Raw genomic sequence first — 451,570 nt, 5'->3', positions numbered from 1 at the left:
ATGAAGCCGGCGGGCAGGTCGGCGCCCGCGACGAGCGCGCGCACGAGGGCCTCCTGGCGGGCGGCGAGGTCCGCGAAGGACTCGTCCATCCGGCCTCCTCAGGTGATCCGGGACAGGCCGGCGGCGTCGGCGATGGCGTCGAGTTCGGCGGCGAGGACGGACGGCGGCGGGTAGCGCCCGTCGCGCTCCAGGAGGTGGCCGAGCCGTCCCTCGGGCGGGCAGCGCCGCTCGGCCTCCGCGACGAGGGCCAGCACCTCGGCCGGGACGGGGTCGGTGTGCGTGTCGTGGTAGAGCCCTTCGCTTTCGCGGCCCCCCGCGACATGGCAGTAGGCGACGCGGTCCAGCGGGAAGGACTCCAGCACCCGGACGGGGTCGTGGCCGCGGTTGCGGGCGTTCGCGTACACGTTGGCGACGTCCAGGAGCAGCAGCGCGCCCGTCCGGTCGACCAGCTCGGTGAGGAACTCGCCCTCGCCGAACTCGTCGTCGGGCCAGTCGAAGAGCGCCGCGATCGGTTCCAGCGCGAGCGGCACACCGAGCTCGGCGGTGGTCGCCTTGACGTTGCGGACCAGCGCGTCCAGGGAGTCGCGGCTGCGCGGCACCGGCAGCAGGTGCCCGGCCTCCAGCCCGCCCGCCCGCACGAACGCGACGTGCTCGCTGACGAGCGGGGCCCGGACGAGCTCCGCACAGTGCGCGAGATGGGCGATCCGCCCGGGATCGACGGGTTCCGCGCCGCCGAGCGACAGCCGCACCCCGTGCGGCACGACCCGCACCCCGCGGTCCCGCAGCGCGAGCAGCCGGGGGTCGGGGTGGTGCAGCGACTCGGCGATGACCTCGGTGAAGGTGAGTCCGGGCAGCCCCCCGACGAACTCCGCGATCTCCGGCCGCCATCCGATCCCCACGCCCGGTCCGCTCACAGGCCGCACCCCCCGCATCCGAAAGACCCGCAGCCCGAACCCGACGAGGAGGAGCCTTGGGAAGGGTACTGGCCGAGCCGCCGCGCCACCCCGGCGCGGGCGGCGAAGTCCCGGTCCAGCGCGAACAGCGCGGGTCCGCCGAACAGGGCGACCGCGAGCCCGACCTCGGCGGGCGGGTGGCCGGCGTACGCGGGCGACGACGCGGGGTCCAGCGCCCGGCGCTCGTGCGCGCGCTCCTGGACGGCCCGGCCTGCCCGCCGCGCCGCGCGCGGTACGTACGGGAGGAGGTATCCGAGCACGCAGGCCGGCACGATGAGCGTGAAGATCAGCCCGACGACGGTCACCCGCCGCACCCTCCGCAGCCGCCTCCGCAGCCGCCGCTTCCGCCGCAGGAGGACCCGCCCGAGCAGGAGGAGCCGGAGGAGTCCGAGGATCCACCGCTCGAGGCCGAGGTCGCCGAGTACTGGTGGAGCTGCGTCCTGAGGTCGGCTTCGGCCGCGAACGCCGGGTCCATGCCGATGAGGGCCGCGCCGCCGAACACCGCGACGGCCAGGGCCGCCGCGGAGGACCCATGGTCGGCGTAGGAGGGCGCGTTGGTGGGATGCAGTCCTTCGAGGCGCTGCCGGGCGATCGCGACGGTGTGGTCGGCGGCCCGCGCGCGTTCGGGCGCCCGCGCCAGCATCACCGCGGTGACGACGGCCAGGACCACCAGGACCGCGGCGATGAGCCCGACCGGCCGTTCGGCGCCGATGCCCGCGGCCACCCGGGCGGCGCCGAGCAGCAGCACCGGCACGAGCAGCAGCGCGCGCAGCCGGATCGAGTTCCGCGCGGCGGGGCCGAGGAGCTGGCCGCGCGCGATCAGCGCCGCCCGCACCGCGGCGAGCTCGTGCGCGACCGCGGGCTGCCGGACCAGGTCGCCGGAGCGGATCCCGGCGCCCGCCGCGTAGAGCACGGCGTGGTCGAGCGGCGCCGCCCCGGCCGGGGCCGGACCCGTCGTGAGGACCTTGCCGCCGGGGGCGGAGGCCACCGCGCCGGCGAGGCGCAGCCCGGCGAGGCTCGCCGCGACGGCGCGGTGGTCGCCTCCGGCGAGGAGGGCGAGTTCGGGGGGCGTGAGGTCACCCGGCATGGAGACGCCCGCGGCCGGCCCGCGGCGCAGCGCGACCACCAGGGCGACGGCCAGAGCGGCGAGGAGCACGTAGAGGGCGAGGAAGGCCGGGCCTTCGATCCCCCAGGTGGCTTCGGAGCCCGTCTCGGCGAGGACCATCGGGCACTCTCCCGTCTCGATGCCGGCGGGCGGCATCATCGTCCGTCATGACCGCCTCGTCCGGACGGCCCGGCTTTCGCGAAGGTCCGGAAGGCCGGTTCCCGTCAGGCTCGTCGGGTCTTGCCGTCTTTGATGCGCGGTGTCCCCGGCGGGTTCCCGGTCAGCCGCCGCATCCGCCGCCGCCCCCGCACGAGGACGACGACGAACTGGAGCACGAGGACGACGAGGAGGAGCAAGAGGACGACGAGGAACACGAGGACGACGATGACGAGGAGGAGGACGACCCCGACGCCGCCGCGTCCCGGCCCAGGTAGCGGTGCATCTCGGCCTCTGCGGCGAACACCGGGTCGAAGCTCATCAGCGCGGACGCGCCGAACACCGCGACGGCCAGCGCCGCGGCCTCGGGGCCGTAGTCGGCGTAGGACGGGGACAGCGTCGGGTGCAGCGCCCGGTACCGGCTCGCGGAGTTCGTGACGGACCGCGTGCCCGCCCTGGTCCGCCTCGGGGCCCGGAGGAAGAGGACGGCGGTGACGACGCCGAGCACGGCGAGCGCGAAGAGCAGGAGGCCGATGGGCCGCCCGTTGGCCGAACCGGCGATCAGCCGCGCGACGCCGAACGCCCACAGCAGTGCCAGGGGCAGCGCGGTGATCCGGACCAGCCGCCGGTCCGCGCGGCTGAGGAGCTGGCCGTGCGCCTCGAGCGAGGCCCGCACCCGGTTCAGCTCGTGTGCCACCTCCGCGCGGCGCCGGAGGTCGGCGACCCGCGCCCCGGGGACGGCGGCGGCGAGGACCGCGAGGTCCAGGGCCGGTGATCCGGCGGGCGCGGGGCCCGTCGCGATGACCCGCCCGCCCGGGGCCGCCTCGACCGACCTGGCGAGCCGCAGCGCGGCGAGGCTCGCGGCCACCGCGCGGGCCTCACCGCCGACGAGGTAGGCGAGCTCGGCGTGCGGGAGGCTGCCCGTCACCTCGGTTCCCGCCGTGCTCGACCTGCGCAGCAGGAGCACGATCACGAGGATGATCAGGGCGCATCCCGCGTAGAGGGCGAGGAAGGTCGGGCCTTCGATCCCCCAGGTGGCGCCGGAGTCCGTGTCGGCAAGGAGCATGGGATGCCTCCCTTCACCGCGCGCCCGATAGGGGAGCCATCGCGCGTCACGTCTTTTCTGCTGACTTGGATGCGGAATGTCGGCCCCGGGTTCCCGGTCCGCTCCCCCGGCCGCACGCGGAGGCGGGCGGGACCGCCGGCCCCCGTCGCGGCGGCCGGTCAGGGCGTGTCGAGGCCCTTCTCGATGGCGTAGCGGACCAGTTCCACCCGGTTGTGCAGATGCAGCTTGCCGAGGGTGTTCTGGACGTGGTTCTGCACGGTCCGGTGGGACAGCACGAGGCGTTCGGCGATCTGCCGGTAGGTGAGGCCCTTGGCGACGAGGCGCAGGATCTCGGTCTCGCGGTCGGTGAGGCGCGGGGTGTCGGGCGCGGGGGCGGGCGCCGCGGTGAGGCGGCGGTATTCGCCGAGGATGAGCCCGGCCAGGCCCGGCGTGAACACCGCGTCGCCTTCCGCGGTGCGCGCGACGGCGTCGAGGAACTCGGCGCGGGCCGCCGACTTCACCAGGTAGCCGGTCGCGCCCGCCTTGACGGCCTCCAGGACGTCCTCCTGCTCGCCGCTCGCCGACAGCACGAGGACCCGCGCGGGCGCGTCCAGCGCGGTGAGCGCGCGGGTCACCTCCACCCCGGAGATGTCGGGCAGCCGCAGGTCCACGACGGCCACCTCCGGCCGCACCGCCGCCGCGACGCGCACCGCCTGGCGGCCCTCCCCGCACGCGGCGACGACGTCGTATCCGGCCTCGGCCAGGTCACGCGCCACGCCGTCCCGCCACATGGGGTGATCGTCCACCACCATCACCCTGATGCCGTTCATATCGCCCCATTTCTTAAATCGTTGTAAATCTGAGGTAACAGCGTGACCCGACGGCGAATCCGGGTATGAGAAGGCGAGGCAAACCCCCATCCGCGGAGGTCCCCCCGGTGCTTCGCGCGCGCTTCGTGTTTCCCGTCGTCCTGTTGTCGTGCCTGGCTCCGCTGCTCGCCGCGTGCGGAGCCCCTTCGTATCACTATGTAAAGAATTCCGAAGATAAGACCTATTTCAAGGTGCCCGCCACCTGGCACCGCATCGACGAGCAGCCGCTCAACCTCGTCGTCGGCAGCGCCGACGCGGACTCGGCCGCCGCCACGCGCATCAACGAGACGACCTGGTCGGTCGGGTTCGACGCGGCCGGGACGCCCAGCGCGGGCCACCTCGTCGACTCCGGCAGCGACGAGCCCTTCGTCTACGCCAACGTCAGGCCCCTGTCGGAGGAGCAGCGCGGCGTCGTCTCGCTCAACATGCTGCGCGACCTCTTCCTGCCCGTCACCGAGACCTCCCGCAGCACCGCCGAGCAGGGCGGCAACGGGCTGCCCGGTTTCGAGCTGCTGCGCGACGAGACCCTGACGCCCGGCGAGGGCCTGCGCGGGGTCCGCGTCGTCTACAGCTACGACTTCACGCTCGGCCTGCGCCAGACCTTCGACCAGACCGCCTACACCAGCGACGACGGACGCCTGTACTGGCTCGTCATCCGGTGTTCCGCCCGGTGCTTCGCCGAGCGCGGGGACGAACTCGACGCCATCGCCACCTCCTTCACGGTGAGGAACTGACATGATCTTTCGGCGCGGAGGGGGCGGCCGGCCCGCCCCCGTCACCGAGGACGCCCCCGACGCGGTGGTCGCGGCGGAGTCCGAACCGGAGCGGGAGACCGGGACGCGGCCGAAGGGGCCCGTCCGCAAGCGGATGGCCCTGTTCGACAGGGTGAAATACCTGCTGATGCTCACCGTGCTGTGGTTCGTCCTGGTCTGGGCGGCGATGGCGGACAATCCGCTGCTGCCGTTCGGCGACGCCGCCCGCGAACGGCACGCCGCGTCGGCCTGGCTGTACGCGATCGCGGTGGTCGAACTCGTCCGGCAGACGCACTACCTCGTCAGCGAGCGGTGGTCGGGCTACCACCGGTTCTGGACCGAGCGCTTCTTCGGCGGGTTCGAGCGCCAGTCGCAGCGCCGGCTGAGCCCCTGGACGCGCTTTCGCGTCGGCCGGATCCTCACCTGGCTGTGCTGGATCGCGATCATCGCCGTCGTCATCGGCGCGGCCCGCGACACCTCGCCGGTCCTCGCCCTGTTCGAGGTGCCCGCGCTGCTGTGGAACGCCATGCCGATGGTGCTCCAGATCGTCTTCATCATGCTCATCGCGGTCGGCCAGTTCGTCGCGATCTTCTGGTTCCTGTCGCGCGGCGGCGTCGAGGTCTACTACCCCGACGACATCAAGACCCGCTTCACCGACGTATGGGGCCAGGACCATGTGCTGGAGCGGGTCCGCGAGAACATCCTCTACCTGGAGGACCCCGACCGGATCGAGGAGCGCGGCGGCTACGTGCCCGGCGGCATCCTGCTGTGGGGCCCGCCCGGCACCGGCAAGACCCTCATGGCCGAGGCGGTCGCGGGCGAGACGGGCCGGCCGTACGTGTTCGTCGACCCCGGCGCGTTCATCAACATGTTCTTCGGCATCGGCGTGCTCAAGGTCAAGGGCCTGTTCCGCAAGCTGCGCAAGCTCGCGCTGCGCTACGGCGGCGTCATCGTCTTCTTCGACGAGGCCGACTCGCTCGGCCGCCGCTCCCTGCCGAGCGGCGGCGGCCCCCTCGGCCAGCCCGGGTTCGGCGCCGCGAGCGGCTGCCACGGCGGCCACTACCTGTCCGAGCACACCCGCCAGGTCCTGGTGACGGGCGGGGCGGCGGCCCGGGGCGGCATCGAGGACAAGGTCGTCGCCGGAATGGGCATGGGCGGAGGCGGAGGCGGCGACATGGGCACCCTCCAGGCCCTTCTGACCGAGATGTCCGGCCTGAAGAAACCGCGCGGCTTCGTCAACCGGCATGTGCGCCGCGCGCTGGGCATGCGCCCGAAGCCGCCGCCCAAGTACCGCATCCTCATCATGATGGCGACGAACCTGCCGACCGCCCTGGACGAGGCGCTCCTGCGTCCCGGCCGCATCGACCGGATCTACAAGGTCGGCTACCCGTCCAAGGCGGGCCGCCTGCGCACCTACAAGGGCTACTTCGCCAAGGTCGCCCACGAGCTGACCGACGAGCAGCTCGACAAGCTCGCCGTCGTCACCCCGTACGCGACGGGCGCGACCATCAAGGACCTGGTCAACGAGTCGCTCATCGCCGCGATCCGCGAGGGCCGCGAGGTCATCACCTGGGCCGACGTCATGCGGGCCAAGCGGCTCAAGCAGCTCGGCCCGCCCGAGGACGTGGAGTACATCGAGCGGGAGCGGCACGCGGTCGCCGTGCACGAGGCGTGCCACGCCGTCATGGCCTACCGGACCCGGCGCCATCTGGAGATCGACGTCGCGACCATCGAGAAGGGCAGCGACTACCTGGGCATGGTCGCCAGCATCAAGCCCGAGGACCAGTTCACCCGCTGGCGCAGCGAGTACGAGGCCGACATCCTCGTCTCGCTGGCCTCGCTCGCGGGCGAGCGCATGTTCTTCGGCGAGGACAACTCCTCGGGCGTGTCGGGCGACCTGGAGTCCGCGACGACCGTCGCGGCGCTGATGGAGGCGTACTGGGGCATGGGCGCGGGGGTCTCCTCGCTCACCGCGCTCCAGGCGCTCGGCATCGGCCCGGGCACGCCCGACGCCAAGGGCGGCCCGGTCGGGGTCGCCGTCGCCGTGCCGAAGCAGGGCGGCGGCGACGCGCCGTCCGGACGGCTCGGCGAGCGGATCGAGAAGATGCTCGCCGACCTCCTGGCCAAGGCCGAGGAGATCCTCGCCGAGAGCCGCCTGGAGGTCCTCGCCGTGGCGCACGCCCTGGAGGCGCACAAGACCCTGACCGGAGACGACGTCATCGCCGTCATCGACGGCAGGCAGGGGCCGCTCGTGGACGGGACCGTCTACACGAGGCCGGAGTTCCAGCGCAGCCTGGAGCACTACCACCAGGCCGCGGTGACCGCCCATGAGGGACACACCGGCGTGACGCTGACGCTGCCGGTGCCCGGCCTCAGGACGACGGGGACGGGGTGATCGGCGGGGCCGGAGTGGCCGGCGAGGGCTGCACCGGGCCTTCGTCGGGCATCTGCGGCAGCACCGGGAACGGCACCTGATCCGGCACGTACCAGTCGCTGCCCCGGTCGCCCCGGTCTCCCCGGTCTCCCCACTCGCCCCTGCCCGAGAAGCCGCCCCGGTCCCAGCGCGGGTCGAACTGGACGCGGATGACCTCGTGGTCGTCGTCGCCCCCGGCCGCCAGGGCCACGACGCCGCCGCCGACCAGGCCGCCGAGCAGGCCCGCGCCCACCAGGGACAGCAGGCCGGGGGTGAGGATCGCGCGCACCCGCGCCGCCACCGGCGGACGCCCGGGGCCGCCCGCGACCGGACCCTCCGGCCGGAACGGCGGAGGCGGCGGCGGGGCCTGGTGCCCGACGGGCGGGAACGGCGGCGGGCCCGGCTGCGGCGGCACCGGGGGCGCGGGCGGTCCGGGCGGGGGCGGCGGCATGGGGGCGGGCGGCGGCTGCTCGGACGCGAGGGGCGCCTCGGGCATCGGCGCGGGCTGCGGGTCGGCATCCGGCAGGGGAAGCTTGCCCCGCTCGCCCGCGACCGGCTTGTCCTGGCTCTCAGACATCAGGCTCTCCCGGGCCGGCGCGGTCGGGGGTCGAGGGAGGTGCGGCGGCGGCCCTCGGCCCAGTTTGCCGTGCCCGGGGTAAGCGCGTCGTCAGCGCGGGACGGTCAATTCGATCTCGGTGCCCTGGCCGGGCGCCGAAACGATCTCCACGGTGCCGCCGAGATCGCGGATCCTCCCGCGCACCGACTGGGCGACGCCGAGCCGTCCGTCCCCGGCGGCCTCCTCCAGCCGCCCCGCGGCGATGCCCGGCCCCTCGTCGCGGACCCCGATCGTCACGGCGGCGCCGTCGTCCTCGACCAGCACCCAGGCGCGGGTACCGGGCGGGCAGTGCGCCGCGACGTTGTCCAGGGCCGCGCCGACGGCCGCGGCCACCTCCCGGGCGGTCTCGGCGGGCAGCGGCACCGGCGTGGCCGGGGTGGCGATCTGGACGGTCGCCGAGCCCCGCCGGGCGAGGAGGGCGCGCAGGTCGACCAGGTCACCGCCCGGGGCCCCCGAGGCGGCCCGGGGGCCGGGGACGGGCCGCGGGTCCGCGGGCCCGGAGATCAGCGCGCGCAGCGCCGCCTCCTGCTCGCCCGCGAGCCTGCCGAGCGCCGCGGCCTCGCCGCCGAGTTCGCCGCCGCGCCGCTGCACCAGCGCGAGGACCTGGAGCACCGAGTCGTGGATGTCGCGGGCGAGCCGCTCGCGCTCGCGGGTCGCGGTCTCCAGCGCGACGGCCTCGGCCATCCGCCGCTCCGCCCCGAGCGCCAGCCGGCCCAGGGAGCCGACGATCACGCCGACCATGAGCAGCAGGACCACCCCGTTGAACGTCGTCTGGGTGAAGACCCCCGCGTAGAGCGCGCGCAGCGCCACGTCGGGCACCGCCACCGCGACCGCCGCGCCGACCCCGTGCCGGATCCCGCCGCGCAGCGCCCACGCCATGACGGGCGCGGCCACCCAGCTGACGGTGAGGTTGGGCGTCCCCGCGGCCAGTTCCGCCCGGGTCTCCACCAGGCCCGTCGCGAGCAGGCAGCCGACCGCGACGGCCACGTCGGCGGCCCCGAACCGGGCCCCGCCCCGCACCCGCACGGCGAGGACGGTCCAGGCCGCCATCACCGCGAGGACCGCGAACCCGCCCAGCGGACGCCGGTAATCCCCGTGCGCGGAGACGATGAGGGCCCCGGCGTAGGCGCAGGAGACGGCGCGGAAGACCGCGATCGACCTCCACAGGACCGCCTCGACGCCCGCGCTCACTCCTCGTCGTCGTCCGACCGGCGCGCCTCGCGGCCCTGCGCCTCGGCCTTGACCTCGGCGGCGTACCTGTCGACGTACTCCTGGCCGGACAGCTCCTGGATCGCCTTCATGATCCGGTCGGTGACCGTGCGGAGCACCTCCCGGTCGTCCTCCCGGCCGTAGTACTCCGAGAAGTCCAGCGGCACGCCGAACCGGACGCCGGGCCGGCCGGGCAGCCCGAAGACCTTCGGCCGCGCGCCGGCGGGCATCAGCTCGAAGGTGTGCATCATCGCCATCGGCACGACCGGGACCCGGCCCTGGAGGGCGAGGCGGGCGACGCCGGTCTTGCCCCGGAACAGCCGGTTGTCCGGGACCCGGGTGCCCTCGGGGTAGATCCCGAGGAGCTTGCCCTCGCCCAGCACGCGCAGCCCCGTGACCAGGGCCTCCTCGCTGGCCTTGCCGCCGGTCCGGTCGATCGGGATCACCCCGACGCCGCTGAAGAAGAACCGGCTGAACCAGCCCTTGATCCCCTTGCCGGTGAAGTAGTCGCGCTTGCCGAGGAAGACGATCCTGCGGCGCAGCGGCAGCGGACCGAAGAAGTGGTCGGCGAACGAAAGGTGGTTGCAGGCGAGGATCGCCGGGCCCTGCTCGGGCACGTTGCCGAGCCCGCTGTTCTTCGGCCGCCACACGACCCAGAGAATGGGACCCAAGATGGATTTGACGACCCACCAGAACATCCGCGTCCGCCTCTCTCGCCTGTCACCCGTTCGCAGTGCGCGAGACATCTTCGCATGGACCGCGGCCGCCGGAACGATCGCGTCCCCGCGCGCTCCATGGGACGATTCGCACCGTAGGCTCATCGCATGATGGTCGTCGGGTACCCGAGGAGCTGAGGGAAGTGAACCGCCGCGAGAACGGGTTGTCAGCGGACACCTACACACCCTTGATCGACCTCGTCCCCGATCTCGCCGACGAGCTGCTCGCCGTGCTGGGCGCGGCGGGGATCGCCGCGTACGCGCTGGAGGGCGACACGGCGGGCCCGGACGTGCTGGACCGGGTGCACGTGGACGCGGCGCACAAGGGCGAGGCCGAGAAACTGCTGCACCCCCTCCTGCGGGACAGGCTGGCCGCCTCCCCCGCGCCGCCCGCCGCCGAGAAGAACCCCGCGGAACGCGACCAGAGCGCCGATGACGCGGCCTTCGCCGCGATCATCGCCGGGTTCGACGAGGTGCCCGCCGAGCAGTCGTGGCCGGATTCGGAGCATCTGGACCCGGGCGAGGACCGCACCGGGCGCCTGCCGACGGCCCGGATCGTCTTCTCCGGCCCGCCCGCGGCCGACGAGGACGCCGAGGACGACGACGAGCCCCCCGTCAAGGCCGACGGGTCGTTGGAGGAGGACACCGAGGGCCACTACGAGCCCCCGCCCCCTCCCCCGCTGCCCACCGGCGACCCGACGACCCGGCTCGCCTGGGTCTGCCTGGTCGGCGGCCCGGCCTACATACTGACCACCGTGGTGCTGCGCTGGTCGTCTCCCGGGTGGGCGGCGTTCCTGGCGGTCGCGGCGTTCATCGGCGGTTTCGTCACCCTCGTGCTGCGGATGGGCGACGAGCCCCGCGACGGCGACGACGGCGCCGTCATCTGACGGGGCGCGCGTCCCCGCCCGACGGAAGGCCCGCCTACCTGGCGACCTTGAGGAAGGCCTTCTCGACGGTGACGGTCGTCGTGCCGAAGTTCTCCACCTCGGCCCGGTAGGACTTGTCCTTGAACAGCGACACCAGGCCCGTCAGCGTGTAGTCGACCTTGGTCCCGTTGCCGACCTTGTCCTCGCCGACGACGTCCTTGACGCGCGCGGACCCGTCCCTGGCGTACTCGGCCACCGTGAGCTTGACCTTCTCGCCCGCGGTCTGGCCGCTGACGGTCACGGTGAGCGTGGTCACGTGCAGGCCGGACTCCTTGGGCAGCCACGGGGCCACCGCCCCCTTGGCGTGCACGCCGTCGGGATCGTTCCACTCCACGTCGAAGGCGATCGGCAGCCGCGTGCCCGGGGCGACGGTCACCGCCTTGCCGATGCCGAGGTTGATGAGAATCTCCATGACCCGCCTCCACGCTGCAAGATGACCCGAAGCGGGACTTTAGCGGCAGCGGGCCTGGCGCGCCGGGGTTGCGCGCGGGCCCGTCTGACCTGACCGGGCCGCGGGCCCCGCGGTCATCCTCCGGTCAGGATCAGCCGAGCCGCAGCAGCACCGGAAGGTGGTCGGTCGCGCGGGTGAGATCCCCGACCGGACCTGCCGGGACGCCGCAGCCGAGCACCGGAAGCTCCGGATCGGTGAAGAACCCGTCGATCCGCCGGCCGGGACGACGCGCGGGGAAGGTCGCGGCGCCGCCCTCGGGCGCCGCCGCGTGCGCGTCGCGCAGCACCCCGGACAGCACCGTCCAGGCCCTGCCGTCCGGGCCCTCGTTGAAGTCGCCGCCGAGCACCACCGGGGCCCGGTAGGCGGGCAGCAGGCCGAGCAGTTCCCTGACGTGCCCGAGCCGCTCCACCGGATCGAGGCCCAAATGCACCGAGGCGACCGCGAGCTCCCGGCCGGCCACCTCCACCACCGCGACGGCCAGCGCTCTGCGGTGCCGCGGCGGCGCCCAGCTCAGCCGGTGGAACCCGGCCCGCACGAGCCGCACCCCGGGACCGCCGAGCACGGCGAGGCCCGCGGCGCGCCGTCCGGCCAGCACCCGCATCCCGACGGACCGGGCCAGCCCTTCCCGCGCCGCGCGCCAGCGGCCGTAGCGCGGCACCTCCTGGAGGCACAAGAGGTCGGGCGCGCAGGCGCGGACGACCCGTGCGAGGGCGGCCGGGTCGTCGCGCAGCGACCTCAGGTTGTAGGTGAGGACCCGGGCCACCCGGCCGCCTCCCGCCGCTACTGCTGCCTGGCCAGGTCGGCCGCGCCGACGATCCCCGCGTCCGCGCCGAGTTCGGCGATCCGGATCTCGGCGATCCCGCGGTGGCCGCGCCCGGTGACGGACTCGGTGTAGACCTTGGTCATCCGGTCGAGGAACAGGTCCGCGACCGCGGACAACCCGCCGCCGATGATGAACAGGGCGGGGTCGAGGGTCGCGGTGAGGTCGGCGAGGCCCTGCCCCGCCCAGTCCGCGACGGTGTCGAAGCACTCCAGCGCCGCCGGGTCGCCCTCGTGGGCGGCCTGGGACACCGCGAGGCCGGTGATCTCGACGGTGCCGCCGCTCAGCTCCATCATCCGGGCGGCCCGTCCCGGCTCCACCCGGGCCAGGTCGCGGGCCTCGTGCGACAGGGCGTTTCCCGAGGCGTACTGCTCCCAGCAGCCCCGGTTGCCGCACCCGCAGCGCCGCCCGTCCGGGACGACCCGGACATGGCCCAGTTCGGCGCCGATCCCGTGCCTGCCGCGGTAGAGCCTGCCGTCGACGATGATGCCGCCGCCGATGCCGGTGCCCAGGGTCACGCAGACCACGTGCTCCTCGCCGCGGCCCGCGCCGAACCGGTACTCGCCCCACGCCATGGCGTTGGCGTCGTTCTCCACCACCACGGGCAGGCCGGTGAGCTTCTCGACCTTCTGCTTCAGCGGCTCGTCCCGCCACGCGAGGTTCGCCGCGAACAGCACGACCGAGCGCGTCTCGTCCACGAAGCCCGCCGCGCCCAGCCCGACCGCGCTGACGTCGGCGTACTTGGCCTTCAGCAGGTTCGTCACCTCGGCGATGACCCCGGCGGTCAGCTCCGGGTTCGTCGACGGCGTCGGCCTGCGCAGCTTCTCGAGGATTCGCCCCTGATCATCGACCACTCCCGCGGCGACCTTGGTGCCACCCACATCCACACCGATGGTCAGCGACATCCCTGGATCCTCCTCTTTCCCCCGGACTGTTCCCGTCGTCCGGGTGTGCCACCTCAGCCGATGTCCTGCGGGTCGTCCCCGCCGGACGGGCGCTCCCCTTCCCGGGGTGCGCGTTCCGCCCGCCACGTCCCTGCCGCGTCTTCGGGGCGGGACGAGCGCGTGCGTTCATATCCGGCCACGGCCTCCTGGAAGGCGGCGAAGAGCGCCTGGCCGGCGTCGACCACATGGCCGAGCACCTCGGGCCCGTGGGCCTTGGCGGCCTCCATGGCCCGGCAGGCCGGGCAGTTGTGCGGGCACGTCGACTCCGTCCGCTCCTCGCGGACCGCCTCACTCCACACGTCACCGCCTCCGCCGCCGCCCGCACGGTCATCGCCCACCCGGCGGCGCACCGCCTCGAACAGCTTGAAGGCCTCTTCGAGGACGTTTCCCGGCTGATCGGTCATGCGCTTCCCATTCGCCTCATGGTCGGCCGGTAACCGTACCGTGCCCGACCGGTTACCCGCGCGTACCGATGTGTTCGGCACACAGCCCCCATTGTCCGTTTCGACCGGTCCACCGCGCCAGCCCCTCCGAATCCCTCGGCCCGCGCCTGCCGTGCCCGCCCCCGCGGACGACCCGGCTCAGCCCGCGGCGGCCACCTCGACCCGGCGCTTCAACCCCTTGAGCGCGGAGTCGATGATGACCTTCTCGGCCTTGCGCCGGATCATCCCGATCATCGGGATCTTCACGTCCACCGCCAGCTCGTAGCGGACCTCGGTGCCGTTCACGCCCTCGCCCAGCGCGTACCTGCCGCTCAGGCCCGACACGACCGTGCCCGGCTCGGCGAGGTCCCAGCGCAGCTCGTCCTCGCCCGACCAATGACAGCGGACGCTGTAGGTGTCCTTGATCGGCCCGGACGCCAGCGTCATCCGCACGACCTCCGGCCTGCCCTGCGCGTCGGAGCTGACCACCTCGGCCGCGGAGATGCCGTCGGCCCACTGCGGGTACGCGGCGTAATCGGCGATCACCCCCATGATCTTCGACTTGGCGGCGTTGATCGTGATGCTGGAGCTCGTCCGGTCGGCCATCGCGTCCCCTTCGTCATGGTCCTATGCCGGAGATTACTCCTCCAGCGACAGCACGTAAGGCTCTCCGCTCGCGCGGAAGTGCCCGACGTTGACGCACTCGGTCCTGCCGATCCGGGTGCGCGCGGCCAGCGGCTGGTGCACATGGCCGAACAGCACGTAGCGGGGCTGGGTCGCGCGGACCGCCTCCAGCAGCGCGTCGCTGCCGCGCTCGAACCGCCGGGCGACGGTGTCGTAGAGCAGTTCGGGGACCGCGGGCGGGATGTGGCAGCACAGCACGTCGACCGCGCCGACCGCGGCGACCTTGGCCGCGTACTCCTCGTCGGTGATCTCGTTCGGGGTCCGGTAGCGGGTGCGCAGGCCCCCTCCGACGAACCCGAAGGTCAGCCCGCCGATCTCCGCGGTCTGCCCGTCCAGGACGGTCTGGCCCTCCCGGACGAACTCCGGCCACAGCTCGGGAACGTCCACGTTGCCGTAGGTCAGGTAGGACGGGACGGGCATCGCCGCGAACAGCTCGCCGTACTGCCGCCGGACGGCCTTCTCGATGTACTCGCCCGGGTCGCCGTCGAGCGAGGCCCACAACCGGTCGGCCAGGGCCCGGGACTCCGCGTACTCCCCGGCGGCGCGCAGCTCCAGGTACTCCTTGGCGGCGGCCTCGCCGAACAGCTCGCCGAACATGCCGCGGGCCGGATCGGCGTAGTCGACGAAGAGGATCAGGTCGCCGAGGCAGATCAGCGCGTCGGCGCCGTCTCCCGCACGGGCCAGCGCGTCTGCCCTGCCGTGGACGTCGCTCACCACGTGGATCCGCATGCCTCCAACATAACGTCGCGGTCAGGTCAAGGAACGAGCACGCCGCGATATCCTCGAAGCCGGGGCTACCGGTCGGTAGCGAATTCACGGTACGTTCCTGGAAGCCCCACCCGCGAAGACGCGAAGGACCAGTTCAGTGCGTGAATACACCGCCCCCGCTTTGGTGGAGGTGCCCGCCTCGGCGACGACGACGGACACCGTGTTCGAGCGTGCCGCCCGCGAGCCGCGCAAGATCGCGTTCAAGCGGCCGGACGGCAAGGGCCACTGGCAGCCCGTCTCCATCGGCGAGTTCCGCGACCAGGTCGTCGCGGTCGCCAAGGGCCTGGTGGCCCTCGGCGTCCAGCCGGGCGACCGGATCGGGCTGCTGTCGCGCAACCGGTACGAGTGGACGGTCGTCGACTACGCCATCTGGACCGCCGGCGCGGTGACCGTGCCGATCTACGAGACCTCCTCGGTCGAGCAGATCACCTGGATCCTCTCGGACTCCGGCGCGTTCGGCGTGTTCGCCGAGTCCGCCGTGCACAAGGCGTCCATCAAGGAGGCCGGCGGCGAGCGCGTCTGGGTGATCGACGACGGCGGGCTGACGGAGCTGGCCGAGGCCGGCGCCGAGGTCTCCGACGAGCTGCTGGAGGAGCGCCGCACCTCCCGCTCGCTGGCCGATCTCGCCACCCTCATCTACACCTCGGGCACGACCGGCCGCCCCAAGGGCTGCGAGCTGACCCACGGCAACTTCGTGGAACTGTGCCGCAACGCGCGGGCCGGCGAGCTCGACGAGATCCTCGGCCACGCCCAGGGCTCGACCCTCCTGTTCATCCCGCTGGCGCATGTCTTCGCCCGGATGATCCAGGTGCTGGTGATCGAGTCCGGCGTGGTCCTCGGGCACAGCCCCGACATCAAGCACCTCCTGGACGACCTCGGGTCCTTCAAGCCGAGCTTCCTGCTCGCCGTGCCGCGCGTGTTCGAGAAGGTCTACAACGGCGCCGAGCAGAAGGCGATCACCGGCGGCAAGGGCAAGATCTTCGCCAAGGCCGCGGAGACCTCGATCGCCTACAGCCGCGCCCTGGACGCCCAGGGCGGACCCGGCCTCGGCCTCAAGGTCAAGCACGCGGTGTTCGACCGGCTCGTCTACGGCAAGCTGCGCGAGGCGGTCGGCGGGAACGTCACCCACGCGGTGTCCGGCGGCGCCGCGCTCGGCGATCGGCTCGGCCACTTCTTCCGCGGCGTCGGGATCACCATCCTGGAGGGCTACGGCCTCACCGAGACCACCGCGCCCCTGTCGGTGAACACCCCGCGGCACATCAAGATCGGCTCGGTCGGCCGACCCCTGCCCGGCACGTCCATCCGGATCGGCGAGGACGGTGAGGTGCTCGCCAAGGGCATCGGCGTGCTCCCCGGCTACTGGAACAACGAGCAGGCCACCAAGGACGCGATCGAGGACGGCTGGTTCCACACCGGCGACCTCGGCGCCCTGGACGACGAGGGCTTCCTGTCGATCACCGGGCGCAAGAAGGAGATCCTGGTGACCGCGGGCGGCAAGAACGTCGCGCCCGCCCCGCTGGAGGACCGCGTCCGGGCGCACCCGCTGGTCAGCCAGTGCCTGGTGGTCGGCGAGGGGCAGCGGTTCGTCGCCGCCCTGGTGACCCTCGACCCCGAGGCGATCGAGCCGTGGCAGGCCTCCCACGGCCTGGCGGGCAAGTCGATCGCGGAGCTGGCCGAGGAGCCCAAGGTCATCGCGGAGATCGCCAAGGCGGTCGAGTCGGCGAACCTGTCGGTGTCGCACGCCGAGCAGATCAAGAAGTTCAAGATCCTGCCCGACGACTTCACCGTCGAGAACGACTACCTGACCCCGTCTCTCAAGGTGAAGCGGCACCTGGTCGTCACCGGCTTCGCGCCGGTGATCGAGGAGATCTACCGGTAGTCCCGGACAGGACGTACCCAGGATCTACCTTTCGCCGGTTCCGCCCTGGTTCATCCCCATCAATACTGAGTGTCAACCGATGGATGGTTTCCGTGACCGTCCGTGAAGGGGGTTGACCAGCGATGGCCCGGCTATCACGCAACGAGATCGAAGAGGGCACCCAGAACGACCGGCGGCGCTCGGCGCGCAACAAGCAGCGCCAGACGACGACGCAGGCCAAGACGGGAAGGCACGCGGCGGCCAAGAAGTCCCTCCCGCTGCGCCGAGGCCAGGGCCGCTGACCCTCTGGCCACCCGGGAGGCGCACCGCCTCCCGGCCGCACGACCACGACGCCGGCGCTCCCCGTGAGCGCCGGCGTCCTCGTGCCGTCAGGCCCGAGCGTCGGAGCCCGTGCGTCAAGCGGGCGGGCGGCCCTCCAGGACCGCGGCGAACCTCTCGGCCTGGCGCGACCAGGTCCACTCGCGCTCGACCCAGGCCCTGCCGCGCTCCCCCATCGTGTGGGCGGCCGCCGGATCGGCGAGCAGCCGCGCGACCGCGTCGGCCACCGCGCCGGGCGACCGGCCCGGCACCACGGTCCCGGTCTCGCCCTCCAGGACGGCGTCGGGCGCCCCGCCGGAATCGCCCGCGACGACCGGGAGGCCCGTCGCCGACGCCTCCAGGTAGACGATCCCGAGCCCTTCCACATCGAGGCCGCCGCGCCGGGTCCGGCACGGCATCGCGAACACGTCGCCCGCGTCGTAGTGGGCGGGCAGTTCGCGCCACGGCACCGCGCCGGTGAACACCACCGAGCCGCGCACCCCCGCCTCGTCGACCAGCCGTTCCAGCTCGGCCCGGTGGGGGCCGCCGCCGACGAGCAGGAGCATCGCGTCCGGCACCCGGGCGCGCACCGCGGGCCACACCCGGATGAGGGTGTCCTGGCCCTTGCGCGGCACCAGCCGCGACACGCACACCGCCACCGGCCGCCCGTCGAGCCCGTGGCGCTTGCGCACCTCCGCGCCGCCCGCCCCGGCCCGGAACACCGACTCGTCGACGCCCGGGGCGAGCCGCGTCATCCGGGCCGCGGCCTGCGGGGACAGCGCGGCGGCCATCCGGGACCTGGTGTAGTCGCCGAGGTAGGTGAGCACGTCGAGCCCGTCGCCGATCCTGCGGAGCAGGCCGCGCGCGGCGGGCAGCTGCGCCCAGGCCGCCTCGTGCCCGTGGGTGATCCCCACGGCCCGCCCGAGGCCCGCGCGGCGCAACGCGGGCGCGAGCAGTCCGAGCGGCGCGGCCGCGCCGAACACCACGGTGTCGCACCCCTCCGCCCGCGCGATCTCGCGCGCCCGGCGCAGCACCGACGGCTCCGGCAGCATCAGCGACGTCGGGTGCCGCACCACCGGGAACGGCTGTGCCGCGTCGAACGCCCGATCGCCCTTCCACCGCGGCGCGTACACCACCACCGAGTCCTCGGGCCTGCGCAGCGCGAGCTGGTGGACGAACTGCTGGATCCCCCCCGCACGCGGCGGAAAGTCATTGGTCACTATGAGGCTCTTCATCGCACCCCAACAATGCCAGCACCCCGGCGATGCCCCGGACCCGCCCATACCGCCCCGCGCCCCACCCGCTCCGGCCCGGAGACGAGCCTCCGGCGAAGCCGGGCCCTCCGAGGGTCCGGCATCGGGCGCGTGGGGACAGGCCGGTGGGGGGTGCGGGTCAGCTCAGGTGGGCGCGCAGGTAGGAACGCCAGGCGGGGACGATGTCGGCGGTGCCGAGGACGTCGCGTAGCGCGTCCTGCTCGGGGCGGGTGCGGGCGGCGCGGTAGAGGGCGACGAGCTTGTCCCGGCCGTGGGTCTCGGCGATCATGCGGCAGGCCAGCCAGGCCTCTTGGTAGGACTGGCTGAGACGGGGCGAGGAGCCCGCGAAGGCGTCGTGGCCGGGCAGCGCGGAAGGCAGTTTTCCGGCTTTGACCTCGCGGGCGAGCTCCGCGGCGGCGGCGCGGTCCGCGGCGCCGGAGTCCAGATAGCCGACGTAGTCGGCGAAGCCCTCGACGAGCCAGAGCGGCGTCGTGGTGTCGGAGGCCGCGTCCACGGCGATGTGGGTCAGCTCGTGGGTGAGGACCACCCGGCGGCCCAGCGCGCTGAGGCGGGGCCAGGCTTCGGGCGAGACCAGGATCCGGGCGGGCGGCGGGCTCCCGTCGGCGTTCTGCGGGGCCGCGGCCAGCGCGGCGATCTCGGCGAGGTCCCGGTCCCCGGCGAGGGCCCTGGCATGCTCGCCGTCCACCGGGACCAGCGCGACGGCCTTGCGCGCCCAGTCGCGGCCGACGACCGCGGTGACGGCCGGGGCGGCCCGGTCGAGCCCCGCGGCCACCTGGTCCAGCGGCCCGGCCCCCACCACGAGGCAGGACTCCCCCCGGACGGCCGTGACCGGCCCGCGCGACCAGATCTGCGGGTCGTCGGCGTGCCCGTCGCCACCATCGCCGGTGAGCCCGGACGGGCCCACCCGCAGATAAGCGGTCCGCACCACCTCGGCGGTGTCGAAACCGGCGTAGGAGTGGGCGGTCCTGACCCGCGCGAGGGTCCCGTCGAAGGACTCGACGGTCTCCCGCCACGACGCCAGGGGCAGCGCGGCGAGCACCGCGAACAGCTCCTCCTGGCGGGCGAGGAACCCGGGCTCGGCAGGGTCCACCGCGGCCAGAAAGGCCGGCTTGTCCTTCGCGAGCACGGCCGCCGACCGGGCTTCGAGCAGGGCTTTCACCGCGCCGGTGGCCGGATCCGTCGCCGTCGGCGCGGGGTCGGCGCGGCAGCCCGCGAGCAGCCCGGCCGCCGCCGTCAGCGCCCCGGCGCGCAGCACCGCGCGGCGGGTGCGGACGCGCGAAGGCCCCGGTGCGTCGGACTCCATGGGCAGCGATCCTATGACCGCGCCCGGATTCCGAGGCACCGGGGCCTTTCGGTTGATCGGCTTCAGTACGCGAGCCGTCAGCTCTTGTACTCGGGGTAGCCGTACCCGACGATCTGGCTGGCGTCCCGGACCTTCTCCTGGACCTTGTTGCCGGTGTTGCCCTCGACGGTGTGGATGGTGCCGTCGTCGTCGACGTGGTCGACGATGCCGACGTGCACGATGCTGTCGAGGTCCTTCTCACCGTTCCAGTTGAAGAACACGATGGCGCCGGGCTTCGGGGTGGTGCCCCAGCGGCCCTCTTCCTTGAACCACTTCGCGTGCGCGACGGTCCAGGCGTCCTGGCCGACGGTGTCCTTCATGCCGGTCTGCTCGGCGACCCAGGAGACGAACATGTTGCACCACTCGGCGTCGAGGTAGGCGGAGCGGCTGCCTCCGTCGCGGGCCACGGTCTCGCCGGCCCGGTCGGTGTCGGCGTACCACTCGCCGAACTTGGTCTCGCCGCTGGCGTCCTCGGACTGGCCCAGCTGGGTCTTGGCCTCGGCGACGAACTGCTTGGCGGTGACGCCCGCGATGGCCTGCTTCTCGTCGCTGTCACGCGAGCTCTGGGCGCCGGCGCGGTCCTCGGAGGTGGTGCTCGACGAGGCCTTGGACTTGTCGTCCAGCTTGACCTGGATGGCCGACAGGCCGCCCTTGCTGACGCCGCTGAGGCCGGCGAGGTTCAGCGCGGAGGCGGTGACCTCCGAGGAGGTCTTCGTATTCTCCTCGACCGTGTTGGCGTGCGCTGCGGCGCCGAAGGTGCTGCCGAGGAGGCTGGCGGCGAGGAAGCCACCGGTGAGCTTGAGGGTCAGGGCGGTCTGCTTGGCGTGACGACCGGACATAGTTTGCTTCAACTCCTGTTTCCATGCCGCCTACCGGGTTAGCTGACGGATTCGGGCCTGGAATAGCCCTACGGTGGCAAGCCACCGATTCACCCCGTGCCGATCGCTGATCGGCGAGTGGGTCCCCGGCTCCGCGCTGGGCGCGGACTCGGCGGGAGGACGGCCCCCATGTTCGAGGGCCGATCCCGCGTGCATTTGACTGATGAGGCTCGCGGCGGATCCCGGGAGGGATCGGCCGTGGGTCGGATCCGTGGCCTAGTAGGGGCGCACGGCTCCGTTGAAGTTCTGCTTGCGGTAGCTGTCGAGCAGTACCTGACGAACGTGGTCACCGGTGCGGGGAGAGTGGATCATCCACACCTTGTTGCCGGACACCTTGGAGACGATGCCGACATGGCTTCGGCCTCCGTAGAAGAAGACGAGGTCTCCGGGGTAGAGGTCCTTCCACTTGATCTTTCGCCCGAAGTGGGCGTAGATCGAGGTGGTGGTCCTCGGCAGCTTCACGCCCGCCTTGCGGTAGACGTAGCCGACCAGTCCGGAGCAGTCGAAGGAGTTCGGGCCCGCCGCGCCGTAGACGTACGGCTTGCCCTTCTTCTTCTTCGCCCAGGCCAGGGCCTTCTGCGCGATCTTCTTGCGCTGGGCCCAGGTCTTCTTTTTCTTCTTGGTGGCCTTCTGCTCCGTGGTCGTGGCTTCGACCGCGGCTGCCTGCGCCGGAACCGCGATGAGGGCTCCTGGGGCGAGTACCGATGTGGCGAGCAGGCCGGAGGCGAGCCGCACACGTCGGGCGGAAGGCAGACGAGTGCCAAGGGTGCGAGACAGGGGAATCTCCTTCTTCCATACGCCTACCGGGTTAGCTGTCGGGTGCGGGCGGAAGTGGAGAAGTGCCCTACGACCTGTCGCTTTGGGGAGCGACCGGCCGATTAACCCCTCCGCGGGCATGGCTCGAACCCTTTGGGGGTGGTTCGGGGTGCCTGCGGGTTGGGTCCCCGGCTCCGCGCGTGCGCGGACTCGGCGTTGGCCGTGGCGGAGGGCGTGATGGGGCCCGAGGAGGGCGGAGACATGAGTCCGCCGCTCGACCGCACGACTGCGGGTTGATTTGTCGGTGACGCCGACGCCCTCAAAAGGGCTCAGATCGCACTGTCCTACGCTTCACTGCGCGGCTCGGGTGTCGTCCTAGACACCGGCTCTCGGATCAGGCTGGTCGGCTGGGTACCACGGGGGGCTCCTGGGTGGAGCCACCGGTCGGCAACGTTCGGATAACGCTGCCTTCAACTCGAAGGTACCAAAGAAACAGCGAAAGGCAAATGCCCCGCAAAGATGACCACGCCCAGGTAAGCCCTGGTGAAGCGGGCTTTTGCCGGAGGGTGACACAGGTCTCACCCTGCCGGGGAGCCCTCCGGGACCTCGAAACCGCCGTAAATCAGGCGTTTCAGGGGTGTTACGCGGGACCGCGGTCGCGGCCCGCGGCTACGGCCGGCCGCCGCCGACGAAGCGGTCGCGGTAGTAGCCGGAGGTAATGGTGACGATCTCCACGTTCTTGCCCGTACGGGGGGCGTGGATCATCTCGCCGCCGCCGACGTACATGCCGACGTGGCCGAGCCCGCTGAAGAAGATCAGGTCGCCGGGCTGGAGGTTCTCGTAGGAGACGCGCTTGCTGGCGGTGTAGTTGTACTGCGAGGCGGCGGTGCGCGGGATCGCGACGCCCGCCGCGGCCCAGGACTTCGAGGTCAGGCCGGAGCAGTCGTAGCCCGTGGGGCCCGTCCCACCGTAGATGTACGGCTTGCCGAGCTGCTTGTAGGCGTAGTCCAGGGCGGTGCGGGCGGGGCCGCTGGCCGGACCGGTGTAGGTGCCGCCGACAGGGCCGTTCGTCGTCGCGGTGTCGCCGCCGAGGCTCTCGACGAGGTCCTTCTGCTTGTCGATGGCCTTGTCGATCACCGCCTTCTGGTCCTTGATGTCCTTGACCTTGGCGTTGACCTTGTCGAAGGCGTCCTGGGCGTTGCCCTTCTCGCGCTCCATCCGCTGGGTGGAGGCGAGGAAGTCCTTGATCTTGTCGCCGCGCTGGTTCGTCACGTGGGAGAAGATCGACACCTGGTCGAGGACGTCCTGCGGGTCGCCGGAGGACAGCAGCGTGGTGATGTCGCTGATGTCGCCGGTCTTGTAGGCGTCGGCGGCCATCTGGACGACGCCCTCGCGCGCGTCGTCGTAGGCCTTCTGCTCGCGGGTCGCCGCCTTCTTCGCGGAGGAGAGCTTGCGCTTGGCGACCTTGAGGTCGCCGTTCAGGGCGTTGAACTTGTCGACGAGCTGCTCGACCTGCTCGGTGAGCTTGTCCAGTTTCTTCTGCGCCTCGGCCTGGGTCGGCTCGGCGAGGGCGGCCCCGGGGACACTCCAGACGAGGGCGGCGGCCAGGCAGGCGACGGCCAGGCTGCGGTACTTCGGAGTGTCTACGGCCACAGCGGAAAACGCCCCTTCTTGCACTGGTTTGTCAGCGGTTGACCCTAGTGCGGAAGGCGGCCTCTCACAACCGGAACGCCGCTATTTCACGGTTTTCTCACGCCTCGCGGGTTTAGCCGGGATCCCGCCGCGTCAGGGCAGCTCAGCGCCCGCCACACGCCCGTCACACGATCGGCACGCAGCCGCCACGCAGCCGTCGGACCGGGCCGTCGGACCCGGGGCGGGAAGAGCGCTGGAAACGGGGGTAGTGAACTGTTGCCCGCTGAGTGTTCAGGAGTGTTCGGAAGCGTCCACAAGGTCGTGTGCGTGGTGTCGGTGGTGCTGGTCGTCGTGTCCCCGGGTCGGGGTGCGGCCGCTGGTTCCGGCGGCATGGCGTGGATTGTGTGTTGTCCGATTCCCCGGACATGGCCCTGGCATCGGGATTAGGTTCTCGATCGGTCACGTTCGGTGACTTCGGCCAGGTGAAGGGGGTCGTCTGCTGTGGGTGTGTCGATGCCGCTGCGGTCGATGGCCGCGCCGTTTCTGGTTGCGGAGGCTTGTGGTGTGTCGGTGCGGACCCGTCTGAAAGGCCTCACCGCCCGGGACGAGGAGGTGCTGCGTCGGGTCGGCGCGCATCTGGGATCGCTGGCGTCCCGGGACCTCAAGGTCCGCTGCGGTGACGGGCTGGGCCACAGCGCACGGCGGTGGGCCGAGCGCAAACGGGAGCCGACCGCGGGATCGTCATCGAGGTGGGCGGGCGCGATCACGAAGGCCTCCCATGATCAGTGGGCGCTGGCCCGCCGCTCCCAGACCTCCCACATCACGACCCTCGACGCCGCCATCACCACGATCACTGGTCGGCTTGCTCTGCCGGTCGGGCAGAAGGGCGCTCGGGGCGTGCCGGGAGGGTACCGGTCAGCAGCGGAGTGGTTCGGCAAGTCCCGTCGCCTCACGGTGCTGAAGCAGCGCCGGCAGCAGGTCGCAGCGGACAGGGCCGACGGCCGGGTACGGGTGGTGCGGGGCGGAAAGGCACTCGCTCGTGGCCGGCATCAACTGGAGGCCGCCGGGATGAGTGAGGAGCGGTGGGAGGCGGCCCGCTGGTTCCTGTCCGCGGATGGCGAGACCGGCAAGCGGTACGGCAACGAGACCCTGCGCGTCACTCCCGATGGGCAGGTGTCGATCAAGCTGCCCGCCCCGCCGGCCGGTCTCGCCAACGCCCCCCACGGCCGGTACACGCTGGCCGCCCGCGCCTGCTTCGCCCATCGGGGCCGGGAGTGGGCGGATCGGGTCGAGGCGGACCGGGCGGTGGCCTACCGCATCCACCTCGACCCCGCCCGAGACCGCTGGTACGTGGACGCATCCTGGCAGCGGACGCCCGCGCGAGTGGTCCCGCTGGAGGCCGCGCTGGCTGCTGGTGTGGTCGGGGTCGACACCAACGCCGACCACCTCGCCGCCTGGCACCTCAACACCCGCGGCAACCCGATCGGAAGGCCCCGCCGGTTCTCCTACGACCTGTCGGGCAGCGCCCCGCATCGGGACGCGCAGCTCCGCCACGCCCTCACCCGACTGCTGCACTGGACCCGGCACCTTGGCGTGGCGGCGATCGCCATCGAGGACCTCGACTTCACCGACGTCAAAACCCGCGAGAGGCACGGCAGACGGCGCCTGCGGCAGGTCGTCCACGGCATCCCGACGGGCCGCTTGAAGGCCCGGCTGGTGTCGATGGCCGCCGAACAAGGGATCGCGTTGGTGGCGGTGGACGCGGCCTACACCAGCCGGTGGGGAGCGCGGTATTGGCAGCAGGCCACCAGCACGCGCAAGATCAAGACCAGCCGTCATGAGGCAGCGAGTCTCGTGATCGGACGGCGCGCCCAAGGCCATGGCGCCCGGCGACGGACGGCACCGCCCCCACACCACCAGAGCGATGATGCGGGGCATCGGACCGTCCAGGCCCGGCACCACGACCCCAGGCGTGAGGAACCCCGCCCCGCCCGGACCGGAGGGCGGACACGATCCGCCGCTCCACCGGGCGCGTGAAAGCCGGGGGACCAGTCTGTCCAGCACCGTTCGGGACAGACGCACTCACCTGGGAGGACACTCCTGGACAGTGCTCAGGAACGGTCAGAAGCGGCCGAGGCGCTTGAGGAGAAGGCCCGCCGTGGCGGTCCTGCCGCCCGCGCGGCGCGCCGACGCCGCGACCTCCTGGTCGGAGGAGACGACGACGAAGACCCTGCCCGGCGGCTCGGCCTGGACGAGTTCGGCGATCAGCTCGTCGGCGATCTGCCCCGGCCTGCTGAACAGCACCCGGACCCCGCGCGGCGCCTGCACCGCGACATGCCCCTCCACCTGGGCGCCGTCGAAGACCGCGGTGATCTCCGCGTGCGTCTGGGAGTACAGCCCGCCGAGCCCGCTGATCAGCCGGGCCCGCTGGTCGGCCAGCGGCAGCTCGCCGTAGCCGGTCTTGGTGACGTTGTAGCCGTCGACGATCAGATGCGCGCGGGGCGCCATGAGCAGCTCCTGGAAGAGCTGGGCGTCCGGCTCCGCCAGCGACCTGCCGTGCGCCGCGGTCCCGGCCTCCACCGCGCCCGCGACATGGTCGGCGGGCCGGGAGATGACCGAGGGGAGGTTCAGCTCGCGCCGCACCCCCTGCGCGGCGTCGACGAGGGTGTCCAGCAGCAGCCGCAGCCTGACGTCCTCGATGCTGCGCCCCTCGCGGGCGGCCTTGCGGTGGGACTCCAGCGCCGCCTCGGCCGAGCCGAGCTTCGCCCGCACCGCCTTCAGCTCCCGCTCCAGCGCGCCGAACGCGCTCAGGGACTCCTCGCGGTCGGCCCGCCGCCCCTCATCGAGGTCCGCCGCGCGCTCGACCGCGTCGCGGGCCGTCCTGCGCTCCTCGCCGATCTTGCGGCGAAGATCCGCCACCTCGGCCTTGGCGTCCTTCAGCTCGGCCCTGAGCCTGCCCGTCTCGGCCGCGTGGGCCGTCCGGGCCTCCTCCAGCCGCTCCCGCATCGCGGCGGCCTCCTGGACGGCCTGGGACTCGCGGGCGTTCTCGGCGGCCCGGACCAGCTCGGCCCTGGCCGCCTCCACATGCGCGGGCCACCCTCCGGGACGCAGCAGATAGGCGGCCACGGCGACCTGCACCGCGTCGGCGCCCTCCGGGCGCTCCCCGCGCTCCAGCGCCTCGGCGAGCTCCGGCTCGGACTCGCGCAGGCGGTCGCCGACCTTGGCGCGGAAGACCGCGTCGGCGTCGAGCTGCTTGGCGATGACCGAGCCGCCCTCGCGCGCGCGTGCCTTCGGCCGGAACTTCACGATCCGCCTGAGCGGGAAGGGAACGTCGTCGGCGGGCAGGGCGGCCAGCACTTCGGCGGCGGCGTCGACCACGCGGCGGCGCACCGCCTCGGGCAGCGGCCCACTGAGGCTCTCGTCCGAAGTGATGGTCCCGCTCCTTTCGGTCTGTGCAGATTTTGTCACACGCGGCCCATACGGTGCCGACCATGCAAGGCGTTCAAGGCACCCTCGACGACCTCGGCACCCCGCTGGCCGAGGTCACCTTCACCGTCGTCGACCTGGAGACCACCGGCGGCTCCGCCGACGAGTGCGGCATCACCGAGATCGGCGCGGTCAAGGTCAGGGGCGGCGCGGTCATCGGTGAGCTCGGCACCCTCGTGGACTGCGGGCTGCCCATTCCCCCGTTCATCTCCGTGCTCACGGGGATCACGCAGCAGATGGTCGTCGGCGCCCCCCGGGTGCCGGAAGTCCTCGCCTCCTTCCTCGAGTTCGCGCGCGGCACCGTCCTCGTGGCCCACAACGCGCCCTTCGACGTGGGCTTCCTCAAGGCGGCCTGCGCCCGGCACGGATACGCCTGGCCCGCCTTCCCCGTCCTGGACACCGCCGATCTGGCCCGGCGCGTCCTCACCCGCGAGGAGGTGCCCGACCGCAAGCTCGGCACCCTCGCCCGCTTCTTCCGGGCCTCCACCGTCCCCGACCACCGCGCCCTGGCCGACGCCCGCGCCACGGTCGACGTGCTGCACGGGCTGCTGGAGCGGCTCGGCGCCTTCGGCGTCGCCTCCCTGGAGGAGGCCAAGTCCTTCGCCAAGGCGCCCACCAAGGAGCAGCAGGCCAAGCGGCACCTGGCCGACGCCGTGCCGTCCGGGCCCGGCGTCTATCTCTTCGAGGACGCCTCCGGGGAGATCCTCTACATCGGCAAGAGCGGCGACCTGCGCACCCGGGTGCGGTCGTACTTCACCGCGAGCGAGACCCGCGGCCGCGTCCGGGAGATGGTCGGGATCGCCGAGCGGGTGCGGACCATCCCCTGCCCGACCGCGCTGGAGGCCGAGATCCGCGAGCTGCGCCTCATCGCCGCGCACAAACCCCGCTACAACCGCCGCTCGAAGTTCCCCGAGCGGGCGATCTGGCTGAAGCTCACCGACGAAGCGTTCCCCCGGCTGTCCGTCGTGCGCGAGTGCCGGTCCGACGAGGCGGCCTACCTCGGGCCCTTCCCGTCCGCCGGGTCCGCGGAAGAGGCGCGGGCCGCCCTGTACGAGACCACGCCGCTGCGCCAGTGCAACCAGCCGCTGACCGAGCGCCGGATCGCCGCGGGCAAGACGCACACCTGCGCGCTCCCCGAGCTGGGCCGCTGCGGCTCGCCCTGCGACGGCCGCGAGACCCCCGAGGCGTACGCCGGCCACGTCGCGCTGGCCCGCGCGGCGATGACGGGCGACGCGGGGCCGGTCGTGCGCGCGGCCCGCGGCAGGATCGACCGGCTGGCGGGCGAACTGCGCTACGAGGAGGCCGCGCAGCGGCGCGACAGGCTCGCGGCGTTCCTGCGGGCCGCCTGGCGGGCCCAGCGGTTCGCCGCCCTCGCCGCCTGCCCGGAACTCGTCGCGGCGCGCCCGGGGCCGTCCGGCGGCTGGGAGCTCGCCGTGATCCGGCGGGGGCGGCTGGCCGCCACCGGCGTCATCCCGCCCGGCGCGCCCCGCTACCGGCCCTACGTCGACGCCTGCGTGGCGACGGCCGAGACCGTGCTGGACGGCCCTCAGCGCTTCGCTGCGGGCCCGGAGGAGATGGACTGCGTCCTGCGGTGGCTGGAGTCCCCGGGCGTCCGCCTGGTGGAGGTGACGGGGGTGTGGAGCTGCCCGGTCGGCGGCGCGGAAGGCATGCGGGCGTGGATCGACGGTGCCTACGGGGACCCGAAGCCCTACGCTGGCCGACGTGGCGATTCCCCTGTATGACAACCAGCCCACCAGGCGGGTCCCGCTCGTCACCTATGCCCTGATCGCCGCGAATTTCGTGGTCTTCCTGCTCACCCCGATGGCGGTCTTCGGCAACGACCACGAAGACGCGAGGTCGCTGGCCTGCGCGCAGTCGGTCTTCGTCCACGAGTTCGGCGCCATCCCCCGGGAGCTCACCTCCGACGAGACGGTCCCGCTGCCGCCCGAGGTGATCGCCGAGTGCGGGCCGCGGACCTATACCAAGGTGCCCCTGCTGTCGGCGTTCAGCTCGATGTTCCTGCACAGCGGCTGGCTGCACCTGCTGGGGAACATGATCTACCTGTTCGTCTTCGGCCAGGCCACCGAGGACCGCCTCGGCAGGCTCCGCTTCCTGCTGTTCTACCTGGTCTGCGGGCTCGCCGCCGTCTACGGGTTCGCGATCACCCAGCCGGGCGCGGAGACCCCCCTCATCGGGGCGTCCGGGGCCGTCGCGGGCGTTCTCGGCTCCCACCTGGCGATCCACCCGCGCTCCCGCACGATCGCCCTGGTCAGCGGGTTCCTGCCGTTCCGGCTCCCGGCCTGGGTGCTGCTCGGCCAGTTCTTCGTGCTCCAGTGGCTGAGCCTCGGCGCCGCCGACGATGTGGCCTACGTCGCGCACATCTACGGTTTCGCGGCCGGAGCCCTGTTCGGGCTCCTGGCCCGCAGGCCCGGCGCCATCGCCAGAGCCGCCGCCCTGGCGTCCCGCCGGTAGGTCGTGATCTCCTCTCCCCCGTTCCCCTCGTAACCTAGGAGGAACCGGACACAAAGGAGGAGGCCCCTTGATTACCGCCATCGTGCTCATCCAGACGGAAGTGGACCAGATCAACGAGGTCGCCGAGGCCATCGTGAAACTGGACGGGGTCAGCGAGGTGTACTCGATCACCGGCGACCACGATCTGCTGGCCATGGTCCGGGTACGCCACCACGACGAACTCGCCGAGGTCATCCCCGGCCGGCTCAACAAGGTCCCCGGCGTCGTGCACACCGACACCCACATCGCTTTCCGGACCTACTCCCGGCACGACCTGGAGTCGGTCTTCTCCCTGGGCATGCCGGACTGATGGTCGCGCCGGAGGCGCTCCGGGATCGGGCGCTCGCGACCCCGGAGCCGGCCCTCCGGCCTTGAGGGCCTGCGGGGCGCCTCCGGGGCGCCCGATCCGGCGGTCAGAGGTGACCACGCATGAGGGCCCGCCACCTGCTGGTGGCGGGCCCTCATCGGCTGTGTGGCAACCGGTGGGTCAGTGCGTCAGCTCTTTCTGCTGCTCTTCGTGACCGAGTTCGCCGTGCCCGTGGTGGTGCGGGTCGCCGTCGCCCTCGACCGGGATCGAGTCGGCGTTGTACCACATGGCAAGACGCGTCCGCAGGTGCCCGAGCGGGCCCTTGGTGCCCTTGGCCGGGACGCCGTTGGCGTCGACCGCGGGCAGCGGAGCCTTCGGCTCCTCCTTGGACAGCATCCTCGCCTTCTCCGACGCGGCCGGCTCCTTGTGCAGCTCGGAGAACTCGCCGTCCGGGCTCATCACGATGGTGCCGGACTCGTAGCCGTGCGCCATCGTCGCGGCGTCACTGCGCTGGAGGCCCAGGCAGATCCGCTTGGTGACGATGAACGCGATGACCGGGCCGATGAAGATGGCGAACCGGAAGAACCAGGTCGTCGAGTACAGCGACAGGTGGAACTTGTCGGCCAGCACGTCGTTGGCGCCGGCGAGCCACATCAGGCCGTAGAACGTCACCATCGCGATACCGAGGCCGGTACGGGTGGGCGCGTTGCGCGGCCGGTCGTTGACGTGGTGCACCCGGTGGTCGCCGGTGATCCAGCGCTCCAGCCACGGCCAGACGCCCGCCCCGGTGAAGATGATGCCGAGCGGCACCAGCGCCGGGATCAGCACGTTGAGGCTCAGCGTGTGGCCCCAGGCGGTGATCTCCCAGTTCGGCATGAGCCGCAGCGACCCTTCCAGCACGCCCATGTAGAAGTCGGGCTGGGATCCGGCCGAGATGGCCGACGGGTCGTACGGGCCGAACAGCCAGATCGGGTTGATCTGGGCGAACGTGCCGAGCAGCGCGATGACACCGAAGGTGTACAGGAAGTACGCGCCGGCCTTGGCCATGAAGACCGGGTAGAACGGGTAGCCCGTCACCTTGGTCTCGGTGCCGCCGGTGCCCGGCATCTGGGTGTGCTTCTGGTGCCACATGATCATCATGTGCGCCGTCACCAGCGCCAGGATGATGCCCGGGATCAGCAGGATGTGCAGGGTGAACATGCGCGGGATGATGTCCGTGCCGGGGAACTCGCCGCCGAACAGGAACATGTACCCGTACGTGCCGACGACCGGGATGGCCTCGAGCACGCCCTGGGTGATCCGCAGACCGGTGCCGGAGAGCAGGTCGTCCGGCAGTGAGTAGCCGAACAGGCCCTCGAGCATGCCGAGCGTGAACAGGCCCAGGCCGATCAGCCAGTTGATCTCACGCGGCTTGCGGTACGCGCCGGTGAAGAACACGCGGAGCATGTGCACCATGAGCGAGGCCATGAACAGGATGGCCGCCCAGTGGTGGATCTGCCGCATGAGCAGACCACCGCGGATGTCGAACGTGATGTGCAGGGTCGAGGCGTACGCCTCGGACATCAGCACGCCCTGCAGCGGCCCGTAGGAGCCGTCGTAGTGCACTTCCATCATGCTCGGCTTGAACCAGAGCGTGAGGAACACACCGCTCAGCAGCAGGATGATGAACGAGTACAGGGCGATCTCGCCCAGCAGGAACGACCAGTGGTCGGGAAAGACCTTCTTGACGTTCCGCTTCATGAAGCCGACCGTGCCGAGACGGTCGTCCACGAAGTTCAGCGGTCCTGCGACCGCCTTGGGCAGGCTCTCTTCTGCCATGGTCAGCCACGCTCCCAGAAGCTGGGCCCGATGGGCTCGGGGTAGTCACCGGTCGCGATCAGGTAGCCCTCGTCGTCGACGCCGAGCGGAAGCTGCGGCAGCGCGCGGGCCGCGGGGCCGAAGACGACCTTGGCGCCGTCGGTCGCGTCGAAGGTCGACTGGTGGCACGGGCACAGGATGCGGTGCGTGGTCTGCTCGTACAGGGCCGCGGGGCAGCCGACGTGCGTGCAGATCTTGGAGTACGCGATGATCCCGTTGACGGTCCAGTTCTCACGGCCCTTGACCGGCTTGATGAGGTCCGGCTCGATGTTGACCAGGATGGTCGACGCCTTCGCGATGAGTGTCAGCGCCTCCTCGCCCTCCTCGTGGATGCCCTCCGGCAGCACGGTGATCATGCCGCCCGGCGAGTTGAAGTCCGAGGCCTTGAGCGGGGCGTTGGTGCCGTCGACGACGATCCGGACGCCCTTCTTGCCCTCGGCCTTGGCCTTCTCCACCGCGTCGCCCCACCAGGTGCTGCGCAGGCGCTTCTCCGGCAGCGGACCGAGGTCGCGCAGCAGGAACAGCGGCGCGAGGCCGAGCGGCGCGGCGGCCAGCAGCAGCGTGCGGCGCAGCAGCGGGCGCTTGGTGAACCCGCTGTCGAGCGCGCCCTGCTGGAAGTCGCGCGCGAAGGACGCGCGGGTCGCCTCGTCGGTCGCGAGGTCGTGCCGCTCCTGCTCGATCGGCACGCTGGTCATGAGCCGGCGGAACCAGACGGTGACGCCCGCGGCCAGGGCCAGGAACGCCAGCGTCATCAGGCCGCCGAGCCACAGGTTCGACTCCTGGGCCCGGTCGATGCCGTGCATGCCGCCGTCGCGGCCGCTCCAGCCGATGAAGTAGACCATGAAGCCGACGCTCGCGGCGAAGGCGAGCAGGAACAGCGTGGCGACGATGCGCTCGGCCTTCTTGGCCTTGCGCTCGTCGAGTTCGAAGCTGACCGCGGCGGGTCCGGCCTCGTCGTCCGCGACCAGCACCTTGCCGGCCGGAGCGGTGGCCGGCGTGCCGATCACGCGCTCGGGCGCTGAGTTCTCGTTGGTTTCGTCGCTCATGACTTCTTCAGCTTCTTCGGCTTCTTGGCGGTGATCCAGATGGACGCGAAGACGAGCAGGCCGATGCCGACCACCCAGCCGACGAGGCCCTCGGAGACCGGGCCCATGCGGCCGAGGCCGGCGCCGCCCGGGTTGGGCTCCTCACGCGTGGTCTCGATGAACGCGATGATCGCGGCCTTGTCCTCCGGCGTGAGGGTGGTGTCGTTGAAGACGGGCATGGCCTGAGGGCCGGTGAGCATCGCCTCGTACAGCTGGACGGGCGTGGTGTCCATCAGGTCGGGCGCGAACTTGCCCTCGGTCAGGGCGCCGCCCTGGCCGGTGAAGTTGTGGCACTGCGCGCAGTTGGTGCGGAAGAGCTTCCCGCCCAGCGCGACGTCGCCGCCCTCCGGCACCGCCGGGACACCCGGGCCGCCACCCAGCGACTGGATGTACTCGGCGACCGCGGTCACGTTGGCCTCGTCGTCGAACGGCGCGACGACCTTCTTGCTCGGCACCTGCGCGGCCGTCGTCATCGCCGGCATGCGGCCGGTGGTGATCTGGAAGTGGACCGCCGCCGCCCCGACGCCGATCAGGCTCGGTGCGATGGTGTTGTCGGCGGCGTCCTTGGTGCCCTCGGCGTTGAGGCCGTGGCAGCTGGCGCAGTTCTGGTTGAACAGCTCCTTGCCCTTGGCGAGGTCGGCGGCCTGGGCCTGGGTGCCGGTCGCCTGAGCCTGATCGGTGGCGGGCGACACACCGGCGTAAATGGCGCCGATGGCCACCAGGGCGGCCAGCACGACGGCGTAGCCCGCCCAGGAGCGCCGGCGCCATGCGGTGAACCTAGTCACGGATGGTCCTCGTTATCGGATCAGGTAGATGGTCGCGAACAGGCCGATCCAGACCACGTCCACGAAGTGCCAGTAGTACGAAACGACGATCGCGCTCGTCGCCTGCTCATGGGTCCAGCGCTTCGCGGCGTACGTGCGTCCCAGGACGAGCAGGAACGCGATCAGACCTCCGGTCACGTGGAGGCCGTGGAACCCGGTGGTCAAGTAGAAGACCGAGCCGTAGGCGCTCGCAGACAGGGTGACGCCCTCGTGGACCAGCTCCCGGTACTCCCAGAGCTGTCCGAGGACGAAGTAGAGGCCCATGAGGAAGGAGATCAGGTACCAGAAGCGCATCTTCCGGAGACGGTCGGCGTCGGAGCCGCCCTTCTTCTCAACGGCGAAGACACCCATCTGGCAGGTCACGGAGGAGAGCACGAGGACCAGCGTGTTGACCGCCGCGAACGGCAGGTTCAGCTCGGCCTGGGGCCACTCTCCGCCGGAACCCTTGGTCACCGACCGGATGGTGAAGTACATCGCGAACAACGCCGCGAAGAACATGAGCTCGGACGACAGCCAAACGATCGTCCCCACATTGACGAGGTTCGGACGATTCGCCCGGCCGCCATGCGTTGTTGTCTTTATCGCGGATGCAGTTGCCACGGGCAGCATTATTACGGCACCTCGCGGCCACCCCGTGCAGGACCCCCCGTTTGCGGCCGAAGCTTCGGTCACAACTTGGAACTTCGCCGCGCGCCGTCACGTTAGGGACGGCCCCGCCGAGATCGTCTCAGTACCCGCTCCAGAGGCCGCGTCCGCCCTTGTGGGAACGTGCTGAAGGAGTATGTTTGCGCCATGAGCACCACGGACGCCACCGCCTCCCCGGTCAAGGTCCTCGTCTACAGCGACGACGCAGCGACCCGTGAGCAGATCCGGCTGGCCATCGGCCGCCGCCCCGCCACCGACCTCCCGCCCGTGGAGTACGTCGAGTGCGCGACCCAGCCCGCGGTCGTCCGCCTGCTGGACGCGGGCGGGATCGATCTCGCGGTCCTCGACGGCGAGGCGCAGCCCGCGGGCGGCCTCGGGGTCTGCCGCCAGGCCAAGGACGAGGTCTACGACTGCCCGCCGGTCCTCGCGGTGATCGCCCGCAGGGACGACGGCTGGCTGGCCACCTGGTCGCGCGCCGACGCCGTGGTGACCCAGCCGCTCGACCCGTTCGAGGTGGCCAAGTCCGCGGCCCTGCTCCTGCGCCGCCGCGCCGCCGACCGCCTGCCGGTCCTGTAACGCGGTTCCCGACCCCGAGGCGCGGCCCGGCCCAGCCAGCCGGACCGCGCCCGTCCCCTTCCGTCGAGCCCGAAAGAGAATCCGCCGTGAGCGCCCGAACCACTTGGCCCGCCCTGCTCAACGCCCTGCTGTCCGGGGAATCCCTGACCGCGGAGGAGACGGGCTGGGCGATGAGCCAGATCATGGCGGGGGCCGCGACGGACGCGCAGATCGCCGGGTTCGCGGTCGCGCTGCGGGCCAAGGGCGAGACCGTCGCGGAGGTGGGGGGCATCGCGGCCGGGATGCTGGCCAACGCCACTCCGCTGGCGATCGAGGGCGACCTGGTCGACCTGGTCGGCACCGGCGGCGACCAGCACCACACGGTGAACTTCTCCACGATGGCCGCGATCGTCGCGGCGGGGGCGGGCGCGAAGGTCGTCAAGCACGGCAACCGCGCCGCGTCGTCGTCCTGCGGCACCGCCGACGTGCTGGAGGCGCTCGGCGTGGTGATCGACCTGCCTCCGGCGGCCACCGAGAAGGTCGCCGCCGAGGCCGGGATCGCGTTCCTGTTCGCCCCCGTGTACCACCCCGCGTTCCGCTACACCGCGGGACCCCGGCGCGAGCTGGGCACGCCGACCGTGTTCAACTTCCTCGGCCCGCTCACCAACCCGGCCCATCCGCGGTCGTTCGCGGTCGGCGTCTTCCACGAGCGGATGGCCCCGGTCCTGGCCGGGGTGTTCGCCGCACGCGGCTCGACCGGCCTGGTCTTCCGCGGCGAGGACGGCATGGACGAGCTGTCCACGACCGGTCCGTCGAAGGTCTGGACGGTCCGCGACGGCGAGGTCGGCGAGACCGTCTTCGACCCGGCCGAGCTGGGCGTCCCGCGGGCGACCATCGCGGACTTCCGGGGCGCGGACGCGACCTTCAACGCGGGCGTCGTGCACAAGGTGCTGGCGGGCGAGCCGGGCCCGATCCGGGACATGGTCCGGCTGAACGCCGCGGCGGCCCTCGTCGCCGCCGCGGGCGCCCCGGACCCCGACGGCCTCGTCCCGGCCCTGAAAGACGCCTACGAGCGCGCGGGAGAGGCCATCGACTCAGGAGCAGCCAGGAACCTTCTGGAGCGCTGGGTGGGCATCTCACAGCGGCACAGGCCCTCTTAAGGCCTCCGGGTCCGCCGAAGACGTGAAAAGGGGGCCCGAGGGCCCCCTTTTCCATGCTCGCCCTTCACCCGGTCAGGGCTGCCCGGCGCCGTGCTGCTTGACGGCGGGCGCCGCGGGCACCCCCGGCGCCTTGTTCTGGGTCTTGTGCGGGGTCTTGTTCTGGACCGCGGCCTCGGCCTTGGCCGGGGCGTGCTCCGAGCCGTCCATCGCCGCGGTGGTGATGCCCTGGGCCTTGCTGGTCTTCAGCCAGCCCTTCCAGTCGAGCTGCCAGTAGCCCCAGCCGTTCTCCGGCTCGAGGTCGCGCTCGGTGCCGACGATCTTCACCGGGTCGCCGCGGTGGCTGATCTTGTGGAACCACTTGGCGTTGTCCGGCGACAGGTTGATGCAGCCGTGGCTGACGTTGGCATAGCCCTGCGAGCCGACCGACCACGGGGCGCTGTGCAGGTACTCGCCGCTGTTGGAGATCCGGACCGTGTAGTACACGTTCTGCTGGTAATAGCCCGGCTGGCCCGGCCCCGCGTCGGGCGAGGTCATGACGGTCATGTACTCCTTCTCCATCGTCAGATGGTTCCCGGAGGTCGTCATGTACTTGACGGCGCCGCCCATGCCCATGCTGGCGGGCATCGTCCTGGCCTTCTTGCCCGCGACCTTGACCTCGACCTTGTGTGTCTTGGCGCTGCCGACCGTCTCGATCCGCTCCCCCACCCGGAAGCTCCGGTCGAGGTTCTGCGCGCCGTAGACGCCCTTGGCGAGCTGCACGCCGGCGAGGTGCCCGATGAGCCGGATCCTGGTGTGGGCGGGCCAGTAGTCCTTGGTCCGGAAGATGACGCTCTTGTCGTCGAACCAGCGCCAGGCGCCCTCGACGGGCTGGGACGCGCGCACCTCCAGGGCCCGCTCGACGGCGGCCTTGTCGGTGATCTCCCGATCAAAGTTGATCTTGATCGGCATCCCGACGCCCACCGTCTCCCCCGCCTCCGGGAACTCGACGGTTCCGGCGGCTGTCTGAGACGGCTTGTTCGTGGTGAACGCCGACTCCGCGGTCTGCACCTGGCCGTCGGCGCCCAGGGCCGTCGCGGCGACCGCGTACCTGGCGCCGGGGTCGAGCGGGTACCTGGACTTCCACGAGGCCCCGTCGGCGGCCAGGACGCCCGGGACGGACCGCCCCGCCGCGTCGGTGACCGTGACGTTCTGGAGCTTGCCCTTGGTCGCCTGGACCGTCACCGAGGTGTCCGGCTGGACGGCCCCCGCGTTGGCCGGCGTGATCGCCACGGCGGCCACCGGTGGCGCCGACCCCTCGCCTGAGCAGCTTGCGAGCAGCGGGACCAGGAGCAGTCCTGCGGCTCCCGCCCTAGCGGCGGCGCGGTTGACCTGCACCGTTCAACCTCCTGTGTGTCGTCCCGTCCTGGGCCCCCGAAGACCGCTGCGGAGGGTGCGGGATCTCCGCCTCCTGCGATCTTGATACCCGTGCGGCGCTCGCCCGGAAACATCGGCGGGTGAACGCCCGGTGACGGAACGCAAGTATGCCGAAGGCCGGTGCCCCCGCAGGGGGGACACCGGCCTTCGGCGCGAGGTTTTGCCTACCCGGGAAGGGCTAGGCCACGTACTGCCCGCGGTAGTACTCGAACACGAAGCCGATCACCGTCAGGACGACCATCGCGCCGCCGAGCAGCATCAGCCAGGTGCCGAAGATCATGCCGAGGCAGAGCGTCGCGCACGCCGCGGCCACGAACAGCGGCCACCAGCTGTGCGGGCTGTAGAAGCCCTGGTCGCCGGCCGAGTCGGCGATGTCGCCGAGCTTGTCGTCCTCGGGCAGCTCGCCGCCGCGCAGCTTCTCGATCCGGTTGACCGTGAAGTGGATGTAGATACCGATCATGAACGCGAGGCCGACGGCCAGCGCCATGGCGGTGGTACCCGTCCAGTCGCCCGAGAAGATCCAGTACACGATGTCGGTGATCAGGAAGAAGAGCCCGCACCCGTAGAACATGAACGCCTGAACGCGCATGGGATCAGGACCTCCGCTTCTTCACGTCGGAGTCCGCTTCGATCGCGGCGACGTCGACGCCCGCGAGCTCTGCCGCCTCGACCGCCTCGGCGGCGTGGTGCAGGTCGAAGGCCGGACGCTCCGAGCGGATCTTCGGGATGGAGTTGAAGTTGTGCCGCGGCGGCGGGCAGGAGGTCGCCCACTCGAGCGAGGCGCCGTAGCCCCACGGGTCGTCGACTTCGACCTTCTTGCCCTTGCGCCAGGTGATGTAGACGTTGTAGAAGAACGGCAGCATCGAGGCGCCCAGCAGGAACGAGCCCACCGTGGACAGCTGGTTGAGGCCGGTGAACTCCTGCGCGTAGTCCGCGTAGCGGCGCGGCATGCCCTCGGCGCCCAGCCAGTGCTGGACGAGGAAGGTCAGGTGGAAGCCGACGAACAGGGTCCAGAAGTGGATCTTGCCCCAGCGCTCGTTGAGCATCTTGCCGGTCCACTTCGGCCACCAGAAGTAGAAGCCCGCGAACATCGCGAACACCACGGTGCCGAAGACGACGTAGTGGAAGTGCGCCACGACGAAGTAGGAGTCCGACAGCTGGAAGTCCAGCGGCGGCGAGGCGAGGATGACACCGGTCAGACCGCCGAAGAGGAACGTCACGAGGAAGCCGAGCGCGAACAGCATCGGCGTCTCGAACGTCAGGTGGCCGCGCCAGATCGTGCCGATCCAGTTGAAGTACTTCACACCGGTCGGGACCGCGATGAGGAACGTCATGAACGAGAAGAACGGCAGGAGGACCTGGCCGGTCACGTACATGTGGTGCGCCCAGACCGTGATCGACAGTCCGGCGATCGCGATGGTCGCGCCGACGAGGCCGATGTAGCCGAAGATGGGCTTGCGGCTGAACACCGGGAGGATCTCCGTCACGATGCCGAAGAAGGGCAACGCGAGGATGTAGACCTCCGGATGGCCGAAGAACCAGAACAGGTGCTGCCACAGCAGCGCGCCGCCGTGGTCGGCGTCGAACACGTGCGCGCCGAACTGGCGGTCGGCGTACAGCGCCAGCAGCGCCGCGGCCAGGACCGGGAAGGCCAGCAGGACCAGCAGCGAGGTCAGCAGCACGTTCCACACGAAGATCGGCATGCGGAACATGGTCATGCCGGGCGCGCGCATGCCGATGATCGTCGTGATGAAGTTGACGCCACCGAGGATGGTGCCCAGACCCGACAGGGTCAGGCCGACCACCCACATGTCGCCGCCGATGCCCGGGGACCGGACGGAGTCCGACAGCGGGGCGTAGGCGAACCAGCCGAAGCTCGCGGCGCCGTCCGGCGTGAAGAACGCGGCGACGACGATGAGGCTGCCGAACAGGTAGAACCAGTACGCCAGCATGTTCATGCGCGGGAACGCCACGTCGGGCGAGCCGATCTGGAGCGGCATGATGACGTTGGCGAAGCCCGCGAACAGCGGCGTCGCGAACATCAGCAGCATGATCGTGCCGTGCATGGTGAACAGCTGGTTGAACTGCTCGTTGCTCACGATGTCCTGGCCGGGCTCGAAGAGCTCGACCCGCATCACCAGCGCCATGACGCCGCCGATGAGGAAGAACGTGAACGACGTGATGATGTAGAGGTAGCCGATGACCTTGTGGTCGGTCGAGGTCATCCAGCTGACGATCAGCCGGCCCTTGCTGGTGCGCGGCGCTGCGGTGATCGCGGCGGGCTGCTCTGAGATCGCGGTCACTGCGCGCCTCCGCCCTTCTGCTCGGCGATGTAGGCGTCGAACTCGGCCTGCGTCACGACCTTCACCTGGAACAGCATCCGGGAGTGGTCGACTCCGCACAGCTCGGCGCAACGGCCTTCGTAGGTGCCGGTCTTGCTCGGCGTGAGCTGGAACTGGTTCACGTAGCCGGGCATGACGTCCTTCTTGTAAAGGAACGCGGGAACCCAGAAGGAGTGAATGACGTTGTCCGACTTGAGGTTGAAGTGGACCGTCTTGTTCACCGGAAGGACCAGCACGGGCTTCTCGCCGTTGCCGGTGCCGCCGGGGGCGTCAGGAGAGGTCGGAGTTCCGGAGATGCTGACCGGAGTGCCGTCCGCCTTCTGGAAGCCGGCGCCGATGTAGTCGAACTGCCAGCTCCACTGGTAGCCGATCACGTCGACCGTCACGTCGGGGTTCTTCTCGATCTTCTCGACGTAGGACTGGTCTCGCGCCGTGTAGAAGAAGAGGACGCCGATGATGACGAACGGTACGGCGGTGTACAGCATCTCGACCGGAAGGTTGTAGCGCACCTGCTTGGGAAGGCCCTCCTGGCCCTTCCGCTTGCGGTGGAACAACACGGCCCAGATGATCAGGCCCCAGACGACGACGCCGACGGCCAGCGCGGCGATCCACGTGCCCTGCCAGAGCTGGAGCATGCGATGCGCCTGCTCGCTGGAAGGCTCGGGGAAGCCTACGCGCTTCCATTGTTCGGCGTCGCAGGCGGTGGCCGCCATCGCCAGCAGAGCCAGCGCGGACGCGCTGCTCAGCGCTCGGCGGCGGCCACTCACTGGCTCACGCCGCTCCCTAGAGCGGGTCGGACTCACGGATTGCCTTCCCCACAGATGAAGCCCGGGAGCTTCCCCGGGCGGCTGCAATTCACTAGATCCCTCGTTGTGGTGGACACATTAGCGCGGGTGTCCGGAGAGTCCCCTCCGGGACCCCCGTTAGTGTCGTGGTGTGCCTTATTTCGACGCCGCCTCGACCGAACCCCTGCATCCCGCCGCACGCAGCGCGCTGCTGGACGCGTTCGAGACCGGCTGGGCCGATCCGGCACGCCTGTACGGATCGGGACGACGGGCCAGAATGCTACTGGATCAGGCACGCGCGCGGATCGCGGCGCGGCTGTCGGTGCGCCCTGACGAACTCGGATTCACCACTTCCGGAACCCAGGCCGTCCACCTGGGGGTCCTCGGCGCGCTCGCGGGCCGTCGGCGCGTCGGGAGGCACCTGGTGGTGAGCGCGGTGGAGCACTCCAGCGTGCTGCACGCGGCGGAGGCGCACGAGCGCGACGGCGGCGAGGTCACCGAGGTGCCCGTCGACCTGTTCGGCAGGGTCGACCCGGCGGCGTTCGCGGCGGCGCTGCGGCCGGACACCGCGCTGGCCTGCCTCCAGTCGGCCAACCACGAGGTCGGCACCGTCCAGCCCGTCGCGGAGGTCGCGGCGGCCTGCCGGGAGGCGGGGGTGCCGCTGCTGGTGGACGCCGCGCAGTCGCTCGGCCGGATGCCGGTGCCGGAGGGCTGGTCGCTGCTGACCGGGAGCGCGCACAAGTTCGGCGGGCCGCCCGGCGTCGGGCTGCTCGCGGTGCGCAAGGGCACGCGCTGGCGCTCCCCGCTGCCCGAGGACGAGCGCGAGGGCCGCCGCGTCCCGGGGTTCGAGAACGTGCCGGGGGCGGTCGCCGCCGCCGCCGCGCTGGACGCCGTCGCCGAGGAGGCGCCCGCGGAGAACGCGCGGCTGTCTGAGTTGGTGGCGCGGATCCGCCGGGAGGTGCCCCGGCTGGTCGAGGACGTCGAGGTCGTCGGCGACCCGGAGCGACGATTGCCCCATCTCGTCACGTTCTCGGTGCTTTATGTAGAAGGCGAGGCGATCGTCACTGAACTCGACCGTTTGGGTTTTGCGGTTTCGTCGGGCAGCTCATGCACGGCGGATAGCCTTCGTCCTAGCCACGTCTTGGAGGCAATGGGTGTGATTACCCATGGAAACGTCCGGGTATCGCTGCCCCGGGGAGCTTCCGCCGCGGAGGTCGACCGGTTCCTCGCCGTCCTGCCCGAGACGGCGGCCCGGTTGCGCCGCAGCGCCGGCGTGACCAGCTGACCCGCACGCGACACCGCACCGCCAGACGAGAAGGGAAGCAGACCATGCGCTTCCGCCGCCGCGCCCCCCAGGCCCAGCAGGCACCGCCCGCCCCCGTCCCGGTCCCCGCGGGCCCGCCCGCCTACCTGATGCTCGACGCGCTGGGCCGCAAGTGCCCGATCCCGATCATCATGCTGGCCGAGCGCATCCGCGAGGTCCCGCTCGGCGAGATCGTCGCCGTCAAGGCCGACGACGTCGCCGCGCGAACCGACATCCCGGCCTGGTGCCGGATGAAGTCGCAGACCTTCGTGCGCGAGGAGGCCCTGCCGCAGGGCGGCTGGGCCTTCCACATCAAGCGGGACTACTGACGAAGAGCCGCCCCCGGGGGCGGCTCTTCCGATCTCAGCTCAGGTGGGCGGCGATGTCCGCCGAGGCGTCGGGACCGTAGGCCGCGGCCATGCGCTCGATCAGCACCGCCTTGTCCAGGGAGTACTCCTGGCCGCCGGCGGTCTCCAGCGCGTGCGCGGCGACGAGGTTGCCGAGCTGGGCGCCCCGCTCCAGGCCCAGGCCCCAGGCCACCGCGGCGAGGAAGCCCGCGCGGAAGCCGTCGCCGACACCGGTCGGCTCGACCTTGCGGACGTCGGGCGCGGCCGGGACGTGCAGGCCGGGCTCGCCCTTGCGGTCGATGACGACGCCCTTGGCGCCCAGGGTCGTCACCCGGATGTCCACCTGGTCGAGCACCTCGGCGTCGGACCAGCCGGACTTCTGCTCGCAGAGCGCCTTCTCGTACTCGTTGGTGAACAGGTAGCGGGCGCCGCCGATGAGCCGGCGGACCTCCTCGCCCTCCATCCGGGCGAGCTGCTGGGACGGGTCGGCGGCGAACGGAACACCGCGGTCGCGGCACTCGTCGGTGTGCCGGACCATCGCCTCGGGGTCGTTCGGGCTGATCACCACGAGGTCGAGGTCACCGAGCGGGGACAGCTCGATGTTGCGGGCCTCGGCCATCGCCCCGGCGTAGAAGGAGGCGATCTGGTTGTGGTCGGTGTCGGTGGTGCACATGAACCGGGCAGTGTGCCGCAGCTCGGACACGTGCACGCCGGAGCAGTCGACGCCGTGGCGCTCCAGCCAGGCCCGGTACTCGGCGAAGTCGGCGCCGACCGAGCCGACGAGCAGCGGGCGCAGGCCGAGCGAGCCGAGGCCGAAGGAGATGTTGGCCGCGATGCCGCCGCGGCGGATCTCCAGCTCGTCCACCAGGAAGGACAGCGAGACCTGGGCGAGCTGGTCGGGCAGCAGCTGGTCGGAGAACCTGCCGGGGAAGGTCATCAGATGGTCGGTCGCGATGGAGCCTGTCACGGCGATGCGCACGGCGGTAGTTCTCCTCGTCGGCGGGACGTCGGGCAAAAGAAAAAGGGCCTGCACAGGTTACTGTGCCAGGCCCTGCGAGGGCTGAACACCCTCGTGATGGACGCGCTAGGAGAAGCTGTCGCCGCAGGCGCACGACCCGGTGGCGTTCGGGTTGTCGATGGTGAAGCCCTGCTTCTCGATCGTGTCGACGAAGTCGACGGTGGCGCCCACCAGGTAGGGGGCGCTCATCCGGTCGGTGACGACGCTGACGCCGTTGAAGTCGGTGGCGACGTCGCCGTCGAGGGACCGCTCGTCGAAGAAGAGCTGGTAGATCAGGCCGGAGCAGCCGCCGGGCTGCACGGCGACGCGCAGGGCCAGGTCATCGCGGCCCTCCTGCTCCAGGAGGTCCTTGACCTTCTGCGCGGCGGCGTCGGTGAGGTTGATCCCCGACTGAGTGCTGGTCTCCGTCATGTTCATGTACTCCCGGTGCGGGGCGAGTTTAGGTCCGGCAGCCTTACTGCCTTCAGGTGACAACGTACCTGCCCGCGGGGTTCTTCCCCGCACGGCGGGATTTTTTCATCGTGCCACAGGCCCTTCGCCTCCGACATCGGTGACGTTGTCCCCTGGTGTCCCCCATGCCCCGCACTTGGGCGGATATGCCGGGCACCACCCCTGATTTACAACGATGGTGGGCGTTGTGGTTACATGGGTTTCGTCAGAACGACGATAAGTCCCCGTTCGCGGGAAGGGAGCCCCCGTGACGACCACCACCGACCTGCCGCTGCTCTTGCTGGGCCAGGGTGCCGATCCGGCCAGTGAGCGGGGCGTCGACTGCCCCGGCGACCTGCCCCCGGCCTCCGACCCAGCCCTCGTGGCGCGGGCCCGCGCGGCCAAGGAGGCGCTCGGCGACAGCGTCTTCGTGCTCGGCCACCACTACCAGCGCGATGAGGTCATCCAGTTCGCCGACGTGACCGGCGACTCCTTCAAGCTCGCCCGCGACGCCGCCGCCCGCCCCCAGGCGCCCTACATCGTGTTCTGCGGCGTCCACTTCATGGCCGAGTCCGCCGACATCCTCACCGGCGCCGACCAGAAGGTGATCCTGCCGGACCTCGCCGCAGGCTGCTCGATGGCCGACATGGCCACCTTCGACCAGGTGGAGGACTGCTGGGACGCCCTCGCCGACGCCGGGATCGCCGACCGGGTCGTGCCGGTGACCTACATGAACTCCTCGGCCGACATCAAGGGCTTCGTCGGCCGGCACGGCGGCGTGGTCTGCACGTCGTCGAACGCCAAGCGCGCGCTGGACTGGGCCTTCGCCCAGGGCGAGCAGGTGCTCTTCCTGCCCGACCAGCACCTCGGCCGCAACACCGCGGTGCTGGAGATGGGGCTGTCGCTGGACGACTGCGTCGTCTACAACCCGCGCCGCCCGAGCGGCGGACTCACCCGGGAGCAGCTCCAGAACGCCAAGATGATCCTCTGGCAGGGACACTGCTCGGTCCACGGCCGCTTCAGCAAGGCCGCGGTGGACGAGGTGCGGGAGCGGGTCCCGGGCGTCAACGTCCTGGTCCACCCCGAGTGCCGCCACGAGGTCGTCAACGCGGCCGACCTCGTCGGCTCGACCGAGTACATCATCAAGGCCCTGGACGCCGCCGAGCCCGGCAGTTCCTGGGCCATCGGGACCGAGCTGAACCTGGTCAAGCGACTGGCGAACGCCCACCCGGACAAGAACGTGATGTTCCTGGACAAGGCCGTCTGCTTCTGCTCGACCATGAACCGGATCGACCTGCCCCACCTGGTGTGGGCGCTGGAGTCGCTGGTCCGCGGCGAGGTCCCCAACCAGATCACCGTCGACGCCGAGACCGCCCACTACGCCAAGGTCGCCCTCGACCAGATGCTCGCCCTGCCGTGAACATGGCGCCGCCTCCGGCGGCGCGGTGATCGGGCACTTGAGGTCCCCGGACCGCCCCTCCGGCCCTAAGGGGGCCCGCGGGGCGGCCCCGGGGACGCCCGATCACGTGACCGGCCGCGCCCGACGGCGCTCCGCGGAAACAATCGCGGGGTGGTGCCGCGGTCCGGCTCAGTCGGGGATCAGCCCGGAGTCGCCCAGCATGCTCCGGACATCGTCGATGTGCGCGTCGGCCGGCGGCAGGATCAGCTCCGACGGCTCCAGGCTCTCGTCCGGGAGCGGAGTGCCCAGCTCCCGGACCCGGTCGAGCAGCGCGGCGAACGCGGCGCGGAAGGCCGCGTCGTCGTCTCCCCCGATGGTGGCCTCGAGCGTGTCGTCCAGCTTGTTCAGTTCCGGCAGGTCGCCCTCGGCGACCTGCAACTGCCCCTCACCCATGATCCGGACGATCATCGCTCAGCCTCCCTGCTGCGGCCTCTGGTCCTGCGGCTGGCCCTGCGGCTGCGCCTGCTGGGCGCCCGGGTCGAGCTGCTTCTGCAGGCTGCCCTGGTTCAGCTCGGCCTTCAGCCGCTCCAACTCGATCTCCACCCCGGAGCTCGCGCCCATCCTGTCCAGTTCGGCCTGGATGTCGTCGCGCGGCCCGGAGTAGTCCTCGAGGGCGCCGGAGGCCAGCAGCTCGTCGATCGCGCCGGCCCGCGCCTGGAGCTGCGCGGTGCGGTCCTCGGCGCGCTGGATGGCGAGGCCGACGTCGCCCATCTCCTCGGAGATGCCGCTGAACGCCTCGTTGATCCTGGTCTGCGCCTCGGCCGCGGTGTAGGTGGCCTTGATCGTCTCCTTCCGGGTGCGGAAGGCGTCGACCTTGGCCTGGAGGCGCTGCGCGGCGAGGACGAGCTTCTCCTCCTCGCCCTGGAGCTGCTGGTACTGCACCCGCAGGTCGGCCAGCTGGTTGTCCAGGCCGGACCTGCGCTCCAGCGCGGAGCGGGCGAGGTCCTCGCGGCCCAGCTCCAGCGCCTTGCGGCCCTGCTCGGTCAGCTTGTTGTGCTCCCCCTCGATCCGGGAGATCTGGAGTTCGAGGCGCTTGCGCGAGGTCGCCACGTCGGCCACGCCCCGCCGCACCTTCTGGAGCATCTCCACCTGGCGCTGGTAGGAGTAGTCCAGGGTCTCCCGCGGATCCTCCATGCGGTCCAGCGCGTTGTTTGCCTTGGACCTGAAGATCATCGACATTCGCTTCATCACGCTCATCGCGCGCGGACGTCCCTTCGTGTTGCGGGTCGGGCTCTCCTTCACCCTACGCTTCTGACGTTCGGGGGATCTACGAGGTTCCTCACCGGTATCGGCATCAAATATCCTTCGTTCTGTGTTCCGACGTGGCAGTGCAACCCCGCAGACCCCTGAGACGGCCGAAGACCGCCCCCTCAAGGAGGGCGGCAAGAACCGTCCCACGCCCAAGCGCGCCGAGGCCGAGGGCAACCGGCGCCAGCAGCGCGTGTCCGCGCCCAAGGACCGCAAGGAGGCCTACAAGGCCGTCCGCGAGCGCCAGGCCCGCGACCGCGAGAAGGCGCGCGAGGGCATGGCCAAGGGCGATGCCAAATACTTGCCCAAGCGTGACCAGGGCCCGGTCCGGCAGCTCGCCCGCGACTACGTGGACTCCCGCCGGACGGTCGGCTCGTACCTGATGCTGATCATGTTCGTGGTGGTCATCCTCGGGTTCATCCCGTCCTCGATCACCGTCACCATCTGGTCGATCATGCCGCCGTTCCTGCTGACGATCGTGCTGGTGGAGAGCCTGCTCATCGCCCAGGCCGTCAAGCGGCTGGGCAAGGAGCGGTTCCCGAACGAGAGCCTCAAGGGCGTCGGCCTGTACGCCGCCTCCCGCTCTCTCCAGATCCGCCGCCTCCGCCTCCCCAACCCGCGCCGCAAGCCGGGCGAGAAGCACCTGGTCTGACCCTCGGCGCCGGTCCCCGCCGGGGGCCGGTCCTAGGATCGGATCATGGAATTTCGGTATCTGGGCCGCAGCGGTCTGAAGATCTCTGAGATCGCGTACGGCAACTGGATCACACACGGGTCCCAGGTCGAGGAGGACGCGGCGCGCGCCTGCGTGGCCGCGGCACTCGACGAGGGCATCACCACGTTCGACACCGCCGACGTCTACGCCGGCACCCGCGCGGAAGAGGTCCTCGGCCGGGCGCTCAAGGGCGTCCGGCGCGAGTCCCTGGAGATCTTCACCAAGGTCTACTGGCCGACGGGCCCCGGCCCGAACGACCGGGGCCTCTCGCGCAAGCACATCATGGAGTCGATCAACGGCTCACTGCGCCGCCTCGGCACCGACTACGTCGACCTGTACCAGGCGCACAGGTTCGACCACGAGACGCCGCTGGAGGAGACCCTCCGGGCCTTCGAGGACATCGTCCGGCAGGGCAAGGCCCTGTACATCGGCGTGTCCGAGTGGCGGGCCGAGGAGATCGAGGCCGCGCTGGAGATCGCCGACGCGCGCGGGTTCGACCGGATCATCTCCAGCCAGCCCCAGTACTCCATGCTGCACCGGGTCATCGAGGCCGAGGTCGTGCCGCTGAGCGAGCGCGAGGGCATCGGCCAGATCGTCTGGTCGCCGATCGCCCAGGGCGTCCTCACCGGCAAGTACCTGCCCGGGCAGGCGCCGCCCGCCGGGTCCCGCGCCACCGACCCGCAGGGCGGGGCCGACTTCGTCAAGGCCTGGCTGGGCGACGACGTGCTCACCCGGGTCCAGGGCCTCAAGCCGATCGCGGAAGAGGCGGGCCTGACCATGGCGCAGCTCGCCGTCGCCTGGGTCCTGCAGAACCCGAACGTGTCGGCGGCCATCATCGGGGCCTCCCGCCCCGAGCAGGTCCGCGACAACGTCAAGGCCGCCGGGGTGAGACTCGACCCGGCCCTGCTGTCCCGGATCGACGAGGCGCTGGGCGACGTCGTGGTCCGCGACCCGTCCCACACCCGGTCCCCCGACACCCGCCCCTAGTCCAGGGCGAGTCTCATCGGGCCGTAGACGACCCGCTCGTCGTCCAGGAGCCAGACCCGGGCGACGCCGGAGTCGGCCAGGGTGCGCCAGTTCTCGCCCAGCCAGCTCTCGGCGTCGCTCTGGGTGGACTGGTACTCGGGCTGGTCGTGCACGCCGGGGAGCCCGTTGGGCGGGATCACCGTGCCGTCGTCCTTCTCGTACCGCCAGCTCCACGCCATGTTCGCCTGACTCCCCTCGACCCGGGCAGATACCGCGCGCCCCCGCGCCGGGACGGAGTGGACGCTCCGAGATCATAGTCGGGTGGACATCGAGTTCGAGGGAGACGCCTCGCCTGCGGGCTGGCCCGTACCGGGCTGCCGCTGCGCCTCCTGCACCTCGGCGCGCGCCACGCCCCACCCGCCCCTCCTGGCACGGGTGGACGGGGTGCCGCTGGAGCTGCTGGAGGCGCGCCGGGTGCCGGGCGGGTTCGCGGCCGCGGCGCCGGGCGGCGGACGGCTGCTGTGCGCCGATCCCGGCGGCCTTCCCGAGCCGGAGGAGGGGGTCGTCTACGACGCCGTCCTTCTGGACCTCCTCGCCGACCCTTCCCATCTGGGGGCCCTGCGCGCGCTCGGGGCGGTCGGGGACGGGACCGACGTCCACGCCGTGCACGTCGACCACAGGATCCGGGACGAGGCGGAGCTCGCCCGGCGGTTGTCCTTCTGGGCCTCCCCGGTGCCGGGACCTCACCGGACTCTGCTGCTCGGCGGCTCTCGGTCGGGCAAGTCCGCGGAGGCGGAGCTGCGCCTGATCGCCCGCCCGGACGTCACGTACGTGGCGACGGGCCCTGCCGCGGACTCCGATCCCGACTGGGCGCGGCGGGTGGGGGCGCACCTGGACCGCCGCCCGTCCCGGTGGCCGACCCTGGAGACGACGGACCTCGACACCGTGCTCTCCCGGGCCGAAGGCGCCCTCCTCATCGACGGCCTGGGCACCTGGCTGGCCGCGGCCATGGACGAGACCGGCGCCTGGGACTCCCCCGGCGCGGTGCTCCCCCGCATCGAGTCCTTGACCGCCTCTTGGCGGGCCTGCGCCGCCGTCGTCGTCGCGGTCTCCGACGAGGTCGGCCTCTCCCTCGTCCCCGACAACCGCGCCGGACGCCTGTTCCGCGACCTCCTCGGCGACGTCAACCAGCGCCTCTCCGCGGAGTCGGAGTCGGTCGCCCTGGTCGTCGCCGGCCGCGTCCTGGACCTGTGAGCCGGCCCCACGGCCGCCCCAGGCCGTCGCGGGACACGTCGCGAGGCCGTGAAGGCCGCCCCAGGCCGTCACCGGCACGTCCGGGCGCCACACGCCCAGGGCGCGGCCGACCCCGCCTGAGTCCGTGAGTCCCGTGCCGGTACAAGGCGCCCTCTCGCGGGGCGGTGGGCGGTAGGGTCCGGCCGTGGAAGTTCCTGTGGGGTTGCGGCTTTCGTTCGGCCTGCTGAGCGTGCTGCCCGTCCGTTACGCGCGGGCGGGCCGTGCGGAGTTCGCGACGGCGATGCGCCTCGCGCCCCTCGTCGGGCTCGCGGTCGGGGCCTGCCAGGGCGCGCTGTTCGCGGCGCTCGACTTCGCCGGGACCGGGCCGCTGCTCGCCGCGGTCCTGGCCGTCGGGCTCGGCGCGGTGCTGACGCGCGGGCTGCACTGGGACGGGCTCGCCGACGTCGCCGACGGCCTGGGCAGCGGACGGCCCGCGGAGACCGCCCTGGAGATCATGAAGAAGTCCGACATCGGACCTTTCGGGGTGCTCACCCTGGTCTTCACCGCCCTCGCCCAGATCGCCGCGGCCACCGGGACCGCCCACCCCGCGCTCGCCCTCGCGATCGGCGCCGTCGCCGGGCGCACCGCGATCGTCCGCGCCTGCGCGCCCGGCGTCCCCGCCGCCCGGCCCGACGGCCTCGGCTCGATGGTCGCCGGGACCGTCTCCCGCGGCCCCGCCACCCTGCTGACCGGCGTGGTGCTCGCCACGTCCGGGCTCGCCGCGCTCGCCTGGACCGGCTCCCCGCGCGACGCGCTGCCGTACGCGCTCGCGCCCCTCGCGGGACTGCTGGCGGCGGGGCTGTTCCGGCGCCACCTGGTGCGCAGGTTCGGCGGCGTCACCGGGGACGTGCTCGGCGCCCTCTGCGAACTCACCGTGACCACGACCTTGATCGTGCTCACACTCGGTGACTGATCCTGTCGCGACGCTTGATCGAAACGGCGAAATCCGGTGCGGGGGGCGAGTAAGGTCGAGAGACGTGACGACGATTCTCAAGCTCACCCAGAACGAACCGGCCTCCCTGGACGTCGACGCGGTCGTCGTCGGCGTCCTTCCCGGTCCCACGCCGGCGCCGGGCGCCGCGGGGGTCGACGAGGCCCTGGGCGGGCGCCTGGCAGAGGCCCTCAAGGCCGTCGGCGCCACCGGCAAGGCCGGTGAGGTGCACAAGCTGCCGACCCTGGGCGCGCTGCCCGCCGCGGTGATCGTGGCCGCCGGGCTGGGCGAGGAGCCCACCACCGAGACCCTCCGCCGTGCCTCCGGCGCCGCGGTGCGCGCCCTCGCGGGCGCCGGCAAGGTCGCCCTGGCGCTGCCCGCCGCCGACGCCGACGCGGCCTCCGCGGTCGCGACCGGCGCGCTGCTGGGCAACTACGCCTTCGCCCGCTACCGGACCGGCGAGCAGCCGGAGACCGTCGGCGAGTTCCTGCTGGCCGCCCCGGCCGACGCCGCCGACCGCGTCGCCGAGGACACCGCGATCGCCGAGGCCGTCACCCTCGTGCGCGACCTGGTGAACACCCCGCCGTCCCACCTGTCCCCCGAGGACCTCGCCGACGTCGCCGACCGCGTCGCCAAGGCGTCCGGCCTGGCCGTGGAGATCCTCGACGAGAAGGCGCTGGTCGACGGCGGCTACGGCGGCATCGTCGGCGTCGGGCAGGGCTCGGTGAACCCGCCCCGCCTCGTCCGCCTGGCCTACAGCCACCCCGAGGCCGACAAGAACGTCGTGTTCGTCGGCAAGGGCATCACCTTCGACACCGGCGGCATCTCGATCAAGCCCGCCGAGGGCATGGACTGGATGAAGTCCGACATGGGCGGCGCGGGCGCCGTCCTGGGCGCGCTCCAGGCCATCGCCGCGCTGAAGCCGAAGGTCAACGTGATCGGCTACCTCGCGATCGCGGAGAACATGCCGTCCGGCACCGCCCAGCGCCCCTCGGACGTCCTCACCATGTACGGCGGCAAGACCGTCGAGGTGCTCAACACCGACGCCGAGGGCCGCCTCGTCATGGCCGACGCCCTCGTCCGCTCGGCCGAGGACGCCCCGCACCTGCTCGTCGACGTCGCGACCCTCACCGGCGCCGCGCTCGTCGCGCTCGGCGTGCGGCTCACCGGCGTCATGGCCAACGACGACGACGTGCGCACGAAGATCGTCGCCGCCGCCGAGGCCGTCGGCGAGCCCGCGTGGGGCATGCCGCTGCCGGAGGAACTCCGCAAGGGGTTCGACTCCCCCGTCGCCGACATCGCCAACATCCCCTCCGAGCGCTGGGGCGGCATGCTCGCGGCCGGGATCTTCCTCAAGGAATTCGTGCCGGACGGAGTCCGTTGGGCTCATCTGGACATCGCGGGACCCGCCTACAACAAGGGCGAGCCCTACGGTTACACCCCCAAGGGCGGAACGGGTGCCGCGACCCGGACCCTCGTCCGCCTCGCCCGGGACGTGGCCGACGGGAACCTGTGACCCGTCTCATCTCCACAGCCCGGTCCTACCGGTCAGTACAAGTGAAAAGATTGTCCTACCTGGCAATTCTCGGCTTCACCCCGCCGGGTCATGTCGCGTAGATCGGCTTAGAAGGAGCATCCAGTGGCGAACAAGGGCCCGTACGACCTCGTCGTACTCGGAGGCGGGAGCGGGGGCTACGCCGCGGCGCTACGCGCGTCCGAGCTGGGCATGCGCGTCGCCTTGATCGAGAAGGATTCCAACCTCGGAGGCACCTGCCTCAACCGGGGTTGCATTCCCACCAAGGCGCTGCTGCACGCCGCCGAGGTCGCCGACGAGATCAACGAGGCGAAGAACTACGGCATCAAGGCGACGTTCGAGGGCATCGACGTCGAGGGCGTGCAGGGGTACAAGAACAAGATCGTGTCCACCACGGTCAAGGGCCTCACCGGACTCATCAAGTCCAAGGGCATCGAGATCGTGAACGGCCTCGGCCGCCTCGCCTCACCGACCACCGTCGCGGTCGGCGACGACGTCTACGAGGGCGCGCACATCCTGCTGGCGACCGGCTCCGTGCCGAAGTCGCTGCCCGGCCTGGAGATCGACGGCACCCGCGTCATCTCCAGCGACCACGCGCTCGAGCTCGACCGCGTGCCGACCTCCGTGGTGATCCTGGGCGGCGGCGTCATCGGCGTCGAGTTCGCCTCCGTCTGGCGCTCGTTCGGCGCCGAGGTCACCATCGTCGAGGCGCTCCCGCACCTGCTGCCGCTGGAGGAGGAGACCTCCTCCAAGCGCCTGGAGCGGGCGTTCCGCAAGCGCGGCATCAAGTTCGAGATCGGGGTCCGCTTCGCGGGCGCCAAGACCACCGACACCGGCGTTTCGGTGAGCCTGGAGAACGGCAAGACCATCGACGCCGAGCTGCTGCTCGTCGCCGTCGGCCGCGGCCCGGTCTCCCAGGGCCTGGGCTTCGAAGAGGCCGGCGTCCGGCTCGACCGCGGCTACGTGGTCGTCGACGAGTACTGCCGCACCTCGGTGCCGACCGTCTCCGCGGTCGGCGACCTCATCCCGACCCTCCAGCTCGCCCACGTCGGCTTCGCCGAAGGCATCCTGGTCGCCGAGCGGGTCGCGGGCCTCAACCCGACCCCGATCGACTACGACGGCGTCCCGCGCATCACCTACTCCAACCCCGAGGTCGCCTCCGTCGGCATCACCTCCGCCAAGGCGCGCGAACTCGGCCTGGAGATCAAGGAGGTCACCTACGACCTCGCGGGCAACCCCAAGAGCAAGATCCTGGGCACCGCGGGCGAGGTCAAGATGATCGCCGAGGTCGACGGCCCGATCCTGGGCGTCCACATGGTGGGCGCGCGCGTCGGCGAACTCGTCACCGAGGGCCAGCTGCTCTACAACTGGGAGGCCCTCCCCTCGGAGGTCGCGCAGCTCATCCACGCGCACCCCACCCAGTCCGAGGCCGTCGGCGAAGCCGCACTCGCGCTCGCCGGCAAGCCCCTGCACGTCCACGGCTGACCCAGCCACCCCATCCACGGCTGACACAGCCAAACGCAGTTCGAACAAGGAGTCGCTGAGAACCATGCCGGTCTCCGTCACCATGCCCCAGCTCGGCGAGAGCGTCACCGAGGGCACCGTCACCCGCTGGCTCAAGAAGGAAGGGGAGACCGTCGAGGTCGACGAGCCCCTTCTCGAGGTGTCGACCGACAAGGTCGACACCGAGATCCCCTCCCCGGCCGCGGGTGTGCTGACCAGCATCGCCGTCGCCGAGGACGAGACCGTCGAGGTCGGCGCCCTGCTGGCGACCATTTCGGACGCGGGTGAGGCGCCGGCTCCGGCCGCCGCGCCCGCCGCCGCCCCGGCCCCCGCGCCGGAGCCCGAGCCCGCGCCGGCTCCCCCGGCCCCGCCCGCGCCTCCGGCACCGGCCCCTGCTCCCGCTCCGGCCCCCGTGGCCGCCGCTCCGGCTCCCGCGCCCGAGCCCACGCCGGCTCCCGCCGCGTGGCCCCCGGCCGCGCCCGCCGCCGCGGCTCCGGCCGCCGCCCCCGCCGTCGAGGCCGAGGGCGCCTATGTGACCCCGCTGGTCCGCAAGATGGCCTCGGAACTGGGCGTCGACCTCGCCGCGGTCAAGGGCACCGGCGTCGGCGGACGCATCCGCAAGCAGGACGTCCAGGACGCCGCCAAGGCCAAGGCCGCCGCCGCTCCGGCTCCGGTGGCGCCCGCCGCCGCTGCCGCCCCGGCCGCGCCCGCCGCCGCTCCGGTGCCGGCCGCGGTGCCCGCCGCTGCCGCCGCCAAGCGCGGCACCACCGAGAAGCTGTCGCGCCTGCGCCAGACCATCGCCCGCCGCATGGTGGAGTCCCTCCAGGTCTCCGCCCAGCTGACGAGCGTGGTCGAGGTGGACGTCACCAAGATCGCCCGCCTGCGCGACCGCGCCAAGGCCGACTTCCTCGCTCGCGAGGGCGTCAAGCTGTCGTTCCTGCCGTTCTTCGCCCTCGCCACCATCGAGGCCCTGAAGGCGCACCCGAACGTCAACGCGGTCGTCGACTCGGCCGAGAACACCGTCACCTACCACGAGGCCGAGCACCTGGGCGTCGCGGTGGACACCGACAAGGGCCTCATCGTCCCGGTGATCAAGGACGCCGGTGAGCTCAACCTCGCCGGGATCGCCCGCAAGATCGCCGACCTCGCCGAGCGCACCCGGACCAACCGGGTCAGCCCGGACGAGCTGGGCGGCGGCACCTTCACGCTGACCAACACCGGCAGCCGGGGCGCCCTGTTCGACACGCCGATCATCAACCAGCCGCAGGTCGGCATCCTCGGCACGGGCGCGGTCGTCAGGCGCCCGATCGTGGTGAACGACCCGGGCCTGGGCGAGGTCATCGCGATCCGCTCCATGGTCTACCTGGCCCTCACCTACGACCACCGGATCGTGGACGGCGCCGACGCGGCGCGCTTCCTCACCACGATCAAGGCGCGTCTCGAGGAAGGCCACTTCGAGTCGGAGCTCGGCCTGTAAGGGCCGTCGCGGCCCGAAAGGGCTAGTCTTCGGGCATGCGAGTGATCATCTCGGGTGCCTCAGGTCTGATCGGCGGAGCCCTCGCCGCGCATCTGCGCGGTGAGGGCTTCGCCGTTTCCACGCTGGTGCGCCGCGCGCCCCGGCATCCCGGCGAGGTGTTCTGGGACCCCGCCGAAGGCCGGATCGACGCCGCCGGGCTGGAAGGCCACGACGCCGTCGTCCATCTGGCGGGCGCGGGGGTCGGCGACCGGCCCTGGACGGCCGCCTACAAGAAGCAGATCCGCGACAGCCGGGTGAAGGGCACCTCCCTGCTCGCGAAAGCGCTCGCCGAGGTGGACACGCCGCCGCGCGTGTTCGTCAGCGGGTCGGCGGTCGGGTTCTACGGCCCGACCGGCGAAGACGTGCGTGACGAGGAGGATCCGCAGGGCGCGGGCTTCCTCGCCCAGGTCGTCGCCGACTGGGAGGGCGCGGCGTCGCCCGCGGCTGCGGCGGGCATCCGGGTCGTGCATCCGCGGACCGGCATCGTGCTGGCGCGCGAGGGCGGCATGCTGAAGCCGCTGCTGCCGCTGTTCCGGCTCGGCCTGGGCGCGAAACTCGGCGCCGGCCGGCAGTGGATGAGCTGGATCACCCTGCGCGACGAGGTCCGCGCGCTCACCCATCTGCTCACCTCGGAGCTGTCCGGGCCGGTCGACCTGACGGCGCCGGAGCCCGTCACCAACGCGGTGTTCACCAAGGAGCTGGCCGGCGCGCTCGGCCGTCCTTCGTTCCTCGCGGTGCCCGCGCCGCTGCTCCGGCTCGCCCTGCGCGAGTTCGCCGACGAAGGCCCCCTGATCAGCCAGCGCGCCGTGCCGACGCGACTGCTCGCGGACGGCTTCGTCTTCGCCGACCCGTCCCTTCCAGCCGCCCTGCGCGCGATGTTCGCGCGCTAGGCGAGCCGCCGTGACACCAGCGGCCCGATCCCCGGGGTGGCGGGATCGGGCCGTACTCATGGGCCCGATGGCAGGCTCTTGAAGAGCCCGGCTACGCCGGGGAGCCCGCCATCGGACCGTACTCATAGGGCCCGATGGCAGGCTCTTGAAGAGCCCGGCTACGCCGGGGAGCCCGCCATCGGACCGTACTCATAGGGCCCGATGGCAGGCTCTTGAAGAGCCCGGCTACGCCGGGGAGCCCGCCATCGGGCCGGATTCAGCCGTGTTCAGAGGAGGCGGCGGAGCAGCTTCTTCGTCGACTCGGTGTAGGGCGGGTAGATGAACTTCGGGTCGGGCGAGGTGCCCTTGCGCATGACCGCCTTGCGGTGGCTGAACGCCTCGAAGCCGAACTCGCCGTGGTAGGCGCCCATGCCGCTGTTGCCGACGCCGCCGAACGGCAGGTTCGGGTTCAGCACGTGGTAGCCGACCTGGTTGATCACCACGCCGCCCGCCGAGACGTCCGCGAGGAACCTGCGCTCGTCCTCCTTGGACGGGCTGAACAGGTACGCCGCGAGCGGCTTCGGCCGGGACCGGATGAACTCCAGCGCCTCGCCGAACGAGCCGTAGGAGACGATCGGCAGGATCGGGCCGAAGATCTCCTCGGTCATCAGGGGCGAGTCGGTGTCCGGGTCGAGGACCACGCTGAAGTCCACCCGCTTGTCGTCGGGCGCGGACCCGCCGCCGTGCACGACCTTGCCGCCGTGCCCGTCGAGCAGGCCGGCGAGACGCTTGGCGTGCCGCTCGTTGACGATCGGCCGCGCCTTGCCGTCGGTGCCCTCGGTCATCGCGTCGACGGCCTTGGCGACCTCCTTGGCGAACGTCTCGGCGACGGCGCGGTCGGCCAGCACGTAGTCGGGCGCGATACAGGTCTGACCCGAGTTGAGGTGCTTGCCGTACACGACACGCCGGGCCGCGACCTCGAGGTCGGTGCCCTTGGTGATGATGACCGGGCTCTTGCCGCCCAGCTCCAGGGTCACCGGAGTGAGGTGCTTGGCCGCGCCCGCCATGATCGCCTTGGCGATGCCGGGCCCGCCGGTGAACAGCACGTGGTCCATGGCCTGGTCGAGCAGCTCCTGCGTCTCCTCGGCGGCGCCCTCCACGACGGCGACGGCGTCCGCGTCGAGGTAGGCCGGGAGCAGTTCCGCCAGCAGCGCGGAGGTCGCCGGGGCGTGCTCGGACGGCTTGAGGATGACGCAGTTGCCCGCCGCGAGCGCCGCGATCAGCGGGCCGACCGCCAGGTAGAACGGGTAGTTCCACGGGCTGATCACCAGCACGACGCCCAGGGGCTCGTACTGGATCCAGGACTTGCCAGGCTGCATCGACAGCGGGGTCGACACCCGCCGGGGGCGCATCCACTTGCTCAGGCTCTTCTTGGCGTCGACGAGCTCGATGCGGGTGGACGCCATGTCGGCGAACCAGGATTCGAACGCTTCCCGACCGAGGTCGGCCGCGAGCGCCTCGACGATCTGGTCCTCGCGTTCGGCGAGGAGCCGACCGAGGGCGTCGAGCTGGCGGACCCGCCAGGCCGCCGGCTTGGTCCGGCCCGATGCGAACGTCGTGCGCAGTCGCGCGACGGTCTCGGCGATCGAGGGGGACATGTCAGGTCCTTCCCGAAACTGTTAGGACTGCTGGGAGTATTCGTCGCGCAGGACGCGCTTGAGGAGCTTGCCGGTGGGGTGCCGCGGCAGCTCGTCCCGGAAGTCGAGCGACCTCGGGCACTTGAAGTGGGCGAGGTTGTCGCGACAGTACGCGATCAGCTCGGCGGCCAGCGCGTCGCTCGCCTCCGACGGATCGGTGAGCTGGACGACCGCCTTGACCTCCTCGCCCATCTCCGGGTTGGGCACGCCGAAGACCGCGACGTCGGCGACCTTCGGGTGCACCGCGAGGAGGTTCTCGGCCTCCTGCGGGTAGATGTTCACGCCGCCGCTGATGATCATGTGGGACTGGCGGTCGGTGAGGTAGAGGAAGCCGTCGGCGTCGACATGGCCGATGTCGCCGAGGGTGGTCCAGCCGCGGCCCAGGGGGTCCTGGGCGGACTTGGTCTTCTCCGGGTCACCGTGGTACTCGAACTGCGGCCCGTTGCCGAAGTACAGGGTGCCCGTCTCGCCCGCGGGCACCTCCTCGCCGTCCGGCCCGAGCACGTGCACCTCCCCGAGGATCGGCTTGCCGACGCTGCCGGGGTGGGCGAGCCAGCTCGTCGAGTCGGTGTAGGTGAAGACGTTGCCTTCGGTGCCCGAGTAGTACTCGTGGATGATCGGGCCCCACCACTCGATCATCTGGTGCTTGACCGGGACCGGGCACGGTGCGGCCGCGTGCACGGCGTACTTCAGCGAGGAGAGGTCGTAGGCCTTGCGGACCTCCTCCGGCAGCTTCAGCAGCCGGATGAACATCGTGGGCACCCACTGGCTGTGCGTGACGCCGTAGCGCTCGATGGCCTTGAGCGCGTCCTCCGGCTCGAACTTCTCCATGACGACGACGGTCGAGCCGAGCCGCTGGAAGGACATCGAGTAGCGCAGCGGTGCCGCGTGGTAGAGCGGAGCCGGGCACAGGTAGAGCGAGTCGTCATCCGGCGCGAAGAGCATCTGAATGAGCGACGTCAGGATGCCGGGCTGCTCACCGAAGGGGATGCGGTCCAGCTTCGGCTTGATGCCCTTGGGCCGTCCGGTGGTGCCGGAGGAGTAGAGCATGTCGACGCCTTCGAGCTGCTCGGCGAGCGGCTCGGGGGACGCGGCGGCCAAAGCCTCCTCGTAGGAGTCGAAGCCGGGGGCCTGCTCCTCGGGCATCAGCTTGATCAGGAGGTTCTCATTGGCGGCCGCGATCGGGGCGGCGACGTCGGCGACGGCCGGGGAGGCGATGAACGCCTTGGCCTCGCAGTTCTCGACGATGTAGGTGACCTCGTCGAGGGTGAGCTTGTTGCTGACCGCGGTGTAGTACAGCCCGGAGCGCTGCGCCGCCCACGCGACGGCCAGGGCCTCCCAGCGGTTCTCCATCATGAACGCGATGTGCTCGCCGGGCCTGATGCCGGCCGCGTGGAACACCTGGGCGAGCCGGTTCGACGCCTCGTCCAGTTCCTTGAAGGTCACGACGCGACCGGAGCCGGTCATGATCACCGCGGGCTTGTCCGGGGTGCGAGCCGCGACGGTTCCGAGATCCATGAGCACCTCAACGTTGAAGCAGTGTTACGTTTTTCGCATTCTGTAACATGACCACCCAGTAAGGGAAGACTTATCCGAATCCGATTCTAGGACTTCCGCCCGCGCTGGCCAGCCCCTTCGCGAGAACTCCAGAACCGAAACGTGCCTTGACGACGCCCGGGGCCCGGCCGACATGCGGCCGGGCCCCGCCGCGGGTCGCCCCGGGTCGTCAGGCTTCGGCGGGAACGGCGGTCCGCGGGGTTTCCGGGGCGGGGGACGACGCGCGCCGGACGACGAGGAGGACCAGGACCGCGGCGGCCAGGCCGACCACGCCCGCGGTCACCAGGACGTCGTTGAGGCCCGAGGCGAAGGCCTCGCGGACCGCGGGCGCGGCCTCCGGCCGCCGGGCCAGGACCTCGGCCGCGCCGCCGCCGCTCAGTTCCGCGGCGCGCACCCCGGTCCCCTCCAGCGGGCCGGTCATGCCGGTCCGGAACAGGCCGCCGAGGACGGCGATGCCCAGCGCGAACCCGAGCTGGCGGAACGTGGTGACCGCGCCGGCCGCCATGCCGCCGCGCTCGACCGGCGCCGCGGCCAGCGCCGCCGACGACAGCGCGGGCGTGCCCAGGCCGACGCCGACGCCGACGACGGCGAGGCCCGGCAGCAGCGCCGCCCAGCCGGAGTCCGCCGACAGCACGGCCTGGCCGAGCGCGCCCGCGCCGATCAGCACGAGCCCGCCGCCGATCGTCCACCGGGGCGCGACGTCGTGCAGCAGCCGCCCGCCCGCGCCCGCCACGACGAACGCGACCCCGCACATCGGCAGCACGACGAGGCCCGCCTGGATCGCGCTGAGCCCCAGCACGGACTGGAGCCAGAGCGACTGGTACGCGCCGTAGGCGAACGCGGCGAAGCTGAGCAGCGCCCCTCCTGCCATGATCGCGCTGAACGACGGGCTGCGGAACAGCCCGAGATCGAGCATCGGCTCCGCGGTCCTGACCTCCACCACCAGGAAGACGGCGAGCGCGACGGCCCCCGCGGCGAGCGACCCGAGCGCGACGCCGGTCCAGCCCTCCTCGCCCGCGCGGATCAGCCCGTACGTCAGCAGGCCCGCGGAGGCGGTGAACGACACCATGCCCGGGACGTCGAACGGGCGCGGCCGCGGGTCGCGGGACTCGCGCACGCTCCACAGGGTCAGCGCGACGGCGGCCACGCTCAGCGGCAGGTTCACCAGGAAGATCGCGCGCCAGCCGAACGGGCCGACCAGCAGCCCGCCCACCAGCGGCCCCGCGGCCGCCGCGGCGCCGTTCACCGCGCCCCAGACGCCGAACGCCACGCCCCGGTCACGGCCCCGGTAGAGGTCGTTGATGAGGGCCATGGTCGTGGCGAACATCGCGGCGGCGCCGAGGCCCTGCACGAGTCGCGCGACGACGAGCGTCCCCGCGTCGGGCGCCAGCCCGCACGCCAGCGACGCGGCCGCGAACAGCACGAGACCCAGCACGTAGACCCGCCGCCGCCCGATCCGGTCGGCCAGCGACCCGGCGCCGAGCAGCGCGGCGGCGAGGACGAGCGCGTACCCGTCGAGCACCCATTGCAGCGCCGTGAAGGACGTGTCCAGGCCGTCGGCCATGTCCGGCAGCGCCACCATGACGATCGTGACGTCCACCAGCAGCATGAAGGCACCCGTACAGACCGCGACGAGCGGCCACCACTTTCGCATTTTCATCTCCCTCGAAGGCATCACGCGGTCTCCACCTTCGCGGCCGAACGGACGGAGGCAGGATCCATAGCGGCATTCCGAGCCGGAATCCGACATCGATTACGCTGATCTGGTGGAAAGAATCAGCGCCGATCACCTCGACCTTCAGATCGCGCACGCGCTCGCCCTCGACGGACGCGCGTCGTTCAGCCGGATCGCGACGGTCCTCGGCGTCTCCGACCAGACCGTGGCGCGCCGTTACCGGCGGCTCCGCGCGCAGGGGGCGCTGCGCGTCGTCGGGCTGTGCGACCACCGCAGGACCGGGGGCTCCCGGTGGTGGGTGCGCCTCCAGTGCGCCCCCGGCTCCGCCCCAGCGCTCGCCGACGCCCTCGCCCGCCGCCCGGACACGGCCTGGATCCAGCTCCTGGCCGGGGGCACCGAACTCCTCTGCGGCGTCCACTCCCTCACCGAGGAGGACGAGGACGGCACGCTCCTGGAGCGGCTGCCGAGGACCGCCCGGGTGGTCGCGGTCACCGCGCAGTCGATCCTCCACCAGTTCGCCGGGGCCGCCCTGCGCACCGACCACGAGCTCATCTCCGCGCTCACCCCCGAGCAGGAAGCCGCGCTCGTCCTTCCCCCGCCGCCGCCACTCCCCGACTCCCCCCTGCCGCTCGACGCGTTGGACCGCGCCCTCTTCACCGAGCTCGGTCTCGACGCCCGCGCCTCCCACGCCGACCTCGCCGCCGCGACCGGCTGGTCGGAGTCGACGGTCCGGCGCAGGCTCGACCACCTCGAGGCGACCGGCGTCCTGTTCACCGATCTGGAGATCGACATCGCCCTGCTGGGGCTGCGCACGTGCGCCTGGCTGTGGCTCGACGTCCACCCGGCCGACCTGGAGCGGGTGGGCGCCGAACTCGCCGGGCACCCCGAGATCGTCTTCGCCGCCGCGACGACCGGCCCCACGAACCTCACCGCGTCGGTCTGCTGCCGTGATCCGCGCTCCCTCTACCGCTACCTGAACGACCGTGTCGGGCCGCTCCCGGGCGTTCGCCGCAGCGAGACCGTCCTCATCTCCCGCACCGTCAAACAGAGCGGCTCCGCGCTGCCCGCCCGCCGCCGCGGCACCGCCGCCTGACCCCGGGAACACCGCGGGGCGGCGGATTCCCCCCGCCGCCCCGCGTCGCTTCTCCGTCCGGTCGGGGACCCCCAGCGGCTTGCGCCTGCGAACACCCGCGGGGGCCCCGACCGAACCGCGTCGACCACCCCGCCGACGCATAAATAAGGTTAGCCTAACCTAATAAATCTGTCATCCCCGGGCCCGGACCCTGCGCGGGCCGAGGAACACCACGCCGATGCGAAGGCGCACCTTGGTCCACCACGGCGGCAGGGGCGCGGGCACCAGGTAAGCACCCCGCGGCGGGCGCCTCCATCAGCCCGACGATCTTCACCTGCGCCCTTTCACCTCAGCGGCGCCCCGGACGGAGAACGCGCGAAGGCCCGCGGCGGAACGACCGCCGCGGGCCCCGGCGCCTCAACGATCGGACGTCGTCGCGACCCTCGACCCCGGTGACGAGGCCGCTGCGCGAGGACTACACGTCGAAGTAGAGCTCGAACTCGTGGGGGTGGGGGCGGAGGCGGATCGGGTCGAGTTCGTTCTCGCGCTTGTAGGTCACCCAGGTCTCGATGAGGTCCTGGGTGAAGACGCCGCCTTCCAGGAGGAAGTCGTGGTCGTTCTCGAGGGCCTCGAGGACGGCTTCCAGGGAGCCGGGGACCTGCGGGATGCCGCGGGCCTCCTCGGGCGGGAGCTCGTAGAGGTCCTTGTCGACCGGCTCGACGGGCTCGATCTTGTTCTTGACGCCGTCGAGGCCGGCCATGAGCATGGCGGCGAACGCGAGGTAGGGGTTGCAGGACGGGTCCGGCACCCGGAACTCGATGCGCTTGGCCTTCGGGTTGGTGCCCGTGATCGGGATCCGGATGCAGGCCGAGCGGTTGCGCTGGCTGTAGACCAGGTTCACCGGGGCCTCGTAGCCCGGGACCAGGCGGTGGTAGCTGTTCACCGTCGGGTTGGTGAAGGCCAGCAGGGCGGGCGCGTGCTTGAGCAGGCCGCCGATGTAGAAGCGGGCCGTGTCCGACAGGCCCGCGTAGCCGACCTCGTCGTAGAAGAGCGGGCTGCCGTCCTTCCACAGTGACTGGTGGCAGTGCATGCCCGAGCCGTTGTCGCCGAAGATCGGCTTCGGCATGAACGTGACGGCCTTGTTGTGGGCGCGGGCCACGTTCTTCACGACGTACTTGTAGAGCATCAGCTGGTCGGCCGACTGGAGCAGGGGCGCGAACCGGATGTCGATCTCGGCCTGGCCCGCGGTGCCCACCTCGTGGTGCTGCATCTCCACGTCGATGCCGACCTCGATGAGCTGCTGGACCATCTCCGAGCGCAGGTCGGTGTAGTGGTCCATCGGCGGGACGGGGAAGTAGCCGCCCTTGTACGGGGGCTTGGCGCCGAGGTTGCCGCCCTCTTCCTTGCGCCCGGTGTTCCAGGCGCCCTCGATCGAGTCGAGGAAGTAGAAGCCCTCGTTGGCCGCGGTGTGGAAGCGCACGTCGTCGAAGATGTAGAACTCGGCCTCGGGACCGAAGAACACCGTGTCGGCGATACCGGTGCCGATCAGGTAGTCCTGGGCCTTCTTGGCGACGTTGCGCGGGTCGCGGCTGTAGGGCTCGCCCGTGAGCGGGTCGTGCACGAAGAACGTGATGTTGAGCGTCTTGTGCTGGCGGAACGGGTCGACGACCGCGGTCGTCGGGTCCGGCAGCAGCAGCATGTCCGACTCGTGGATCTCCTGGAATCCCCGGATGGACGAGCCGTCGAACATCAGGCCGTCGGTGAAGACGTTCTCACCGAAGTTCGAGGCCGGGAAGGTGAAGTGCTGCACCGTGCCGGGCAGGTCGACGAAACGGACGTCGATGAACTGGACACCCTCCTCCCGGATGTAGTTCAGGACTTCCTCGGCGCTGCTGAACATCCAGCCTCCTAAAACGGGCTTTTACTACCGATCTCACGAGGTCACATCCTTGTAACCCACCTGCCAGCCTACGCTTCGCCTCCCTCGAAGGCGGGTCACGACAGTCCGCCTGGCCGGTACCGGTAGTTTTGTGGGGTGAGCGGTAACGAGAAGGGTCCGAGCTGGACAGGCACCTGGCTGACCGGGGCCCGCACGGCGGGCGCCGACCTGGGCTACGCGGGCGAGCGCCTGGGCTTTCCGCAGCGCGGATCCGGGTCCGTCGCCAGCTACGCGCGGCGGCTCGTCGCCCTGCTGATCGACTGGTTCGCCTCGATGCTGGTGGCCGGGTGGATCTCGGGCCTGCTGGACTGGTCCGACAAGGCCAACGTCTGGCTCAACCTCGTCGTCTTCGTCCTCCAGGCCTGGATCGGCGTCTCGCTGATCGGGACGACCCTGGGCAAGCGGCTCGCGGGCCTGCGCGTGGTCCGGCTCGACGGCCGCCCCGTCGGCCTCCTCTGGGGCGCGGCCCGCGCGGTGCTGCTCGGCCTGATGATCCCGGCCCTGCTGTGGGACCGCGACCACCGCGGCCTGCACGACCGCGCCGCCAACACCGCGGTCATCGAGTACTGAGCGCCGCCGGTCATGGCGGGCTCTCCGAGGGCCCGCGACCGGCCCGGTGAGCACGAACCGGGAACGGCCGGTCCCCGCACAGGGGGCCGGCCGTTCTTCGCGTCCGACGGCCCTTCATCTCCGCGCGGCCGCCGGGTCCGCCGACCGCAACGCCCCGGACGCCGGCTGTTCACCCTCCCCGCCTCCCAGTCCCGCGATGCGCGCCCCGGACGCCGGATTGCGCCCGGCATACCCGACACGTCCCCGACGGCAGCAGGATCGACCTGACGGCCTCCCAGGGCCCCCGGCCGCGGTCCGGACAAGCGAAGAGCCCGCGACCACGGGGGTCGCGGGCTCTCCTCGGAGCTCTCGCCGGAGTCAGCGGCGGGGCGGCTTGGGGCCCTTCGGCATGCGGACGCCCTTGGGGATCGGGCCGCCCGGCGCGGCCGGCCGCTGCGGCAGCGCGCGCATCCGGTCGTTCAGATCGTTGACCTGGGCCTTGGTGAGGTTCCTGGGCAGCTTCGCGACCTTGGCCTGGAGCTTGGACAGCGGGACCTGCCCGTCCTCGTCGCCGACCTGGATGTCGTAGATCGTGACGCCCGAGGCGAGCCGGGAGATCTTCTTCTTCTCCGCGCCCAGCAGCGAGCCGACCCTGCTCGCCGGGCCCTCCGACACCAGGATGACGCCGGGGCGCCCGATGACCCGGTGCACCACGTCCATGTTGCGGTTGCCCGCGACGGCCGGGGTGACGACCCAGTTGCCGCGCATCGTGTCCAGGACGCCGTAGGCGGCGCCGATCTGGCCCTCCAGCATGCGGTACTGGGTGCGCTGCGCGAACTGCCCGAAAACGACGAGGCCGACGATGATCGCCAGCATCAGGCCGAGCGGGATCATGAACCACAGCGGCCCGACGAAGATCCCGATCAGCACGAAGATCGCGAGCACGCCCAGCGCCGAACCGAAGACGATGGGGAGCGCCTTGCGGTCGGCCTTGGCCACCATCCCGGCGACCATGCGGATCTGCTTGAACCGCCCGGGCTGTTCGTTCTCTGCCATGCTGCTCATCCTAGTGATCGGCGCGGGCGTCGATGGCCTGACGGTAGAGGCGTCCCGCGCGGTAGCTGGACCGTACCAGGGGTCCGGACATCACTCCGGCGAACCCGATCTCGGCGGCCTCGGCCTGGAGCTCGACGAACTCCTCGGGCTTGACCCAGCGCTCGACGGGGTGGTGCCGCGGCGTCGGCCGCAGGTACTGGGTGATGGTGATGAGCTCGCAGCCGGCCGTGTGCAGGTCGCGCAGCGCCTCGGAGACCTCCTCGCGGGTCTCGCCCATGCCCAGGATCAGGTTGGACTTGGTCACCAGCCCGGCCGCGCGGGCCTGCGTGATGACGTCCAGGGACCGCTCGTACCGGAACGCGGGCCGGATCCGCTTGAAGATCCGCGGCACCGTCTCCAGGTTGTGCGCGAACACCTCGGGGGCGGCCTCGAAGACCTGGCCGAGGAGGTCGGGCACACCGTTGAAGTCCGGCGCGAGCAGCTCCACGCCGCAGCCCGGCACGGCGAGGTGGACCTGGCGGACCGTCTCGGCGTACAGCCAGGCGCCCTGGTCGGGCAGGTCGTCCCGGGCCACCCCGGTGATGGTGGCGTACTTGAGCCCCATCGACGCGACGGACTCCGCCACCCGCACGGGCTCGCCGGTGTCGTACTCGGCGGGCTTGCCCGTGTCGATCTGGCAGAAGTCGCACCGCCGGGTGCACTGGTCACCGCCGATGAGGAAGGTCGCCTCGCGGTCTTCCCAGCACTCGAAGATGTTGGGGCAGCCCGCCTCCTGGCAGACCGTGTGCAGCCCCTCGTCTTTGACGAGCTGGGTCAGCTCCCGGTATTGGGGCCCCATCTTCAACCGCGTCTTGATCCACGGCGGCTTCTTCTCGATCGGTACCTCTGCGTTGCGGACTTCAAGCCGCAGCAGCTTCCGTCCATCTGGGGCCACAGCACTCACCCGTTTAGAGTACGTCCAGGAAAGGCCCCCTCACGCCCCCCAAGGAAGGCCGGCCGCTGTGATCGTGTCCACCATGAACGACATCCCCGGCTACGAGGTCACCGAGGTGATCGGAGATGTGTTCGGTCTCACCGTCATGGTCCGCAGTGGACTGTCCAGCATCGAGGCGGGGATCAAGACGTTCCTCGGCGGCGAACCGCAGGGCCTGGCCCGCGAACTCCACGACTTCCGGCTCCAGGCGCGCGAGCGGCTGATCGCCGCGGCCAAGGCCAAGGGCGCCGGCGCGATCCTCGCCGTCCGGTACGAGAGCAACGACCTCAGGGACACCGGGACGGAGATCTGCGCCTACGGGACAGCCGTCAAAATACGCCCTCTATAACAATCGGGGGGCGCATGAGCGCCGATTCCCGCGATTCGCGCCCCCGGCCGCCGCCGACCTCTCTAGGGTGACTCGCTGTTGTCAAGCTTGGAGCAAGGGAGAGGATCCGCCGTGGCGCTGGCCATGACTTACTTGAGGCTGCCCGTGGAGGGAGGCGCCGACCCGGGCGACCTTGCGCGGCGGGTGTTCGGTTCCGCGGGTTGGCGGCAGGCCCACCACGGGCGGGTGCTCGACCTGGGCGGGAACTGGCAGGGCCTGCACTACCTGATCACCGGCGACCCCTGGGAAGGGCGTTCGCCCGAGGCCGACATCGTCTGCGGTGGGCGGCTGCTCACCGAGGACGGCAGCGAGGCGCTCGGCTTCGACGTCATCTACCTGTCCACCGACAGGGTGAAGGTCGCCGCCGACCATCTCGCGGCGACGCCCTTCCCCTCGCGCCGGTTCGACCTGGTCGCGATGGCCGAGGCCGACGTGCAGGGCGTCAACGCCTGGGGCGAGGACGCACGGGACAAGCTGTTCCGGCCGGGCTACGACGCGCTCGGCAGGTTCTTCACCGACGCCGCCGACCGCGGCGAAGGCGTGTTCAAGACGATGGGCTGAGGCCCTAGAGCTGGGCCAGGGTGCGGTGGAACGTCTCCGCCGCGCCCAGCTGCTCGGCGATGTGCCGCTCGGCCAGCGGCAGCACCTCCCGGACGGTCACCGGACGGCCCAGTTCGCGGGTGAGCGAGGTGGAGGACGCGTCGCTGATGCCGCACGGCACGATCCGGTCGAACCAGCTCAGGTCGTTGTCGCAGTTGATCTGGATGCCGTGCATCGTCACGCCCTGGGAGACGCGCAGCCCGACCGAGCCGAGCTTGCGGTCCGGGGCCTCGCCGTCGACCAGCCAGACGCCGCTGCGCCCTTCGACCCGTACCCCTTGCAGGCCGAACTCGCCGAGCACCCCGATCATGGCCTCCTCCATCTTGCGGACGAAGGCCACGACGTCGATCGGGTCGGGCAGCCGGACGATCGGGTAGACGGTGAGCTGACCGGGACCGTGCCAGGTGATCTTGCCGCCGCGGTCGACGTCGATCACCGGCGCGCCCGGGTCGCCCAGCGGCCGGTCCAGCGGCTCGGTGCGCTTGCCCGCGGTGTAGACCGGCTGGTGCTCCAGCATGATCACGGTGTCGCCGACGGCGTCGGCCACCCGGCGCTCGTGGGTGCGGCGCTGGAGCGCCCACCCGTCCTCGTAGGGAACAGCCTGGTCACCGAAGCCCGCATGCACGAAAATCACGCCTCGACCTTACTCGACCCGAGGCCGCGCCCTCCGAACCCCGGGCAAGCCGGACCCTCCGACGTCGGTGGAGCCGACCGGCCGGCGCGTCAGCGGAGCTGGCGTGGCTCGATCGGGGTCTCCTTCACCCCGGTCCCGTCCCGCTCGATCCGCCACGCCCGGCCGGACGGGCGGTAGCCGACGGCCTGGACGAACTCGGTGCCGACGTAGTGCAGCGCGACGCCCTCGTCGGCCGCGTAGCCGTCGGGCAGTTCCCCCGAGGCGATCGAGGAGTGCAGCAGCGGCCTGCGCTGGGCGTCGCTGTCGTAGTGGACGCCGCAGGAGTACGGGAGCAGGCCGAGGCCGTCGCTCAGCGGCCGCAGGGCCGGGCCGTAGGAGTCGGTGTTGCCGCCGGAGTGCCAGCACATCGCGCCCGCGCTCTGCCCGGCCAGCACGACGCCGGAGCGCCACACCTCGGCGAAGATCTCGTCGAGGCCGTGCGCCCGCCACAGGGCGAGCAGGTTGACGACGCTGCCGCCGGTCACGTAGACGAGGTCCTGGGCGAGCAGGTGGCCGCGCAGGTCCTCCATGTTGGGCATGGGGAACAGCGCGACGTGGGTGACCTCGGCGTCCATCCGGCCGAAGGCCTCGTACATCTGGGCGACGCGCTCGGACTGGTCGCCCAGGGCCGTGGCCAGGAAGCAGACGCGCGGCCTGTCCTGCCCGGTGAGGTCGAAGGCGTAGCGCAGCAGCGGGCTCGGGTCCAGGCCGAAGCGGCCGTTGGACACGAAGGTCCCGCCGCCGATGGCGAGGATGTGCGGCTGTCCGTCAGTGCTCAACTGTGCTCCCGGTCTTCGTCGGCGTTCGGCGTCGCTGCCGTTGGTCCGCAGGGTTCCCGGTACCCCGCGGAGAACCCGTGCAGAGTCACCGTACGGCTACGGAGAGCCCCGGAAAGGCGTTTCCGCGTTTCTGTGGACATCCGCGGCGAGGAATGGGGATGATCCGCAACCGGGGTCCGTTGCCCCTGCAACGGGTACCACCCCGCAGCAGCACAGCACCGCACATCGGAGGAACCATGCCGTCGGTCCGGGTAGAGCGCACCGAGACGGGCTTCACCGCCACCAACGACCGGGGAGGCCGGATCGAGATCGGCTCGACCCGCGACGAGGGGGTGTTCTCCCCCGTCGAGCTCCTGCTCGCCGCGCTCGGCGGCTGCGAGATGGCGACGGTCGAGCCCCTGACCGCCAAGCGCGGCCACCGCCTGGCCAAGCTGGCGACCGTCGTGGAGGCGGAGAAGGTCTCCGACACGGAGCTGAGGTCCTTCACCGTCACGTATGAGATCGAGCTCCCCCCGGAGGACGAGAAGGCGCTTGAGGTCTTCCGCTCGGTCGCCGGGCGCGTCCACGAGCGGTACTGCCCGGTCGGGAAGGCGCTGAAGAACCCGATGCCGGTAGAGCAGCGGCTGCCCTGAGGCCCGTAAGGCACGTCCCCTAGGGGCAACCCGCCGTTCGGCGCCCGTTCTTCTGGGGGACGGCCCCGGGTGGGCGTCCCCCCAGATGCCGAGGTGAAGACCGTCCGCTGCGGTGATCACAGGCGGACGCGGCCGCCGGACCATGGACGACATGGTTCGTATCGCCCCCCGTCCTGCCGTTCGTTCAAGTCTGACCGGTTCGGACGGGCCGGCCGCCGTCTCCCCGCTGGTCCGCGTCCCGCCGCTCCCGCGGCCGTCGGTCGTGCGCGAACTCGTGCTCGTCGCCGTCTTCTACACCGCTTACACCCTGCTCCGGATCCTGCTGAACGACCCGGGCGGTCCCGCCCGCGCGTTCGCCAACGCCGCGGCGGTCCTCGACCTGGAACGCGCGCTCTCCCTGGACGTCGAACTCGGGCTGAACCGCGCGCTGGTGGCCAGCGAGCCCCTGTCCCTCGCCGCGAACCTCTTCTACCTGAGCGCGCACTTCGCCGTGACGCTCGCGGTGCTGGCGTGGCTCTACCGCGCCCACGGCGCGCACTACGCGCGGCTGCGGACCGCCCTCGTGGCGGCCACCGGGACGGCGCTCGCGGGCTTCTGGCTGTTCCCCCTGGCCCCGCCCCGCTTCCTGCCCTCCGAGGGCTTCCTGGACCCCGTGACGGCCTTCGGCACACCCGGCCTGTACGCCTCCGACGTCTCGGCGGCCATGACCAACCAGTACGCGGCGATGCCGTCGATGCACGCGGGCTGGGCGGTGTGGTGCGGGATCGCCCTCGTGACGCTCGGCCGCCGGTGGACGACGCGCGCGCTCGGCCTCGCCTACCCGGCCTGCACCGTCGCGGTGGTGCTGGCGACCGCCAACCACTACGTCCTGGACGTGGTGGCCGGCGTCGCCCTCGTCGTACTCGCGTACTCATTGGTCCCGGTGGCGGGCTCTTTGAGAACCCGGCTTCGCCGGAGAGCCCACCACCGGGCCGGGCTCACTGGTCCCGATGACAGGCTCATCGAGAACCCGGCTTCGCCGGAGAGCCCGCCACCGGGCCGGGCTCAGCGGCCGCTTCCGTAGAAGACGCGCTCGGTGACCTCGCGGGCGTGCCTGGCGTGCTTGCGCCAGTCCTCCAGCATGTCGCCGGTCCCGGGGTAGCCGAGCAGCCGGCTGACCGCGGTCCGCTCGCGGTGGTGGTCGGTCGGCAGCAGGTCCGAGGCGCGCCCGCGCACGAGCATCACCGCGCCGCGGATGCGGGTGGCCAGCTCCCACGCCTGGCCGAGCACCCCCGCGTCGTGCGCGTCCAGCAGGGAGTACTCCACCGCGGACTCCAGTGCCGCGACGGTCCGGGTGGTGCGCAGTCCCGGCACCTCCGCGGCGTACCTGAGCTGAAGGAGCTGGGCGACCCACTCGACGTCCGACAGGCCGCCGGGACCGAGCTTGAGGTGCAGCCGCCGGTCGACGCCCCGCGGCAGCCGCTCGGCCTCCATCCGGGCCTTGAGCCGCCGGATCTCGTGCACGTCGCGCTCGGAGATCCCGCCCTCCGGCCACCGGATCGGGTTGATCACCTCGGCGAACGCCGCGCGCAGCCGGGGCGGGCCGATGAGCGGGTCGGCGCGCAGCAGCGCCTGGCTCTCCCACGGCGACGACCAGCGCCCGTAGTAGGCGGCGTAGGACGAAAGGCTCCGCACCAAGGGCCCGGACTTGCCTTCGGGGCGCAGGTTGGGGTCGATGCCGAGCGGCGGCTCAGGCGCGGGCAGCGCCAGCAGGCGGCGCAGCTCCTCGGCCACGGAGTGCGCGGCCCGGTGCGCCTCGCGGTCCTCGACGCCCTCGCGGGCCTCGTAGACGAACATGACGTCGGCGTCGCTGCCGTAGCCGAGTTCGCGGCCGCCGAACCTGCCCATCGCCACCACCGCGATCTCGCACGGCAGCGGCCCCCGGCGCTCGATCTCGACCTTGTTGACCGCGGCCTCCAGCGCGGCCTCGATCGTCACCGCGGTGATGTCGGTCAGCGCCTCGCAGACCTGGCGGACGTCCACCAGGCCGAGCAGGTCGGCGACGGACACCCGGAACAGCTCGCGGCGCCGGATCGCGCGGACCGCGGCGACGGCGTGCTCGGCCTTCTCGCGGTCCTCGTGCCGGGACACCACGGCCATCGCCTCGGCGCGCAGCTCCTCGCCCCTGCGCGGCACGAGCTCGGCGTCGCCGCCGAGGATCGTGACCGCGTCGGGGGCGCGCAGCAGCAGGTCGGTGACGTAGGCACTGGACGCCAGCAGCCGCGCCATCCGCTCGGCGACGGTGACGTCGTCGCGCAGCAGCCGCAGGTACCAGGGGGTGCTGCCGAGGGCGTCGGAGACCCGGCGGAAGCCCAGCAGGCCCGCGTCGGGGTCGGGCGCGTCGGCGAACCAGCCGAGCATCACCGGCAGCAGGGTGCGCTGGATCGCGGCGCGGCGCGAGACGCCCTTGGTGAGCGCCTCGATGTGCCGCAGCGCCCCTGCCGGGTCGTTGTAGCCGAGCGCCAGGAGCCGGGTGCGGGCCGCCTCGGGGGTGAGGCGGGCCTCGTCGGGCAGGTTGGCGACCGCGCGCAGCAGCGGGCGGTAGAAGAGCTTCTCGTGGATGCGCCGGACGCCGCGCGCGTACTTGCGCCACTCCTCGGTGAACCGCTGGGCAGGGTCGCCCTGGAACCCCAGCGCGCGGCCGAGGCGGCGGAGGTCGGCGGTGTCGGCGGGCACCAGGTGGGTGCGGCGCAGCTGGTGGAGCTGGAGCAGGTGCTCGGTGCGGCGCAGGAACCGGTACGCCTCGGCGAGGTCGGCGGCGTCCTCACGGCCGACGTACCCGCCCGCCGACAGCGCCGCGAGCGCCTCCAGCGTGTTGGCGCTGTGCAGCTGCTCGTCGGCCTTGCCGTGCACGAGCTGGAGGAGCTGGACGGCGAACTCGACGTCGCGCAGGCCCCCTGGGCCGAGCTTGAGCTGCCGTTCGACCTCCCCGTGCCGCTCCCTGAGGTCCTCCTCGACGCGCCGGCGCATGGACTGCACGTCGGAGACGAAGTCCTCGCCCGCCGCCGCCTTCCACACCAGCGGCGAGATGGCCTCGATGTAGGCGCGGCCGAGGTCCGGGTCGCCCGCGACGGGCCTGGCCTTGAGCTGCGCCTGGAACTCCCAGGTCTTCGCCCAGCGGTCGTAGTAGGCGCGATGGCTGGCGAGGGTCCGCACGAGCGGGCCCGACCTGCCCTCGGGGCGGAGGTTGGCGTCCACCTCCCACAGCGAGCCTTCGGGGGTGGTCGCCGAGCACGCGCGCATCATCGCCCCGGCGACCTTGCCCGCGGCCTTCAGCGCCGCCTCCTCCGCCGCGCCCTCCGCGGGCTCGGCGACGAAGATGACGTCCACGTCGGAGACGTAGTTGAGCTCGCGTCCTCCGGACTTGCCCATGCCGATGACGGAGAGGCGGGCGAGCGCGTGGTCGGGGACCTCGGCGCGGGCGATGGCCAGCCCCGCCTCCAGGGCCGCGTCGGCCAGCGCCGCGAGCTCCGCGGCGACCTCGCCGACGTCGGACTCCCCGCACAGGTCGCGCCCGGCGAGGGAGAGCAGCCTGGCCCGGTAGGCCACGCGCAGCGCGTCGACGCCGCCCGGCGCGGCGACCGGTGCCGCGGCGGCCGGGTCGGCGCCGACGGCGGTCAGCAGGTCGGCTCGCAGTTCACTCGGGTCGGGGGCCGGTGGCCGGCCCCTGAGAACGTTCCACTGCTCCGGGTGGCGGGCCAGATGGTCGCCCAGGGCCGCGCTGACACCGAGCACGGCGAGCAGCCGGGCGCGGAAGGCGGGGTCCGCCTGGAGCAGGCGGGGCAGGGCGGGGTCGGCGTCGACCAGCCGGAGCAGGCCGGGCAGGGCCAGATCGGGATCGGCGGTGCCGCCGAGCGCGTCGATCACTGACTCGTCGAGCGGGACCGGGGCGGCGGCGAGGGCGGCCTGCGCCGCGGACGCGTCGGTGAAGCCCAACCGCGCGAGCCTGGCGGCGAGGGAGGTACGGCGTTCACTCACACCCATCAAAGTAACCCTCCCCGCCGCCATCGCACCGGATCAAGGACGGCAAGGTCTCCGGAACGTTACAGATCTCACGTCAAGGTTACGCGTGGTTTGCGGCGCGGTGAGGGAACGGACGGATCGGGCATCGGGCTGTATCTGCCGCATTCATGCAGCCAGTCGAGCTGCGCGCGCGGCGCGGACAGCAGCGCGCACGCCACCCGGGAGACGCCCCGGGCCGTGCCGGGGTCGAGCCGGAGCCTGCGCATCTCGGCGTCCAGGTTCCGCGCCGCGTCCGCGACGTCCTCCAGCCGCCCCCAGACCCGCTCGTGCACGAGGACCGCGGCCGCGGTGCGCGGCGGCAGCCCGTACTGCCGCGAGGTGGCCGCGACGGCGTTGAGCGGGCCGTGGTCCTCGCGGGTGTAGGCGACGAGGTCGTTGCACCACGCGGTGACGTCGGCGGTGCCCTCCAGGAGCGTCTGCCACGTCTTGGTGCCCAGCACCTCGACCGGGACCTCGGTGCCGAGCGCCGGTTCGAGGAGGTCGAGCAGGAACGGAGCGTGCAGCCCGCGGCGGACCGCGGCGTAGCGCGTGGGGGCCGGAAGTTCCCCGGTGCGGCGCGCGACCGCCTCGTCCAGGCAGCCCTGGCGGTGCCAGGACAGGTGGTCGCGGAACCTTCGCCGCCAGCCTTGGCTCATGCCGGGGACGGTGCGGTTCCACAGGTCGGCGAGCGCGGTCTCCAGGACGCCCGAGCCGGGCCGCGCGGTGCCGCGCCGGAGCGTCAGGATCAGCGGCTCGTACAGCGCGTCGACGGCGGTGGCCGACGTGCCGAGGCCGCCGTCGTCGATGTGGTCGTCGAGCGCGAACAGCCAGATCAGCCATTCGGTGACGAGCACCGCGCGGGCGGGCGGCACGTCCGGGAGCAGCCGGCAGGCCAGCCGCTCGAAGCGGCCGCGGCCCAGGCGGGTGGCGTCGGACTCGCCGAGGATGAGCCCGTGGCCGCTCGCCCAGGCCGCGGACTCCTCGCCGATCGGGAACAGGAGCTCGTGGACGCGGCAGGGGGCGACGAGCGCGGGGATGCGCTCGGCCAGCGGGAGCAGGAGGGAGACGTCCATCAGATCCGGCCGAACAGCCAGTTGCCGCCGGCCCGCGGGTCGTCTCCGGTGTAGAACTCGCGCGCCGCGCGCTCCAGCTCGCTGACGGTGAGCATGCCGTCCCGGTCGGCGTCCAGGGCGCCGAACGCGCTGGCGATGTCGGCCTCGGCGGTGCCGTAGGCGGTCTGCATGGTGCGGAAGGCCACGGGGTCGATGAGGCCGTCGGCGTCGGCGTCGCAGATGCGGGCGACGGCCTGGTTCGCCGGGCGCAGGACGGGCTCGTAGTCGGGCCCGACGATGAACGCCTCGGCCATGCCCCTGCGGAACTGGTCCCGGCCGATGCGGCTCTCGGCGTCGAGGTCGAGCCGGGACATCACCGCGGCCCAGACCTGGTCGAAGGCCTCCAGGAGGGTCCGGCCGGAGGTCGAGGTCGGCGGCTCGCCGAACCCGATCAGGAAGCGGGCGCCCAGGCCCGCGAGGTCCTCCCGGTCGACCATGCCGTCCCGGTTCACGTCGAGCTGGTCGAACGCCCGGTCCAGCTTCCGATCCTGCAACTCGGAGGTAGACATGCCCTCACGTTAGGTGAGGGCGCGATCTCCTCCCCGTGATGCCGGGCTGTGCCAGGGTCAAAGTCCCGTCATGACGGTCTCGTGGAACACCGGGGCCAGAACGGGCTCCACCAGCTCGGCCGAGCCGTGCCCGGCGTGCCAGGTGCAGGCGCCGCCGACGGCGACCACGCGCCCGGTCTCCAGGACCTTGCGGACGGCCTTGGCGACCTTTTTGCGCGACGGGCCGTTCGGCGCCGGGAACAGCAGCCCGGGCAGCTCGGCGGAGTCGATGACGTCGAAGTCCACGTGCAGGTAGATCGGCCCTTCGGGCAGCACGAGGTCGTCGACGGCGCAGCGGGTGATCCGCGCGGACTCCAGGTACTCGGCCTCCGGCGGGTCGAGGTCGCGCGCGTCCACGAGGGTCACGTTGGCCTCGGGCACGGCCTCCAGGCCGAGGAGGTCGGCGATGACCTCGGGGTGGGCGCCGACGAGCAGGCGCAGCGGCATCCCGCCGAGGTAGCCGGACAGTGAGGTGCGGGGGGTGTGCACGTCGCCGTGGGCGTCGAACCACACGATGGACGGCTGGACGCCCGCCCGCTGGAGGCCCGCCACGACACCGAGGGAGGTCGTGCAGTCCCCCGAGACGACGACCGGCCGGTCGCCCTCGGAGACCGCCTTGGCGACGGTGTCGGCCACGGTGTCGTAGAGGACGGCCATCCGCTGCCAGTGCCCGCTGTCGGGCAGCAGCAGCGTGATGGTCTCGTCGACCTCCACGGGAGCCTCGAAGGCGGGCAGCCGCTCATCGAGGTGATAGGGCACGCAGATAACGCTCACGGAATGACGGTATCCCTTACACCCCGGATCATTCGAGCACTTGAGGTGACAACCCCGGTACCGGCCACGGGACGGCGATCATCACCGGTGCGCAGACCTCTCTTCCGCCCCTCCCGTCCCTGCCTCGCCCCGGTGCCGGGCCTCGGTGGCCCGAAGGGGGAGGACTCCGTCTCGGGAGGGCGGCGGCCATAACCGTCCGGTTCTAGATCCACTATGGGGGCGGGACCGGCCGGGCCGGGACGGCTGCGGTCGGACCGTAATTGCGGGGGTCGGCGGTGTTAACCGGGAGTGGACGTCCGGGGAGGACTCCCCTCAACGTGCCCTGCGGGCCCCGGACGGGTAGGTTTGTAACGCTGGGGAAATACCGGCAGGGCAGACTGGAGGCCGGGGCCTGGGAAGCGTTCGCGAGGGCGCCTCCAGGATGGCTTGGCTTGGAGAGGGAGAATGGTTTTGGACCGTCAGCAGGAGTTCGTCCTCCGGACGCTCGAAGAGCGGGACATCCGCTTCATCCGGCTGTGGTTCACGGACGTCCTCGGCTTCCTCAAGTCCGTGGCCGTGGCCCCAGCCGAGCTCGAAGGCGCCTTCGCCGAAGGCATCGGTTTCGACGGGTCGGCGATCCAGGGCTTCGCCCGGGTCCACGAGGCCGACATGCTGGCCAAGCCGGACCCGTCGACCTTCCAGATCCTGCCGTGGCGGGCCGAGGCGCCGGGCGTCGCGCGCATGTTCTGCGACATCCTCATGCCCGACGGCACCCCGTCGTACGCCGACCCGCGGCACGTGCTGAAGCGCACACTGAGCAAGGCCGCCGACCTCGGGTTCACCTTCTACACCCACCCCGAGATCGAGTTCTTCCTGCTCAAGGACATGCCCAAGGACGGGCGCATCCCCGAGCCCGTCGACCAGGGCGGGTACTTCGACCACACGCCGCACTCGGCGGCGCACGACTTCCGGCGCAGCGCGATCACGATGCTGGAGTCCATGGGCATCTCGGTGGAGTACAGCCACCACGAGGGCGCCCCGGGCCAGCAGGAGATCGACCTGCGCTACGCCGACGCGCTCACCACGGCCGACAACATCATGACCTTCCGCCTGGTCATGAAGGAGGTCGCGCTGGAGCAGGGCGTCAACGCCTCGTTCATGCCGAAGCCGTTCACCGACTACCCCGGCTCGGGCATGCACACCCACATGTCCCTGTTCGAGGGCGACCGGAACGCCTTCTACGAGCCGGGCGCGGAGTTCCAGCTCTCCAAGGTCGGCCGCGCGTTCATCGCGGGCCTGCTCAAGCACGCGCCGGAGATCACCGCGGTCTGCAACCAGTGGGTGAACTCCTACAAGCGGCTCTGGGGCGGCCCGGGCGCCGACGCGGGCGCGGGCGGCGAGGCGCCGTCCTACGTCTGCTGGGGCCACAACAACCGGTCCGCGCTGATCCGCGTGCCGATGTACAAGCCGCAGAAGGGCCACGCGACCCGGATCGAGTTCCGCTCGCTGGACACCGCCTGCAACCCCTACCTCGCCTTCGCGGTGATCCTGGGCGCGGGCCTCAAGGGCATCGAGGAAGGCTACGAGCTGCCTCCGGGCGCCGAGGACGACGTCTGGGCGCTGACCCCGGCCGAGCGCCGGGTGCTGGGCATCCAGCCGCTGCCGCAGTCCCTGGACGAGGCGATCAAGGCGATGGAGCGCTCCGAGCTGCTGGCCGACGTGCTCGGCGAGCACGTGTTCGATTTCTTCCTGCGCAACAAGCGCGCCGAGTGGGACGACTACCGCCGCCAGGTCACCGGCTACGAGCGCAAGCGCTACCTGGAGATCCTGTAGGCATGCGCCGGAACGCCGGCCGCCGGGCGCGCTTATCGTCAGGACGACGATACTCGGGGGCGGTGTTCTAGGCTGTAGGTGTGGCCGGACTCCGTGTGGCGCTCGCACAGGTCAACCCGACGGTCGGCGATCTCGCCGGGAACGCCGAACTCGTGCTGGCCTGGGCGCGCCGCGCCGGGGCCGCGGGAGCCGATCTCGCCGCGTTCCCCGAGATGGCGCTCACCGGCCATCCCGTGGAGGACCTCGCCCTGCGCGCCTCGTTCGTCGAGGCGTCCCGGCGGTCCGTCGCCGCCCTGGCCGCCCGGCTCGCCGAGGACGGCCTGGGCGGGCTGCCCGTCGCCGTCGGGTACCTCGACAGCGACGCGGCGGGCAGGCCCGTCAACGCGCTCGCCTGGCTGCACGGCGGCGCGGTGCTGCTGCGCTCGGCCAAGCACCATCTGTCCGACAGCGGGGTGTTCGACGAGTTCCGCTGCTTCGCCCCGGGCGACCGGCTGCCCGTCCTGCGCATCCGGGGCGCGGACGTCGCCGCGGCGGTCTGCGAGGACCTGTGGCAGGACGGCGGCCCGGTCAGCGCCACCGCCGACGCCGGGGCCGGACTGCTGCTGGTGCTCGACGGCACGCCCTACGAGCGCGGCGCCGACGGCGCCCGGCTCGACCTCTACGCCCGCAGGGCCCGGCAGGCCGGCTGCGCGCTCGCCTGCGTCAACCTGGTCGGCGGCCAGGACGAGCTGGTCTTCGACGGCGGCTCCGTCGTCGTCGCGGCCGACGGCGCCCTCCTGGCGCGGGCGCCCCGGTTCGTCCAGCACCTCCTCGTCACCGACGTGACGCTGCCGGACGCCGCCCCCGCCGCCGAGGGCGCCTTCCCGCGCGACGCCCACGACGGCACGGTCATCACCATCGAGCGCAGGTTCGCCTCCACCGGGCCCGCGCCCGCCCGCGCGCCCGTCACCGCCGAGCTCGCCGCCCCGCTGACGGAGGCCGCCGAGGTGTACGGGGCCCTCGTGACCGGGGTGCGCGACTACGTCGGCAAGAACGGCTTCCGCTCGGTGGTCCTCGGCCTGTCCGGCGGGATCGACTCGGCGCTGGTCGCCACGGTCGCCGCCGACGCGCTCGGGCCCGAGCGCGTGCACGCCGTGCTCATGCCGTCGCGCTACTCCAGCGAGCACTCCCTCAGCGACGCCGCCGACCTGGTCGAGCGGCAGGGCCTGCACTCCCGGATCGTGCCGATCAACGACCTGGTCGCCGCCTACGACAAGGAGCTCGCGCTGACGGGCCTGGCCGCGGAGAACCTCCAGGCGCGGATCCGCGGCACCGTCCTCATGGCCCTGTCCAACCAGGAGGGCCACCTGGTGCTCACCACCGGCAACAAGAGCGAGCTGGCCGTCGGCTACTCGACCCTCTACGGGGACAGCGCGGGCGGCTTCGGCCCGCTCAAGGACCTCACCAAGACCCGGGTGTGGGAGCTGTCCCGCTGGCGCAACGCCCGCCGCGGGCCGGGTCCGCTGCTGTCGGACCTCGGGCCGGAGCCGATCCCCCCCGCCGTCATCGACAAGGAGCCGTCGGCCGAGCTGCGGCCGGACCAGCGGGACACCGACGCGCTGCCGCCCTACGACGTCCTCGACCCCCTCCTGGACGACTACGTCGAGCGCGACCTCGGCCGGGACGCCCTCGTCGCCGCGGGCCACGACCCGGCCCTCGTCGAACGCGTCATCCGGCTGGTCGACGCCGCCGAGCACAAGCGGCGGCAGTACCCGCCCGGCCCGAAGACGAGCGCCAAGGACTTCGGCCGAGATCGCCGCCTGCCCATCACCTCGCGCTGGCGCGAGTCCCGCTGAGACTTCTCTGACCTGGCCTTCTCTCGGATCTCACGTTCGCGCCGGCGCTCTCACGCGGTCCTTCGGGTTCTCTCAGCCGACGTCCCGCGACGCCTCATCCGACGGCAAGGCAGCGTCCGTAACGTGCTCGGCGTCCCAAGAAGAACGAGCACCCAAGGAGCCGAGATGATCCGGAAGATGATCCCCGCCGCCGCCGCCTTCGCCGTCGCCGCCGTCGCGCTCGCCGGGCCCGCCCAGGCCGCGCAGGCCTCGGAGAAGCCCCAGACCTCCTCGACCCAGGTCGCGCAGCCGCCCGCCCAGGGCCACGACAAGGACACCAAGGCCAAGGAGAGCACCGCCACCAAGAAGGCCAGGGCGCTGTGCCTCAGCACCGGCCGCAAGGACGCGGAACTCGCCGCGAAGATCGCCCGCTATGACGACGGGAGGACCTACTCCCCCGACCTGCTGCGGACCAAGGCCGCCAAGCTCAAGAAGAGCGACGCCCGGCGGGCCTCCCTGCTCAAGCAGGCCAAGGCCCGGCAGGCCGAGGTCGCGGCGCTGAAGAAGCAGCGCGCCGACCTCGCCCAGACGCTGCGCTGGTGCAAGGCCCAGGGCTACGCGACCTCCTGACGCCCGCGGCATGACCGGCCGCGGTGGAGATCACACGCCGCGGTCGGGCAGGCCGTCCAGGGGCAGGCGGGGCAGCGGGAAGCTGTCGGTGTGGTGCTTCTTGCCCGGCCATTCCTCGGAGAAGGCGGTGTCGTCCGGGTCGATGCCGGGCAGCCGCAGGTCGCACCAGACGACCTTGCCGAGCGCGGTGCGGCGGGTGCCCCAGCGCCGGGCGTACTCCGACACCACGAGCAGGCCCCGGCCGCCCTCGTCGTCGTCGGCCGCGCGGCGCAGCCGGGGCAGGGCCGCCGAGCGGTCCATCACCTCGATGACGAGGGTGCGCTCGCGTAGCAGGCGCACCTCAAGGGGGCCCGGGGAGTACCGCAGGGCGTTGGTGACCAGCTCGGAGGCGAGCAGCTCGGCGGTGTAGGAGAGATCGGCCAGGCCCCACTCGTCGAGCTGGGTGCGGACCAGGCCGCGGGCGCGGCGCACCGCGGCGAGCTCGTTCGGCAGGGTCCAGGACACGCGGGTGTCCTCGGGCAGGCGGCGCAGCCGGGCGATGAGCAGCGCGATGTCGTCGCGGTCGACGTTGTCGTAGACGCCCGCGAGGCACGCCTTGGCGAGATCCTCCATCGGCCGGTCCAGCGCCGAGGGGTCGAAGATCCCCTTGAGCCGGTCCAGCCCGTCGTCTATGTCGCGGCCCCGGCTCTCCACCAGGCCGTCGGTGTAGATCACGAACATGCTGCCGTCCTCGACGGCGAACTCGCGGCTCTCGATCGGGTTGCCGCCGACCACACCGAGCGGCGGGGCGTCGGGCAGCTCCAGGTACTCCGGGGTGCCGTCGGCGCGCAGCAGCAGCGGCGGGAGGTGCCCGGCCGAGGCGATCTCCAGGGTGCCGGTGGTCGCGTCGTAGACGCCGAACACGCAGGTGGCGAAGTGCGGTTCCTGCTCGCCCAGCTCGGTCATCAGCTCGTGCACGATGTGCAGGGCGTCGGCGGGCGGGTAGTCGAGGTTGGCCAGCGTGTGCAGGGCGGTGCGCAGCCTTCCCATGGTGACCGCGGCCTTGACGCCGTGCCCGGCCACGTCGCCGACGATCAGCGCGACCCGGCCGCCGGGCAGCGAGATCGACTCGTACCAGTCGCCGCCGACCTCCACCAGCTTGCTGCCCGGCAGGTAGCGGTGCTTGACCTCCACCGACGACGGGTGGGACAGCCGCAGCGGCAGCAGGCTCCGCTGGAGGGTGAGGGCGGTGGCGCGCTCGCGGCTGAACCGGCGCGCGTTGTCGATCACGATCGCGGCGCGGGAGGCGAACTCCATGCCGATCTCGACGTCGTAGGCGTCGAACCTGCGGAAGCCGGGGGTGCGGGTGCAGGCCATCAGGCCGAGCAGCTTCCCGGTCTTGCCGATCAGCGGCAGGATCACCATGGACACGTCGTCCAGCAGCTCGCGCACGGGGTCGCGGCGCCAGGCGTCGGCGATCCTCCCGGCCTGCTCGGCGGTCATGTGCTTGAGGTGGACGGGCGCGGCCCGGTCGAGGCACTCGCGGTAGGGGGTGCCCGGCGGGTAGACCAGCACCTCGCCGGTGGGGAAGGTCGCCGACCAGTCCGGCTCGTGGTTGTCGGTGGCCAGGGCGAGCCGGCGCAGCACCGCGGAGCCGTTGGCCTCGCCGTGGCTCTCGTCGGCGGCGACCAGGCTCTCCAGCAGGACGATCGAGGCGACGTTGCAGTAGTGCGGCACGATCACGTCGGCCAGGGCGCGGGTGCACAGGTCGAGGTCGAGATTGGATCCGAAGCGGGTGAGCTGGTCGTCGAACAGGGCGCGGCGCACGCGGGCCGGGTCCTGGAACCGCTCGGTGGTCGACAGCGCGACCCTCAGATGGACCATGGCGAACAGGTCGGTGCCGCCGACCATGGGCTGGACGGTGACGACCGCGTCGCCCGGTCCGTGCAGGCGCCACACCGAGGTGCGCTCCTGGCCTTCGGCGACGGCCTCCAGGATCGCCGGGATCTGGTCGCCGCCCTCGTCCAGCAGGTCGTACAGGCGGGTGCCGATCAGCGCGTCGGCCTCCAGGCCGATGACCTTCTCGGCGTTGTGCCCGGCCTGGACGATCACGCCCCGGTCGTCGATGCCCAGGACCAGCGTCCGGGACGCCGAATCGGCGGTCGACGCATTGGCCTTGCGCGCCATCGCGGTTCTCACCTTGCGCTCTCCCGCCGACCGATTGCTCCTTGGTCCTTCCGAACAAGTATGCGCCACTCGGGGCTTCTGCGCGGCTTGTTGCGCACGAAGGATGTGACACAGGCGACCCGCCCCGTCACCGACCGGTGATCACGAGGCGCCGACGTGGGCCGCGAGTTCCTCTCCTCACATCGGGAATGGCCCCCTCTTCCCCTCCCGTTGAGTTGGTGTAATCATCTATTTCGTCCGGGTACGCCGAAGGGGCGCCTCGAGACTGAGAGGTAGAGGAAGCATGTCCGAAGTGCAGAAGGACCGGTCGACCATGCTCTATGGCGGCCAGGGAACCAAGCGCATCACCGTCCGCGACATCGCCGCCGCCAAGGCGCGGGGCGAGAGGTGGCCCATGCTGACGGCCTACGACGCGCTCAGCGCGCGGATCTTCGACGAGGCGGGCATCCCCGTGCTCCTCGTCGGCGACTCCGCCGCGATGGTCGTCTACGGCTACGAGTCCACCATCCCCGTCACCGTCGACGAACTCGTCTTCCTGACCGGCGCCGTAGTGCGCGGCTCCAAGCGCGCGATGGTCGTCGCCGACCTCCCGTTCGGCTCCTACCAGGCCTCGGTCGAGCAGGCACTGGCCACCGCCACCCGCTTCCTCAAGGACGCCGGCGCCCACGCGATCAAGCTGGAGGGCGGCCGCCGGGTGGCCCCCCAGGTCGAGGCGATGGTCGCCATGGGCATCCCCGTCATGGGCCATCTGGGCCTCACCCCGCAGTCGGTGAACACCTTCGGCGGCTACCGGGTCCAGGGCCGCGGCGAGGACGGCGAGCAGCTGATCCAGGACGCCAAGGCCCTCGAGGCCGCCGGCGCCTTCTCCGTCGTGCTGGAGTGCGTGCCCGCCGAGCTGGCCGAGCGGGTGACGGCGTCGCTGTCCATCCCGACGATCGGCATCGGCGCGGGCGGCGGCACCGACGCCCAGGTGCTGGTCTGGCAGGACATGGCCGGGCTCGTCCCGCACACCGCCAAGTTCGTGAAGAAGTACGCCGCGGTCGGCGAGGCCCTGGGCGACGCCGCCCGCGCCTACGCCGAAGAGGTCGTCGGCGGCACCTTCCCGGCCCCCGAGCACACCTACCACTGATTCCGCCAGGCAGGACTTTCCTCCCACCCCAAGCGAGCGGCCCCGGTTCCCCCACCGGGGCCGTTTCGCGTCTCCGCGGTCAGGAAGGCCGGTGCCTCACGACGATCAGCCGGTCCCCGCGCTCCAGGACCCGCTCGGACAGCCCCTCGTACGGCAGGGTCTCCTCGGCCCGGACGACGGCCAGGACGGGCTCGGCGAGCTCATGGACCTCCCGGCCCACCTCGTCCCCGGCCGCGGCCCGCTCCACGAGGCCGAGGCGGCTGCCCAGCATGAGCAGGTCCTCGATCACCGCGCTGACGTTGGGCTCGCTGGTCGCCAGGCCCAGGAGGCGGCCCGCCGCCTCCGCCGCGGGGATGACGTGGTCGGCGCCGCTCTGCCTCAGCAGCGGCTCGTTCTCCGACTCGTTCACCGCCACCTGGATGGCCGCGCCCGGGTTGATCTGCCGGGCGGTCAGCGTGATGAGGACGGCGCTGTCGTCCCGTCCGGTCGCCACGATCACGTCGCGGGCCCTGTCGACGGCGGCGCGGCGCTGCACGACGCTGCGGGTGGCGTCGCCGAGGATCCCGGTCAGGCCGCGGCCCGCCGCCTCGGCGACGCTGGCGTGGTCGGCGTCCACGACGACGACCTTCTCCGGGGGCAGGCCGCCGTCCAGGAGCGCGTCGGCGGCCGCGCGGCCCTTGGTGCCGTACCCGATGACGACCACGTGGTTCCGCACCTTCGCCTCCCAGCGCCTGCGCCGCCATTCCTCGCGCGACTGCTCGGCCAGCACCTCGAGGGTGGTGCCGACCAGGATGATCAGGAAGAGGATCCGGATCGGCGTGACCACGAGGCTGTTGACCAGCCGGGCGACCGGGGTGACCGGCACGATGTCGCCGTAGCCCGTCGAGGACAGCGCGACGCACGCGTAGTAGAAGCAGGCCACGAGATCGACCGGCTCGCCCGTGGCGTCCTTGTACCCCGCGCGGCCGAGGTAGACGACCGCGACCACGATCCAGAACAGCAGCACGGCGAGCGCGACGCGCCAGAGCACCCGCTCGAGCGGGCTTCGGTGCCGCGTCGGCAGCAGGATCCCCGAGACCGCGCCCACACCCGGGTGACTACCCGGTGGCGGTCGGGATCACCCGGAGGAAGAACGTACGGGGGCCGGGATCTCGCGCGCCCGGCCCCGCGGTGACGAAAGAGCCGCCTAGATGTCGGTGAGGCGGATGCCCGCGTGCGCCTTGTAGCGGCGGTTGACGGAGATCAGGTTCGCGACGAGCGCCTCGACCTGGTGGGCGTTGCGGAGGCGGCCGCCGTAGACGCCGCGGAAGCCGGGGACGCGCTCGGCCAGGGCCTGGACGAGGTCGGTGGCCTCGCGGTCCTCGCCTTCGCCGAGGACGAGCACGTCGAGCGCGATCTCGTCGACGGCGGGGTCGAGCAGCAGCACGGCCGAGACGTGGTGGAACGCGGCCACGACGCGGCTCTCGGTGAGGATCGCGGCGGCCTGCTGGGCGGCGCTGCCCTCTTCGACCGGGAGCGCGTAGGCGCCCTTCTTGTCGAAGCCGAGGGGGTTCACGCAGTCGACGACGATCTTGCCGGCCAGCTCGGCCTTGAGGGACTCCAGGGTGGCCTTGTGGCCGCCCCACGGCACGGCGACGATCACGATGTCGGACTCGGTGGCGCAGGCGGAGTTGTCGAGCCCGCGGACTCCGTTGCCGAGTTCGTCGGCGGCCTCCTGGGCCCGTTCCGCGGCGCGCGATCCGATGATCACCTTCAGGCCGGACAGGGCGAACCGCCGGGCCAGGCCCTTGCCCTGGTCCCCGGTGCCGCCGAGGATGCCGATCGTCAAGCCGCTCACGTCAGGGAGATCAGTCATGGGCGCATCCTGTCAGAACCGGCTTTCCGGGCCGTCGCCGCCCCTGCGGTCGGCGCGATCCCCGCGTGTCGCGCAGAGAATTGCGCCACCATGTGGCGCATGGACAACGGACAGGTGGCCTTCTTGCGGGAGCTGCTGGCGTCCTCGGAGACGATGGCGGAGACCCGCCGCTTCGCCCGCGCCCTGCGCTCCTCGGCCCGCGACGACCTCCTGCTGCTGGGCGCGCCGGACCGGGAGGACCCGTGGCACCTCGCGGCCCATCTCGACGAGGAGGCCCGGTTCGTCCCCTCGCTGAAACCGACCCTGGTGCGCTGGCGGCCGCCGCCCGGGGCGCCCCCGCACCTCGCCGTCGGCCTCGACAGGCTGGCCGCGGCCAGGCGCGGCGAGGCGCTGCTGGTGGTCTCCGAGGCGGCTCCCCCGACCCTGCTGGAACGGGTCGACGACGCCCGGCGCACCGGCGCGGTGATCCTCACCCTCGACGGCGGCGACCGGGAGCTCGCGGACCTGGCCCATGAGGCGCTGACCGTCCGGCCGGACGGCCCGGTGAGCTTCGAGCAGGCCCAGCACCTGGTGAGCGCCACCGCGGGCGAGGACACGGGCAGGCGGGGCCTGCGCGACCGCCTGGCCCGCTTCCTCGACGCGGTGGCCGGGCCTCAGGAGTCCTGAGCGTCCCAGGACTCATTGCGCTCGCGGGCGTGCTCCAGCGCGTGCTCGGCCTGCTCCTTGGTGTCGTAGGGGCCCATCCGGATCTTGTCCGGGCAGCCGGGGCCCTCCTCGACCTTCATGTGCTTCAGGCAGAAGAACCAGTGTCCTTCGTCCGCCATCGCCTCTCGCCTCCCTCTGGACAGCCGTCTCGAATCCTGCCCCGAAACGGGAACTAAACTCTCTCCCATGACGACGACGTATCTCACGCCCGGCCGGGTCTCCGCCCCGCGCAAGGTCCCCGCGCACATCGCGCGGCCCGAGTACGTCGGGAAGAAGGCCCCCAAGACCGGCGAACCCGACGTGAAGACCCCCGAGATCATCGAGGCGATGCGCGTCGCGGGCAGGATCGCCGCCCAGGCCCTGGAAGAGGTCGGCAAGGCGGTCCGCCCCGGCGTCGCCACCGACGAACTCGACGCGATCGGCCACGAGTTCCTGCTCGACCACGACGCCTACCCCTCCACCCTGGGCTACCGGGGCTTCCCCAAGTCCCTGTGCAGTTCGCTCAACGAGGTCATCTGCCACGGCATTCCGGACACCACGGTGGTCCGCGACGGCGACATCGTCAACATCGACATCACCGCGTTCATCGGCGGCGTCCACGGCGACACCAACGCGACCTTCCTGGCGGGCGACGTGCCCGAGGAGTCGCGGCTGCTCGTCGAGCGCACCCGCGAGGCGACGATGCGCGGCATCAAGGCGGTCCGGCCCGGCCGGGCCATCAACGTCATCGGCCGGGTCATCGAGGCGTACGCGCGCCGCTTCGGCTACGGCGTCGTGCGCGACTTCACCGGCCACGGCATCGGCACCACGTTCCACTCGGGCCTCGTCATCCCGCACTACGACGACCCGCACGCCGCCACGGTGATGGAGACGGGCATGACGTTCACCATCGAGCCGATGCTGACCCTCGGCACCTACGAGTACGACATGTGGGACGACGGCTGGACCGTGGTCACCAAGGACCGCAAGCGCACCGCGCAGTTCGAGCACACCATCCTGGTCACCGACACCGGCTCGGAGATCCTGACCCTCCCGTAGGGCCCGCGTCCGGGCCCGCGCGGCGCGGCGGCTGGGCGGGCCCCGGACGGAGCGGCGATAATCCGCGCATGATGGGCCAAACCCATGCGCTGAGCGGGGCGGTCGCCTGGCTCGCCGCCGTGCCGCTGCTCACCGCGCCCGACCTCCTGCACGACCACGCGATCCATCTCAACGCGGCGCAGATCGCCGCGGGGACCGTGGTGTGCGCGGGCGCGGCGCTGCTCCCGGACGTCGACCATCCGCGCGGGACGATCGCGAACACCTTCGGCATCTTCACGCGGTGGCTGTGCAAGGCGATGGCGTCGGTCTCCGGCGGGCACCGGCACGGCACCCACTCGATCCTGTTCGCGGTCGGCGCGGGCTACGGCGTCCAGTGGCTGGCCGACAACAACGCCTGGGGCTGGTGGGTCGCGCTGTTCCTGCTCGTCGGGCTGGGCCTGCGCGGCCTCGGCGTCGGCGGGGAGTCCGGCGACGTCACCACGGGCGTCGTCAACGCGGTGCTCGCGGCGGGCCTGGTGTTCGCGATGCACGACGTCGGCGCGGCCTGGGCCGGGTACGCGGTCGCGCTCGGCTGCCTCGTGCACGTCGCCGGGGACTGCTGCACCCCGCAGGGCTGCCCGGTGCTGTGGCCGGTGCCGTGGCGGCTCGGCGTGCCGCTGGTGCCGCGGACGGACGGCAAGGTGGAGCGGTGGATCGTCACGCCGCTGCTCACACTGGGCGTGGCCGTCCTCGCCGTCCGCACCGCGCTGGGCGAGGAGATCACCGACTGGTTGAACACCCACGCCTGAGGGTGGCCTGCCGTGGTCCGGCGGCGCTCGGCCGACGTCAGTCGACGAGCGTCACCGACAGCAGGGTCACCCCGACGGACTGGGCCTCGTCGGAGCAGTCGCACTGCCCGCAGCCGGGGAGAAGGTGCGTGTTCATATCCCGCTTTCCCTTCAAAACGGATAAATAAGACGTTTCCGAGCGTACGCGGGAGAACGCGGAACGAGCACTGTCACGCGGGGGCAAATCTGTCGTCAAGGGTGGCGAGCGCGTCCCGTCGCGCGCGGCGGCGCGGGGTAATGAACGCACGTGAGAACACGACACCTCCGTACCTCCGCGTCCGTGCTCGTCCTCAGCGCCGCGCTCGCGGGGTGCTCGGGCGGTGAGGGCCCGCTCCCGCTCGGCGGCGCGCCGAGCGGCCGGGCGTCCGCCCTCGGCACGGGGGGCGCGGCGACCGGCCTGGAGACCGGGTACGAGCAGGTCGTCGCCAAGGTGCTGCCGTCGGTCGTGCAGATCGTCACCGACCAGGGCGAGGGCTCGGGCGTGGTGTTCGACAACGCGGGCAACATCGTCACCAACGCGCACGTCGTGGCCGGGGCCAAGGAGTTCGAGGTCTTCCCCTCCAGCGGCGGCCCCGGGCTGCCCGCGACCCTCGTCGGGTCCTTCACCGCGGGCGACCTCGCCGTCGTCCGGGTCGACGACGCGGGGCTGCCCGCCGCGACCTTCGGGGAGTCGAGCAGGCTGAAGGTCGGCCAGCTCGTCCTGGCCATGGGCAGCCCGCTCGGGCTGAGCGGCAGCGTCACCAACGGCATCGTGTCGGCGACCGGCCGGACCGTCAGCTCCCGCCAGGAGGGCTCGTTCCCCGGAGCGACCATCTCCAACGCGGTGCAGACCAGCGCCGCCATCAACCCCGGCAACAGCGGCGGCGCCCTGGCCACGATGGACGGCGGCGTCATCGGCATCCCGACCCTGTCCGCGGGCACCAGCGACGGCGCCGCCTCCGGCATCGGGTTCGCCATCCCCAGCGACACGGTGAAGAACATCGCGCCGCAGCTCATCTCCTCCGGGAAGGTCACCAACTCGGGCCGGGCCGCGCTCGGCGTCACCATCGCGCAGACCGTCAACATCTCCTCGGGGGAGCAGGACGGGGTGGCGGTCGTGGCGGTCACGCCCGGCGGGGCCGCCGAGCAGGCGGGCATCAAGACCGGCGACGTCATCACCGCGGTCGACGGGCAGGCCACCGACAGCACGACGGGGCTCGCCGAGATCCTCGCCGAACGCCAGGTCGGGCAGACGGTCCCGGTGGAGATCCGACGCGACGGCGAGACCCGGACCGTGAACGTGAAGCTCGGCGAGCTGCCCGGATCCTGAGCCCTCGGGGCGGTGCAACGCCCCCGGATCCTTCGAAATCCAGAAATACGCCGGGATTCCGTGAACCATCCGGCGGGCGAAATGCTCCAAAGATCGGGCTGCACGCGCTGGCCGCCCCAGCGCGACCACCGCCATAATGCGGGCAGCCTGATCGGAGGATGACTGCATTGTTCGGGGTAGTTCGCCCGTGTCGCCACGTCATGAGCGCGGCGATGTTCCGGGACTGGATGGCGCATCTGTGCGGACACTGCCTCGCGCTGCGCGATGAGCACGGGCACGCCGCACGGCTCGTGACCAACTACGACGGCCTGCTCGTCTCGGTGCTCACCGAGGCGCAGGAGCCCGAGGCGTCGCCGCGCCGCAAGGCCGGTCCGTGCGCGCTGCGCGGGTTCAAGGGCGCCGAGGTGGTCGCCGCGCGGGCGGAGGGCGCGCGGCTCGCCGCCGCGGTGTCGCTGCTGCTCGCCGCGGGCCGCACCCGCGACCACATCGCCGACGGCGACGGGGTCTTCGCCCGCAGGGCGCCCGCGATGCTCGCCGAGCGGGTGTCCGCGCGCTGGGACCGGGCGGGCGGCCGCACCGCCGAGGCGCTGCGCTTCGACCCGTCGACGCTGCGCGAGGCGGTCGCCCGGCAGACCGTCCTGGAGAGCACGCCGGGGCTGCCGCTGCTCGCGCTGCTGGAGCCGACCGAGACCGCGGTCGCCGCCGCGTTCGCGCACACCGCGGTGCTCGCCGGGAAGCCCGGCAACGCCGCGCCGCTCGCCGAGGCGGGCCGCTTCTTCGGCAGGCTCGCCCATCTGCTGGACGCCGTCGAGGACCTGCCGGAGGACCACGCGACCGGCGCGTTCAACCCGCTGCTCGCGACCGGCACCCCGCTGCGCGAGGCGCGCCGCCAGGCGGACGCCGCCAGGCGCGGACTGCGCCTGGCGCTCGCCGACACCGAGTTCGCCTCCCGCGAACTGGTCGAGGCCCTGTTCCTCGGGGAGACCCGCCGCGCCGTCCAGCGCGCTTTCGACGGCCACCCCTTCGCCGTCTTCGACGACCGCCCCTGGACCCCGGACGCCGACCCCGCCGAGTGGGCCGCCGCCCTCGCCGCACGCGCCGCCGCGCCCCGCAAGGGCCATGGCCACCGCCACGGCCACGAGCACACCGACTCGTGCGCCCACCGCACGCCGAAGTCCCCCCGGGCCTCCCTCACCGACCAGCTCGACGGCACCCTCCAGCTCCTCCGCGTCGACGGCTCCACCTGGACCCCCGCCGTCGCCCCCGTCCTCCACCTCGACGAGATCACCGCCCGGCCCGCGACCGCGACCGGCCCCCACCTCGGCTCGGCGCACCCCGACGAGGCCGGCGCGCTGCCCGTGGCCGCACCCGGACCCCGGGTGGGCCCGGCGCTGCCGGGTGGCGGAGCCGCCTTGCCCGAACACCGAGTGGACCCGGCCCTGCCGGGTGACGGGATCGGCGCCCGGCCCGTCGGCGTGCCCGGACCCCGGGTGGGCCCGGCGCTGCCGGGTGACGGCGCTGCGCGGACGGACGGGATCAGCGCGCGGCACGCGCAGGGGCCACCGGAAGGCGGGCCCTACGGGCAGCAGGCTCCGCAGGGGTTCGGGCCGGCTCAGGGCGGGGCGTACGCGCAGCAGGGGGTGCCGGCGTGGCAGGGCGACGGGCAGGCCGGGGGCTATCCTCCGCCGCCGCCGAACTCGCCGCCGCCCGGTGGTCCTTACCCTCCGCCCGGTGCGCCGCTGCCTCCCGGATTCCATCCGAAGCGCGGACGGCGGCCCGGGTGCGGGCCCGAGCTGTGCCTCGCGGGCGCGGCCGTCGGGTGCACCTGCGGTCTCTGGCGGCCGGAGTGGAGCGAGTACCACCACGCGGACTGCACCGAGCGGTGCGTGTGCTCGCGCTGCGACTGCGGCAACTGCGACTGCAGCGGGTGCGGCGACTGCTGCTCGTGCTGCGGCGGCGACGGCGGCGATGACGGCGGCTGCTGCGACGGGTGCGACTGCTGCGACTGCGGGTGCGACTGCAACTGCTGACCTGCGGCGCGCGTCCGGGTGCTGACAGGATAACCAACCAAGCGTACGCTCGGTTCTCGTGGAGACCAACGCCGCGACTTTCGCGGAGCTGCTGACGGCCCGGTCCGGCGACGACCGGATCGGGCTCGTCTTCGAGGAGGAGACGTACCCCTGGGCGAGGGTGGTCGAGGAGGCGCGGCGCAGGGCGTCGCTCATCGCCGACCTGGCGCCTGCCGTCCCCGGCCGCGCCCCGCACCTGGGCGTGCTGCTGGAGAACGTGCCGGAGTACGTCTACTGGCTGGGCGCCGCGGCGCTCTCGGGCGCGGTCGTCGTCGGGGTCAACCCGACCCGGCGGGGCGCCGAGCTCGCCGCCGACATCGCGCACACCGACTGCGACGTGCTGATCACCGACGCCACCGGCCTGGACGTCCTGCCCGCCTCGCACCGCCCCGCCGCGGCCGAGGGGATGCCGCTCAAGGCCGCCGGAGACGGACCGCCCGTGGTCCTCGTCGACTCCCCCGCCTACACGGCCCGGGTAGCCGACGCCCTTCCTTACGACGGCCCCGCGCCCGACCCCTCCGCCCGCTACCTTCTCCTCTTCACCTCCGGCTCGACCGGAGCGCCCAAGGCGGTGAGCTGCTCCCAGGGGCGGCTCGCGATGATCGCGGAGATGTCCTCCGGCTTCGGGCTCACCGCGGACTCCGTGACGTACGTCGCGATGCCGCTCTGCCACGGCAACTCGATCATGGCCAATCTCGCGATGGCCGTCCACGCGGGCGCCCGGGTCGTGCTGCGGCGCAGGTTCTCCGCGTCGGGCTTCCTCCCGGACGTGCGGCGGCACGGCGTCACCTATTTCAACTACGTCGGCCGGGCCCTGGCCTACATCCTGTCCACCGGCGCCGAGGATCCCGGCTGCTCCCTCACCCGGGTCTTCGGCACCGAGGCGTCCGCCCGCGACCGCGCCGCGTTCGCCGCCCGCTTCGGCTGCGCGGTCGTGGAGGGCTACGGCTCCAGCGAGGGCGCGATCGCGATCCGGCGCACCCCCGACAGCCCGCCCGACGCCCTGGGCGTGGCCCAGCACGGCGTGGAGATCCTCGTCCTCGATCCCGGCACCGGCGAGGAGTGCCCCCACGCGGTGATCGACCCTTCGGGGCGGCTCACCAACCCCGCGGCGATCGGCGAACTCGTCGGCGTGACCACCGCGTTCGAGGGCTACTACAACAACCCCGGGGCCGACGCCGAGCGGCTGCGCGACGGCCGGTACCACAGCGGCGACCTCGCCTACCGGGACGCGGCGGGCTTCTTCTACTTCGCCGGGCGCACCCCCGACCGGCTCAGGGTGGACGGGGAGAACTTCGCGGCCGCGCCCGTCGAGCGGATCCTCGCGCGCTGGGACCCGGTCGTGATGTGCGCGGTCTACCCGGTGCCCGACCCGCGCACCGGCGACCAGGTGATGGCCGCGCTCGAACTCGACGGGTCGGACTTCGACCCCGGGGCGTTCGCGGCCTTTCTCACCGCGCAGGAGGACCTCGGCACCAAGTGGGCGCCCCGGTTCGTCCGGATCGTCCGGGCGATGCCGCTGACCGCGACGACCAAGGTCGACAAGAAGCCGCTGCGCGCCGACGCCTGGCACACCGGCGACCCCGTCTGGCACCGGCCGGGCCGTGAGCTGCGCTACGAGCCGTTCACCGACCGCGACGCGCTGCGCGCCGAGTTCGCCGAGCACGGCCGCCACCCCGGCTGATCCCGGGCCCCACCCGTCCACCGGGGCCGGGGCGCGGCACGCGCCGGGGTCAATAGGGTGGGGGAGGCCACCGCAACCCCGAATCGGACGATCATGAGATTCTTCGCCCTCACCAGGGCCGCCGGCGCGTTCGCCGCCCTCGCCGCCCTGACGCTCGCGGCACCCGCCGCGCCCGCCTCGGCGCACACCGCGCTCAGCGGCAGCTCGCCCGCCGACGGGGCGAAGGTCGACTCCGTCGCCGAAGTCGTGCTGACCTTCAACGAGGAGGTCCGCTCCGGCCAGGTCGTCATCCAAAACGCGGCCGAGAAGCCCGTCCACAAAGGCAAGGTCACCGTCTCCGGCACCGACGTGACGCGCAAGGTGCGCGACGCGCTGCCCGCCGGAAAGTACACGGTCGGCTACCGGGTGATCTCCGCCGACGGCCACCCCGTCACCGGGACGCTGACGTTCACCGTCACCGGGGCCGCCCCCACGGCCCCCTCCGGGGTCACCGCCGACACACGGACCGCGACCCCGTCGCCGACCTCCACGCCCGACGGCACCGAGGGCGGCGGGACCCGCTGGCTGATGGTCGGCGTCGGCCTCGCCGCGGGCGCGGGCATCGGCCTGCTCTACTCGATGCGGAGGCGCAAGAATGCGTAGCGCCTACCGCGCCGCCGCGGTGGCCGCGCTGGCGGCGGTCTTCGGCCTCGTCGCCGCGCTGTACGCGGGCGGCTCCCTCGCCGAGAAGGTCATCCCCGGCATCGGCGACGCGGGCGAACTCGTCCGCTGGGGCCTGCCCGCCGCCCGGACCGTCATGGACCTCGCCGCCGCGCTCACCGTCGGCTGCCTGGTCATGGCGGTGATCCTGCTGCCGCTGATCCGCGACGGCCTCACCTCCGCCGCGCAGAACTACCTGCGCGCGGCCTCCTGGTGCGCCGCGGTCTGGGCCTGCGCCGCCGGGGCCACCCTGGTGTTCACCGTCGCCGACATCCTCGGGGTGAACGTCACCGGGCTGCTGCGCGGCAACGAGCTGTCGAGCTACGTCGGGCAGCTCCCGCAGGGCACCGCGCTGCTGCTGGTGATCCTCGCCACCGTGGTGGTCGCGCTGCTCGGCCGGACCGTCGACACCCCGGCCGCCGGGCTCGGCCTGCTCGCGCTGTCCTTCCTCGCGCTGCTGCCGCCCGCGCTGACGGGCCACTCGGCCTCCTCCCCCAACCACTCCCTCGCCATGATCGGCCTGGCGCTGCACCTCGCCGCGGTGGTCCCTTGGGTCGGCGGCCTCGCCGTGCTCGCCTGGCACGCGCTCACCAAGGGCCGGCTGCTGGAGACCGCCGCCGCCCGGTTCAGCACCCTCGCGCTGTGGTGCGCGATCATCGTCGGGCTCTCCGGCCTGGCCAGCACGCTCTCCCGGCTGCCCGACCCCCTCCAGCTCTTCGAGACCGACTACGGACGGCTCGTCCTCGCCAAGATGGCGGCCTTCGCCGTCCTGGTGTGGATCGGGCACCGGCACCGCGAGAAGACCATCCCGCTGATCGCCGAGCGCAAGCCGCGGGCGTTCGCCCGGCTCGCCGCCGTCGAGGTCGCCATCATGGCGGCCACGATGGGCCTCGCCGTCGCGCTCGCGCAGACCGCGCCCCCGGTGACGTCGCTGGAGGCCGAGAGCACCGTCAAGACGCTCCTCGGCTACGACATGCCGCCGCTGCTCGACGTCGCCAACCTCGCCTCGCTGTGGCGGTTCGACCTGTTCTGGATGGTCCTGGTCCTCGCCCTCGGCGGGTTCTACCTCGCCGGGGTCGTCCGGCTGCGGCGGCGCGGCGACGCCTGGCCCTGGCACCGGACCGTGTTCTGGCTGATCGGGCTCGCCACGATCGTCGTCGCGACGCTCAGCGGCCTGGCCACCTACGCGCCGCTGATGTTCAGCGTCCACATGGTCCAGCACATGCTCATCGCCATGGTCACGCCGATCTTCCTCGTGCTCGGCGCACCCATGACGCTGGCGCTGCGCGCGCTCAAGCCGGCCAAGGTCCGCGGCGACAGGGGGCCGCGCGAGTGGCTGACCGCGGCCCTGCACAGCCGCTACACCAAGGTCATCGCGCACCCGGCGACCGCCACGATCCTGTTCATGGGCAGCACCTGGGCGCTGTACTACAGCTCCGCCTTCGAGTGGCTGATGGGCAACCACCTCGGCCACATCGCCATGCTCATGCACTTCCTGCTGAGCGGCTACCTGTTCTATTGGGTGATCATCGGGATCGACCCCGCGCCGAAGCCGCTGGGCTACCCGTGGCGGCTGCTGCTGCTGTTCGTCACCATGCCGTTCCACGCGTTCCTCGGCCTCGCCATGATGAACATGGGCGAGCCGATCGCACCGGACTGGTACAAGATCGTCTACCCGCCGTGGGCCGGGCCGATCGTGGACGACGTCCAGACGGGCGGCGCCATCGCCTGGGGCTTCGGGGAGATCCCGACCTTCATCGTGATCATCGCGATCGTGGCGCAGTGGGCGATGTCGGACACCCGGCAGGCCCGCCGCACCGACCGGAACGCCGAGCGGGACGAGGACGCCGAACTCGCCGAGTACAACGAGATGCTGAGCGGCCTCGGCAAGAACGCCGAGAAGTGACCGATGGGCCCGGCCCCCTGATCGAAGGGGGGCCGGGCCCGTCGGGTGCCGCGTTACCGGTGCGGCCGGCCGTGCTCGTCCTTGTCCTTGTCGTCGCCCTCGCCGTGGTCCGGCCTGCCGGGCTCGGCGGCGGCCAGGGCGGCCGCGTCGGCGGCGATCACCGCGGCGTGGCCCGCCGGGACCCGCTTGCCGCTCTCCTTCTGGGCGTACTTGGCGACGTCGGCGTACTTGCCGTCCACCAGCTTGCCGAGCATCCAGTCCACGGCCTTGGCGTCGGCGCCGGAGTTCAGCACGAGCTGGAGCAGCCCGGCCCGGGTGACCGCGACGGTGAAGGTCGAGGACGCCTTGACGACCCCCTCCTCGCCCGTCGCCTCGGCCTCGACCTTGTGCTCGCCCGCGGCCAGCAGGGACAGGTCGAGCGCCGTGCCCGCCTCGACCACCGCGCCGTCGACGGTGACCTTCACGTCCTCGGCGTTCGCGGCGACCACGCCGACGACCGGCTTCTGCGACCGGTCGAGGACCGCGGCCGCGACCGGGGAGGCGATCGTCACCGACGCGGGCGCCGGGGTCTGCGGGGCGGTCTGCTGCCGGGCCGCGCTCCAGCCGACGAGCTCGGCCGGACGGTTGGTGATGACCCCGTCGACGCCCGCTTCGTCCAGCTTCTTCCACTGCGCGGCCGAGTCGACCGTCCAGGCCATCACCGCGATGCCCGCGGCGTGCAGGTCCGCGATCGCCTTCGGGTCGGCGATCAGCGCGTCGCCGGTCGGGTTGTAGGCGGTGACGCCCAGGTCCTTGGCGACCGCCACCGGGTCGGCGTCCAGGCCGCTGCGCAGGAGGCCGGTCGGCAGCTCGGGGGCCAGCTCACGGGAGTACTTGAGCGCGTCGACCTCGAAGCTCTGGATGAACACGCGCTGGGTCATGCCCGCGTCGCGGATCACCTTGACGATCGTGGCGACCTCGTCCCTGGTGTGCGCGCCCTTGATCTCCAGGAGGAGGTTGCCGCCGCGCGCCTTGAGGTCGGCGAGCTGCTCGGCGAGGGTCGGCAGCCGCTCGCCCGCGAAGTTCGGGGAGAACCAGGACCCGGCGTCCAGGGCCTTGAGCTCGGCCGAGGTGAGCGAGCGGATCGCGCCGGTGCCGTCGGTGGTGCGGTCGACCGTGGGGTCGTGCAGGATGAACGGGACGCCGTCCTTGCTGGGCTGGACGTCGTTCTCGATGAAGTCGGCGCCGCCCTTGCGGGCGACCTCCTGGGCGGCCAGGGTGTTCTCCGGCGCGGCCGAAGAGGCGCCGCGGTGGGCGATCACCGTCATGGGGGTGCCGGCCGGGCGGAGGTAGCCGTTGGCCGGGAGCTCGGTGACCTTGACGTCGTCGAAGGAGACCGTCGCGCCGTTGACGACCAGGGCCTGCCCGCCGTCGGCCGAGCGGACCAGGCTCGTGGTGCGCATCATCTGGGTCCCGTCGAAGAACCAGCGCGCCTGGTTGCCGTGCACCTCGATGGCGACCTCGACGTCGCGGCCGGTGCCCGCGGCGGTCGGCGCCGAGGTGGTGTTGGTGACGTTCCAGGCCGAGGACTTGTTCAGCTCGGCGAACTCCAGGCCGTTGGAGGCGGTCGTGCCGCTGCGCATCGTGGCGATCCACCACGGGACCGCGCCGCCGGCCGGGACGTCGAGACCGAAGGCGGTCCAGCGAGTGGCCTCGTTGACCTTGTCGAACCGGGCGGTCGCCTCGAAGCGGAAGTCGTTCAGGTGCCTGCCGAAGGTGATCCGCTTGTTCCCGCTCGCGGACGTGCCGACGAGCCTCCCGTCCTTGACCGTCCAGGCCCCGTCGGAGTTCCAGCCCGCCGGGATCTGCCCGTCGTCGAAGTTCGCGGAGACCGCGACGTCGCCGGGGGCGGCCGAGGCCGGGTCGGAGGCGGAAAGGGAGAGGGCGGCGATGCCCGCGACCGCCAGCGTGGAGGCCGCGAGCGCCGCGGTGGCGCGCCGCACGGAGATCGTCTTACCGGAGGGAAGGCCCTGCGTCAGAGGAGTTCTTGTCACACCGGCGGACGCTAAGTGGACGACCGAAACACCCGGCCACAACCGCACGATCTTGCCCGAACCACCAAATTAACAGTGACTTACACCACCAAAAGCACACTTTCCGGACACCCCACCGCCGCCCCACCGCCACTGTTCCGCCCCCGACCCCCGACCCCCGACCCCCGACCCCCGGGAAGGGTTCCAGCCCCGCCACCCGCCGCGGGCCTTGACGAGGAACCGCACCGGGGCGCCCGAGCGCCCGATCACCGCGACGCCGGAGGCGGCGCGGTTCAGCGCGGTATGAAGCCGGTCTCGTAGGCGAAGATCACGGCTTGGGTGCGGTCGCGGGCGCCGAGTTTGGCCAGGAGGTTGCCGACGTGGGTCTTGATGGTCTGGAGGCTCAGGAAGAGGGTTTCGGCTATCTCGGCGTTCGAGAGGCCGGTCGCCATGAGGCGGAGGACTTCGGCTTCACGGTCGGTGAGGTCGCCGTGCCAGCGGACGCGGGCGTGGGTGGCGCGGGGCACGGCGAGGGCGCGGATGGCGGCGGGGAACAGGAGCATGTCGCCCTGCACGACGAGCCTGATCGCCTGGAGGATCTCCTCGGGGCGGGAGCGCTTGAGGAGGAAGCCGCTGGCGCCGACCCGCAGCGCGTCGTAGACGTAGTCGTCGTTCTCGAAGGTCGTCAGCACGAGGATCTTGGGCGGGTCCGGCTGCTCGGCGAGGATCGCGCGGGTCGCCTCGAGGCCGTCGGCGCCGGGCATCCGCACGTCCATGAGCACGACGTCCGGGGCCAGCCGGGCGGACTCCAGGCGCGCCTCGGCCCCGTCCCCTGCCTGGCCCACCACGGTGAGGTCGGGTTCGGCGCCGACGATGGCGGCGAGTCCGGCGCGGATCAGCCGCTCGTCGTCGACGATGAGCACGGAGGTCATGCGGTCCCCTTAGGCAGTGGAATCGAGGCGGCCAGCCGCCAGTGGCCGTCCAGCGCGCCGGCGCTGATCCGGCCGGCGAGGACGCCGACGCGCTCGCTGAGCCCGGCCAGGCCCCGGCCGCCGGTGTCGCGGCCGTGGGTGCGCGCCCCCATCGGGTTGCGCAGCTCCAGGTCGAGGACGCCGGGCCTGGCGCTGAGCCGCAGGTCCACCGGGACGTGCCCGGCGTGCTTGGCCACGTTGGTCAGGCCCTCCTGGATGATCCGGTACGCCTCGCGGGACACCGCCGAGGGCAGCCGGTCGAGGTCGCCGTCGCGGTCCACCCGGATGTCGAGACCGGTCTTGGCCAGCAGGTCGTCGAGGTCGCGCAAGGTGCGCTGCGGGGCTCGGGCGGACTCCTCCTCACGGAGGAGGCCGAGCACATGGTCGAGGTCCTCCAGCGCGGTCCGCGCCGACTCCTCGATCGCCTTGAGCGCCTGCCGCGCGAAGTCGGGGTCGCGGTCGAGTATCCGCTCGGCGGCGGCCGACTGCACGGTGACGATGCTGAGCGCGTGGCCGACCGAGTCGTGCAGCTCCCGGGCCAGCCTGGTGCGCTCCACCTGCACCGATGCCCGCCGCTCCGCGGCCTCCACCCGCTCCTGCGCCGACGGCCCGAGCGCCCACTCCGCGACGCGGGCGGCCAGATGGCCCGCGAGGACGATCCCGTAGAGGAACGCGGGGATCACCACGAGGCCGAGCAGCGACGGCCAGATCATGGCGTCCTTCGCCAGCAGCGGCCGGATCAGGCCGTAGCCGATCGCGGGCGGCGCGAAGATCGTCGCGCCGCAGGCCAGCGCCCCGCAGAACAGGTGCCCGACGAACCAGACCGCCGCGCGCAGCCGGGCCGGCCAGCGCGCGCAGGTGCCGATCACCTGGGGCGCCCCCAGCAGCTCCGCCGCGACCGCCCCTTCGAGCTTGCGCACCACGGGCAGCAGCCCGAGACCCGCCATGAGCAGCAGGCTCACGCCGAAGGTCACCCCGATGGCCAGCGCCTCGGGGCGCAGCAGGGCGTTGGCGGTCCCCCCGACGAAGGCGACGACGACCGCCGTCGGCGCGCAGAGCAGCCCACCGAGCAGCAGGAACGTCCACCTGCGCCAGGTCAGTCCGGCGTAAAGGGGGCGGAGCGGTCTCACCCCCTCATGGTGCCAGCAGCGCACTCAGGGTCGGCTCACCCGCAGGTGCCATACCGATCTCCTTCTCACGCGGGAGTGACGAAAGAGACAAGAAACGGTTGTATCTGAAGCATCGGTTCAAGGCTATGGTGAGCAGGACGTTAAAAGTGTCAGTGACTGTCGATAGCGTTGGGATCATGAGCGTAGGGAACCCCCCCGGGACCGAAAGGCCCCTTCCAGGTCAGACCGGACCGGCGATGCCGGGACCGGTCCGCTCCTTCGTGTTCTTCGTGGCCCTGGGCGGCGGAGTGACCGTGCTGTCCAGCGTCCTCCTCTCCCTCTTCGGTGTGGTCAGCGACGTCCCGGCGCAGCTCGTCGCGGTCAACGCCCTGATCACCGTGGTCGGCACCATCCTGTCGACCGAGCTGCACCGCAAGATCACCTTCCGCAGCGGAAGGCGCGGTCTCCGGATGCACGCCGAGTCGGCGCTGACCGCCTTCGGGGCGTTCGCGGCGACGTCGGTGGCGATGATCGTGCTGCGCGCCCTCCACCCGAACCCGAGCGTCCTGCTGGACCAGAGCGTCTACCTCGTCGCGTCCGCCGTCGCGGGGACCGTGCGCTTCATCGTCCTGCGCATCATGGTCTTCTCCAAGCGCCTCGGCGGCCTGGACGACCGCGACACCGTCGCCCTCGCGGCCTGACCGCACCACCCGCCTGACGCATCACCCGCCTGACCGCACCGCACGCCGACACCCGCACGACGAAGCCCGGCCCCTCGGAGGGACCGGGCTTTTCCGTCTGCTCCGTGATCTCGTCTCGGCTCTCTCGCCCCATCCGGGGGCGTCAGAGGCCGACGCAGGCCAGGGCGCGGCGGTAGGCGTCGCGCCGCTGGCCCTCCTCGCCGGTCTCCCCCAGCAGCTCGGCGAGGTCGAACCACGCCTGAGCGGCGTCGCGGGTGGACTCCATCTCCTCAAGGCAGGTCGCCGCCTTGGTGAGGAACCCCAGCGCCTCGCCGCGGCGGCCCAGCCGCACGTGCGCCTCCCCCAGGACCGTCAGCGCCCAGGCCGACGAGCGGCGGGGCTCCTCGCCCAGCAGCGCGAGCGCCTGCCCGGCCAGCTCGATCGCCTCGGCCGGACGGCCCAGCATCGTCTCGGCGCGGGCCAGCTCGGTCAGGCACCAGGCGGTGTCGACCTCGCCGGCGGCGCTCCCCTCTATCCCGGCGCGCGCCTGCACGAGCACCTCGCGCGCGCGCTGGGCCTCCGACGGACGGGCGCGCAGGAGCAGCGAGGCGTAGGCGAGCTTGAGGCGGGACAGGTTGCGCGCGTCCTCGTCCTCGCCCAGAAGGCTCAGCGCCCGTTCGGCCTGCGCGACGCCGCGCTCGTACTCGCCGCGCATCTCCGCGACGTAGGCGGCCTCCCAGTAGGCGGCGATCCTGGCCTGGACGGTGCCGATCCGCTCCGCCCGGGAGATCAGGTCGTCGGCGAGCTGTCCGGCGCGCACCAGGTCGCCGCGCTCGATGCAGCAGCCGAGCAGGGTCGCGCCCAGGTGCACCGCGGCGTCGGTGAACTCGCCGCCCGCGATCGCCAGGCGGCGCAGGGCCTCCTCGGCCACCTGGACGCCCGCGCTGGTGTCGCCGCGCTCGCGCAGGCAACGGCTGAGCGCCACGTGCGCACGGGTCCAGTGGTCCCGGTCGTACTCCAGGGACGCCCCCGAGGAGATCTCGCGCAGGGCGGTGATCGCCTCCTCCAGCGCGCCGCCGGCCTCCAGCGCGAGCGCGTGGCCCCAGCGGGCCTGCTTGAGCATGTCGGGCAGCGCCAGCGCGTCGGAGTGCGCGAGCACCTCGGCGAACCTGTCGCGGGCCTCGGCCGCCGCGCCGTTCTGGAGGGCGATCTCCGCGTACTCCAGGGTGACCCGCAGCTCGTCGACGATGTCCTCGCTGACGCCGCTGACGAGGTAGGTCGCCGAACAGTTGAGCTTGCGCGCGAGGAGCTCGATGACGCTCGGCGCGGGGACCCGCTTGTCGCTCTCGATCAGTGAGATATAGCTGTCCGACAGTTCGGGAAAGGCCAGCTGTGCCTGGCTGACGCCCAGCTTGATCCGGAGATTCCTGATCCGGTCCCCCAGAGTCTCTTGACTCACTGCCGCCCGCTCCTCTTAGCTTCCAGTCATGAACCGTAAGCGCACAGTCATCGCCGTTCGGGCCGCCGTGGCGGTCCTGACGATCTCGGGAGCCTTCGGACTCCTTCTGGCACCCGCGACCGCCCACGCCACGCCCAGTGGCATCGGCCCGCGCGTGCATTGTTGCTGATTCGGCAGCGGTCCGCCCTTACATCGCACGAAGTGCCAGGAAAAAGTCGACTCTGTCCTCCAAAGTCGAGAGATCCCGGCCCGTCAGCTCCTCCACCCGCCGGATCCGGTACCGCAGGGTGTTGACGTGCAGGTGCAGCGCCGCGGCGCACTTGTTCCAGGATCCGGAGTGGTCGAGGAAGGCCGCGAGGGTCGCCACGAGGTCGGAGTTGTGCTCGCTGTCGTAGTCCTGGAGGGGGCGCAGCAGCCGCTCCCGGAACGAGCGGCGCACCCCGTCGGGCACGGTGGCCAGCAGCAGCGCGTGCGAGTGGATCTCGTCGCTGGTCACCACATGGGCGCGCCCGGCCCGGCGGGCCGCGGCGAGCCGCCGGGTGTGCCTGGCCTCCTCGACCGCGCCCCGCAGCATCGACGGCCCGGTCGCCGGGCCGCTCACGCCCACGGTGAGACGTTCGCGGACCAGCCCGGCCTCCAGTAGCACCGCGGCCTCCCGGAGGCGCTCCACCAGCCCCTGGACGCCGTCCTCGGCCCGCACGACCGTCACCGCCTCGCCCTCGATCGCGGTGACCGCGGTCGCCTCGGGCATCAGCTCGCGCAGCACCTCGACGCCCTCCGCCGTGTCGGTGCCGTAGGCGTCCCCTAGCGCGCAGGCCACCGCGACGAAGGGACGGGCCGGGTCGAGCCCGCAGGTCCGCATCCGCGCGCCGATCTCGGCGGGCTCGGTCAGCGCCGGGTCGAGCAGCTCGCCGAGCAGCCGCCGCTCGACCTTCTGGCCCTCCTCCAGCCTCGCCCGCTCCAGCGCGGCGAGGGCGGCGAGCTCGTGGGCGGACTCGCGCACCTCATCCGGCAGGTCGGCCAGCTCCCCCTCGCAGGCCAGGAACCAGCCCGCGACGCGGTGCGCGGCCCTGCTGTTGATCGGCAGAAGGGTCCGGGGCCCCTCCGGCCCGCCCATGACGACCTGCGGAAGCCGGGCCGCGGTGAGGTACTCGGCGGCGAGCCGCCGGGCGTCCGGCGGGTCCTGGCCGGGGCCGACCACCACCCGGCCGGTCGGGGACAGCACCCAGCAGGCGCGGCCCAGCTCCGCCTGGGTCACCTTGAAGACCGACTCCAGCCCCGAGCCCTCGGCGACCGAGGCGATCAGCCGCCGGTGCCGGCCCAGGACCGTGGCGAGGCCCGCGGCGCGCTCGGTGGTGAGCCGCCGGGTGACCAGCTCGCTGATCGCGCCGAAGGACAGCTCCCGGGAGACCTCCAGCAGCGGCAGCCCGCGCCGCGCGCACGCCTCGCGCACCCGGGCGGGCACCTCGTCGTGCTCCGACAGCCCGACGCCCAGGGCGGTCGCCCCGGCGTCGACGAGATCGTCGACGAGGTCCTCGGGGCGCTCGCGCAACTGCGGCCCGATCAGCCCGGTGAGCACCAGCTCGTTGCCGGACAGGTAGCGGCCGGTCTCGACGAGCTCGGTGAGGTACACCCAGCGGATCGGCCGGTCGAGCGCGTGCTCGCCGGAAAGCAGCACGAGGCCCAGCTCGCCCATCTCCAAGAGGTCCCTCAATCGCACAGGCCCAGGCTAGTGGGCGGGAGGATGGGGGCATGAGCATCACGATCAAGGTGGTCGACACCGTCCAGGGCCGGCCGGCCCGCGACATCCCGGCCCGGCTCGACGCCTACGACGGCACGACCTGGGGACCCGTCGGCGAGGACGTCACCGACGCGGCCGGGCGGATCGCCTTCGACGCGCCGGGCGACGGCCCGTTCCGGGCCCGGCTGGGGGTCGGCCAGTACTTCCGAAGCGCCTTTCCCGAGGTTCAGGTGATCTTCGATCCGGCGGCGGGAAGGAGCCTTCATGTGCACATCGCACCCCACGCGTACTCGGCGGCGGTGGTCGCGGAATAATCCCGTGTGAAAGTCTCACCGTAGGAGGATCTGCATGGCCGCGGCCGGTATCGACCGTTTCTTTCAGGTGTCGGCGCGGGGCAGCACGGTGCCGCGCGAGCTGCGCGGCGGCGTCACCACGTTCGTCGCGATGGCCTACATCCTCCTGCTGAACCCGATCATCCTCGGCGGCGCGTCCGACGTCACCGGCGCGCAGCTCTCGGTGCCGCAGCTCACCGCGATGACCGCGCTGTCGGCGGCCATCGGCACCCTGCTCATGGGCCTCGTGGGCAACGCGCCGATGGCCGTCGCCGCGGGCCTCGGCATCAACGCGGTCGTCGCCTACCAGGCCGCGCCGCACATGCTGTGGAGCCAGGCGATGGGCCTGGTCGTGCTGGAGGGCGTCATCATCATCCTGCTCGCCGTCACCGGCGTGCGGGAGCTGATCATGAACGCGATCCCGCTCGCGCTCAAGTACGCGATCACCGCGGGCATCGGCGCGTTCATCGCCCTCATCGGCATGGTGGACGCGGGCTTCATCAGCGGCGGCGGCGGCACGGTCCTCGCCCTCGGCCCCGGCGGCGGCGGACGGCTGACGGGCTGGCCCGTCCTCATCTTCGCCTTCACCCTCGTCCTCATGGTCGCGCTGTACGTCCGCAGGACGCCGGGCGCGATCCTCATCGCGATCGTCGCGGGCACCGTGCTCACGATGATCGTCAACGCGTTCGCCGACATCAAGGACGAGGCGTGGGGCCTGGTCGTGCCGAAGCTGCCGGAAGGCGTGCTCGGCCTGCCCGACTTCCATCTGTTCGGCCAGGTCGACCTGTTCGGCGGCTTCGGCAGGGCCGGGTTCATCACCGCGCTCGTCGTGCTGTTCACCCTCGTGCTCTCCGGCTTCTTCGACGCCATGGGCACGATCGTCGGCCTGAGTGAGGAGGCCGGGACCGTCACCGAGGACGGCAGGGTCCCCGGCCTCGGCCGGATCCTCACCGTCGACGGCGTCACCGCCGCGCTCGGCGGCATCACCAGCTCCTCGGCCAACACCGTGTTCGCCGAGTCGGCCGCGGGCATCGGCGAGGGCGCCAGGACGGGCCTGGCCAACATCGTCACCGGCCTGCTGTTCACCCTCGCGCTGTTCTTCACCCCGCTGGCGTCACTGGTGCCCGCGCAGGCGGCCGCGCCCGCCCTCATCGTGGTCGGCGCGCTGATGATGAGCCAGGTCGGCAAGATCGACTGGCGCGACCCCGAGATGGTCATCCCCTCGTTCGTCACCATCGTCTCGATGCCGTTCACCTACTCGATCACCAACGGCATCGGGCTCGGCGTGATCGCCTTCACCGTCGCCCGCACCGCGCTGGGCCGCAAGGTGGCCTGGCCGCTGTGGGTGATCTCGGCGATCTTCCTGCTCTACTTCTTCCTCGACCCGCTCCAGCGGCTCTTCGGTATCGGGTAGGACACTCTGGCCTCGGCGACACTTGCACCGGGCTTGAATGGAGCGATCCCCTGAAAGATCCGCCAGGAAGGCACGACGAGGTGGCTTCACCCACCGGGCACGTTCTCATCGCCCCGGACAAGTTCAAAGGCTCACTGACCGCCTCGCAGGTCGCCCGGCACGTCGCCGCCGGGCTGGCCAGGCACCGCCCCGGCGTCCAGGTCACCACCCTGCCCGTCGCCGACGGCGGCGAGGGCACCGTGGAGGCCGCGGTGACCGCCGGATTCACCCTCCACCGGGCCGAGGTGTCCGGGCCCACCGGGCAGCCCGTCGAGGCGGGCTACGCGGTGCGCGGCGACGTCGCGGTGGTGGAACTGGCCCAGGCCGCGGGCCTCGACCTCCTGCCCGAGGGCAGGCCCCAGCCGATGACCGCGACCAGCGCGGGGACCGGCGAGCTGATCCTCGCCGCGGTGCGCGGCGGCGCCCGGCGCGTCGTGCTCGGGCTCGGCGGCAGCGCCTGCACCGACGGCGGCGCGGGCATGATCACCGCGCTCGGCGGGCGGCTGCTGGACGCCAAGGGCGCCCCGCTCCCGCCCGGCGGCGCCGCCCTGCGCGGCCTGCACGCCCTCGACCTGCGCGGGCTCGCCGACTTGGGCGGCGCCGAGGTCGTCGTCGCCTCCGACGTCGACAATCCGCTGCTCGGCAGGCAGGGGGCCGCCGCGGTGTACGCGCCGCAGAAGGGCGCGACCCGCGAGGGCGTCCAGGTGCTGGAGGCGGGCCTGCGCCGATGGGCCGACCTCGCGGAGGCGGCCACCCGCACCCCGTCGCGCGACAAACCGGGCGCCGGGGCCGCGGGCGGGGTCGGGTTCGCGGCGCTGGCCTTCCTCGGCGCCCGCGTCGAACCCGGCATCTCCTACCTGCTCGACCTGCTCGGCTTCACCGAGGCGCTGAGCGGGGCCCGGCTCGTGATCACCGGCGAGGGCAGCCTCGACCCGCAGACCCTGCGCGGCAAGGCCCCCGTCGGGGTGGCCCGGGCCGCGGGCCGGGCGGGCGTGCCCGTCGTCGCGGTGGCCGGGCGGCGCAGCCTCACCGGCGAGCAGCTCCGCCGCGCCAGGATCAGCGCCGCCTACGCGCTCACCGACATCGAGAGCGACCCCGAGCGCTGCATGCGCTCCGCGGGGCCGCTCCTGGAGGAGCTGACCGTCGCCATCGCCGACGAATGGCTCCGCTGACCCAGGTGCCGCGAGCCCGTGCCGGGGCGTGGGAATGCACCGGAATTCCCCCTTTCCCGGTAGGGGGCTTTCAGTACGCTGTAAGCCCCTCGTTCACGGCACCGGAAGGCACTCCATGACGGAATCGCAGCAGGAGTGGGCGGCCAAAGGCATCGACATCACGGTCCCGAGCATCGCGCGGGCTTACGACGTCGTGCTCAACGGCACGGACAACTTCGCCGTCGACCGGGCCTTCGTCGCCGAACTCGTCAAGATCGTCCCGGAGATCTACGACGTCGCCACCTACAACCGCGAGGCGCTCAAGCGCGGGGTCGAGTACCTGATCTCCCAGGGGGTCAGGCAGTTCATCGACCTCGGCTCGGGCCTCCCGACGGTGCGCAACACCCACGAGGTCGCCCAGGCCGCCGACCCCGGCGCCCGGGTGGTCTACGTGGACAACGACCCCATGGTGAAGGTGCACGGCAGGGAGATCCTCGCCGCCAGCCCCGGCACCGCGGTCGTCAGCGGCGACCTGCGCGACCCCGCCGCCGTCCTGGCCTCCCCCGAGGTCACCGGGCTCATCGACTTCACCGAGCCCGTCGCGATCATGCTGATCGGCATCCTGCACCACCTGCACGACGACGAGGACCCCCAAGGCATCGTCGACGCCTACATGGCCGCCGTCCCCGCGGGCAGCCACCTGTTCATCACCAGCTTCTGCGCCTCGAGCCCCGAGGCGCGCGCCGCCGAGCAGCAGTTCCTGGCGATCCTCGGCACCGGGCGCTTCCGCACGGAGGCGGAGATCACCGCGTGGTTCGCCGGGCACGGGCTCGTCGAGCCGGGCGTCGTACCGAACCCGCTGTGGCGGCCGGCGGGCCCGGTGGACGAGACGGCCCTCACCGTCGGCCAGAAGCTCATGTACGGAGGAATCGCCCGCAAGGGCTGAGCCGGGCTGACACCCTGTCACGAAGAAGGGCCCCGCACCGACACAGTGAAGATGTCCTCCCCTCCCCCTCCGGCCGCACCCTGGAGGTGGTGGGCGACGGCGCCGCGCTGTGTGCCACCGGGGAGGACACTGTGTCGGGCAACACGGCGGGCAGCGCGAAGGTGGGCGTGCCCCGCGAGACCAAGAACCACGAGTACCGGGTGGCGATCACCCCCGCGGGCGCGCACGAACTCGTCAGGCACGGACACGAGGTCCTGGTCGAGGCGGGCGCGGGGCTCGGCTCGTCGATCACCGACGAGGAGTACCTGCACGCCGGGGCGAAGATCGTCGACACGGCCGAGGAGGCGTGGGGCGCCGACCTCGTGCTCAAGGTCAAGGAGCCCGTCGAGGCCGAGTACGGGCTGCTGCGCCGCGGCCAGGTCCTGTTCACCTACCTGCACCTGGCCGCCTCGCGCGCCTGCACCGACGCGCTCCTCGCCGCGGGCGTCACCGCGGTCGCCTACGAGACGGTGCAACTGCCGAACCGCGCGCTGCCGCTGCTCGCCCCCATGTCGGAGGTGGCCGGAAGGCTCGCCCCGCAGGTCGGCGCGCAGTGCCTGCTGCGCCAGGAGGGCGGGCGCGGGGTGCTGCCCGGCGGTGTCCCCGGGGTGTCCCCCGCCAAGGTGCTGGTCATCGGCGGCGGCGTCTCCGGACTGAACGCGGCGCAGATCGCCGCGGGCATGGGCGCGGACGTCACGGTCATCGACGTGAACGTCGACCGGCTGCGCGCCGTCGACGAGATCTACCAGGGCCGGATCACCACCCTGATGTCGTCGGCTTACGAGATCGAGAGGCAGGCGGTCAAGGCCGACCTGGTGATCGGCGCGGTGCTCATCCCCGGCGCCAAGGCCCCGACCCTGATCTCCGACGCGCTCGTCGCGCGGATGACGCCCGGCTCCGTCCTCGTCGACATCGCGATCGACCAGGGCGGCTGCTTCGAGAACTCCCGGCCGACCACCCACGCCGACCCGACCTACCCCGTGCACGGGTCGGTGTTCTACTGCGTCGCCAACATGCCGGGGGCCGTCCCCAACACCTCGACGCGGGCGCTCACCAACGTCACCCTCCCCTACGCGCTCGCGCTGGCCGACAAGGGCTGGCGGCGCGCGCTGCGCGAGGACCCCGCGCTCGCCCTCGGCCTCAACGCCCACGATGGGGCGCTCACCCACGAGAAGGTCGCCCAGGCGCACGGCCTGGCCTTCACCCCGGTCGTGGAGGTCCTGGCCTGACCCGCGCTGTCCGAGCCGCCCCCCGCCCGACCTGACCTGGGGCGGCGCCGCCGGGGCGCGTAGCATGATCGGCATGGGCGAACTGGTCATTCTGCGGCACGGCGAGACCGAATGGAGCCGGACCCGCAAGCACACCGGCAGGACCGACATCCCGCTGACCCCGCGGGGCGAGGAGCAGGCCAAGGGCCTCGCCCCCTGGGTCGCCGGACGCGACATCGCCTTCGCCTTCTGCTCCCCCGCCGCGCGCGCACGGCGCACCGCCGAACTCGCCGGAGTGCCCTCGCCGGAGACCGAACCCGACCTCTGGGAGTGGGACTACGGCGGCTACGAGGGCCGCACCACGGCGGAGATCGGGCGCGACCTGCCCGGCTGGTGGATCTGGAAGGACGGGGTCGTGCCGGGCGCGACCCCGGGCGAGACCGTCGAGGCGGTGGGCGACCGGTGCGACCGGGTGATCGCCAAGGCCAAGGCGCACCTCGCCGAGGGCGACGTGGCGCTGGTCGCGCACGGACACGTCCTGCGCATCCTCACCGCGCGCTGGCTGGGCCTGCCCGCCCGGGACGGACGGCTCTTCGCCCTCGACACCGGCACCGCGAGCACCCTCGGCTTCGAACACCGCCGGGAGGTCATCACCTCCTGGAACATCCCGCCGTCCGCCTAGGCCCCCGGCCGGACGACGGCTCGGGTCAGACGACGGCTCGGTCAGACGACGGCGTAGCCCGCCTCCTCGACGGCGGCGCGGACCGCGTCGTCGGTGAAGCCGTCGCCGGAGACCGTCACCAGGCCGCCCGTGAGGTCGACCGCGACCCCGGTGACGCCGGAGACCTCGCCGACCTCCTCGGTCACCGAGGCCTCGCAGTGCCCGCAGGTCATGCCCTGGACGGTGTAGGTGCGCTGGGTCATGCCGAATCATCCTCCATGCCGCCGGACGGTGGGACACCTACCGGGTAGGGGTATGTGAATCCGGAGCAGAGCATACCCCGGAGGGGTTGGGTAGGCTGGAGGACCCCGCCCCGACGCCGGCCTCCGCGCCCAGTCCGGCGCCGCCCCCGACACGTAGAGGACCGCCATGACCACGCGCGGCTACACCGCCTCCAAGGACGACCTCCAGGCGCGGCTGCGGCGGATCGAGGGCCAGGTGCGCGGGATCGAGCGCATGGTCACCGACGACCGCTACTGCATCGACGTCCTCACCCAGATCAGCGCGGTCCAGGCCGCCCTCGACAAGGTCGCGCTCGGGCTGCTCGACGGCCACGTCAGGCACTGCGTCGCCGAGGGCGCGCACGAAGGCAAGTCCGAGGAGATGTCCACCGAGCTGATGGCCGCGGTGGGCAGGCTCATGCGGCGGGGTTGAGCGAGTCCCTCGTCAGCGCGTAGGCGCGCTTGGCGTCGGGACCGTAGCGCAGGCCGGGCGGCACCAGGTGGGTGGTCCGGTACAGGCCCTTGAGCGCGAGGGTCGTCGCGAGGTCCGTCGGCAGGCCGGGCAGGCCGTACATGCGGCGGGCCCAGCGCGGCAGGGTCCCCACCACGAGGGTGGCGATGCCGGGCGCGGCGAGCTTCAACGGCAGGAACGGCGGCGGCACCGGCGGGTTGAACAGCCTGCGCAGGCCGTCCTTGGCCTCGTCGCAGGCGAACAGCCGCGGCCGCATCCCCGCGTAGTAGTCGGCCATCTCCGCGACGGACGCGGGCACGTCGCCCGGGTCGAGCCCGACGACGGCGGCGGACCTGCGCTGCTCGTCGACGAACCTGTCGCAGTCGGCCCGGGTGAGCGGGATCCCGGACCGGCGGGCGATGTCGAGGTAGGAGTCGACCTCGCCCATGTGCACCCACAGCAGGTTCTCCGGGTCGTCGACGGGGAAGACCTCGCCGGTCCGCGGATCGACCCCGCTGAGGTGGGAGTGCAGGTTCCGGATCCGCCGGCCGATCCGCTCGACCTCGTCCGTGGGCTCCCACGTCCTGACCCTGACGAACTCGATCGTCCGGCCCAGCCGGGCCCAGGCCGCGTCCTTGTCCATCAGGTCGGAGTTCTGCGCGGTCCCCCACATCGAGTGCGGGTGCAGGGCCTGGAGCAGGAGGGCGCGGAAGCCGCCGACGGCGAGGACCGGTTCGGCCATCACGCGCCACGTCACCGACCCGGGCCCGAACATCCCGTGATCCGCCACGGCCGCCTCCTGAGGGGTGTGCTAGGTCATATCCCCTTATTTCACCGTACGTTGGGGACGCTAAACAGGAGTGCAAACCCCCGGCGCGGCAAACTCCCGGGCGTCAGGGCAAAGAAGATCGACGCCGCGCGGGGTCGGCGCGGGGTCAGGTTGCCCGGGCGAAGCGGAGGGCCGGCCATTCCGGGATCAGGTCCCAGACCGCCTCTCCGGTGGTGAGGGCGTGGCCATGGGCCTCGGCGCGGACGACGGCCTCGGTGAGCGGGCCGTCGGACGGCCAGGTGAGGCAGAGCGTGCCGGAGGGCGCCAGAGCGCCGGCCAGCTCCGGAAGGGTCTCCTCCAAGGCCTCGCGATCGGGGCAGAAGGCGACGATCACGTGCCAGGAGGGTTCGCCGGAGCCCGGCCTCGGGGTGTCGGGCAGGGCTGAGGTGAGGAGGACGTCGGCGGGGAGCTCGCCGAGGTCGAAGGCGGGCGGGGCGCCGACCAGGAGCACCCGGGAGTGCTCGGCGATGCCGAGCGCGCGCGCCAGGTGCCCGGTCATTCGACGATCTCCAGATCGTCCTCGTCCGCGGACTCCAGGGCGTCCTCGTCGTCGTCCTCGTCGGCGGTCTGCTCGGCGACCCAGGCGAGGTAGTCGGCGCTGCCCGCGATCCCGGTGGCGATGATCTCGGGGGTCTCGTAGGAGTGCCGGTCGGCGATCAGCTGGGCGAGCTGCGGATACCTCTCGGCGGTGGTCTTGAAGACGACCATGTACTCCTCGGCGGTCTCGATCTCCCCCTCCCACCAGTAGGTGCTGGAGATCGGGCCGACGACCTGGGCGCACGCCGCGAGTCGCTCGGCCACGGCCGCCGAAGCCAGTTCACCCGCCTCCGCGCGCTCATCGGTCGTGGTGGTCACCTGCACGTACGCCTGCGCCATCGAGGGCTCCTCCCGCAGCCTTGATCGTAACAACTGGACACCGGGCGTGGGGTGGGTTATGTTGTACTCATATCGAGAAGAACTCATCTTGAGAATGACCACCGAGACCAGGGAGCCACCGTGACGGAAGACGCCTTCCTCGCCGACTACGACCCCTCGCGCTACCCCGCGGTGGCCGTGACCGTCGACGTGGTGGCCCTGACCATCCGCGACGGGGTCCTGCACGTCCTCCTGGTGGAGCGCGGCGAGGCCCCGTTCCAGGGCCGCTGGGCGCTGCCGGGCGGGTTCGTCAAGGTCGGCGAGGAGAACCTGGACCAGGCGGCCGCGCGGGAACTCGCCGAAGAGACCGGCTTGTCTTCCCCCTCCCGGGTGCACCTGGAGCAGCTCGCCTCCTACGGCGACCCGGGACGCGACCCGCGCATGCCGATCATCTCCGTCGCCTACCTCGCGTTCGGCCCGGAGATGCCCGACCCCCGCGCGGGAAGCGACGCCTCCGACGCCGCCTGGGTGCCCGTCGCGTCCCTCGGGCTGACCGCCTCCGGCGCGCAGCCTCCGGGCGCCACCCGGCGGCTCGCCTTCGACCACGCGCGGATCCTGTCCGACGGCCTTGAGCGCGCGCGCGGCAAGCTCGAGTACACCCCGCTCGCCACGGCCTTCCTTCCCGGCACGTTCACGATCCCCGAGCTGCGCGCCGTCTACGAGTGCGTCTGGGACGAGGCCCTGCACGCCGGCAACTTCCACCGCAAGGTGCTGTCGGTCCCCGGCTTCATCGAGGGCACCGGCGACACCACCGCCTCCGGCGGCCGCAAGGGCGGGCCGCGCGCCCGCCTCTACCGCGCCGGAGACGCCAGGCTCCTGCACCCCGCCCTGCTGCGGCCCGCCTCGGAGGAGGACATCCGATGACCCCCGACGAGGCGCTCGCCCTGCTCGACCGGCCCGCAGCCGAGATCTTCGGGGCCGACGAGCGCGAGGCGCGCCGGCGCTACCACCGGCTCGCGCGGCTGCTGCACCCCGACACCGGCGCGGACGCGACGGCCTTCGCCCGGCTCACCGCCAAGTGGCACGCGCACACCGGCGGGACCGTCCTCACCACCCGGCGCGGCGCCTACCGCGTCGGCGCGCGGGTCGCCCGCGGGGACGTCGCCGACCTGTTCGCCGTCGAGGACCTGTCCGGCGCCGGGGGCGGGCTGCTGCTCAAGCTGCCGCGCGACCCCGCCGACAGCGACCTCATGGACCGCGAGGCGACGGCGCTGCGGCGTCTCGCCGAGCGGGGCGACCCCCGGTACCTGCCCTACGTGCCCCGGCTCGTCGAGAGCATCAAGCACGACGGCAGGCGCGGCGCGATCCTCTCCCGCGACGAGGGCTTCCACACCCTCGCCGAGGTGGCCGCCGCCCGGCCCGGCGGGCTCGACCCGCGCGACGCCGCCTGGATGTGGCGGAGGCTCCTGGTCGTCCTCGGGTTCGCGCACCGGGCCGGGGTCGTGCACGGCGCGGTGCTGCCCGGCCACGTCATGATCCATCCGGAGATGCACGGACTCGTCCTGGTCGGCTGGGGCCAGTCCGTCACCGACCCGCCCGGCCGCGTCCCCCTCATGGTGGACGCCTACGCGGCCGACTACCCGCCCGAGATCGTCGCCCGCGAACCCGTCACCGCCGCGGCGGACGTGTTCCTGGCGACCCGCTGCATGACCGCCCTGATGGGCCCGCTGCTGCCGCCGCCGATGCGCGCCTTCGCGCGCGGCTGCACGCAGCCTTCGCCGCGACTCCGCCCCGCCGACGCGTGGGCGCTGCTCGGCGAGCTCGACGAACTGCTCGACCGCATGTACGGGCCGCGCGTCTTCCGGCCCTTCACCCTCTAGACCGTCTTTCACCCCCGCACGAAAGGAACCCCGACATGGGCAGCGGAACCTGGTCGACCAACGTCTACGACGCCGCCGCGAGCTACCGGAAGGCCACCGGCGCCAGCGCGTTCGCGCACAGCGACTCCGGCGCCCGGCAGGTCCACGAGGCGCTCGACCCCCTCAACGCGTTCCGGGAGAGCCGCGACGGCGACGACCACCCCGAGTCGCTCGCCATCGCCGTCCTCTTCGACGTCACCGGCTCGATGCGCACCGTCCCGCGGGCGCTCCAGACCAAGCTGCCGAACCTGCTCGGCCTGCTCCAGCGCAAGGGCTACGCGACCGACCCGCAGATCCTCTTCGGCGCGATCGGCGACGCCACCTGCGACCGCGCCCCGCTCCAGGTCGGCCAGTTCGAGTCCGACAACCGGATGGACGACGATCTCGGCCGGATCCTGCTGGAGGGCGGGGGCGGCGGCCAGATGACGGAGTCCTACGAGCTCGCGCTGTACTTCATGGCCCGGCACACCGCCACCGACTGCTGGGAGAAGCGGCGCAAGCGCGGCTACCTGTTCCTCATGGGCGACGAGCTCGCCTACGCCAAGGTGAAGAAGGCCGAGGTCAAGCGGATCATCGGCGACGAACTGAAGGCGGACATCCCGATAGCCGAGATCATCCGGGAACTCACCGAGAGGTGGGACGTGTACTACATCATCCCGGCCGGGACGTTCCACGGCGATGACCCGAAGCTCACCGAGTTCTGGCGCGGCCTGCTCGGCCAGAACGTGCTCTTCCTGGACGATCTGGACGCGGTGTGCGAGACCGTCGCGCTGACCGTCGGACTCGCCGAGGACGCCATCGACCTGCACGAGGGGCTCGACCACCTCGCCGAGGTCGGCTCGACCGCGGGGGCCGCGGTGTCGCGGGCGCTCTCGCCGCTCGACCGGGGCGCCGTCGCCCGCACCAGCGCCCCGCTGGACCTCGGCGACGACCTGCCGCGCGGGACGACGCGGCTGTGAACCACGGGCACACGATCGTCGTCGACCTCGGGTACGGCGACGCCGGCAAGGGCACCGTCGTGGACTGGCTGTGCGCCCGGGAGGGCGTGCGGCCGGTCCGCGCGGTGGTCCGGTTCAACGGCGGCGCGCAGGCCGCGCACAACGTGGTGACGCCCGATGGCAGGCACCACACCTTCGCGCAGTTCGGGTCCGGCACCTTCACCCCCGGCGTGCGCACCCACCTTTCCCGGTTCATGATGGTCGACCCTTTGGCGCTCGCCTCCGAGGCCGACCACCTGCGCGCCCTCGGCGTCCCGGACGCGCTGGAAAGGCTGACCGTGGAGGGGGACGCGCTCCTCACCACGCCGTACCACCGCGCCGCCAACCGGGCCAGGGAACTGGCCCGCGGCGCGGCCCGGCACGGCTCGTGCGGCATGGGCGTGGGCGAGACCGCCCGGTACGCGCTGGCGCACCCGGACGCGCCGCGCGTGGCCGACTGCCTGTCCCCCTCCCGCCTGCGCCGCGCCCTCACGGCACTGCGTACGCGGGTCCTGGAGGAGTTCCCCTTGGCGGAGGTTCCTCCGGTCGAGGACTGCGTGGCGGCGTTCACCGGGTTCGCTTCGGCCGTCGAAATCGTCGGGGATCCTTACCTGCGGCGTCTTCTGGCCGAAGGACCCGTCGTCTTCGAGGGCGCGCAAGGCGTCCTGCTGGACGAACTCCACGGCTTCCACCCCTACACGACCTGGTCGACGACCACCTTCGCGAACGCCCTCGAACTCCTGGACGGAGCCGACGCCTTCCGCCTCGGCGTCGTCCGCAAGTACGCGACCCGCCACGGCCACGGCCCCTTCGTCACCGAAGACCCCGACCTGGCCTTCCCCGAACCCCACAACACCGCCCACGTCTGGCAGGGCGCGTTCCGCCGCGGCCACTTCGACGCGATCGCCCTCCGCTACGCCCTCCGCGCCTCCGGCGGCGCCGACGCCCTGGCCGTCACCCACGCCGACGCCCCCGACGTCCACCTCTGCACCGCGTACAAGGGCTTCGACACCCTCCCCGTCCACGCCGACCTGACGGCCCAGGAATCCCTGACCCGCGCCCTCCTCACCGAGCGCCCCGTCTACACCGGCAAGGTCTCCTCCCCCGCCGACGCGGCCGCCGCCCTCGGCCTCCCCCTCGTCCTGGAGTCCCACGGCCCCGCGCACACTGATAAGAAGGCCCTCTCCCTGATCTGAGCGCCGCCCTTCGCCCGGCGTTCGAAGAACGTTCGCGGATCCTCCTGCTCGACGCCTCAGGTGAGCCGACGAAGACCGTCGCGGACGGGGATCCTTTGGAATTCGCCGCCGACGCCGACTTCAGCGTCCTGGAGCTCGCAGGGTCGGAGAACGGCCTCCTGCGGTTCCGCCACGGCGACCGCGACCTGATCCTCCCGCACCAGACCGGCCTCCCCGCCTCCGTCGCGGGCCCCTTCGCCGCGTGGACCGCCGCCGACCCCGCAGGCACCGGCTGGCTCTACGAAGCCGCACCGCCACCGCCCTCCGCCTTCCCGGTTCGCCGGCGTCCGTCGTCCTCACCGGCTCCCACCTGCTGTGGACGACCGGCCAGGACGCCCCGATCCCTTCCGCCGCCCCTGACGAGATCGTCGCCGTCTTCTCTCTCGCCGACACCGTCCACCTCCTCCCCCTGTCCGCCCTCGCCTCGTAGCGGGGTCACCGGAACCAGTCCGTCGAACGGGGTTCTAGGCTGGCGCGGGATTCTCAACCGCCCTCGCCCCGGGAGATCACTTGCGCCGCCTCGCCCTCGGTCTCGTCGCCGTCGCCGTCGCCGCCTCGGCCGCCTGCTCGTCCCCCGGGACGGTGCCCGCCGCTCTCAGGCCGTCCGCGGTGCCGAGTCCCGCGGTCGTGCGCGATCTCGCCCAGACCCATGGCTTCGCGGACGACGTGACGGAGGCGTTCGACGCCGAGGTGCGGCCCGGTCTTCGGCTCCTCGCCAAGACCGTGACGCCGGACGGGCTCGTCGCCGGGTCGCTGCTCGACGGGGAATCCCGGGCGCACGCGATCGTGCTCGTCGACCCGAAGACGGGAAAGGTAGAGGAGACTGCGCGCGAGCAGCGCCCAGCGAAGGACGCCGTGGACACACCCCAGTTCCGGCCCATCGCGGCCGACGGCGCCCACGTCGCCTGGATCGAGGCGACGCCCGGCCTGAACTACACGGACGCGAAGGTCATGCTCTACGACCGCGCGAAGAGGACCACGTCGGTCGTCGCCGAGACCGGCCGCAAGGAACCGGCCTGCGCCCCTAACGACGGCCTCTTCCTCACCGCAGGCCGCCTGTGGTGGACGGCCTGCGACGGCTCCGCCGACCAGGCGGTCTTCTCCGCCGCCGTCGCCGACCCGGCGCCCGTGGTCCGTGCCGCGCACGCGGGGCTGCTGGGCGTCGCCGAGGACGGAGACGTCGTCGTCAGGCAGAGCCTGAAGGGCGACGACCCCGGACAGGTTCTGAGGCTGGCCCCGGACGGGACGCGCAAGGAGGTGATCTCAGAAGGCGGCCGCCTCCTCATGGCGGCGAGCGCCGACGTGACCGTCTTCTCCGACGCGAACAGGACCGAACTGCGCCTGCGCCACGACGGCCGCGAGGAGTGGGTGCCGCACCGGACCTCGGCCGCCCCCGTCGCCGCGGGCCGCTTCGCCGCCTGGACCGCCGAAGACCCCGTCGGCACCGCGTGGCTCTTCGACACCGGGACCGACACCGTCTACCGCCTCCCCACCCCCTCGTTCGCCGTCCTCACCCCCGATCACCTCCTCCTCGCCGACTCCTTCTCCGCCCCCGGCGAGTACTCCCTCCTCCCCCTCTCCACCCTCTTCGCCTGACCTCGTGCCCCACGCCGACCGGGCCGGTAGGCCCGCGATCCGGAGACCGCCCTAAGCTTGCGCGACTTCCCCAAATCTGAGCTTGGAATCCGCTTTGTTGCGCTTTGTCGTGATGTGCTCGCTCGTGGCCACCGTCGTCGCGTGCGCCGGGCCGTCCGCTCCCCAGGCCGGGACGGGCGGCACCCCGGTCGTCATGGACCTCGCCGAGGCGCACCCGGGCGCGGCGGCGGCGATCGTGTCGTTCAGCGCCCGGATGCGCCCGGGGCTGCGGCTCCACGCCGCCACTGTGACACCGGACGGGCTCGTCGCGGGCTCCCTCCTGGACGCCCGGCGGCTCACCCGCTCGCTGGTCCTCGTCGACCCCCGGACGGGCCGGGCCACCGCCACCCTGCGCGAGAACCCGTCGGACGACCCGGCGGACGGCGTCCGGTTCCGGCCGGTCGTGGCCGACGACCGCTACGTCGCCTGGGCCGAGACCTCGTTCTCCGACGAAGACTGGAAGATCATGCTGCACGACCGGCGGAGCGGCCGGACCCGCGTCGTCGCCGACGGGTCGAAGTGGCGCTCCCGGTGCGGCATCGGCCTCTCCCCGATCTTCCTCGCCGAGGGCCGCCTGTGGTTCTCGGCCTGTTCACCCGGCCCGCAGGGCACGCCCTCCGTCTACTCGGCCGACCTCGCCGCCCCGAAGCCCCGGCTCTGGCGCACGGCCACGAGCCTCACCGGCTTCGGCCCCGCCGGCCGCCGCTTCGCCACCCTCCACACGGGAGACACCTGGATGCCCCGGGGCACCGTGATCCTCGACGCCGAGGGGCAGATCGTGGAGCACGTCCCGGAATCCGGGCCCAGAGGGCTCTCCGCCGAACTGAGCGTCTGGCGGAACGGCGAAGGCATGAGCGGGCTTCGGCTGCGGCACGGCGGAAGGGACTGGGACCTGCCCCACCAGCCGTCGTCCGTCGAGGCGGCGGGCCCGTTCGCAGCGTGGACCACCGTCCCCACGGCCGAGACGCCCATCCCCTCGATCTGGCTCTACGACAGCCGCACAGCCACCGCCCTGCGGCTCTCCGACACCGACAACAACGCGGCCTTCAGCCTCACCCAGGCCCATGTCCTGTGGACCGACAGCGCAACACACGGCGAAGACGGACCCCGCCCCGAGACCCTCCACCTGCTGCCCCTCCCCGCTCTCACTTCCTGATGACCCGCGAAGCCTCAGGCGTCCACGATGAAGCGCACCTCGCGGCGGCCGTCGGGCAGGCTCCGGGAGGACCACTCTTTGGCGAGGGCGTTCAGGAGCCAGAGGCCGCGACCGTGCTCGTCGTCGTTTCCGGCGAGGCGGGCGACGAGGGGTGCGCCGCCGCCTCCGGCGTCGACCACGCCGATGCGGACGCCGCCGTCCGCGGTCTCGGCGGTGAACTCGACGAGGCCGCCGGGCAGCCGCGAGTCGCTGTGCGCGCAGGTGTTGGCGAGGGTCTCCGACAGGAGCAGCACCGCCGTGTCGTGCCAGGGGTGAGCGCGGCCCAGCCAGGCGCCGAGCACATGGCGGGCACGGGCGACCTGCGCCAGGTCGCCCGGCAGCACGACGGTGACCCGCCCGGGGCACCCGCCGGAGCCGGTCACGCGGCGGCCGTCCCGGCCAGATGCGCCGCGACCCGGTCGACGTGGCGGACGTCCGCCCACCGGCCGCCCCACGCGCACACCCAGCCTCCGGCCCGCTCGGCCGCCGCGACCGCGAGCATCCCGGACACCGCCCGCCCGACCCGCAGCACCGCCCCGCCCGACGCGGGATTGACGAGGTAGGAAGGGCACCCCCGCTCGCCGAGCCCCCGGCACAGGTCGGCCAGCAGGAGAAGGCGCGTCACGTTCGCGGGCACCGCCCGCGCCGCCGCACCCTCCCCCACCCAGCCCGGCCATGCTCCCCCGAACCGCGCACTCGCCATGACAGAAGCACTCATCTTCACCGCTCCGGTTCTCGATGGACCGATGCGCTCAGCGCGCGGGAGATCCCCCGATCGCACGCCGGAACGCATCCGTCTCACTACTCTTTGAGTTTGAGATGCACTCCGCTTTCTTGTCCAGCACGTTTATGAACTAGCTCAAAAATTCAAGGCTCAGAATTACCTGCAACCGGCCCGAAAAGGACGAACCGTGAGCGGAAGATTTCCCAGGACCAGCCCGACGGTGCGACGGAGGCGGCTCGCTTCCGAGCTGCGCAGGCTCCGAAAGGAGCAAGGGAAGACCCGGGAGGAGGCCGCGAAGTACGCGGGAATCGCACCGGCGACCGTCACAAGGATGGAAGCGGCACTTCACGCGCCGAAGCCCGCCGACGTCCTCGCCTTGTGCAGGCTGTACGGCCTGGACGACCGGCGCACCGAGCTCCTCGTCACCTTCGCACGGCAGAGCCGCCAGCGCGGCTGGTGGCAGCGTTACGGAGGAGCCATCCCCGATTGGTTCGCCTTCTACGTCGGACTCGAGGAGGAGGCGGCCGAGATACGCACCTATCAGCCCGAACTGGTCCTGGGCCTGTTCCAGACCGAGGCCTACATCCGCGCCGTCATGCGCTCCGGGATCACCGTCCCCGATGGCGATGAACTCGAACGCAAGGTCTCAGTACGCCTCAAGCGACAGGAACGACTCACCGAAGCCGGGCCCATCGACGTATGGGCGGTCCTTCACGAGAGCGCTCTGCGCACCGAAGTGGGCGGACGCGCGGTGATGCGCGAGCAGCTCCACCACCTCGTGGAGCTGTCCTGGCGCAACAACATCACGCTCCAGGTCCTTCCGTTCTCCGCCGGATCCCACCCGGGCAACGCAGGCGCCTTCGAGCTCTTCTCCTTCGCCGAGCCCGCCGACCCCGAGGTCGTGTACGTCCAATACCGCCTCGGCTGCCTCTACCTGGAGGATTCCTCGGACATAAACGCCTATTCTGAAGTCTTCGACCATCTAAGGGCCCGAGCACTCAGTCCCGATGACTCCCGGGCGATCCTCGACCGGATCGCCGGCGAGATGATCTGACCCGTGCCGGTGCTCGGGGACACCTGGAAGAAGCGATGCCTGAACAACCCCGTATCACCCCATGGCGCAAAAGTAGCCATAGCGACGAGAACGGCTCGTGCGTAGAGGTCTCCGAGAGCGACGCGGTCGCCGTGCGGGATTCGAAGAATCCCGGGCTGGGGGCGTTGGAATTGTCGCGGCGGGCGTGGCGGGCGTTCGCGGGCGGGGTGAAAGAGCGGGGGTGATCGCGGTGCGGTGAACTCCGGGCCGGTTCTCCCCGTCTACCGGTCGGCGCGGGCCTGCGGATCGTCCGTGCCGTCTCGGGTGGTCGGAAGGGGCCTGATGCTGTGGGACGGGCACGGGATGGAGCCGGGGCGCGGGGTCTTCCTCGGCGACGCGGGCGGGTGGCGGGTCGTTTGGGCGGGCGGGGCCGGGCTGGGGAGGCGGGTGGTGGGGCGGTTCGACGGGGAGGTCGGGCTGCGGGCCGTGGCGGCGGAGGGGTGGCTGGTCCACCGGGAGGTGCCGGGGTGGAGGCGGCCGGACGGCGGGACCGCCTTCGCCGAGGGCGAGCCGCGGCAGGAGTGGGACGAGCCTACGACGGGCTTCTCCCCGCTGCTCGGGGTGCCCGTGGTCCTCGCCGCGTCCACGGTGTACGCCAAGGGCGCCCCCCGCTCGGTCGTCGCGATGCACGCGGTGCCCGGGATGGAGCTGATGAACGCCTGGGAGACCGGGTTCTCCCACGCGGCGCGCGGCCTCACCGCCGTCGCCGTGGACGGGCGCTGCCTGGTGGCGGCGCGGGCCCCGTGGGAGCCCGACTACCGCGTCTGGGACGCCGAGACGGGCGCGGAGGTCTGCGCCTGGACCCAGGAGCACGAAGGACCGATCGCCGCCGCCGGGTTCGACGGCGAACCCCTCCTGCTGACGGGCGACGGACCGCTCGTGCGGGTCCGCGATCCGCGCACCGGTGCGGAGACCCGGCGGCCCCTGGTGTTCGAGGGCGTCGAGGAGGCCGTGTCGATCTCCGTCGCCGCCGGATACGCCCTGGTTGCCGGGCGGCGCAGGACCGGGCTGTACCCGCTGGCCGGAGGCGCGCCGCTGTGGACGTCCGACGGCGACGGCCCGGACGCGCCCGTCAGCGGCCTCGGCCTGCTCCGCGGCAGGCCCGTGGCCCTGGTCAACACCCCCGGCCGGGCCGAGGAGGCCGCGGATCTCGCCGCCTTCGCCCGGCTGTCCGGGCCCGCCGTCGTGCTCGACCTCCTGACCGGGCGGACGGTCGGCGACCCCCTGCCGTGCCGCGCGTCGAGCGGGGGCTTCCTGGCCGCGGGGGAAGGAACCCTCGCTTACGCCGCGCTCGCGTGGTCCCGGGACGATCCCGGCGACACGTGGGTGTGGGACCCCGAGGTCCCCGACGACGCCCCCGCCTGGCACGGCGGCCCCGTCCGCGCGCTGGTCGGCTTCGTTCTCGACGGGGCCGAGGCGGCGGTCTCCCTCGACGAGGACGGCGACGCCCGCCTGTGGGACCTCGGCGCGCTCGCCCGCGACCCCGGCGCCGCGACGGCGGTCCTGCTCGGCTCCGGCGTCGGCGCCGTCGACGTGGTGGCGCACGGCGGGCGTCCCGCCGTGGTGCTGGGCGGCGCGGGCTTCCTCCGGCTGGTCTCCCCGGCCGACGGCGCGGTGCTCGCCGAGACCGCACTCGGGGCGGACGAGGAGGTCACGGCGCTCTGCCACACCGGCGCCGACGGAACTCTGCGCGTCCTCGCCGGAGTCGCGGTCCCCGGGCCGAAACCCTACGGCCGGTACGGCGCGGTGCGGGCGTGGGCGCCGGGGTCCGAGCCTTCTCCCGCGTTCGGCCAGGACGGCTCCGCGGGCTCGTTCCGCGTCTGCGCCCTGGCCGGGGCCCGCGACGGCGACCGCACGGTCGCCCTGCGGGTGGGCGCGATCTACAACCTCGGCCCGGAGCGGTGGGCCGTCGAGGACGCGGAGTTCCTCGGCACCATCGGCACGGGCGGCGACGTCTACGCCGCGGCCGCCACCGCGCTCGACGGGGTCGCCCATTTCGCCTGCACGACCTACGACGGCGGCGTGGCGCTCAGCCGCGTCTCGGACGGGAGGATCGTCGCACGGCTCGCAGGCGATTCCTACGGAGTGGCTCAGACCCTCGCGGTGTCCGGCGGCCCCCGGCCCCTGATCGCCTCGACGAACCACTTCCGCGTCATGTCGCTCTGGCACGCGCCGGACCCGTCACTCCTGGCGCCCCCCGTCCGTCTCACCCACGCGTCCCTGGCCTGCGCGTGGACCCCGTCCGGCCGCCTGCTGGTCGGCTTCGGCCCGGGCCTCGCCCTGCTGGAGCCGCCCGCCTAGGGCGGGGCCGGGTGCCCACCGTTCCGGGACACCCGGTCCCTGGTCCAGCGACCTGCCACCTCGCGGACCGCGGGCCGGGGCCGGGCGTCCACCCCTCCGGGACGCCCGGTCCCTGGTCTAGCGGCCTGCCACCTCGCGGTAGCGGGCCAGGACCTCGGGGGTCGGCGCGGCGGTGCACTCGACGGTGCCCGCGGCCTCCCACTCGGGCGGCTCGGCGCCTTCGGAGAGGAGCCAGGCGGCCTGGCGGGCCGCGCCGATCGCCACGTACTCGGCCGGTTCCGGCACGAGGACCGGGCGGCCGAAGATGGCCGGGGCAAGGCGCCGGACGGCCTCCGAGCGGGCGCCGCCACCGATGAGGAGGACGCGTTCGGGGGCGATTCCCAGGGCGTCGACCGCGTCGGCGAGATGGCAGAGCAGGCCCTCGACGGCGGCCCGTGCGAAGTGGGCGGCCGTGGAGTTGGCGAGCCTGATGCCGTGCAGGGTGCCGGTCGCGTCCGGGAGGTTGGGCGTGCGCTCTCCCTCCAGGTACGGGACCAGGATGAGCCCGTCGGAGCCCGAGGGGGCCGAGAGGGCGAGGTCGCTCAGCTCCGGCAGGGACACCCGGAGGGTGGCCGCCGCCGCGTCGAGTACCCGGGCGGCGTTGAGCGTCGCGACGAGCGGCAGGTAGCGGCCCGTCGCGTCGGCGAACCCGGCGACCTTGCCGGTGGTGTCGGCGCTCGGCGCGGACGCGACCGCGAAGGCCGTTCCGGACGTGCCGATCGACACGACGACGTCGCCGGGCCGACCGCCGACGCCGAGCATCGCCGCCATGTTGTCGCCGGTGCCGGGGGCGACCGCGATCCCGTTCCACGTGCCGGCCTGCGCGCGCGGCGCGAGCACCTCGGGCAGCCGGGGGACCGCCCCGAACGCGTCGCGCAGGAGGTCGGTCCGGTATTCGCCCGTCGCCGGGGAGAAGTAGCCGGTGCCCGAGGCGTCTCCCCGGTCGGTGACGAGCGCGCCGGTCATCCGCCACGTCAGCCAGTCGTGCGGGAGGCAGACGGCCTCGGTGCGCGCGGCGTTCGCCGGCTCGCTGCGCGCCAGCCAGCGCAGCTTGCCGACGGTGAACGACGCGACCGGGACGCTGCCGACGGCCTCGGCCCAGAATGCGGCGCCCTTCTCTGCGCCGCCCTTCTCGGCGACAAGGTCGGCCGCGTCGGGCGCCGACCGGGTGTCGTTCCACAGCAGCGCGTCGCGCACGACCTCCCCGGAGCCGTCCAGGCAGACCATGCCGTGCTGCTGCGCGCCGACGGAGAGCGCCGCCACGTCGGCGAGCCCTCCGGCGCGCTCCACCGCGGTCTCCAGCGCGCTCCACCAGGCCGCGGGCGCGACGGACGTGCCCGCCGGGTGCGGCGCGGAGCCCTCGCGCACGAGGGCTCCGGTGACGGCGTCGCGGACGACGACCTTGCAGCTCTGCGTGGAGGAGTCGACGCCCGCGACGAGTCGGGGTGCGGTCATCCGCGGACCCCGAGGATGTGCTCGATGGCGAGCTGGTTGAGCCGGGTGTAGGCGCGGTCGCGCTGCCCGGCGGCCTCGGCGTCGAAGTCCTCGGAGAGCAGGTCGGCGAGGGATTCGCCTTCGGCGAGCGCCGGGCGGGCCAGTTCGGGGGCGTGGCTCGCGGCGAGCGCCTCGGCCACCTCGGGGTCCGCGCGGTACGCGGCGGCCTTCTCCTTGAGGATCAGGTAGGTGCGCATGTTGGCGGCGGCCGAAGGCCACACGTCGACGTCGGTGCGCAGCGGCTTGTAGTCGAAGTGGCGGGGGCCCTCGTAGCCGCCGTTCTCCAGCAGGTCGACGAGGAAGAACGCGCTCTTCAGGTCGCCGTGGCCGAAGATCAGGTCCTGGTCGTACTTGGGGCCGTGCTGGCCGTTCAGGTCGATGTGGAAGAGCTTGCCGTGCCACAGCGCCTGGGCGATGCCGTGGACGAAGTTCAGGCCCGCCATCTGCTCGTGGCCGACCTCGGGGTTGAGGCCGACGAGCTCGGGGTGCTCCAGGGAGTTGATGAACGCCAGGGCGTGGCCGATGGTCGGCAGCAGGATGTCGCCGCGGGGCTCGTTCGGCTTCGGCTCGATGGCGAAGCGGAGGTCGTAGCCCTTGTCGATCACGTAGGACGTGAGGATGTCGAAGGACTCCTTGAAGCGGTCCAGCGCGACGCGGACGTCCTTGGCGCCGTCGGACTCCGCGCCCTCCCGGCCGCCCCAGCAGACGTAGGTGGTGGCGCCCAGCTCGGCGGCGAGGTCGATGTTGCGGATGACCTTGCGCAGCGCGTACCGGCGGATGTCCCGGTCGTTGCTGGTGAAGGCGCCGTCCTTGAAGACGGGGTGGGTGAAGAGGTTGGTGGTGGCCATGGGGACCTTGAGGCCCGTGTCGGCCAGCGCGCCCTTGAAGCGCTCGATCGCCTTGGCGCGGTCCTTCTCGACGGCCAGGAGGTCGTCGTCGTGGAAGGTGACGCCGTAGGCGCCCAGCTCGGCCAGCTTGTGGACGGACTCGACGGGGTCGAGGGGCGCGCGGGTGGCGTCGCCGAACGGGTCGCGGGCCTCCCAGCCGACGGTCCACAGACCGAACGTGAACTTGTCCTCGGGCCTCGGGGTGTAGGCGGTCACGGGCTGCTCCTCTTCGAGCGACGGAACCGGCGGGAGGGATCCGACCGGCTTGACTTCGGTAGGACCGGGGGATTTAGTCCATATTATGTACTTAATAAGACCCGATGGAGGTGACATCGTCAAGCCCATGCACGCGAACCCCACACAGGCGCCGGTGCGGCACGGCGCGATGCGCGCGCAGAACCTCGGACTCGTCCTCGGCGAGGTGGCCCGCGGCGGGCCGCTCACCCGCGCGGCCCTGGCCGAGCTGACCGGGCTCACCAAGACGACGGTGTCCCGGCTGGTCGCCGATCTGCTGGACGCCGAGCTGGTGCGGGAGGCCCCGGCCGTCTCCGGCGGGGAGCGCGGCAGGCCCGGCGTGGAGGTCAGCCTGAGCGGCGACCGGGTGGCCGCCCTCGGCCTGGAGGTCAACGTCGCCTACCTCGCCGCGTGCGTCGTCGACCTGACGCGCGACGTACGCGTGCGCAAGGTGATCCACCGGGACAACCGCGCGGAGCGGCCGGAAGACGTCCTGGCCGCCGTGCGCGCGCTAGGGGACGAGGCCGCTTCCGAAGCGTCCGACCTGCTGATCGCGGGCACCGTCCTGGCGATCCCCGGGCCCGTCGGACGGGGCCGGGTGCACAACGCGCCGAACCTCGGCTGGCGCGACGTCGAGGTGGCCGCCCTCTTCGGCCGGCCCGTCACCGTCGAGAACGAGGCCAACATGGCGGCCCTCGGAGAACGCGAGTTCGGCGAGGCCCCGGCGGACTTCCTGTACGTCTCCGGGGAGACGGGCGTCGGAGCGGGCCTCGTCAGCGGAGGCGCCCTCTACCGGGGCGTCCTGGGCGTCGCCGGGGAACTCGGCCATGTGGCCGTCTCCTCCGAGGGCCCGTCCTGCCGGTGCGGGGCGACCGGCTGCCTTGAGGTGTACGCGGGCCGGGACACCCTGCCCTCCTCCGAAGCCCTCGCCTCCGGCGACCTCTCCGCCCTCGAAGCCTGCCGAAGCGCAGGGCACGCCCTGGGCGTCGCCCTGTCTTCCGCCGTCAACCTCCTCGACCCGGGCACGATCGTCCTCGGCGGCGTCTACGCCCCGCTGTTCCCCTGGCTGGCCCCCGCGGTCCGCGAGGTCCTCGCCCAGCGCCTGGCCCGCCTGCGCCCGGCGCTGCCCGCGCTGACCGCCTCCACCACCGGTCCCGACGCCGCGGTCCTGGGCGCCGCCGGCCAGGTGCTGCAGCGCGTCATCCGGGAGCCGGGAACGTACGCCGGACGCTCCGGCGCCTGACCGGCCTCTGGCTTATGTCGGGAAGACAACGGATGTGGGAAGGTGCCCCGCGCACAGAACCTGTGTCGCATTTGCGGAGTCAGAGTAGGTGGTAGATCCCCCGCCCTGATCTGCACGGAGCGATCCAGTAATGCTGTTCAAGCGCCTCCTTCCGCTTTCCCTCATGGCCGTCCTCGCGACGTCCGCCTGCACCTTCCAGCTCGGCGATCCCGTCGCGGTCCAGCCGACCCCGCAGACCTCGGTGAAGACCGACGCGCCGCAGACCGGCGACGGCCCGGCCACCGAGGAGCCCGGCGTCCCGACCGCCAACCAGTCCTTCTCCGACTCCGAGGTCACCCAGGAGATCAACGACGCGGTCGAGGTCGTCAACACCTACTGGCAGACCCACTGGAGCGAGTTCTTCACCGGCACCTACAGCGCGCCGCAGGTCCGCGGCTCCTACTCCGGCACCGACCCGAACCGCTTCACCTGCTCCGGCGAGCCCGCCGCCGAGATGAACGCCTACTACTGCATCCAGGAGGACTACGTCGCCTGGGACTTCAACCTCATGCGCGAGGGCTACGCGCAAGGCGACGCCTGGATCTACCTGGTCGTCGCGCACGAGTGGGGACACGCCATCCAGAACCGCCTCGACGACAGCCTCGTGGACGTGGCCGGCGAGCTCCAGGCCGACTGCCTCGCCGGCGCCGTCCTGTACGGCTCGACCACTGACGGCATCCTCCAGTGGGAGCCCGGCGACACCGCCGAGATCAGCGCGGGCCTGACCACCCTCGGCGACGAGAGCCCCTGGGCCGACCCGAGCAGTCACGGCGACTCCATCGAGCGCGTGAGCGCCTTCGGCAAGGGCCGCATCGGCGGCGTCGCCGGCTGCCTCGCCTCCTCCTGAGCCGGGAGAGGCCCCTGACCGGCGGGGCGCACGGTCAGGGGCCCGGCCCCGCACGCGCCTCAGCCCAGCCGGGTGACCTCCACCCGGACGTCCATGGTGCTGCTCGGGGCCCCGTGGTAGATCCCCTTCAGCGGCGGCACGTCGGTGTAGTCGCGGCCCCGGGCGACGGTCACGTGGCGCTCGCCCACGGAGATGCCGTTGGTGGGGTCGTACGGCACCCAGTCGCCCGCCCAGTACTCGATCCACGCGTGGCTCTGGCCCTCCAGGGTGTCCCCTGGGGAGGCCGAAGGGTCGGGGTGCAGGTAGCCCGAGACATAGCGCGCGGGCAGGCCGACCTCTCTGAGCATTCCGACGGCGAGGTGCGCGAAGTCCTGGCAGACGCCCCGCCCGTCCTCCCACGCCTCCTGCGCGCTCGTGTACACGCTCGTGACGCCCGGCACGTACGCGAGCCGGTCGTGGACCCGTCCGGACACCAGCAGCGCCGCCTCGTGCGGCTCGGCCCCCGCGGTCAGCGCGCGGACCTCCTCGGCGAGGTCCGCCGACAGCTCCGTGCGGGGCGTGGGCACGAGGTACTCCTCCAGCCGAAGGCTCTCCACGCAGGCGGGCAGCTCCGACCAGCTCGGGGAGTCCGGCAGGGGCGCGGGCGCGCTGGTCTCCACGGTGCTGCGCGCCACCAGGACGAGTTCCTCGTGGGTCCCCTGCAGGTCGAAGGACGAGACCTCGCTTCCCCAGTAATCCCAATAGGACCAGACGGGCACGTGCGGCTCGACCGTGAGCCGGTTGCCCAGGACGGTCTGGCCGGGGAGCGTCAAAGGCGCCATCCGCACCTCGTTGTAAGAAGCGCGCGCGTCGCCGTCGTAGGAGACGCGGGTGGTGTGCGTGATCTGAAGTCGCCAGCCCATCTCAGCCCTCCTGTTCCCAGGCCACGGGGAGCGCGTACTGGAAGTACTTGTCGGCGACCGCCTCGGTGGCGCGTACGCAGGTGTGCTGGAGCGCCGTGAGCAGCTCCGGCAGCTGTTCCAGCAGCTGCGCGGCGTCGGTGTACTCCAGCCGGGTGCGCAGCCGGCCGATCGGGCGCCGGGCCGCGTCGGTGAACCCGGCGCGCGCGGGGTCGGGGTCCAGGACGGCGAGGCAGTCCTCGGCGAGGGTCAGCACGTGCAGGACCGAGCGGGGGAACAGCCTGTCCAGGAGGAGGAACGCCGCCACAAGGCGGGGTTCCCCGGTGCCCCCGTGGGTGCGGATGTAGGACTCGTCCGCCCCGCTGGCTCTAAGGAGCATCGACCAGTCGGGCGCGTAGGACGCCGACGGCATCCGCAGCGAAAGCAGCCGGGCCGTCATGTCGATCCGCTCCACGCTGCGTCCCAGGACGAGGAAGTGCCAGCCCTCGTCGCGGCTCATGGTCGCGTCGGCGAGGCCGGAGAACAGCGCGGCCCGCTCCCTGACGTAGCGCAGGAAGACGTGCGGGCCCAGGCGCTCGGCGGCGCGGCGGCGGTCGTCGAGCTCGTGCCAGGTGACGTTCAGGCACTCCCACATCTCGGTGGAGATGACCTCGCGCACGCTGCGGCCGCCCGTGCGGGCCGCCTGGAGCGCGCCGGCGATGGCCGAAGGCGTCCCGTCGTCGTAGGCGAGCCGGGAAAGGACGGTGCCGATGTCGATGCGGCCGTCGCCGGGCGGCACGCCGAGGATCGCCGAGAGGGCGCGGCATCCGGCGTCCACGTCGCCGGACGGTTCCTCCAGCATGCGGTGCAGGTGGACGTCGAGGATGCGGGCGGTGTCGTCGGCGCGCTCGACGTAGCGGCCGATCCAGAAGAGGGTCTCGGCGATGCGGCTGAGCAGTCCTGTGCTCACTGCTGCTGTGCTCCTTCGATCGTCGACCCGTGACCGGGCCCGCCCTGCGGGACGGTGACGTCGGCGAAGGTGCGGGGCAAGGGGATGGGCGGGTCTTCGGGGGCCTGGGCGGACGACCGGTCGGCGGCCAGCACCCAGGTGTCCTTCGAGCCGCCGCCTTGGGAGGAGTTCACGACGAGCTCCCCTTCGGGCAGCGCGACGCGGGTGAGGCCGCCGGGCAGCACCCACACGTCCTCGCCGTCGTTGACCGCGAACGGGCGCAGGTCGACGTGCCGGGGGGCCGGCCCGCGGTCGGTGAGGGTCGGCACGGTCGAGAGCGAGACGGGCCGCTGGGCGAGCCAGCCGCGCGGGTCCCGCACGACGGTCTCGCGCAGCGCCTCGAGGGTCGCGGCGTCGGCGTGGGGGCCGATGACGATGCCCTTGCCGCCCGCCCCGTCGACGGGCTTGAGGACGAGCCGGTCGAGCCGGTCGAGCACCCAGGAGATGACGTCGGGGTCCTCCAGCCGGTAGGACTCGACGTTGTCCAGGACGGGCTCCTCGCCGAGGTAGTACCGGATCATCTCGGGCACATAGGTGTAGATCAGCTTGTCGTCGGCGACGCCGTTGCCGACCGCGTTGGCGATGGTGAGGTTGCCGGCGCGCGCGGCGTTGACGATGCCGGGGCAGCCGATGACGCTCCCCCCGTTGAAGTGCAGCGGGTCGAGGTAGGCGTCGTCTATGCGGCGGTAGATGACATGTACGGGGCGGCGTCCCTGCGTCGTCTGGATGTAGACGCGGTTCCCCGCGCATATCAAGTCGCGGCCTTCGACGAGTTCCACGCCCATCAGACGGGCCAGAAGGGTGTGCTCGAAGTACGCGGCGTTGCCGACGCCGGGTGTGAGCACCGCCACCACGGGGTCGGCGACGTCGCGGGGCGCCGACGCGCGCAGGGCGGCCAGCAGGCGGGCGGGGTACTCGTCGACGGGGTGGACGTGCTGCTCGGCGAAGAGCCCGGGGAACGTCCTGGTCATCGCCAGCCGGTTCTCCATGACGTAGCTCACGCCGGACGGAGTGCGGACGTTGTCTTCGAGGACGCGGAAGCGCCCGTCCTCGTCACGGATGAGGTCGATGCCGGAGATGTGGGCGCGCACCCCGTTGGGCGGCGTGAGCCCGCTCACCTCGCGGTGGAAGTGCGCGGAGGTGCTGATGAGCCGCCACGGCACCAGGCCGTCCTTGAAGATCTCACCGGGCCCGTAGACGTCGGCGAGGAAGGACTCCAGGGCGAGGACCCGCTGCCGGACGCCGCGCTCCAGGGTGGGCCACTCCAGCGCGTCGAGCACCCTGGGGATGAGGTCGAGGGGGAAGGGCCGCTCCTCCCCCGCGTAGTCGAAGGTGACGCCGCGGTCGGTGAAGACGCGTGCCAGCTGGTCGGCCCGGAAGCGCAGCTCGGCCGGGTCCAGCGGTTGCAGCGCCGCCAGGACGGGCCCGTAGGCCGCCCGGGGCACTCCGGCACGTTCGAACATCTCGTCCCAGGCCGCCGCGGGCTGATAGTCATCGAAGATGTCCGCCATGGCTCGGCACAGTAGGTCGCGTCTGTTTCAGGCGAGTGAAGCTTGATCCCTGATCGTGTCAACTCACGCCATTCCTCCCGGTTACCGGTAAACATGAGTGGTTTGCCACATGTTGATGAGTGGTGACCGTGCGGAATGTCCGGATAATATGGAGTGGTAAGATCGCTGCCCCGTTGAAAGACGGTCTTCCATGACGACTGAACCGGTCCCCTCTCTTTCGACCGGCGAGCCGTCCGTCGAACCAGCCGAGTTGAGGAACGCCGTGACCGATCAGCCCGTTTCCGTGTCCGAGGAGACCAACGAGAACACCGCCGCCGACGAGGTGGCCGCCGCTCTCGCCGATTGGCCGACCAACACCGCCAACCCTCGGCGCACCCAGATCTGATCCCGCGCGACTTCGTCCCCGTTCGCCCCAGGGGCCGACGGGGATTCTGCGTTCCCGCGAACGCCCGCAGGCCGCCCGCGCGTACCGACGCGGACGGCCCGGCCGTGAAGCGGCTAGAGGGAGCCGAGGAACAGGGCCTCGGCGTAAGCGAAGTGCTCGATCTCGGACGGGTCCACGCTCTCGTTGGGCGCGTGGATGAGGCAGGAGGGCTCCTCGACCCCGAACAGCATGATCTCCGCGTCGGGATAGGTCCGCTGGAAGACCGTGCACAGAGGGATCGACCCGCCTTGGCCCTGACTCACCGGGTCCTGTCCGAACGCCGACTTGAACGCCTCGCTCATGAGGTTGTACGCCGGGCCGCCCGTGCGCGCGCTGAACGGCTCACCTACCGCCTCGGGCTCGACCGTCAGCCTCACCTGCCAGGGAGCGACCTCCTCCAGGTGCGCGGTGAGCAGCCGCAGCGCCTCGTGCGCGTCGGTGCCCGGCGGCACGCGCAGGTTCAGCCGCGCCCGCGCGCTCGCCTGGACCGCCGCGGCCGACCCGACGACGGGCGGGCAGTCGATGCCGAGCACGGTCAGGGCGGGCCGCGCCCACACGTGGTCGGCGACCGTCCCGCCGCCCGTGAGGCCGACCCCGTCCAGGACCCCGGCGTCCGCGCGGAAGCGGTCCTCGGGATAGGCGACGCCCGCCCAGCGCTGGTCCGCCTCCAGCCCCCGGACCGTCACGTTCCCCTTCTCGTCGTGCAGTGAGCCGAGGACGCGGATGAGCGCGACGAGGGCGTCCGGCGCGGGGCCGCCGTAGGAGCCCGAGTGCATCGGCCCTTCCAGCGTCGCCACCGAGACGACGACGTTCACCGTCCCGCGCAGCGTCCGGGTGAAGGTCGGGACGCCGACCTCGACGTTCCCGCTGTCGGCGACGAGCACGATGTCGGCCCGCGTCAGGTCGGGGTGCGCCGGCACGAACTCCTCAAGCCCCGCCCCGCCCTGTTCCTCCGACCCCTCGGCGACCAGGACGACCCCCACAGGCAGGTCGGGACCCAGCGCGCGCAGAGCCGTCAGGTGCATCACGAGGTTGCCCTTGCAGTCGGCCGCGCCGCGCCCGTACCAGCGGCCGTCCGGCTGGTCGGTGAGATGCCACGGGTCGGTCAGCCAGGCCGTCTCGTCTCCGGGTGGCTGCACGTCGTAGTGGCTGTAGAGGAGAACCGTCGGCTTGCCTGCGGGCGCGGCCTTACGGGCCACGACGGCCACCGACCCATCGGGCATCTCATGGAGCCCCGCGTCGGTCAGGCCCTCGGCCCTGCACGCGTCGAGCACCCATTGGGCGGCGCCCCGGCACTCCTGCTCGGGGTACTGGCTCGGGTCGTACACGGACCGGAACGCCACGAGTTCCGCGAGATCGTCACGGGCCCTCCCCATGAGCCCCCGCACCCTCGTCCGCAACGCTTCGCTCACTGGCCCCTCCCCTATTCCATGGTCACTTCCCGAGCATGCCCCACCGGCGTCCCCGCCCCGGCGCGGGGGTGCCGGCGACGACGTCTCACCGTGATTTCCGGCGGTGGGGGAACCGTCAGGCCGCCGTCCGCTCTACACTCTTGGTGCGGATAAAGGCCTCCCACGGGCCTGAGTCCCCTGCCCTCTCCCGGCATCCGCTGCGATGATCTTGCCGGATTACGGGGAAAGCGCAGGTAGAAGCGTCAAACGGGGGGCGGTAGCTCAGCCGGTCAGAGCAGCGGACTCATAATCCGCCGGTCGTGGGTTCGAGCCCCACCCGCCCCACCCTTCCCCCCTCTCGGGGGTGATCACCCTTCCGCCGGCTCTGACCGTGCGCATGACGGGGCGGCTCGGGAATGTGGGGGTTGCGCGACCGGGGATTGCGGTAGGTCGTCGGTGTGAACGTGATCGCCAGGCGGGTGCTGCAACTCCACGACGTCGACGGGCAAGGGGTCGGCGACGTCGTCGTGTCGATCGGCCAGCCCTACCTCGACCCGGAGGGCGAAGGGGAGTGGGCGTGCCCGTACGCCATCGAGGGGCTCGGCGAGTGGGACGGGCAGTACCAGATCGCCGGTGAGGACGCCGTGCAGGCGCTCCAGCTCGTTCAGGGCGTCATCTGGGGGGTGCTGACGGGCTCGGAGATGAGCCACCGGCTCCGGCTGTGGGGAAGGCCCGATCTGGGCTTCCCGTCGCCGTTCCACCGGGTCAGGGTCGTGCACGAGCCGGCCTCCAACAGCGCCTACATCGGTTTCTCCGGCGTCTTCGACCATGACGGCGACGCCGTCGACCAGCTCGAGCTCGACGGCCGCGACGGGGAGCTCGCGGCGATCCTCGACTTCGCCCACTCCGGGGAGCTGGTCGGCATCGAGCTGTTCGACGCGGCGGTCCGGCTGCCCGAGGGGATGCGGCAGCGCACCCACCCGGCGGAGCCGTGACGGACCCTGTCCCGAATCAGTCTCCACTGACTAGGCTCACCGCCATGTCCAGACTTCGCACCCTCCTCGCGGCGGTCTTCGCCGTCGCCCTCCTGGCCGGATGCAGCGCCGAAGACAAGTCCGGCGCCTCCGACCTGCCGCCCGCCAAGGAACTGCTGGAGCAGTCGGCGACGGCGATGACGGAGATCTCCAGCGTGGCGTTCGGCCTGACGACCGAGGGCACCCCGGACATCCCGGTCAAGGCGATGAACGGCGACCTGCTCCGCAGCGGCGACGCGCAGGGCTCGGTGACCGCCGCGCAGCTGGGCATGACGGTCGAGGTGAAGTTCGTCCTCCTCGGCGAGGATCTGTACTACAACCTCTCGGGCGCCTACGCGAAGACGGACAAGTCGGCCATCACCAGCTTCCTCGACCCGGCCGCCATCCTCGACCCGCAGCGCGGCATCCCCGTCCTCCTCCGGCAGGCCAAGGACGCCAAGACGACGGCCGTCGAAGACGGGGCGGCCAAGATCGACGCCACCCTTCCGGCCGCGGCGGTCTCCGCGATCGGCGTCGCCGTCACCACCGACCTCAAGGGCTCGGTCTGGATCGACGAGGCCACCAAGCGGCTCACCAAGGTCCGGATGGAGCTCCCCGGCGGCTCGGCGACGCTCTCGCTCAACGACTTCAACGCGAACCCCGAGATCAAGGCCCCGAAGTAGATGGCCGGCCGCCGACTGGCGCTCGGCACCGGCGGGGCGGTCGTCCTGCTCGCGTCGCTCGACGCCTATGTGATCGTCACGGTGCTCCTGGACATGGGCGGGGATCTCGGCGTCCCCGTCAACCGTCCGGAACGCCTCATCCCCGTCATCACGGGCTTCCTGCTCGGCTACGTCGCGGCGATGCCGCTGCTCGGCCAGCTGTCGGACAGGCTCGGCCGCCGGGCCGTCCTGCACGCCTGCCTGCTGGCGTTCGCGGCGGGCTCCGCGCTCACCGCGGCCGCCGAGGGCCTCGGCGTCCTGGTCGCCGGACGGGTGCTCCAGGGCATCGCGGGAGGTGCCCTCCTGCCCATCACCATGGCGCTCGCGGGCGACCTGTGGGACGAGCGGCGCAGGCCCGTCGTCCTCGGCGTCGTCGGGGCGCTCCAGGAGCTCGGCAGCGTCCTCGGCCCGCTGTACGGCGCGGGCCTCGCGGCGCTCATAGGCTGGCGCGGGCTCTTCTGGATCAACATCCCGCTCGCCCTGGCCGCCATGGTCGCGCTGCACTTCACCGTGCCGTCCGGACGCCCCGAGCGGACCGGCAAGGTGGACGTCGCGGGCGGGCTCCTGCTCGCCATCGGCCTCGGGCTCCTCGTGGTCGGCACCTACAACGCCGAGCCCGAGACCGGCGCCCTGCCCTCGTACGGCCTGCCGATGATCGCCGGCGGGGCCGGCGCCCTCGTCCTGTTCGCCGTCTGGGAGTACCGCACGCCGCACAAGCTCCTGGACCTCAGCGGCGTCCGTAAAGGGCCCGTCTTCGCGGTGCTCTCCGTCAGCCTCCTCTCCGGCGCGGCCTTGATGGTGACGCTCGTCGACGTCCAGCTCGTCGCCACGACCCTGCTGGGGCGGACCACCACCGAGGGCGCGTTCCTGCTCTCGCGCTTCCTCGTCGCCCTCGCCCTCGCGGCGGTCGCCGGAGGCGTGGTCGCCAGACGCGTCGGCGAGCGGATCCCCCTGGCGGCGGGCATGGCGCTCGCCGGATGCGGCTACCTCCTGGTCTCCGGCTGGCCGCTCGACCCTGCGGCCGCCGCCTACGGGCCGCTCCCGCGGATGGACGTGGACCTCGCCGTCGCGGGGCTCGGCCTCGGGCTCGTCATCGCGCCCGTGTCGTCGGCGATCCTCCGGCTCGTGCCTTCGGGGCAGCACGGCGTGGCGTCCTCCTCCGTCGTGGTGTCCCGGATGATGGGCATGCTGCTCGGTATCGCCGCGGTCTCGGCGTACGGGTTCCACAGGTTCTCCGAGCTGGTCGCGGGGCTCGCGGTGCCGATGCCGTTCGACAACCCGGACTTCAAGGCGGAACTGGCGGTCTACCAGGAAGGGCTCCAGCGCGCTCTGCACACCGAGTACGGGGAGATCTTCCTCATCACCGCGGTGCTCTGCTTCGCGGGCGCGGTCCTCTCCCTCGCGGTGTCCGCGCGGCCCGCCGCCGTGCCCGCGGTCACGCTCGGCAAGGCACTCGACGAAGCGTCCACGACTTCCGGACAGCCGTAACCCCCGGTATCCGTAAGCCAACACTTTGTCAGGATTGTCCGGCGATGGTTACGTCGAAGCCATGCAGCGGATGAGCGGACTGGACGCGAGCTTCTACCTGATCGAGGACGAGAACACCCCCCTGCACGTCGCGGCGGTCATCGTCATGGAAGGCCCCGCGCCCTCCTACGGCGACCTCGTGCGGCTCGTCGCCGCCAAGCTCCCCGGCATGGAGCGCTACCGGCAGCGGGTCAGGTCCGTCCCGCTGCACGCGGGGCGGCCCGGGTGGGTCGACGACCCGCACTTCCAGATCCTGTACCACGTCAGGCACACCGCGGTCCCCGCGCCGGGCGGCCCCGACCAGCTCCGCAACCTCGCCGGACGGGTCGTCGCCCAGCGCCTCGACCCCAAGAAGCCGCTGTGGGAGCTGTATCTCGTCGAGGGCCTCGAAGGGGGCGCCTGGGCGATCATCGGCAAGGTGCACCACTGCATGGTCGACGGGGTCGCCGGGATGGACCTCATCACTTCCCTATTCGAGCTGACGCCCGACGCCCCCCTGCCCGCCCCCGAGCACGCCTGGCGGCCCCGCCCCTCGCCGTCCGGCTTGGCGCTCCTCGCCGACGCGTTCGTCGACAACGCCCTCCAGCCCCTGCGGGCGGCGCGAAGCCTCCCCGGAGACCTCCTCGGCACCGTGCGGCGGGCGCCCCAGATCGTCGACTACGCGGGCGGCCTGGCGCGTCAGCTCTCGCGGTTCACCCGGGCCTCGGCGAGCGTGCTCAACGGCCCGATCGGGCCGCACCGGCGGTGGTACTGGGCGGACGCGACCCTGGACGACGTCAGGGCGATCCGCAAGGCCCACGGGGGCACGGTCAACGACATCGTCCTCGCGGCCGTCACCGGCGGTTTCCGGGCCCAGCTCGCCGGACGCGGCGCGCTCACCCCGGACCGGGTCGTCCGGTCGGCCGTCCCGGTGTCGGTGCGCACCGAGGCGGAACGCGGCATCCCGACCAACCGGGTCTCCTCGGTCTTCGTGAACCTGCCCGTCGGCGATCCCGACCCCGTCGCGCGACTGGCGTACCTGCGCGCCCAGATGGACGACCTGAAATCCACCCGCCAGGAGCAGGGCGGCGCCCGGCTCACCCGGCTGACCGACACCGCGGTCGCGCCCGCGCTGCTCGCGCTCGGCGCCCGCACCCCGATCCGGCTGTTCAACCCGATCGTGCAGACCGTCACCACCAACATCCCCGGCCCGCAGTTCCCGCTGTACATCCTCGGCAGCCGCGTCCGGGCGATGTACCCCTACGTGCCCCTGACGGGCGGCATCCAGATCGCGACGGCCATCTTCAGCTACGCGGGCCGCCTGCACTTCGGCGTCTGCGCCGACTTCGACGGCCAGCCCGACTCGGCGGTCCTCGCCGAGGGCATCGAGGACGCCATCAGGGAACTGCTTCCCTGAGCACGAGGCGGGCGCCCGCCTTGCGGGAGAACTCCCGAACCGCCGACCCCTGGTTGACGGCCAGGGCGAGAAGACCCGAGGAGTCCTTGAACAGCAGAGGGGCGCCCACCGGGACGTCGCCATAGGTCTCGACCCAGGGGACGGCGATCCCGTCGAGGTCGAGAACGGAGCCGTAAGGCAGCGGGCCGAAGGCGTCCGCCAGATCCGGCGGGCGCGCCCCGAGGACGAGGCTGCCGAACGAGTCGGCGTACAAGGCCGTCGCGGTGAGGGAGCCCGGGGAGACGTCCGGCTCGGGCGGGCTCAGGGGCAGCAGCGAGGCGGGCGGCCCGAACTCCGCGAGAGGCACCCCGCACGCCAAGTGGCCCGCCGCGGGCGCGAAGACGTCGCGCCCGTGGAAGGTGCCGGAGAGCTCCGGAAGGCGCAGCCGCGGCTCGGCGAGCACCCGCACCTCGGCGGCACCGCCCAGCGCCTCGGCCGCCTGCGCGAGCAGCCCGTTGTCGGGGCCGACGAGGAGGTCGCCCCGGCCCGTCCGGACGCCGACCGGCAGCCGCGCGGTGCCCACCCCCGGGTCGACCACGGCCACGTGCACGCCGACCGGAAGGTAAGGCAGAGCCTGCGCGAGCAGCATCGCCCCCTCGACCACCGCGTACGGCGTCACCTCGTCGCTGAGCACCTGTACCCGCGCGGCGGGCGCGATCCGGGCGACGACCCCGGCCATGATCCCCGTGTAGGCGGCCCCGAAATCCGTCGTGAGGCTCACAAAGACCGAATCAGCCATTCAGGCACGCTACCGGGCGCGCGGCCCCTCAGCGGCCCTCTCGGCGCGCCGCCAGCAGATCCATGACGAGCGCGGCCGACCAGCTGAAGTCGTGCCCGCCCCGGCCCGTGCCGTCGAACGGGTCGAAGAACTCGCGGAACCCCGACTGGCGCACCAGCCGCAGCGTCGACCCGTGGATCAGGTCCGCGACCGCGCCGAGCCCGTGCTCGCGCACGCCCGCCCAGACGATCCAGTTCGTGCTGATCCAGGCGGGGCCGCGCCAGAACGCCGCGCGGTCGAACGCCGCGGCCTGGATGTCGCAGGTCGGCACCGGATACCCGGCGGACCCGGCGAACCGGGACGACAGCAGCAGATCGGCGAGGCCGCGGACCGCGTGCGCCGGGAGCCCCGGATCCAGCAGGGGCCCGAACGCCGCGACGGTGACCGCGGGGACCGGCTTGCCCGTCCGCACGTCGAGCGCGCGGAAGCACCGCTGCTCGGGATCCCACAGCCGGTCCAGCAGCGCCGCGCGCACCCGCTCGGCCTCCTCCCGGTAGGGCAGCGGGTCTCCCCCGACCACCTCCGCCAGCTCGGCGAGCGCCTGGAAGGAGGCCAGGTACATGCCGTTGACGAGCGGGTCCTCGACGGCGAACGGATGATCGTCGCGGAGGTGGCCACCGGCATAGCCGGCGTTCCTGAAGGCCGTGACGAGCCACACGTACCTGTCGTAGTCCACGCCGGTGGGCGCCGACACGGGGCGGGCGCCCGGGGCGTACCGCATGGGGGGCAGGCGCACGGCCGCCAGGGGACGATCCCAAGCCGGGCTGTTGTCCATGCCCGACTCCCACGGATGGCAGATCGACACGAGCCCCGCCCCGCCGAGGTCGCGGACGGTACCGAGGTAGCGCTGCTGGGCGGCGAGGCGCGGGAAGATCGCGCGGAGGAAGGCCCGGCTGCGCTCGGGGTCCGGAGACACGGCGTGCAGACGGAGCGCGGCGATGGCCTGGATGGGCGGCAGGGTTATCCCGGACGTCTCCACGCCCTTCGGCGCCTCCGCGGCCCCCGCGCTGCGCCACAGCTCCGGCCCCGGGAAGTAGGCGTGCCTCGCGACCTTCGCGTTGAACACGATGTGCGGCACCATTCCGTTGGCCCACTGGCCGCGCAGCACACTCGTCAGCTCCCGCTCGGCCCGCTCGTAGCGGTGCCGGGCCAGGCCCAGGCACACGAAGCCCGAGTCCCAGCTCCACTGGTGCGGGTAGAGGCCCGGGGACGGCACGGTGGCCGACCCCGTCCAGTTGGCGTCCAGCACCCTGGCCGCCGCCTGCCAGAGGACGGTCTCGTCACCGGTCAGTCGCGGGCTCATCACCCCAGCGTGAACCTGCGCTCGCGTTCTGGAAAGCCCCTGTCAGGTGGTCATCATCTCTTCCCGGCTCTCCCGGTGCAGGCGGTCGTTCACCTTCTGCCGCGCCGAGGTCGCCGCCTCCCCCGTCCTGGCCCACCCGTCCTTGGCCAGCTCACCCGCCCGGTGCGCCCCCTTGGCCCCCACCTCGGCGGCCTGCTCCTTCACCGAGGTCGCCGCCGTCTGCACCGCCGGATGCCCCCACACCTCCAACGCCGCCTTCTTGATCTGCTCGTACCTCTCGCGCCCGGCCCGCGCCCCCAGCACATACCCCACGGCCACCCCACCCGCGAAGATCGCCCGCTTCATCCTGCTCCCCCCACCCGCTCTCGATGTCTCTTCCCCACCCCCTACCCGCCCTCACCCCGCCGATGCGCGACCACCCCCGAAGATGCGCTAATGTAGACGCGCTGGCAGGGAGAACCCCACTCCCCCAGACGCAATCCCGCGTAGCTCAATTGGCAGAGCAGCCGGCTGTTAACCGGCAGGTTATTGGTTCGAGTCCAATCGCGGGAGCTGGGCCGACTGGCCCACCTTCCCAGCTCAGGGCCGGTTCTTCTCCCGAAGAACCGGCCCTGAGGCGTTGGTGAGTATCTAAGTGAGTACCTACGACGCTTTCTCGCCCTCTTCACCCGCCGGAAAGATCCGGTCCATTGCCTTCGCGCCCTCCTGGATCACCGGCCCAATCCGCTTCCGGCAGACCTCCTCCGTGACCTGAGTCCCGAAGTGCGATCACGCAGCGCGCGGGCGGCTTGAGCGTACGGCGCGACTTCCTCGTCTGGTGCCGCCGGTGGCTCGCACAGACCTGCACGCGTAGATCGCGAATTCCTCGTGGTCCCGGCCCGCTTCCCCCGTGGGGCGCCACGTGCCGGCGCTCCTGTCGTAGGCGACGACGTTTGACCACGGGAGCTTGCGTCAGCTCGGCAACGGGCCGCGCGCCGAGCCGCGGACTCGTTAGGCTTCGGGACGTTCTGGACGTGCATGTGAGGGCGGTGAAGAGACATGGCCGACTGGAAGGCCGTGGCCAAGGTCGTCAACGAGCGGATGGCCGAACTCGGGCTGGCGGAGAAGCGGGTGTCGGAGCGATCCGGCCTCACGATCGCGACGCTCCGCAAGATCCGCAACGCCGACCCTCAGCACCGTGACGTCGTCACCCTGACGGGCCTGTCCCGGGTGCTCGGGCTTCCCGAGGACCACCTGGAGCGGCTGGCCTTCGGCGGAGGGGAGAAGGTCACCTTGTCCGTCGGCTCAGCGGTCCTGAGCGAGCGGGTCGCCGCTCTGGAAGCGGAACTCATCGCGCTCCGAGCCCGCGTCGCGGCCCTGGAGTCGGACGCCCGGCCTTGACCGGTCTGGCACCCGCCGGACCTTCTCACTCCGGCTTCTCGACCGCCTTGTCACGGGCGGGCTCCGGTTCGAGTGGAGGTTTCGGGTCATGCTGTGGATAAACCCTGGGCGGCGTGGGCGGCTGGGGTAGGTTGTGGGGATGGTGCGGCTGGAGCGGGCGGTGCGGGGGAAACTCGGACTTGAGCGCGGTGAGCGGGTGCTCGCGGTGGCGGGCACGCGCGGAGGGTCCCATGTGGTGGTGAGCCGATTCGCGTTGTTCGTGCCCGATGGGGAGGGCGGGTTCCAGCGGGTGCCGTGGGAGCGGGTGCTGCGGGCCTCGTGGAACGGCGAGTGGCTGCACGTGTGGGGCGACGACGGGGAGCACCACATCCGGCTGACGGAGCCGGGATCGGTGCCCGAGCTCGTGCAGGAACGGGTCACCTCCACGGTGGTGGTCACCCGGTACTTCGCGTTCGGGGACGACGGCGGGGTCCGCGTCGTCGGACGCAAGGCCACCCACGGCAAGCCGTCACCGGCGCCGGACGGGCTGCTCTGGTCCCTCGTCTACGACGACGACCTCGATGCGACCGACCCGGGCGTCAAGAACAAGGCGGAACAGCTCCTCCTCGCCGTCAGGCGCGAGATCGGGCTGTGACCCTTGCCCCGCCTCGGGCGGGGCGGTGATCGAGTGCTTCCGCGTCCGACCCCTTCGAGCCGGGTCAGGCGCGCCAGGGGCCGGTCCGCGGGATGAAGGCCGGGTCGAGGGTCCGGGCCAGAAGCCAGGTGGTGATCTCGGCGCCGGCGCGGACGCCGGAGGCGCGGGTGACGGCGGAGCCGGTGTGGGCGGTGTCGTGGAGTTCACCGTGGGCGGGACGGATGGCGGCATCGGCCACGGCGAGGAGTTCGGCGTCCAGGAGCGAGTCGCCCGCGGCCAGGAGGTGGGCGGCTCCCGAGCGGACGGCGACCTCGCGGGCGGCGGCGGACTTGGTGAGGGGGACGGGCAGGAAGTAGACCTTGCGGCCCTGGAGGGAGACGGTCCAGGCGCGTTCCGCGCACCAGGCCGTCAGCTCCGCGAGCCAGCCGGACGGGAGGGCCGCGCGGTCCACGACGGTGTAGACGAACAGGTCGGCGGCGATCCGGACGCTCTTGGTGAAGTCCCCGCTCGCCGCCGAGACCCGGTCGAACACCTCCAGAACCGGCGCGCAGTCCGCGACGCGTTTGCGTACCCCGGCCGTCCAGGAGGTGTCCTCGACCCCGTCGACGAGCAGGGCGCCGCCGTTCGCGCAGATCGCGTAGCGCGCGGGCGGCCCGGGAAGACGCACGCGTAGGTACTGCTCGGGAGTGCGGGTCGTGGTCGGCACCAGGACGGCCCGCCGGCCGAGCAGTTCGAGGTCGGCGGCGGCCTCCTCGGTCAGGTAGGACAGCGGGCGCGCCTGGTACAGCTCGACGCAGAGCAGCCGGGGCGGCGCGTCGGACTCGGTGAGGGCGAGCGCGTTGGCCGAGTAGATGAGGGTGCGGTCGAGGTCGGTGCAGACGGCGACGGTCACGGCCGGTTCTCCCGGGGCTTGATCAGTCCGACACAGGCGTAAGGCGAGTCAGCGTCTACTTCCTCGACGGGCACGCCGCGTTCGGCGGCGAGGACCCGGATGTGCGCGAGGTCGGCATCCGCCCCGCGCCGCGCGAGCACCTTCCAGGGCACCCGCCGCAGCAGCACCCGGGTGGTCTCCCCCACGCCCGGTTTCACCAGGTTGATGTCCCCGATGCCGTACTCCGCGCTGATCCGTTCGACGGCGGCCCAGCCCGACCAGTCCGGGTCCTCCTGCGGCGGCGCGGCCGAGGCGTCGACCGCGGGGAAGTGCCGGCAGACCGCGTCGAGGAAGAGGTTCGAGACGTCGGCCGGGGCGAGGTCCTTGTAGAACTTGGCGCCGTGGAAGTCGCCGGGCCCGATGAGGTCGCGGTTGAGCACGGTCCGGCTGACGAGCCCGGACACCGTCGAGTTCAGGCAGGCCGACGGGATCAGGTAGTCCTCCCGGGTCCCGTAGACGGAGACGCAGCGCCCGGGGTCGGCGAGCACGGCGAGCTCGGGAGAGAAGTCGCGGCCTTCGAGTGCCGCCGCGAGCTCCCGGGTGATCGCGCCCTTCCCCGTCCACCCATCGACGAACATGACGGATCTGGGGTCGTGGTGGGCCGCGAGGTGGTCCAGGGCGACGGCGTCGATGCCGCGGCCGCGCACGATGCTCACCGCGTAGTGCGGGAGGTCGAGCCCGTGCGCGTAGGCCGCCCAGCGCCTGCACAGGATCCCGATGGGCGTCCCGGCCCGCGCGAGCGACACCAGGACGGCGTCCCGCCCGCGCGCGGCGAGGATCCGCTCGGTGATGACGGCGACGGCCTGGGCCAGCCGCGCGGCCGAGGCGTCCAGCGCGGTGTGGAACAGCCGCTGGTACTCCGGCGAAGGCTGGAACTCGATGGGCAAAGACTCGGCGTAGTGGGCCGCGCCCGACTGGATCGCCTCCTCGCGCTCCTCGGTCGGGGCCTCGAGTTCGGTGTCGGAGAGGTCGGTGAGCAGCCAGGCGACGTCGTCGGCCGGGTAGCTACCGAAGCCCGGCCCGTACAGGGGCCGCGCGCTCACGCGGGCACCACCGCGAGGACGACGCGGCCGGTGAGCCCGGCAAGTTCGGTGAGGAGGCCGTCGTGCAGCAAGGGCGTGTCCCCTTCCTCGTCCACGATGAGGACGATCGCGTCGAAGCCCTGCGCGACGTTGTAGGCGTACCGCTCCCCCGGCCCGTCGGCGGGCGTGTCGTGCGCGGGGAAGGCGACCCTGCCGCGGATCGCGTAGCCGGGATCGTCGACGGCCAGGACGGGCGAGCGGGTCGTGGTGGAGTACCGGACCAAGGTGCCCGGCAGGAGGTCGGCGAGCGCCTCGGCGAGCCGCAGCGGCGTGTACATGAGCTCCTCGAACCCGAGCACGAGGACCCGCCGCGCGCGCGAGGGCACCTCGGCGGCGACGGCCGCGCCCAGCCCGGGCAGCGCCTTCTCCAGCGCCTCGCGATGCCCCGCCCGGAACCCGTGCCGCCCCCCGGACGGCACCCCCGCGGGCCACTCCAGCACCGCCCGCACCGCAGAACCCGCCGGAATGCCGGATGTATCGGACGCAGCGGGCACGACAGATGCGCCGCGCGTCACGGACACCACGGATGTGCCGAACGCAACGGATGATGCAGGTGTAGCGGACGCAGCGGGAACTCCAGGCACCGCGGACCCGACCGGCACGGCCGGAACAGCGGGCGCACCGGGCACGACGGGGGCCGCGGACCCGACCGGCACGGCGGGCGTGGCGGCCCCGGCGGGAGAAGGCCGGGGCGGCAGGCCGGAACGGGGGGTGTCGAGGGCTGCGACCAGCGCGGAGCCGGCTTCCACGAGGCCGGGCGGGAGGGTGACCGTGCCGTGGGCCAGGGCGACGACGTCGACGCGGGCGCCGAGTTCGGCGGCGAGTTCCGCGGTGGCGGTCCGGTCGGCGGCGTCCCGCAGGTCGATCAGGGACGCGACGACGTAACGGGCTCGGGGACGTACCGCGTGGAGCGCCCGAAGGGTGTTGCGCACGGTACGTCCCGTAGACAGCTCGTCGTCTACGAGGACGAGGGGCGCGTCGGTGTCGAAGAGTTCCGGCGGGTCGGGGAGCAGGAGGTGGCTCGTGGCATGGCTGTGCTCCTCCTCGAAGCCCCCGTAAGGGGTCACGCCGGGCACCGGGCGCCGGGTCGAGTGCAGGTAGGGGGCGTGGCCGAGCGCGTCGGCGACGCCGTGGCCGAGGGCCGTGGCCGTCTCCGCGTAACCGAGGACGACGGCGTCGCGCGGGACGGCATGGGAGACGAGCAGGTCCCTGAGGGACGCAGCCGCGACTCCGTCTCCGGCGAGCCCCTCCCGCAGCAGAGCCCCCGCGCGAAGGGCGACCTCGTCCTCCTCGGTCAAAGACTCCCCGCCAAGGACCCGTCCCACAAGGCGTCCCAGCAGGAGCGCCGACCCGTAGACGAGCCGGGGATCGGTGGGCACGTGCTTGCCCAGGACCGTCGAGACGAGCAGATGCGCCCGCCGCGGATTGCGCCGGACGGCGAGCCCGACGAGTTCGGCGAGGGTCAGCCGCACGGGCGAGGCGTGGTCGACCAGCCCGAGGCCGAGCCGCGAGGTGACCCACGTACCGGGCCAGACGGGCGCGCTCACCGGCTCACCGCCGCCTCGAAGAGGTCCACGAAGCCGACGTGCTCGGCCGCGACCCCGAAGACCTCGGCCCGCAGAAGCGTCCGCTCCGCCCAGGCCCGGTGGGGTTTCGCCTCGTTCATCTTGTTCGCGTAGCTGGAGGCCATCGCGCCCCCGGCCGGGACGCCGAGGATGTCGGTGGCGTCGCTGTACTCCTCGTGGGAGACCACCGAGAGCGCGTGCACGGCGGCGACGTGGCTGGGGTGGATCACGGTCTTGCCGGTGAGCCCGTTGGCGCGGTCGAGGATGACCTCGCGGATGAACCCGTCGACGCCCGCGGTGATCAGCTGCTTGCGCAGCACCTCGGCGGAGTGCTCGGCGAAGGGCGCCTCGCGCAGCTGCGGCTTGAACAGCCGCTCCCCCGTCGAGAAGTACTCCCAGACGGGCCCGGTGACCGTGAACCCCGTGCCGTCGGCCCTGCCGAAGACGTTGACGACGTCGGCGATCAGGCTGGCGACCAGGTGGAGGTCGTAGATCGTGAGTTCACGCGGCCTGCGCAGCCCGTAGGCGGCGCAGAGATCGGTGCCGCCGAGCCGGACCGCGAGGATCTGCGCGCGGCGCCGGTCGAGCAGCCCGGCGATGTCGGTGAGCACCCCCGTTCGGGTCTCCCGGTACAGCGCGTCGCGGGTCTCGATCACCGGCATGGCCAGCAGCCGGACACCGGAGGCCGCGGACGCCTCGGCGAGCGCGTCGAGGAAGGGCTTGCCGCCGACGGCCTCGAACTTCGGCAGGACGAATCCGCTGATCAGCACCGCGGAGTCGCCCAGGCGGCGGATGAGATCGGGGATCTGCTCCGGGGTGCGGACCCGGATGAACAGCAGGGGCGCGGTGGCCGGGTCGACCGCCTTCACCTGGGCGACGAGGTTGTCCTCGGCGGCCGGGACGTCCCCGTCGGAGATCGAGTCCTCCAGGCACAGCACCATGCTGCGCACGCCGACGCCCGCGCACTTGGCGATGTCGGCGGCCAGCCGCGGCCGGGTCGCCGGGCTGTAGAGCGTGGCGCCCAGGGCCACGGCGAGCAGACCGGGGTCGGAATCCCGGTCGAAGTTCCGTGGCTGCCGATGGAACAGTTCCGCGCGGCGCCCGGCGTCGATCTGATCGAAATGACGCACGCTCAGCTACCTTCCCTCACGCGAGGTCCAACGCCGGACCCGGTACCGGAGGTTCCGCCTGATCGGACAAAACACTGCAACCTTGGTCACAACAGACAGCGTCCGGCACGGGAGCCGCTCCCGCCAAGAGAAACGCCGAAGCCCCGGCCGTCGCGGACGACGACCGGGGCTTCGCGCGGCACGCTACAGGCGGCTCGACTCGAGTTCCTCGGCGTCCGATGCGGCGACGCCGTCCCGCTTGCGCAGGATGATCGAGCTGATGAGGGCCAGGATGATCAGGCCCGCGCCGATCCCGCCGGTGATCCACTCGGACAGGTGGTGCCCGATGCTGATCATCATGCAGACCGCGAGCGCGCCGATCGCCCAGTGGGCGCCGTGCTCCAGGTACTTGAACTCGCTCAGCGTGCCCTGGCGGACCAGGAAGACGGTCATCGACCTGATGTACATCGCGCCGACGCCGAGGCCGATCGCGATGATGATCGGGTCGGTGCTGATCGCGAACGCGCCGATCACGCCGTCGAACGAGAACGAGGCGTCCAGGACCTCCAGGTAGAGGAACAGGAAGAAGCCCGCCTTGCCCGTGGCCAGCACGAGGCCGTTGGGGCCCTTGGAGGACTCCTCCTCGGTCAGCTCAGGGTTGTTGAACAGCTCGCCGAGCCCGTTGACCAGGATGTAGGTCACGATGCCCAGCAGACCCGCGATGAGCACGTTGGTGCGGTGCGCGTCATCGGCGACCCAGGTGCCGACGCAGGCCAGCGTGGCGCCGGCGATGACCACCGGGAGCTGCTCGAGCTTGCCGATGCGCAGCAGCGGCTTCTCCAGCCAGGCCAGCCAGTGGATGTCCCGGTCCTCGAAGACCCAGTTGAGGAACAGCATCATCAGGAACATGCCGCCGAAGGCGGCGATCATCGGGTAGGCGAACTCCATCTCCGCGTGGTAGCGGTCGGGTTCGTTGAACGCCATGTCCAGCGTCGCCCATGGGCTCATCTGCGCGGTGAGCGCCACGACCACGATGGGGAAGACCAGCCGCATGCCGAACACCGCGATCGCGATGCCGATCGTGAGGAAGATCTTCTGCCAGAACGGGCTCATCCGCTGCAGCACCTTGGCGTTGACCACGGCGTTGTCGAAGGAGAGCGAGATCTCCAGGACCGCCAGGATCGCCACGACGGCCAGTGCCGAAGCCCCGCCGTACAGGAAGCCCGCGATCAGGCCGACGACCGTGATCGCGAACGACCACCCGAACGTACGAAAAATCATGATGTGCAGTTCCTTGACCCGTGCCCGGGCCCGTTAAGCGGCGATGGCGTCGGCAGGTCAGCCGACATTGACGCCGAAGTCCTGTGCGATCCCGTGCAGGCCGGACGCATAGCCCTGGCCGATGGCGCGGAATTTCCACTCCGAGTTGTAGCGGTACAGCTCACCGAAGACCATCGCCGTCTCCGTCGAGGCGTCCTCACTGAGGTCGTAGCGGGCGATCTCGACCCCGTCGGCCCGGTTCACCACGCGGATGAACGCGTTCCGCACCTGGCCGAAGGTCTGGCTCCTGGCGCCGCCCTCGTGGATCGACACCGGGAAGACGATCCGCTCCACGCCGGGGTCGACCGCGGCGAGGTTCACGTTGACCGACTCGTCGTCCCCGTCGCCCTCGCCGGTCAGGTTGTCGCCGGTGTGCTCGACGGTCCCGTCCGGGCTGACGAGGTTGTTGTAGAAGACGAAGTGCCGGTCGGAGAGTACCTTGCCGTTCGACCCGACCAGCAGCGCCGAGGCGTCGAGGTCGAAGTCCACGCCGGTGGTGGCCCGCACGTCCCAGCCGAGCCCGACGGTCACCTCCCGGAGATCGGGAGCGGCCTTGCTGAGTGAGACGTTGCCGCCTTTGGCGAGGCTGACGCCCATGATCGAAGCTCCTTCAGCCGGTCCGGGGGGCGGGTCAGACGTTGACGCCGAAGTCCTGGGCGATGCCCTGGAGGCCGGAGGCGTAGCCCTGGCCGACGGCCCGGAACTTCCACTCCGCGCCGTTCCGGTAGAGCTCGCCGAAGATCATCGCGGTCTCGGTGGACGCGTCCTCGGAGAGGTCGTAGCGGGCGATCTCGGTGCCTCCCGCGGCGTTGAGCACGCGGATGAAGGCGTTGCGCACCTGGCCGAAGTTCTGGCTGCGGCCCGCGCCGTCGTAGATCGAGACGGGGAAGACGATCCGCTCGGCGTTCGGGGGCAGCCCGCCCAGGTTGACCTTGACCTGCTCGTCGTCGCCCTCGCCCGCGCCGGTGAGGTTGTCGCCGGTGTGCTCCACGGCGCCGTCGGGGGTCTTGAGGTTGTTGAAGAACACGAAGTGGCCGTCGGACAGGACCTTGCCGCCCGCGTCGACCACGATCGCCGAGGCGTCGAGGTCGAAGTCGGTGCCCGTCGTGGTGCGGACGTCCCAGCCCAGGCCGACGATGACCGCAGTGAGGCCGGGGGCCTCCTTGCTCAGCGAAACGTTGCCGCCCTTGCTCAGGCTGACCGGCATCCTTGCCTCCAGGTTGGGGTTGGTCGCGAGACGATCTCGCGTGAGTGCGAACTGGTTCCACCTGACAGACGTCTAAGTGACTCTATCGGTTCCCTCTGCGACCCGCCCTTATCCCTGTTTCCCCGCCGGACGCGGTTTGCGGCCGGATGCGGAAATGGTTGTCTAAGGTGCTGGGAGAATCTGTCGGGGAGGTGCCGTGGCACGTGATCAGCGCCGCCGGGGGCGTCGCGACCCGCGGGCGGTAAGGGCGCGCGAGACCGCGCTGCAGGCCCGGCAGGACGCGGTCCAGGCGTTCTTCGACCTCGATCAGGCGCAGAAGTTCGTCGGCGCGCGGATGAGCGCGCTGAGCGGGCTGGACGCCGCCGCGGCCGACCCTTTGCGCGCCCGCTTCGCCGCCGCGAACGCCTCCGCCGACGAGGCTTCCGGGGCCTACATCACCGCCTTCGACGCGCACGACCTCGATGACGAGGACCGCTCGATGATCGAGTACGAGGACGCCGGGCGGGCGCTGCACGGGACGGTTCCGGCGCTGGGCCGGGCCACCGAGACGCTGAACCGGCTCGCGGCCGACCTCGCCCCGCTGCTCGCCCGCGCCGAGGCGTCGCTCGACGATCTCGCGCCGCTGCTGCGCGCGGCCCGCGAGGCGCTCCAGGAGGCGCGCGCCGCGGTGGACGCGGCGGCCGCGGCCGGGATGGACACCGCGGAGGTCGAGGCGGAACTGGCCACCGCGCGTGGGCGGCTCGCCGAGCTGACCACCGAGGGCCTGGGCGGCCTCGGGGTGCGCGGCGCGATGGCGCGGGCCGGCGAGGTGCGCGACAGCGCGGGCCAGATCGCCGAGGAGGCCCGCGACCTGGCCGAGGCGGTCTCCCGGACCCGCAACGGCCTGGCGAGCGTGCGGACCCGGGTGGAGATGGCCGAGGGCAGGCGGACCCGGGTGGAGGAGGCGATGAGCGAGCTGCGGCGCGGCTACGCCCTGGCCTCCTGGCAGGATCTGCGGGGCGCGCCGGAGGCGATCGGCCAGGCCCTGGAACGCGCCCGCGAGCGGATCGCGGAGACCGCGCAGGCCGCCTCGGCGGGTGACTGGCGGGCCGCGCCGCGCGCGCTGGCGGCGGCGCGCACCGAGCTCAAGGACGCCGAGCGCAGGGCGGCCAGGGTCGAAGAGCGGGTCGCGGACCTGCGCGGCGTCGAGGCCGACCCGGCGGGCCCGCTGGAGCGGGCCAGGTTCACCGTGCGGGACGCGCAGCGGCTCGCGGTCGCCCAGCCGGGCGGCCCGGCCCCGGTGCACGCGCGGGTGCTGGACGGCCTGGTGGCCCGGCTGGACCGCGCGCCGGACCTGCTGCCGGGCGCGCATCCGGACTACTGGGCGTACCTGGGCGAGCTGCGCTCGATCGAGGCGCGGGCACGCGAGGTGGTGGAGCTGATCCGCCGCGAGATGGCGGGCTGACGCCTCAGATCCGGCCGCCGGGGACCTGGACGGTGAGGTTGCGGCCGACCATCGGCATGCCGCCGCTCGACGGGCCGTGCGACGGACCGGGCACCGGCGGCGGCACGGCGACCCTGTCCTGGGTCGGGGTCTCGGTCTTGACCTGCTCGACGAGCACGGCGGTGCCGTAGGCATAGACCTCGAAGGACCCGTCGCCGAGCGGGCAGTTGGCGAAGCGCATCCCGACGACGGCGTTGCAGCCGTACCGCTCGGTGTCGGCCTTGAGCCGCTCGATCGCCTCACGGCGGGCCTGCGACAGGCCGCCGTGCGCCACCCCCGCGCCGCTCACCGCGCCCCGGACATAACGGATCTCATACCCGGCGACGGTGTCGGTCGTCACGATCAGCATGGACTCAACCTAGACGACGAAACCCCGGCGCGGGGTGCCGTGCCGGGGTTTTCGCCTGAGCAGTCCCTTTAGGGGCTTATGACGTACTACTCCAGATACTCCCGGAGGACCTGGGCTCGCGAGGGGTGCCGGAGCTTAGCGAGGGTCTTGGACTCGATCTGCCTGATCCGCTCCCGTGTCACCCCGAATTCCCGGCCGACCTCCTCAAGCGTCCGGGGGTGTCCGTCCGCGAGGCCGAAGCGCAGCTGGATGATGCGCTGCTCGCGGTCGTTCAGGGTGGCGAGGATGTCCTCCAGCTGGTCCTGGAGCAGGATGAACGCGGCGGCCTCGATCGGGACGACGGCGTCGGCGTCCTCGATGAAGTCACCGAGGTCGGAGTCCTCCTCGCCGATGGGGGATTGCAGGGAGACGGGTTCCTGGGCGATCCGCTGGATCTCCACGACCCGTCCCGGCGCCATCCCCATCTCGGCGCCGATCTCCTCGGGCAGCGGCTCGCGCCCGAGGTCCTGGTGCAGCTGCCGCTGGACGCGGATCAGCTTGTTGATCGTCTCCACCATGTGCACGGGGATCCGGATCGTCCGCGCCTGGTCGGCGATGGCGCGGGTGATGGCCTGGCGGATCCACCAGGTGGCGTACGTCGAGAACTTGTAGCCCTTGGTGTAGTCGAACTTCTCGACCGCACGGATGAGGCCCAGGTTCCCTTCCTGGATGAGGTCGAGGAACAGCATCCCGCGGCCGACATAGCGCTTGGCGATGGACACCACCAGACGCAGGTTGGCCTCGATGAGCCGTTGTTTGGCCCGCACTCCGTCACGTGCGAGGGTTTCCAGATCGAGCCTTTCCGGAAGGAGCAGGATGGCCGCTCTGGCCGTCTTCTCCTCCGCGAACAGGCCCGCCTCGATGGATTTGGCGAGTTCTACTTCTTCTGCTGCCGTGAGCAGCGGGACACGGCCGATCTCGCGCAGATAGATCCGTACCAGGTCGCTCGTAGGCGCCCTTCTGCTGAGGTCTCCCTCTTCCGCTCGCGTGAGCTCCTTGGCGTCCTCTTCGGACTCCAGGACCTCTACCCCCTGCTCTGCGAGCAAACGGACGACGCCTTCCAGCGCGTCGGCCGGCAGTTCGGAGCGATCGAGTGCGGCGGCGACGTCATCGACGGTGACGCCTCCACGCTCTCTGCCACGTGCGACGAGGTCGGCGACCTGCTCGGCCGACGGCGCCTCGCTGGGCATTGTCAAAGGGCCCACGTTCACAGTGTGCGCTAGAACACACCGAAAACGCAGGCCCCAATTTCCGGCACGGGGTCACGGTCGGATCACAGGGCTTCAGCGCATCGCGCGTCGCCGCTGCTCAAGCGCCACCAGGTCACCGAAGAGCCGGTTGTACTCTTCCGCCTCGGAGACCGGATTCAGCCTCCCCAGTTTGGATTTGAGGCCCGCGATCTCCCGCGTGAGCTGCAGTTCCATGAAGCGGGCGAGGAGTGCCCGGGAATATGTGTCGTCCGAAACCGAGTCGAACTTCGGATCCGTCTTCGGCGGCTCCACGCTCAGCCGGGTGACGAGCGTGCGGACCTCGTCGCCGGGGGCGAGCTCGCGCAGCCTCGTCGCCCACTCCATGAGCCCGCCCGACGCCGCGACGCCCCCGGCCGCGAGCACGACCTCGTGGACCGATCTGTGCTCGGGCACGCTGAACGCGTCCGACGGCAGGATGTCGTAGGCCGGGCCGAGGGTCGCCGGGCGCTGGAGCGCCATCTTCAGCAGCTCCCGCTCCAGCTCCACGGTCGGGTCGTTGGGATCGGCCTTGGGCTTCTCGCGCGGCTTGGGCGCGGTCCCCTTGACGTGCTGGGCGACCCGGCCGAGCACGAGCTGCTCGTCCATGAGGCCGATCCACCGGTCGACGCGGCCCGCCCAGACCTTGCGCCGGCCCGCGTCCCTGATCCCGGCGACGATCGGGGCGACCGCGTCGAGCGCCTTCATCTGGCCGTCGGGGTTGTCCAGGTCGTAGTTGGCGATGGCGTTGCGGATCGCGAACTCGTACAGGGCCACCCGGGAGGCGACGAGGTCGCGGACCGCCGCGTCGCCCTCCTTGATCCGCAGGTCGCACGGGTCGAGGCCGTCCGGCTGGACGGCGACGAAGGTCTGCGAGGAGAACTTGTCGTCGTTCTCGAAGGCGCGCAGCGCGGCGCGCTGCCCGGCGGAGTCGCCGTCGAAGGTGAAGATCACCTCGCCGCGGCCCTCGTCCCGGTCGAGGAGCATGCGGCGCAGCACCCTGATGTGGTCCTCGCCGAAGGCGGTGCCGCAGGTGGCGATGGCGGTGGTCTCGCCCGCGAGATGGCAGGCCATGACGTCGGTGTAGCCCTCGACGATCACTGCCTTGTTGGCCTTGCCGATCGCGTTCTTGGCCAGGTCGAGCCCGTAGAGGATGGAGCTCTTGTGGTAGATCGGGGTCTCGTTGGTGTTGAGGTACTTCGGACCGTTGTCGGCCTCGATCAGCTTGCGCGCGCCGAAGCCGATCACGTCGCCGGAGACGTCCCTGATCGGCCAGACGAGGCGGCCCCGGAACCTGTCGCGCGGGCCGCGCTGGCCCTGGACGGCGAGCCCGCCGGTGATCATCTCCTGGTCGGTGAAGCCGTGCGCGCGCAGGTGCCGGACCAGGGCCTCCCACTCGTTGGGGGCGTAGCCGACGCCGAAGTGGGCGGCGTCGGCGGCCTGGAACCCGCGGTCCATGAGGAAGCGGCGGCCGATCGCGGCCTCGGGCGAGGTGAGCTGCCGCTGGTAGAACTCCGCGGCCTCCTTGTGCGCCGCGAGCAGGCGGGCGCGCTGCCCGGAGTCCTTGCGCTGGACGTAGCCGCCCTCTTCGTACCGGAGCTGGATCCCGGCCTTGCCGGCCAGCCGCTCGACGGCCTCGGCGAAGCTCAGGTGGTCGATCTCCTGGACGAACTTGATGACGTCGCCGCCGACGCCGCAGCCGTGGCAGAAGTACAGGCCGCGCGAGGGCGTCACGTTGAAGGAGGGGGACTTCTCGTCATGGAAGGGGCACAGGCCCTTGAGGTTGCCGCCTCCCGCGCCGATCAGCTGGAGGTGCTCTCCGATCACCTGGTCGATCTGGGATCTTTCCCGGACGACCGCGATGTCTTCTTGCCGGATCCGCCCGCCGCCTGCCATGGCCCTGAGTCTATGACCGCGGCGGACCGGAAGGGCGGAACCGCCGCGATGTCCTTGATGCCCGACCCGTCCAGTGCGCGCGGCGACGGCGCGACGCGCGACCCCGTGCCTGGTTCGTCACCTTTCACACCGTGCGGCAGCCTCTAGTTAATTCGTAGTTAAATCGGCAATATCGACGTTCGCTTATGTGGAGTGTCGTGCTGACCAGCGATAACGTCGTCGGGTGCTGATCTCTCCCCATGAGCAGGAACGGCTGCTCCTTCATGTGGCCGCGGGCGTGGCGCGCGAGCGCCAGGGGCGCGGGCTGAAGCTCAACCACCCCGAGGCCACCGCGATCATCGCCGTCCACGTGCTGGAAGGCGCGCGCGACGGGCGGACCGTGGCGGAGCTGATGGAAAGCGGGCGGCGGGTCCTCACCCGTGAGGACGTCATGGACGGCATCCCGGAGCTGCTCGACTCCGTCCAGATCGAGGCGACGTTCCCGGACGGGACGAAGCTCGTGACCGTGCACAGGCCGATCCCATGAGCGCCGCGGAGCCCTCAGGCGGCTGGGCGCCGGGACAGGTCGTCGTCGGGGACGATCCCGTCGAGCTGAACCCGGGACGGGCGCGGATCACCCTCACCGTCCACAACACGGGCGACCGGCCGATCCAGGTCGGGTCGCACTACCACTTCGCGCAGGCCAACCCGTCGCTGGACTTCGACCGGGACGCCGCCTCCGGCTTCCGCCTCGACGTCCCCGCGGGCACGGCCGTGCGCTTCGAGCCCGGCATCGTCCGGGACGTCGACCTCGTGCCCCTCGCCGGGCATCGCATCGTGCCGGGCCTTCGGCCGGAAGGTGGCCTGCATGGCTGAGATCTCACGCGCCCGTTATGCGGCGCTTTATGGCCCGACGGCGGGCGACAAGATCCGCCTCGCGGACACCGATCTGTTCATCGAGGTCACCGAGGACCTCGCGCGCGGCGCCGGAGCCGGCGACGAGGCGGTCTTCGGCGGCGGCAAGGTCATCCGCGAGTCGATGGGCCAGGCGCGGGCCACCCGCGCCGAGGGCGCCCCCGACCTGGTGATCACCGGTGTCGTCATCCTCGACCACTGGGGCATCGTCAAGGCCGACGTGGGCGTGCGCGACGGCCGGATCGTCGCCATCGGCAAGGCCGGCAACCCCGACATCATGGACGGGGTCCACCCCGATCTCGTCATCGGGCCGTCCACCGAGATCCTCGCGGGCAACGGCAAGATCCTCACCGCGGGCGCGGTGGACTCCCACGTCCACCTGATCTGCCCGCAGCTCATCGAGGAGGCCCTCGCCGCGGGCGTCACCACGCTCATCGGCGGCGGCACCGGGCCCGCCGAGGGCACCAAGGCCACCACCGTCACCGGCGCCTGGTACCTGCACCGGATGCTGGAGGCGCTGGACTCCTGGCCGGTCAACGTCTCGCTGCTCGGCAAGGGCAACACCGTCTCCGAGGCGGCGCTGTGGGAGCAGCTCAAGGCGGGCGCGTCGGGCTTCAAGCTGCACGAGGACTGGGGCACGACCCCGGCGGCGATCGACGCCTGCCTGAAGGTCTGCGACGCCTCGGGCGTCCAGGCCGCGCTGCACTCCGACACGCTCAACGAGGCGGGCTACGTCGAGTCGACGCTCGGCGCGATCGCCGGCCGCTCGATCCACGCCTACCACACCGAGGGCGCGGGCGGCGGGCACGCGCCCGACATCATCACCGTCGCGGCGCACCCCAACGTGCTGCCGTCGTCGACCAACCCGACCCGGCCGCACACGGTGAACACCCTGGACGAGCACCTCGACATGCTCATGGTGTGCCACCACCTGTCGCCGTCGGTGCCCGAGGACCTGGCGTTCGCCGAGTCCCGCATCCGGCCGACGACCATGGCGGCCGAGGACATCCTGCACGACCTGGGCGCCATCTCGATCATCGGCTCGGACTCCCAGGCGATGGGCCGGATCGGCGAGACGATCATCCGGACCTGGCAGACCGCGCACGTCATGAAGGCCCGGCGCGGCTCCCTCGAGGGCCCGGCGGACAACCTGCGGGCGCGCCGGTACGTCGCCAAGTACACGATCAACCCGGCGATCGCGCACGGCCTGGACGGCGAGGTCGGCTCGGTCGAGGTCGGCAAGCTCGCCGACCTGGTGCTGTGGGACCCGCGGTTCTTCGGGGTGCGGGCGTCCCTGGTCGTCAAGGGCGGGGTCATCGCGTGGGCGCAGATGGGCGACGCGAACGCGTCGATCCCGACGCCGCAGCCGGTGCTCCCCCGGCCGATGTTCGGCGCGGCCCCGGCTGTCGCCTCGGCGACCTCGCTGCACTTCGTGTCCGAGGCGGCGATCGAGGACGACCTCAAGTCGAAGATCGACGTGAAGCGGCGGCTCGTGCCCGTCAAGAGCACGCGCGCGCTGGGCAAGGCCGACATGCCGCTCAACGACGCGCTGCCGCGCATCGAGGTCGATCCGGACACCTTCACCGTCCGGATCGACGGCGAGGTGATCGAGCCCGCGCCCGCCACGGTGCTGCCGATGGCCCAGCGGTACATGCTGTTCTGATGCGCGCGCACCTGCTGATGCTGGCCGACTCCCGGCTGCCCGCCGGGGGTCACGCCCACTCGGGCGGCCTGGAGCCCGCGGTCACGGCGCGGGCCGTCGCGTCCGTGCCGGACCTCGCGGACTTCCTGCACGGCAGGTTGTGGACGGCGGGCCTCGTCGCGGCGGCGCTCGCCGCCGCCGCGCGGGCGCACGCGCCGGCCGCGACGGACTGGGCGGGACTGGACGCCGAGGCGGACGCGCGTACGCCGTCGCCTGCGCAGCGGACGGCTTCCCGGGCGCAGGGCAAGTCGTTGCTTCGGGCGGCGCGGGCCACCTGGCCTTCGCCGGTGCTGGACGGGCTGCGCGTGCCCGTCGCCGGAGGGATGCCGCGGGCGGCGCACCACCCGATCGTGCTCGGCGCCGCCGCGCACGTCATCGGCTGCACGGCACTGGACGCCGCGTCCGTCGCCGCCTACGGCGCGGTGACGGGCCCGGCGTCGGCCGCGGTCCGCCTGCTCGGCCTCGACCCCCTGTCCGTCCAGCGCGCGCTGGCCGAACTCGCGGGCGAGGTCGACGAAGTGGCCGAAGAGGCGGCCACGTACGCGGAGAAGGACTGGGCGGAACTGCCCGCGGTCTCCGCGCCCGCGCTCGACCTGTGGGCCGAAGAGCACCTGCGGGCCCACCTGCGGCTGTTCGAGTCTTAGGAAAGAAGGAGAACCATGGGCGGATACCACGGCCCGGACCAGCACCACGCCGCGCCGAAGGCCGGCCGCCCGATGCGGCTCGGCATCGGCGGCCCCGTCGGCAGCGGCAAGACCGCCCTGACGGCCGCGCTGTGCAAGGTGCTCAAGGACGAGCTGAACCTCGCCGTCGTCACCAACGACATCTACACCACCGAGGACGCCGACTTCCTCCGCCGCAACGCGGTCCTGGACGACGCGCGCATCATGGCCGTGCGGACCGGATGCTGCCCGCACACCGCGATCCGCGACGACATCTCGGCCAACCTCGACGCGGTCGAGGACCTGGAGGAGCGGCACGAGAACCTCGAGCTGGTCATCGTGGAGAGCGGCGGCGACAACCTCACCGCCACGTTCAGCCAGGGCCTCGTCGACAAGCAGATCTTCGTGCTCGACGTGTCCGGCGGCGACAAGGTCCCCCGCAAGGGCGGTCCGGGCGTCACCACGAGCGACCTCCTCGTCATCAACAAGACCGACCTGGCCCCCCTCGTCGGCGCCGACCTCGGCGTCATGGATCGCGACTCCGCCCAGGTCCGCGAGGGCCGCCCCGTCGTCTTCAGCTCCATCCGGGAGGAACCGGACGTGCCGAAGATCGCCGACTGGGTCCGCACCCACGTCCACGAGTTCCTGCACCACTGATCCCGCGGCGCGCGGCCTCCGGCTCCGGAGGCCGCGCGCCCCTCCGACCACCTCGCGCACGCGCCCCGCGTGCGCGTCCGACCCACCCGGGAGACGACGATGGGACGCGGCTACGTCGCCCACGCCGCGGTGACCGCCGAACTCGGCCCGCACGGCCGGACCAGGCTCACCCGTCTCCGCTCGGACGGCCCGATCGCGCTCCGCGAGACCCCCGACGGCGTCTACCTGGTCGGCGCGGCCGCGGGCCCGCTCGGCGGCGACCGCCTCCGGCTGGACATCGAGGTCGGTGCGGGCGCTTCCCTCAGGATCCGCTCCGTCGCGACCGCCATGGCCCTGCCCGGCGACGGCGAATCCGTCTACACCATCGACGCCAAGGTCGACGGCCACCTCGACTTCGCCCCCGAGCCCACGGTCGCCGTCCGCGGCTGCCTGCACCGCGCCGTCACCAACGTCGAACTCGGCCCCGCCGCCACCCTCCGCTGGCTGGAGGAGCTGGTCCTGGGCCGCCACAACGAGGAACCCGGAGTGCACACCAGCCGCATCGACATCACCCGCGCCGGCCGCCCGGTCCTCCGCCACGAACTCCGCGCCGACACGACCTCCCGAAGCCGCGCGATCCTCGGCGCGTCCAGGGCCGTGGGCTCCCTCATCCGCACCGAGGGCGCGGCCTCCCACACCGAACCCGGCCTGGCCGTTCTCCCCCTCGCCTCCGGTGGCACCCTCGCCAACGCCCACGCCCCCGACTCCGCGACCCTCCGCCGCCTCCTCCGTACCGCCGAGTCCCTTCCCGCCTGACGCCGCCTGGCGAACGACGATGGGACAATCTCGGACATGTCCCCCGAGAAACTGATCGAGGTGTGGCGCCGGATCATCGTCGGCGAGCAGAAGTCCTGGGTGCTCTTCGAGCACGGCACCTGCGTGATCCTCATGGAACCCGAGGACGACCTGGCGGCCCAGGCCGTCGAGATCCTCCGCGAGTACGGACCCGTCTACGGCGGAACCCCCGCGGGTGACTTCGGCACCATCACCCTAGACCCCGGCCCTGGCTGGGTCGTCTACGGCCATCACAAGGACGTCCTCACCTACGTCGGCCCCGACGAGGTCTCCGATGACTCCGACGTTCGCATCGGCCTCACGGGCCGCTCGAAGCGCGACCACGACGGCCACGACCTCACCGTCGTCCACGTCGAGGACGAACGCCCCTGATCCCGGCGTTCAGCGCTCTCCGCCCAGCGGCCCGAGGGTGGGCGCGGTGCGGAAAGTGCGGCGGTAGGCGTCAGGTGGGACGCCGACCGTGCGGTTGAAGTGCCGGCGCAGGGTCGTGCCGGTGCCCATGCCGGTGGCCGCCGCGATCGCCTCGACGCTGTCGCCGGTCGTCTCCAGCAGTTCCTGGGCGCGGCGGATCCGCTGGGTCAGCAGCCATTGCAGCGGGGTGGTGCCGGTCGCCGACCTGAAGTGGCGGCCCAGGTTGCGCGGGCTCATGGCGGCCCTGCGGGCCAGGTCCGCCACGGTCAGCGGGTGGTCCAGCCGTTCGATCGCCCACGGGAGCAGCTCCGCGAGCGGGTGGTCGTCCCGCGCGGGCACCGGCGAGGTGACGAACTGGGCCTGGCCGCCCGCCCGGTGCGGCGGCACGACCAGGCGGCGCGCGACCGCGTTCGCGACCGCGGAACCGTGGTCGAGGCGGACGAGGTGCAGGCACAGGTCCATCGCGGCGGCCTTGCCCGCGGAGGTGAGCACGCTGCCGTCGTCCACGTAGAGCACGTCCGGATCGACCTCCACCCGGGGAAAGCGGGTGGCCAGCGCCTCGGTGTGCGCCCAGTGCGTGGTCGCACGCCGGCCGTCGAGCAGGCCCGCTGCGGCCAGCACGAACGCGCCGGTGCACAGTGCCGCCACGCGCGCGCCCGCCCGGTGCGCCGCGCGCACCGCGGCGACGAGGTCGCGGGGCGGGTCCGCGTCGATGTCGGCCCACGCCGGGACGATCACCGTGTCGGCGCTCGGCAGCCGGTCGAATCCGTGGTCGGGCTCCAGCCGGAACCTGCCCGCCCGGACGGCGCCCGTGCCGCAGCCGACGAGCCGGTACCAGGGGTCGGCCATGCCGGTAGGCGGGGTGCCGAACACCTCGAAGGCCACCGCGAGTTCGAAGTGCAGCATCCCGTCGGCGACGGTGACCGCGACCGTGTGCATGGCCGGAATTGTACGGGGGACGGCGTTCCGGACGCTCGTGCGGGACGGGGGTCGGCGCGATGATCTGCGGAGGGAAGTGGACGAGCGCTTTGGGGGAATCGTGGGATCGGGGCAGAGGGTCGCGGTGTTCGGGGCGTACGGGCATACCGGGCGGTTCGTGGTGGCGGAGCTGCGGGAGCGCGGGTTCGTGCCGGTGCTCTCCGGGCGGGACGCCGGGAAGCTCGCGGCGCTGGCGGCGGACTTTCCGGGGCTGGAGGTCCGGGCCGCGTCCGTGGACGACGCGGCGGCGCTCGACCGGGCACTGGCCGGCACGGCGGCGGTGATCAACTGCGCCGGGCCCTTCGCCGCGACGGCCGCGCCGGTGATCGGGGCGGCGCTGCGCGCGGGCGTCCCGTACGTGGACGTGGCCGCCGAGATCGAGGCGAACGCCGACACGTTCCGGCATTTCGCCGAGCGCGCCCGTGCGGCCGGGGCCGTCGTCGTCCCCGCGATGGCCTTCTTCGGCGGTCTCGGCGACCTGCTGGCCACCGCCGCGATGGGCGACTGGACGGCCGCCGACGAGGTGCGCGTCGCCTACGGGCTGAGCGGCTGGCACCCCACCGCGGGGACGCGCGCCGCGGGCGCGGTCTCCCGGGAGCGGCGGGACGGCCGGCGGGTCCGTTTCACCGGCGGCGAATTGACGTACCACGACGACGCGCCGCCGTCCTCGAAGTGGGCGTTCCCCGAGCCGATGGGCGTCCGGCCCGTCATCGGGGAGTTCAGCATGGCCGACGTCGTCACGATCCCCAGCCACCTCGCGGTCCCCGAGGTGCGCTCGTACATGACGGCCGAGGCGGTCCGGGACCTGTCCGCGCCGGACACCCCGGAGCCGACGGCGGCCGACGGGCGGGGGCGCTCGGAGCAGACGTTCCTCGTCGACGTCGTCGTGCGGTCCGGCGGCGCGGAGCGGCGTGCCACGGCGGGCGGCCGGGACATCTACGCGGTCAGCGCGCCGCTCGCGGTGGAGGCCGTCCACCGCGTTCTCACCGGCCGGACCAGGACGACCGGGGTCGCCTCCGCCGGGGCGATCTTCGACGCGGCCGACTTCCTCCGCGCCCTGTCCGCGCACCTGTCGTTCGCGCTGCTCGACTAGTCACCGGTGGGATCGGGGGCTCTGTCGGAAAGATCGCCTGGAAGGGCGATCAGTGCGGTTCCCGGGTTCTAAGGTTCTCGGGTGGCTATCGGTGTGGGGGAAGTCGTCGGCGGGCGGTACCGGCTGGGAGCCGAGCTCGGACGGGGCGGCATGGGCGTCGTTTGGAAGGCGTGGGACGAGGTTCTCGGGCGGGACGTCGCCGTCAAGCAGCTGCTCGCGCCCGAGGGGCCGCGCCGGGACGTGTGGCTGCGGCGGGTCGAGCGGGAGGCACGGGCGGCCGCGCTGCTCGACCACCATCCGGGCATCGTCACCGTGCACGACCTGGTCGTCGACGGCGAGGGCATGCCGTGGATCGTCATGGAGTTCGTCATCGGGCGCTCGCTGGCCGACGTGTGCGCGGCCGAGGGGCCGATGGAGCCGGAACGGGCCGCGCGGATCGGGCTCGCCGTGCTGTCGGCGCTGGAGGCCGCGCACGCCGCCGGGGTCGTGCACCGGGACGTCAAGCCCGCCAACATCCTGCTGCTCGCCGACGGCCGGGCCGTCCTCACCGACTTCGGCATCGCCGCCATCGAGGGCGACGAGGCCCTCACCCAGACCGGCGCCCACCTCGGCACCCCGTCGTACATGTCGCCCGAGCAGGTCGCGGCCGGGGACGTCACCGCGGCCAGCGACCTGTGGTCCCTGGGCGCGACCCTTTACCACCTCGTCGAGGGCCACCCGCCCTTCAACGCCGCGGCCGTCAGCGCCCTCTTCCTCGCGATCGCCTACGGCGAGCCGACCCCGCCCCGGCGCGCGGGCCGCCTCGACCCCGTACTGCGCGAACTCCTCACCAAGAACACCGCCGCACGGCCGACCGCACCCCGGGTCCGCGCCCTGCTCGAAGGCACGACCTTCGCGGAACCTCTCGGCGAGGCGACGCTCCCCGGCGCACCGCGCCGGGTCTCCCGCCGCGGCCTGCTCCTCGGCGCGGGCGCCCTCGCGATCGCCGCGCCAGGCGCGTACTTCGCCTCGGCCCTGCTCCCCGACCGGAAGCCCGACCGCGCCGGAGCCGCCCCGAGCAAGGCCGCCGATCCGGGCGCGCTCGATTTCCAGCCGATCCTGAACTTCAAGCAGGTCAAGGGCAACGGGACCTTCGCGCTCTCACCCGACGGCGGCACCCTCGCCGTCGAGAGCGGCGGGTGGCTCGAGCTGTGGAATCTCGAAACCCGGAAGGCGGCGCGGGGACCGCATCTGGAAGGCTCCCTGCTCTCCATCGCCTTCAGCCCCGACGGCGGGACCCTCGCCTACGGCACCGACAGCGGACTGCTCGGCTTCTGGGACGTGGCGGCCGGGCAGGAATCGCCGAACGACCCTCCACGGCTGGACCAGATCGTGGAGAGCATGCGGTTCACCCCCGATGGCCTGCTGACCGCGCTCATCGATATGACGAGCGCGGTACCGGGCGCCGCCCCCGTCCAGCTCTGGGACCCCGCCTCGGGGACGTCCACCGCCGTCGCGCCGAACACCACAAAGGACTTCGCCCACCGGCTCGCCGTCAGCCAGGACCAGAAGACGGCCGCGATCGGCTACGCGGGCGGCCAACTGGTGGTGTGGTCTCTGACGGCGGGCAGAAGGCTGTGGTCCCTGCCGAAACTGAAGCGCCCCGCGGACGCCCTGGCCCTCAGCCCGGACGGCAGGTGGCTGGCCGCCGGCGGCCAGCACAGTGGCGTCCGCCTCTTCGACCTGAAGACGGGCAAGCGCGTGAAGACCTTCACCGGCTTCACCGGCATCCCGACGGCACTGGCGTTCAGCCCCGACGGGGCGACGCTCGCGGGCGGCACCTGGCTCGGCAGCGACGAGAACGTCGCGGACGAGCCCCGCGCCGAACCGATCCGCCTGTGGCACGTCGCCGACCGCTCCCTCATCGGCTCCCTCTCCGGCCACGCCTACGGCGCCCAGACCCTCTCCTTCCACCCCACCCTCCCCGTCCTGGCCTCGGGATCGGTCGACGACACCGTCCGCCTCTGGAACACCGAGACCCGAGAACAACTCGACTCCCTGGAGGAACACAAGGAGGACGTCCTCACCGTCGCCTTCTCCGCCGACGGCCGCACCCTGGTCTCCGCCGACGTCACCGAGGTCATCGCCTGGCGAACGACCTGATCAGGCGGACCGAAGCGCCCTGGCCAGGGCATCGAAACGGGCACTGAACCCCTCGTCGTCGGCGGGCCGGGCGAGGGCGCTCCTGGCGGCACGGATCGTCCGTCGGACCAAGTCGGCGTCGCCGAGCGGAGCCTTGCGTCCCCGAGGTCTCCGCGAGAAGCGCGCCCTCCCCGAACAGCCGACGCGCGGCGCCCTGAGCAGCCGCGTCACACGCGGCGAACCCGGCCACGATCGCCGTCTCGGCGGACGGCGCCGGCAAGGTCCGAACGATCCTGCCGGTACGGTCCCCTGTGTCCGGCACCGCCCACGCCTGCCGAAACAGCCCGACCCCGTGCCGCACCGGCCCGGCACCACGAACCCCGCCGACGCGATGAGCGAGTTGCCGGTGAACGCCCTGCGGCCGATGTCCCCCTCGCCCATTTCGACTCCTCGCGTCAGCGCCCCCGAGGCCCGTCGAGTGCGTTACGAGGCGCGGGACGTCCTGAGCGGGAGGTCGAGCATGAGGACGTCGTAGGTGGGTGCGGAGGGCCAGGAGGGCCGGAGGCGCGACACCTTGTGCCAGCCCCACTTCAGGTAGGCGGCGTAGGCGTCCGTCGGGTTGGCGGGATCCACCAGGAGCGTTGCCCGACGCTCGGTCCGCCCGCGCAGGAGTTCGTCATGCAGGGTGTGCGCGATGCCCCGGCCCGTCCAGGCCCGCCTCACCATGATCTCGCTCAACGCGAAAGTGCGCGTCCCGTCCTCGTCCTTGAATCCGGACTCCACCTCGTCCAGCAGCCCGTCCCACCAGAGCGAAGCCGGTCCCAGGGGCCAGCCCCAGGTCTGCCCCACGGGCTCCCCGCCCACATATCCGACGACCAGCTCAAAACGACTGTCAGAACGCGACACGTAGGCATCGAATCGCGTCATGAATGCCTCGGTCGAGGAGAACTCCCCGCCGATCTCCATCGCCTCGGCGTAGGCGTCGTCATGGATGAGACGCACGGTCTCCCGAAGCTCCCGGGCACCGATCACGTCGAAGCGCCGGAACTCAAGCGGAAAGTCGCTGCTCATGCTCACGACGTTACCCAGTGCGGAAGGCTACGGAAAGGGCGTCGAACCGGGCGGCGAGTTCCTCGTCGGTGGTCGCGGCGCGCAGGTTCGCGAGTCGGTCCAGCGTTCTTTTCGAGGAGATCCCTCCCTCCAGCGCGGGCAGTACCGTGAGCGCGAAATCGTGGGCGGAGCCCGTATCCCCGGCTTCATGCAGCACGTCCGCGAGCCCGGCCACATAGTTGGCTCGATTCCGGTCATGGAGCGTCGGGTCCGCAAGGACATGCTCGTAGCACCGCACCGCTGGACCGACCTTGCCAAGGTCCCGGAACGCACCGGCCTCGAAGCCGGTGATCTCTGCGTGCGTCACGAACCCAAGGCATTCCGGTTCGGCGTAGTGGGTGTCGCGTTCGAGTTCGTCGCGTGCCTTCCCGATCGACCTCACTGCCCGGTCTGTATCGCCGAGGAGCGCCGCAGCCGGTGCCCTGCGCACCTCGATCAGGGCGTGCAGTTTCGCGGACGGCACATGGCGGGCGGAGGTTCCGGCACGGTCGAGGAGACGGAGTGCTTCTCGTGCGTGACCACGCTCGTGAGTCTTGCGACAGAGGTGGATGGAGTGAAGCGCCATCGAGGCATAGACCTGCGCGGTGACCATCCCGTCATCGGAGCTCTCGGCCATGAGAGCGGCCTCGCTGAACAATCGGCGCGCCAATTGGTGGTCGCCCGCATCGAAGGCGAGGAAGCCCGCGCAGTTCCCGAGTTCCGCGCAGAGTGAGAGCAGTCCGCGACCGACCTGCTCGGAATAGTCGCTGTCATCGAGCATCGCGCGGCACCGTACGAAGAGTGCGACGGCCTGGTGCAGCAGCCCTCCTCCGCCGACCATCCGGTCCTTCGCCCAGAGGCCGTCGAGCGCTGCTCTGAGGTGGCGCAGATGCGCGCCGGTGGCGCGCGCCGGTGGGGCGACCGCCGCGCCCGGGAGTACCAGCCCGGCGGAAAGCACCGCCGTGCTCCTGGTGAAAGTTCGCCGGTCCACGTCGGCCTCCGCCTCCCGCATTCGTCCGCGTACCCCCTCGGTCGCGGAAGGTTCACCGAGCAGGAGCGGAAGAAGCGCTTCCCGGGGCATCCCGATCGCGTCGGCGAACCCGAGAAGCTCGCGCACGTCGAACAGGCTGTCACGCTCTCCGCGTTCGATCCGTCCGACCTTGGTCTGCGTCCATCCGGGCACGAGTTCGGCGAGTTCCTGCTGACTCATACCCGTTGCTTCCCGGATCGTCACCACCAACGCGGCGAGATCGAGGCCGGCCAGTACCTCGCGGATCTCCAGGGTGTCGAAGACCCAGGGCTCCGCCGAGCACCGCCGTGCCCGCGCGCACGCTCCGCACACCGGCTCCGGGTTGTAGCGCGACAGGGAGACTCCGCACCCGCCGCACCGCCTGGCCTCGGTCATGGAGTGCCCCCTCCTCGTCCGGTGCCGTGGCGATGACGGCACGTGGTCGACCCGGGCCCATTGTGCGCGGTGGTGTGCGGGGCGTCCGGGGATGTGCCGAAGTGGCACATCGGCCGGGCGGCGCGGGTGCCGGAATGGGGGTCGTCACGGTTCGGGGTCGCCTGTTCACTTGAGGTGGTTCGCGACAGCGGACGTCGGAAGCGATCTCAAGTGGGGGGAATCATGGACGGCGGCACGGCGGTGATGCGGGCGCACCTGGACGCGCTCGCGGCGGGACTCCGGCAGAGCGGGCTCACCACGCGCCCCGAGTACGGAGGCGAGCCCCCGTACCTGCACATCACGAACCCCGGCCTCGTCGGTGGCCCCGGTGGCGCCCGCGGCCCCCTCCTCAACGAGCGGATCACCGCCCGGCGCGGCCCCGACGGCCGCTGGCTCCTCCACTGGTCCTGGGGCGACCCCCTCGGCCCGGCCACCGACCTCGCCCACGCCGTCACCAAGATCATCCATGTCCTCTCCCCCACCCCCGGCCTCTCCTCCCGCGACGCCCCCTGACCGCCTCCCGACCGCACCTCGCTATCTCAGCCGCCCCAGCCGCTACCCGCCCGGCCACCCGGCACGCACCGGTACGCACCGGCAGGAACCAGCAGGAACGTGCCGCAAGCCCTCGGGGTGGTCGGATGATCCGGTTCATGAAGCCGATCAGTGTTCCCGAGAGCGCACCGAAGGTCGCCAGGTGGCGACAGCGGTGGAGCGAGGCGAGACGTTCGTGGTGCCCCCGGCGAGAAGGGGATCTCCGCCGCCGGACGCTTGGTCAAGGAGCTCCTCTCCGGCTCGCGGTGCTCGCCGGATGAGGACCACGCCCAGGGTGCGGCCGCGGCACGCGAGGGCGTGGCAGCGAAGCCGCGGCCGACGTGGCCGGACGCCTGATTCTCGCCTCCGGTGCGCTGAACGCGGCAGAGCGGCGACCTACCCGGCGAACACGATGTACGCCAGGTCGGCCCACGCGCGGCCTGCTCTCCGGACACCCCCTCCCGGCCGTGTCCGTCGGCGTGGGCGAACGAGCACGACCGCGCCCCGGTCGTCGCCCGACCGCCGTGCGCACCCTCGTCACCGCCGACTCCGCGGCGGCCTTCGACGATCTGCCCGGGTCCGGGTACGGGGCCGCTGAGGCGGCCGTGCTCGGCCCCGGTGCAGAAGGACGCTCGGGCCGCCGCGCCTCGGGCGGGCGGCCGTGGGCACCCGGGGTCAGAGGTCGGCGAGGGGGACCGCTGGGTCGGTGAGGCGGGACTCTTCGACCTTCTTCCCGGAGCGGATGAGGGACTGGAGGGGATCGGTGACGTCCCAGATGTTGGCGTTCATGGCGGCGACCACGGCTCCCTGGGAGAGCCAGAAGGCGATGTACTCGCCGGAGGCGGGGTCGCCGCGGAAGACGACCTTGTCGTAGGCGCCGGGGGTCGCGTAGCCGGAGAACTCCATGCCGAGGTCGTACTGGTCGGAGAAGAAGTAGGGGACCCGGTCGTACGTGACGTCCTGGCCCAGCATGGACCGGGCGGCGGCGGGGCCGGCGTTGAGGGCGTTCGCCCAGTGCTCGACGCGGAGGTGGCGGCGGTAGAGGGGGTGGTAGGCGGAGGCGACGTCGCCGGCGGCGTAGACATCGGGGTCGTCGGTGCGCAGGGAGGAGTCGACCAGGACGCCGTTCTCGCACTTGAGGCCGGCCGCCCGGGCCAGGGAATCCTCCGGGACCGCGCCGACGCCCATGAGGACGAGGTCGGCCGGGATCTCGTGGCCGAGCGAGGTCGTCACATGGTCGACCGAGCCCTCGCCGCGCAGCGCGAACAGGCCCTCGCCGCAGCGGATCTCGACGCCGTGCGCCCGGTGCAGGTCGGCGAACAGGGCGCCGACCTCGGGGCCGAGGGGGACGTGCAGCGGGGTGGCCTCGGCCTCCAGCACCGTCACCTCGTTGCCGTAGGTGCGGGCCGCGGCCGCGACCTCCAGGCCGATCCAGCCCCCGCCGACGATGGCCACGCGCAGGCCGCCCCCGGAGATCCGCGCGCGCAGCGCCAGCGAATCGGCCCTGGTGCGCAGCGTGCTGACGCCCTCCAGGTTCGCGCCGGGGACCCGCAGGCGGCGTGGGGTCGCGCCCATGGCCAGCAGCAGCCTGGTGTACTCCACGGACGAGCCGTCAGAGAGGCCCACCCGGCGTTCCGCGAGGTCGAGCGCCTGCGCCTCGACGCCCTCCCGCAGCTCCACGTCGTGCTCGGCGTACCAGCCGGCCTCGTGGACGTAGACCGAGTCGTCGTCCTTCTTTCCCAGCAGGACTTCCTTGCTCAGCGGAGGCCGCTCGTACGGGCGCTCGTTCTCCCGTCCGATCAGGACGATCCGCCCGTCAAAGCCCTCCGCGCGCAGCGTCTCCGCGGCCTTGGCCCCCGCCAGGCCCGCGCCGACGATCACATGAGTGCTCCTGGTCTCCGGCATCGTGCTCTCCCCGTCATGTGCCGAACCGTCGGCGGCGCGGGTGCGCCGCCGACCCCCACATGGCCCACACTGCCACACCGGATGCGGGACGGGCACAAGCCGCTGTGGACAACTCTCCGGCGGCGCGGAGGCCCCCGGCGTGTCAGCCGCAGAGCCTCGCGTGCCAGGCCAGCGCGCTGATGTCGGTCAGGGACGCGATCTGGTCGACCACGACGCGGCGCCGCGCCGGGGCGTCGGCGGCGTCGGCGTAGGCCCACCGGTACAGCGGGTCGAGGGTGCCCGGCGCGCCCGCGGCGACCGCCTCGGCCAGCTCGGCGATCACCTGGCGCTGCCTGGCCCGGCTCGCCTCGTAGCTGATCCACACGTAGTGCGCGGTGACCGCCTTGAGCAGCGACACCTCCTGCCGGATGTGCCGCGGGACGATCAGGTCGGCCTCGTACCGGGTGAGGGGGCCGGGTCCGTAGGCGTCGCGCGTCGCCTCCTCCGCGCCCATGCAGAACCGGCCGATGAGCCAGCTCGTGAGGTTCTTCAGCGCGGCGTAGGCCGAGGCGGTGTGGTCGATCTCGCCCGGCCAGAACGGCTGGTCCAGCAGGATCGTGAAGCGCTCCTCCAGCTCCGGCGCGTCGCCCTCGCTCCCGTACATCTTCGCCGCCACGGCCGCGACGTCCTTGCGCAGGACGGGGTCGGCCAGCATCCCCAGGTGGACCGAGCCCGTGACGAGCGCGTCCTCGAGGTCGTGGACGGAGTAGGCGACGTCGTCGGACCAGTCCATCACCTGGGCCTCGAAGCACGTCCTGCCCTCGGGCGCCTCCGACCTGACCCACAGCGCGACCTCGAGGTCGTCGTCGTAGACGCCGTACTTGGCCGGATTGTCGCGCCGCCGCCAGGGGTACTTCATCGTGCCGTCCAGGGACGCGCGGGTCAGGTTGAGCCCGACGCTGCGCCCGTCCTCGGCGAACGACTTGTGCTCCAGCCGGGTGAGCAGCCGCAGGCTCTGCGCGTTGCCCTCGAACCCGCCGCACGCGGTGGCGAAGACGTCCAGGGCCTTCTCGCCGTTGTGGCCGAACGGCGGGTGGCCGAGGTCGTGCGCGAGGCACGCGGTCTCGACGAGGTCGGGGTCGCAGCCGAGGGACTTGCCGAGCTCGCGGCCGACCTGGCCGCACTCCAGGGAGTGGGTGAGGCGGGTGCGCTGGAAGTCGTTGGAGCCGGGGTCGCCCACCTGGGTCTTGGACGACAGCCGCCGCAGCGCCGCGCTGTGCAGCACCCGGGCGCGGTCGCGCTCGAAGGCCGTCCGGTCGCGGCGCTTGGGCACCTCGGGGGCCCAGCGCTCGATGTCGAAGGAGGTGTAGCCGTTCATCCGCCGAGGATAGTGCGCCGAGGTGAAGCTTCCGTGTCGTTCACGTCTTGGCGCGACTACGGCCCAGCAACACGTAGTAGAGGTAGCCGCCCGTCTCGCGGACGATGGACTGGAGCTGCGTGTCGCGGGTGAGGACGCTCGGACCGCTGCGCGTAGGCGACGACACGGCTTCGATGCCGTTGTCCGAGGCCATCTTCTGCGAGCGGAGGCTGTGCCACGGGTCGGTGACGACCACGCCGGTCTCCCAGCCGTGCTTCTTGTACTCCTTGCCCACCGCGACCATGCTCTGCAGCGTGTCGCGGCCGCTCTCCACCGCGACGACGTCGGCGGCGGGAACCCCGAGCCCGATGAGGAAGTCGCGTCCGGCGGCGGCCTCGGTCACCCGGTCGCCGGTCTGCTTGCCGCCGACGGTGACGATCTTGGGGGCGACGTCCTCGTCGTACAGCTCCTTGGCGTGCCGGAGCCGGTACTCCAGGTACGACGAGGGCCGCCCGTCGTACTGGGCCGCGCCGAGCACGACGATCGCGTCGGAGGCGGACCGGTGGTCCTGGCGCGCCTCGTACCAGACCCGCCAGCCGACGACGAGCGGGGTGAGCACGACGACCGAGATCACGACGAACAGGATCCTGCCCGTCCACACCAGAAACCGCGGCTTGCGCCGCTTGTCGCGCTTCTTTCGCCTGCCCCGCTTGGTGCGGGACGTGGGCCCCCGCCCGTCCCCATGCCGCTCTGCCTGCTGTTCCATCGCGTCCGCGTCCATCGCCATCGTGGCACTCACACTATGTGAGATGGACGCGGAGATCAGGCGGTTCGGCCCGGCACCGCGAAGGTGCCGGGCCGATCCGGTCAGCGGCTGTCGCTGCCCGCGGTCTCGACGGACGCGCGGCCCGCTTCAAGGCGCGCCACCGGCACCCGGAACGGGGAGCACGACACGTAGTCCAGGCCGACCTCGTGGAAGAAGTGGACGGACTCGGGATCGCCGCCGTGCTCGCCGCAGACGCCGAGCTTGATGCCCGGACGGGTCTTGCGGCCCTCCTCGACGGCGATCCTGACCAGGCGGCCGACGCCGTCGCGGTCGAGGGTCTCGAACGGGGACACACCGAAGATGCCCAGATCGAGGTAGCGGCTGAAGAACGAGGCCTCGACGTCGTCGCGGGAGAAGCCCCACGTCGTCTGGGTGAGGTCGTTGGTGCCGAAGGAGAAGAACTCGGCGCCTTCGGCGATCTGGCCCGCGGTCAGCGCGGCGCGCGGGAGCTCGATCATGGTGCCGATGAGCGCCTCGACGCCCCCGCCGACCTCGGCGAGCACGCCCTCGGCCTCCTCACGGGCGTGTTCCAGCTCCTGGATCGACCCTACGAGCGGGATCATGATCTCCGGCCGGGGGCTGCCGCCCTCGGCGAGCCGGTCCGCGGCAGCTTCAGCGATCGCCCGCACCTGCATCGCGAAAAGGCCAGGAATCACCAAACCCAGCCTCACACCTCGCAAGCCGAGCATAGGGTTCTGTTCGTGGAGGCGGTGGACGGCCTCCAAGAGCCTGCGGTCCTTCTCGGAAGCGTCGGCACCGGCAAGTGCCACCTTCACCGACAGTTCTGTCAGATCCGGGAGGAATTCGTGCAGCGGCGGGTCGATGAGCCGGATCGTGACCGGCAGCCCGTCCATCTCCTTCAGGATCCCGTGGAAGTCCGCGCGCTGGAGCGGCGCGAGCGCGTCCAGGGCCGTGACGCGCTCGGCGTCGGAGGTGGCGAGGATCAGGTCCTCCACGAGCTGCCTGCGCTCACCGAGGAACATGTGCTCGGTGCGGCACAGGCCGATGCCCTGCGCGCCGAAGCGGCGGGCGCGGGCGGCGTCCTCGGGGGTGTCGGCGTTGGCCCGGACGGCCAGCCGGCGGGCGGCGTCGGCGTGGGTCATGATCCGGTGCACCGACTGCACGAGCTCGTCGCCGTCCCCGGGGGCGAGGGCGCCTTCGAAGTACTGCACGACCGGGGAGTCGCTGACGGGGACCTCGCCGAGGTAGACGGCGCCGGAGGTGCCGTCGATGGAGAGCACGTCGCCTTCGCGGATGACGGTCTCGCCGACCCGGATCACCTTGTTCTTGACGTCCACGTCGAGTTCTTCCGCGCCGCAGACGCAGGTCTTGCCCATGCCGCGGGCGACGACCGCCGCGTGCGAGGTCTTGCCGCCGCGGGAGGTCAGGATGCCCTGCGCGGCGATCATGCCGGTGAGATCGTCGGGGTTGGTCTCGCGGCGGACCAGGATCGTCTTCTCGCCGCGCGCGGCGGCCTCGACGGCGGCCTCGGAGGAGAACACCACCTTGCCGACGGCCGCGCCCGGGGAGGCGTTCATGCCCTTGGCGATCTGGTTCTTGGGGGCCTTGGCGTCGAAGCGGGGGAACATCAGCTGGGCGAGCTGGTCGCCGTTGACGCGGTGGACCGCCTCGTCGAGGTCGATGAGGCCCTGGTCGGAGAGCTGGCAGGCGATGCGGAACGCCGCGGCGGCGGTCCGCTTGCCTACTCGGGTCTGGAGCATCCACAGCTTGCCGCGCTCGACGGTGAACTCGATGTCGCAGAGGTCGAGGTAGTGGTTCTCGAGCTTCTCCATGATCGCGAGGAGCTGCCGGTAGACGTCGGCGTTGATCCGCTCCAGGTCCGCGAGGGGGACCGTGTTGCGGATGCCCGCGACGACGTCCTCGCCCTGCGCGTTCTGGAGGTAGTCGCCGTAGACGCCCTGGTGGCCGCTGGCGGGGTCACGGGTGAAGGCCACGCCGGTGCCCGAGTCCATGCCGAGGTTGCCGAAGACCATCGAGCAGACGTTCACCGCGGTGCCGAGGTCGGCGGGGATCCGCTCCTGGCGGCGGTAGAGGACGGCGCGGTCGGCGTTCCACGAGTCGAACACCGCCTTGATCGCCAGGTCCATCTGCTCGCGGGGGTCGCCGGGGAACTCGCGCCCGGCCTGCTCGCGCACGATGTCCTTGAACGTCTCGACGAGCCTGCGGAAGTCGTCGGCGTCGAGGTCGAGGTCGTCCGTCGTGTCCTTGGCGTGCTTGGCCTCTTCCAGGGCCTCCTCGAACAGCTCGCCGTCCACGCCCAGCACCGTCTTGCCGAACATCTGGATGAGCCGCCGGTAGGAGTCCCACGCGAAGCGGTCGTTGCCGCCGGCCTGCTTGGCGAGACCCAGCACGGAGTCGTCGTTCAAACCGATGTTGAGGACCGTGTCCATCATGCCGGGCATGGAGAACTTGGCGCCCGATCGCACGCTGACGAGCAGCGGGTCGTCGGCCTGGCCGAGCTGCTTGCCCATGGAGTCCTCCAGGGCGGTCAGCTTGGCGGTGATCTCCGCGGTCAGGCCGTCAGGGGTCTTTCCCTCGGCCAGGTAGTGCCGGCAAGCCTCCGTGGTGATGGTGAACCCCGGAGGCACAGGAAGGCCCAGGTTTGTCATTTCGGAAAGATTTGCACCTTTTCCGCCCAGGAGATCTTTCAGATCTTTGTTGCCCTCGGTGAAGTCATAGACGAACTTCGGCACGGCCAGCTCCTTCCACCCTTTGGTCGTGAACTGTACCTGTTGCCCTGTTCAGGCCCCTTCACCCCATTCTCCATGAGGGCAAATCGGCTGGTCAGAGGGGGTGCTGTGGTCTAAGCCAATCGTGTTGTTCCAGAAACTTTGCGTTCTTTTCACACTGGATTGGAGCGTGCCCACCCGTGAAAACCGGGGAAGCAGAGTACGAGGGAGGTGAGGCCGTGCGACGTCGTGGGGCCCTGGGGCCCGGCAGTGAACCGTTCGCGCCCATCGCGGACTTCGGGTTCCTGTCGGACTGCGAGACGACCGCGCTGATAGCGCCGAGCGGCAACGTGGAATGGCTGTGCCTTCCCAGGATCGACTCGCCCAGCGTGTTCGGCTCCATCCTCGACCGAGACGCCGGATACTTCCGGATCGCTCCGGCCGGGGTGGAAGTCCCCGCCGCTCAGCGTTACATTCCGGGCACCATGGTCATGGAGACCACTTGGTGGACCCGCGGGGGCTGGCTCGTCGTCACCGACGCCCTGCTCATGGGCCCTTGGCACCATGAGGACGAGCGCTCGGAGTCGCACCGCCGCGCCCCCACCGACTACGACGCCGACCATGTGCTGCTGCGCAAGGTCAAGTGCGTCAGCGGCAACGTGCAGGTCCGCATGGACTGCATGCCGGTGTTCGAGTACGGCCGCACCCCGGCCCGGTGGAACTACACCGACCAGGGCTACCAGGCCGCCGTCGCCGTCGGGGGCGGGCTCAGCCTGCACCTGACGACCGACATGAACGTCGGCTTCGAGGGCTCGCTGGCCACCAGCCGCACCCTCCTGAAGGAGGGCGAGTCACGCTTCGTCGCGCTGTCGTGGAGCACCCACGGCGCGCCGAAGGACCTCACCGAAGCCGAGGAACGGCTGCGGTGGACCATCCACCACTGGCAGCACTGGCTGGACCGGGGCGACTTTCCCGACCATCCCTGGAGGTCGTTTCTCCAAAGGAGCGCCCTCACCCTGAAGGGTCTCACCTACGCGCCGACCGGCGCGGTGGCCGCGGCGGCGACGACCTCGCTGCCCGAGACACCCGGCGGGGACCGCAACTGGGACTACCGGTACACGTGGATCCGCGACAGCACCATGACGCTGTGGGCGTTCTACACCCTCGGTTACGACTGGGAGGCCAACGACTTCTTCCACTTCATCACCGACGTGGCGGAGGAGTCCGACGGACGCCTCCAGATCATGTACGGGGTGGACGGAAGGTCGGAGCTCCCCGAGTCGGAGCTCGACCACCTGTCGGGCTACGACAACGCCAAGCCCGTCCGGATCGGCAACGGGGCCTACACCCAGGCGCAGCACGACGTGTGGGGCGCCATCACGGGGTCGATCTACCTGTTCGTCCGCAAGCGCGACAGGCTCGACGACAGGCTCTGGAAGATCGTCGTCACCCAGGTCGAGGAGGCACTGCTGCACTGGCGCGAGCCGGACTGCGGCATGTGGGAGGTGCGCGGCGCGCCGCAGCACTTCACGTCCTCGAAGGTGTTCTGCTGGCTCGCCGCCCAGCGCGGCGCCCAGCTGGCGCGGCTGCGCGGCGCCGACGAGCACGCGCGGGCCGAGCGCTGGCAGCGCGCGGCCGACGAGATCCGCGACGACGTCCTGGCCGGTGCCCTGGACGAGCGGGGTGTCTTCACCGCGCACTACGGCGCCAAGTCGCTGGACGCCTCGGTGCTGCTCATCCCGCTGGTGGGCTTCCTGCCCGCCGACGACAAGAGGGTGCGCGAGACGGTCCTGGCGATCGCCGAGGAGCTCACCGAGGACGACCTGGTGCTCAGGTACCGCACCGACGAGACGGACGACGGGTTCGTGTCCGAAGAGGGCACGTTCACGATCTGCTCGTTCTGGCTGGTCTCGGCCCTGGTGATGATCGGCGAGACCGAGCGCGCCAGGACGCTGTGCCAGAAGCTGCTGAGCTACGCCTCGCACCTTCAGCTGTACGCCGAGGAGATCGACCCGCACACGGGTCGGCACCTCGGCAACTTCCCTCAGGCGTTCACCCACCTGGCCCTGATCAACGCGGTGATGCAGGTCATCGGCGCCGATCGCGGCCAGCGCCTGTATCCGTTCAGTTAGAACGGAATCGTCCCGGGACGGTGGCTCACGAGGCCGCCGTCCTGCGGTGGCGGTTCCGCCTCCGCCCACCCGACATGGGCGGAGACGGACCCGCTGACACCCAGCCTAATCCGGCCGCGCCCGCCCCATCGGGCGAACCGGCCACCCGCTACGGCCGTCTCAGGACGCGCCGCAATCCGGGCAGGTACCGAAGATCTCGATCGTGTGCGTCATTTCGGTGAATCCGTGCTCGGCGGCGAGGGCGTCGGCCCATTTCTCCACCGCGGGACCGGCCACCTCGATCGTCCTGCCGCAGGAGCGGCACACCAGGTGATGGTGGTGCTCGACGCTGGAACAGGCCCGGTAGACGGCCTCCCCGTCGGCGGTGCGCAGCACGTCGACCTCGCCGGACTCCGACAGCGCCTGGAGCGCGCGGTAGACCGTGGTCAGGCCGATCTTGGAGCCTTCGGCGCGCAGGACCGCGTAGATGTCCTGGGCGCTGCGGAAGCCTTCTCCCCCTGCCAGGGCGCGGCGAACGGCGTCGCGTCTGGCGGTCGTCATGAGGCCTCCTCTAGCGCGGTTTCTCGCCCTGACTCTAGCGGCCCGCGCACCGCCCGCGCCGCGCGACGTCGGGTGAGCGGGCCGAGCACCGCCGAGACGGTGAACAGGGCGAGTGCGGTCACCACGATGGCCGGCCCCGGCGAGATGTTCACCTCCCCCACGCTGAACTGGTAGGACGCGGTGAGCCCGCCGAGGGCGGACAGCACGCCGAAGACCATGGCGAGCGCCGCGGTCGCCTTGAAGCCGCGCGTGAGCTGCTGGGCCGCGGCGACCGGCACGACCATGAGCGCGCTGACGAGCAGCAGCCCGACCACCCGCATCGCCACCACGATGGTGAGCGCGGCGACGACCGCGAGCAGGATGCTGAGGAAGCGCACCCGCACGCCGGACGCGCGGGCCATCTCCTCGTCCTGGCACAGCAGGAACAGCTCCCTGCCGAACACCGCGAGCACGGCGAACACCGCGACGACCAGGCCGGCGATCACGTACAGGTCCTCGCGCGAGACGCTGCTGATCGAGCCGAACAGGTACGACAGCAGGTTGGAGGTGCTGCCGCCCGGCGCGAAGTTGGTGACCAGCACGCCGCCCGCGAGGCCGCCGTAGAACAGCAGCGCGAGCGCGAGGTCGCCGCCGGTCCGCCCCGACGAGCGCATCAGCTCGATGAGGATCGCGCCGAGCACCGACACCACGACCGCGCCGAGCAGCGGCGAGGTGCTGGTGACCAGGCCGAGGGCGACGCCGGTGAGGGCGATGTGGCCGATGCCGTCGCCGAGCAGCGACAGCCGCCGCTGCACGAGGAACGTGCCCACGGCGGGCGCGGCGAGGCCGATGAGCAGCGCGGCCAGCAGGGCGCGCTGCATGAAGTCATAGGCGAGCACTTGTCTCAGTCCTTCTCGGCTCAGCAGTCCTTGGCGGCACGGAACCCCGTGTCCCACAGGGAGGCCCCGGCCGGCTCCGCGTGCGGGTGCACGTGGTCGTGGCCGGGCTCCGCGCAGTCGCCGGACGGCTCCGGCGCCTCCCCCTCGTGCACGATCTCGCCGTGCTCCAGCACCACGCTGCGGGTGATGAGCCCGGCGAGCGGACCGAGCTCGTGCAGCACGAGCAGCACGGTGACGCCGTCGGCGACGAGCCGGGTGAGGGTCGCGGCGAGCGCGTCCTGGTTGGCGGCGTCGACCCCGGCGAGCGGCTCGTCCATGACGATCACGTCGGGCTGCCCGGCGAGCGCGCGGGCGATGAGGACCCGCTGCTGCTGGCCGCCCGACAGCCCGCCCGCGCTCTGCCGGGCGAGGTGGGCGATGCCGACGGCCTCCATCGCGTGGTCGACGGCGTGCCGGTCGGCGGCCGAGGCGGGCCGCCAGCGCGCGCGCCGGGCGATCCGCCCCGAGGAGACGATCTCCCGGACGGTCACCGGCACGCCGCCGCCGACGCTGAGCCGCTGCGGCACGTAGCCGATCCGTCCCCAGTCGCGGAAGCGCCGCGCGCCGAACAGCTCTCGGGTGCCGCCACTGAGCGGGACGAGCCCCAGCAGCGCCCGCACGAGGGTGGACTTGCCCGAGCCGTTGGGCCCCATGAGGGCGACGACCTCGCCGGGCGCCACCTCCAGGTCGATGCCGTGCAGGATCTCGCGGCCGTCCAGGCGGACCCTGCCGCCCGTCAGCCGGAAGACCGGGGTGGCACCGGCCGCGGCCGGTGCCTCGGTGGTCGTCGTCATCGTCGCCCTCCTTGAGCGCGCGGTCCGGTTCAGGAGCACGACAGCGCCGTCCGCAGGGCGGCGAGGTTCGCGCGCTGGAGGGACAGGTAGTCGTCTGCGGAGCCCTCGGCGACGCCCTCGACGGGGTCGAGCACCGCGGTCTTGACGCCCGCGGAGTCGGCGAGGGTCTGGGCGACCTTGGGGCTGGCGAGGGTCTCGGTGAAGACCGTGCGCACGCCGCTGGACCTGATGCGCTCGACGAGTTCGGCGAGGCGGCGCGGCGACGGCTCGGCCTCGGGGTCGAGCCCGGAGACGCCGACCTGCTCCAGGTCGTACCGGTCGGCGAGGTAGGTGAACGCGGTGTGGCCGGTGACGATCGTCCGGTCCTCGCAGGAGGCGAGCCCGTCCTTGAACTCGCCGTCCAGGGCGGTCAGCTCGTCGGCGGTCTTCTGGGCGTTGGCCTTGTAGTCGGCGGCGTTGCCCGGGTCGGCCTCGGCGAGGCGGTCGCCCAGCGCGGTGGCGACGGTCGCCATCCGGCTCGGGTCCGTCCAGAAGTGCGGGTCGTGCTCGCCCTCGTGGGCGTGGCCCTCTTCTCCGGCGTGGGCGTCCTCGCCCCCGCCCGTGTGCTCGTCCTCGTGCGCGTGGCCGTCGGAGGGGAGCAGGTCGACGACGGATCCGGCGTCCAGCGCGCGGTCGGCGGCGTGCTGGGCGATCGCGTCGTCCACGGCGGGCTGGAGGTCCTTGACGTACAGCGCGAGGCCGGTCTCGCTCAGCTCCCCGATCTGGCGCGGCGAGAGCTCGAGGTCGTGCGGCTCGGCGCCGGGCGAGGTGAGCGCGGTGACGGCCACGTGGTCGCCGCCGACCCGCTCGGCGAGCCAGGCCATCGGGTAGAAGGAGGCGGTCACCGTGGTCCGGTCACCGTCGGCGCCCGCGCCCGTGCCGCCGCACGCGGCGGTCGCCAGGAACAATCCGGACAGAACGGCTGATGTCAGAAGGGGGCGCTTCATACCCCCATCATGCGGAAAATGAAAACGATTGTCAAAATCGAGTGATATCGCCCACCGCGAAGGCCAGGAGCAGGACCACGGCCGCCACCCGCAGAAGCCGCGCCGTCCACGGCAGGCCCGGCCACGAAAGATAGGCGAACCAGCCGAGGAACAACGCCAGCACGAGCATCGCCAGCGCGCCCGCCCACGAGCGCACGAACAGCCCGACCACCATGAGCACGGCCACCACCAGCGGGAGCACCCACGGCGGCAGCCGGTGCAGGAACACCACGGTCGTCGCACTGTGCCGTTCCACCACATCGCGCAAAGCCATGCCGCCCAGGGTGCCAGGATGGCCCGATGATCGCGATCACCAGGTACCGCGTCGCCGACGACGCCGACTTCACCGCCCGCATCGCCCCCGTTCTCGCCGCCTGGGAGGCGGCCCCCGGCTACCTCGGCGGCGACCTCGGCCGCTGCGTGGACGACCCGGAGCTGTGGGCCCTGGTCACCCGGTGGGAGGGCGCCGGCTTCTACCGCCGCGCGCTCGGCGCCGTCCGGCAGTACTTCGTCCCGCTCTCCGCCCTCGCCGTCGACGAACCCGGCGCCTACGAAGTGATCAAGCCCGGGTAAGGCCTGGCCGGGCCGGGTTTGCCCCCGCTCCCCTCCGGTGATCAATGGCAAGATCCGCTTGGGGGGAACGCACAATGCGCAGAGCCGTCATCCTTTCCATCGGGGGCCTCGGCGCGGTCTCCGCCATCGTGGGGATCGCCGCGATCTCCCCGGGCCCGGACGCGACCGCGCTGCCGGAGGCCCCCGCCCACACCGTCGAGTACGGGGGACTGCGGATCGCCGTCCCCAAGGGCTGGCCCGTCTACCGCCTCGACGGGGATCCGCACCGGTGCGTCCGGTTCGACGAGCACGCCGTCTACCTCGGCGCCCCGAGCGGCGAGCCGCACTGCCCGGCCCGGGTCGTCGGCAGGACCGAGGCGATCCACGTCACCGCGCTGCCCGCCGCCGAGCGCCGGGCGCCCGACCCCGGGCGGCGCGCCGCCCGGACCGCGCTCAGCACGCTGAAGGTGGCCCCTGCCGTCGACCGGCAGATGACGCTCGACCTGCCGCAGTCCGGCGTGCGGATCACCGGGGTCTACGGCGCCGACCGCGCGCTCCTGGAGCGCACCCTGCGCAGCGCGACGGCAGGGCCCGGCGCCCCGCCCGAGCCCGAGTCCGAGGAGTTCGACGAGCCCGAGGAACGGCCGCGGTCCTGGCACCGCGGGCCGGGGTTCGACACCTGCTCCGCCCCCTCCCGGCGCACCATGCGCGCGTGGCGGGAGGCGTACTCCATCGCCAACATCTACATCGGCGGCGCCGCGCGCGGCTGCGCCCAGCCCCGGCTCACCAGGTCCTGGGTGAAGGACGTCCGGGCGATGGGCTACCGCCTGATCCCCACCTACGTGGGCCCGCAGGCGCCCTGTTCCCCCTTCCGCGCCCGCTTCGGCAAGGACGACGCCACGGAGAAGGGCGCGCTCAGCGCCGAGGACGCGGTCGCCAAGGCCGACGAGCTCGGCATCCCCGAAGGGCAGCCGCTCTACTTCGACATCGAGGCCTACAGCCGCAAGGACAAGGGCTGCCGCAAGGCCGTCCTCAGGTTCATGCACGCCTGGACGGACCGCCTGCACGAACTGGACTACCGGTCCGGCGTCTACAGCAGCGTCTCCTCCGGGATCAAGGACCTCGCCGAGGCCGACCGCGTGGCGGGCCTCGAGGAGGACTTCACCAGGCCCGACGCCATCTGGTTCGCCCGCTGGGACGGCCGCAGGCGGGTGCACGGGGAGAAGCACGTGCCCGACGACCTGTGGCACCCGCACCGGCGGATCAAGCAGTACCGGGGCGGGCACGCGGAGAAGCACGGAGGGATCAAGCTGCACGTGGACAGCAACATCGTCGACGGACTCGTCTACTGACCGGCCGCCACGGGGTTAATCGACGTGGCGTCCTACCCCGGTGCCCTAGACTCAAAACCGTCAATTACCGGGGTTCCCTGCTGGAGACATACTCATGGCCCGCCGTTCCGATGTGATGGAAAAGATCGTCTCGCTGTCCCAGAAGAGGGGCATCGTGTTCCCCTCGAGCGAGATCTACGGCGGGCTCCGTGCGTCCTGGGACTACGGCCCGCTCGGTATCGAGCTCAAGAACAACGTCAAGCGCCAGTGGTGGAAGTCCATGGTGCAGGGCCGCGACGACGTCGTCGGCCTCGACTCCTGCGTCATCCTCAACCGTGAGGTGTGGGAGGCGAGCGGCCACGTCCAGACGTTCACGGACCCGCTGACCGAGTGCCAGAACTGCCACAAGCGGTACCGCGCCGACCACCTGGAGGAGGCGTACGAGGAGAAGCACGGCCGCCCGCCGGAGCACGGCCTCGCCGACCTCACCTGTGTGAACTGCGGCACCAAGGGCGCGTTCACCGAGCCCAAGCAGTTCAGCGGCCTGCTCAAGACCTACCTCGGCCCCGTCGAGGACGCCTCGGGCCTGGCCTACCTGCGGCCGGAGACCGCCCAGGGCATCTTCATCAACTACAAGAACGTCGAGCAGGCGGCCCGCCGCAAGGTGCCCTTCGGCATCGGCCAGATCGGCAAGTCGTTCCGCAACGAGATCACCCCGGGCAACTTCATCTTCCGGACCCGCGAGTTCGAGCAGATGGAGATGGAGTTCTTCGTCCAGCCGGGCACGGACGAGGAGTGGCACCAGTACTGGATCGACACCCGCATGGCGTGGTACCGCGACCTGGGCATCCGCGAGGAGAACCTCCGGTTCTACGAGCACGCCAAGGAGAAGCTGAGCCACTACTCCAAGCGGACCGTGGACATCGAGTACCGCTTCGGCTTCCAGGGTTCGGAGTGGGGCGAGCTCGAGGGCATCGCCAACCGCACCGACTACGACCTGAACGCGCACTCCGCGGCCTCCGGCAAGGAGCTGAACTTCTTCGACCAGGCCAGCGGCGAGCGCTACACCCCGTTCGTGATCGAGCCCGCGGCGGGCGTCGACCGGGCGATGCTGACCTTCCTCATGGACGCCTACACCGAGGACCAGGCGCCCAACGCCAAGGGCCAGATGGAGACCCGGATCTCGCTGCGGCTCGACCCGCGGCTGGCCCCGGTCAAGGTCGCGGTGCTGCCGCTGTCCCGCAACACCGACCTCTCCCCCAAGGCCCGCGACCTCGCCGCCCGGCTGCGCAAGCACTGGAACGTCGAGTTCGACGACGCCAGCGGCATCGGCCGCCGCTACCGCCGCCAGGACGAGATCGGCACCCCGTTCTGCGTCACCGTCGACTTCGACACGCTGGAAGACCAGACGGTGACCATTCGTGAGCGCGACAGCATGAAGCAGGAGCGGATCAGCCTGGACCAGGTCGAGGGCTTCCTCGCCGCCCAGCTCATCGGCTGCTAGATCCCGTACGCAACAGAAGGGGCCGTCCCATCGGGACGGCCCCTTCTGGTGCGCGAAGGCCCCGGCCGGGGGGCGGCCGGGGCTTTCGCGTCGGAGGGTCAGGCGGATCGGAACGCCGGAGGGTAGATCGGAACGTTCCAGATCAAGGTCAGGAGCCGAAGGGCTGCCAGGCGCCCTTGGTGCCGGCGCCGCTGCCCCACTGGAGGACCTCGACCTTGACGCCCTTCAGGTGGCCTTCGTCGACGCCCGCGCTGTAGACGTTGGACGGCTTGCCGCCGTCGTACAGGTACCGGAAGGTGTAGGTGTCGAGGTCGAGCATGACGCCGCGGTGCGACGGCTCGCCCGGGCCGCGGTCGCCGACGAAGCCGGTGACGGAGCGGTCCTTGTAGGTGACCTTCACCTTGGTGTTCATCGGCCAGGACGGCGAGGCGAACATGCCCTTCTGCATCGGCTTGCCGGACGCCGGGGCGCCGGTGTCGCCGGCGACGCCGGAGCCGTCGTCCCAGAAGTAGGACGCGGTCGTGGTGCCGGACCACAGGACCTTGGCCTTGGCCTCGGCCTTCTCCTTCTTCGCCTCGTCGGCGGCCTTCTTCTCGGCGGCGGACGGAGCGGAGGAGGCGGCGCTCTTCGTCGAGACGGCAGCGGTCGCGGACGCGGGAGCCGCCGAGTCGTCGGCATTGGCGACGACGCCGGTGGTGACGGCCGCGAGGGCCACGACGCCGGTCAGGGACAGGGTGAGAGCACGCTTCGACAAGATCGTTCCTTTGATCGGGTGACAGGGCTCAGCCCGGGCGGCGTGATCGGATCGGGATCTCGTGGCCGTCGGCTCCTTGAAGGAGTCCGGGCTGTCGCGCGTCGTACGCCGGGGGCGAAGGACCGCGCATGATGCGGGCTGAAAGCCGCTTTGTCAGACCAAGACCCGGGGCTGGTTTGCCCGTTCTTGTCTTGATAACGGTTAGTTAACCATATCCGTCAAGGAGGCGTCAAATGTCCGCTTCACTCCGGTATGCAGGAGGGCGCGAAACCCCATATCTCAAAGGGGTAACGAGATTTGTACGGATTTCCCGATCATGGCCGCGACCACCCTTCGAGGGGCCGCTCCCCCCGCGTCGCGACGGCCTCATCCAGCGACCTGACCAGGGAGTCGACCCCTCAGGGCCCCTGCCGCGGCGCGCGGCCGCTTCCCCAAGGCGTCCTTTGCCCTGGCGCCGGGGCGACCTGCGCGAAGGTAAAGAAAAAGCCGCCTCCGGATCTTCCGGAGGCGGCTTGACCGATCTCTTTACTCTTTACCTTGCCGACCCTCAGGTGGGCAGCTTGAAGGTGATGTTCTTGTTCGTATAGATGCTGCACGTGATCCGGTTGCTGCCGATCTCCCAGCCGGTCTCCTCCGGGAAGTAGGCGAGGGCGCCGAAGTTCGGGTCCAGCTTCGCCAGCTTCTTGGTCGCCGCGGCGTGCCCGTCGATCCACCCTTCGAGCTTCTTGCTGCACTTGTCGACGATCGCCTGACCGCCGGGGAAGGCGCCGGACAGGGACAGCGAGGTGAACACCTGGGCGTTGTGCGCGTCGGTGCAGGGCAGCGCGTCGATCCGGTAGACGGTCTGGCCGTCCTCCGTCGTCGTCGGGGTCGTGCTCTGGTCGTCCATGAAGCAGTCGCCGACCTTGAGGTCCCACGGATCCATCGACGCGGCCTCGGTGATCTCCTGGGAAGGGCCGACACGGTCGGGCTCGTCCAGGGCGTCGCCGGCGGCATTCAGACCGGCGCCCAGGCCCAGCTTCACAGCGATCAGCACGACGATCGCGATGATCACACCGCCGAACCCGGCGAGTTTCTTCGCGATCTTGTTCCCACCGCGGCGCGGAGGTGGCGGCGGATAGCCGCCCGGAGGGTCGAAGGGGTTGCCGCCGGGGACGGGGGCCCCGGGGAAGGGCGGAGGCGTGCCCTGGGCGCCGGGGAACGGCGGCGGGGTGCCGGGGCCGCCCGGCTGCCCGTAGGGGCCCGGCTGCTGCGGGGGCTGGCCGTAGGCGTCCTGGGGTCCGCCCGGCTGCCCGTACTGCTGGTAGGGCTGCGGAGGCTGCCCGTACGGGGGCTGCGGCTGGTTGGGGTCCCCGGGATAGGGCGGACCGGATGGGGGGAAGCTCATGACGCGGCACCCTATCGGCATGCCCTGACAAACCTGTGCCTTTTTCCTGCACGTCCCTGCCGGAGAAGCACAGCGGGGGAACAGAAGGAGGGGCACCGGTCGCGCGCCGTGAGAGCGGTGCCCCTCACTGGACGAGATACTACACTAATCAGGTAGTAATTACAGGATTGGGTTCCGCGCCGCCGTAACGGCGGTCCCGGCTCGCGTAGACCTCGCAGGCGTACCAGAAGTGCCGCCGGTCGAAGTCGGGCCAGAGGGTGTCCATGAAGACCATCTCGGCGTAGGCCGACTGCCAGGCCAGGAAGTTCGACGTGCGCTGCTCCCCCGACGGCCGCAGGAAGAGATCCACGTCCGGCACCGACGGCTGGTACAGGTACTTCGCCACGGTCTTCTCGCCGATCTTCTCCGGGTTGAGCTTCCCGGCCTTGACGTCGCGGCCCATCGCGGCCATCGCGTCGGCGATCTCGGCCCGGCCTCCGTAGTTCACGCAGAACTGGAGGGTGAGGACGTCGTTGTTCCGGGTGATCTCCTCGGCCGTCTCCAGCTCCGAGATCACCGAGCGCCAGAGCTTGGGCTTGCGGCCCGCCCAGACCACCCGGACGCCCAGGGAGTTGAGCTGGTCGCGGCGGCGGCGCAGCACCTCGCGGTTGAAGCCCATGAGGAAGCGGACCTCCTCGGGCGAGCGGCGCCAGTTCTCGGTGGAGAAGGCGTAGGCCGACAGATAGGGCACGCCGAGCTCGATCGCGCCCTCGACCACGTCGAACAGGGAGTACTCGCCCTGCTTGTGGCCCTCGGTGCGGGCCAGGCCGCGTTCCTTGGCCCAGCGGCCGTTGCCGTCCATGACGATCGCCACATGCCGCGGGATCAGCTCCTTGGGCAGTTCCGGTGGCTTAGCTCCGCTCGGGTGCGGGTCCGGTGCGCGGAACCTCAACTGTCTTGCTCCTCTCGACGTGGCGCAGCGATCTGATCCCGTGTTCCAGGTGCCATTGCAGGTAGGCGGCCACGAGGCCGCTGCACTCTACCCGGTGTCGATCATCACTGCCGTCGGCGGATTCCCAGTCGCCGCGCAGCAGCGCGATCATGAGTTCGAAGGTCTCGGGGGCCGGTGTGGCCGAGCCCGGCACCCGGCAGGCCAGGCACAGCGCGCCGCCCGCCGGGAGGGAGAAGCCGCGGATGCCGGCCCGGCCGCCGCAACGCGCGCACTCGTCGAGCGCGGGCGCCCATCCCGCGACGGACAGGGACCGCAGCAGGAACGCGTCGAGCACCAGCCGGGGCTCGTGACTGAGGTCGCCGAGGGTGCGCAGGGCCCCGACGAGCAGCAGGAACTGCCGCAGCGCCGGCTCGCGCTCCTCGGCGGTGAGCTTCTCGGCGGCCTCCAGCATCGCCACGCCCGCGGTGTAGCGGGGGTAGTCGTGAACGAGCGGCTCGCCGTAGGGCCGGATCGTCTCGGCCTGGGAGATCAGGTCGAGCGAGCGCTTCTCGTACAGCTGGAGGTCCACGTGGGTGAACGGCTCAAGGCGGGCGCCGAACTTCGACCTGGTCTTGCGGACGCCCTTGGCGACGGCCCGGATCTTGCCGGTCCGCCGGGTGAGGACGGTGACGATCCGGTCGGCCTCCCCCAGCTTCTGGGTGCGCAGCACAATGCCCTCATCGCGATAGATCGTCACATCGCCCATTGTCCCGCATGGCCCGCCGTGAATCGGGCGCCCGTACCGCCACCTGGTGATCATCCGGATACGGAAAGCGACCGGATCCGGCCGCGGCACGGCGATTTCCCTGGGCCCCGGCACCCCGCCGTGACACGGTGGACCGCATGAGATGCACGATCGTGCCCCCGCACATCCTGGAACGGGTCCTGGAGAGTTCCACCGACCCGGAGCTGCGCGCACTGGCGCTGCGCACCCTCCGGCTGGACGCGGCGACCCGCACCGAGAGACGGCTGGCGGGACCGGGCGGGCAGGGCAACGGGCGCAGGGACGAGCCCGACCGGACCATCAAGGACGCGATGAACCTTGAGGAGCTGCCCGGCAAGACCGTCCGCACCGAGGGCCGGGAGCCGACGGGCGACCCCGCCGCCGACCAAGCCTACGACTGGCTCGGCGCGACGTACCGCTTCTTCGAGGACGTCTTCGACCGCGACTCCATCGACAACGCCGGGATGGAGATGATCTCCACGGTCCACTACGGCGCCGACTACGACAACGCCTTCTGGGACGGCGCCCAGATGGTCTACGGGGACGGCGACGGGAGGCTGTTCCTGGCCTTCACCGGCCCCCTCGACGTCACCGCGCACGAGCTGGCGCACGGCGTCACCCAGCACACCGCGGACCTCGCCTACTACGGGCAGCCCGGCGCGCTCAACGAGTCGATGTCCGACGTGTTCGGCTCACTGGTCAAGCAGCACCACCTCGGGCAGACCGCCGACGAGGCCGACTGGCTCATCGGCGCGGGGCTGTTCGGCCCGTCGGTCCAGGGGGTGGCGCTGCGCTCGCTCAAGGCGCCGGGCACCGCCTACGACGACCCGGAGCTGGGCCGCGACCCGCAGCCCGGCCATATGGACGCCTATGTCCGCACCCACCAGGACAACGGGGGCGTGCACATCAACTCGGGGATCCCCAACCGGGCGTTCTACCTGCTGGCCGCCGAGCTCGGCGGGCACGCCTGGGAGCGCGCCGGGCAGATCTGGTTCGACACGCTGACGGGCGGCGCCCTCTACCCCGACTCCGACTTCACGGGGTTCGCCGCGGCGACGACGGCGAGCGCGTCCGCGCGGTACGGGGCAGGCTCGCCCGAACACGAGGCGGTCGTGCACGCCTGGACGGCGGTGGGAGTCCGCCGATGAAGGTGACCGTCGTGCGCACCGGCGGCTTCGCCGGGATCGAACGGCGGGGCAGTTCCGACACCGCCGCCGATCCGGTGCTGCGCGCGCTCGTCGCGCGGGTCGACCCGTCCGCCGCGCGCGGCGGGCCGGCCCGCCGGACCCCCGACCGGTTCACCTACGAGATAGACATCGACGGCGAGACGATCACTGTGCGTGAGTCCGAGCTGTCGGGCGCCCTGCGCGAGCTCGTCCACCACGTACTGGACGGCTGAGCGCCCGGCGGGCGAGGGTGTGACATTTTCGGGACGGTCAGCGCTGAACAAGCGGGGACTGCTCGGCAGACGCGACTTCGGTCTCCCCGCCGACGAAGACCCAGCGCTTGTAGCCCCAGTAGCGGAAGATCGTCGCCAACCCGATACCTAGCGTCAAGGCGATATTTGACCACAGTTTCCCATCAAGTGACATGGCCGCCGCGATGGCCAGCACCGCCTGCGTGATGACGTATCCCACACCATTCATCACGAAGAACAGCGTGTATTCACGCGCTACACCCGCAGTGCGGATGTGACGGAAGGTCCAGTAGCGGCTGGCGAGGAATCCCACGGTCGTGGAGACCACCATGGCGAGGGAGTTCGCGGTGAGCGCGCCCAGGCCATAGCCCATGAGCACGTTGAACAGCAGGTAGTTGATGGCGACGCAGATCACGCCCACGCCGCCGAAGCGCGCGAGCTCGCCGAGCAAATTCCGGTATCGGTCCACCCGTGGATCCTAGGGCAAAGTCACATATTTCTCGGCAATACGGACCAACCAAGGTAACCCTTGGGATACTCTTCCGTCCCAGTTGAGCGATGCTCCCCCTGCGCTCGACGGGAAGGAGATCCACAGTGGTGCCGGCTGCGGCGCTCCTGCTCACCGCCACTTTCGGAGTCCTGGCCGGTGCTTTCGGACTGACGGTATGGACCAGGCCCACGCGGGCCTCGGACGCCATAATCGCGTTCTGGGTATTCACCCTTGGCGCAATCATGCTACTCACTGTAGTTGTCGGCGCAATCATCCGGCTCTACCAACCGGTCCCCCTGACCCTCGGGGCCTGGGTGTTCGGCGGCCTCGGCATGTTCGCCGGGCTGCGCGAGGCGAGACGCCACCCCCACATGTTCCGCAGGCGGGCGCTGCTCTGGCTGCGCCGCGCCTTCACCGGCTGGGGGCCGCACGGCATCGTCTTCGCCCTGATGCTCCTCACCGCGTTCGTCTACGGCCTCCGCGCCTGGCTGGGCGTACGGCTCCCGGCCAGCGACTGGGACGGCCTCATGTACCACTTGGTCGCGCCGTCGGCGTGGGTCCAGGCCGGCGAGGTCGGCAGAGCCACCGAGGTCATCTGGGCCGACGCCTACCCGATGGGCGTCGAGTCCCTCGCCGGGTGGCCGATGGTCTTCCTCGGGTTCCCCGACTACGGCATCCTGTACCTCCTGCCGGGCTACCTGCTGGCCGGTGTCGCTCTCGTCGCGCTCGCCCGCCGCCTCGGCCTCAAGCGGGCGCCCGCCCTGCTCGTCGGCACCGCCTTCCTGCTGACGCCGTCGGTCTTCGCCCAGGCGAACACCTACTACGTCGATGTGCAGAGCGCCGCGTTCGGCCTCGCCGCCCTCGCCGTCCTGGCGAGCATGCGCGGCGCCGCGGAACTGTCGGGACGCCCCACCGAGACCGTCACCCGGTCGATGCTCGTGCTCGGCTTCGCGCTCGGCGCGGCCACCGCCACCAAGTCCAGCAACCTCGCGGTGATGGGCGTGGCGGGCTGCGCGGCGATCGTGGCCGTCGCCTACCTCTCCGGACGGCACCGCCTCGGCCTGTGGCCCTACTTCCGGGCCGCCCCCGCGCTGATCGTGCCGATCGCCGTCATCGGCGGGTACTGGTACCTGCGCACCTGGCTGCACTACGACAACCCCTTCTACCCCGTCACCATGCTGGGCTTCGAGGGGCTGGGCAGCGTCGAGGACGTGGTCATGAACACCAACGTCCCGCTCGAACTGCGCGCGATGTCGCTGCCCGAGCAGCTCTGGGCGTCCTGGTCCCAGCCGTTCACCGACCTGGTCACCACCCAGGTCTACGACGTGCGGCTCGGCGGCCTCGGCATCGCCTGGATGACGTTCGTCCTTCCGGTCTCGGTCCTCGGCATCCTGCTCTGGATCAAGAACTCCTGGCGGAAGGCCGGGGTCGGCTCCCTGCTCCTGCTCGGCATCGCCGCCACCTACGGCCCGAGCCTCGCCCCCTGGTGGGGCAGGTACGTGCTGCTCGGTTACGGCTGCCTGCTGATCTTCGCGGTCTACTTCACCGCGCGGCTCGCCGAGGGCCGCTCCTTCGCCCGGGTCTCCTCGGCGGGGCTGCGGTTCGTGCTCGCCGCGAGCGTCGCCCTCGCGGTGTTCACCGGCCACCGGCACGTCCCCATCACCACCGGCGACCCCGCCGACAAGGAGATGTTCGACCGGACCGGCGGTCTCCCCCTCGAGCGGGCGCTCGCGCTCACCGTCGCGCCCGACCGGGCCAAGCGGGTCTGGCCCTGGACGGAGTTCGGCGCGCTCGACTCCCTCCCGAACGGAACCGTCATCGCCGTCGCCCGCGGCAACCTCCAGTCGCTGCTGCAGCCCCTGCGGGGCACCTGGATGCAGCGGGACCTCGTCGTGGTCGAGCCTCCCCCCGACGTCCCGACGCTCATCAGGGAACTGCGCGAGGTGCACGCCGACCACGTGCTGCTCGACCGTTCCGAAGTCTGGGACGCCGTCCGCGACAAGCTCGCCGACGATCCCTCGTTCACCTTCGTCACCGATCTCGGCGGCGTCGCCCCCCGCTACAACCCGCCCCCGAACGGCAAGCTGTTCCGCCTAGAGGCAGACCCCGACACCCGGCGCTAGGCTGCTGGAAAGGACCCCCCGCAGTGAGTCTCACCCTCGACACTGCTCCACTCCCCACGAGGCTCGGCCTCTACAAGGGGTTGCTCCGCACCGCCAGACCCAAGCAATGGACCAAGAACGTCCTCGTCCTCGCCGCGCCCGTCGCCGGCGCCCGGATCTTCGAGGCCGCGGTCCTCGGCAGGACCGCCCTGGTCTTCGTGCTGTTCTGCTGCGCCGCCTCGGGGATCTACCTCCTCAACGACGCCATGGACGCCGACGCCGACCGGGCCCATCCCACCAAGCGGTTCCGGCCCGTCGCGTCCGGGATCGTGCCCGTCCCGGTGGCCTACGGCGTCGGGCTCAGCCTCTCGCTGCTCTCCGTGGTCGGCTCGCTGCTGCTCCTGAACGTCCAGACCGCGCTGATCCTCGCGGTCTACGCCGTGGTGCAGATCCTCTACTGCGTCCGGCTCAAGCACGTCGCGGTGCTGGACATCGCGGTGGTCGCGTCCGGCTTCCTCATGCGGGGCCTGGCCGGCGGCACCGCCACCGAGGTCGCGCCGTCGCAGTGGTTCCTGGTCACCGTCGGCTTCGGCTCGCTGTTCGTGGTCGGCGCCAAGCGCGCCTCGGAGCTCGCCAAGCTCGGCGACGACGCCAAGCACACCCGCAAGCTGCTCAGCGAGTACAGCGAGAGCTACCTGCGCTTCGTGTGGCAGGGCGCGGCCGCGCTGATGATGCTCTCCTACTGCCTGTGGGCCCTGGAGCCCGACCCGTCGGCCATCGGCCAGCTGCGGATGCTGTCCATCGTGCCGATGACGCTCGCGGTCCTGCGGTACGCGCTGATCGTCGACAAGGGTGAGGGCGGAGCACCCGAGGACGTTCTGCTGGGCGACCGGGTCATCCTGGTCGTCGGCTGCGTCTGGGCGGCGGTGTACGGGGCGTCGGTCTTCCTCTGAGGCGTCCCGCACTGTGCGGGACGCCCGGGTGGGAAGCGGGCGGACGGACGTAGGAAGGCCCCCGGTGAGTGAGATCATCACTTGCCGGGGGCCTTTCCGCACGGCGCGCGGGCGGCGGGTCTCGCCTGGTCGCGGCCGGGTCAGGGGCGGGAGAGGGTGTTTCCCTGAAACTTCGTCGAGCGGGTCAGGCGGCGTCGTCCGCGGACCGCGCGGCGCGGTTCACCGCGGACAGCACGGCCTTCAGCGACGCGGTGACGATGTTGGCGTCCACGCCGACGCCCCACATGACCTGGCCGTCGACCTGGCACTCGACGTACGCGGCGGCCTTGGCGTCGCCGCCCTCGCTCATCGCGTGCTCGGCGTAGTCCAGGACGCGGACGTCGATGCCGATCGGCGCCAGCGCGTCGACGAAGGCGCTGATGGGGCCGTTGCCGATGCCCTCGATCTCGCGGATCTCACCGTCGACGCGGACGTCGCAGTTCAGCAGGTCCTTCTCGTCCACCCGGGAGGAGGTGCGGTGCGCCAGCAGGCCGACGCGGGGACCGCCCGACAGGTACTCGGTCTCGAAGATCCGCCACATCGCCTCGGCCGTGACCTCGCCGCCCTCGTCGTCGGTGTGCGCCTGCACCACGCGGGAGAACTCGATCTGCAGCTTGCGGGGCAGCTCCAGGAAGTGCTCGGTCTTCATGATGTAGGCGACGCCGCCCTTGCCGGACTGGCTGTTGACCCGGATCACGGCCTCGTAGCTGCGGCCGACGTCCTTGGGGTCGATCGGCAGGTACGGGACCTGCCAGGTGAAGTCGTCCACCGGCACGCCCGCGGCCTTCGCGTCGCGCGCCAGGTGCTCGAAGCCCTTCTTGATGGCGTCCTGGTGGGAGCCGGAGAAGGCCGTGTAGACCAGGTCGCCGCCGTAGGGGTGGCGCTCGTGGACGGGCAGCTGGTTGCAGTACTCGACGGTGCGGCGGATCTCGTCGATGTCGGAGAAGTCGATCTGCGGGTCGACGCCCTGGGTGAACAGGTTCAGGCCCAGGGTCACCAGGCAGACGTTGCCGGTGCGCTCGCCGTTGCCGAACAGGCAGCCCTCGATGCGGTCCGCGCCGGCCTGGTAGCCCAGCTCGGCGGCGGCCACGGCGGTGCCGCGGTCGTTGTGCGGGTGCAGCGACAGCACGACCGAGTCGCGGTAGGCCAGGTTCCGGTTCATCCACTCGATCTGGTCGGCGTAGACGTTCGGGGTCGCCATCTCCACCGTGGCCGGCAGGTTGATGATGACCTTCCAGTCCGGGGTCGGCCGCCACACGTCGTTGACCGCGTTGCAGACCTCGACGGCGTACTCCAGCTCGGTTCCGGTGAAGGACTCCGGCGAGTACTCGAAGAAGATCCGGGTGCCCTTGGCCTCGGTCTCGGCCGCCAGCTTCTTGCACAGCTTGGCGCCCTCGACCGCGATGGCCGTGATGCCCTCCTTCTCCTGGCCGAACACGACGCGGCGCTGGAGCGTGGAGGTGGAGTTGTACAGGTGCACGATCGCCTGCTTGGCGCCCTCCAGGGACTCGAAGGTCCGCTGGATCAGCTCGGGCCTGGCCTGGGTCAGCACCTGGATGACGACGTCGTCGGGGATCAGGCCGTCCTCGATGATCGTGCGGACGAAGTCGAAGTCCGTCTGGGAGGCGGCCGGGAAGCCCACCTCGATCTCCTTGTAGCCCATCCGCACCAGCAGCTGGAACATCTTCAGCTTGCGGGCGGAGTCCATCGGGTCGATCAGGGCCTGGTTGCCGTCCCGCAGGTCCACCGCGCACCAGCGGGGCGCCTGCTCGATCACCTTGTCGGGCCAGGTGCGGTCGGTCAGCTTCACGGCCGCGAAGGGGGTGTAGCGCTGGTACGGCATACCGCTGGGCTTCTGGTCGTTCATCGGGGGTACTGCTCCTCGTCTTCGATCTTTCAATCAATGACGGGCAACACTCAGCTCCGCGACGAGGAAGCCCGTCCTTCAGGCCTCGTCGCGGCCGCTAAGGAGGAGCAGGCCGAACAGCACATCTGCGAAAGTAGCAGATTTCCGCGCGGTTAACGAAACGGGCGGAGGTGTGATCTGTACCGGGAACCCACATGCGAAGGGTCCGCGTTGTGCTTCGATGAGGCATCCGATGGCCCCGAAGGAAGGCAGGTTCTTGCGAGCGACACTGGGCGGCGCTGCCGCGATCGCGCTGGTTGCGGCCCTGTGCCCGTGGGGCTCCGCGGCCCATGCCGAGACCCGCTGCAACACCGGCGAGCCGGGGTTCGTCGAGGGCGGCTACGCGGTCCAGGCCAACCGGTGGAACAGCAACGGTGAGATCTGTGTCACCTTCGAGGGGAAGGCGGGCTTCAGCGTCAGCGCCAGCTCGCTGGACTGGGGCAACCTCCAGAACGGGGCGCCGCCCGGCGCGTACCCGAACATCGGCACCGCGCTCTCCGACACGCGCCTCCCACTGCGCGTGGACAGCCCCAAGGACGTCCGCACCACCTGGGCGATCGGGACCGCCGACGGCGACTACAACGCCTCCTACGACGTCTGGTACCACCCCGACGCCGGCGCCTGCACGTCGACCGCCCCGTACATCGTGGCCAACGGCGGCGCGCTGGAGATCATGATCTGGCTGACCAGTCCGGGCATCGACCCCTCCCCCGAGTGGAAGATCGCCGACGGGGTGAGCCTGGGCGGCCGGGTCTACGACCTGTACCGGTTCACCGGCCCCACCGGTCAGGTCGGGCTCATCTACGACATGCGCGAACACACCACCGCGATCACCGACTTCGACCTCAAGCCGTTCGCCAAGGACGCCGCGGACCGCGGCTTCCAGCGGCAGGACGCCTACCTGTGCAAGGTCCAGGCCGGGTTCGAGATCACCCGCGGCGGGGTGGGCCTGCGCACCGACGCGTTCGCCCTGCACGTCGGCGATCCCGGGCAGGCGAAGCCGACCGGCCCCGACCTGACGGGCGCGCCGATGCCGAACCCGACCGCCACCCCGCCGCCCGCGACCCCGGCGCAGTCCGTGCCGCCACAGGCCGAGCCCGCGCCGAAGCAGAAGGCCGCGGGCGACGGCGGGGCCTCGGGCGTGCCCCTGCCGTTCCTCATCGTGCTGCCCGTGGTCGCGGGCGCGGCGGCCGGGGCGTGGTGGTGGCGGCGCGGCGCCGCTCGCTAGCGCCCCCTCGGCTCAGCCGATGCGGACCCAGCTCGCGGCGGACGGCTTGCCGCTCTTGTTCTTCACGAACAGCATGTACCAGCCGGGCGGGGCGATGTTGCGGCTGCCGGTGACGTCGAGCCGGTAGCGGTTGCCGCCGAGGGACTTGAGCGGCAGCTTCACCGCGCGCTGGTTCGGGTCGGAGGAGTGCGTGACCGCGATCGGGCGGACCAGGTACGCCGACGTGACGGGCGTGCTCGTCGTGATCGTGGGCGCGCTGCCGTAGGACCACCGCTTGGAGGCCTTGGTGACCTTCGGGGCCTCGCCCTTGGTGTACAGGTACGGCGGGTAGTAGATCGAGATGCGGGTGTCGAAGTAGCTGTCTCCGCCGTCGGCCGCCACCGAGATGTCCGGGTTACTGCCGATCGCCATGACCCGGCCGTCCGGGAGCAGGACGGCGCTGCTGTGGTACGTCCTGGCGACGGGGTCGGCCGCGACGGACTTCCACCTCATCGACCCCGTGGACTTCGCCGGGTCGAGGATCGACGCCTCGTGCACGTGCTCGGCCCGGTTGTACTGGGAGCCGCCGGTCTCCATCACCTTGCCGTCGGCGAGGATCACCGCGGACACGTACACCTTGCCCTTGCCGCCGCCCTGCTGGACGATCTGGCCGCCGATCTCCACCTTGCCGTAGGGCAGGTTCGGGCCGTCCGCGTAGTTCGCGGAGTTCCCCTTGCGCAGGTCGATGACGTCGGTCGCGCGGAGGCCGAAGCCCGCGGCGTCGGTGAAGTCCTTGCCTCCGATGACCATGACGCGCTGGTCCTGGGCGGGCGGGAGCAGCAGCGAGGCCGACTGGTCGCGCGCGGCCGCGTAGCGCAGGCCCGCGTTGTCGCCCGCGTCGTCGCGGGTGCCGCCGATCTCCCGGTAGGCGCCGGTCGCGGGGTCGAGGTAGCCGGGGCCGACGATCTTGCCGTTGCCGTAGTACGACGGGTGCCCGAAGACGCTGCTGCCGTTGTAGAAGAGCTTGCCGTTGGCGGCGAGCACCAGCGACGGGTAGGTCGCCCAGTTGATGTCGGTCTCGGGGACCTTGGCGTCGCCGAGCCACTTGCGGGTCGCCCAGGAGAACCGCTCGGAGTAGGGCGAGATGACGCTCTCCTCGTTCGGCCCGCGCTCGTAGTCGTAGCCGCCGACGGAGTAGACGTCGCCGTTGCCCAGGAGCGTCGCCGACGGGTACCAGTGGCCGTCGACCATGTCGTTGACCCTGGAGTACCGGTTGGTGGCCGGGTCGAAGATGTAGGACTTCTTCGCCCCGCTCCAGCCCTTGGACTCGTAGACGTAGCCGATGCCCTCGTCGGAGACCCCGCCGCTGAACTCGGCGAAGTCCTCGGTGCCGCCGAGGACCAGGACCCTGCCGTCGGGGAGCTGGACGTGGCCCGCGCAGAACATGTCGTACGGGGTCGGCACGTTCGTGAACGTGTTGGTCTTCGGGTCGTAGACCTTGGTGACGAACTCGCCGCGCTTGAAGCGGGCGCCTCCGTTGCCCGATCCCGCGATGAGCAGCACCTTGCCGTTGTTGAGCACGACGCTGTGCATGGCGCGCACGCCGCCGTCACCGAAGTCGTTGACGATCCAGTGGCCCTTGGTGCACTCCGAGCCGGCGCACTTGGCGGTGCCCTTGGCCAGGGAGATCTTGTAGTTGTCTGTCGTCAGCGTGCCCGTGCCGAACAGGCCCTGGCCGAACCTGATCGCCTTGGTGCCCGCCGGGACGGCCGGGGTCCGGCCGACGGACGCCCGGAAGCCCGTCGAGGAAGGCAGGTAGGGGAAGGTGTACCACTTCACCCAGGAGCCGTTCTTCTTCTGCCGCAGGACCGTCAGCGCCGACTTGTCCGAAGTCGTCTTGTAGGCGAGCTGGAGGTCGTACTTCTTGCCGGGGTTGACCTTGATGGCGCAGCCCGGGGACTGGAGGAGGGCGCGGGCGCCGCTGCGGTGCCGGGTGACCGTGACCGTCGCGGCCCGGCCGCTCTTCTGCCCGCCCGCGACCGAGGCGACCGAGCCCGCGTTGTCGCCCGTCGTGTACTTCGCCCAGCACTGCGGCAGTCCGCCGGAGACCTGTTCCAGCCCCGCGTTGCGCACCTTGGGCGCGGGCGCGGCGGCCGCCGCGGCGGGTCCGCCCGCGAGCAGCGCGGTGGCGCCGACCGCGGAGGCGACAAAGACGGCAGGGGTCCCTCGACGTTCGTACCGCATCGGCTCCTCAATCACTCATGTCGGATTTGTCCAATCCGTTCACGATTGTTGTACCTCATCGCAGCCACCACCCGCACGCCCCCGAGACGACCGGATGATCGGCCGCCGAGAAATGGCGTCGACCCATTGATCATCCGGCGCGCGCACAAAGAGTCAACACGACGGGATGGCGAGGGGAACGCATTCAGGAACGGCCGAGGAAAGACACCCGCGGCAGAGCCCGATCCGCACCCGAGATGATCTCCGCATTTCTCGGGTGCGGAAGCACCGAAGGCCGGGGCCGAGCCGGTCCGGTCCCGGTCGCCCGGCACATCCGATCGACGATGACCCCAGGTCAGCGCCATGGCGTGCGGGTCCGGACGAGCGGGTGAGGCGGCCCGTCATGGCATGCGCCACACCCCGCTCCCCCGCCGCCGGCGCCGCCGGACGGAAGGCCGCCCGCCTTTCCCGGCGAATCGCCATCAAGCCCGCGCGCCGAGTGATCTTCCCCCGGCCGCCTCCGGCGTCTCGCACTTCCGGTGAGCGTTCGGCATCCGTCGGGAACGGCCGGCGCCGAATCCTCTATGGAAATGAAGGGAATTCGTGATGAAGTCGTGCCTGATCGCCACTGCCGACACACCCGTCCCGGCTCTTCCCCCGCGACCCCCGGGTCACTTGATGTGCACCCAACGGGCTTCGGAGGGCTTGCCGGACTTGGTCTGGACGAACAGCATGTACCAGCCGGGCGGCACGATGGTCTTGCGCTTGTCGATCGTCAGGCGGTACTTGCCGCCGCCGAGCGCCTTCACCGGCAGGTCGACGGACCGCTGGTTCGGGTCGGACGAGTGCGTCACCGCCATCGGCCGGATCAGCGCCGCCTTGGTGATCGGGCTGCTGCTGGAGACCGTCGTCTTCGCGCCCGTGGTCAGGCCCTTCTGGTAGGACGTGATCTTGGGTGCGTCGCCGCCCTTGTAAAGGTAGGGCGGCGAGTAGATGGAGATCCGGGTGTCGAACGAGTTGTCCCACGGGTTGCTGCCGACGGCCAGGACCCGGCCGTCCGGGAGCAGCAGGGCCGAGGCGTGGTAGCTGCGGCTCACCGGGTCGGCCGCGACGGACTTCCACTTCATCTTCGACACCGACGGCACCGGGTCGAGGATCGAGGTCTCGTGCACGTGGTTGGACCGGGTCAGCTCGGAGCCGCCGGTCTCCAGCACCTTGCCGTCGGGGAGGATCACCGCGGACACATAGGTCTTGCCCTGCGCGCCCGTCTGCTTGCGGCCGGGCGCGTCGGTGCCGTCGCCGTAGTAGATGGTGCCGTGCGGCAGATCCGGGCCCGCCGCGTAGCGCGGCTTGGCCTTGCGCAGGTCGATGACGTCGGTCAGCCGGATCGCGGAGTCCGCGTTGGCGAAGTCCTTGCCTCCGATGACCATGTACCGCTGGTTCTGCGCGGGCGGCAGCAGCACCGCGGCCGACTGGTCGCGGGCCCTGGGCATGCGCAGCCCGCCGTTGCCCGCCAGCGGACCCCACGCGCCGGTGTCGGGGTCCAGGAAGCCGGGCCCGCGCAGCGTCCCGTCCGGGTACTGCGCCGGGCCGAAGACATAGCTGCCGCTGTAGAACAGATCGGCCTTGGTGGTGTTGAGGTGCAGCGCCGGGTAGGTGGCCCAGTCGATGTACGGCTGCTCGACCTCGTCTTCCTTGAGCCACCGCTTCTTGGACCACGAGTAGCGTTCGGCGACGAGCGAGATGAGGTTGCCCTGGTCCGCGTCGTTCTGCCGCTCGTCGGCGTAGCCTCCGACGGAGTACACGTCGCCGTTGGCCAGGAGCGTCGCCGACGGGTACCAGTGCCCGTCGGCCATGAGGTTGACCGCCTCGTACCGGTTGGTCTTCGGGTTGAACAGGTACGACTTCCGCGATCCGATCCACCCGGTGTCGGGCGTGACGTTGTAGTCGGAGTACTCGTCGGTGCCGCCCATGACCAGGACGCGTCCGTCGGGGAGCTGCACGTGGCCCGCGCAGAACATGTCGTACGGCGTCGGGATGTCGGTGAGCTTGTTCGTCTTCGGGTCGTAGAGCTTGGTCTTCGGGTTCTTGAACTCGTTGATGTTGTTGCCCGACCCGGCGATCATGAGGACCTTGCCGTTGTACAGCAGGACCGTGTGGACCGACTTGACTCCGGCGCCGCCGAAGTCCTGGACGACCCAGTGGCCCTTGGTGCACTCCGAGCCGGCGCACTTCGCGGTGCCCTTGGCGAGCGAGATCTGGTAGTTGTCGGTCGTCAGCGTGCCGGTGCTCTGGATCGCCTGACCGAACCTGATCGCCTTGGTGCCCGCCGGAACCGCGGGGGTGCGGCCGACGGACAGGCGGAAGCCCTTCGCGGAAGGCAGCTGGGGGAAGGTGTGCCACTTCACCCAGGCGCCGTTCTTCTTCTGCCGGAAGACGGTCAGGGCGGTCTTCTCCGACGTCGTCTTGTAGGCGAGCTGGAGGTCGTACTTCTTGCCGGGATTGACCTTGATCGCGCAGTTCGGTGCCTGGAGCAGCGCCTTGGCGCCGCTGCGGTAGGCGGTGACCTCCACCGTCGCGGCCTTGGCGCTCTTGTTGCCGCCCGCCACCGAGGCGAAGGTGCCCGTGCTGCTTCCCGTGGAGTACTTCTCCCAGCACTTGGGCAGGCCGCCCGCGACCTGTTCGAGGCCGGGGTTCTGCACCTTGGGGGACGGCGCGGCGTTCGCCGCGGGCACCGCGCCCGCGAGCAGCGCCGTCGCGCCGACCGCGGAGGCCGCGAGGACCGCGGAGGTACGGGAATATGCGTACCGCATGGGGGCTCCAGGACTTCTGTCGTGCTGCGGGGTGGGGTGGGGGTCCGCGAACCGGAGCGGCGGCGGCTCCGGAGAGCCGCCGCCGCGTCGGGCCTTACTTGATGTGCACCCAGCGCGCCTCGGAGGGCTTGCCGGTCTTCGTCTGGACGAACAGCATGTACCAGCCGGGCGGCACCATGCTCTTGCGGGCGTCGATGCTCAGCCGGTACTTGCCGCCGCCGAGCGCCTTCACCGGCACGTTGATGGACCGCTGGTTGGGGTCGGAGGAGTGGGTGACCGCGATCGGCCGGATCAGCGACGCCTTGGTGATCGGCGTGCTCGTGCTGATCGTGGTCTTGGCGCCGGTGCTCAGGCCCTTCTGGTAGGACGTGATCTTCGGCGTCTCACCGCCCTTGTACAGGTACGGCGGGGCGTAGATGGAGATCCGGGTGTCGAAGGAGTTGTCCCACGGGTTGCTGCCGACGGCCAGGACCCGGCCGTCCGGGAGCAGCACCGCCGAGGCGTGGTAGCTGCGGCTCACCGGGTCCGGCGCGACCGACTTCCACTTCATCTTCGACACCGACGGCACCGGGTCGAGGATCGACGTCTCGTGCACGTGCTCGGCACGGGCCGCCTGGGAGCCGCCGGTCTCCAGCACCTTGCCGTCCGGCAGCAGGACCGTCGAGACGTACGTCTTGCCCTGGGCGCCGGTCTGCCTGCCCACGGGCGCGTCGGTGCCGTCGCCGTAGTGGACGGTGCCGAGAGGCAGGTTCGGTCCCGCGGTGTACTTCGGGTTCGCCGACTTCAGGTTGATGACGTCGGTCAGCCGGATCGCCGCGTCGGGCTTGCTGAAGTCCTTGCCGCCCACGACCATCACCCGCTGGTCCTGCGCGGGGGGCAGCAGCACCGAGGCCGCCTGGTCCCGCGCGTCGGCCCTGCGCAGGCCGCCGTTGTTCGGCAGCGCCTGCCACGCGCCCGTGTACGGGTCGAGGAAGCCGGGACCGCGCAGCGAGCCGTCGGCGTTCACCGGGTGGCTGAAGACGCTGACGCCGCTGTAGAACAGCGGGGCCGCCTTCGTCGTCAGGTGCAGCGACGGGTAGGTCGCCCAGTTGATACCGGTCTGCGCGACCTGGTTCTCGGGCAGCCACCGCTTCTTGCTCGCCGAGAACAGCTCGCTGACCAGCGACACCTTGTTGCCGCCGACGTCGCCGCCGGCCCGCTCGTAGGCGTAGCCGCCGACGGAGTAGACGTCGCCGTTCGGCAGGATCGTCGCCGACGGGTACCAGTGGCCGTCGACCATGTCGTTGGCCTTGGTGTACCGGTTGGTGGCCGGGTCGAAGATGTAGGACTTCTTCGAGCCCTTCCAGCCCGCGGTCTCCGCGCCGGTCTGCGGGTCGTACTGGGCGTACTCCTCGGTGCCGCTCACGACGAGCACCCGCCCGTCGGCGAGCTGCACGTGGCCCGCGCAGAACATGTCGTACGGGGTCGGCACGTTCGTGAACCTGTTGGTCTTCGGGTCGTAGACCTTGGTGGTGAACGTGCCGGCGTTGAAGTTGTCCGGGTCGTTGCCGGAGCCCGCGATGAGCAGCACCTTGCCGTTGTGCAGCAGGACGCTGTGGATCGCCCGGACACCTCCGTTACCGAAGTCCTGGACGATCCAGTGGCCCTTGGTGCACTCCGAGCCGACGCACTTGGCGGTGCCCTTGGCCGGGGAGATCTTGTAGTTGTCGGTGGTCAGGGTGCCGGTGCCGTAGAGGCCCTGGCCGAACCGGATCGCCTTGGTGCCCGCCGGGACCGCGGGGGTGCGGCCCACGGACAGGCGGTAGTTCTTGGACGACGGCAGGTGGGGGAAGGTGTGCCACTTCACCCAGGCGCCGTTCTTCTTCTGCCGGAAGACCGTCAGGGCCGTCTTCTCCGAGTCCGTCTTGTAGGACAGCTGGAGGTCGTACTTCTTGCCCGGGTTGACCTTGATGGCGCAGCCCGGCTTCTGGAGCAGGGCCTTGAAGCCGCCGCGGTGCGCGGTGACGGACACCGTCGCGGCCTTGGCGCTCTTGTTGCCGCCCTTCACCGAGGCGAAGGTGCCGGTGTTGGTGCCGGTCGAGTACTTGGCCCAGCACTCCGGCAGACCGCCCGACACCTTCTCCAGGCCCGGGTTCTGGACCTTCGGCGAAGGGGCGGCGTTGGCCGCGGGAACCGCGCCCGAGAACAGGGCGGTGGCTCCGACGGCGGAGGCGAACATGATCGCGGACGCTCGGGGGCGTGTGTACCGCATAGGGGAAACTCCGAACTTTTCGTGCACGTGACGCGCGCCGCGCGTCCCGCGAAGGTGCGAAGCGTGACGGCGGCGGGGGCCGCCGTCACGCGCGCGGGAAGGACTGTGGGGGTGCTAGCTGATGTGCACCCATTTGGCGACCGAGGGCTGACCGCCCGCGGTCCGGACGACGAGCATGTACCAGCCGGGGGGCGCGATGTTGGCCCGCTTGTCCATCGTCAGCCGGTAGCTGTTGCCGCCGAGCGACTTGACCGGCAGGTTCACGAGGCGCTGGTTCGGGTCCGAGGAGTGGGTGACCGCGATCGGCCGGAGCAGGTAGGCCTTGGTGATCTTGCTGTTGGTCTTGATCACCGGCTTGGCGCCGTATTTCCAGCCCTTCTTCACCGACGTGATCTTCGGCCGCGCGCCCTTGTAGAGGTAGGGCGGCGAGTAGATCGAGATGCGGGTGTCGAAGAAGCTGTCGCCGTCGGCGCCCGGGTAGTCGGGGTTGCTGCCGACGGCCAGGACCCGGCCGTCCGGGAGCAGGACCGCGGTGTTGTGGTAGGTCCTCGCGACCGGGTCGGCGGCGACGGACGTCCACTTCATGTTCTTGGCCTGCTTGGTCGGGTCGAGGATCGACGCCTCGTGGACGTGCTCGGAGCGGGTGTACTGCGAGCCGCCGGTCTCGAACACCTTGCCGTCGGCGAGGATCACGGCCGAGACGTAGGTCTTGCCCGCGCCGCCGCCCTGGGCCTGCGTGGTCTGGCCGATCTCGACGGTGCCGTAGGGCAGGTTCGGCCCCGCGGTGTAGCGCGGGTTGCCGGCCTTGAGGTTGATGACGTCGGTGTAGCGGATGGCCTTGGCGTTGTTGTCCGCGAAGTTCTTGCCACCGATGATCATGACCTTCTGGTCCTGCGCGGGCGGCAGCAGCAGCGACGCCGACATGTCGCGTGAGGCGGCGGCGCGCAGGTTGCCGTTGTTCGGCAGCGCGCCCCAGGCGCCGGTGGTCGGGTTCAGGAAGCCGGGGCCGCGCAGCGAGCCGTCGGCGTTCACCGGGTGGCTGAAGACGCTGCTGCCGTTGTAGAACAGCTTGCCGTCCTGGGTGAGCATCAGCGAGGGGTAGGTCGCCCAGTTGATCCCGGGCTGGGCCACCTCGTTCTCGTTGAGCCAGCGCCTCTGCTTGACGGAGTAGCGCTCGGCGATCGGGGACACCAGGTTGCCGTTGTTCGCGGCCCGCTGGGCGGCGTAACCGCCGACGGAGTAGACGTCGCCGTTGCCGAGGATCGTGGCCGACGGGTACCAGTGCCCGTCGATCAGGTCGTTGGCCTTCTCGTACTTGTTGGTCTTCGGGTTGAAGATGTAGGACTTCTTCGACCCGATCCAGCCCGCGGTCTCCGCACCGGTCTGCGGGTCGTACTGGGCGTACTCCTCGGTGCCGCTCATCACCAGGACGCGGCCGTCCGGGAGCTGCACGTGGCCCGCGCAGAACATGTCGTACGGGGTCTTGACGTTGGTGAACTTGTTGGTCTTGGGGTTGTAGACCTTGGTGGTGAACCTGCCCTGCTCGAACCGGCCGGCGCCGTTGCCGGATCCGGCGATCATGAGCACCTTGCCGTTGTGCAGCAGCACGCTGTGGATCGCGCGCACGCCCTTGTCCCCGGCGAAGGAGCGGACGACCCACTTGCCCTTCTTGCACTCGGGGCCCTTGCACTTCAGCTCGCCGGCGGCGGAGGCGATCTTGTAGTTGTCGGTGGTGAGCGTGCCGGGCTCCGACAGCGCGAGGCCGAACCTGATCTCCTCGGTGCCCTCCGGCACGACGGGGGTGCGGACCGTGGCGTCACGGAAGGTCTTGGACGCCGACAGCGGCGGCAGGGTCTCCCACCGCGCCCACTTGCCCGCGGCCTTGCGGAACAGCACGATCTCCGGGGAGTCGGAGGTCGACTTGTACCGCAGCTCGAGGTCGTACTGGCGGCCCGGCATCACCTTGACGGCGCACGCCTTGTCCTGCACGACGGCCTTGAAGCCGCTGGTGCGCTGGGTCAGCTCGACCTCGACCGCGTTCTTGCCGCCCGCGCCCTTGGCGAGCCGGAACTCGCCGGTGTTCTCGCCCGTCGTGTACTGCTCCCAGCACTCGGGAAAGTCACCGGCCAGGCGCTCCAGGCCCGCGTTCTGCACGGCGGGCGTGGGCGCCGCGACGGCCTGGGAACTCAGACCGGGAATGACCGCCGCCGCGCCGACCGCGGAGGCGAAAAGGACCGAGCGGGTCCTCCGGTGGAACGTCATGCGCTAGACCCCCAAGGCCTCTCGTCAGTTGTCACAGGCGATCTTGTTCTTGTCCGGGTCGAGGCCGTGCCGGTCCCGGCCCGGGACCTCCAGCCTCGTGAAACCGCGGACCTTCAGGTACTCGCACTTCTCCGCCTGGGAGTCGACCCCCTTGGGGAACTCCCACGGCACACAGATCGAAACGCCATAGGCGTGGTCGCACCCGTCGACGTTCTCGGGCACGGGGATCGGGCTCGCCTTGGCCTGGGCCACGGCCTTCGGGTCGGGGGGCGTCATGGTGACGCCCGGCGCGACCGGCTCGGGCGAGGAGGTGTCCGGCTCGCCGGTCACGACGTCGGTCGGGACGTCCTCGGCGAGGGCCGTGGGCGCCGACACCGGCTTCGTGCTCTTTTCCTCATCGCGTCCGAGCACCAGAAAGGCGCCCACGACGACGGCGGCCACCACGACGGCGCCTGCCACGACGAGGGAGATCAGCTTGTTGCGTGTCACTGCGAATCACCCGATATGAACACGGGGGCGGCCTGGCGAGGGGGCGCCGCCTCCCTGACGAACTCCAACGGGCCGCCCGAGAGCGGCGGGGCGGCCGGTCGGACCTGACGCGCGGGGGCGGCGGATCCGAGCGGCCGTTGGGACGCGGGCCGCCTCACGGGGCCCGGAACGTGCGTCGCGGGGCCCGGCCGGAGCCAGGCCGCAAGGAGACGAGGCGCGCGTGCGACCTTCGGGGAGTACAGGGACGCGCGCGAGGAGAGCGATCTGCCGGACATCGAAGGGAACCGCACGGCCTTGTCTCTCCTCTCATCTCAGGGGCTCCTCAGCCCCCCGGGGTCCCCCGGGAAACAGAAATCGCCTCCACGGCTTGGATGCGCCGGGAAGGCGATTAGTTGTCGGGAGAGACCAGAATTTTCGTCCCGTCCGAGTCACGCACGGCGGTAGCGCCCCGGGGGGCGGCCTTCCAGCCCATAACGGACATCGGGGACGACACCTGCTCAACGCTCGGTTCTTCGGATCACCCTGTGACCAGAATGGTCAGTGCTGCGGATGCTACCAGTCGAGCGGGCCGGAACCCTGGAGCGTGTCCGTAATGAAACTTCTCCGCCCGACCGGCGGAGGAGCCCGTCAGGAAGGCACTCCCGCGCGGAAGCCGAGCCCGTCGCCGGTGACCGTCACGGGGCCGCCGAGGTGCGGCAGGAACAGCGCCTCGCCCCGGCCGAGCCGCTCGCGGACCGCGCCGCGCACGACCTCCAGCTCCCCCTCCAGGCACAGCAGCGCGCCCGGACCCGGGTCCGCGACGCGCACGGCCGCGCCCGGCTCCAGACGCAGCCGGGTGAGCTGGAACTGGGTGCACGGCGCGGGGTACAGGTCTTCGCCGTTCGGCTGGCGCACCGCGGGCACGAGTTCGGGCGGGGACGCGGCGAAGTCGGTGACGGCGAGCAGCTCGGGCAGGTCCACGTGCTTGGGCGTGAGCCCGCCGCGCAGCACGTTGTCGGAGCTCGCCATGATCTCCACGGCGGTGCCGCGCAGGTAGGCGTGCATCGTGCGGGGCCTGGCGAACAGCGCCTGGCCCGGCTCCAGCGTCACATGGTGCAGCATCAGCGCGACCACGACGCCGGGGTCCGACGGGTGCCGCCCGGCGAGGTCGGCGACCCATCCCCCGGCACGCCCCGCCTCCGCGACGAGCGCGGCGCGGTCCTCGTGGGGCCAGTCGGTGAGCGCGACGACGGCCTCCCGGTTGCCTTCGCGCTCCAGGAGCCCTGCCACGCGGGCCAGCCGCGGCCCGCCCAGCGCGCGCAGCTGCGCCGCGGACTCCGCCGGAGGGCGGAAGCCGCACAGCGCCTCGAACGGGGTCACCGCGTAGAGCAGCTCGGGCTTGGGCCAGTCGTCGTGGTAACAGCGCTTGGGGTCGCCGACCGGCGGCCCGCACTGCTCCTCGCGCTGGTACCCCTCGACGGCCTGCGCGGCGTCGGGATGCACCTGGATGGACAGCGCCGACTCCACGGCCAGCACCTTCAGCAGGAACGGAAGGCGATCGGCCCCCGGCCCGAGCATCGGACCGGGGTCGAGCGCGATCTGATCGAGCAGGGAGCCCGACCCCGCGATCCGCGACGGATCGCCCGGGTGGGCGCCGATCCACAGCTCGGCCTCGGGGCCGCCGCTGGGCGTGGACCGCCCGAGCAGCCGCGCCAGCACAGTCCGCGAACCCCACGCGTAACCCCGGATGGGGTTGTCCAGCCTGAGCAGCTCGATCATCGTTCCGTTCCGATTTACAACATCAGGGACGGCCGAAAGGGTACTTGGTCACGTAGGAGCGGAACGTCTTCAGCGACGACTTGTTTACTTCCAGACGGTAATCGGTACCTTCTGTTTTCCTCTTGTCCATACTGAACCAGATGAGACCGATGATGTCCTTGCGCTTCGCGACCTTGGACAGCAGGTCGGAGATCTTCTTGTCCCGGCCCTGACCCGTCTGCACGCCGGTCTCGGCCAGCAGGATCGGCTTCTTCGAGAACGTCTTGATCTTCTTGATCGTCGGCTCGAAGATGGTGCTGAAGGTCTTCTGCGACTGCTTGTTGCGGTAGTACCCGATGACGCCGATCCAGTCGACGTACTTGTCGCCCGGGTAGTACTGCTTCAGGCCGACCTTGGGCATCGGGAAGATGACGTTGGGCGCCCACAGCCACTTGACGTTGGTCGCACCCTGCTTGTCGAAGACGTCCACGACGTGGCGCCAGGCCTTGACGAAGGTGGCCGGCTTGGTCCCCTTCGTGCCCCAGTCGTACCACCAGCCGTTCATCTCGTGCGCGAAGCTGATCGAGATCGGGACCTTGGCGGCCTTGACGGCGTTCGCGTACTCGATCAGGTAGTCGTCGCTCTCGCCCGCGGCGATGTCGGCCATGAGGCCCTTGCCGTGCGGCTCCCACTCGATCTGCGGCATCGCGCCGACCTTCTGGGCCTCCTTGGCCCACGCGGTCGGGTAGGGGGCGTACCAGGCCTGGAACTGCTTGGTGATGTTGGGCGCGCGGCCGACCTTCTTCTTCCAGTACTTGGCCTGGGCGGCGGGCTTGTTCTTCTGCGCGCCCTCGGAGTAGATGCCCAGGTACTCGCGCTTGGCGGCCCGCTCCGCGGACTCGGCGCCGCCCGACTGGCCGGCTTCGTGTTCGACCGTCTGCGACGAGCTGGGCTCCACCGTGCCGCCGGTCGAGGAGCAGCCGGCCACCAGGGCCAGCGGAAGCGCGGACGCTACGAGGAAACGGAACTGCATGGGGCCTCCAGGCCTTCCGGGGTGGAGCGACGACGACGAGCCTAGACCGTCACGCCGAACGTGGGGCCCGCCCGGCCCGGCCGGTCGGCCGGGTCGCGGGGCGCGGGCTCCGGTGACGGGGTTCGCGATCGACCTCCACGACGCGCAGGCCGGCACGGAGTGCCCGCGGCGCCATGTCGATCGCGGCACGGTACCTCGGTGACGTCGACACCGGGCGGGCCCGGCCGTCCCCTCGGGGTACCGCGGAGGGCACGGACTCCAGCGGCGGAGCCGTGCGCGGGGGACGGCGGCGGTTCGGGGGCGCGGGGGCGGCCGCCGCGAGTGAGCACCTCGCGTCGAACCGTGCGCGCCTGGGTCCCATGCCTGCCGTCCTCAGTTCTTCCCTGCTACTTCACCTTGCGGGGGTCGAAGCCGTAGGTGCCCTGCTTGATCCAGTACTTGAACGCCTTGAGGGACGCCGCGCTGGCCTCGATCCGGAAGTCGGTCTCGGTCGGCTTGTTGTAGTTGAACCACAGGAAGCCGATGACGTCCCGGCGAGCGGAGACGGCCTTCAGGAAGTTCTTGACGTCCCGGGCACGGTACTTCTTGCTCGGCTCCATGCCCATCTCCGGAATGAAGATCGGCTTGTTGGTGACCTTCTTGATCTCCTTGAGCGTGGGCGCGAAGATCTCGTTCCAGGAGGCGTACCAGCCCTTTTCGGGGTAGTAGTAGCCCACCGTGCCGGCCCAGTCCACGTAGGCGTTGCCCGGGTAGAACTGCTTGAGCCGCACCTGCGGGCGCGCGCCGATCTGGTTGGTCTGCCACACCCAGATCGCGTTGGTGGCGCCGACCTGCTTGAAGATGTTGTGCATCCGCTTCCACGCGGCGCGGAACTGCGCCGGAGTGGTGCCGACCTGGCAGGCGTTCGACTCCGGCTTGGAGGTCGGCCCGCAGTGGCCCCACGGGTACCAGTCGCCGTTCATCTCGTGGAACGGGCTGAACACGATCGGCACGTTCGCGGTCTTGATGCTCTGGGCCAGCGCGCGGATGTACTCGTCCTCCTGGCCCGCCGCGACCGAGGCGACCGAGGCGACCGCGGGGTCCTGTGCCTCGAGCTCCAGCTGCGGGTAGGCGCCGGCGTTCCAGATGCTGCGCGCCCAGTTCGGGTCGACCGGGTTGCCCCAGTTGTAGAAGCTCTTGATCATGTTCGGCTTCATGCCGACCTTCTTGGCGAGCGCGTTGCGGTCCGCGATCTGGTTGCGCGCCTGGTCGGTGAAGACGCCGAAGATGTCACGCTTCGGGTAGATGTGCTTGTTGACGTTGACGACGCCGGGCGCGTTGTAGCGCTTGAAGTTCTTCGGCGGGTTGTAGTTGTAGACCTTCTTCTTGGCCTTGCGGTCGGCGCCATCGGTGCCGTCGGCCTCGTCGAGGCCGAGATCGACCGCCGGGTCCTCCGCGGAGGAGCCGGCGCTGTCGTTCGAGCCGCCGGAGGCCGCCGGGGACTTCGCCTCGGGGGTCTCCTCGGTGTAGACGTCACGGCCGCTGGCGTCGCGGTCGATGGCGTAGGTCGGCTTGTCCTTCGGGGCTGCCGTCTCCGTGGTGGGCGAGGCGCAACCGGCCGCGAACACCACGGGGAGCGTGAGTGCCAGTAGTGGTCGGAGGGTCGTCATGACGGATGGTGCTCCAGGGGGTCGTGGATGGAAGTGCTCAGGGCGCCGCGGGGCCGGCCAGATTCTTGACCCACAGTTGATGTGCGCCCACGGTCCAGCCGAGCCGGAAGGGCACACCGGTCAGCACTCGGTAGTCACCGGTGCCTGCCCTGAGCTGTGCGAGCAGTGCCTCGTCCACCGGAGTGGCGGCCGGGTACTGCACGACGATCATTTCGTAGGTCCCCTTGCGCAGCGCGCCCTTGATCTGGGCGAGACCGCCGTCGTCCAAGCCCTTGTCGACGACCGTGGACAGGGAGGTCCACTGCGCGGGACGGTATTCCTTCATATAGCTGCTGAAGGTTTCTTCAGGCGAGGCCGCCAGGTATTTCCCGGCCGGCTCGACGCTCTCGTCGAGCACCTTCGCCAGGTTCGTGTAGTTCGGCCAGAGCGTGTACTCGTACTCCGACTGGGCCATGCCGAGGGCGAGCAGCGCGATCGCGGCGATGATGCCGACCTGGGGGAAGCGGAAGTGCCTGCCGATCATGCGGACGAGGCCGACGCCCGTCATCGTCGCGCCCAGCAGCCCGGCGAAGGCGAACTGGAGCCTCCAGAGGCTGTCCTCGAAGGCGGTGCCGACGAGCAGCAGCGGCGCGATGAGGCCGGGCAGCAGGAAGGCCAGGCTCAGCGCGACCCGCCAGCCGCGGCCGGGCTCGGCGTCGGCGCCGACCGGCACCTCGCCCATCCGGGCCTTCCAGATGTAGAAGCCGGCGCCGAACAGGCCGAAGGCGAGGAAGGTGCCGAGCCAGTAGATCCAGCCGCTCGCCAGGTCGCCGAGGGGCACCGCCGCGGGCGCGCCGGAGGCGCCTGACGCGTACAGGCCGAGCCCGATGAGCAGCGCGACGAGCAGCCCGGAGGAACGGACGAACGCCTGGCCGACCGACGTGTGCCGCGTGGTGACCAGCACGGCCAGCAGCAGGATCGACGGAAGGTAGAACACCGCGCCGTACTTGACGGCGACGGCGAGCACCGCGACGGGCGCCGCGGCGAACAGCGGCCAGGCCGGCCCGCTGCGGCTCAGCACGACGAGCCACATGGCCCCGGCGAGCAGCAGCACCGCGAGGGCGTCCTCGGTGGCCAGCGCGCCCGCGACGAGGGTCGGCGCGATCACGCTGTAGGAACCCGCCGCGGCGAGGCCCACCCGCTCGTTGAACAGGCGGGTGGAGAACGAGTACAGCAGGCCCGTCGCGCAGATCATGAAGATCAGGCTGAACGCCCGCATGCCCTGCACGCCGAGGGCGGTCTGGACCGCCTCGGACAGCGCCGGGTACAGCGCGGTGCCGCCGTGGAAGTCGCCGTTCGACGGCAGGATCGAGGTCTCGCCCTCGTACACCGTGTTGCGCAGCCGCAGCGTCAGGATGGCCTGCATGATCAGCAGGCCGAACAGCACGATGCGGCTCAGCCAGGCGCGGCGCTTGCTGTTGCCCGGAGCCCACGCGATGGGAGGCGCGGAGGGGATCCGGTAGGGCGCCGGTCGTACGTTGGAGCGGTACTTCTTCGGCTCCTCGTGGTCCTCCCTCGGGGAAGGTACCTCGTGCCGGGTCTCAGTCGTCATTGATCAGCTGTTCTGGGTCGAAGCCGAGTTTCTGGCCCCACGGCGTCGTGAGGTCCTTGCGGTAGCGCTTGACGGCGTCGGCTCGTGCCTCGACGCGGAAGTCCGTCTCGTTCCCGAACTCCACCTTCTTCACGTCGAACCAGACGTAGCCGAGGATGTCCTTGAACCTCACGGAGCCCTTGAGGAGGCGGTGGACGTCGTTCGCCTTGGCCTTGTCCGCGGTGGAGCCGGTCTCGGCGATCACGATGGGCTTCTCGGTGAAGGCGCGCAGCTCCTTGTAGAGGTCGCCGAAGACGCCCATGAAGATGTTGCTGCGGTCGGCGGGGTTGTCCTTGTCCTTGTACATGTAGCCGGAGACGCCGATCCAGTCGACGTACTCGTCACCCGGGTAGAACTTCTTCACCGGGGGCAGGCCATCGCCCTGGGCGGTGTTGGGGCTCCAGACCCAGATGACGTTGCCGACGCCGGTCTCGGTGAAGACGTCGTGGATGTGCTTCCAGGCGTCGACGAAGTCCTCGGGGGTGTTCTCCTTGGACTCGTCCTTGCAGGCGTCGCCGAGGTCGTCCTCGGACTTCTCGCTGCCGTCCTTCTCCAGGTGGCCGGAGTCCGAGCAGTACCCCCACGGGTACCACCAGCCGTTCATCTCGTGGCCCCAGGAGTAGGCCACCGGGATGTTGGCGGCCTTGACCTCGGCCGCGTACCTCCTGATGTCCGCGTCGTACTTGCCGTCGGCGAAATCCCGAAGGGTGCCGTCGTACGGCTCGACGTCGGCGAACGGCAGGGCGCCCGCGTCCCAGATCCTCTTGTTCTCCTCGTCCTTGAAGTCCCCGCCGAACTCCTCGAAGTACTTGAGGAGGTTGTGCGGGCGGCCGACGAGGTCGCCGAAGGCCTTGCGCCGCTCCAGCCCGGAATCGATCGTGCCGTCGTAGGCCAGGCCGATGTAGTCCTTGTCCGGCCAGATGAGCTTGCGGAGGTCCACCGGCTTGACCGGCGGGATGTCGTCGACCGGATCGGCCGCGTGGTAGGCGTCGCGGTCCAGGGCGGGGTCGCCGCAGGCCGCCAGCGCGAGCGCGGCGGCCATCAGCACGGCCGCCGCGCGCAGGGTCTTGCCGGAGCGCATCAGTCGTCCACCACGTCCCGGTATTCGCGCGGCGAGACCAGCACCCGGCCGACGACGACGGCGTAGAACAGCGCGGTCGCCAGCGCCATCGCCACGTCCGGCGGGTACATGGTGGCCATGCGCCAGCAGGCCAGGCCGAGCCAGATCGCCGCGCAGCCGCCGCTGAAGAACACGTACGACTTGTAGACGCGGCCCATCTTGTTCTTCTTGACGCCGTTGGAACCGGACGGCTTCCAGCCCATCTCACGGCCGCGCACCATGTCCCACAGCGCGAACACGTGCGCCCAGCCCTGCATGAAGCCGACGGCCCACGCCTCGAGGCGGAAGGGCGCGCGGTGCCACGCGGGGAAGATGATCGACGCGTAGATGAGGCTGGGGACCAGCCAGACCATGTGCTTCAGGTTCATCAGGTGCGGCGCGCCGATGAGCATCATGATCGGCAGGATCGGCGCGACGAACGTGAAGAGCGCGGTGTGCAGGTAGTAGAGCATTCCCGCGGCGAAGGACATCTTCGTGGAGAACGGCAGCGGGGCCTTCCAGAACTTCTTCGCGCCGAGCAGCGAGAAGGAGCCCATGCACCAGCGGTACTGCTGGTTGTGGAAGGCGCCGGCGTTGTCCGGGCACACCCCGGCCGACAGCGCGATCGGGACGTACTTGGTGCTCCACCCGAGGACCTGGAGGTCGTAGCCGGTGTGGATGTCCTCGGAGTGCTCGATCAGCGTGGTGCCGTTGTTCTCGTTCAGCGCGGCGCGGCGGTAGACCGCGCAGGAGCCGACGCAGATCGAGCCGTTGCGGCGCTGCCGGGAGACCTGGACGGAGCGGTAGAAGAGCTCCTGCGAGGCGCCCGCGCCGCGCTCCACCCACGTCTGGTGGTCCAGGACGCGGAAGAACTGCGGGGTCTGGACGATGCCGATCCGGGGGTCGTCGTCCATGACCGGCAGGACCTCGTTGAGGATGTCGTGCCGGGGCGCGAAGTCGGCGTCCAGGATCAGCATGAAGTCGCCGTCGGAGCTGTGGTAGCCGAACTGGAGGTTGCCGGCCTTCTTGTACCAGCCGCGGTTCGGCCGGGAGCCGTAGCGGAAGCCGAAGTCGGCGGCCATCGCGGCGAGCTCGGGGCTGGCGCCGTCGTCCAGGACGTAGGGCACGCACTTGCCGGGGTAGTACTCGACGACCCGGCGCACATGGGTCCAGGTGTTGTGAATGACCTCGATCGGCTCACCGCACACCGGCAGGAAGATGTCGACCGACGGGTAGCGCGCGGGCTGCCAGTTGTCGACGATCTCGCGGTGGTGGTCGATGTCGAAGTTCTTCGTGAAAAGGTCCAGCCGCAGTGACAGCAGGTAGTTGAGGACCGTGAAGAACAGGAACGGCGCCGCGAGCCACAGCTGGCTGATCGAGACGAACTTCACCGCCGTGATCGCCAGGCAGACGAAGCTGATGAAGGTGAAGATGTTCAGGACCCAGATGTACCGGTCGGCATAGGAGTACTTCTCCTTGTCGTCCGGCGGCTGCGGGAGCAGCGGGGAAGGGTCCGGAATGGGCGGTACCGGACGCAGCCTGCGGCCCCGTGGCTGGGGCCGGCGCGGCATCGGAGGAAGATCCTCCATGGTCCGCAGGGTGTCGCCGCCGGGCGGGCCGGGGGGCACGGGGCGGCGCTGCGGGCGGGGGCCCGCGGTACGGGGGCGCGGAGCCTGGCCCACGCGCATGCCGGCGGCCGGAGGGCGCGCGCCCTGCGGGGGGTACTGGCCCTGCGGAGGTACGGGACGCGCCTGCCGGGGGGGCAGGGGCGGGCGCGGCGGCGCGGCCTGTTGCGGCGCGGGCGGCCGCTGGGCAGCCTGCGGCACGCCACCGGTGAGCCATTCGAAGTCAGGCCCGCCTGGCGAGGTCGACGATGAGGTCGACATGTCGGTCACAGAGCGCCTCTCCACGAACACGGAAAGCGGCACATGCCGCACGAAACGGTCTAGACCCTATAGGACCCGCGTTGCCCAGAAGTTACTTTCAGCAGATTACGAAGATCCCTCTGACTTATCCACGGATCACCCCGCTACTGTCCGTCAGGCGATCGGGGGGGACGTGATGATGCTCACGAAAGTCATCCGAACTTTCCGGCCCATCCATGAATCATACGGTCAGGGCCGCTGTGCGCCCGCCTGCGAGGAGTGTGCGCGCCCGGGTTCGGAATGTTCCACTCGCCATTGATAAAGACGGAAAACCGCACCCTTCCCGTGCCTCCTATTGATCTTTCACAGCGCATTCTGCAATGCAAGTGGATAGGTCAACCGGTGTCAACCACCGGTCGTGCCCGTCGCTGGGACGAAGCGTCCATTACCGTCACCCAGAGTGATATGAGTGGCGAGTTAGCGGGATGATCCGCTAGGTTTCCCCGCAACAGACGAAGAGTCCAACAAATCCAGACTCTGCCCACCCCGAGGGGCACATCCGTGCATTCCGTGACAAGGCGCACCGCACTCGGCGGTATCGCGCTCACCAGCATGCTCACCGCCGTGCGCCCGGGTGCGGCACACGCGGCCCCCGCCGACACCGGCGCGACCGTCGTCGGCGAGCAGGAGGTCAGGGCGCGAACGCTCGACCTCACCGTGGCCACCCCGTCGATCCCCTTCATGCAGTGCAAGATCCGGCTCTTCCTCCCGCTCGGCTGGAGCAAGAACGCCGCGCGCACCTGGCCCGTCCTCTACGTCTACGGCGGCGGCGGCGAGGGCGGCGACTACCAGGGCTGGGACGTCATGACCGACCTCAAGGACTACGCCGCGGCGTGGGACGTCCTGGTCGTCATGCCCGAGGGCGGTGTCTCGGCCGGCTTCACCGACTGGCTGCGGCCCAAGGGCGGCGGCGTCGTCAACTGGGAGACCTGGCACACCGCCGAGGTCGTCCAGATCATCGAGCGCAACTACCGCGGCGGCGCCCGCCGCGCCGTCATGGGGATCTCCTCCGGCGGCCAGGGCGCCATCACCTACGCCGCCCGGCACAAGGGGCTGTTCAAGTACGCCGCCTCCTTCAGCGGCATCCTGCACATGACCAAGCCGGGCATCCCCACGATGATGGAACTCGCCGACATGACGTCGTCGACCGGCGCGACCGCGGCGCAGAAGTGGGGCGACCCGGTCGGCGACCGGGCCAACTGGCTCTCGCACGACCCGTACTACCTCGCGCCGAACCTGCGGGGCGTCGGGATGTACCTGTCGACCGGGACCACCGGCAAGCCCGGCCCCCTGGACGCCACCTGGGGCGACGTCCTCGACGACATGGGCGTCGTCGGCGGCACCCAGTCCCAGGTCGTCGGCGGGGTCGGCGAGGCGCTCGTCGGCGTGACGGTCAAGTCGTTCATCGCCAAGCTCAAGGCGCTCGGCATCCCGCACACCGCCAACGTCTACGGCGACGGCCTGCACAACTGGGCCTACTGGAACCGCGAGTTCCGCAACGCGTGGCCGCACCTGATGAAGTCGCTCGGCGCCGCGAAGTACTGACGCGCAAGGACGGAACGCCGGTTACGGGAGTTCTCCCGGCCCGGTGGCAGGCTCCCCGGCGAAGCCGGGATCCCCAGGAGCCTGCCACCGGGCCCGGTGAACACGGCCCCGGCCTTCCGTCCTTGGTCAGACCGCGAGCATCCGGCCGACGCCCTCGTCGCGCAGGTCGTCCTTCGCGCCCGCGTGGACGACCAGGCCGCCCTCCAGGATGACGAACCGGTCCGCCAGCCGCAGCGCGAGCTCCAGGTACTGCTCGACGAGCAGGATCGCGAGGCCGCTCGCGTGCAGCCGCTCGATCGCGTCCTCGATCTCCAGCACGATGTTCGGCTGGATGCCCTCGGTCGGCTCGTCGAGGATCAGCATCCGGGGCCGGGTCACCAGCGCCCGCGCGATGGCGAGCTGCTGCTGCTGGCCGCCCGACAGGAAGCCCGCCTTGCGCTTCAGCAGGGGAACGAGCCGGGGGAACGCCTCCAGCGCCTCGTCCACTGCCTTCCTGTCGCCGTGCCGGGTCGCCTCCAGGGTCACCTGGAGGTTCTCCTGCACGGTGAGCTGAGGGAACGTCTCGTGGCCCTGGGGGACGTAGCCCATGCCGAGGCGCACCCGCTCGTGGGTCTTCATGCGGGTGACGTCCCTGCCGTCGAAGACGACCTTGCCCGCGGTCGGCGGCAGCACGCCCATCACGGCGTTCAGCAGGGTCGTCTTGCCGACTCCGTTGCGGCCCATCACGCACATGAGCTGCCCCGCGTCGACGGCGAAGTCGATGCCGAACAGCACCCTGGCCCTGCCGTAGGCGGCCTCCAGCCCTTCCACCTCGAGCATCACGCGGCGTCCTCCTTCTTGCGGCCCAGGTAGACCTCCTGGACCTTGGGGTCGGCCTGGACCGCCGCGACGTCGCCCTCCACCAGCACCGAGCCTTCGTGCAGCACGGTGACGGTCGAGGCGTAGCGGCGCAGGAACTCCATGTCGTGCTCGATGACGATCACCGTGTGGTCCCGCGCGATCTCCGTCAGGAGCTCGCCGGTGCGCTCCCGCTCGTCCTTGCTCATGCCCGCGACGGGCTCGTCGAGGAGCAGGAGCTTGGGGCCCTGGGCGATGAGCATGCCGATCTCCAGCCACTGCCGCTGGCCGTGCGACAGGATCCCGGCGGGCTTGTCGGCGAGATCCTCGAGGCCGATCGTCGCCAGGGCCGCGGCGACCTCGTCCGAGACGCCCCGGCGCCGCCGCAGCAGCTTGACCAGGGGGTTTCGGAACGTCGCGGCGAGGTCGATGTTCTCCAGGACCGACAGCTCCTCGAACACCACCGAGGTCTGGAACGTCCGGCCGACGCCCATCCGCACGATCTGGTGCTCCTTGCGGCCGACCAGGGAGGCGCCCGCGAAGGTCACCGTCCCGGAGGTCGGCTTGGTCAGGCCGGTGATGACGTCGATCAGCGTGGTCTTGCCCGCGCCGTTGGGGCCGATGAGGAACCGCAGCTCCCCCTCCCCCACGGTGAGGTCGACCCCGTTGATCGCCTTGAACCCGTCGAAGACGACCATCAGGTCGCGGATCTCCAGCAGTCCGCCGGACGGCTTCCCGGCCGTCGGCGCCTCTTCCCGCACGGTCTCGGTCACACCGGCACCTCCTTCTTGACCTCGGGCCCGGCCGCCGGGTGCGCGGGCTCGGCCGTGGCGGCACGGCGCTTGGCCCGGAGGTCGCCCGCCTGCCGGACGAGCCCGGCGATGCCCTTGGGCGCGAGCATGATCACCAGGATGAACAGGCCGCCCTGGACGTAGATCCAGCCTTCCGGCCAGCTCTCGGAGAGCGTCGTCTTGGCCCAGTTCATGAGGACGCCGCCGAGCAGCGCGCCCGCGAGCGAGAACCTGCCGCCGATCGCCACCGCGACGAGCAGCTCGATCGACGGGACCACGCCCAGCAGCGCCGGGGAGATGATCCCGACGACCGGGACGTAGAGGGCGCCCGCGATGCCCGCCATGGCGGCCGACACCGCGAAGGTGATCGTCTTGACCGTCGCGGGGTTGTAGCCGAGGAAGCGGACCCGGTCCTCGCCGTCGCGGATCGCCACGAGCAGGCGGCCGAACCTGCTGCGGACGAGCTGCCTGGCCAGCAGGTACAGCACCCCGACGGCGATGACGACGACGAAGTAGAAGGTGACCTTGGTGGAGTCGTCCTCGGGATACATGCCGAAGACGTCGTAGAAGTTGGTCAGGCCGTTGGTGCCGCCGGTGAGGCCCTGGTTGCCGACCAGCCAGATGACGAACGCGGCGGCGAGCGCCTGGCTGAGGATGGCGAAGTAGGCGCCGCGCACCCGCTGGCGGAAGACCAGCAGGCCGAGCGCGGTCGCGACCACGACGGGCAGCACCACCACCATCGTCAGCGCGAAGAACGGGCTGCGGAAGGGCTCCCAGACGGCGGGCAGCTCCTCCACGCCGCTCCAGGTCATGAAGTCCGGCAGGCCCGCCTCGCCCGCCTCCTTGAGCTTCAGGTGCATGCCCATGGCGTAGCCGCCGAGGCCGAAGAAGACGCCCTGGCCGAGCGTCATCATGCCGCCCTGGCCCCAGGCGAGTCCGATGCCGAGGGCGGCGATGGCCAGGCACAGGTACTTGGCCAGGAGGCTGAGCCGGAACGGGTCGAGCGCGGCGGGCGCGACCGCGAGCAGCAGCAGCGCGACCGCGGCGAAGGCGACGTAGCCCCGATGGCGGCCGGTGAGCAGCGTCTTGGGGTCGAACCTCCCGGTCTTGGCCTTCGCGGCCGGCGGGGTGTGCTCGGTGGGCGGGGTCGCGCCCCGCGGGGTCCCGGTCACGTGAGGGCCCGGGAGCGCAGGACGAACAGGCCCTGGGGACGGACCTGGAGGAAGGCGATGATCGCGGCGAAGACCACGACCTTCGCGGCGCTCGCGTCGGTCCAGAACTCGGTGTAGGACTGGAGCAGGCCGAGCGCGACCGCCGCGATCACCGCGCCGCGCAGCTGGCCGAGGCCGCCCGCGACGACGACGAGGAACGCGTCGACGATGTAGTTGGTGCCGAGCGTCGGGCCGACCGGGCCGATGAGGGTGAGCGCCACCCCCGCCACGCCCGCGAGACCGGAGCCGATGAAGAAGGTGATCTGGTCGACCCGCTCGGTGACCACGCCGGAGCAGGCCGCGAGCTCGCGGTTCTGCATGACCGCGCGCATCCGGCGGCCCTGCTTGGAGCGGTTCATGTAGGCCCAGATCGCCACGACGCAGGCGACCGCCAGGGCCATGATGAACAGCCGGGTGTAGGGGATCGCCACGTCCCCGAGCGTCACCCGCCCCTCCAGCCAGGACGGCGCGGTCACGTTGACGTTGGGGGCGCCGAAGATGTCGCGGGCGACCTGCTGGAGCACGAGGCTGACGCCCCAGGTGAGCAGCAGGGTGTCCAGCGGCCTTCCGTAGAACCTGCGGATGGCGAGCCGTTCGAGGATCAGGCCCATCACGCCCGCGATCACGAACGCGACGGGCAGGGCGACGACGACGGCCTGGTCGCCGGCGAGGCTCTGGAGCATGTAGGCCGTGTAGGCCCCGGCCATGATGAACTCGCCGTGCGCCATGTTGATGACGCCCATCTGGCCGAAGGTGAACGTCAGGCCGAGCGCGATGAGCAGGAGCGCGCCGGCGATACTGAGGCCGATCGGCAGCTGGCTGAGCATGGTTCCCCTCCCTTCCTTGGTGCAAGAGGCTCAGTGCATGCGGGAGGGCCACTCCGCCCGCCGGGCCCGCGAAGGCTCGGTGCGCGGGGTGGCCCCGGTGTCCATGCGGTCTGGCTGCGGGGCCTAGGAGAGTCCGGCGGCCCAGGGGTAGTTCTTGAGGTAGGGGTCCGGCTGGATCGGCTCGCCGGAGTTCCAGACCTCCTTGATCAGGCCGTCCGGCTGGATGACGCCGATCCGGGCGGTCTTGTAGACGTGCTGGGTGGGCCCGTCGATGGTGACCTTGCCCTCGGGCAGGTCGAGCACGATGCCGCCCGCGGCCTTCTTGACCGCCTCGACGTCGGTGCTGCCCGCCTTCTCGACGGCGGCGGCCCAGAGGTACACGGCGTTGTAGCCGGCCTCCATCGGGTCGGAGGTGACCTTGTCAGAGCCGTACTTGGCCTTGAACGCCTCGACGAACTTGGAGTTAACGTCGCCCTCGGTGGTCTGGTAGTAGTTCCAGGCCACGGGCTGGCCGACGATGTTGTCGACGCCGATGCCGCCGACTTCTTCTTCGGCGATGCTCACAGAAAGGACCGGCAGGCTCTCCGCAGTTCCACCGGCCGCCTTGAACTGCTTGAAGAAGGCGACATTGCTGTCACCGTTGAGGGTGTTGAAAACGGCGTCGGGCTTCGCCGCCATTACCTTGGAGACGAGCGTGCCGTATTCGGTGTGGCCGAGCGGGGTGTATTCCTCGCCCAGGACCTCCATGCCGTTGGCCTCGGCGTACGCCTTGATGATCTTGTTGGCGGTGCGCGGGAAGACGTAGTCGCTGCCGACCAGGAAGATCTTCTTCTTGCCCTCGGACTTGAGGTAGTCCAGGCCCGGGATGATCTGCTGGTTGGTGGTGGCGCCCGTGTAGAAGATGTTCGGCGACTGCTCCAGGCCCTCGTACTGCACGGGGTACCAGAGCAGCGACTTCTCCTGCTCGAAGACCGGCAGCATCGCCTTGCGGCTGGCGCTGGTCCAGCCGCCGAAGACGGTGGCGACCTTGTCGCTGCGGATGAGCTTGCGCGCCTTCTCGGCGAAGGTCGGCCAGTCGGAGGCTCCGTCCTCGACCACCGGCACGATCTTCTTGCCGAGCACGCCGCCCTTGGCGTTGATCTCCTCGATCGCCATCAGCTCGGAGTTGTGCACCGTCACCTCGCTGATGGCCATGGTGCCGCTCAGGGAGTGCAGGATGCCGACCTTGATCTCATTGGCGTTCGCCGCTCCGCCGCCGGACTCCTCTTCGGTGCCGCCGCAGGCCGTGAGCGCGAGTGCGGAGGCGGCCACCAGGACCGCCATTTTCCGCAGGGGGGTAATGCGCAACTTGCTCTCCTCGGGCGTGGTTCCCCGTCGTTTGTCGGGAACAACTTCCGCGAGCCGTATTTCGCGTGTCCAGTCCGTATGTTAATTGCGCATTACCGAAGTACCACCATGTGAACAAACGGTGAATACGGGCGCGTTGAGGAGTCTCACCCTGCGGGAAATACTGGAAGGGTACTTTTCAGATGAGGATGGAAAGGCAGGTCACACTGCCTTCGAGCGCCTCGAACTGGCCGATGTCAAGAACCGTGACTCGCCAGCCGTCGGCGCGCAGGCGGGCCGCGGTGCGCGGCGCGCTGGCGGCGACCATCACCTGCTCGTCGCCGAGGACCAGCACCCGGGCGCCCGCGGGCTCCGGCGCGACGAGCAGTCCGGGCAGCCCCGCGGTGTCGACGTGCTCGGGCGACCCGATGAGGCTGCCGTCGGGCAGCGCCGTCATCGCGGTCTTGAGGTGCAGCACCCCGCCGACCTTGACGCCGACCACGCGGCGGCCCGGCATCAGCGGCGCGAACCGGCACAGCGCCTCGTCGTCGGTGCGGCCGGACCTGCCGACGTACCAGGTGTCCCCGGCCAGCAGGACGTCGCCACCGTCGAGGGTGCAGCCCTCGCCCAGGGCGTGGATCTCCAGGCCCAGGTCGCGCAGCGCGCGTTCGGTCCCGGCGACCTCGGGCCTGCGCTCCGGCGCCCCCGGGGAGGCGAGGATCGCGCGGCCGCCGGACACGATCGCGGTGTCCTCCACGAACACCGCGTCCGGGCAGTCGTCGGCGGGCTCGACGTAGCGGATCGCGAAGCCGGCGTCGGCGAGGGCGGCGACATAGGCGTCGTGCTGGGCGCGGGCCAGGCCGAGATCGACCGGCGCGCGGGTGAGATGGGTGACCAGGCCCTCGGCCAGCCGCGGTCCGGGTGCCCGGACCAGGGCCGTCCGAGGGGCCCCGGTCATCGCGTAGCGCCCTCGGTGGTGAGGATCACGCCGAGGCCGTGCGCGGGGCTGAGGCCCAGGGTCGCGGCGATCCGGTGCAGCTCCTCGCGCTGCCCGTCGGTCAGCTCACCCGTGCACAGCGCCACCCTGACGATCTGGGCCAGGAACCACTCCTTGGCCTCGACCGCGAGCTGGGCGCCCGTCGCGGCGATCTCCTCGAGCTGGAAGGACTCCGGCATGTCCAGGTCCCCCGCGAGCTCGTCGGGGCCGTAGGCGTCCTCGCCGTAGCCGCGCACGACGTCCACCGCCCGGACCCGGGCGACGGTGTCGGCGGGGTCCCCGGCCAGTAGGGCCAGGCAGCAGGCGGCGCGGGCGGCGGCGGGCAGGGCCGCCTCCATCCGGGCCGCGGTGGGCATCCGCAGCACCGCGGTGTTGAAGCGGGTCGCGCAGGTCTTGCACTGCACGGTGTGGCCGAGCCGGGCGAGGGGGATCAGGGGGAGGAAGAACAGCGCCACATAGCGCCGCCCGGCACGCCGCCGGTACCGGCGGTCGCCGCCGCAGGACGGGCAGTGGAACATGCCCTCGCCCACGGTCCTGAAGCAGACCGATACCCCGAAGAGGACGAACATAGGGGTCTCCCTTCGAAGGGGTCGAGAAAGTCAAGGTACAGAGGGATCCGGCCTGATGTGGGTGATATGGCCAGAGACGTGCGGGCGCAAGGGTATCCCCGCTCCCTCCCTGCTCCCGCCCACGATCGGCCCGGACAACCCGCTAAAAACCAGGACGGATCGTTTTTTACGTCAGGTCGGCTGTAGCCTCATCGCGCGATGAACACCCGTCTGCCCCGCTCCCCCGCCCTCGTGCCCGCGCTCGCCGCCCTGGCGGGCCTCGCGACGGCGCTCTGGACGCTCGGCACCCCCTCGCTCTGGCGGGACGAGGCGGTCACCGCGGACCTCGCGGGCCGCTCGCTGCCGCAGCTCGGCGCCGTCCTCGGCGAGATCGACGCCGTCCACGCCGCCTACTACGTGGTCATGCAGCTCTGGACCGCGGTGGCGGGCGACTCGGTGATCGCGCTGCGCCTTCCGTCCGCGCTGGCCGCCGCGGCCGCCGCGGGCCTGACCGCCGCGCTCGGCAGGCGGCTGGTGTCGGACCGGACGGGACTGATCGCCGGCCTGCTCGTGGCCGCGTCCCCGTTCGTGGCCAGGCACGCGCAGGAGGCCCGCCAGTACGCCCTCGTCATGGCCCTGGCGGCGCTGGCGTCCTGGCTGCTGGTCCGGGCCGAGGACAGGCGCGGCTGGGCCTGGTACGCGCTGTCCATCGTGTTCCTGGGCGCGGCCCACCTGTTCGCGCTGCTGATCCTGCCCGCGCATCTCCTGGCCCGCCGCAAGGACTGGCGGCCCTTCCTGATCTCCACCGCGGCGGCCATGGTGCCGCTGTCCGTGCTGGGCTACGCCGCCGCGGGGCAGCGCTACCAGGTCGGCTGGATCGAGCGGCCCACCTGGAACGGGATCGTCAACCTGCTCGAAGGGCTCGGCTGGGGGCCCTACTTCGCCTTGCCCGCGCTCCTCCTGGCCGGCTACGCGGTCTTCCGGCGCTCACCCGCCGCGCCCGTCGCGCTGCCGTGGCTGCTGCTCCCGCCCGGCCTGCTCCTCGGGGTCTCGCTGGTCTCGCCCCTGTACGTCCAGCGGTACCTGCTGTTCTGCGTCCCCGCCGCGGCGCTGCTGGTGGCCTCGGGCCTCGACCTCCTGCCATGGCGGCCACTGGCCTGGGCCGGGCTCGCCGTGGCCGTCGCCGCGGCCGTGCCCGCCCAGCTCGACGTCCGCCGCCAGGACGCCAGGGTCGACGACCTGCGCGCGCTGGCCGACGTCGTCTCGGCCCGCAAGGCGGACGGCGACGCGGTGGTCTTCACCGACATCCGCTTCCGGCCCGTCCTCGCGACCTACCGGGACGCGTGGCGGGGCCTGGACGACGTCCTGCTGCGGGTCTCCCCCCGGCGGACGGGCGACCTCAAGGGCCGCGAGGTGGGCCGGAACGGCTACCCCGCGGCGCTGGCCGGGGCGCCCAGGGTCTGGCTCGTGGACAACCGGGTGGCGTTCCTGCCCGGCTCCAAGTCCACCGCCCCCGCCAAGCGGGCCGCCCTGGCGGCCGACGGCTTCGTCCTGGTCGAGGAGTGGCGGTACAAGGGCGGCAAGGTCGGGCTCTACCGCCTTGCCGACCCGCTGCCCGAACTCACCGAGCGCACCGGGGGCGTCCCGGACGCGGCCGCGGGTCCGGCGGCGGACCAGTAGCGCCGGCGGCCCTCGGCGGCCGCCCGATCAGTCGTAGAAGCCGAGTCTGCGCAGCTGCTTGGGGTTGCGCTGCCAGTCCTTGGCCACGCTGACCTGGAGGTTCAGGTAGACCCGGGTGCCCAGCATCGCCTCGATCTGCTTGCGCGCCTGGGTGCCGACCTTGCGCAGCCGCTCGCCCTTGCGGCCGATGAGGATCGCCTTCTGGCTCGGCCGCTCGACGAACACGTGCGCGTAGATGTCGGTGAGGTCCGACCTGCCGGAGCGCGGCGCCATCTCGTCGACGACCACCGCGATCGAGTGCGGCACCTCCTGCTCGACGCCTTCCAGCGCCGCCTCGCGGATGAACTCCGCGGCGAGGATCTGCTCGGGCTCGTCGGTGAGGTCGCCCTCGGGGTAGAGCGGCGGGCCCTCGGGCAGCCTGCCGATGATCACGTCGGCGACCACGTCGAGCTGGTAGGGCTGGACGGACGAGCCGCCGACGCCGCCGAACGACGAGACGGGCACGATCTCGGCCCAGGCGCCGAGCGCGTCGACGGCCATGAGCTGCTCGGCGAGCTGCTGCGGGGTGACCTTGTCGGCCTTGGTGACGATCGCCACGACCGGGGTGCCCTTGATCTGGGCCAGCTCCCTGGCGATGTAGCGGTCGCCGTCGCCGACCTTCTCGTCGGCCGGGACGCAGAAGCCGATCACGTCGACCTCGGTGAGGGTGCCGCGCACGAGGCTGTCCAGCCGCTCGCCCAGCAGGGTGCGGGGCCGGTGCAGCCCCGGGGTGTCGACGATGACGAGCTGGGCGTCGGCGCGGTGCACGATGCCGCGGATCGCCCGTCGGGTGGTCTGCGGCCGATTGCTGGTGATCGCCACCTTCGCGCCCACCAGCGCGTTCATCAGCGTCGACTTGCCCACGTTGGGCCGCCCCACGAAACAGGCGAATCCGGATCTGAAGTCGGGCTGGTCTGGCGTGGTCACGTTCCGATTCTCCCGTATGCGGGCCGATGGCCCGACCAGGGACCCGGCCCGCGACCCTCCCGCACCCCCTCCGACGAGGCGGAGAGCGCCCCCGCAGACGGGCGGCAAGCGCACGGCAAGAGGCCCGCAAGGGCTCCCGGCGACAGTGGCGCCATGACCAGTGAGATTCGCCCCCCGGCCGTGCGGCCCCGCACCGCCGGGCAGCCGGAAGCAGACCTGACCACCTTCGCGATCATCCACCGCGCGATGCGCGGCGAGGCGCGCAGGCTCGCCGCCCTGACGGCCGAGCAGGGGGACCTGCCGTTCCCCGCCGAGCGCGAGGCCGCGCTCCAGCGGCACCTGGACCACCTGCTCCACGAGATCCACTCGCACCACGCCCGCGAGGACGCGATCGTCTGGCCGGTGCTCGTCGCCTCCGCCGGAGCCGCGATCGACCTCGGCCCGCTCACCGAGGACCACGCGGCCATCGACCCCTGCCTCGACCGGATCAGGGCGACCCGCGGCGTCGCCAGGGCCACCGCGCTGGCCGATCTCCGCGACCTCCTCGACGAGCACATCACCGAGGAGGAGGCCTCGGTCTTCCCCGTCCTGCGCCGCTATGTCTCGAAGGACGACTGGGACCGGTGCGAGAAGGAGATCGCCAAGGGGCCGTTCGGCCAGATGAAGTGGGTCGTGCCCCTCATCGCCGCCTACAGCACGCCGCCCGAGCTCGCCCACCTGCTGAAGGAGGCCGGGCCCGTCATGCGGCTGATCCTGCGGCTCACCCGCCCGTCCTTCACCCGCCTGAGCCGCGCGGTGTACGGCGCCTGAGCCGACGGCCGGGCGCGGCGGCCGCCCTCGGGGCGGCCGCGGGCTCAGGGCAGGCGGGCCAGACTGCGCCGGACCCAGAACTCCGATCCGGCGCGCCGGGCCACCTCGGCGGAGTGCGCGTAGTGCCCCTCGGCCTCGGGCAGGCCGAGGAAGGAGGCCGCCTCACCGAGCACCCACGGGACCGGGCAGATGGCGACGGCCGTGGTGAAGGTGCCCACGAAGCCGTCCGCGTAGGGCAGGAGCAGCCGGTAGGCGTCCTCCGCCGTCTCGGCGTCACCGACCGCGACGGCGGCCAGCGCCCGGATCGTCATGTGCAGGTCGAAGAGGTAGTCGCGGCGGATCGGCGGGATCCGCGTGAAGACCTCCCTGGCCTCGGCGGCCCTGCCCGCGGCCGCGAGCGTCAGCGCGTAGGCGTCGCAGGCCGCGCCGTGCGGCCAGTTCAGCCACAGCAGCTCCGACTCCTCGACGAGTTCGGGCAGCCGGTCCTGCGCGAACATGACGGCGAACCGGACGCACCAGGCGATGGCCGACTCCGCGCCGAAGGAGCTGGTCCCGGCCATGCCCTGGACCACGGCCGCGGCCTGGGCCGCCGCCTCCTCGAAGCGACCGTCGAGGGTGAGGACGAGGCACCCACGCCACGCCGACAGGTTGAGCAGCAGCGGCAGCTCGTAGCGGCGGGCCAGCTCCACGCCCCGCGCGTGCAGCTCGGCGGAGGCCGCGAAGTCCAGGCGGCAGCACGCGTTCTGGTGCAGCGACAGATGGCTCAGCGCCGCATACACGCCGAGCGAGTGCCGCTCGGCGAGCGCCAGCATCTCCCGGCCTATCTCCTCGCGCGCGGTCACGTCCGCCGCGCCCCGGTACCGGTTGTTGAACAGGCCGTTCAGCGCGTGCACCAGGACCTCGCCGCCGCCGAGATCGCGGGCGAGCGCCACCGCCTCCTCCGCGGCCAGGCCGCCCCGGCCCGAGTCGTCGCCGTCGAGCTCCAGCGCGATCGAGGTGAGGAGCCTGGCCCGGGTCTCGCCGCGCGGCAGCCGTTCGAGCACCGCCTCCATGGTCGCGATGAGGCCGTCGTCGCGCAGCCCGTAAGGCCGGTTGGCCCACAGCATCGGGGTGTCGAAGGCGGTGAGGACGCGGGCGGCGAGCTCCGCGTCGGCGGGTCCCGCACCGGCGAGCTCCGCCAGCGCGGGGACGGCCTCCTCGCGGCGGATCCTGGCCTTCATCACGTCGCCGGACAGGACCAGCGCGCGGACGAGCCGGGCCATGAGCTCCATCCGGCCCGAGACGTCCCCGTCGATCCGGGTGTGCGCCTCCAGGGCGCTCTCCCACAGGTCGACCGCCGCGCGGTGCGCGAAGCGGGTCTCGGCCGCGGCGGCGGCGCGCGAGGCGTGCACGACGGCCCGGTCCAGCCGGGTCCCGGCGGCGAGGTGGTGGTGCGCGAGGGCCGCGCTGTCGGCGGGCCGCAGCTCCTCCAGCGCGTCGGCGACCCTGCCGTGCACGCGGGCCCTGCGCAGCCGCGACAGCTCGCCGTAGAGGGTGTCGCGCACGAGGACGTGCGCGAAGCGCGGGCCCGACTCGTCCTCGGTGATCAGACCGGTGATGAGCGCGGCCTCCAGGGCGTCGAGGACGGCGTCCTCCTCCAGCGCGCACACCCGCATGAGCACCTCGGCGTCCACCTCGCGGCCCAGCACCGAGGCGGTCCGCAGCACGGTCGCGGCCGTGGCGGGCAGCCGCGCGACCCGCCTGCGCAGCACGTCGCCGACGCCGGAGGGCACCTCGCGCAGGGCGGCGTCCGGGCCTTCGGCGTCGAGGAGGCGGGCGGTCTCCCGCACGAAGAACGGGTTGCCCGCGGTGCGCTCGGCGACCGCGGCGAGCGTGCCGGGATCGACCTCCCTGCGGCACACCCTGCCGACGATCTCGGCGACGGCGTCGGGGCGCAGGCCGTCGAGGGCGACCCGGACGGGCTCGTGCCTGGCCAGCGCGGCGAGCGCGTCGGCCAGCGGCTCGCTCGGCTCGGTCGAGCGGAACGTGCCGACGAACAGGACGCCGGGCACCCGCTCGGGCAGCCCCGCGAGCAGGCCCAGGGTCTCGGTGTCGGCCCTGTGCAGGTCCTCCAGGACGACCACGAGCGGGGCGTCGGCGGCGATCTCGGCGAGGTAGGCGCCGATGGCCCGGTGCAGCCGGAACCTGGCGACGGACGGGTCGCCCTGCGGGGCGGGCGCCGCGTCGTCGAGCATCGGGGCCAGCGCGTCCGGCGCCGGCCGGACCGCGTGCAGGGCGCGCAGCAGCTCGGCCCACGCCCATGCCGCGGGGGCGCCGTCCACCTCGGGCGTCCGGCCTTGGGCCCGCCGCCAGCCCTCGCCCTCCAGCTCCCGGCAGATCCGGTCCGCGAACGCCGTCTTCCCCGCGCCCGCCTCCCCCGACACGAGCACGATCCTGCGCCCGTCCCGGACGGCCGCCAGCGCCCCGGCGACCTCGTCCTCTCGGCCGACCAGCGGCTCGACCCCGTCCTGCCCGGAGGCGTCCTGCGCGAGTCCGGTCGGCGCGAGTTCGGTCTGCGCGAGTTCGGTCTGCGCAAGCCCGGTCGGCGCGAGTCCGGTCCTAACGGGAGGCGAAGGCCGCGGCGGCGCGACGGGCGTGAGGCCGTCGTCCTGCCGGAGGATGTCGTGCTCCAGCCGCTGGAGCGCCGGGCCGGGATCGACGCCGAGTTCGTCGTCGAGCAGGGTCCGCACCTTGCGCAGCGCGGCGAGCGCGTCGGCCTGGCGGCCCACCCGGTAGAGCCCGAGCGCGAACAGCCGCCACAGCTCCTCGCGCAGCGGATGCTCGGCGGTGTACGCCTCGAGGTCGGGCAGCGCCTGCGCCGCCGAGCCGTCGTCCAGCATCGCCGCGGCCCGCCGTTCGACCGCGGTGAGCCGCAGCGCGTCGAGCCGCGCCGCCTCGGCCTCGGCCCAGGGCAGATCGGCGAACTCCGCGTAGGCCGGACCGCGCCACAGCGCCAGCGCCGCCTCGGCGCACGCCCGCGCCTCCGCCGGATCCGCGGCGCGCGCCACGAGCCCCTCGAACCGCCACACGTCGACGGCGGCCTCGTCCAGCGCCAGCGCGTACCCCGGCGCCCGGGTCACCAGCACCCCCGCCGGCGTCCGCGGCGCCCGGTCCGGCTCCAGCGCCCGGCGCAGATGCGACACGAACGCCTGCACCCCCGCCAGGGCCCGCGGCGGCGCCTCCCCAGGCCACAGGTCCTCGATCAGCCGGTCCACCGGCACCATGCGGCCCCGCGCCGCGAGCAGCCGCGCGAGGACGGCCCGCTGACGTGTCCCCCCGAGGTCTGCGGCGAGTCCGCCGACCCGCGCCTCAAGGGCGCCCAAAGCTCGAATCTCCACCATTTCGAGGCATGATAAACCGCCACGAACCCCCGCTGCCGCTCCCGCGTGGACGCGGGAGCGGGGCAGGCTCGGAACGCGGGTCAGCCGACGAGCTCCAGTGCGTCGCCGTCCTTCTCGGCGGCCCGCGGGCGGACGGCCGGCAGGACCCGGGCCAGCGGACCGGGAAGCCACCAGTTGGCACGGCCGAGCAGGGCCATCGTCGCGGGCACGAGGACCAGCCGGACCAGGGTCGCGTCGACCGCGACGGCGACCGCCAGGCCGACGCCCATCTGCTTGATGAGCACCGCGGGGTCGAGCATGAAGCCCGCGAACACCGCGATCATGATGAGGGCCGCGCTGGTGATGATCCGGCCCGTCGAGGCGAGGCCCGCGACGACCGAGCCGCGCGCGTCGCCGGTCCGCTCGTACTCCTCGCGCACCCGCGACAGCAGGAACACCTCGTAGTCCATCGAGACCCCGAACAGCACCGCGAACATCAGCGGGAGCACGTAGCTGGAGACCGGCACGCCGTGCGGCAGGCCCAGCGCCGAGGCGCCCCAGCCCCACTGGAACAGCGCGGTGACGACCCCGTAGGCCGCGCCGACCGACAGCAGGTTCATCACCGCGGCCTTGAGCGGCACCGCGATCGACCGGAACACCAGCAGCAGCAGCGCGCAGGACGTCCCGACGACGACGAGGACGACGACCGGCAGCCGGTCCATGATCAGCTCACTGATGTCGCGGTAGGCGGCGGTGAGCCCGGTGACCTCGCCGCCTTCCGGCCGCACCTGGGCCCGGATCGCGTCGACGAGCGGCGCCACCCGCTCGTCCTGCGGACCGAACCGCGGGATGACGGTGAGGGCGGCGGCCGCCCCGTCCGGCGAGACCACGGGTTCGGCCGCCGCGGCCACGCCCGGCAGCCCGGCGAGCCGGTCGCGGACCGCGGCGGGGTCGGCGCCCTCGCCCAGGTCGAGCGCCACCACGAGCGGGCCGTTCGCGCCGGGCCCGTAGGCGTCGGCGATGAGGTCGTAGGCCTGCCGGACCGTGGCGGAGGTCGGCTCGGAACTCGCGTCACTCGGCCAGTTGCGCAGCGCGAGGGTCGGCGCGGCGAGCGCGAGCAGCAGGGTCAGCGCGGCGAGCAGCCACGGCAGCGGACGCCGCCCGACCCGCGCCGCCCAGGCCGCGATCCGCGGCGAGGCGACCGCGACGGCCGCGCCCCTGCGCTCGCGGCGGCGCAGCACCCGGCGCCCGGCCAGGCCGAGCAGCGCGGGCAGCAGGGTGAGCGCCGACGCCATGGTCGCGGCGACCACGAGCCCGGTCGCGTACCCCATCGTGACGAACACGGGCAGCCCCGCGAACGCCAGCCCGCACAGGGCGAACAGCACGGTCAGCCCCGCGAAGAGCACCGACCGGCCCGCGGTGGCGGCGGCGGACGCGACGGCCTCCGGCACGGCCATCCCCTCCGCGAGGTTCTCCCGGAACCGGGTGAGCACGAAGAGCGCGTAGTCGATCCCGACCCCGAGCCCGATCATGACGGCGAGGGTCGGGGTCGTCGTGCTCACGTCGATGAAGGCGGCGAGCACCGTGATGCCCGAGACGCCCACGCCGAGCCCGGTGAGCGCGACGGCCAGCGGCAGCCCCGCCGCGATGACCGAGCCGAACGCCAGGAACAGCACGACCAGCGCGGCGGTGACGCCGAGCGCCTCGGACAGTCCGCCAGGTGCCGAGACGTTCTCCGGCACCTGGCCGCCGAACTCCGACCGGGCGCCCGGGACCCGCGCGGCCTCCTCCAGCAGGGCGAGGTCCTTCTTCGGCGCCAGCTCGGTCACCGCCCTGTCGTAGCGGACCGTGATGAGGGCGGTGCGGCCGTCCGCGCTCATGCGCGGGTCCTCCACCCCCGCGACGCGGGGCAGCCCGGCGATCCGCGTGCCGGCCGCGGCCACCGCCGCGGTGTCCAGCGGCCCGTCCCCGCGCACCACGACCCGGGCGTCCGCCCCGGCCATCAGCGGGAAGTGCTCGCGCAGAAGGTCGGTGGCCTGCTGCGAGCCCGTGCCCTCCAGCGTGTAATCGTCGTGGAGCGCGCCACCGAAGCCCGCGGCAAGCCCGCTGAACACGGCGACGGCCGCCAACCACAGCCCGATCATCCGCCAGGGCCGCCGTGCGGCGGACCCTCCCAGGCGGTACAGCAAACGCGACATCCCGGTCCCCTTCTCTGGTGATCCTCATCGGGGACCACTGTGCGAGAAGGGGCTTGCGCGTCGTTTGGCCCGCACTTGCGAACGGCGCTCGCGAGGCCGTCAGAGGGTCTCGCGGACCGATCCGTCGAGGGCGCAGACGAGGACGGGGGCGTCCTGGGCGAGGTCGCGGACCGCGGCGATGTCGGGGGAGCCCGCGGGGGTCACGACCACCGCGGCCTCCAGCGACTCGGCGCCGCTCGCGACGGCCATCGCGACGGCGGTCTGCAGCGCGGTCAGGGCCAGGCTGGGCAGGGCGACGGTCGACGCGGTGTAGGTGCGGCCGGTCTCGTCGCGGACCGCGGCGCCTTCCTCGGCGCCGTTGCGGGCGCGGGTGGCGCGTGCGAGCTTGATGAGCTTCTCGTCCTCGGGATTCACGGGCTCACTTTAGTGGTTCGCGCCAACCGGGCCGCCGCCACCTCCGCCGCGTGGGCCACCGGGCCGCTCTGGCCCTCGCGCAGCATCGCGGGCCCCGCCACCAGCAGCAGGACGCCCCCGACACGGTGCGCGACCAGCTCGTACGTCATCCGGGCGCCGTCGGCGGCCTCCTCCCGGTAGGCGGCGGCAGCGGTGTCGGCGTCGTTCAGCCGGGGGACGGCGAGCTCCACGCGGCGCAGGCCGAGCATGCCCTCGCCCGCGGGCGCCTCGATCTCCGCGCACCCCTCGATGAGCCGCCGCGCGCCGGCGACGGCCCGGACCGCGTCCCGGTCGCCGAGGCGCACGACCCGCTGGGCCAGCGTCGCGCCGGGACTCAGCTGGTAGAAGACCGCTACGTCGGCGGGCGCGGACGGGCGCAGACCGCGGCCGTCGGCGAGACCGAGCAGCGCGGCGCAGTCACGGTCGAGCGGCGCGATCCCGCCGAACACGTCATGGGCCGCGGCGGGCAGGTACCCGGCGGGCAGGTCCGCGGCCGTCAGCAGCGCGGGCATCGGCGCCGCCGCGCGCACCGGCGCCGCCGTCCGCGTCCCGCACCCCGCGGCGCAGAGCGCCGTGACCGCGCACACGGCAAGGCAAGCGAACCGACCCATGGGATATCCCCCCGAAATTCTCCCGACGGCGAGCGGAAGCGTTCCCGGAGGTCCGGCGCGTCAATCCTCGGGGGGCGGCGCCAGGCGCTCGACGAGGACCGTGGAGATGCGGTTGCGCCGCCCCGCGAGGCTCTCCGCGGTCAGCCGCAGCCCCGCCACCTCGGCGGTCGACCCGGCGATCGCGACCCTGCCGAGCGCGTGCGCGAGCAGGCCGCCGACGGTCTCGACGTCCTCCTCCTCGATGGGGGCGCCGGTCAGCTCCGCGAGTTCCTCCACGCCCATCCGCGCGGTCACCCGGACCGACCCGCCGTCCAGGTGCTCCACCCGGGGGGCCTCGTTGTCGTACTCGTCGGCGATCTCCCCGACGATCTCCTCGAGGATGTCCTCGATCGTGACCAGGCCCGCGGTGCCGCCGTACTCGTCGATGACGACCGCGACGTGGGTGTGCTCGGCCTGCATCTCGCGCAGGAGGTCGTCGATGGGCTTGGAGTCGGGGACGAACGCGGGCTCGCGCATCAGCGTGGAGACGCGCTCGGCCGAGGCGTTCTCGCCCGACTCGTGCAGGCGGCGGATGACGTCCTTGAGGTACGCGACGCCCACGACGTCGTCCTCGTTCTCGCCGGTCACCGGGATGCGCGAGAAACCCGAGCGCAGGGACAGCGACAGCACCTGCCGCAGCGTCTTCTCCCGCTCGATGAACACGATGTCGGTGCGCGGCACCATCACCTCGCGCACCACCGTGTCGCCCAGCTCGAACACCGAGTGGATCATCTCGCGCTCGTCCGGCTCGATGAGGCTGCGCTGCTCGGCGAGGTCGACGAGGTCGCGCAGCTCCGCCTCGGTGGCGAACGGGCCCTCGCGGAAGCCCTTGCCGGGGGTGAGGGCGTTGCCGAGCAGGATGAGCAGCCGCACCAGCGGGCCGAGCACCCTGGCCACCGGGTGGATGATCACCGCGCCGGCCAGCGCGACCCGGTCGGCGTGCTGGATGGCCAGGGTGCGCGGGCCGACGCCGACGAGGGTGAAACTCACCAGGATCATGATCAGCGCGGCCGCGGCGTAGGCACGCCAGGTCTCGTCGAGCCAGCCGATGCACAGGTCGGCCACGATCACCGTGGCCGTCAGCTCGCACGACGTCCGCAGCAGCAGGAGCAGACTGACATAAGGGGCAGGATCGGCCACCACGGCCGACAGCTTCGCCGAGTCCAGCTCGGTGACCCGCACCCGGGAGACCCGGGACAGCGCCGTCTCCGCACTCGCGAACAGCCCCGCGAAGACCACCAGCAGCACGCTGAGGGTGATCATCCACAGCTGGACGTTCAGCGCGACTCCCGCCAGCTCGCCAGCAGCTTGCCCTGGAGGCCGAACATCTCGGCGTGCTCCTCGGGTTCGGCGTGGTCATAGCCCAGCAGATGCAGGATGCCGTGCGCGCACAGCAGCTCCATCTCGTCCTGGGTGGAGTGGCCGGCCGCCTTGGCCTGGCGCTCGGCGACCGCCGGGCACAGCACCACGTCGCCCAGCAACCCCGGATCGGCCGTGCCGTCCTCGCTGCCGCCCGACAGATGGCCGGGCCTCAGCTCGTCCATCGGGAAGGCCAGGACGTCGGTCGGCTTGTCCTCGCCCATCCACTTCTGGTTGAGCTCGTGCATCGCGGGCTCGTCGACCATGAGGATCGACAGCTCCGCCTGCGGATGGATGCGCATGGCGTCCAGGACGTGCCTGGCCAGCGCCACCAGCGCCACCTCGTCGGCCGTGGCCGACGACTCGTTCAGCACCTCGATGCTCATCGGCGTCCCCGCTCCCGGCGCTGCGGACGGCCCGCGACCGACTCCTCGGCCGCGTCGAACCGCTCGTACGCGTCGACGATGTCCGTGACCAGCCGGTGCCGGACCACGTCGCCGCTGGAAAGGCGGCAGAAGTAGATGTCATCGATGCCCTCCAGGATGTCCTGGACGACCGCGAGGCCGCTGCGCGCGCCGGACGGCAGGTCCACCTGGGTGACGTCGCCCGTCACCACGATCTTGGAGCCGAAGCCGAGCCGGGTCAGGAACATCTTCATCTGCTCCGGCGAGGTGTTCTGCGCCTCGTCCAGGATGATGAAGGAGTCGTTCAGGGTCCGGCCGCGCATGTAGGCCAGCGGGGCGACCTCGATCGTCCCGGCCTGCATGAGCTGCGGGATCGAGGCCGGGTCGATCATGTCGTGCAGCGCGTCGTACAGCGGGCGCAGGTACGGGTCGATCTTCTCGTACAGGGTGCCGGGCAGGAAGCCCAGCCGCTCGCCCGCCTCGACCGCGGGACGCGTCAGGATGATGCGGTTGACCTGCTTCTCCTGGAGCGCCTTCACCGCCTTGGCCATGGCCAGGTACGTCTTGCCGGTGCCCGCGGGCCCGATGCCGAAGACGACGGTGTGCCGGTCGATCGCGTCGACGTAGCGCTTCTGGTTGACGGTCTTGGGGCGGATCGTCCTGCCGCGCGAGGAGAGGATGTCGTGGCTCAGCACGTCCGCGGGGCGGCCGGAGTGGCGCAGCATCGACAGGCTGCGCTCGACCACGTCGGGCGTGAGCACGGTGCCCTTGCCGAGCAGCTCCACCAGGGAGGCGAACAGCTCGGCCACCAGCTCCGGCTCCGAGCCGCCGGTCACGGTGATCTCGTTGCCCCGGACATGGATGTCGCTGTCGAAGGCCTTCTCCACGGCCGCGAGCAGTTCGTCGCCCGAGCCGAGCAGCGCGACCATGGGCAGGTCGTCGGGGACGACGATCTTCATCTGGGCGCGCGCCCCGGTCTTGGCGGGCGTGCCGCCTCGGGAACTCTTTGATTCGGTCATCTGCCGGCCGCGGGCGGCCACTGAACCCCTCTGCTGCGTGGTTTCCGGTCTTGTCGACCATGGTACCGACCGGGGGCCGCCCGGCGCGCGCCCATTTCCGCCGGACGCACCGCGTTCACGCTGGTCATCCGCACGATCCGGGCTATCCGGGAGGCCAGTTCAGCCCGCGGCCGCCCAGCACGTGGGCGTGCGCGTGGAACACGGTCTGGCCGGCGCCCGAACCGGTGTTGAACACCACCCGGTAGCCGGACTTCGCGACGCCCTCGGCGTCGGCGACCTTCGCCGCCTCCGCGGCCAGCGCCGCGAGCGCCTCGGGGTGCTCGGCCAGCGAGGCGAAATCGGGCACGTGCAGCTTCGGGATCACCAGCACGTGCACCGGCGCCTGGGGGTTGATGTCGCGGAAGGCGAGCGTCTGCTCGGTCTCCCGGACCACCTGCGCGGGCACCTCACCCGAAATGATCTTGCAGAAAAGACAGTCCACGGGGCCTCCGTCCTCACGTTCGAGCGGCATGCTATCGACTGCGGGATACGCAACTTGCACGGCACGGCGTGGCTTCGTCTGGTTATGGTGGCACTTGGCGGCGTACCCCCGATGCGGCTGGACGGCTGAATGCGGTTTGGTAAACCGGACGACGAGGGTGGGCGTCCCACTGATGTGACCGAGACCCTCCTGGCTCCACCCCCCGGAGTGGCGGCCGCGTGGGACGCCGACCAAGCCGTGACCGCCCTGTACGGGGCCGAGTACCGCTCCCTGGTCCGGCTCGCCGCGCTGCTGGTGCGCGACGTGGCCACGGCCGAAGAGGTCGTCCAGGACGCGTTCGTGGCGATGCACGGGTCCTGGCGGCGGCTGCGCGACCCCGGCAAGGCGCTGGCCTACCTCCGGCAGTCGGTGGTCAACCGCGCCCGCTCGGTGCTGCGGCACCGCGCCGTCGTCGAGAAGTACGCCCCCAAGGGCCTGCCCGACGTGCAGAGCGCCGAGCACGGGGCCATCATTCAACTGGAGCGCGACGCCGTCGTGCGCGCGCTGCACGGGCTCCCGCCCCGGCAGCGCGAAGCCCTGGTGCTGCGCTACTACGCCGACCTTTCCGAAGCCGAGATCGCCGCCGCCATGGGCATCAGCCGCGGCGCGGTGAAGAGCCACACGGCGCGCGGCATGGCCGCGCTCCGCAACGCCCTGGAGCCCTCATGACCCCCGGCGACCCTTACGCCGACATGCTCCGCCGCGCCCTGCGCGCCGAGGCGGACCAGGTCATGCCGTCCCCCGAAGGACTGGGCCTGATCCGCGAGCGGACCTCGGTCCGCCGCCCGTTCCCCCGGCCGAGCTGGAAGAGCCTGCTGCTCGCCGCCGCCGCGGCCCTGACCACCGGCACCGTCGCGATCACCGCCACCCCCGCCGCCTACCACCGCTTCATCTCCCCCGGTGGCGAGTCGGTGCCCAAGCAGGAGCCGAAGACCGCGCCCGGCCCTTCCGAGCAGGCGCCCGGCGGATCCGTCATCGGCCCCGACGGCCTGGCCACCCCGTTCGACGGGGTCCAGCCCACCTGTCTTCCGCCGACCGTCACCCCCACCCCATCGGCCGCTTCCCCGTCTCCCACGACGACCGAACCCACCCCGTCGCCCACGCTCACGCCCTGCCCTCCCGCGACGGCCCCGTTTCCTTCCACCGCGCCCGACCCCTCGCCGTCGGTGCCCGCCGACCCCCCTGACCAGCCCCCCGCCAGCCAGCAGCCCGCCCCCACCGAGACCGGGACCCCCTCCCTCCCGGCCTCGCCCCAGCCGGAGTCGGCCACCCCTTCCGCTCCCGCCACCCCCACCCCGGCCCCCACCGACCCCTCCCCGGACCCCACCCCCACCTGAGCCTCACCCGACCCCCGGTTCCGGGCAAGGAGCCGCCCCGGCCACCCGGGTTCTGGCCGGGGCGCGCCCCGCCCCTTCCCACCCTGCGAGGATGGAGGGGTGAGTGCTCCGGTTTTCGTGGTGGAGTCCGCCGTGCTGGCGGACGGCAGGATCGTGGTCGAGGGGGCCGAGGGGCGGCACGCGGCCACGGTGAAGCGGTTGCGGGAGGGCGAGGAGGTGGTGCTGACGGACGGTGCGGGGCTCGTGGTGCGCGGGGTCGTCGCCGGGGTCGGGCGCGAAAGGCTTGAGGTGGAGGCGGTCGAGCGGAGGGTGGAGCCGGAGCCCACGCCGCGGATCACCGTGGTGCAGGCGCTGCCGAAGGGCGAGCGGGGAGAACTCGCGGTGGAGGTGATGACGGAGGCGGGGGTCGATGTGATCGTGCCGTGGGCGGCCAGCCGCTCGATCACCCAGTGGCGTCCGGAACGCCGCGAGAAGTCCCTCGCGCGCTGGCGCAACGCCGCCCGCGAGGCCGCCAAGCAGTCCCGCCGCGCCCGCTTCCCAGAGGTCGCCGACCTGGAGACCACCGCCCGGGTCGCCGCCCGCCTGGCGGCCGCGCCCCTGGCCCTGGTCCTGCACGAGGAGGCCGCCGAGCCGCTCAGCCGGGTCCCCCTGGGCGCCCCGGAGATCGTCCTGGTCGTCGGCCCCGAAGGCGGCATCAGCCCAGAGGAACTCACCGCCTTCACCGCCTCCGGCGCCCGTCCCGTCCTGCTCGGCCCGACCGTCCTGCGCACCTCGACGGCCGGCGTCGCCGCCGCCGCCGTCCTCCTGTCCCGCACCGGCCGCTGGTAGGCCCCGGCATCGCCGCCCGGAAGAGCCGAAGGCCCGGTTCGGGCCTCCGGCGTCGTCCGGGCGGCGGTGCGCGCCAGGGGTCTGGTCAGGCCGGTCCGCCGACGGCGGCCGGGGTCGGCGAGGACGCGTGCCGGTCGCCGGTGAGCGGGGCGAGGGCGAGCCAGATCAGGGCCGCGCCGAGCGGGAGGAGGTCGAGGTCGAGGGTGATGGCGACGAAACCGGCGGCGACCAGGGCGGGGCGCAGGGCGGACGGCGCCCTGCGGCCGGGGGCCACGACCGCGCACTGGACGAGCAGGCCGACCAGGCCGAGCATGAAGAAGACCGGGCCGATCTCGTAGAGGGCCTGGGGAAGCACCGCGGGGACGTCGCCGTACCGGTCGGCGAGCATGCTCTTCTCGGCGGCGTCCGCGGCCTGGAGGCCGACGACGATGTCGAGGACCGCGACGCGGATGAACGTCACCAGGCCGAAAGCGGAGACCGCGGCCAGGACGCCGGCCGTGACCCGGCGCGCGGGACCGCCCGCGGTGGCCCGGACGCGGCCGTGCAGGCCCGAGATGACGCCTCCGAACAGCAGGAGGCAGCCGAGGAAGAGCAGATGCCCGACCGTCCAGGCGGGTCCCGGCCCGTGCTGTCCGTCGAGGCCGTCGACGAGCCGGACCACGCCGTAGGCGAGCATGAGGGCGGGGGCGAGATGGAAGGCGATCCTGGTCATGAGGGGTATCTCCCGGAGTGCGAGACCTGCGTTCTTACACTCTCGATCTTCGGAGAACCGGCGGCCGGGCGGATCGCCGCCGCGAGCGGTCTTCCGGCCTCGGTCGCGCGGGGGAGGCACCGGGCGCGGCTCCCCCGCGCGACGGAGTCAGGAAGGCTCGATCAGGCGGGTCTCGTAGGCGGCGATCACGGCCTGGACGCGGTCGCGGATGCCGAGTTTGGCCAGGACGTTGCTCACGTGGGTCTTCACGGTGTGCTCGCTGACGACCATGGCCGCCGCGATCTCCGCGTTCGACAGGCCGCGGCCGAGCAGGCGCAGGGTCTCGCGCTCCCGTTCGGTCAGCACCGACAGGCGGTCTGAGGGCGTCGTGCCCTCGCGCGGCCGGTGACGCGCGATGTCGGAGATGAGCCGACGCGTGATGCCGGGTGCGAGCAGCGCCTCCCCCGCGGCCACCACCCGGACCGCGTGCACGAGGTCGTCGCGGCGCACGTCCTTGCCCAGGAACCCGCTCGCGCCCGCGTAGAGGGCGTCGTAGACGTAGTCGTCCTGGTCGAACGTGGTGAGCATGATCGCGCGGGTGCGGGTCTCGCCGCACACCGCCTTCGCGGCCTCGATGCCGTCCAGGCCCGGCATGCGGATGTCGAGCAGCACGACGTCGGGGTCGAGCGCGCGCACGGCGGCGATCGCCTCGGTGCCGTCGCCCGCCTCGCCCACCACCGCGATGTCGGGCTGGGCGTTCAGGATCATCGCGAAACCGCTGCGGACGAGTTCCTGATCATCGACGAGCACCACCCGGATCACGCCGTCACCGCCGCGGGGCAGGGCAGGCGCGCGAGAACGCGGAACCCGCCGTCCGGCAGCGGACCCGCCTCGGCCGTGCCGCCGCAGGCGATGACGCGTTCCCGGATGCCGATGAGGCCCTCGCCGCCCCGCCGCCAGCCCGGATCGCCCACGGCCTGGCCCTGCCCGTCGTCCGTCACCGTGATCTCCAGTTCTCGATCGGTCCAGCGGAGCCGGACCTCGGCGGTGCGCGCCCCGGCGTGCTTCACCGTGTTGGTGAGCGCCTCCTGCACGATGCGGTAGGCCGCCACGTCGGCGTCCGCGGGAACCTCGCGCCGTGCCCCCTCGACGGTGAGCCCCACCCGGACCCCGGTGCGGTTGACGTGCTCGACCAGGCCCGGCAGCGCGCCGATGGTCGGCTGGGGCGCGCGTACCCCGCGGTCCCGCTCCTCCTTGAGGACGCCCAGCGTGCGGCGGAGCTGGGCCATCGCGTCCCGGCCCGCGTCGGCGATCGCGTCGAAGACCCGCTCGGCCTGGTCGGGATCGGACCGGACCACCACGGGGCCCGCCTCGGCCTGGACGACCATGATGCTGACGGCGTGCGCGAGCACGTCGTGCATGTCGCGGGCGATGCGGGCCCGCTCCTCGGCCGCCGCCCGCGCCGCCTCGACCTCGCGTTCGCGCTCCAACCGCACCGAGCGCTCCGCCAGCGCCTCCGACCGCTCCCGTGCCGTGCGCGCCAGCGTGCCGAGCAGGAACGCGGTCATGGGCAGGAGCAGCGTGAACATGAACTCGCCCGCGTCGTTGCCCTTGACGAGCAGCGCGCCCGGCGGGATCGTCGCGACGAGCGCGCCGATGAACCCCCAGCGCTGCCAGCGGTGCCGCCCCAGGTCGGCGAGGGTGTAGATGGCCACCAGCGCGCCGTACTGCAGCATCTGCCCCGGCCGGTGGTGCAGCGACACCGCCATCGCGAAGCACGCCACGACCAGCGCGACCGCGAACGGCGCCCGCCGCCGCCACACCAGCGGCACCACCGTGCCGAGGTTGACCACCACGCCGAGCGGCGTCACCTCCGGCGCCGTGGCGAACGGCACGAACACCGGCACCGCGACCGCCGCCGCGACCAGCACGTCCACCAGGAGCCCGCCTCCGCGCGACGACGGCCGCGCGGGCAGACCGAAACCACCGAAACCAGCCGACATCGGTCCAGTATCGCCCGATGACTCCTCCGCTGTCGCAGGGGAGGAACTCCCGGCCGCCGCCGCACCTGCGCGAACGGCCGGGCGTGGATGCGCCCGGCCGTCCGATGAACCCGCTAGGGGTTGGTGTAGCCGTCGCGGTAGGCGTCGGCCACCTCGTCTCCTCAAGTGTGGAAGGCGTCCCTCAGGCGGGAGAAGAACCCCTGCTGGCCGGGGGCGAACTTGCCGGGGGGCCGCTCCTCGTCGCGCAGGACGGACAGCTGCTTGAGCAGGTCCTCCTGCTCCGGGTCGAGCTTGGTCGGGGTCTCCACGTTGACGTGGATCATCAGGTCGCCGCGGCCGCTCATGTTGAGGTGCCGGGCGCCCCGCCCGTACAGGGGGATGACCTGGCCGGACTGGGTGCCGGGCCGGATGTCGACCTCCTCGGCGCCGTCCAGGGTCTCCACGGTGACCGTGCTGCCGAGCGCGGCGGCCGTCATCGGGATCTGGACGGTGCAGTGCAGGTCGTCGCCCTCGCGCTCGAAGATCGCGTGCTGACGCTCGACGATCTCCAGGAAGAGGTCGCCGGCGGGGCCGCCGCCGGGGCCGACCTCGCCCTCCCCGGCGAGCTGGATGTGGGTGCCGTGCTCGACGCCTGCGGGGATCTTGACCTTGATCGTCCGTTGGGTGCGCACCCGGCCCTCGCCGGAGCACTCGCGGCACGGGGTGCGGATGACCGAGCCGTAGCCGCCGCACTGGGGGCAGGGGCGGGAGGTCATGACCTGGCCGAGGAAGCTGCGCTGCACCTGCTGGATCTCGCCCCGGCCGTGGCACATGTCGCACTGCTCGGGGTGGGTGCCGGCCTCGGCGCCGCTGCCGCTGCACACCTTGCAGACGGTCGCGGTGTCGATGGTCAGCTCGCGGGTGGTGCCGAACGCCGTCTCGGCGAGGTCGAGCTCGACCCGCAGCGTGGCGTTGCGGCCGCGGCGGGCGCGCGAGCGCGGCCCGCGGGTCCCGGCCTGGCCGAAGACCGCGTCCATGAGGTCGCTGAAGGGGAAGCCGGCACCGAATCCGCCGCCGAATCCGCCCGCGCCGCCTCCGGGCGCGAAGGGGTCGGCGCCGAGGTCGAACATCTCCTTCTTCTTGGGGTCCGACAGGACCTCGTAGGCCTGGGTGACCTCTTTGAACTTCTCCTGGCTCTCGGCGTCGGGATTGACGTCCGGGTGGAGTTCGCGCGCGAGCCTGCGGTAGGCCTTCTTGATCTCGTCGGGGGTGGCGTTGCGGCTCACCCCGAGAATCGCGTAATAATCGCGCACTACGAGCCCGCCAGGATCTGTCCGACGTAACGTGCCACAGCGCGTACCGCTCCCATCGTTCCGGGGTAGTCCATGCGGGTGGGGCCGAGAACCCCCAGGCGGGCCAGCGCCTGCCCGTCCATCCCGTAGCCGGTGGCGACCACGGAGGTGGAGCGCAGGCCCTCCAACTGGTTCTCGGTGCCGATCCTGACGGTCAGGGTAGCCGGATCCCCGGTCTCCCCCAGCAGTCTCATCAGCACCACCTGTTCTTCCAGGGCCTCCAGCACGTCCCGGAGGCTCTGCGAGAAGTCCACGTGGGCGAGGTTCGCCGCGCCCGCGAAGACGATCTTCTCTTCGTTCCGTTCGACCAGGGTCTCCAGCAGCACCGACAGGACCGCCGCGGCGACGGGCTTGTCTTCGGCCGAGACGCGTTCGGGCAGGTCCTCCACCGCGAGGGGCACGTCGGCGAACGACCGCCCGTCCAGGCAGGTGTTGAGCAGCGCCCGCAGGTGGGACACCGACTCGTCGTTGATGTCGGCCGCGGTCTCGAAGACGCGCTGCTCCACCCGGCCGGTGTCGGTGATCACCACGAGCAGCAGCCGCCGGGACGACATCGGGACCAGCTCGATGTGCCGGACCGACGAGCGCACCAGCGAGGGGTACTGCACCACGGCGACCTGCCGGGTGATCTGCGCGAGCAGGCGGACGGTCCGGGAGACCACGTCGTCGAGGTCGTAGGCGCCCGCGAGGAACGTCTCGATCGCCCGGCGCTCGGCCGACGACATCGGCTTGATCGTCGACAGCCTGTCGACGAACAGGCGGTAGCCCTTGTCGGTCGGGATCCGGCCCGCGCTGGTGTGGGGCTGGGTGATGTACCCCTGCTCCTCCAGCACGGCCATGTCGTTGCGCACGGTCGCCGGGGAGACGCCGAGGGCGTGCCGTTCGGCCAGCGCTTTGGAACCCACCGGTTCGTTGGTGGAGACATAGTCCTCCACGATGGCGCGCAGGATGGCCAGCTTACGATCCTCCAACAACGCTCACCTCCTGCTCTGGCGCTCCCACTGCCCGGTGCCCGGCAGGCCCGCTGCCTGGCACTCCCAGTCTATGAGTGCCAAGTGTACGGTCCCGGGCGCGGAAGTCGATGTGCGAGAGTCTGGGGCATGTCCTGGGAAGAGGTCGCCGACCGCTGCTTCCGCCGCAGCCACGGCAGGTTCGAGGTCAATGTCGGGGTGGTCACGGGGCGGCTCGGGACCGTCCTGATCGACACCGGAGCCTCCCTCGGCGAGGGCGTCCAGCTGCGGGAGGAACTTCGCGAACTGGGCGTCGGCGAGCCCGTCGCGGTGGTCAACACGCACGGCCACTTCGACCACTGCTTCGGCAACGGGGCCTTCACCGGCCTGTTCTGGGGGCACACCGGGCTGCCGGAGTACCTGCGCCGGGAGGTCTGGATCACCATGGCCGCCGACGACCCCGACTGGGCCCGCGCCGTGACGGGCACCGTCGTCCCCCCGATCACCCAGACGTTCTCCGGCACCGCCCTCATCGATCTCGGCGACCGCCTCGTGGAGCTCCACCACCTCGGCCGGGGCCACACCGGGCACGACATCGTGGTCCAGGTGCCCGACTGCGGGGTGCTGTTCGCCGGCGACCTCGTCGAGGAGTCCGGACCCCCGGCCTACGGCGGCGACAGCCACCCCCTGGACTGGCCGATCACCCTGACGCGGCTGCTGGAGCTGCACCCGGAGAAGATCGTCCCGGGGCACGGCACGCCGGTCGGGCGGGAGTTCGCGGTACGGCAGCGCGATTCCGTGGCGGCCGTGGCCCACGGCGTCCGTGAGACGTTCGACCAGGGCCTCGACCCTGTGCAGGCGCTCACGGCCCACGACTGGCCCTACGACCCGCTGCGGCTCCTCCAGGCGGTCCGGCGGGGGCACCGGCAGCTGTCCCACCCTCTGGAGTGATGCACCTCCGCGCCCCCTCGGGTTAGGGTCGGGGCGTGCGCAGCAAGGACTATGGAGAAGACGTCCTCGCCGGGAACTGGCGGCTCCCCCGCAAGGGCACCATCCCCGAGATCCCCGCCGAGCGCGACCTCGTCGTGGAGGACCCCGACAGCGGGTTCTGCGGCGCGGTCGTCGCCTGCGGCAAGGACGAGGTCACCCTGGAGGACCGCTTCGGCAAACGCCGCGTCTTCCCCCTCGACCCCGCCGGGTTCCTGCTGGACGGCAGGCCCGTCACCCTCGTGCGGCCGGTCCCCCGCCTGACGGGTCCGGCGCGCAGCGCGTCGGGGTCGATCGCCGTCCAGGGCCACCGGGCCCGGGTGGCCAGGGAGAGCCGGATCTACGTCGAAGGCGTGCACGACGCGGAGCTCGTGGAGAAGATCTGGGGCCACGACCTGCGCGTCGAGGGCGTCGCCGTGGAGTACCTGGAGGGGATCGACCAGCTCCCCCTCATCGTCGAGGAGTTCGAGCCGGGGCCGGGCCGAAGACTCGGCGTCCTGGTCGACCACCTCGTGCCGGGCTCGAAGGAGTCCCGGATCGCCGCCCGGATCGACGACCCCGACGTGCTCGTGTGCGGGCACCCCTACATCGACGTCTGGGAGGCGGTGAAACCCGCCTCCGTGGGCATCCGGGCCTGGCCCGTGGTGCCCAAGGGCTTCGACTGGAAGGAAGGGGTCTGCGCCCGGCTCGGCTGGCCCGGGGACACCCGGGCGGCCTGGCGGCGGATTCTCGGATCGGTACGGACTTTCGCCGATCTGGAACCGGAGCTGCTCGGGCGCGTCGAAGAGTTGATCGACTTCGTCACCGCTCCCGAGGAGTGACGCCCATGGCACGCCGCAACCGCCCCCAGCCCACCCCGACCGTCCGCCTGCCCGAGGGCTTCGCCGCGGGGTACGCGGGCGGGCCGACCACGCCGGACGAGCGCCAGTGGGCGCTGACCGCCTATATCGGCCAGTTCGTCCTGTGGGTGCTGCCCCCGCTGTACATCTACCTGACCAAGAAGCGCCGCTCGGCCTACGCGCGCCACCACGGCCGCCAGGCACTCAACCTCGCCCTGACCACCGGGATCGGCGTGGGGGCGGCGCTCTGGATCAGCCAGTGGCTCCCCGCCGCCCAATGGGTCGCCGCGGGCTGGGTCGTGCTGTCGCTCGGCCTCGTCGTCTACAGCGCGACCCGCGTCAACAAGGGCGCCTGGCACCGGCTGCCCGCGCTCGTCGCCTGGCCGATCTTCAAGGACCGGCCGCCGCGCGGATAGCGGCTCAGGTGAGGTCGCGCACGACCGCGTCGGCCAGGAGACGGCCCTGGAGCGTGAGCACGGCGTGGCCGTCCACCCGCTCCACCAGGCCCCTGGCCTCCTGCTCGGCGACCGCCGCGGCGTCCAGGAGCTCCAGCGGGCAGCCCTCGCGCAGCCGGATCTCCAGCAGGACCCGCTCCACGAGCCGGGTCTCGTCGTCGAGCACCTCGCGGGCGTGCGCGGGGGTGCGGCCCTCGGCGAGGCGCGCCGCGTACGCGGCGGGATGCTTCACGTTCCACCAGCGGGTGCCGCCCACATGGCTGTGCGCGCCTGGACCCGCGCCCCACCAGTCGGCGCCCTTCCAGTACAGGACGTTGTGGGCGCACTCGCCGCCGGGCAGCGCCCAGTTCGACAGCTCGTACCACCGCATCCCGGCCTTGCCGAGCAGCTCGTCGGCCACGAGGTAGCGGTCGGCCATGGCGTCGTCGTCCGGCTCGGCCAGCACCCCGCGCCTGACCTGGGCGGCGAGCTTCGTGCCGTCCTCGACGATCAGCGCGTACGCCGAGATGTGGTCGGGCCCGGCCTCCAGCGCCGCCTCCAGGGACGCCCGCCAGTCGTCGTCCGACTCCCCCGGGGTCCCGTAGATCAGGTCGAGGTTGACGTGCCCGAACCCCGCCTCCCTGGCCTGCTCGACGACCCGGGGCACCCGGGCCGGGGTGTGCGTCCGGTCCAGCGCCGCCAGGACGTGCGGCCGGGCGCTCTGCATCCCGTAGGAGACCCGGGTGAACCCCCCGGCGCGCAGCCCGTCCAGATAGGCGCGGTCGACGGTCTCCGGATTGGCCTCGGTGGTGACCTCGGCGCCCGGCGCCAGCCCGAACTCCCCGTCGATCGCGGCGAGGATCCGGCCGAGGTCGCCCGGCGGCAGCAGGGTCGGGGTCCCGCCGCCCACGAAGACCGTCTCCACCGGCAGCTCGGCCTCGCCCAGGACGCGCCGGGCCAACCGGATCTCGTCGATCACCGTGTCCGCGTAGGAGTCACGGGACGCGCCGGGGCCGAGTTCGGAGGCGGTGTAGGTGTTGAAGTCGCAGTAGCCGCAGCGCGTCACGCAGAACGGGACATGGACGTAGAAGCCGAACGGGCGCCCGCCCAGGCCGGCGAGGGCCGATCCGGGCAGCGATCCGTCGGCGGGTACGGGGTCCCCTTCGGGCAGCGTCGAGGGCATGCCCCCAGTCTCGCAGCGGGGACGCCGTGCTCGGGCCGCCCGCCCGGCCGTGGATCAGTCGAGTCTGACGGCGGCCTGCGGGGCGGTCGTGGCGGCCGCGGGCAGGACCGTCATCGTGCCGGGGCGGCCCGGCACCTGGTCGAGGCGGATCACCCGGCCCGGATAAGCGCGCTGGGCGATCGCGACGTCCCGCTCGTCCCAGCGGCCGTAGAAGACGGGGCTGCCGTTGTGCAGTTCCACCTTCTCCACGCCGGTCGGCCAGCGGCGCAGGAAGGAGTCGATGCCGAACGCCTCGTCGGCCGCGGGCAGGTCGGGACCGTTGTGACGGGCCATGTGCGCTCCCTCCACCGGGGCGCGCCAGGGCGGAAGCCCCCGGAACAGCGCCTCCGGCCTGATCTCGATCTTGAATGGTTCGGTGAGCCGCACCGTGTCGCCAGGGCCGACGACGGCCACCTCGCGGTAGCCGTCGTCGGTCAGCTCGAAGACATGGACCCGCGCGTTCTCCCCGGCGATGTCGACGACCCAGTAGCACGGGACCCCGGCGGCCTCGTACAGGGCCTTCTTCACGCCGAGATCGCTGGCCCGGGACGCCTCCGAGGCGACCTCGACGGCCAGCAGCGGGGGGCCGTCCACAAAACTCTCCCGCCGCTGGCCGGCGCAGTAGACCATGAGGTCCGACGGCACCCAGGTGCCGTCACCGAGCCGCGCGGCGGCTTCCGTCGCCGTCGCCATGTCGCCGTATTCGGCGAACATCACCGGAGCGACGAGATCCGCGACGAGTATCTGGTGCAAGAGTGTGTGACCCACGACGGACAGTTTTCACCCCGGAACGCATGGTGACCCGCGGTTTCTGGGTATCCGTGTGACTCGATCTGATCACGGGGTCGTGATGCCGGTCACCGTCGTCAGGACCAGGACCGCGTCGCTCAGCGCGGTCAGTCCGTGTCGCTCGTGCGGGATCGCGTGCACCCCGCCCTCGGCGAGTTCGACGTCGCCGCTCTCGGCCGTGATCCGCACGCTGCCGGACAGCACCTGGATGCTCGCGGCGGGAGGCGCCACGTGCTCCTCCAGCTCGGCGCCCTCGGTGAGCGCGATCAGGGCCTGGCGCAGGGGGCCGTCGTGCACGAACAGATGGGCGCTGCGGCCGTTCTTGTCGGCTTTGGCCTTGGTCAGGTGCTCGTCGCTGAGCACCCGGAGATCAGTTGTCATGGCGGAGAGATTCCCTTACCGGCCCCCTGGCCAAACTGTGACCTAGCCCCGCATATCTCCGCGATCGGGGCGGAAGGCATGCTTCCACGACGGGCCGCGCCAGTAATGGTTGGCCGCCGCGATCGTGGCGAACTCCGCGGCGACCGCCTCGCCGCTCACCTGCGGATCCGCCGCGGGGCGCAACCGCACCAGCGCCCGGCGTGCCATCTCGAGCGCCAGCACCCGGCCTTCCTCCGGGGAGTCGGTCATGAGCGAATCCCCCGGCACCAGTTCGTCCATGACCGATCCATGCCACCGCGCGGGGGCGGCTAACCCCGCACGGACCCGGCCCGGGCCGTCACTTGACCATGGGCCAGGCCAGGAACGAGGGGAACCGGTACCACTCGCCCTGCGACGCCTTCACCGCCCCGATGATCAGGAAGACGATCTCGACGGCGCCGAGCGGGAAGTACAGCAGCGCGCCGAGACCGAAGGTGATGAACGAGACCGGGATCAGGATGACCGTGTAGGCGACCGCGGTGATCCCGAGGTTGAGGCCCTGCGCGCCGTGCCAGCGCGCGAACTGCCCCTTGTCCTTGTAGACCAGGTAGACGATCAGCGGCGCGAACAGCCCGATCACGAACTGCCCGAGATGCCCCAGCAGCGCCCACGTCCGCTCCTCCGACGCCTGCGGGTGCGGTCCCCAGCCGCCCGGGGCCTGCGGAACGCCCGGCGGCGGGAAGAACGGCGGAGGAGGAGGCACCGGGCCCGGCTGCCCGAACCGCTGCTGCCCGTAAGGCTGCGCGGGCGCCCCTGGCTGCCCGTACTGCGGCTGGTAGCCGCCCGGCTGACCGTACTGCGGCGGCACCGCGCCGGGCTGCGGGAAAGGCGGCTGCGTCGGCGGCTGGGCCGGCTGCTCGCCCGGAGGCCGCCACGCCCCCTGGGGGGAGGCCGCGCCGTTGGGGTCCCAGGGGGGTGTGCTCATCGCCTCAGGCTCACTTCTTCGGCTTGTCCGCGGACGATCCCGTCGAGAGGGCGGCGACGAAGGCCTCCTGCGGCACGTCCACGCGCCCGATGGTCTTCATCTTCTTCTTGCCCTCCTTCTGCTTCTCCAGCAGTTTGCGCTTCCGGGAGATGTCGCCGCCATAGCATTTCGCCAGAACGTCCTTGCGGATCGCGCGGATGTTCTCGCGGGCGATCACCCGGGCGCCGATCGCCGCCTGGATGGGCACCTCGTACTGCTGACGCGGGATGAGCTCCTTGAGCTTGGTCGTCATCATCAGCCCGTACTCGCGCGCCTTGTCGGCGTGCACGATCTGGCTGAACGCGTCGACCGACTCGCCCTGCAGGAGGATGTCGACCTTGACGAGGTTGGACTCCTGTTCGCCCGAGGGCTCGTAGTCCAGGCTCGCGTAGCCGCGGGTGCGCGACTTCAGCTGGTCGAAGAAGTCGAAGATGATCTCGCCGAGGGGCAGCGTGTACTTGATCTCCACGCGATCCTCGGACAGGTAGTCCATGCCGATGAGCACACCGCGGCGGCCCTGGCACAGCTCCATGATCGTCCCGATGAACTCGGTCGGGGTGAGGACCGTCGCCTTGACGATGGGCTCGAACACCCGCGCGATACGGCCGTCGGCCGGATACTCGCTGGGGTTCGTGACGGTGTGCTCGGTGCCGTTCTCGAGGACGACCCGGTAGATGACGCTCGGGGCCGTCGAGATGAGGGCGAGGTTGAACTCCCGCTCCAGGCGCTCCCGGACGATCTCCATGTGGAGCAGGCCGAGGAAGCCGCAGCGGTAGCCGAACCCGAGGGCCACCGACGTCTCCGGCTCGTACACCAGGGCCGCGTCGTTCAGCCGGAGCTTGTCCAGGGCGTCGCGGAGCAGCGGGTACTCGTCGCCGTCGATCGGATACAGGCCCGAGTAGACCATCGGCCGGGGGTTGTCGTACCCGCCGAGCGACTCGGGCGCCGGGCGCGAGGCCATCGTCACCGTGTCGCCGACGCGGGCCTGCCGGACGTCCTTGACGCCCGAGATCAGGTAGCCGACCTCGCCGACGCCCAGACCGTCGGTGGGGATGGGCTCCGGCGAGATGACGCCGACCTCGAGGGTGTCGTGGGCGGTGCCCGTCGACATCATGAGGGACTTCTCGCGCCGGGTGATCCGGCCGTCCACCACGCGGACGTAGGTGACCACGCCGCGGTAGGTGTCGTAGACCGAGTCGAAGATCAGCGCGCGGGCCGGGGCGTCGGCGTCGCCGACCGGGGCCGGGACGTCCGCGACGATCTTGTCGAGCAGTTCGGCCACGCCCACGCCCGTCTTGCCGGACACGCGCAGCACGTCGGACGGGTCGCAGCCGATGAGGCCGGAGATCTCCTCGGCCACCTTGTCCGGCTGCGCCGCCGGAAGATCGATCTTGTTGAGGACCGGGATGATGTGCAGGTCCGCCTCGATCGCCATGTACAGGTTGGCGAGGGTCTGCGCCTCGATGCCCTGGGCGGCGTCCACCAGCAGGATCGCGCCCTCGCACGCCGCCAGCGACCGGGAGACCTCGTAGGAGAAGTCCACGTGGCCCGGGGTGTCGATCATGTTGAGGACATGGCCGTCCCAGGGCAGCCGCACCGCCTGCGACTTGATCGTGATGCCGCGTTCGCGCTCGATGTCCATCCGGTCCAGGTACTGGGCCCGCATGGAGCGGTCGTCGACGACCCCGGTCAGCTGCAGCATGCGGTCTGCCAGGGTGGACTTGCCGTGGTCGATGTGCGCGATGATGCAGAAATTGCGGATCACCGCGGGATCGGTGTGTTTCGGTACGGGCGGCACGCGGATCCTAGGTTGACGTGGAAACGTTCCGACTCCCATGGTCCCATGTCCGTGCCGATGCTCCGGTTCCGGACTCCTCGGTCGGGGGCGCGCCCTGTCCGGAGGCGGTCGGCGGTGCGGCGCCGACCTGGGCGTCAGCGGCCCGGGTTGGGGGTCGGGCCATCGCATTGGTAGTCTTCTTCCTTGCGTGTGGGTGCGTGTGTCTCCGTACCCGCAGATCCGACCGGCTGCCGGATCTCCGCGCCCCATCCGTGACTCACCCAAAACGAGGCTTCTTTCAGTGGCGAACATCAAGTCCCAGATCAAGCGGAACAAGCAGAACGAGAAGGCGCGCCTGCGCAACAAGGCCGTCAAGACCGAGCTGAAGTCGGCCATTCGCAAGTTCCGTGAGGCCACCGCCTCTGGCGACGCCGAGGGCGTCCAGACCGCGCTGCGCCACGCCAGCCGCAAGCTGGACAAGGCCGTCAGCAAGGGCGTCATCCACAAGAACCAGGCCGCGAACCGCAAGTCCGCGATCGCCAAGCAGGCCGCTGCGCTCGCCAAGTAGCGCACCGCGCCCCAGCGCGCTTCGAGGCCGCCCCGCCGTTCACGGCACGGGGCGGCCTTTTTGATGCGCGGGGGGCCTTTCGACGACGGGCGGTCGGCCGGACTCGAAATCGGGGTGCGGTCCGGCGATGATCCGTTCTACTCTCGAAAGAAGTATGGACGAACGACAGATCATCAAAATCTCGAAGTACCTCGCCCGCCACCTGCGGCATCAGCCCGAGCGCATCGGCCTGCGGCCCGACCGGGCGGGCTGGGTCACCGTCGCCGAACTCCTGGCGGCCTGCCGCCTGCACCGGATGGCGCTGAGCGAGGACGACCTGCGCGAGGTCGTCGCCCGCAACGACAAGCAGCGGTTCGCGTTCTCCCCCGACGGCCTGCGCATCCGCGCCAGCCAGGGGCACACCATCACCGTCGACCTGGAACTGCCCGCCGTCGCACCGCCCGAGGTCCTGTACCACGGGACGGTCGGGGCGGTGCTCGAGGCGATCTTCCGGGAGGGGCTGCGGCCGATGGACCGGCACGCCGTCCACCTGTCGCCCGACACCGAGACCGCCCTGCGGGTGGGCGCGCGACGGGGGCGTCCGGTGGTGCTTCGGGTGGATTCCGCCCGGATGGCCGCCGACGGGCACCTGTTCCAGCGCACCGCCAACGGGGTCTGGCTGACCGGGCACGTCCCACCCCGGTATCTGACGGCTCAGGGGTAGCCGATGGCCTCGTCGACGTCGCGCCAGGTCGGCGTGGGCACGACCCAGTCGGGCACCGGCTCGTCCTGGGGGCCGAACAGGTAGCGGTTGGCGACGACGTCGCGGATCGCGCGGTGCACGTCGAGCCGGTCGTCGATCATGTGCGTGATGCCCAGCTCCGCGCAGTGCAGGGCCTTGTCCTGGCGCAGGCGGCAGTAGCGGATGTGGGTGCGCGGGATGCCCGTCACACCGTAGAAGTCGTGGTGCTCCAGCCAGGCCAGCGACAGTGGCTCGCCCTCCTCGCTGATCCGCGAGATCACCCACGCCCTGCCGTCGAAACGGTCCACGATCTTCGGCAGGATCTCGAAGGCGCCCTCGATGAGCGGCATCAGCCGCGGATCGTCAAGGAACACCCGGCCGTCGGCCTGCCGATTGGCGCCGACCACCACACGCCCGAGGTCCACCCCGAGCCTCGCCTCTCCCATGACTCCACCTTGTCCAGCCTGCGAACCACCCGCAACCGTTTCTTGGACAACGAGACCGTGTCGCGTTCCGATCCCGGCCCAGGGTGAGAACCCCGTCACCCTCAGCGGACCGACCTCGCCATGACGATCTCGTGCACCGCGCGCTCCAGGGCGTATCCGGCGTCGGCGGCGCCGCCCTTCACCGCCTGGTCGGTCTCGGCGACCACGACCAGGGCGCGGGCTATCCCGTCAGGGGTCCAGCCGCGCACCTGCCTCTGCAGCCGCTCGATCTTCCATGGCGGCATGCCGAGCTCCTTGGCCAGGGCGAAGCTCTTGCCGCGCGCCCCGCCCACCTTGGCCAGGCCCCGGACGCCCTGCGCGAGGGCGCTGTTGATGAGCACCGCGGCCACCCCGGTCGAAAGGGCCCAGCGCAGCTGCTCCAGTGCCTCGCCCAGCCTGCCCTCGACCGCGGCGTCGGCGACGGTGAATCCGGACACCTCGGCGCGGCCCCGGTGGTAGCGCGCCACCGCCGCGTCGGTGATCTTGCCGCCGGTGTCGGAGACGAGCTGGCTGCACGCGGCGGCGATCTCCCGCAGGTCGTTGCCCACGGCGTCCAGGAGCTGCTGGGCCGCGGCCGGGCTCATCGAGCCGCCGAGACGGCGCACCTCGGCGCGCAGGAAGTCCAGTCGCTCCCCCGCCTTGGTGATCTTGGGACACGCGATCTTCCCGGCGCCCGCCTTGGTCCACGCGTCGAGCAGCCCCTTGCCTTTGACGCCTCCGGCATGCACCAGCACGAGCACGATGTCGTCCGCCGGGTTCTTGACATAAGCCCCGATCTCGGCCGCCAGATCCTTCCCCAGATCCTGCGCCGACCGCAGCACGATCACCTTGCCGCCGCCGAACAGCGACGGCGAGGTCAGCTCCAGCAGCCGCCCGGACTCCAGCCCCCCGGTACCAGTTCCACCACCTCGGTATCCGGCTCCCGCCTCCGCGCCTCCCCGACGATCTCCCCCACCGCCCGATCAACGAGCAGCTCCTCGTCCCCCACGACCACCGTCACCAAGTCCACACCCCCAGAATGCCACCCGCCCCACCCCACCCCGACCCGTTTCCCACCCCACCCCACCCCCAAAACCCCGCGGGGCACCCGCGCGGCAGCACACGCTCGGGGCACAGACGGGCGGACACAGACGGGCGGGCGGGCGGGCACAGGCGGGCAGGCGCGGGCGGGCGGGCGGGCGGCATAGGTGAGCGGGGGCGGGGCGCAGGCGGGGCAGGGCGGGGTCATGGGCGGGTGTGGACGTGGAGGTGGGAGTTCGAGACGGAGATGGCGATGTCGCCGTGGAGGTCGGTGCGGTAGATGCGGGCCGGGCGGAGGAGTTGCAGGGTGCGGGCCGCGGGGTGGCCGTAGGGGTTGTCGCGGCCTACGGAGATCACGGCGACGCGCGGGCGGCCTTCGGTGAGGAAGGCCGGCTCCTGCCGGGGGCTGCCGTGGTGCGGCACCTTGAGGACGTCGACGCGCGGGACGAGGCCGCGCAGGGCGTTCTGCGCGTCCTCCTCCAGGTCTCCGGCGAGCAGCACGGAAAGGCCCGGCCAGCGGGCGAGCAGGACCACGCTCGCGTTGTTGACCAGGGTGCCGTCGCCCGAGGGCGGGGGCGGGCCCGGGCGCGGGGCGAGCACGTCGAGGGTGAGCTCCCCGTGCGTCCACCGGCGGCCCTGCACCGCGGCCAGCAGCGCGGGGGAGGCGCGGGCCGCCGCGACCGCGCGCCGTTCGGGGCCGAGGCCGCTGAGCGGGCTGTGCGCGAGCACCGCGCCGGGCCTGCCTCGCAGCACCCCGGAGAGCCCCGCGAGGTGGTCGGCGTGCGGATGGGTGATCACGACAAGTGAGACCTTCCGGACACCGAGCCGGCGCAGGCAGCCGTCCACGAGCACGGGATCGGGCCCCGCGTCGACCACGACGGCCCGCCCCGGCGCCTCGGCCAGGACCAGCGCGTCGCCCTGCCCGACGTCGCAGGCGACGAACCGCCACCCGTCCGGCGGCCACGCCGGCGCCGTGATCCGCACCGCCGCGACCGCGACCAGCGCCCCCGCGCCGGCCGCCACCGCGAGCCGCCGCACCCGGCGCACCCGCACCGCGGCGACCGCCGCGACCGTGCAGGCGGCCAGCAGCGCCGCCCCGGCGAGGCCCCCCGGCCATGGCAGCACCAGGTAGGGCAGCGCCGCGAAGGCGTCCGCCACCGCGATCACCCAGGACGCGGCCCAGCCCGCGGGCCACGCCGTCCACCGGGCCGCGTCCGCCGAGAACTGGGCGAGCACGGCGGCGGCGAACCCGCACACCGTCGTCACCCCGATCCCCGGCGCGGCGAGCACGTTGGCGGGGACCGCCGCGAGCCCCACCTGCCCGGACAGCGCCGCCAGCACCGGGCCGACCGCCGCCTGCGCGGCCAGCGGCACCGCGACCGCCTCGCTCAGCCCGCGCGACAGACCCCACGCGTGCAGGGCGTCCCGCCAGCGTGGCGCGAGGAGGAGCAGCCCGGCCGTCGCGGTCACCGAAAGGGTGAAGCCATAGGAGCCCGCGAGTCCTGGATCGAGCAGGATCAGCAGGATGACGGCCCCCGCGAGGGAGGGCACCCCCTGCCGCTCCCGCCCCGTGAAGACCGCGAACAGCCCGATCGCCCCCATGACGGACGCGCGCAGCACGCTCGGCTCCGCGCCGACCACCGCGAAGAACCCCGCCGCCGCGACGCCCGCGGCGACCACGGCCCGGCGCACGCCCAGTCCCGCCCAACGGCCCGCCCACAGGACCACCGCGGTGAGGATCGAGAAGTTCGCCCCGCTGACGACCAGGCAGTGCACCAGGCCCGCGGCGCGGAACTCCTCGTGGATCCGCTGCGGCACCCCCGACACGTCCCCCAGCACCATGCCCGGCACGACGCCGCGCGGCGCGGCGGCCATGCCGTCGACCGCCCCGCGCAGCCCGGCCCGCACGCCCTCGGCCCACCGCTGCCAGGCCCCGGCCTCGCCGACCACCTCGGCCGGTCCCCGGGCCAGCACCAGCGCCCCGACCAGACCGCCGCCGTCGGGCACCGCGAACCGGCCGCCGCCGCGCACCCGCTCACCCACCCGCGCCTTCTCCCATCCGCCCGCGCTCCCCTCCCACTCCATCGCCATCACCACGACCGGCGTCCGCACCCGGACCCCGCCGCGCACCCCCACCCACTCCGCTCTCCCCTCCACGACCACCACCCCCTTAGCCGTCCTGCGCACCCCCGCCGTCACCACCACCTCGACCTCCGCCGTGCCCCTCCGCTCCGCGACCTCCCGCACGGCCCCGCTCTCCACCGCCTCGACCCGTATCCCCACCCCCACCGCGCACGCCGCCCCCACCACCAATGCCACCGCCAGTCCCCGCCACCCCCGAACGAACCCCACCAATCCCCCCACCGCACAACCCCCCGCCACCCAGTACGCCTCCACCCCCCACTCCGCCCTCACCAGCCAGAACCCCATCCCCCAAACCACCCCCGCCACCCCCACCAACCGCACATCCCTACCCATAACGCCTTCCTCCCACCTACGCGCCGCCCCGACCCACCCCGCCGAAAGATCCACCCGCCCCCCACAGACACCCGCTCCCTCACCCGACCAGGCGCCCCGCCCGAACAGCCCGCACCGCGGGTGCGATCCGGGCTGGCGGGCCGGGTGAGTCAGACGCGGATGTGGGGGGCCAGGTCGGCGTAGCGGCGGTCGCCGATGCCGGTGACGTCGCGGAGCTGGTCCGGGGTGCGGAAAGGGCCGTGGGTCGTGCGGTGCTCGAGGATGCGCTCGGCGAGGACGGGGCCGACTCCGGGGAGTTGCTGGAGCTGGTCGAGGGTCGCGGTGTTGAGGTCCACGGGGGCGGCGGGCGCCCCTGCCGGGGACAGCGGCTGCGCGGGAGGTGGCGGCTGGTCGGCGCCCACGGTGATCTGTTCGCCGTCGAGGATCTTGCGGGCGAGATTGAGCGCGCCCACCTCGGCCTTCGGACGCAGCCCGCCCGCCGCGGTGACCGCCTCGTGGACGCGTGCGTCCGCCGGCAGCGTCACCAGGCCGGGACTCCGCACGTCGCCGGCCACGTGCACCACCACGGGCCGCACCGTCGGCACGGGGACGGGGGACGCCGCGGGCACCGGGTCCACGGGCCGCACCGGATCCGCCTGCTCGAAGGAGGCCGCCTCGGGGCGCGTGGCCCAGAAGAACACACCGGTCGCGACGGCCGCCACGAACGCGAGCACGACCAGCGCCCGCGCGCCCGTGATCCCCGGATCGAGGCGTTCCATCAGCCCCGCGACGGTCCGGCGCGCGTCCGCCCCGCCCCACCGGTGCGGACTCCTCCCCGCCAAGGGGTCTTCGACCCATGCCGTCCCGGAACCGCCTTCCTCCCGCTCCCGAGGACCGTGCTCCCGCACCGTGCCTTGACCTCCGCCCTGCCGCATCGCTCCGTCGTTCCTCACCACCATCGCCTCCCCCGCCCGCCTGCCGACCCGTACCGCCGCAGGTTCCGAACCGCCGCCCGTCGCTCCCCACCCGGTCCCCGCCCGCACCGCCGTCAGATCCGACCCGCCGTACCCGGGCCTTCCGGCCCAGGTGCCGAACACGTCCGCCGCCCGGTCGTCCCCCACTTCACGCACCTCGTTCCCCTCCGTTCCCCGCTCTCTCCCCTCACCGAGCGCCCCGAGCGCACCCCCGCCTTCCCAAGCCCAGGGGGGGCCTATCCGGTCCGGCCGGGTCACCGCCTCGCCCGGACCCACGTCGGCGCGCTCCGGACTCGCCCCCCAGAGCGTCCCCTGGCCGCCCCAGACCCCCGGACCCCCCTCATCCAGGAGACCTCCGCCCCCGAAGGCTCCGACGGCACGAGCCCCGGCCCCGCCTCGGTCGTCCAGCCACCGGAGCCCCTCTCGCCTTCGCTCGACCTCCACGAATCGCTCGCCGAGCCGACCGGGCCCCGACCACACCCCGCCCCCGCGCAGAGGACCCTCCTCCTCTCCGGATCGCCACCCCACCCCGTCTTCCAGGAAACCCCCCGGGCCCGTCCCGGCAGCACCCTCCCCCACGACCGGCCCCCGTTCCCCGGCCTCACCGCCCTCAGGACCATCCAGGACAGACCGCCCACCAAAAGAGCCACCCCGAATCGCCCCCCGAACACCGGAGTCGTCTCCGCCCTCCTCACCCGCCGACATCCGCCCCACCCCATCCCAGGTCCTCCGACCCTCCGCACCGAGGTGACCGGGCACCGGACCCAGCCCCCAGGCATCACCGCTCGAGCTCCGCACCACGGCCCCACCCGACCACCGACCGGCGGAACCCCCTCGGCCCTCCTCCTCCGAGGACGACCCGCCCACACCACCCTGACCCGGAGACGAAGACGAAGACGAAGCGGAACTTCCGCCACCCGAACCCCGCACCCCGGAACCGCCACCCGCCGCGGCCCCGCCCGACCGCCGACCAGCGGAACCGCCCCCGTCCCCCTCCTGCGAGGACGACCCGCCCACTCCCGAAGTCGCCCGACCGCCCTGGCCCGACGACGGCACAAAGATGCCGCGACCCGGAACCCACGCCGCCGAACCATCACCCACCACACCCGCGCGCGACCACCGCCCGCCGGGGCCACCGACATCCCCCCGCGGGGACGACCCGCTCATCCCGACCAGAGACGCCCGACCACCCTCACCGTCGTCGCCGGGTTCCGAGAACGGGGGCACGGCGTCACCACCGGGCGCCCACGCCGCCGACCCACCGAGCGCCGCAGCCGCGCGCGTCGACGACCCGACAGAACCTCGGCCGGCCACCTCATGCGGAGACCGCCGACCCATGCCGACCAGCGGCACCCGACCGCTCACACCGTCGTCGCCGGATTCCGGCAACGGGGGCACGGCATCGCCGCCCAGGGTCCACACCTCGGAACCGTCTCGTGTGAAAGGTGAGAGCGGGTCCGGCGCGGGGGGATCGGGTGAGGGTTCGCTGTCCGAAGGCGGGCTGGGGCGTCCGTGCGGAGGGGTGCGGCGGGGATCGGCGCGGTGGCCCTCTGGCGGGGCGGCGGCGGGGTGGGCCGGTTCTCGAGCCGTGAGGATGCCTTGCGGGGGTGCGTCGTGTGGGCCTCGGGCGCGTTCTCGCGGGGAGGGCCGGGGCCCGCCGGTCAGCGGGGTGCGGCCGAGGGCGCGAGAGCCCGGCGAGAGGGGGTGCCGGGTGCGGACGACGGGGGTGTGCCAAGCGCCGGTGGTGTCACGGGTCGGGGAAGGCACGGCGGAGGGTTCGGTGTGCGGAGGCACGGGTGACGGCCCGGTGTCGGGGGCGGGCGAAGGCTGGTGGGCCGTCGCGGGGCGGGGGTTCGGCTTCTGACGGCGGGGTTCGCGGCGGAGGCGTCCGGAAGGGCGGCTCGGGCCGGATCGGTGCGCGGCCGCGGGCGGCAGCCCCGGAGGGTCCGCGTCGAGCGGACGCGTCGCCTCGACGACGCCGCCGGGATCCGGTGCGGCACCTCCCGGGACGGAGTGGGGTGCGGGGTTCGCACGGAGCGGATGAACGGGGCGGATCGCCCGTGTCGCGGACGTCGCGGCAAGGGACGAGCGGAGCCGCGCCGCCGACGCTTCGGGAGAGGGGCCTCCGGCCCTCCGCTTCGCCCTGCCGGGCGGAGGACTCGCGGGATCGGCCGCTCGCGAGCGCGGGATCCGCCCGACCCGGTCGGTCACCCCGCCCGCCCGCCGTTCCCCGACGGCGAGCCGCCGGGGAAGGGCGTCGCCCCGGCCGGGTTCGGCCCGCGACGCACCCGCGATGAACGCCGCGGATGCCCCTGCGCCTGCACCGGAATCGGCGTGCCCGCCGCCCGTACCGGACGGCAGCGATCTCGGCCGCCCCCAGAAATCGACGTCCTGGGTCTCATCCCAGCGGACCCAGTTCTCCGCGCCCCTGCGCCACATACCGACCGCCCCCTTCGCCGGACGGCCTCCCGCGGCCGTCGGCGCCCGTTCCGCCCCGACTCATCCACACCCGATCTCCGGGCGCGCCTCACCGACCCGCAGGACGCGGGGGCGGCCGGGGACGGGCGGGCAGAACGAAGGGCCGCTTCGGGTGGCGACTTCGACACGTCGCGTGATCACTCATGCCACCGACGTTAGGCGCGCATCCCGGCCCCGAACGGACCGAATCAGATTCTGTGGATAACCACTTGCGTCAAGCGCACGGGGAGATCGCGACGCCGAGCATGCCGGGGCCGACGTGGGCGCCGATGACGGGGCCGACCTCGCCCAGATGAAGGGTCCGCAACGCGGGGATGCGGCGACGCAGGCTCTCGGCGAGGCCCTTCGCCCGGGCCGGGGATCCGACGTGCTGCACGGCGACGTCCACCGAACCGGTGCCCGCGCGGGAGACCGCGAGCTCCTCGAGCCGGGAAAGGGCCTTCGCCGACGTGCGGACCTTCTCCAGCGGCGCGATCCTGCCGTCCGCGAGGTTCAGCAGCGGCTTGACCATCAGCGCCGAGCCCAGGAGGGTCGCGGCGGCGCCGATGCGGCCGCCGCGCCGCAGATGCTCCAGTGTGTCGACGTAGAACAGGGCGCTGCTCGCCTCCGCCCGCTCCCTGACGGCCTCGGCAACCTCGTCCAGGGTGCCGCCGGCCTCGGCGGCGACGGCCCCGGCGAGCGCGGCGAAACCGAGGGACATGCCTATCGTGCGGCTGTCCACGACCCGGACGGGCACCGGAGCCTCCGCCGCGGCCATCCGGGCGCATTCCACCGTGCCCGACATGTCACCCGACAGATGGACCGAGACGACGGCATCCGCCCCCGCCCCGGACGCGGCCTTGTAGGCGTCCGCGAACCTGTCCGGCGAAGGGCGCGACGTCGACACCGGCTGCCAGGACCGGAGCGCGTCGGCGGCGTCGGCCGAGGTGATGTCCACCCCGTCGTCCCGCACCTTGCCACCGATGATGATCTGGAGCGGCACCACGCCGATGGCGTACCGGGAGAGCAGTTCGGAAGGGAGATAAGCGGAGGAATCAGTGACTATCGCTACGCCCATACCGGCAACCTACCGCCGCGCCGTTAACCCTTCGTCACAGCGGAATGACCGGCATGCTGCCGGTTCCGGACCTCCGAAACACGCCCGCCATGGGAACTTCCAGGGCTTGGGAACGTTCCGGATCCGGACATCCGTCGACGATCAGGGCTGAACCGGGACACCACCCCGCCAGACGCGCAGGGCACGCAGCCCGTACGCCCAGGCGAAGGCGCCTTCGTGGTCGGCGTCCCACAGGACGATGTCGGCGTACATGCCGCGGGCCAGCGTGCCGCGGTCGGACACCTTCAGGGCCGTCGCACCGCCGATGGTCGCGGCGCGCAGCGCCTCGGTAACGCTCATCCCGAACATCGCCACGGCGAGCCCGACGACCAGCGGCATCGAGGTGATCCCGCTCTCGCCAGGGTTGTGGTCGGTGCCGAGCGCGACGGTGACGCCGCGGTCGAGCATGCTGCGCACCGGCGGGACACGGCCGCTGCGCAGCGCGCTGGCCGGGCAGACGGTGGCGGTGACGCCCGCGTGGGCGAGCGCCTTGATGTCCTCGTCGGTGGCCTCGGTGAGCAGGTCGGCCGAGGCGCAGCCGATCTCGGCGGCGACCTGTGCGGCGCCGCTGCGCTCGGAAAGGCACGCGTGCAGGCGGGGCTTGAGCCCGACCTGCTGGGCGGTGTACAGGACGGCCCGCGCCTCGTCCGCGGTGAAGTGGCCCTCATCGCAGTACACGTCGACGCTGTCGGCGCCGGCGGCGTGCGCGTCGAGCGTCCACTGGCGGACGGCGTCGACGTAGTCGCGGCGGCGGCCGAAGAACTCCGGCGGCAGCACGTTGGCGGCCAGGAAGGTGGCGTGGATGCGCGGCATGGCCGGTTCGTTCTCCAGCGAGCGGAGCATCCGGATATCGGCGAGTTCGCCGTCGCGCGTGAGATGGAAGCCGGTCTTGGCCTCGACGGTCGTGGTGCCCGACATCACCCAGGCGCGCAGCCGTTCGCGCACGGCGCTGCACAGGGTCCACGGGTCGGTGCCGCGAGTGACCGTCACGGTGGAGCCGATGCCGCCGCCCGCCGAGGCGATCTCCTGCGGGCTCGCCCCGCTCGTGCGCATCGCCAGCTCCGCCCAGCGGTTGCCCGCGTAGACGGGATGGGAGTGCGCGTCGATCAGCCCTGGGGTGACCAGGCCGCCGCCGAGGTTCTCCACATGGTCGACGTCGACGATGTCGTTGATGACGCCGGGGACGCTTTCCGGAAGGTCGGCGGACGGTCCCGCCCACACGATCCGGTCGTTGTGGATCAGAATGGCGGCATTGCTGCACACATCGGTGCCCGTCCACAGGCGCCCGATATTCGTCAGCAGACGAACCGTCATAGTCGTGTCACCGAACCGTCCGCTGGGAGGGGTCGACCGGGAGCGTCAAGAGCCACCTGCTCTCGCTGGTGCCGTCCGGCTGGCTGCCGATCGGCGGAAACTGGCCGCTGCTTCGACGTGCTCCGCCGAGCATCGGGATGACGAGACCGGAGATATCGGTTTCGTCACGGTAGTGCACGTCCGGCCTGCCAGACAAGTTCTTGACACGCCCAACGTGACACGGTCCGCCCGAGTTCCTCAGCGTAGTCCGCGGGTCCGCGAAACGTGGGCGAAACGTCAGAGAATCAGGACCCCGACGGCGTCACCTCGAAGACCTCCAGCTCGGTCGCGAGGGCGAGCGGCACCCTGGCGATGAGCTCGGTCCCGTCCTCCCGGTGCTCGATCTTGACGATCTCGCCCTGCTCGTGCACCCGGGCCGCGAGCGCGCCCTGGCTGTAGGGCAGCACCACGTGCACCTCACGGTCGAACTCGGGCAGTTCGGCCTCGATGAGCTCCAGCAGATCGGCCATGCCGGCGCCGGTCCTGGCGGAGACGACGACGCTCCGCTTGAACTCGCGCCGCAGCCTGCCGATGACGACGGGGTCGGCCGCGTCCGCCTTGTTGATGACGATCACTTCGGGCACCGAGGTCGCGTCGACGTCCGACAGCACCTCGCGGACCGCCTGGATCTGCGACTCGGGGTCGGGGTCGCTGCCGTCCACCACATGGAGGATGAGATCGGAGTCGGCGACCTCCTCCAGCGTCGAGCGGAACGCCTCGACGAGCTGGTGCGGCAGGTGCCGGACGAATCCGACCGTGTCGGCCAGCGTGTACAGCCGCCCGGACGGGGTCGTGGCCTTGCGGACGGTCGGGTCGAGGGTGGCGAACAGGGCGTTCTCCACCAGGACTCCGGCGCCGGTCAGGCGGTTCAGCAGTGAGGACTTGCCCGCGTTGGTGTATCCGGCGATCGCCACGGCGGGCACCTTGCGCGCCTTGCGTACCGCGCGCTTGGTGTCGCGGGTCTTCGACATCTCGGCGATCTGCCGCCGCAGCTTGGCCGTCCGGGTGCGGATGCGCCGCCGGTCGAGCTCGATCTTGGTCTCACCCGGGCCGCGGCCGCCGATGCCGACGCCGCCGGCCGCCCGGCCGCCGACCTGACGGGACAGGTTGCCGCCCCAGCCGCGCAGGCGTGGCAGCAGGTACTGGAGCTGGGCGAGTTCGACCTGGGCCTTGCCCTCGCGGGACTTGGCGTGCTGGGCGAAGATGTCGAGGATCAGTGCGGTCCGGTCGATCACCTTGACCTTGCAGATCTCCTCCAGCGTGCGCAGCTGGGAGGGGGTCAGCTCGCCGTCGGCGATGACGGTGTCGGCGCCGGTGGCCAGGACCACGTCGGCCAGTTCCTCGGCCTTGCCGGATCCGATGTAGGTCGCGGGGTCGGGCTTGGAGCGCCGCTGGATCAGGCCCTCGAGGACGTCGGAGCCCGCGGTCTCGGCCAGCAGCGCGAGTTCCCGCAGCGAGTTCTCCGCCTGCTTGAGGGTGCCGTCGGTCCAGACGCCGACGAGGACGACCCGCTCGAGCCGCAGCGAGCGGTACTCGACCTCGGTGACGTCCGCCAGTTCGGTGGACAGCCCCCCGACGCGCCGGAGCGCGTGCCGTTCGGCGAGGTCGAAGTCTCCCGTGGTCTCCGGGCCTTCGTAGGTGTCGAACTCGTCGAACTGATTGAACTCGGTCATGTTCCTCCTGGCATCCACAACGCCGCCGACCGGCGGGTTCTTCCCCCAGCCTGCCACGCCCCGGTGACGTTCTCACCTCAATATCCCCCGCCCGGGAGCGCCCGGGGGCGCCGGGGCCCGCGTGCGGGGGCACCCGGCTTGGACTCGCCCGCGCCGGGTCGGCTAGTCTTTTCATTACTCAGAAGTAGTTTTTCGTCTAGTGAAAATCCACTCCTGACGCAGTTCCACCGCACAGCACGGGATAGCCGACATCCCGAGACACGACAGGAAGGTCCCGAGATGGGCATCGAGGTCACTGGAACCCGCAACGAGCGATTCGACGAGATCCTCACCCCCGAGGCCCTTGATTTCGTGGCCTCCCTCCAGCGGGAGTTCGGGGCGCGCCGCCTCGAGCTGCTCGCCAAGCGCGCCGAGCGCCAGGAGGCGCTGAACAACGGCGGGACCCTGGACTTCCTGCCGGAGACCGCGGGCGTCCGCGCCGACGACACCTGGCGCGTCGCCGAGCCCGCGCCCGGCCTGGAGGACCGCAGGGTCGAGATCACCGGCCCGACCGACCGCAAGATGACGATCAACGCGCTCAACTCCGGCGCCAAGGTCTGGCTCGCGGACTTCGAGGACGCCAACACCCCGCTGTGGGACAACATGATCGAGGGCCAGCTCAGCCTGCGGAACGCCCTCGACCGCACGATCGACTTCACCGACGAGCGCACCGGCAAGTCCTACGCGCTCAAGGCCGACGAGGAGCTGGCGACGATCGTCGTCCGCCCGCGCGGCTGGCACATGGAGGAGAAGCACGTCACCGTCGACGGCCAGACGATGTCCGGCTCGCTGTTCGACTTCGGCCTGTACCTCTTCCACAGCGGCAAGCGGCAGATCGCCAAGGGCAAGGGCCCGTACTACTACCTGCCGAAGATGGAGTCGCACCTGGAGGCCCGTCTCTGGAACGACGCCTTCACCTTCGCCGAGAACGCCCTCGAGATCCCGCACGGGACGATCCGGGCGACCGTCCTCATCGAGACGATCCCCGCCGCGTTCGAGATGGAGGAGATCCTCTTCGAGCTGCGCGACCACTCCGCCGGCCTCAACGCGGGCCGCTGGGACTACCTCTTCTCGGTCATCAAGAAGTTCCGCTCGCGCGGCGCCCAGTTCGTCCTGCCCGAGCGCAACGCGATCACGATGACCGCGCCGTTCATGCGCGCCTACACCGAGCTGCTCGTCCGCACCTGCCACAAGCGCGGCGCCCACGCGATCGGCGGCATGGCCGCGTTCATCCCGTCGCGCAAGGACGAGGAGGTCAACCGGGTCGCGTTCGAGAAGGTCCGCGCCGACAAGACCCGTGAGGCCGGCGACGGCTTCGACGGCTCCTGGGTCGCCCACCCCGACCTCGTCCCGGTCTGCCGCGAGGTCTTCGACGGCGTCCTCGGCGACAAGCCGAACCAGCGCGACCGCCTCCGCGAGGAGGTCAAGGTCTCCGCGAGCGACCTGCTGTCGGTCGACAAGACCCCGGGCGAGATCACCGAGGCCGGCCTGCGCAACAACATCGACGTGGCGCTGCGCTACCTCGCCGCCTGGCTGAACGGCTCCGGCGCGGTCGCGATCCACAACCTGATGGAGGACGCGGCCACCGCCGAGATCTCCCGCTCGCAGGTCTGGCAGTGGATCAACAACGGCGTCAAGCTGCCCGACGGCACGCTCATCACCAAGGAACTGGTCGGCGGGCTGCTCGACGAGGAGCTCGGCAAGATCCAGGCCGAGCTGGGCGACGCCTACAATTCCGAGCGATACGGCGAGGCGATGTCCCTCTTCAAGGAGGTCACCCTCGCCGACGACTACAGCGAGTTCCTCACCACGCCGGCTTACGTCCGTTTCCCGTAAGAGCGTCCCTTAGGAGCGCCGATGTTGCAGGGTCTGGCCGAACAGTTCCGGAGCGTGCTGCGGCCGGGCTCTGTCATCGACGACCCGGTGCGGCTGCGCACCTACGAGTGCGACGGGCTGACCGTGCACCGGGCGTCTCCGGGGCTCGTGGTGCTGCCGGAGTCGGCCGAGGAGGTCGCCGCGGTGGTCCGGGCCTGTGTCGCGCGCGGCGTCCCGTACGTCGCGCGCGGCAGCGGCACCGGGCTCTCCGGCGGTGCCCTCCCCCGGACGGACGGGGTCCTCATCGTCACGTCCCGGATGCGGCGGATCCTGGAGATCGACCTGGACGATCAGCGCGCGGTGGTCGAGCCGGGGGTGATCAACCTGGACGTCTCGAAGGCGGTCCGCCCGGACGGCTACCACTACGCGCCCGACCCTTCCAGTCAGCAGATCTGCTCGATCGGCGGGAACGTCGCGGAGAACTCCGGCGGCGCGCACTGCCTGAAGTACGGGTTCACCGCGAACCACGTGCTGGCCTGCGAGATCGTCACGCCGGACGGGGACATCGTGACGCTCGACGACGGACCGGGCTATGACCTGCTGGGCGCTTTCGTCGGGGCCGAGGGCACCCTCGGGATCGCCACGAAGATCACGGTTCGGCTGACCCGGACCCCGCAGGCCGTCCAGACGCTCCTCGCGGCGTTCCCGTCGATCGAGACCGCGGGCGCGGCGGTCAGCGCGATCATCGGCGCGGGCATCGTCCCGGCCGCGATCGAGATGATGGACGCGCTGGCGATCGAGGCCGCGGAGTCCGCCGTCGCGTGCGGGTACCCGGCGGGGGCCGGCGCGGTCCTCATCGTGGAGCTGGACGGCCCGGAGGCCGAGGTGGCCCATCAGTTCGCCCAGGTCGAGGCGCTGTGCACGGAGGCCTTCGAGCAGCGGGTGGCCCGTGACGACGCCGACAGGGCGCTCATCTGGAAGGGCCGGAAGTCGGCGTTCGCCGCGGTCGGCCGCATCTCCCCCGCCTACATCGTCCAGGACGGGGTCGTACCGCGCACCGCCCTTCCGGACGTCCTGGCGGCCATCGACAGGCTGTCCCAGGAGTCGGGGGTGAGGGTGGCCAACGTGTTCCACGCCGGGGACGGCAACCTCCATCCCCTCGTCCTCTTCGACGACGCGGAACCGGGCGCGGAGGACCGCGCCGAGACGGTGTCGGGGGCGATCCTCGACCTCTGCATCTCCAGCGGCGGCTCGATCACCGGCGAGCACGGCGTCGGGGTGGACAAAGCCAAGTACATGCCCCGTATGTTCACCGAGGCCGACCTGGACACGATGCAGCTCGTGCGGTGCGCCTTCGACCCGCCGAACCTGTGCAACCCGGGCAAGGTCTTCCCCACACCGCGGCTGTGCGGCGAGATCCCGCGCGTCAGGCGGGGCGAACCCGAGGGAGAGCTGTTCTGATGCGAGGCCCGCGGCCCGCCGGACCCGAGGACGAGATCCTCGGGGTCCGGCCCGGCCAAGTCGTCCGCCCCGAGACGGTCGAGGAGGCCGCCGAGGTGATGCGCAAGGCGCACGCCGAAGGCGGCACGGTCGTCGCGCGCGGGAACGGCACCCGGCTGCACTGGGGCGGAGCGCCCCGCTCGTGCGACGTCCTGGTCGACACGCGCGCCCTGGACCGGGTGGTCGAGCACGCGGCGGGCGACCTCGTCGTCACCGTCGAGGCGGGGATGCCGATGGCCCTCCTCCAGGAACTCCTCGCACCCGCAAGGCAGCAACTCGCCTTGGACTCGCCTTTGGACTCGTCCGTCGGCGGTGTCCTCGCGACCGCGTCCGCCGGGCCCAGGCGGCTGCTGTACGGAACGCCCAGGGATCTGCTCATCGGGGTGACGGTCATCCGGGCCGACGGCGAGGTCGTCAAGTCCGGGGGCAAGGTCGTGAAGAACGTCGCGGGGTACGACCTCGGCAAGCTCTACACAGGGTCGTTCGGCACCTTGGGCCTGATCGTGCGCGCCTCCTTCCGCCTGCATCCTCTGCCCGACCAGCGCGTGTTCGTGGTGGCGGCCGAGCGCGATCCGCGCCGGGCCGTCCTCGCGCTGCTGCATTCGCCGCTCGTGCCGAGCGCGATGGAGATCGACGGAGCGGGGACGGACGGCACCCTGGCGGTCCTGTTCGAGGGAAGCGCTGCCGACGTGCGCGCCGCCGAGGCCGTCCGGCTGCTCGGCGGCGCCGCCCGGATCGCGGAAGAGCCCGCGTGGTGGGGCCGCTACCCGGACGGCGAGGTGCTCCTGGAGGTCCGGGCGAAGCCGAGCGAGCTGGCGGAGGTCCTCGCGTTGGGCGGCTCCCGTATACGCGGCTCGGCGGGCAGCGGCGTCTGGTTCATCGGAACGTTCGCCGCCTCCGCGCCCGATCTCGTCGCCCGCCTCCGCCGTCGCTGGACGACGATCGTCCGCTGCGCGCCTCCCCGGCTGCACGGATCGCTCGACCTGTGGGGGCCGTCTCCGGCGCTGCCCCTGATGCGCAGGGTGAAAGATCGCTTCGACCCCGGCCACCGGCTGTCCCCAGGCCGCTTCATCGGAGGTGTCTAGATGAGCGACGAGTTCGGCGACCTGCTCGGCGACTGCGTCCACTGCGGGTTCTGCCTCCCGACCTGCCCGACGTACGTGCTGTGGGGCGAGGAGATGGACTCCCCGCGCGGCCGCATCCACCTGATGGCCCAGCACCACGAGGGCACGCCGCTGACCCCGGAGATGGCCGGCCACTTCGACGCCTGCCTGGGCTGCCTGGCGTGCGTGTCGTCGTGCCCTTCGGGGGTCCGGTACGACCGGCTCATCGACGCGACCCGCGCCGAGGTCGAGCGCGTCCACCCGCGCACCCGGGCGGAGCGGGCGCTGCGCGAGGCGGTCTTCGCGCTGTTCCCGTATCCGCGCCGCCTGCGCGCCGTACGCGGCCCGCTGCGGCTCTACCAGGCCACGGGCCTCGGCAGGCTGGTCCAGCCCGTCCTCGCCAGGCTCAGCCCCGCGCTGGCGGCGATGGAGCGGCTGGCACCGCCGCTGGGCCGCGCCCGGCGGCTGCCCGAGCGGGTCGCGGCGCGCGGGGAGCGCCGCGCGGTGGTCGGGATGCTCACCGGGTGCGTGCAGCGCGAGTTCTTCCCGCAGGTCAACGCGGCCACCGCGCGCGTGCTGGCGCTGGAGGGCTGCGACGTGCTGATCCCCAAGGGCCAGGGCTGCTGCGGCGCGCTGTCGCTGCACTCGGGCCGCACCGACGAGGCGAGGTCCTTCGCGCGGGCGGCGATCGAGGCGTTCGAGCGCGTGGACACGATCGTGGTCAACTCGGCAGGGTGCGGCTCGGCCATGAAGGAGTACGCGGAGCTGTTCGCCGAGGAGCCCGAGTGGGCTGAGCGGGCGGCCGCCCTCTCAGGCAGGACACGGGACTTCACCGAGTTCCTCGCCGAACTCGGCCCGCGCGCCGAAAGGCACCCGCTGGAGCTGACCGTCGCCTACCACGACGCCTGCCACCTCGCCCACGGCCAGGGCATCCGGGCCGAGCCCCGCGCGCTCCTGCGCGGCATCCCCGGCCTCGAGATCCGGGAGGTCGCCGACCCCGACGTGTGCTGCGGCTCGGCCGGGACCTACAACCTCTTCCAGCCGGAGGCGGCCGCGGAGCTCGGCGACCGCAAGGCCGTTCAGGTAGGGGCGACCAGGGCGGATCTCCTGGTCGCCGCCAATCCGGGATGCACCGTGCAGATCGCCGCCGCGCTCGCGCGGGGCGGCGCGCCGATGGCGGTCGCGCACCCCGCGCAGGTGCTCGACGCGTCGCTGCGCGGACTGGGCGCCGCGTCCCTCGTGTCCCGCCCGCACCACGAGGCGAACGCGACCGTGCGCTAGGCTCCGGTCTCCAGCACCGCAGATTGGACGTTCCATGTCTGGATCGCACCGCTCTCCAGGTAGCCGGCGCAAGCAGCAGAGCCGAAGGAGCGTCGTGGTGGCCGCCACCGCCCTCGCCGGCCTGCTCGCGGTCGCCGCGATAGGCGCGGGCACCTACATCGCCCGCGAGACCGGCGCGGGAGCCGACGAGCCCGCGACCGCGCCCGCCGCCTCCGGCCTGCCCCGCCCCGCGACGGGCGAGGCGCTGACCCTCACCGACACCGAGGGCTTCGGCTACACCATCGCCGCCGTCAACGCGGGCCGCGACGAGGAAGGCCGCGCGTACGCCGAGTACGTGATCGCCAACCCGGGCGACGCGCGGGCCCCGCTGGAGACTCCCGGCGACCTGTTCGTCCCCAAGGCGAAGTCCAAGGCGGCGGCCTGCATGGAGCAGCCGGGAGCGCCCGGCACCATGTGCACCCCGCCCAACTCCTCCAAGGTGGTGGGCCCCCTGGAGGGCTCCCCCGAGATCGTCAAGGACGGCGTGGACGAGTACATGCCTCCGCACTCGGAATTCCTCGTGCGCATCACCACCGACGACAAGGTCGAGGAGGTCACCGAAGACGACCTCGGCCTCTACGTCTGGGAGGTCCGCTTCGTCGAGGACCGCAAGGCACGGCTCATCCCCCTGCCCTGACCGCCCCCGCCTGACGCCGCGGAAGCCGGGCCTCGGCCTTCACCGGAACCCGATGTCCTCGTAGGCGAGGTTCGCCAGGCCCGGCGCTCCGATGTTGGCCAGGCGGGCGTCGACGGCGACGAGCTGAGGCCGCTGGTACAGGGGCAGCACCGTGGCGAGCCGCCAGAGGCGGGCGTCCGCCTGGTCCAGCAGTTCCCGGCTCCGCGCGGGGTCGAGGGAGCGGCCCGCCTCGGTGAGCAGTTCGTCCACCTGCGCGTCGCCCGCCCCGGTGAAGTTCTGGCCGCCGCCGGAGGCGAACACCGACGTCATCCAGGACGCGGGGAACGGGCCGCCGAGCCAGGAGAACGCGACGAGGTCGAAGTCGCCGCGCGCCACGTACTGGGCGATCAGCGCGTTCTGCGGGACCGGGCGCAGCTCCACCGCGAACCCCGCCTCGCCGAGCAGCTCCTGGACGAGTTCGGCTTCCTCCCGGTAGGCGGTGTTGCCCGCGGGGATCACGTATCGCAGCCTGGGCCTTGCGCCACCGAGCAGCCGTCTCGCCTCGGCGACGTCCCGGGCCGGGCCGAGGTCGCGGTAGCCGGGCTGCCCCGCGACGAAGAAGCGGCTGCCGAGGGTCCGCGGCGGGGCGTCCAGCCGGGCCAGGGCGGCGCGGGCCAGGAGGTCGCGGTCCAGGGCCAGCAGGACGGCGCGCCGCGCCGCGGGGTCTGCGAGCGGGCCCCGGGCGGCGTTCAGGGTCAGGTGCCGCCAGTCCGCGCCCGCCGCCCGGCGGATCCGCGCCCACGGCAGCCCCCGGGCGCGCAGGTAGGCGCCGACGTCGCCGCCGACGTCCAGGAGGTCGATCTCGTGGTTGGCGAACGCGCCGGCGCGGGCCGCGGCGTCCAGCACCCGGAATCTGATCTCCGCGAGCTTGGCGGGCGCCCCCCACCAGGCCGGGTCGCGCGCCACGGTCACGGTGCCCGCGCCCGGATCCAGCGCGACGGGGCGGAAGGGGCCCGCGGACACCGGCAGCGCGGACACCCAGCCCCGGTCGAACACCTCCGGGTCGCGCATGGTGGAGGCCGGATAGAGCGGGCTGAACAGCGCCCGCCAATCTCCGAACGGCCTGCGGAAGACGACGACGACCTCGTCCGGCGACGTCCCCTTGCGCACCTCGGCTATGTCGGCGTACCCGGTGCTGGAGGCGATCTTGAATCTGTCGTCCCGCCCCGACAGCGCGTGGGCCTGCGCCGCGAAGTCCTGGTAGCCGAGACTGCTTCCGTCCGACCAGCGCGCGCGCGGGTTCAGCCGGTACCTGACGGTCTGGGGCGAGCGCCGGACGACTCGGGCGTCCACCAGGAAGTCCGGATCCGGCGTCACCCGGCCCGAGGCGTCGGAGACCATGGGGAAAGGCAGGATCGCGTGCAGGACCAGCTCGGACGCCCCGTCCATCCCGCTCACATGATGAAAGTTCCACTGCGAGGGGAAGACCGGCAGCGGCCAGCGCAGGACGCCCCCCTCACGGACCTCCTCCCGAGGCAACGCCCCGAGATCCGACGCCGCGGGCTCGGGCGGCCCTCCCGGCCCCCCCGCCGTACACCCCGCCGTCCCCGACGCGACGAGCAACAGCGCCCCCAGCACCCGCGCGCACCGCACCGTCCCTCGCACCGCACCCTCCCGATCCCCGAACACTGCCGACATGCCCCCGCCGTGAAGCCCCGCCCAAGGGTTCGCCACACCCGCGCGCGCCGTCCCGCCCCCTCGCGCGGCACCGGCGCCCGATCGGCGGGCACGACCGGCACGACCCCTCCGTGGAACCGCCCCCGGCGCGCCCGGCACCCGCGCACGCCATGTCGGCCGCCTCACCAGACCCTCCCTTCGCGCAGTACCAGCGTCCGGTCGGCGAGGGCGGCGAGGACGTCTTCGTCGTGGGAGACCAGCAGGCAGGCCAGGTCGAGGGCGGTGCGCAGTTCGGCCAGCAGGTCGACGATGCCGGCCTTGGCGCGGGCGTCCAGGGCCGAGACCGGCTCGTCGAGCAGGAGCAGGCCGGGCTCGAGCGCCAGGGCGCGGGCGATCGCGACCCGCTGGGCCTGCCCGCCGGACAGCGCGCCGGGGCGGCGCGCGGCGAGTTCCGCGGGCAGCCCGACCCGTGCCAGCAGCTCCGCGACCTTGCCCCGCACCGGCCTGCGGTGGACGCGCAGCGGCTCGGCGAGGCTCTGCCCGACCGTCATGACCGGGTCGAGGGCGGCCCGCGGGTCCTGGAAGACCGGCTGCATCCGGGCCCGCAGCGCCCTCCTCGCGGCCGGCTGGAGGGTCCTGGTGTCGCGGCCGTAGACCTGGATCCGGCCCGACTGCGGAGGCGCCAGCCGCAGCACCTCGCGCAAGAGCGTGGACTTGCCCACGCCGGACGCCCCGGTCAGCCCGACGATCTCCCCTGCGCCCACTTCCAGTGACGCCCCTTCCAGCACCGCGCGGCCGCCCCGCGCGCAGCCGAGCCCGGCCACCGAGAGCACCGGATCCCCGGTGGGCCAGGCGCGCCGGAGGCGGCCGCCGGGCTCCGGACCGGGCGCGGGCGCGCCGAGGACGCCGTCGCGCAGCGCCAGGACCCGGTCGGCGCGGCGCGCGACGAGACCCGGATCGTGCGAGACCAGCAGCAGCGCGCTGCCCGAGTCCCGGCACAGCCCGCACAGCAGGTCCATGGTCCGCTCGCGGACGTCCGCGTCGAGGGAGGCGGTCGGCTCGTCGGCGACGACGACCGCGGGCCGGTGCGCGACGGCCATCGCGATGAGGACCCGCTGCCGCATCCCGCCCGACAGCTCCGCGGGGTAGGCGCGGTACCTGTCCGCCGGGATGCCCACCAGCTCCAGCAGTTCCGCCGCGCGCTCCCGGGCGCCCGGACGCCCCGCGTGGATCCGGACCGCCTCGGCGACCTGCGCGCCCACCCTGCGCACGGGGGTGAGGGCGGCCAGCGGGTCCTGCATGACCAGCGCGATCCGGCTGCCGCGCAGCCGCGACCAGGCCCGGTCGTCGAGGCCGTGCACGGGCGTGCCCGCGAGGTGGATCTCGCCGGTGGACCGCGCGTGCCGCGGCAGCAGCCCGAGCAGGGCGAGCGCGATCGCCGACTTGCCCGCCCCTGACGGACCGGTCAAGGCGACGACTTCTCCTGATGCCGCCTCGAAGCCGATCCCTTTGACGATCTCCGTGTCCCCGTAAGCGATCCGAAGATCCCGCACCCGTAGGTTCACCGGTCCTCCAGCGCGCGGTGCAGGCCGTTGCCCACGAGGTTGACGGCCGCGGTGAGGGCGACCAGCGCGAGGGCGGGCGGCAGGAACAGCCACGGCTGGACCGTGGCGACGGGCGCGCCCTCGGCGATCAGCGTGCCGAGCGAGACGTCGGGGGGCGCGACGCCGAAGCCGAGGAAGGAGAGCCCGCTCTCTCCGAGGATCGCCATCCCGACGTTGACCGCGGCGTCGGCGGCGAGGAGGCCCGCGAGGTTGGGCAGGACGTGCCGGAGCACGACCCGGCGGCGCGACGCGCCCAGATAGGCGGCGGCCAACACGAACTCCCGCGCCCGCAGCGACCGCGTCTGGGCCCGCACCGCGCGGGCGGTGAGCGGCCACAGCAGCAGGGCGAGCAGCAGCACCACCTCGGCCGGGGCGGCGCCCTCGGGGGCGACCACGGCGACCAGGAGCACCCCGGGCAGGACCAGCAGCAGGTCGGTCGCGCCCATGAGCAGCCGGTCCAGCGGTCCGCCGACGAGCCCGGCGAACGCGCCGACGAGCGCCGCGACCGCGGTGGCGGCGGCCCCCGCGGCGAGGCCCAGCAGCAGCGACGAGCGCAGGCCCCGCATCGTCAGCGCCAGGACGTCGCGGCCGGTGCCCGTCGTGCCGAACCAGTGGCGCGGCGACGGCCCCTCGTGCAGGGCCGTCAGGTCCATCGCACGCCAGCCGTCGCCGCCGCGGGCCAGCGCGGCCAGCCCGAGGGCCGCCAGGACGAGGAGCCCCCCGGCCACCGCCTTGTCGCCCCGCAGCGCGCGGCGTAGGCGCGCGCCCGGCTCCGCGCGGCGCATCGCGTGTGTCAGGCCGGTCATAGGGCGCCCTCCGGCTGACGGGACGCCATCGGGTCCAGAAGGCGGTGCGCCACGTCGGCGACGAAGGCCGCGGCCGGGACGGCGAGGGCGGCGACGGCCGTGCAGGCCGCCACGGGATGCGGGTCGGAGGCGCGCAGGGAGTCCAAGAGCCAGGCACCCATCCCTTGACGGCCGAAGGCGGTCTCCACGTACGCGGCGCCCAGCAGGAGGAAGCCGAGGCCGTAGGCGAAGTAGGTGGCGGTGGGCACGAGCGCGGTGCGCAGGCCGTGCCCGAAGTACGCCCGGTACAGCCCGAGCCCCCGTGCGCGCGCGGCCCGCACGTGCTCGGACTCGGCGGCGTCGCGCATGAGCGCCTGCTGGTAGCGGCCGAACAGGGCGAGCTGGGCGAGCGCGACCGTCAGGGTCGGCAGCACGAGGTGCTGGAGGCCCGCGCCGAGTCCTCCCCCGCCGTCGCCCACCCACTGGACGAGCGGGGCCCCGGTCGCGGCGTTGAGCCGTTCGCCGAGGACCTGGAGCCCGATCGCGATGACGAAGACCGGCGTGGCCAGCAGGACGTGCGACACGGCGGTGAAGACCCGTCCCGGCCTGCGGGCGAGCGCCGCCCACGCGCCAAGCCCGACCCCCGCCAGCGCGCCGAGCGCGGTACCCGGCAGCAGCAGCACGACGCTCGTGGCGAGCCTGCCGGGCAGCGCCGCGGACACCTCGGCCCCCTGGAGGGTCCGCCCGAAGTCGCCCCTGACCGCGCCCGACGCCCAGGTGAGGTACCGCTCGCCCAGCGGCATGCGGTCGTTGAGGTTCAACGCCGTCAGCTCGGCCTCGACGGCGGCCTGCGGCGGCCGCGGCCGACGCCCCTCCAGCCGGTCCCGTGGCTCGAGGCTCAGCGCCGCGAGCAGGTACCCCAGGCTGGCCGCGGCCACCGCGAGCGCGAGCACCACGGCGGCACGCCGTACAAGGGGGAAGAGCACCACCGCTCCCGTCGGTCGGCAACGCAGTGCAAGTGAGATATCACGCTACGAGACCCACCCGCCGCCGAGCCGCCACATTGGGCATGACCCGAACCCCAGCCGCACCCGCCCAGCCCAGCCCAGCCCCAGAGACCTCCCGGCCCGACCGCGAAGCGGAAACCCCGGAAGAGCGCCCGATCACCGCCCGGGGCGGAGCCGCGGGAGAAAGAATAAGAGCCGGTGGTCGTCCCCCGCCAAGAGTATGACCACCGGCCCATCTGGTTCGCGTCCCGGGGCTCCCGACCCGGGGGGCGCGTACCCCCTTACGGATATGAAGGTACGGTCCCGGACATCCCGCCCCTAAGGGACAGCTGTCCCGAAGTCTTCGGGAGGCTCGAGGGGACATTCCTAGCGGGTGAAGGCGGCCGTGTGGGCTGCCGCGAGGAGTGCGACGAGTTCCTCTCCTTCGGCCTTGTCGAGGGCGTCGAAGGCCTGCTGGGCGAGCCTGTCGGTGACCGCTTCCGCCTCCCGCCACAGCGCCTGGTGGGCGTCGGTGATCTCCTCGAACGGTTCCGTCCAGCCGAACAGCCGGGCCTGGTCGGGCCCGGAGTTCAGCGGGGAGCCGCCGATGAGGACGGCCTGGAGCGCGGTCAGGCCCGAGGTCTTGACCGCGAGGAAGTGGAGCCCGCCGCGCAGTTCGCGGAGCGCGTGGACGAGGTGCAGGACCCGGCCGCGCGGGTCGTCGTCGAGCGGCAGCGCCCGCCAGCCGCCGAACAGGGGCGCCCCGATCGGGTCGGCGTGCCGGACGACGGCGAGCAGGAGTTCGGCGAGCCGCTCCGGCTGGTCGAACGCGGCGAGCTTGCGCCTGCCGAACGCCTGGCAGGCGCCCAGGTAGCCTTCGGCGGCCTCGTCCGGGGCCATGGCCACCGACTCCCAGGACGCGCGGACGACCTCCAGGGGGAAGAACCCGGCGGCCGAGGCGACCACGTCGGCGTCCACCTCGCCCAGGACGCCGCAGCGGCCCCGGAAGTACGGGCCGAGGAAGCCCTCGACGCCTGTCGTCAGGCCGAAGTCCCGGACCTCTCGCGAGAACATGAATGCCCCGCCCAGTTCCTGGATGTGCCGCTGCACGGCGCGCGCGACGGTCATCGGTGTCTCCTCCCACTCGAAACCGAATGCTGTTCAGGAGAGGCTAGGACACCCGTCATGAGCGCGCCAGGCCGCCCCCGGACGCACCGGGAGGCGGGCGGACGTCAGCGCAGGACGCCGTCCGCGACGAGGACGGCGGGGCCGCGCAGGAAGCTGGTGGTCCCGTCGAACACGACCTCGACCCGGCCGCCGAGCACGTCCACGGTCCAGGAGGAGCCCTCGCGCAGCGGGTCGAGGCCTTCGGCGGTCGCGGCCGCGACGGCGGTGGCGACCGCGCCCGTGCCGCAGGAGCGGGTCTCGCCCGAGCCGCGCTCGTGCACCCGCATCGCGACGTGCCGCACGCCGACGGGGCGGAAGAACTCGATGTTGACGCCGGCCGGGAAGTCCGCCGCGGAGAAGCCCGGCTCACGGGTGAGGTCCAGCGCCGCGACGTCGTGGTCGATCAGGCAGGCGAGGTGCGGGTTGCCCATCGAGACCTTCAGGCCGCGGTGGACCGTGCCGCCGAGCACCGCCTCGCTCTCGGCGAAGACCTCCGGGGCGCCCATGTCGACGGTGACGTCGCCGCCCGCGCCGAGTGAGACCGCCTTCACACCCCCGCGGGTGGCCACGGGCAGGTCGCCGGCGGCGGCGAGGCCGGAATCGACGAGGTAGCGGGCGAAGACCCGGACGCCGTTGCCGCACATCTCGGCGATGCTGCCGTCGGCGTTGCGGTAGTCCATGAACCATTCCGCGCCGGTGTCGCCGAGCCCCGCGGCCTTGGCGCGCACCACCCGCAGCACCCCGTCGGCGCCGATCCCGGCGCGGCGGTCGCAGATCCGGGCGACCTCGGCGGCGGTGAGGTCGAGTTCGCCGTCGGGGTCGGGGAGGATCACGAAGTCGTTCTCGGTGCCGTGGCCCTTCGTGAACCGATGTCCGCTGATGGTGCTCATGTACAGATCCTAAGGGCGCGGTCGAGGAGGTCAGGGGCGTCGTAGGGAAGCCACTGGATGCGTGGATCGCGCCGGAACCAGGACTCCTGGCGGCGCGCGAACCTCCGGGTGGCCCGGACGGTCTCCTCCTTGGCCTGCTCCTGCGTCCACTCCCCCGACAGGTGCCTCAGGACCTGGGCGTAGCCGAGCGCCGCGGCGGCCGTCCGCCCCTCGCGCAGGCCCTTCTCCTCCAGCGCGCGCACTTCCGCGACGAGGCCCGCCTCCCACATGCGGTCCACCCGCAGCGCGATCCTCTCGTCCAGTTCGGGACGCGGTACCAGCAGGCCGATCTGGACGGTCCGGGGATCCCGGTAGCGGTGCTCGGGAAGGGTGGCGGTGAAAGGCCGGCCGGTGATCTCGATGACCTCCAGCGCGCGCACGATCCGGCGGCCGTTGGACGGCAGGATCGTCTTGGCGGCCAAGGGGTCCGCCTCCTTCAACCGCTCGTACATGGCCCCCGGGCCGACCTCTTCCAGTTCGCCTTCAAGGCGGGCCCGCACCTTCGGGTCCGTGCCGGGGAACTCCAGGACGTCCAGGGCCGCCCGGATGTACAGCCCGGAGCCTCCGACGAGGACGGGGACCGCCCCCCTTCCCCGGATGTCCTCGATCGCGCCGTGCGACAGCTCCTGGTACTCCGCGACGCTGGCGGGCCGGGTGATGTCCCAGATGTCCAGGAGATGGTGCCGGACCCCTAGACGCTCGGCCTCGGACAGCTTGGCCGTCCCGATGTCCATCCCGCGGTAGAGCTGCATCGAGTCGGTGTTCACGCATTCGCCGCCGAGGCGCAGCGCCAGCTCGACGGCGAGGTCGGACTTGCCCGCCGCGGTCGGACCGGCCACGGAGATCACGTTCACGGGTTATCGGTTTCCAGGAGGCGCGAGGTTAACAGGTTCGATATGGGTAGTAACAGAGAGAAATCGGGGCGCCCGGAAGATCCGTGCCGCCCGGACCAGTATCGGGGGGAAGCCGATGAGCATCGTCCAGAAGGTCATGGACATGTTGGGCAAGCACGCCGACAAGGCGGACTCGACGATCGACAAGACCGGCGACATGATCGACAAGAAGACCGGCAACAAGTACAAAAGCCAGATCGACTCGGCGCAGCAGAAGGCCAAGGAGACCGCCCGGCAGATCGCCGACAAGCAGCGCCGGAGCCGCTAGCGCCACACCGCGGCGAAATAGCCCACGCCATAGGGCGCCTCGTCCGCGAGCAGTTCGGCGCTGAACCGCCGCCCGCGAGCCGCCCCGGCGAGCACCTGCCATGCCGCCCGCCCGGCCGCCATCAGCTCGTCCGAGAGCCCCGGATCGAGCAGGCCGAGCGCGGCGGCGTCGGCTTCCCCGAGCGCCCGCGCGACCTCCCGGTCATAAGGCTCCGCCCGTTCGTCGAGGTGGCCCGGCGCCTTCTCGTCCCGGCAGGCCGAACCGTCTCCCATGACGAGCAGGGCGACATCCTTCCCGGCGAGCCTTTCCCCGAGCTCCAGGCACTCCTCCACCGGCGCGTCGAACGCGACGGCCTGGAACGCCGAAGGCTCCCGCCCGTTCAGGAGCCACCGCCCGACCGTCAAGGAGAGCGGCAGGACGGGTTCGCCATCCCCCACCCGAAGGTCCAGCCCGTAAGGCGCGAACGTGCCTGAGGCCGTCCCCGGGTACTCCCTTGTGCGCTCGGCCCCGCCGACCACCACCAGCTCTCCGCTACCGGCGACGGAGCCGACGGCGCGGAGGCAGGAGGCGCGCAGCGCGTCGAGTTCCGGCGCCGCCACCCCGGCGAGTTCCGGGATGAGCAGGGGCGGATGCGGGCACACCGCCGCCGCGATCAGCAAACCGTCTCCTTACGGGCAGGTGGAGCAGCCGGACGCGACGGGCGCGGGCGCGGGGACACCGATCTTGGGCATCCCCAGCGAGACCGCGGACCCCTCGGCGGGCGCGGCCTGCCCGGCCTCCCAGGCGTCGCCCGCCCGGGTCCGCCGCACCGCCTGCACGGGAGAGTCGGCCAGCAGGTGGTGGGGCGCGGCATAGGTGACCTCGACGGTGACCATGTCGCCCGGCCGGACCGGCTGATCGGGCCGGGTGAAGTGCACGAGGCGGTTGTCGGGGGCGCGGCCGGACAGGCGCCGCGTCGCGGCGTCCTTGCTGCCCTCGCCCTCGGCCACCAGGAGCTCGAGGGTGCGGCCGACCTGCTTCTTGTTCTCGTCCCAGGAGATCTGCTCCTGGAGCTCCACGAGCCGCTCGTAGCGCTCCTGGACGACCTCCTTGGGCACCTGGTGGTCCATGGTCGCCGCAGGGGTGCCCGGCCGCTTGGAGTACTGGAAGGTGAACGCGCCGGAGAAGCGGGCCTCGCGCACGACGTGCAGGGTCTGCTCGAAGTCGGCCTCGGTCTCGCCGGGGAAGCCCACGATGATGTCGGTGGTGATCGCGGCGTCGGGGATCGCGGCGCGGACGCGCTCGATGATCCCGAGGTAGCGGTCCTGCCGGTACGAGCGGCGCATCGCCTTCAGCACCGGGTCGGAGCCGGACTGGAGCGGCATGTGCAGGGACGGCATGACGTTCGGGGTCTCGGCCATGGCGGCGATCACGTCGTCGGTGAAGTCGCGGGGGTGCGGCGAGGTGAAGCGGACCCGCTCCAGGCCGTCGACGCCGCCACAGGCCCGCAGCAGCTTGGCGAAGGCCTCGCGGTCGCCGAACTCCGCGCCGTAGGCGTTGACGTTCTGGCCGAGCAGCGTCACCTCGAGGACGCCCTCGGCGACCAGCGCCTCGACCTCGGCGAGGATCTCGCCGGGACGGCGGTCCTTCTCCTTGCCGCGCAGCGCGGGCACGATGCAGAAGGTGCAGGTGTTGTTGCAGCCGACCGACACCGACACCCAGGCGGCGTAAGGCGACTCGCGCCGGGTGGGCAGGGTGGAGGGGAAGACCGACAGGGACTCCTCGATCTCCACCTGCGCCTCCTGCTGGACGCGGGCGCGCTCCAGCAGGACGGGCAGCGCCCCGATGTTGTGGGTGCCGAACACCACGTCGACCCAGGGCGCCCGCTTGACGATCGTGTCGCGGTCCTTCTGGGCCAGGCAGCCGCCCACGGCGATCTGAAGGCCGTTCTCGGCCTTCTTGCGCAGATGTCCGAGGTTTCCGTAGAGCCGGTTGTCGGCGTTCTCGCGCACCGCGCAGGTGTTGAAGACGATGACGTCCGGCTCGCCTTCGGCCTTGGCGTACCCGGCCGACTCCAGCAGCCCGGCCAGGCGCTCGGAGTCGTGGACGTTCATCTGGCAGCCGTAGGTGCGCACCTCATAAGTGCGGGGAGACTCAGCAGTGTTCATGGCGTGCCCAGAGTACCCCCGGGACGGGAACGGCAGGTGGGCGTCACGGGCGGAAGGCGTACGGAGCAGGCAGGGGCTGGTGTGAAAGCCGGTGATGATACGACTACAGGAGCGCCGATAACACTGTCGTGATCAGATCGGTACCTTCCGCTCCCTCCCCCTTCGTGATCAAGTGAACTAGCGTCTCGCCGTATGACGGTGAGCGGCGACCCCTTGGTGGTCCTGGAGAACGTCAACAAGTACTTCGGCGACCTCCACGTGCTGAAGGACATCGACCTGGAAGTGGCCAGGGGCGAGGTCGTGGTCGTCGTCGGCCCGTCCGGCGGAGGCAAGTCCACGCTCTGCCGGACCATCAACCGCCTGGAGACGATCGACTCCGGCTCCATCACCCTCGACGGCATGCCCTTGCCGGCGGAAGGCAAGGCCTTGGCCCGCCTCCGCTCCGAGGTCGGGATGGTCTTCCAGAGCTTCAACCTCTTCTCCCACAAGACCATCCTCCAGAACGTCACCCTCGGCCCCGTCAAGGTGCGCAAGACGCCCAAGGACAAGGCCGAGAAGGAGGCGCTGGAGCTCCTGGAGCGGGTGGGGATCGCCGCGCAGGCCGACAAGTACCCCGCCCAGCTCTCCGGCGGCCAGCAGCAGCGCGCGGCCATCGCCCGCGCGCTGGCGATGCGGCCCAAGCTCATGCTCTTCGACGAGCCCACCTCCGCCCTCGACCCGGAGATGGTCTCCGAGGTCCTCGACGTGATGACCGGCCTCGCCGAAGGCGGCATGACCATGATCGTCGTCACCCACGAGATGGGGTTCGCGCGCAGCGCGGCCCAGCGCGTGGTCTTCATGGCCGACGGCCAGATCATCGAGGAGTCCTCGCCCGAGGAGTTCTTCACCGAGCCCCGGACCGACCGGGCCCGCGACTTCCTGTCCAAGATCCTCCGACACTGATCCCTGCCACCGGCCTCACCCCGGCCACCCTCGAGGACACCCCCAAAGACCCGCACCAACCGGACCTGAAGGGAACGCATCCATGAGACGCATCGGCCTGGCCCTTGCCGCGTTCGCCCTCGGCGCCACGGCCCTGTCGGGCTGCGGCGGCGACGACGGCGCCACCGACCTCGTCAGCAAGGCGAAGGATGAGAAGAAGATCAAGGTCGGCATCAAGTTCGACCAGACCGCGATAGGCGTGAAGAAGCCCGACGGCAGCGTCGAGGGCTTCGACGTGGACGTCGCCAAGTACGTCGCGGGCAAGCTGGGCGTCCCGGAGAGCGGGATCGAGTGGGTCGAGACCATCTCGGCCAACCGCGAGCCCTTCCTCATGCAGGGGCAGGTCGACATGGTCGTCGCGACCTACTCGATCCTTCCCGAGCGCAAGGAGAAGGTCACCTTCGCGGGCCCGTACGTCATCGCCCACCAGGACATCATGGTCCGCGGCGACGACACCTCGATCACCAAGGTCGAGGACCTCAAGGGCAAGCGGATCTGCCAGGCCTCGGGGTCCAACTCCTACAAGCGGATCACCGACCCGCCGCCCAACGGCAAGGAGATCGACGCCGAGCTCGTCCCGGCGGGCAGCTACTCCGAGTGCATCACCAAGCTCACCGGCGGCACCCTCGACGCCGTCACCACCGACGACTTCATCCTCGCCGGCTTCGCCTCCCAGGGCGGCAGCTTCAAGATCCTCGGCAGCCCCTTCACCGATGAGAAGTACGGCATCGGCATCAAGAAGGGCGACGTCGCCTCCTGCGAGGCGATCAACACGGCCGTCGGCGAGATGTACTCCGACGGCACGGCCGCCGAGCTGCTCAAGAAGTGGTTCGGCTCCGCCGAAGGACTCGAGCTGCCTACCGCCGTACCCCCCGCAGAGGGCTGCTCCTGACAGGGAGCCGCCCGTGAGACCGGCGTGAGCGGAGGACCCCCCGCGTGGACATGTTGATCGACAACCCCCTGTTCGAGAACAGGGACGCCGTCCTGACCGCCTTCTGGGCGACCGTCCGGCTGACCGCGGCGAGCGCGGTGCTGTCCCTCATCCTGGGGACGGTGCTGGTCGCGCTGCGCGTCTCGCCGGTGCCCGTCCTGCGGTGGATCGGGACGGTCTACGTCAACATCGCACGCAACACCCCGCTCACGCTGGTCCTGCTGTTCTGCTCCCTGGGCATCAGCAACACCCTCCGGCTCAACTTCGACGTCGAGGACCCGTCCTTCAACGGCTACTGGCTGGCGGTCCTCGGCCTCACCGGCTACACCTCGGCGTTCGTGTGCGAGACGCTGCGGGCGGGGATCAACACCGTCCCGCTCGGGCAGGCCGAGGCGGCCCGCGCGATCGGCCTCGGCTTCACCCAGTCGATGCGCCTGATCGTCCTCCCGCAGGCGTTCCGCGCGGTCGTCGCACCGCTCGGCAGCGTCCTGATCGCGCTCACCAAGAACACCACGGTGGCCGCCGTCGCCGGATACGCCGAGGCGGCCTTCATCATGAAGGAGATGCTCTACGAGAGCACGGGAGGGGCGATCGAGATCTTCCTCGGCTTCGCCGCGGGCTTCGTGGTGCTCACCCTTCCGATCGGCTTCCTCACCGGACGGCTCGCCAAGCGGCTGGAGATCAAGCGTTGAAGACCGCCCCGGCGCCTCGTCGGCGCGCCCGCCCGACCGGCACGGCCGGGATCCTGTTCGACGCCCCCGGCCCCAAGGCGAAGGTGCGGCACAACGTCCTCACCCTGGTCGGCGCGGTGCTCCTGCTCCTGGCGGGCTGGTTCGTCTGGCGGCGCATGTCCGAGGCGGGCCAGTGGGACGGCGACCTGTGGAGCCCGTTCATCGACCCCGAGGTGTGGACCGGACTCATCCTCCCGGGCCTGTGGGGCACGCTGACGGCCGCGGCGACCGGCGCGGTGCTCGCGCTCGCGTTCGGCGTCGTCTTCGGCCTGGGGAGGCTCTCGGAGCGCGCCTGGATCCGCCTGCCGTCGGCGTGGGTCGTCGAGCTCTTCCGCGCGATCCCCGTGCTCATCATGATCTTCTCGGCGCAGTACCTCAGCTTCGCCGTCGCGGGAGAGGTCCTGCCCGCCTTCTGGGCGGTCGTCATCGGCCTCACGCTCTACAACGGCTCGGTGCTCGCCGAGGTGTTCCGCGCGGGCGTCCGGGCCGTCCCGCGCGGCCAGGCCGAGGCCGCCTACTCCGTCGGCCTTCGCCGGGGCGACGTCCTGCGGCTCGTGCTGCTCCCGCAGGCGGTGACCGCGATGCTCCCGGCGATCGTCAGCCAGATGGTCGTGCTGCTCAAGGACACCGCGCTCGGCTACATCATCAGCTACGAGGACCTGCTGAACGCCGGGTTCCGGATCGTCCCGTCGAACTTCGGCAACCTCATCCCCGCGGCCGTCGTCATCGCGCTCATCTACATCGCGATCAACCTCGCGCTCGGCTGGGCCGCGACCCGGCTGGAGGCGCGCGGCAGGCGCAGCAGGCGGTCCTCGGCGGCGCCCGTCACCGCACCGCCCGCCCCCGGCACCTGATCACGTTACTTTCAGGTGCCAAACGCCCGGTCTTGGCTTCAATGGGCCTCTGCATGCGGGACGATTCCGGTATGACCGCTCGCGTGACCCCCTTCGGATCCTGGCCCTCTCCGATCTCCGCAGCCGACGTCGCCCGCTCCCGCGTCAGGCTGAGTTTCCCCACCGCGCTCGGCGACGACGTGTGGTGGCAGGAGAGCAGGCCGGAGGAGAACGGTCGGACGACGGTCGTGCGCAACGGACGCGAGGTGCTTCCGCCGCCGTGGAACGCGCGGACCCGGGTCCACGAGTACGGCGGCAAGTCCTATGTGCCGACCTCTCGCGGGGTCGTCTTCGCCAACTACGAGGACCAGCGCCTGCACCTGCTGGCTCCCGGGGACGCCCGGCCGCGTCCCCTGACGCCCGAGCCCGCGATCCCCGGAGGGCTGCGCTACGCCGATCTGGTGCTGTCCCCGGACGGCAGCGAGGTCTGGTGCGTGTGCGAGGGGCACGTGGCGGCGCCGCCCGCGGCGGAAGGCGACCCGGTGCCTCCGGCGGGCGTACGGCGGGCGATCGTGGGCATCCCGCTGGACGGGCGCGCGGCCAACGACCCCGGCGCGATCAACGAGATGGTCACGGGCAGCGACTTCTACGCCTCCCCCACGCCCTCGCCCTCCGGCGGGCACCTCGCGTGGGTGCAGTGGAACCACCCGCGCATGCCGTGGGACGGGACGGAGCTGCGCGTCGGCGTCATCGACCAGGGCAAGGTCGTGTCTCCGCGGACGGTCAAGGGCGGCATGTCCGAGTCCGTCCTCGCGCCGCTGTGGCGCGACGACACCAGCCTGTACGTCGTGTCGGACTGGCCGGGCTGGTGGAACATCTACCAGGTGGGCCTGTACGGCGAGTCCCCTCAGGCGCTCTACCCGGCCGAGGAGGAGTTCGCGGGCCCTCTGTGGAGCCTGGGCGGCATGCCTTACGCGCTGCTGGCCGACGGCCGCCTCGCGGTGATGCACGGCCAAGGAGACCAGCGGCTCAGCCTGTACGACCCCGAGACGCTGGAGCTGGAGTCCCTCGACCTGCCGTACACCGACTGGCAGATGAGCCTGTCGGCCGACGGCTCCACCATCGTCGGGATCGGCGCCTCCCCGTCGCAGCCCGCCTCCGTCGTGCGGATCTCGGCGGCCGACGGGCGGGCCACGGTGCTGCGCCGCGAGCTGGACCGGGTGCCGCCGGAGTCCTACCTGCCCGTCCCCCGCGACGAGATCTTCGAGGGCCAGTTCGGCAGGCCCGTCCACGCGCTCGTGTACGAGCCCGCCAGCCCCGACTCGATCGGGCCCCAGGGCGAGCTGCCGCCTTACGTGGTGTGGGTGCACGGCGGCCCCACCGCGCGTTCGTCGGGGACGCTCAATCTGGAGCGCGCCTACTTCACCAGCCGCGGCATCGGCGTCATCGAGGTCGACTACGGCGGCTCCACCGGCTACGGCAGGGCCTACCGCGAGCGGCTGCGCCGCCAGTGGGGCGTGGTGGACGTGGAGGACGCGGTGTCGGTCGCGACCGCGATGGTCAGGACCAGGCGGGCGCACCCCGACCGGCTGGCCATCCGGGGCGCCAGCTCCGGCGGGTGGACGACCCTGGCGGCGGTGACCTCCGGCTCGGTCTTCAAGGCCGCCACGTCCTACTTCGGCGTGAGCGACGCCACCACGCTGCTGGCCGAGACGCACGACTTCGAGTCGCGCTACCTCTTCGGGCTCATCGGCCCGGTCCCCGGCTACGAGCGGGCCTACGAGGAGCGCTCCCCGCTGCACCGCGCGGACCGCACGTCCTGCCCGGTGCTGCTGCTCCAGGGCCTGGACGACCCGGTCGTGCCGCCCGCCCAGTCCGATGCCTTCGCCCGGGCGCTCGGCGACAACAAGGTTCCCTACGCCTACCTGGCGTTCCGCGGCGAGTCCCACGGCTTCCGCCGGGCGGAGACCCTCCAGACCTGCCTGGAGGCCGAGCTCTCCTTCTACGGGCAGACCCTCGGCTTCCAGCCGCTCGGCGTGCCCGTCCTGAAGCTCTCGGACGGCGAAGCCGCCTGAGGCCGGCTCCTGACGGCCCCGGACGGTCTTCCGCCCTCCGGTAGGTGTACCGGAGGGCGGAAGACCGTCCACCGCCAGGTCCGTCGGCGGACGCGGTCCAGGCGACTCCGAGCGGCTGGCAGACTGGCCCGGTGAGGCTGACCGCGTTCTGGGAGAAGATGAACCGCCAGTTCGGCGAGGCGTACGCGCAGAGCGTCGCCAAGGACTATGTGCTCGCCGAACTGGGCGGGCGCACCGCCCAGCAGGCGGTCGCCGAAGGCACCGACGTGCGGACGGTCTGGTGGGCCGTCTGCGCCGCCTTCGACGTCCCCGACCGGCTTCGGTAGCGGGCCCGTCCGTCGCGGCTCGGGTGGGGGCGAACCGGGTCAGATCACCGCGAGCGCGGTGACCAGGCCGATCATCACGTGGGTGACCGCCAGCAGCCAGGTGCCCGGCTGGAGGGTGGTCTCGTGGCACAGCTCCTTGATCTTCAACCCGATGAGCAGGTCGAAGACGAGCATCGCGACTACCTGGCCGATGATCCCGACGATGCCGTAGACGGCGGTCGCGATCAGGCCCTCCAGCAGCACCGCGTCGGTGGCGAAGATCGACGCCGACACGATGACGCCGACCGCCACCATGCCCGCCGCGGCCAGCAGCGTCGCATTGGGGTTGCGGTCGTGGCGGATGACCGAGACGAGCCGGCCGGGGGTCGCGAGGTCGACGACGTAGAAGCCGACCACGAACAGGACGAGGCCCAGGGCGGCGTAGGCGAGGATCGCCAGGACGTTCTCGCCCAGGATCTCGGCGAAGGCGCTGTCGAGGGACATGGTGTGGGTTCCTTACGGGGATGCGGGGTTCTACGGGGGGCTAGGGAAGGCGTGCGAGCGGGGTCACAGAGGGATGCGGTGCGGGATGAAGGACGAGGTGTCGTCGGTGATGAGCCCGGAGGTCTCCCGGATGCCCAGGCCCGCCGCCTCGTCGGCGACCATCCACGCGCCCAGGACGGGGTGCTGCCCGTCGAAGTCGGGGAGCGGGACGAACTCCTGGAAGACGAACCCTTCCGCGCCGTAGCTCCCGCCCGTCTCCGTCCGATAGGAGGGCGACGTCACGGTCATGCTGGCGCCCTCCCGTCCCAGGAGCGGCTTGCGGATGTGCGAAGCGAGGTCGCGGGGGCCGTCCAGGTAGGCGGGCAGCAGATTGGGGTGGCCGGGGAACAGCTCCCAGAGCAGGGCGAGGATCCCCTTGTTGGACAGGAGCATCTTCCACATCGGCTCGACCCAGTCGGCCTCGTCGACGTGCGCGCCGAACGGCTCAGCGACGATCCACTCCCACGGGTAGAGCTTGCAGAAGGTCCTGATCTCCGCGTCGGCCAGGTCGCGGTAGTACTCGCCGTCCCAGCCGATGTCCTGCATGGCCAGCGGGACGCCTTGGCGGCCCGCCTGCGCGGCGGTCTCCTGGAGGTAGGCGATGGTCATCAGCTCCTCGCCCGACTCGTCCAGCTCCGTCCACGCGAAGTGCACGGGACCGGACCGCAGGGGCATCTCCCGCCAGCGGTCGATCAGGCGCTCGTGCAGGGAGTTCCACTGGTCGTCGGCGGGGAAGACGTCCTCCTTCCAGAACCACTGGATGATCGAGGACTCCACCAGGGAGGTGGGGGTGTCGGCGTTGTACTCCAGGAGCTTGGCCGGGCCCGTGCCGTCATGGCGCAGGTCGAACCTGCCGTACAGGTGCGGGTCTCCGCGCCGCCAGGACGCCTCGATGGCCGGCGCGAACCTCTCGTCGATCCCCAGCAGCTCGTACCGGCCCGTCTTCACGACGTGCTCGGCGGCCTCCAGGCACATCCGGTGGAGGGTCTCGACGTCCTCCTCCAAGGAGAGCACTTCGCCCATCTCCAGCACGTAGTGGACGGACTCGTCCCAGTACGGCCGGGTGAGGTTCTCGGGATGCGCGGTGCGGTGGTAGGAGAGCCCCTGGGATTCGATGGTCTCGGCCCAGCCTTCACGCGGCCGGGAGCGCTCTCTGCGCAACGGTCAGCTTCCGCCGCCGCCGGACCAGCCGAAGCCGCCCCGAAGCGTAGTGCCGCCCTTGGTCTTGATGCTGCCCTTCTTGGGCTTGAGCGAGCTGCCGCCCGTGATGATGCCGCTGGAGGAGGAGTTGCCCCCGTAGTACCAGCGGTAGTTCGACGACGAGGAGCCGGAGCAGTAGGAGTCGCTCACCGCCCGGTAGCCCCCTCCCGGGAGCAGCCTGTTCTCGACACAGGTGGCGGTGTGCGAGCCGCCGCAGGCGGTCAGCGACATCGACAGGGTGCCGAGTAGACCGACCTTGACGGCCCGGGAGCTCATGCGGCGCTGCGGCATGTGGGGGGTCCCTCCATGAAAATGCGGTGCTGGGGAAGTCTAGGGGCTTCCGTATGTTCGGTGTTAGGACGCGATGGGCGAACATTCGGTTTCCCGAGGAAGGTCACGCCTGCCCCACTCGGGCGGGTGTCGGATTTCGCGTGATTCACCCGGGATCGGGCAGGTGGAAGTACAGATCGCCCACATCGGCGCCCCGGTGCAGGCCGCTCACCTGGCCGTCGCCGACCTCCACGACCCGCCAGACGCCGTCGGCCCGGCGCGCGAGGTCGGTCGTGACGAACCGGCAGCCCAGCGCGCGCACGGCGGGCCGCACCAGGTCGAGGTCGGGGAAGGCGTCGGCGCCGGGGCTGTCGGGATGCGGCCCGACCAGCACCGGGTCGCCGTCCACCCACCACACCCGCGCTTCGCCCGTCGCGTAGTCCTCGTAGGCGCGCAGGACGACACCGCCGCTCAGGGAGTCGTCCTGGAGCTCCACCATCCGGTGCACGACGCGGACCAGCGCGTCGGTGTCGGCGGAGTCGGGCACGAAGCACGCCTCGGCCCACTCGTGCTTGCGCGACTTCACGTAGTCCTTGACCACCAGGGGTCCCTGCGGCAGCCGTCCGGCCGCCGCGGCGAGCGGGGCCCGCGCGGGCGTCTCGCGCGGCAGGAGCGGAAGCCACACGCTCGCCGGGGTCAGCCCCGCGAACGTGGCGTACCAGCCGGGCAGCTCGTGCGCGCGCTGGTAGCCGTCGGGAGGGGTCATCAGCGGCGCGCCGCGCGCAGCCAGCGCCTTGGCCAGCGCGTGGTACTCGGCCGCGGTCAGCATCCAGCCGCGGTACCACAGCGCCCCGATGCCGCGCGGCACCCTGCGGACCGCCTCGGTGACCTCGCCGCGGCGCAGCGCCTCCAGATCGAGGAGCACCGGAGCGCCGCCGGAGGCACGGAGGGTCTCGGCTTCGTGGTGGAAGTGCTCGTCAACGCGCCGCGGCCGGAGCGGATCGGCGCAGAAGAGGATGGTCAGGGTCATTGTGGGCCCCATGAGTGATCGTCTGCTGCGCCGCCAGCGTACGTCGCGACGCGCCCCGCGCGCAGCCGGATTAGCCGCTAACGGCTCGCCAGGACCGGCCGCCCCGCGGGTTTCCCGGAGTTATCCACAGGCTATGCGCGCTGATCGAATTTATGTTCGGTACAGTTGCGGCGCACGGGGTCCCCGATTCTGTCAGTGGGCTCTCGTAGCGTCGGTCCTGACATGACGAAGAAGCAACCGACCCGACAGGGGCACACGATGGCAGTAGGCAACGACCGCGAAAAGGCGCTGGAGACAGCGCTCGCCCAGATCGAACGGCAGTTCGGCAAGGGCTCGATCATGCGTCTCGGCGACGAGGTGCGCGCCCCCATGGAGATCATCCCCACCGGGTCGATCTCGCTGGACATCGCGCTGGGCATCGGCGGCCTGCCGCGCGGCCGCGTCGTGGAGATCTACGGGCCGGAGTCCTCCGGTAAGACCACCGTCGCCCTGCACGCCGTCGCCAGCGTGCAGAGGGCCGGCGGCATCGCCGCCTTCGTCGACGCCGAGCACGCCCTGGACCCCGACTACGCCGAGAAGCTCGGTGTGGACACCAAGTCCCTGCTGGTCTCCCAGCCCGACACCGGCGAGCAGGCGCTGGAGATCGTCGACATGCTGATCCGCTCCGGCGCGGTCGAGCTGGTCGTCATCGACTCCGTCGCCGCCCTGGTGCCCCGCGCCGAGATCGAGGGCGACATGGGCGACAGCCACGTCGGCCTCCAGGCCCGGCTGATGTCGCAGGCGCTGCGCAAGCTCACCGGCGCCATCAACCAGACGAAGACCACCGCGATCTTCATCAACCAGCTGCGCGAGAAGGTCGGCGTCATGTTCGGCTCCCCGGAGACCACCTCCGGCGGCCGGGCGCTGAAGTTCTACGCCTCGGTCCGGCTCGACGTGCGCCGCATCGAGACCCTCAAGGACGGCACCGAGGCCGTCGGCAACCGGGTGCGCGTGAAGGTCGTCAAGAACAAGGTGGCCCCGCCGTTCAAGGTCGCCGACTTCGACCTGCTGTACGGCCACGGCATCAGCCGCGAGGGCGGCCTCATCGACCTCGGCGTCGAGCACGGCTTCGTCCGCAAGTCCGGCGCCTGGTACACCTACGAGGGCGATCAGCTCGGCCAGGGCAAGGAGAACGCCCGCAACTACCTCAAGGCCCACCCCGAGACCTCCGACGAGATCGAGAAGAAGATCAAGGAGAAGCTCGGCGTGGGTCCGCGGGTCGACGCCCCGGCCGCCGCCGAAGGCGCCGCCGCCCCGGCCGTCCCGGCGCCGGCCGAGGCCCCCGCCGCCCCGGCCGCCCGCCGCACCCGCACCGCCTCGGCCCCCAAGCCCGGCGACTGATCCCGTCGGGACGCCTCCGTCGTGTCAGGGCCGCCCCTTCCGGGGGCGGCCCCCAGCACCCGGAGGGCCGCCCGACGGCTCCTCGCCGGGAACCCGACGGCGACGAGGCCCACGAGGGGCGTCACCGGCGGCGGACGAAGGGCGAAGGACACGGGCCGCCGACCGGGACACGCGCCCGATGGCACCACCGGGCCCCGCCCGCGAACGTGCCTCCTTTCGGCCCGGCACCAAAGCCGCCACCGGGAGCGAGACCCGACGACGGCCACCGCCGAACCGCCCACGACACTTCGGAGAACCCCGCGCAGCCTCGAGAACCGCACCTGGCCGACCCTTCGCGCCACCCGCACCGTGACGGAGAGGCCCGCGCCGCCCTCGAGGACCGTGCCCACGAACAGGCCGCCGTCCGCGGCCCTTCCCGGACCCGCGCACGCCGGCCCCACCCGGCAGGCAGCCACCGGCCCAGGCACCGCACCCCGAGGGAGCCCGAGCCGAGACCACGCGCACGGACCCATGTCCCATGGGGCCCGCGCCACTCGCAGCGCTCTGCGCAAGCGGCCACCACGCCACAAGGCTCCGCGCCCACGAGCCTCTGCGTTGCGTGCCTCCGTGCCTCAAAGCTCCGCGCTCACACGCTCCGCGCTCGAACCTCTACACCCGGGGCTCCACGTCTCGAGGCCCTGCACCCCCGGGCCCTGCGCTCCCGGGCCCTGCATCTCGGGGCTTGCGTGTCGGGGCCCTGCATCTCGGGGCCCTGCGTGTCAGGGGCCTGCGCCCCCGGGCCTGCGTTGCCGGGCCCTCCGTCGATGGGCACCGCGTTGCCGGGCACTGCGTCGCAGGGCACCGCTGCAGGGCACCGCATCTCAGGCTCTGCGCCCGAAGGCTTGTGTTGCCGGGCTCTCCGCTGCAGGGCACCGCTTCGCCGGGACCTGTGCTGCAGGGCACTGTGCCTGCGGGGTTTCTCGTGGCGGGACTTCGCGTGATGAAGTGCCTTGGGCGCCGCTGTGTTGCGGGACCCCGTGTGGTGGGTGCCGGGTCGGGAGGGGTGAGGTCGCGCGGCGTGGGGCCGTGGTGTGGGGCTTTGTGTTGTGAAGTCGTGGGATGAGGAAAGGGAGGTGGTCTTGTGGCTTATCGCAGGAGGTTCGGGGCGGGGGACGGCGAGGTGGAGCCGCCGAAGAATCCGGAGGCGGCGGCGCGGGAGATCTGCCTGCGGCAGTTGACGCTGGCGCCGAAGACACGGGCGCAGCTGGCCGAGGCGCTGGCGCGCAAGGCGATTCCCGCCGAGGTCGCCGAGCGCGTCCTGGGCAGGTTCACCGAGGTCGGCCTCATCGACGACGAGGCGTTCGCCCAGGCGTGGGTCCGCTCCCGTCACGCGGGCAAGGGCCTGGCACCGCGCGCCCTGTCCGCCGAACTGCGCCGCAAGGGCGTGGACGAGGAGCTGGTGAAGGAGGCCGTCGCCGACCTCCAGCCCGAGGACCTGGAAACCGCCGCCCGCGCCCTGGTGGCCCGCAAGCTCCCCTCCACCGCGGGCCTCGACCCCGCCAAACGCACCCGCCGCCTCGTCTCCATGCTCGCCCGCAAGGGCTACTCCCCCGGGCTCGCCTACGGGATCGTCCGGGAGGCCCTCAACGCCGAGCCCTTCCCCAACGACGACCCCGACCTGGACGATTCAGACTTCCCGGTATAGCCCTGGGCGTCCATGCCCGACCGAAGAGTCGGAAAGTTCGTGGAATGTCTATCGCCTGGAGGTTGCGCATGGCATGATCCGTCGGCATTTGGCGATCGAGTCCGGGAGCTGCCGGGTGGGAAGACAGAGTCGGGGCGGGCGGGTCCGCCGGGCTGCGGCGGCGGGTCTCGCCGGAGTGCTCCTCGTGGGGACGGCGAGCGCGGGCTCGGTGGCGCAGGCGGCCGGGAGCGGCGGCGAGCCGGAGCGGGCCATCGAGCAGGCCTCCGGCTACCGGTGGACGAAGCTGCACACGGGCTCGTCCTCGTCCACGCTGCTGGCCGCGGGGGACAAGGACCTCTGGCGGTTCTCCGGCAGGTATCCGGACGGCGGGTACATCACCCCCCTGGCCTGGCACTGGGACGGGAAGACCTGGCGCAAGTCCGCGCTGCCCAAGAAGGCGAAGGGCGCGGTGGAGCGCCCTGCGGCCTCTTCGCCCCGCGACGTCTGGGTGAGCCTCAACAGCGGCGTCGATTCCTACGGCTATGCGACGTTCCTGCACTGGAACGGCAAGACCTGGAAGATCTCCAAGGTGCTGCCGAAGTACTCCTCCTACGCGGCCGGACCCGTCCTGCCCTTCAAGTCCGGCAAGGCCGCAGGCTTCTTCGGGCAGCGGCTTTGGCTCTACGACGGCGGGACCTGGCGGGAGAGCCGCGCCGACCGGGAGGTGTACGGCGCCTCCGGCGTCTCGCCCGGCGATCTGTGGGCCATCGGCGGCTGGGGGAACCCGAAGGTCTACCGGTTCGACGGCGGCCGCTGGAAGGCCGGCTCGATCGGCGCGCCGCTGAAGATCGATCCCGCGCCCTGCCTGAAGGAGCGGCCGAACAAGTCCTTCTCCTGCTCCGGCACGCTGATCCCGACGCAGACGCTCGCCCAGTCCTCCCGCCGCGTCCTCGCCGTCACCACCACCGAGGAATGGCCCACCGAACGCTGGCGCGTGGTGCGCTGGAACGGCCGGAGCTGGAGCAAGCTGACCGGCACCTACAAGGGCGTCGTCGGCCACGCCGTGGACGACGGGACGGGCGGCCTCTGGTCGGTCGTCTCCGACGCCACCGGTAACCACGTCGTCCATGTCACGGGCAAGGGCCGGGTCGTCGAGTACGCGTCCCCGGCGAAGGACATCTACCTCGGCAGCCTGTCGGTCAGCCCTTCCGGCACCGTCTTCGTCTCCGGAGACCGTGAGGGCGACGGCTACACCTCCTACGTCTGGAGGCTCACCCGATGAGAATCCGCGCCGCGCTCGCGCTCACCGCCGCGACCCTGCTCGTGCTGCCCGCCGGGGCCGCCGAGGCCGCCCCCAAGTGGACGACGATCCTGAAGGACCCGTCCATCGAATGGGTCCAGCACCTGCACGCCACGGGGAACCGGAGCCTGTGGGCCTTCCTGTCGGTCACCGACGGGGCCGGGGGCGCCAAGACCGTCGCGCGCCACTGGAACGGCACGAAGTGGCGCACGGTGCCGCTGCCTCTGCCGGGCGGCTGGATCGAGTTCGCCGATTCGGCGGCGCCCGACGACGTCTGGGCGACCGTCGGCAAGGAATGGGACAGAGCGGACACCGTCAACGCGATCATCCACTGGGACGGCACCCGCTGGTCGACCGTCCGGACGTTCGGCGAGCACGGGGCGTCGGATGTCGTCGCGCTCGGCGGAGGCGCCGCGCAGACCTCGGTGTACGGCAAGAACGGCGCGCGCATTCTCACCTATCGCAAGGGCGCCTGGACCGGCAAGACGGTCAAGGGACTCAGCCTCGGCACCGTCGCGCAGTCCGGCAAGCCGTACTCATGGGCGCTGGGCGGGAAGGTCGACAAGGACGAGAACGATGTCTACCGGCGGGTCGGCGACCGGTGGCGGCGCCAGCAGCCGCCGCTTTCGCTCCTGCGGATCGCCACCGCGGAGTGCCTGCGGCTCTGGCCCGGCCTGCCCCGCTCCGAGTGCCCGGTGGGCGAGCCGACGGAACTCGTCGTGAACGGGCCCAAGAACGTGCTTCTCCTCGTCAATTACACCGGGCCGACGCCGTCCACCAGGGTCCTGCGCTGGAACGGCAAGAAGTGGAGCATTGTCGGACATGTCTGGAAGTACTACGCAGGAAGGGTCACACCCGATGGGAAGGGCGGCTTCTGGGCAGTCGACATCGACGACCCCGAACGACTGCTCCGGTTCAGGGACGGTGAACTGACCAAGGTGGCTCTGCCGAAGGGCGTCACCCGGGTCGACCACCTGAGCCCCACCCCCTCGGGCCGGCTCTACGCCACCGCAGGCGATGACTACGGATCCAACAGCGTGATCCGCTTCCTGACCGGCGTGCGCTGAGGCCCTGACCGGCCCATCGGCGTTTTTGTCGGCGGGCCGGGGCAGGATGGGGGCATGACCGAGCAGGGGGAGGCCCGGGGGGGATCGGGCACGGGGTTCTCGGCGGCCACGCGGGAGTGGTTCGCCGGGGCCTTCAGCGGGCCGACCGCCGCCCAGGAAGGGGCCTGGCGGGCGATCTCGCGCGGGGAGAACACCCTCGTCGTCGCGCCCACCGGCTCCGGCAAGACCCTCGCGGCGTTCCTGTGGTCGCTGGACAAGCTGGCGGCCGCGCCGCCGCCGGAGGATCCCAAGGCCCGCTGCCGGGTGCTCTATGTCTCGCCGCTGAAGGCCCTCGCGGTCGACGTCGAACGCAACCTCCGGGCCCCGCTCACCGGCATCCGGCACGCCGCGCGCCGCCTGGGCCTGCCGGAGCCCGACGTCAAAGCCGCGATCCGCTCCGGCGACACGCCCACCGACGAGCGGCGCCGCCTGCTCACCCGCCCGCCCGACATCCTGATCACCACACCGGAGTCGCTGTTCCTCATGCTCACCTCGCGGGCGCGCGAGACGCTGCGGGGTGTCGAGACGGTGATCATCGATGAGGTGCACGCGGTCGCCGCCACCAAGCGCGGCGCCCATCTCGCGCTCTCCCTGGAGCGCCTTGACGCGCTGCTGCCGCACCCCGCCCAGCGGATCGGCCTTTCGGCGACGGTACGGCCGCCGAGTGAGGTCGCGGCCTTCCTCGGCGGCGCCCGCCCCGCGACCGTGGTGCAGCCGCCGAGTGAGAAGACCTTCGATCTGCGCGTCGTCGTCCCCGTCGAGGACATGGGCGAGGTGCCGCAGTCCGGGGAGGACCCGCGGCAGCGCTCGATCTGGCCGCATGTGGAGCAGGAGGTCCTCGATCTCATCGCGGCCCACCGCTCAACGATCGTCTTCGCCAACAGCCGCCGCCTCGCCGAGCGCCTGTGCGCGCGCTTGAACGAGCTCGCCACCGAGCATCTGTACGGCCCGCTGGAGGAGGACCACTCCCCCGCCGCGATGATGGCCCAGGCCGGATCCACCAAGGGCCGCCCCTCCCCCGCCGATCTGGAGGACCTCTGGACGCTCCCGTTCGACGCCGCGAACGGCCCCGAAGAAGAGACGGGCCCGTCCGACGAACGGAAGCGGCCTCGGCCTGAGTGCGTCGAAGACTCCTCGGAGGCCTCGGGTGAAGACGAAGGGCCAGAAGACGACGGCCGGTGGGTGGCCGACGAAACGGGCGGCCCGGAGGGCCTGCGCAGGGTCGATTTCGCGGGCGTGGAGCTCGGCGGCGGCCCGGCCGACCCCGAGCAGACCCGGCGGCTCGACACCCTGGTCAGGCGGGTCGCGCACAACGGCGCGGTGGAGGTCGCGCGGGCGCACCACGGGTCGGTGTCGAAGGAGGAGCGGGCCGCCATCGAAGACGCCCTCAAGGGCGGAAGGCTGCCTGCGGTGGTGGCCACCTCCAGCCTGGAGCTGGGCATCGACATGGGCGCGGTCGACCTCGTCGTCCAGGTGGAGTCGCCGCCTTCGGTGGCCGGCGGGCTCCAGCGCGTCGGCAGGGCCGGGCACCAGGTAGGGGCGGTCTCCCGCGGCGTCATCTTCCCCAAGTACCGGGGCGATCTGGTGCAGACCGCCGTGGTCGCCGAGCGGATGCGCGCGGGCGCGATCGAGGCCCTGCGGTACCCGCGCAACCCCCTGGACGTCCTCGCCCAGCAGATCGTCGCCATGGTCGCGATGGACGAATGGGACGTCGACGAGCTGGAGGCCGTCGTCAAGCGCGCGGCGCCCTTCGCCGGGCTCACCCGCAGCGTGTACGAGGCGACCCTGGACATGCTCGCGGGCCGCTACCCGAGCGAGGAGTTCGGCGAGCTGCGCCCCCGCCTGGTGTGGGACCGGGTGGCGGGCGTCCTGCGGGGCCGCCGCGGCGCGCAGCGCCTCGCGGTGGTGAGCGGCGGCACCATCCCGGACCGGGGGCTGTTCGGGGTGTTCCTCGTCGGCGAGAAGTCCTCGCGGGTGGGCGAGCTGGACGAGGAGATGGTGTACGAGTCGCGCGTCGGCGACGTGTTCGTGCTCGGCGCCAGCTCGTGGCGGATCGAGGACATCACGCCCGACCGGGTGCTGGTCTCACCGGCCCCCGGCCGTCCGGGCAAGCTGCCGTTCTGGCACGGCGACTCCCCGGGCCGTCCTGCGGAGCTCGGCCGGGCGCTGGGCGGGTTCACCCGGGAGCTGGCGGCGCTGCCACCGGAACGGGCCCTGGAACGCGCCGCCGAAGCGGGGCTCGATCCTTGGGCGGCCGACAACCTCGTGTCCTATCTGGCCGAGCAGAAGGAGGCCACGGGCCGGGTCCCCGACGATCGCACCCTGGTCGTCGAGAGGTTCCGGGACGAGCTGGGCGACTGGCGTCTCGTCGTGCACTCGCCTTACGGCGCGCTGGTGCACGGGCCCTGGGCGCTGGCCATCGCCGCCCGCCTGCGCGAACGCTACGGCGGCGACGCCCAGGCGATGCACGCCGACGACGGCATCGTGCTGCGGGTGCCCGACACCGACGAGCCGCCCTCGGCCGAGCTGTGCGTGTTCGACCCCGCCGAGATCGAGCGGATCGTGGTCGCCGAGCTGGGGTCGTCGGCGCTGTTCGCGGCCCGGTTCCGCGAGTGCGCGGCCCGCTCTCTGCTGCTGCCGCGGCACCGCCCCGACCGGCGGATGCCGCTGTGGCAGCAGCGCCAGCGCGCGGCGCAGCTGCTGGCCGTCGCGGCCAAGTACGAGACCTTCCCGATCATCCTGGAGACCGTGCGCGAGTGCCTCCAGGACGTCTTCGACGTGCCGGGCCTGGTCGCGCTGATGAAGGACGTCGCCGCGCGGCGCGTCCGCGTCACCGAGGTGGAGACCCCCACGGCCTCCCCCTACGCCCAGTCCCTGCTCTTCCGCTACATCGCCGCGTTCATGTACGAAGGCGACTCCCCCCTCGCCGAGCGCAAGGCCCAGGCCCTCTCCCTGGACTCCTCCCTCCTCGCCGACCTCCTCGGCCAGGCCGACCTCCGCGAGCTCCTCGACCCCGAGGTCCTCGCCGAGGCCGCCGCCGAACTCCAGCGCCGCACCCCTTCCCGCCGCGCCCGCGACACCGACACCCTCACCGACCTCCTCCGCGCCGTGGGCCCCCTCACCACCGAAGAGGCCGCCCGCCGCATCCGCCTCCCCACCGACCCACAGGACACGCCGCAGGGCGAATCCGACGAGCAAGGCGGACCCGGGCCCGCCGTCGAAGCGGCCGGAGGCGGAGAAGGCATCGGGGGGAGCGGCCCCCCTCAAGGTGTCCGGCCGGAGGACGCCGGGCCTTCCCCTGACGTACCGGGGAGGGCCGGCGACGGGAGCGGGGAGGACCTGGCGCGGCTCGTCGAGGCCCGGCGGCTCGCGGGTGCGTGGCTCGCGGAGCTGGAGGGCGAGCGGCGGGTCATTCGGGTGCGGGTCGGCGGGGAGGAACGGTGGGCGGCGGTCGAGGACGCCGGGAGGCTCCGGGACGCCCTGGGGACTCCGTTGCCGGTGGGGATTCCCGAGGCGTTCCTCGAGCCGTCGGACGATCCGCTCGGCGGGCTGCTGCTGCGGCACGCCCGCACGCACGTGCCGTTCACGGCGGCGTCGGCGGCGGTGCGGTACGGGCTCGGCTCCGCGGTCGTCGCCGAGACGCTGCGCAGGCTGCCGCAGCTCGTCGAGGGCGAGTTCACGCCGGACGTCTCGGGTACCGAGTGGGTGGACGCCGAGGTGCTGCGGATGCTGCGCCGCAGGTCGCTCGCCCGGCTGCGCGCGGAGGTCGAGCCGTCGCCGCCGGAGGCACTGGCCCGGTTCCTGCCGCGCTGGCAGGGCGTCGGCGCGCGGCACTCCGGGCTCGACACCCTCGTCGGCGCGATCGAACGCCTCCAAGGCTCCGCGGTGCCCGCCTCGGCGCTGGAGACCCTGATCCTGCCGTCCCGCGTCCGCGGATACGGCCCGGCACTGCTGGACGAGCTGACCTCGTCGGGCGAGGTGCTGTGGACCGGCCGGGGCTCCCTGCCCGGCGGCGACGGCTGGATCTCCCTCTACCTCGCCGACACCGCCCCCCTGCTGCTGCCCCCGCCGCTGGAGATGACCCTCACCCCCGCCCACGAAGCGGTGCTCGACCTGCTCGGCGACGGATCCGCGCCCTTCTTCCGCACGCTCTCCGACCGCCTCAACACGCCCGGCCGACCACCGGGGCGCTCCGGTCCCGAGGCCCCGGAGCCCGCGGCGAGCGCGCGGATCGACGACCGCGAACTCGTCCAGGTGCTGTGGGATCTCGTCTGGGCCGGGCGCCTCACCAACGACACCCTCGCGCCGCTGCGCGCGGCGCTCGGCGGCGGCCGTCCCGCGCACCGGGCGCCGACCGCGCGCCGGGGCAGGCCGGTGCTGCCCAGCCGCACGGGTCCGCCGACCGCGGCGGGCCGGTGGTGGCTGCCCCCCGCCTCCGCGCCGGATCCGACCCGTCGGGCACACGCCCTCGCCGAGACGCTCCTGGACCGCTACGGGGTCGTCCTGCGGGGCGCCGTGGCGGCCGAGCACACCCCGGGAGGGTTCGCCGCGGTCTATCCGGTGCTGCGCGCGTTCGAGGAGTCCGCCCGGTGCCGGCGCGGGTACTTCGTGGAGGGGCTCGGCGCCGCCCAGTTCGCGCTGCCGGGCGCGGTCGACAGGCTCCGCTCGCTCCGCGCCGCCGCGTCCGATTCCCCGTCCGGGGGCCCGCGCGCCGACGTGCTCGCCGCGGCCGACCCCGCCAACCCGTACGGCGCGGCCCTGCCCTGGCCCGAGCCCCCGGGCGGTCACCGCCCCGGCCGTAAAGCCGGCGCCCTCGTGGTCATCGTGGACGGCGCGCTCACCCTCTACGCCGAGCGCGGCGGCCGCACCCTGCTCACCTGGAACCCCGCTGCCCTCCCCACCGCCGTGGCCGCCCTGGCCACCGAGATCCGCACCGGCTCCCTGGGCTCCCTCACCGTCGAACGCGCCGACGGAACCGCCGTCCAGGAGTCCCCCCTGGCCGACGTCCTGGAAGCCGAAGGCTTCGTCCCCACCCCCCGCGGCTACCGCCTGCGCCGCTGACCCCCGCCCGCTCCCCCCACCGGGTATCCCCCACTCGCCCGTTGTGCCGCTGCCCCTCAGCGCGCTGAGGGGCGGGTACCGGCGCGATGGGGTGGGTGGGGCGGGGGTGGAAAATCGGTCGACTTTGGGGGCAGTGGCTGGGAATCTGCGTTGGGGAGGGAGTGTTTTCCTCTTCAGGTGGCAGGGCGGATCATCCGCCGGAGGGACGGCGGAATCGTTCTCCCGGTTGATGAGACGGACGCGGGATTCTGTCACTGTGAACTGGTAGGGGTAGAAGATCTCCGGGCGGTATCCCGTCCGGCCGAAGAAACGGGGAGGCGGCATGACACCGACCGCTCGCTGGGCCGAGGCCCGGCGCCGCAGGCTCCGCACCATCTCCCGGACCGTCCGCGACCGCGCCCAGACCGACCCGCGCCGGACGGAGGCCGCGGCCTCCGCGCCCGCCTCCGCCGACCGGCCGGTGCCCCAGAACGCCTGATCAGCCCGATCTCAGAAGGCCGTCCGCCCTCCGCGGACGGCCTTCGCCGTCTCCGGCGGACCCGAGCACCGGCACCGCCGAGAGCGCCGGCGGCCCAGGTGGTCGTGGGAGGAATCAGTCGGTGGTGGTGGAGAAGACTTCTTCCCTGGCGTGGGTCACGGCGGTGTGGAGGGCTCCCTGGAGGACGGGGGTGCGAGTGATGCGGCCGGGGACCACGCGTGGGCGGGTGGGGGAGATACGGGCGGCGGCCTGTTCGATGCGGCGGGACAGGGGGGTGCCGCCCGCGGCGCCCAGGGCGCCGGTGACGACGACGAGGCCGAGGTCCAGGACTATGTTGACGGCGGCCACGCCCAAGGCCAGGCGGGTGGCCAGGGCGTCGAGGAAGGCGGCGGCGGGGCCCTCGTCGAGGGCGGCGGCGTCGGCGACCGCCTCCAGCGCGGACTTTCCGGTGAGGCCGTGCTCGGCGGCGAGGGCGGCGACGGCGTCGGCGCCGACGAGCGAACCGAAGCCGCCGGCGAGGGCCGGCTGACCATAGGTGACGGACTCGGTGACGCCCTCCGGCAGGGCCGCGCCCGGCACGGGCAGGTAGCCGATCTCGCCCGCGCCGCCGGAGACGCCCCGGTGGAGCCGGTCCCCCATCATCACCGCGAGCCCGAGGCCGCGGTCGATCCACACCAGCGCGAAGTCCGCGACGCCTCTGGCCGCGCCGTGCTCGCGTTCGGCGACCGCGACGAGGTTGACGTCGTTCTCGATGATGACGGGACGGCCGAGGTCGCGCCGCAGGGCGTCGAGGACGCCTTCGTGCCACGCGGGCAGGTCGAAGGCGAAGCGGACGTCTCCGGTCCGGGGATCGACGACGCCGGGGGTCCCTATGACGAAGGCGCGCAGGCCCGTCACGGGCACCTTCGCCGTGCGGCAGGCCTTCGCGACGGCGGCGTGCACGCTCTGGACGGGGTCGGCGCCGTCGTCGAGGGCGACCGTGGCGCGGGACCGTTCCGCTCCGGTGATGTCGGCGATGCCCGCGATGACCGCATCAGGCCCGACTTCGATGCCCGCGACGAACGCCGCGGAGGGCACCACCGCGTAGAGCGCGGCGTTGGGCCCCCGCCCTCCTGCCTGCTCGCCGACGACCTCGACGAGGCCGCGTTCCTCGAGCCTGCCGAGGAGCTGGGAGGCGGTGACCTTCGACAGACCGGTGCGGTCGCCGATCTGGGCGCGGGTCAGCGGCCCTTCCCCGATGAGGAGCTCCAGCGCGGCCCGGTCGTTGAGTTCGCGCAGCAGGCGGGGGGTACCCGGCCGTCTAGCCATCAGGCCCACCTCGTCATCCACGGTCCGCGCCGATCACATCAGTAAAGTTTGTTACTAGTTTACCGACGCGGGGCGCGGGCCCGCCAGCGCCGCGGCCCTCCAGCGCCGACGATCAAGCCTCCCGCAGCCGGAACACGGAAATGATCTCGACCCGATCACGGTTCGTGCGCGGTGCGATGACCGGATCTAGTTCTCCGCTCAAATCGGTCTTTCAAGGCTGCTCTACCGGGGTGGTGGTGAAACCTGTCCCTGTCACAGGGGATACTTGGTCACATGCGACTGTCTGCCAGGGTTGATTACGCGCTGCGCGCCGCCTCAGAGCTGGCCGCCGCGGCCGAGTCCTCGACGGGGGGGCACCCGGTGACGGCCGTCCAGCTCGCCGAGACCCAGGCCATCCCGCCCAAGTTCCTTGAGAACATTCTGGGGCAATTGCGCCGCTCCGGCATCATTCGGAGCCAGCGCGGTCCGGATGGCGGCTACTGGCTGGCCAAACCCGCCTCTCAGATCGCGCTCGCCGACATCATCCGCGCCATCGACGGCCCGCTGCTCGGCGTGCGCGGCGAGCGGCCCGAGGACGTCGGCTACAGCGGCGCCGCCCGCGGGCTCCAGGAAGTGTGGATCGCGCTGCGCGCCAGCGAGCGGGCCATTCTGGAGGAGGTGACGCTGGAGCACATCGCCTCGGGCCGGCTCCCCGAGATGGTCCAGCGGCTCACGTCCGACCCCGCGGCCTGGAACAGCCCGACCTTCTCCTGAGCCACCTCCGTCACGCGGGCCACGTGCGTCACCCGGGGCCCGCCACGGATAGTGGCCGCCTTCGGTCTTCACAGCCCCCGTCAGCACGCTGGCGGGGGTTTTGCTCACCCCGCCGTTGAACGCGTTCAAACATCCGGATACGGTAAAGCCGCACATCTCTTGAACACGTTCAACGAAGGGCGGACGCCATGGGCTTGCTCGTGGACCTGCTGGTCTGCCTCGGGATGCTCGCCGTCGTCCCGCTCGGCCTCGGGCTGGCCGGCGCCGGGTCGCTGAGGCCGCTCTGGTGCGCCGGGGCGGTCCCCGGCGCGGTCAGCCTGTTCCTGCCCGTAGGCAAGCCCGCGGCCTTCCTCGCCGTTCTGTACGCGCTGGCCGCGGCCGTGCTCCTGGCCGAAGCCGTCCGGCGGCTCCCCCGCGCGCTGCGCGACCCTCGGCAGGCGGCCTTCGCCACCGCGCTGGCCTCACCCTCGGTCGCCGCGCTCGCCCTGGTCGCGGAACGGGCCGGACACCCTCTGCTCGGCTACTCCCCGGAGCTGCTGGCGCTCACGGTCGCGCACTTCCACTTCGCCGGGTTCGCCGCGGCCCTCGTCGCGGGCCTCGCCTGCCGTCCCGAGTCCGGGCGGGCGGGCCGCTGGGCCGCCGTCACGGTCCCGGTGGGGACGCTCGCCGTTCTCGCCGGATACTTCGCCGGGCAGTGGGCGGAGTTCGCCGGAGCCGTCGTGCTCACCGCGGGCATGTGGCTCACAGGGCTGCTCTGCTGGCGGACGGGCAGGGCCGCGGCCCGTCTTGCGGGGGCCGTCCTGGTCCCGACCATGCTGCTCGCCCTCTGGTACGCGCTGGGCGAGGCGTCCGGGATCCCCCACCCGGGACTCGGCTGGATGACGGCCACCCACGGCGTCGCCAACGCGCTCGGCTTCGGCCTCTGCGGCGTGCTCGGCTGGCGCCTCACCCGAAAGGACCCCTCATGACCTTCACCTACGCCGAGGTCGGCGCCACCCGAGCGGAGCGGCCGCCTTCCGGCTACTCCCACCTGTATGTCAGACGGAAGATCGGACGCGGCGCGCAGGCCCACCGGACCGCCGGGGAGGCCCTGATGACCTTCGCCATGCACCGGCGCATCCCGGTCGGGGTCGCCGCCGAGGCCCCCCGCGCCGCCGAGGGCGTCGCCGTGACGGTGACGCTCGCGGGGTTCGTCAAGGCGCCCTGCCGGATCGTCTGGACGGTCGAGGACGCGCGCCGCACCGGGTGGGCCTACGGCACGCTGCCCGGTCATCCCGAGTGCGGCGAGGAGTCCTTCGTCGTCGAGCACCACGACGACGACACCGTCACGCTCACGGTGACGGCGTTCAGCCGGGCCGCCCTCCCGCTGCTGCGCCCGTTCCAGCCGCTCATCCCGCCCCTCCAGCGCTTGTACGCCCTCAGGTGCGCCGGGGTACTCCGCGGCATCGTGCGGCCCTGAGCGGCCCCCTGGGGACGAAAAAGCCGCGCCCCGTCGGGAGACGGGGCGCGGCCCTGTCGGAGGTGCTGCGCAACCTCCGGTGCGGGGCTATCGGGATGGCTAACGCTGGACGGCGAACATCCAGTGGTGCTTCTCCAACTCCGCGGTGATGCCGATGAGCAGATCCTGGGTGACCGGCTCGTCCTCGGTCGCGGCGATCCGGTCGCGGAAGCGCGCGATCACGACGGCGAGGGCCTCGGTGATCGAGGAGACCGCCTTGTCCTCGGGGACGGCGCCGGGCGGGAGTTCGGCGAGGACCGTGCCGTCGGCGACGGTCCGCACGCGCCCGTCGGGGTGGACCCCGATCATCATGGCGCGCTCGGCGACGGAGTCGGACGCCTCACGCACGGTGGCGACGACCTCGTCGAGATGCTCGTGGACGGTCTTGAAGGTGCGTCCCGTGACGTTCCAGTGGGCTTGCTTGGCGGTCAGAGACAGGTCGATGAGGTCGACCAGCGCCCCTTGCAGGGCCTGGCCGGCAGCACGCTGGACTGCTTCGGACAGCGGACTGCTCACGACGGCCATCTGGATCCTCCCGTGGTGCAGAGACTTCATTTGATCTCTACAACACCGGTGGGCCCCCTCGTATGCCCGCGGGGCCCACCGTCGTCCCAGCGCCGAGGGCGCTGATGATCCAGCAGTCGGGCGCGGCACGCGGCCGCGCGATGCTCAGTCGCGTCAGGCCGCGACCATGTCCCCCCGGAAGGCGTCTCCGGCGATCGCTTCGGGCGAATCGGGTACCGGTGAGGCCGGGATGGTCTCGGAGATGCGCTCCCGCTGCGGAGCACCGGCCATGACCGGCTCCGCCTGCAGTTCGGCGAGCGCAAGTAGATCGGACACTTCTCGTAGGACATGAGACAACGGCACACCCAGCGCCTTGCAGATCGCCGCGAGCAGCTCAGAAGAGGCTTCCTTCTGACCGCGCTCCACCTCAGAGAGATATCCCAACGACACCCGGGCCGCGGCGGACACCTCGCGGAGGGTGCGACCCTGGCGCAGCCGGAGCTGCCGCAGAACGTCACCCAGCAGCTGGCGAAGCAGGACCATCGCTCGCTCCCTCCCCATCGTGCGGACCATCTGACTGTTCCACCGTACCCGTCTCCGACCTGAGCTTGGCAGAGCCGGGAAATCGTGTTCGCTGCGAACGTAACGCCTTATTCAGCTCAAACCTTCCAGATCTTCCTGATCCTGTTCCCATTCCCGGATCATCGCAACCCTCAAGACTTCGTGTCGAAGCAGGTCGAGTGCGTGAACCACCGTCATCTCGCGGACCAAGGAACGGGCTCGTGACCCATCCGAAGGCAAAGTAAGGGTCGGTGTGAAGGATCGGGAACCCTCCGGACCGCACACACCGATATGTACCGTTCCGACCGGTTTTCCATCCTGCGGGTCGGGCCCCGCGACGCCCGTGACGGCAAGGCCCCGGGTCGCTCCGAGCCTCTCCCGCGCGCCTTCGGCCATCGCGATCGCGACGTCCGGGTCGACCGCGCCGCGCTCGGCGAGGAGGTCTTCCGGGACGCCCAGGAGCGCGGCCTTCAGCGGGGTGGCATAGGCCGTCACGCCGCCGCGGAAGACCGCGGAGGACCCTGCCGGGGTGGTCAGCTCGGCGCCCAGGAGGCCGCCGGTGAGGCTCTCGGCGACCGCGACGGTCTCGTCCCGCTCACGCAGCAGGTCGAGCACCGCGGCGCCGAGGGTCGTGACCCGCCCTTCGGCGTAGACGGCCTGCCCGAGCAGCCCGCGCGCCTTGTCCACCGCGCGCCGCAACGTCTCCGCCGACTCCGCGGTGATCCGCACGTCGACCCGGGCGGGATCGGGCAGGTAGGCGAGCGCCACCCCGTCCATCCGCTCCACGGGGGCGAGCCGACCGGCCAGCACCGTCTCCCAGACGCCCGCGGTGCGCAGGGTCAGCACGGCGGGGGCGGACGGGCCGCGCAGTTCCGGCAGGACGGTCTCGGTCATGATCGCGCGCATCTCGAACGGCACCCCGGGCAGCGCGTAGACCGGTTTGCCCGCCAGCTCCATCCGGATGCCGGGCGCGGTCCCCGCGGGGTTGGGCAGCTTCACCGAGCCCTCGGGGAGGTCCGCCATGCGCAGGGCTGAGGCGCGCAGCCGCACCCCGTACCGGGTGCTGCGCTCGCGGATGGCCGCCTCGGTCTCGGGATCGCGGATCAGCTTCACCCCGGCCAGCAGGGCGAGCGCGTCGCGCGTGAGGTCGTCGTAGGTGGGCCCGAGCCCACCGGTGACGATCAGGCCGTCGGCCCGGTCGAGCGCCGCCGCGACGGCCTCCCCGATCGCCTCGAGGGTGTCGCCGACCACGGTCGAGCGGACCACCTGGACCCCCGCGCGGGTGAGCTCCTCGCCCATCCACGCGGCGTTCCCGTTGACGATGTCGCCGATGAGCAGTTCGTCCCCGACGGTCAGCAGTTCCACGCGCACGTGCTTCACCCTAGTGCCGCGCGCCGCCTTGCGTTGAGGTACTCCAGCCCCGAGACGACGGTCATGACCACGGCGATCGTCATGAGGATCCCGTTGAGCGGGTCGAGCCGCACCGGCAGCAGGTAGACGACGATCGCCAGCATCTGGATCGCCGCCTTGTACTTGCCGAGCTTCTCCGCCGCCACGACGACGTCGTCGCGCAGCAGGAACAGCCGGTGGACGGTGACCGGGACCTCGCGGGCGAGGATGATCCAGGTCGCCCACCAGGTCAGCTCGTCGTTCATGGACAGCCCGACGAGGGCGGCGCCGGTGAGCAGCTTGTCGGCGATCGGGTCGACGATCTTGCCGAAGGTGGTGATCTCCTTGCGGCTGCGCGCGATCCTGCCGTCGGCGTAGTCGGTGAACGCCGCGAAGACGAACAGGGCGAGCGCGGTGAGCCGCCAGGCGGTCCCCTCGGTGAGCACGAGGATGGCGAAGAACGGGGGGACGAGCGCGATGCGCAGCACCGTCAGCACGTTGGCGGGGTTCAGCGTGCTCACCCGCCGGTCCTGCGGTGAGGTCACGGACGCGGACCCTCTGCGCCCGGGACGGCGTCGCCGTACAGGTCGACGCCCTCCGCGTCGGTGATCACCGCGGTGACGAGGTCGCCGACGGCCAGGCCCGCGCCGCGCACGGTGGTGGCGCCGTCGACCTCGGGGGCCTGGTGGAATCCGCGGCCCTCCCAGACGCCCGGCTCGATCTCCCGCTCGACCAGGACCGCGATCTCGGTGCCGATCCGCTCCTCGGCGCGCTGGGAGGTCAGCTCCTCGGCGAGCGCGCTCGCCTCGGCGAGGCGCGCGTCGATCTCCTCGGAGTCGAGCTTGCCGTCCAGGTTCGCGGCCTCGGTGCCGTCCTCGTCGGAGTAGCCGAAGACACCGATCGCGTCGAGGCGCGCGGCCTCCAGGAAGCCGGTCAGCTCCGCGAACTCGGCCTCGGTCTCGCCGGGGAACCCGACGATGAAGTTCGACCGGACGCCGGCCTCGGGGGCCAGCGCGCGGATCTGGGCGAGCAGGTCGAGGAACCTGGCCGGGTCGCCGAAGCGGCGCATCCGGCGCAGGACCGGGCCGGACGCGTGCTGGAAGGACAGGTCGAAGTAGGGCACGACGCCGGGGGTGCCCGCGATGACTTCGAGGAGGCCGGGCCGCAGTTCGGCGGGCTGGAGGTAGCTGACGCGGACGATGTCCATCACCTGGGTCAGCTGGGGCAGCAGCTTCTCCAGCGACCGCAGGTCGCCCAGGTCCTTGCCGTAGGAGGTGGAGTTCTCGCTCACCAGGACGATCTCGCGGACGTCGTGGGAGGCGAGCCACTCGGCCTCGGCGAGGATCTCCGCGGGCTTCCGCGAGACGTACGAGCCGCGGAAGGCGGGAATGGCGCAGAAGGTGCACCGGCGGTCGCAGCCGGACGCGAGCTTCAGCGGGGCGACCGGGCCGCCGCCCAGGCGCTTGCGCAGCACCCGCGGGCCGGAGGCGGGCGCCAGCCCTTCGGGCAGTTCGACGGCCTGCTCGCCGTGCCCCGGCACGTGCGCGTGCGCGGCGGATCGGGCCACCGGGGTGATCGGCAGCAGGGTGCGGCGGTCGCGTGGCTTGTGCGCGGTCAACGAGCGGCCCGCGACGACGTCGTCGAGGCGCTCGCCGATCGAGGCGTAGTCGTCGAAGCCGATCACCGCGTTGGCCTCGGGCAGCGCGTCGGCCAGCTCCGCGCCGTACCGCTCGGCCATGCACCCGGCCGCCACGACCTTGGCGCCGGTGTCGTGCGCGGCGAGCAGGGTGTCGATCGAGTCCTTCTTGGCCGCGTCGATGAACCCGCAGGTGTTCACCAGGACGACGTCGGCGCTCTCGGACCCCTCCTGGAGCTTCCAGCCGGACGCCTCGAGGCGGGCGGCGAGTTCTTCGGAGTCTGTCTCGTTGCGGGCACAACCGAGGGTGACCAGCGAGACGGTACGGGGCTCGGGCATGCCTCTAAAGGTAGTGGGCCCCGCACCCCGCCCGTGACTCAGGAGGCGCCGAGCTTGTCCCCGTCGAAGAACAACCGGACGACCTGGCCGTCCTTGCCGGGCACGCCCAGGTCCTTGCCGTTGACGGTCAGGACGACTCCCCCGGCGTTGCCGAGCGTGATCCCGATCTTCTTGCCCGTCCAGCTCCCGGTCTTGCCCTTGGCGAGGGTCCCCATGAACAGCTTGTCGCCCTCGACCGGCTCGACGCGCACCCAGGACTGGGCGGTCGCGCGGATCTGGACGAGCACATGGCCCTTCTTGACCGGCGGCACGGCGGCCACCGCGTCGGGGCCGGGGGTCTGCTCGGCGGCGGGCGCGGCCGTGGCCGTCACGGTGTCCTTGGCGACGACGGGGGTGACCTTCTCGCCCTGGCCACCGCTGAAGAACTGCACGATGCCCCAGACCGCCACCAGGGCGAGCACCGCGGCCATCGCGGCGCTCCAGTTGGTCTGGCGCCGCTCCTTGAACTTCAGGGGCGTCTCGGGCTCGAACGCCGCCGCCGCGCTCACCTGCACGCCGGGCGCGCCGCCATGGGTGTCGTCGTACTCGCGGATCAGCGGGTCGGCGTCCACGCCGAGCACCCGGGCGATGCTGCGGATGTGGCCGCGGGCGTAGAAGTTGCCCCCGCACATCGAGTAGTCGTCCTGCTCGATGCCGCGGATCACGGTCTCCCGGATCCTGGTCCGTTCGGCGACGTGCATGACGGTGAGGCCCGAATCACGCCGTGCCTGACTCAGGACTTCACCGATGCTCATGAAAGAACCTCCACCGCGAACGCTGTCATGATCAGTCTAGGACCGTGATCTAAGCCGTTCCGTAAGGATCGGCCCCGTTTCCGAGTCACGAATTGAGCAAGGCCAGCACTTCGGCGAGTCCATCGGGCTTGACGAGCACGTCACGCGCCTTCGAGCCCTCGGACGGTCCGACGATGCCCCGGCTCTCCATCAGGTCCATGAGCCGGCCCGCCTTGGCGAAGCCGACGCGGAGCTTGCGCTGGAGCATCGAGGTCGAGCCGAACTGCGTCGACACGACGAGTTCGATCGCCTGCACGAGCAACTGAAGGTCATCGCCGATCTCCTCGTCGATCTCCTTGCGGGGTCCCGCTTCGGCCTGTACGTCGGTGGCGTACTCGGCCTCCATCTGGGCCTTGCAGTGAGCGACGATGCCCGCGATCTCCTTCTCGGAAACGTAGGCGTTCTGGAGCCGCATCGGCTTTGACGCGCCCATGGGCAGGAACAGGGCGTCACCCTGCCCGACGAGCTTCTCGGCGCCCGGCTGGTCGAGGATGACCCGGGAGTCGGCGAGTGAGGACGTGGCGAACGCCAGCCGCGACGGCACGTTGGCCTTGATCAGGCCGGTGACGACGTCGACGGACGGCCGCTGGGTGGCCAGCACCAGGTGGATGCCCGCGGCACGGGCGAGCTGGGTGATCCGCACGACGTGGTCCTCCACGTCACGGGGGGCGACCATCATGAGGTCGGCCAGCTCGTCGACGATGACGAGGAGGTACGGGTACGGCGTGTAGACGCGTTCGCTGCCGGGGGGCGCGGAGAGCCTTCCCGCGCGGACCACCTTGTTGAAGTCGTCGATGTGCCGGAAGCCGGAGGCCGCGAGGTCGTCGTAGCGCCGGTCCATCTCGCCGACGACCCAGCCGAGCGCCTCGGCGGCCCTCTTCGGGTTGGTGATGATCGGGGTGATCAGGTGGGGGATTCCCGCGTACGCCGAGAGTTCCACCCGTTTGGGGTCGACGAGGATCAACCGGACCTCGTCGGGCGTGGCCCGCATGAGGATCGAGGTGATCAGGCCGTTGATGCAGGTCGACTTGCCCGCGCCGGTCGCGCCCGCGATGAGGATGTGCGGCATCTTGGCGAGGTTGGCGACGACCGTGCGGCCCTCGACGTCCTTGCCGAGGCCCACCAGCATCGAGTGCTGGTCGGCGGCGGCGACCTGGGAGCGCAGCACGTCGCCGAGGGACACGAGGTCCTTGTCGGTGTTGGGGATCTCCACGCCGATGGCCGACTTGCCGGGGATCGGGGAGATGATCCGGACGTCCTGGCTCTTGACCGCGTAAGAGATGTTCTTGGTGAGCGCGATGACCTTCTCGACCTTGACGGCCGGGCCGAGCTCGATCTCGTAGCGGGTGATCGTCGGGCCGCGGGTGAAGCCGGTGACCTGGGCGTCCACGTCGAACTGCTCGAGCACCCCGGTGAGGGCGTTCACGACGATGTCGTTGGCCTTGGTGCGCGGCTTGATCGCCGAGCCCGCCTTCAGCAGGCCGGGCTCGGGCAGCTGGTAGCCGTCGCCGGACGGGCCGATCTTGAGCTGCTCGGTCTGCGCGGGGGCCGGGGTCGGGTCGGGGACGGCCGGGGCCTCGGCCGTCGCGGCGTCGGGAAAGGCGTCGGCGAGCGGCGGTTCCGGGGCCTCGTCGTCGCCGAAGATCTCGTCCGACAGCGGCGGGCGCTTGCCCGGCTTCGCCGGCTTCTCCGGCTCGACGACCGGGGTGTCGTAGGGCCGGGTGTGCTGCCCGACCTCGAACTCGCCCTCCTGCTCCCGGTCCTTCTTGCGCCTCCGGCGGCCGCCCCCTTCGCTCTTGCCCTTCTTGCCGTCCTTGTCCGCGCCGGGACCGTCGGGGTCCGCGGCGCCGCGGTCGCGCAGGAAGGTGAGGCGCATCAGCTCGTCGAAACGGTCCGGGATGCGGTGCACCGGGGTCTTGGTGACGACGAGGAGGCCGAAGAAGGAGATGAGCAGCAGCAGCGGCACCGCGACCCACGCCGACAGCAGGGTCTCCAGCGGCGCCGACACCAGCCAGCCGAGGACGCCCCCGGCCTTGCGCACGTGTTCCATGTCCGAAGGGGCGGGGCTGCCCGAGGCGATGTGGACGACTCCGGCGACGCCGAGGAACAGCGCGCTGCACCCGATGGCGATGCGGCCCGCGTCCTCGTGCCGCTCCGGGTGGCGCAGGGTGCTCCAGGCGAGGAACGCGAGCAGGAGCGGCAGGGCCATCGCGAACTTGCCGAGTCCGCCGCGCGTGAGCATTTCCAGGACCTCGGTGAACCAGCCGTGCGGGGTCCACCAGGTCACCGATGCGAAGACGATGGCGACGCCGAGCAGGCTGAGGCCCGCCCCGTCCCTGCGGTGTTCGGGTTCCAGTTCGCGCGCTCCGTCTCCGTAGGCTCGGAACATGGAGCCGACCCCCCTGGCGACCAGCATCCAGAATGAGGCGAGCATCCGGAAGAAGCCGAGGAAGAGCCTGCTGATCGGCCCCGGACCGCTGCGCCGGGGCTCGGGCGCCCTTCTGCGGGGCGCCTGCTGCCCGCCCTTGTGGGGCGCCTTCGCGGTGCGGCGGCGTGGTGCGGGGGTCGTTTTGCCGGCAGGCCCGGAGGACCCGCCACGCGAGGAGTTCCGCGTACCTCCGGACGCACGTGGGGCCATGCCGCTGAGCGTAACCCGAGGCACAAGAGCAACCAAGAACAAAACGGGCGCGTGTCGCCCCCTACCGCCCCCGGGCGGCCCCCGAGAGGGGTCAGGCCTCCTCGAGGAGGCTGCGCAGGCCGTCGGGCTCCAGCAGCACGATCTTGCGCCACCTGGTCCGGATGAGGGCCTTCTGGCGCCATTCGCGCAGCGCGCGGGCGACGGTCTCGCGGGAGGCGTCCACGCAGCTCCCCAGCTCCTCCTGGGACAGCGGCGGCAGGCGGACGCCGCCTTCGTCCGGGGTGCCGCTCTCCTCGGCCAGGGTGAGCAGGAGGCGGGCGAGCCGCGCCGCCCCGTCGAGGCTGCCCAGCGCGACGATCCTGCCGTCGGACTGGGCGAGCCTGCGGCTCGCGGTCTTGTAGATGAGCGGCCACGCCTGCGGGTGGTCGTTCAGGAACGCGGCGAACCTGGCGCGGGTCACCGACAGGGCCGCGACCGCGTGCAGCGCGGTGAGGGTCGCGGTGCGGGGCGAGTCGTTCAGCAGCCCGGTCTCGCCGACGAGTTCGCCGGGGCCGCGCACGGCGATCACGACCTCGCGGCCCTCCAGGTCGCCGACCGCGACCTTCGCCCAGCCGTTCTGGATGATCAGGACCTGATCGGGCCGCTCGCCCTGGAGCAGCAGGTGCGCCCCGGTCGGGTAGGAGCGCACGCGGCCGCCGCGCAGGAGCGCCTCGCGCGCGGGAGCGTCGAGGCTGCTCCAGAAATTCTCCGGTCGGGGGGGTTCGACGGGGGTCATGGTCTCATTTGACTACGGATTCCCCCCGCGTGATCCCTTCTCTGTAAGGAAATTGCCGGGGGAGACCCGCGAAACGCGCCTCAGAGCGCCAGGCCGACCGCGAGGAGCACGCCGAACACGAGCTGCACCTTCCCGGCCTCGCCGAGCACCTCGACCAGCTCCGCGCCCTGCGCGCCCTGGAGGACGCGACGGGACGGGGCGAGCGTCAGCGGCGCGGAGAGCAGCGCGATGAGCGCCCACGGTCGGGCCGCGCCGAGACCGATCACGAAGATGTAGGGCACCGACAGGCAGAGCGCGAACAGCACCCGGGACATGGTGTCGCCGAGCACGACGGCGAGGGTGCGCTTGCCCGTCATGGCGTCGGTGTCGAGGTCGCGGACGTTGTTGACCACGAGCACCGCGCACGACAGCAGCCCGACCGGGATGGCCGCGGCCCAGGCCGTCCAGGGCACGTACTCCAGCTGGACGTACACGGTCCCGACGACGGCGACGAGGCCGAAGAAGACGAAGACGGACAGCTCGCCCAAGGCGCGGTACCCGTACGGGCGGGAGCCTCCGGTGTAGAACCAGGCGGCGGCGATCGCGGCGGCGCCGACCAGGAGCAGCCACCAGGACGTGACGGCCACCAGGACGAGCCCGGCGATCCCGCCGACGGCGAAGCTGAGCAGGGCGGCGGCGAGGACGTGCGCGGCCGGCTTGGCGCCGGAGCCGGTCAGCCGCAGCGGGCCGACCCTGTCCGCGTCGGTGCCCTTGACGCCGTCGCTGTAGTCGTTGGCGTAGTTCACGCCGACCTGGAGGGCGAGGGAGACGAGCAGCGCCAGCGCCGCCCGCCACCACACGAAGTGGCCCTCACCGATGGCCAGGCCGGTGCCGACGGCCACGGGCACGACGGCGGAGGGCAGCGTCCTGGGGCGGGCGCCGGCGATCCACAGGTTCATAGCTCTTTTCCGCGCAGCCGCAGGGTCATGATCAGTCCGACGGCGAGGATACCGGCCGTCACGAGGGCGGCGTGGCCGGTGGCCGTGGCGAGGCTCTCGATGGCGGCGCGCGCCTGCTCGGGGTCGAGGGCGGAGATCCCGGTGCCGACGCTGCCCTGGAGCGCGGCGGCGGCCTCGGCGTCGCCGGTGCGCGCCTGCATGGCGTGGCCGAGGCTGGTCGCGAAGACGGTGCCGATGCAGGCGATGCCCAGGGCGCTGCCCACCTGACGGGAGGTGGACTGGGTGCCGGACGCCTGGCCGGACTGCCCTCTGGGCACGTCGGCGAGGGAGATGTTGGTGAGCTGCGCGGAGGTCATGCCGAGGCCGAGTCCGTAGAGCAGCATCCAGGGGGCGAGCCCGTAGCCGGTGGTGCCCGCGTGGGTCGTCAGCCCGATCGCCAGGACCGCGGCGAACTCCATCGCCATGCCGTACTGGACGACCCTGGCGGCGCCGACCCGGCGGCCGAGGCGGGCCGCGGTGCCGCCGGACAGGAACGAGCCGATCGCCAGCGGCAGGATCGCCACGCAGATCTGAAGGGGAGAGTCGCCGTGGGCTCCTTGGAGGAACAGCGGGAGGATGAACAGCAGGCCGAGTTCGCCGACGCTGATGAGCGAGGCGGCGGCGTTGCCGCGCCGGAAGTTGGCGATCCGGAACAGCCGCAGGTCGAGCATGACGGGGCGCCCGGCGCGGGCGCGGGCCCGCTCGACGAGCACGAAGGTGACGAGCAGGAGCACCGCCGCGCCGAGGGCCAGCGGGACCGGGGAGATCGGCCACCCGGGCAGTTCGCCGGAGGCCTGCCACCAGCCGTAGGTCTGGCCCTCGATCAGGCCGAAGACCAGCGCGCCGAGGCCGAGCGCCGACAGCACGCCGCCCTTCCAGTCGATGCCGCGGGGCCCGGACGCGTCACGGGTCTCGGGGACGTACTTGAGCACTCCGGCGATGAGCAGCGCGCCGAGCGGGAGGTTGATGGTGAACGCCCACTGCCAGCCGTGCGAGGTGGCCAGCCAGCCGCCGAGCAGGGGGCCGACGGCGGTCATGCCGCCGATCATCGAGCCCCAGACGCCGAAGGCGATGGCGCGGTCACGGCCGTGGAAGAGGCTGTTCACCGTGGACAGCGTGGCGGGCATGATCATCGCGGCGCCGACGCCCTGGAGGGCGCGAGCGCCGATCAGCTCGGTCGCGCTGCCCGAGGCCGCCACGGCGAGGCTCGCGACGACGAAGACCAGCGTGCCGAGGACGAACATCAGGCGGCGGCCGTAGACGTCCGACAGGCGGCCGAAGGTGATCATCAGCGCGGCGAAGACGAGCGAGTAGATCGAGGTCAGCCACTCGGCCTGGGTCGCGCGCAGCCCGATCTCGTCGACGACGCTCGGCAGCAGGACGCTGACGATCGTGGCGTCCACCACGATGAGCGACACCGCGAGGCTGATGACCGCGAGGCCGAGCCAGCGGCCCTTCCCGCCGGGCGGTGCGGCCGCCTCTTGTCGGGGGTCGGCGGTGCTCGGCGCGCTCATGCTCATCCCGGTCTTCGCTGGTGGTGGTGACAGATGCGGCCCCAGCCTATTCCCGCCTCCGGATCGTCCCGAACGGCCCCCTCCCCGGGCGGTACGGGGGCCGTGCGCGCTGGTCAGGCGAGGGGCTGCCGGTAGCCCTCGAGGTTTCCGGACCTGGGGACCCGGCCCCAGGTCCGGCTTCTGGAAGGGCCGCGAGGGGTCACCGTGCGGGGGGCGCGGGAGGCCCGCTGGGTCCACGCGACGCACCCGAGGACGGCCAAGGCGGCGACCGCGGTGAGCGGGTCGAAGGGGTCGTCGAGGAACAGGGCGGCCCAGCCGAGGGTGAGGAGCGGCTGAAGGAGCTGGATCTGCCCGGCCTTGGCGATACCGGCCCTGGCGAGGCCCGCGTACCAGGCGAAGAAGCCGAGGAACATCGAGAAGAGGGAGACGTAAGCGAAGCCGCCGAGGGCGCGGGGTGTCCACTCCGGAGAGGTGGTGGCGAGGAGGTAGGCGGTGACGGGGACCGTCAGGGGCGTGTACAGCACCAGCGCCCAGCAGACGACCTGCCATGCGGGCCGGGAGCGGGCGAGGCGGGCGCCTTCGGCGTATCCGACGGCGCCGAGGAGGAGCGCCCCGACGAGCAGGAGGTCGGCGGGGGCGAAGGAGCCGCCGCCCTGCCACAGGGTGAACACCGTCACGCACGCGGCGCCCGCGAGCGCCGCCCGCCAGAAGCCGGGCGCGGGCCTTTCCCCGGCGAAGAGGACCGCGGCCACGGCGGTCGCCGCGGGCAGCAGGCCGATGACGACCGCGCTGTGCGAGGCCGAGGCGCCGAGCCCGAGGGCGACCGAAGACAGGACGGGGAAGCCGACGATGGTGCCGAGGCCCGCGAGCAGGAGGCCGCGGGGCTCGCGTGGGAGGCGGGCCCGCGCGCACGCCAGGGCGATCGCGGCGGGGACGGCGACGAACGCGGCCCGGCCTATGCCGATCAGGTAGGGGTCGAGCCCTTCGAGCGCGAAGACGGTGGCCGGGAAGGTGAAGGAGAAGGAGAGGACTCCCCCGAAGGCGAGGAGGAGCGCTATCGGATCGAGGGCAGTAGCGCTATCGTTATCTCTCATGAACAACGATAGCAGTGTGGCCGCCCTCGCCACCAGGCTGCGGCGCGAAGCCACTGACCTGAGGGCGGGTACCCGCATGCCGTCGAGCCGAGCGCTGACCGAGCGCTACCGCGTCAGCCCGGTAACGGTGTCCCGGGCGCTGGCACTGCTCGTCGCCGAGGGCGTCGTGGTGACCAAGCCCGGAAGCGGCACCTTCGTGGCCGAGCGCAGGGCCTCGCACGGCGCCGCCGACCGGAGCTGGCAGAACACCGCGCTCGGCGACCGCAGGGTCGACGCCGAAGGGGTCGCCCTCGGGCTCATCCCGGTCCCCGACGGGGTGATCCCCCTCGTCGGCGGCTACCTGCCGGAAGGGCTGCGGCCGGCCCGCGCGCTGGCCGCGGCTAGCGCGCGGGCCGGCAGGCGGCCCCAGGCCTGGGCGGCGCCCCCGCAGGAGGGGCTGCCCGAGCTGCGCGCCTGGTTCGCCGGGCTCACCGGCTGCGCCCCCGAGGACGTCCTCATCGCCGGAGGCGGCCAGGCCGCCCTGTGGCTCGCTTTGCGGGCCATCGTGCCGCCGGGCGGGCCCGTCCTCGTGGAGTCGCCGACCTACCCCGGCGCGATCGCCGCCGCCCGCGCGGCGGGCCTCGTGCCCGTCCCGGTACCCGTCGACGACGAAGGCGTGGACCCCGCGCTCCTCGCCGAGGCGTTCGCCCGCACCGGCGCCCGCGCGTTCTTCTGCCAGCCGACCTTCCACAACCCGACGGGCGCCGTGCTGTCGCCCGCGCGCAGGACCGGGGTCCTGGAGGCGGCCCGCGCGGCCGGGGCGTTCCTCATCGAGGACGACTTCGCCAGGCACCTGTCCATGGGCGCCGCCCCCGCCCCCCTGGTCTCCGGGGACGCCGCCGGGACCGTCGTGCACATCGCGTCCCTGACCAAGGTCACCGCGCCGTCCCTGCGGATCTCCGGGATCGTCGCGCGAGGGCCCGTCGCGGAGCGGATCCGGGCGGCCCAGCTCGTCGAGACGTTCTTCCCCGCCCGGCCCCTCCAGGAGACGGCTCTGGAGTTCGTCTCCTCCCCCGCCTGGCCGCGCCATCTGCGGGCCGTGTCCGCGGAGCTGAGGCGCCGCCGCGACGTGCTGGCCGCCGCGCTCGCCGAGCACCTCCCCGACTTGGAGATCCCTTCACTGCCCTCCGGCGGCCTGTACCTGTGGGGCCGCCTGCCCGAGGGCGTGGACGACGTCGCCCTCGCCCAGGCGGCTTGGGCCCACGGCGTCGCCATCGCCCCCGGCAGGCCGTACTTCCCCGCCGAGCCTCCCGCCGCGCATCTGCGCCTCAGCTACAGCGCCGCCCCGGACATCGACGCCCTTCCCGAGGGCGTCCGACGCCTGGCCGCCGCCCTGCGGGCGACGCGGTAGCGTGACCGCCCATGACGGACGTCGGAGTCAGGGACGCAAGGCTCGGTGACACCCCCGCGGTGGCCGAGATCCAGGTGAGGGCCTGGCAGGCCGCCTACCGGGGCTTCATGCCCGCGGAGCCGCTGGCGGAGATGACCGCGTCGGCCGAGCCGTGGCGCGCGCGATGGGCCGAGGCGGTGACCGCGCCGCCCTCCGGAAGGCACCGGGTGCTCACCGCGGTCGCCGACGGGGTAGTGGTCGGCTTCGCCGCCTTCGCTCCGGCCGAGGACCCCGACCAGGACGCCGACGCCGCCGAGCTGATCACCGTCGCGGTCGATCCGGCGCGCGTCCGCGAGGGGCACGGCAGCCGCCTGCTGTCCGCGGTCGCCGACCAGCTGCGCGAACTGTCGTTCACGACCGCCGTGACCTGGGTCTTCGCCGCCGACGCGGGCCTGCGCGCCTTCCTGGAGCCCGCCGGATGGGCCCCCGACGGCGCCACCCGCACCCTCGACCTCGGCAGCCCCGTCGAGATGGTCCGGCTGCACACGTCACTCGTGTGACGGCCCGGAGAACACCGTTTCCTACCTGTGACCGAAGATCCGGCCGGATCGGCGTAACGCCCGATTCAGCAAGGGCGATAGCCGGGTAGACGCCGTCTTGATCCGCGTACCCCCGAGCGTGGATCAAGACGGCGTCTCCCTTTTCGGGAGGGCTCCGGCGACGGGCTCAGGCTCATTGTGGGGTGCGGCGCGGGGTACGGTTCGGTGCATGGCACCCAGCACAACACCCGACGCCCCGTTCGGCCGGATGCTCACCGCGATGATCACCCCGATGCACGCCGACGGCTCCGTGGACGCCGACGGCGCCGCCGAGCTCGCCGTCCGCCTGGTGGACGAGCGCCGCCACGACGGCCTGGTGATCAACGGAACCACCGGTGAGTCCCCCACCACCGACGACGCGGAGAAAGAGCGCGTCCTGCGCGCGGTCGTGGAGGCCGTCGGAGACCGGGCCTCCATCGTGTTCGGGGCCGGCAGCAACGACACCCGGCACAGCATCCATCTGGCGAAAATGGCCGAGGGGGCCGGCGCCGACGGACTGCTCACCGTATGTCCGTACTACAACAAGCCGCCGCAGGAGGGTATCTACCGTCACATGACGGCGATCGCCGACTCCACCGGCCTCCCCGTGATGCTCTATGACATCCCGGGCCGGGCGGGCGTGCCCATCGCGAGCGACACCCTGATCCGGCTGGCCGACCACGACCGGATCGTCGCGGTCAAGGACGCCAAGGCCGACCTCTTCGCCTCCTCCCAGGTGATGGCGGCCACCGACCTCGCCTACTACTCGGGCGACGACAACCTGAACCTCGCCTGGCTGTCCCAGGGGGCCGCCGGGTTCGTCAGCGTCGTGGGCCACGTGGCGGGCACCGAACTGCATGAGATGATTGACCTCTACAGGTCCGGTGACGTCACCGGGGCGCTGGCGATCCACCGCCGGCTGCTCCCCGTCGTCGCCGCGATCATGACCAGGACACAGGGGGTCATCGCGGTCAAGGCCGCGCTCGCCCTCCAGGGCTTGCCCAGCGGGACAGTGCGCGCCCCGCTGGTGGACGCGACGCCGGAGTTCACGGCGCAATTGCGCGAAGACTTGATCACAGGGGGTATCAAAGTGGAGGCCGCTGAGTGAGTTTTACCGTTACCGAGGGCGCCGTATGAGCCATCCGCATCCCGAACTGGGCCTGCCGCCCGCCCTTCCGCAGGGAGCCCTGCGGATCGTCGCGCTGGGCGGACTCGGTGAGATCGGCCGCAACATGGCCGTGTTCGAATACGACGGACGCCTGCTGATCGTCGACTGCGGCGTGCTCTTCCCGGAGGAAGAGCAGCCGGGAGTCGACCTGATCCTGCCGGACTTCGACTACATCCGGGACAGGCTCGACCTGATCGAGGCCGTGGTCCTCACGCACGGGCACGAGGACCACATCGGCGCGGTCCCCTACCTGCTGCGCGAGCGGCCCGACATCCCCCTCGTCGGCTCCCGGCTGACGCTGGCGCTGGTCGAGGCCAAGCTGGCGGAGCACCGGATCAAACCGCGGCTCCAGGTCGTCGCCGACGGCGAGCGCTGCTCGTTCGGACCGTTCGACTGCGAGTTCCTCGCGGTCAACCACTCCATCCCCGACGCGATGGCGGTGGGCGTCCGGACCCCGGCCGGGCTCGTGGTGCACACCGGCGACTTCAAGATGGACCAGCTCCCCCTCGACGGGCGGCTCACCGACCTCGGCACGTTCGCGCGCCTCGGGTCGGAGGGCATCGACCTGCTGATGTCGGACTCGACCAACGCCGAGGTCCCCGGGTTCGTCACCAGCGAGCGCGACATCTCCGGCGCGATCGACAACGTGTTCCGCACCGCGGAGGAGCGGATCATCGTCGCGTGCTTCGCCTCGCACGTGCACCGCGTCCAGCAGGTGCTGAACGCCGCGGTGAAGGCCGGGCGCAAGGTCGCCTTCGTGGGCCGCTCAATGGTCCGCAACATGGGCGTCGCCCGTGAGCTGGGCTACCTGGAGGTTCCCGAGGGCCTGCTGGTGGACCCGAAGGCGCTGGACGAGCTGCCGCCCGAGAAGATCGTGCTGGTCTGCACGGGTTCGCAGGGCGAGCCGATGTCGGCGCTGTCCCGGATGGCCAACCGCGACCACCACCAGATCCGGATCACCGAGCGCGACACCGTGATGCTCGCGTCGTCGCTGATCCCGGGCAACGAGAACTCGGTCAACCGGGTGATCAACGGCCTCACCCGGTGGGGCGCGCGGGTCGTGCACAAGGGCAACGCCCTCGTCCACGTCTCGGGCCACTCCTCGGCGGGCGAGCTGCTGTTCCTGCTCAACCTGACCAAGCCGTCGAACTTCATGCCGGTGCACGGCGAGTGGCGGCACCTGCGCGCCCACGCCAAGCTGGCGTCGCTGACCGGCGTGCCGGACGAGAACATCGTCATCGCCGAGGACGGCGTCGTCGTCGACCTCATCGACGGGCACGCGCAGATCACCGGCGCGGTCCCGGCCGGATACGTCTACGTGGACGGCTCCAGCGTCGGCGAGATCACCGAGACCTCCTTGAAGGACCGCCGCATACTGGGCGAAGAGGGTTTCGTCTCGGTCGTCGTGGTCGTCGACTCCTCCACCGGCAAGGTCATCGCCGGGCCGGAGATCCACGCCCGCGGCGCGGGCATCGGCGACCAGGACTTCCAGGAGGTCCTGAACCGCATCGACGCCGCCATCGCGGAGTCCGCGGCCGAGGGCGGCGCCGACGTGCACCAGCTCCGGCAGAAGATGCGCCGGACCGTCGGCAAGTGGGTGAGCGAGTCCTACCGCCGCCGCCCGATGATCGTCCCGGTCGTCATCGAGGCCTGATCCACGGTCTTTCCGGCGTCCCTCGGGACGCCGGAAAGACCGCACCTCCGGATATTTCGACTAAAGGGGTTTTAACCGCCTAATCGCCGCTTGGTGTTCTATCTTCTGGATCATGACTGAACCCCTCAGGGCGGGCGATCCGGAGTCGCTCGGTCCCTATGTGCTCGTCGGGCGGCTGGGCAGTGGCGGAATGGGCACCGTCTTCCTGGCCGACTCCCCGGACGGGGCGAAGGTCGCCGTCAAGGTGATCAACGCGCCACTGGCCGAGGACACCGCATTCCACGCACGATTCCGCCGCGAGGTCGATACGGCCCGGCGGGTCCGCCGCTTCTGCACCGCCCCCGTCCTGGACGCCGCGGTCGACGAGGCGCCCTTCTACATCGTCACCGAATACGTCGCCGGTCCCTCGCTGGATGAGGCGATCCGGCGGGACGGGCCCCTGCGCGGGGCCGATCTGGAAGGGCTCGCCGTCGGCATCGCCACGGCCCTTTCCGCCATCCATGACGCAGACCTCGTGCACCGCGACCTCAAACCCGCCAACGTCCTGCTGTCCGCGGTCGGGCCCCGCGTCATCGACTTCGGCATCGCCCGCGCCGCCGACACCGGCACCGGCGTCACGCACACCGGCCAGCTCATCGGGACCCCCGCCTACATGGCCCCCGAACTCATCACCGGCGGCTCCATCGGACCGGCGTCCGATGTCTTCTCCTGGGCCTGCACGGTCGCCTTCGCCGCCACCGGGGCCGGCCCCTTCGACGGCGACAGCGTCCCGCAGGTCCTCTACCGGGTCGTCAACGAGCCGCCCCGGCTGGACGGGCTCGACCCCGCCCTCACCGACCTGCTCGTGCGCGCTCTCGACAAGGACCCCGCCCGCCGCCCGACCGTGCCCGCCCTGCTGACCGCGCTCACCGGCCGGGCCGAGCCCCCCGAGCAGCCGCCCGCGGTCGCCGTCCCCTCCTTCGCCCGGCCCGCCGGGGGCGGAACCCTCCCGCCCGGCCCCTCGACGGAGGAGGCCGCCGGGCACCCGGAGCCGAGCCGGCCGTCCCCGCAGCCCGCCCCGGCGCCGCAGCCGTTCGCGCAGCAGATCCCCGTGGGAGGGCCCACGCCCGTCCCCGCGCCCTATCCGCACGCTCAGGGCCTGGGGCCGCAGCCCGTCACCCAGCCGCCCTATCCTCCCGCGGCGCCTTGGACGGTGCCCCCGGCCGCCAGGAAGAGCGGGCCGGGGGCCCTGGTCCTCGGCGCGCTCGCCGGGGTCGCGGTGGTCGCCCTCGTGGCGGCCGGAGCCTTCGCGCTGAGCCGGGCCGGCGACGACACCACGGCAGAACGGCCGCCCGTGGCGATCTCCGCCGCCGGGAACGGCACGACGGACGGCGCCGCGCCGACCCCGGGCGCCACCCCGGAGGAGGAGCAGGAGGAGCAGGAGGAGGCCGCGGGCGCCGTGGACGCCTCCGGTGACGTGCCCGAGGCGTTCCTGGGCACCTGGCAGGGCATGATCACCGAGGCTGACGGGAGCACCCACCTGTCCTCCGTGGAGATAACCGGCGGCCTCACCGGCGGGACCGTCGGCCGCGGCTTCATCGCCAAGTACGACTGCGACACGACCTACACCCTGGTCAGCGCCTCGGCGCAGACCCTGGAGCTGGTCCAGCGCAGCGAATCGGGCCTGTGCGCCGGGTCGCTCACGCTCGTCGTCAAGCTCACCGACGAGGGCCTGGTGGTCATGGACCAGCTCGGGAACGTCTACGGCACCCTGATCAAGGCGTGATCCCGATCGCCAGGTGATCTCCGGCCGGGGGAGGCCGCGCTTCCTTCTCCCGGCCGCGGACGGGCTTCGGTCGTCCCCGAAGACCGATGTGGCTTCGCCCACACCGCGACGTCGGCCGAGAACAGGTCCGCTTTGCGCCGGGCTCGCTGGGTAAAGGTCCGGTCATGAACGCGTCCCTCCGGCCGGAAGATCCGGCGACCGTCGGGCCCTACCGCCTGACCGGCAGGCTGGGGGCCGGCGGCATGGGCACGGTGTTCCTCGGCGCCGACGGCGACGGGCGGCCCGTCGCGGTGAAGGTGATCAACCCGGACGCGGCGGGCGACCCGCAGTTCCAGACGCGGTTCCGCCGCGAGGTCGAGGCCGCGCGGCTCGTCCGCCGCTTCTGCACCGCGCCCGTCCTGGACGCCTCGGTCGAGTCCGCGCCCTTCTACATCGTCACCGAGCATGTGGCGGGCCCGACGCTGGAGGAGGCGGTCGGCCGGAACGGAGCCCTGCCCGGGGCCGACCTCGAGGCGCTGGCGGTGGGGACCGCGACGGCCCTCGCGGCGATCCACGACGCGGGGCTGGTCCACCGCGACCTCAAGCCCTCCAACGTGCTGCTGTCGGCGTTCGGGCCCCGCGTCATCGACTTCGGCATCGCCCGCGCGCTGGACTCCGGCGGAGGCGTCACCCGGGCGGGGCAGCTCATCGGCACGCCGTCCTACATGGCGCCCGAGATCGTCAAAGGCGGCGAGCCGTCGGCGGCGTCCGACGTCTTCTCCTGGGGCTGCGTCATCGCGTTCGCCGGCACCGGCCGCGGCCCGTTCGAGGGCGGCACCATGCCGGAGATCCTCTACCGGATCGCGCACGACCCTCCCCGGCTCACCGGCCTGGACCGCGCCCTGCTGCCGTTGGTCTCCCGGGCCCTGGACAAGGATCCGCGCCGCCGCCCGACGACCGCGGACCTGCTGGCGGCGTTCACCGGCGTGCCCGATTCCTCCGCCAACACGATCGCCTCCATCGAGGCGATCCCCGCGCCCGCCCCCGAGGCTCCCGCGCCGCCGCGCGGCACCGCCCCGGCCAAGCGCGGCGTCGACGGATCGCCCTTCGTCGCGGTCGTCCCGGAGGAGGGCGACGCGCCCCTGATCGGGCCGCTCCCGGCGTCCCCCTCGACTCCTCCCGCGCCGACGGTGTCCCCCGCCCGCGCGAAGGACGACGAGCCGACCGGACCCGGGGCCGCCGACCCCGTCCGCCCCGATCCCGTGGCCGCCTCCGCCGAGTCCGAGGTCTCCCTCGGCGGGACGGTCCAGGCCCGGATCGGGCTGCGCACCGGGATGGTCGTCGGGGTGGTCGCCGGGCTCCTGATCGTCCCCCTGCTCGCCGTGCTGCTGTGGGCGCTCACCGACGGCGCGGACGCCGACGGCGGAACCACCGCGCCCCAGGCGAAGAGCCCGCTGTCGGTGCCCGAGGGCTTCCTGGGCACCTGGCAGGGGCGGGTCGTGCGGGCCGGGGACAAGGGCGCCGGGCAGAAGCTGACGATCACGCTCACCGGTGGAGGGCTCGGCGACAAGGTGGGCACCAGCGAGCACGCCGGGCCCGCCTGCACCAAGGACCTCACCCTCACCGAGGCCGACGCCGTGCAGATCCTCGTCCTGGAGAGCGGGAGCGGAGCCGGCTGCGCGGGCGCGGTTCCGGTCACCCTGTCGCTCACCGGATCCGAACTGGTCTACGGCCTCAACGACGGCGCGGCCACCGCGGTGGGCACGCTCACCAGGTGATCTCCGGCTGGCCGGAGTCGGCGAGCGCCTTGTTGGCCTTGCTGAACGGCTGGGTGCCGAAGAAGGTGCGGGCGCTGAGCGGGCTCGGGTGGGCGGACTCGTGCACGAAGTGCTGCGGGTTCGTCACCAGGGCGGCCTTCTTGCGGGCGTAGGCGCCCCACAGGATGAACACGACGCGCTCGGACTTGGCGTTCAGGGCGCGGATCGCGGCGTCGGTGAACTCCTCCCAGCCCTTCTTGGCGTGCGAGCCCGCCTCGCTCGCCCGGACCGTCAGAACCGCGTTGAGCAGCAGGACGCCCTGGTCGGCCCAGCGGGTGAGATCGCCGCTCGCGGCCGGCGCGACGCCGAGGTCGGTGGCCAGCTCCTTGTAGATGTTGCGCAGCGACGGGGGCAGCTTCACGCCTTCGCGGACGCTGAAGCTGAGCCCGTGCGCCTGGCCTGGGCCGTGGTAGGGGTCCTGGCCGAGGATGAGCACCCGCGCGTCGGCGAGCGTGGTGTGCCGGAAGGCGTTGAGGAGGTCTTCGCGCGGCGGGTAGACGGTGCCCGCGGTGTACTCGCCCTCGACGAAGGAGCCCAGGGCGGCGGTGGCGAGGGGATCGAGGTCCATGGCGTCGCGCCAGTCCCCCGGAAGCTGCTCGATCAAGTCCATGCGCCGACCCTAGCCACCCCCACCGACAGAACGCGGCCTTACGGCGTATCTGGGGCTACCGGACGCCGGGCGCACTTGATCCCGTTATCGTCATGCCCATGCGTGCCCTGGTGATCGCCCTCGTGCTGCTCGCGTCCACCGGGTGCGCCGCAGGTTCCGACGGCCCGGTGACCCTGCGGATGCTCGCGGGCTCCTCGATGACCGAGGTCCTGTCCGACCTCACCGCCGTCTATCACCAGCATGTCCCGCATGTCCGCTTCCGACTTGAATTCCGCGGCGCCCAGGAACTGCCCGACGAGGTCGACCGGGCCGACGTCGTCGCGGCGGGCGACGTCGGCGCGCTGGACGACATCCGCGACGACCTCGGCACCCCGTACGTCGTCGCCGCGGACTCCCTGACCATCGCGGTCGCCCCCGGCAACCCGCTCGGCCTCACCGGTGTCCGGTCACTGGAGCGCAAGAAGCTGCGGATCGTGCTCGGCACCTCGGTGGGGCCGCTCGGCCGCTACTCCCAGCAGGTCCTCACCAAGGCCGGGGTGCCCCTGGCGCTGAAGTCCGAGGAGGTCGACTCCCGGGACGTGCTCGACCTCGTCAGGTCGGGCCGGGCCGACGCGGGGCTGGTCTACCTCACCGACATGAAGACCGCCGGGGCGGCGGCGAGCAGCGTCGCCATCCCGGCGGTCTTCAACGTCAAGGCCGAGTTCCCCGTCGCTCCCGTCGCCGAGTCCGACCACCTGCCGGAGGCCACGGCCTTCGTCGAGTGGCTCGCCGGCGACGAGGCGCGGGCGCTGTTCCACAAGTACGGCTTCCAGGCCCCGTAAAGCCCGGTGGGCCGATCGTCAGTCGAGGTCGGAAGGCAGGCCGCCCGTGGCCAGCGAAGGGCAGTCCTCGGCTTCCTGGAGCGCCCTCAGCACCGTGGGGTGCGGCTGCGCGTAGACCTCGGGGTAGGTCTTCTCCCCCGCGGCCTCGTCGGGCCGGTAGGCGAGGATGTCCTCCTCCGCCGAGAACCACGTGCGCAGGCCGGGCCGGTCGCCGCGCGGATCCAGCCGGATCCAGCGCCCGTCGAGTTCCGCCGCGACGATCCCGTGCAGCACGAAGCCGCCCCGGTCGTCCGAGAGCCGCTGGTAGCCGAAGCCCGAAGGGATGCCCGCGAGCCGCAGCAGCGCCACGTACAGGTGGTCCTTGGCGTAGCAGAACCCCGTGCCCTGGGCCAGGACGTCGGAGGCCCGCCAGGGCACCCTGACGTCCCCCGCGTCGACGGAGTGCGTGATCTCGTCCCGGACGAAGTCGAAGGCCGCCTGCGCGTAGGCGAGGTCCCCGTCGGGGAACCGCGACGAGAGCGCCTGGATCGCCGGGTGCTCGAAATCGACCACGTCGGAGGCGCCCAGGAAGTCCCAGGGCTCCCCGACGAACACCGGGGAGGTCACAGGCCCAGGAGGGGTTCGAGGCCGACGGTGAGCGCGTCGGGCAGGTCGGCGACCTTGCGGACGCCCAACAGGACGCCCGGCATGAACGACTCGCGGTTCATCGAGTCGTGCCGCAGCGTGAAGATCTCGCCGTGCCCGCCGAGCAGGACCTCCTGGTGGGCCACCAGCCCGGACAGGCGCACCGAGTGGATGCGCACGTCCTCGACGCTGGCGCCGCGCGCCCCGTCGATCTCCTCGGTGGTGGCGTCCGGCATCGCGACGCAGCCCGCCTCGCGGCGCGCCTCGGCGATGAGCTCGGCGGTCCGGTAGGCGGTGCCGCTGGGCGCGTCGATCTTGTTCGGATGGTGCAGTTCGACCACCTCGACGGACTCGAAGAACGGCGCGGCCTTGCGCGCGAAGGCCATCATCAGCACCGCGCCGACCCCGAAGTTGGGGGCGATCAGCACCTTGGCGCCGGGCTTGGCCGCCTGCCAGCCGCGGATCCGCTCGACCCGCTCGGGCTCGAAGCCGCTGGTGCCGACGACGGCGTGGATGCCGTGCCCGATCAGGTACTCCAGGTTGCCCATCACGACGCCCGGGTGGGTGAAGTCCACGACCACCTCGGCGCCCTGGAGCGCGTCCAGCGACTCGCCCTGGTCCACCGCCGCGACGAGCTCCATGTCCGCCGCGCCCTCGACCGCCCGGACGACCTCGGCGCCCATCCTGCCGCGTCCGCCCAGCACTCCGACCTTGATCATGGAACCCTCCGAGCCTTTACAAATCTCGCAAAAAGTGCACACTTACTACGAGCGGGAACCGGGTCAACGCGCCGACCCGGCTCCCGCACTCTCCCGTCAGACGGGGAACTCCCTGCCCTCGAACGGGCCGATCACCGTCAGGGTCGGGCGCTGGTCCAGCAGCTCGGCCGCCAGGGCGTTGACCTCGTCCAGGGTGACCGCGTCGATGCGCGACAGCATCTCGTCCACCGACATCAGCCTGTCGTACACCAGCTCGGCCTTGCCGATCCGGCTCATCCGCGACCCCGTGTCCTCCAGGCCCAGCACCGTCGAGCCGCGCAGCTGACCCTTGCCGCGCGCGAGCTCCTCCGCCGTCAGGCCGCCCGAGGCGGCCTTGGCGAGCTCCTCCCGGCAGATCTTCAGCACCTCGTCGACCTTGGCGGGCTGGCAGCCCGCGTACAGGCCGAACGAGCCGGTGTCGGCGTGCTGGGAGGTGTAGCTGTAGACCGAGTAGGCCAGGCCCCTCTTCTCCCTGACCTCCTGGAAGATCCGCGAGGACATCCCGCCGCCGAACGCCGCGTTCAGCACGCCGAGCGCGAACCGCCGCTCGTCGGTGCGGGCCAGCGCCGGGACGCCGAGGACCAGATGGGCCTGCTCGGTGTCGTCCACGATCAGGCGGGTGCCGCCGCCCAGCGTCGGGGTCGGCTCACCGCCGATCCGCGCCGGGGTCGGCTGGTCCGACCCGCTGAGGCGGCCCGCGAAGGCCTTCTCCACCAGCGCGACGACCTTGGCGTGGTCGACGTTGCCGGCGACCGCGACGACGAGGTTCGGCGCGTTGTAGTGCGAGTGGTAGTACCGCGCGATGCCGTCCCGCTGGAGCGCGTTGATCGTCTCCACGGTGCCGAGGATCGGCCGGCCCAGCGGCGCGTCGCCGTACAGGGCGATGGAGAACTCGTCGTGGATGAGGTCCGACGGGTCGTCGTCCCGCATCGAGATCTCTTCGAGGATGACCCCGCGCTCGGCCTCCACGTCGGCCTCTTCGATGAGCGAGGAGGTCAGCATGTCCGACACCACGTCCACCGCGAGAGGCAGGTCGGAGTCCAGCACCCGCGCGTAGTAGCAGGTGTACTCCTTGGCGGTGAACGCGTTGAGGTCGCCGCCGACCGCGTCCATCGTGGCGGAGATCTCCAGCGCCGACCGGCGGGAGGTCCCCTTGAACAGCAGGTGCTCGAGGTAGTGGGTGGCGCCCGCGTCGGCGAGGTCCTCGTCGCGCGAGCCGATCCCGGCCCAGATTCCGAACGCCACCGACCGGACCGTCGGCATGGTCTCGGTGACGACCCGCAGGCCGCCGGGCAGCACGGTCCGCTGGACCACGCCGACCCCGTCGGCGCCGGGGTGAAGGATGACGGTGCTGCCGGGCTCCTGCTCGACGGCTGAGATGCTCAACTCTGTTCTCTTTCCGTTCGCCGGATGCGGTGGCCGCGTCGGCGGCCGGGGGGCCAAGCGCGAACCGACCGGTCCGCCGTGGGGCGGAACCGGCCGGTCAGCTGAGGCATGTGCCCGTAAGGCGGGATCAGGAGTTGCGGTCGCGCTCGCCGCCGCGGTCGCCGCCCCGGTCCGAGGCCGGACGACGGGTGCGGGTGCGGCGCGGCGGACGGGAGTCCCCGCCCTCGGCCGACTCGCCCGCGGCCTGCTCGGCGGCCGGCGCGTCACCGGACGCCGCGCCCGCGGCCTCCTTCTCGATGACCTCGACCGGGACCAGCGACAGCTTGCCGCGTGGGTCGATCTCGGTGACCTCGACCTGGATCTTCTCGCCGACCTTGATGAAGTCCTCGACGTTCTCGATCCGGACGCCGCCGTGCAGCTTGCGCAGCTGGGAGACGTGCAGCAGGCCGTCCTTGCCCGGCATGAGGGAGACGAACGCGCCGAAGGTGGTGGTCTTGACGACCGTGCCCAGGTAGCGCTCGCCGATCTCCGGCATGTGCGGGTTGGCGATCGAGTTGATCGCCTGGCGCGCGGCCTCGGCGGAGGGGCCGTTCGTCGCGCCGACGTAGATGGTGCCGTCGTCCTCGATGGTGATCTCGGCACCGGTGTCCGCCTGGATCGAGTTGATCATCTTGCCCTTCGGGCCGATGACCTCGCCGATCTTGTCCACGGGCACCTTGATGGTGATGATCCGCGGCGCGTACTCGCTCATCTCGGCGGTGCCCTCGATCGCGTCCTCCATGACGTCGAGGATCGCGAGGCGGGCGCCCCGGGCCTGGCGCAGCGCGGCGGCCAGAACCTCGGCGGGGATGCCGTCGAGCTTGGTGTCGAGCTGGAGCGCGGTGATGAGCTCCTTGGTACCGGCGACCTTGAAGTCCATGTCGCCGAACGCGTCCTCGGCGCCGAGGATGTCGGTCAGGGTGACGTACTCGCCGCCCTCGTGGATGAGGCCCATCGCGATGCCCGCGACCGGCGCCTTCAGCGGCACGCCCGCGTCCAGCAGCGACATCGTGGACGCGCAGACCGAGCCCATCGAGGTCGAGCCGTTCGAGCCCAGCGCCTCCGACACCTGGCGGATCGCGTAGGGGAACTCCTCGCGGGTCGGCAGCACCGGCAGCAGGGCCCGCTCGGCGAGCGCGCCGTGGCCGATCTCGCGACGCTTGGGCGAGCCCACGCGGCCGGTCTCACCGACCGAGTACGGCGGGAAGTTGTAGTTGTGCATGTAGCGCTTGGTGCGCTCGGGGTTGAGCGTGTCGATCGTCTGCTCCATGCGGAGCATGTTCAGCGTGGTCACGCCCAGGATCTGGGTCTCGCCGCGCTCGAACAGCGCCGAGCCGTGCACGCGCGGGACCACGTGGGCCTCGGCGGACAGCTGGCGGATGTCCTTGACGCCGCGGCCGTCGATGCGGACGCCCTCGCTGATGATGCGCTCGCGGATCAGCTTCTTGGTGAGCGAGCGGATCGCGGCGGGGATCTCCTTCTCGCGGCCCTCGAAACGCTCGGCGAGCTTCTCGACGGCGACGGCCTGGATCTCCGCGAGGCGCTCTTCGCGCTCCTGCTTGCCCGCGATGGTCAGCGCCTGGGCGAGGTCGGCGGAGACCTCGGCGGTGACGGCCTCGAGCGCGTCGGCCTCGTAGTCGAGGAAGACGGGGTACTCGGCGGTCTCCTTGGCGGCGATCTCGGCCAGCTCGACCTGGGCCCGGCACAGCTCCTTGATGAAGGGCTTGGCGGCCTCGAGGCCCTGGGCGACGGTCTCCTCCGTCGGGCCCACGGCGCCTTCGGCGACCAGGTTCAGGGTGCCGGTGGTGGACTCGGCCTCGACCATCATGATCGCGACGTCGCCGTCGGCCAGGGTGCGGCCGGCGACCACCATGTCGAAGGTGGCGCGCTCCAGCTCGGGGTGGGTCGGGAACGCGACCCACTGGCCGTCGATCAGCGCGACGCGGACGCCGCCGATCGGGCCGGAGAAGGGCAGCCCCGCGAGCTGGGTGGACATCGACGCGGCGTTGATCGCGGCGACGTCGTACAGGTGCTCGGGGTTGAGCGCCATGACCGTGACGACGACCTGGATCTCGTTGCGCAGTCCCTTGACGAAGGACGGGCGCAGCGGGCGGTCGATGAGGCGGCACGTGAGGACGGCGTCCTCGGACGGGCGGCCCTCACGGCGGAAGAACGAGCCGGGGATCCGGCCCGCGGCGTACATGCGCTCCTCGACGTCCACCGTCAGGGGGAAGAAGTCGAGGTTGTCCTTCGGCCGCTTGGAGGCGGACGTGGCGGACAGGACCATGGTGTCGTCGTCCAGGTAGACGACGGCGGAGCCGCCGGCCTGGCGCGCGAGACGGCCGGTCTCGAAACGCAGCTTGCGGACGCCGAAGGAACCGTTGTCGATCACGGCTTCGGAGCTGTGCGCTCCGTCGATGCGTACGGCATCTGACACGGGAAACCTCCTGGTTTCGTCGTTCCCCGCTCCACGTCTCCTCGCCCGAGATTCCCTGCCGGTCTTCGATCGAAGCCCGCGGATCACATGAATCCGATGGCCACTACCGAGGACCGGCCCTCGAATGCGTCGGAAGAACGTTCGCGGGCTTGCTTGTTCTTTACTTGTGGCGTTCTAGCAGGAAGGGAGTGACCCGCGGGGCGGGTCACTCCCTCCTGGCACTAGCGGCGCAGACCGAGGCGCTCGATCAGCGCGCGGTAGCGGCTGATGTCCTTGTTCTGCAGGTACTTGAGCAGCCGGCGGCGGCGGCCGACCAGCAGCAGCAGCCCGCGGCGGCTGTGGTGGTCGTGCTTGTGCGCCTTGAGGTGCTCGGTCAGGTCGTTGATCCGCCGGGTCAGCAGCGCGACCTGGACCTCCGGCGATCCGGTGTCACCCTCAACGGTCGCATATTCGGCGATGATCTGGTTCTTGACGGCGGTGTCCAGGGACACGTGACTCCTTAGATGTGCTCGACACCCGCAGCCTCTACCCGAAGGCCCCCGCAAGGACCCGGGTCGGCCGCAGTGTGCGTTCTCTATGAGGCCCGCCGCTATGAGGGCGCAGCGGGCAGCGCCGGGACCGCGGTCCCGGTGACTACTTACCGTATCACGGCGATCCGGGGGTGGATGACCCCCGACTTCTCGGCGCCGCGACGGCCCGGCCTCAGCCGGAGGTCGCCTCGCGGGCGACCTCTACGTCGTGGTTCATCTCCTCGATGAGGTCCTCGATCGAGTCGAACTTGAGCATGCCGCGGATCCGCGCCGTGAAGTCCACCGCGACGTGCTCGCCGTAGAGGTCGAGATCGTCACGGTCCAGCGCGTACGCCTCGACGGTCCGGGCGACGCCCTCGAACGTCGGGTTCGTGCCGATCGAGATCGCCGCGGGCCAGCGGGCGTCCGGGTAGCGCTCGGAGTCGCAGACCAGGAAGCCCGCGTACACGCCGTCCGCCGGGATCGCGGTGTGCGGCACCGACTCGACGTTCGCGGTCGGGAAGCCGAGCCCGCGGCCCCTCTGGTGGCCGCGCACCACGACGCCTTCCACCCGGTGCGGGCGGCCCAGCTCGTGCGCGGCGTCCTCGACGCGTCCGTCGGCCAGCGCGGCCCGGATCGCGGTGGAGGAGATCGTGTCCCCATCAGCCAGCAAAGGAACGCCCTCCGCCTCGAAATCGTATTTTTCGCCCAGCTCACGCAGGAGCGGGACGTCTCCCTTGGCCTTGTGGCCGAACCTGAAGTCCTCGCCCACGATCACCCGGGCCGCGTGCAGCCGGTCGACCAGGACGGACTGGACGAACTCGTCGGGGCCCATCCGGGACAGCTCCAGGGTGAACGGGAGCACCATGACCGCGTCCACGCCCAGGTCGCCGAGCAGCGCGGCCCGGCGGGTGCCCGACGCCAGCAGCGGCGGATGGCTGCCGGGGCGCACGACCTCGTCGGGATGGGGATCGAAGGTGATCACCACACTGGGCAGGCCGAGCTCCGCGGCGAGCCGCGCCGCCCGTCCGACGACCGCCTGGTGTCCCCGGTGGACGCCGTCGAACACCCCGATGGTGACGACCGATCTGCCCCAGTCACGGGGGACCTCGTCAAGGCCGTACCAGCGCCGCACCTGCTCGCTCCCTCAGTCTGTTGAGCCCGTTCACCGGACAAGCCTGCCATGGGCCGCCCGGCGGCCTGCACCCCGCACCCCCTGTCCCGAGACTCTACCGACCGCAGGACCCGGACGCGGGACCTAGGCGCGGTAGACGACCAGGGAAACCGCCACGTAGTGGCAGAGGTAGGCGGCGATGGTGAAGGCGTGGAAGACCTCGTGGAAGCCGAACCAGCGGGGCGACGGGTCGGGCCGCTTCATCGCGTAGACGACGCCTCCGGCACTGTACAGGGCTCCCCCGGCGACGATCAGGACGCTCGCGAGGATCCCCGCGCCGGACAGGAAGTCCGGGAGGGCGAGGACCGCGAACCAGCCGAGCGCGATGTAGGCGGCGGTGGACAGCCAGCGCGGCGCGCCGAGCCAGCACGTGCGGAAGATCACGCCGAGGAGCGCGCCGGACCACACCCCGGCGAGGATGACGATCCGGATCGTGCCGTCCAGCGCCAGCAGCGCGAACGGCGTGTAGGTGCCCGCGATGATCAGGAAGATGTTCGCGTGGTCGAAGCGGCGCATGGCCGCCTCTCCGCGCGGCCCGAACCGGTTGCGGTGGTAGGTCGCGGAGATGCCGAAGAGCAGGCAGGACGTCACCGCGTAGACGGCGGCGCCGATGCGCGACTGCAGGGTCGGCCCGAAGGTCACCAGGACGAGGCCGCCGATGAGCGCCGCCGGGAAGGCGCCGAGATGGAGCCAGCCGCGCAGGTGCGGCTTCAGTGGCGGGACTACGCGCTCCAACGTGGCGACCATGCTCCGTCGACCTCTCCAAGGTGAACCGCCCGGGCGGACCCGCCGCCCAAGCTACGTACCCGTAGGTTACGCGATCGTAGGTTAGGTCGGAAGCCGCACCGGGCCCTTCACCCAGGGACCTTGGTCACTCGGCCGCGAACACCGCCAGGGGCTTGGCCTTCCCGCCCGCCTCCTCCACCAGGGAGAGCAGGGTCCCGTCGGGCGCGAAAACGCCGATGGGGCCCTCGCCCAGGCCCAGCGCCGGGAGCCTGCCCCCGTGCCGCACCAGGGCCGCCTCCTCCTCGGTGACGTCCCTGCGCGGGAACGCCGCCGAGACCGCGTCGGCGATCGGGATGATCACGCAATCCTCGGCGAGCTGCTCCAGCGTCCGGGCCAGGTCCAGGCCGTACGGGCCGACCGCGGTCCTGCGCAGGGCGGTCAGATGCCCTCCGACGCCCAGTGCCGTCCCCAGGTCGCGGGCCAGCGCCCGGATGTAGGTCCCCGACGAGCACGTCACCGAGACGTCCACGTCGACGAAGTCGCCGACCCGGCGGATCTCCGCGATCTCGAAGGCGTGGATCGTCACCGGACGCGCCTTGAGCTCGACCTCCTCGCCCTGGCGGGCCCGCTTGTAGGCGCGCTCACCGTTCACCTTGATCGCGCTCACCTGCGGCGGAACCTGCTGGATCAGCCCCGTCAGGGCCTTGATCCCCACCGCGATCTCGGCGTCCGCGACGTGCCCTGCCGGGGTCGTCCCGGTGGGCTCGCCTTCGGCGTCGTCGGTGTTGGTGGTCATGCCGAGCCGGATCGTGCCGGCGTAGACCTTGCTCGTCAGGGCCAGATGGCCGAGCAGGCGCGTGGCCTTCTCGACCCCGACGACGAGCACGCCCGTCGCCATCGGGTCGAGCGTCCCGGCGTGGCCGACCCTGCGGGTGCCCGCCAGGCGGCGCATCCGGGCGACGACGTCGTGCGACGTCCACCCGGCGGGCTTGTCCACGATGACCAGGCCGGAGGCGGGACTCACTTGCGCTCGTCCTCGTCCTCGAGGTCGGCGATCTCCTCGTCGAGGTCGTCGTCCTCGTCTTCGAAGTCCTCGTCCTCGTCGTCCTCGTCATCGGACTTGTAGGGGTTGGCGTCACCCGCGTGGGTCGCGCCGACGGCCTTCGCCGCCACCTCGGCGTCCAGCTCCTTGGCCTTGGCCAGCAGCTGCTCGATGTGGTGCGCGTTCTCCATGACCCCGTCGAGCTCGAACGCCAGCGACGGCGTGTGCCGGATGCCGGTCTTGCGGCCGACCTCGGTCCGGATGATCCCCTTGGCGCTCTCCAGCGCCGCGGCGGACCCCGCCCTCTCCTCGTCCGTCCCGTACACCGTGTAGAACACGGTCGCCTCGCGGAGGTCGTTCGTCAGCTTGGCGTCAGTGATCGTCACAAAGCCCAGCCGGGGGTCCTTGACCCGCCGCTCCAGCATCTCCGCCACGATCTGCTGAATCCGGTCGGCGAGCTTGCGCGCCCGCGCCGCATCCACCATGGCTCACTCCTCGTCGTCGTAGATCCGCTGCCTTGCCGACAGCAGATCGATCTCAGGGCGGCCCGCGACAAGCCGCTCGCACTGCTCCATCACGTCGCGGCAGTTCCCGGCGGTCGCCGACACCACCGCGATCCCTATCTCGGCCCTGCGGTGCAGGTCCAGGTAGCCGGTCTCGGCCACGGCCACCGCCGGAAAGCGCTTCTGCACCTCGGCGATGATCGGCCGGACGACCCCGCGCTTCTCCTTCAGCGAATGCACATCGCCGAGCAGAAGGTCGAGCGTCAATGCTCCAACGAACATCAAGACCCCGGTGTGTCTAGGGAATACCTGCCGTCCGCAGCCCCGGGCCGCTGCCTTCAACGGTAGGCGACATGGGGAACGCCCCGGGAAAGTCCCTTTCCCGGGGCGTTCCTTGAGCCTCTTAGGCGCGGGGCTTCTCCCGCATCTCGAAGGTCTCGATGATGTCGTCGAGCTTCAGGTCCTGGTAGCCGACCCCGATACCGCACTCGAAGCCCTCGCGGACCTCGGTGACGTCGTCCTTCTCGCGGCGAAGCGAGGAGACCGTGAGGTTGTCGGCGATGACCACGCCCTGCCGGACCAGCCGCGCCTTGCTGTTGCGGTTGACCGTGCCGGACTGGACCATGCAACCCGCGATGTTGCCGATCTTCGGCACCTTGAAGATCGCGCGGACCTGCGCGGTGCCGAGCTGGGCCTCTTCGAACTCGGGCTTGAGCATGCCCTTGAGGGCCGCCTCGACCTCTTCGATCGCCTGGTAGATGACCGAGTAGTAGCGGATGTCGATGCCTTCGCGGTCCGACAGCTCCTGCGCGTTGCGCTCGGGCCGGACGTTGAAGCCGATGATGACCGCGCCCTCGGACGCCACCGCGAGGTTGACGTCGTCCTGGGTGATCGCGCCGACGCCGCGGCGGATGATCCGCAGGTTGACCTCGTCGCCCACGTCGATCTTGAGCAGCGAGTCTTCCAGGGCCTCGACCGAGCCGGACACGTCGCCCTTGAGGATGAGCAGCAGTTCCTGCCGCTCGCCCCGCTCGAGCTCCTTGAACATGTCCTCGAGCGAGAACTTCGGACGGCTCCGCAGCAGCTCGGCGTTGCGCTTGCGCGCGGCCCGCTTGTCGGCGATCTGGCGCGCCATCCGGTCGTCCTCGACGACCAGGAAGCTGTCGCCGGCTCCCGGCACCGCGGTCAGACCGAGCACGAGCACCGGACGCGACGGGGTCGCCTCCTGCACGTTCTCGCCGTTCTCGTCGAGCATCGCCCGGACACGTCCGTGCGCGCCGCCCGCGACGATCGAGTCGCCGATCCGGAGCGTGCCGCGCTGGACCAGCACGGTCGCCACCGGGCCGCGGCCCTTGTCGAGGTGGGCCTCGATCGCGACGCCCTGGGCGTCCTGATCGGGGTTGGCCCGCAGGTCGAGCTCGGCGTCGGCGGTCAGGACGACCGCCTCGAGCAGACCGTCGATGTTCAGGCCCTGCTTCGCGGACACGTCCACGAACAGGGTCTGGCCACCGAACTCCTCGGCCACCAGGCCGTACTCGGTGAGCTGGGCCCGCACCTTGGTCGGGTCCGCGCCCTCCTTGTCGATCTTGTTGACCGCCACGACGATCGGCACGCCGGCCGCCGTCGCGTGGTCGATCGCCTCGGTGGTCTGCGGCTTGACGCCGTCGTCCGCGGCGACCACCAGGACCACCAGGTCGGTGGTCTCGGCGCCACGGGCACGCATGGCGGAGAACGCCTCGTGACCCGGGGTGTCGATGAAGGTGATCTTGCGCTCGTTGCCGTCGACCTCGGTGGCCACCTGGTAGGCGCCGATGTGCTGGGTGATGCCACCCGCCTCACCGGCGACCACGTTGGCGTTGCGGATCGCGTCGAGCAGCTTGGTCTTACCGTGGTCGACGTGACCCATGACGGTGACGACCGGCGGGCGGGCGACCAGGGTCTCCTCGCCTCCCTCGTCCTCACCGAACTCCAGGTCGAACGACTCGAGCAGCTCGCGGTCCTCGTCCTCCGGGCTGACGACCTGGACGTTGAAGTCCAGCTCGGCGCCCAGCGTCTGGAGCGACTCCTCGCTGACCGACTGAGTGGCCGTGACCATCTCGCCGAGGTGCATCATGATCGCCACGAGCGACGCCGGGTTGGCGCCGATCTTCTCGGCGAAGTCCGTCAGCGTGGAGCCCTGGGCGAGCCGGATGACCCTGCCGTTGCCCCGGGGCGCGTTGACGCCGCCGATGGCGGGCGCCTGCATGTTGTCGAACTCTTGACGCCGCTGCTTCTTGGACTTGCGGCCACGCGCCGGACGACCGCCGGGACGCCCGAAGGCACCCGCCGTGCCACCGCGGCCACGACCGCCGGGGCCGGGACGGCCACCGCCGCCGCCGAAGCCGCCACCGGGACGACCGGCACCGCCACCGCCACCGGGGCCACCGCCGCCGGGACGGGCGAAACCGCCGCCCCCGCCACCGGGACGGCCACCGCCGCCACCGGGACGGGCGAAGCCGCCGCCACCGCCGCCGCCACCGGGACGACCGGCTCCGCCACCGCCGCCACCCGGGCGGGGACCGCCGGGGCCGCCGGGACGCGCACCCTGCTGGGGCGGACGCGAAGGCATGTTCATCGGGGAGGGACGCGGACCGCCGGGACGGTCGCCGCCGCCACCACCGGGACGCGGCGCGGCCGGACGCGGACCGCCGGGACGGTCGCCGCCCTGGCCGCCGGGACGCGGCGCGGCGGGACGCGGACCGCCGGGGCGGTCGCCGTCACGCTGGCCGCCGCCCTGCGCCGGACCGGCCGGCCGGGGGCCGGGACGCGGACCGGGCTTGGGCGCGCCCATGCCGGTGTTGGTGGAGCTGAACGGGTTGTTGCCCGGACGCGGACCGCCCGGACGGGCGCCGCCACCGCCACCGGGGCGCTGGCCGCGCTCCTGCGGAGCGGGACGCGGACCCGGACGCGGGCCGGGACCGGCCGGACGGGGACCGCCGCCGCCGGGGCCCGGACGGGAACCGCCGGACGCCGGAGAGGGCGAGCCCTGCTGCGGCGCCGGGGGAACCGGCGGACGCGGGGCGGCCGGAGCCTGGGGAACCTGCGGGACCTGCGGAACCTGGGGCGCCGCGGGGGCTGCCGCTGCGGGCGCCACCGGAGCGGCGGGCGCCACCGGCGGAACCTCGGTCGCGGGCGGACGCGGACCCGGACGCGGCCCGGGACGCGGTGCCGGTCCCGGACGGGGCGCGGGGCCCGGCTTGGGCGCGCCGCCGACGGCGGGCTTGGGCCCGGGACGCGGCGCGGCGGGACGGGGGCCGCCACCGCGGCCCGAGGGAGACTTACCGAACGCTTCGGTGAGCCGACGAACTACTGGCGCTTCGATGGTCGAAGACGCCGACCGGACGAACTCGCCCATTTCCTGGAGCTTGGCCATGACGACCTTGCTCTCAACACCGAACTCTTTGGCGAGTTCGTATACCCGGACCTTGGCCACTGCACTCCCAATCTGGCCCGGGGCGTGTCTCCGGGCCGTCGCTAACCAGTCATCGCCAACTGCTCATCGAGCGCTCATAGCAATCTCGACCTGCTTCCGACTAGATGTCTTACGTTTCTTCGCTTCCCTGTACATACCGAAGCAGAACAGAACTATCGGGCGAAGCCTCCAGGCGCAAGGCCCGGGAGAACGCCCGACGACGGATCGCCTGCTCCAGGCATCCGGAGTCGGGATGCAGTGACGCACCCCGTCCCGGGAGCCGCTTGCGCGGATCGGGGACGATCACGCCCCCCACCGCGACGACTCTCAACAAGTCCGCACGGGCCGCACGGCTCCGGCAGCCCACACACGTGCGCTGCTGCTTCACACCCTGCTGGGCTGCACCTTGCCGGTCGCTGCCGTGCTGGTTCATACCTCGCCGGGTCATGCCTCGCCGTGCCGTGGTCCGCGGTGCCGAATGGCCACCATCGACCAGTCTACCCCGCCGAAGCGTCGGCGGTGTCTGGGGTCTCGTCACCGGGCCCGGCAGGGGTGTCCGGACGGATGTCGATCCGCCACCCCGTGAGCCGTGCCGCGAGCCGCGCGTTCTGCCCCTCTTTGCCGATCGCCAGCGAGAGCTGGTAATCCGGGACGATGACGCGGGCGACCCGCTGTTCGGCGTCGATCACCTCGACGGCGTTAACGCGCGCGGGCGACAGGGCATTCCCGACGAACGTGGCGGGATCATCCGACCAGTCGACGATGTCTATCTTCTCGCCGTGCAGCTCGGTCATCACGTTGCGGACCCGGCTGCCCAGCGGGCCGATGCACGCGCCCTTGGCGTTGACCCCGCTCTTGCGGGAGCGGACCGCGATCTTGGTGCGGTGCCCCGCCTCGCGCGCGATCGCCGCGATCTCGACGCTGCCGTCGAGGATCTCCGGGACCTCCAGCGCGAACAGCTTGCGCACGAGGTTCGGGTGGGTGCGGCTGAGCATGACCGACGGACCGCGGTGGCCCTTGCGGACCTGCACGATGTAGGCCTTGATCCGCTCGCCGTGCTCGTAGCGCTCGCCCGGCACCTGCTCCTGCGGCGGCAGCACGGCCTCGAGCTTGCCGAGGTCGACCTGCACGTTGCGCGGGTCCTTGCCCTGCTGGATGACACCGGTGACGATGTCGCCCTCGCGTCCCGCGTACTCGCCGAACGTCAGCTCGTCCTCGGCGTCCCGCAGCTTCTGCAGGATCACCTGACGGGCCGTCGTCGCGGCGATGCGGCTGAAGTCGTCGGGGGTGTCGTCGTACTCCCGGGCGCTTCCGCCCTCCTCGTCGACCTCCGTGGCCCAGACCGTCACGTGGCCGGACTGCTTGTCCAGTTGCACGCGGGCCTTGGGGGCGGCGCCCTCCGTGCGGTGATAAGCGATCAGGAGGGCTTCCTCGATCGCCCTGACGACCAGGTCGAACGAGATGTCCTTCTCGCGCTCCAGGCTGCGCAGTACGTTGATGTCAATGTCCATGAGACTCCCCGTCCCCTTCCTCGTCGTCGTGGATCTGCTCGTCGTCGTGGAGCGGGTCGTCGTCTTCCGTCTCGATCCGGCGGAACTCCACCTGGACCCTGCCCGGCCCGAGCCCGGCCAGGGGGAACTCCCTGTCCGTCCCGGCCACCTCGATCCGGACCTTCTCGTCGTCGGCGGCGATGACGCGCCCTTCGACGGATTCCTCCGGCTGCCCTTCGGCCGTGAAGGCGACCTTCACCAGCCGGCCCGCGGCTCGCCGCCAGTGGCGGGGCGCGGTCAGCGGCCGGTCCACCCCGGGCGAGGTGACTTCCAGCACATACGGGCTCCCGCCCAGGACGTCGGTCTCGTCCAGCGCCGCGGACACGGCGCGGCTCACGGTCGCGATGTCGTCGAGGCTCACTCCGCCGTCGGCGTCCACGATCACGCGGACGACCCGGCGCCTGCCCGCCTGGCTGACGGAGACGTCCTCCAGATCGTGGCCGGATTCGCCCACCACGGGCTCAAGCAGCTCGACCAGCGCGGCCTTCTGGCGGTCCCCTCGAACGCGCCCGTCGCGCGCTCCTGCGCTCACGGGACCCTCCTCGGCTCTACTTATGGGCTCTATCGGTAGCTATGCCTACGCTCTGACCAGACAAGACTATCGACAGCCGGAGCCCCGAGTGCGTATTCGCACCCGGGGACCCCCCGTGTGGCATGCTTGCAGGCACTCCAGCCGCATCTCGCCGCCCTTTCCGGCGCCCTCACGAGGAGCACCGCGTGCCCGTCCCCCTGTCCCGCAGGTCACTGCTGGCCGCAGCCGGGCTGACGACCGCGGGGCTCACGACGCTGACGGCCTGCGGCGCCCCCGATCTCACCCCCGAGCCGGACGTCGCCGTCCTGCTCGGCGCGATCGCCGACGAGGAGAATCTGATCTCCCTGTACGAGAAGACCGCTTCCGCCCACCCGGATCTGCCGGAGTCGTGCGCCAAGGCGCTGGCCCACCACCGCGAGCACCTGACGGTCCTGCGCAAGCACTACCTGCCCGGCACCGGAGGCGTCACCGCGACCCCGACGGCGGTCTCCTCCCCCGCCCCGGCCGAGCCGCCCGCCGACCGGTCCGCCGCGCTGGCCCTGCTGCGCCGCACGGAGAAGACCTCGGCCACGACCCGGCTGAAGGACATCGCCGCGGTCTCCCCCGGCATGTCCCAGCTCCTCGCCAGCATCGCCGCCTGCGAGACGGGCCACGCGACCGCCCTGTCCCTCGCATGAGCGCCGTCACCGCCCTCCAGGCCGCCTTGGCCGCCGAGCACCGCGCCGTCTACCTCTACGGCGTCATCGGCGCGCGGTCCGCACACCCCGCCAAGCCCCGCGTCACCAAGCTGTGGGAGCGCCACAAACTCCGCCGCGACGACCTCATCGGGTTCCTCCGCGCCCGTGACGCCGAGCCCGTGACGTCCGAGGCCGCCTACCCCGTCCCGGACGGGAAGACCCCCGCCGAACTGGGCGCCGCCGTCGAATCCGACGTCCTCACGGCCTATCTCCCACTCGCGGGAGCCGTCCCCAAGGCGCTGCGCGCCTATGCGGCCACCGCCATGCAGGACGCCATGAACGTGCACGTCCGCTGGTCCCGCACCGCCCCGGCCAACGCGTTCCCCGGCCTCGACCCCGCCGCACTCGAACCGGACGCCTGATCCGCCCGCAGCGCTAGTGCCTCTTCACGGCTTCCACGAGACGGCCGAACTGGCGGGCTCCGATGGACGGATGGCCCAGACCCGGGTTCTTGGAGTCGCGGACGCCGACACCATGCCCCAGGTCGGCCAGTTCCACGCAGAGTTCGTTGTTCACCCCTCCGGAGTGCGAACTCCTGCGCCAGACGATGTTCATGAGAATTCCCGATCTGCCGGACGATACGGGCCGCTGTGTGCGCGCCGGCGTAGGCGACGTCCCTGAACCGGTCAACGGTGAGCAGAGGGAAGGCTCCATCCAGGCCGGATGGCTACCGCTGTTCTTCGCAACGATGCGGATCGACGCGAGCGGGTGCCGTTCCCACAGGTCGAGCAGTGCCTCGAGCTGTTCCCGCATGGCCTCCCTGCCACCGACCTCGATCTCCAGCGCCGCTTCGTCCAGAAGCACGAAGATCGACGGAGCAGGATCCCTTGCGAGCATCGCCTCCTGCCTGGCCGTGCGCCTGGCGCGCACCTCTTCCCGTTCGAGGAGGCTGCCGCGGATAAGGGCAGGGCATACCTCTCGGTCTGGAACGGAAGCGGGATCAGCGATCCGGAGTACACCTTGATGGTCGGGGCGATCAGCTCCAGGTCGAGGAATTTCCGCTGCCATTCCGGATCGTGGCCGGAGCTCGCGTAGTGGACGAGGAGCTGGAGGGTCAGACCGGTGTCGTAGAGACCATCGAGTTTATGGGCCTGGCGCTGGTCGATCCTGCGCCTGCCGGCCTCGATGTCGGAGACGGTGCTGCGGGCTGCGCCGATGACGCGGCCGACCTGTTCGAGGGTGTGGCCGTGGGCTTCGCGCAGGCGGCGGAGCTCGAAGGAGAGCCAGTGCCACTGGGAGACACGGGGATCCGGGGGCGCGCGCTGCAGGGGAGGGGCACGGTTCCTCCCGGCCTCGTAACTCTCACGGGGAACGGCGGAGAATTGCCGTTCGCGCCCTTTCTACCGAGGCAGGGGATCGCGGGTCTGTATTTCGCGGTTTCCTCCTCGGATCGGAAACAAGTCCGCAGGGATCAATCATCTTGAAGAGGGTTATAAGACTCAGGAGGAAGTGGGCGAAGTGTCGGTGGGATGCGGTAGAAAGTCCGGCATGAACAGTGCGGAACTCGCCCGGATGCTGCCGGGGATCAGCGAGGTGCGGAGGCGGAGCGTGGTGCTCGCGGTGCTGGAGGGCGTGACCGGCGGGGACCATCCCCGGTACTCCTTCGACGCGGGGTGGCGGGAGGGCGCGGCACTCGCCTCGATGGCCGACGGGAGCGGCAACGAGTACTCGATCGTGTTCGCCGACGAGGGCGCCCTGGTGATCGGCTTCGACCACGAGTCCGAGATGAACCCGTACGGGAACGGTTCCCAGGCCCTCTGGCCGGGGCTGCTCCTCGGCCTGCCTCCCGAACTGGTGCGCTGGGCGGAGGACCCCCGGTTCGTCGAGGACGGCGTCCTGTGCGCGACGCTCTGCCTCTGGCGCACCCCGGGCTCCACGGCCTGGGGCGCCGGCCCGATCTCCTACCCCGAGGACGGGGACGGCGCGGGCTGGCTCTTCCGCGGCCTCCTGGGCTGCTCCCCCGAGCTCTACGCGTCCTGGGCGACGAACGTCCACGGCGCTCCCCCCGACGTGGAGGCCGTCCGCGCCGTCTTCGACGGCCACCCCCTCACCCCCGCGCTAGCCCTGCGCATGAACCCCGCCTACGACACGGCCTCCCTCGACCCCCTCCTCGAGCTCACCGGCTACGGGCCGGTGGCCGCCGGCTGACGGCCACCGGCCCGCTGATCCGACGGTTCCGCGCGGGGCGCGCCGGCGCCCCGCGCGGCCGGTGTCACTCGCTCGCGAACTCGCACACCGTGGTCAGGGTGATCGTGTTGATCCCCGACCCGCTCTGGCTGAAGTCCCTGACCACGACCTTCCAGGTGTCTCCGTCCGCGGCGCTGTTCACGAAGATCGGACGGACGTCGGTGCCCGCGGTCGTCCAGGAGGCGCCGATCGGGAAGTAGCCGGCGCCGCACTGCCCGCCTACGGCGATGACCTCGCTGTCGTCGCTCGGGAGCGTCACGGCGACGCCCGTGACGAACTTGGGCTCGAGGGTCGGGCCGGCCGGGCCGGTCTCGCCCTGCTCGCCCTGCTCGCCCTGTTCCCCTTGCTCCCCTTGTTCGCCCTGCTCTCCCTGCACGCCCTGCACGCCCGCGGGGCCCGCCACTCCCGCAGGTCCGGCGGGGCCCGCCGCGCCGGCCGGGCCCGCAGGCCCCGACGGACCCGGCTGGCCTTGCGGTCCCGCGGGACCCGAGGCCCCGGGCAGGCCGCCGAGCCACCCGAAGTCGCCGGGTACGTACTTGTCCGGACGGTCGTGGTCGCCGGGCCCGCCCTCCTCGTGCCGCCCTTCCGGGCCGTCGTGCCCGCCGCGTCCGCCGGGGCCGCCCTCCTCGTGCGGCCCTCCCTCCTCGTGCCCGCCCGGCCCGTCGTCCCGGCCGCCCTCGTCGTGCTCACCGTGCTCGCCGCGACCAGCGGGGCCGTCCCTCTCGTCGCGGTCGTCGCGGCCGCCCCTGCCGTCGTACTCGTCCCTGCCGTCGTGCTCGTCCCTGCCGTGCTCGTCGCGCTCATCGGGCCCGTCGGCCTTGATGGCTTTCACGGCTTTTACGGCTTTGACGTCCTTGACTGTTTTTACGGACCCGTCGCCCTTGATCGCCTTGATGGCCTTGATGTGCTCGGCGGACCCGTGGTGCTTGACCGATTGATGGCGCTTGCCGGACTTCGCGCGCTTGCCGAGCCGGTCGAGGCAGTCCTCGTCGGCGCGGTTGCACTGCCTGGGCGCGGCGTCGGCCTCGGCCGCGCCGGCCGGAACCGCCAGGGACCCGAGCGCGACGAAGGAGGCGACGGAGGCGCCCATCAGCATTTTCTTGATCATGGCGGGAGACATCACCAAGATCACCGTCGGCCAATCCGGACTCGGCGGGATCTTCCCGATCTTGACGAGCTTTTGCCAGAGGTCGGGAGCGCCGCAGGTCAGGCGGGCTTTCTGGCGATGACGATGTCGCGGAGGATGGCCTGGTCCACGCGGTGGGTGAAGTCTCGGTAGGGGCCATCGTCGAGGGGGGCGAGACCGGCGGAGGAGAGGATGTCCAGGGCGTCGGACCGTGGGGTGACGTGGGTGTTCCAGGCGATGCCGAGGGTGCCGCCGGGCTTGAGGAGCCGGGTCCAGCCGGGGACCGCGGCGCGAAGTAGGTCCGAGGGGCTGCGGGAGAGCGAGGTCTGGACTCGGGCGCCGTGCTGGACGCCGTAGGGGGCGTCGGTGACGATGGCGTCGAAGGAGTTCGCGGCGTAGAACTCGGGGGCTCGGACGGTGTCGGCGTTCACGACGGTGAGGCGGCGCCTGTCGCCGGACTTGTAGTCGTCCTTGGACAGGCCGAGGGTGAGGTCGATCTTGCGGCCGACGAGCCTGCGCTCGCGGCGGACCGGGACCAGTTCCAGCGTGTGCTTGAGGCGCTTGCGCTTCAGCCAGGTCTTGAGGAACCCCGCGTACGCCTCGAAGTCCTTGGTGTCGATGTCCATGCCGTCGGCGTTGAAGCCGTACATCAGCGCCTGGTTGAGGGTGGTGCCGCGGCCGCACATCGGGTCGAAGATCCGCAGGGTGCGGCCCCGGCCGCCCGGACCGGTCATGTCCCCGCCGGACGCCGACGCCCAGACCGTGACGTTGAGCAGCATCTTGGTGAACTGCTCGTTGGTCTTGCCCGCGTACTTCTGGATGGTGAGCAGATCGTCGTCGAGCCGGTCGAGGGGGGCGACGGCGACCGGGTGCAGGCCGCCGTCGTCCGCCAGGCGGAACAGCGCGTACAGCGCCGAGAGGTTCGACAGGAACGCGATCTCCCGCTCGGTCGGGTCGCCGAGCGTGAAGGTCAGATAGGGCACGCCCCCCAAGGTCTCGGCGGCGAGATCACTGATCCTGCCGCCGAGGATCTCTCGGTCCAGGACACCCATCTCAGCCGACATCAGGCTGATCGAGGCATCGGCGTACACACGGTTCGCGGAGGGGAGGATGAGGGCTCCGTAACGCTGCTTGCTCACCGGAGAATTCTAGGGAACCTCCGAAGCTAGCTGTCGCGGACCGTGACGAGACCGCCGACGACGCCGACGTGGGCGGCTCCGTCGGGGGTGAGGGTGACGGGCGCCCAGTTGTTGTCGAACAGCTTGCCCGTGCCGGCGAGGACCTTGAAGACGGTCTTCCCGGTGTGGAAGTCGATCGCCGTCAGGTACCAGGCGTCGACGCCGTCCTTGCGCGGCTCCTTGGTGTAGGCGTACACGAGGCCGCCCGGGACACTCGCCTTCGCGACGGTCGACGGGCTCCGCTCCTTGCTCGTCCACACGGTCCGGCAACCGGAGTCCGTGATGTCGATCCGGGACAGCCCGCCGTGGGAGGAGGCGCCGGAGGCGAGTTCGATGAAGTTCCGGTAGCCGGAGTTGTTCTCGACGACCAGGCTGCGGCCGAACCCGATGAGGGAGTTGTCGGTGGCGGACTTCCCGGGCTTGAAGACCGGCACCTTGCACAGGAGCTCGCCGTCGCTCATCCGGTGGACGAGCACGTTCATCCGGGGCTCGGCGTTGTCGGTGATCGCGACGAGGCCGCCCTGGAGGATCGTGGGGGTGGTGCCCGAGCCCTGGTCGAGCTGGCCGGACTTCCTGCGGGTGCCCCGGTCGTAGGGCTTGCGCCACACCGCCTTGGGGCGGCCCTGGGCGTCGGCCCTGAACTTGTAGAGGGCGTGGTCGCTGACGACCGAGACGCCGTCCCTGCTCGCGGCGAACGAGTTCTGGATCTGCTCTCCCTTGAGCTTGACGACCTTGACCCTGCCGGTCTTCGGATCGATCGTCCCGACCCGTCCCTTGCGGGTCACCCACCAGATGTCGCCCTTCCAGTCCGGCTGGACCGAGGTGACGGGGTCGCAGACGCCCTTCGGCTCGGGCTCGCTCCAGGTCGGGCAGGAGTGCGGGACGTACTTCTTGAGGTTCCAGTCGTCGGTCACCTTGAACTTCCAGCCTTCGCCGTCGCGCACGTGCGCGAAGCGGCGGACGTGGAAGTTGGAGTCGGCGAGGACGGCCCTGTCCTTGTCGTCGAGGTAGTAGTACGCCCCACCGGAGGTGTCGGTGAGGACGGCGTCGACGTCGAGGCCGGTGACGGCGGTGACGGTGGAGGGCCGCGCGGGCAGCTTGAAGGTGGCGAGGTCCTTCAGCGTCTTCGGGTCGATCAGGCGCAGCGTGAAGGTGCCGACGTTGGTGCACTGCGCGACGATGAGGTGCGTGCGCGCCGCGTAGTTGACGGTCGAGCAGAGCGCGGGCAGGCCACCCGCCTTGGCGGTGGAGACCACCTTGGGGTTCCGGCCGAGGGGGCCGAGGAACGGGTAGGTGTCGGAGGCCCAGCTGTCGGCGTGCATCGCCGCGGTGCCGGGCCGCGCCATGTGCGGGTTGGAAGGCACCGGGGAGCCTGGGATGGCCTTGGGCGTCGCGGGCGCGCCCACGTAAGCGGGGACGGAATCTTTCCCCGGCCCATCGGGGACTGGAGCGGCGGACACAGCCGTCGCGCAGAGGACGGGCGCCAATATTCCGGACATCACCGTGATCGACCGCATGGGGCAGCACCTTACCTAGTTAATCGACATGAATAACCGGCTATCGCACTCCCCGCCGCGCGACTTGTTCGGACCGGACGGCCGCTGCTAGTCTACCAAGCGAGCGCTTGGTTAACACAAGAGAGCGGAGGCGGGGCATGACCCTTCGGATCAGCGTCGGGTACGAGCTGGAAGTGCGCGGACGCAGCCGCGAGGTCGAGAGCCGGGCGTTCCGGAACGTGCTCGACCAGGTGGTCCTCGCCGATGAGCTGGGGATGGACACCGCCTGGTTCGTCGAGCACCACTTCACCCGTGGGTTCTCCCACTCCTCGGCGCCCGACCTCGTGCTCGCGGCGGCGTCCCAGCGGACCAGCAACATCCACCTCGGGCTCGGCGTGGTGCTACTGCCGTTCCAGTCCCCGATCCGCACCGCGGAGCGCGTCGCCACCCTCGACGTGCTGTCGGGCGGACGCGTGGAGTTCGGCACCGGGCGGGGCGCGTCCCCGCTGGAGTACCAGGCCTTCCAACGGCCGTTCGAGCAGTCGCGGCAGCTGTGGGAGGAGTCCCTGGAGGCCGTCCTGGCCATCTGGAACGCCGACGGGCAGCCCATCACCCGCAGCAGCGAGTACTTCGAGATCCCCAACGTCGCGGTCTACCCGCGGCCCACCCAGACGCCGCACCCGCCCGTCTGGGTCGCCTCCACCTCGCTGGAGGGCTTCCTCGCCGCGGGCAAGCAGGGCTACAACCTGCTCGGCATGACGATGCTCAAGGGCATCGACGACGTCGCCGAGGACATCGCCGCCTACAAGGCCTGCCTCGCCGAGAACGGGTTCGACCCCGAGAGCCGGCGGATCGCGATCATGATCCCGTGGTACGTCGGGGAGACCCGGGCCGAGGCCGTCGAGACCGCGTCCGACCCGGTCCTGTGGTACCTGCGCCGTCAGGTCAACCTCGTGGCGCCGCCGAGCTACACCGACGCCCGGCACGCCACCCACCGCGTCCTCGGGCAGCAGGCCGTCGCCATGCCGCCGGAAGAGGCTATGGACATCCTGCGCGACAACCTGATGGTCGTCATCGACGACGTCGAGGGCTCGCGCAAGGCCATCGAGCGCCTCGAGGCCGCGGGCGCGACCGACCTGATCCTCCAGGCCCAGGTCGGCGGACTCGCCCACGACCACGTCACCGACTCGATGCGCCGCTTCATGAACGAGGTGATGAAGTGAGCTGGCCGACCCGCCAGGACCTCTCGGGAGGAGCCTCCGCGAAGGGCCTCCTCCTGCTCTCCCCCGACGCCGACACCGTCGTGCCGCTCGCGCCCGAGGACCGGGCGGCGGCGCTGGAGCTGACCGCGGAGACGCTCGCCGCGGCGGGCGTGCGCGCCGCGGACCGGCTCATCGTGGCGCTGAACAACGACGGCGAGCTCCAGGGATCGTCGCTGGCCGAGGCGGCGCTGCCGCTCGCGTCGGCGGCCGCCTCGGTCGGGCCGCGCGGAAGGCTGCGGCTGCACCGCGCGCTTGAGCAGACCCGGGCGAACGTGCTCGTCACCACGCCGTCGGGCGCGATGGACTTCCTCGCCCGGCTGCACCTGGAGTTCCTGCTCGACCCGCTCGACCTCGAGCTCGACCGGATCCTGCTGGTCGGCGAGATCCCGTCGAAGAACTGGCTGCGGCAGCTCGAGACCGAGTTCGAGGCCGACGTCGTCCAGCTCTTCGCCGACCCGTACTTCGGGGTGCCGATCGCGCACGGACCCGGGCTCACCCCCGTCCGGCCCGGTCTGCTCGGGCTCGCGCCGCCCGCCAAGGACGAGCTCGTCGCCGACCACGCGGGACCCGCCGAGATCGTCGTCACGCCCACCTGGCACTCGACGCTCGGCGGCGCGCACCTGCGCACCGGCTGGTTCACCGGGGGCGGCGCGGCACAGCCCGTGCACACCGCCGGCGAGCACCTCGTCGTGCGGGGCCGCTGGCTGTCGCTGCCGCGCGTCACCGACGTGCTCTCGCGCATCGACGGGATCAGCCACTGGAACCTGGAGGTCTCCCGCGACGGCACCCTCGACCGGGCCGTCCTGCGGGTGACGTTCGCCCGCGACAGCCTCGTCCGGAACCCGATGTGGTCGGGCCGGATCTCTCAGGCGCTCGTCGGCGTCACCCCGGTCTCCATCGAGGTGGCCGTGGCGCCCGAGGCCGTGGAGGCGCACGTCCCGCCGATCGTGACCGATCTGCGCGGCCACCACCTGGGCCGCGACCGCGCTTCCCTGTAGACCGCGACGGGCCCCGGCTTCCGGGGCCCCGCCCGTCCCACCCCCGGCCGGGACCTCCTGGCGGGCTCCCGGCCCCGCGAGCCCGAGGAGCTGTCATGGAAGTGGCGCCGGTACCGGACTGGGGCACGATCCCGCGCATGCTGCGCGACCGCGCGCGCACGCACGGCGCGGTGGAGGTCGTGTCCACCGAGGACGTGACGCTGACGCTGGAGGAGCTGAGAGACCGGGCCGCGCAAGTGGCCCGGAGCCTCATCGCCGTGGGCGTCGAACCCGGGGACCGGGTGGCCGTGTGGGCGCCCAACACCCCCGACTGGGTCGTCACCTGCTACGGGTTGTGGGACGCGGGAGCCGCCGTCGCGCCTCTGTCCACCCGCTTCCGCGGCATCGAGGCGGCGGAGGTGCTGCGCAAGACCGGGGCGAAGGCGCTGTTCGTCGCCGAGGGCTTCATGGACACGTCCTACCTGGCGATGCTCGAAGGCGCGGACCTGCCCGACCTCAAGACCGTCGTCCCCTACGGCGGCGACGCCTGGGCGGAGTTCCTTGCGCTCGGCGAGTCCGTCTCGCCGGAGGCCGCGGAAGAACGCGCTCTGGCCGTACGGCCGGACGGGCTCGCGGAGATCATGGCGACGTCCGGCACGACGGGCGCGCCCAAGGGCGTCATGCTCCAGCACTGGCAGCTCCTGCGCGGGTACTGGGACTGGGCCGAGCTGGTGACGGTCCGCGAGGGCGACAGGTACCCGATCATCGCGCCGTTCTCGCACGGCTTCGGCATCAACGCCGGGCTGCTGGCCTGCGTGCTGCGCGCCGCCACGATGATGCCGATCGCGCTCTTCCAGCCCGACGCGCTGCTCGACCTCATCGAGACCCGGCGCGTCAGCGTCATCGCCGGGGCGCCCGCGATGTTCTTCAAGCTGCTGGACGAACTGCCCGGCCGGGACGTCTCCTCGCTCCGCGTCGCGATCTGCGGGGCCGCCGCGGTGCCGTCGGAACTCATCCGGCGGATGCTCGCCGAGGCCGGGGTGGAGCGGATGATCAACGCCTACGGCCTCATGGAGGGCACCGTGGTGTCCATGACCAGGCCCGGCGACCCCATCGACGTCATCGCGGGCACCACCGGACGCGCGGTGCCCGGCGTGGAGCTGCGCATCGTGGACGACGAAGGCAAGGACCTGCCCTCCGGCGAGCGCGGGGAGATCCTGGTCGGGGGCTACGGCGTCATGCCCGGCTACTGGCGGGACCCCGAGCGGACCGCCGAGGCCGTCGACGCCGACGGCTGGCTGCACACCGGCGACATCGGCACCCTGGACGAAGCGGGCAACCTCGCCATCGTGGACCGCAAGAAGGAGATGTTCATCGCCAACGGGTTCAACGGCTACCCGGCGGAGATCGAGGCCCTGCTCCTGCGCTGTCCGGGCGTCACCCAGGTGGCCGTCGTGGGGATCCCCGACGCGGCGATGGGCGAGGCGGCCTGCGCGTTCGTCATCGGAAGCGCCTCGCCCGAGGAGGTCAGGACCTGGGCCAAGGCGAACATGTCCAACTACAAGGTGCCCCGGCGGGTCGTCCCCGTCGAGGCACTTCCGCTGAACGTCAACGGCAAGGTGGACAAGATCTCCCTACGGGCGTCCGCTTCGTAGGCGGCCTACTCCTCGGGAGTCCACTGCACAAGGCCGTCCTTGATGACGGCGCGCAGGCGGAGGCCGGGGGCGAGCTCCGAAGGGTCGGCGTTGAGCAGGTTGCCGTACATGAGGATGTCCTCGCCCTCGTCCAGCCGCACGCACACGACCGCGAACGGCACGGGCACGTCCGGCATGAACCTCTGGTGGTTCACGATCCAGCTGTAGACCGCGCCCGTGCCTCGCGCCGGGATCCAGTCGCTGTCACGCGACCTGCACCGGTTGCACAGGGCGCGGGCGGGGAAGCGGGGCGTGCCGCACCCGGCGCAGCGCTGGAGCAGCAGTTCGCCGCGGTCGACCGCCTCCCACCAGGGCGCGGAGTCGCGGTCGGGGTCGAGCCGGTTCGCCGTCATCGCTCGCCTCGCAGGATCAGGGCCGACGTGCCGGCCAGCACGTAGCCGGGCTGGGCGGTCGACAGAGCCACCTCGGCGCCCTCGACCTGGCGGTCGCCCGCGGTGCCGCGCAGTTGCGCGACGGCCTCGGCGACATGGTTGATGCCGTGGACGTAGCCCTCGGACAGGAACCCTCCATGGGTGTTCACCGCGGGCCCCTCCCCTGACTCGACGTACGGGCCGCCCTCTCCCTTGGCGCAGAAGCCGTAGTCCTCCAGTTGCACGAGGACGGAGTAGGTGAAGCAGTCGTACAGTTCGGCCACGTCGACGTCCCCCGGGCCGACTCCGGCCATCGCGTACAGGCGGGGCGCCATCCGGGCCGCCTCGGTGGTGGTGAAGTCGGTGGGGACGCCCGAGAAGAACGAGTCGCCGCCTCCCCAGGCCGCCCCGGAGATGAGCACGGTGGGGTGGGCGAGGTCGCGGGCCCGTTCCGCGGAGGTGACGACGACGGCACACGCCCCGTCGGTCTCCAGGCAGCAGTCGAGCAGCCTGAACGGCTCGGCTATCCAGCGGGAGGCGAGGTAGTCGTCGAGGGTGATGGGGTCGCGCTTGAGCGCGCGCGCGTTCTTCACCGCGTAGGCGCGCTGTCGTACGGAGATCGCGCCGAGCTGCTCGTGCGTGGTGCCGTATGCGTTCATGTGCGCACGCGCGTACATGGCGAACTGCTGCGGCGGAGCGAAGTACCCGTACGGCGCCTGGTACTGCGAGTCGAAGATCGGCGCGGCGCCCCTGCCCGTCCCGCCCATGCGGAACTCGCTGCGCGCGTTGATGGCCCGGTAGACGACGACGGTACGGGCGACGCCCGAGGCCACCGCCATCGCGGCCTGTCCGATGACGGAATGCGAGACGCTGCCTCCGCCGAACTGGTCGAGGTACCAGGACACATTGGTGAGGCCGAGGGCGGGGGCGACCACCCAGGGCGGGGTGGAGTCTCCGACGCGGTGGGTGGCCAGGCCGTCGACGTCGTCGAGGGTGAGGCCCGCGTCGTCGAGCGCGGCGAGGACCGCCTCCATGGCGAGGGTCAGCGTGGACACCCCGGAGTTCTTGCTGAACGGGGTGTAACCCACTCCGGCTAGGGCTGTCTTGTCGCGGAAGGTCACGCCGTCGAGATTAACCGAGCAAGCGCTTGGCTGGCTAGTTGACAGCCGGGACGCAAGGCTTCTACATTCTTAAGCAAGCAAGCGCTTGGCTAATAGATGGTTCTTCCGAAACCACCGACCGGAGGCTGCGCACGATGACCACCGCATCCGTGAGCGATCTCAACGCCCGCCGGCTCCGGGACGTCCTCGGGCACTTCGCCACGGGCGTCGTCGCGATCACCGCGATCGACCCGGCCACCGGGCTTCCCACCGGCCTCGCCGCCAACTCCTTCACGTCGGTCTCCCTCGACCCGCCGCTCGTCGCCTTCTGCGTCGCGCACACGAGTTCCACGTGGCCGCTGCTGCGCCGGGCCGCGCATCTGTGCGTCAACGTCCTCAGCGAGCCACAGACGGCCGTGTGCCGCCAGCTCGCGGTCAAGGGCGGCGACAAGTTCGCCGGGGTCGCCTGGGGCGCCTCACCGTCGGGGACGCCGGTTCTGGACGGCGCGCTGGCGTGGCTGGAGGTCTCGGTGGAGGCCGAGCACCGGGCGGGCGACCACGACATCGTCGTCGCGCGCGTCAACCACCTCGACATCCACCACGACGGCGAACCGCTGGTCTTCTACCAGGGCCGCTACGGCCGCTTCGAGGGCTGAGCCGATGAGCGACGCGTTCCGCGCCGAGGTGCGCGACTTCCTCACCGCGAGCCTGGAAGGCGACTTCCGCGAGGCGCGCGGCCTCGGCGGGCCGGGGCGCGAGCACGAGGGCTTCGACATCAGGCTCGCCTGGGAGAAGCACCTCGGGGCGAACGGCTGGACCTGCCTCGGCTGGCCGAAGGAGCACGGCGGACGTGAGGCGACCCTCGCCGAGCAGGTCGTCTTCTTCGAGGAGTACGCCAAGGCCCACGCGCCGCACAGGCTCGGGCACATAGGCGAGGGCCTCATCGGCCCGACCATCATCGACTACGGCACCGACGAGCAGCGCGCGCGCTTCCTGCCGCCCATCGTCCGCGGAGACGAACTCTGGTGCCAGGGCTACTCCGAACCCGACGCGGGATCCGACCTCGCCAACGTGCAGACCAGGGCCGTCCGCGACGGCGACGACTGGATCGTCACCGGGCAGAAGGTGTGGACGTCCCTCGCGCACGTCGCCGACTGGTGCTTCGTGGTCTGCCGCACCGAACCGGGCTCCCAGCGCCACAAGGGCCTTTCGTACCTGCTCGTCCCCATGCACCAGGACGGGATCGAGGTCCGGCCGATCATCCAGCCGACCGGCACCAGCGAGTTCAACGAGGTCTTCTTCGACGGCGCACGCACCTCCGCCTCGAACATCATCGGTGCGCCCGGCGAAGGCTGGCGGGTCGCCATGGCCACCCTCGGCTACGAGCGCGGCGCGTCCACCCTGGGCCAGCAGATCGGCTTCCGGCGCGAGTTCGAGGCCGTCGTCGCCGTCGCCCGAGCCCACGGCACCCTCCCGGAGCTGCGCGACCGCCTGGTGCGCTCCTGGAGCGAGCTCGAACTGATGCGCCTCAACGCCCTGCGCACGATGCGCTCACTCGGCGCGGGCGAGCCCGGCCCCGAAGTCGCCGTCGCCAAGCTGTTCTGGTCCGAATGGCACCGCCGCCTCGGCGAGATCGCCCTCGACGCCGCCGGCCCCGCCGGCCTCCTGGCCGAGGACGCCCCCTACGACCTCTCCGAACTCCAGCGCATCGGCCTCTTCAGCCGCTCCGACACCATCTACGCCGGCTCCAGCGAGATCCAGCGCAACATCATCGCCGAACGCACCCTCGGGCTCCCCCGCTAGCCCCCTGCACCGGGAGCACCACCACCGGCCCGGGGCCTTTCCGAAGAGCGGTGTTCCACCTTGTGTGTGGAACACCGCCTTGATTTCACTGGCCTTGATCGGCCGAGAGCACCTGGGCGACCCTTTCCGCGGCGGCGGGCACGTCGTCGGCCTGCGCGATGCGCTCGGCCCACGACCACCAGAACCACCACCCGTCCGCGCCCTGCTCCGCAAGGATGTTCTCCGTGAGAGCCGAGGCGGCAGGGTTCATCACATGAAGGCTCGGCTGGGTGCCCAGCGGCACCGTCAACCTCACCCGCAGACCACGCCCGACGAGTTCGTCGCCGAGCTTCTCCAGATATGCGAGCCGCGTCTGCGTCGACGCGGTCGTCCCCGTGGTGTCAGGCATTCCCGTAGCTCACTTTCCACACAGAATCGCGTGGCCCGACCTCGCACAGGATTCCGGCGCGGGCGCGAACCCGCAAGCGCCATCGCCGCATCTAGTTCATGGACCCCCCTAAGGGACTAGGACGGGCTGCCGAGAGGCCGCCCCCGATATAGGTTCTTCACGGCGATCCAGACGAAGGGCGTGACGATGGCGACCGACCCGTACGAGACCAGGAGCGACACCCCGCTTCCGGGGAAAGCGGCGCCCGGCCAGGGTGGCGGAACCGCCCCCGAAGGGCAGGATTCCGACAAGACCGTTCCCGTGCCGCTCCCTTCGCCCCCTCCCCCGCCCGAGACCCCCGCCGAGCCTCCGGCCCCGCCGGAGACCGTCTTCGACGTCCAGCAGACCGTCGCGGACTCCGTGAAGGCTCCGCAGAACGAGGCGCCTCCCGCGACGTTCTTCGACGTGCCCGTGGCGGGGTCGCCCAGGCCGTCGCAGGAGCCGGGGCAGCCGGGGGGCCAGTACGTGCTCCCGCCGGACTCCCCGTACGCGCAGCCGACCGGCCGCCCCGCCTACGGCACGCAGTTCCAGCAGCCGCAGCAGCCGCAGCATCAGCCGCCGCCCCCCGCGCCCCAGCAGGGCCAGTCCCTGTACGAGACCCGGCAGGACGCTCCGCAGGCCCCACCGGCCCCGCCGCAGCCTCCGCAGGCGCACGCGCCGCAGCCGCAGTACCCGCCGGCCCCTCTTCCGCAGGCCTACCCTCCGGGACCTCCCTACCCGCAGCCGCCTTACCCCGCGCCCGAGCAGGCCGCCCCCGCCCGGCCCGTTCCGGCGTCGTGGCACCGGCAGCACTACGCCGTCGGCCTTTTCCTCATCGTGTACTCGCTGCTGACCCTCGTCCTCGGGCAGGTCGGCTTCGGCGACCGCAAGGAGGAGCTCGCCGAGTACCTCTCCGAGGGGATCGCCGGTCCCGCGTACATCGCCGTGAAGGCCGTGCAGGTCCTCCTGCTCGTCGCCACCGTGGAGGCGCTGCGGCGCAGGCGCAGCGTGCTGTTCCTGCCCGTGCTCGCCGTCTGGACCGCCTCGTTCGCGGTGCTGGCCGTCCTGGACGTCGTCTCGGGCGCCTACGGCACGCTCCTGGAGCACGCCCTGTACGCGGTGGCCTTCGGGATCGCCCTGTTCCTCTCCTACGCCCTCAGCGTCAAGGCGGGCACCTCCGCCCAGGCCGCCGCGGCCGTCCCCGTGCCGGCGGGCCCGGGCGGCCCCCCGCCACAGCAGCCTTCGCCGCAGTCCCTGTCCCGCACCCAGGAGTTCGCGCTCAACACGCTCAACCGCTGGCAGCGCTGACGCCGACGGCCCGGCCCGCGCCCCCGTCCGGGCCGGGCCGCCCCGTCGCCTCGCGCGCACCGGCGTCCTGGCCGGGACCAGGCGCCGGCGTCGAGGTTACCCGGCGGGTCCTCGCGCGTCTGCCGGGCGCCACCGTCCTCGTGGTCACCATGTTCGAGGACGACGCGACCGTCGCGTCCGCGATCCCCGCGGAGCGCGCGGCCCTCTCCTCAAGGGAGTCGAGCAGGACGAGAGCCTGGCCGCCCCCGCTCCGTGACCACAGGCCATCCGGTCGTGGAACCCGGCATGACCGCCCGCGAACACGACGTCCTCACCCGCCTCGGCAACGCCGCCATGGCCGTCGGCCTCTCCCTCTCCCCGTCGGGGGTCTTCGCACGTCTGCCTCTGGGCCTCCCCACGGGCACCGGCTTCGACGGCTGAGGGCGGGCCGGCTGGGGCGTCAGGAGGTGACGAGCCAGGCGACCGCGGTCATCGTGCCGGGGGCGACCTCGGTGTAGCCCGCGTCGCGGATGTGCACGGAGGCGCGCGCGACGGCCTCGTCCCAGGGGAAGCCGAGAAAGTGGACGGGGGCGCCTGCGGCGAGCCAGGCGTCGCGTTCTGCGGGCGGGAGGGTGCGGTACAGGAGATGGGCGGCGTGCCCGGACTGGGCGGCGGCCTTGCCCGTGCTCATCTTGGCGTCGGGGTTGTGCACGAGCGCCGCGTAGGGGGCGGCGGGCGGCTCGGTCTCGGCGCGCTCAAGGTCGGTGCCGGCGATCTGGAGCTTGGCGATCCCGGGCGGCACCTCGGTGACCGGGCCGGGCGGGAACGCGCGGACCTCGGCCCCGCCGCGCGCGACGGTGACCCCGGCCAGCTCGCCGACCTCGCGCCAGCGCGCGCCGCGGGCCCGGCGGGTCACCTTGCGGATGCGCCCGTCCTCCCAGCGCTCGACGGCCTCGGCGAACCGCTCGTCGGCGAGCAGGTGCACGACGGCCGAGGCCGCGACCTCGCACACCGCCTCGTGCGAGGGAGGGTCGGCCTTCTCCGCCCGGATGGCGAGCTGCATCGCCCAGGGGGGCTCGCCTTCGGGATCGTCGTGCACGACGGGCGGATGATCGCTCATCCCCCGAGGTTATCGGGCAGGATGGGGCGGATGCGGACGACGAGCTCTCGTGAGATCTACCGGAACGCCTGGATGAGCCTGCGCGAGGACCGCATCGTCCACCCGGACGGCTCCCCCGGCCTGTACTCGGTCGTCGACAAGCCGGCGGCCGCGTGCGTGATCGCCGTGGAGGAGGGCGGCTTCCACCTCATCGAGCAGTTCCGCTACCCGCTCGGCCGCCGCTCGTGGGAGTTCGTGCAGGGCACCTGGCCGCACGACGGCCCACCCGGCGAGGAACTCGCCCGCGCCGAGCTCGCCGAGGAGACGGGCCTGCGCGCCGCCTCGCTGGAGCTGCTCGGCCGGATCGCGATCGCCCCCGGCATGACCAGCCAGGAGTGCGACGTCTTCGTCGCCCGCGGCCTCACCCCCGGTCCGATCGCCCGCGAAGTCACCGAACAGGAGATGGAGCACCGCCTCTTCTCCGCCGACGAACTCGAAGACATGCTCCGCAAGGGCGTCATCACCGACTCCGTCACCCTCGCCGCCTACACCCTCTTCCTCCTCCGCACTCCCTGACCCGCACCCGCACCCGCACCCGCAGAACGGATACCCGGGTACGAGCCCGAAAGCGCAGCCACCGCGGACGCACGCCGCCCTACCTCTCGCGCGCGCACGACCCACCCGCGCGCGCACAACGGATGTGCCGAGGCGGACCTGAAAGCGCGGCCGCCTCGTCCACGTAGGCACGCCGCCCTCCCTCTCACGCGTGGACCGCGCCTTAGCGCGTGCGGGTCCGGGGCCGTACGCAGGTGCTGTGTGGGATCACGCCGCGGCGCGCGGGGCGCGGTCTGGCGCGCGAGGGCGCGTTCGGGAGGAGCGGTCGTCCGGGTCGGGAGGTCCGGGAGGGGCGGGTGGGGTGGGAGGAGTGGGTCGGGGGTTCGGGGGGAAGGATTCGAGGTTCTGGGGTCATAGATCGCGGGGGCGTGGGTAGATGAGGCGTTGACGCCGGTTTGGGGGGCGAGCGCAGCGGGAGGGCGGCGTGACCGAAGGAATTCCCGGGACGGGGACGTTCTTCGTCGGGATCGACGTGCAGCCGGGACGCTATCGGTGCGCGGAAGGCAAGGGCGGGTGGTGGGTGCTCTTCGGGGGACCGTCAGGGGACGAGCCTTCGGGAGCGTGGCCGCTGGAGCCCGGTCCCGCGGAGGTGGAGATCTCACCCGACGACTTCGCTTTCGAGACGCACATCCCGTCCGGCTGGACCCGGGTGTCTCCGCCCCCGGCCGAGCGCGCCGAACGGGCCAGGCCGCGTCCGGTGGCCGATCCCGACCTGCGCGGCGAACTCGACGCGGTGGTGGCGCGGCGCGGACCCGTCGCCCGGTGCGCCCCCTTCGTTCTTGCGGTGCTCGGCCTCGGGGTGTGCCTGCTCTTCCAGGACGAGCAGTGGCTGCTGGGCCTGCCGCTGATCCTGATGGCCCTCGGCGCGCGCAGGCTGCTGGACGAGGTGCGGCGCGACGGCGCGCTGCGCGCCCGCGGCGACCGCTACCTCACCGAGGACGACTTCGACGCCGAGGCCGCCGCCCTGCTCGTCCGGACGCAGCGCGCGGCCGACACGGTCAAGGACGCGCTCGTCGTGCGCGACGGCCTCCTGGAGGAGCTGGACCCGGCACTGGAGCTGCCTCGCCAGGAGTGGGAGATCGCCCAGGTGCTGGCCCGGCAGGCCAGGCTGCGGCGCGACGCGGTCGCGCTGTCGACGGTCTCGGGGGTGGCCGAGATCGCCGCGCTCAACGCGGCGCTGGAGCCGCAGCAGGCCAAGCTCGCCCTGTCGGTGGCCGCGGTGACGCGCCGGGTGGAGGCGCTGGAGCGGTACGCCGAGCGCACGCGCGAGGCCGACGCGGCGCTGCGGGCCTGCCGCCGTCTGGAGGACCTCGGCGCGCACGCCCGTGAGTACGACGAACTGCTCGCCGACACCGTGCGCGATGAGCTCGCCGTCCCGACGATCGACAGGCTCACCGCGCAGAGCGACGAGTTGCTGCGCACCCTGCACGCGCGCTTGGAGGAGGCGTCAGCCTGCGCCGTAGACGGCTTCGGGGGCGGCGGCCTCGGCGAGCAGCCCGTCGACGGCGGGGCCGACCTCGGCGGGCACCCAGCGGGCGCCGCGGTCGAGGCGGGGGCCGTGCCGCCAACCGTCGGCGATCCCGATCATGCCCCCCTCGACCTCGAAGACCCGCCCCGAGACGTGCGCTGACGCGGCGCTGCCGAGCCAGACGACGAGCGGCGAGACGTTGCCGGGGTGCATGGCGTCGAAGCCGGAGTCGGGCTTGGCCATCATGTCGACGAACACGTCCTCGGTCATCCGGGTGCGCGCCGCGGGGGCGATGGCGTTGACGGTGACGCCGTAGCGGGCCAGTTCAGAGGCGGCGATCAGGGTCAGGGTGGCGATGCCGCCCTTGGCCGCACCGTAGTTGCCCTGCCCTATCGAGCCGAGGAGTCCGGCGCCGGAGGAGGTGTTGATGACGCGCGCGTCGGGCCGCCGCCCGGCCTTGGCCTCTTCACGCCAGTAGGCGCCGGCGTGCCTGAGCGGAGCGAAGTGACCCTTGAGGTGGACGCGCAAGACGTCGTCCCACTCGGTCTCGCTCATCGACACCAGCATCCGGTCACGGACGAACCCGGCGTTGTTCACCAGGACGTCGAGGCCGCCGAAGGTCTCCACGGCGGTGCGGACGAGTCCTGCGGCGCCGTCCCAGCTCGCGATGTCGTCGCCGTTGGCGACCGCCTCGCCGCCGAGGTCCTTGATCTCGGCCACGACGGACTCGGCGACGTCGCTGGCGCGGCCGCCTCCTTGGAGCGTCGTGCCGAGGTCGTTGACGACGACCTTGGCGCCCTGCCGCGCGAACTCCAGGGCGTGTTCGCGGCCGATCCCGCGTCCGGCCCCGGTGACGATGACGACCCGGCCTTCACAGAGCATGGGCGCTCTCCTCCTGTGCGTTGCCTACTGCGGATGGAACGGGCCTCAGGACCCGGGGTTCTGGACGAGGTACTGCCACGCGGCCTGTTCGCCGCCGCCGTCGAGCGTCAGGGAGGCGCCCGTGACGTGCGGGGCGGAGGCGAGGTAGAGGCAGGCCGCCGCGACGTCGGAAGGGGTGGCGAAGCGTCCGGCGGGGACGGTGGCCTTGATGGCGCGCAGCGTCTCTTCGCCGCCGTAGTGCTCGGCCTGGTCGTCGCCGCTCTCGGCGAGCCCTACGACGACGGTGTTGACGCGCACCTTCGGCGCCCACTCCGCGGCGAGGCACGCGGCCAGGTGGTGCAGCCCCGCCTTGGCCGCCCCGTACGCGGACGTCCCCGGCGACGGCCTCGTCCCGCTGACGCTGCCGACCATGACGATCGCGCCTTCGTCCATCAAGGGGTAGGCGGCCTGCGCGACGTACAGGGGCCCGAGGAGGTTGAGTTCGATGACGCGCTGGAGAAGACGGGGAGGCGCCTCCGCGACGGGTGCGTAGGGTCCGCCTCCGGCGTTGTTCACGACGACGTCCAGGCGCCCGTACTCGGCGCGGATGTCGTCCATCAGCCTTGCGACGTCCTCGGGGTCGCGTACGTCGCACGGAAGGAAGTGCCCGGGGGCGTCCGCGCCTTCGGCCCTCCTGGCGGCTTTGCGGGCGCAGACGACGACGCGGGCCCCGGCGTCGGCGAAGGCCCGCGCGATGCCCGCGCCAAGGCCCCGCGTACCGCCGGTGACCAGCGCGACCCGGCCCGTGTAGTCGTGGACAAGCGTGCCGACGCTCAATGACCCTCCTCATTCGCCGCGTGCTACGGTACCAAGCAAGCGTTAGGTAAAACAGAGTGCCCCGCCCCGGCGCCCTGCCGGTGGCCGAACGCAGAGGGATGTGCATGGGGATCACGCAAACGACGCCCGCGCCCGGGGTGGCCGAGGTCGTCATGGACGCGCCGCCGGTGAACGCGCTGACCGTCAAGGGCTGGTTCGAGCTGGCCGACGCGATCACCGCGGCAGGGCGGGACCCGCAGGTGCGCGCGGTGATCCTGCGCGCCGAAGGCCGCGGCTTCAACGCGGGCGTGGACATCAAGGAGATGCAGCGCACCGAGGGCTTCGAGGCGCTCCTGGGCGCCAACCGGGGCTGCTACGCCGCGTTCGCCGCGGTGTACGACTGCGAGGTGCCGGTCATCGCCGCGGTGCACGGCTTCTGCCTGGGCGGCGGCATCGGACTCGTCGGCAACGCCGACGTCATCGTCGCCTCCGACGACGCCACCTTCGGCCTGCCCGAGGTCAACCAGGGCGCGCTCGGCGCCGCCACCCACCTGGCCCGGCTGGTGCCGCAGCACCTCATGCGGGCGATGGTCTACACGGCCCGCACCGCGACAGCCCAGCAGTTGCACGCCTTCGGCTCGGTGCACACCGTCGTGCCGCGCGCGGCGCTGCGCGAGGCCGCGCTGGAGGTCGCCGGGCAGATCGCCGAGAAGGACCCGTTCGTCATCCGGCGGGCCAAGGAGTCGCTGAACGGCATCGACCCGGTGGACGTCAAGCGGTCCTACCGGTTCGAGCAGGGCTTCACCTACGAACTGAACCTCTCCGGCGCGGGCGACCAGCACCGCGACGCCTTCGTCTCCCGGGAGCGCTGATGGGACGGCAGATGACGATCGAGGAGATCGTCGGCTCGGTGGAGAGCGGGATGACGCTCGGCATCGGCGGCTGGGGCTCGCGCCGCAAGCCGATGGCCCTGGTCCGCGCTCTGTGCAACTCGCCCGTGCGCGACCTTACGGTCGTCTCCTACGGCGGCGCGGACGTCGGCCTCCTTTGCGCGGCAGGGAAGATCCGCAAACTGGTGGCGCCCTTCGTCACGCTGGACTCGGTCGCGCTGGAGCCGCATTTCCGGCAGGCCAGGCAGAACGGCTCCATCGAGTTCGAGGAGTACGACGAGGGCATGTTCATGTTCGGCCTCTACGCGGCCGCGCACGGACTGCCCTTCCTGCCCACCCCCGCGGGCCTCGGCTCCGACGTACTGGCGACGAACCCTCGGCTCAAGACCGTGGCCGACCCCTACGGCGGCGAAGAGCTCATCGCCGTCCCGGCGCTCAAGATGGACGTCTCCTTCGTCCACCTCCAGCGCGCCGACGCCCGGGGCAACGCCCTGTACCTCGGCGGCGACCCCTACTTCGACGACCTGTACGCCAAGGCCGCCGACCGCTCGTTCGTGAGCTGCGAACGCCTCGTGGACACCGCCGACCTCCTCAAGGAGGGGCCCGTCCAGGCGCTCCTGGTCAGCCGGGCGCAGGTCGAGGGCGTCGTGGAGACCCCGAACGGGTCGCACTTCACCACCGGCGACGACGACCGCCGCGACGAGGCGTTCCAGCGCCACTACGTCGAGGCGGCAGGGTCGCCGGAGTCGTGGGCGGCGTTCCGCGCCCGCTTCCTCGACGGCGACGAGGCCGCCTACCAGGCCGCCGTCCGCGCCTGGCGCGAAGAGCAGTGACCGGAGAGGAGAGGGCGATGGGCGAGGTACTCACGGCGACGCGCGCCGAGGTCTGCGCGGCCGCGTGCGCCGACATGTTCCGCGGCGACGGCGAGATCGTGGCGGCCGCCGTGGCCGGCATGACCCCGGCGCTCGGCGCGCGGCTGGCGCGGGCCACGTTCGAACCGGGCCTGCTCACCACCGACGGCGGCCCCTACCTGACGGCCGAGCCGGTGCCGCTGGGCGCGCCCGCGGGCGACGTCGAAGGCTGGCTGCCGTTCCGCGAGCACCTGTGGCTGGTGCTGAACGGGCGGCGGCACGTGTGGCTCGGCCCGTCCCAGATGGACCGCTTCGGCAACTGCAACATCAGCCACATCGGCCCTTCCGACCGGCCGAAGTCCCAGCTCCTGGGCTCGCGCGGCGCGCCGGGCAACACCCGGCTGAACCCGACGAGCTTCTGGGTGCCGCGCCACTCCACCCGGGTGTTCGTGGACAAGGTGGACTATGTCTCCGGTGTCGGGAACGACCGGGGCGCGTTCCAGCTCCGCGGCGTCGTCACCAACCTCGCGGTCCTCGACTTCCGCGCCCCCGACGGGTCGCTGCGGCTGCGCTCGGTCCACCCGGGCGTCACCGTCGACGACGTGGTCGCGGCCACCGGCTTCGCGCTGACCGTCCCCGACGAGGTCCCCGAGACCCGCCTCCCGACGGGCGAGGAACTCCGCCTCATGCGCGAGGTCCTCGACCCCAAGGGCATCCGGGAGCGGGAGGTGCGCGCATGAAGACCGCGCTGACGGAGCTGACCGGCATCCGGTACCCGATCGTGCAGACCGGCATGGGGTACGTCGCCGGAGCGCGCTTGGCCGCGGCCACCTCTGCGGCCGGAGGGCTCGGCATCATCGCCGCCTCCACCCTGACGCTGGAGGAGACCGCCAAGGCGATCCACTCGGTCAAGGAGCGCACGGACGCGCCGTTCGGCGTGAACATCCGCTCCGACGCCGACGACGCGGCCGACCGGGTCGCGCTGATGATCGCCGAAGGGGTGAAGGTCGCCTCCTTCGCCCTCGCCCCCTCCCAGAAGCTCATCGGGACGCTCAAGGACGCGGGCGTCGTCGTCATCCCCTCGATCGGGGCTCGGCGGCACGCGGAGAAGGTCGCCGCGTGGGGCGCCGACGCGGTCATCGTGCAGGGCGGCGAGGGCGGCGGCCACACCGGGCCCGTCCCCACCACCGTGCTGCTGCCCGACGTCGTCGACGCGGTGGACATCCCCGTCATCGCGGCGGGCGGCTTCTTCGACGGGCGGGGCCTCATCGCCGCCCTGTCGTACGGCGCGGCCGGGGTCGCGATGGGCACAAGGTTCCTGCTCACCTCCGACTCGCCCGTCGCGCAGGACGTCAAGGACGTCTACCTCGGCAAGGGCGTGCGCGACACGGTCGTCACCACCCGGGTCGACGGAATGCCGCACCGGGTGCTCAGCTCCGATCTCGTCGCCCGGCTGGAGTCGGCGGGGCCCGTCACCGGGCTGGTCCGCGCGGTCGCCAACGCGGCGCGGTTCAAGCGGCTGTCCGGGCTCTCGTGGGCGGCGATGATCCGCGAGGGACAGCGGATGAAGCACGGGCGGGAGCTGACCTGGGCGCAGGTGCTCATGGCCGCGAACACCCCGATGCTGCTCAAGGCGGCGATGGTCGACGGGCGCGCGGACCTCGGCGTCATGGCGTCCGGCCAGGTCGTCGGGCTCATCGACGACCTGCCGTCGTGCGCGGAGCTCATCGACCGGGTGATGAAGGAGGCCGAGGACGTTCTCGGCAGGCTGCCCGAACAGCCCTAGGTCGCGCTGGACCGGAAGTTCGGAGAACAGTACGGTGCCGCTCTTCGAACTTCCGGTCATCTCCGGATGAATTCCCGTGGCCGCCTGCACAGGCGACGGTGCGTGTTGTGGAAACCTCCTAACGAGCGATCACTCGCGTCAGGTATCTCGGGCGAATAGCCACTGTTCCCCACGGCTCGGGCGAAGCATCCTGGCGCGGGAGATCTCCCCCGCCTCCGATGCCTCTCAAGGAGATTCCGTGGCAACCCCTCACGCGACGCCCCGCAGGACGTCCCGGTTCGGCTGGCTGCTCGCGACCGCGAGCCTGCCCGTCGCCCTGGCGGTCGCGCCGCCCGCGCACGCCGCCTCCGCCGACCTGGTCATCGCCGAGGTGTACGGCGGTGGCGGCAACTCCGGCTCGGTGCTGAAGAGCGACTTCGTCGAACTCGCCAACGCCGGGACCGCGCCCTTCGACCTCACCGGCTACAGCGTCCAGTACGCGCCCGCCAGCCCCGGCGCGAGCACCCAGTGGCAGGTCACGCCGCTGAGCGGGACCGTCGCGCCCGGCAAGCGCTTCCTGGTCAAGGAGGCCGATGGCGGTTCGGCGACCGCCGTGGCGCTGCCCGCGCCCGATGTGACCGGGACCATCCCGATGGCCGCGGGCAGCGGCGTCGTCGCGCTGGTCGCGGGCACCACGCCGCTCGCCTGCAAGACCCTCGCCGACTGCGCCGCCGACGGCTCCATCAAGGACCTCGTCGGTTACGGCACGGCAGTCATACGTGAAACGTCGGCGGCGGGCACGCTCGCGAACAACTCCTCGGCGGGCCGCAAGGAGGGCCTGGCCGACACCGACGACAACTCCGCCGACTTCGCGGTGCAGCTGCCCAACCCGACCAACGCCGCGGGCACCATGCTCCAGGTGACGCCCGGCGGCGGCACCGAGGAGCCCCCCACCGAGCCGGGCGACAAGCGCATCCACGACGTGCAGGGCGCCGGGCGCGTCTCACCGGCCAAGGACCAGAAGGTCACGGGCGTGCCCGGCGTCGTCACCGCCGTCACCTCCGACGGGTTCTGGATCCAGGACACCGAGCCCGACGACGACGCCGCGACCAGCGAGGGCCTCTTCGTCTACACCGGGAACTTCGCGCCCGCGGTCGCGGTCGGCGACGCCGTCCTGGTGACCGGCGTGGTCAAGGAGTACTACCCGACCACCTCCGCCAACCAGACGCTCACCGAGCTGACCCTCCCCGTCTACACGAAGGTCTCCTCCGGCAACCCCGTGCCCGCGGCCGTGCCCGTCGCCATGCCGGAGAAGTACACGGTCGACGGCTACCTCGACGACCTGGCCGTCGACCCCTCGGCGACCGCCCTGGACTGGCTCGAGGCCCACGAGGGCATGGTCGTGTCCGTCACCGACGTGCGCGCCGTCTCGGCCACCGCCTACGGCGAGATCTGGGTGCAGACCCGCGCCCGCCAGAACCGCACCAAGCGCGGCGGCACCGTCTACACCGGGTACGACGACCCCAACAGCGGCCGCATCCAGCTCCACGCGCTGGGCACCGCCCCCACCGTCGACGTAGGGGACACCCTCAAGGGCACCTCCTCCGGGCCGCTGCACTACCAGAACTACGGCGGGTACTCCATCTACGCGTCGGCCTTCGGCACCGAGCAGGACGGCGGCATCCAGCGCCAGGTCGTCGCGCCGCTCCCGGCGAACAGCAGGACCGTCGGCATCGCCACCTACAACGTGGAGAACCTCGCGGCGGGCGACGGCGCCGCCAAGTTCGCTCAGCTCGCCGAGGGCATCGTGCACAACCTCGGCTCGCCCGACATCGTGGCCCTGGAGGAGATCCAGGACAACACCGGCACCACGGGCGGAACCGACGACCCTACCGTGGCCGCCGACCAGACCCTGGCGAAGTTCACCGCGGCCATCCAGGCGGCGGGCGGACCCGCCTACGAGTGGCGCCAGATCGACCCGGTCGCGCACGAGGACGGCGGCGCCCCCGGCGGCAACATCCGCCAGGTGTTCCTGTTCAACCCCGCGCGCGGCGTGGAGTTCGTCGACCGGGCCGGAGGCGACTCCACCACGGCCGTCCAAGTCGTCGACGGCAAGGGCGACAAGGTCTCCCTCTCCGCCTCTCCCGGCCGGATCAACCCCGGCAGCGCCGCCTGGACCGACAGCCGCAAGCCGCTCGCCGGAGAGTTCTCCTTCCGCGGAAGGCAGCTCTTCGTCATCGCCAACCACTTCAACAGCAAGGGCGGCGACCAGCCCCTGCACGGCCGCACCCAGCCGCCCGTGCGCTCCTCGGAGACCCAGCGGCTCCAGCAGGCCGCCGAGGTCAACGCCTTCGTCGACGACCTGGACCGGCTGAGCAAGGGCAAGGCCGAGGTCGTCGTCCTGGGCGACATCAACGACTACCAGTTCTCGCCCGCCCTGAAGACGCTCACCGGCAACGGCAGGGCGCTGAAGCCGCTGATCGAGACCCTGCGGCCGAGCGAGCGCTACAGCTACATCTACGACGGCAACTCCCAGGTGCTCGACCACATCCTGCTGAGCCCGTCGATCCGCAGCTTCGGCTACGGCGTCGTGCACATCAACGTCGAGTTCGCCGAGAAGGCCAGCGACCACGACCCCCAGCTCGTCCGCATCCCCCAGGGCGGCAGGCCCGGCAACAACGGACTGCCGTACCTGGTGAAGTAGGCGCGGGTGCGGCCGGGACGTCCGATTCGTTCAAGACAGGCGTCCCGGCCGCGTCGTAGCGTTGCGTGCATGAAAGCTCATCTGGATCTGATCGGCCTCGTCGTCGCCGACATGGCGGCGTCGCTGGCCTTCTACCGTCGGCTCGGCCTCGACCTTCCGGACGGGGCCGAGTCCTCACCGCACGTCGAGGCGGTCCTGCCGGGCGGGCTGCGGCTCGCCTGGGACACCGTGGAGACGATCAGAAGCTTCGACCCGCGGTGGACGGCCCCGCGGGGCTCGTCGCGGGTGAGCCTCGCGTTCGCCTTCGACTCGCCCGCCGAGGTGGACGCCGCCTACGGCCGGCTCAACGAAGCCGGCTACCACGGCAAGGAGCCTTGGGACGCCCCATGGGGCCAGCGCTACGCCATCGTCCACGACCCCGACGGCAACGGCGTCGACCTCTTCAGCCCGCTTCCGTGATCACCGCGCCGGGCGGTACGCCGACGGCGGCAGCCCCGTCATCGCCTTGACCTCGCGCCCGAGGTGCGCCTGGTCGGCGTAACCGCCCCGCACGGCGGCCTCGGCGGGCGCCACGCCCTCCCGCAGGAGGTCCAGCGCCCCGCTGAGCCGCCTGACCCGCATCAGCGTCTTCACCCCGTACCCGAACGACGCAAGGGCCCGACGGTGCAACTGACGCTCGCTGAGCCCCACCCGCCCCGCGAGCCCCGCCACCGACCCCACCGGCCCCGCGAACAACTCGGCCGCCAGCGGATCAGGCCCCGCCTCCCCCATCCGCCGCGCGGCGAGCGAGGCGAGCACCGCCCCGGGCGCGGACGCCTCCGCCAGCCGCTCGGCGAGCCGCTCCGCCTCCGCACCGCCCCACAGATCGGCGAGCGGCACAAGACGATCGACCAGCTCCACGGCCGGAACCCCGAGCACCACAGGCCCCATCCCATGCGTGAACCGCAGCCCCAAGACCACCCCACCCCCACCGGAGACCACCCGAAACCCCGTATCCGGCCCCGCGACGACCACCTCACCCCCCGCCCACACCAGATCAAGACACCCGTCCGGCAACACCCGATGGGGCCCGGGCGACCCGTTCTCCCAGACCACTCCCCCACGCACCACCCGCTCCCGAAACACCCTCCCAGTATCCCCGAACCCCTCCGAACACCCCGGCCCCGACACCCCGCCGCCCGTCCCCACCCGCGCCGCCGCACCCCGAAGACACCGCCACCGAACCGACCCCACCAGCACCCTGACCAGGACCCCCGCCCCGCGAAACCACCCGAGACACGACCGCCAAGCCGACCCCGGCCTTCACCCGACCGGGCTCTCCCGGCCAGGGCACCGACGCGCGGAGCCGCGCACCGGGGACGCGGCCGCCGATCCGCCCCCTCACCACCCGGCCAAGGCGCCGACAGGCGGAAACCGGCCTCGGGGCGCACCGTCCGAGCCGACCCCACCCGCACCCGGCTCACACGCGCGCACCCCCAGAACACGCCCACCTGGGCGGCCCCCGCGCGTCTCCGGCCCAAGCCCCCACCCGCAACGCCACACCGACCCCGTCCTCACCCGGTCGGGTCGCGACGCGCGGAAGCACCGCGGAACGGCCGCTCAGCCGACCCGCACCCCACCCGACCAGGTCGCGACCACCCGGAAAAACCACAGCGCACAACCGACCCGCGCTCACTCGATCAGGTCGCGACCACGCGAAAGCGCCGCAGGGCACGTCCGCCCGGCCGGGCTGCGCGCATGGGCGACCAGGGCACCGACGCGGAATCGCAGGCCGGAGGTGATACGGGACTTGGCCCGGGGTCAGTCAGCCGGAGGTGATGCGGGAGGCGACGCCGTCGAGGATGCAGCGTAGGCCGAAGTCCAGGGCCTGGTCCTGGCCGCCGGAGACGGCGAGGGCCTTGGTGAGGGCGGGGTAGCGGTCCGCACGGTCGGCCAGCAGGGTGCTGATCGTCGCGGCGAGTTCGCGTTCGACGGCGCCGGTCGGGGCGGCGGCGCCCTGCTGGGCGACCATCCGGACGTGGCCGGTGAGGGTCGCCGCCACGTCGAGCATCTGTGGGCCGGGCAGGCCGGTGCCCGTGAGGGCCGCGGTGGCCTGCTCCATCCAGTCGAGTTCGTTGGGGCCGATCGCGCGCGGCCCCACGGTCGCCTCCAGGGTCCATGGGTGGGCGGAGAACCGCGTGTACATGTGCCGGGCCCAGGTGTCGAGCCGATCCCGCCAGCCCCCCGATGGGAGGGGTGGGGGCGCGCCGAGCGCCTGGTCGGTCATCAGCGCGACGAGTTCGACCTTGCCCGGAACGTACCGGTACAGCGCCATCTTGGTGACGCCGACCTGTTCCGCGACCCGCTGCATGGTCACCGCCGCGAGCCCGCCCGCGTCGGCGAGGCCGATGCCCGCCTCGGTGATCGTGTCGAGCCGCAACGTCGGCTTGGGCCCCCGGCTCGGCGGGGTGCGCCGCTCCCAGAGCAGGGCGTTCGCCGTCAGATCGGCGGCCATCTCGATACCTCCTTGCGCTCGGCGGCAAACTGTGTCTATGGTACACCGTGTCCGACGGACACAGTTTCCCCGAGGAGGAACCGAGAATGAGCGAACTGAGCGGCCTGCGGATCCTGATCTCCGGCGCGAGCGTCGCCGGCCCCGCCGCGGCCTACTGGCTGAACCGCTACGGCTGCGCCGTGACCGTCGTGGAGCGGGCGCCCTCCATCCGCCCCGGCGGCCAGGCGATCGACGTGCGCGGCCCCGCGCTGGACGTCGCCGCGCGGATGGGCGTGCTGGAGAGGTTGCGCGCCAAGGCCGTCGGAATGCGCGGCATGTCCGTGGTCGACGCGGACGGCGCCGAGCTGTACCGCAGCACCGAGCGCACGGTGAGCGGCGGCGATCTCAGCAGCCCCGACCTCGAGATCCTCCGCGACGACCTGGCCCTGGCGCTCGTCGAGGCGGGCGGCGCAGAGATCGAGTACCTCTTCGACGACTCGATCGCCGCCCTGGATCAGGACGCCGACGAGGTCCGGGTCACCTTCGACAGCGGGCTGCGGCGCCCCTTCGACCTCGTGGTCGGCGCCGACGGGCTGCACTCCAACGTCCGCCGCCTGTCCTTCGGCCCGACCGAGCGGTTCCTCCGCGACCTGGGCACCTGCACCGCGGTCTGCACGGTCCCGAACTTCCTCGGCCTCGACCACTGGCAGGTCATGCACCAGCTGCCCGGCGGCGGTCTGGGCGGCGCGATGGTGATGAGCGCCCGCGACAACACCGAGGCGCGGGTCTACCTGATGTTCGACCCAGAGACGCCGCTCTCCTACGACCACCGCGACGTCCCGGCGCAGAAGGAGCTGGTGGCCCGCGCGCTGGCCGGGGGCGGCTGGCATCTGCCACGGCTGCTGGAGCTGATGCGGGAAGCGCCCGACTTCCACTTCGACGCAGCGGCCCAGATCCACCTGGACTCCTGGTCCCGCGGCCGGGTCGTGCTGCTGGGCGACGCGGCGTACTGCGGCTCGCCTCTGTCCGGGCAGGGCACCACCATGGCCATGGTCGGCGCCTATGTCCTGGCCGGAGAGCTCAAGGCCGCCGCGGGCGATCACACCGCGGCCTTCGCCGCCTACGAGGACGACCTCCGCGACTATGTCACGGCCAACCAGGAGATGGCCGTATGGAACATGGCAGCGCGCCGCGCCCAGATCGCCGACGAGGCCTCCGGTTCCGCCGAGGCCGCCGACACCCGCGCCGCCGCCGACATCGAATCCTTCGCCAAGATCGTCTCCTCCTACCAGCTCCGCCCCTACTGACCAGGTGGTGCGCACCAGAACGGAATGCCGAACACGGCGGCCCGCCGCCCCCGGCTCGCCAACGAGGCCTACGGGGTGACGGACTCCGCCGACCCGGAGCCCTTCGCCAAGATCACCTCCTCCCGCACGGTGCGCTCCCGCCGGTCAGGCACCGCCCACCAGAAAGGAAATCCACGACCATGCCGAAGCCCCGGCCTCCGACCGGCACAAGCCCGCCGCCCCCGCGCGCCGCGAACCGACGTGCCCCCTACGATCACCGCGGTCACGGCGACGAAGGACCGGCCCCGGCGTCAGCTTCCGCCCGCGCAGACGCCAGCCCCCCGACCAGCGCGCGAGCGCCGCCTCCGCACCGCAGACGGGTGCGCCCGGCTCGATCACCTCGATCAGATCCCGCCCCCCGACCGGCGCGCCCCGCGAACGGGTGCGCCTGGCTCGAACCCCGGGTTCGGGCCCGGATTCCGCAGGTGCGCGACCCCGCCACACGCTGCGGGCGGGTGCGCCCGGCTTGCACCCGTGGCCGAAGCCCGGATTCCGGCAGGTGCGCAACCCGCCTCCGCACCGCAGAAGGGTGTGCCCGGCTTGCACCCCGTGGCCAGAACCCGAGTTCCGGCAGGCGCGCGAGCCCCGTGGTCGCCCTGCGGACGGATGGGGTCGGCTCGATCGGGGTCCAGGTTCCGGACCGACGACGACCACGGGTCGCCGAACCTCGGAAGGGGCGAGGCTCAGTCGTCAGGTGGAGGCGGCAGGCAGACCGGAGGTCCTTACCGGCTCGCACCCGGTGTCTCTGCGCCGCGGGCGGGTGCGCCTGGCTCTAACCCCGTGGCGGGGGCCGGGCTCCGGCAGGTACGCGAGCGCCGTGTTCGTGCCGTGGTCGCGCGGGCGGGGCTGCCGCGACCACCTCGGTGGGGTGCGGTTTCGGGCCGGTGACGTCGAGGGGACACCGGTCCGCGAAAGGGGCCGGGCTCGGTCGTCCGGATCGAGGCGGGAGGAGGGAGGCGGGCACGCGGATCCTACCGGCTCTCAGCAGCTGCCTCTGCGCCGCGGACGGGTGCGACTGCCGCGAACACCGCGGTCGGGACCGCGCCTTGACCGGAACGCGGGCACCGTGTTCGCACCGCAGGCGGGTACGACCGAGCGGCACGAGCGGCATCCGGAACCCGGACGGGGCGTAGGCATCGCGTTCGCACCACGCGGGTACGACTGACGCGAGCGGAGCGAGCGGCACCCGGAACCGGACGGGGCGCAGGCGCCGTGTTCGCACCACGGGCGGGTGCCCGTGAGCGGCACCGGGACTCGGACGGGCACCGGGCATCGTGTTCGCACCATGGACGGGTACGACTGGCACGAGTGTCGCGAGCGGCACCTGCGACCGAGGCGGGGCGCAGACGCTGTGTTCGCGCTGTGAACGGGTGCGGCCGGCACGAGCGACACCCGGCCCCGGACGGGCGCGGGCATCGCGTTGGCGCTGCGGGCGAGTGTGACCGGGGCAGGGGGCGGGGCGGGCGCGGGCATCGTGTTGGCGCTGCGGACGAGTGCGGCCAGCGCGAGTGGGACCGGGATCCGAACGGGCGCGGGCATCGTGTTCGCACCACGGGCGGGTGCGGCCGGCACGAGCGACACCTGAGGCCCGGATGGGGCGCGGGCATCGCGTTGACGCTACGGACGAGTGCGGCCAGCGCGAGTGGGACCGGGATCCGAACGGGCGCGGGCATCGTGTTGGCGCTGCGGGCGGGTGCGGCCGGGGCGAGGGGCGGGGGCGGGGAGCTGCGTCGGATTCCGCTCGCGGTGAGGCCCGGACCCGGGCGGGGCGTGGGTGCTGCCTTCGCGCTGTGGGTGGGGCCGGCTGGGGCGATCAGCGCGGTGGCGGGGTGGGTTTCGGCCGACGTGCGAGCGCTGTGGTCGTGATGGGGGTGGGATGGTCGGGGCGGGGCGGGGTGGACCGGCGACGGGGTGGTGGTCGCCGGTCCGGGAAGAGAGCAAGGGGTTGGTCAGTCGTCCAGGTGGAGGCGGGAGGCAGCGGGGTGGCGGTAGGTGAACTTGCGCTTGAGTTCCACGGCCTGGCGCTTGCGGATCTCGCCGGTGCGGCGGCTGCGGATCTTGCGGAGTTTGCGGAGCTTCTCGGCGTCCGGGGCGGCGCCGACGGGGGCGGCGGGCTCGTAGCCGTGCCGGGCCATGATCGGGCCCGCGACATGGTCGATGAACGCCAGGTCCTCGGCGGTCAGCTCCTTCTCCCAGGTGCGCATCGCGTCGGTGTTGACCGGCTTGGCGACCTCGGTGAAGGGGGTTCCGGTGGGGATGTCCTTCGCCTCGTGGTGGTGCAGCATCGCCTCGACGCCCGCGGGGTCGAGTCCGAGGAAGGCGACGAGCTGGGCGACGACGGCCTCGGGGGACGTCACCAGGTCCTCGTAGTAGACGTTCATGAACTGGTCGGGGCCGAGGCGGCGGCGCCAGGTGTCGCCGGACTCGATCGAGCGCGTCCACATCTCGGTGGCGGACGGGAGGCCGCCCCAGCTCCAGCCGATCCGCTTCATCGAGGAGATCGCGCCGCGCGGGTCACGGATGATGTTGACGAACTGGGCGTTGGGGAAGAGCCCGAAGACCGCGTTCATGTTGGTGATGTACGACGGGCGCTTGTCGCCCCAGCGCGGCTTGTCCTGCTTGGCGGCGGACGCGGCGAAGGCGGCGGCCATGAGGGAGCCGATGGTCGGCGGAGCGGCGGCGAGCGCGTCCGACAGCTCGTCCTCGGTCAGCGCGAGCCTGGGATAGCGGGTCTTGGGGGTCTCCACGATCCAGCGGGCGACCGCGCGGCGCTCGGCCTCCTCGGTCAGGTCGCCGAACGCGTCACGGCGACGCCAGGCCGGCACCACGAAGTAGGTCTCGTGCGGGATGGCCAGCTCGGGGTGGCTGTTCAGCATGCTGCGCAACAGGGTGGTCCCGGACCGCGGGCATCCCCCGACGAAAACGGGCCGCCGCGGCTCACTCACATGTCCGGACACATGAGCTTGACCGAAGGTTGCACGAGAGGCGGAGGATTCTTGGAACATGCCACGCGAGGATAGGCGCAAACTCCCGCAAACCCAAGAAGAACGCAATGAAGTTTTACTAAAAGGTAAAACCGCTATGTCAAGTGGGAAATACCGGTAAACCCGCTCAGCTGGACTCCCGTACCACCAGGTAGGTGTCGAGTATCACCGCGGATGTCGGGATCTCCCGGCCCTGGATCCGGGCCAGCAGCAGTTCCGCCATCGCCCGGCCCATCTCCTCCACCGGTTGGTGCACCGATGTGAGCGGAGGCACCGTCGACCGGGCCGAGGCCGAGTCGTCGAACCCGACGACCGCCACGTCCTCGGGCACCGAGCGGCCCGCCCTGCGCAGCTCCCGCATCGCGCCGATCGCCATCGGATCCGAGGCCGCGTACACCGCGTCGAGGTCCGGGACCCGCGCCAGCAGGTCCAGCATGGCGGCCGCGCCGCTCTCCTCGGAGAAGTCCCCGTAGGCGACATGGCCCTCGCCCCGGACCGTCTCGCGGTAGCCCGTCAGACGGTCCACGCCCACCCCCATGTCCTGGGGGCCGGCGATGGTGACGATCCGGGACCTGCCCCGGCCGAGGAGGTGCTCCACGGCGAGGCGGGCCCCGCCCACGTTGTCGGCGTCCACATAGGCCACGGGGGTCTCCCCCGGAGCCGTGCCCGCCCTGACCGTCGGCAGGCCCCGCTCCTCCAGATGCCTGGGCAGCGGGTCGTCGCCGTGCAGCGACAGCAGCAGCGCGCCGTCGACGTGCTGGCCCGTCAGATAGCGGGTCAGCCGCTCGCGGTCGGCCTCGGACTGCGACATCGCCAGCAGGAGCTGGAACTCGGTCTCGGCGAGGCCGCCGCTGATCCCCCGGATGATCCCGGCGAAGAACGGCTCCCCCCAGATCCGCTCCTCCGACTCCGACACCACGAGGGCGACGGTGTCGGTCCGACGGGTGACGAGGGTCCTGGCGGCCGGGTTGGGCACATAGCCCAGTTCCTCGATCGCCTTGAGGACCGCCTCACGCGCCTGCGGACTGACCTTGGGAGAGCCGTTGACGACCCTGGAGACGGTGCCGCGCCCGACACCGGCCCGCGCGGCGACCGCCTCCAGAGTGGGACGCTGGTTGTTCACGACAGACCATTGTGCCGGGCCACCCGGCCGTACCAGTGCGCGCTCGACTTCGGGATGCGGACCTGGGTCTCGTAGTCCACGTAGACCAGACCGAACCTCTTGCCGTAACCCCAGCCCCACTCGAAGTTGTCCAGGAAGGACCACGCGAAGTAGCCCTTCAGCGGGACGCCGTCGGCGATGGCGTCGTGGCACGCCGCGAGGTGCGCCTCGATGTAGTCGAGCCGTTCCTGGTCGTCCACCCCGCCGTCTGCGACGGTGTCGACGTAGGCGGCGCCGTTCTCGGTGATGTAGAGCGGCACCGACGGGTACTCCTTGGCGACCCGGGTGAGGATCTCGTGCAGACCCCCCGGGTCCACCTCCCAGCCCATGTCGGTCACCGGACGGCCCGCGTTGACGAACGCGACGCTCTCCGCGCCCGGCCACGGAGAGGCCGAGGCGAACGGGGACGTGGCCACCATGCCCGCGGCGTCGGGGTCGGCCGAGACGGTGTGCCGCGAGTAGTAGTTGATCCCGAGGAAATCGACCTTGCCCCCGATGAGGTCGAGGTCTCCGGGCTGCACCACGTCCGCGAAGCCGAACGGCTCGAGGTCCGCGACCACGTCCTCCGGGTAGGACCCGCGCAGGAGCGCGTCCAGGAAGAAGCGGTTCTGGAGGCCGTCGATCCGGCGGGCCGCGTCGAGGTCGGCCTCGGAGTCCGAGACCGGCGTCACCGCGTAGAGGTTCGGCGCGGCGCCGACAAGGCAGTCGTTCGCCTTGAGCAGCGGCGCGGCGAGCCCGTGCGCGAGCAGCAGGTGGTGCGCCGCCCGCACGGCCTGCGCCGAGGAGCGCAGGCCCGGGGCGTGGTCGCCCGAGCCGTAGCCCAGGAAGGCCGCGCACCACGGCTCGTTGACCGTCATCCAGTGCTTCACCCGGTCCGACAGCGCCTCGTGCGCGACCTGCGCGTACTCGGCGAACCGGTAGGCGGTGTCGCGCTCGGGCCAGCCGCCCGCGTCCTGGAGCTCCTGAGGCAGGTCCCAGTGGTAGAGCGTGGCGTACGGCGTGATGCCCTGCTCCAGCAGTTCGTCCACGAGCCTCTTGTAGAAGTCGAGGCCCGCGCCGTTCACCCCGCGGCCGCCGGGCTGGATCCGCGGCCACGACAGGGAGAAGCGGTAGGCGTTCAGCCCGAGCGACCCCATGAGGGCCACGTCTTCGGCGTAGCGGGCGTAATGGTCGACCGCGACGTCGCCGTTCTCCCCGTTCAGGACCTTGCCGGGCGTGTGCGCGAACGTGTCCCAGATGGAGGCGCCGCGGCCGTCGGCCGTCACGGAGCCCTCGATCTGGTACGAGGCGGTGGCCGCGCCCCAGGCGAAACCTTCAGGGAACCCCCGAGTAGCCATTACTTGACGGCCCCTTCCATGATGCCGCCGACGATCTGGCGGCCGAACAGAATGAAGATGACGATCAGCGGCAGCGTCGCCAGGGCGGTGCCGGTGAACACCAGCGTGTAGTCCTGGAAGTGCGCGCCGTTCAGGTTGGACAGGGACAGCTGGACCGTCGGGTTCGACTGGGTGAGCACGGCCATCGGCCAGATGAACTCGTTCCAGGTCTGCATGAAGGTGAGCAGGCCGAGGACCGCGATGGCCGGGCGCAGCGCCGGGAGCACGATGCTCCAGTAGATCCGCAGGGTCGAGCAGCCATCGACGCGCGCGGCCTCGATCAGCTCGTCCGGGATCGCCTGCTCGGCGTACTGCCGCATGAAGAAGACACCGAACGCGTTGACCAGGAACGGCAGGATGACGGCCTGCAACTGGTCGGTCCAGCCGAGCTTCACCATCATGATGTAGAGCGGGATGATGCCCATCTGCTGGAGCGGCACCGCCATCGTCAGCAGGACGGTGACGAGCAGCCCGTCGCGGCCCTTGAACCGCAGCTTCGCGAAGGCGAACCCGGCGAGGCTGCTGAGCACGACCACCGACACCGTCACCGTGGTGGCGATGATCGCGGAGTTGGTGAGGCCGAGGACGAAGTTGGCGTCCCGCATGTCCCACAGGCGCTCGAGGTTCTCGCCCAGGTTGCCGCCCGGCAGCAGCGGCGGCGGCACCTGGCCGACGACGTCGTTGCCGCGGGTGGCGATGATGAACATCCAGTAGATCGGGAACGCCGACAGGATCAGCGCGAAGCCGAGCGCGATCCGCGTGAGCACCGTCGCCTTGGGGAGGTTGTCTTTCACTTGGTGCCCCCGATCCGGCGGGTGAACAGGAAGCTGACGAGCGAGACCAGGACGATGAGGAGGAACAGCATCCAGGCCACCGCCGACGCGTAGCCGTACTCGCGCTCCCGGAACGCCATCTCGTACATGTACATGGCGATCGTCTGGAACTGGCCGAGCGAGCCGCCGCCGACGTCGCCCTGCGCGAACATGACGGGCTCGGTGAACAGCGACAGTCCGCCGATCGTCGAGGTGAGCGTCGTGAAGATGATCGCGGGCTTGAGCATCGGGATCGTGATCTGCCAGAACTGCCGGCGCGAGGAGGCGCCGTCGATCGACGCGGCCTCATAGAGGTCGCGCGGGATGGCCTGCATCGCGGCGAGGTAGATCAGCGCGTTGTAGCCGGCCCAGCGCCAGTCGACCATCACCGAGATGGCGGTCCACGACGTCAGCTTCTCGGCTTTCCAGTCGAGGCCGTCCGTGCCGAGCAGCCAGTTGAAGGCGCCGTAGTCACGGGCGAAGAGCTGGCCGAAGACCACCGCCACGGCGACGATCGAGGTCACCATCGGCACGAGGACGCCGAGCCGGAACAGCAGCCGGAACCGCATCCTCTTGTTCAGCGCGTTGGCCAGCATCAGGGCCAGCAGCAGCTGCGGGACGGTCGCCATGACGAACATGCCGAGCGTATTGACGACCGAGTTCCAGAAGTCCGGGTCTAGGACGAGATCCGTGTAGTTCTGAAGTCCGATCCACTCCCGGTCTCCGGCGAGCTCCCAGTCGTGCAGGGACACCCAGACGGTGAAGCCGAGCGGGAAGAGACCGAAGATGGCGAAGAGAATGAAGTACGGGGAGACCAGGAAATACGGTGCGGCCTTGAGGTCGAACCAGGTGGCGGCCCGGGCTAGGGGCCGGTTCTGCTTCATCGGGATGCCTTTCGCGGACATGAGAAACGGCGCCGCCCCGCGTCAAGGGGAGTGGGGGCGACGCCGTCTCTCTGGGGCCGGGAGTGTTACTCAGACTTCTTCCGGCCGTCCTCGATCGCCTTCGTCCAGCCCTCGCCAGCGGAGAGCTGGCCCTGGCCGATGGCGATCAGGATGTCCTCGAAGACGGTCCGGACCGAGACGTTCTCGACCCCGAGCTGGACCGGCTGGAGGGTGCTGGCGCCCGCGGCGAAGATCTTGCCGACCGGGGCGTCGTTGAAGTAGTCGTTCTTGGCGTCGGCGACCTGCGGGTCGGCGAGGGCCTGCGGGGAGGTCGGCAGGGCGTTGACGGCCTTGAACGCGGCGATCTGCGACTCGGGGCTGGTCAGGAACTCGGCCAGCTCAGCGGCCTCCTTCGGGTGCTCGGACTGCTTGGGCACCGCGAGGTAGGAGCCGCCCCAGTTGCCGCCGCCGCCGGGCACCGACGCGACGTCCCACTTGCCGGCGTAGGCGTCGCCGGAGTTCTCCTTGATGACGCCGAGCATCCAGGCCGGGCAGGCCATGGTGGCGAAGGAGTCCTTCTTGAAGCCGGTCTGCCACTCGGGGGTGAACGCCTTGAGGCCCGCGGACAGGTCCTTGAGGCCGTTCACGGTGTCGAACGCGGTCTTGACGGCCGGGTTCTTGTCCGCGACGTAGGCGCCGGCGTTGTCGAAGTAGGTGTAGTTGCCGTTCTTCGGCGCCTCCTGCGACAGGATCGCGTTGTACAGCGCGGCCGGGCCGTCGACGAACTTGGTGTCGGCGACCTTGTCCTGGAACTTCGCGCCGGTGGCGCTGTAGTCGGCCCAGGTCGGCCACAGCTTGCTGACCTCGTCACGCTCGGTCGGCAGGCCGGCCTTCTCGAACAGGTCGGTGCGGTAGCACATCGCCAGGCCGCCGACGTCGGTGCCGAGCGCCATCAGGCTCTTGCCGTCGAGGCTCTTGCCCAGGTCGTACTTCCACTTGATGAAGTTCGCCTCGAGCTCGGCGCCGCCGTAGCCGTTGAAGTCGATGAACTTGTCGGCCTGGCCGCGGAGGCTGGTGAGGACGCCCTCCTCCAGCGCGACGACGTCGCCCGCGCCGCTGCCGGTCTCGAGGTACTGCAGGAGCTTGGGCACGTAGACCTTCTCGTGCTCCTTCTCGTTGCGGTGCTCGATCTTGATGCCGGGGTGCGCGGCCTCGTACTGCGTGAACAGCTCTTCGTAGCCGAAGGCGCCGAAGGTGTCGACGGTCAGCGTGATGTCGCCGCCGGAGGCGTTCTCGTCGTCCGACCCGCCACAGGCGGTACCGGCGACCAGGACTCCGGCGAGCACTGCCGCGAACGCGGCGGTTTTACGGCTGAACTTCATGGGGGTGTTCCTCCCGGGGTGGGGATGGGGGTGGTGGTCTGTGGGAGCGCTCCCACGCATCACAGCCGCACAGTACCGGTGACGTCAAGTGTCCGATATGTAAACGTTACTTTTCGTTTCATCGCACGGTCGGCCGTGATTCACCCAAGCAAGCGCTTGCCCTTGAACGACTTTCGCGTTAGCGTGCTGCCATGCCCTCGGGACTGTTCTTCCAGGTGATCGCGGAGCTCTCCCGGACCCGGGCCCGCCGCCCGTGGTGGATGGATCGCGCCCCTTCCGCCACGGGCGGCGTCCACGTTCCCGCTTTCGCCACCGGCCGGCTCCCGTGACCGCGCGCCAGTCCTTTTCGGACAAGGCGGCGGTGACCGGAATCGGCATGTCTGAAATTACCCGCAGTTCGGGAGTGACTCCGCTCGCGCTCGCGCTCACCGCCTCCCGGGCGGCCCTCGCCGACGCCGGGATCGAGCGTCCCGACGCGATCTTGAGCTACCACCTCGGCGACTCGGCCCCGGTCCTGTACGTGGCCCGTGAGCTGGGCATCTCCGAGATCGGCTGGCACAACGAGCTCTACGGCGGAGGCACCCAGTGCGCCTCTGTCCTCGGCGACGCGGCCCAGCTCGTCGCGTCCGGAATCGCCAGGTCGGTGCTGGTCTACCGGGCGCTCAACGGACGGTCGGGCAAGCGGATGAACGCCCTCGGCCTGAAACTGGGCGAGGGCGCGGAGGAACAGTTCACGCACCCCTACGGAATGGCCGGCCCGGTCCACCAGTTCGCGCTCGCCGCACAGCGGTATCTGCACGAAAGAGGGCTGTCCGAAAACCATCTGTCCGCGGTCGTCCGGCGCTCACGCGCGTTCGCGCTGGGCAATTCCCGGGCACTCGTGCGCAAGGCCGTCAGCCACGCCGACTACCTCGCCGAGCCCATGATCGCCTCGCCGCTGCGCCGCGCGGACTGCTGCCAGGAGACCGACGCGGCGTGCGCGCTGGTGGTCTCCGCGCCCCGGCCCGGCGCCCCCCTGATCCGCGCCGTGGTGCGCGGCGGCGGCCCCGGCTGCTCGACGATGGACCGCGCCGAGGACGTCACCCGGACGTTCGGCCACTACCTCGCAGGGCCGCTGTACGACGCCGCGGGCATGAAGCCGTCCGACATCGGCGTGGGGCTGCTCTACGACGCCTACAGCTGGCTCGTGCCGCGCCAGCTCGAGGACTTCGGGCTGCTCGCCCGCGAGGACCTCGCCGACGGCCTCGAGGAGGCCCTGGAGCGGGTGAACCCGCACGGCGGACTGCTGTCGGAGGGGTACGTGCACGGGCTCAACAACACCGCCGAGGCGGTGCGGCAGGTGCGCGCGGGGGCAGGCCCCGCCCTCGTGACGGGCTTCGGGGGCTCCTACGGCTCCGCGGCGATCCTGGTCCCCGCCTGAGGGGCGTCCGGGGCCGCGCGAACACAGAAATCCCGCCGCCCGATTCGGCGGCGGGACACCCGTTCAGGGCACGGATCCGTCAGTGGGTGACGATGCCGTCGAAGAGGACCTTGAGGTAGTGCTCGGCCAGACCCTCGGTGTCCAGGCGGCCACCGGGCTTGAACCAGCGCACGGCGACCCAGATGGTGTCGCGGATCATCCGGTAGGTGAGCTTGGGGTCGATGTCCTCGCGGAACAGGCCGGTGGTCTGCCCGGCGGCGAGGGCGGAGACCCACATCTCCTCGACGTCGTCCTCGGCCTTGGTGAGGTAGGCGAACCGTTCCTGGTGCTTGAGGTAGTTCCAGTCGTTCTGCATCACCGTGATCGCCGCGCGGTGCGGCTCGAGGGTGCCGAAGGCGATGCGCACCAGCGCGGAGATCACCTCGCGCGGGGTGCCGCCCCGCTCGACCGCCGCGCGGTTGGCCGCCATCAGCTCGCCGAAGAAGGAGGACAGGATCTCGTCAACGATCGACTCCTTGGAGTCGAAATGGTGGTAGAGACTGCCCGACAGGATGCCCGCCTCTTTGGCGATGTCCCGGACCGTGGTGGCCTGGAAGCCCTTCCTGGCGAACAGCTCGGCCGCCAAGCGCACCAGATGCTCGCGCCTCTCGGAGGCCAGCGCCTGGCCGCCCCGCGCGCGCCGGCGTCCGCCGGCCGCGTCACCGGAGCCCTTGGCGCGTCCGCTGCTCGTCGTCGTAGTCACCCCCTCATTATGCCGTGATGCCCAAGTGCTTGTTCGGGAACACAGATTGTCATCATGTTAAATCCTGAGCAAGCGCTTGTTAAGAGCCCTGGGAAACCGGCTGATCGGTCAGGACGCCACTTCGTACTGCACCCTGGCCAGGTCAGCGGCGATCGGCGTCACGCACGCGGCGATGAACGCCTGGTGAGCGGGGTGGTCGCGGTAGGTGACGAAGCTCTCATCATCGTCGAAGTCCGCGACCAGGACGAAGTCCTTGTTCCCCGGATTGCGCCCTGGTCCGAACTCATAGCGCCGGATCTCCGGAATGGCCGCCGGCAGCTTCGCGAGCTCGGCCGGCACCGCCGCCCGCTGCTCCTCGGTCGCCTCGGCCTTCCACGTGAACATCACCACATGCCTGATCATGCCTCCCAGCCTAGGCCGTACCACTTGTTCGCCACCCCGCCCCGCCACCTGCGGCGACTCCCCGCACCTCGCCGCGAGCCCCGTCGACTGCTACGCTACCAAGCGAGCGCTTGTTTAATGATTCGGCGCACCGGCCACGGTAAGGAGCGTCCCGGCCCATGAAGTTCTCGACCTTCCATCTCTTTCACCGCTTCCCAGGGCAGAGCGCGAAGGAGGTGTACGACTACCAGATCGAGGTGGTCGAGCTCCTCGAGGAGCTGGGGTTCGACGGCGTCTGGGTCGCCGAGCACCACTTCCGCGACTACGGCCTGGTGAACAACATCTTCACGCTGCTGGCCAACCTGGCCGGGCGGACCGAGAAGCTGCGGCTCGGCACCGGGATCGTGGTGCTGCCGCTGCACAACCCGATCCATGTGGCCGAAGAGGCCGCGATGGTCGACCTGCTGTCGAACGGACGGCTCCAGCTCGGCATCGGGCGCGGTTACCAGAGCGTCGAGTTCGAGTCGTTCGGGCTCTCGCTCAGCGAGGCGCGCGACAGGTTCGACGAGGCCCTGTCGATGATCCTCGAGCTGTGGACCGGCGAGGACGTGCACTTCCAGGGCAAGTTCTACGGGTCGGGCAACCCGATCACGCTCCAGCCCAAGCCCTTGCAGACCCCGCATCCGCCCGTCCACGTGGCCGCGGTCTCCCCCGACACCGTCGAGATCTACGCGGCCCGGGGGCTGCCCATCCTGGCCGACCCCGCCGCGCCCTTCCGCAAGATCGCCAAGGCCGCGGAGACCTGGCACACGACCGCCGCGGCGCACGGGGTGGACACCTCCGCCGTCGAGCTCATCGCCTCGCGCGCGGTGTACGTCGCGCCGACGATCGAGCAGGCGAAGGCCGACCAGGCTCGGTTCGAGGCGTCCTTCGACCGGAGCCGGATCTTCAACGCGCAGAGCGCGCCGATCGACTCCAAGACCGGCGAGGTCGCCAAGGGCTTCGAGTACTGGCAGGACAAGTACCTCAAGGGCGGCTCCGTCGGTAACGACTTCCGGTGGGAGCAGCTCGAGGTCATCGGCGACCCCGAGCGCGTCATCGCGCAGATCCAGATGGTCCAGGAGATGGGCTTCTCGAACCTCATGTGCGACTTCGGCTCCACCCGGCAGGTCCCGATCGAGGACATGCGCAAGACCCTGCGCTTCTTCGCCTCCGAGGTCATGCCCGCCTTCCGGTAGCCCGTCCGATTCCAGCGCGAGGAGGCGCACATGTCCCTGATCCACGAGCTGACGCTCGGCGACGTCCTCGGCGAGCACCGGCGCGGCCGTCCCTTGGACGTCGCGGCGGTCGACGGTGCCGTCCGGCTCACCTATCCCGCGCTGGACGCCCGGGTGAACCGGCTCGCGGGCGCGCTGGCCGGGGCCGGGGTGCAGCGCGGCGAGCGGGTGCTGTGGCTCGGCCAGAACTCCTTCCGGATCCTCGAACTGCTGCTGGCCTGCGGCAGGCTCGGCGCGGTGCTGTGCCCGGCCAACTGGCGGCAGACCTCGGACGAGCTGGGCTTCGTCCTCGGCGACCTGGAACCGAAGGTCGTCGTCTGGGAGGAGTCCGAGGCGGTCGCGCAGGCGCGCGCTGAGAGCCCGGTCAAGGCCGCGTGGGTGCAGGCGGGCCTGGAGTACGAGGAGTTCCTTGCCGCCCATCCGGACGACGAGCCCTCGGCGCCGGTAGACGGCGGCGAGCCTGTGCTCGCGCTCTACACCGCGGCCTTCGACGGGCGCCCGCACGCGGCCCTGCTGTCGCACCGCGCGCTGATCGCGCACGCCGAGGCGCTGCTGCACCAGCGGGAGATGCGCGACGGGTTCGCGTTCCTGGCGTGCGGCCCGATGTTCCACGTCGGCACCACGATGTTCGTGCTCGCGACGTTCCTGCTCGGCGGCAAGAACGTCTTCACGCCCGCCTACGAGCCGCAGGAGGTGTGCCGTCTCATCGACGCCGAGTCGTGCACGCAGGCGTTCCTGTTCGGCCCGATGATCGACGGCCTCGTCGCGGCCAACGCCGACGGCGAGTACGACCTGTCGTCCCTGCGCTTCGTGGCCCACTCCCCCGCGTGGGACGCGATGATCACCGTGGACGACTCGCCGTGGTGCTCGTCCAAGATGGGCGGCTACGGGCAGACCGAGGTCGGCGGCATGCTGACCTTCCTCGGCCTGGCCCCGGGCGGCGCGGGCCCGGCCGGACGCGCGGGCACCCTCGCCGCGATCCGGCTCCTCGACGCCGCCGGCCGGGAGGTCCCGGCCGGTGAGGTCGGCGAGATCTGCGCGCGCGGCTGGTCGGTCTTCAGCGGCTACCACAACCGGCCCGAGCTGAACGAGGCCAAGTTCCGCGGCGGCTGGCACCACACCGGCGACCTCGGCCGCCGCGAGCCCGACGGCACGCTGACGTTCATCGGCCCGAAGCTTCGGATGATCAAGTCGGCGAACGAGAACATCTACCCGGCCGAGGTCGAGCGCGCGCTGAAGAGCCACCCGTCGATCGCCGACGCCGCCGTCATCGGGGTGCCGGACGAGCGGTTCGGCCAGACGGTGAAGGCCGTCGTGGTCCTTGCCGAAGGCGCGTCGGAGACCGAGGAGTCGGTCATCGAACACGTCCGAGGCGAGATCGCCTCCTACAAGAAGCCCCGCCACGTCGCCTTCGTCGCGGAGATCCCGAAGAAGGGCTATACGCCGGACTACGACGCCCTCGACGCCGCGCACGGCGGTGGCAACTACCCCGGCTCGTCCTGAGTCCCTGTGTCGACGCGCGGCGCCGGACCGTCCCTGCGACGGTCCGGCGCGGTGCGTCACAGGACGGCGAGCGGGGTGATCGGGCTCGCGGTGCCGCCTTCGATGTTCAGCGGGGCCGCGACGAACAGGAAATGGGTGCGGCCCGCCCCGGACAGCTCTTCGAGCCAGAGCATCTCGGCGAGGTGGATGCCGTGGCGCCAGAGGAAGAGCAGGTGGAGGTCGTCGTCCAGGGATTCGTCGGCGCCTTGGTGGGCGTTGAGAGCGCTGATGGCGGAGTTGTCCGAGGCGACCATGGCGATGTCGCGGTCGGCCAGCCAGCGCCCCGCCTCCGCGGAGAGGCCGGGCTGGCCGGACCAGTACTTCTCGGGTGATTCGGCCCAGGCAAGGGGCCAGCCTGTGCGGATCATCGCTACGTCGCCTGGGCGGACGTCGGCGCCGCAGGCTTCGAGGTCGGCGACCGTGATGCGCTCTTCGGCGGCGAGATAAGGGACGCCGCGCAGGGCGGGGATGTCGAAGAACGACGCGCGGGCGACCACAGGCCCGGCCTTGTCTATGCCGCACCGGGTGGCCCCGTAGGAGCGGACGCGGGAGGCGGGGTGCCCGTTGTAGAGGGAGTCCCCGGCCCACATGTGGCACAGCGCGTCCATGTGGGTGGTGGTGCCGTGCGGGGTGACGATGATGGCGTCGTCGGCCATGCGCAGGCCCGCGCCGACGGGCCGGGTGCCCGCGACGTAGTCGGCGCCGTCGACCGACATGAAGTGCTGGGGCAGGGGCCGCCCGCGCAGGTGCGGGACCGTGGTGGGCGCGGGGCCGGAGGTCGAGCCCTTGATCGGCAGGGCGAGCTGGAGGATCCGGCCCTCGGTGACGGTGCCCACGGCGGCCAGCACCACTTCGGGGCTGAGCAGATTAAGTGCCCCTTTTTCATCTTTTTCTCCCCAACGGCCCCAATTATGCGATCCCTGGGGGGTCTGCTGCGCTTCAGCCGGTGTCATGATGTGGCGACCTTTCGAGGAGGAGACATGGGCTTCGTCGACGGACACTGCGATCCGGCCTTCCAGGGCGTCCGCGAGGTGTTCGAGGAGCAGTTCGCCGCGGGCCGGCAGGTCGGCGCGGCGGTGGCGGTGGTCGTCGGCGGGCGGCCCGTGGTGGACCTGTGGGGCGGCACCGCCGACGGGCGCACCGGGCGGCTCTGGGAGCGTGACACACGCTGTGTGGCGTTCTCGTGCACCAAGGCCGTCACCGCCACCGCGGCGCTGCTGCTCGCCGAGCGCGGCGAGGTCGACCTCACCGCCCCGGTGACGGACTGGTGGCCGGAGTTCGGCGGCCAGGGCAAGGACGCGGTCACGGGTGAGCACCTGCTCAGCCACCAGACCGGCCTCCCCGCCTTCGCCCGCCCGGTCACCCCCGAGGAGGCGACCGACCCCGCGGCGATGGCCGCGCTGCTCGCCGGGCAGACCCCGGAGTGGACGCCCGGCGACGGCCACGGCTACCACGCGCTCACCTACGGCTGGCTCGCGGGCGAGATCGTCCGCAGGAACGCGGGCGTGACCGTCGGGGAGTTCGTGCGCCGCGAGTTCGCGCCCGACCTGTGGATCGGCGCGCCGCCCGAGGTCATCGCCCAGGCCGCCAGGCTCGGCGGACGGCCCGCCCCCGCGGGCGGCGCCGACCCCGTCGCCCGGCCCAAGACCGACGACCTGCTGCACCGCCTCGCCGAGGCGTACATGGATCCCGTATCGCGGATGAACCGGGCGCTGCACAACCCGCGCACGTCCTTCAACAACCCGCTCGTGCTGGCCGGCGGCTGGCCCGCCGCGGGCATGCTCGCCGCGCCGCGCGACCTCGCCGCCTTCTACGACAGGCTCGTGCGCGGGGAGATCCTGCGCCCGGACACCCTCGCCGACGCCACGCGGACCAGGGTCGACGGCCCGGACCGGACGCTCCTGGTGAACACCGCCTTCGGCCTGGGCTACATGCGTCCCAACGTGAACTTCCGCGTCCCCGGGGAAGGCCGCCGGACGGCCTTCGGCCACTCGGGCGCGGGCGGCTCGCTCGGCCTCGGCGACCCCGCGGCCGGCCTCGCCTTCGCCTTCATCCCCAACCTCATGGGCGACGCGATCGGCGGCGACCTCCGCTCCTTCGAACTCCTCAAGGCCGCCTACGCCGCCCTGGGCTGAATCCCGCCCGTCCACCCGGTGGTCACTGCATGGTGATGCCGCCGCTGACCGACAGGGTCTGGCCGGTGATGTAGCCGGCCCTGTCGGTGCAGAGGTAGGCGATCAGCCCTGCGACGTCCTCGGGGGTGCCGATGCGGCGCAGCGGGATGCCCTTGGCGAGTTTGTCGAGGAGGTCGGGGTGGGCCTTGGCGACCTCGCGGACCATGGGGGTGTCGGTGGGGCCGGGGCAGACGATGTTGCTGGTCACGCCGCCCCGGGCCGCCTCGCGGGCGAGGGACTTGGCGAGGCCGAACAGGCCGGCCTTCGTCGCCCCGTAGGCGCCTTCGCCGCCGGAGCCCGCGCGCGCGCCGTCGCTGGAGACGAAGACGAGGCGGCCCCAGCCGCGCTCGACCATGCCGGGCAGCAGCGCCTTGGTGAGCTGCATCGGGGCGCGCAGGTTGACCTTCCACATGAGGTCCCAGGCCGCCGGGTCGCTCTCGGTGAACGGCTCGACGATGGAGATCCCTGCGTTGTGCACCAGGACGTCGACGGGTCCGGCGCGCTCGGCGAGGGCGTCGATCGAGGCGGGGTCGGCGAGGTCGACGGCGAGGCCCGCGGCGTCGGGGAGCTCCTTGGCGAAGGAGGCCGCGGCGTCGGCGTCGAGGTCTGCGATGAGGACGCGGGCGCCGAGGGCGGCGAGGTCGCGGCAGATCGCGCGGCCGATGCCGCCCGCGCCGCCGGTCACCAGGGCGGTGCGGCCGGGCAGGTCGAGTCCGGGGAAGGTCACGGGGCTGCTCCGTCGGTCGGGGACCAGGCCTTGGCGAGGTCGTCGGCGGTCGTGCGGGTGGCGAGCAGGGAGATCGTGTGCGCGAGGACCGCGTCGCCGTGCTCGGCGGGGATGCCCGCGACCGCGTCGACCGGGACCACGACGCGGTAGCCGAGGGCGACGGCCTCCGAGCACAGCCCGGGGATCGCGAGGTTCAGGGAGACGCCGACGCCGACGACCGTCGTCACGCCGAGGGAGCGCAGCACCTGGTCGAGGGTGGTCCCGGTGAAGGGCGTGAAGCCGTGGTAGCGGCGGTTCTCCAGGTCGCCCGCGGCGGCGAGCTCGGGCAGCACCTCGATCGCGGGGGTGCCCTCCAGCATGTGCGCGGGGTCGCGCAGGAGGTTGCGCAGGAAGGGCGTGTTCGTGGTGTGGCTGCCGGCGCGGTCGGCGCGGAAGGCGGCGGTGCACTGGATGACGGGCACGCCCGCGGCGCGTGCGGCGGCGAGGACCCGCGCGGTGGCGGCGACGGTGCCGCGCTCGGCGCAGATCTCGCGGAGTCCGGGGAATCTGGCGATGTCCCCGAGGACGCCGCGCTGCATTTCCATGACCAGGACCGCGGTGCTGCCGGGGGCGGCGAGTTCGCTGAGATCGAGGGGCACGCAGGCAATCTACGCGCCCTAGCGCTTGCTTGGGTAGCCCCTTGTCCGCTTACCAAGCGTGCGCTAGTTTGGCCGCGATGGACCCCGCACGCCCCGTCCCCGCGCCGAGCCCGCTGACAGAGCCCTACTGGGCGGCCTGCCGGCGGGGCGAACTCGCGTTGCAGCGCTGCGCCGACTGCACCCGGTTCGTCCACCTTCCCGAGACGTCGTGCCCCTACTGCGGCGGAACGAACCTGCCGTTCACCCCGGTTTCCGGATACGGCAGCGTGCACACGTTCAGCACGGTCCACCGGACGTTCCTGCCGGGCTTCACCCCGCCCTACACCGTCGCCTGGATCGACCTCGCCGAGGGAGTCCGCGCCTTCGGCACGCTGCACGCCGCGGAACCCGCGATCGGGATGCCCGTCCGCGTCTGCTTCGACGACCTCCCCGGCTTCGGCCCCGTCCCCTCCTGGAGACCCGCGTGACCCGCATCGGCAACGTCATGTACCCCGCCAAGGATCTCGCCGCGGCCGTCGCGTTCTACCGCGACGGGCTCGGCCTGGCCGTCAAGTTCGCCGACGGCGACCGTTTCGCCGCGCTCGACGGCGGCGGCACCACCTTCGCGCTGGTCGGCGCCGAGGAGGACCTCGCCGGAGCCGTCGCGGCCTCCTTCAAGGTCGAGGACGTGCCCGCCACCGTCGCGCGCCTCACCGGCGCGGGGGCCGAGCTCGTGCGCGGGCCGGAAGAAGGACCGCACGAAGTGCGCGCCCTTCTGCGCGACCCGGCCGGGAACCCCTTCGTCGTCTACTCCGCCCGCTGAACCCCCCGCCACCCCGTCCCGGAAAGGAGACCGCTGTGACGCACTCCCCGTTCTCGAACTACGCCTACGCCATCCTCACGGCGAACGCCCTGCGCACCCCCGGCAAGACCGCGCTCACCTACTGCGGCACACGGTCCTTCACCTACGCGGAGCTGAACCGGAACGTCAACCGGGTCGCCCACGCGCTGCTCGCGGCGGGGGTCTCCCCCGGTGTCCGGGTGGCGTCGCTGATGAACGAGACCCTGCACGTCGCCGAGGTCTACCTCGCGCAGATGAAGATCGGGTCGATCGTCTCCGCGCTGAACCCGTATTGGTCCGCGGACACCCTCAGGCAGGTCGTGGAGGCGTCCGAGGCGACGGTCTTCGTCTACGACGCGACCGTGGCGGACCTCGTCGGGCAGGTGCGCGGCGCGCTCCCGAACGTCAAGCTGTGGATCAAGGTGGGCGGCCCGGGAGAGGCCGTCCCAGGCGGGGAGAACACCGTCGACCTCGACGCGCTCGCCTCCGGCGCCTCCGAGGAGGAGCCCCCCTACGGCGGCCACGGGTCCGACCCCCTCGCGCTCTTCTACACCAGCGGGACCACGGGCCTGCCCAAGCCGGTCGTGCACACGCACTTCTCCGCGATCTCCATCGCGCAGATCTGGACCGACGTGGCGACGGCCGAGGACTCCGTCACCGGGACCGGCGCCATCATCTGGGGCATCGGCTTCCCCGCGCTCGTCGGGCCGGCCTTCTACGCGGGCCAGAAGCTCGTCCTGGAGCAGGACTGGAGCCCTGCGACCTTCACCCAGGTGGTGCCGCGCGAGCGCGTCACGCACGTGTCGCTCATCCCGTCGTTCTTCTCGGCGCTGCTCGGCAGCGACGACCACGAGAGCGCCGACCTGTCGTCGCTGCGGGCCATCATCCTCGGCGGGGAGCCTCTGCTGCCCGCCCTGCGCGACCGCATCAAGGCCCGCTTCCCGGACGCCGCCATCTACTCCTACTACGGCCAGACGGAAGCGCCCTACACGGTCTTCGGCAGGCAGGACGACGGCTCCCAGCCCATCACCGCCTCCGGACGCGCCCGCAAGGGCTCCGCGGTGAAGGTGACCGGCCCGGACGGGGAAAGGCTCGTCGGCGAGGTCGGCGAGATCAACCTGACCGGCCCCAACATGATGACGGGCTACGACGGCCTCCCGGAGAAGACCGCCGAGTCCCTGCGCGACGGCTGGTTCGTCGGCGGCGACCTCGGGATCATCACCGAGGACGGCACCCTGTCGGTCCTCGGCCGACGCGACGACGCCATCCTCAAGGGCGGCCAGTGGTCCCAGCCCGCGCAGATCGAGGAGAAGGCCGTCGAGGTGCCCGGCGTGGCCGAGGCGGGCGCCGTGGGCGTCCCCGCGCACGCCGAGAGCGGCGCGGCCGAGCAGAAGATCCTGCTCGCGGTCGTGCCGCGCGCCGGGACCTCGCTGGACGGGGAGGCGGTGCTCGCCGCGCTCGCCGCGACGCTGCCCGCGCACCAGCTGCCCGACGCGGTCGTCGTCGCCGCCGAGCTGCCGCACACCACCGACGGGTCGGGCGGTCCCGGCAAGCTGCTGCGCCGGGGCATCCGCGATGAGTTCGCCGAGGTGCTCGGCTAGATGGGGCACCTTCCCGAGCCCGCTGGGCATCTTCCGGAACATGAGGTCAAGGCGCTCGTCTCCGGCTTCGGCGTACGCGTCCCGCGCGGCGCGCACGTGCCCGCCGACGGGGACGTGCGCGCGGCCGCGGCGGACCTGACGCCGCCGCTCGTCGTCAAGGCGTACGGGCCCGAACTGCTGCACAAGAGCGACGCCGGAGCAGTCGCGCTCGGCAACGCCTCCGCGGAGGAGGCCGCCGCCGCGGCGGCCGGCATGCTCGCGCGCGGTGTCCCCGCCGAGGGGTTCCTCGTCGAGGAGCAGGCCGCGCCGGGCGTCGAGGTCATCATCGGCGCGGTCCGGGACCCGGCGTTCGGCCCGGTCCTGCTCGTCGGGCTCGGTGGTGTCCTCACCGAGGTGCTGGACGACGCCGCGCTGCGGCTGCTGCCGGTCACCGAGGCCGACGTGCGCGGCATGCTCGGCGAACTGCGCGGCAAGGCCCTGTTGGAGGGCTACCGGGGCCGTCCCGGCGTCGATCTCGACGCGCTGGTGAAGACCGTGCTCGCGGTCGCCGACGCGCTCGGTTCGCCCGCGTTCGAGGGCTTCGCGGAGTTCGAGCTGAATCCCGTGATCTGCTCCCCGGACGGGGTGATCGCGGTGGACGCTCGGCTCGTTCCGGGAAGCCGGGAAGGCGAAGAGGGGACGAGCCACCGCGCCGCGGCCGTCCCCTCGCATAGAGGGACGCGCGAGACGACCGGTTCGGTGGCTAACCGAACGGTGACATTCGACGCACTGTTCGCGCCGCGTGCCGTCGCGGTCGTCGGGGCGTCCACCAAGAAGCCGAACTTCGGGAACATGTTCCTCGGCTTCTACCAGAAGGTCTTCTCCGGACCCATCTACGCGGTCCACCCTACGGCCCCGTCCATCGACGGCGTCCCGTGCGTGAAATCCCTCGCGGAAGCCGACGTGGACTACGCGCTCGTCGCGGTGCCCGCGTCCCAGTGCGCGGACGTCGTCGCGCAGGCTTCCGGCATCCCGTTCGTCCAGGTGATGAGCGGGGGCTTCGGGGAGACCGGGGACGCCTCGGCCGAAGCCGCGCTGCTCGCCGCGGTGCCGCCGGGCACACGGCTCCTCGGGCCCAACTGCATGGGCGTCTACTCCCCCGCCGGAGGCCAGACCTTCCTCGGCGGCACGCAGGGTCCGCCCGGGACCGTCTCGGTGGTCTCGCAGTCCGGAGGGCTCGCAGGAGAGGTCATCAAGGTCGGCGAACGCAGGGGGCTGGCGTATTCGAAGGTCGCCACCGTCGGCAACAGCCTCGACGTCACGCCCGCCGACCTTCTGGCCTACCTGGGCGAGGACCCCTCGACGTCGGCCATCGGCCTCTACCTTGAGGACCCGAGGGACGGCGTCGCCTTGCGCACCGCCCTGGCGGCCTGCCCCAAGCCCGTCGTGGCGCTCGTCGGCGGACGCAGCGCGCAGGGCCGCGAGGCGGCCTCCTCGCACACCGGCGGCATGATCGGCGACGGCCGGGTGTGGACGGCGCTGTCCCGGCAGACGGGCCTCGCGCTCGTCACCTGCCAGGACGACCTCGTCGGCGTCCTCGATTTCTTCGACCGGCACGCCGGGCGCGCCGTGCCGGAAGGCGACGACGGCGTCCTGGTGATCGGGCCGTCCGGCGGGGCCAGCGTCCTCGCCGCCGACACCTTCGACGCGGCGGGCCTGCGCCTCGACGGCTTCCCCGCCGAAGCCAGGGACGCGCTGCGCGCCCTCGGTCTCGGCGCGGGCACCTCCCTGGCCAACCCGCTGGAGGTGCCCGTGGGGCCGCGCGCCGACCCCGCGCTCGTCGCCCGGGCCGTCACCGCGATCCTGGCGCACCGCGCGTACCCCGACGTCGTCGCGCACGTCAACGCGCAGAGCTTCTTCACCTTCGGCGACAGCGTCGAACCCCTGCTCGCCTACACCCGGGCCGTCGCCGACCTCCAGCGCGCGCTGCCGCACACCCGCGTCACGCTCGTGCTGCGCAACGGCGAATGCGCGCCCGCAGGGGTCGAGGACGCGGTGCGCGCCGCGGCCCGCGAAGGCGGCGTCCCCCTCTACCGCGGCATGGAGGCCGCGGCGGCCGCGATCTCCGCCGCCGCGTCGGCCCTCCGCGGCCGCCGCAAGGCATCCCCCCGGCAATCGAACGGAGACCACTGATGGGCCAGCTCGACGGAAAGGTCGTCCTCATCTCCGGAGGGGCGCGCGGCATGGGCAAGGCCCACGTGCGGCGCCTCACCTCCGAAGGCGCGAAGGTCGTCTTCGGCGACGTCCTGGAAGAGGAGGGCGCGGCGCTGGCGGCCGAGATAGGCGACAGCGCGCTCTTCACCCGCATGGACGTCACCAGCCCTGCGGACTGGGACACCGCGGTGTCCCTCGCGGTGAAGACCTACGGCGGCCTGCACGGGCTGATCAACAACGCGGGCGTCATCAAGGTCAAGTACATCGAGGACATGGAGGTCGCCGAGTTCCAGCGGGTCCTGGAGATCAACCTCGTCGGGCAGTGGCTCGGCGTCAAGGCGGTCATCCCGGCGATGCGCGAGGGCGGCGGCGCCATCGTCAACGTCAGCTCCACCGAGGGCTTCGTGTCCTCCGCGGGCTACTCGGCCTACAGCGCCAGCAAGTTCGGCGTCCGCGGCCTCACCAAGACCGCGGCCCGCGAACTCGGCAAGTACAACATCCGGGTCAACTCCATCCACCCCGGCGGCATCTTCACCGCCATGTCCCTCGACCCGGACGTCGTCGCCGAGGCCGCCCCCAAGGCCGACGCCTTCCTCGCCAACCTCCCCCTGGGCCGGATGGGCAACACCCACGAGGTCTCCGGCCTCATCACCTACCTCGTCTCCGACGACTCCGCCTACGTCACCGGCGCCGAGATCGTCATCGACGGCGGCATGATCACCGGCGCCGGCTTCTGACAGCCGCGCCCTCGAACGGGCCCGCCGCGCACCGACCTGCTGGGGGGTGCGCGGCGGGTCTTCTGTCTCCCGGTCTTCGGCACCCGGTCTTCGGCACCCGGGCGGCCTTCCTCGGATGGCGGCCGTGGCGGGCTGCTCGTTAAGGTCGGGAGATGGAGATCGTCGGGACGTACGTGCGGCCGGGGTCGGTCGCGGAGGCCGAGGCGATCCAGGAGGAGCTGCGGTCCCGGCTGCGCTTCGCGCCGCTCGCCGCCCGGCCTTCGACGGTGGCGGGCCTGGACGTCGCCTACGCCGGGGACGGGGAGGGCGACGGGCTCGTGGCGGCGGCCGTCGTCGTCCTGGACGCGGTCACCTTTGAGGTGGTCGACCAGGCGGTGTCCGTGGAGCGGCCTTCGTTCCCGTATGTCCCCGGGCTGTTCGCGTTCCGGGAGGTGCCCGCCCTGCTGTCGGCCCTGCGGGCGTTGCGGACCGAGCCCGACGTGCTCGTCTGCGACGGGCACGGCCTCGCCCATCCGCGGCGGTTCGGCCTCGCCTGCCACCTGGGGCTGCTGACCGGGCGGCCCTCCTTCGGGGTCGCGAAGACGCCGCTCCTTCCGGCGTCCGTTCCGGGGGCGGAGCGCGGCGCTTCCACGCCCCTGCTCCTCGACGGCGAGGAGGTGGGCCGCACCCTGCGCACCCGGCCGGGGATCCGGCCCGTGCACGTCTCCCCAGGCCACCTCGTCGACCTGGACTCCTGTGTGGCCCTCACGCTCGCGCTGACGCCGGAGTACCGCCTCCCCGAGACGACCCGCAAGGCCGACGCCCTGTCCCGGGTGACCCTCAAGGAGGCGCTCTCCGCCACCTCTTAACGCAAGGGGACGCGTTACAGCACGGGGGTCCTGTCCTGCCAGCGCTCGGCGTCCTGGAGCTGGGCGGCGAGGGTGAGGAGGGTGGCCTCGTCGCTGTCGTGGGCGAGGAGCTGCGCGCCGATGGGCAGGCCGCCCGAGGAGAAGCCGGCGGGGACGCTCACCGCGGGCCAGCCCAGGACGTTCCAGGGCCAGGCGAGGGGGCACAGGGCCGCCACGCCGGACTGGGTGCGCCGGTAGCCCGCGCCGTCGAACGCGCCGACGCGGGACGGGAGGTGCGCGGTGGTCGGGGTGAGGACGACGTCGGCGGCGGCGAAGATCCGGCCGACGCGGCGGCGCAGATAGGGGTCGAGCCGACGCGCCAAGGGCAGCAGCCTCCGCCCGGCGATCCGGCCGATCTTCGCCTCTATCTCCGTGCGCGCCTCCGGCCGCGGGTCGGGCATCGCGTCGAGCCAGTCGGCGACGCCCGTGGTGCCGCGCGGCACGAGGCCGAGCGCGACGGGCCCGTAGTCGGGGTCGGCCGGGAAGACCTTGTGGCCGAGGTCGGTGAGCACGCGGGCCGTCCGCTCGATCGCGGCGCGGACCTCGGGGTCGATGCCGCCGGGCACGCCCCAGGCCGTCCGGTAGGAGACGGCGACGCGGAGCCGGCGGGGTTCCCGCCGGGCCGCCTCGGCGAAGGGCGTGCGGGGAGGATCGAGCCGGTGGACGTCGTCCGGGTGGCTGCCCGACAGGACGTCGAGGAGGAGCGCGGCGTCTTCGACGGTCCTGGCGAGGGGGCCCCAGACCGTCAGGCCGTAGAAGGGGTCGGTGTGCGGGTGGCCGGAGACCCTGCCGCGCTGGGGCTTGATGCCGACGAGGTTGGTCCACGCGGCGGGGATGCGGATGGAGCCCGCGCCGTCGGAGCCGACGGCGGCGGCGACCATGCCCGCCGCGACGGCCGCCGCGGACCCGCCGGAGGAGCCGCCCGGCGTGTAGCCGAGCTTCCACGGGTTGTGGGCCGCGCCGAACCCGGGCGACTCGCTGAACGGCCACAGCCCGATCTCGCAGGTGCGGGTCTTGCCGACGATGATCGCGCCCGCCGCGCGCAGCCGCCTGACCTGTTCGGCGTCCCGGACCGCGGGCCGGTGGGCGCCCCGCACGGCGAAGGGCGTGGTCTCGCCCTCGACGTCCGTGTCGTCCTTGACCGCGACGGGCACCCCGAGCAGCGGCAGCCGCTCCCCCGCCGCGCGCCTCCGGTCGGCCTCGGCGGCCTCCTCGAGCGCCCGCTCACCGCGCACGACCCGGAACGCCCCGACCCGCCCGTCCACCTCCTCGATCCGCCTCAGCGCCCCCTCGACCAGCTCCGTGGCACTCGCCTCCCCCTTCCCCACCAACGCCGCCTGCTCCGCGAGCCCGAGATATCCGCCCATGACGCCTCCTCGTTCGTTCGAACGAACGATAAACTCCCGAACACCGCCCGGGGAAGCCCCGGGCGGGACGGAATCTGGGAGGATCGGCCGCCATGAGTACTGCCGCGCGGGAGCGCATCATCGGTGCGACTCTGCGGTTGGTCGCCGAGGACGGGGTCGGGGCGGTCAGCAATCGGCGGGTGGCGGCGGAGGCGGGGGTGTCGCTGGGGACGTTGACCTACCACTTCGCGGCGCAGGGGGAGCTGCTGCATGCGGCGCTCACGCGGTTCGTGGACGTGGAGATCGAGCGGATCTCGGGGCTGGCGCTGGGGTTCGCGGGGGCGGCGCTCACGCCGCACGAGGCGGCGGCGGAGGTGGAGCGCGCCATCGTCGCGCTCGCGGGGACCCGCGAGCAGATCGCCACGCTGGAGCTGCATCTCCAGGCCGCTCGCGACCCCTCGCTCCAGGAGGCCGCCGCGCGCTCGGTCGCCGCCTATGACGCGCTCGCCGCGGCGATCCTCGACGCCCTGGGCGTCCCCGATCCCGGACGGCACGCACCGGTCGTCGTCAGCCTCCTGTACGGGCTCGCCGTCCGCCGTCTGTCCACGGGTGATTCCCGGGCCACGGGCACCGCCGACGCCCTCGCCACCCTCCTCACCGGCATCCTCGCGACCGCCCCCGGCATCCCTAAGGGCGCCGACAGCACAGGGCCGTAGGGCGGGCGCATCAGGAGGCGGGCGAGAAGACGCCGTACGCCTCCGCGAAAGGCGCCAGGGAGGCTACCGCGTCCCGGGAGCGGGTCCAGGGCCGAACGATGAGGCGGTCGATGCCCAGGGACTCCCAGACGGGGATCTCGGCGGGGGCCTGGAGTTCGTAGGCGTGCACGGTGACCTCGAAGGGGGGCCGGTTCGTGCGGTCCACCTCGGCCTTCGCGCGCAAGTCGCGCAGGAGGGCCAGCCGGGGGGCGATGGCCTCGGGCGTCTGGGGCATGCTGATCCAGCCGTCGTTGCGGGCGGCGCGGCGGAGCGCCGCGTCGGACTCGCCGCCGACGGTCACGGGGATGACGGGCTGGACGGGCTTCGGTTCGAAGGCGACCTCGGCGCAGGTGAAGTGACGGCCCTCGTGCGCGACGACGGGCTCGGTCCACAGCCGCCGGGACAGGTCGAGCGCCTCGTCGAGGCGGGATCCCCGGGTGCGGAAGTCCACCCCCGCCGCATCCCATTCGCCCCGGTACCAACCACTTCCGACGCCCGCGATGGCCCGTCCGTCCGAAAGATGGTCGAGCGTCGCGAAGGCGCGCGCGCTGATGAACGGGTGCCTCAGCCCGTACAGGTAGACGGCGGTGCCGAGCCGCACATGACGGGTCACCGCCGCGAGGTGGGACAGGTAGCCGAGGGCGTCGAACAGCGGGGTGCGCGGGTTGATGCCGGGGTCGGAGGTGCCCGGATAGTTCGCGGTCGACAGGTCGGTGGTGAAGACCAGGTGCTCGGGGATCCACACGGAGTCGAAGCCGAGCCTGTCGGCCTCGATCGCGAGCGGCTTCCACAGCGCGGGGTGCACGAGGCCGAGGGGGATGCCGAATCTCATGGGTGCCGTCCGTCCTTACGAGTCGCGGGTGGTGCGTCCGTCGGCGAGGTCGCGGGCCCGGTCGGCCTCCGCGCGGCCGGGCGGGGGGCCGTACCCACCGCCGCCGGACGTCTCCAGGACGAAGGACTCCCCCGCCCGCAAAGGCTGCCGGGTCGCTTTGGTGTCCAGGGGCTCCCGCGTGCCGTCGGGCAGTTCCCGGAAGTAGCCTCCGGCCCGTCCGGGGAGCCCGCCTTCCGCTCCGGGAGGCGGCCGGTGCAGGCGGTCTCCGCGGGTGTCGACGCGGGCGTCCTCCAGAAGGCGGATCACCGTGCGGGTGCCGAGGCCGCCGCGCCGGGTGCCGTCGCCTCCCGAGTCCGGGATCAGCTCGACGGCTTCGATCCGCACCGGGAGCCTCGCCTCCACCGGCTCGGCCTGCGGGATGATGTTGCGGCCGCCGCCGAACAGCGCGCCGGTCGCGTCGGGGCCGTCGCGGTCCGCTCCCGCACCCATCCCACCGAGGTCGAACGACATGTGCAGCCACGGCCGGTCCACGCCGCTCATGCTGAACCCCTGGAGGATGCCCGAGGCGGCGACGCCGCGGCCAGGGAGCGCGCTGGTGAGCGCGGCGAAGATGGCCTCCTCCGCCGCCGCCACCGTGCCGAACCTTCCGCCGCCCGGATACGGCCGGGTGCAGTGCACGAGGCTGCCTTCGGGGAGCACGACGTCCAGCGGGGCGAAGCACCCCTCGTTGAGCGGCAGCGCAGGGTCGACGTAGCACCGGATCGCGTACATGACGCCGCCGAGCGTCTGGGAGAAACCCGAGTTCACCGGGAGCGGCACCTGGCCGTCGGTGCCGGTGAAGTCGAGCGTCGCGGCCCCGTCGGCGAGGGTGACGGCGACTCGGACGGTGAGCCCGTCGTCGAGGGTGTAGGCGCCGGTGTAGGTCCCGTCGGGGATGGCCCGCAGCGAGGCGCGCATCCGCAGCTCGGTGTCGGCGAGGTAGGCCGCGACGCCGTCGGCGAAGCGCTCGTCGATCAGCTCCGCCACCCGCCGGGCCGCCACGTTGGCGCCCGCGATGAGCGCGCGCAGGTCGCCGACGAGCTTGTCGGGGGTGCGGGAGTTGGCCGCGAGGATCGCCACGACGTCGTCGACGAGCCCTTCCGCGGTCGCGATCCGGACCGGGGGCAGCTGGACGCCCTCCAGGAAGACGTCGGTGGCGTCGGAGGCCATGCCGCCGGCGGACAGGCCCGACAGGTCGGCGACGTGGATAAGGGTCCCGGTGAAGTACGCGGCCTCGCCTTCGGCGAACACCGGCCGGAACACCAGCAGGTCGTTGGCGTGGATGCCGCCCTGGTAGACGTCGTTCATGAGGAACACGTCACCGGGCGTCATCTCCGCGGCGGGGAAGCGGCGCAGCAGGTAGGGCAGGGCGCTGCGCAGCGACGCGCACTGGATGATCGCGGTCGACGTCGAGTGCGCGATGAGCCTGCCGCGCACGTCGAGCACGGCGGCCGCGGCGTCGGCGCCCTCGACGATGAACGTCGAGTAGGCCGAGCGCACCACCACGATGCTGGCCTCCTCGGCCGCCGTGCACAGCGCGTTGCGCAGGATCTCGGCGGTCAGGTCGTCGTTCATCGGGCCTCACTCGGCTCGGCGGGGAGGCGCTCCAGCAGGGTGGCGCCCTCGGGGGTCGCGATGGCCCGCCAGCCGGGCGGGACGAGCACCGAGCACTGGGCGTCGGTGAGGATGCGCGGTCCCGGCAGCGGCTCGCCCGGCACGCAGGACGCCCTGGGATGCGCCGGGATGTCCTGCCGCACCCCGTCGAGGTGGACCGCGCGCGTGGTCTCGGCGGCGGGCACCGGCACGATCGGCGCGGGCGGAGGGTGCGGCGCCGCCACGGTGACGCGAACGCGCGCGGTGGTCAGCTCCGCCGGATCGCGCAGAGGGATGCCGTAGGACTCCTCGTACTTCTTGTAGAAGTCCTCGGTGACGTGCGCGATGAGCGCCGGGGTGAGCGGGCCGGGCGGAAGATCGACGGTGAAGGCATGCGCCTGCCCAATGAAGCGGACCCCTACCGACCGCGTGATCTCTCCGCCCACGAGCGCCGAGAGGTCGGCGCGTGCGGTGGTCTCCAGGGCGTCGAGGAGGGACGCGAGCTCACCGAGGGCGTCCGCGGTGAGCGAGGCGGCAGGGCGCAGGAAGGTGCGGGCGCGCTCCACGGAGAGGTCGGCGCGCAGCAGGCCCGCGGCCGAGCCGACGCCGGAGTTCGGCGGGACGAGCACCCGGGTGATGCCGAACCGCTCGGCGAGCCGGGCCGCGTGGGTGGGGGCGGCCCCGCCCAGGGCGACGAGGGCGTATCCGCGCGGGTCGATGCCGCGCCGTACGGTGACGACGTGGACCGCCGTCCCCATCTGCGCGTTGGCGATGTCGTGGACGGCGGCCGCCGCGGTCGCCGTGTCGACCCCCAGCGGGTCGGCCACCTTGCGCATCGCCTCTTCGGCGCGTTCTCTCGACAGCGGGAACGCGAACTCGTCCGGGGACAGGTAGCCGAGGATGAGGTTGGCGTCGGTGACGGTCGGCTCCACGCCGCCGCGGCCGTAGCAGGCCGGGCCGGGATCGGCGCCCGCCGACCGCGGGCCGACCCTCAGCGTCCCGCCGGAGACCGACGCGATCGAGCCGCCTCCGGCGCCGACCTCGGCGAGGTCGATCGCGGGGATCTTGATGGGCACGCCGGAGCCGGGCCTGCGCCCGCCGAAGCTGCCCTTGCCGCCGACCTGGAACTCGTGCGTGATGCCGGGGCGGCCGCCGCGCACCAGCCCGGCCTTGGCGGTGGTGCCGCCCATGTCGAAGGAGATGAGGTCGGCAAGGCCGCGCGCCGCGCCCGCGTCGGCCGCGGCGATGACGCCCGCCGCGGGGCCCGACTCGATCGTGTGGACGGCCCGGGCGGCGGCCAGCTCGACGGGCAGGACCCCGCCCGCCGACTCCATCACCTGGACCGGCGCGGTGATCCCGAGGTCGCGCAACCGTCCGGTGAGCCGCCGCAGGTAGGAGTCCATGACGGGCCCGACATAGGCCGACATGAGCGTGGTGGTGGCCCGTTCGTACTCGCCCATCTCGGGCCACACGTCGCTGGACAGGACCACGGGCAGGTCGCCGAGGCGGGCGCGGAGGATCTCCGCGAGGCGGCGTTCGTGGGCGGGCTCGGCGTAGGAGTGCAGGAGGCACACCGCGACGGCGGCGACTCCCAGGGCCGCGATCTCCTCGGCGACCCGGGCCGCGCCCTCCTCGTCCAGGGGGGCCGCCTCGCACCCGTCCGCGCCGATCCGGCCGGCCACCGCGAAGGTGTGCGTGAGCGGCACGGGCGGCTCGGGCTGGGCGAAGCCGAGGTCGAAGCGCTCCTCCTCGACGCGGGCCTGGCGGCCGAGCGCGAGCATCGCCCGGAAGCCTTCGGTCGTCACGAACGCGACGGGCACGCCGCGCCGCTCCAGGATGACGTTCGTGGCGAGCGTCGTCGCATGGACGAACCTGGACACTTCCCCCGGAGCGACGTCTGCGAGGGCGAGCACTTCGCTTACACCGCGCAGCAGGCCATCGCCCGGGTCGTCGGGCGTGGTCAGCGTCTTGACGACGTGGACGCGCCCGTCGGCCCCGGCCAGCACCACGTCGGTGAAGGTGCCGCCGACGTCGGTGGCGACGGTGACGCCGGTCACCGGGCGGCCAGGAGCGCCGCGCGCATCCGGGCCCGGTGGAATCCGGGGTCGCCCCAGGCCGGGACGAGCGCCCAGACCCGCGACAGCCACAGGTGCAGGTCGAGTTCGTCGGTGTAGCCGATCGCGCCGTGCACCTGGAGCGCGACCCGGGCCGCGCGGTGCGCCGCCTCGGCGACCGCGACCTTGGCCGCCGACACGTCGCGAGCGATGTCCGGGCTGTACCCATGGGGCCCGGTTCCCGGCCGCTGGGAGGACCCGGCTTCGCCGGGGCTGCCGGGTACCGGGCCGGGGTGCGCGAGGGAGTACGCGGCGCGGTGCACCAGCGGTTCGGCGAAGCGCAGGCCCACCGCGACGTCGGCGAGCAGGTGCTTGACCGCCTGGAAGGAGCCGATGGCCTTGCCGAACTGCCTGCGCTGCGCGGCGTAGGCGACGGCGGCGTCCAGGAGGTGGTCGCCGAGGCCGAGGAGCTGGGCGGAGACCGCGACCGACGCGTGGTCGGCGGCGGTGCCGCCCGGGGCGGTCTCGCCCGCGACGGTGAACAGCCGCCGCGTCCCGTCGGCGGAGTCCAGCGCGACGGGCGAGGCGGTGGCCTCCTCCGGCAGCAGGAGCAGGTCGGCCACGTCGGCGTCGAGCAGGTAGGGGTTCTCCGCGCAGCGCACGGACACCGCGGCCTCGCCCGCCGCGATCCGTTCGAGCCACGGCGAGCCCTTCGGCAGCAGCAGCGGCGCGGCGACCGCGGTCTCGACGAGGGGGCCGGGGACGCAGGCGCGGCCGACCTCGACCCAGGCGAGCACGGTGTCGAGGGGGGTGAGGCCGAGGCCGCCCTGGTCCTCGGGCACGGTCGCGCCGAGCAGGCCCAGCCCGGCGAGCGCGGCCCAGGCGTCGCCGCGCCGGACCGCCGGATCGGTGCGCGCGGCGCGCACCAGCGCGGGCGGGCAGGACTTGGCGAGGGTCTCGGCGACCGTCGCGGCCAGCATCCGCTGGTCCTCGGTGAAGGCGAATCTCATCGGGGCAGCCCCAGGACTCGTTCGGCGATGATGTTGCGCTGGATCTCGTTCGTCCCGGCGTAGATCGGGCCGGCGAGGGCGAACAGGAACCCGTCCATCCAGCGGTCGGCGAGGGCGGCGGCGGGGCCGCGCAGGGCCAGGGCGAGTTCGTGCAGTTTCAGGTCGAGTTCGGACCAGAAGGTCTTCATCAGGGACGAGGCGGGCCCGAGTTCGATGCCCTCTTCCAGGCGCGCCACCGCGGCCCAGGTGTACAGGCGGTAGGCGTCGGCGTCGGACCAGGCGCCGACCGCGGCGTCCTGGAGGGTCCGGTCGCCCGACTCCGCGGCGAGGGCGAGCAGCCTGTCCGCGACGGCCATGAACCGTCCCGGGCTGCGCAAGGTGAGACCGCGTTCGGACGACGTGGTGGCCATCGCGACCGACCACCCCTTGCCGACGCCGCCGAGCACCTGTGACGCGGGCACGTACACGTCGTCGAAGAAGATCTCCGCGAAGCCGGTCTCCCCGTCGAGCTGGGCGATCGGCCGGACGGTGATGCCCGGGGCGTCGAGGGGGAAGAGGTAGTAGGTGAGGCCATGGTGGCGTTCGGAGGCGGGGTCGGAGCGGAACAGGCCGAAGCCCCAGTCGGCGAACACCGCGCGGGAGCTCCAGGTCTTCTGGCCGCTCAGCCGCCAGCCGTCGCCGTCCGGGGTGGCGGTGGCGCGCAGGGACGCGAGGTCGCTGCCGGACTCCGGCTCGGACCAGGCCTGGGCCCAGACCTCCTCGGCCGTCGCCATCTTCGGGAGGAACCGGGCCTTCTGCTCGGGCGTGCCCCAGTGCAGGACGGTCGGCGCGAGCAGGAAGATCCCGTTCTGGCTGACCCGGCCGGGGGCGCCGGAGGCCCAGTACTCCTCTTCGCAGATGAGCCATTCGACGAGTCCGGCCCCGCGCCCGCCGTACTCGGCGGGCCAGGTCGGGACGCTGAGGCGGGCCGCGGCGAGCGAGCGCTCCCACTCCCGGTGCCTCGCGAACCCCTCTGCGGTGTCCATCGACGGGAGGGGCTCGGCCGGCACGTTGGCCGCGAGCCACTCCCTGACCTCGGCGCGGAGCGCCTCCTGGGCGGGCGTGAAGGTGAGATCCACGTCCGCACGGTACCAAACAAGCAATCGCTTGGTACAGTGCGCGCATGGTGCTCGAAGGCAAGATCGCGGTCATCACCGGCGCGGGACCGGGGCTCGGCAGGACCCTCGCGCGGCTCATGGCCGACGAGGGCGCGAAGGTCGCCGTCGCCGCCAGGACCCCCGCGACGCTCGAGGCGATCGCCGCCGAGACCGGCGCCCTCGCCGTGCCCACCGACGTGACCGACCCCGAAGCCGTCCAGGCGCTCGCGGCGACGGTGCACGAGCGGTTCGGCCGGATCGACGTGCTGGTCAACGCGGCCTTTCCGGGCACGTACCGCAAGAACGTCCTCGACATGGACGCGGCATATCTCAGCAAGTGGCGCGAAGTCGTGGACATCGCCGCGTACGGGACGCTCCTGGCGTGCCGTTACCTCGCGCCGTACATGGTCGCGCAAGGCTCCGGGTCGATCGTGAACATCACCTCGATGTCCAGCCGATCCGGATACGCCGGACGCAGCGACTACGCGGCCGGGAAGGCGGCCGTCCACCTGCTCTCGCACTGTCTCGCCGACGAACTGGGCCCGCACGGCGTCCGCGTCAACTGCGTCGCCCCCGGCTGGATCGCCAGCGCCGTCCTCGACGACTGGATGGCCGCCCGCGCCGCCGCCGAAGGCACCACCTTCGAGGAGATCCACGCCCGTGACACCGCCGCCATGGCACTGCGCCGCATCGCCACCGAAGAGGACATCGCCCGAGCCGTCCTCCACTTCGCCTCCGACGCCTCCGCCACCACCACCGGCGCGGTCCTCGACGTCAACGGCGGCCAGCACTTCGCCTGAACCGGCCGCCGTCGGGCGCGGTCAGGCCCTGCCCATGTAGATCTTGTGGCAGAACTCCGCGAGTTGGGTGTCGGGCAGGTGCTCGGCGAGGTCGGCCTCGCTGATCATGCCGACGATCGAGTCGTCGTCGATCACGGGCAGCCTGCGGATCCGGTGCTTCTCCATGATCCCCAGCGCCTCCGCGACGGTCGCGCTCGGCGGGCACGAGTACAGCCCGCCCGCGAGATCGGCCGCCGTGACCTTGGCCGGGTCATGCCCTTCGGCGACGCACTTCAGCACGATGTCCCGGTCCGTCAGGATCCCCTCGTACCGCCCGGACGGCCCGACGATCGGCAGCGCCCCCACGCCCTCCTCGCGCATGAGCTGCGCCGCCCGGTCCAGCGTCTCGTGCCCCTCGATGGTCCGCGCCCCAGGACTCATCAGATCGCGAGCATTCATCTCGTTCCCCATGACTTCCCCCCAGAAGCCGACGATTCACTCCGTCCACCAACCGCCCTACCCGACCGGCCCCCCACTACCCCCATCCCACCCCCCGAAACCGGGAGATCCCCCACCCCACCCAGCCAAAATCAATTTTCACCTCCTTATTAATAAACCCGGACAATCCATTTCCGAAAAGCTTGATTTGGCGCACGAATTCCGTCACCCGTCACTACAGTCCCACCCATGCCTGTTTCCTCAGCGCATGAGGCACGGATGCTTCTCGTCAAAGAGAACCCGGACCTCGTGACCCATTTCTGCGCCCAACTGGGCGTGAAGATCCCCGACGGGTGCGCGATCTCGCTCGGCTCGGAGGACGCCAACGACCTCCGGCCCGTGGAGCTCACCCGGGACCGCACCTTCGTCTTCACCCGCCCCGACGGCAAGGTGAAGTTCGCCGTCTGCCTGGAGGTCCAGCTCCGCAAGGACGGCTCCCGCGAGTGGGCGTGGCCGCTCTACCACGCGCGGCTGCGGCATGACCTGCGCTGCCCGGTCGCCTTCATCGTCATCACCCCCGACCCGGCGGTCGCGAACTGGTGCGCGGCGGGCTTCGACCTCGGCCGCCCCGGCCTGGTCTTCCGCCCCCTCACCTGCGGCCCGTCCGGAACAGAATCGATTTCCACCATGGAGGCGGCGAAAGAGAACATTTCCCTCGCCGCACTCACCGCCATGGACCATGGCGACGACCCCGCCAACCGTCCCCTCCTCCGCAACCTCTGCACCGCCATCGATTCCTTGCCCGACCGCGAAAAGGCAGCCCGGTACTACAGCCTCGTCGCGGGTTCACTGAGCCTTTTTCATCCTGGGTGCGGGTGGGCTGATCACAGCATGGCCGCGGGTTCCCGGAACGGCCTCAAACGATAAGAAGCCCCTGGTAGATGGGTTGATCACCACAACCAACACCCGTCTCGACCAGGAGCTTCGGTGCTGTTCTATCGTGCTGCCGTCGATTTGTCGCGTTCAACGCTGAACTACGTCGCGGGGCTGATCCGTCGGCATCGCAGGGCGATCGGTTCGGCCTGGCGGCTGCTGAATCCAGGCCGGCAGGCGCTGCTGGTGCTGGTCCACCTGCGCAAGGGAGAAACGTTCGCGCAGTTGGGGGCTGGTTTCGAGGTGTCGATCTCGACGGCTTGGCGGTATGTCGAGGAGGTCGTCGCGCTGCTGTCGTCCCGGTCGCCGAAGCTGACACAGGTGCTGCGCCGGGCCGTGCGGGACGGGCTGCACCTGCTGGTCATGGACGGGACACTCATCCGCACCGACCGCGTCGCCGCAGACCGCCCGTACTACTCGGCCAAGCACCGCCACCACGGCGTGAACATCCAGGTCATCGCAGGCCCTGACGGGGAGATCCTGTGGACCTCGGGCGCGCTGCCCGGCCGGACGCACGACCTGACGGCCGCACGGATCTGGGGCATCCTGCGCGAGCTCCACAAGACCGGAATCACTGTCCTTGCCGACAAGGGCTACCAGGGCGCCGAGACCCGCGTGGTGATCACGCCCTACAAGGGCCGCGGCAAACCCGCCTCCCAGAAGCAGGCCAACCGCTCCCACGCCCGCCTGCGCGCACCCGGCGAACGGGCGAACGCCCAGCTCAAGTCATGGAAACTACTCCACCGACTCCGGTGCAGCCCCTCCAAAGCCGGCCACCTCGTCAAAGCCATCGCCGTCCTCGCCAACCGCGAAGCACGATGAAAAAGGCTCACTCACCGATTCCGGTCGCACTTACCTGGAGAGCCTCATGCAGTACGAGCCCTTCAGCTACAGCAGCCCCTGGACCGACTCCCTCCGCGCGGAGGGAGCCGCCCAGGCGGCCGCCGAGGCCGTCATCAAGGTCCTCCGAGCGCGCGACATCCTGGTCACGCAGCCCGCGCGAGAGCGCATTCTCGCCTGCGAAGACGGCGACCAGCTCGACCGGTGGCTGGAACGGGCCGCCAACGCCACCCATGTCGACGAGCTCTTCGCCGACTGACGGGCGGGGAGCCCCGGGGGCGGCGTCCGCGCCACCCCCGGAGGCGGTCAGAAGGTGATGATGGAGCGGGCCACCTGGCCGGTGCGGACCCGGGTGATGGCGTCGTTGACGGCGTCGAGGGAGACGCGTTCGGTGGCCAGGGAGTCGAGGTTGAGGCGGCCCTGGCGGTAGAGGTCGACGAGGAGGGGGAGGTCGCGCGCGGGGTTGGCGTCGCCGCCCTGGGTGCCCATGAGGCGGCGGGAGGAGAAGAGCGCGGAGGTGGGGATGTCGAGGGTCGGGGCCGAGGGGCTGCCGACCATGACCGTGGTGCCGCCGGGCTGGGTGGCGGCGAACGCCGCGGTGAGGGCCGCGGGGTTGCCGGTGACGTCGAACGCGTAGTCGACGCCGCCCCGGACGATCTCGCCGACCTGCTTGGGCAGGTCCTCCGACAGCAGCGTGTGGGTGGCGCCGAACTCCTTGGCCAGCTCGAGCTTGCCGGGCAGCACGTCGGCCGCGATGACGGTCGTCGCGCCCGCGAGCACCGCGCCCTGGATGACGTTGAGGCCGACCCCGCCCGCGCCCACGACCAGCACCGACGCGCCGGGCTCGACCTTCGCGGTGTTGAGCACCGCGCCGACCCCGGTGACGACGCCGCAGGCGGTCAGCGACAGCAGGTCGAGCGGCACGTCCTTGGCGACCCGGACGCACATCGGCTCGGCGACCACCGCGTACTCGGCGAACGAGCCGATGCCGATGTAGGGGGCCACGGCCTCGCCGTCGAGGGACAGCCGGGTGGAGCCGTCGGGCATCATGCCCATGATCGCGGCCATCCGGGACCTGCCCGAGCACAGGTGGACCCGGCCGCGGGTGCAGTTGCGGCACCGTCCGCACGGCCCGTTCATCGCCACGATGACGTGGTCGCCCTCCTTCACCCCGGTCACGCCGGGTCCCACGGCGGCGACGACGCCCGCGCTCTCATGCCCGGGGATGACGGGGAGCTTCCTGACGACGGGGCTCTTGCCGTCCAAGGTCTTCAGGTCGGAGCCGCAGATGCCGGAGGCGGCGATCTTCACCAGGACCTCGCCGGCCCTCGGCTCCTGCACGTCCACCGAAAGGATCTCCAGGGGGGCGCCGAACTCGCGGAGCACGGCGGCACGCATTGTCGTCATACCGAGCACCGTAACACCAAGCACTTGCTTGGTACGAGACCGGCGTCGTACCCTCCGGATCAAGCGAGCGCTAGGTCAGTTAGCGCGAACTCCGCACGGGAGTCCACCCCATATGCGCATGAAAACTCGGGCCGCGGTCGCCGCGGCCATCACCGCGACCCTCCTCACCGGCTGTACGACGACGGAGAACACCGGCTCCGGCGACGGAGCCGCGGGCGTCACCGACACCACCATCAAGATCGGCGGCATCCTGGCCAAGACCAGCGCCACCGGATACTCCACCGGCGCCGCCGAGATCGGCGCCAAGGCCCGGTTCGACCGGGCCAACGAAGAAGGCGGTGTGAACGGGCGCAAGATCGAGTTCGTCGGGGCAGAAGACGACGGGATGGACCCGGCCAAGGGCGCCACCGCGGCGCAGAAGCTCGTCCAGAAGGACGAGGTGTTCGCGGTCGTCCCGGTCAGCTCGCCGTCGTTCGGCGGCGGCGGCTTCCTGGAGCAGCAGGGCGTGCCGTGGTTCGGCTGGGCGACGGGTCCGCAGTGGTGCGGTCTCAAGTCGGCGTTCGGCTACAACGGCTGCCTCGCGCCCTCCCCCGGCTCCTCCACCCAGACCTGGTGGGGCTCGCAGGTGGCCGCCGAACTCGGCGGCGCCGACGGCAAGACCGCCTGGATCCAGGGCACCGACTCCACCGCCTCCAAGACGGGCGTCGGCAACATCGGCCTGTCGTTCACCGCGGCCGGATTCGGGATCGCCGGCACGTCGGCGGCCATCCCCGCGACCGCGCCGCCGCAGGACTGGCTGCCCTACGTCAACAAGATCATGGACGCCGAGGGCGGCCCGCCCGACGTGGTCGTGTCGATCATGGCCGGCGCCAAGCTCAACGCGGGGCTGTTCGGCGCGCTGCGCAAGGCCGGATACAAGGGCGCGATCAGTGACGCGACGAGCTACGACCCCGTCGTGCTCAAGGACCCCGCGCTCAAGGCGGGCCTGAACGGCGTCCTGTCCTCGCCGCAGTTCGAGCCGTTCGAGTCGGATCTGCCCGAGGTCGTCAAGATGAAGGCGGACATCACCAAGGCGTCCGGCGGCGGCGCCGTCGAGTTCACCCAGCACATGGCCGTGGGCTACTGGGCCGCCGACGTGTTCCTCGCCATCGCCGCCAAGGCGGGCAAGGACCTGACGCGTGAGTCGTTCCTCGCCGCGGCGGATGCCTTCACCTACGAGAACCCCGGTTTCGGGCGGATCGAGTACCCCAAGGACAAGAAGGAGCCCAATGGCTGCGGCGCGCTCGTCCGGCTGAACGGGGACTCCTTCGAGGTGGCGCAGCACCTCAAGTGCACCGCCAACACCCCGCTGAAGTAGTGCCTCCGGCGCCGTCCCGCCACGGCGGGGCGGCGCCGACCCCTCGGGAGCCGTTTTGACCGAATTCCTCGGCCTGGTGCTCAGCGGACTCGTGACCGGCGCGATCTTCGCCCTGCTCGGTTCCGGCCTGACCCTCTCCTACGCCGCCACCGGCGTCTTCAACTTCGCCCACGGCGCGGTCGGCTTCGTCGCCGCGCTGCTGTACTTCGAGCTCACCACCGGCGCGGGCTGGCCCGCCTGGCCCGCCGTCGTCCTCACCGTCGGGGTGTTCGCCCCGCTGCTCGGCTACACGCTGCACCGGCTGATGTTCCGCGGCCTCGCCGCCGCCGGGGAGACCCAGGCGATCGTCGCGACGATCGGCCTGCTCATCGCGCTGCCCGCGCTCGGCCTGTGGCTGGTGGAGGTCTTCGGGCTGCCGTCGGTCACCGAGGGCGCCTCGGCGCGCGGGCTCGGCCCGCAGCCGCCCACCTCCTTCGAGCCGTTCGACGGGGTCAGGCTGGACTCCGACCAGCTCGTGGTGTTCGCGCTCGCCGCGCTCGCCGCGGCCGGCCTCTGGCTGGTCATGCGGCACACCCCGCTCGGCCTGCGCATGCGCGCGACGGTCGACCAGCGCGCGCTGGCGACCTGGCGCGGGGTCGACGCCGACGCCGCCTCCGCCCAGGCGTGGATGCTGTCGTCGGGGCTCGCCGCGCTGGCCGGGGTGCTCGCCGTCCCCGCGCTCGGCCTCGACCAGAGCGCGTTCACCGTCCTCATGTTCACCGCGGCGACCGCGTCGGTGTTCGGCCGGCTGCGCTCGATCCCCTGGACGTTCGCCGCGGGCCTCGCGCTCGGCGTCGTGCAGAACCTCGTCGCCGGGTACGGCGGCGCGCTCACCGAGCAGGTGACGGGCCTGGCGACGGGTGTCCCGGCGCTGCTCCTGCTGGTCGGCCTCGTGGTGCTGAACCGCGCGCGGTCGCGGGTCGCGGGCACGGTCGCCGAGGACGCGCCCCCGCCCGACCACCTCGCGGACCTGCCGCGCTGGCGGCGGGTGCTGCCGTGGGCGGCCGGCGGAACGGCCGGTCTGGTGTGGGTGCTGTTCTTCGCGGGCGACTACTGGGCCGGTCTCATCGCGACCGGCCTGGTGTTCTCGCTCATCTTCTGCTCGTTCGTCGTGGTGACGGGCGTCGGCGGGATGGTGAACCTCGCGCAGGCGTCGTTCGCCGCGCTCGCCGCGCTGACGGCCGGGCTCGTCCTCGGACATGGCCTTCCCTTCGGACTCGCCGCCGTGCTGGGCGTCCTCGCGGCGGTGGCGGCGGGCCTGATCGTCGCGCTTCCCGCGCTGCGCCTGGGCGGGAAGGTCCTCGCGCTGGCGACGCTGGCGCTCGGCCTGCTCGCCGACCAGGTCCTCTTCCAGATCGACGTGTTCAGCAACGGGACGATCGGCTGGAAGTTCCCGGCGATCGTGCTCGGCCCGACCGACACGGGCGATCCGCGGACCAGGATCGTGTTCCTGCTCGCGGTGATCGGCGTGGTGGCACTGCTGATCCGCAACCTGGAGCGGTCCCCTTCCGGGCGGGCGATCCTCGCGGTGCGCTCCGCCCCGACCGCCGCGCAGACCTCGGGTGTCTCGGCGGTGCGGACCAAGCTGACGCTCTTCGCGGTCGCGTCGGGCATCTGCGGCCTCGGCGGGGTCCTGTTCGCCACGTTCGCGGGCCAGATCTACGCCACCGACCTGCGCGTCAACCTCGGGTTCTTCTGGCTCGCGGTGGTGGTGCTCCAGGGCGTCCGGCGGATCGGCGGCGCCGTGGTCGGCGGGCTCATCGTCGGGGTCTCGCACGAGATCCTGTCGTACGTCACCGATTCCACCCATGTGGAGGCGATCCTCTTCGGCCTCGGCGGCGTGATCCTCGCCAAGCACCCCGACGGCGTCCTCGCGCAGTTCGCCGAGCAGCGGTACCGGCGGAGGCGGCGGGCGGCCCTGGCCGAGGAGGCGCAGGCCGAGGAGACCCCGGCCGACGGGGCGGCCGAGCCGTCGGACGACGGCGCGCTCGTCCTCGAAGGGATCGTCGCCGGGTACGGGGACACGACGGTGCTGCGGGGCGTCGACCTGTCCGTGCGCGGAGGCGAGGTCGTAGCCCTGCTCGGCGCGAACGGCGCAGGCAAGTCGACGGCTTGTGCCGTCGCCATCGGCGCGGTGACGCCCTCGTCCGGGCGGGTCCTGCTCGGCGGGGCCGATGTCACCGGCGCCTCGGCGTTCAAACGCGCACGTGAAGGCATGTACCTGGCTCCCGAGGGCAGAGGCGTCTTCCCCGGCCTGACCGTGGAGGAGAACCTGACGCTCTGGCTGCCTTCGGCGTCGGACAGGGCCACCGCTTACGAGAGGTTCCCCCGGCTCGCCGAACGCCGGGACCTGCCCGCGGGCTCGCTGTCCGGCGGCGAGCAGCAGATCCTCGCCCTCGCCCCCGCCCTCGTCCGGCCGCCGAAGGTGCTCATCGCCGACGAGCCGTCGCTCGGCCTCGCCCCGCTCGTCGTCCGGCAGGTCTTCGATCTGTTCGGCGAGCTGCGCGAGCGCGGCGTCGCCCTGCTCGTGGTGGAGGAGAAGGCCCACGAGGCCCTGGAGATCGCCGACACCGTCGCCTACATGGGCCAGGGCCGCATCACCTGGCGCGGCCCCCGAGCCGAGGTCGACGCCGACGAACTGACCGCCGCCTATCTGGGAATCCGACCCGCCGGAAGTCCGGTCGAAGAGGGAAGTTCATGAGCCTGGAACTGGAAGGGATCAGTGTCAGCTTCGGGGGGGTGCATGCGCTCAGCGAAGTGTCCTTCACGGTGGCCGAAGGGCAGGTCTGCGGGGTGATCGGGCCCAACGGGGCGGGGAAGACGACCCTGTTCGACGTGGTCACGGGGCTGCGCAGGCCGGATGGCGGGCAGGTCAGGGTGGACGGCGCGGACGTCACCGGGCGGGGCGCGGTGCGCCGCGCCCGCGACGGGATGGCCAGGACGTTCCAGCGGCCGCAGGTGTTCGGGCGGCTGACGGTCCTGGAGAACGTGCTGACCGCGCTGGAGTGGCACGGCGGGGGCGGCGGCCTCGCCGCCGACCTGCTGGCGCTGCCGACGCGGCGGTCCCGGGAGAGGGCGCGGCGGGCGCGGGCGGAGGAGGCGCTGGCGCGCTGCGGCATCGCCGACCTCGCCGGGCTGTACGCGGCGGAACTGCCGATCGGGCGGCGCCGCCTCGTGGAGCTGGCCCGCGCGCTGGCGGACGACCCGAAGATCCTGCTGCTCGACGAGCCGACGTCCGGCCTCGACCCGGCGCAGGCCGAGGTCTTCGCCGGGGTGCTGGCCTCGGTGGAGGCGACGGTGCTGCTGGTCGAGCACGACGTCGGGTTCGTGATGGACACCTGCGAGCGGATCGTGGTGCTCGACCTGGGCAAGGTCATCGCCGAGGGCGCGCCGGCCGAGGTGCGCGACGATCCCGCGGTGCGGGCCGCGTACCTGGGCTGAGCGGGGACCTGTCTAGAATGCGGTTCTAGGAAATCCCAGGTGCAGGAGTGACCCCCATGACGACCGCCCTTCCCCCGACCATCCGCCCCCAGGACCGGTCGTTCCTCGGCGAGGAGCAGGTCGCCGTGCGCGCGCGCCTCGCCGAGGAGGTGCGCGCGCTCATCGACGCCGTCGTGCTCACCGACGTGCCCGACGCCGAGATCGCCGAGATCACCGGCCAGGTACGGGCGCTGACCGACCGGCTCGGCGCCGCCCGGCTCGGCGCGGCGCCGATGGCCGACACCCCCATCGACGGCCTGATCGCGAGCGGGATGTCCCGCCAGCTCGGCAACCCCGTCACCGGGGTGCTCAACCCGGTCGCGCCGCCCATCCCGTTCGAGGCGCTGCCCGACGGCTCGGTGCGCTCGGTCTTCACCCTCGACGAGCCCTACGAGGGCCCTCCCGGGCTCGTGCACGGCGGGATCAGCGCCGCGATCTTCGACCAGGTGCTCGGCATGACGGCGGGGATGTCGGGCGTGCCCGGCTTCACCGCCACGCTGGAGCTGCGGTACCGCAGGCCGACGCCGCTGCGCGTTCCGCTCACCCTCAAGGCCAGGATCACCCGGCGCGAGGGCCGCAAGTGCTGGGCCGACGGAGAGATCACCACCCCGGACGGCAGGGTGACCGTGGAGGCGACGGCGATGTTCGTCACCCCCAGGCACCTGCTGGCCGAGGAGGCGGACGAGGCGCAGGAGCAGCGGACCTCCTGATCCTCCGGGTTCAGGAGGCCAGGAAGCCGGTGTGGGCGTCGAGTTCGCGCAGCACCGCGTCGCGCGTGCCCGACGTCACCCGCAGGACGGTCTCCCGGATGCCGAGTTCGGCGAAGCGGGCGAGCTTGCCCGGGGTCGGCAGCGATCCGAACGGGATGACGACCGCCGTCTCCGGGTCGCGCCCGGCCGCCTCGTAGGCCGCGGCGAGCCTTGGCAGCGCCTCGGCGATCCCGGCGCCGCCGATCGGCAGCCAGCCGTCGCCGTGCGCGGCGATCGCGGCGAACAGCTTCGGGCCGCCGCCCCCGCCGAGCAGCACGGGCACGTCGGCCTTGGGCCAGGCCCAGCTCGGGCTGAGCGCCACGTGCGCGCCCTTGTAGGCGGCCACCTCGTCGCGCCACAGCGCGCGCATCGCCGCGATCCGCTCGCCGACGAGCGCGCGCCGCTCGTGCCAGACGACGCCGTGGTCGGCGGCCTCCTCGACGTTCCACCCGTAGCCGGCGCCCAGCACGAACCTGCCCCCGGACAGGTGTTGAAGGGTGGCCACCGCCTTGGCGGTCCCGATCGGCTCCCGCTGCGCGAGGAGCGCGACCCCCGTGCCGAGCGTCAGCGTCGACGTGACGGACGCGGCCATCGCCAGGGAGACGAACGGGTCGAGGGTCCGCGCGTACGACTCCGACAGGGTCTCGTCCCCGGAGGTGCCCCGGAGGAACCCGGAGGCGCCGACCCCGGACGTCGCCAAGGTGGCCGCCGAAGGGGTGAGCCGGGACGTCGGGATGTGGGTGTGCTCGGGGAGGTACAGGGAAGAGAAGCCGCGTTCTTCGACGGCGATGGCCAGCTCGTGGGGCGGCATGGTCTGATCGGTGGCGAACATCGTGATGCCGAGGCGCATATCCGCTACCCTACCAAGCAATTGCTTGCTCAAGGAGTCCGCCCATGCCGTTCGCCGAAGTCCGCGACGTCCGCCTCTTCTACACCGACGACGGCCCGCGCGACGCCGACGTCCTGCTGCTCGTGCACGGCATGGGCGCCGACTCCCACGACTGGGTGTGGCACCTGCCCGACCTCGCCGGAGACTTCCGCGTCATCGCGCCCGACCTGCGCGGGCACGGCTACAGCTCGGTCCCGGACAAGGGCAACGTGCCCAGGGAGATGGCCGAGGACCTCGCCGCGCTGCTCGGCCGCCTAGGGGTCGCGCGCGTCGTCGCCGTCGGGCACTCGCTCGGCGGCCAGGTGGTGAGCGTCCTCGCGGTCGAGCATCCGGAGCTGGTGCGCGGCGTGGTCGCCGTCGACCCCGGGTACGGCCTGCGCGAGGACATCGCGGCCTTCATGTCCGGCTACGCCGACGGCCTGCGCACGAACGCCCACGAGACCGCGCTCGCCATGGACTCGACCCTCTACACTCCCGCGTCGCCCCCGTCGATCAAGGCCTGGCACGAGCGCAAACTGCTCGGCACCGCCCCCCACGTCCTCGCCGAGGTCTTCGCCGCGCTGTTCGTCGCGGACGGCCAGTTCGGCGTCCGGCCCCAGTCCGCGGCCTACCTCGCGGGCCGCACCCAGCCGGTCCTCTCCCTGTGGGCCGACCCCGAGCGCGCGGCCTGGGAGCGCGACGCCCTCGGCGCCGAGACCCACGTCTTTCCCGGCAACGGCCACCGCCTGCACGAGGAACGCCCGGCGGAGTTCCTGCACGTCCTCCGCACCTGGCTCGCCCAGCTCACCCGCCGCGAGCGCAGAGCGGCGAAAGCCGACAAGACCTGACAGCTCCCCCCGAGCCGTAACAGAAGCCGCCGGATCGCCGCTTAGACGGACAGGTCGTTATCTTTCATTCACCCGATCGCCTGGACAGGGGTCGCGTGCAAGCGGAAAGATGCCCTGTTCGCTAGTGAAGATCATGGAGGCGGTCGGAATGTCCCGTCAGCTCAAGAGAGTGCTCATCGGCGGTGCGGTCGCCGTAGCGCTCGTCGTCTCGGGCGGCACGGCGGTCGCCGCGGCGGGCGGCGGCTCCCTTGACGCCGTCGCCGAGGCCGTGCACCTGCGCGCGGCCAAGCCCAAGCCCGCCGCGGTCACGTTCGCCGCGAACCCGCTGGCCGGCGGCAAGAAGACCACCGGCACGGTCAAGCTCACCACCGCGGCCCCCGCGGGCGGCGTGAAGGTGACGCTGACCTCGAAGAACACGAAGTTCGTCAAGGTCCCGGCCACCGTCAAGGTGAAGGCCGGCCAGAAGACGGCGAAGTTCACCGTCAAGACGACGGCCACCGCCAAGAAGCGCACGGTGGCCGTCACCGCCGCGCTCAACGGCAAGAAGATCACCAAGAAGCTCAAGCTGACCCCGAAGCACTTCCTGAAGGGCATCGCGCTCAGCCAGCAGAACGTCAACGGCGGCACCGCGCTGACCGGCACGGTCACGCTGAACGCCGCAGCGCCGAAGGGCGGCGCGGGCGTGCTGCTGGAGACCTCGAACTTCCGCGCCGAGGTGCCCGCGTCGGTGAAGGTGCTCGCCGGTGAGCGGACCGCGGTCTTCCAGGTGACGACCCAGAAGGTCGCCGCCCAGCAGACGGTGAAGGTCAGCGCGTCCTACGGTGGCGCCACCCTCAGCCGCAACCTCACCCTGACGCCCGGCGCGGCCGAGGCCCCCGAGCTGTACGACATCGTCGTGCACGCGGACCCGAACTTCACCGCGGACGCGGACGGGGTCGAGGCCGACGTCGTGCTCACCGGCCCGGCTCCGGCGGGCGGCGCGGACGTCATCGTCACCTCGGACAAGAAGGACGACGTGGTCTTCGGCCTCGCCCAGGGCGCGCAGCAGACCGTCACCATCCCGGCCGGCCAGCCGAACGTGAAGTTCTACTTCGGTTTCAAGAACCTGACCGGTCCGCTGACGTTCACCATCAGCGCGACCTACAAGGGCAAGCTCGTCGTGGACGCCCAGACGTTCACCGTCACCCCCGCCGCCGCGGCGCCCTAGCGCGCTCCGGCTCCTGAGGACCCCCGCCCCGCTTCGGGGCGGGGGTCCGGTGCGTTCCGGGGCCCGCGGCGAGTGTGCGGCGGGTCACATCGGGGGAAGTAATCGCCCAAGCGCTTGCTTGTTATGGCGGCCTTTGCCAGACTGGCGCTCACCGAATCCCACTCGGACGCCGTCGACCGCGAGGAGCATGCGCCGTGAAATTCTCGATCTTCCTCAACCCGCAGATTCCGGGTTCAGGCTGGGCCGCCGAGGAGAACGCGGTGGCCAAGCGGCCGATCGGACGGGACGTGGAGTCCTACCAGAAGCTCCTCGACGAGGTCCGTGAGATCGCCGTCACCGCCGACCAGGTCGGCTTCCACGCCCTCATGATGACCGAGCACCACTTCCACTCCGAGGGCTTCGAGTTCTCGGTGAACCCGCTGATGTTCCTCACCGACCTCGCGGCCCGCACCGAGCGCATCCTGCTCGCGCCGCTCGGCCTCGTGCTCCCCGCCTGGGACCCGATCCGCGCGGCCGAGGACGTCGCCCTGCTCGACCACTTCTCCAAGGGCCGCCTGCGCCTGGGCGTCGCGCGCGGCTACCAGAACCGCTGGATGCAGGTCCTCGGCCAGCGCTGGGACGCCGTCGCCGCCCGCTCGGACGGCTCGGCCACCGACAACCGCAACTTCGACGTCTTCGGCGAGGTGCTGAAGATCATGAAGCTGGCGTGGTCGGAGGACCTCCTCCGCTACAAGAGCGACGTCCTCGACTACGAGGTGCCGAAGCCGTTCTCCGGCATCGAGGGCTGGCCCGCCGGCGAATGGACCCGCAAGTTCGGCACCCCCGGCGAGATCGACGACGAGGGCGTCATCCAGGGCATCTCGGTCTGCCCGAAGCCGTACCAGTACCCGCACCCGGAGCTGTGGCAGCCGTTCACCGTCTCCGACCGCTCGGTCATCCGCGCCGCGCAGGAGGGCATCCTGCCCTGGATGTTCACCCCGAACCCCGACGAGCACGCCGCGAAGGCCAAGCTCTACCAGGACGAGTGCGCCAAGCTCGGCAAGATCTACAAGCTCGGTGAGCACACCGGCATCCTGAAGATCGTCGGCATGGCCGACACCAAGGAGCAGGCCATCGAGACGTTCGGCAAGGGCATGCAGAAGGACTTCGCGTCCTTCTTCGGCCCGTTCGGCTACCTGGAGGTCCTCCGCAAGAAGGAGGACGACAAGTTCAAGCCGATCAGCGCCGAGAAGGGCGACTTCAAGCGCATGAACGACGTCGAGATGGCCCTGCTGGGCACCCCCGACGACGTCAAGCGCGGCATCCAGCGGATGCTCGACCGGATGCCCGACCTCGAGTGGTTCGGCCTGTTCATGCAGGGCCAGCAGGGCGTCCTGCCGCTCGACACCGTCAAGCGGAACCTGGAGATGTTCGCCGAGCACATCATCCCCGAGTTCTCGGACTGAGGCCCGGACAAGATGCGCTTCTGGCTCGGTTCGTCGTTCGCCGACGCCGACGAGTACGTGCCGCTGGCCCAGGCGGCCGACCGCCTGGGCTACGACACCGTCACCGTCTCCGACCACATCTTCTACGCCGACTACGAGGCGAGGTACCCGTACTCCAAGACGGGCGCCCCGCCTTACGCGCCGGAGACGCACTGGCCGGACGTGTGGGTGACGATCGGCGCGATGTCGGCGGTCACCGAGCGGGTGAAGTTCGCCCCGAACGTCTACATCCCCGTGGCGCGGGACTTCTTCACCGTCGCCAAGGCGGTCTCCACCGCGGCGTACCTCTCGAACGAGCGGGTGCGCTTCGCGGCGGGCGTCGGCTGGTGCAAGGACGAGTTCCTCCAGACCGGGCAGGACTTCCACACCCGGGGCCGGAGGTTCGACGAGATGATCCCCGCGCTGCGGGAGGTGTGGCGCGGGGGCGAGGTCGAGCACCACGGCGAGTTCTTCGACTTCGGCCCGCTGCGGATCGCACCGGTGCCGCGCGCGCCCGTCCCGGTCTACATCGGCGGGGAGAGCGACGTCGCGCTGCGCCGGGCGGCCCGGATCGGGGACGGCTGGATCGGCAACCGGGTCTACCGGGAGGACGATCTGGAGACGCTCCTCGTGCGCCTTGAGGGCTTTCTCGCCGAGCAGGGCCGCTCCCTCGACGGCTTCGACGTGGTCGCGCCGATCGGCGCGATGCCCTCGGCGGAGCTGTACCGCAAGTGGCGCGACCGAGGCGTCGCCTCCACCCTGGCCGCCCCCTGGTGGACGGCCACGCCGCAGGAGCGGGAGAAGTTCGGCGACGGCCTCGAACTCAAGATCGCGACCATGGAGCGGTTCGCCGAAGAAGTGATCGCCAAGGTGTGAACCACCTGGAACCATGACGCATCGAACCTCCCGGACTTAACAGAGATTGGGAGCAGATGCGTACTTTCCTTACCGTCGCCGTCGCCTCCGCCGCCGTCCTGGCCCCGCTCGCGGTCACCGCCCCCGCGAGCGCGGCCGGCACCGTCTGCACCACAGACAAGGTGCCGGCCTTCAAGAAGGTCATCGACGTCCGGCCCGGCGGCGTCGGCAAGGTCACCAGGAAGCACCCGTACGGAGCGTTCGCCGGCCGGTACACCAAGCGCAAGTACATCGAGGAGGTCGACATGTACGTCCACGTGCCGACCGGCAAGAAGAAGACCGTGCTGTTCGCCAAGAACGCCCAGATCTGCGTGCTCTACACCTCCGACGTCGGCGGCGTGAAGATGAAGCGCACCGGGCTCAAGGGCCTGGCCAAGGCCGTCGACCACCCCGCCATGAACCCCCAGTGGGGCCTGAGGTTCAACGGCAAGGGCCGGATCACCGTGGCCTACCAGATCTACATGCCTTGACTTCCTCCGCCGCCCTAAAGGGCGGGGATTCCTTCCCTCGCGGGTCGGGGTTCCTGCTTCGTCGCGGTCTGCCCCGGGGATGTCCCCGCCGGTCTCACGTCCGCTCCACAGGCGAGCACGGCCAGCCCGGCCGCTCTGATGTTCTTGGCGGCGTTGTGGTCCCGGTCATGCCGGGCACCGCAGGAAGGGCACTGCCAGTGGCGAGTGCTCAAGTCGAGACGGGACAGCAGGTGCCCGCAACCCGAGCACGTCTTGCTGGACGGATACCACCGGTCGATCACCACGAACCGGCGTCCCGCCAAGAGCGCCTTGTGTTCAAGCATGGCCCGGAACTCGCCCCAGCCCGTCTGGGAGATCGAGCGGGCCAGACTCCGGTTCTTGACCATGCCCGCCACGTTCAGGTCCTCGACCGCGATCACGTCGAAGCGGCGGATCAGATCGGTGCTGACCTTGTGGAGAAAGTCCCGGCGTGCGTCGGCGACGCGGGAGTGCTGGCGGGCGACCTTGCGGCGGGCCTTGGCCCGGTTCGCCGACCCCTTCTTCTTACGGGCCATCATCCGCTGGTAGCGCTTCAGCCGCCGTTCGTGCCGGTCCATGTGGCGGGGGTGGGCGATGTGCTCGCCGTCGCTGGTGACTGCGAAGTCCTTCAACCCAAGGTCGACGCCGACCGCCTGCCCGGTCTCGGGCAGAGGGGCGGGGTCGTCCATGTCGACGGCGAACGTCACGAACCAGCGGTCGTCCGGCTCCCGGGACACGACCACCATGGTCGGGTTCAACGCAGCCAGATCCAGGTGGGGCCAGGACCACGCGACACGAAGCGGGCTGCCGGTCTTGGCCAGCCACAGTTCACCGTCCCGCATCCGGAACGCCGACCGGGTGTAGTGCGCGGACTGACGGCCGTGCCGCGACTTGAAACGCGGGTAGCGAGCACGCCCCGCGAAGAAACTCTGGAACGCGACGTGCTGATGCCGCAGCGTCTGCTGCAAAGGCACCGACGACACCTCGTTCAGGAACGCGAATTCGGCTGTCTTCTTCAATACCGTGAGGGCCGCGTCGGTCTCCCTGTAGGAGGTCGTCTTGCCCTCGCCGTGGTAACGGGCGTGCCGCTCAGCAAGAGTCTGGTTCCACACAAGGCGGACACACCCGAACGTGCGGTTCAGCACCGCTTCCTGTTCGGGGTCCGGGTACGCCCGGCACTTGAACGCCGATCTCACGAAAAAGACCTTACACAGGAGGCTGACGTGTGTAAGCCGGTACGGCGATGCGCCGCGTTTCCTCCCCGCCCTGAAGGACGGGGCATCCACGCTGTAGGTGAATGGTGACCCGGCGCCCGCACCAGTAGCCTGGGCGGGTGTTGCCGATAGTCCAAGCCACCCGGTACGTCCTGCCGCTCCGTGAGGGCGGCTCCCTACCAGGGCTCGTCGAAGCCGCCGATCTGGGCACCTATGTCGCGAAGTTCACCGGCGCGGGACAGGGCCGCAAGGCCCTGAACGCCGAGATCATCGCCGGTGAGCTCGCCCGCCGCCTCGGCTTCGACGTGCCCGACCTGGTCATCCTGGAGTTCGATCCGGTGATGGCCAAGCACGAGCCGGACGAGGAGGTCCAGGACCTCCTGGACGCCTCTCCCGGCTGGAACCTCGGCGTGGACTTCCTGCCGGGCTCCCTCGGGTACGACCCGCTCGCGTGGACCCCGGGCGCCGAGTTCGCGAGCCGCGTCCTGTGGTTCGACGCCTTCATCGGCAATGTCGACCGGAGCTGGCGCAACCCGAACATGCTGGTCTGGCACGGCGACGTCTGGCTCATCGACCACGGCGCGAGCCTGTACTTCCATCACGCGTGGAAGTCCGCCGACAAGCTCCTCAAGCGGCCCTACGACGTGGACGACCACGTCTTCAAGCCGTGGGCGTCCGACGTCAAGGGCGCCGAGGCCGTGCTGCTGCCGAAGATCACCGAGGAGCTGCTGCGCGAGGTCGTCGGGCTGATCCCCGAGCGCTGGCTCGCGGGGGAACCCGGATTCGACGACGCCGAAGCCGTCCGGGAGGCCTACGTCCGCCACCTGCTCGCCCGTGCCGCCGACCCGAGAGCGTGGCTGCCGTGAACCCGTACGAGTACTCGGTCCTGCGCTTCATCCCCGACCTCGTCCGGGGCGAATGCCTCAACGTGGGGGTGGTCGTCTACTGTCAGAAGAGTGACTACCTCGGCGTCAGGTTCACCTTCGACGAGGCGCGGCTCGCGTCGTTCGCGCCCGCGGTCCCGCTCCCGGAGCTGCGCCGCGCCCTCGACGGCATCAGCGCGCACTGCACCGGTGACGAGCACGCGTCGGGCGAATCCCTCGGCAAGCGCTTCCGCTGGCTCACCGCGCCGCGCAGCACCATCGTCCAGCCCGGTCCGGTCCATCCCGGCATGACGGTCGATCCGGACGGCACGCTCGACCATCTCTTCGAAAGGCTGGTCCGGTCATGATCGGTGTGACGGGCGCGACCGGGAACATCGGCGGGCGCGCCGCGCGGCTGCTGGCCGACGCGGGCCACCCCGTGCGGCTGCTCGTGCGGGACGCCTCGCGCGCGCCGGACCTGCCCGGCGCCGAGGTCGCCGGGGGCTGTGACTACGCCGACGCCAAGGCCCTGGCCGAAGCCTTCGCCGGGCTCTCCACGGTGTTCCTGGTCTCGGCCAAGGAGGCCGCGAACCGGGTGGAGCAGCACAAGAACGCGGTGGACGCCGCGCGTGAGGCGGGGGTGCGCCACCTCGTCTACCTGTCGTTCCTGTCGGCCGCGCCCGACGCCACCTTCACGTTCGCGCGCGACCACCACGCGACCGAGCAGTACATCAAGTCCTCCGGCCTGGACTTCACGTTCCTGCGCCCGAGCCTGTATCTGGAGGCGCTCGCGGCCTTCCCGATCGACGGCGTCATCAAGGGCCCGGCCGGGCAGGGGCGCTGCGCGTTCGTCGCGCAGGACGACGTGGCCGCGGTCGCCGCGGCGATCCTGCCGCAGGCCGACGTGCACCGGGGCCGCCGCTATGACGTGACGGGCCCGGAGGCCCTGTCGATGGAGCGCGCCGCCCGGCTGCTCGGCGTCGTCTACCTCGACGAGACCCTTGAGGACGCGTACGCCTCGCGTGACGTCTACGGCGCTCCCGCGTGGGAGGTCGAGGGCTGGGTGACGTCGTACCAGGCGATCGCGACGGGCGAGATGTCCGTGGTGAGCCGAACGGTCGAGCGGGCCACCGGACGTCCGGCGACGAGCCTCGCGAAGTGGCTCGCCCAGCGCTGACGCACTCCCGTGGAGGTCCTTCCGGGCCCTTGCGAAGTTAGGCGATCCTAAGTCCGAGTTGCCCCGCAACATCACGTTAGCTTAGGCTCACCTAACCAGCAGTTCCGGCTGGTCGCTTATCCCGTTTTAAGGACCTCCATGCTCACCCTCCGTTCCCTGCGCCGCCCCGCCGTCGTGGCCGCGGCCACCGCGTCCCTCGCGCTCCTCCTGGGCGCCTGCGGCTCCGGCGAGAACGACACGACCGACGCCGCGGCGACCCCGGCCGCCGCCGCGTTCCCCGTCACCATCACCAGCTCCCTCGGCGACGCCGTCATCACCGAGGAGCCGGAGCGCATCGTGACGCTCGGCCAGGGCGCCGCGGAGACCGCCATCGCGCTCGGCCACATCCCGGTCGGCGTCGAGGACTACGAGTGGGGCAGCGACGACACCGGCTACCTGCCGTGGGTGCACGAGGCCATCACCGCCAAGGGCGCCGAGCTGCCCAAGGAGTTCACCGGCGGCGAGGAGCTCGACATCGAGGCCATCGTCGAGCTCGACCCCGACGTCATCCTCGCCCCGTGGTCCGGCGTCACCCAGGAGCAGTTCGACCTGCTGAGCGACATCGCCCCCGTCGTCGCCTACCCGGGCCAGGCGTGGACCACGCCGTGGCAGGACGAGATCAACATCGTCGCCAAGGCGCTCGGCCTGCCCGACAAGGGCGCGGACCTCATCGCCGACATCAAGAAGCAGCTGTCGGACGCCGCGGCGACCCGCCCGGACTACGCGAACCACACGTTCTCCTACATCTACAACACCGGCCCGGGCACCCTCGGCGTCTTCTTCCCGACCGAGCAGCGCGCCGAGATGGTCGCCGCGCTCGGCCTGAAGCCGGACCCGATCGTCGACACCTTCGAGGAGGTCGAAGGCACCGACTCCGCGCTGATCGGCCTCGAGGGCGCCGCCGACAAGCTCAAGGACACCGACGTCGTCTTCACGTTCTACAGCGACGCGAAGAACCGCAAGGAGATCGAGGCCCAGCCGCTGTACAAGGCGATCCCGGCCATCGCCGACGGCGCGATCGTGGCCCCGACCGAGCAGCCGTTCGTCACCGCCTCCTCGATGATCAACCCGCTGACCGTGCCGTGGGCGATCGAGCGGTTCCTGCCGCTGATCGACGAGGCAGTGGCCAAGGCCAAGTAGCACTCGCGACCAACGCATCACGACTTCGCATGGCCACACCTGCGAAAGCGCCTGCGCGCGGCACCGGACCGAAGGGTCCCGGCGCCGCGCGTGTGGCGTCGTCCCTCATCGCCGCGCTCGCGCTGCTGGCGCTGGCGCTGCTCGCCAGCGTCAAGTACGGCAGCCTGCCGACCTCGTTCGGCGCCGTCCTCGACGTGCTGCGCGGCCACGGCGACCCCTACCTGACGACGGTCGTGGAGAGCCGCTACCCGCGGACCCTCCTCGGCCTCCTCGCCGGGGCGTCCCTGGCCGTCGCGGGCTGCCTCATGCAGGGCGTCACCCGCAATCCGCTCGCCGAACCCGGGATGCTCGGCATCACCACCGGCGCGTCGGCGAGCATCGTCACCGCCTCCGCCTACTTCGGCATGTCCGGCCAGATGGCGACGCTGCTGTGGGCGCTGCCCGGCGCGCTGCTCGCCGGGATCGTCGTCTACGTCGTCGGCACGCGCGGCGGCGGCAGCGGCATGGTCCGGCTCGTGCTGACCGGGGCGGTCCTGTCCGCGGTGCTCTCGGCGTTCATCCAGGCGGTGACGCTCAGCAACCCGAAGGTCTTCGACAGCTACCGGTACTGGGTCGTCGGATCCCTCGGCGGGCGCGGCTTCGAGGTCTTCTGGACGGTGCTCCCGCTCACCGCGGTCGCCCTCGCCGTCGCGCTGCTGCTCGGCGGGTCGCTCAACACCGTCGCGCTCGGCGACGACTCGGCGACCGCGCTCGGCGCCAAGCCCGCGCGGATCAAGGCCATCGGGCTGCTCGCCGCGACCGCGCTCGGCGCCGCCGCGACCGCCGCCGTCGGGCCCATCGCCTTCGTCGGGCTCGCCGTCCCGCACGTCGTGCGCGCGCTCGTCGGCGTCGACTTCCGGCTCCAGCTCGGGTTCTGCGCGCTGCTCGGCCCGTCGCTGCTGCTGTTCGCCGACGTGATCGGCCGGGTCGTGCTGCGCCCGCAGGAACTCATGGTCGGCGTCGTCACCGCGTTCGTCGGCGCGCCCGCGCTGCTGATCGCCGTCCGCAGGATGAAGGGGACCGCGTGAACACCAAGGCCGCGGCCCCGGCCGGACAGCGCCTGCTCCGGCTCGCCCCGAAGGTCGCCTTCCCCGTCCGGCCGCGGAGCCTGTACGCGGGGCTGCTCCTCGCGGTCCTGCTGCTGCTCGCCTCCGTCGCCACCCTCAACCTCGGACGCCTCGGCATCGCCCTGGCCGACCTGCCCGGCGCCGTCTTCGGCGGGGAGGCGACCGGAAAGAACGCCTTCGTCCTGAACCGGCTGCGCGGCCCTCGCCTGGCGACGGCGGCCTCGGTCGGCGCGGCACTCGGGCTGTCCGGGGCGCTCTTCCAGTCGGTGACCCGCAACCCGCTCGGCTCCCCCGACGTCATCGGCCTCGGCGCGGGCGCGGGGGCGGGGGCGGCGGTGACCGCGCTGCTGCTGCCGGACGTCCTGCCCGTCTCGGCCGGAGCGGTCCTCGGCGCGGCGCTGGCGATGGTCCTCGTGTACTTCGCGACGGGCACGGGGTTCCGCAACCCCGGCAGGCTCGTCGTCGCGGGCATCGGCGTCGCGGCGATAGCGAACGCGCTCATCGAGTACGTCGTCTACGCCGTGGAACGCGACAAGGCGAGCGTGCTCAAGTCCTATGTCAACGGCAGCCTCAACGCCTCGGGCTGGGACGACGCGGCGACCGCGGCCGTCGCCCTCGCGATCTGCGCCCCGATCGTCGTCGCGCTCGCCCGCAACCTGGCCGTCGTCGAGATGGGCGACGAGACCGCCGAGTCCCTCGGCGCCTCCCCCGGCCGCACCAAGACCGTGGCCGTCCTGGCCTCCATCGCCCTCTCCGGCGCGGCGGTGGCCGCCGCGGGCCCCATCGCCTTCCTCGCCCTGTGCAGCCCCCAGATCGCCAAGCGCCTCACCCGGGCCTCCGGCCCCCACCTGGCGCTCTCCGCCCTGGCCGGCGCGCTCCTCCTGATCCTCGCCGACCTGGCCTCCCAGCACCTCCCCCTCTTCCCCGACCTCCCCGTGGGCATCTACACCATGGCCCTGGGGGGCGCCTACCTCGCTTACCTGCTCCTGCACGAATGGCGCCGCGGCGCGCTCTGACCCGTCACCTGCCGCGGGCCGGTCGAGGATCGACCGGCCCTGAGCGCCCCGTGCGCTCTCCCCGTAGCCCGATGGTCAGGGCTTGCCCTTGTGCGCGATGAGGAGGAGGTACTCCCACTCCATCGGGCCGGCCGCCAGGTGGCGGCGGCCCAGGTCCGCGAGGGCCTCGTCCAGGGCCGCGGTGCGGGCCGGGTCGCCGGAGATCGCGCGGTAGGTCGTGATGGTCGGGCCGTAGTGCGACTTGAAGTAGTCGCGGAACGACTCGGGGGTCGTGAAGACCGGGACCGGCAGGGTCCGCCGGACCCCGGTGAGGTCGGTGACCGCCTCGCCGAAGAGGCCGTCGACGTGGGCGTGGTCGCCCCACAGGGGCGGCGGCTGGACGCCGGGCGGGGGCGGCGGCGCGTACGGGCGCATCGCGGCGAACATCTGGCCGATGAAGCCCTCGGGGGTCCAGTTGAGCAGGGCGATCGTGCCTCCCGGGCGGCAGACGCGCAGCAGCTCGGCGGCGGCGGCCGCGTGGTGGGGGGCGAACATGACGCCGACACAGGACAGAACGGCGTCGAAGGAGTCGTCGGGGAAGGGCAGCTCCTCCGCGTCGGCCTCCCGCCACTCCAGGTCGACGCCCTCGGACTCGGCTTTCCGGCGGCCGACCTCCAGCAGCTCCGGGGTGAGGTCGCTCGCGACGACCCGCGCCCCGGTCCGCGCCGCCGCGATCGCGGCGTTGCCCGATCCGGCCGCGACGTCCAGCACCGTGTCGCCCGCGCCGATGCCCGCGGCGCGCACCAGCGCCGGGCCGAGCGCGCCGATGACCTCCTCGGCGAGCGCCGGGTAGTCGCCCAGCGCCCACATCGCCCGGTGCTTGGCCTTGAGTTCCCTGTCTTGGCGGATTTCCTTGGTGTCCATCCCCCGAATGTAGGAAGCGCTCCCCCTCCCGCCCTAGTACAAGATGTGTACTGGAAGCGCGACCCCCAGGCGTCCTACGCTCGCGGCATGGGAGCCTCCTACCACCAGTTCTGTCCCGTCGCCAAGGCGATGGAGCTGCTCGACGAACGCTGGACGATGCTCATCGTGCGGGAGATGCTGCTCGGCAGCCGGAGTTTCAACGACCTGCGCAGGGGGGTGCCCCGGATGTCGCCGACGCTGCTCTCGAAGCGGATGCGGCAGCTCGTGCGGGCGGGCCTCGCCGTCAAGGAGGCCGACGGGGGCTACGCGCTCACCCCGGCCGGGCGTGAGCTCCAGCCCGTCGTGGAGTCCGTCGCGGTGTGGGGCGGCAGGTGGATCGGCCGGATCGGGGACGCCGACCTCGACCCGCGGCTGCTCATGTGGGACCTGCACCGCCGGGTCGACCACGCCGTGGTCCCCGGCGGCCGCACCGTCGTGCTGTTCCGCTTCCCCGACGCATCCCCGCGCGAGCGCGACTGGTGGCTCGTCATCGCCGACGGCGACGCCGACGTGTGCGACACCGACCCCGGCCATGACGTCGCCGTCACCCTCACCGCCCCGCTCCGCCGCATGGTCGACCTCTGGCGCGGCGCCCTCACCTGGCCCACCGCCCTCCGCAGCGAATCCGTCACCCTCCAGGGTCCGGAACCGCTCCGCCGCGCCCTCCCCACCTGGTTCCTCCTCCCCGCTTACTCCTCCACCGCCCCCTGAACCTCCGCGTCGGCGGAGGGGTGCAGCAGGGCGGTCGCGGAGCGGTGGATCTTCGCCAGGGCGCTGCGCAGGTGTGCGCGTTCGGCGTCGGTGAGGTCGGCGGTGAGCTCCTCTTCGAGCAGGCGGCGTTCGTTCTCGACGGGCGCCTGGAGGGCCCGTCCGGCGTCGGTGAGCCACAGCCGGACCAGGCGGGCGTCCCGGTCGTCGCGGCGGCGCGTCAGCAGACCGGCCGCGGTCATCCGGGTGGCCGCCTTGACGACGTTCGGGGTGGTGACGTTCAGCGCGGCGGCGACCTCGCCAGGAGTGCGGCCGTCCTCCCGCCACAGCACCGCGAGCAGGTGGTCCTGCCCCAGGTGCAGGCCGTGGCGCCGCACGGCCGCGTCGGCCGCCGCGCGCACCGCTTTGGACGTCTTGCTGTGCAGGTCAAGGAACTCCGGCACGCCGAGCCCTCCGGTGATCTCGCGATACGGTTGACGAGCCAGTCGTTAACCGGTTAGCGTTCTCGTGCATTCATTAACCGGCAAACGATTGGGTTCTGATGATACTGGTCACCGGCGCCACCGGAAACGTCGGCCGCGAACTCGTCCGCGCACTGGACGAGACCGGCGCGCGCTTCCGCGTCCTGGTCCGCGACCCGGCCCGCGCCGCCGCCCTGCCGGAACGGGCGGAACGGGTCGTGGCGGACCTGAGCGACCCGGCGACGCTGCCGCCCGCCTTCGCCGGAGTCGACCGGCTGTTCCTGCTCACCCCCGGCATCGGCCTCGACCACACCCGGCACGCCCTCGCCGCCGCCCGGTCCGCCGGGGTGGGCCGCGTCGTGCATCTTTCCTCGGCCAACGTCCTCGGCGACCCCATGCCCGCCATGGGCCGCTGGCACCACGAACGCGAGCAGGCCATCCGGGCCTCCGGCATCCCGGCCACCTTCCTGCGGCCCGGCGGCTTCATGACCAACGCCTTCGAGTGGCTGCCCACCATCGGTGAGGCCGGCTACGTCCTCGACCCGGCCGGACCCGGCCGGCACGCGCCGATCGACCCCGCCGACATCGCCGACGTCGCCGCCCTCGCGCTGACCCGCGACGGCGACCAGGACCGGGAGTACGTCCTCACCGGCGGCGAGTCCCTCACCGTCGCCGAACAGGTCGGGATCCTCGCCGCCGCGACCGGCCGCCCCCTCTCCGTCCGACCGGTGACCACCGCCGAGGAGGCCGTCGCCTCCCGATTCCCCGGAGGGGCCCCTCCGGCGCTGGCCGAAGCCATCATCGAGGCCTTCCACCTCATGCGCGCCGACACCACCGGGTTCCGCACCGACACAGTCGAGCGCCTGCTCCAGCGCGAGCCGCGGACCTTCGCCGCCTGGTGCACCCGCAACGCCGACGCCTTCCGGGCCGCCTGATCCACCCCGGCCCGGCCCGTCGCGGCGCCGAAGGCTCAGCGGACGATGTCGTGGCGCATGGCGGCGAAGGTGCGGGCGATTTCGACGAGGTCGTCTTCTTGGGCGCCCGCGCTGGGGAAGGTGATCGCACCGGCGGTGCTGCCGTCGGACCAGGAGCAGAGGATCTCGCCGTCTTCGGGGGTCAGGGTCCAGCCGCAGAGGGTCTTGCCGCCCAGGGGGCCGGGGGCGACCTCCTGGTCCAGCGTGGTGGTGGAGGAGAGGTCGCCCAGGGCCTGTCCCACGAGGTGCAGGCGGCGTTCCTCGGCCTGGCCCGGGGCCGCGTCGGCGGCGAGCACGAGGGAGTGGTGCAGAGTGTCGTCGGGATCGACGGACGGGACCCGGTAGGTCGCGATGAGCGCCTTCTGGCCCGAGGTGAGGGGCCCCGGGTCGTAATCCTCGTCGGCGAAACGGACCCGGACCAGGCCGCCCGCCTCCTTGGGCCGGCTGACCTTCCGCTCTCCCGGCGGGGACGTGGGCTGCGCCGGGTCCGGCGGGTCGGGATACTCCATGACGCATCCGGTGAGCAGCGCCGCCCCCGCCAGGGCCGCCGCCAGCCGTGCCGACGCTCGTCGCATGTGGTCCTCCCGGTCACCGCGGTGTCTTCGGCGGCAAGTCCACACCCTGGAGAGGGCGGGGCTCCAGGGACAGCCGTCCCGAACGATCGGGATATTTCCAGCAAGGGTGATCTTCGACGGGAACGGAGTGGCCGGTCTGTAGCGGGAACGATCCACAGTGGACGGTGGGCCGAGGGCGGGGGGCGGGGTTAGCGTGGAGGTATGAGCGCTACTCCTTTCTGGCTGGCCGGACGGGCCGCCGTCGGTGATGACGAGATCGTCGTGAAGCACCCGTGGGACGGGCGGGAGGTCGGCCGCGCGTCCGTGCCCACCGAGGCGCAGGTCGAGGAGGCGGTGGCCGCGGCGTACGCGGTGCGCAAGGAGGCCGCGGCCCTGCCGATCCATGTGCGGGCCGACGCCCTCGCGCACGTCGCGCGCCGGCTGGAGGAGCGCAAGGAGGAGATCGCCCGGCTGATCACCGGCGAGAACGGCAAGCCGCTGCTGTGGGCGCGCGGCGAGGTGGGCCGCGCGATCTCGGTGTTCCGGTTCGCCGCCGAGGAGGCGCGCCGCTGGAACGGGACCGCGATGCGGCTCGACACCGACCCGGCCGCCAACGGCCGCCTCGCCTACGTGGCCAAGGTGCCGCACGGGGTCGTCCTGGCGATCACCCCGTTCAACTTCCCGCTGAACCTCACCGCGCACAAGGTCGCGCCCGCCATCGCGGTCGGCGCCCCGGTGATCGTGAAGCCCGCGCCCAAGACCCCGCTCTCGGCGCTGATCCTCGGTGAGATCCTCGCCGAGACGAACCTGCCCGCGGGCATGGTCTCGGTCCTGCCCGTGCCCAACGAGCGCGCCGCCGCCCTGACCGCCGACGACCGGCTGCCCGTCGTGTCGTTCACCGGCTCCGGCCCCGTGGGCTACGCCATCCAGGACTCCGTGCCGCGCAAGCACGTCGTGCTGGAACTCGGCGGCAACGCCGCGGCCGTCGTGTGCGGCGACGCCGACCTCGACTGGGCCGCCAAGCGCGCCGCCCTGTTCTCCAACTACCAGGCCGGCCAGTCCTGCATCGCCGTCCAGCGCGTGTACGCCGTGGGCGACGTGTACGAGAGGTTCGTGCCGAAGCTGGTCGCCGAGGTCGAGTCGCTGATCACCGGCGACCCGTGGGACGACACCACCCAGGTCGGCCCGCTCATCGACGAGGACGCCGCCAAGCGCGTCGAGTCGTGGGTGGACAAGTCGGGCGGCACCGTCCTCACCGGCGGCAAGCGCGACGGCGCCAGCTACGCCCCGACGGTCCTCACCGACGTGCCGGAGAACGCCGAGGTGTCCTGCGAGGAGATCTTCGGCCCCGTCCTGCTCGTCGAGCGGGTCGCCGACGTCGAGGAGGCCTTCGCCAAGGTCAACTCCTCCCAGTACGGACTCCAGGCCGGCGTCTTCACCCGCAGCCTCGACGTGGCGTTCAAGGCGCAGCGCGAACTCGAGGTCGGCGGCGTGATCATCGGCGACGTCCCGTCCTACCGCGCCGACCAGATGCCGTACGGCGGCGTCAAGAGGTCCGGCGTGGGCCGCGAGGGCGTGGCCAGCACGATGGCCGACTACACCTACGACAAGGTCATGGTCCTCACCGGCCTGGATCTGTAGGGTGCCCGCTCACCTGCGTTCGGTGCGGGTGTAGAGCTGGCGGACGGCGGCGCCGAAGTAGGGGCCGTACATGGTGACGCCGTCGTCGGCGTACTTGAAGCTGCTGACGGAGGTCACGGTTCCGGTGCCGGCGCGCGGATCGAAGCCGGTCAGCCAGGGGCCGCCGCTGGAGCCCTGGGTGAGGTCGCAGTGCAGGCCCTGGGCGACCGTCGCGTGGTGCGGGTCCGGCTCGGGGGCGCCCGCGCAGTAGGCGAGGCGTTCTCCGTCGTAGCGGCCCTCGGCCGGGTAGCCGAACGCGTGCACCGGACGGCCCCGCGCCCCGTCGAAGGCGATGGCGTTCGCGCCGATGAGGTCGGCCGCGTGCCCGTCGGGCGACGGGTGCAGGGCGACCATGGCGACGTCGTAGTCGTCGTCGCCCGAGGAGGCCCACTGGTCGGGCACCGCCATGAGGCGCGCGGTGAAGCCGCCCTGCGGCCCGCCGCCCTCGCGGTAGCCCGGCACGAAGATCCAGTTGTCGGCCCAGGCGCCCCCGGTGCCGAGCGCGCAGTGCCCCGCGGTGACGACGAGATCGCGGCTGGCGCTGCGCACGGACGCCCCGGAGCACAGGTAGTCCTTGCCGTTCATGGTGAAGAAGACCTTCCCGACGGACGGCACCACGCCGCCGCCGAGCGGCCACACCGCGCCGTGGCTCTGCCGGGCCGGCGCGCCGCCGCCCGCGTGCCCGCGCCGCCGGTGGGCGCGGGGCACGACGGGGCTGACCGCGCCGACCATCCGGTCGGCCGTCCAGTAGCGCAGGACCTGCGCGCGGTACGCCTCGCCCGCCGGCATGACGCGCGAGACCACGGGTTCGGAGGACGGGATCGCGGTCCCCCCTGCGGGCGCCATCGGTGAGACACCGACCAGTACGGCGGCCCCCGCCGCGATCCAGCCCCCCTTACCCATGACGAGACAGTGTGCAGCACAACCAGTGAGCGTGCGACTACTTTTGGTGAACTTGCATGACGGGTGCGTCCCCCCGGCACAATGAGGGCGCGCGGTCGGCGATCGAGGAGGGTCTGCACAGTGGCGGAGACGGGCGTAAGAGAGATCGTCGTCCTCGGTTCTACCGGGTCGATCGGCACCCAGGCACTGGACATCGCACGGCGCGAGCCGGGCCGCTTCCGGATCGTGGCCCTGGCCGCGGGCGGCGCGAAGGTCGAACTGCTGGCCGCCCAGGCGCTGGAGTTCCAGCCCGAGGTGGTGGCGGTGGCCAAGGCGACCGCGGCCCAGGACCTCCAGCTCGCCTTCTACGCCGAGGCCGCCAAGCGCGGGTTCAACAAGGGCGAGTACCGCATACCCAAGATCCTCGCGGGGCCCGAGGCCGTCGCCGAGGTCGCCGCGCACCCGTGCGACGTCGTGCTCAACGGAGTGACGGGCGCGCTGGGCCTCGCCTCGACGCTCGCGGCGCTCGACGCCGGGAGCACCCTCGCCCTCGCCAACAAGGAGTCGCTCATCGTGGGCGGCCCCCTGGTGAAGGCCAAGGCCAAGCCGGGCCAGATCGTGCCGGTCGACTCCGAGCACTCCGCGCTCGCCCAGTGCCTCGTCGGAGGCCGGGCCGAAGAGGTGCGCCGCCTGGTCGTCACCGCGAGTGGCGGGCCGTTCCGCGGAAAGACGCGGGCGGAATTGGAGAAGGTCACCGTGAAGGACGCGCTCGCGCACCCTACGTGGGCGATGGGCCCGGTGATCACCGTGAATTCCGCCACGCTGGTGAACAAGGGCCTCGAGGTGATCGAGGCCCATCTCCTCTTCGACATCCCCTTCGACCGCATCACGGTGATGGTCCACCCGCAGTCCGTCATCCACTCGATGGTCGAGTTCGTCGACGGGTCGACGCTCGCCCAGGCGAGCCCGCCGGACATGCGGCTGCCGATCGCCCTGGGCCTGACCTGGCCCGATCGCATCGACCGGCCCGACTACGGGGTCGACTGGACCAAGGCCCACACCTGGGAGCTCTTCCCCCTGGACGACGAGGCGTTCCCGGCCGTCCGGCTCGCCCGTCAGGTCGGCGAGGAGGGCGGGACCTCACCCGCTGTCTACAACGCGGCGAACGAAGAGTGCGTCGATGCTTTCCTCAAAGGCCACATCTCATTTCCTTCCATAGTGGATACCGTCTCGGATATCGTCTCCGCACATCAGACAATCCGGACGCCAACGCTCGAAGACGTGCTCACGGCTGATCAGTGGGCTCGCGAGAGCACGCGGCAACGACTGACACAATAGGAACATGAGCGTCGAACTCGGTCTGCCGAAGATCCGCCCCCAGGCCCCTCAGATCTCACCCCGCCGTAAGTCGCGTCAGATCATGGTCGGGAGCGTGCCGGTGGGCGGCGACGCCCCGGTCTCGGTCCAGTCGATGACGACGACTCTCACCTCGGACGTCAACTCCACCCTCCAGCAGATCGCGGAGCTCACCGCCTCCGGCTGCCAGATCGTCCGGGTGGCGTGCCCGTCGCAGGACGACGCCGACGCGTTGCCGCTGATCGCCAAGAAGTCTCCGATCCCGGTCATCGCGGACATCCACTTCCAGCCGAAGTACGTCTTCGCGGCCATCGACGCCGGCTGCGCGGCCGTCCGGGTCAACCCGGGCAACATCAAGAAGTTCGACGACAAGGTCGGCGAGATCGCCAAGGCCGCCTCCGCGGCCGGGGTGCCGATCCGCATCGGCGTCAACGCCGGGTCGCTCGACAAGCGGCTCCTGGAGAAGTACGGCAAGGCGACCCCCGAGGCGCTGGTCGAGTCCGCGCTGTGGGAGTGCTCCCTGTTCGAGGAGCACGGCTTCCAGGACATCAAGATCTCCGTCAAGCACAACGACCCGGTCATCATGATCGAGGCCTACCGGCAGCTCGCCGCCCGCTGCGACTACCCGCTGCACCTCGGCGTCACCGAGGCCGGCCCGGCCTTCCAGGGCACCATCAAGTCCGCCGTCGCGTTCGGCGCGCTGCTCTCCCAGGGCATCGGCGACACCATCCGCGTCTCCCTGTCGGCCCCGCCGGTCGAGGAGATCAAGGTCGGCAACCAGATCCTGGAGTCCCTCGGCCTGCGCGAGCGCGGCCTGGAGATCGTCTCCTGCCCGGCCTGCGGCCGCGCCCAGGTGGACGTCTACTCCCTCGCCGACCGCGTCACCGCGGCGCTGGAGGGCTTCCCCATGCCGCTGCGCGTCGCCGTCATGGGCTGCGTCGTCAACGGCCCGGGCGAGGCCCGCGAGGCCGACCTCGGCGTCGCCTCCGGCAATGGCAAGGGCCAGATCTTCGTCAAGGGCGAGGTCATCAAGACCGTGCCCGAGGACCAGATCGTGGAGACCCTGGTCGAAGAGGCCATGCGGATCGCCGAGGAGGCGGGCATCGACGTCGACCTCGACGACGACTCCGGCCCCGGCGTCTCCGTCACCACCAAGGCCTGACGGCCGCCCGGCTGCCCGTCCGCGGTGCCCCGAGGCTTAGGCTGGAGGGGTAAAGCGCCGAGCGATGTCAGGTGGTTCGCCGATGCGGATGCTGGGATCCCTCCCGGTGCGGGTCCTCGACGACCGGCACCGGGCTGAGGCCTTGGCGATCCTGGACGCCGACCCGGTCGGCAACGTCTTCGTCGCCTCCCGGGTGCACCAGGCGGGGCTCGACCCTGCCCGGCTCGGCGCGCAGATGTGGGGGTTCTGGCACGAGGGCCGCCTCGACGCGCTGTGCTACGCGGGCGCGAACCTCATCCCGGTGAACGCCGGGCCGCACGCCGTCCGGGCCTTCGCCGAACGGGCCCGCGGCCAGGGCCGCCGGTGCAGCTCGATCGTCGGTCCCGTGCCGGTCGTGCAGGAGTTGTGGGACCTCCTGGAGCCCTTCTGGGGGCCGCCGCGCGCCATCCGCGCGATCCAGCCGGTGATGTCCACCTCCACCCCGAGCGCCTTCCCCGGCGACCCGTACGTCCGGCGCGCCACCATGGCCGACTTCGAGACGCTCTACCCGGCGTGCGTGGCGATGTTCACCGAGGAGGTCGGCGTCTCCCCCGACACCGGCGACGGCGGCATGCTCTACCGGGCACGGGTCGCCGAACTGATCCGGGCCGGCCGGTCCTTCGCCCGGATCGAGGGCGGCCGGGTGCTGTTCAAGGCGGAGATCGGGGCGATCACCCCGTACGCCTGCCAGGTCCAGGGCGTCTGGGTGCATCCGGAATCGCGAGGGCAGGGCCTGTCGGAGTTCGGCATGTCCTCGGTGGTGGCGATGTCCCTGCGCGACGTCGCGCCCGTCGTCACCCTGTACGTCAACGACTTCAACATCCGGGCGCGCGCCGCCTACCACCGGGTCGGCTTCGTCGAGGTCGACCAGTTCATGAGCGTCCTGTTCTGACCGGCGTCACCGGCCGGGGAGGCGGGCCCCCGCCGTCTCGGCGACCGCGCGGGCCGCGGCGTCCGGCCCCACGGGCGGGACGGGATCGGGCAGCGCCCGCACCCGGGACGTCCGCCCCTCCGGCAGGGCGCCGGTGAGCAGGTAGCGCTCGAAGATCCGGTCCACCGCCGCGTTGCCGCGCTGGACGATCCCGTGGGTGAGGCCGCCCTCCTCCACCACCAGATGGCCGCCGAGGCGACGGCGCATCTCCGGTCCGCCGGAGAAGGGCGTCGCGGCGTCGTAGGTGGCCTGGAAGAGCAGGACGGGCGGCAGGCCCGCCCTGCGGCGGATCTCCACGGGGGTGCCCGGCGCGGCCTTCCAGTACTTGCAGGGCAGGTTGTACCAGGCGTTGCTCCACGTCATGAACGGGAAGCGGCGGGCCATCGCGGCGTGGTCGCGGCGCCACCGGGACCAGCGCGACGGCCAGGGCGCGTCGGTGCACTGGGTACCGGTGTACACGGCGTACCCGCCGGGCTCCTTCTGCGCGCCGAGATGCTGGTAGGCCACGACGAGGCCCTTGTCGTCGCCTTCCTTGCGGGCCCTGAGCGCCTGGGCGAGCAGCGGCCACACCCCGTCGCCCGCCCGGTATCCGGCGGCGAGGAAGGTGTCGTCGAGCTCGTCCGGGCCCATCCGGGTCGGCCCGTCCGGGGCGTCCGCGGCGGCGAGCTTCGGCCCGATGCTGGCGCTGATCGGCCTGCGGGCGAGCGCCGCGCGCGTCCGCCGGTAGAAGGCGCGCACCTCGGCGCGGGTGCCGCCCACCTGGTAGACGTCCTGGTGCCGGGCCGTCCAGGCGAAGAAGAGGTCGAGGTTGCGGTCGAACGTCCGGTTCTGCCGGAGGTTGGACTCGTACCAGACGCCGACGGGCGAGACGTTCGAGTCCAGCACCATCCGGCCGACGCGGCGGGGGTGCAGGGTCGCGTAGACGCCGCCGAGGTAGGTGCCGTAGGAGACGCCGAAGAAGTTCAGCCTGCGCTCCCCGAGCGCCCTGCGGATCGACTCCAGGTCGGCGACCGTGTCGGTCGTCTTGAGATGGTCGAGGAGGCCGCCGTACTTCTTGTCGCACGCCTCGGCGTAGGCGCGGGCCCGTCCCTTCCAGTAGGCGAAGTCCGCAGGGGTGCGGGGGTTGTAGTCGCGCCGGACGGGGGCGAAATGGTCCGGCAGGCAGCTCATCGGCCGGCTCCCGCCGACCCCGCGCGGATCGAACCCGACGATGTCGTAGGCGGCCCGCACCTTCGCCGACGCCCTCCCGGCGACGGCCACCGCGAAGTCCGTCCCCGTCCCGCCGGGCCCGCCCGGATTCACCAGCAGCGTCCCTTTGGGCTTCCCCCCGGCCGCCGGGATCCGCGACAGCGCGAGCTCGAACTTCTTACCGTCCGGCCTCCGCCGATCCAGCGGCACCGCCAGCTTCGCGCACTCGATCCGCACCCCCTCGAGCGACTCGAACATCGCCGCGAACGCGGGCAGCGCCGCCTTGCACGGCTTCCACCCGATCGCCGGAGCGGGCGCCGCCTGCGCGGCCGACCCACCGGGCACGACGGCCCCAGCCAGCAACAGCACGGTCACGCCCGCCACACCCGGAGTCCTCATGCGCCGATGCTCCCCCGAGCACCGCGCGCCCGCCTCCCGAAAGACGAACAGATGGCGAACCCTGACGGTCCCTTTCCCGTCGGCCCCGCGGCCTCACCGACGTTCCGCGTCGGCGCCCTTCCCCGCGGGCTCGCTCAGCACGCCCGCCACCATCGCGAAGGCGAGGAAGAGGTAGCACGGATAGACGACGAGCTCCAGGTACCACGGAAGCCCTCGCCACACGACCTCCAGCCCCGGATACGCGGCGACCGCCACCGCGAGGCCGGCGAGGGTCCTGCGCCTCCATGACATCGTGACGGCGAGAACGACGAACGCCAGGCCCAGCAGACCGGGAATGGCCAGGGCCGACTGCCACGCGTCGAGGTCACGGCCGAAGTGAGCCAGGGCCGGAAGGTGCTCGTCGACGAAGATCCGGTGCAGCACCCAGGAGAGGGCGCCGGCCGAGACGAGGCCGCCGATGGCGACGCGGGCGACGGGCGCCTTCGGGGGACGGTCCGAGACCGCGGGCACGGCCTCGGTGACCCGGTGTTCCGCCCGCGCCTCGTCCCCGGCGTCGGACGCGGAGGCCCTCGGCCGGGACCGGTGCGAATCGCCGTCCGGGGCCGCCCGGCCTGAGCCGCGCCCCGGCGGCGGCACCGTGCGGCTGCCGCCTTCCGCGATCGAGATCAGCGCGGCCTCGACCTCGGCGGCCGAGCCCGGACGGTCCGCGGCGTCCTTCGCCAGGAGCCGCTGGAGGAGTTCGTCGAGTTCGCGTGGGATGCCCGGTCGGCGAGACCGCGTCGGGGGCGCGGTCTCGTTCAGGTGCTGGTGCAGCAGGACGTGCTGGGACGGCCCGCGGAACGGCGGGCCGCCGGTGAGCAGCGCGTACAGGGTGCAGCCGAACGCGTAGAGATCGGTTCTGGCGTCCGGTTCCTCCCCTCGGTACTGCTCCGGCGCCATGTACGCGGGCGTGCCCAGGACGCTTCCGGGGGCGGTGAGCGTCATCGTGGTGTCGGTCTGCCGGGAGATCCCGAAGTCGCAGATCTTGACGCCGCCGTCGGCGAGCTCCATCAGGTTGGCGGGCTTGATGTCGCGGTGCACCACGCCCTGGGCGTGCGCGTAGGCGAGCGCGCGGGCCACCCGGGCCATGAGCCCGACCGCCGTGTCCACCGGCAGCCCATCGGGGTGGTGCTCCAGCAGCGTCTTGAAGTCGGTGCCCTTGAGCAGCTGCATGACGAAGTACGGCTGCCCCTGGTGGTGGCCGATGTCGTAGACGGCGGTGATGCCGGGGTGGTCGAGCCGGGCGACGGTCCGCGCCTCACGAGTGAACCGGGCGTTCAGATGGGCGTCGTCCTGGAGTCCCGCGAGCACGATCTTGATCGCCACCGGGCGGCCGAGGTCTCGGTCTTCGGCGGCCCAGACCTCGCCCATGCCGCCGCGTCCCAGCAGGGTGGTCAGCTTGTACCTGCCGCTGAGCTCGGTTCCGGGCTGCACGCTCACGCCTTTCCGCGCCGGGAGGGTCGGGCCGTGCCGGGACACGAGGGCCCGCGGGTCGGGAGGTCAAGGATAGGCACAAAGGGGCCTATGGCGGGGTCGGTCCGTCGGTGAGGGTGAGGGCTATCCAGAGTTCGGCGCGGGCCGTGGGGTCGTCGAGGTCGCGGTCGAGGAGGTCGGCGGCGCGGCGCATACGGTGGCGAAGGGTGTGGCGGTGGATGCCGAGGGCGCGGGCGGCGGGATCGCCCTGGCCGTGGTGGGCGAGGTAGGCGTGCAGGGAGGCGCGGAGGACGGGGTCGAGGGGGGTGAGGAGCTGGGCGGCCGCTTCGCGGGCGGGGTCGCCGAGCTGGCCCAGGACGCCGCCGGGAAGGTCGCTGTGGCGGCGGACGCCTTCGCCGGGACGGGCGCGCTCGGCCTGGCCGAGGGAGCGGACGGCCCCGGTCAGCGGGACGGGGTCGCCCACCCCGACCGGACCCGCCGCGACGGCCAGGGCGGCGATCCGGTCGGCGATGGCGTCGGGGGCGATGACGGCGGTGAGCGCGCCGTGCGGAACGGTCAGGCAGCGGTCGGCGGCCGGGTCGCCCTCAAGGGCGTCGGCCGTGTCCGGGCCGCACAGCAGGACCCGGACGGGCTCCTCGGGGAAGCCCGGGGGCGTGCCGAGCAGGAGGCCGCCGAGTGCTTCGCGCACCCGGTGCTCGCTCGTCTCCGAGCGCAGGCTGAGCAGCGAGACGGCCGCGCCGACGACGGTGTGGGCGACCGGCCGGAGCTGATCGGGCGTCCCGACCGCGAGGTAGGCCCGCGGCCTACGCCCGAGCCCGACGGGCTGCACCACGATCGGACCGGGCAGCGCGAGGCTGGCGGCGCTGGCGAGCCTCGGGAGTTCCACGGCCACTTCCGCGGCCCGCGCGCGGGCCGAATCCGGCGCGGCGTGGCTCACCTCCCCCGCCGGGTCGAGGAGCAGCGCCCAGCCCCGCAGCACCCGGGCGAGGACGGCCAGCACCGCGTCGGGACCGCGCAAGGCGGCCCGCGCAAGCTCCCGCTGCGCCTTGGCCGCCCGGGTGACGTCCTCGTACTGCTCGGCGGCGAGCATCCGGGACACCGCCTTGCCGATGGCGACGAACGGGGTCGGCCGGGGCACTTCCAGCAGCGGGAGCCCGTGCCGTCGAGCCGCCCCCACCAGGGATTCCGGCACCCGGTCATGCCCGAGACCCACCCCGAACCCGAGCCCCGCGACGGCCCGCCCGACGAGCCGGGCCACGTAGGTGTCGGCGTCGTCCAGGCGCATCCCCGTGGTGAGGACGAGCTCCCCGCCCTCCAGGAACGGCGTCGGATCGGTCAGTTCACTGACCGCGACCCAGCGGACCGGGACGTCGAGGGAGGCGTCGGAGCGCAGCAGCAGCCGCAGCGAGGGCAGGGCCGCCACCGCGGCGAGAGTCGGTGCCATGATCGTCCAGGGCGGGCGCGGGATGCTCGGATGTGCCAGGGTGGCTGGTCCGGACGGTCCGATTGTCCGGAGTGGACCGTCCCCAGCCTAGGTCTTCCCGCTTATCGTCGAGTCCATGAGTGAGCCGACGAACGGCGGGCCGGGCCTGCCGCAGCAGCGCAAGATCGTCACCGAGATCCCCGGTCCGAAGTCGCGGGCCCTCCAGGAGCGCCGACTCAAGGCCGTGCCCCCGGGCGTCGGCTCGACCCTGCCGGTCTACACCGTCGCCGCGGGCGGCGGGGTGCTGGTGGACGTCGACGGCAACAGCCTCATCGACTTCGGCTCCGGCATCGCCGTCACCAACGTCGGCAACGCCCACCCCGAGGTCGTCCGGCGGGTCCAGCAGCAGGTCGCGGCGTTCACCCACACCTGTTTCATGGTCACCCCGTACGAGCCCTACGTCGAGGTGTGCGAGCGGCTGAACGCGCTCACCCCCGGCGACCACGAGAAGCGGACGATCCTCGTCAACTCCGGCGCGGAGGCCGTCGAGAACGCGGTGAAGATCGCCCGGTACGCCACCAAGCGCCCCGCGATCGTGGTGTTCGACCACGGCTACCACGGCCGCACCCTCCTCACCATGACCCTGACGGCCAAGAACATGCCGTACAAGGAAGGTTTCGGCCCGTACGCCCCCGAGGTGTACCGGGTGCCGATGGCCTACCCGTACCGCTCCACCGAGGACGGCCCGGCCACCGCCGCCAAGGTCATCGACCAGATCTCCAAGCAGATCGGCGCGCACAACGTCGCCGCCGTGCTGGTCGAGCCGATCCTGGGCGAGGGCGGCTTCATCGAGCCCTCCCCCGGCTTCCTCCCGGCGATCGCCGAGTTCGCCGAGGACAACGGCATCCTGTTCATCGCCGACGAGATCCAGACGGGCTTCGGCCGCACCGGGCGGCTCTTCGCCTGCGAGCACGAGGGCATCGTCCCCGACCTGATCACCACCGCCAAGGGCATCGCGGGCGGCCTGCCGCTCGCCGCCGTCACCGGCCGGGCCGAGGTCATGGACGCCGTCCATGGAGGCGGCCTCGGCGGCACCTACGGCGGCAACCCGCTGGCCTGCGAGGCCGCCCTCGCCGTCTTCGACGCCCTGGACGCCGATCGGATCACCGCGAAGGCGGCCAGGATCGGCGAGATCATGCTGCCCGCGCTGCGCGAGCTCGCCGCCGGGGACCCCCGGATCGGCGACGTCCGCGGCCGCGGCGCGATGATCGCGATCGAACTGGTCAAGCCCGGCACCGACGAGCCCGACGCGGCCCTCGCCGGCGCGATCGCCAAGGCCTGCCACGCCCAGGGCCTGATCGTGCTCACCGCGGGCACCTACGGCAACGTGCTGCGGTTCCTGCCGCCGCTGGTGATCCCCGAGGACCTGCTCCACGAGGGCCTCGACCTGCTCGCCGGGGCGATCGCCGAGACCCGCTGACGCGCCGCGCGGCCGGCTCTGGCGCCATGATCCAGGACACCCCTTGAGCCCCGTCCTCCCGCCGGAAGCCGGGGCTCAAGGCCGTCAGGGCACGGGACGACACGGCGACTTTGCCAGGTCCAGACCGCGCCCATTCCCCGTCCACAATCTCCGGCACGTACAAAGGAGGAGAACCGAAGAACGGTCACCGCACGGGGGGAGAGCAAATGAGTCGCACGACCAGCCGACGAGGCGAGGTCTTCGGCGCCGGCGCTCGCGCCCGCATGCCGGGCGGCTCAGGGGTGTTCGTGCACGCTCTCATCGGCGTGCCCGCCCTGCGACCGGCGATGACCGTTCACGGTTCCCCGGCATGACGCCGGGGAGGCACTGACCTCACTGGATAAGCGGGGCCCCTGGCTTTCGGGGGGTTGGCCAGGGGCTCCCGCTCCCACAAAAAGGACGCGCAGCGGCGGTTCTCGCCCACGCGTCCACGAGACGGGCCTGACTGGGGGCGGTCGGGCCCGTCTCTATTTCTGGTCGCTCCTTCGCCGCTCCGGTGATCGGACGCTTTAGAACCCGATCACACCGGTGCGGTTCCTCGTCAAGGCTCATGGCCGATGGCCGGGCTGGAACCCGTTCGAAGGCATCCTCGTCCCAGGCCGTGCCCTTGGCCGGGCTGGGGCCACCGCCTCTAGGGATTTCCTTCCCGGGGGCGGGCTGGGCCGGGGTGGGGATCATCCGGGCGGTGGGGATCAAGGTTGGGCGGTGAGGGTGGACCAGGTTCGGGTCCAGGTGTTCCAGTCGGCGCAGTCCTCGCAGGAGGCGGGGGTGGTGGAGTGGGCGAAGGTGACGGTGTTGAGGTAGGGGCGGTCGCCTACGTGGTAGGCGGTGCAGAAGCCGGGGCGGAGGGTGGCGCAGGCTTCGGGGTTGGCGGGGGCGACGCCCTTCCATTCGGCCATCGCGCGCTGGATCGCGGGTGAGGTGGCCCAGTCCATCCAGCGGTACATGCAGCCCGGGTGGCGGGCCGTGGCGCTCATCATCCAGGCGTTGGCCCAGCCGGTGCGGCCCTCGCGCGGCGCGGCCTCGGCGACCGGCAGGCCGCCCTTGAGCAGGACGTCGAGGGTGTGCGCGTCGGCCATCTCGAGCGCGGCGCCGCCGGTCGCGAGGGCCTCGACGGGCTGGGAGCCGTCGCGCCAGACCGTCTTGACGTGCCCGCGCTCGGCGGCCAGCACTTCGGCGACGGCGTCGAGCTGGGGGCGGGTCAGCGAGAACGGGTCGCCGATCTTGAGCTTGGGCCGCCGCTCCTTGAGGTACAGCGCGGCGAGGCCGAGCGTCGTCGGAGTGTCCCGCCACAGCACGGCGCCCCGGTGCGCCTCCTGCGGCGCGAAGACCTCGCCCCAGGACGTCGGGGCCGCGACCCGCGGGTCGTAGAGCAGGAGGTCGGCGCCCCAGGCGTTCGGCACCCCGTAGACGACGTCTTTGCGCTTCTTGCCGTCGTCCTCGTCGTCGTCCTCGGCGGGCTTCTCGGTGACGAGCGCGCGCAGCTCCGGCGCGATGGCGCCCAGCGCGGGCACGAGGCCGGTGTTGAGCGGGGCCGCGCCGTTCGCGGCGATCAGCTCCCCGGCCACCTCGGCCGGGACGAGCCCGCCGTCGTAGCCGCCGACCGCGATCTTGTCGCGCACCTCGCGCGCGGTGCCGACCGTGCGGACCGTGACGTCGCAGCCGGTGGCCTCCTCGAACGGCGTCACCCAGTCGGCGGCCGGATCGGTGCCGCCCTGCTCGGCATAGCCGGAGGGCACGACGAGGGTGAGCGCGCCCTCCACCGCGGCGAGGGAGGCCGCAGGGGTGGCGGTGCCGCGGGGCCGGGGGTCGTCGCTGCTGCACCCCGTGAGGGCGAGCGCCAGGGCCGCCCCCGCGGCGGAAGCCCGAAGAACACTCATGGACGCGCAGCCTAACCGGGACGGCGCACGCACGAGGCAACAGGACGGCGGGAACCGTGCGGTCAGCGGTGGGATGACGACCCCGGAGGACGGGCGGGCCACCGGGCGGGCGCGCTCGCGAGGGGCGTGCCGGAGGAAACGAGCGCGTCCGCGTCGCCCTCCGGGGTCGTCTTGGTGGCCGTCGGCGTGGCCGGGCCGGGGAAACAGCGGGTCACCTTGCAGGGTCACCCGGCCATGCCGCCAACGGCACCCGCCGCACCGGAGGAGCGCCGAGCCGGAGGTAGCTCGCCGCGTCCCGGAGCGCCGGGGGCTCGGACTGGATGAGGTCGATCCGTGCGACGAGGCGTTCGAGGTCGGCGGCCTCCACGAAGTCGCCGATGTCGCGGTCGCGGGGCGGCAGCGCCCACCAGCTCCGGGTGAGCGGACCGAACCAGATGGTCCACGCCGGATATCTGCGGACCAGGAAGGACAGTTCCGCGACGTGCCGCGAAGTGAGCTCTTCCACGTCCGACATGCCCGCTCCCCTTTCCCCGTCATTGTCGAGTGTGTCCAGAGAAACAATTCAGGTCAAGTGTTGTAGGAATGTTCCGCAATGCCGTGGGATACCGGAAAACGGCTTACCGAACGGGTGGTTCGACCGGTCGTGGAAATGGCGCGCGACGGGTCCGTGCCCGGATTCGCGCCGAGTGGCCCGTGCCACACCGTGATTCGGCGGCCGGAGGGCGGGAAGACCGCCCAAGTGAAGGACACGATCGAAGACCAGACCGCGTGGCTGCTCGGCCTCGCGGAACTCCCCCCGGTCCCCGTCTCGTTCGGCGGCCCGACCGACCTGCTCCCGTCGGTGTACGACGTCGGCACCGTCGCGGCGGCGAGCGTGGGCGCGGCGACCGCGGCCGCGGCGCTGCTGTGGGAACTGCGCGGCGGACCGCCGGCCCTCGCCACCGTCGACCGCGGGCACGCCGAGCTCGCGTTCCTGTCGGAACGGGTGTTCAAGATCGCGGGGAGACCGCTCCAGCTGTGGGCCGAGCTGTCGGGCGACTACCGGACCCGCGACGGCTGGGTCAGGCTGCACTGCAACTTCCCCACACATGAGGCGGCCGCCTTGCGCGCGCTGGACTGCCCGCCGGAACCCGACGCGGTCGCGCGGGCCTGCGAGGCGCTCGGCGCGGTCGAGGTCGAGGAGGCAGTGCTCGCCGCGGGCGGCGCTGCGGCGGCGCTGCGCGACCGCGCGGAGTGGGCGGCCTTCCCGCACGGCCCGCTGTTGTCCCTGAACCGGACCGGCGACGGGCCCGTGGTACGGCCACCGGCCGCGGAGCGGCCGCTGGAGGGCCTGCGGGTACTCGACCTGACCCGCGTCATCGCCGGCCCCGTCGCGACCCGCCTGCTCGCCGCCTACGGCGCCGACGTGCTGCACGTGGGCGCCCCCGCGGTGCCGGAGGTGCCCGGCCTGGTGCTGGACATGACGTTCGGCAAGCGCGTGTGCCGCCTCGACTTGAAGACCCCCGAGGGCCGCGCCCTTCTGCGCGACCTCATCGCCGACGCCGACGTCCTCGTGCAGGGGTACCGGCCCGGCGCGCTCGCCGCGCTCGGCTTCGGCCGGGACGACCTGGGCGCGCTCAACCCGTCGCTGGTGACGGTCGACGTGCAGGCCTACGAGCCGGGCACGCCGTGGGCCGGGCGACGCGGGTTCGACAGCCTCGTGCAGTTCGCCACGGGCGTCTCCGCCGAGTCGATGCGCGCGGCGAGGTCCGAGACCCCCGGCGCGCTGCCCGCGCAGGCGCTCGACCATGCCACGGGCTACCTCGGCGCGCTCACCGCGATGGCCGGCCTCGTGCACCGCGCGGCGAGCGGCGGCTCCTGGCACGGCACGGTGTCGCTGGCGGGCACGGCCCGCTGGCTCGACGGCCTCGGCCGGACCGCGGTCAAGCCCGCGGGGACCCCGCCCGACGACGTGCTCGCGGCGATGGACAGCCCGCACGGCGTGCTCACCTTCGTGCTTCCGCCGGGCGCGGCCGCCGATTTCCGGCCCCGCTGGGTCACCCCGCCGCCCGGCGACGCGCTGGACCCCCCGAAGTGGCGGTGAAAACCATTTTTGCCGCCGCCCTGTTATCTGTCTTCATTTCTCTCCCCCCGGAGCAAGGAATAGCTGTCCCGCAGTTCCGTTGAGTGCCAGCAATTCGGGGGAAATCGCTTGTCCGCACATGTTCCGGCACCGTCCGACCGGCCGTCCCGCCGCCCCGCGCCCGCCGTCGCACGGGGCGCGGCGGTCCTGGCCGGCGGCCTCGCCGCCGCGCTCGCGGGGGGCTTCGCCTCGCCCGCCGCCGCGTCCCCCTCGCCGCTCCGGGCGGCTCCCGGCGGCCCGCCGCCCGTCCTGCTGATCCTCGACCCGGCCTTCGCCGCCGATCCCGCACCCGGCCCCGCGACCTACCCGGTGCTCTACCTGGAACCCGACCCCGACCCGTTCCCCGCCGACGCATCGCCCCCTTCCGCCCCGGACTCCTCGGCCCCGGAACCGGGAAGACCGGACACGTACACCCCCGGACCGGACGGCCCTGACGTGCAGGCGCCGGACCCGGACGAGGCCGAAGGGGCGAACCCCGGGCGCCCCGGCAAGGACGCACCCGACCCGTCCGACGGGACCGCCGCCCCGGAGCCCGACCCGGACCAGGCGGAGCCGCAGGACCCGGGATCCGGTGGACCGGACGCCGGACAGCCCGACCCGGATCAAGCGGGGGCACAGGACCCCGGACCCGACGCCCAGCAGCCCGACCCGGACGAGAACGGCGCACCCGGCCGGCCCGAGGGACCCGATGAGCCCGAGGCCGAGCAGCCCGGGCCGGAGGAGCCCGAGATCGAGGAGCCGGAGGAGGAGCCCGAACCGGAGGAGGAGCCCGAGGAGGAGCCGAAGCCGCGGATGCCCGCGGGGATGAGCGTCGCCACCTCGTTCTGGGACGCGCAGACCGCGTCGGGCAAGCCGATGCGGTACCGGACGCTGGCGAGCCCCTACTGGCCGCTCGGCACCAAGGTGCGCATCACCTACGCGGGCCGCAGCTCGGTCGGGTACGTGGAGGACTTCGGCCCCGCGCAGTGGGCGGTCCGCCAGCACCGCCCCCCGGCGATCGTGGACCTCTCGGAGAAGATGATGGCGAGGCTGACCGGCCGCCGCTCGCACGCCGTCAAGGTCCACTTCGAGGTCCTGCGCTGGGGCAAGGGCCGCCGCTACAAGACCGCGGGCACCGGCTACGCCCTCGCCATGGGCCGCCACCGTCACCACAAGGACCACCCGGACAGGGACCGCCCAGGCAGATCGGACGACCGCTGAGCCGCCGCGCCCGGAACCGGGTGGACGGCCCGGGTCCCGCGTCAGTCGTCGGTGGGGCGGCGGACCGAGGCCAGGGCCAGGAGCGCCACGTGCAGGGAGGTGCAGGACTCGGTGTCGTCCAGGTCGGTGTCGAGGACCCGTTCTATGCGGCGGAGCCGTTCGTAGAGGGCGGGGCGGGAGAGATGGGCGCGCTGGGCCGCTTCGGCCTTGTTGCGGCCCGCGGCAAGGTAGACGCCCAGGATGCCGGTGAGGTCGGCCTTGCGCTGGGCGTCGTACTCCAGCAGGGCGCCCAGCTCGCGCTCCACGAAGGTCTGGAGGCGCGCGTCGTCGCGCAGGAGGTGCAGCAGGCCGCGCAGCCGCAGGTCGGGCAGCCGGTAGAAGGGGAGATCGCCCGCGCCGCGCGACGCGACGTCGGCGACCTGCTCGGCCTCCAGGAACGAGCGCCGCACGTCGCGCACCGACTCCACCACCGAGCCGCAGGCGACGACGGTGTCGGGGGCGGTCTCCCGCAGCGTGCCCGCCATCGCGGTGAGCACCCGGTCGACCTGGGCGCGGTGCGGGAGCGAGGCGAGCACCCCGACGCGGGCCTGCCCGGTGCCCTCGCCGAGCACGCCGACGAGCGCGGCGAGCCCCGCGCCGCGGCTCGCCGCCGCGGTGGCCTCGGCGAGGTCGGCGATCGCCTCGGGGGCGCACCGCCCGCGCGGCCGCACGACGACGCCGAGGAGCCTGCGGCCGGAGAGCTGGACGCCCAGGGCACGGGCGCGCGCGGCGGCCTCCTGCGGGTCGGAGTAGGCGTGCGCGAGGATCGCGCTGATGATCGTGCCGTGCGCCTGCCGTTCCAGGGACGCCTCGTGCCGGTCCAGCAGCCTGCCGAGCGCCAGCGTGGTCGCGGCCCGCTCGACCAGCACGGTCTCGCGCGGCGTGGGGGCGGCCCCCGCCAGCAGGATGAGCCTGCCCCAGTCCTCCCCGCGGGCGCCCACCATGGTGATGAGCCAGCCGGTGGTGTCGTCGTAGGCGGTCCGCTGGCTGAGCCGGACGGCACGCGAGCGCGCCTCCCACGAGGACAGCAGCTCGGCCGGGTCGCGGCCCGCGGCGTCGGCGGCGAGCACCTGGTGGGCGAGGTTCTCCAGGACCGCGGGCCGCCCGGCGAGCACCGCCACCTGGCTGACGACCTCGTCGGGGCCCGCGCCCTCGACGCTGAGCTGGGTGAAGATCTCGTGCAGCTGCTCCGACGCGCGCAGCTCCTCGAGCTGGGCGTCCAGGATCTTCGCGTGGACCGCCTCGGTCACGTCGACGAAGAGGGTCTCGCGTTCCAGCACGATCACCGCGACCCCGAGCCGTTCGGCCTCACGGACCAGCGCCGCGGGCAGTTCGCCCCGGTACCGGCGGCCGAGTTCCACGATGAGGCCGCTCACCCCCACGTCGGCGAGCGCCGCCACGTACTCGCGCAGCCGGGACGCCTGGTCGGGCAGCGCGATCCCGGTCGTCAGGACGAGTTCGCCGCCGCGCAGCAGGGTCGCGATGTCCGCGATCTCGGCGACGTGCACCCAGCGCACGCGCGTGCCGAGGCGGTCGGCGCCGGCCACCACCCGGGGCCGGCCGCGCCGCACGGGTTCGAGGTCGAGGACGTCGGCGAGAGTGGGCAGCATCGCCCCATCATCCTAGGTGACCTGCGTGAACATGCTGTAAAGCCTTCGGTGGATTCGCCGACATGTTGCGGGTGGCCTCCGGCGCCGGGCCCACCGAGACTTGGCCCCATGTCGGAACTTCTGGCGCGGCACCGCGCGGTCATGCCCCAGTGGATGAGCCTCTACTACGACGAGCCCATCGAGATCGTGAGCGGCAAGGGCAACCACGTCGTGGACGCCGCGGGCGAGACCTATCTCGACTTCTTCGCGGGCATCCTCACCAATATGATCGGCTACGACGTGGCCGAGGTGCGCGAGGCCGTCGAGCGGCAGCTCGCGTCGGGCGTCGTGCACACCTCCACGCTGTACCTGCTGCGCGGCCAGGTCGAGCTGGCCGAGAAGATCGCCAGGATCTCCCGCATCCCGGACGCCAAGGTGTTCTTCACCAACTCCGGCACCGAGGCCAACGAGCTGGCGCTGCTGCTCGCCTCGGTCGCGCGCCGCAGCAACCAGGTGCTCGCGATGCGCCAGAGCTACCACGGCAAGTCCTTCGCCGCGACCGCGGTGACCTCCATCCGGACCTGGAAGAACAACGGCCTCAGCCCGTTCAACGTGAGCTTCCTGCACGGCGCCGACCGGCATCTGCCGCAGTTCGCGCGGCTGTCCGACCACGACTACGCGGCGGTGTGCGTCGAGGACCTCCGGCACGTCCTGGCGACCGCCACCGGCGGCGACGTCGCGGCGCTCATCGCCGAGCCGATCCAGGGCGTCGGCGGGTTCACCATGGCGCCCGACGGCCTGTTCGCCGCCTACAAGGAGGTGCTGGACGAGCACGGCATCCTCTTCATCGCCGACGAGGTCCAGACCGGGTGGGGCCGCACCGGCGAGAACTTCTGGGGCATCGCGAACCACGGCGTCGTCCCCGACGCGATGACGTTCGCCAAGGGCCTCGGCAACGGCATCGCCATCGGCGGCGTCGTCGCGCGCGGCGACCTCATGGACGGCCCGCAGGCGATCGGCCTCGCCACGTTCGGCGGCAACCCCATCGCGACCGCCGCCGCCAACGCCACCCTCGACTACGTGCTCGACCACGACCTCCAGGCCAACGCCGCGGCCCGCGGCGCCGAGATCATCGGCGGCCTGCGCGAGGCGGCCCCGCGCTTCCCGTTCGTCGGCGACGTGCGCGGCAAGGGCCTGATGTTCGCCCTCGAACTGATCGACCCCGAGACCGGGCGGCCGAACGCCGCGCTGGCGACCCGGATGCTGGAGGAGACCAAGGCCCGGGGCCTGCTGGTCGGCAAGGGCGGCCTGTACGGTAACACCATGCGGATGGCTCCGCCGCTCACCCTCACGCAGGCCGAGGCCGCCGACGGCCTGCGCATCCTCGTCGAGTCGCTGGAGGCGATCGCCTGATGGGTAAGCACGTCACGCATTGGATCAACGGCAAGTCCTGGAGTGGCAGGGCCGAGCGTTCGGGAGACATCTTCAACCCGGCGACGGGCGCCGTCACCGGCACCGTCGACTTCGCCTCCGCGGCCGACGTCGCCGAGGCCGTCGCGTCCGCCAAGGCCGCCTTCCCCGGCTGGCGGGACACCTCCCTCGCCCAGCGCGCGAAGATCCTGTTCCGCTTCCGTGAACTGCTCGTGCGCGACTCCCCCGAGATCGCCGCGCTCATCTCCGCCGAGCACGGCAAGGTGCTGTCGGACGCGGCGGGCGAGGTCGCGCGCGGCCTCGAGGTCGTGGAGTTCGCCTGCGGCATCCCGCACCTGCTCAAGGGCGGGTTCTCCGAGAACGTCTCCAGCAAGGTGGACGCCTACTCGATCCACCAGCCGCTCGGCGTGGTCGCGGGCATCACCCCGTTCAACTTCCCGGCGATGGTGCCGATGTGGATGTTCCCGATCGCGATCGCGTGCGGGAACGCGTTCGTGCTCAAGCCGTCGGAGAAGGACCCCTCCGCCGCGCTGAAGATCGCCGAGCTGTGGGCCGAGGCGGGCCTGCCCGAGGGCGTCTTCACCGTCGTCAACGGCGACAAGACCGCGGTGGACGCGCTGCTGGAGCACCCCGACGTCAAGGCCGTCTCGTTCGTGGGCTCGACCCCGATCGCGCGCTACATCTACGAGACCTCGGCCCGGCACGGCAAGCGGGTGCAGGCGCTCGGCGGCGCCAAGAACCACATGCTCGTGCTGCCCGACGCCGACCTCGACCTCGCCGCCGACGCCGCGGTGAACGCCGGGTTCGGCTCGGCGGGCGAGCGCTGCATGGCGGTCTCCGTGCTGGTCGCGGTCGACCCCGTCGGCGACGAACTGGTCGCGAAGATCAAGGACAGGGTCGCCGGGCTGGTCACCGGCCCCGGCGACGACCCCGCCTCGGAGATGGGCCCGCTCGTCACCCGGCAGCACCGCGACAAGGTCGCCTCCTACCTGACCTCCTCGGTCGAGCAGGGCGCGGCCCTGGCCGTCGACGGCCGCGAGGGCCTGCCCTCGGGCGACGGGTTCTGGCTGCGCCCCACCCTCATCGACGGCGTCACCGCGGACATGGACTGCTACCGGGACGAGATCTTCGGCCCCGTCCTGTCCGTCGTCCGGGTCGGGAGCTTCGACGAGGGCATGGCGCTCATCGACGCCAACCCGTACGGCAACGGAACCGCGATCTTCACCAACGACGGCGGCGCGGCCCGGCGCTTCCAGAACGAGGTGGAGGTCGGCATGGTCGGCGTCAACGTGCCGATCCCCGTGCCGATGGCCTACTACAGCTTCGGCGGGTGGAAGGCCAGCCTGTTCGGCGACAGCCACGCGCACGGCACCGAGGGCGTCCACTTCTACACCCGCACCAAGGCGGTGACGGCCCGCTGGCTCGACCCGTCGCACGGCGGCGTGAACCTGGGCTTCCCCACCAACGGCTGACGCCCCGAACGCATCGGTGAACCACGGCGCCGCCGGACCCGCACGGGCCCGGCGGCGCTCCGCTATCCGAGCGAGCCCGGTCTGCCGAGCATGCCCGGGTAGTGGTGCAGGGTCTCGTCCAGCCAGTCGAACGAGCGCTGGTCGAAGCGCGACCGGTTCCACAGCTCCAGCGGCCCCGCGGAGCCCTCGGCGTGGGTGAACACGGTGAACGTCTTGGGGCAGGTGAGCGCCTGGTAGAACAGCGCCGCCCGGTGCGAGAACAGGTCGGCCTCCGCGGCCGCCACGAACGTCGGGCAGCCGATCCCGCCGACGACCTCCGACAGCCGGTAGCGCCGGAGGTCCGCCACATAGGCGTCGAGGTCGGTGAAGCCGTGCGCCCACATCCCCGCGCCCTCGTACAGCCACCGCATGACGGGGTCGGTGAAGTCGCCCTCCGCGGGCGGGTCGCCGCCGAGGTCCCACGGGCCGGGGTCGGTGACGAGCGCCGCCACCTCGGGGAAGGCGGCGGCCGTACGGGCCGCGAGGAACGCGCCGAACCCGACGCCGACGAGCGCGATCCGGTCGGGGTCTACGTCGTCGTGCCGCCGCAGGTGGGCCAGCACGGGGGCCATCACGTACTCCCAGTCGGGCCGCATCGGCAGGCCGAGGTCGATGAGGGCGCGGCCCTGGCCGGGACCGTCGAGGAGCAGGCAGTGGTAGCCGCGCCGGACCGCGGGCAGGCCGTGGATCGCCCACCGCTCGTGCGCGTTCGTGCCGACGCCGCCGACCGACACCACCACGGGCCGCCGCTCGATCTCCGCGCCGCCCTGGGCCGGGCACAGGTACCCGCGCAGCTTCACCGACTCATAGGGGATCTCGACCTCGCGCAGCTTGCGCAGCGCCGCGAACCTGCGGAACGCCTCCTCCTCACGACGGAACCCCTGGACGAGCCGCGGGTCCACCGGGGCGCCGTACAGCGGGTAGCACGCCGTCCGGTAGTAGGTGGCGGCCCTCAGCCACGCGTCGGCGGCGCTGAGGTAGTGGCCCTTGTCGTCGCTCACCGAGGCCCACTCGGCGACGGTGTCGCCCAGCGAGGTCCAGGAGCGGTACCAGCTCACGTCGTCCCCTTCGGCGATCGCGTCCGCCGCGGCCTGGCACTCGCCGAACTCCGCGGCGCCGCGCGGGATCATCGTGAGCGCGCGCGCCGCGAACTGCTGGAGCAGCGGATCATCGAACAGACGCATGTCCAGCCCCTTACCCTGCGTAGATCCACTCAATGCCGCGCGGGAGCCGCGGCCGGGGCCGCCCGGAGGGCGGGCGGGGAATCGGGGGGCGAGCGGTGGGCTGGACGGCGGGGCATCGGGCGATGATGGTCGGTCCGTGCGCGGGGGCGGAGTTCGCCGCGCCGGGGTTCGCCGGGCGCGCGGTGCGCCAGGTGGTCCACCTGCACCGGGGCGGGACCCGGCTGCGGGTGTGGTTCAGCAACAGGTTCGGGCGGGAGCCGCTGCGGTTCCGCGCCGTCCGCGCGGGGCTGCACCTGGGCGGCGGACGGGTCGCGCCGGGCGCGGCGGCCCTGGCGTTCGGGGGCGAGGCCGGGGTGGAGATCCCGCCGGGCATCGAGGTCGTCAGCGATCCCGTCGACCTCGCCGTGCCCGACGGGGCGGAGCTCGCCGTCACCGTCGGGGTCGCCGCGGACGGGGGCGCGGCCACCAAGCACCCCGAGGGACTCCAGACCGGCTACGCCCGCGAGGACGCCGCCGTGGACGCCCCGTGCCTGGCCGGCGCGGAGGAGTTCGCCGAGCTGCACTGGATCCGGGGCGTCGACCTGTGCGGGGAGCCCGCGCCGGGCGAACCCGTCATCGTGGCGTTCGGCGACTCGCTCACCGACGGGTCGGGCACCACGCCCGACGCGCACCAGCGCTACCCCGACCATCTGTGGCGCCGGCTCGGGGTGCGCGTCCTCAACACCGGGATCGGCGGGAACCGGCTGCTGGCCAACGGGTTCGGCCCCGCCGGGATGCTGCGCTTCGCCGACGACGCCCTGGGGGTGCCCGGCGTGACCCATGTGATCATCGCGCTGGGCGTCAACGACCTCGGGCTCGCCGGGGCCGCGGGGCGGCCCGCGGTGACCGCGGCCGAGCTCATCGCGGGGTACACGGCGCTGGCCGCACGGGCGCGCGAGGCGGGGGTGGTGCCGGTCGGCGCGACGCTGCCGCCGTTCGGCGGGGTGGTCTACCCCGGGTACCACACCGCCCGGGGCGAGCAGACGCGCGCGGAGTTCAACGCCTGGATGCGGGCCGCGTCCGGCGCGTCCGGCGCGGTGTTCCCCGGCCACCTCGACATGGACGGGGCGCTGCGCGATCCGGCCCGGCCCGTCCTGCTCCGCGACGACCTGCACTTCGGCGACGGGCTGCATCCGAACGACGAAGGCGCGCGGGCGATCGCCGGGGCGGTGTCCCCCGCCGTGTTCGGCCTCTGACGTCGGGATTCTCGCCGGGCATCACGTTCCGCGGCTTTCCGGTCCCGACCGGAAAGCCCTTTGGCCCGTCCGTGACCCCGCGGTTTTTCGCATGATGCCCCCCTGATTGAACCGGTTGCGGGAATCTCGCATCCAAAGAGGAAAGCAGTGGTCACGCACGGTGCAGCGGCGGAGGCGGGGTGGGGGCAAACAATACCGAAAGGCGGGGCTTGTCCGATAATGGGGAATTGATGGAACACACGCCGACCGTCGCGGACGACGGTTTCCCCAGGACGGGGTCGATCAAGCCGCCCGCGGCCTGGTCGATGCCCGCCCCGCCCGGTTCCACGAGCGGCAGATCCCGTCGGGGACTGCTGGGCGCGGGGCTCG

415 protein-coding genes, 2 tRNA genes, 3 pseudogenes and 2 riboswitches (2 of these 422 only partly in view) are annotated in these 451,570 nt (G+C 72.0%); of the genes and pseudogenes, 192 read left to right on the top strand and 228 right to left on the bottom strand.

Annotated features, from left to right (window positions below; genetic code table 11):
* The 6 genes from EDD29_RS06695 to EDD29_RS06670 form a co-directional block, all read right to left on the bottom strand.
* Window positions 1-89 carry the 5' portion of an SCO6045 C-terminal-like domain-containing protein gene (locus EDD29_RS06695; protein ID WP_123663328.1) on the bottom strand. 346 nt of this gene lie to the left of the window's left edge, so only the first 89 of its 435 coding nucleotides appear in the window; its start codon is at window positions 87-89; its stop codon lies off the left edge, out of view.
* A 9-nt stretch (window positions 90-98) separates the two neighbouring features.
* The gene (locus tag EDD29_RS06690; RefSeq protein WP_123663326.1) at window positions 99-914 is read right to left on the bottom strand and encodes an MbnB/TglH/ChrH family RiPP precursor modification enzyme; all 816 of its coding nucleotides are present in this window, start codon (window positions 912-914) and stop codon (window positions 99-101) included.
* Window positions 911-1,258 (bottom strand): hypothetical protein, encoded by a 348-nt coding sequence (locus EDD29_RS06685; RefSeq protein ID WP_148085890.1) that lies wholly within the window; start codon window positions 1,256-1,258, stop codon window positions 911-913. The genes EDD29_RS06690 and EDD29_RS06685 overlap by 4 nt, the downstream gene beginning before the upstream one ends.
* The gene (locus EDD29_RS06680) at window positions 1,255-2,217 is read right to left on the bottom strand and encodes a TIGR04222 domain-containing membrane protein (RefSeq protein WP_123663323.1); all 963 of its coding nucleotides are present in this window, start codon (window positions 2,215-2,217) and stop codon (window positions 1,255-1,257) included. Before EDD29_RS06680 ends, EDD29_RS06685 begins: the two co-directional genes overlap by 4 nt.
* A 121-nt stretch (window positions 2,218-2,338) precedes the next feature.
* Window positions 2,339-3,280, bottom strand: a complete 942-nt coding sequence (locus EDD29_RS06675; protein ID WP_123663321.1) for a TIGR04222 domain-containing membrane protein — start codon at window positions 3,278-3,280, stop codon at window positions 2,339-2,341.
* Between the two features lie 158 nt (window positions 3,281-3,438).
* Window positions 3,439-4,089, bottom strand: a complete 651-nt coding sequence (locus tag EDD29_RS06670; RefSeq protein WP_123663319.1) for a response regulator — start codon at window positions 4,087-4,089, stop codon at window positions 3,439-3,441.
* 230 nt (window positions 4,090-4,319) lie between these two features.
* Between EDD29_RS06670 and EDD29_RS06665 the strand changes: the two genes are divergently transcribed.
* Together EDD29_RS06665 and EDD29_RS06660 are read left to right on the top strand one after the other, a co-directional pair.
* A complete protein-coding gene (locus EDD29_RS06665; protein ID WP_211359579.1) occupies window positions 4,320-4,862 on the top strand; it encodes a hypothetical protein in 543 nt (180 codons plus the stop codon).
* A gap of 1 nt (window position 4,863) precedes the next feature.
* Window positions 4,864-7,275, top strand: a complete 2,412-nt coding sequence (locus EDD29_RS06660; protein ID WP_123663317.1) for an AAA family ATPase — start codon at window positions 4,864-4,866, stop codon at window positions 7,273-7,275.
* Here the strand turns inward: EDD29_RS06660 and EDD29_RS06655 are convergent.
* From EDD29_RS06655 to EDD29_RS06645, 3 genes are all read right to left on the bottom strand, one after another.
* Window positions 7,253-7,870: a hypothetical protein gene (locus EDD29_RS06655; RefSeq protein ID WP_123663315.1), complete on the bottom strand. Its 618-nt coding sequence runs from the start codon at window positions 7,868-7,870 to the stop codon at window positions 7,253-7,255. The two genes, EDD29_RS06660 and EDD29_RS06655, sit on opposite strands and share 23 nt — an antisense overlap.
* Before the next feature lie 90 nt (window positions 7,871-7,960).
* On the bottom strand, window positions 7,961-9,100 hold the full coding sequence (gene macS / locus EDD29_RS06650) for a MacS family sensor histidine kinase (protein ID WP_123663312.1): 1,140 nt from the start codon (window positions 9,098-9,100) through the stop codon (window positions 7,961-7,963).
* Window positions 9,097-9,768 carry a lysophospholipid acyltransferase family protein gene (locus EDD29_RS06645; protein WP_342774399.1) on the bottom strand — a complete coding sequence of 224 codons (672 nt, stop codon included), beginning with the start codon at window positions 9,766-9,768 and terminating at the stop codon, window positions 9,097-9,099. Before EDD29_RS06645 ends, macS begins: the two co-directional genes overlap by 4 nt.
* A gap of 209 nt (window positions 9,769-9,977) precedes the next feature.
* Between EDD29_RS06645 and EDD29_RS06640 the strand changes: the two genes are divergently transcribed.
* On the top strand, window positions 9,978-10,721 hold the full coding sequence (locus EDD29_RS06640; protein WP_123663308.1) for a hypothetical protein: 744 nt from the start codon (window positions 9,978-9,980) through the stop codon (window positions 10,719-10,721).
* Between the two features lie 34 nt (window positions 10,722-10,755).
* Here the strand turns inward: EDD29_RS06640 and EDD29_RS06635 are convergent, their stop codons facing one another.
* From EDD29_RS06635 to EDD29_RS06610, 6 genes are all read right to left on the bottom strand, one after another.
* On the bottom strand, window positions 10,756-11,172 hold the full coding sequence (locus EDD29_RS06635; protein WP_123663306.1) for a hypothetical protein: 417 nt from the start codon (window positions 11,170-11,172) through the stop codon (window positions 10,756-10,758).
* A gap of 130 nt (window positions 11,173-11,302) precedes the next feature.
* Window positions 11,303-11,974, bottom strand: a complete 672-nt coding sequence (locus tag EDD29_RS06630) for an endonuclease/exonuclease/phosphatase family protein (protein ID WP_123663304.1) — start codon at window positions 11,972-11,974, stop codon at window positions 11,303-11,305.
* A gap of 17 nt (window positions 11,975-11,991) precedes the next feature.
* The gene (locus EDD29_RS06625) at window positions 11,992-12,936 is read right to left on the bottom strand and encodes an ROK family glucokinase (protein WP_123663303.1); all 945 of its coding nucleotides are present in this window, start codon (window positions 12,934-12,936) and stop codon (window positions 11,992-11,994) included.
* Window positions 12,937-12,989: 53 nt separating this feature from the next.
* On the bottom strand, window positions 12,990-13,379 hold the full coding sequence (locus EDD29_RS06620) for a DUF5304 family protein (protein WP_123663301.1): 390 nt from the start codon (window positions 13,377-13,379) through the stop codon (window positions 12,990-12,992).
* A gap of 177 nt (window positions 13,380-13,556) precedes the next feature.
* Window positions 13,557-14,003, bottom strand: coding sequence for an SRPBCC family protein (locus EDD29_RS06615; RefSeq protein WP_123663299.1), 447 nt, complete (start codon window positions 14,001-14,003; stop codon window positions 13,557-13,559).
* Between the two features lie 33 nt (window positions 14,004-14,036).
* Window positions 14,037-14,810 (bottom strand): metallophosphoesterase family protein, encoded by a 774-nt coding sequence (locus tag EDD29_RS06610; protein ID WP_123663298.1) that lies wholly within the window; start codon window positions 14,808-14,810, stop codon window positions 14,037-14,039.
* A 136-nt stretch (window positions 14,811-14,946) separates the two neighbouring features.
* Between EDD29_RS06610 and EDD29_RS06605 the strand changes: the two genes are divergently transcribed.
* Both EDD29_RS06605 and EDD29_RS45285 read left to right on the top strand, forming a co-directional pair.
* On the top strand, window positions 14,947-16,728 hold the full coding sequence (locus EDD29_RS06605) for an AMP-dependent synthetase/ligase (RefSeq protein WP_123663296.1): 1,782 nt from the start codon (window positions 14,947-14,949) through the stop codon (window positions 16,726-16,728).
* Window positions 16,729-16,850: 122 nt separating this feature from the next.
* Window positions 16,851-17,009, top strand: a complete 159-nt coding sequence (locus tag EDD29_RS45285; protein WP_170201312.1) for a hypothetical protein — start codon at window positions 16,851-16,853, stop codon at window positions 17,007-17,009.
* Between the two features lie 114 nt (window positions 17,010-17,123).
* Here the strand turns inward: EDD29_RS45285 and EDD29_RS06600 are convergent, their stop codons facing one another.
* The 5 genes from EDD29_RS06600 to EDD29_RS06580 form a co-directional block, all read right to left on the bottom strand.
* Entirely contained in the window at window positions 17,124-18,260 is a 1,137-nt protein-coding gene (locus tag EDD29_RS06600) for a glycosyltransferase family 4 protein (protein ID WP_123663294.1), read from the bottom strand.
* Window positions 18,261-18,417: 157 nt separating this feature from the next.
* Entirely contained in the window at window positions 18,418-19,602 is a 1,185-nt protein-coding gene (locus tag EDD29_RS06595; RefSeq protein ID WP_123663292.1) for a hypothetical protein, read from the bottom strand.
* 77 nt (window positions 19,603-19,679) lie between these two features.
* On the bottom strand, window positions 19,680-20,480 hold the full coding sequence (locus EDD29_RS06590) for a C40 family peptidase (protein ID WP_123663290.1): 801 nt from the start codon (window positions 20,478-20,480) through the stop codon (window positions 19,680-19,682).
* A gap of 12 nt (window positions 20,481-20,492) precedes the next feature.
* Window positions 20,493-20,644: riboswitch (cyclic di-AMP (ydaO/yuaA leader) on the bottom strand.
* Window positions 20,645-20,735: 91 nt separating this feature from the next.
* Window positions 20,736-21,254: a C40 family peptidase gene (locus EDD29_RS06585; protein ID WP_246052552.1), complete on the bottom strand. Its 519-nt coding sequence runs from the start codon at window positions 21,252-21,254 to the stop codon at window positions 20,736-20,738.
* Between the two features lie 46 nt (window positions 21,255-21,300).
* A riboswitch (cyclic di-AMP (ydaO/yuaA leader) is annotated at window positions 21,301-21,501 on the bottom strand.
* Between the two features lie 443 nt (window positions 21,502-21,944).
* Window positions 21,945-22,928, bottom strand: a complete 984-nt coding sequence (locus EDD29_RS06580) for a C40 family peptidase (protein WP_246052551.1) — start codon at window positions 22,926-22,928, stop codon at window positions 21,945-21,947.
* A gap of 549 nt (window positions 22,929-23,477) precedes the next feature.
* Between EDD29_RS06580 and EDD29_RS06575 the strand changes: the two genes are divergently transcribed.
* On the top strand, window positions 23,478-24,944 hold the full coding sequence (locus EDD29_RS06575) for a transposase (protein WP_211359578.1): 1,467 nt from the start codon (window positions 23,478-23,480) through the stop codon (window positions 24,942-24,944).
* A gap of 84 nt (window positions 24,945-25,028) precedes the next feature.
* Here EDD29_RS06575 and EDD29_RS06570 read toward each other — a convergent pair whose 3' ends face one another.
* Window positions 25,029-26,375, bottom strand: a complete 1,347-nt coding sequence (locus EDD29_RS06570) for an NYN domain-containing protein (protein WP_246052550.1) — start codon at window positions 26,373-26,375, stop codon at window positions 25,029-25,031.
* On the opposite strand from EDD29_RS06570, the gene EDD29_RS06565 reads away from it, so the two are divergent.
* The 3 genes from EDD29_RS06565 to EDD29_RS06555 all read left to right on the top strand — a co-directional run bounded on the left by EDD29_RS06565 (window position 26,360) and on the right by EDD29_RS06555 (window position 29,214).
* Window positions 26,360-28,135, top strand: coding sequence for a DEDD exonuclease domain-containing protein (locus EDD29_RS06565; protein ID WP_425454953.1), 1,776 nt, complete (start codon window positions 26,360-26,362; stop codon window positions 28,133-28,135). The two genes, EDD29_RS06570 and EDD29_RS06565, sit on opposite strands and share 16 nt — an antisense overlap.
* Window positions 28,116-28,865 carry a rhomboid family intramembrane serine protease gene (locus EDD29_RS06560; protein WP_123663284.1) on the top strand — a complete coding sequence of 250 codons (750 nt, stop codon included), beginning with the start codon at window positions 28,116-28,118 and terminating at the stop codon, window positions 28,863-28,865. Before EDD29_RS06565 ends, EDD29_RS06560 begins: the two co-directional genes overlap by 20 nt.
* 67 nt (window positions 28,866-28,932) lie before the next feature.
* On the top strand, window positions 28,933-29,214 hold the full coding sequence (locus EDD29_RS06555; protein ID WP_123663282.1) for an Lrp/AsnC family transcriptional regulator: 282 nt from the start codon (window positions 28,933-28,935) through the stop codon (window positions 29,212-29,214).
* A gap of 177 nt (window positions 29,215-29,391) precedes the next feature.
* Here EDD29_RS06555 and qcrB read toward each other — a convergent pair whose 3' ends face one another.
* Genes qcrB through ctaE form a run of 4 tightly spaced genes read right to left on the bottom strand, consistent with a single transcriptional unit; the run spans window position 29,392 to window position 33,586 of the window.
* Window positions 29,392-31,029 carry a cytochrome bc1 complex cytochrome b subunit gene (gene qcrB / locus EDD29_RS06550; RefSeq protein ID WP_123663281.1) on the bottom strand — a complete coding sequence of 546 codons (1,638 nt, stop codon included), beginning with the start codon at window positions 31,027-31,029 and terminating at the stop codon, window positions 29,392-29,394.
* Window positions 31,030-31,031: 2 nt separating this feature from the next.
* A complete protein-coding gene (gene qcrA / locus EDD29_RS06545; protein WP_123663278.1) occupies window positions 31,032-32,114 on the bottom strand; it encodes a cytochrome bc1 complex Rieske iron-sulfur subunit in 1,083 nt (360 codons plus the stop codon).
* Window positions 32,111-32,938: a cytochrome bc1 complex diheme cytochrome c subunit gene (qcrC, locus tag EDD29_RS06540; RefSeq protein WP_123663276.1), complete on the bottom strand. Its 828-nt coding sequence runs from the start codon at window positions 32,936-32,938 to the stop codon at window positions 32,111-32,113. The genes qcrA and qcrC overlap by 4 nt, the downstream gene beginning before the upstream one ends.
* 12 nt (window positions 32,939-32,950) lie before the next feature.
* Window positions 32,951-33,586, bottom strand: a complete 636-nt coding sequence (gene ctaE, locus EDD29_RS06535) for an aa3-type cytochrome oxidase subunit III (protein WP_123663275.1) — start codon at window positions 33,584-33,586, stop codon at window positions 32,951-32,953.
* A 183-nt stretch (window positions 33,587-33,769) separates the two neighbouring features.
* Between ctaE and EDD29_RS06530 the strand changes: the two genes are divergently transcribed.
* Both EDD29_RS06530 and trpD read left to right on the top strand, forming a co-directional pair.
* The gene (locus tag EDD29_RS06530; protein WP_123663273.1) at window positions 33,770-34,198 is read left to right on the top strand and encodes a response regulator; all 429 of its coding nucleotides are present in this window, start codon (window positions 33,770-33,772) and stop codon (window positions 34,196-34,198) included.
* An 86-nt stretch (window positions 34,199-34,284) separates the two neighbouring features.
* Window positions 34,285-35,337: an anthranilate phosphoribosyltransferase gene (gene trpD / locus EDD29_RS06525; protein ID WP_123663270.1), complete on the top strand. Its 1,053-nt coding sequence runs from the start codon at window positions 34,285-34,287 to the stop codon at window positions 35,335-35,337.
* A 72-nt stretch (window positions 35,338-35,409) separates the two neighbouring features.
* On the opposite strand, the gene EDD29_RS06520 is transcribed toward trpD, so the two are convergent.
* From EDD29_RS06520 to ctaC, 4 genes are all read right to left on the bottom strand, one after another.
* On the bottom strand, window positions 35,410-36,711 hold the full coding sequence (locus tag EDD29_RS06520; RefSeq protein ID WP_123663268.1) for a L,D-transpeptidase: 1,302 nt from the start codon (window positions 36,709-36,711) through the stop codon (window positions 35,410-35,412).
* Between the two features lie 217 nt (window positions 36,712-36,928).
* Window positions 36,929-37,339, bottom strand: coding sequence for a cytochrome c oxidase subunit 4 (locus tag EDD29_RS06515; protein WP_123663264.1), 411 nt, complete (start codon window positions 37,337-37,339; stop codon window positions 36,929-36,931).
* 4 nt (window positions 37,340-37,343) lie between these two features.
* Window positions 37,344-38,975: an aa3-type cytochrome oxidase subunit I gene (gene ctaD, locus EDD29_RS06510; RefSeq protein ID WP_123670313.1), complete on the bottom strand. Its 1,632-nt coding sequence runs from the start codon at window positions 38,973-38,975 to the stop codon at window positions 37,344-37,346.
* Window positions 38,976-39,049: 74 nt separating this feature from the next.
* On the bottom strand, window positions 39,050-39,859 hold the full coding sequence (gene ctaC / locus EDD29_RS06505; RefSeq protein ID WP_246052548.1) for an aa3-type cytochrome oxidase subunit II: 810 nt from the start codon (window positions 39,857-39,859) through the stop codon (window positions 39,050-39,052).
* 169 nt (window positions 39,860-40,028) lie between these two features.
* Between ctaC and EDD29_RS06500 the strand changes: the two genes are divergently transcribed.
* Both EDD29_RS06500 and EDD29_RS06495 read left to right on the top strand, forming a co-directional pair.
* Window positions 40,029-41,162, top strand: coding sequence for a cysteine desulfurase family protein (locus tag EDD29_RS06500; protein ID WP_123663261.1), 1,134 nt, complete (start codon window positions 40,029-40,031; stop codon window positions 41,160-41,162).
* A 44-nt stretch (window positions 41,163-41,206) separates the two neighbouring features.
* Complete coding sequence (locus EDD29_RS06495) at window positions 41,207-41,509, top strand: sulfurtransferase TusA family protein (protein WP_123663259.1); 303 nt, start codon at window positions 41,207-41,209, stop codon at window positions 41,507-41,509.
* Window positions 41,510-41,543: 34 nt separating this feature from the next.
* On the opposite strand, the gene EDD29_RS06490 is transcribed toward EDD29_RS06495, so the two are convergent.
* Entirely contained in the window at window positions 41,544-42,506 is a 963-nt protein-coding gene (locus EDD29_RS06490) for a carbohydrate kinase family protein (protein ID WP_123663257.1), read from the bottom strand.
* Between the two features lie 105 nt (window positions 42,507-42,611).
* Window positions 42,612-42,956: an iron-sulfur cluster insertion protein ErpA gene (gene erpA, locus EDD29_RS06485; RefSeq protein WP_246052547.1), complete on the bottom strand. Its 345-nt coding sequence runs from the start codon at window positions 42,954-42,956 to the stop codon at window positions 42,612-42,614.
* 286 nt (window positions 42,957-43,242) lie between these two features.
* Between erpA and nadA the strand changes: the two genes are divergently transcribed.
* A complete protein-coding gene (nadA, locus tag EDD29_RS06480) occupies window positions 43,243-44,394 on the top strand; it encodes a quinolinate synthase NadA (protein ID WP_123663254.1) in 1,152 nt (383 codons plus the stop codon).
* 168 nt (window positions 44,395-44,562) lie between these two features.
* Here nadA and pspAA read toward each other — a convergent pair whose 3' ends face one another.
* Window positions 44,563-44,841: a PspA-associated protein PspAA gene (pspAA, locus tag EDD29_RS06475; protein WP_123663252.1), complete on the bottom strand. Its 279-nt coding sequence runs from the start codon at window positions 44,839-44,841 to the stop codon at window positions 44,563-44,565.
* A gap of 3 nt (window positions 44,842-44,844) precedes the next feature.
* Window positions 44,845-45,612 (bottom strand): PspA/IM30 family protein, encoded by a 768-nt coding sequence (locus EDD29_RS06470; RefSeq protein WP_246053369.1) that lies wholly within the window; start codon window positions 45,610-45,612, stop codon window positions 44,845-44,847.
* Between EDD29_RS06470 and EDD29_RS47585 the strand changes: the two genes are divergently transcribed.
* From EDD29_RS47585 to EDD29_RS06460, 3 genes are read left to right on the top strand one after another with little or no spacing between them, the layout of a single operon-like run.
* On the top strand, window positions 45,566-45,688 hold the full coding sequence (locus EDD29_RS47585) for a hypothetical protein (RefSeq protein ID WP_281281047.1): 123 nt from the start codon (window positions 45,566-45,568) through the stop codon (window positions 45,686-45,688). The genes EDD29_RS06470 and EDD29_RS47585 overlap by 47 nt on opposite strands.
* A 57-nt stretch (window positions 45,689-45,745) precedes the next feature.
* Window positions 45,746-46,333, top strand: coding sequence for a DUF3043 domain-containing protein (locus EDD29_RS06465; RefSeq protein ID WP_246052546.1), 588 nt, complete (start codon window positions 45,746-45,748; stop codon window positions 46,331-46,333).
* Window positions 46,334-46,378: 45 nt separating this feature from the next.
* Complete coding sequence (locus tag EDD29_RS06460; protein ID WP_123663248.1) at window positions 46,379-47,380, top strand: aldo/keto reductase family protein; 1,002 nt, start codon at window positions 46,379-46,381, stop codon at window positions 47,378-47,380.
* Here the strand turns inward: EDD29_RS06460 and EDD29_RS06455 are convergent.
* Window positions 47,377-47,598: a hypothetical protein gene (locus EDD29_RS06455; RefSeq protein ID WP_123663246.1), complete on the bottom strand. Its 222-nt coding sequence runs from the start codon at window positions 47,596-47,598 to the stop codon at window positions 47,377-47,379. The genes EDD29_RS06460 and EDD29_RS06455 overlap by 4 nt on opposite strands.
* An 82-nt stretch (window positions 47,599-47,680) precedes the next feature.
* Between EDD29_RS06455 and EDD29_RS06450 the strand changes: the two genes are divergently transcribed.
* The 6 genes from EDD29_RS06450 to EDD29_RS06425 all read left to right on the top strand — a co-directional run bounded on the left by EDD29_RS06450 (window position 47,681) and on the right by EDD29_RS06425 (window position 55,026).
* Window positions 47,681-48,613 carry a bifunctional adenosylcobinamide kinase/adenosylcobinamide-phosphate guanylyltransferase gene (locus tag EDD29_RS06450; protein WP_123663244.1) on the top strand — a complete coding sequence of 311 codons (933 nt, stop codon included), beginning with the start codon at window positions 47,681-47,683 and terminating at the stop codon, window positions 48,611-48,613.
* 184 nt (window positions 48,614-48,797) lie between these two features.
* Window positions 48,798-49,565, top strand: a complete 768-nt coding sequence (locus tag EDD29_RS06445) for an adenosylcobinamide-GDP ribazoletransferase (RefSeq protein ID WP_246052545.1) — start codon at window positions 48,798-48,800, stop codon at window positions 49,563-49,565.
* 64 nt (window positions 49,566-49,629) lie between these two features.
* A complete protein-coding gene (locus EDD29_RS06440) occupies window positions 49,630-51,099 on the top strand; it encodes a leucyl aminopeptidase (RefSeq protein ID WP_123663242.1) in 1,470 nt (489 codons plus the stop codon).
* Between the two features lie 123 nt (window positions 51,100-51,222).
* Window positions 51,223-52,602: a dihydrolipoyl dehydrogenase gene (gene lpdA, locus EDD29_RS06435; RefSeq protein WP_123663240.1), complete on the top strand. Its 1,380-nt coding sequence runs from the start codon at window positions 51,223-51,225 to the stop codon at window positions 52,600-52,602.
* Between the two features lie 64 nt (window positions 52,603-52,666).
* On the top strand, window positions 52,667-54,097 hold the full coding sequence (sucB, locus tag EDD29_RS06430) for a 2-oxoglutarate dehydrogenase, E2 component, dihydrolipoamide succinyltransferase (protein WP_123663238.1): 1,431 nt from the start codon (window positions 52,667-52,669) through the stop codon (window positions 54,095-54,097).
* A 35-nt stretch (window positions 54,098-54,132) separates the two neighbouring features.
* The gene (locus EDD29_RS06425; RefSeq protein WP_123663236.1) at window positions 54,133-55,026 is read left to right on the top strand and encodes a TIGR01777 family oxidoreductase; all 894 of its coding nucleotides are present in this window, start codon (window positions 54,133-54,135) and stop codon (window positions 55,024-55,026) included.
* Window positions 55,027-55,292: 266 nt separating this feature from the next.
* Here the strand turns inward: EDD29_RS06425 and EDD29_RS06420 are convergent, their stop codons facing one another.
* The 3 genes from EDD29_RS06420 to EDD29_RS06410 form a co-directional block, all read right to left on the bottom strand.
* Window positions 55,293-56,663, bottom strand: coding sequence for an aldehyde dehydrogenase family protein (locus EDD29_RS06420; protein ID WP_123663233.1), 1,371 nt, complete (start codon window positions 56,661-56,663; stop codon window positions 55,293-55,295).
* A gap of 21 nt (window positions 56,664-56,684) precedes the next feature.
* Window positions 56,685-58,220, bottom strand: coding sequence for an acyl-CoA synthetase (locus EDD29_RS06415; RefSeq protein ID WP_123663231.1), 1,536 nt, complete (start codon window positions 58,218-58,220; stop codon window positions 56,685-56,687).
* Window positions 58,221-58,428: 208 nt separating this feature from the next.
* Window positions 58,429-59,913, bottom strand: coding sequence for an MFS transporter (locus EDD29_RS06410; protein ID WP_123663229.1), 1,485 nt, complete (start codon window positions 59,911-59,913; stop codon window positions 58,429-58,431).
* Between the two features lie 112 nt (window positions 59,914-60,025).
* On the opposite strand from EDD29_RS06410, the gene EDD29_RS06405 reads away from it, so the two are divergent.
* Window positions 60,026-61,027 (top strand): Lrp/AsnC family transcriptional regulator, encoded by a 1,002-nt coding sequence (locus tag EDD29_RS06405; RefSeq protein WP_123663227.1) that lies wholly within the window; start codon window positions 60,026-60,028, stop codon window positions 61,025-61,027.
* A gap of 454 nt (window positions 61,028-61,481) precedes the next feature.
* On the opposite strand, the gene glnA is transcribed toward EDD29_RS06405, so the two are convergent.
* Window positions 61,482-62,906, bottom strand: coding sequence for a type I glutamate--ammonia ligase (glnA, locus tag EDD29_RS06400; RefSeq protein ID WP_123663225.1), 1,425 nt, complete (start codon window positions 62,904-62,906; stop codon window positions 61,482-61,484).
* 135 nt (window positions 62,907-63,041) lie between these two features.
* Here glnA and EDD29_RS06395 point away from each other — a divergent pair, with 135 nt between their 5' ends.
* Window positions 63,042-63,515: an RDD family protein gene (locus EDD29_RS06395; RefSeq protein ID WP_123663223.1), complete on the top strand. Its 474-nt coding sequence runs from the start codon at window positions 63,042-63,044 to the stop codon at window positions 63,513-63,515.
* Window positions 63,516-63,872: 357 nt separating this feature from the next.
* Here the strand turns inward: EDD29_RS06395 and EDD29_RS06390 are convergent, their stop codons facing one another.
* Together EDD29_RS06390 and lipA are read right to left on the bottom strand one after the other, a co-directional pair.
* Window positions 63,873-64,550 carry a DUF4191 domain-containing protein gene (locus EDD29_RS06390; protein WP_342774397.1) on the bottom strand — a complete coding sequence of 226 codons (678 nt, stop codon included), beginning with the start codon at window positions 64,548-64,550 and terminating at the stop codon, window positions 63,873-63,875.
* Window positions 64,551-64,560: 10 nt separating this feature from the next.
* Complete coding sequence (gene lipA, locus EDD29_RS06385) at window positions 64,561-65,493, bottom strand: lipoyl synthase (RefSeq protein WP_170201310.1); 933 nt, start codon at window positions 65,491-65,493, stop codon at window positions 64,561-64,563.
* Window positions 65,494-65,551: 58 nt separating this feature from the next.
* Here lipA and EDD29_RS06380 point away from each other — a divergent pair, with 58 nt between their 5' ends.
* Both EDD29_RS06380 and EDD29_RS06375 read left to right on the top strand, forming a co-directional pair.
* Window positions 65,552-65,872, top strand: a complete 321-nt coding sequence (locus tag EDD29_RS06380; RefSeq protein WP_211359576.1) for a heavy metal-binding domain-containing protein — start codon at window positions 65,552-65,554, stop codon at window positions 65,870-65,872.
* Between the two features lie 123 nt (window positions 65,873-65,995).
* A complete protein-coding gene (locus EDD29_RS06375) occupies window positions 65,996-66,472 on the top strand; it encodes a DUF1877 family protein (RefSeq protein ID WP_246052544.1) in 477 nt (158 codons plus the stop codon).
* Between the two features lie 4 nt (window positions 66,473-66,476).
* On the opposite strand, the gene lipB is transcribed toward EDD29_RS06375, so the two are convergent.
* Together lipB and EDD29_RS06365 are read right to left on the bottom strand one after the other, a co-directional pair.
* The gene (lipB, locus tag EDD29_RS06370) at window positions 66,477-67,145 is read right to left on the bottom strand and encodes a lipoyl(octanoyl) transferase LipB (protein WP_123663215.1); all 669 of its coding nucleotides are present in this window, start codon (window positions 67,143-67,145) and stop codon (window positions 66,477-66,479) included.
* An 89-nt stretch (window positions 67,146-67,234) separates the two neighbouring features.
* Complete coding sequence (locus EDD29_RS06365) at window positions 67,235-67,963, bottom strand: Type 1 glutamine amidotransferase-like domain-containing protein (protein ID WP_123663213.1); 729 nt, start codon at window positions 67,961-67,963, stop codon at window positions 67,235-67,237.
* A 236-nt stretch (window positions 67,964-68,199) separates the two neighbouring features.
* Here EDD29_RS06365 and EDD29_RS06360 point away from each other — a divergent pair, with 236 nt between their 5' ends.
* On the top strand, window positions 68,200-68,595 hold the full coding sequence (locus EDD29_RS06360) for an OsmC family protein (protein WP_123663211.1): 396 nt from the start codon (window positions 68,200-68,202) through the stop codon (window positions 68,593-68,595).
* Between the two features lie 151 nt (window positions 68,596-68,746).
* Window positions 68,747-69,658: a phosphatase PAP2 family protein gene (locus EDD29_RS06355; RefSeq protein ID WP_123670309.1), complete on the top strand. Its 912-nt coding sequence runs from the start codon at window positions 68,747-68,749 to the stop codon at window positions 69,656-69,658.
* Here EDD29_RS06355 and EDD29_RS06350 read toward each other — a convergent pair.
* The 4 genes from EDD29_RS06350 to EDD29_RS06335 all read right to left on the bottom strand — a co-directional run bounded on the left by EDD29_RS06350 (window position 69,640) and on the right by EDD29_RS06335 (window position 75,070).
* Window positions 69,640-72,618 carry a bifunctional [glutamine synthetase] adenylyltransferase/[glutamine synthetase]-adenylyl-L-tyrosine phosphorylase gene (locus tag EDD29_RS06350; protein ID WP_123663209.1) on the bottom strand — a complete coding sequence of 993 codons (2,979 nt, stop codon included), beginning with the start codon at window positions 72,616-72,618 and terminating at the stop codon, window positions 69,640-69,642. The two genes, EDD29_RS06355 and EDD29_RS06350, sit on opposite strands and share 19 nt — an antisense overlap.
* Window positions 72,619-72,686: 68 nt before the next feature.
* Window positions 72,687-73,709, bottom strand: a complete 1,023-nt coding sequence (locus tag EDD29_RS06345) for a terpene synthase family protein (protein WP_123663207.1) — start codon at window positions 73,707-73,709, stop codon at window positions 72,687-72,689.
* Window positions 73,709-74,257: an EF-hand domain-containing protein gene (locus EDD29_RS06340; protein WP_123663205.1), complete on the bottom strand. Its 549-nt coding sequence runs from the start codon at window positions 74,255-74,257 to the stop codon at window positions 73,709-73,711. Before EDD29_RS06340 ends, EDD29_RS06345 begins: the two co-directional genes overlap by 1 nt.
* 57 nt (window positions 74,258-74,314) lie before the next feature.
* On the bottom strand, window positions 74,315-75,070 hold the full coding sequence (locus EDD29_RS06335) for an arginase family protein (protein WP_148085889.1): 756 nt from the start codon (window positions 75,068-75,070) through the stop codon (window positions 74,315-74,317).
* 450 nt (window positions 75,071-75,520) lie between these two features.
* Between EDD29_RS06335 and EDD29_RS06330 the strand changes: the two genes are divergently transcribed.
* From EDD29_RS06330 to EDD29_RS06320, 3 genes are all read left to right on the top strand, one after another.
* On the top strand, window positions 75,521-76,882 hold the full coding sequence (locus EDD29_RS06330; RefSeq protein WP_211359575.1) for a glutamine synthetase family protein: 1,362 nt from the start codon (window positions 75,521-75,523) through the stop codon (window positions 76,880-76,882).
* 80 nt (window positions 76,883-76,962) lie between these two features.
* Complete coding sequence (locus EDD29_RS06325; RefSeq protein WP_123663200.1) at window positions 76,963-78,717, top strand: NAD+ synthase; 1,755 nt, start codon at window positions 76,963-76,965, stop codon at window positions 78,715-78,717.
* Window positions 78,718-78,882: 165 nt separating this feature from the next.
* Entirely contained in the window at window positions 78,883-79,326 is a 444-nt protein-coding gene (locus EDD29_RS06320) for a hypothetical protein (RefSeq protein ID WP_123663198.1), read from the top strand.
* 30 nt (window positions 79,327-79,356) lie between these two features.
* On the opposite strand, the gene EDD29_RS06315 is transcribed toward EDD29_RS06320, so the two are convergent.
* The gene (locus tag EDD29_RS06315; protein ID WP_246052543.1) at window positions 79,357-81,504 is read right to left on the bottom strand and encodes an ATP-binding SpoIIE family protein phosphatase; all 2,148 of its coding nucleotides are present in this window, start codon (window positions 81,502-81,504) and stop codon (window positions 79,357-79,359) included.
* Between the two features lie 271 nt (window positions 81,505-81,775).
* On the opposite strand from EDD29_RS06315, the gene panB reads away from it, so the two are divergent.
* Window positions 81,776-82,621: a 3-methyl-2-oxobutanoate hydroxymethyltransferase gene (gene panB / locus EDD29_RS06310; protein ID WP_123663194.1), complete on the top strand. Its 846-nt coding sequence runs from the start codon at window positions 81,776-81,778 to the stop codon at window positions 82,619-82,621.
* 79 nt (window positions 82,622-82,700) lie between these two features.
* On the opposite strand, the gene EDD29_RS06305 is transcribed toward panB, so the two are convergent.
* Complete coding sequence (locus EDD29_RS06305; protein ID WP_123663192.1) at window positions 82,701-83,708, bottom strand: potassium channel family protein; 1,008 nt, start codon at window positions 83,706-83,708, stop codon at window positions 82,701-82,703.
* A 99-nt stretch (window positions 83,709-83,807) separates the two neighbouring features.
* Window positions 83,808-84,476 carry an NADPH-dependent F420 reductase gene (gene npdG / locus EDD29_RS06300; RefSeq protein ID WP_123663190.1) on the bottom strand — a complete coding sequence of 223 codons (669 nt, stop codon included), beginning with the start codon at window positions 84,474-84,476 and terminating at the stop codon, window positions 83,808-83,810.
* A gap of 99 nt (window positions 84,477-84,575) precedes the next feature.
* Between npdG and EDD29_RS06295 the strand changes: the two genes are divergently transcribed.
* The gene (locus tag EDD29_RS06295) at window positions 84,576-85,142 is read left to right on the top strand and encodes a hypothetical protein (protein ID WP_211359574.1); all 567 of its coding nucleotides are present in this window, start codon (window positions 84,576-84,578) and stop codon (window positions 85,140-85,142) included.
* Here EDD29_RS06295 and EDD29_RS45280 read toward each other — a convergent pair.
* Window positions 85,130-85,300, bottom strand: coding sequence for a hypothetical protein (locus EDD29_RS45280; RefSeq protein ID WP_170201309.1), 171 nt, complete (start codon window positions 85,298-85,300; stop codon window positions 85,130-85,132). The two genes, EDD29_RS06295 and EDD29_RS45280, sit on opposite strands and share 13 nt — an antisense overlap.
* A gap of 67 nt (window positions 85,301-85,367) precedes the next feature.
* Here EDD29_RS45280 and map point away from each other — a divergent pair, with 67 nt between their 5' ends.
* The 7 genes from map to EDD29_RS06260 all read left to right on the top strand — a co-directional run bounded on the left by map (window position 85,368) and on the right by EDD29_RS06260 (window position 94,713).
* Window positions 85,368-86,219, top strand: a complete 852-nt coding sequence (gene map / locus EDD29_RS06290) for a type I methionyl aminopeptidase (protein WP_123663186.1) — start codon at window positions 85,368-85,370, stop codon at window positions 86,217-86,219.
* A gap of 68 nt (window positions 86,220-86,287) precedes the next feature.
* Window positions 86,288-87,007, top strand: coding sequence for a metal-dependent hydrolase (locus EDD29_RS06285; protein ID WP_123663184.1), 720 nt, complete (start codon window positions 86,288-86,290; stop codon window positions 87,005-87,007).
* A gap of 286 nt (window positions 87,008-87,293) precedes the next feature.
* Window positions 87,294-88,355 carry a S1C family serine protease gene (locus EDD29_RS06280; protein ID WP_123663183.1) on the top strand — a complete coding sequence of 354 codons (1,062 nt, stop codon included), beginning with the start codon at window positions 87,294-87,296 and terminating at the stop codon, window positions 88,353-88,355.
* Window positions 88,356-88,555: 200 nt separating this feature from the next.
* The gene (locus tag EDD29_RS06275; protein WP_148085888.1) at window positions 88,556-90,385 is read left to right on the top strand and encodes a DUF5685 family protein; all 1,830 of its coding nucleotides are present in this window, start codon (window positions 88,556-88,558) and stop codon (window positions 90,383-90,385) included.
* Window positions 90,386-90,443: 58 nt separating this feature from the next.
* Window positions 90,444-92,108, top strand: a complete 1,665-nt coding sequence (locus EDD29_RS06270) for an AMP-binding protein (protein ID WP_123663179.1) — start codon at window positions 90,444-90,446, stop codon at window positions 92,106-92,108.
* A 93-nt stretch (window positions 92,109-92,201) separates the two neighbouring features.
* Window positions 92,202-92,750 carry a copper resistance CopC family protein gene (locus tag EDD29_RS06265; RefSeq protein ID WP_123663176.1) on the top strand — a complete coding sequence of 183 codons (549 nt, stop codon included), beginning with the start codon at window positions 92,202-92,204 and terminating at the stop codon, window positions 92,748-92,750.
* Window positions 92,743-94,713, top strand: a complete 1,971-nt coding sequence (locus tag EDD29_RS06260; RefSeq protein ID WP_123663174.1) for a bifunctional copper resistance protein CopD/cytochrome c oxidase assembly protein — start codon at window positions 92,743-92,745, stop codon at window positions 94,711-94,713. Before EDD29_RS06265 ends, EDD29_RS06260 begins: the two co-directional genes overlap by 8 nt.
* A gap of 53 nt (window positions 94,714-94,766) precedes the next feature.
* On the opposite strand, the gene EDD29_RS06255 is transcribed toward EDD29_RS06260, so the two are convergent.
* The 3 genes from EDD29_RS06255 to EDD29_RS06245 all read right to left on the bottom strand — a co-directional run bounded on the left by EDD29_RS06255 (window position 94,767) and on the right by EDD29_RS06245 (window position 98,826).
* A complete protein-coding gene (locus tag EDD29_RS06255) occupies window positions 94,767-96,746 on the bottom strand; it encodes a glycerophosphodiester phosphodiesterase (protein WP_211359573.1) in 1,980 nt (659 codons plus the stop codon).
* 272 nt (window positions 96,747-97,018) lie between these two features.
* Window positions 97,019-97,657 (bottom strand): response regulator, encoded by a 639-nt coding sequence (locus EDD29_RS06250; protein ID WP_123663172.1) that lies wholly within the window; start codon window positions 97,655-97,657, stop codon window positions 97,019-97,021.
* Window positions 97,654-98,826, bottom strand: a complete 1,173-nt coding sequence (locus EDD29_RS06245; RefSeq protein WP_123663170.1) for a sensor histidine kinase — start codon at window positions 98,824-98,826, stop codon at window positions 97,654-97,656. Before EDD29_RS06245 ends, EDD29_RS06250 begins: the two co-directional genes overlap by 4 nt.
* A gap of 236 nt (window positions 98,827-99,062) precedes the next feature.
* Here EDD29_RS06245 and EDD29_RS06240 point away from each other — a divergent pair, with 236 nt between their 5' ends.
* A complete protein-coding gene (locus EDD29_RS06240) occupies window positions 99,063-99,506 on the top strand; it encodes a GtrA domain-containing protein (RefSeq protein ID WP_123663168.1) in 444 nt (147 codons plus the stop codon).
* 142 nt (window positions 99,507-99,648) lie between these two features.
* Here EDD29_RS06240 and EDD29_RS06235 read toward each other — a convergent pair whose 3' ends face one another.
* Entirely contained in the window at window positions 99,649-100,944 is a 1,296-nt protein-coding gene (locus tag EDD29_RS06235; RefSeq protein ID WP_246052542.1) for a helix-turn-helix domain-containing protein, read from the bottom strand.
* 187 nt (window positions 100,945-101,131) lie between these two features.
* On the bottom strand, window positions 101,132-102,664 hold the full coding sequence (locus EDD29_RS06230; RefSeq protein ID WP_123663166.1) for a PucR family transcriptional regulator: 1,533 nt from the start codon (window positions 102,662-102,664) through the stop codon (window positions 101,132-101,134).
* 32 nt (window positions 102,665-102,696) lie between these two features.
* On the opposite strand from EDD29_RS06230, the gene EDD29_RS06225 reads away from it, so the two are divergent.
* The 6 genes from EDD29_RS06225 (at window position 102,697) to EDD29_RS06200 (ending at window position 108,496) form a co-directional block, all read left to right on the top strand.
* Complete coding sequence (locus EDD29_RS06225; protein ID WP_123663164.1) at window positions 102,697-102,999, top strand: hydroxyisourate hydrolase; 303 nt, start codon at window positions 102,697-102,699, stop codon at window positions 102,997-102,999.
* Between the two features lie 34 nt (window positions 103,000-103,033).
* On the top strand, window positions 103,034-104,431 hold the full coding sequence (locus tag EDD29_RS06220) for an NCS2 family permease (RefSeq protein ID WP_123663162.1): 1,398 nt from the start codon (window positions 103,034-103,036) through the stop codon (window positions 104,429-104,431).
* 80 nt (window positions 104,432-104,511) lie between these two features.
* The gene (locus EDD29_RS06215; RefSeq protein ID WP_246052541.1) at window positions 104,512-105,642 is read left to right on the top strand and encodes a glycerate kinase; all 1,131 of its coding nucleotides are present in this window, start codon (window positions 104,512-104,514) and stop codon (window positions 105,640-105,642) included.
* Window positions 105,643-105,757: 115 nt separating this feature from the next.
* Window positions 105,758-106,567 carry an SAM-dependent methyltransferase gene (locus EDD29_RS06210; protein WP_123663160.1) on the top strand — a complete coding sequence of 270 codons (810 nt, stop codon included), beginning with the start codon at window positions 105,758-105,760 and terminating at the stop codon, window positions 106,565-106,567.
* A 131-nt stretch (window positions 106,568-106,698) separates the two neighbouring features.
* Entirely contained in the window at window positions 106,699-107,835 is a 1,137-nt protein-coding gene (gene ald, locus EDD29_RS06205; RefSeq protein ID WP_123670305.1) for an alanine dehydrogenase, read from the top strand.
* A gap of 73 nt (window positions 107,836-107,908) precedes the next feature.
* Window positions 107,909-108,496, top strand: coding sequence for a histidine phosphatase family protein (locus tag EDD29_RS06200; RefSeq protein WP_123663158.1), 588 nt, complete (start codon window positions 107,909-107,911; stop codon window positions 108,494-108,496).
* Window positions 108,497-108,537: 41 nt separating this feature from the next.
* On the opposite strand, the gene EDD29_RS06195 is transcribed toward EDD29_RS06200, so the two are convergent.
* Window positions 108,538-108,738 (bottom strand): heavy-metal-associated domain-containing protein, encoded by a 201-nt coding sequence (locus tag EDD29_RS06195; protein ID WP_123663156.1) that lies wholly within the window; start codon window positions 108,736-108,738, stop codon window positions 108,538-108,540.
* Window positions 108,739-108,904: 166 nt separating this feature from the next.
* Between EDD29_RS06195 and EDD29_RS06190 the strand changes: the two genes are divergently transcribed.
* Entirely contained in the window at window positions 108,905-109,189 is a 285-nt protein-coding gene (locus EDD29_RS06190; protein ID WP_123663153.1) for a metal-sensitive transcriptional regulator, read from the top strand.
* Here the strand turns inward: EDD29_RS06190 and EDD29_RS06185 are convergent.
* The 3 genes from EDD29_RS06185 to cutA all read right to left on the bottom strand — a co-directional run bounded on the left by EDD29_RS06185 (window position 109,173) and on the right by cutA (window position 110,912).
* Window positions 109,173-109,997, bottom strand: coding sequence for an oxygenase MpaB family protein (locus tag EDD29_RS06185; RefSeq protein WP_246052540.1), 825 nt, complete (start codon window positions 109,995-109,997; stop codon window positions 109,173-109,175). The genes EDD29_RS06190 and EDD29_RS06185 overlap by 17 nt on opposite strands.
* A gap of 145 nt (window positions 109,998-110,142) precedes the next feature.
* Window positions 110,143-110,535 carry a hypothetical protein gene (locus EDD29_RS06180; RefSeq protein ID WP_123663151.1) on the bottom strand — a complete coding sequence of 131 codons (393 nt, stop codon included), beginning with the start codon at window positions 110,533-110,535 and terminating at the stop codon, window positions 110,143-110,145.
* Entirely contained in the window at window positions 110,532-110,912 is a 381-nt protein-coding gene (gene cutA / locus EDD29_RS06175) for a divalent-cation tolerance protein CutA (protein WP_123663149.1), read from the bottom strand. Before cutA ends, EDD29_RS06180 begins: the two co-directional genes overlap by 4 nt.
* A gap of 120 nt (window positions 110,913-111,032) precedes the next feature.
* Between cutA and EDD29_RS06170 the strand changes: the two genes are divergently transcribed.
* From EDD29_RS06170 to EDD29_RS06140, 7 genes are all read left to right on the top strand, one after another.
* Window positions 111,033-111,815: an NUDIX hydrolase gene (locus EDD29_RS06170; protein WP_123663147.1), complete on the top strand. Its 783-nt coding sequence runs from the start codon at window positions 111,033-111,035 to the stop codon at window positions 111,813-111,815.
* Window positions 111,812-112,771, top strand: coding sequence for a molecular chaperone DnaJ (locus tag EDD29_RS06165; RefSeq protein ID WP_123663145.1), 960 nt, complete (start codon window positions 111,812-111,814; stop codon window positions 112,769-112,771). The genes EDD29_RS06170 and EDD29_RS06165 overlap by 4 nt, the downstream gene beginning before the upstream one ends.
* Before the next feature lie 35 nt (window positions 112,772-112,806).
* On the top strand, window positions 112,807-113,769 hold the full coding sequence (locus EDD29_RS06160) for a hypothetical protein (RefSeq protein WP_123663143.1): 963 nt from the start codon (window positions 112,807-112,809) through the stop codon (window positions 113,767-113,769).
* Complete coding sequence (locus EDD29_RS06155) at window positions 113,766-114,983, top strand: adenylosuccinate synthetase (RefSeq protein ID WP_211359572.1); 1,218 nt, start codon at window positions 113,766-113,768, stop codon at window positions 114,981-114,983. The genes EDD29_RS06160 and EDD29_RS06155 overlap by 4 nt, the downstream gene beginning before the upstream one ends.
* Before the next feature lie 241 nt (window positions 114,984-115,224).
* Window positions 115,225-115,452, top strand: a complete 228-nt coding sequence (locus EDD29_RS06150; RefSeq protein ID WP_123663141.1) for a hypothetical protein — start codon at window positions 115,225-115,227, stop codon at window positions 115,450-115,452.
* An 80-nt stretch (window positions 115,453-115,532) separates the two neighbouring features.
* Window positions 115,533-116,618, top strand: coding sequence for a hypothetical protein (locus tag EDD29_RS06145; RefSeq protein ID WP_123663139.1), 1,086 nt, complete (start codon window positions 115,533-115,535; stop codon window positions 116,616-116,618).
* Between the two features lie 97 nt (window positions 116,619-116,715).
* The gene (locus tag EDD29_RS06140) at window positions 116,716-117,813 is read left to right on the top strand and encodes a hypothetical protein (protein WP_148085887.1); all 1,098 of its coding nucleotides are present in this window, start codon (window positions 116,716-116,718) and stop codon (window positions 117,811-117,813) included.
* A 14-nt stretch (window positions 117,814-117,827) separates the two neighbouring features.
* Here EDD29_RS06140 and EDD29_RS06135 read toward each other — a convergent pair whose 3' ends face one another.
* Both EDD29_RS06135 and EDD29_RS45275 read right to left on the bottom strand, forming a co-directional pair.
* Entirely contained in the window at window positions 117,828-118,235 is a 408-nt protein-coding gene (locus EDD29_RS06135) for an ATP-binding protein (RefSeq protein ID WP_170201308.1), read from the bottom strand.
* Window positions 118,232-118,570 (bottom strand): hypothetical protein, encoded by a 339-nt coding sequence (locus tag EDD29_RS45275; protein WP_170201307.1) that lies wholly within the window; start codon window positions 118,568-118,570, stop codon window positions 118,232-118,234. Before EDD29_RS45275 ends, EDD29_RS06135 begins: the two co-directional genes overlap by 4 nt.
* A 193-nt stretch (window positions 118,571-118,763) precedes the next feature.
* Between EDD29_RS45275 and EDD29_RS06130 the strand changes: the two genes are divergently transcribed.
* From EDD29_RS06130 to EDD29_RS06120, 3 genes are all read left to right on the top strand, one after another.
* A complete protein-coding gene (locus tag EDD29_RS06130) occupies window positions 118,764-119,630 on the top strand; it encodes a helix-turn-helix domain-containing protein (protein ID WP_123663133.1) in 867 nt (288 codons plus the stop codon).
* Window positions 119,631-119,665: 35 nt separating this feature from the next.
* Window positions 119,666-119,854, top strand: coding sequence for a DUF397 domain-containing protein (locus EDD29_RS06125; RefSeq protein WP_123663131.1), 189 nt, complete (start codon window positions 119,666-119,668; stop codon window positions 119,852-119,854).
* Between the two features lie 67 nt (window positions 119,855-119,921).
* Entirely contained in the window at window positions 119,922-121,970 is a 2,049-nt protein-coding gene (locus EDD29_RS06120) for a hypothetical protein (RefSeq protein ID WP_148085886.1), read from the top strand.
* Window positions 121,971-122,087: 117 nt separating this feature from the next.
* Here the strand turns inward: EDD29_RS06120 and xylB are convergent, their stop codons facing one another.
* Both xylB and xylA read right to left on the bottom strand, forming a co-directional pair.
* Window positions 122,088-123,464 (bottom strand): xylulokinase, encoded by a 1,377-nt coding sequence (gene xylB / locus EDD29_RS06115; RefSeq protein ID WP_123663127.1) that lies wholly within the window; start codon window positions 123,462-123,464, stop codon window positions 122,088-122,090.
* Window positions 123,461-124,606, bottom strand: a complete 1,146-nt coding sequence (gene xylA, locus EDD29_RS06110; protein ID WP_123663125.1) for a xylose isomerase — start codon at window positions 124,604-124,606, stop codon at window positions 123,461-123,463. Before xylA ends, xylB begins: the two co-directional genes overlap by 4 nt.
* Before the next feature lie 127 nt (window positions 124,607-124,733).
* Between xylA and EDD29_RS06105 the strand changes: the two genes are divergently transcribed.
* Complete coding sequence (locus EDD29_RS06105) at window positions 124,734-125,867, top strand: ROK family transcriptional regulator (protein WP_123663123.1); 1,134 nt, start codon at window positions 124,734-124,736, stop codon at window positions 125,865-125,867.
* A 130-nt stretch (window positions 125,868-125,997) separates the two neighbouring features.
* On the top strand, window positions 125,998-126,753 hold the full coding sequence (locus EDD29_RS06100) for a neutral zinc metallopeptidase (protein WP_123663121.1): 756 nt from the start codon (window positions 125,998-126,000) through the stop codon (window positions 126,751-126,753).
* Between the two features lie 59 nt (window positions 126,754-126,812).
* Here the strand turns inward: EDD29_RS06100 and EDD29_RS06095 are convergent, their stop codons facing one another.
* The 3 genes from EDD29_RS06095 to EDD29_RS06085 are packed head-to-tail and all read right to left on the bottom strand — an operon-like array spanning window position 126,813 to window position 130,151.
* Window positions 126,813-127,655 (bottom strand): transglutaminase family protein, encoded by an 843-nt coding sequence (locus EDD29_RS06095; protein ID WP_123663119.1) that lies wholly within the window; start codon window positions 127,653-127,655, stop codon window positions 126,813-126,815.
* Between the two features lies 1 nt (window position 127,656).
* Window positions 127,657-128,601 carry an alpha-E domain-containing protein gene (locus EDD29_RS06090; protein ID WP_123663117.1) on the bottom strand — a complete coding sequence of 315 codons (945 nt, stop codon included), beginning with the start codon at window positions 128,599-128,601 and terminating at the stop codon, window positions 127,657-127,659.
* Window positions 128,598-130,151 (bottom strand): circularly permuted type 2 ATP-grasp protein, encoded by a 1,554-nt coding sequence (locus EDD29_RS06085; RefSeq protein WP_123663115.1) that lies wholly within the window; start codon window positions 130,149-130,151, stop codon window positions 128,598-128,600. Before EDD29_RS06085 ends, EDD29_RS06090 begins: the two co-directional genes overlap by 4 nt.
* 262 nt (window positions 130,152-130,413) lie before the next feature.
* Here EDD29_RS06085 and EDD29_RS47580 point away from each other — a divergent pair, with 262 nt between their 5' ends.
* Window positions 130,414-130,536 (top strand): hypothetical protein, encoded by a 123-nt coding sequence (locus EDD29_RS47580; protein WP_281280848.1) that lies wholly within the window; start codon window positions 130,414-130,416, stop codon window positions 130,534-130,536.
* A gap of 113 nt (window positions 130,537-130,649) precedes the next feature.
* Here the strand turns inward: EDD29_RS47580 and EDD29_RS06080 are convergent, their stop codons facing one another.
* Entirely contained in the window at window positions 130,650-131,987 is a 1,338-nt protein-coding gene (locus EDD29_RS06080; RefSeq protein WP_123663113.1) for a dipeptidase, read from the bottom strand.
* A 250-nt stretch (window positions 131,988-132,237) separates the two neighbouring features.
* Between EDD29_RS06080 and EDD29_RS06075 the strand changes: the two genes are divergently transcribed.
* The 5 genes from EDD29_RS06075 (at window position 132,238) to EDD29_RS06055 (ending at window position 136,624) form a co-directional block, all read left to right on the top strand.
* Window positions 132,238-132,311: transfer RNA gene (locus EDD29_RS06075), tRNA-Ile, on the top strand.
* 113 nt (window positions 132,312-132,424) lie between these two features.
* Entirely contained in the window at window positions 132,425-132,961 is a 537-nt protein-coding gene (locus tag EDD29_RS06070; RefSeq protein WP_123663111.1) for a DUF2283 domain-containing protein, read from the top strand.
* A 44-nt stretch (window positions 132,962-133,005) separates the two neighbouring features.
* The gene (locus tag EDD29_RS06065; protein WP_123663110.1) at window positions 133,006-133,662 is read left to right on the top strand and encodes an LppX_LprAFG lipoprotein; all 657 of its coding nucleotides are present in this window, start codon (window positions 133,006-133,008) and stop codon (window positions 133,660-133,662) included.
* Window positions 133,663-135,189: an MFS transporter gene (locus EDD29_RS06060; RefSeq protein WP_123663108.1), complete on the top strand. Its 1,527-nt coding sequence runs from the start codon at window positions 133,663-133,665 to the stop codon at window positions 135,187-135,189. It abuts the gene before it with no gap.
* Window positions 135,190-135,259: 70 nt separating this feature from the next.
* On the top strand, window positions 135,260-136,624 hold the full coding sequence (locus EDD29_RS06055; protein WP_211359571.1) for a WS/DGAT/MGAT family O-acyltransferase: 1,365 nt from the start codon (window positions 135,260-135,262) through the stop codon (window positions 136,622-136,624).
* Here the strand turns inward: EDD29_RS06055 and EDD29_RS06050 are convergent.
* From EDD29_RS06050 to EDD29_RS06040, 3 genes are read right to left on the bottom strand one after another with little or no spacing between them, the layout of a single operon-like run.
* Window positions 136,605-137,402 carry an SAM hydrolase/SAM-dependent halogenase family protein gene (locus tag EDD29_RS06050; protein ID WP_123663104.1) on the bottom strand — a complete coding sequence of 266 codons (798 nt, stop codon included), beginning with the start codon at window positions 137,400-137,402 and terminating at the stop codon, window positions 136,605-136,607. The two genes, EDD29_RS06055 and EDD29_RS06050, sit on opposite strands and share 20 nt — an antisense overlap.
* 28 nt (window positions 137,403-137,430) lie before the next feature.
* Window positions 137,431-138,744, bottom strand: a complete 1,314-nt coding sequence (locus EDD29_RS06045; RefSeq protein WP_123663102.1) for an amylo-alpha-1,6-glucosidase — start codon at window positions 138,742-138,744, stop codon at window positions 137,431-137,433.
* A 42-nt stretch (window positions 138,745-138,786) separates the two neighbouring features.
* Window positions 138,787-139,089, bottom strand: coding sequence for a hypothetical protein (locus EDD29_RS06040; RefSeq protein ID WP_123663100.1), 303 nt, complete (start codon window positions 139,087-139,089; stop codon window positions 138,787-138,789).
* 134 nt (window positions 139,090-139,223) lie between these two features.
* Here EDD29_RS06040 and EDD29_RS06035 point away from each other — a divergent pair.
* From EDD29_RS06035 to EDD29_RS06025, 3 genes are all read left to right on the top strand, one after another.
* Window positions 139,224-139,296, top strand: a tRNA-Asn gene (locus tag EDD29_RS06035).
* Between the two features lie 486 nt (window positions 139,297-139,782).
* Window positions 139,783-140,124, top strand: a complete 342-nt coding sequence (locus EDD29_RS06030; protein WP_123663097.1) for a hypothetical protein — start codon at window positions 139,783-139,785, stop codon at window positions 140,122-140,124.
* A 139-nt stretch (window positions 140,125-140,263) separates the two neighbouring features.
* Window positions 140,264-140,758, top strand: a complete 495-nt coding sequence (locus tag EDD29_RS06025) for a hypothetical protein (protein WP_123663095.1) — start codon at window positions 140,264-140,266, stop codon at window positions 140,756-140,758.
* A gap of 64 nt (window positions 140,759-140,822) precedes the next feature.
* On the opposite strand, the gene EDD29_RS06020 is transcribed toward EDD29_RS06025, so the two are convergent.
* The 7 genes from EDD29_RS06020 to EDD29_RS05995 all read right to left on the bottom strand — a co-directional run bounded on the left by EDD29_RS06020 (window position 140,823) and on the right by EDD29_RS05995 (window position 147,972).
* A complete protein-coding gene (locus EDD29_RS06020; RefSeq protein WP_123663093.1) occupies window positions 140,823-141,650 on the bottom strand; it encodes an HAD family hydrolase in 828 nt (275 codons plus the stop codon).
* A complete protein-coding gene (locus EDD29_RS46210) occupies window positions 141,647-142,732 on the bottom strand; it encodes a cysteine protease StiP family protein (protein ID WP_211359570.1) in 1,086 nt (361 codons plus the stop codon). The genes EDD29_RS06020 and EDD29_RS46210 overlap by 4 nt, the downstream gene beginning before the upstream one ends.
* Window positions 142,729-144,318: a phosphoribosyltransferase family protein gene (locus EDD29_RS46710; RefSeq protein ID WP_246052539.1), complete on the bottom strand. Its 1,590-nt coding sequence runs from the start codon at window positions 144,316-144,318 to the stop codon at window positions 142,729-142,731. The genes EDD29_RS46210 and EDD29_RS46710 overlap by 4 nt, the downstream gene beginning before the upstream one ends.
* Window positions 144,315-145,466, bottom strand: a complete 1,152-nt coding sequence (locus EDD29_RS06010) for an HpcH/HpaI aldolase/citrate lyase family protein (protein WP_123663091.1) — start codon at window positions 145,464-145,466, stop codon at window positions 144,315-144,317. Before EDD29_RS06010 ends, EDD29_RS46710 begins: the two co-directional genes overlap by 4 nt.
* A 183-nt stretch (window positions 145,467-145,649) precedes the next feature.
* The gene (locus EDD29_RS06005) at window positions 145,650-146,726 is read right to left on the bottom strand and encodes a DUF475 domain-containing protein (RefSeq protein ID WP_123663089.1); all 1,077 of its coding nucleotides are present in this window, start codon (window positions 146,724-146,726) and stop codon (window positions 145,650-145,652) included.
* A gap of 57 nt (window positions 146,727-146,783) precedes the next feature.
* Window positions 146,784-147,362 carry a TerD family protein gene (locus EDD29_RS06000; RefSeq protein ID WP_123663087.1) on the bottom strand — a complete coding sequence of 193 codons (579 nt, stop codon included), beginning with the start codon at window positions 147,360-147,362 and terminating at the stop codon, window positions 146,784-146,786.
* A 34-nt stretch (window positions 147,363-147,396) separates the two neighbouring features.
* Complete coding sequence (locus EDD29_RS05995) at window positions 147,397-147,972, bottom strand: TerD family protein (protein ID WP_123663085.1); 576 nt, start codon at window positions 147,970-147,972, stop codon at window positions 147,397-147,399.
* Window positions 147,973-148,168: 196 nt separating this feature from the next.
* On the opposite strand from EDD29_RS05995, the gene EDD29_RS05990 reads away from it, so the two are divergent.
* Window positions 148,169-149,416 carry a molecular chaperone DnaJ gene (locus EDD29_RS05990; RefSeq protein WP_123663083.1) on the top strand — a complete coding sequence of 416 codons (1,248 nt, stop codon included), beginning with the start codon at window positions 148,169-148,171 and terminating at the stop codon, window positions 149,414-149,416.
* Between the two features lie 4 nt (window positions 149,417-149,420).
* Here EDD29_RS05990 and EDD29_RS05985 read toward each other — a convergent pair whose 3' ends face one another.
* The 3 genes from EDD29_RS05985 to dnaG form a co-directional block, all read right to left on the bottom strand.
* Window positions 149,421-149,804, bottom strand: a complete 384-nt coding sequence (locus tag EDD29_RS05985; protein WP_123663081.1) for a YbjQ family protein — start codon at window positions 149,802-149,804, stop codon at window positions 149,421-149,423.
* Between the two features lie 86 nt (window positions 149,805-149,890).
* Entirely contained in the window at window positions 149,891-151,033 is a 1,143-nt protein-coding gene (gene rpoD / locus EDD29_RS05980) for an RNA polymerase sigma factor RpoD (RefSeq protein ID WP_123663079.1), read from the bottom strand.
* Between the two features lie 93 nt (window positions 151,034-151,126).
* Window positions 151,127-152,965, bottom strand: a complete 1,839-nt coding sequence (gene dnaG, locus EDD29_RS05975; RefSeq protein ID WP_123663077.1) for a DNA primase — start codon at window positions 152,963-152,965, stop codon at window positions 151,127-151,129.
* Window positions 152,966-153,188: 223 nt separating this feature from the next.
* Here dnaG and EDD29_RS05970 point away from each other — a divergent pair, with 223 nt between their 5' ends.
* The 7 genes from EDD29_RS05970 (at window position 153,189) to EDD29_RS05940 (ending at window position 158,086) form a co-directional block, all read left to right on the top strand.
* Window positions 153,189-153,491, top strand: a complete 303-nt coding sequence (locus tag EDD29_RS05970; protein WP_123663075.1) for an urease subunit gamma — start codon at window positions 153,189-153,191, stop codon at window positions 153,489-153,491.
* Complete coding sequence (locus tag EDD29_RS05965) at window positions 153,488-153,820, top strand: urease subunit beta (protein WP_123663073.1); 333 nt, start codon at window positions 153,488-153,490, stop codon at window positions 153,818-153,820. The genes EDD29_RS05970 and EDD29_RS05965 overlap by 4 nt, the downstream gene beginning before the upstream one ends.
* Window positions 153,813-155,522 (top strand): urease subunit alpha, encoded by a 1,710-nt coding sequence (locus EDD29_RS05960; protein ID WP_123663071.1) that lies wholly within the window; start codon window positions 153,813-153,815, stop codon window positions 155,520-155,522. Before EDD29_RS05965 ends, EDD29_RS05960 begins: the two co-directional genes overlap by 8 nt.
* On the top strand, window positions 155,522-156,205 hold the full coding sequence (locus EDD29_RS05955) for an urease accessory protein UreF (RefSeq protein ID WP_211359569.1): 684 nt from the start codon (window positions 155,522-155,524) through the stop codon (window positions 156,203-156,205). Before EDD29_RS05960 ends, EDD29_RS05955 begins: the two co-directional genes overlap by 1 nt.
* A 15-nt stretch (window positions 156,206-156,220) precedes the next feature.
* On the top strand, window positions 156,221-156,880 hold the full coding sequence (ureG, locus tag EDD29_RS05950; protein ID WP_123663069.1) for an urease accessory protein UreG: 660 nt from the start codon (window positions 156,221-156,223) through the stop codon (window positions 156,878-156,880).
* Between the two features lie 99 nt (window positions 156,881-156,979).
* On the top strand, window positions 156,980-157,675 hold the full coding sequence (locus EDD29_RS05945) for an urease accessory protein UreD (RefSeq protein WP_123663067.1): 696 nt from the start codon (window positions 156,980-156,982) through the stop codon (window positions 157,673-157,675).
* 36 nt (window positions 157,676-157,711) lie between these two features.
* Window positions 157,712-158,086 (top strand): hypothetical protein, encoded by a 375-nt coding sequence (locus tag EDD29_RS05940; RefSeq protein WP_211359568.1) that lies wholly within the window; start codon window positions 157,712-157,714, stop codon window positions 158,084-158,086.
* A 9-nt stretch (window positions 158,087-158,095) separates the two neighbouring features.
* On the opposite strand, the gene EDD29_RS05935 is transcribed toward EDD29_RS05940, so the two are convergent.
* A complete protein-coding gene (locus EDD29_RS05935) occupies window positions 158,096-159,064 on the bottom strand; it encodes a helix-turn-helix domain-containing protein (RefSeq protein ID WP_123663063.1) in 969 nt (322 codons plus the stop codon).
* A 100-nt stretch (window positions 159,065-159,164) separates the two neighbouring features.
* Between EDD29_RS05935 and EDD29_RS05930 the strand changes: the two genes are divergently transcribed.
* Together EDD29_RS05930 and EDD29_RS05925 are read left to right on the top strand one after the other, a co-directional pair.
* A complete protein-coding gene (locus EDD29_RS05930; protein ID WP_123663060.1) occupies window positions 159,165-160,196 on the top strand; it encodes a saccharopine dehydrogenase NADP-binding domain-containing protein in 1,032 nt (343 codons plus the stop codon).
* Between the two features lie 81 nt (window positions 160,197-160,277).
* Window positions 160,278-162,338 carry a WD40 repeat domain-containing serine/threonine protein kinase gene (locus EDD29_RS05925; protein WP_148085885.1) on the top strand — a complete coding sequence of 687 codons (2,061 nt, stop codon included), beginning with the start codon at window positions 160,278-160,280 and terminating at the stop codon, window positions 162,336-162,338.
* Window positions 162,339-162,800: 462 nt separating this feature from the next.
* On the opposite strand, the gene EDD29_RS05920 is transcribed toward EDD29_RS05925, so the two are convergent.
* The gene (locus EDD29_RS05920; protein WP_123663056.1) at window positions 162,801-163,388 is read right to left on the bottom strand and encodes a GNAT family N-acetyltransferase; all 588 of its coding nucleotides are present in this window, start codon (window positions 163,386-163,388) and stop codon (window positions 162,801-162,803) included.
* Between the two features lie 10 nt (window positions 163,389-163,398).
* The gene (locus EDD29_RS05915) at window positions 163,399-164,811 is read right to left on the bottom strand and encodes a helix-turn-helix domain-containing protein (protein WP_123663054.1); all 1,413 of its coding nucleotides are present in this window, start codon (window positions 164,809-164,811) and stop codon (window positions 163,399-163,401) included.
* 222 nt (window positions 164,812-165,033) lie between these two features.
* Between EDD29_RS05915 and EDD29_RS05910 the strand changes: the two genes are divergently transcribed.
* A complete protein-coding gene (locus EDD29_RS05910) occupies window positions 165,034-165,363 on the top strand; it encodes a hypothetical protein (RefSeq protein ID WP_123663051.1) in 330 nt (109 codons plus the stop codon).
* Window positions 165,364-166,056: 693 nt separating this feature from the next.
* Here the strand turns inward: EDD29_RS05910 and EDD29_RS05905 are convergent.
* The 4 genes from EDD29_RS05905 to ppdK all read right to left on the bottom strand — a co-directional run bounded on the left by EDD29_RS05905 (window position 166,057) and on the right by ppdK (window position 172,162).
* Entirely contained in the window at window positions 166,057-167,286 is a 1,230-nt protein-coding gene (locus EDD29_RS05905) for an NAD(P)/FAD-dependent oxidoreductase (protein WP_123663049.1), read from the bottom strand.
* Window positions 167,287-167,428: 142 nt separating this feature from the next.
* Window positions 167,429-168,643, bottom strand: a complete 1,215-nt coding sequence (locus EDD29_RS05900) for a deoxyguanosinetriphosphate triphosphohydrolase (protein WP_123663047.1) — start codon at window positions 168,641-168,643, stop codon at window positions 167,429-167,431.
* Window positions 168,644-168,683: 40 nt separating this feature from the next.
* Complete coding sequence (locus EDD29_RS05895; RefSeq protein ID WP_246052538.1) at window positions 168,684-169,421, bottom strand: YdcF family protein; 738 nt, start codon at window positions 169,419-169,421, stop codon at window positions 168,684-168,686.
* A gap of 68 nt (window positions 169,422-169,489) precedes the next feature.
* Window positions 169,490-172,162: a pyruvate, phosphate dikinase gene (ppdK, locus tag EDD29_RS05890; protein ID WP_123663043.1), complete on the bottom strand. Its 2,673-nt coding sequence runs from the start codon at window positions 172,160-172,162 to the stop codon at window positions 169,490-169,492.
* 215 nt (window positions 172,163-172,377) lie between these two features.
* Here ppdK and EDD29_RS05885 point away from each other — a divergent pair, with 215 nt between their 5' ends.
* Window positions 172,378-174,270: a glycoside hydrolase family 15 protein gene (locus tag EDD29_RS05885; RefSeq protein WP_246052537.1), complete on the top strand. Its 1,893-nt coding sequence runs from the start codon at window positions 172,378-172,380 to the stop codon at window positions 174,268-174,270.
* A gap of 159 nt (window positions 174,271-174,429) precedes the next feature.
* Here EDD29_RS05885 and EDD29_RS05880 read toward each other — a convergent pair whose 3' ends face one another.
* Genes EDD29_RS05880 through EDD29_RS05860 form a run of 5 tightly spaced genes read right to left on the bottom strand, consistent with a single transcriptional unit; the run spans window position 174,430 to window position 177,820 of the window.
* Complete coding sequence (locus EDD29_RS05880) at window positions 174,430-174,810, bottom strand: Fur family transcriptional regulator (RefSeq protein WP_123663041.1); 381 nt, start codon at window positions 174,808-174,810, stop codon at window positions 174,430-174,432.
* On the bottom strand, window positions 174,807-175,697 hold the full coding sequence (locus EDD29_RS05875; RefSeq protein ID WP_123670300.1) for a metal ABC transporter permease: 891 nt from the start codon (window positions 175,695-175,697) through the stop codon (window positions 174,807-174,809). The genes EDD29_RS05880 and EDD29_RS05875 overlap by 4 nt, the downstream gene beginning before the upstream one ends.
* 11 nt (window positions 175,698-175,708) lie before the next feature.
* Window positions 175,709-176,521: a metal ABC transporter ATP-binding protein gene (locus EDD29_RS05870; RefSeq protein WP_123663040.1), complete on the bottom strand. Its 813-nt coding sequence runs from the start codon at window positions 176,519-176,521 to the stop codon at window positions 175,709-175,711.
* A 29-nt stretch (window positions 176,522-176,550) separates the two neighbouring features.
* Window positions 176,551-177,507 (bottom strand): metal ABC transporter substrate-binding protein, encoded by a 957-nt coding sequence (locus EDD29_RS05865; protein WP_123663038.1) that lies wholly within the window; start codon window positions 177,505-177,507, stop codon window positions 176,551-176,553.
* Window positions 177,508-177,538: 31 nt separating this feature from the next.
* Window positions 177,539-177,820, bottom strand: a complete 282-nt coding sequence (locus EDD29_RS05860; protein ID WP_123663036.1) for a DUF6703 family protein — start codon at window positions 177,818-177,820, stop codon at window positions 177,539-177,541.
* Window positions 177,821-177,846: 26 nt separating this feature from the next.
* On the opposite strand from EDD29_RS05860, the gene EDD29_RS05855 reads away from it, so the two are divergent.
* The 3 genes from EDD29_RS05855 to EDD29_RS05845 all read left to right on the top strand — a co-directional run bounded on the left by EDD29_RS05855 (window position 177,847) and on the right by EDD29_RS05845 (window position 180,933).
* Window positions 177,847-178,119: an antibiotic biosynthesis monooxygenase family protein gene (locus EDD29_RS05855; RefSeq protein ID WP_123663034.1), complete on the top strand. Its 273-nt coding sequence runs from the start codon at window positions 177,847-177,849 to the stop codon at window positions 178,117-178,119.
* A gap of 74 nt (window positions 178,120-178,193) precedes the next feature.
* A complete protein-coding gene (locus EDD29_RS05850) occupies window positions 178,194-179,450 on the top strand; it encodes a DUF1906 domain-containing protein (RefSeq protein ID WP_170201306.1) in 1,257 nt (418 codons plus the stop codon).
* A 94-nt stretch (window positions 179,451-179,544) separates the two neighbouring features.
* Window positions 179,545-180,933 carry a glycine--tRNA ligase gene (locus EDD29_RS05845; RefSeq protein WP_123663030.1) on the top strand — a complete coding sequence of 463 codons (1,389 nt, stop codon included), beginning with the start codon at window positions 179,545-179,547 and terminating at the stop codon, window positions 180,931-180,933.
* A gap of 148 nt (window positions 180,934-181,081) precedes the next feature.
* On the opposite strand, the gene EDD29_RS05840 is transcribed toward EDD29_RS05845, so the two are convergent.
* The 4 genes from EDD29_RS05840 to recO all read right to left on the bottom strand — a co-directional run bounded on the left by EDD29_RS05840 (window position 181,082) and on the right by recO (window position 184,741).
* Complete coding sequence (locus tag EDD29_RS05840) at window positions 181,082-181,687, bottom strand: RlpA-like double-psi beta-barrel domain-containing protein (RefSeq protein WP_123663027.1); 606 nt, start codon at window positions 181,685-181,687, stop codon at window positions 181,082-181,084.
* A gap of 547 nt (window positions 181,688-182,234) precedes the next feature.
* On the bottom strand, window positions 182,235-183,074 hold the full coding sequence (locus EDD29_RS05835; protein WP_123663025.1) for a hypothetical protein: 840 nt from the start codon (window positions 183,072-183,074) through the stop codon (window positions 182,235-182,237).
* Window positions 183,075-183,222: 148 nt separating this feature from the next.
* Complete coding sequence (locus tag EDD29_RS05830) at window positions 183,223-184,005, bottom strand: isoprenyl transferase (protein WP_123663023.1); 783 nt, start codon at window positions 184,003-184,005, stop codon at window positions 183,223-183,225.
* Complete coding sequence (recO, locus tag EDD29_RS05825; protein ID WP_123663021.1) at window positions 183,965-184,741, bottom strand: DNA repair protein RecO; 777 nt, start codon at window positions 184,739-184,741, stop codon at window positions 183,965-183,967. The genes EDD29_RS05830 and recO overlap by 41 nt, the downstream gene beginning before the upstream one ends.
* 146 nt (window positions 184,742-184,887) lie before the next feature.
* Here recO and EDD29_RS05820 point away from each other — a divergent pair, with 146 nt between their 5' ends.
* Both EDD29_RS05820 and EDD29_RS05815 read left to right on the top strand, forming a co-directional pair.
* Entirely contained in the window at window positions 184,888-185,916 is a 1,029-nt protein-coding gene (locus tag EDD29_RS05820; protein WP_123663019.1) for a M4 family metallopeptidase, read from the top strand.
* On the top strand, window positions 185,913-186,167 hold the full coding sequence (locus EDD29_RS05815) for a protealysin inhibitor emfourin (protein WP_123663017.1): 255 nt from the start codon (window positions 185,913-185,915) through the stop codon (window positions 186,165-186,167). Before EDD29_RS05820 ends, EDD29_RS05815 begins: the two co-directional genes overlap by 4 nt.
* 37 nt (window positions 186,168-186,204) lie before the next feature.
* Here the strand turns inward: EDD29_RS05815 and EDD29_RS05810 are convergent, their stop codons facing one another.
* Complete coding sequence (locus EDD29_RS05810; protein WP_123663015.1) at window positions 186,205-186,654, bottom strand: GtrA family protein; 450 nt, start codon at window positions 186,652-186,654, stop codon at window positions 186,205-186,207.
* A gap of 263 nt (window positions 186,655-186,917) precedes the next feature.
* Between EDD29_RS05810 and EDD29_RS05805 the strand changes: the two genes are divergently transcribed.
* Complete coding sequence (locus EDD29_RS05805) at window positions 186,918-188,798, top strand: phospholipid carrier-dependent glycosyltransferase (protein WP_148085884.1); 1,881 nt, start codon at window positions 186,918-186,920, stop codon at window positions 188,796-188,798.
* Between the two features lie 23 nt (window positions 188,799-188,821).
* Window positions 188,822-189,730 carry a decaprenyl-phosphate phosphoribosyltransferase gene (locus EDD29_RS05800; protein ID WP_123663011.1) on the top strand — a complete coding sequence of 303 codons (909 nt, stop codon included), beginning with the start codon at window positions 188,822-188,824 and terminating at the stop codon, window positions 189,728-189,730.
* Window positions 189,731-189,914: 184 nt separating this feature from the next.
* Here the strand turns inward: EDD29_RS05800 and leuA are convergent, their stop codons facing one another.
* The gene (gene leuA, locus EDD29_RS05795; RefSeq protein ID WP_170201305.1) at window positions 189,915-191,636 is read right to left on the bottom strand and encodes a 2-isopropylmalate synthase; all 1,722 of its coding nucleotides are present in this window, start codon (window positions 191,634-191,636) and stop codon (window positions 189,915-189,917) included.
* A gap of 256 nt (window positions 191,637-191,892) precedes the next feature.
* Between leuA and EDD29_RS05790 the strand changes: the two genes are divergently transcribed.
* Window positions 191,893-192,903, top strand: a complete 1,011-nt coding sequence (locus EDD29_RS05790) for a GH12 family glycosyl hydrolase domain-containing protein (protein WP_170201304.1) — start codon at window positions 191,893-191,895, stop codon at window positions 192,901-192,903.
* A 12-nt stretch (window positions 192,904-192,915) separates the two neighbouring features.
* Here the strand turns inward: EDD29_RS05790 and EDD29_RS05785 are convergent, their stop codons facing one another.
* The 11 genes from EDD29_RS05785 to EDD29_RS05735 all read right to left on the bottom strand — a co-directional run bounded on the left by EDD29_RS05785 (window position 192,916) and on the right by EDD29_RS05735 (window position 211,657).
* Window positions 192,916-195,126, bottom strand: coding sequence for a galactose oxidase-like domain-containing protein (locus EDD29_RS05785; protein WP_123663008.1), 2,211 nt, complete (start codon window positions 195,124-195,126; stop codon window positions 192,916-192,918).
* A gap of 650 nt (window positions 195,127-195,776) precedes the next feature.
* Window positions 195,777-197,918, bottom strand: coding sequence for a galactose oxidase early set domain-containing protein (locus tag EDD29_RS05780; RefSeq protein ID WP_123663006.1), 2,142 nt, complete (start codon window positions 197,916-197,918; stop codon window positions 195,777-195,779).
* A 94-nt stretch (window positions 197,919-198,012) separates the two neighbouring features.
* Window positions 198,013-200,169: a galactose oxidase-like domain-containing protein gene (locus tag EDD29_RS05775; RefSeq protein WP_123663003.1), complete on the bottom strand. Its 2,157-nt coding sequence runs from the start codon at window positions 200,167-200,169 to the stop codon at window positions 198,013-198,015.
* Between the two features lie 114 nt (window positions 200,170-200,283).
* Window positions 200,284-202,431 (bottom strand): galactose oxidase early set domain-containing protein, encoded by a 2,148-nt coding sequence (locus EDD29_RS05770; protein WP_123663001.1) that lies wholly within the window; start codon window positions 202,429-202,431, stop codon window positions 200,284-200,286.
* Window positions 202,432-202,455: 24 nt separating this feature from the next.
* Complete coding sequence (locus tag EDD29_RS05765; protein WP_123662999.1) at window positions 202,456-202,920, bottom strand: hypothetical protein; 465 nt, start codon at window positions 202,918-202,920, stop codon at window positions 202,456-202,458.
* A gap of 627 nt (window positions 202,921-203,547) precedes the next feature.
* Window positions 203,548-204,678, bottom strand: a complete 1,131-nt coding sequence (gene manA / locus EDD29_RS05760; RefSeq protein ID WP_211359566.1) for a mannose-6-phosphate isomerase, class I — start codon at window positions 204,676-204,678, stop codon at window positions 203,548-203,550.
* Between the two features lie 22 nt (window positions 204,679-204,700).
* Window positions 204,701-205,690, bottom strand: coding sequence for a glycoside hydrolase family 26 protein (locus EDD29_RS05755; protein WP_123662996.1), 990 nt, complete (start codon window positions 205,688-205,690; stop codon window positions 204,701-204,703).
* A 386-nt stretch (window positions 205,691-206,076) separates the two neighbouring features.
* Window positions 206,077-207,339, bottom strand: coding sequence for a glycoside hydrolase family 26 protein (locus tag EDD29_RS05750; RefSeq protein WP_148085883.1), 1,263 nt, complete (start codon window positions 207,337-207,339; stop codon window positions 206,077-206,079).
* Between the two features lie 37 nt (window positions 207,340-207,376).
* Window positions 207,377-208,930 carry a glycosyltransferase family 39 protein gene (locus EDD29_RS05745; RefSeq protein WP_123662993.1) on the bottom strand — a complete coding sequence of 518 codons (1,554 nt, stop codon included), beginning with the start codon at window positions 208,928-208,930 and terminating at the stop codon, window positions 207,377-207,379.
* A complete protein-coding gene (locus EDD29_RS05740) occupies window positions 208,920-210,050 on the bottom strand; it encodes a glycoside hydrolase family 26 protein (RefSeq protein ID WP_123662991.1) in 1,131 nt (376 codons plus the stop codon). Before EDD29_RS05740 ends, EDD29_RS05745 begins: the two co-directional genes overlap by 11 nt.
* Window positions 210,050-211,657 carry a glycosyltransferase family 2 protein gene (locus tag EDD29_RS05735; RefSeq protein ID WP_211359565.1) on the bottom strand — a complete coding sequence of 536 codons (1,608 nt, stop codon included), beginning with the start codon at window positions 211,655-211,657 and terminating at the stop codon, window positions 210,050-210,052. Before EDD29_RS05735 ends, EDD29_RS05740 begins: the two co-directional genes overlap by 1 nt.
* A gap of 837 nt (window positions 211,658-212,494) precedes the next feature.
* Here EDD29_RS05735 and EDD29_RS05730 point away from each other — a divergent pair.
* Window positions 212,495-213,538 (top strand): alpha/beta hydrolase, encoded by a 1,044-nt coding sequence (locus tag EDD29_RS05730; RefSeq protein WP_246052536.1) that lies wholly within the window; start codon window positions 212,495-212,497, stop codon window positions 213,536-213,538.
* A gap of 126 nt (window positions 213,539-213,664) precedes the next feature.
* On the opposite strand, the gene urtE is transcribed toward EDD29_RS05730, so the two are convergent.
* The 7 genes from urtE to EDD29_RS05695 form a co-directional block, all read right to left on the bottom strand.
* Entirely contained in the window at window positions 213,665-214,357 is a 693-nt protein-coding gene (urtE, locus tag EDD29_RS05725; protein WP_123662985.1) for an urea ABC transporter ATP-binding subunit UrtE, read from the bottom strand.
* Window positions 214,357-215,073 (bottom strand): urea ABC transporter ATP-binding protein UrtD, encoded by a 717-nt coding sequence (gene urtD, locus EDD29_RS05720; RefSeq protein ID WP_246053366.1) that lies wholly within the window; start codon window positions 215,071-215,073, stop codon window positions 214,357-214,359. Before urtD ends, urtE begins: the two co-directional genes overlap by 1 nt.
* Window positions 215,074-215,144: 71 nt before the next feature.
* Entirely contained in the window at window positions 215,145-216,338 is a 1,194-nt protein-coding gene (urtC, locus tag EDD29_RS05715; RefSeq protein WP_342774396.1) for an urea ABC transporter permease subunit UrtC, read from the bottom strand.
* Window positions 216,335-217,204 carry an urea ABC transporter permease subunit UrtB gene (gene urtB, locus EDD29_RS05710; RefSeq protein ID WP_123662983.1) on the bottom strand — a complete coding sequence of 290 codons (870 nt, stop codon included), beginning with the start codon at window positions 217,202-217,204 and terminating at the stop codon, window positions 216,335-216,337. Before urtB ends, urtC begins: the two co-directional genes overlap by 4 nt.
* A 123-nt stretch (window positions 217,205-217,327) precedes the next feature.
* Window positions 217,328-218,527 carry an urea ABC transporter substrate-binding protein gene (gene urtA / locus EDD29_RS05705; RefSeq protein ID WP_123662981.1) on the bottom strand — a complete coding sequence of 400 codons (1,200 nt, stop codon included), beginning with the start codon at window positions 218,525-218,527 and terminating at the stop codon, window positions 217,328-217,330.
* A 202-nt stretch (window positions 218,528-218,729) separates the two neighbouring features.
* A complete protein-coding gene (locus EDD29_RS05700) occupies window positions 218,730-219,488 on the bottom strand; it encodes a dimethylarginine dimethylaminohydrolase family protein (RefSeq protein ID WP_123662980.1) in 759 nt (252 codons plus the stop codon).
* The gene (locus EDD29_RS05695) at window positions 219,485-220,096 is read right to left on the bottom strand and encodes a hypothetical protein (protein ID WP_123662978.1); all 612 of its coding nucleotides are present in this window, start codon (window positions 220,094-220,096) and stop codon (window positions 219,485-219,487) included. The genes EDD29_RS05700 and EDD29_RS05695 overlap by 4 nt, the downstream gene beginning before the upstream one ends.
* A 198-nt stretch (window positions 220,097-220,294) precedes the next feature.
* Between EDD29_RS05695 and EDD29_RS05690 the strand changes: the two genes are divergently transcribed.
* Entirely contained in the window at window positions 220,295-221,755 is a 1,461-nt protein-coding gene (locus EDD29_RS05690) for a glycosyltransferase family 39 protein (protein WP_148085882.1), read from the top strand.
* 27 nt (window positions 221,756-221,782) lie between these two features.
* Here EDD29_RS05690 and era read toward each other — a convergent pair whose 3' ends face one another.
* Window positions 221,783-222,721, bottom strand: a complete 939-nt coding sequence (gene era / locus EDD29_RS05685; protein WP_246052535.1) for a GTPase Era — start codon at window positions 222,719-222,721, stop codon at window positions 221,783-221,785.
* 153 nt (window positions 222,722-222,874) lie between these two features.
* Between era and EDD29_RS05680 the strand changes: the two genes are divergently transcribed.
* Window positions 222,875-223,531 (top strand): hemerythrin domain-containing protein, encoded by a 657-nt coding sequence (locus tag EDD29_RS05680; protein WP_123662974.1) that lies wholly within the window; start codon window positions 222,875-222,877, stop codon window positions 223,529-223,531.
* 44 nt (window positions 223,532-223,575) lie between these two features.
* Here the strand turns inward: EDD29_RS05680 and EDD29_RS05675 are convergent, their stop codons facing one another.
* From EDD29_RS05675 to EDD29_RS05640, 8 genes are all read right to left on the bottom strand, one after another.
* Complete coding sequence (locus EDD29_RS05675; RefSeq protein WP_123662972.1) at window positions 223,576-226,911, bottom strand: ATP-binding protein; 3,336 nt, start codon at window positions 226,909-226,911, stop codon at window positions 223,576-223,578.
* Window positions 226,912-226,991: 80 nt separating this feature from the next.
* Window positions 226,992-229,088: an MMPL family transporter gene (locus EDD29_RS05670; RefSeq protein ID WP_123662969.1), complete on the bottom strand. Its 2,097-nt coding sequence runs from the start codon at window positions 229,086-229,088 to the stop codon at window positions 226,992-226,994.
* Between the two features lie 99 nt (window positions 229,089-229,187).
* Window positions 229,188-229,502: a cytidine/deoxycytidylate deaminase family protein gene (locus EDD29_RS05665; RefSeq protein WP_123662967.1), complete on the bottom strand. Its 315-nt coding sequence runs from the start codon at window positions 229,500-229,502 to the stop codon at window positions 229,188-229,190.
* A complete protein-coding gene (locus EDD29_RS05660) occupies window positions 229,499-230,152 on the bottom strand; it encodes a hypothetical protein (RefSeq protein ID WP_148085881.1) in 654 nt (217 codons plus the stop codon). Before EDD29_RS05660 ends, EDD29_RS05665 begins: the two co-directional genes overlap by 4 nt.
* Window positions 230,153-230,212: 60 nt before the next feature.
* Complete coding sequence (locus tag EDD29_RS05655; protein WP_123662963.1) at window positions 230,213-231,454, bottom strand: hemolysin family protein; 1,242 nt, start codon at window positions 231,452-231,454, stop codon at window positions 230,213-230,215.
* 14 nt (window positions 231,455-231,468) lie between these two features.
* Entirely contained in the window at window positions 231,469-231,936 is a 468-nt protein-coding gene (ybeY, locus tag EDD29_RS05650; RefSeq protein ID WP_123662962.1) for an rRNA maturation RNase YbeY, read from the bottom strand.
* Window positions 231,933-232,973: a PhoH family protein gene (locus EDD29_RS05645; protein ID WP_123670294.1), complete on the bottom strand. Its 1,041-nt coding sequence runs from the start codon at window positions 232,971-232,973 to the stop codon at window positions 231,933-231,935. Before EDD29_RS05645 ends, ybeY begins: the two co-directional genes overlap by 4 nt.
* Before the next feature lie 142 nt (window positions 232,974-233,115).
* A complete protein-coding gene (locus EDD29_RS05640) occupies window positions 233,116-233,454 on the bottom strand; it encodes a histidine triad nucleotide-binding protein (protein WP_246052534.1) in 339 nt (112 codons plus the stop codon).
* 174 nt (window positions 233,455-233,628) lie between these two features.
* On the opposite strand from EDD29_RS05640, the gene EDD29_RS05635 reads away from it, so the two are divergent.
* The 3 genes from EDD29_RS05635 to EDD29_RS05625 all read left to right on the top strand — a co-directional run bounded on the left by EDD29_RS05635 (window position 233,629) and on the right by EDD29_RS05625 (window position 235,658).
* Window positions 233,629-234,162: a SigE family RNA polymerase sigma factor gene (locus EDD29_RS05635; protein ID WP_246052533.1), complete on the top strand. Its 534-nt coding sequence runs from the start codon at window positions 233,629-233,631 to the stop codon at window positions 234,160-234,162.
* Entirely contained in the window at window positions 234,159-234,830 is a 672-nt protein-coding gene (locus EDD29_RS45270; protein ID WP_170201303.1) for a hypothetical protein, read from the top strand. Before EDD29_RS05635 ends, EDD29_RS45270 begins: the two co-directional genes overlap by 4 nt.
* 99 nt (window positions 234,831-234,929) lie before the next feature.
* Complete coding sequence (locus EDD29_RS05625) at window positions 234,930-235,658, top strand: 16S rRNA (uracil(1498)-N(3))-methyltransferase (RefSeq protein WP_123662956.1); 729 nt, start codon at window positions 234,930-234,932, stop codon at window positions 235,656-235,658.
* Window positions 235,659-235,743: 85 nt separating this feature from the next.
* Here the strand turns inward: EDD29_RS05625 and EDD29_RS05620 are convergent, their stop codons facing one another.
* From EDD29_RS05620 to hrcA, 5 genes are all read right to left on the bottom strand, one after another.
* Entirely contained in the window at window positions 235,744-236,370 is a 627-nt protein-coding gene (locus EDD29_RS05620; RefSeq protein ID WP_123662953.1) for a hypothetical protein, read from the bottom strand.
* Between the two features lie 147 nt (window positions 236,371-236,517).
* Complete coding sequence (locus EDD29_RS05615; protein WP_123662951.1) at window positions 236,518-237,171, bottom strand: response regulator; 654 nt, start codon at window positions 237,169-237,171, stop codon at window positions 236,518-236,520.
* On the bottom strand, window positions 237,168-238,352 hold the full coding sequence (locus EDD29_RS05610; RefSeq protein WP_148085880.1) for a sensor histidine kinase: 1,185 nt from the start codon (window positions 238,350-238,352) through the stop codon (window positions 237,168-237,170). Before EDD29_RS05610 ends, EDD29_RS05615 begins: the two co-directional genes overlap by 4 nt.
* A gap of 161 nt (window positions 238,353-238,513) precedes the next feature.
* On the bottom strand, window positions 238,514-239,644 hold the full coding sequence (gene dnaJ, locus EDD29_RS05605; protein WP_123662947.1) for a molecular chaperone DnaJ: 1,131 nt from the start codon (window positions 239,642-239,644) through the stop codon (window positions 238,514-238,516).
* Window positions 239,644-240,657: a heat-inducible transcriptional repressor HrcA gene (hrcA, locus tag EDD29_RS05600; protein WP_123662944.1), complete on the bottom strand. Its 1,014-nt coding sequence runs from the start codon at window positions 240,655-240,657 to the stop codon at window positions 239,644-239,646. The genes dnaJ and hrcA overlap by 1 nt, the downstream gene beginning before the upstream one ends.
* 126 nt (window positions 240,658-240,783) lie before the next feature.
* On the opposite strand from hrcA, the gene EDD29_RS05595 reads away from it, so the two are divergent.
* Genes EDD29_RS05595 through EDD29_RS05585 form a run of 3 tightly spaced genes read left to right on the top strand, consistent with a single transcriptional unit; the run spans window position 240,784 to window position 242,875 of the window.
* Window positions 240,784-241,584, top strand: a complete 801-nt coding sequence (locus EDD29_RS05595; protein ID WP_123662942.1) for an MBL fold metallo-hydrolase — start codon at window positions 240,784-240,786, stop codon at window positions 241,582-241,584.
* Window positions 241,585-241,619: 35 nt separating this feature from the next.
* Window positions 241,620-242,441 (top strand): DUF3097 domain-containing protein, encoded by an 822-nt coding sequence (locus EDD29_RS05590; protein ID WP_123662940.1) that lies wholly within the window; start codon window positions 241,620-241,622, stop codon window positions 242,439-242,441.
* Between the two features lie 5 nt (window positions 242,442-242,446).
* A complete protein-coding gene (locus tag EDD29_RS05585; RefSeq protein ID WP_123662938.1) occupies window positions 242,447-242,875 on the top strand; it encodes a DUF4870 domain-containing protein in 429 nt (142 codons plus the stop codon).
* A gap of 4 nt (window positions 242,876-242,879) precedes the next feature.
* Here the strand turns inward: EDD29_RS05585 and hemW are convergent, their stop codons facing one another.
* From hemW to lepA, 6 genes are all read right to left on the bottom strand, one after another.
* Window positions 242,880-244,076 (bottom strand): radical SAM family heme chaperone HemW, encoded by a 1,197-nt coding sequence (gene hemW / locus EDD29_RS05580; RefSeq protein ID WP_123662936.1) that lies wholly within the window; start codon window positions 244,074-244,076, stop codon window positions 242,880-242,882.
* A 54-nt stretch (window positions 244,077-244,130) separates the two neighbouring features.
* Complete coding sequence (locus tag EDD29_RS05575) at window positions 244,131-244,883, bottom strand: Uma2 family endonuclease (RefSeq protein ID WP_148085879.1); 753 nt, start codon at window positions 244,881-244,883, stop codon at window positions 244,131-244,133.
* Between the two features lie 69 nt (window positions 244,884-244,952).
* On the bottom strand, window positions 244,953-245,285 hold the full coding sequence (locus EDD29_RS05570; RefSeq protein ID WP_123662933.1) for a cupin domain-containing protein: 333 nt from the start codon (window positions 245,283-245,285) through the stop codon (window positions 244,953-244,955).
* Between the two features lie 42 nt (window positions 245,286-245,327).
* Window positions 245,328-245,564: a hypothetical protein gene (locus EDD29_RS05565; protein ID WP_123662931.1), complete on the bottom strand. Its 237-nt coding sequence runs from the start codon at window positions 245,562-245,564 to the stop codon at window positions 245,328-245,330.
* A 58-nt stretch (window positions 245,565-245,622) separates the two neighbouring features.
* Window positions 245,623-246,249: a DUF4870 domain-containing protein gene (locus tag EDD29_RS45265; RefSeq protein WP_170201302.1), complete on the bottom strand. Its 627-nt coding sequence runs from the start codon at window positions 246,247-246,249 to the stop codon at window positions 245,623-245,625.
* A 10-nt stretch (window positions 246,250-246,259) separates the two neighbouring features.
* A complete protein-coding gene (gene lepA / locus EDD29_RS05555; RefSeq protein WP_123662926.1) occupies window positions 246,260-248,125 on the bottom strand; it encodes a translation elongation factor 4 in 1,866 nt (621 codons plus the stop codon).
* A gap of 241 nt (window positions 248,126-248,366) precedes the next feature.
* On the opposite strand from lepA, the gene rpsT reads away from it, so the two are divergent.
* Window positions 248,367-248,633: a 30S ribosomal protein S20 gene (gene rpsT, locus EDD29_RS05550; protein ID WP_123662924.1), complete on the top strand. Its 267-nt coding sequence runs from the start codon at window positions 248,367-248,369 to the stop codon at window positions 248,631-248,633.
* 154 nt (window positions 248,634-248,787) lie between these two features.
* On the top strand, window positions 248,788-249,336 hold the full coding sequence (locus EDD29_RS05545) for an RNA 2'-phosphotransferase (protein ID WP_123662922.1): 549 nt from the start codon (window positions 248,788-248,790) through the stop codon (window positions 249,334-249,336).
* On the opposite strand, the gene EDD29_RS05540 is transcribed toward EDD29_RS05545, so the two are convergent.
* The 7 genes and pseudogenes from EDD29_RS05540 to hflX all read right to left on the bottom strand — a co-directional run bounded on the left by EDD29_RS05540 (window position 249,327) and on the right by hflX (window position 260,890).
* On the bottom strand, window positions 249,327-249,800 hold the full coding sequence (locus EDD29_RS05540) for a hypothetical protein (protein WP_123662920.1): 474 nt from the start codon (window positions 249,798-249,800) through the stop codon (window positions 249,327-249,329). The genes EDD29_RS05545 and EDD29_RS05540 overlap by 10 nt on opposite strands.
* A 101-nt stretch (window positions 249,801-249,901) precedes the next feature.
* A pseudogene (gene holA / locus EDD29_RS05535) lies at window positions 249,902-250,848 on the bottom strand (DNA polymerase III subunit delta).
* A 215-nt stretch (window positions 250,849-251,063) separates the two neighbouring features.
* On the bottom strand, window positions 251,064-253,178 hold the full coding sequence (locus EDD29_RS05530) for a ComEC/Rec2 family competence protein (protein WP_246052531.1): 2,115 nt from the start codon (window positions 253,176-253,178) through the stop codon (window positions 251,064-251,066).
* A gap of 308 nt (window positions 253,179-253,486) precedes the next feature.
* Entirely contained in the window at window positions 253,487-254,446 is a 960-nt protein-coding gene (locus EDD29_RS46705; protein WP_246052530.1) for a ComEA family DNA-binding protein, read from the bottom strand.
* 2,536 nt (window positions 254,447-256,982) lie between these two features.
* The gene (locus EDD29_RS05520) at window positions 256,983-257,825 is read right to left on the bottom strand and encodes a DegV family protein (RefSeq protein ID WP_123662915.1); all 843 of its coding nucleotides are present in this window, start codon (window positions 257,823-257,825) and stop codon (window positions 256,983-256,985) included.
* 141 nt (window positions 257,826-257,966) lie between these two features.
* Window positions 257,967-259,178: an imidazolonepropionase gene (hutI, locus tag EDD29_RS05515; protein ID WP_123662913.1), complete on the bottom strand. Its 1,212-nt coding sequence runs from the start codon at window positions 259,176-259,178 to the stop codon at window positions 257,967-257,969.
* Window positions 259,179-259,462: 284 nt separating this feature from the next.
* Window positions 259,463-260,890 (bottom strand): GTPase HflX, encoded by a 1,428-nt coding sequence (gene hflX, locus EDD29_RS05510; RefSeq protein ID WP_123662911.1) that lies wholly within the window; start codon window positions 260,888-260,890, stop codon window positions 259,463-259,465.
* 279 nt (window positions 260,891-261,169) lie between these two features.
* Here hflX and aceB point away from each other — a divergent pair, with 279 nt between their 5' ends.
* The 5 genes from aceB to EDD29_RS05485 all read left to right on the top strand — a co-directional run bounded on the left by aceB (window position 261,170) and on the right by EDD29_RS05485 (window position 267,304).
* Window positions 261,170-262,765 (top strand): malate synthase A, encoded by a 1,596-nt coding sequence (aceB, locus tag EDD29_RS05505; protein ID WP_123662909.1) that lies wholly within the window; start codon window positions 261,170-261,172, stop codon window positions 262,763-262,765.
* A 21-nt stretch (window positions 262,766-262,786) separates the two neighbouring features.
* Window positions 262,787-264,205, top strand: a complete 1,419-nt coding sequence (locus tag EDD29_RS05500; RefSeq protein WP_123662907.1) for an FAD-linked oxidase C-terminal domain-containing protein — start codon at window positions 262,787-262,789, stop codon at window positions 264,203-264,205.
* Window positions 264,205-265,329 carry an FAD-binding oxidoreductase gene (locus EDD29_RS05495; protein ID WP_123662905.1) on the top strand — a complete coding sequence of 375 codons (1,125 nt, stop codon included), beginning with the start codon at window positions 264,205-264,207 and terminating at the stop codon, window positions 265,327-265,329. Before EDD29_RS05500 ends, EDD29_RS05495 begins: the two co-directional genes overlap by 1 nt.
* Complete coding sequence (locus EDD29_RS05490) at window positions 265,330-266,628, top strand: (Fe-S)-binding protein (RefSeq protein ID WP_123662903.1); 1,299 nt, start codon at window positions 265,330-265,332, stop codon at window positions 266,626-266,628.
* A 97-nt stretch (window positions 266,629-266,725) separates the two neighbouring features.
* Window positions 266,726-267,304 (top strand): hypothetical protein, encoded by a 579-nt coding sequence (locus EDD29_RS05485; RefSeq protein WP_123662901.1) that lies wholly within the window; start codon window positions 266,726-266,728, stop codon window positions 267,302-267,304.
* Between the two features lie 39 nt (window positions 267,305-267,343).
* Here EDD29_RS05485 and EDD29_RS05480 read toward each other — a convergent pair whose 3' ends face one another.
* From EDD29_RS05480 to miaA, 7 genes are all read right to left on the bottom strand, one after another.
* The gene (locus tag EDD29_RS05480; RefSeq protein WP_281281016.1) at window positions 267,344-268,732 is read right to left on the bottom strand and encodes an ABC transporter family substrate-binding protein; all 1,389 of its coding nucleotides are present in this window, start codon (window positions 268,730-268,732) and stop codon (window positions 267,344-267,346) included.
* A 410-nt stretch (window positions 268,733-269,142) separates the two neighbouring features.
* Window positions 269,143-270,513 (bottom strand): ABC transporter ATP-binding protein, encoded by a 1,371-nt coding sequence (locus EDD29_RS05475; RefSeq protein ID WP_281281015.1) that lies wholly within the window; start codon window positions 270,511-270,513, stop codon window positions 269,143-269,145.
* Window positions 270,514-270,521: 8 nt separating this feature from the next.
* Window positions 270,522-271,370 carry an ABC transporter permease gene (locus tag EDD29_RS05470; protein ID WP_123662894.1) on the bottom strand — a complete coding sequence of 283 codons (849 nt, stop codon included), beginning with the start codon at window positions 271,368-271,370 and terminating at the stop codon, window positions 270,522-270,524.
* On the bottom strand, window positions 271,367-272,335 hold the full coding sequence (locus tag EDD29_RS05465) for an ABC transporter permease (protein ID WP_123662892.1): 969 nt from the start codon (window positions 272,333-272,335) through the stop codon (window positions 271,367-271,369). The genes EDD29_RS05470 and EDD29_RS05465 overlap by 4 nt, the downstream gene beginning before the upstream one ends.
* Before the next feature lie 387 nt (window positions 272,336-272,722).
* A complete protein-coding gene (locus EDD29_RS05460) occupies window positions 272,723-273,463 on the bottom strand; it encodes an SCO6745 family protein (RefSeq protein ID WP_123662891.1) in 741 nt (246 codons plus the stop codon).
* A gap of 104 nt (window positions 273,464-273,567) precedes the next feature.
* Window positions 273,568-274,392 (bottom strand): diaminopimelate epimerase, encoded by an 825-nt coding sequence (gene dapF / locus EDD29_RS05455; protein ID WP_123662889.1) that lies wholly within the window; start codon window positions 274,390-274,392, stop codon window positions 273,568-273,570.
* Window positions 274,389-275,279 carry a tRNA (adenosine(37)-N6)-dimethylallyltransferase MiaA gene (gene miaA / locus EDD29_RS05450; RefSeq protein WP_123670292.1) on the bottom strand — a complete coding sequence of 297 codons (891 nt, stop codon included), beginning with the start codon at window positions 275,277-275,279 and terminating at the stop codon, window positions 274,389-274,391. The genes dapF and miaA overlap by 4 nt, the downstream gene beginning before the upstream one ends.
* A gap of 121 nt (window positions 275,280-275,400) precedes the next feature.
* Here miaA and EDD29_RS05445 point away from each other — a divergent pair, with 121 nt between their 5' ends.
* The gene (locus EDD29_RS05445; RefSeq protein WP_123662887.1) at window positions 275,401-275,592 is read left to right on the top strand and encodes an antitoxin; all 192 of its coding nucleotides are present in this window, start codon (window positions 275,401-275,403) and stop codon (window positions 275,590-275,592) included.
* Here EDD29_RS05445 and EDD29_RS05440 read toward each other — a convergent pair.
* A complete protein-coding gene (locus tag EDD29_RS05440; protein ID WP_123662885.1) occupies window positions 275,589-276,251 on the bottom strand; it encodes a class III extradiol dioxygenase subunit B-like domain-containing protein in 663 nt (220 codons plus the stop codon). The genes EDD29_RS05445 and EDD29_RS05440 overlap by 4 nt on opposite strands.
* 9 nt (window positions 276,252-276,260) lie before the next feature.
* Window positions 276,261-277,739 carry a tRNA (N6-isopentenyl adenosine(37)-C2)-methylthiotransferase MiaB gene (miaB, locus tag EDD29_RS05435; protein WP_123662882.1) on the bottom strand — a complete coding sequence of 493 codons (1,479 nt, stop codon included), beginning with the start codon at window positions 277,737-277,739 and terminating at the stop codon, window positions 276,261-276,263.
* Window positions 277,740-277,931: 192 nt separating this feature from the next.
* Between miaB and EDD29_RS05430 the strand changes: the two genes are divergently transcribed.
* From EDD29_RS05430 to EDD29_RS05405, 6 genes are all read left to right on the top strand, one after another.
* Window positions 277,932-278,681 carry an amino acid ABC transporter ATP-binding protein gene (locus EDD29_RS05430; RefSeq protein WP_123662880.1) on the top strand — a complete coding sequence of 250 codons (750 nt, stop codon included), beginning with the start codon at window positions 277,932-277,934 and terminating at the stop codon, window positions 278,679-278,681.
* Between the two features lie 82 nt (window positions 278,682-278,763).
* A complete protein-coding gene (locus tag EDD29_RS05425; RefSeq protein WP_123662878.1) occupies window positions 278,764-279,612 on the top strand; it encodes a glutamate ABC transporter substrate-binding protein in 849 nt (282 codons plus the stop codon).
* 50 nt (window positions 279,613-279,662) lie between these two features.
* Window positions 279,663-280,343: an amino acid ABC transporter permease gene (locus tag EDD29_RS05420; protein ID WP_123670291.1), complete on the top strand. Its 681-nt coding sequence runs from the start codon at window positions 279,663-279,665 to the stop codon at window positions 280,341-280,343.
* Complete coding sequence (locus EDD29_RS05415) at window positions 280,340-281,236, top strand: amino acid ABC transporter permease (protein ID WP_123662876.1); 897 nt, start codon at window positions 280,340-280,342, stop codon at window positions 281,234-281,236. The genes EDD29_RS05420 and EDD29_RS05415 overlap by 4 nt, the downstream gene beginning before the upstream one ends.
* Window positions 281,237-281,307: 71 nt before the next feature.
* Window positions 281,308-283,290: a S9 family peptidase gene (locus tag EDD29_RS05410; RefSeq protein ID WP_123662874.1), complete on the top strand. Its 1,983-nt coding sequence runs from the start codon at window positions 281,308-281,310 to the stop codon at window positions 283,288-283,290.
* 131 nt (window positions 283,291-283,421) lie between these two features.
* Complete coding sequence (locus EDD29_RS05405; RefSeq protein WP_123662872.1) at window positions 283,422-283,616, top strand: DUF3046 domain-containing protein; 195 nt, start codon at window positions 283,422-283,424, stop codon at window positions 283,614-283,616.
* 39 nt (window positions 283,617-283,655) lie between these two features.
* Here the strand turns inward: EDD29_RS05405 and EDD29_RS05400 are convergent, their stop codons facing one another.
* The 4 genes from EDD29_RS05400 to EDD29_RS05385 form a co-directional block, all read right to left on the bottom strand.
* Complete coding sequence (locus EDD29_RS05400; protein WP_123662870.1) at window positions 283,656-284,099, bottom strand: DUF350 domain-containing protein; 444 nt, start codon at window positions 284,097-284,099, stop codon at window positions 283,656-283,658.
* A gap of 63 nt (window positions 284,100-284,162) precedes the next feature.
* Complete coding sequence (locus EDD29_RS05395; protein WP_123662868.1) at window positions 284,163-285,299, bottom strand: glutathionylspermidine synthase family protein; 1,137 nt, start codon at window positions 285,297-285,299, stop codon at window positions 284,163-284,165.
* Between the two features lie 3 nt (window positions 285,300-285,302).
* Window positions 285,303-285,629, bottom strand: coding sequence for a hypothetical protein (locus EDD29_RS05390; protein WP_246052528.1), 327 nt, complete (start codon window positions 285,627-285,629; stop codon window positions 285,303-285,305).
* 145 nt (window positions 285,630-285,774) lie between these two features.
* On the bottom strand, window positions 285,775-286,638 hold the full coding sequence (locus EDD29_RS05385; RefSeq protein ID WP_123662866.1) for an ATP-grasp domain-containing protein: 864 nt from the start codon (window positions 286,636-286,638) through the stop codon (window positions 285,775-285,777).
* A 258-nt stretch (window positions 286,639-286,896) separates the two neighbouring features.
* Between EDD29_RS05385 and recA the strand changes: the two genes are divergently transcribed.
* The 6 genes from recA to EDD29_RS45260 all read left to right on the top strand — a co-directional run bounded on the left by recA (window position 286,897) and on the right by EDD29_RS45260 (window position 297,626).
* Complete coding sequence (gene recA, locus EDD29_RS05380; RefSeq protein ID WP_123662865.1) at window positions 286,897-288,018, top strand: recombinase RecA; 1,122 nt, start codon at window positions 286,897-286,899, stop codon at window positions 288,016-288,018.
* Between the two features lie 1,120 nt (window positions 288,019-289,138).
* A complete protein-coding gene (locus tag EDD29_RS05375) occupies window positions 289,139-289,702 on the top strand; it encodes a regulatory protein RecX (protein WP_123662863.1) in 564 nt (187 codons plus the stop codon).
* Window positions 289,703-289,817: 115 nt separating this feature from the next.
* Complete coding sequence (locus EDD29_RS05370; protein WP_148085878.1) at window positions 289,818-290,963, top strand: hypothetical protein; 1,146 nt, start codon at window positions 289,818-289,820, stop codon at window positions 290,961-290,963.
* Window positions 290,960-292,048 carry a hypothetical protein gene (locus tag EDD29_RS05365; RefSeq protein WP_123662859.1) on the top strand — a complete coding sequence of 363 codons (1,089 nt, stop codon included), beginning with the start codon at window positions 290,960-290,962 and terminating at the stop codon, window positions 292,046-292,048. The genes EDD29_RS05370 and EDD29_RS05365 overlap by 4 nt, the downstream gene beginning before the upstream one ends.
* 54 nt (window positions 292,049-292,102) lie before the next feature.
* Entirely contained in the window at window positions 292,103-297,148 is a 5,046-nt protein-coding gene (locus EDD29_RS05360; RefSeq protein ID WP_123662857.1) for an Lhr family helicase, read from the top strand.
* Between the two features lie 322 nt (window positions 297,149-297,470).
* Window positions 297,471-297,626: a hypothetical protein gene (locus tag EDD29_RS45260; RefSeq protein ID WP_170201300.1), complete on the top strand. Its 156-nt coding sequence runs from the start codon at window positions 297,471-297,473 to the stop codon at window positions 297,624-297,626.
* A 114-nt stretch (window positions 297,627-297,740) separates the two neighbouring features.
* Here EDD29_RS45260 and EDD29_RS05355 read toward each other — a convergent pair whose 3' ends face one another.
* On the bottom strand, window positions 297,741-298,934 hold the full coding sequence (locus EDD29_RS05355) for an ROK family transcriptional regulator (RefSeq protein ID WP_123670289.1): 1,194 nt from the start codon (window positions 298,932-298,934) through the stop codon (window positions 297,741-297,743).
* Window positions 298,935-299,207: 273 nt separating this feature from the next.
* Here EDD29_RS05355 and EDD29_RS05350 point away from each other — a divergent pair, with 273 nt between their 5' ends.
* The 3 genes from EDD29_RS05350 to EDD29_RS05340 all read left to right on the top strand — a co-directional run bounded on the left by EDD29_RS05350 (window position 299,208) and on the right by EDD29_RS05340 (window position 301,146).
* A complete protein-coding gene (locus tag EDD29_RS05350; RefSeq protein WP_123662855.1) occupies window positions 299,208-299,687 on the top strand; it encodes an RrF2 family transcriptional regulator in 480 nt (159 codons plus the stop codon).
* Between the two features lie 188 nt (window positions 299,688-299,875).
* Entirely contained in the window at window positions 299,876-300,655 is a 780-nt protein-coding gene (locus EDD29_RS05345) for a YndJ family protein (protein WP_123662853.1), read from the top strand.
* Window positions 300,652-301,146, top strand: a complete 495-nt coding sequence (locus tag EDD29_RS05340) for a DUF1990 domain-containing protein (protein ID WP_123662851.1) — start codon at window positions 300,652-300,654, stop codon at window positions 301,144-301,146. Before EDD29_RS05345 ends, EDD29_RS05340 begins: the two co-directional genes overlap by 4 nt.
* 99 nt (window positions 301,147-301,245) lie before the next feature.
* On the opposite strand, the gene EDD29_RS05335 is transcribed toward EDD29_RS05340, so the two are convergent.
* The 11 genes from EDD29_RS05335 to EDD29_RS05285 all read right to left on the bottom strand — a co-directional run bounded on the left by EDD29_RS05335 (window position 301,246) and on the right by EDD29_RS05285 (window position 313,445).
* Complete coding sequence (locus EDD29_RS05335; protein WP_246052527.1) at window positions 301,246-301,740, bottom strand: Dps family protein; 495 nt, start codon at window positions 301,738-301,740, stop codon at window positions 301,246-301,248.
* A 123-nt stretch (window positions 301,741-301,863) separates the two neighbouring features.
* Window positions 301,864-302,232: a helix-turn-helix domain-containing protein gene (locus EDD29_RS05330; protein WP_106398681.1), complete on the bottom strand. Its 369-nt coding sequence runs from the start codon at window positions 302,230-302,232 to the stop codon at window positions 301,864-301,866.
* A 111-nt stretch (window positions 302,233-302,343) separates the two neighbouring features.
* Complete coding sequence (locus EDD29_RS05325) at window positions 302,344-303,621, bottom strand: CinA family nicotinamide mononucleotide deamidase-related protein (RefSeq protein ID WP_123670288.1); 1,278 nt, start codon at window positions 303,619-303,621, stop codon at window positions 302,344-302,346.
* 5 nt (window positions 303,622-303,626) lie between these two features.
* The gene (pgsA, locus tag EDD29_RS05320) at window positions 303,627-304,160 is read right to left on the bottom strand and encodes a CDP-diacylglycerol--glycerol-3-phosphate 3-phosphatidyltransferase (RefSeq protein WP_246052526.1); all 534 of its coding nucleotides are present in this window, start codon (window positions 304,158-304,160) and stop codon (window positions 303,627-303,629) included.
* 20 nt (window positions 304,161-304,180) lie between these two features.
* Window positions 304,181-305,614: a 30S ribosomal protein S12 methylthiotransferase RimO gene (rimO, locus tag EDD29_RS05315; protein ID WP_123662845.1), complete on the bottom strand. Its 1,434-nt coding sequence runs from the start codon at window positions 305,612-305,614 to the stop codon at window positions 304,181-304,183.
* Window positions 305,615-305,652: 38 nt separating this feature from the next.
* A complete protein-coding gene (locus EDD29_RS05310; RefSeq protein WP_123662843.1) occupies window positions 305,653-306,408 on the bottom strand; it encodes a helix-turn-helix domain-containing protein in 756 nt (251 codons plus the stop codon).
* Window positions 306,409-306,493: 85 nt separating this feature from the next.
* Complete coding sequence (locus tag EDD29_RS05305) at window positions 306,494-309,085, bottom strand: DNA translocase FtsK (RefSeq protein ID WP_123662841.1); 2,592 nt, start codon at window positions 309,083-309,085, stop codon at window positions 306,494-306,496.
* Window positions 309,086-309,176: 91 nt separating this feature from the next.
* Entirely contained in the window at window positions 309,177-309,860 is a 684-nt protein-coding gene (locus EDD29_RS05300) for a Crp/Fnr family transcriptional regulator (protein ID WP_123662838.1), read from the bottom strand.
* Window positions 309,861-309,940: 80 nt separating this feature from the next.
* Entirely contained in the window at window positions 309,941-310,798 is an 858-nt protein-coding gene (locus EDD29_RS05295) for a 1,4-dihydroxy-2-naphthoate polyprenyltransferase (RefSeq protein ID WP_123662836.1), read from the bottom strand.
* The gene (locus EDD29_RS05290) at window positions 310,795-312,351 is read right to left on the bottom strand and encodes an MFS transporter (protein WP_123670287.1); all 1,557 of its coding nucleotides are present in this window, start codon (window positions 312,349-312,351) and stop codon (window positions 310,795-310,797) included. Before EDD29_RS05290 ends, EDD29_RS05295 begins: the two co-directional genes overlap by 4 nt.
* A 113-nt stretch (window positions 312,352-312,464) precedes the next feature.
* Entirely contained in the window at window positions 312,465-313,445 is a 981-nt protein-coding gene (locus tag EDD29_RS05285) for a DMT family transporter (protein ID WP_123662834.1), read from the bottom strand.
* On the opposite strand from EDD29_RS05285, the gene EDD29_RS05280 reads away from it, so the two are divergent.
* The 6 genes from EDD29_RS05280 (at window position 313,444) to EDD29_RS05255 (ending at window position 321,736) form a co-directional block, all read left to right on the top strand.
* Window positions 313,444-314,835 carry an aminotransferase-like domain-containing protein gene (locus EDD29_RS05280; RefSeq protein WP_211359563.1) on the top strand — a complete coding sequence of 464 codons (1,392 nt, stop codon included), beginning with the start codon at window positions 313,444-313,446 and terminating at the stop codon, window positions 314,833-314,835. The genes EDD29_RS05285 and EDD29_RS05280 overlap by 2 nt on opposite strands.
* An 11-nt stretch (window positions 314,836-314,846) precedes the next feature.
* The gene (locus EDD29_RS05275) at window positions 314,847-315,374 is read left to right on the top strand and encodes a GNAT family N-acetyltransferase (protein WP_123662830.1); all 528 of its coding nucleotides are present in this window, start codon (window positions 314,847-314,849) and stop codon (window positions 315,372-315,374) included.
* A 208-nt stretch (window positions 315,375-315,582) separates the two neighbouring features.
* A complete protein-coding gene (gene dapA, locus EDD29_RS05270; RefSeq protein WP_123662828.1) occupies window positions 315,583-316,500 on the top strand; it encodes a 4-hydroxy-tetrahydrodipicolinate synthase in 918 nt (305 codons plus the stop codon).
* Between the two features lie 25 nt (window positions 316,501-316,525).
* Complete coding sequence (locus EDD29_RS05265) at window positions 316,526-318,214, top strand: ribonuclease J (protein ID WP_123662826.1); 1,689 nt, start codon at window positions 316,526-316,528, stop codon at window positions 318,212-318,214.
* Window positions 318,215-318,326: 112 nt separating this feature from the next.
* Complete coding sequence (locus tag EDD29_RS46195) at window positions 318,327-319,979, top strand: serine/threonine-protein kinase (protein WP_211359562.1); 1,653 nt, start codon at window positions 318,327-318,329, stop codon at window positions 319,977-319,979.
* 164 nt (window positions 319,980-320,143) lie between these two features.
* Window positions 320,144-321,736: a serine/threonine-protein kinase gene (locus tag EDD29_RS05255; protein ID WP_170201299.1), complete on the top strand. Its 1,593-nt coding sequence runs from the start codon at window positions 320,144-320,146 to the stop codon at window positions 321,734-321,736.
* Here the strand turns inward: EDD29_RS05255 and EDD29_RS05250 are convergent.
* Window positions 321,726-322,385: a uracil-DNA glycosylase gene (locus EDD29_RS05250; protein WP_123662822.1), complete on the bottom strand. Its 660-nt coding sequence runs from the start codon at window positions 322,383-322,385 to the stop codon at window positions 321,726-321,728. The genes EDD29_RS05255 and EDD29_RS05250 overlap by 11 nt on opposite strands.
* A 98-nt stretch (window positions 322,386-322,483) precedes the next feature.
* On the opposite strand from EDD29_RS05250, the gene modA reads away from it, so the two are divergent.
* The gene (modA, locus tag EDD29_RS05245; protein ID WP_170201298.1) at window positions 322,484-323,206 is read left to right on the top strand and encodes a molybdate ABC transporter substrate-binding protein; all 723 of its coding nucleotides are present in this window, start codon (window positions 322,484-322,486) and stop codon (window positions 323,204-323,206) included.
* Window positions 323,207-323,224: 18 nt separating this feature from the next.
* On the opposite strand, the gene EDD29_RS05240 is transcribed toward modA, so the two are convergent.
* The 14 genes from EDD29_RS05240 to rimP form a co-directional block, all read right to left on the bottom strand.
* Window positions 323,225-323,812, bottom strand: a complete 588-nt coding sequence (locus EDD29_RS05240) for a transglutaminase-like domain-containing protein (protein ID WP_170201297.1) — start codon at window positions 323,810-323,812, stop codon at window positions 323,225-323,227.
* On the bottom strand, window positions 323,809-324,549 hold the full coding sequence (gene dapB, locus EDD29_RS05235; protein ID WP_123662818.1) for a 4-hydroxy-tetrahydrodipicolinate reductase: 741 nt from the start codon (window positions 324,547-324,549) through the stop codon (window positions 323,809-323,811). Before dapB ends, EDD29_RS05240 begins: the two co-directional genes overlap by 4 nt.
* A 96-nt stretch (window positions 324,550-324,645) precedes the next feature.
* A complete protein-coding gene (locus tag EDD29_RS05230) occupies window positions 324,646-325,974 on the bottom strand; it encodes a M16 family metallopeptidase (protein ID WP_123662816.1) in 1,329 nt (442 codons plus the stop codon).
* 127 nt (window positions 325,975-326,101) lie between these two features.
* Window positions 326,102-328,432 (bottom strand): polyribonucleotide nucleotidyltransferase, encoded by a 2,331-nt coding sequence (locus tag EDD29_RS05225; RefSeq protein WP_123670285.1) that lies wholly within the window; start codon window positions 328,430-328,432, stop codon window positions 326,102-326,104.
* A 239-nt stretch (window positions 328,433-328,671) separates the two neighbouring features.
* A complete protein-coding gene (gene rpsO, locus EDD29_RS05220) occupies window positions 328,672-328,941 on the bottom strand; it encodes a 30S ribosomal protein S15 (protein WP_123662814.1) in 270 nt (89 codons plus the stop codon).
* A gap of 211 nt (window positions 328,942-329,152) precedes the next feature.
* The gene (locus tag EDD29_RS05215; RefSeq protein ID WP_123662811.1) at window positions 329,153-330,094 is read right to left on the bottom strand and encodes a bifunctional riboflavin kinase/FAD synthetase; all 942 of its coding nucleotides are present in this window, start codon (window positions 330,092-330,094) and stop codon (window positions 329,153-329,155) included.
* Between the two features lie 123 nt (window positions 330,095-330,217).
* Window positions 330,218-330,880 carry a PAQR family membrane homeostasis protein TrhA gene (trhA, locus tag EDD29_RS05210; RefSeq protein ID WP_123662809.1) on the bottom strand — a complete coding sequence of 221 codons (663 nt, stop codon included), beginning with the start codon at window positions 330,878-330,880 and terminating at the stop codon, window positions 330,218-330,220.
* A 124-nt stretch (window positions 330,881-331,004) separates the two neighbouring features.
* Window positions 331,005-331,883 carry a tRNA pseudouridine(55) synthase TruB gene (truB, locus tag EDD29_RS05205; protein WP_123662806.1) on the bottom strand — a complete coding sequence of 293 codons (879 nt, stop codon included), beginning with the start codon at window positions 331,881-331,883 and terminating at the stop codon, window positions 331,005-331,007.
* Complete coding sequence (gene rbfA / locus EDD29_RS05200; RefSeq protein ID WP_123662804.1) at window positions 331,880-332,386, bottom strand: 30S ribosome-binding factor RbfA; 507 nt, start codon at window positions 332,384-332,386, stop codon at window positions 331,880-331,882. Before rbfA ends, truB begins: the two co-directional genes overlap by 4 nt.
* Window positions 332,387-332,389: 3 nt before the next feature.
* Window positions 332,390-332,686, bottom strand: a complete 297-nt coding sequence (locus EDD29_RS05195) for a DUF503 domain-containing protein (RefSeq protein WP_123670284.1) — start codon at window positions 332,684-332,686, stop codon at window positions 332,390-332,392.
* A 121-nt stretch (window positions 332,687-332,807) separates the two neighbouring features.
* Window positions 332,808-335,876 carry a translation initiation factor IF-2 gene (gene infB / locus EDD29_RS05190; protein WP_123662802.1) on the bottom strand — a complete coding sequence of 1,023 codons (3,069 nt, stop codon included), beginning with the start codon at window positions 335,874-335,876 and terminating at the stop codon, window positions 332,808-332,810.
* Between the two features lie 109 nt (window positions 335,877-335,985).
* Complete coding sequence (locus tag EDD29_RS05185) at window positions 335,986-336,288, bottom strand: YlxR family protein (protein ID WP_123662801.1); 303 nt, start codon at window positions 336,286-336,288, stop codon at window positions 335,986-335,988.
* A gap of 64 nt (window positions 336,289-336,352) precedes the next feature.
* On the bottom strand, window positions 336,353-337,366 hold the full coding sequence (gene nusA / locus EDD29_RS05180; protein ID WP_123662799.1) for a transcription termination factor NusA: 1,014 nt from the start codon (window positions 337,364-337,366) through the stop codon (window positions 336,353-336,355).
* Complete coding sequence (gene rimP, locus EDD29_RS05175) at window positions 337,356-337,937, bottom strand: ribosome maturation factor RimP (RefSeq protein WP_211359561.1); 582 nt, start codon at window positions 337,935-337,937, stop codon at window positions 337,356-337,358. Before rimP ends, nusA begins: the two co-directional genes overlap by 11 nt.
* 185 nt (window positions 337,938-338,122) lie before the next feature.
* Here rimP and EDD29_RS45255 point away from each other — a divergent pair, with 185 nt between their 5' ends.
* Window positions 338,123-338,614, top strand: coding sequence for a hypothetical protein (locus EDD29_RS45255; RefSeq protein WP_170201296.1), 492 nt, complete (start codon window positions 338,123-338,125; stop codon window positions 338,612-338,614).
* Window positions 338,611-339,036: a ferritin-like domain-containing protein gene (locus tag EDD29_RS45250; RefSeq protein WP_170201295.1), complete on the top strand. Its 426-nt coding sequence runs from the start codon at window positions 338,611-338,613 to the stop codon at window positions 339,034-339,036. The genes EDD29_RS45255 and EDD29_RS45250 overlap by 4 nt, the downstream gene beginning before the upstream one ends.
* 13 nt (window positions 339,037-339,049) lie before the next feature.
* Here the strand turns inward: EDD29_RS45250 and EDD29_RS47975 are convergent, their stop codons facing one another.
* Both EDD29_RS47975 and EDD29_RS48060 read right to left on the bottom strand, forming a co-directional pair.
* Window positions 339,050-339,682: a DUF397 domain-containing protein gene (locus EDD29_RS47975; RefSeq protein WP_342774395.1), complete on the bottom strand. Its 633-nt coding sequence runs from the start codon at window positions 339,680-339,682 to the stop codon at window positions 339,050-339,052.
* A gap of 107 nt (window positions 339,683-339,789) precedes the next feature.
* Window positions 339,790-339,876: pseudogene (locus tag EDD29_RS48060) on the bottom strand (helix-turn-helix domain-containing protein); the annotation flags it as partial.
* A 286-nt stretch (window positions 339,877-340,162) separates the two neighbouring features.
* Here EDD29_RS48060 and EDD29_RS05155 point away from each other — a divergent pair.
* Window positions 340,163-340,822 carry a hypothetical protein gene (locus EDD29_RS05155; protein WP_148085877.1) on the top strand — a complete coding sequence of 220 codons (660 nt, stop codon included), beginning with the start codon at window positions 340,163-340,165 and terminating at the stop codon, window positions 340,820-340,822.
* A gap of 64 nt (window positions 340,823-340,886) precedes the next feature.
* Here EDD29_RS05155 and EDD29_RS46190 read toward each other — a convergent pair whose 3' ends face one another.
* From EDD29_RS46190 to EDD29_RS05140, 3 genes are all read right to left on the bottom strand, one after another.
* Window positions 340,887-341,969 carry a hypothetical protein gene (locus EDD29_RS46190; RefSeq protein WP_123662790.1) on the bottom strand — a complete coding sequence of 361 codons (1,083 nt, stop codon included), beginning with the start codon at window positions 341,967-341,969 and terminating at the stop codon, window positions 340,887-340,889.
* Between the two features lie 98 nt (window positions 341,970-342,067).
* Window positions 342,068-343,126: a TRM11 family SAM-dependent methyltransferase gene (locus EDD29_RS05145; protein WP_246052524.1), complete on the bottom strand. Its 1,059-nt coding sequence runs from the start codon at window positions 343,124-343,126 to the stop codon at window positions 342,068-342,070.
* Between the two features lie 26 nt (window positions 343,127-343,152).
* On the bottom strand, window positions 343,153-344,529 hold the full coding sequence (locus EDD29_RS05140) for a hypothetical protein (RefSeq protein ID WP_246052523.1): 1,377 nt from the start codon (window positions 344,527-344,529) through the stop codon (window positions 343,153-343,155).
* Between the two features lie 290 nt (window positions 344,530-344,819).
* Here EDD29_RS05140 and EDD29_RS05135 point away from each other — a divergent pair, with 290 nt between their 5' ends.
* The 3 genes from EDD29_RS05135 to EDD29_RS05125 all read left to right on the top strand — a co-directional run bounded on the left by EDD29_RS05135 (window position 344,820) and on the right by EDD29_RS05125 (window position 348,555).
* Window positions 344,820-345,884, top strand: coding sequence for an LLM class flavin-dependent oxidoreductase (locus tag EDD29_RS05135; RefSeq protein ID WP_123662786.1), 1,065 nt, complete (start codon window positions 344,820-344,822; stop codon window positions 345,882-345,884).
* Complete coding sequence (locus tag EDD29_RS05130) at window positions 345,881-346,921, top strand: acyl-CoA synthetase family protein (protein ID WP_123662784.1); 1,041 nt, start codon at window positions 345,881-345,883, stop codon at window positions 346,919-346,921. Before EDD29_RS05135 ends, EDD29_RS05130 begins: the two co-directional genes overlap by 4 nt.
* 95 nt (window positions 346,922-347,016) lie before the next feature.
* Window positions 347,017-348,555, top strand: coding sequence for an AMP-binding protein (locus EDD29_RS05125; RefSeq protein ID WP_123662782.1), 1,539 nt, complete (start codon window positions 347,017-347,019; stop codon window positions 348,553-348,555).
* A gap of 5 nt (window positions 348,556-348,560) precedes the next feature.
* On the opposite strand, the gene EDD29_RS05120 is transcribed toward EDD29_RS05125, so the two are convergent.
* Both EDD29_RS05120 and EDD29_RS05115 read right to left on the bottom strand, forming a co-directional pair.
* Entirely contained in the window at window positions 348,561-348,947 is a 387-nt protein-coding gene (locus tag EDD29_RS05120) for a Zn-ribbon domain-containing OB-fold protein (RefSeq protein WP_123662780.1), read from the bottom strand.
* Window positions 348,944-350,086, bottom strand: a complete 1,143-nt coding sequence (locus EDD29_RS05115; RefSeq protein ID WP_123662778.1) for a thiolase C-terminal domain-containing protein — start codon at window positions 350,084-350,086, stop codon at window positions 348,944-348,946. Before EDD29_RS05115 ends, EDD29_RS05120 begins: the two co-directional genes overlap by 4 nt.
* A 134-nt stretch (window positions 350,087-350,220) precedes the next feature.
* Here EDD29_RS05115 and EDD29_RS05110 point away from each other — a divergent pair, with 134 nt between their 5' ends.
* On the top strand, window positions 350,221-350,721 hold the full coding sequence (locus EDD29_RS05110) for a flavin reductase family protein (protein WP_123662776.1): 501 nt from the start codon (window positions 350,221-350,223) through the stop codon (window positions 350,719-350,721).
* 4 nt (window positions 350,722-350,725) lie between these two features.
* The gene (locus EDD29_RS05105) at window positions 350,726-351,868 is read left to right on the top strand and encodes an acyl-CoA dehydrogenase family protein (RefSeq protein WP_123662774.1); all 1,143 of its coding nucleotides are present in this window, start codon (window positions 350,726-350,728) and stop codon (window positions 351,866-351,868) included.
* A gap of 85 nt (window positions 351,869-351,953) precedes the next feature.
* On the opposite strand, the gene EDD29_RS05100 is transcribed toward EDD29_RS05105, so the two are convergent.
* The gene (locus EDD29_RS05100; protein ID WP_123662772.1) at window positions 351,954-352,256 is read right to left on the bottom strand and encodes a hypothetical protein; all 303 of its coding nucleotides are present in this window, start codon (window positions 352,254-352,256) and stop codon (window positions 351,954-351,956) included.
* A 180-nt stretch (window positions 352,257-352,436) separates the two neighbouring features.
* On the opposite strand from EDD29_RS05100, the gene EDD29_RS45240 reads away from it, so the two are divergent.
* Window positions 352,437-353,582: a hypothetical protein gene (locus tag EDD29_RS45240; RefSeq protein WP_170201294.1), complete on the top strand. Its 1,146-nt coding sequence runs from the start codon at window positions 352,437-352,439 to the stop codon at window positions 353,580-353,582.
* Window positions 353,583-353,867: 285 nt separating this feature from the next.
* A complete protein-coding gene (locus tag EDD29_RS47570) occupies window positions 353,868-354,002 on the top strand; it encodes a hypothetical protein (RefSeq protein WP_281280841.1) in 135 nt (44 codons plus the stop codon).
* 19 nt (window positions 354,003-354,021) lie between these two features.
* Here EDD29_RS47570 and EDD29_RS05095 read toward each other — a convergent pair whose 3' ends face one another.
* Window positions 354,022-354,681: a peptidyl-tRNA hydrolase gene (locus EDD29_RS05095; protein ID WP_246052522.1), complete on the bottom strand. Its 660-nt coding sequence runs from the start codon at window positions 354,679-354,681 to the stop codon at window positions 354,022-354,024.
* A gap of 30 nt (window positions 354,682-354,711) precedes the next feature.
* On the opposite strand from EDD29_RS05095, the gene EDD29_RS05090 reads away from it, so the two are divergent.
* Together EDD29_RS05090 and EDD29_RS48285 are read left to right on the top strand one after the other, a co-directional pair.
* Window positions 354,712-355,236 (top strand): NUDIX domain-containing protein, encoded by a 525-nt coding sequence (locus EDD29_RS05090; protein WP_123662770.1) that lies wholly within the window; start codon window positions 354,712-354,714, stop codon window positions 355,234-355,236.
* Window positions 355,237-355,699: 463 nt separating this feature from the next.
* Window positions 355,700-355,915 (top strand): annotated as a pseudogene (locus EDD29_RS48285) (Rv1352/Rv1906c domain-containing protein); the annotation flags it as partial.
* Window positions 355,916-356,722: 807 nt separating this feature from the next.
* On the opposite strand, the gene EDD29_RS05080 reads toward EDD29_RS48285, so the two are convergent.
* Both EDD29_RS05080 and EDD29_RS05075 read right to left on the bottom strand, forming a co-directional pair.
* Window positions 356,723-357,625 carry an SDR family oxidoreductase gene (locus EDD29_RS05080; RefSeq protein ID WP_123662768.1) on the bottom strand — a complete coding sequence of 301 codons (903 nt, stop codon included), beginning with the start codon at window positions 357,623-357,625 and terminating at the stop codon, window positions 356,723-356,725.
* 45 nt (window positions 357,626-357,670) lie between these two features.
* Window positions 357,671-358,441, bottom strand: coding sequence for an SDR family oxidoreductase (locus EDD29_RS05075; RefSeq protein WP_123662765.1), 771 nt, complete (start codon window positions 358,439-358,441; stop codon window positions 357,671-357,673).
* A gap of 104 nt (window positions 358,442-358,545) precedes the next feature.
* Between EDD29_RS05075 and EDD29_RS05070 the strand changes: the two genes are divergently transcribed.
* The 6 genes from EDD29_RS05070 (at window position 358,546) to EDD29_RS05045 (ending at window position 365,089) form a co-directional block, all read left to right on the top strand.
* Window positions 358,546-359,292 carry an enoyl-CoA hydratase family protein gene (locus EDD29_RS05070; RefSeq protein ID WP_123662763.1) on the top strand — a complete coding sequence of 249 codons (747 nt, stop codon included), beginning with the start codon at window positions 358,546-358,548 and terminating at the stop codon, window positions 359,290-359,292.
* Window positions 359,292-360,143 (top strand): CoA transferase subunit A, encoded by an 852-nt coding sequence (locus EDD29_RS05065; protein WP_246052521.1) that lies wholly within the window; start codon window positions 359,292-359,294, stop codon window positions 360,141-360,143. The genes EDD29_RS05070 and EDD29_RS05065 overlap by 1 nt, the downstream gene beginning before the upstream one ends.
* 17 nt (window positions 360,144-360,160) lie before the next feature.
* Window positions 360,161-360,901, top strand: a complete 741-nt coding sequence (locus EDD29_RS05060; protein WP_123662761.1) for a CoA-transferase subunit beta — start codon at window positions 360,161-360,163, stop codon at window positions 360,899-360,901.
* Window positions 360,898-361,947, top strand: coding sequence for an NAD(P)H-dependent flavin oxidoreductase (locus EDD29_RS05055; RefSeq protein ID WP_123662759.1), 1,050 nt, complete (start codon window positions 360,898-360,900; stop codon window positions 361,945-361,947). The genes EDD29_RS05060 and EDD29_RS05055 overlap by 4 nt, the downstream gene beginning before the upstream one ends.
* A 238-nt stretch (window positions 361,948-362,185) precedes the next feature.
* Window positions 362,186-364,630: a lamin tail domain-containing protein gene (locus EDD29_RS05050; protein ID WP_246052520.1), complete on the top strand. Its 2,445-nt coding sequence runs from the start codon at window positions 362,186-362,188 to the stop codon at window positions 364,628-364,630.
* A gap of 69 nt (window positions 364,631-364,699) precedes the next feature.
* On the top strand, window positions 364,700-365,089 hold the full coding sequence (locus tag EDD29_RS05045) for a VOC family protein (RefSeq protein ID WP_123662757.1): 390 nt from the start codon (window positions 364,700-364,702) through the stop codon (window positions 365,087-365,089).
* On the opposite strand, the gene EDD29_RS05040 is transcribed toward EDD29_RS05045, so the two are convergent.
* A complete protein-coding gene (locus EDD29_RS05040) occupies window positions 365,090-365,725 on the bottom strand; it encodes a helix-turn-helix transcriptional regulator (protein WP_342774476.1) in 636 nt (211 codons plus the stop codon). It lies immediately after the preceding gene.
* A 709-nt stretch (window positions 365,726-366,434) separates the two neighbouring features.
* A complete protein-coding gene (locus EDD29_RS05035) occupies window positions 366,435-367,124 on the bottom strand; it encodes a TetR/AcrR family transcriptional regulator (RefSeq protein WP_123662753.1) in 690 nt (229 codons plus the stop codon).
* A gap of 86 nt (window positions 367,125-367,210) precedes the next feature.
* Here EDD29_RS05035 and EDD29_RS05030 point away from each other — a divergent pair, with 86 nt between their 5' ends.
* Window positions 367,211-368,410, top strand: a complete 1,200-nt coding sequence (locus EDD29_RS05030; protein ID WP_211359558.1) for an FAD-dependent monooxygenase — start codon at window positions 367,211-367,213, stop codon at window positions 368,408-368,410.
* A gap of 1,988 nt (window positions 368,411-370,398) precedes the next feature.
* Here EDD29_RS05030 and EDD29_RS05025 read toward each other — a convergent pair.
* The 6 genes from EDD29_RS05025 to EDD29_RS05000 form a co-directional block, all read right to left on the bottom strand.
* Entirely contained in the window at window positions 370,399-371,454 is a 1,056-nt protein-coding gene (locus EDD29_RS05025) for a sulfotransferase family protein (protein ID WP_123662751.1), read from the bottom strand.
* Between the two features lie 106 nt (window positions 371,455-371,560).
* Entirely contained in the window at window positions 371,561-372,556 is a 996-nt protein-coding gene (locus tag EDD29_RS05020) for a LacI family DNA-binding transcriptional regulator (protein WP_123662749.1), read from the bottom strand.
* Window positions 372,553-373,932: a GH1 family beta-glucosidase gene (locus EDD29_RS05015; protein ID WP_123662747.1), complete on the bottom strand. Its 1,380-nt coding sequence runs from the start codon at window positions 373,930-373,932 to the stop codon at window positions 372,553-372,555. The genes EDD29_RS05020 and EDD29_RS05015 overlap by 4 nt, the downstream gene beginning before the upstream one ends.
* On the bottom strand, window positions 373,932-374,765 hold the full coding sequence (locus tag EDD29_RS05010; protein WP_246052519.1) for a carbohydrate ABC transporter permease: 834 nt from the start codon (window positions 374,763-374,765) through the stop codon (window positions 373,932-373,934). The genes EDD29_RS05015 and EDD29_RS05010 overlap by 1 nt, the downstream gene beginning before the upstream one ends.
* Window positions 374,762-375,667 (bottom strand): carbohydrate ABC transporter permease, encoded by a 906-nt coding sequence (locus tag EDD29_RS05005; RefSeq protein ID WP_246052518.1) that lies wholly within the window; start codon window positions 375,665-375,667, stop codon window positions 374,762-374,764. Before EDD29_RS05005 ends, EDD29_RS05010 begins: the two co-directional genes overlap by 4 nt.
* A gap of 86 nt (window positions 375,668-375,753) precedes the next feature.
* A complete protein-coding gene (locus EDD29_RS05000) occupies window positions 375,754-377,049 on the bottom strand; it encodes an ABC transporter substrate-binding protein (RefSeq protein WP_123662743.1) in 1,296 nt (431 codons plus the stop codon).
* 191 nt (window positions 377,050-377,240) lie between these two features.
* On the opposite strand from EDD29_RS05000, the gene EDD29_RS45235 reads away from it, so the two are divergent.
* Together EDD29_RS45235 and EDD29_RS04995 are read left to right on the top strand one after the other, a co-directional pair.
* Window positions 377,241-377,378: a hypothetical protein gene (locus EDD29_RS45235; protein WP_170201292.1), complete on the top strand. Its 138-nt coding sequence runs from the start codon at window positions 377,241-377,243 to the stop codon at window positions 377,376-377,378.
* A 47-nt stretch (window positions 377,379-377,425) separates the two neighbouring features.
* A complete protein-coding gene (locus EDD29_RS04995; protein WP_123662742.1) occupies window positions 377,426-378,469 on the top strand; it encodes a thiolase C-terminal domain-containing protein in 1,044 nt (347 codons plus the stop codon).
* Between the two features lie 79 nt (window positions 378,470-378,548).
* Here EDD29_RS04995 and EDD29_RS04990 read toward each other — a convergent pair whose 3' ends face one another.
* Both EDD29_RS04990 and EDD29_RS04985 read right to left on the bottom strand, forming a co-directional pair.
* Window positions 378,549-379,211: a TetR/AcrR family transcriptional regulator gene (locus EDD29_RS04990; RefSeq protein WP_123662740.1), complete on the bottom strand. Its 663-nt coding sequence runs from the start codon at window positions 379,209-379,211 to the stop codon at window positions 378,549-378,551.
* A 108-nt stretch (window positions 379,212-379,319) separates the two neighbouring features.
* Window positions 379,320-379,613 (bottom strand): Dabb family protein, encoded by a 294-nt coding sequence (locus tag EDD29_RS04985; RefSeq protein WP_123662738.1) that lies wholly within the window; start codon window positions 379,611-379,613, stop codon window positions 379,320-379,322.
* Window positions 379,614-379,771: 158 nt separating this feature from the next.
* On the opposite strand from EDD29_RS04985, the gene EDD29_RS04980 reads away from it, so the two are divergent.
* Complete coding sequence (locus EDD29_RS04980; protein WP_123662735.1) at window positions 379,772-380,830, top strand: LLM class flavin-dependent oxidoreductase; 1,059 nt, start codon at window positions 379,772-379,774, stop codon at window positions 380,828-380,830.
* 30 nt (window positions 380,831-380,860) lie between these two features.
* Window positions 380,861-382,372, top strand: coding sequence for an AMP-binding protein (locus EDD29_RS04975; RefSeq protein WP_123662733.1), 1,512 nt, complete (start codon window positions 380,861-380,863; stop codon window positions 382,370-382,372).
* Window positions 382,373-382,428: 56 nt separating this feature from the next.
* On the opposite strand, the gene EDD29_RS04970 is transcribed toward EDD29_RS04975, so the two are convergent.
* Window positions 382,429-383,364 (bottom strand): cyclase family protein, encoded by a 936-nt coding sequence (locus EDD29_RS04970; protein ID WP_123662731.1) that lies wholly within the window; start codon window positions 383,362-383,364, stop codon window positions 382,429-382,431.
* A 27-nt stretch (window positions 383,365-383,391) separates the two neighbouring features.
* On the opposite strand from EDD29_RS04970, the gene EDD29_RS04965 reads away from it, so the two are divergent.
* A complete protein-coding gene (locus EDD29_RS04965; protein ID WP_123662729.1) occupies window positions 383,392-384,546 on the top strand; it encodes a serine hydrolase domain-containing protein in 1,155 nt (384 codons plus the stop codon).
* Between the two features lie 22 nt (window positions 384,547-384,568).
* Here EDD29_RS04965 and EDD29_RS04960 read toward each other — a convergent pair whose 3' ends face one another.
* A complete protein-coding gene (locus EDD29_RS04960) occupies window positions 384,569-385,312 on the bottom strand; it encodes an SDR family NAD(P)-dependent oxidoreductase (RefSeq protein ID WP_211359557.1) in 744 nt (247 codons plus the stop codon).
* A complete protein-coding gene (locus tag EDD29_RS04955; protein ID WP_211359556.1) occupies window positions 385,309-385,950 on the bottom strand; it encodes a cysteine hydrolase family protein in 642 nt (213 codons plus the stop codon). Before EDD29_RS04955 ends, EDD29_RS04960 begins: the two co-directional genes overlap by 4 nt.
* Before the next feature lie 77 nt (window positions 385,951-386,027).
* On the opposite strand from EDD29_RS04955, the gene EDD29_RS04950 reads away from it, so the two are divergent.
* From EDD29_RS04950 to EDD29_RS04925, 6 genes are all read left to right on the top strand, one after another.
* On the top strand, window positions 386,028-386,417 hold the full coding sequence (locus tag EDD29_RS04950; RefSeq protein ID WP_123670273.1) for a Zn-ribbon domain-containing OB-fold protein: 390 nt from the start codon (window positions 386,028-386,030) through the stop codon (window positions 386,415-386,417).
* Window positions 386,414-386,752, top strand: coding sequence for a VOC family protein (locus tag EDD29_RS04945; protein WP_211359555.1), 339 nt, complete (start codon window positions 386,414-386,416; stop codon window positions 386,750-386,752). Before EDD29_RS04950 ends, EDD29_RS04945 begins: the two co-directional genes overlap by 4 nt.
* 35 nt (window positions 386,753-386,787) lie before the next feature.
* The gene (locus EDD29_RS04940; protein ID WP_123662727.1) at window positions 386,788-388,371 is read left to right on the top strand and encodes a class I adenylate-forming enzyme family protein; all 1,584 of its coding nucleotides are present in this window, start codon (window positions 386,788-386,790) and stop codon (window positions 388,369-388,371) included.
* Window positions 388,372-390,543, top strand: a complete 2,172-nt coding sequence (locus tag EDD29_RS04935; RefSeq protein WP_123662726.1) for an acetate--CoA ligase family protein — start codon at window positions 388,372-388,374, stop codon at window positions 390,541-390,543.
* On the top strand, window positions 390,543-391,301 hold the full coding sequence (locus EDD29_RS04930) for a glucose 1-dehydrogenase (RefSeq protein ID WP_123662724.1): 759 nt from the start codon (window positions 390,543-390,545) through the stop codon (window positions 391,299-391,301). Before EDD29_RS04935 ends, EDD29_RS04930 begins: the two co-directional genes overlap by 1 nt.
* A gap of 152 nt (window positions 391,302-391,453) precedes the next feature.
* The gene (locus EDD29_RS04925) at window positions 391,454-392,149 is read left to right on the top strand and encodes an endonuclease V (protein WP_123662722.1); all 696 of its coding nucleotides are present in this window, start codon (window positions 391,454-391,456) and stop codon (window positions 392,147-392,149) included.
* A gap of 14 nt (window positions 392,150-392,163) precedes the next feature.
* Here EDD29_RS04925 and EDD29_RS04920 read toward each other — a convergent pair whose 3' ends face one another.
* Window positions 392,164-393,555, bottom strand: coding sequence for an amidase (locus EDD29_RS04920; RefSeq protein ID WP_123662720.1), 1,392 nt, complete (start codon window positions 393,553-393,555; stop codon window positions 392,164-392,166).
* Between the two features lie 92 nt (window positions 393,556-393,647).
* Here EDD29_RS04920 and EDD29_RS04915 point away from each other — a divergent pair, with 92 nt between their 5' ends.
* Window positions 393,648-394,250, top strand: coding sequence for a TetR/AcrR family transcriptional regulator (locus EDD29_RS04915; protein WP_123662718.1), 603 nt, complete (start codon window positions 393,648-393,650; stop codon window positions 394,248-394,250).
* A 10-nt stretch (window positions 394,251-394,260) separates the two neighbouring features.
* Here the strand turns inward: EDD29_RS04915 and EDD29_RS04910 are convergent, their stop codons facing one another.
* Genes EDD29_RS04910 through EDD29_RS04890 form a run of 5 tightly spaced genes read right to left on the bottom strand, consistent with a single transcriptional unit; the run spans window position 394,261 to window position 400,935 of the window.
* Entirely contained in the window at window positions 394,261-395,121 is an 861-nt protein-coding gene (locus EDD29_RS04910) for a TIGR03619 family F420-dependent LLM class oxidoreductase (protein ID WP_123662715.1), read from the bottom strand.
* 15 nt (window positions 395,122-395,136) lie between these two features.
* Entirely contained in the window at window positions 395,137-396,735 is a 1,599-nt protein-coding gene (locus tag EDD29_RS04905; protein WP_123662713.1) for a hydantoinase B/oxoprolinase family protein, read from the bottom strand.
* Entirely contained in the window at window positions 396,732-398,810 is a 2,079-nt protein-coding gene (locus EDD29_RS04900; protein ID WP_123662711.1) for a hydantoinase/oxoprolinase family protein, read from the bottom strand. The genes EDD29_RS04905 and EDD29_RS04900 overlap by 4 nt, the downstream gene beginning before the upstream one ends.
* Complete coding sequence (locus EDD29_RS04895) at window positions 398,807-399,817, bottom strand: acyl-CoA dehydrogenase family protein (RefSeq protein ID WP_123662709.1); 1,011 nt, start codon at window positions 399,815-399,817, stop codon at window positions 398,807-398,809. Before EDD29_RS04895 ends, EDD29_RS04900 begins: the two co-directional genes overlap by 4 nt.
* Window positions 399,814-400,935: an acyl-CoA dehydrogenase family protein gene (locus EDD29_RS04890; protein ID WP_123662707.1), complete on the bottom strand. Its 1,122-nt coding sequence runs from the start codon at window positions 400,933-400,935 to the stop codon at window positions 399,814-399,816. Before EDD29_RS04890 ends, EDD29_RS04895 begins: the two co-directional genes overlap by 4 nt.
* Before the next feature lie 44 nt (window positions 400,936-400,979).
* Here EDD29_RS04890 and EDD29_RS04885 point away from each other — a divergent pair, with 44 nt between their 5' ends.
* Window positions 400,980-401,753 carry an SDR family oxidoreductase gene (locus EDD29_RS04885; protein WP_123662705.1) on the top strand — a complete coding sequence of 258 codons (774 nt, stop codon included), beginning with the start codon at window positions 400,980-400,982 and terminating at the stop codon, window positions 401,751-401,753.
* Window positions 401,754-401,774: 21 nt separating this feature from the next.
* Here EDD29_RS04885 and EDD29_RS04880 read toward each other — a convergent pair whose 3' ends face one another.
* The gene (locus EDD29_RS04880; RefSeq protein ID WP_123670271.1) at window positions 401,775-402,191 is read right to left on the bottom strand and encodes a CBS domain-containing protein; all 417 of its coding nucleotides are present in this window, start codon (window positions 402,189-402,191) and stop codon (window positions 401,775-401,777) included.
* Between the two features lie 258 nt (window positions 402,192-402,449).
* On the opposite strand from EDD29_RS04880, the gene EDD29_RS04875 reads away from it, so the two are divergent.
* Genes EDD29_RS04875 through EDD29_RS04865 form a run of 3 tightly spaced genes read left to right on the top strand, consistent with a single transcriptional unit; the run spans window position 402,450 to window position 404,202 of the window.
* Window positions 402,450-403,097 carry a hypothetical protein gene (locus tag EDD29_RS04875; RefSeq protein WP_123662703.1) on the top strand — a complete coding sequence of 216 codons (648 nt, stop codon included), beginning with the start codon at window positions 402,450-402,452 and terminating at the stop codon, window positions 403,095-403,097.
* 60 nt (window positions 403,098-403,157) lie between these two features.
* Window positions 403,158-403,925: a transposase family protein gene (locus EDD29_RS04870; RefSeq protein ID WP_123662701.1), complete on the top strand. Its 768-nt coding sequence runs from the start codon at window positions 403,158-403,160 to the stop codon at window positions 403,923-403,925.
* A 46-nt stretch (window positions 403,926-403,971) separates the two neighbouring features.
* Entirely contained in the window at window positions 403,972-404,202 is a 231-nt protein-coding gene (locus EDD29_RS04865) for a hypothetical protein (RefSeq protein WP_123662699.1), read from the top strand.
* Between the two features lie 47 nt (window positions 404,203-404,249).
* Here EDD29_RS04865 and EDD29_RS04860 read toward each other — a convergent pair whose 3' ends face one another.
* Window positions 404,250-405,350, bottom strand: a complete 1,101-nt coding sequence (locus tag EDD29_RS04860) for an alcohol dehydrogenase catalytic domain-containing protein (protein ID WP_123662696.1) — start codon at window positions 405,348-405,350, stop codon at window positions 404,250-404,252.
* A 118-nt stretch (window positions 405,351-405,468) separates the two neighbouring features.
* Here EDD29_RS04860 and EDD29_RS04855 point away from each other — a divergent pair, with 118 nt between their 5' ends.
* The 4 genes from EDD29_RS04855 to EDD29_RS04840 are packed head-to-tail and all read left to right on the top strand — an operon-like array spanning window position 405,469 to window position 410,936.
* Window positions 405,469-406,707 carry an ABC transporter substrate-binding protein gene (locus EDD29_RS04855; protein ID WP_170201291.1) on the top strand — a complete coding sequence of 413 codons (1,239 nt, stop codon included), beginning with the start codon at window positions 405,469-405,471 and terminating at the stop codon, window positions 406,705-406,707.
* A 55-nt stretch (window positions 406,708-406,762) separates the two neighbouring features.
* Window positions 406,763-409,447 (top strand): ABC transporter permease subunit, encoded by a 2,685-nt coding sequence (locus EDD29_RS04850; RefSeq protein WP_123662691.1) that lies wholly within the window; start codon window positions 406,763-406,765, stop codon window positions 409,445-409,447.
* Window positions 409,444-410,187 (top strand): ABC transporter ATP-binding protein, encoded by a 744-nt coding sequence (locus EDD29_RS04845; protein ID WP_123662689.1) that lies wholly within the window; start codon window positions 409,444-409,446, stop codon window positions 410,185-410,187. Before EDD29_RS04850 ends, EDD29_RS04845 begins: the two co-directional genes overlap by 4 nt.
* Window positions 410,188-410,243: 56 nt before the next feature.
* Window positions 410,244-410,936 carry a PaaI family thioesterase gene (locus EDD29_RS04840; protein ID WP_123662688.1) on the top strand — a complete coding sequence of 231 codons (693 nt, stop codon included), beginning with the start codon at window positions 410,244-410,246 and terminating at the stop codon, window positions 410,934-410,936.
* A 10-nt stretch (window positions 410,937-410,946) separates the two neighbouring features.
* Here the strand turns inward: EDD29_RS04840 and EDD29_RS04835 are convergent, their stop codons facing one another.
* On the bottom strand, window positions 410,947-411,825 hold the full coding sequence (locus tag EDD29_RS04835) for a TIGR03619 family F420-dependent LLM class oxidoreductase (RefSeq protein ID WP_123662686.1): 879 nt from the start codon (window positions 411,823-411,825) through the stop codon (window positions 410,947-410,949).
* Between the two features lie 44 nt (window positions 411,826-411,869).
* Between EDD29_RS04835 and EDD29_RS04830 the strand changes: the two genes are divergently transcribed.
* The 5 genes from EDD29_RS04830 to EDD29_RS04810 all read left to right on the top strand — a co-directional run bounded on the left by EDD29_RS04830 (window position 411,870) and on the right by EDD29_RS04810 (window position 416,746).
* Window positions 411,870-412,691 (top strand): alpha/beta fold hydrolase, encoded by an 822-nt coding sequence (locus EDD29_RS04830; RefSeq protein WP_123662684.1) that lies wholly within the window; start codon window positions 411,870-411,872, stop codon window positions 412,689-412,691.
* Window positions 412,692-412,839: 148 nt separating this feature from the next.
* Entirely contained in the window at window positions 412,840-413,898 is a 1,059-nt protein-coding gene (locus tag EDD29_RS04825) for a hypothetical protein (RefSeq protein ID WP_148085876.1), read from the top strand.
* Window positions 413,899-414,092: 194 nt separating this feature from the next.
* A complete protein-coding gene (locus EDD29_RS04820; RefSeq protein WP_123662680.1) occupies window positions 414,093-415,343 on the top strand; it encodes an LLM class flavin-dependent oxidoreductase in 1,251 nt (416 codons plus the stop codon).
* A gap of 12 nt (window positions 415,344-415,355) precedes the next feature.
* Window positions 415,356-416,237: a TIGR03619 family F420-dependent LLM class oxidoreductase gene (locus EDD29_RS04815; RefSeq protein WP_123662678.1), complete on the top strand. Its 882-nt coding sequence runs from the start codon at window positions 415,356-415,358 to the stop codon at window positions 416,235-416,237.
* 56 nt (window positions 416,238-416,293) lie between these two features.
* The gene (locus EDD29_RS04810) at window positions 416,294-416,746 is read left to right on the top strand and encodes a hypothetical protein (RefSeq protein ID WP_123662676.1); all 453 of its coding nucleotides are present in this window, start codon (window positions 416,294-416,296) and stop codon (window positions 416,744-416,746) included.
* 14 nt (window positions 416,747-416,760) lie between these two features.
* On the opposite strand, the gene EDD29_RS04805 is transcribed toward EDD29_RS04810, so the two are convergent.
* Entirely contained in the window at window positions 416,761-417,960 is a 1,200-nt protein-coding gene (locus EDD29_RS04805; RefSeq protein WP_123662674.1) for an RNA-guided endonuclease InsQ/TnpB family protein, read from the bottom strand.
* Between the two features lie 137 nt (window positions 417,961-418,097).
* Between EDD29_RS04805 and EDD29_RS04800 the strand changes: the two genes are divergently transcribed.
* The 6 genes from EDD29_RS04800 to EDD29_RS04775 all read left to right on the top strand — a co-directional run bounded on the left by EDD29_RS04800 (window position 418,098) and on the right by EDD29_RS04775 (window position 423,319).
* On the top strand, window positions 418,098-418,844 hold the full coding sequence (locus tag EDD29_RS04800; protein WP_123662671.1) for a HipA family kinase: 747 nt from the start codon (window positions 418,098-418,100) through the stop codon (window positions 418,842-418,844).
* The gene (locus EDD29_RS04795) at window positions 418,841-419,209 is read left to right on the top strand and encodes a DUF3037 domain-containing protein (RefSeq protein WP_211359554.1); all 369 of its coding nucleotides are present in this window, start codon (window positions 418,841-418,843) and stop codon (window positions 419,207-419,209) included. The genes EDD29_RS04800 and EDD29_RS04795 overlap by 4 nt, the downstream gene beginning before the upstream one ends.
* On the top strand, window positions 419,206-420,018 hold the full coding sequence (locus EDD29_RS04790) for an SDR family oxidoreductase (RefSeq protein WP_123662668.1): 813 nt from the start codon (window positions 419,206-419,208) through the stop codon (window positions 420,016-420,018). The genes EDD29_RS04795 and EDD29_RS04790 overlap by 4 nt, the downstream gene beginning before the upstream one ends.
* Before the next feature lie 138 nt (window positions 420,019-420,156).
* On the top strand, window positions 420,157-421,197 hold the full coding sequence (locus EDD29_RS04785) for an iron-siderophore ABC transporter substrate-binding protein (RefSeq protein WP_123662666.1): 1,041 nt from the start codon (window positions 420,157-420,159) through the stop codon (window positions 421,195-421,197).
* A gap of 29 nt (window positions 421,198-421,226) precedes the next feature.
* Window positions 421,227-422,264, top strand: coding sequence for a FecCD family ABC transporter permease (locus EDD29_RS04780; RefSeq protein ID WP_123662664.1), 1,038 nt, complete (start codon window positions 421,227-421,229; stop codon window positions 422,262-422,264).
* Complete coding sequence (locus EDD29_RS04775) at window positions 422,261-423,319, top strand: FecCD family ABC transporter permease (protein WP_123662662.1); 1,059 nt, start codon at window positions 422,261-422,263, stop codon at window positions 423,317-423,319. The genes EDD29_RS04780 and EDD29_RS04775 overlap by 4 nt, the downstream gene beginning before the upstream one ends.
* A 75-nt stretch (window positions 423,320-423,394) precedes the next feature.
* On the opposite strand, the gene EDD29_RS04770 is transcribed toward EDD29_RS04775, so the two are convergent.
* Window positions 423,395-424,222: a class I SAM-dependent methyltransferase gene (locus tag EDD29_RS04770; protein ID WP_123662660.1), complete on the bottom strand. Its 828-nt coding sequence runs from the start codon at window positions 424,220-424,222 to the stop codon at window positions 423,395-423,397.
* Between the two features lie 87 nt (window positions 424,223-424,309).
* On the opposite strand from EDD29_RS04770, the gene EDD29_RS04765 reads away from it, so the two are divergent.
* Window positions 424,310-424,972, top strand: coding sequence for a winged helix-turn-helix transcriptional regulator (locus tag EDD29_RS04765; protein ID WP_123670270.1), 663 nt, complete (start codon window positions 424,310-424,312; stop codon window positions 424,970-424,972).
* On the opposite strand, the gene EDD29_RS04760 is transcribed toward EDD29_RS04765, so the two are convergent.
* Entirely contained in the window at window positions 424,951-425,412 is a 462-nt protein-coding gene (locus EDD29_RS04760) for a MarR family winged helix-turn-helix transcriptional regulator (RefSeq protein ID WP_123662658.1), read from the bottom strand. The two genes, EDD29_RS04765 and EDD29_RS04760, sit on opposite strands and share 22 nt — an antisense overlap.
* Before the next feature lie 98 nt (window positions 425,413-425,510).
* Between EDD29_RS04760 and EDD29_RS04755 the strand changes: the two genes are divergently transcribed.
* Window positions 425,511-426,365 carry an SDR family oxidoreductase gene (locus EDD29_RS04755; RefSeq protein WP_123662656.1) on the top strand — a complete coding sequence of 285 codons (855 nt, stop codon included), beginning with the start codon at window positions 425,511-425,513 and terminating at the stop codon, window positions 426,363-426,365.
* Between the two features lie 35 nt (window positions 426,366-426,400).
* Here EDD29_RS04755 and EDD29_RS47565 read toward each other — a convergent pair whose 3' ends face one another.
* Window positions 426,401-426,979, bottom strand: a complete 579-nt coding sequence (locus tag EDD29_RS47565) for a hypothetical protein (RefSeq protein ID WP_123662654.1) — start codon at window positions 426,977-426,979, stop codon at window positions 426,401-426,403.
* Window positions 426,980-427,180: 201 nt separating this feature from the next.
* On the opposite strand from EDD29_RS47565, the gene EDD29_RS04745 reads away from it, so the two are divergent.
* Window positions 427,181-428,599: an aldehyde dehydrogenase family protein gene (locus EDD29_RS04745; protein ID WP_123662652.1), complete on the top strand. Its 1,419-nt coding sequence runs from the start codon at window positions 427,181-427,183 to the stop codon at window positions 428,597-428,599.
* A 9-nt stretch (window positions 428,600-428,608) separates the two neighbouring features.
* On the opposite strand, the gene EDD29_RS04740 is transcribed toward EDD29_RS04745, so the two are convergent.
* Window positions 428,609-429,541, bottom strand: coding sequence for a trypsin-like serine peptidase (locus tag EDD29_RS04740; RefSeq protein ID WP_246052517.1), 933 nt, complete (start codon window positions 429,539-429,541; stop codon window positions 428,609-428,611).
* A gap of 120 nt (window positions 429,542-429,661) precedes the next feature.
* Between EDD29_RS04740 and dxr the strand changes: the two genes are divergently transcribed.
* The 3 genes from dxr (at window position 429,662) to EDD29_RS04725 (ending at window position 432,969) form a co-directional block, all read left to right on the top strand.
* The gene (gene dxr / locus EDD29_RS04735; protein WP_246052516.1) at window positions 429,662-430,858 is read left to right on the top strand and encodes a 1-deoxy-D-xylulose-5-phosphate reductoisomerase; all 1,197 of its coding nucleotides are present in this window, start codon (window positions 429,662-429,664) and stop codon (window positions 430,856-430,858) included.
* Window positions 430,859-430,862: 4 nt separating this feature from the next.
* Window positions 430,863-432,038 carry a flavodoxin-dependent (E)-4-hydroxy-3-methylbut-2-enyl-diphosphate synthase gene (gene ispG / locus EDD29_RS04730; protein ID WP_123662648.1) on the top strand — a complete coding sequence of 392 codons (1,176 nt, stop codon included), beginning with the start codon at window positions 430,863-430,865 and terminating at the stop codon, window positions 432,036-432,038.
* 88 nt (window positions 432,039-432,126) lie between these two features.
* Window positions 432,127-432,969, top strand: a complete 843-nt coding sequence (locus EDD29_RS04725; RefSeq protein WP_123670268.1) for a GNAT family N-acetyltransferase — start codon at window positions 432,127-432,129, stop codon at window positions 432,967-432,969.
* Between the two features lie 6 nt (window positions 432,970-432,975).
* On the opposite strand, the gene EDD29_RS04720 is transcribed toward EDD29_RS04725, so the two are convergent.
* The 3 genes from EDD29_RS04720 to EDD29_RS04710 form a co-directional block, all read right to left on the bottom strand.
* Complete coding sequence (locus EDD29_RS04720; protein ID WP_123662646.1) at window positions 432,976-434,595, bottom strand: alpha/beta hydrolase; 1,620 nt, start codon at window positions 434,593-434,595, stop codon at window positions 432,976-432,978.
* A gap of 93 nt (window positions 434,596-434,688) precedes the next feature.
* Window positions 434,689-436,068, bottom strand: a complete 1,380-nt coding sequence (locus tag EDD29_RS04715; protein WP_148085875.1) for a serine/threonine-protein kinase — start codon at window positions 436,066-436,068, stop codon at window positions 434,689-434,691.
* Between the two features lie 88 nt (window positions 436,069-436,156).
* The gene (locus tag EDD29_RS04710; protein ID WP_123662642.1) at window positions 436,157-437,512 is read right to left on the bottom strand and encodes a PucR family transcriptional regulator; all 1,356 of its coding nucleotides are present in this window, start codon (window positions 437,510-437,512) and stop codon (window positions 436,157-436,159) included.
* Window positions 437,513-437,627: 115 nt separating this feature from the next.
* Between EDD29_RS04710 and gabT the strand changes: the two genes are divergently transcribed.
* Window positions 437,628-438,971, top strand: coding sequence for a 4-aminobutyrate--2-oxoglutarate transaminase (gene gabT / locus EDD29_RS04705; RefSeq protein ID WP_123662640.1), 1,344 nt, complete (start codon window positions 437,628-437,630; stop codon window positions 438,969-438,971).
* 731 nt (window positions 438,972-439,702) lie between these two features.
* Here the strand turns inward: gabT and EDD29_RS04700 are convergent.
* The gene (locus EDD29_RS04700) at window positions 439,703-440,890 is read right to left on the bottom strand and encodes an extracellular solute-binding protein (RefSeq protein WP_170201290.1); all 1,188 of its coding nucleotides are present in this window, start codon (window positions 440,888-440,890) and stop codon (window positions 439,703-439,705) included.
* A 211-nt stretch (window positions 440,891-441,101) separates the two neighbouring features.
* A complete protein-coding gene (locus tag EDD29_RS45230; RefSeq protein ID WP_170201289.1) occupies window positions 441,102-441,404 on the bottom strand; it encodes a hypothetical protein in 303 nt (100 codons plus the stop codon).
* A gap of 225 nt (window positions 441,405-441,629) precedes the next feature.
* Here EDD29_RS45230 and EDD29_RS04695 point away from each other — a divergent pair, with 225 nt between their 5' ends.
* Both EDD29_RS04695 and EDD29_RS04690 read left to right on the top strand, forming a co-directional pair.
* Window positions 441,630-442,973, top strand: a complete 1,344-nt coding sequence (locus tag EDD29_RS04695) for a CoA transferase (protein WP_123662636.1) — start codon at window positions 441,630-441,632, stop codon at window positions 442,971-442,973.
* Window positions 442,974-443,081: 108 nt separating this feature from the next.
* Window positions 443,082-444,212: a hypothetical protein gene (locus tag EDD29_RS04690; RefSeq protein ID WP_123662634.1), complete on the top strand. Its 1,131-nt coding sequence runs from the start codon at window positions 443,082-443,084 to the stop codon at window positions 444,210-444,212.
* A 41-nt stretch (window positions 444,213-444,253) separates the two neighbouring features.
* On the opposite strand, the gene EDD29_RS04685 is transcribed toward EDD29_RS04690, so the two are convergent.
* Entirely contained in the window at window positions 444,254-445,861 is a 1,608-nt protein-coding gene (locus EDD29_RS04685; RefSeq protein ID WP_123662632.1) for a PucR family transcriptional regulator, read from the bottom strand.
* A 108-nt stretch (window positions 445,862-445,969) separates the two neighbouring features.
* Here EDD29_RS04685 and EDD29_RS04680 point away from each other — a divergent pair, with 108 nt between their 5' ends.
* Window positions 445,970-447,253: an aspartate aminotransferase family protein gene (locus EDD29_RS04680; RefSeq protein ID WP_123662630.1), complete on the top strand. Its 1,284-nt coding sequence runs from the start codon at window positions 445,970-445,972 to the stop codon at window positions 447,251-447,253.
* Window positions 447,253-448,743: a CoA-acylating methylmalonate-semialdehyde dehydrogenase gene (locus tag EDD29_RS04675; RefSeq protein ID WP_123662628.1), complete on the top strand. Its 1,491-nt coding sequence runs from the start codon at window positions 447,253-447,255 to the stop codon at window positions 448,741-448,743. The genes EDD29_RS04680 and EDD29_RS04675 overlap by 1 nt, the downstream gene beginning before the upstream one ends.
* Before the next feature lie 62 nt (window positions 448,744-448,805).
* On the opposite strand, the gene EDD29_RS04670 is transcribed toward EDD29_RS04675, so the two are convergent.
* Window positions 448,806-449,966: an alpha/beta hydrolase family protein gene (locus EDD29_RS04670; protein WP_123662626.1), complete on the bottom strand. Its 1,161-nt coding sequence runs from the start codon at window positions 449,964-449,966 to the stop codon at window positions 448,806-448,808.
* 122 nt (window positions 449,967-450,088) lie between these two features.
* On the opposite strand from EDD29_RS04670, the gene EDD29_RS04665 reads away from it, so the two are divergent.
* Window positions 450,089-451,201: a GDSL-type esterase/lipase family protein gene (locus EDD29_RS04665; RefSeq protein WP_148085874.1), complete on the top strand. Its 1,113-nt coding sequence runs from the start codon at window positions 450,089-450,091 to the stop codon at window positions 451,199-451,201.
* A gap of 230 nt (window positions 451,202-451,431) precedes the next feature.
* Window positions 451,432-451,570, top strand: partial view of a serine/threonine-protein kinase gene (locus tag EDD29_RS04660; protein ID WP_246052515.1) — the 5' portion only. Its footprint extends 1,967 nt past the window's final position; 139 of the gene's 2,106 nt are visible here — the first part of the coding sequence; its start codon is at window positions 451,432-451,434; its stop codon lies beyond the right edge, outside the window.

The sequence above is a fragment of the Actinocorallia herbida genome (assembly GCF_003751225.1).
GTDB classification, from domain to species: Bacteria; Actinomycetota; Actinomycetes; order Streptosporangiales; family Streptosporangiaceae; genus Actinocorallia; species Actinocorallia herbida.
The sequence above is the reverse complement of the archived record's forward strand: the minus strand, read 5'-3'. Positions and strand labels throughout refer to the sequence as shown.

What these genes read in the sequence shown, in the direction of transcription:
- EDD29_RS06680 (WP_123663323.1), bottom strand. Translation starts at nt 2,217, where the DNA reads ATGATGCCGCCCGCCGGCATCGAGACGGGAGAGTGCCCGATGGTCCTC.
- EDD29_RS06675 (WP_123663321.1), bottom strand. Translation starts at nt 3,280, where the DNA reads ATGCTCCTTGCCGACACGGACTCCGGCGCCACCTGGGGGATCGAAGGC.
- EDD29_RS06670 (WP_123663319.1), bottom strand. Translation starts at nt 4,089, where the DNA reads ATGAACGGCATCAGGGTGATGGTGGTGGACGATCACCCCATGTGGCGG.
- EDD29_RS06660 (WP_123663317.1), top strand. Translation starts at nt 4,864, where the DNA reads ATGATCTTTCGGCGCGGAGGGGGCGGCCGGCCCGCCCCCGTCACCGAG.
- EDD29_RS06655 (WP_123663315.1), bottom strand. Translation starts at nt 7,870, where the DNA reads ATGTCTGAGAGCCAGGACAAGCCGGTCGCGGGCGAGCGGGGCAAGCTT.
- EDD29_RS06635 (WP_123663306.1), bottom strand. Translation starts at nt 11,172, where the DNA reads ATGGAGATTCTCATCAACCTCGGCATCGGCAAGGCGGTGACCGTCGCC.
- EDD29_RS06625 (WP_123663303.1), bottom strand. Translation starts at nt 12,936, where the DNA reads ATGTCGCTGACCATCGGTGTGGATGTGGGTGGCACCAAGGTCGCCGCG.
- EDD29_RS06620 (WP_123663301.1), bottom strand. Translation starts at nt 13,379, where the DNA reads ATGACCGATCAGCCGGGAAACGTCCTCGAAGAGGCCTTCAAGCTGTTC.
- EDD29_RS06615 (WP_123663299.1), bottom strand. Translation starts at nt 14,003, where the DNA reads ATGGCCGACCGGACGAGCTCCAGCATCACGATCAACGCCGCCAAGTCG.
- EDD29_RS06610 (WP_123663298.1), bottom strand. Translation starts at nt 14,810, where the DNA reads ATGCGGATCCACGTGGTGAGCGACGTCCACGGCAGGGCAGACGCGCTG.
- EDD29_RS45285 (WP_170201312.1), top strand. Translation starts at nt 16,851, where the DNA reads ATGGCCCGGCTATCACGCAACGAGATCGAAGAGGGCACCCAGAACGAC.
- EDD29_RS06600 (WP_123663294.1), bottom strand. Translation starts at nt 18,260, where the DNA reads ATGAAGAGCCTCATAGTGACCAATGACTTTCCGCCGCGTGCGGGGGGG.
- EDD29_RS06595 (WP_123663292.1), bottom strand. Translation starts at nt 19,602, where the DNA reads ATGGAGTCCGACGCACCGGGGCCTTCGCGCGTCCGCACCCGCCGCGCG.
- EDD29_RS06590 (WP_123663290.1), bottom strand. Translation starts at nt 20,480, where the DNA reads ATGTCCGGTCGTCACGCCAAGCAGACCGCCCTGACCCTCAAGCTCACC.
- qcrB (WP_123663281.1), bottom strand. Translation starts at nt 31,029, where the DNA reads ATGGCAGAAGAGAGCCTGCCCAAGGCGGTCGCAGGACCGCTGAACTTC.
- qcrA (WP_123663278.1), bottom strand. Translation starts at nt 32,114, where the DNA reads ATGAGCGACGAAACCAACGAGAACTCAGCGCCCGAGCGCGTGATCGGC.
- ctaE (WP_123663275.1), bottom strand. Translation starts at nt 33,586, where the DNA reads ATGCTGCCCGTGGCAACTGCATCCGCGATAAAGACAACAACGCATGGC.
- EDD29_RS06530 (WP_123663273.1), top strand. Translation starts at nt 33,770, where the DNA reads ATGAGCACCACGGACGCCACCGCCTCCCCGGTCAAGGTCCTCGTCTAC.
- EDD29_RS06515 (WP_123663264.1), bottom strand. Translation starts at nt 37,339, where the DNA reads ATGCGCGTTCAGGCGTTCATGTTCTACGGGTGCGGGCTCTTCTTCCTG.
- ctaD (WP_123670313.1), bottom strand. Translation starts at nt 38,975, where the DNA reads ATGACCTCGACCGACCACAAGGTCATCGGCTACCTCTACATCATCACG.
- EDD29_RS06495 (WP_123663259.1), top strand. Translation starts at nt 41,207, where the DNA reads ATGCGCTTCCGCCGCCGCGCCCCCCAGGCCCAGCAGGCACCGCCCGCC.
- erpA (WP_246052547.1), bottom strand. Translation starts at nt 42,956, where the DNA reads ATGACGGAGACCAGCACTCAGTCGGGGATCAACCTCACCGACGCCGCC.
- pspAA (WP_123663252.1), bottom strand. Translation starts at nt 44,841, where the DNA reads ATGATCGTCCGGATCATGGGTGAGGGGCAGTTGCAGGTCGCCGAGGGC.
- EDD29_RS47585 (WP_281281047.1), top strand. Translation starts at nt 45,566, where the DNA reads ATGCGGTCCAGCGCGTTGTTTGCCTTGGACCTGAAGATCATCGACATT.
- EDD29_RS06470 (WP_246053369.1), bottom strand. Translation starts at nt 45,612, where the DNA reads ATGTCGATGATCTTCAGGTCCAAGGCAAACAACGCGCTGGACCGCATG.
- EDD29_RS06460 (WP_123663248.1), top strand. Translation starts at nt 46,379, where the DNA reads ATGGAATTTCGGTATCTGGGCCGCAGCGGTCTGAAGATCTCTGAGATC.
- EDD29_RS06455 (WP_123663246.1), bottom strand. Translation starts at nt 47,598, where the DNA reads ATGGCGTGGAGCTGGCGGTACGAGAAGGACGACGGCACGGTGATCCCG.
- sucB (WP_123663238.1), top strand. Translation starts at nt 52,667, where the DNA reads ATGCCGGTCTCCGTCACCATGCCCCAGCTCGGCGAGAGCGTCACCGAG.
- EDD29_RS06425 (WP_123663236.1), top strand. Translation starts at nt 54,133, where the DNA reads ATGCGAGTGATCATCTCGGGTGCCTCAGGTCTGATCGGCGGAGCCCTC.
- EDD29_RS06420 (WP_123663233.1), bottom strand. Translation starts at nt 56,663, where the DNA reads ATGTCCCCCTCGATCGCCGAGACCGTCGCGCGACTGCGCACGACGTTC.
- EDD29_RS06415 (WP_123663231.1), bottom strand. Translation starts at nt 58,220, where the DNA reads ATGGATCTCGGAACCGTCGCGGCTCGCACCCCGGACAAGCCCGCGGTG.
- EDD29_RS06410 (WP_123663229.1), bottom strand. Translation starts at nt 59,913, where the DNA reads ATGCGAAAGTGGTGGCCGCTCGTCGCGGTCTGTACGGGTGCCTTCATG.
- glnA (WP_123663225.1), bottom strand. Translation starts at nt 62,906, where the DNA reads ATGTTCAGCAGCGCCGAGGAAGTCCTGAACTACATCCGGGAGGAGGGT.
- EDD29_RS06390 (WP_342774397.1), bottom strand. Translation starts at nt 64,550, where the DNA reads ATGGCAGAGAACGAACAGCCCGGGCGGTTCAAGCAGATCCGCATGGTC.
- EDD29_RS06375 (WP_246052544.1), top strand. Translation starts at nt 65,996, where the DNA reads ATGACTTACTTGAGGCTGCCCGTGGAGGGAGGCGCCGACCCGGGCGAC.
- EDD29_RS06360 (WP_123663211.1), top strand. Translation starts at nt 68,200, where the DNA reads ATGCCGTCGGTCCGGGTAGAGCGCACCGAGACGGGCTTCACCGCCACC.
- EDD29_RS06355 (WP_123670309.1), top strand. Translation starts at nt 68,747, where the DNA reads ATGGTTCGTATCGCCCCCCGTCCTGCCGTTCGTTCAAGTCTGACCGGT.
- EDD29_RS06350 (WP_123663209.1), bottom strand. Translation starts at nt 72,618, where the DNA reads ATGGGTGTGAGTGAACGCCGTACCTCCCTCGCCGCCAGGCTCGCGCGG.
- EDD29_RS06345 (WP_123663207.1), bottom strand. Translation starts at nt 73,709, where the DNA reads ATGGACGTCTCCCTCCTGCTCCCGCTGGCCGAGCGCATCCCCGCGCTC.
- EDD29_RS06340 (WP_123663205.1), bottom strand. Translation starts at nt 74,257, where the DNA reads ATGTCTACCTCCGAGTTGCAGGATCGGAAGCTGGACCGGGCGTTCGAC.
- EDD29_RS06320 (WP_123663198.1), top strand. Translation starts at nt 78,883, where the DNA reads ATGATCCGGAAGATGATCCCCGCCGCCGCCGCCTTCGCCGTCGCCGCC.
- panB (WP_123663194.1), top strand. Translation starts at nt 81,776, where the DNA reads ATGTCCGAAGTGCAGAAGGACCGGTCGACCATGCTCTATGGCGGCCAG.
- npdG (WP_123663190.1), bottom strand. Translation starts at nt 84,476, where the DNA reads ATGACTGATCTCCCTGACGTGAGCGGCTTGACGATCGGCATCCTCGGC.
- EDD29_RS06295 (WP_211359574.1), top strand. Translation starts at nt 84,576, where the DNA reads ATGGACAACGGACAGGTGGCCTTCTTGCGGGAGCTGCTGGCGTCCTCG.
- EDD29_RS45280 (WP_170201309.1), bottom strand. Translation starts at nt 85,300, where the DNA reads ATGGCGGACGAAGGACACTGGTTCTTCTGCCTGAAGCACATGAAGGTC.
- map (WP_123663186.1), top strand. Translation starts at nt 85,368, where the DNA reads ATGACGACGACGTATCTCACGCCCGGCCGGGTCTCCGCCCCGCGCAAG.
- EDD29_RS06285 (WP_123663184.1), top strand. Translation starts at nt 86,288, where the DNA reads ATGATGGGCCAAACCCATGCGCTGAGCGGGGCGGTCGCCTGGCTCGCC.
- EDD29_RS06275 (WP_148085888.1), top strand. Translation starts at nt 88,556, where the DNA reads ATGAGCGCGGCGATGTTCCGGGACTGGATGGCGCATCTGTGCGGACAC.
- EDD29_RS06265 (WP_123663176.1), top strand. Translation starts at nt 92,202, where the DNA reads ATGAGATTCTTCGCCCTCACCAGGGCCGCCGGCGCGTTCGCCGCCCTC.
- EDD29_RS06260 (WP_123663174.1), top strand. Translation starts at nt 92,743, where the DNA reads ATGCGTAGCGCCTACCGCGCCGCCGCGGTGGCCGCGCTGGCGGCGGTC.
- EDD29_RS06250 (WP_123663172.1), bottom strand. Translation starts at nt 97,657, where the DNA reads ATGACCTCCGTGCTCATCGTCGACGACGAGCGGCTGATCCGCGCCGGA.
- EDD29_RS06240 (WP_123663168.1), top strand. Translation starts at nt 99,063, where the DNA reads ATGCCGGGACCGGTCCGCTCCTTCGTGTTCTTCGTGGCCCTGGGCGGC.
- EDD29_RS06225 (WP_123663164.1), top strand. Translation starts at nt 102,697, where the DNA reads ATGAGCATCACGATCAAGGTGGTCGACACCGTCCAGGGCCGGCCGGCC.
- EDD29_RS06220 (WP_123663162.1), top strand. Translation starts at nt 103,034, where the DNA reads ATGGCCGCGGCCGGTATCGACCGTTTCTTTCAGGTGTCGGCGCGGGGC.
- EDD29_RS06210 (WP_123663160.1), top strand. Translation starts at nt 105,758, where the DNA reads ATGACGGAATCGCAGCAGGAGTGGGCGGCCAAAGGCATCGACATCACG.
- EDD29_RS06200 (WP_123663158.1), top strand. Translation starts at nt 107,909, where the DNA reads ATGGGCGAACTGGTCATTCTGCGGCACGGCGAGACCGAATGGAGCCGG.
- EDD29_RS06195 (WP_123663156.1), bottom strand. Translation starts at nt 108,738, where the DNA reads ATGACCCAGCGCACCTACACCGTCCAGGGCATGACCTGCGGGCACTGC.
- EDD29_RS06190 (WP_123663153.1), top strand. Translation starts at nt 108,905, where the DNA reads ATGACCACGCGCGGCTACACCGCCTCCAAGGACGACCTCCAGGCGCGG.
- EDD29_RS06180 (WP_123663151.1), bottom strand. Translation starts at nt 110,535, where the DNA reads ATGACCGGGCACCTGGCGCGCGCGCTCGGCATCGCCGAGCACTCCCGG.
- cutA (WP_123663149.1), bottom strand. Translation starts at nt 110,912, where the DNA reads ATGGCGCAGGCGTACGTGCAGGTGACCACCACGACCGATGAGCGCGCG.
- EDD29_RS06165 (WP_123663145.1), top strand. Translation starts at nt 111,812, where the DNA reads ATGACCCCCGACGAGGCGCTCGCCCTGCTCGACCGGCCCGCAGCCGAG.
- EDD29_RS06160 (WP_123663143.1), top strand. Translation starts at nt 112,807, where the DNA reads ATGGGCAGCGGAACCTGGTCGACCAACGTCTACGACGCCGCCGCGAGC.
- EDD29_RS45275 (WP_170201307.1), bottom strand. Translation starts at nt 118,570, where the DNA reads ATGAGTGCTTCTGTCATGGCGAGTGCGCGGTTCGGGGGAGCATGGCCG.
- EDD29_RS06125 (WP_123663131.1), top strand. Translation starts at nt 119,666, where the DNA reads ATGCCTGAACAACCCCGTATCACCCCATGGCGCAAAAGTAGCCATAGC.
- xylB (WP_123663127.1), bottom strand. Translation starts at nt 123,464, where the DNA reads ATGACCGCACCCCGACTCGTCGCGGGCGTCGACTCCTCCACGCAGAGC.
- EDD29_RS06105 (WP_123663123.1), top strand. Translation starts at nt 124,734, where the DNA reads ATGCACGCGAACCCCACACAGGCGCCGGTGCGGCACGGCGCGATGCGC.
- EDD29_RS06100 (WP_123663121.1), top strand. Translation starts at nt 125,998, where the DNA reads ATGCTGTTCAAGCGCCTCCTTCCGCTTTCCCTCATGGCCGTCCTCGCG.
- EDD29_RS06095 (WP_123663119.1), bottom strand. Translation starts at nt 127,655, where the DNA reads ATGGGCTGGCGACTTCAGATCACGCACACCACCCGCGTCTCCTACGAC.
- EDD29_RS06085 (WP_123663115.1), bottom strand. Translation starts at nt 130,151, where the DNA reads ATGGCGGACATCTTCGATGACTATCAGCCCGCGGCGGCCTGGGACGAG.
- EDD29_RS06065 (WP_123663110.1), top strand. Translation starts at nt 133,006, where the DNA reads ATGTCCAGACTTCGCACCCTCCTCGCGGCGGTCTTCGCCGTCGCCCTC.
- EDD29_RS06060 (WP_123663108.1), top strand. Translation starts at nt 133,663, where the DNA reads ATGGCCGGCCGCCGACTGGCGCTCGGCACCGGCGGGGCGGTCGTCCTG.
- EDD29_RS06055 (WP_211359571.1), top strand. Translation starts at nt 135,260, where the DNA reads ATGAGCGGACTGGACGCGAGCTTCTACCTGATCGAGGACGAGAACACC.
- EDD29_RS06050 (WP_123663104.1), bottom strand. Translation starts at nt 137,402, where the DNA reads ATGGCTGATTCGGTCTTTGTGAGCCTCACGACGGATTTCGGGGCCGCC.
- EDD29_RS06045 (WP_123663102.1), bottom strand. Translation starts at nt 138,744, where the DNA reads ATGAGCCCGCGACTGACCGGTGACGAGACCGTCCTCTGGCAGGCGGCG.
- EDD29_RS06040 (WP_123663100.1), bottom strand. Translation starts at nt 139,089, where the DNA reads ATGAAGCGGGCGATCTTCGCGGGTGGGGTGGCCGTGGGGTATGTGCTG.
- EDD29_RS06030 (WP_123663097.1), top strand. Translation starts at nt 139,783, where the DNA reads ATGGCCGACTGGAAGGCCGTGGCCAAGGTCGTCAACGAGCGGATGGCC.
- EDD29_RS06025 (WP_123663095.1), top strand. Translation starts at nt 140,264, where the DNA reads ATGGTGCGGCTGGAGCGGGCGGTGCGGGGGAAACTCGGACTTGAGCGC.
- EDD29_RS06005 (WP_123663089.1), bottom strand. Translation starts at nt 146,726, where the DNA reads ATGATTTTTCGTACGTTCGGGTGGTCGTTCGCGATCACGGTCGTCGGC.
- EDD29_RS06000 (WP_123663087.1), bottom strand. Translation starts at nt 147,362, where the DNA reads ATGGGCGTCAGCCTCGCCAAAGGCGGCAACGTCTCACTCAGCAAGGCC.
- EDD29_RS05995 (WP_123663085.1), bottom strand. Translation starts at nt 147,972, where the DNA reads ATGCCGGTCAGCCTGAGCAAGGGCGGCAACGTTTCGCTGAGCAAGGAG.
- EDD29_RS05985 (WP_123663081.1), bottom strand. Translation starts at nt 149,804, where the DNA reads ATGCTGATCGTGACGACCGACACCGTCGCCGGGTATGAGATCCGTTAT.
- rpoD (WP_123663079.1), bottom strand. Translation starts at nt 151,033, where the DNA reads ATGCCCAGCGAGGCGCCGTCGGCCGAGCAGGTCGCCGACCTCGTCGCA.
- dnaG (WP_123663077.1), bottom strand. Translation starts at nt 152,965, where the DNA reads ATGGCAGGCGGCGGGCGGATCCGGCAAGAAGACATCGCGGTCGTCCGG.
- EDD29_RS05965 (WP_123663073.1), top strand. Translation starts at nt 153,488, where the DNA reads ATGAGCGCCGCGGAGCCCTCAGGCGGCTGGGCGCCGGGACAGGTCGTC.
- EDD29_RS05960 (WP_123663071.1), top strand. Translation starts at nt 153,813, where the DNA reads ATGGCTGAGATCTCACGCGCCCGTTATGCGGCGCTTTATGGCCCGACG.
- EDD29_RS05955 (WP_211359569.1), top strand. Translation starts at nt 155,522, where the DNA reads ATGCGCGCGCACCTGCTGATGCTGGCCGACTCCCGGCTGCCCGCCGGG.
- ureG (WP_123663069.1), top strand. Translation starts at nt 156,221, where the DNA reads ATGGGCGGATACCACGGCCCGGACCAGCACCACGCCGCGCCGAAGGCC.
- EDD29_RS05945 (WP_123663067.1), top strand. Translation starts at nt 156,980, where the DNA reads ATGGGACGCGGCTACGTCGCCCACGCCGCGGTGACCGCCGAACTCGGC.
- EDD29_RS05940 (WP_211359568.1), top strand. Translation starts at nt 157,712, where the DNA reads ATGTCCCCCGAGAAACTGATCGAGGTGTGGCGCCGGATCATCGTCGGC.
- EDD29_RS05935 (WP_123663063.1), bottom strand. Translation starts at nt 159,064, where the DNA reads ATGCACACGGTCGCGGTCACCGTCGCCGACGGGATGCTGCACTTCGAA.
- EDD29_RS05920 (WP_123663056.1), bottom strand. Translation starts at nt 163,388, where the DNA reads ATGAGCAGCGACTTTCCGCTTGAGTTCCGGCGCTTCGACGTGATCGGT.
- EDD29_RS05915 (WP_123663054.1), bottom strand. Translation starts at nt 164,811, where the DNA reads ATGACCGAGGCCAGGCGGTGCGGCGGGTGCGGAGTCTCCCTGTCGCGC.
- EDD29_RS05910 (WP_123663051.1), top strand. Translation starts at nt 165,034, where the DNA reads ATGGACGGCGGCACGGCGGTGATGCGGGCGCACCTGGACGCGCTCGCG.
- EDD29_RS05905 (WP_123663049.1), bottom strand. Translation starts at nt 167,286, where the DNA reads ATGCCGGAGACCAGGAGCACTCATGTGATCGTCGGCGCGGGCCTGGCG.
- EDD29_RS05900 (WP_123663047.1), bottom strand. Translation starts at nt 168,643, where the DNA reads ATGAACGGCTACACCTCCTTCGACATCGAGCGCTGGGCCCCCGAGGTG.
- EDD29_RS05880 (WP_123663041.1), bottom strand. Translation starts at nt 174,810, where the DNA reads ATGACGACCGCCAGACGCGACGCCGTTCGCCGCGCCCTGGCAGGGGGA.
- EDD29_RS05870 (WP_123663040.1), bottom strand. Translation starts at nt 176,521, where the DNA reads ATGACGACGACCACCGAGGCACCGGCCGCGGCCGGTGCCACCCCGGTC.
- EDD29_RS05865 (WP_123663038.1), bottom strand. Translation starts at nt 177,507, where the DNA reads ATGAAGCGCCCCCTTCTGACATCAGCCGTTCTGTCCGGATTGTTCCTG.
- EDD29_RS05860 (WP_123663036.1), bottom strand. Translation starts at nt 177,820, where the DNA reads ATGGCTTTGCGCGATGTGGTGGAACGGCACAGTGCGACGACCGTGGTG.
- EDD29_RS05855 (WP_123663034.1), top strand. Translation starts at nt 177,847, where the DNA reads ATGATCGCGATCACCAGGTACCGCGTCGCCGACGACGCCGACTTCACC.
- EDD29_RS05850 (WP_170201306.1), top strand. Translation starts at nt 178,194, where the DNA reads ATGCGCAGAGCCGTCATCCTTTCCATCGGGGGCCTCGGCGCGGTCTCC.
- EDD29_RS05845 (WP_123663030.1), top strand. Translation starts at nt 179,545, where the DNA reads ATGGCCCGCCGTTCCGATGTGATGGAAAAGATCGTCTCGCTGTCCCAG.
- EDD29_RS05835 (WP_123663025.1), bottom strand. Translation starts at nt 183,074, where the DNA reads ATGAGCTTCCCCCCATCCGGTCCGCCCTATCCCGGGGACCCCAACCAG.
- EDD29_RS05820 (WP_123663019.1), top strand. Translation starts at nt 184,888, where the DNA reads ATGAGATGCACGATCGTGCCCCCGCACATCCTGGAACGGGTCCTGGAG.
- EDD29_RS05815 (WP_123663017.1), top strand. Translation starts at nt 185,913, where the DNA reads ATGAAGGTGACCGTCGTGCGCACCGGCGGCTTCGCCGGGATCGAACGG.
- EDD29_RS05805 (WP_148085884.1), top strand. Translation starts at nt 186,918, where the DNA reads ATGCTACTCACTGTAGTTGTCGGCGCAATCATCCGGCTCTACCAACCG.
- leuA (WP_170201305.1), bottom strand. Translation starts at nt 191,636, where the DNA reads ATGAACGACCAGAAGCCCAGCGGTATGCCGTACCAGCGCTACACCCCC.
- EDD29_RS05785 (WP_123663008.1), bottom strand. Translation starts at nt 195,126, where the DNA reads ATGCGGTACGAACGTCGAGGGACCCCTGCCGTCTTTGTCGCCTCCGCG.
- EDD29_RS05780 (WP_123663006.1), bottom strand. Translation starts at nt 197,918, where the DNA reads ATGCGGTACGCATATTCCCGTACCTCCGCGGTCCTCGCGGCCTCCGCG.
- EDD29_RS05775 (WP_123663003.1), bottom strand. Translation starts at nt 200,169, where the DNA reads ATGCGGTACACACGCCCCCGAGCGTCCGCGATCATGTTCGCCTCCGCC.
- EDD29_RS05770 (WP_123663001.1), bottom strand. Translation starts at nt 202,431, where the DNA reads ATGACGTTCCACCGGAGGACCCGCTCGGTCCTTTTCGCCTCCGCGGTC.
- manA (WP_211359566.1), bottom strand. Translation starts at nt 204,678, where the DNA reads ATGATCGAGCTGCTCAGGCTGGACAACCCCATCCGGGGTTACGCGTGG.
- EDD29_RS05755 (WP_123662996.1), bottom strand. Translation starts at nt 205,690, where the DNA reads ATGCAGTTCCGTTTCCTCGTAGCGTCCGCGCTTCCGCTGGCCCTGGTG.
- EDD29_RS05750 (WP_148085883.1), bottom strand. Translation starts at nt 207,339, where the DNA reads ATGACGACCCTCCGACCACTACTGGCACTCACGCTCCCCGTGGTGTTC.
- EDD29_RS05745 (WP_123662993.1), bottom strand. Translation starts at nt 208,930, where the DNA reads ATGACGACTGAGACCCGGCACGAGGTACCTTCCCCGAGGGAGGACCAC.
- EDD29_RS05740 (WP_123662991.1), bottom strand. Translation starts at nt 210,050, where the DNA reads ATGCGCTCCGGCAAGACCCTGCGCGCGGCGGCCGTGCTGATGGCCGCC.
- EDD29_RS05735 (WP_211359565.1), bottom strand. Translation starts at nt 211,657, where the DNA reads ATGGAGGATCTTCCTCCGATGCCGCGCCGGCCCCAGCCACGGGGCCGC.
- urtE (WP_123662985.1), bottom strand. Translation starts at nt 214,357, where the DNA reads ATGCTCGAGGTGGAAGGGCTGGAGGCCGCCTACGGCAGGGCCAGGGTG.
- urtD (WP_246053366.1), bottom strand. Translation starts at nt 215,073, where the DNA reads ATGGTCGTCTTCGACGGGTTCAAGGCGATCAACGGGGTCGACCTCACC.
- urtB (WP_123662983.1), bottom strand. Translation starts at nt 217,204, where the DNA reads ATGCTCAGCCAGCTGCCGATCGGCCTCAGTATCGCCGGCGCGCTCCTG.
- urtA (WP_123662981.1), bottom strand. Translation starts at nt 218,527, where the DNA reads ATGGCGGTCCTGGTGGCCGCCTCCGCACTCGCGCTCACGGCCTGCGGC.
- EDD29_RS05700 (WP_123662980.1), bottom strand. Translation starts at nt 219,488, where the DNA reads ATGACCGGGGCCCCTCGGACGGCCCTGGTCCGGGCACCCGGACCGCGG.
- EDD29_RS05695 (WP_123662978.1), bottom strand. Translation starts at nt 220,096, where the DNA reads ATGTTCGTCCTCTTCGGGGTATCGGTCTGCTTCAGGACCGTGGGCGAG.
- EDD29_RS05690 (WP_148085882.1), top strand. Translation starts at nt 220,295, where the DNA reads ATGAACACCCGTCTGCCCCGCTCCCCCGCCCTCGTGCCCGCGCTCGCC.
- EDD29_RS05680 (WP_123662974.1), top strand. Translation starts at nt 222,875, where the DNA reads ATGACCAGTGAGATTCGCCCCCCGGCCGTGCGGCCCCGCACCGCCGGG.
- EDD29_RS05675 (WP_123662972.1), bottom strand. Translation starts at nt 226,911, where the DNA reads ATGGTGGAGATTCGAGCTTTGGGCGCCCTTGAGGCGCGGGTCGGCGGA.
- EDD29_RS05670 (WP_123662969.1), bottom strand. Translation starts at nt 229,088, where the DNA reads ATGTCGCGTTTGCTGTACCGCCTGGGAGGGTCCGCCGCACGGCGGCCC.
- EDD29_RS05660 (WP_148085881.1), bottom strand. Translation starts at nt 230,152, where the DNA reads ATGGGTCGGTTCGCTTGCCTTGCCGTGTGCGCGGTCACGGCGCTCTGC.
- EDD29_RS05655 (WP_123662963.1), bottom strand. Translation starts at nt 231,454, where the DNA reads ATGATCACCCTCAGCGTGCTGCTGGTGGTCTTCGCGGGGCTGTTCGCG.
- ybeY (WP_123662962.1), bottom strand. Translation starts at nt 231,936, where the DNA reads ATGAGCATCGAGGTGCTGAACGAGTCGTCGGCCACGGCCGACGAGGTG.
- EDD29_RS05645 (WP_123670294.1), bottom strand. Translation starts at nt 232,973, where the DNA reads ATGACCGAATCAAAGAGTTCCCGAGGCGGCACGCCCGCCAAGACCGGG.
- EDD29_RS45270 (WP_170201303.1), top strand. Translation starts at nt 234,159, where the DNA reads ATGACCCCCGGCGACCCTTACGCCGACATGCTCCGCCGCGCCCTGCGC.
- EDD29_RS05620 (WP_123662953.1), bottom strand. Translation starts at nt 236,370, where the DNA reads ATGACCAGGATCGCCTTCCATCTCGCCCCCGCCCTCATGCTCGCCTAC.
- EDD29_RS05610 (WP_148085880.1), bottom strand. Translation starts at nt 238,352, where the DNA reads ATGTCGGCTGGTTTCGGTGGTTTCGGTCTGCCCGCGCGGCCGTCGTCG.
- EDD29_RS05595 (WP_123662942.1), top strand. Translation starts at nt 240,784, where the DNA reads ATGTCCTGGGAAGAGGTCGCCGACCGCTGCTTCCGCCGCAGCCACGGC.
- EDD29_RS05585 (WP_123662938.1), top strand. Translation starts at nt 242,447, where the DNA reads ATGGCACGCCGCAACCGCCCCCAGCCCACCCCGACCGTCCGCCTGCCC.
- hemW (WP_123662936.1), bottom strand. Translation starts at nt 244,076, where the DNA reads ATGCCCTCGACGCTGCCCGAAGGGGACCCCGTACCCGCCGACGGATCG.
- EDD29_RS05570 (WP_123662933.1), bottom strand. Translation starts at nt 245,285, where the DNA reads ATGACAACTGATCTCCGGGTGCTCAGCGACGAGCACCTGACCAAGGCC.
- EDD29_RS05565 (WP_123662931.1), bottom strand. Translation starts at nt 245,564, where the DNA reads ATGGACGAACTGGTGCCGGGGGATTCGCTCATGACCGACTCCCCGGAG.
- EDD29_RS45265 (WP_170201302.1), bottom strand. Translation starts at nt 246,249, where the DNA reads ATGAGCACACCCCCCTGGGACCCCAACGGCGCGGCCTCCCCCCAGGGG.
- lepA (WP_123662926.1), bottom strand. Translation starts at nt 248,125, where the DNA reads ATGGGAGTCGGAACGTTTCCACGTCAACCTAGGATCCGCGTGCCGCCC.
- EDD29_RS05545 (WP_123662922.1), top strand. Translation starts at nt 248,788, where the DNA reads ATGGACGAACGACAGATCATCAAAATCTCGAAGTACCTCGCCCGCCAC.
- EDD29_RS05540 (WP_123662920.1), bottom strand. Translation starts at nt 249,800, where the DNA reads ATGGGAGAGGCGAGGCTCGGGGTGGACCTCGGGCGTGTGGTGGTCGGC.
- EDD29_RS05520 (WP_123662915.1), bottom strand. Translation starts at nt 257,825, where the DNA reads ATGGGCGTAGCGATAGTCACTGATTCCTCCGCTTATCTCCCTTCCGAA.
- hutI (WP_123662913.1), bottom strand. Translation starts at nt 259,178, where the DNA reads ATGACGGTTCGTCTGCTGACGAATATCGGGCGCCTGTGGACGGGCACC.
- hflX (WP_123662911.1), bottom strand. Translation starts at nt 260,890, where the DNA reads ATGACCGAGTTCAATCAGTTCGACGAGTTCGACACCTACGAAGGCCCG.
- aceB (WP_123662909.1), top strand. Translation starts at nt 261,170, where the DNA reads ATGGGCATCGAGGTCACTGGAACCCGCAACGAGCGATTCGACGAGATC.
- EDD29_RS05500 (WP_123662907.1), top strand. Translation starts at nt 262,787, where the DNA reads ATGTTGCAGGGTCTGGCCGAACAGTTCCGGAGCGTGCTGCGGCCGGGC.
- EDD29_RS05495 (WP_123662905.1), top strand. Translation starts at nt 264,205, where the DNA reads ATGCGAGGCCCGCGGCCCGCCGGACCCGAGGACGAGATCCTCGGGGTC.
- EDD29_RS05490 (WP_123662903.1), top strand. Translation starts at nt 265,330, where the DNA reads ATGAGCGACGAGTTCGGCGACCTGCTCGGCGACTGCGTCCACTGCGGG.
- EDD29_RS05480 (WP_281281016.1), bottom strand. Translation starts at nt 268,732, where the DNA reads ATGGACGGGGCGTCCGAGCTGGTCCTGCACGCGATCCTGCCTTTCCCC.
- EDD29_RS05470 (WP_123662894.1), bottom strand. Translation starts at nt 271,370, where the DNA reads ATGACCGGCCTGACACACGCGATGCGCCGCGCGGAGCCGGGCGCGCGC.
- EDD29_RS05460 (WP_123662891.1), bottom strand. Translation starts at nt 273,463, where the DNA reads ATGACCGTCGCGCGCGCCGTGCAGCGGCACATCCAGGAACTGGGCGGG.
- dapF (WP_123662889.1), bottom strand. Translation starts at nt 274,392, where the DNA reads ATGAGCACCATCAGCGGACATCGGTTCACGAAGGGCCACGGCACCGAG.
- EDD29_RS05445 (WP_123662887.1), top strand. Translation starts at nt 275,401, where the DNA reads ATGAGCATCGTCCAGAAGGTCATGGACATGTTGGGCAAGCACGCCGAC.
- miaB (WP_123662882.1), bottom strand. Translation starts at nt 277,739, where the DNA reads ATGAACACTGCTGAGTCTCCCCGCACTTATGAGGTGCGCACCTACGGC.
- EDD29_RS05430 (WP_123662880.1), top strand. Translation starts at nt 277,932, where the DNA reads ATGACGGTGAGCGGCGACCCCTTGGTGGTCCTGGAGAACGTCAACAAG.
- EDD29_RS05425 (WP_123662878.1), top strand. Translation starts at nt 278,764, where the DNA reads ATGAGACGCATCGGCCTGGCCCTTGCCGCGTTCGCCCTCGGCGCCACG.
- EDD29_RS05420 (WP_123670291.1), top strand. Translation starts at nt 279,663, where the DNA reads ATGTTGATCGACAACCCCCTGTTCGAGAACAGGGACGCCGTCCTGACC.
- EDD29_RS05410 (WP_123662874.1), top strand. Translation starts at nt 281,308, where the DNA reads ATGACCGCTCGCGTGACCCCCTTCGGATCCTGGCCCTCTCCGATCTCC.
- EDD29_RS05400 (WP_123662870.1), bottom strand. Translation starts at nt 284,099, where the DNA reads ATGTCCCTCGACAGCGCCTTCGCCGAGATCCTGGGCGAGAACGTCCTG.
- EDD29_RS05390 (WP_246052528.1), bottom strand. Translation starts at nt 285,629, where the DNA reads ATGCCGCAGCGCCGCATGAGCTCCCGGGCCGTCAAGGTCGGTCTACTC.
- EDD29_RS05385 (WP_123662866.1), bottom strand. Translation starts at nt 286,638, where the DNA reads ATGACCCTGACCATCCTCTTCTGCGCCGATCCGCTCCGGCCGCGGCGC.
- recA (WP_123662865.1), top strand. Translation starts at nt 286,897, where the DNA reads ATGGCAGTAGGCAACGACCGCGAAAAGGCGCTGGAGACAGCGCTCGCC.
- EDD29_RS05365 (WP_123662859.1), top strand. Translation starts at nt 290,960, where the DNA reads ATGAGAATCCGCGCCGCGCTCGCGCTCACCGCCGCGACCCTGCTCGTG.
- EDD29_RS05360 (WP_123662857.1), top strand. Translation starts at nt 292,103, where the DNA reads ATGACCGAGCAGGGGGAGGCCCGGGGGGGATCGGGCACGGGGTTCTCG.
- EDD29_RS45260 (WP_170201300.1), top strand. Translation starts at nt 297,471, where the DNA reads ATGACACCGACCGCTCGCTGGGCCGAGGCCCGGCGCCGCAGGCTCCGC.
- EDD29_RS05355 (WP_123670289.1), bottom strand. Translation starts at nt 298,934, where the DNA reads ATGGCTAGACGGCCGGGTACCCCCCGCCTGCTGCGCGAACTCAACGAC.
- EDD29_RS05350 (WP_123662855.1), top strand. Translation starts at nt 299,208, where the DNA reads ATGCGACTGTCTGCCAGGGTTGATTACGCGCTGCGCGCCGCCTCAGAG.
- EDD29_RS05345 (WP_123662853.1), top strand. Translation starts at nt 299,876, where the DNA reads ATGGGCTTGCTCGTGGACCTGCTGGTCTGCCTCGGGATGCTCGCCGTC.
- EDD29_RS05340 (WP_123662851.1), top strand. Translation starts at nt 300,652, where the DNA reads ATGACCTTCACCTACGCCGAGGTCGGCGCCACCCGAGCGGAGCGGCCG.
- EDD29_RS05335 (WP_246052527.1), bottom strand. Translation starts at nt 301,740, where the DNA reads ATGAAGTCTCTGCACCACGGGAGGATCCAGATGGCCGTCGTGAGCAGT.
- EDD29_RS05330 (WP_106398681.1), bottom strand. Translation starts at nt 302,232, where the DNA reads ATGGTCCTGCTTCGCCAGCTGCTGGGTGACGTTCTGCGGCAGCTCCGG.
- rimO (WP_123662845.1), bottom strand. Translation starts at nt 305,614, where the DNA reads ATGCCCGAGCCCCGTACCGTCTCGCTGGTCACCCTCGGTTGTGCCCGC.
- EDD29_RS05310 (WP_123662843.1), bottom strand. Translation starts at nt 306,408, where the DNA reads ATGAGCATCGGTGAAGTCCTGAGTCAGGCACGGCGTGATTCGGGCCTC.
- EDD29_RS05305 (WP_123662841.1), bottom strand. Translation starts at nt 309,085, where the DNA reads ATGGCCCCACGTGCGTCCGGAGGTACGCGGAACTCCTCGCGTGGCGGG.
- EDD29_RS05300 (WP_123662838.1), bottom strand. Translation starts at nt 309,860, where the DNA reads ATGACCCCCGTCGAACCCCCCCGACCGGAGAATTTCTGGAGCAGCCTC.
- EDD29_RS05295 (WP_123662836.1), bottom strand. Translation starts at nt 310,798, where the DNA reads ATGAACCTGTGGATCGCCGGCGCCCGCCCCAGGACGCTGCCCTCCGCC.
- EDD29_RS05290 (WP_123670287.1), bottom strand. Translation starts at nt 312,351, where the DNA reads ATGAGCGCGCCGAGCACCGCCGACCCCCGACAAGAGGCGGCCGCACCG.
- EDD29_RS05280 (WP_211359563.1), top strand. Translation starts at nt 313,444, where the DNA reads ATGAACAACGATAGCAGTGTGGCCGCCCTCGCCACCAGGCTGCGGCGC.
- EDD29_RS05285 (WP_123662834.1), bottom strand. Translation starts at nt 313,445, where the DNA reads ATGAGAGATAACGATAGCGCTACTGCCCTCGATCCGATAGCGCTCCTC.
- EDD29_RS05275 (WP_123662830.1), top strand. Translation starts at nt 314,847, where the DNA reads ATGACGGACGTCGGAGTCAGGGACGCAAGGCTCGGTGACACCCCCGCG.
- dapA (WP_123662828.1), top strand. Translation starts at nt 315,583, where the DNA reads ATGGCACCCAGCACAACACCCGACGCCCCGTTCGGCCGGATGCTCACC.
- EDD29_RS05265 (WP_123662826.1), top strand. Translation starts at nt 316,526, where the DNA reads ATGAGCCATCCGCATCCCGAACTGGGCCTGCCGCCCGCCCTTCCGCAG.
- EDD29_RS46195 (WP_211359562.1), top strand. Translation starts at nt 318,327, where the DNA reads ATGACTGAACCCCTCAGGGCGGGCGATCCGGAGTCGCTCGGTCCCTAT.
- EDD29_RS05255 (WP_170201299.1), top strand. Translation starts at nt 320,144, where the DNA reads ATGAACGCGTCCCTCCGGCCGGAAGATCCGGCGACCGTCGGGCCCTAC.
- EDD29_RS05250 (WP_123662822.1), bottom strand. Translation starts at nt 322,385, where the DNA reads ATGGACTTGATCGAGCAGCTTCCGGGGGACTGGCGCGACGCCATGGAC.
- modA (WP_170201298.1), top strand. Translation starts at nt 322,484, where the DNA reads ATGCGTGCCCTGGTGATCGCCCTCGTGCTGCTCGCGTCCACCGGGTGC.
- dapB (WP_123662818.1), bottom strand. Translation starts at nt 324,549, where the DNA reads ATGATCAAGGTCGGAGTGCTGGGCGGACGCGGCAGGATGGGCGCCGAG.
- trhA (WP_123662809.1), bottom strand. Translation starts at nt 330,880, where the DNA reads ATGGTCGCCACGTTGGAGCGCGTAGTCCCGCCACTGAAGCCGCACCTG.
- rbfA (WP_123662804.1), bottom strand. Translation starts at nt 332,386, where the DNA reads ATGGTGGATGCGGCGCGGGCGCGCAAGCTCGCCGACCGGATTCAGCAG.
- EDD29_RS05195 (WP_123670284.1), bottom strand. Translation starts at nt 332,686, where the DNA reads ATGTTCGTTGGAGCATTGACGCTCGACCTTCTGCTCGGCGATGTGCAT.
- EDD29_RS05185 (WP_123662801.1), bottom strand. Translation starts at nt 336,288, where the DNA reads ATGAACCAGCACGGCAGCGACCGGCAAGGTGCAGCCCAGCAGGGTGTG.
- nusA (WP_123662799.1), bottom strand. Translation starts at nt 337,366, where the DNA reads ATGGACATTGACATCAACGTACTGCGCAGCCTGGAGCGCGAGAAGGAC.
- EDD29_RS45250 (WP_170201295.1), top strand. Translation starts at nt 338,611, where the DNA reads ATGAGCGCCGTCACCGCCCTCCAGGCCGCCTTGGCCGCCGAGCACCGC.
- EDD29_RS47975 (WP_342774395.1), bottom strand. Translation starts at nt 339,682, where the DNA reads ATGGCAGCGGAAATTCCTCGACCTGGAGCTGATCGCCCCGACCATCAA.
- EDD29_RS05155 (WP_148085877.1), top strand. Translation starts at nt 340,163, where the DNA reads ATGAACAGTGCGGAACTCGCCCGGATGCTGCCGGGGATCAGCGAGGTG.
- EDD29_RS46190 (WP_123662790.1), bottom strand. Translation starts at nt 341,969, where the DNA reads ATGATCAAGAAAATGCTGATGGGCGCCTCCGTCGCCTCCTTCGTCGCG.
- EDD29_RS05135 (WP_123662786.1), top strand. Translation starts at nt 344,820, where the DNA reads ATGACCCTTCGGATCAGCGTCGGGTACGAGCTGGAAGTGCGCGGACGC.
- EDD29_RS05125 (WP_123662782.1), top strand. Translation starts at nt 347,017, where the DNA reads ATGGAAGTGGCGCCGGTACCGGACTGGGGCACGATCCCGCGCATGCTG.
- EDD29_RS05120 (WP_123662780.1), bottom strand. Translation starts at nt 348,947, where the DNA reads ATGACGGCGAACCGGCTCGACCCCGACCGCGACTCCGCGCCCTGGTGG.
- EDD29_RS05110 (WP_123662776.1), top strand. Translation starts at nt 350,221, where the DNA reads ATGACCACCGCATCCGTGAGCGATCTCAACGCCCGCCGGCTCCGGGAC.
- EDD29_RS05105 (WP_123662774.1), top strand. Translation starts at nt 350,726, where the DNA reads ATGAGCGACGCGTTCCGCGCCGAGGTGCGCGACTTCCTCACCGCGAGC.
- EDD29_RS05100 (WP_123662772.1), bottom strand. Translation starts at nt 352,256, where the DNA reads ATGCCTGACACCACGGGGACGACCGCGTCGACGCAGACGCGGCTCGCA.
- EDD29_RS47570 (WP_281280841.1), top strand. Translation starts at nt 353,868, where the DNA reads ATGACCGCCCGCGAACACGACGTCCTCACCCGCCTCGGCAACGCCGCC.
- EDD29_RS05095 (WP_246052522.1), bottom strand. Translation starts at nt 354,681, where the DNA reads ATGAGCGATCATCCGCCCGTCGTGCACGACGATCCCGAAGGCGAGCCC.
- EDD29_RS05090 (WP_123662770.1), top strand. Translation starts at nt 354,712, where the DNA reads ATGCGGACGACGAGCTCTCGTGAGATCTACCGGAACGCCTGGATGAGC.
- EDD29_RS05080 (WP_123662768.1), bottom strand. Translation starts at nt 357,625, where the DNA reads ATGCTCTGTGAAGGCCGGGTCGTCATCGTCACCGGGGCCGGACGCGGG.
- EDD29_RS05070 (WP_123662763.1), top strand. Translation starts at nt 358,546, where the DNA reads ATGGGGATCACGCAAACGACGCCCGCGCCCGGGGTGGCCGAGGTCGTC.
- EDD29_RS05065 (WP_246052521.1), top strand. Translation starts at nt 359,292, where the DNA reads ATGGGACGGCAGATGACGATCGAGGAGATCGTCGGCTCGGTGGAGAGC.
- EDD29_RS05060 (WP_123662761.1), top strand. Translation starts at nt 360,161, where the DNA reads ATGGGCGAGGTACTCACGGCGACGCGCGCCGAGGTCTGCGCGGCCGCG.
- EDD29_RS05055 (WP_123662759.1), top strand. Translation starts at nt 360,898, where the DNA reads ATGAAGACCGCGCTGACGGAGCTGACCGGCATCCGGTACCCGATCGTG.
- EDD29_RS05045 (WP_123662757.1), top strand. Translation starts at nt 364,700, where the DNA reads ATGAAAGCTCATCTGGATCTGATCGGCCTCGTCGTCGCCGACATGGCG.
- EDD29_RS05035 (WP_123662753.1), bottom strand. Translation starts at nt 367,124, where the DNA reads ATGGCCGCCGATCTGACGGCGAACGCCCTGCTCTGGGAGCGGCGCACC.
- EDD29_RS05030 (WP_211359558.1), top strand. Translation starts at nt 367,211, where the DNA reads ATGAGCGAACTGAGCGGCCTGCGGATCCTGATCTCCGGCGCGAGCGTC.
- EDD29_RS05025 (WP_123662751.1), bottom strand. Translation starts at nt 371,454, where the DNA reads ATGTTCCAAGAATCCTCCGCCTCTCGTGCAACCTTCGGTCAAGCTCAT.
- EDD29_RS05015 (WP_123662747.1), bottom strand. Translation starts at nt 373,932, where the DNA reads ATGGCTACTCGGGGGTTCCCTGAAGGTTTCGCCTGGGGCGCGGCCACC.
- EDD29_RS05005 (WP_246052518.1), bottom strand. Translation starts at nt 375,667, where the DNA reads ATGAAGCAGAACCGGCCCCTAGCCCGGGCCGCCACCTGGTTCGACCTC.
- EDD29_RS05000 (WP_123662743.1), bottom strand. Translation starts at nt 377,049, where the DNA reads ATGAAGTTCAGCCGTAAAACCGCCGCGTTCGCGGCAGTGCTCGCCGGA.
- EDD29_RS45235 (WP_170201292.1), top strand. Translation starts at nt 377,241, where the DNA reads ATGCCCTCGGGACTGTTCTTCCAGGTGATCGCGGAGCTCTCCCGGACC.
- EDD29_RS04995 (WP_123662742.1), top strand. Translation starts at nt 377,426, where the DNA reads ATGTCTGAAATTACCCGCAGTTCGGGAGTGACTCCGCTCGCGCTCGCG.
- EDD29_RS04985 (WP_123662738.1), bottom strand. Translation starts at nt 379,613, where the DNA reads ATGATCAGGCATGTGGTGATGTTCACGTGGAAGGCCGAGGCGACCGAG.
- EDD29_RS04980 (WP_123662735.1), top strand. Translation starts at nt 379,772, where the DNA reads ATGAAGTTCTCGACCTTCCATCTCTTTCACCGCTTCCCAGGGCAGAGC.
- EDD29_RS04975 (WP_123662733.1), top strand. Translation starts at nt 380,861, where the DNA reads ATGTCCCTGATCCACGAGCTGACGCTCGGCGACGTCCTCGGCGAGCAC.
- EDD29_RS04970 (WP_123662731.1), bottom strand. Translation starts at nt 383,364, where the DNA reads ATGACACCGGCTGAAGCGCAGCAGACCCCCCAGGGATCGCATAATTGG.
- EDD29_RS04965 (WP_123662729.1), top strand. Translation starts at nt 383,392, where the DNA reads ATGGGCTTCGTCGACGGACACTGCGATCCGGCCTTCCAGGGCGTCCGC.
- EDD29_RS04950 (WP_123670273.1), top strand. Translation starts at nt 386,028, where the DNA reads ATGGACCCCGCACGCCCCGTCCCCGCGCCGAGCCCGCTGACAGAGCCC.
- EDD29_RS04935 (WP_123662726.1), top strand. Translation starts at nt 388,372, where the DNA reads ATGGGGCACCTTCCCGAGCCCGCTGGGCATCTTCCGGAACATGAGGTC.
- EDD29_RS04930 (WP_123662724.1), top strand. Translation starts at nt 390,543, where the DNA reads ATGGGCCAGCTCGACGGAAAGGTCGTCCTCATCTCCGGAGGGGCGCGC.
- EDD29_RS04925 (WP_123662722.1), top strand. Translation starts at nt 391,454, where the DNA reads ATGGAGATCGTCGGGACGTACGTGCGGCCGGGGTCGGTCGCGGAGGCC.
- EDD29_RS04920 (WP_123662720.1), bottom strand. Translation starts at nt 393,555, where the DNA reads ATGGGCGGATATCTCGGGCTCGCGGAGCAGGCGGCGTTGGTGGGGAAG.
- EDD29_RS04915 (WP_123662718.1), top strand. Translation starts at nt 393,648, where the DNA reads ATGAGTACTGCCGCGCGGGAGCGCATCATCGGTGCGACTCTGCGGTTG.
- EDD29_RS04910 (WP_123662715.1), bottom strand. Translation starts at nt 395,121, where the DNA reads ATGAGATTCGGCATCCCCCTCGGCCTCGTGCACCCCGCGCTGTGGAAG.
- EDD29_RS04905 (WP_123662713.1), bottom strand. Translation starts at nt 396,735, where the DNA reads ATGAACGACGACCTGACCGCCGAGATCCTGCGCAACGCGCTGTGCACG.
- EDD29_RS04895 (WP_123662709.1), bottom strand. Translation starts at nt 399,817, where the DNA reads ATGAGATTCGCCTTCACCGAGGACCAGCGGATGCTGGCCGCGACGGTC.
- EDD29_RS04885 (WP_123662705.1), top strand. Translation starts at nt 400,980, where the DNA reads ATGGTGCTCGAAGGCAAGATCGCGGTCATCACCGGCGCGGGACCGGGG.
- EDD29_RS04880 (WP_123670271.1), bottom strand. Translation starts at nt 402,191, where the DNA reads ATGAATGCTCGCGATCTGATGAGTCCTGGGGCGCGGACCATCGAGGGG.
- EDD29_RS04875 (WP_123662703.1), top strand. Translation starts at nt 402,450, where the DNA reads ATGCTTCTCGTCAAAGAGAACCCGGACCTCGTGACCCATTTCTGCGCC.
- EDD29_RS04865 (WP_123662699.1), top strand. Translation starts at nt 403,972, where the DNA reads ATGCAGTACGAGCCCTTCAGCTACAGCAGCCCCTGGACCGACTCCCTC.
- EDD29_RS04860 (WP_123662696.1), bottom strand. Translation starts at nt 405,350, where the DNA reads ATGACGACAATGCGTGCCGCCGTGCTCCGCGAGTTCGGCGCCCCCCTG.
- EDD29_RS04855 (WP_170201291.1), top strand. Translation starts at nt 405,469, where the DNA reads ATGAAAACTCGGGCCGCGGTCGCCGCGGCCATCACCGCGACCCTCCTC.
- EDD29_RS04845 (WP_123662689.1), top strand. Translation starts at nt 409,444, where the DNA reads ATGAGCCTGGAACTGGAAGGGATCAGTGTCAGCTTCGGGGGGGTGCAT.
- EDD29_RS04840 (WP_123662688.1), top strand. Translation starts at nt 410,244, where the DNA reads ATGACGACCGCCCTTCCCCCGACCATCCGCCCCCAGGACCGGTCGTTC.
- EDD29_RS04835 (WP_123662686.1), bottom strand. Translation starts at nt 411,825, where the DNA reads ATGCGCCTCGGCATCACGATGTTCGCCACCGATCAGACCATGCCGCCC.
- EDD29_RS04830 (WP_123662684.1), top strand. Translation starts at nt 411,870, where the DNA reads ATGCCGTTCGCCGAAGTCCGCGACGTCCGCCTCTTCTACACCGACGAC.
- EDD29_RS04825 (WP_148085876.1), top strand. Translation starts at nt 412,840, where the DNA reads ATGTCCCGTCAGCTCAAGAGAGTGCTCATCGGCGGTGCGGTCGCCGTA.
- EDD29_RS04815 (WP_123662678.1), top strand. Translation starts at nt 415,356, where the DNA reads ATGCGCTTCTGGCTCGGTTCGTCGTTCGCCGACGCCGACGAGTACGTG.
- EDD29_RS04810 (WP_123662676.1), top strand. Translation starts at nt 416,294, where the DNA reads ATGCGTACTTTCCTTACCGTCGCCGTCGCCTCCGCCGCCGTCCTGGCC.
- EDD29_RS04790 (WP_123662668.1), top strand. Translation starts at nt 419,206, where the DNA reads ATGATCGGTGTGACGGGCGCGACCGGGAACATCGGCGGGCGCGCCGCG.
- EDD29_RS04785 (WP_123662666.1), top strand. Translation starts at nt 420,157, where the DNA reads ATGCTCACCCTCCGTTCCCTGCGCCGCCCCGCCGTCGTGGCCGCGGCC.
- EDD29_RS04780 (WP_123662664.1), top strand. Translation starts at nt 421,227, where the DNA reads ATGGCCACACCTGCGAAAGCGCCTGCGCGCGGCACCGGACCGAAGGGT.
- EDD29_RS04770 (WP_123662660.1), bottom strand. Translation starts at nt 424,222, where the DNA reads ATGGACACCAAGGAAATCCGCCAAGACAGGGAACTCAAGGCCAAGCAC.
- EDD29_RS04765 (WP_123670270.1), top strand. Translation starts at nt 424,310, where the DNA reads ATGGGAGCCTCCTACCACCAGTTCTGTCCCGTCGCCAAGGCGATGGAG.
- EDD29_RS04755 (WP_123662656.1), top strand. Translation starts at nt 425,511, where the DNA reads ATGATACTGGTCACCGGCGCCACCGGAAACGTCGGCCGCGAACTCGTC.
- EDD29_RS47565 (WP_123662654.1), bottom strand. Translation starts at nt 426,979, where the DNA reads ATGCGACGAGCGTCGGCACGGCTGGCGGCGGCCCTGGCGGGGGCGGCG.
- EDD29_RS04745 (WP_123662652.1), top strand. Translation starts at nt 427,181, where the DNA reads ATGAGCGCTACTCCTTTCTGGCTGGCCGGACGGGCCGCCGTCGGTGAT.
- EDD29_RS04740 (WP_246052517.1), bottom strand. Translation starts at nt 429,541, where the DNA reads ATGGGTAAGGGGGGCTGGATCGCGGCGGGGGCCGCCGTACTGGTCGGT.
- ispG (WP_123662648.1), top strand. Translation starts at nt 430,863, where the DNA reads ATGAGCGTCGAACTCGGTCTGCCGAAGATCCGCCCCCAGGCCCCTCAG.
- EDD29_RS04725 (WP_123670268.1), top strand. Translation starts at nt 432,127, where the DNA reads ATGCTGGGATCCCTCCCGGTGCGGGTCCTCGACGACCGGCACCGGGCT.
- EDD29_RS04720 (WP_123662646.1), bottom strand. Translation starts at nt 434,595, where the DNA reads ATGAGGACTCCGGGTGTGGCGGGCGTGACCGTGCTGTTGCTGGCTGGG.
- EDD29_RS04710 (WP_123662642.1), bottom strand. Translation starts at nt 437,512, where the DNA reads ATGGCACCGACTCTCGCCGCGGTGGCGGCCCTGCCCTCGCTGCGGCTG.
- gabT (WP_123662640.1), top strand. Translation starts at nt 437,628, where the DNA reads ATGAGTGAGCCGACGAACGGCGGGCCGGGCCTGCCGCAGCAGCGCAAG.
- EDD29_RS04700 (WP_170201290.1), bottom strand. Translation starts at nt 440,890, where the DNA reads ATGAGTGTTCTTCGGGCTTCCGCCGCGGGGGCGGCCCTGGCGCTCGCC.
- EDD29_RS45230 (WP_170201289.1), bottom strand. Translation starts at nt 441,404, where the DNA reads ATGTCGGACGTGGAAGAGCTCACTTCGCGGCACGTCGCGGAACTGTCC.
- EDD29_RS04685 (WP_123662632.1), bottom strand. Translation starts at nt 445,861, where the DNA reads ATGCTGCCCACTCTCGCCGACGTCCTCGACCTCGAACCCGTGCGGCGC.
- EDD29_RS04680 (WP_123662630.1), top strand. Translation starts at nt 445,970, where the DNA reads ATGTCGGAACTTCTGGCGCGGCACCGCGCGGTCATGCCCCAGTGGATG.
- EDD29_RS04675 (WP_123662628.1), top strand. Translation starts at nt 447,253, where the DNA reads ATGGGTAAGCACGTCACGCATTGGATCAACGGCAAGTCCTGGAGTGGC.
- EDD29_RS04670 (WP_123662626.1), bottom strand. Translation starts at nt 449,966, where the DNA reads ATGCGTCTGTTCGATGATCCGCTGCTCCAGCAGTTCGCGGCGCGCGCG.
- EDD29_RS04665 (WP_148085874.1), top strand. Translation starts at nt 450,089, where the DNA reads ATGATGGTCGGTCCGTGCGCGGGGGCGGAGTTCGCCGCGCCGGGGTTC.